This window comes from Sulfurimonas autotrophica DSM 16294 (assembly GCF_000147355.1).
GTDB lineage: Bacteria > Campylobacterota > Campylobacteria > Campylobacterales > Sulfurimonadaceae > Sulfurimonas > Sulfurimonas autotrophica.
The window spans coordinates 1,611,723-2,073,095 of the sequence record NC_014506.1 but is presented as its reverse complement, the minus strand read 5'-3'; the positions used below and the strand labels follow the sequence as shown (position 1 = coordinate 2,073,095).

Genomic DNA, 461,373 nt, shown 5'->3' with positions numbered 1-461,373 from the left:
GCGTATTGTTTTTATTTTCTCTTTTCCGATGATTTCTCTGAGTGTTCTAATGTGTGAGCGCAGAGTAGCATCGCTTGGCAGCGAGTCAAAATCCCAAATATTCTGACTGAGCTCTTCACTGCTGATGAGCCGTGCTTTGTTTTTTAGAAAATAGGACAATAGCATAGCGTCTTTTGCCGTTAGAGAGACTTGATTGTTGTTTACATGTACTGTTCTTTGCATGGGATAAAATACGATCTTATCCCCGATAGGAATATATTCATTGGTTTCAATATTGAAAACTCTTTTGATGCTCAATATTCGGGCATGTAGCTCTTCAAGTTCAAAGGGTTTTTTGATATAGTCATGTGCACCGGCATCAAAAGCACGCTGGAGATGCTCGGTGTCTCTGTAGGCTGTTATAAAGATAGCCGGTGTATTGTTGCTAAATTTACGAAGCTCTTTGAGAAGTTCTACGCCGTTCTTTCCCATTACATTGATGTCAAATATGAATAAATCATAGTTGGAACTCTCAAGGCGTTCATAAACCTCTTGGGAACTATAGGCATAATCTACATCCCATTCCTCGCGTAAAAAATCTAATAAAATATCTGATAAAACAGGGTCATCTTCCATTAAAAGTATGTTCATAAGTTATTTTATCCTAAAATTATAAAATGATTACAAAAATTGATAATATTAACACAAATGAATTACAAGTATATAAAGAATTAAGAGATAATGCTTTTCGAAGTGACCGAAGTTTTATAGCGGACAGTCCAAAGGTTGTAAATCTTTTACTTCAAAGCGATATACAAATAAAAAGTATTCTTGTAACACAAGAGTATTATGATGAATTTATGCCGCTTGTAGCGTTAAAAAATATTCCTAAAATCTATCTGACAACTAAAGAAGAAATGGGCAAAATAGTCGGGCACAAAATACATCACAACTGCATGGCACACGGCATACGCCCTGATGACATAGAGCTTAGCAGTGCAGGTGATAGAATTATAATGCTTGATAACATTACTTCAAGTGAGAATGTCGGTTCAATTGCCAGAAGTGCTGCAGCACTTGGAGTGAAGAGCTACTTCTTGCCAAAATCCTCCCCTCATCCTTTTAACAGGCGTGCTTTACGTGTTTCAATGGGGTATGCACATATGCTTGGCATACATGTATATAAAGATATCTTTGAAACGATAGAAGCTTTAAAGGCAGCCGGTTATAGAGTCTATGCAGCAGAAGTCACACCCGATTCTACGCCTTTATCTTCTTTACATGTAACCTCTAAGTGGGTGCTTATTATGGGACATGAGGGCAAGGGGATATCACAAGATATTTTGGATGTCTGCGATGAGGTTGTAAGTATTGAGATGCAAGAAGGTATTAAGAGTTTTAATGTCGGTGTTGCAGCTTCTATTATGATGTATGCTTTTAGGCAACGAGGGATGGCTGCAACCTAATTTGTGGTATAATCGGAATAATGAAAGAATACAGGAAGTCACATGGACAGTGTTTATTTGGCAAGACAACCAATATTAAATAAAGACGAAGATATATATTATTATGAAATTTTATACAGAGATGCAGATAAAAAAAGTCATGTCCATAGCAATATCGCAGCGAGTGCCTCTGTAATAACAAGTATTTTGAACAAGTTTGGAACAAAAACTTTGCTTGGTGATAAAAAAGCATTTGTAAAAGTAGATGAAAGATTTTTGCTCAATGATATTGTTTTTACAATTCCAAAAGAGTTTTTTATATTTTCTCTTTTTGCAGATATAAATTTAAGCGAAAAGGTTGTCCACAGAATTGATGAATTGCATCAACAGGGGTACGAACTTGCCATTAACGATACCGATTTAAATGATGAATTTATGCAAAAATATAGAGATATCCTTCATCAGCTCTCTTTTGTAAAAATAAACTTTGATGTACTTGCATCCTATGATATCGCAGATTTAATAGCAGAGTTACATGTAAGCCAGATTGAAGTCATAGCAACAAAAATAGAAAATAATAAAACCTATGAGCTTGCAAAAAGTGTAGGCTGCGACTATTTTGAGGGCTATTTCTTTGCTAAACCGATAATTTTGGAAAATGCAAAGTATGAACCATTTCAGTTAAATGTCCTTAAACTTTATAATCTTTTGATGCAGGATGTAAATATTGATGAAATTACATCAGAATTTGAAAAAAATCCTGAGATTACAGTGCAGTTGCTGCAGTTTATGAACTCGGCAGCCTTTCATTTTAGGAAAAGAATATCTTCACTACACCATGTTTTAATTCTTTTGGGAAGAATTCCGTTGGGAAGATGGCTGATGCTTCTCATATATTCAAAATCTGTTTCTAAAATAGACAAACACTCTCCGCTTATGCTAATGGTAATAAACAGAACTTATTTAATGCAAGAGATACTCAAAGAAGTTGAACCCGGAGTGCGGAGCAATATGCTCGGCGAAGCATATATGGTAGGTGTTTTGTCATTAATGGATACACTTTTTAGTATGAAAATGAGTGAGGTGCTTGAGGGAATTCATGTCTCCGATTCAGTCAAAGAGGCTGTTTTAGATGACAAGGGTTTTTTAGGTGAAATATATGCAGTTGTACGAGCAACAGAATCTTTTGATGTGGATGAGGTGATGGTATTTGAGCGAAAGCACAAGCTTGGCAAGGGTAGTATCAAAAATCTTGTAATACAAGCCATAGAACATGTCAGTGAATTTGAAAATGCTGGGGAGAATGATTCCTAAGACATGCTATAATTTCAAAAAAGAAACTACTTATGAACTTTGCAACACTTCCGCTTTCTCCTCAAATGCTCCAAACTATAGAATCACTCGGTTATAAAGAGATGACACCTATTCAAGCACAATCGCTACCTTCTATATTGGAAGGACGAGACATTATTGCGCAGGCAAAAACAGGCAGTGGAAAAACGGCTGCTTTTGGTATAGGGCTGTTGCACCATCTTAATGTGAAAAAGTTCCGCGTACAGTCTTTGGTGCTGTGTCCTACAAGAGAACTTGCCGATCAGGTGGCAAAAGAGCTGCGCCGTCTTGCAAGATTTCAGCATAATATTAAAATACTGATGCTGAGTGGAGGAGAATCTTTTGGCAGACAGCTTGGCTCACTTGCACATCAGGCACATATAATTGTCGGAACACCGGGGCGTGTTTTAAAGCACCTGAACAAAGAGAGTCTGGAGCTGAGCAACTTAAATACACTTGTTTTTGATGAAGCGGATAGAATGCTTGATATGGGGTTTATAGAAGAGATAGAATCTGTTCTTGCTTTTGTGCCTAAAGAGCGTCAAACACTGCTTTTTTCTGCTACTTATGATGATGAAATTTTACAAATCAGTAAAAGAATTCAAAATAATGCGTTACATGTAAAGACAGCGGCGCAGGAAGTGCAAAACAAAATTGTTCAGGAATTTTATGAAACAAATGATAAAGTGGACACACTTATAAAAATTCTTGCAAATTACAAACCTGAAAATGTAATCGTTTTTACAAATACCAAACTCGAAGCTAAAGAATTGGCAGAATCTTTGGTGCAGAACAAAATAGATGCACTTGCAATTCACGGCGATTTGGAACAGTATGAGCGAAATGATGTTCTGGTACAGTTTGCAAATAAATCTTGTCCTGTTTTGGTAGCAACAGATGTAGCTGCACGCGGACTTGATATAAAAGATTTGAGCATGGTTGTCAATTATGACCTGCCTCACAGTATGGAAACTTATACGCATAGAATAGGGCGAACGGGCCGTGCCGGAGCAGAAGGCATTGCGGTTACGCTTTATAACGAATATGAAGCACAAAAGATAGAGCCTTATGAAGAAGATGAAAAACATGTATTTTTAGATGCCTCTGCGCTAAAAAAAGAACAGGGTTTTGAGATGAAACCGCAATATGTGACACTCGTTATTGAAGGCGGCAAAAAAGATAAAATCCGCGCAGGCGATATACTCGGAGCTTTAACGGGTGATGCAGGGCTGCAAGGTTCAAGTATCGGAAAAATTGACTTGTACGACAGACAAAGTTATGTGGCAATAGAAAACTCACTTATCGACGAAGCCTATAAAAAGCTCAAAAACGGAAAAATAAAAAACAGAAAATTCAGTGTCTGGGTGCTTTAAATCAGGCAGTAAATATGTTAATTTTAAAATGACGTAAAAATAACAAATTTTTTCATAAATGTTTAAGGCTATTTTTTATAGACTGCTAGCACGTGTTATTAAACTATAATTTGCCAAACTTATTGTGAAATAAGGACGGAAAGCTTTGAGTCTTAATTAGTAAATTAAGATTGTCGGGTTGCGATTCCCTTTCCCCTTTTTATAATTTTTTAGCAAATTAGATTAAAGGGGATAGAATGATAAATAACCTGACCATCAGGGGTAAACTTATTTTTTTAAGTGTCGTCCTACTTTCTGTTATTACTTTGTTTTCAATAAAAAATTTTTATGATACATGGAATAATTATGAAAATATCAAAGAGACAGCTTCTCTTATAAAGTTGTCTGTGAAGATGAGTGCTGTTTTACATGAACTGCAAAAAGAGCGCGGTGCAAGTGCTGGGTTTTTAGGCTCAAAGGGAACAAAATTTGTAAATATACTTCCCAACCAATATAGCTCTACAGATGTTAAAATCAAAGAACTTAAAGAATTTATAAGGGTAAATCCGTCTGATGCTTCAATACAGGTAACTAATGAGATAGATTTAGATTCGGTGCCGGCAATGAGAACTAAAGTAAGATCTCAAACAATTCAGGTAAGCGGTGCCGTAAAATTTTACACAGCTCTTAATAAAAAAATTATAGATACTATTTCTCATTTTTCAACAATTCCACGAGATAAAGACTTAAGAACAAACTTTAATAGTTTTGTAATTTTCATTAGTTCCAAAGAACGTGCAGGGATTGAGCGTGCCGTTCTTTCCAGTGTTTTTGGAAAAAATTCTTTTACAAGAGCAACTGCGGCAAAATTTGCTTCTTTGGTATCACAACAAAAGGCATTAACAAATCTTTTTTTACATACTGCAAATGACGATATACGAAAAGCATATAATAAAACAAAGTCGGACATTTCATTTGTAGAAGTACAAAAGTACAGAGATATAGCTTCATCACATGAGAAAAATTTCGGTGTTGATCCAACAGCCTGGTTTAAAACAATAACGAAAAAAATCAATAAACTAAAAGAGTTTGAAGATACTTTGGCGAAATATACTATAAATAAAGCGGCATCAATGGTTACATCATCATTTTATCTGCTTCTCCTTGTATCTTTATTGTCAATTGCAGTGGTTTTGTTTGGATTATATATAACGAGAAATGTATCAAATGGGATATCAGGTTCTATATGTAACTTTAAAAGAACGATTGAAGATATAACAACAAAAGGCGATTTGTCGATTATTATAGACAGAAGAACAAAAGCACGGGATGAAATGGATGAGATAACACATCTGCTTGCTGTTTTGGTCAGTTTAATACAAGATTTGACAAGCAGAATTAATATTTCAGTTCACAAAGCTTCTAAGGGAGATTTCAGTTATGATCTTAATGACGATGGAATGCATGGAGACTTCGCTGAGGCAATTCATAATGTTAAAGATGGTATAAATGCTATGAAAGAAGCCAATGAAAAGCAAAAGATTATTAATTTTAATTCAAATGTCAGGGCAGTCGGCAGTACCGGCAAGGGACTTGAACTTATTCAAGATGAAATAAGCAGTATTATACAAGAGTTAAGTGAAGTTCAAACGACAACTAAACGCACTGCTGAAACTTCAAACGCTTCCATGGTTGAAGTAGCAAACATTTTAGAGAAACTGCAAATACTTGTTGAACATATTAACGACAGCAATTCATCGATAGAAGAGCTTAATGAGAAAACAAATGAGATTACTTCTGTAGTTGATTTAATAAAAGATATTGCGGAACAGACAAACCTGCTCGCTCTTAATGCGGCTATAGAAGCTGCTCGTGCAGGTGAGCACGGACGCGGGTTTGCCGTTGTTGCCGATGAGGTAAGAAAACTTGCAGAGAGAACTCAAAAAGCGACGAGTGAGATTACTATCTCTATCAACTCAATGAAACAAGAGGCTAGCATCAGCTTGGATAAATCAGAAACTATGACCTCACTTGCAAACGAAACTTCAAGCTCTGTTAAAAATTTCAATACTACTATGAGCGGCTTAAATACAGAAGCAACTGAGATGGCCGGTGTTGTACATGATATGGAGAACAAGGTCTTTATCGTTTTAGCCAAAATTGACCATATTATTTATAAAGCAAATGCATATGATGCCATTATAACAGCAGATAAAAGTAAATCATTCGGCTCATATACAGCGTGCAGACTGGGGAAATGGTATGCGAGTGACGGTAAAGAGCGTTTTGGACGTACAGATGCTTATAAATCAGCTCTTGCACCACATAAAGCTGTTCATGAGAGCGTACATAAATGTATTGTTTTTTATGAAAATGAAGATTTAAGAATAAAGAATGAAGATACAATTGTTCAGAACTTAAAAGTGATGGAAGCGAATAGCGATAAATTATTTTTACTCTTAAATCAAATGCTTTTAGAATATAATAAATAAAAATTTATATTATGATAGAATGGAATGAAGGCTTAAATCTTGGTATAAAAGATTTAGATGATGACCATAAGCAACTGTTAAATATTATAAATGAACTGTTAGATGCTATAAACAAGGATATGGCAGCTAATATCATTGCAGAGAAATTTACACAATTACAATCCTATACCCAAAGTCACTATAGACGAGAAGAGGAGTATTTAAGAAAATGTGGATGCATAAAGCTTAAAGAGTATAAAGCCAAGCAGCATATATTTAATAATAAAATTGTAAATTTAAAAAAGAAATTAGCATCTTTGCAAAATTATGAAATATTTCAAGAAATTAGTTTATTTTTAACAGAATGGTTAGTCAGTCATATTATAGAAGACAATATTTCAGCTATTAATGCTCTTGGAGAATGTGATTTAAATCAAAAAAAAGAGGAGGCTGATACCTCTTTTTTTGCAAGATTAAGTAAAAAAACGACTGATAAGTTTAGTTTTACAAAGCGGATATTTTTCTCTGTTTTGATTCCTTTTATGGGAATGCTGCTTTTTGGTTCTATTGTTATATTTGCTAATTTCAATAAGTATTTAGATATGAAAAAGATATATACAATTACAAGTGTTATTCCATATACAAATGATCTTATACACAATTTGCAAATTGAAAGAGGTTTAAGCAGCGGTAGTTTAAGTTCAAGAGAAGGGAAATTCAAAGATGCTTTACAAAAAGAAAGAAAAATAGTTGATAAAAAATTAATAGCATTTATAAATAAAATAAATACCAGTTCAACTTTCAGTGCAATACCTATAGAGCCATATATAAAAATATTTAGCAAGAATAGAGTACTTTTAGCAAATGTTCGTAAAAAAATTGACAATAGAACAGTATCTAAAAAGAAAGCAATAAGTATTTATACAAATATAATAAAGGATATGCTTGAGATAACCCCAAAATTAGCATCATTAAAAATTACTAAAGAGTTGTCTTCTTCTATAATTACATTATCAGCTCTTCAAAACTTCAAAGAATCTCTTGGACTGGAAAGAGCATACGGAACAATTATATTAGAAAATAAAAATGCAAGTGCAGAAGAATATATTGCTTTTATGCAATTATTAAGCAGGCGGGATACTTTTTTATATATGTTTAACAATACAGCTACTAAAGCACAAAAAACAACTGTTAATTCCATTATGTCTTCCATAAAGATAAAAAAGATTAACAAGGATGAAAAAGATATTAGAAATTATCATTTTGGTAACTTAGATTCTAAGAACTGGTTTAAGTTAACAACAGAATTTATCAATAGAGTTAAGTTATTTGAAGATAAATGTACATCAGATATTAATACATATGTTGAAACTCAAATAGATGATACGGTCATAAATTTTATTATATGGATTATATTTAATACGTTTATACTTTTTATAACTTTATTCATATTATATACTTTTAGGAGCAGCACAAAGTTACAGATAGAACAACTAACAAAAGCAATGAAAAATCTGGCAAGAGGAGGGAGAAGTTTAAGACTTTCTCCGATAAAACTGCATAGAGATGAGATGGCTTATATATATGATGCTTATGAGATAACAAGACAAAATCTTCTTAAAGGTGATATATACACACAGATGTACCTCAATCAAAAAGAGATAGAATTAAAAAACAAACAAAAAGAAAATCTACAACTTGAAGAGATGGCATTTATTGACCCCTTAACGGGTGCAGTTAATCGTCGTAAAGGTGAAGAGCTCTTTGCTTTAGAGCTTGAACGCGCTACCCGATATAAAAGGGATTTAAGCTTTTTAATGCTTGATATTGACCATTTTAAGCAGGTGAACGATACTTATGGACATGCCGTAGGAGATGAAGTGCTTAAACATTTTTCATCTATATGCCTGAAGATGGCTAGACATTTAGATGTGGTTGCCAGAATCGGCGGAGAAGAATTTGCGGTAATGCTTCCTGAGACTAATAGTGAAGGTGCTTATGAATTTGCCGAGAGATTTCGTGAAAAGATTTGTAATTCCAGTGTTATCATAGATAATACTACGACAATAAAGTATAGTGTGAGTATTGGTATTTCAAGTTTAGATATAACTTATGACAAAGATGTAAAAACAATTTTAGAAAGAGCAGATAAAGCTCTTTATCAGGCCAAAAAGTCGGGAAGAAATACTACCAATATATATATTACTTAGTGATTTGTATTTTTTCATCATACTCCTGCATGATGTCATCAAGTGCCGTCTGCTGGAGCTCTAACTCTTCAAACATTGTCTCAACTTGATTTTCCATTGCTGAGACGGTTTTTGAGAGTTCCATCAAAGTAGCACTGTCTCCTGCATTTGAAGCTTCTACAAGCTCTTCATGCTTGAGTGAAAGCGTGTTTTCAAGTTCCATGATTTTGTCTTCAAGTTTATCGACTTTTTTCTTAAGTGGGGAAGTGAGTTTATTGCGCTCTCGTATAAGCTCGGCGCGAAGTTTTTTATTTTCTTTATGGTTTGATTTTGGTGCCTCTTTTACTTTTTCTTCTGTTTCCTCTTGATCTTCCCAGCCGATTTTTGCCAAAAAGTCATCATATCCGCCGTCAAAATACTCTGCTCCCTCTTTTGCAAAAATGATAAGTCGGTCACATACACGGCGCAACAACTCTTCGGAGTGGGTTACGATGATGCTTGAGCCTTGAAAGTTGTTTATAGCGTTTGTGAGGGCTTCTATGCTTTGCATATCGAGGTGATTTGTCGGTTCATCTAAAAGCAGCAGATTTACATCTTTGGCTATGATCTGTCCAAGCATAACGCGGCTTTTTTCGCCGCCTGAGAGCAGTGAAATTTTTTTCTCGGCACTCTCGCCGCTGAACATCATCGCCCCGCAGATACTTCTGACATTTGCTTCACTGAGTTTTGCGTTGGCATTGTAAATTTCATCCATGATGGTATTGTCAGGGCTTAGATGGGCTATATTTGTCTGCCCGAAGTGGGCAAATTTTGTGGAGGCATTAAAATTTATTTCTCCGCTGTTTGGTTTGAGTTCGCCTGCAATGGTGTTTAAAAGGGTTGATTTTCCTTTACCGTTTTTCCCGATGATGCCGAGTGTTTCACCTTTTGCCAGCGTAAATGAAATATTTTGAAAAAGCGGGGTATCAGGATTGTAGCCAAAACTCAAATCTTTGACATCAAGAAGCACTTTTGCAGGTGTCTCTTTGTAGTTAAAGTTAAAAGCGAGAGATGTATCCAAGTTTAGGTCTTCGAGTCGGTCCATCTTTTGGAGCTGTTTTACCTTGGACTGTGCAAGTGAAGCCGTAGAGGCACGGGCTTTGTTTTTGGCTATGAACTCCTCAAGCTCTTTTACTTTTTTGTCTTGGGAGAGTTTTTGTTTTTGGTGGAGTTCATCATCTGCTTGGAGCTGGGCATAAAATTTATGTGTACTGCCTTCGACCATTTTAATATTTTTTCGCACTATTCCGGCTGTGTGCGTGCAAACGGCGTCCATGAAGTTTCTGTCGTGGGTTATCAGTATTACTTCGCCGTCAAAATTTCTTAAAAATGTCTGCAGCCAGCGCAAAGAAACAATATCAAGATAGTTGGTCGGTTCATCGAGCAATAATAAATTGGGTTCTGTGACTAATAGCTTTGCAAGATTTATGCGTATTTGATAGCCGCCTGAGAAGGAAAGCGGATCTTTGTCCAAATCATCTACACTGAAGCCAAGTCCGAAAAGAATTTTCTCAACCCTGTATGTGTCATATTGCATCTCTTCATTCAGCGCAAGTGCAGCTTCTTCTTTGAGTGTTTTTTCACTAAAGCTCAGATGCTGTTTGAGTGTACCGATACGGTAATTTTTAGGGATGATGACTTCCCCTTCATCTGCATGGTCTTCACCTGTGATGATTTTAAAAAGAGTAGACTTTCCGCTCCCATTACGCCCGACAAGCCCAAGACGGTTTCCTGAATTGAGCTTCAGATTAAGGTTTGTAAAAAGTTCTTGTGTTGTAAAAGATTTTGAAATATTTGTTAGTTGAATCATAAGTGCAAGTGTACACAAAATCACTTTAAGCACTATTTATTTGTTATAAGTTATAATGAACATATGAAAAGTTTTAATATGTTATTTCAAGATGAGAAATCATTAGATGAATTTATTACATTACATCCCATAGATGAGGCGAAGAATCTTTTTGTTCAAATTTTCAGCGGTGTTGTAGATATTGATATTTTTATGAAGATATCTCGAATACTCAAAGAGAAGCTTCCACATGCAAATATTATTGGTACAACGACTAACGGAGAGATTTTTGATGGTGAGATGCTTGAAGAGGGTGTTGTGCTCTCGTTTGGTGTTTTTAAAAGTTCAAAAGTCATGTCCAAGTTATATAAATTTGATAAAACATTTAATTTAGAAGATATTAAAAATGATTTGATTTTTGATGATACAAAAGCGATGATTATCTTTAGTGACGGACTGAAAAGTGATGCAGAGACTTTTTTAAAATCTGTATGTAACCTCAAGCCTGAGATGGTCATTGCCGGTGGAAGAGCAGGAGACAAAGAGTTTAAGCAGACTTATGTCTTTACAGAAGAAGAGTTAACGGACAACGGCTGTGTGATTGCAACGATTAGCAGCAATGATTTGATTGTGAATAGTGACTATATTTTTCAGTGGACTGCTGTCGGCAGAGAGATGGAAGTGACAAAAACTAAGGACAATGTTTTATACGAACTTGATGGTATTCCTATTATAGATATTTATAGAAAATACCTTGGAGAAGATGTTGTCAAGAATATGCCCGCATCATGTATGCCTTTTCCGCTTGTTTTAAATAAAGAGGTTTTGCTAGTTGCAAGAGATCCTGTTGGAGTTACAAATGATAATGGCCTGATTTTTGGAGGTAAATTTGAAGAGGGTGACAAAGTGCGTTTTAGTTTTGCAAATATTGAAGATTTAATAAGTAATTTGGATGTTTATTTTGAAAAATTTCAAAGTATACCTGCCGAAGCAGTGTATGTTTATTCTTGTGTGGCAAGAAAAGCACTGCTACAAAATAAACTAATGGATGAGATAAATATACTCAATTCATTAGCTCCTGCAGTTGGGTTTTTCACTTTTGGAGAGTTTTTTCATTCTAGAAAAATTGTCGAACTCTTAAATGTGACGACAACTTTTATGATGCTCTCAGAATCGAAAAAAGTTCTCAAAAAAAAGTTGAAAAAAGGTGCACTCAACCATTTTGATCCTATTAGAAAAGCACTGACAAATTTGGTAAAAGTGACAACACAGGAACTTGAAAATATTTCGACGCATGATAGTCTGACATCTTTATATAATAGAAGTGAATATAAGCGAATACTAGAAAAAAAAATAAAAAGTGCACAAAGATACGGGGATAAATTTGGGCTCATTATGATGGATATAGATTTTTTCAAACGCGTGAATGATAAGTATGGTCATAATGTAGGCGATGAGGTGCTCAAAATTTTTGCTTCTATACTTAAAGAGTATGTAAGAGAAGATGATTTTGTGGCAAGATGGGGCGGAGAGGAATTTATAATTATTGCCAACCATGCCGGCAATAAAGAACTTGAAAAACTGACAAAAAAACTTCAAAAAGAGATTGCAAAAACATCTTTTGCGCCTGCACCACAACTGTGTGCATCATTTGGATTGACTGCTTATATTGCGGGTGATACGGAGGAGAGTATATTTAAAAGAGTCGATGATGCGCTCTATATGGCAAAACAAACAGGACGAGATAAATATATAATTAGTTAATTTTTTACATATTTTGTGTTATAATTGAAAAAAACAGCCTAAGGAGGATATTATGAATATTACTCAATATACATTTAGATCACCATATCCCAGTCCTGTTCAAGTAGGTCATTTGGATCCTAATTCTGTGAAGGATGATTCTTCTTCATCGAAGGGGGATACTTCATCACTTTTAAAATCTACGAATCAGACGCTCACTGAGGCTAAAACGGTGGAGTCTTCTTTAAAAAGTGAAGTAAAACCTGTTGTCTCCAGTGGAGAGTCATTGGATGTGTACGCTTAAAGAGCTAAGGCTGATTGCACCTCTTTAAGCATCCATTTCCACTCTCCGTAGCCGCTGTCGGCGTTTATATGTCCGGCATTTTCTAAAACTTTCATTGTTACATGTAAGCTTTGTTGTAAGTTCTGTGCTTCATCAACACTCAGATAAGGGTCATTTGTTGAAGTAATAAGCAATGTATCTTTTGCATATAAGTTCAGAGGCGGAGTGAGAGGGAAAAATTCTTCTAATTCTTCTACTTTACATGTAAGACTAGGCGGTGTAACAAGGTAAAGTTTTTCTATCTTTTTTATGCTCTTTTTATGACACAAATGAAACCATAAAGTATTTGCCAAAGAGTGGCAGATGACAATATCGGGTCTAAAGTCATCAAGAGCTGTGAGAAGTTCCTTCATCCAGATATCGAGTTTGGGTGCATCAAAATTGGAGAACTTTAAAAAATTGACACAGCCGTACTCTTTTGCTATTTCACCAGCAAGCCAGCTTTGCCAATGTGGAAAATCACTCCCACCCCAGCCATGAAGCAGTAAAACTTTTTTTGCCATGATTATTCTACCAGTTTGGCAAAGTTTTTAATTGTAAAAAGGCGTAAATTTTCACCTTTTAGGGCTTTAAGTTCGCTTGAAAAGCCTTTTTTGGACACAATGACAAAAATATCTGTATCAATGTTGGCTTTTTTTGCAAATTCCTGCAAGCGGGTAAGCTCACTCTTTTTGACTTTTGCATTTGTATATTTTGTACTGCCGAGTATAATTTTTCCAGATTTTGTTTTGGCAAAGATGTCAAACTCTGCTTCTTTGTCCCAGTAGCTTGAAATTTCTACAATTGGATCTTCTTTGGCAAAAATATCTTTGATGAGTTCATGAGCGAGTTGTGTAAATATGAGGTTTGTAAACTCGGCTTCTCTGTTTTGCCATCGTTTTTTTATCTCAGAGTAGTCACCGCCCTTAATACCTTTAAAAAGTGGAGAGACAAAAGCAAACCAAAAACGTAAAAAAGGCGTTGTGAAGTAAAGTTTGTTGTCGATTTTTTCATCATCACTCCAAGAAGTAAACTCTTTTTTTGGCTTTTCAACACGGATTATTCCTCGATCAACGAGTTCGACAACAGCTTTGTCTCCAACTTCTTTTTCAAGTTTTGCACGCTTGTAGCTTGAGTGTGTTTTCCCGTCGCCCATAGCAACAGCACTAAGCAGAGCATGGTAAAGCGGTGCACCGCCGGTAATGTCGCTGACATCATTGCGAATATAGTTATAATCTTTGAGTATTAATTTTTCTATAAGTTCGTATGATGGCTTGGATGTGTCTATGTCACCCCAGCCGACACCGCCGAAAATTGCAAATTTTTCTACTAAATCTTCAAAATTCTTGCTTGGATGCTCTTTGTAAAATATTTTGAACTCTTCTTTGAGTGTTGTGTTGTCTGAAATCAAGATGCTTTCCTTGTTGCTTGTTGGTGCAATTATACACTAAAGATTTTCATTCGTATAAATTTTTCACTCTCCATCACTAACATAAGAAGCAGAGCAATAGATATTAAAAGAAACCACATAGACGAATCAACCGGTTTAAGCCCTAAAACAGACTGCATAAATGGATTATGCATACTAAAAAGATGAATACCAAATGCGCCCACTACAGACATCCATAAGAATTTGTTTTGTTTATGATTAATCTCAAAAAGAAAATGATTTTCACTGCGCGAATTGAAAACATGTACATTTTCAAACAAAACCATCAGCAACAGAGTGATATTTCTAGCAGTATCCACACTGTAGCCGTTGTTAAGTAAAATATAAAAAAGTGAAAAGGCTGCAACTCCCATATAAAGACCTGCTACAATCACTCTGCTAATCATAGGCTTGTTAAAAATCGGCTCTTTTGGACTGCGTGGTTTACGTTTTAAAACTCCGGGTTCTCCTTTCTCAAGTCCAAGTGCGACATCTTGAATTCCATTGGTTACGAGATTGAGCCATAACAGTTGTATGGGAAGCAGCGGAATCGGCAATGCAAAGAGGATAGCCAGCAAAACAAGAATAATTTCTGCAAATCCGGTAGATATAAGTAAATAAATAACTTTTCGAATATTGTCATAAGCAATTCTTCCCTCTTCGATACCACTGATAATAGAACCGAAAAAATCATCTGTCAAAATAAGGTCACTGGATTCTCTGGCTACATCTGTGCCGCTTTTTCCCATTGCTATACCGATATTTGCGCTTTTTAAAGCAGGTGCATCATTGACACCGTCTCCGGTAACTGCAACAAAATTTCCAGCATCTTGAAAAGAATTTACGATAATCTGCTTTTGCTCGGGCGAGACTCTGGCAAAGACTTTTTTATTTATTATTGTCTCTTTTAGAGTCTCTTTTTCTTGAGCGTGGGTAAGTGCAGTACCGTCTATTACCTCTTCTTTATCAATGGCAATTGAGAGCTCTTTTGCAATAAAATAGGCAGTATTGGGGTGGTCTCCCGTGACCATCACAACGCTTACTCCTGCTTCTTGAGCAATTTGTACCGCCTCATGTACGCCATCTCTTAATGGGTCTATAATTGTCACAAAACCAAGATAAGTGTAAGCATTATCGGCTATTGCTGTTTCACTGTTTTGTTTGTAAGCCAAAGCAATATTTCTAAATCCTTTTTCTGCCCATTCGTTTACCGTATTTAGAATATGTTCTTTTTGTTCAGGCTCAAGAGAAGATTTACTCACAATAATTTCAGGGGCACCCTTTATAAAATCAAAAATTCCACTATCGAGAGTGCATTTAACAGCCGCATAGCCGTTTTGCGGTTCATAAGGAATTTCTTGCAAGGGTTTGATATGCTGATACTTTTGAAAAAATTCACTGTTTACATGTAAAACATACCTAATAAGTGCAATATCAACCTGGTCTCCTGTGACCTCTAAAGTATTATTCTTTTGTATTACAGTGGCTTCATTGCACAGCATTGCACAAAGCAGGGCTTTTGTGTGCGCATCATTATCCTCATTGAGTGCTATGAAATTTTCAACACTAAGCATATTTTGGGTCATAGTTCCTGTTTTATCACTGGCAATTAAAGTACAAGAACCCAGCCCCTCAATAGCGGAAAGTTTACGTACAATTACATTTCTTTTACTCATCGAGGCACTTGCAGCACTAAGTGCTACTGTAATGGCAATAGGAAGGCCTTCAGGCGTGGCAGAAACGGCCAAAGCAACAGTAAAGAAGAATATTTCCTTAAGCCCTACACCTTGATAGATGCCAATAAATATAATAATAACAATAACAGTAGCAAGGATTTTTAAGATATTGAATGAAAATTTTTCCATGCGAATCAACAGAGGCGGTTTTGCAACTTCAGAGGTCAGTAAAAGCTCAGAAATTTTTCCGACTTCTGTCTGTCCTGCTATTGCTGTGACAACGCCTATAGCTCTGCCTTTTGTGACGAGTGAACCTGCATAGAGCATGTTTCTTCGATCGGCTACAGGTTCGTCAATATCAGTAGATATGTAATGTGAATCTTTACTGACATCTATGGATTCTCCTGTGAGAAGTGATTCGTTTAGAAATAAATCTTTGCTTTGTATCAGACGCACATCAGCAGGCACTTTTACTCCCGATTCAAAAAAGAGGATGTCTCCTACTGTGACTTCTTCACTGGGAATTTCTACTTTTCCCCCATTTCTAAGAGCAAAAATATAGGTTTTAATCATCTTTTTGAGAGCTTGCGCACTTTTATTTGCCTGATACTCCTGATAGGTTCCTATGACTGCATTTATTAAAAGTACAGCTACAATAAATCCGGCATCACTGAACTCTCCAATAGCAAGAGATATTACAGCAGCTGCAATTAAAACATATATAATGGGATTTGTAAATTGTTGCAAAAAGATTTGAAACAAAGTAGTTTGTTTTCCCTGAGGAAGTATGTTCTGCCCAAAATGTTTTTGTCTCATCTGTACTTCTTGAGTTGTTAAACCGTTTGGTGTAGCATCCACATCACTAAGCGTGGTTTGAATACTTTTTGTGTGAAACATAGCTTCTCCTCTTTATTCAGAGTTGTATAGTACCATTCTATCATATTATATTGATTTAAAAATATTACACAAATACTACACACTTAAAATGTATAATTTTTCTAATGTAACATATGTCGCATAAAAAAAACTTATTTTTATGTTACAATTGTTCTAACTTAAAATATCAAAGGATAACAGAATGAAAAAGTTAAATCTTACAGCTCTACTTTTAGGAGCAGCTCTATTTACAGGATTAGGTGCCGTTTCACTAAGTGCGGGTGATATGAAATGTGGTGCAGGAAAATGTGGTTCTTCAATGGAAAAACCAATGAAAAAAGCTGATGGTTCTAAATGTGGTGCTTCAATGAAAAAAGAAGGTGGAAAATGCGGTGCTTCAATGAAAGAAGAAAAAAAAGAAGAGAAGAAAAAATCTATGAAATGCGGTAAAGGTAAATGTGGAAGCAACTAAGTAGTTGCTTCTTGTAACAGAGAGTTTTTCTCTGTTACAACTTCAGTCTCATTCTATCCTCTGCAAAAATAACTTTTCCATCATCTTCTTTTTAACGTTTGCTTTTGTTCTTGAAGTATAGCACAAATAAATATTGCACACTTGCTACACAAAGTAGAGGTACAATACTTTTATAAAACTTAAGGAGTTTATTATGGGTATCAAAAAATTATATCTTGAATTTTCACGTTTGGGTGAGTATTTGCAATCATTAAGTCTGCTTTTTGCAAGGTTATTGGTAGCATACGGTTTTTATGAACCTGCTATGATGAAGTGGAATGATATAAAGTCAGTTGCCGAATGGTTCGGTTCTATGGGCATCCCGTTTCCGACACTCAACGCTTACATGGCTGCCAGTACAGAAATAACAGGTGTAGTTTTACTGACCTTAGGACTTTTTACAAGGATTATTTCTATTCCTATGATTATAATTATGATAGTTGCCATAGTAACAGTGCATCTGCATAACGGTTTTTCTGCAGGAGACAACGGTTTTGAAATTCCACTCTATTATATGGCATTTTTATTGATATTTCTTTCTTACGGTGCCGGTAAATTTTCATTAGACAGACTTATCTTTGGAGAGAAAAATTAAAAGATGGAAGCCTTAGTCCATTTCACACATGAAATAGGGGAGATACACTTTCCTATATTGATGTTTTTACTTAAAGCATTTTTTATTCTTTTTATTGTTGCTTCCATTGTTTTATTTATATATGACAGGTATATTCAAAGAGAGAATCAGCTGCTGATCAATTATCCTCTAATCGGTCGTATACGTTATTTGTTCTATGCACTTCGCGATCCGATGCGTCAGTATTTCGGAGATGAAAAATTTTATGAGTCATTTGATAAAGTAAAATGGGTTTATGATTCGGCTGAGCGTAAATCGGCATATGCCTCTTTTTCTCCGGGACAGCCTCAGCATAGTGCGAGACTGGGTATAAAAAATGCCAACTGCGTTCTCAATACCCAAGATGTGAGCGATGATTTTTCTGTAACTTTTGGAGAAAATTCTCTCAAGCCTTTTAAAACGAGATCTATTCTCGGACGAAGTGCTATGAGTGACGGTGCTATCTCTCCTGAGGGAACACGTGCCTTTACCAAAGGGGCATATCACGGAAAGTTTCCTATAAATACAGGAGAAGGAAGTCTCACTTCAAACTTTTTTTATACGCATAAATATACAAGAGAGTGTAAATTTTTTCAAACACAGGAGGGAACATTTTTTGCAAAAAATGTTTATAAACTTGTAAAAATCTTCATCAACGGGGCAGCGGCACAAAAGGTATATAAACATATGGTTGTGACGACTCCTGCTCCCGACAGTTACCTCTTTGATAAAACTGAATTGGTCTTTTACCGAGTTAATTGGGATGCTCCTGTGGCAACTTTTCCTTCAGAGGTTCCTGATGACATGCCAGATATTATTTTTCAGATGGGAAGCGGCTTGTATGGTGTGCGTGACAAAGAAGGAAACTTTTGTGAAGAACGATACCAAAAAACGATGCGTTTTTGTAAAATGACGGAGATAAAAATGGCACAGGGTGCAAAGCAGACGGGTGGCAAGCTGCTTGCATCTAAGGTAAGTGAAGAAATCGCCTATTATCGAGGGGTAGAAGCTCATAAAGACTTGTTCTCTCCAAATCAGTTTCCTTTTGCCCATACCGTAGAAGAACTTTTTGATTTTATAGGCAGACTCAAAGAGTTGTCCGGGAAGCCCGTAGGTGTGAAAATCGTTATATCTTCACAAGAAAATTTTACTCAGTATGCAGATTTAATGAAAGAGCGTTTGGAGACAGGCTCAAATGCTTACCCTGATTTTATAACCATAGACGGCGGTGACGGCGGGAGCGGTGCTGCACCTTTGGAGATGATGTTGAGTGTCGGTATGACGATAACAAAAGCACTTTATATCGCAGACAGTGAGTTAAAAAAAGCCGAAGTACGTGAAAAAGTTAAACTTATTGCAAGTGAAAAAGTTTTAACACCTGATGATGCCATAGTACTTTTTGGCCTGGGAGCTGATTATGTAGCAATTGCAAGAGCATTTATGATGAGTGCAGGATGTATACGTGCACGAGAGTGCTCCGGTGCACATGGACGTGCCTGCCCGGTAGGTCTGGCAACACAGGACAAGAAAAAAAGAGCTTCATTTCTAATAGAGAAAAAAGCTATAAATATTGCATCTTATCATGGACAGTTACTCTCAGGTATACGCAATTTACTTGCTATTATGGGAATCAATCATATATCTAAACTTAGTAAAGAGAACCTTATTTTTAGAGATTACAGCGGAAAAACATATATGAATGTTGAACATTATTTTGAAGAAGCTTTAGTGGATTAGTACACAATTGCTACACAGATTTTAAGTATAATATTTTTAAAACACGTAAAAGGAGGATGTTATGTGTATCCCTCATGGTGCTACCCGCACGGTAAATACAGGCTTTATAAAAGAGGCAAAGCCCAAAAAACATATAAAAAAACCTTCAAAAAATATGCTTGAAAAAGGTGATCCTGACTTTGTAGATGAGCGTAAACATACCAATGCAACCAAAAAAGAAGAGTCGTTTTTTGACAAACTTTTTAAAGATTAAGTGATGTCGGCATTGCGATCAAGAAGAAATTTTTTAAAGGCAGGTTTTTTATCAAGTGCTGTTTTTTTAATGGACGGATGTAACCTTTTCGGTGTAACAACCCCAATGCAGACGCTTGGACTTATGCATAAAGATCTTTTTCCACATGCACAAGAACTCGGTATAAAGACCACTTCATATATGCAGATAGTTTTTAATCATTTTCGTATCAGTGATGCAGACAAAACTTTTTTAAAAAATGGCGTGAAATGGCTCAATGAAGAGAGTATTACGCAATATAAACAAGAGTATGCAAAGCTTTCTTCAAAACAGAGACAAAATATTCTGGCAACTGTTACCAAAACAGAATGGGGGGATAGCTTTGTATATAATGTGATGAACTATATGTTTGAAGCAATGCTCGGTGACCCGATATACGGCGGAAATAACCATGAAGCCGGCTGGAAATGGCTGCAGTTTCAAGGCGGGAAACCAAGCCCAAAACAAGCTTACATGTAACGTGAGGAAAAATAAGAATGGTTGATATATGTATAATCGGCAGTGGAGCAGGCGGCTCGCCTATAGCGTATGAGCTTGCAAATGCAGGATTCAGTGTTGTAGTTTTGGAAAAGGGCGAGAATTATACAGAAAATGATTTTAACAAAGATGAAATCGGCGTCACGCGACGTGATATGTTTACCCCGCCTTTGAATGAACAAAAACATATTATAAACGAGTATAAAGAGGACGGTACATTTGAGCGTTATGACGGTGAAGAATCAAGCTGGAATTTTTGGAACGGTTCACTTGTGGGCGGCTCGTCAAACCTGATGAGCGGATATTTTCACAGACTCAAGCCCAATGATTTTAAACTTAAAAGTGTCTATGGCAAAATAAAAGGCGCAAATGTGGTTGATTGGCCTATCAGCTATGAAGAGCTTGAACCATACTATGACAAGGTTGAAAAAGTTGTCGGGGTAAGCGGTAAAATTGTACAGCATAAGCATCTTGAACCTCGCTCAAGTGCAGATTTTTTTTACCCCCAGCTGCAGACAAACGGTGTTACAAAGTGGTTTGACGGGGCATGTAAAGAGTTGGGTTATGTGCCCATTCCTACGCCCCGCGCGATATTATCTCAAAATGCACTTGGACGGAACGGCTGTTACTATTCTAATTTTTGCGGCAGTTACGGTTGTGCAAGCGGTGCAAAAGGAAGCGGACGTGCAGCTCTGCTTCAAAAGTGTGATGCTAAAATCATTACAGATGCTTTTGTGTATAAACTTGAGAGTACAAATAAAAAGGTAACAAGAGCCTACTATTACACAAAATACGGTATCAGACACTCTGTACAGGCCAAAATTTTTGTACTTGCGGCGCAGGCTATTGAGAGTTCAAGACTGCTGCTTAATTCTAAAAACAGGTATTTTCCTAACGGTTTGGCAAATTCCAGCGGGGAAGTAGGCAAAAATTTAATATTTTCAGCAGGGGGCAGCGGCAGCGGACGATTTGTTTTTGAAAAATTGACACTGCAGCAACAAAAAGAGCTGATGGAGGTCGGTGTCTTTTTTAACCGTTCTTTGCAGGACTGGTATGAATATAGTGAAGAAGACAAAAAATACAAAGGAGGAACAGTAGACTTTTTATTCGAGCATCAAAATATCATTTCACGTGTGATGCGTGAGGTGTATGATGAGGAGGGGAACCTTTTGTGGGGCGCTGCACTCAAGGAAAAGCTCCATAAAAGATTGATGACTTCAAGAGTGCTTACCTTTGAAGTGTTTAACGACTGGCTTCCTACAGATAAATGTTTTGTAAGTGTTGATGAAACAGTAAAAGACAAATACGGTGTACCTGTGGGCGTGATTAATTTATACGGACATCCGCATGATTTGGCTGTAGGAGAATATTTGGCAAAAAAAAGCGTCAAAGTATTACAAAAACTCGGCTGTGAGGAGATTGATTATTCTATTTCTGCAGCACCGCCTCCTAATCTTGTTGCCGGTGGATGCAGATTTGGAAATGATGCAAAAAAATCGGTACTAGATAAAAACTGCAAGGCACATGATTTGGAGAATCTTTATGTCGCTGATGCCTCATTTATGCCCACAGGAGGAAGTGTTCCGTATACCTGGACGATTTATGCAAACTCTTTTCGTATTGCAGATGTTATAAAGAAACAACTACCGAAGTGCCATTTTTTATACAACACTCAGGCAGGAAAACCTTGCTTATGAGACAGAAAAAGAGGATAACAGTTTCGGTATGCAAAGAGTTGAAATTATTGCTAAAAAAAGCGGCTTTGTATTAATGCAAGTTTGTTTGAATGTGTGCCGAGGAAATAGCAAATTGTTTTTTTTAAGAAATATCGGCGTATAATCTTTACATGTAGACTATATAAAGGATTTATAATGGCAATAGTAAGATCTTACGGTGCAACGAAAGAGGTGACAGGTTCATGTCATGTGTTTGAAGTCGGCGGTGTAAAAATCATGATAGACTGTGGGATGTTTCAGGGGTTAGATGAAGATAAAAATGAAGAAGCATTTTATTTTGAGCCTGCAAGTATAGACTATCTTTTAGTAACACATGCCCACCTCGATCATGTCGGGCGCATTCCTAAGCTGGTAAAAGAAGGCTTTAAGGGGAAAATTTATGCAACTTCTGCCACAATGGATTTAGCGCAGATAATTTTAATGGACAGCGCAAAGATAATGAATGAAGATTTTCAAACACGTTACAGAAAAGCATTGCGTAAAGGGAGAGAAAAAAAACTCTCTAAGCCGCTTTATGAGCCCTTGGATGTTGAAAAAACTTTTCAAATGATGGAATGGATTAATCCGGAATATGATAAATATTATAATTTATGTGAAGGGGTCAGTTTTATCTATCGTAATGCCGGACATATTTTGGGCTCAGCTTTTATAGAACTTTCTTACATGGAAAAAAGTGATTCTCATACCATAGTATTTTCCGGAGATATTGGCAATGATAACGGCTTGGTAATGCCTAACTTGAATAAATGTGACAAAACACAGAGCCTCTATGTGGAAACAACGTATGGAGACAGAGATCATCAGCCGATTGACGCGACAATCAAAGAGTTTAAAGATGTTATTGTAAAAACTTTAAACAGCCATGGAAATGTGCTTATTCCATCTTTTGCAGTGGAGAGAACACAGGAATTACTATGCATTCTGCGAGACATGTATGAGAGCGGGGAATTACCTAAATGTAAAGTTTTTTTAGACTCTCCAATGGCAACAAAGGCAACGGCAGTGTATAGAACGTATGTTGATGAATTAACGAACAAATGCCAAAAAAACGTTCAACAAGATGGGACTGTTTTTAATTTTGAATCACTCATATATACTGAAACACCGGAAGCTTCAAAAGGAATAAACGACGTACAAAGCCGTGCTATTATCATAGCCGGAGCAGGAATGTGCAACGGTGGAAGAATTACGCATCACTTTAAACACAGAATTTGGGACAAACGTAATGCAGTGGTTTTTGTAGGATTTCAGGCTGAAGGTACTTTGGGACGTGAAATTGTTGATGGAGCGAAGTGGATAAATATTTTGGGTGAAGATATTATTGTAAAATCTTCTATTCATACCATCAACGGCTTTTCTGCTCATGCGGACAGAGATGGTATTATGGAATGGATTTCAAGTATGAAAGATTTAAAAAAAGTGTTTTTTGTGCATGGAGAATTGGAAAGTCAAAAATCATTTAAAGCGATGGTAAAAAAAGAGCTGAATTTAGATGGACATATTGTAGCCTTTAAAGAAAAAATAGTCCTTGATTAGGACTATTTTCTTTCAAAGTTTCGTATTTTTTAGACGCAGAGCATTTGTAATGACAGAAACGGAACTGAAACTCATTGCCGCTGCTGCAATAATAGGGGAGAGAATAATACCAAAAAATGGATAAAGCACGCCCGCGGCAACCGGAACTCCTGCACTGTTGTAAACAAAAGCAAAAAAGAGATTTTGTCTGATATTTTTCATGGTGGCGCGCGAGAGTTTGAGTACCTTGACGATGCCAAGCAGGTCTCCTTTTATAAGAGTTACTCCTGCACTCTCAATTGCCACATCTGTTCCTGTTCCCATAGCAATTCCGACATTTGCCTGTGCCAGTGCAGGGGCATCGTTTATACCGTCACCGGCCATTGCAACAAGCGCTCCATTGCCTTGAAGCTCTTTTATAACATCAGCTTTACCGTCAGGCAGAACATTGGCATAAACTTTTGCTATGCCAAGTTTTTTGGCGACGGCATTGGCTGTAAATTCATTGTCGCCGCTGAGCATTACAACGGTTATGCCTTCATTATTTAATGTCTGTACCGCTTCAACTGAAGTTTCTTTTATAGGGTCTTCTATAGCAATAATCGCGCAGTAATTATCATCTATTGCCATAAAAATAATACCTTTGGCATCATTTCTCATTGCATCTGCATTTTCTTTCGCATCTTCAATAGAAATGCCTTGCTCTTTTAAAAGTTTTTCACTTCCTAAAATTATCTTTTTACCGTCAATTTGCGCGATAACACCTTTACCCGGGACAGCTTCAAAGTTTTCTACGTTAATGAGTGAAATATTTGACTCTTTTGCGTACTCTATGACAGATTGTGCAAGCGGATGTTCACTTGCGCGCTCTAGTGAAGCGGCATATTTTATAAGCTCATCTATGTCATACATTTCGGTTGTAAGAAAATCAGTTACTTTTGGTTTCCCCAGTGTGAGGGTTCCTGTTTTGTCTACAACCAATGTGTCTATTTTCTCCATAGTTTCAAGCGTTTTGGCATCTTTAACCAAAATGCCTGAGAGTGCTGCTCGACCGGTTCCCACCATAATCGAAATCGGTGTAGCAAGTCCCAAGGCACACGGGCAGGCTATAATTAAAACAGAGACTGCCGCTACAATTGCGTAAGTGAGCTGAGGTTCGGGTCCAAAAGCCCACCAGCCTATAAAAGCAAAAACGGCAGAAAGAACAACTGCGGGTACAAAGTAACTAGATACCGTGTCAGCCAGCTGTTGAATAGGTGCACGGGAGCGTTGGGCCTGTGCTACCATTTGAACAATCTGTGCAAGCATAGTATCACTACCTACTTTTGTCGCCTGCATTATCAATGTCCCATTTTTATTGATTGTTGCACCTATGAGATTCTCTCCTGCTGTTTTTTGTACAAGAACAGGCTCTCCTGTTATCATAGACTCGTCAATATTACTTTGTCCTTCTACAACAACTCCATCAACAGGAATTTTCTCTCCCGGTTTTACTCTGAGCTTATCTCCGGTATGGACAAGTTCGAGGTTTACATCTTCTTCATTGCCCCCGTCATCTATAATTCTGTGTGCCTGTTTGGGTGCAAGATTAAGCAGAGTTTTTATGGCTGTATTTGTTTTACTCCTTGCACGTAGTTCAAGGACCTGTCCTAAAAGAACAAGTGCGGTAATGATGGCTGCCGTTTCAAAATAGACATGTACGACACCCTCCTTTGTATGCATAAGGGGTGGAAAAATTTCAGGTAGAAAAAGTGCAACAAGACTGTAGATGTATGCAGCTCCCACACCCATAGAAATCAGCGTAAACATATTTAAATTCCAGGTTTTTACAGACTGATATCCTTTGACATAAAAAGGCCAGCCGCCCCAAAGAACAACAGGGGTTGTCAGAAAGAATTCAATCCACTGTATCATTTGCGCTGATAGTGAAGATGGAATATATTGGGGTGCTAAATCATTAATCATCGTTAATGTAAAAAGAGGAATTGACAAGACGGTACTGACCCAAAAACGGCGGCTCATATCATCAAGTTCTTCGTTTTTTTCTTTTGCCTCTACAGTAGTTATAGGCTCAAGATGCATACCGCATATCGGACAGTCTCCCGGTTCATTACGAATAATTTCCGGGTGCATAGAACAAGTATAAGAAATATTTTCTTCGTCTTTGTTTTGCTCACTCATAATACACCTCCAAATCAATGTTTAAGCTGCTCTTTTTTTCGTTTGTATTCTTCTTCATCTATTTCACCGTTTGCGTACTTTCGGTCTAAAATATCTTGTGCTGATTCTATGTCATTTTTATTATTGCTGTTGATAAAATAAAAAAGAGCAAAAATAAAAAGTAGCGGAACAATCCATCCAAAACTCATACCAAATCCCCACTCATGCATAATAAATCCTTATTTTTTAAGTTTATAAAATTATAGTGAGAGTTTGTGTAGCGTTTGTGTGTCAAAAAAGGAGACTTTCCAAGAGTATAACCGCTTCTGTCAATACTTTAGGTAAAAACATCATAGGTTTCAGCAACTCCAATGCGAAACTCATCCACATTCACAGGTTGTATATCATTGCCGTCAGCCGCAACAACTTTCATTTTGCGCACATCAAAAAAGGTCATAGACGCTGCATTGATAAAACGGAGTCTAATTTTTTCGCCGTTCCACATTTGACGTTCTTTAAAAGCCTCTAAAAATCCCCGACAGTTCTTTGATTAAAATTGTAATAATCAGGAGAGAGCTTGAGTTTTCTATAAATATTTGCGGGCTTTTCATCGGAATAATCAGACAATATGACAACATAATCTTTATCATACTTATATGGTTCTGCCTTTTTGGCTTTTTAGTGCCGGATTTAAAAGTTGAGTGTTGTTTTTACACGAGATCTTTTGCCTTTTTTAGGGGTTATAAATATATGCAGCTGCCATGTTCCGCTCATAGCAAGATTGACTGTTGCTTTATATTTTCCGCTGCCAATATTTGTTGCATTTGCTTTTGAACTCATTGCAGGCATGCCGGGCATTGCCGGCATAAATGCTTTGAGTGCCACTTTTGCATCAGTTATAAGTTTACCGTTTTTTTTGATAGTTACAATAATTGTGTTTGAACCGGTTGTAAGCGGTTTGTCCGCAGTAATATGAACTGTTGTTGTTCTAAATTTTGCATCTTTGCTAAATGCCGCCTGAACAAGTGTTGCTCCTAAGAGCAGTGTAAAAAAAATCTTTGCTAGAGTTTTCATGGTGTCATCCTTTTGTGTTTTGTTGCTAAAAGTATATAGTTTTAGTGTGTAGCATTTGTGTGCGTGCAGTACATTACAGCACAAACAGTACACAAAAAAATTATATAATTATATAAATAAAAGGATAAATTATGTTTACTGCATTTAAAACAGAAGAAAAAAATAATTGTTGCACACCACAACCGAAGGGGAAAGTGGAATGTCCTAGTTGTCATGAGAAAGCCAAAGGAGTACTCGGTAAAACTCTGCAGCATCTTTTGAAAGACGATGCAAAAGCAAAACTTTCTTGTTTTGACGGCTTTTATTATTGTAAAACAGCTACATGTAAAGTTGTTTACTTTAGAAATAATGAGATTTTGACACAAGATGATGTAAAGGTTGTGGTTGGTCTTAAAGAGGGTGCCGAACCTGCAACAGTTTGTTACTGTTTTGGATGGAGTAAAGAAAAAATCAAAGCAGAACTTGAAGCAGCAGGCAAAACAACAGTGTTAGAAGATATCAAAGCAAAAATGCAAAATCCGGGCTGCTCTTGTGAAATACTCAATCCCAGCGGTGGGTGTTGTCTGGGGGATGTGAGCAAAGCCATAAAAGAGATACAAGAAATAGTATAAATTTGTTACAATAGCCCTATGAAAATATTATTACTTGAAGATGATACGGCACTGGCAAATATTTTGGTTGATTTTTTGGAAGATGAATATGAAGTTGTGCAAACTTACAGCATGAAAAAAGCACTACAGCTCTCAGAAAATGAACGATTTGACCTTTATATTTTTGATATTAATGTTCCCGATGGTAATGGCATCTCACTTTTGCGGGAACTTCGGGATTTTAATGATGAGACGCCGACTATTTTCATTACTGCTTTTCATGATAGCAAATATCTTAAATCCGCTTTTGAATCAGGTGCAAATGACTTTATAAAAAAGCCTTTTGATTTAGAAGAACTGGCACAGAGAATAGAAAATATAAAAAGGCATTTTGGACTTGAGAGTTTAGTGAAGTTGAGTGAGGGCATCACATTTGACACAAAGACACATACACTCAAAACTGTCGATAAAACAATTAAACTGACACATAAAGAGAGTGATTGCCTGCACTATTTGTATAAAAATCGGCATCGCGTGGTAAGCTCTGAGGAGCTGCTGCAAAACTTTTGGGAATATGATGAGATGCCGAGTGATGATGCTATTCGTACTATCGTGAAAAATTTGAGAAAGCATATCGGCAAAGAGCATATTGTAAATATTCGCGGCGAAGGGTATAAATTTGAATGAGTTGGAAAAAAAGTCTTTTTACTCTTTTGTAACGCTCTATCTTGTTTCCTCCTTTTTATTTGTGCTTTTATCCGGTTATTGGTATTACAGTGCGCAAAAAAACTCGTTAGAAAGTACAATATATTATAAGCTCAACCATATTGCCGATAAACTCTCAGGACTTATCATCAATGCTCAAATGAAAGGTAAAATACTCCATCTTCCAAATGAAAAAGGTTTTGAATACAGTTTGATTTCCGCAAATGAAGCCGCACATTTTAAAGCAGGCTATTATGAAAAAGAAGGCTATAAAGTTTTGATTTCAGATGCACCGCAGGAGCATTTAAATATTAAATATGTTGTTGTAAAAACAGATGAATATTTTCAGAAGCTCTCAGAATTGAAAAAGCAAGTACTTCTGGTTATGGGAATCAGTTTCGTTTTTATTGTCATAATTTCTATTATACTTGCCAAACTTTTTATGAAGCCTGTGCATCAGAGAATGGAGCAGATTGAGAGTTTTATTCAAGATGTTTCGCATGAACTCAATACACCGATAACCGCTTTGAAAATGAGTGCAAGCCGGGCAATAAAAAAAGCGGTGTATGATAAAAAAATACTTACCAATATTTCCATAAGTACAAAGCAGCTTGAGAGTATCTATAAATCACTGACCTTTTTAAATTTTAAGCAAAAACAGCAAGAAGCTGAGACTGTGAACCTGAAAAATATTTTGCAGCAGACAATCGGCTACTACCGTGAGCTTACTGATGCCAAACATATAAAGATACAAACAGAGCTTGAAGATGTCAACCTTGAGATAGTCCCATCAAGGGCTGAACTGCTCTTTTCCAATCTTATTTCTAATGCCATCAAATATTCTATGCCGGACACTACTATAACTATAAAACTAGATAAAAATTCTTTTACTATAAAGGATGAGGGTGTAGGAATAGAGGAGAGAAAACTTGATGAGATTTTTGAGATGTATAAACGAGAATCAGAAATAGCAGGCGGATTTGGTATAGGTTTAAGTATAGTGAAGCAAATTTGTGATGAATATCATATAAAAATCACAGTAGATTCCCAAGTTGGAAAAGGAACATATTTCAGTTTAAAAAAAGAGGATTAAAGTTCCTCTCTTTTATCAAGTTGTCGTTTTGAGTAAATTTCAAAGAGTATCGGAATAATAACTAAAGATAAAACAGCCGAACTTACAACACCGCCAAGCATAGGTGCAGCAATGCGCTGCATTACTTCACTTCCGACTCCATGAGTGTACATAATAGGTGCAAGACCTGCCAAAATGGCAAATACAGTCATTAGTTTTGGACGGACTCTTTGCACTGCTCCCTCATATATGGCAGCATTGAGGTCGTTTACATCAAAGGCATCCCCTCTCATTTGTTTAAACTCATCTACACTCTCCTGCAGGTAAATAATCATGACAATGGCAGTCTCGGCGGCCACTCCAAGCAGTGCTAGAAAACCTACGATAACGGCAATACTCATAGCAAAGTTAAGTATGTCAATGTATATAAGTCCTCCAAGAAGTGCAAATGGCAGGGTAAAAAAGACGATGAGAGTCGGTACGGGCTTTTTCAGTGCCATATATATAAGTAAAAAGATTGCAACAAGTACGGCAGGAACTATCCAAACAATGCGTTTCATCGCCGAGTCAAGATACTCTGACTGTCCTGCCCACTGTGTGTAATATCCGGGCGCAAGTTTTATCTCATCTAAAAATTTCTGCGCTCCTTTTTTATACTCTGTTGCACTTATACCCTCTTTTGGTGTGATGTAAATGAAAGTTACGGGTGCTGCCATCTCACTTTTGATGACAGAAGCACTTTGTCTGTAGGCTACTTTTGCAAGCGAGCCAAGAGGTACAAAACCGAGTTTTGTTTTCACCTGTATATTTCTGATAGACTCAAGGCTTCTTCTCTGGCTTCCTTCAAGACGCAGGCTGATAGGGTAGCGTTCCAGCCCTTTATACATAGTGGAGACTTTCATTCCTCCGACAGCCAGAGCGGTATACTCTAAGAGGGTGTCTTTACTCATTTCGTAACGCGCAAGTTTTTCTTCATCGGGAATAATATCTATATAATACCCTGCACTTGCCTGATCTGCAAAGACGGAGAGTGTTTTGTCATAGGCTCTAAGTTTTTCTTCTATCTGTTTTCCGAATTTTTGCAGCCCTTTTGCATCTGTACCGTAAAGTTTGATGCCGATAGGCGTTCGTATACCACTGAGCAGCATATCGATACGGCCGCGAATAGGATAGGTCCATGAATTTGTAAGCCCCGGAACCTGTAGAGCGGCTTCCATATCTTCTCTTAGTTTGTCATAAGTCATGCCCTTCGGCCACTCTGATTTTGGCTTGAGTGTGATAATAGTCTCTAACATACCAAGCGGTGCAGGGTCGGTTGCCGTACCTGCTCGTCCGGCTTTACCGAAAACATTTTGTACTTCTGGAAATGATTTTATGATTTTGTCTGTCTTTTGCAAGAGCTGTTTTGCCTGGTCTATACTGATGCCGTAAGGCGTGACGGGCATATACATAAAAGTCTGCTCATTTAACATTGGCATAAATTCCCATTTGAGACTTTTATAAAGCGGGTACATGTAACCGAGAGAAAGTAAAACCAAAACAATGACGAGGTATTTTACTTTGAGTCCGTAAACAATAATGGGACGATAGAGCCAGATAAAAAATCTGTTAAGCGGATTTTTACTCTCAGGCAGGATTCTACCTTTGACAAAAAATATCATAAGTGCAGGGACAAGCGTGATACTCAGCAGTGCTCCGGCAGCCATGGCAAAGGTTTTAGTAAAGGCAAGCGGGGTAAAAAGCAGTCCTTCTTGTCCGCTGAGTGCAAAAATAGGTAAAAATGAAACTACGATGAGCGCAAGAGCGAAAAAGATAGGACGTCCGACAAGCTGAGAAGACTTGAGTATAACGGCAATGCGCTCTTTGTCGCTCGGCATTCTTCCCTCTTTGTGCTCAAACTTGTGCAGCATTTTGTGGGCATTTTCTATCATAACGATGGATGCATCCACCATGGCACCGATGGCAATGGCAATACCGCCGAGACTCATAATGTTTGAGCCTATGCCAAAGAGTTTCATCAGTAAAAAGGTAAAGCCGACCGTTAAAGGCAGAACAATGATAACGATGAGTGAAGAGCGAAAGTGCATCAGAAAAAGTCCGATGATGATAACAACAATAACACTCTCTTCAATGAGCGTATCTTTTAAAGTATCTACCGCTTTGTCTATAAGCCCTGAACGGTCATAAACAGTGACAACATCAACACCGTCAACTTTAAGCTCTTTCATTTTCTTTTGTACACGTTGTATCATGGTGTAAACATCTTCGCCATAGCGTGCCATAACGATACCGCCGACCACTTCTCCCTCACCGTTAAGGTCAGCCAGACCTCGGCGCGGTGCAGGGGTGAGTTCTACTCTTGCAATATCGCCTAGTTTGACAGGTGTGCCTGCTTTTGTAGTGACAACAAGCCCTCTTATGTCATCAAGGTTTTTGATGTAGCCTTTTGCCTGTACCATCCATTCATACCCGTTTTTAATGACGATGCGTCCACCGGTATCGTTATTGTTTTTCTTTAAAACTTTGGCGATGTCTTGGATGCTGAGGTTATAACGGACAAGATTGTCATTGTTCACGGTTACTTGGAAAGTTGGTACAAATCCGCCAATGCTCGCTACTTCACTGACACCGTCTACACTCATAAGTGCATATCGGTAATAGTAGTCTTGTAGTGTACGAAGCTCGGCAAGATTTTTTGTTTTTGATTTGAGTGCGTATTCATACACCCAGCCCACGCCGCTGGCATCAGGACCGAGTGCGACGTTCATATTTGCAGGAAGCTGTGACTGTATGGAAGCAAGCTGTTCAAGTACACGGCTACGCGCCCAGTAAAGGTCGGTTCCTTCTTTAAAAATGATGTAAATCAATCCGTTCTCATAAGTAGAATACCCGCGAACCGTATCAATGTTGGCAATAGCCAAAAACTGTGCCACAAGCGGATACGTTCCTTGAGACTCTACAATCTCGGGAGACTGTCCCGCCCAGTTAATCTGTACAATAACCTGAGGAGGAGACAAGTCAGGCAGTGCATCAAGTGGTGTGTTCTTTATACTCCAAATAGAGGCAGCAACCAAGACCAAAGAGGCTAAAAGGATAATAAATTTGTTTTTGATACTAAAGGCAATGAGTTTTTCTATCATAATTTTCCCGTTTTTTTAGTTTGGAAAAATTATAGCGGGGTTGTGTGTAGGGTTTGTGGTGGAGGGGTAACGGCTGTCGTGAGCGATAGTTTTTCCGCTAGGGTAAACTATTGGTCTCCTCGTACTTGTTATCTTTTTATACGAGTTGAATTTTGAGTTCTTTACCCATAATATGAGCAAATGCTTGAAGTGTTGAGAGTCTAATATCTTGTGCATGGTTTTCTATACGAGAAATAGCAGACTTTTTAGTGTGCATCGCTTCAGCTATATCTGACTGTGTTAAACCTGTCTCTTTTCTAGCAAGTTTTAACATTTCTCCAATTTTAAACTCTTGATAACCTTCTTCAAAATTCTCTGAAAATTCATTATCAATACTTTTTCTTTTTACAATATATTTTTTCAAATCACTCATGGTTCTCTCCTCTTGAAAGATATTCAGTTTTTCTTTGTTGTGCTAAATTGATTTCAGATTTAGGAACTTTTTGATTTTTTTTCTTAAAGCCATTTGTTAAGACAACAAATGTGCCTTTGTCTTCAAAACCTAAAAGTCTAAAATTGTTTTTACCAATTTGAGCTCTTACTTCTATAATCCCATCACAATTGCTAAGTTGTTTGTAAAACTTAGTTGAAACAGTTTCCATTTCTTCAATTAAACTCAACACCCAAGTAAGCTTTTGAGCTTCTTTTGATGATAATGAGTCAAGAAAATCTTCAATAGGACTTTTTCCTGATGGTAATTTATTCGCTCCTATGATTTGTTATATTTTATTGAGGAATACCCATAACGTTTCTTTTAAAAATCGTTTTATACAATATAGCACCCTTGAATGTTGAGTTTGTTAAATTATTATCTTCAAATATCGCTGAACCCAATGCTGAATCATTAAAATTACAGTTATCAATTTTTGCTTGTGAAAAGTTGCCTTTCCAGATTCTTGCTTCTGTGAAATCTACATTATGCAATATTGTATTGACAAATGAAGCACCTTTTATGTTGGATCTTACAAATAGTGCGTTACTCAAATCTGAATTGGAAAAATTAGCCTTGTGTGCAAGTGTGTCCGTGAGATTGGCATGTGATAAATTGGCATCATTTAAATCTGACATACTTAAGTCCATACTGCTCAGATTGGCATAACTCAAATCACACATAGGGCAATCACCATCTTCTTTAAGTTGCTTAACATCATTGAGATCAAAGGCAAATAGTAGGTTTGAGCAGAGGATTATTGATAATATAATATTTTTCATTTTACAGACTTAAGTTTTTCTAAAAAGATATTCGCTTTACTGCCACCAATAATTTTGTCTTTCTCACTCGCATTGTCATCCAAAAAGAAAAAAACTGGAATACCAGGATACTCAAAACCCTTAGGTAATGTATCTTTTTGAATATCAAGTGATAAAACAATAAAATGTTTTTCTATATAGGTACTCACTTGTTTATCTTTAAATACAATCTCTTTCATGTAATTACACTCAGGACACCATACTGCAGAATACATCATCATCACTGCTTTATTCTGTTCTTTTGCTTTTTTCAGTGCTTTATCAAAATTATGCTCAAATTGGAGTTCGTTGGCAAACAATATCAATACAGATGTTAAAAGTAATATTAAAATTTTCATATTTTTGCCTTATTTTTTAGATTATAACATTTTACTTATCTGGTTCGATAAGCCGCATGACACTCCACACAAGATTGTGTTACTGGAATAAGTGCCTCATAGGCTGATTCTAAATTCCCTTTTTTTGCAACCTCTGCAAAATGAGTTGCAGCACTATGCATATTATACCCTGCTTGTTTCATTCCTTTAGGCATATATTTGGCTAAATTACCTGTATCATGTGAATGACGTGCCTTGAGTCCAAGGCGTTTTTCTGCAATATCTGCTGCTTCGTCTAATTCATCAAAAGCCAGGCTCTCCAATATCCCATTGAGTGCAGCCATGTGATCACGCATATTTGACAGCTGCTTCAATTGAAGCTTTGGAGGAAATTTGACATATTGTCTTGTTTCTTCTTCTGCATTGGCAGTGCCGTTTGCAAAAATGCAAAGTATTAAAATGAGTATCATCTTTTCCATCATATTTTTCCTTATTTTATAAAGCTTGCTATATGTCAAGTTCTTACTATATTGTACTATTCTAAAAACTATATTTTGAAAGACATCTGGTAAAATCTTAAATATTTCAGGCTTTGTTTGAAAGCAACTTTGAACTACCTCAAAAGGTATTTTAACTTTTTTCTTAAATAGTCATATTCAAATTTCAAAATATAACGTTCGTCGTGAGCAATAGTTTTCCGCTTGTGGTAAACTATTGCGCTCCTCGTACTTGTTATAAACCATTCTAGTAAAAGTTCTTTTGGTTGGCAGCAAGTATACCTAAGGAAGTATTCCATTCTACTAATAACATAGTGGTATCTAATAATTCGTAATCTTGTTTTTCAGGATATAAATACGTAGCATACATCTTAGATATAGTAAAAATAGTTTGAGACATGTCTTTAGTAGAAAAATCTGTTTGATTATGTATATTTGAAAAGTCATCAAGACTTTTTATAAAGCTTTTCCAAGTTTCTTGAAAGTTGTAGTCTTTATATTCATATTCAGTAAGTATTAATTGTAATATTTCATAATGTTTTGTTTCCTCAATCTCATTTAACTCTAAATGATCACTGTTTTTTACAAATTGATTTGCTAAAACATTATTTATTTTTTCTGTATCGTCATAATTAAACATTTCCTGAAAATTTCTTGACAACTCATCAACTGCATACAATACTAAGTCTTTATATTCGTCATAAGTTGTAATCTTTGAAAGTTCATTATGAACCATCTTTGATGAGAACATATGTGTAACTTCTTTATTATCAACGTCTTTGAAATCAATAGAAAAAGTAGATGGATATAATTTTTTCTCTATAAGAAAATCTAAAGTAGAGTTATCAATGCCCATGAATGATATTGCATGCTCATTTATTGTTTTTTCAGAATCTTGTTCTTTTGCAAGTTTTACTTTTTCGATTATAACTTTGTTTTTTAAAACACCTTGTACTTTATAAGGCTTTTTAAAAAGTGATTTTAAAAATGAAATTTTACAATCATGAAATGTACCACAATCTAAACAAATTAACAATGTGTGAATTAATCCATTGTTATCTTTATACTATTGTTTTACAAGAAAATCAGTATTCTCTTTTAAATTACTGATAGTACCAATATTTCCATTGTGATTACAATTAGAACATTTGAATTTCACATATTATCCTTTTTGGTTTATAACGACTGTCGTGAGCGATAATTTTCCCGCTAGGGTAAATTATTGGTCTCCTCGTACTTGTTATACTTTTTGTAAAATTGGTACCATTTTAGTAAACTCATACTGATTTAAAATATGCATATTTTTTTTTGATAAATTTAATCCATACTCCGGCTTACTTTGTTTTCCTTCATAATCTCTATCTACAAATAATTCGTTTGGTGTTTTCCATTCTGTGGATGGAATAATATATATTTTTGGTGCTTGATGTTCATCTAATATTGCTAACACTAAATATAAATCTGATGAAAGTTTAAATTTGTCTTTTTGCATAAAAACATAACCACTCTTTCGTATAGACTTAACTTGTATTGTTAAAAAACTATTATTTTCAAATCTAGTTACAAAATCTATTCCTCTGTCATCAACTTCAGTTGAATAAACTTGAAAACCATACATCGTAAATTCCATTTTTACAAAATATTCACTAAATGCACCAACTTGTTGTTTATTTAAACTTTTCCAATTATATCGCAAAGTGATTCCTCTGTATTTTGTAGTATAACTCTTTATTAATTACTATTTTAGCATAAACAGCTTCATATCTAATAATTATTGAACATAGAAAATGTTAGTTTATTTTAGAATATATTATATTTACAACATATATTTAATGATTATTTTAAATTTGAGTAAGTATTCTTAAAAATTGAATGTGTTTTTATTGTATTTAAGGCAAATACTTAAATAAAGTGTTCGTTGATTTAGTAATTATTCCATTAAAAACACACTTTGTTACTTAAACAATGTGCTTGCTTAAATGATAAACCAAACAACTGCTATATGTATTTTCAAGCTGGAGTTAGGGAACAAGAACGCAAACGCAGCTAGAAAGATAATAAATATATCTTTTAATTAAGTAGTTTTTTCATTTCTTTATCAAAGTCACTCTCTATTTTTTGTATTTTATTAAATTCTTCATACTCAGTAGAAGCTTTGTCTTTTGCTAAAGTATGAGAAATTTTACCTTTTCCATCAAGGATTTTAAACTCATTGAATTCCAAAAATTTGTTTACAGAGTCACTTACGTTTTCCATACTTAGCTCTTGTCTGTTTTCTATGAGCCTTTCTATGTAGTCAAAATAAGAGCCTATGGTTCTTTCAAGTTTTTTAATCTCATCCTCTGTCAAATAATTTTTTGCTATAAATGTATCTGATTTGAGGATTCTTCCATTAGGAGAGTTTTTCCATGAGGTTAAACCCATATTTGGCTTTTTCATATCTGCATTTTCATAGATTATTTCAGCAGCTGTTTTGCCGGTAATAGCAAAGTGAAATTTGTTTTGTATGGTGGCATAAAAATCTTTTGTTATTTGTGAGTTTTTGTCATAGTCAAAACTGCACTCTGCAAAGATATCTGTGATTTGCTGGTAGATACGCCTTTCACTCGCTCGAATTGACCGAACGCGTTCAAGTAACTCTTTAAAGTAGTCTTTACCAAAGTATTGGCCATTTTTGAGTCTGTCATCATTCATGGCAAAACCTTTAATGATGTAATCTTTTAAGACCTTGGTAGCCCAGATACGAAACTGTGTTGCTTGAGATGAATTGACTCTATAACCTACCGATAAAATTGCATCGAGGTTATAGTATTTTGTCCGATACTTTTTACCATCTTCGGCAGTATGTTCCAAAATGGAACTAACTGCATCTTCTTCCAGTTCTGCACTTTCAAATATATTTTTGAGATGTTTTGTAATAGCCGGTCTTTGCACGCCAAAAAGTTCTGCCATTCTTTTTTGAGGAAGCCATACACTTTCATCGTGCATAAAAATTTCTATTTTTACATCACTTGATGGCGTTGTGTAAAGTAAAAATTCGGTGAGTTCATCTTGAAGTGTTAGTTTTTTCATTTTTTATTATCTTATGACTTATATTTAGAATTTGTTGTTGCTATTATAACTATTTATTGTTTGTCTAATAAATTTTATGTCTAAATGTCATTTATTCTTCTCTCATTCAATTTTCAAACATCCTTACAAGCATTTTAGAAATTTCCTGTGCTGTTTTTTTGTCAACATCGCCGAGTTTTTTTACTAGTCTTGTTTTGTCAACAGTTCGGATCTGGTCGAGTAAAACTAGTCCTTCTTTTTTTTCAAACTTGATTTTTGGACGAAATACAAAATCAAAACCTTTGGACGTCATGGGTACTACTATGACAGTCTTTAAAACATTCATTTCATTTGGTGAGATGACTATGCAGGGTCTTGTTTTTTGAATTTCAGAACCGACTGTCGGGTTGAGCCTGACGAGGTGAATTTCGTATTGTTTTATGTCTGCTACCATTGCCAGTCTTCTAAATCACTGTCATTTAACAAGTCTTCTAAAACTCCATCGTCTTGCATACCTTTATGTTTAGATATAACTTCTTCAATGTTTTTTTCCCATCCCTCTCTGCCTGTGTTGTTTACAGGCTTTATAAGTAAGCCATTTTCTAAAACTTGAAGTTCAAGTTCGACATTTTCGAGGTGTGCCTGTTGTATTAAAGGCTTGGGAATCCTAATACCTTGGGAGTTTCCAATTTTTGTGAGTGTTGTCATTATTAACTCCTTTATGTAATTATAATGTTATTACATTTAAAAGTCAATTTTTGATGTTAACACCCCTTTAACCAAACTTCCTATAAAATAGTCTTATGCAAAACAACACAAAAAAATCTACTTATTCCTGGGCATTGTATGATTGGGCAAATTCGGCGTATGCAACTACGGTTATGGCGGGGTTTTTTCCTATTTTTTTCAAGTCCTATTATAGTGTGGGTGTAGATGCGACGGTAAGTACGGCAGAGCTTGGCTTTGCCAACTCTCTATCAAGTTTTGTGGTTGTGCTTATTGCTCCTTTGCTTGGGGCTGTTGCCGATGCGGGTTCGTTGAAGAAGCGTTTTTTATTCCTTTTTGCATTTCTAGGCATCTTGATGAGTGCTTCGCTTTCTCTTGTTGAACAGGGAAATTGGCAGATGGCGGCGTTTATTTACACTCTGGGAAACATTGGTTTTATGGGTTCAAATATTTTTTATGACGGGTTGCTCCCCTCTGTGAGTGATGATAAAAATGTCGATTATGTCTCAGGTCTCGGATTTGCTCTTGGGTATCTCGGCGGCGGACTTTTATTTGCCTTGAATGTTTTTATGGTGCAGGAGCCCTCGTTTTTTGGCTTTGCGGACAAGGCTTTGGCTATCAAAGCCTCTTTTATCAGTGTAGCTGTGTGGTGGGCGCTTTTTTCGCTTCCTCTTTTGTTATTTGTAGAAGAAAAAAAAGCAGATAAAAATACAAATAACATTTTATTGGTAGAAGGGTATTTGCGGCTTAAAAAAACATTTCAAAGAGTGACAAGTCTTAAAGGACTTTTTCTCTTTTTAGTGGCATACTGGCTTTATATTGACGGGGTCGACACCATCATTCGTATGGCAGTTGATTATGGAATGGCACTTGGATTTGACAGTAAAAACCTTATTATGGCACTGCTTATTGTGCAGTTTGTCGGTTTTCCTGCCACGCTTATTGTTGCAAAACTTGCCGATATTTGGAATACAAAAAAAGTCATCTATCTTTGCATCAGTGTTTATATTTTTATTATTATTTTTGCTTCAATGATGCAGGATGTGTATGAATTTTACATACTTGCTTTGCTTATTTCCCTGGTTCAAGGCGGTATTCAGGCGTTGAGCCGTTCTTATTATGCAAAAATGATACCGCAGCAATATGCGGCAGAATTTTTCGGTTTTTATGATCTGCTTGGAAAATTTGCGGTTATTTTAGGACCTCTTTTAGTCGGTGTTGTTGCACTTTTTAGCCATAATTCACGACTTGCTATCGCTTCGGTTTCTATTCTTTTTATTCTCGGTGCACTGCTGCTCTTTTTTGTAGATGAAGAAAAAGTATCTAAAGAAGTACGCGAAGCACTGGAGTAGTTAAGAATCTCAAAAAAACTCTTTTTTTGTAGCCTTAGGGGGTTGTAGGGACTCTAGTCCCTGCCATTATAATGGGCTTTGCTTATTATAGTGTGCAATAAGAAGCTAGTAGAGTCCGTTTATCTGTGCATCACTGTCCATCATAAAGAGTGCATTGTTGACTACTTCATCACCTGCATTAAGACCGCTTGTTATGATGTAGGTTTTATTGTCCAGTGGTTTTGCATCTACTTCTATCGGTTCATATTCTCCCTCAAACTCTCCGACAACAAATACATAATATTTGCCGTCTTTTAAAATAACTGCACTTTGAGGCAGGGTCAGATACTCTTTTGGTCTGTCTTTGGAGATGACATCAGCATACATACCGGGAAAAAGTGTGTTGTCTCTGTTTTTCAGCGTAAGTCTGAGCGTAAGTGTTGCCTCTTTAGGATTCAAATTAGGGTAGAGAAACTTAGAGTGTGTTTCATATGTTTTGTCAGTCGTTTTAAAGCTGACACGAAAATCATCCGCATATTTAAGCCATTTTACATCATCTTCAAATACCTGTACTTCCACCCAGACATCATCAAGGTTCACAATTTCAAAAAGGTTTGCCTTTGCATTGAATGCGGAACTTTCATTAATGTTTTTGATAAAAATATAACCGCTTTTGGGTGCATAAATAGTCGTATTTGGCGACATTTTTTTCTCTTTTATAAGTTTTGAAATTTCATTGGGGGCAACCTCAAGTAAAGAGAGTTTAAGTTTTGCACTTTTAAGCATGCCTTTATTTGGTCTGTTTTTTGTATATTTGTATGAGTTGACATAATCCTCTTTTGCTTTATAAACCTCAGGAGAGTAAACAACTGCCAAAGGCTCGCCTTTTTTTACATATGTATAAATTTTATCGGCATACAGCTTTTCAACAAACCCTCCGAAACGGGGGCTGACATCATATACTCTTGCCTCATTTGCTTTCACAAAACCGTAGTTCTTTTTGCTGTGGCTTGTTTTAATCTTTTGTACCTTTACGGTTTGTACTGAAAAAAGCTGTTCTACTGATGCTTCTTTGGCTAAAACCAGTAATGGTAAAAAAAGTAGTATAAATTTTAAATTTTTCACTTCATCTCTCCTTTGAGTTGTGCTATTTTGGCTTTTGCCAGATTGTAATTTGTTACTGCTTTAATGCTCTTTTGCTCCAAATCAAGTTTGTCAAATAAAACATCAATGTATTTAAATAAATCGGCACCGATAGAAATGGAAGAGCCTGAAAGCTCAAACATATGTGCTACCTGAGGCAGAGCATCATCTTGAATAATATGATAAATATCATATGAAGAGAGCATTTGCGCATAGTAAGATTCAAGTTCGGCATTGACAGATATCTGTGTATCTGCTTTTTGGCTTGCTGCAGATAAAACCATAGCACGTGCCTCTTCTTCTTTGTAATCCTCTGTACCGTATATTGGCAGACTCAAACCGACGCCAACCGTAAAATAGTTGTCAAAGTTTTCTCTCATTGCATACCCTGCAATGAGATTGATGTCTGGGTAATTATTTAAATCCGCCATTTTTAATTTTGCATTTTGTTTGAGCACTTCTTTATCTTTTATCTTGATATCGGGATTTTCACTCAAAGATCTTTGAAGATTTGAGAGGTTTGGTTTTTCTCTCATTTGTAAATCTATGTCTAAATGCTTGACTTTAAATGCAGCCAGGTAGGAGAGTTGTGCATAAGCAGAGTTGATTTTTTCTTGAAGTACACTTTTTTGAATACGAAGATCTGAGAGAGAAAGTTCTGCTTTCATAATGCCGATGTGCTGATTTTCATCTATGCTTGTGTATGATTCGTAGAGGTCAATGTTTTGTTTTGTAAGTGTTATATACTCATTTATGATTTTGTAAAGTTCGTTCAGTTTCCAAATGGTGTAGGCTTCACTCTTTATTTTCTCGACAAGTTTTGTTTTGGCGGCAGAGAGCTTTTCATCCAGCAGAGCATCTTCGGCAAGTGCAATCTTTTTGTTTGTGTCGCGTTTGTTGTAAAAAGGAATTTTTTGCTTAAAACTTACAACAGATTTGCTCATTGCCTGTGATGAGTCCAATGTGTTTTTGGTTATGAGCAGCTCAGGATTTGCAAATTGGTTAGAAACTGCTATGTTGTATTTGTTCGCTTGGATTCTTTCACTGATAGATTCCAGTGAAGGATTTTTTGACAAAGAAGTATCAATAATTCTTTCTAAACTTATTGCCCAGGCACTGCTGTAAAGCAAAAGTATAGCAAATATCACTCTTTTCATAAAGCATCCCTTTTGTTTTTTTTTGATTTTGCAAAGTATAGCAGTCTAGTGTGTAGTGTTTGTGAGAGCATACACTCAACATAAATTAATCAATTTTAAAGTATAATTCCATCAAATAATTCAGGACTGCTTTTTCTTCATATAACAGCCCTCCATTAGATTAATTCTCTGGAGTTGTTAAAAAAATGTTTCAGTTTGATACACTATCACTTGTTTTTGTTGTACTCATCCTTTTGGGCGCAATTCCAAATCTTTTTTACTCTTTTGGCTATCTTCCTCACATAAAAAGAAAGACACATTATTTGATTCACTACTTTGGTTTTATTATTTCCATGCTCGGAGTTGTACTTGCCTCCAATGCTCTTGTATTTCTTTTCTTTTGGGAGTTGATGAGTCTGACGAGCTGGCAGCTGATTTTGACGGAAATAGAATCAGACAAGACTATAAAAGCGGCAAAATTTTACTTTTTTATGACACATTTCGGATTTGTTTTTTTACTGATGTTCTTTTTAGTTGTCACAAACGGTAATTTAGATATGAACTTTGCACAAATGAAAGAGATAGCTTCTTTGTTTGCCTACCCGTCTTTACTCTTTTTTATGCTCGTGCTTGGTTTTTTAAGCAAAGCCGGAGCGGTGCCGCTGCATGTATGGCTGCCATATGCCCATCCTGCTGCACCCTCTCCTGTGTCGGCTCTTATGAGCGGAGTAATGCTAAAAGTTGCCATTTACGGGTTTGCACGCTTTTTATTTGATGTACTTTATCCCTGGCCGCTAGAGTGGGGTATTTTTATTTTAATTATTGGCTCCGTTTCTGCTCTTGTGGGCATTTTATATGCCATGAATGAAAATGACATTAAAGCGCTTTTGGCAAATTCATCCATAGAAAATATAGGCATTATACTTATAGCCTTTGGAATGGGGATGATATTTGATTCGCTTGGGCTTAAAACACTCAGTACCTTTGCTTTTATAGCCGCTCTTTTTCATGTTTTTAACCATATGAGTTTTAAATCTCTGCTTTTTATGGGTGCAGGAAGTGTACTGCATCAGACACATACAAAAAATATGGAGAAATATGGAGGGCTTATAAAATCTATGCCTATAACCGCGATAACTTTTCTTTTAGCGGCTCTTTGTATTACAGCTCTGCCTCCGAGTAACGGTTTTTTAAGTGAATGGATGGTTTTTCAATCTCTGCTGGGTTCCACACATATAGAAAATATGAGTCTCAAACTCTCCATTCCATTTGCTGTTTTTGCCCTTGCGATGACAGGAGGTCTGGCAATCGCAACTTTTATAAAAGCCTATGGTATAACATTTTTAGGACTGCACAGAAGTACAAATGCCAAACATGCCCATGAGGTGAATTTTTTAATGCAATCTGGAATGATTTTGATGGCCTGTGTTATTATCTCTTTGATGCTTTTTACACCTTTTTATATAGCATGGTTTGATAAAGTTTTTACAGAAATGGGGCATATTTCTGTTTATGCAAAGATTTTTCCAAAAGGTATTGTAAATATGTATGCTCTGAGCAATAACGGCGGTATAGTCTCGCCTCTTATTCTTTTAGGAACTTTATTAGCGACTACATTTATGATGCTGTTTGCCTATAAAGTGTTACATGTAAAGACAAGAGTTTATCATACATGGGGATGTGGTTATAAAACATCTGCCAAGACACAGTACTCAGCAACAGGTTTCGCAGGACCTATGAGAAGATTTTTTTCATGGCTCTATAAACCACATGAACGGCTACTGAAAAAAAATATAGGCGAACATGAGACCAAATTCAGTGATGCCAATTATGCCGTACATGTAAAACCGCTTTTTGAAGTTTCTTTGTATAACAGCGTTGCCAAATTGGCAAATATTTTGAGTTACTGGATCTATCGTCTGGCTCATTTTGAGCAGACCCGTTATGCGGCTATGATATTTAATCTTATATTGACGGTACTTTTTAGTTATAGAATTTTTGCGCATGAATTTTCATGGATGACACTGCTCATAGAGGCATCTGTCATGGCTATTTCTGTGAAGGTTCTTATAATTGGTGAGAAAAAGGCAGTCTAGACATGATAAATAAAAATAAGTTTTTGAATTACCATACAGTTTAGATGTGTTTATTCATCTGTAAGCAAGAGTTTGATATAATTTCATCAAATAATTCAGGACTGCTTTTTTCTCATTTACAACAGCCCTCCATTAGAAATTTTCTCTGGAGTTGTTAAAAAAATGTTTCTCTTTGATACATTGTCACTTATTTTTGTTGCACTTATTCTTTTAGGTGCAATTCCAAATCTTTTTTACTCTTTTGGATATCTCCCGCATATTCAAAGAAAAACGCATTATCAAGTACACTATTTTGCTTTTATTATCTCGATGCTCGGTGTTGTTGTTGCAGGTAATGCGCTTGTTTTTCTCTTTTTTTGGGAGTTGATGAGCCTGACGAGCTGGCAGCTTATTTTAACGGAAGTAGAAGATAAAGAGACCATAAAAGCAGCTCGTTTTTACTTTTTTATGACACATTTCGGTTTTGTGTTTTTACTGCTGTTTTTTCTTATAGCAACAAACGGAAATCTCGATATCAGCTTTGAAGATATGAAAAATATAGCTGCTGCATTTAAATACCCGACACTGCTTTTTTTTATGCTTGTTTTTGGTTTTTTAAGCAAGGCGGGCGCTGTGCCTTTTCATGTATGGCTGCCATATGCCCATCCTGCTGCACCCTCTCCTGTGTCGGCTCTTATGAGCGGAGTAATGCTAAAAGTTGCCATTTACGGGTTTGCACGATTTTTATTTGATGTGCTTTATCCCTGGCCGCTAGAGTGGGGTATTGTTGTCTTGGTTATTGGCTCGATTTCTTCAATTGTCGGTGTTTTATATGCTTTGAGCGAGCATGATATAAAAGCACTGTTGGCAAATCATTCCATAGAAAATATAGGCATTATTCTTATAGGCTTCGGTATGGGCATGATATTTGACTCGCTTGGACTTAAAACACTCAGCACTTTTGCTTTTATAGCCGCACTTTTTCATGTCTTTAACCATATGAGCTTTAAATCTCTGCTTTTTATGGGAGCAGGGAGTGTGTTGCATCAGACACATACAAAAAATATAGAAAAATACGGCGGTTTGATTAAGTCGATGCCTGTTACTGCACTGACATTTTTGTTAGCATCTATCAGTATTTCCGCACTGCCGCCGAGTAACGGTTTTTTGAGTGAGTGGATGATTTTTCAATCTATGCTCGGCTCGTACAATATAGCAGACATGAGTCTCAAGCTTGCCATTCCTTTTGCGATTTTTGCACTTGCAATTACAGGTGGTTTAGCCATTGCCTGTTTTGTTAAAGCATACGGCATAACATTTTTGGGACTTCATAGAAGTAAAAATGCCAAGCATGCCAAAGAGGTAAACTTTTTGATGAAATCAGGGATGATTTTAATGTCACTTGTAGTTATTTCACTGATGCTTTTTACGCCGTTTTATATTTCATGGTTTGACAAAACTTTAGTGAGTCTGCATCATATTTCCGTTTATGCAAAAATGTTTCCGCACGGTATTTGGAATATGCACTCTGTTGCCGTTCACGGCGGAGTTGTCTCACCTCTTATACTCCTTGCCTCTTTACTTGGTGTAACACTGCTTTTACTCTTTGCCTACAAAGTGTTACATGTAAAGACAAGAGTCTATCATACATGGGGCTGCGGCTATAAAACATCTGCAAAAACACAATACTCTGCAACAGGTTTTGCAGGACCGATACGCCGATTTTTTAACTGGCTTTATAAGTCAAATGAACATTTTCATAAAGAAAATATCGGCGAACATGAAACAAAGTTCAGCGATTCAAATTATGAAGTACATGTAAAGCCTCTTTTTGAGGCTTCATTGTATGAAAGCAGTAAAAAACTGACAAACAGTGTGAGTTACTGGGTTTATCGTCTGGCACATTTTGAAAAAACACGTTATGCCGCTATGATATTTAACTTGATGCTTTTAGTGCTTTTCAGCTATAGAATCTTTTTACATGAATTTTCTTGGGCGACTTTTACTTTAGAACTCATTGTGGTAATTATTTCTATAAAAGTTCTTATTATCGGAGATAAAAAATGATTATATATTTAACAACTATAGCAGTCTTGCTTCTACTCGCACCGTTGCTGCTCTCTTTTATAAAATCTTTAAAAATGGTGCTGCTTTTCAAGCGTCCGAGTTCTGTGTTTCAGGGCTATAGAAACTTTTCAAAGCTTATGCAAAAAGAGACGATTATTTCGCAGGAGACGAGTTCTATCACGACTTATGCGCCTTTTTTGGTCCTTTCGCCTCTGCTTGTGACAATGTTTTTCTTACCGCCTGTTGTGCATGGAGCTTTTTATGTAAGTTTTGTGGATGCTTTTACGATTACAGGGCTTATTTCACTCTCAACATTTTTTCTTATGCTTCTGGGGCTTGACAGTGCCTCAGCCTTTGGCGGTATGGGAAGTTCTCGCGAGGCTTTTATATCTGCTCTTGTAGAGCCTGCCATGGTTTTGACGGTATTTAGTGTCTCTATGATGGCGGGAGATTTGGGTGTAGGCCAGGCAGGTGTCAATCTGGCAGAGCACTTTCCAAAAGAGCATATGGCAAGTTTTTTATTCGCCGGCATCAGTTTTTTTATACTTCTCATAGCAGAAAACGGGCGTATTCCCGTGGATAATCCTGAAACACACTTGGAACTTACCATGGTGCATGAAGCGATGATACTTGATTTAAGCGGTATTTATTTAGCCATTATCGAGACGGCGGCTTCTGTAAAGTTTGTGATTTTTGCATCACTTTTTGTTTCTTTGTTTATTCCTTTCGGGCTGGAATATTCCGCGCCTGTTGCAATTGTTGTTTTTATAGCAAAACTTTTTGGAGTGGCTGTAGCTGTAGCAATATTGGAGGTTAATACTGCAAAATTAAGACTTTTTAAAGTGCCAAATCTGCTGGGTATTTCCATAGTATTTGCATTTTTATCATTAATAACATTTTATGTATTGGGAGCGTAGCAAATGGTTGATTTTTTTATAGGTCTGTTTTTGGCTTCGCTTATAACGGCTCTTTTTACAACAAGGCTTTACCGACTGTTGATGTGGTACTCGTTTAATTCATTTACTTTGGGTGTTTTGGCACTGCTTATCGGCATGAAACTGCAGGATAATGCAATGCTTATAACAGGTGTCGCTACAATAGTTATAAAAGCTATAGGCATTCCTTACTTCTTAAAAAGTTTTTCTCAAAAGTTTCATTTTGTACGGCAAATTCAGCCTGAGATAAAAGTGCAGTATGCCATTATGCTTATTCCTGCGATTTTGGTTTTTACATTTTATCTGGCAGAGCCCATTACAAATATGATAGCAAATAACTCTAATTATGTGGCGATTAGCATCTCATCTCTATTTTTATCACTGTTACTGATGATGGAGCATAAAAATGTCACACCCAAAATCATCGGTTTTTTAAGTATGGAAAATTCACTCTTTTTACTTGGAATTACGGCAACGGACGGAATGCCTATGCTTGTTGAACTGGGTATATTTTTTGATCTTTTGATGGCTATTGTCGTTATAAACCTTTTGTTTAGCCGCGAGGGGATGAAAAATGCTTGAGCTATTACTTCTTCCAGCACTGATAATATTCTCTCTTTCATTTATACAAAGTGAGAAAACACATAAACCGCTTGCTTTTATATCTTTTTTAATTTTATTGCCGAGTGCCCAGCTTTTAAGACTGCCAAAACCATTTCATCTGCTTGGGGATTATCTTGTAGTAGATGATTTAAATGCTTATGTTCTTTTTGTATCCAGTATCGTAGGCATCGGTGTTGCACTGGCTTTGATGACTTTGGACAAGCATGTAGAAGTCTCAAAAAATGCTTACAGAAGATTTTACAGATTTTTTGCCATATTCTGGGTAGGGCTTATTTTTTCCATTCTTTCAAATCATATGGGTATTTACTGGATAGGGCTTGAACTCGCTACGCTCTCAACTGTGTATATGATAAAAACAAACCACTCCAACGCAGCCCATAAAGAGGCATGGAATTACATGATAGTCGGAGCGATTGCCATTTCTTTTATACTTTTTGGCATTATTTTAATTTATGCAAGTGCCAAGCCGATTCTGGGGGAAGATGCTATGAACTTCAACCTGCTTTTAGCCCATGCAAAAGAGATAAAATCTCCTTTCCTTTTTGAAATCGGTTTTGCGGTTGTGAGTGTTGGAATGTTTGTAAAAATGGGATTTTTTCCTATGAATTTGTGGCTTGCAAATATTGAAAGGGCTTCTTTTTATCCTGTTGCAGCGCTTTTTAGCGGTATTTTAGAATCAGCCGTCATTATAGGTTTTTTTCGTTTTAGCAAAATTGCGATGGAAGTCAATTACGACCATCTCTTTACTTTTGTATTTATTTATACGATTCTGACTATTTTTATAGTCAGTTTTTTGATTTTTCGCACAAAAGATTTTATGCGTTTATTTAGTCTCAGCGGTGTAGAACACATGGCGCTTATTGCTCTTTTTTGGGTCAGCGGCGGAACATTTGCCGCACTGCTTCATTTTGGCGCGCATGCCTTTTTAAAACCGGCACTCTTTCTTTCAACCGGTGTGCTTGAATCAAACGGAAAGTACAGAATTGCGGGAGCATTAAAGGGGTACAGAGGAAAAAAAGGAACACTCTTTTGGTTTTTGGTCTCTCTGTTTTTGCTTGCTGTTATTTCCCTTCCGCCTAGTCCGATGTTCTTTAGTGAAATTTACGGTTTCGGTGCGATGATAAATGTCGCAAAGCACGGGCATCATCTGCTGGCTATGATGGGTGCAATTTTGATTTTGCTTATTTTATTGTCAATTATATTCTACAAATTTGTAGAGGTTTATCAGTCTATGAAATATGAAGGTGGAGTACATGAGAAAAAAGTCTATACAAGTGAACTCTTCTCACTTGTTATTTTTGCAATCGCACTCGTTGCATTGATAACACCTCCCGTTATGAACTATCTAAAAGGAATATCATGAGATTTATTGCCAGATATGCCAAAGACAGAGGCAGAGTTTTTGAGATAGTCACGCTTTATGATGAAGAGATGAAAATAGAGCGAGTCGATAGAAAAAAACCGATTATTAAAACACTTTCACATGAGCATCCCGCGGCTTTATGGTTCGAGCGAAAAATACAGGATGACTTCGGCATTATCGTTGAAGATGCTTTTGATAAACGTCCTTTAGTCCATCAAGAACAATTTCCAAAAAACCTGCATCCAATGTGCAAAGATTTTGACAAGCAAGAGCTTGAGTTCAGTGAATTTCAACCGTATGATTATGAAGTCATCAGCGGTGACGGAGTTTTTCAGGTCAGTGTCGGACCGATTCATGCAGGTATTATTGAGCCGGGGCATTTTCATTTTTCTCAAGCAGGCGAAAAAATGCTCCATCAAGAGGTGCGCCATTTTTACAAATATCGCGCTGTTGAGAAAATGCTTGAGGGCAAGACGCTTCTAGAAGCAAAATCGATAATTGAGCGTATAAGCGGCAATGAGAGTATAGCTTATCAGATGTGCTGGCGAGATATTTTGCTGCACTCATCACAGCAAAAGTTGCCGCAAGCTTTGCAAAAACGGCATGCTTTTTTGCTTGAGTTAGAGAGAATTATTCATCATTTGACTGATTTGGGATTTATACCAAATGATGCCGGATTTGGTGCAGCACTCAGTTTTGGTTCAAAACTGGCTGAAGATGCACGAAGAAAAATGAAAGAGATTACGGGGCATCGTTTCGGTTTTGGAGGCATTGACTTTGTAAACAAATTTGTCGATACAGCCTCGCTGCATGAGTGGTTAGATAGTATGCAAGAGAGCATAGAGTATTTTGAAGATTGGATTATAGATATTCCTTCTTTGTGGGACAGGCTCGATACAACAGGTGTACTTCCTTTGAAAAAAGCTGTGAAATATGACAGTGTGGGTGTCGCAGCAAGAGCCTCTGGTTTGGCAGTTGACAGAAGAGTGAATGAGTTTTACCTCAAACACGGCTTTGAACTTGCAAGCGAGCTTAGCGGGGATGTAGGCGCGCGCTTTAAAGTGAGAATTGCCGAAGTGAAAAACTCACTGAAAATGATGCATAATTTTCTTGAAGAAGATGAGACTGTTTTAGAACCAGAGGCTGTAAAAGACGGTGAGTACATGAGTTTTACTGAAAGCTCCATCGGTGAGCTGTTTATGGCTGTAGATATAAAGGACGGAGTAATTGAACGCTTTTTTGTGCGGGATGCGAGTTTTATGAACTGGCAGGTGTTACATGTAATGATGCGAAATGATATTATTGCTGATTTTCCGCTGATAAATAAAAGTTGTGATTTAAGTTATGCAGGAAATGATTTATGATGAAATTTTGGAATAAACGCATTAAGTTTGGCGTACTGACGGAAAACCCAGAGTTTGAAGATGACATAAAAGCCATACAAAAAGAGATAAAAGACAAAGTCAAGAAAAAATTTGCAGGCAGTCTGGCTATCAGAATGGTTGACAGCGGTAGCTGTAATGCCTGTGAAGCAGAGTGTAATGCGCTCTCAAATCCCTATTATGATTTAGAGCGTCTGGGTATCTACTTTGTAGCGAGTCCGCGTCATGCGGATGTGATGCTGCTCAGCGGTTTGATGACCTTCAACATGACACCGCATGTTCTAGAAGCGTATGAGCAGATACCCAAGCCTAAATGGGTTATCACACTCGGGGATTGTCCTGTAATGGCGGCGCCGTTTGAGAAAACTTTTGCCATAAAAGCTCCTGCAAATAAGCATCTAAAAATCACACATCACATAACAGGATGCCCGCCGAGTCCGAGAGAAATCATGCAGGGGCTGTTGGAGTTTTTGAAAAAAATATAAATTAATTTTTTTTGTTAACATAAGTTTTAGTTTTTTTGATATAAGATATTTATATGAAGAACTCAAAAAATAAATTTTTTATGATTGGCATTATTATTTTGCTTGTATGGGTTTTTATAGAAGCATATTTTTACTCTATAGCGGTAGATGCACAAAAAAACTATACAAATGATTTGCTCAAACAGGCACAGAGTCATTATAATGAAATAAATAATATCCGAAATTTGCCAGAGAATATAAAAAATTTATATGTTAAAAAAAATAATGAGTTTGTAAAAGTTGATCCAGATCTTTTAGTGCATTCATTGTTAAAAAAGTATCAGCAAAGCGGATTTTACTATACAGTAACGGATGATACAGAAAATAACTTAGATAAATCACCTAGTAAATATATTTACAGTATAGACAAAAAGACAAAGAGACTAAAATATTTTTATGATGGCATAGCACTTGATATGGATGCCGCTTTTTATATAGACAGGATGAACAGTGTCTGGCTGAAATTCTTTTTAGTAAGCCTTTTATTTACGACTTTTACATTTACACTTATTTTTCTAATCAGGTTTTTGGCAATAAAAAGTGTAAGCTATAGACGTTTGAGTAATACGCTTGAGGACAAAGTCAAAGAGCAGACTCAAAAGCTTGATTTGGCTTTTGAAGGAGCCGGGCTCGGGTATTGGCATTGGAATATACAAACCCATGAACATGAAGTAGATGAACGATGGTTACAGATGCTTGGTCTTGAAGCAGATGAGGTTTCTAAACATGAGAGTGATTGGGAATCAAGAGTACATCCTTTTGATTATACACGAATTATGCCTATTATACAAAGAGCTATTAAGAAGAAAAAACCTTATGTGGTTGAGTTTCGCATGCTGCATAGAAATGGTGAATATGTATGGATTCAAAGTTCAGGCGCAGTTACTAAAGTAGATGAAAATGGTGATGCCTTAGAACTCTCAGGAACACATCAAGAGATAAGCAAGCGAAAAAAACTTGAGCAAGTTCATGCTAAAAATGAGCTGTATCTTAAAACATTGTATGAAAAAAATCCGAACATTATTATTATCTCAACAGGTAAAAAAATTATTCAGGCAAATGAAGCATTTTTTCATTTTTTCAAAGAGTATGCTTCACTAGAAGAGTTTAAGCAAGAATATAATTGCATATGCCACTTTTTTTCACCATCAAAATATGAAGATACTATAACAAGCGGAGAAGGCGAATGGATAGATGATGTCCTCAAGGCGAAAGAACCAATGGTTCGCATATATTACTTAGGACAGGAATATTATTTTTCTGTGTATGTTAAAAAAATATATGAAGAAAATGCAATGCATGTGATGGCAACTTTTAACGACATTACAGATTTGTATAAGCTAAGACATGAGTATGAAGAACTTTCCATCAAGGATGCCTTAACAAGTATTTATAACAGACGTTATTTTAATACTATTTTTCCGCGAGAGCTTAACAGAGCAAAAAGGGCACAAGAAAGCTTTTGCTTTGCCATAATGGATGTAGATCACTTTAAGCTTTATAATGACAATTACGGGCATGATGGCGGAGATGAGGTTCTCAAAAAAATTACCGCGAAAATTGAAGAACTGACACAACGCTCAAATGAGTTTTTCTTTCGTTTGGGAGGTGAAGAATTTGGATTTATATGTAGTGCTTTAACAAAAGAAGAAGTGCTCAAAAATATAGAAAATATGTGTAAAGCAGTAGAAGATTTAGAGATAGAACATTTATATAATAAACCATATGGTGTTATTAGTATCTCTGTAGGTATATGCTTTTCCTCAGATGTAAGTAAGAGCGATGTCAAAAATATTTATAAAAATGCAGATGAGGCTTTGTACGAAGCAAAGGAAAAGGGAAGAAACAGAGTCGTTTTAGTAGAGAACTGTTGAGAGCGCTTTTTTTGTTAAAGACGATACAGGTGCCTTATGGAGTTCATCTATACTGACCCAAACAACTTCAGTACAAGTATATATTTTGTAGAGCTTTACATGTAAACGGTATTTTGTATAAGCGTGTTTAAAACTTCCCAAATAATCCTCTTCAATCGGCTCCACACTTGGAAGCTCAAGCATATTTTTGTACATATTTCCTCTAGCAGGAGTGAGCGCTATTTTATCATCTTGGACTAAAATACCATAAAAGAGTTCAAGAGATTCATACTCTTTTTTCTTCTTTTGTGTATAGAGCTCGGCTTCTTCTTTTCCCTGACAGTTGGCTTGCAATGGGCACTCGGCACATTTTGGATTTTTCGGCAGGCACACCATAGAGCCCAAATCCATCAGGGCGAGATTATGATTTCTTGGCTCTTTATGATTGAGCAGTTTTTGCGCATACTCCCATACTGTTTTGTCCTTTACATGTAAGAGAGCAAAATACCGCTTCAGTACTCTTGCAATGTTTGTATCGACCACAGGCACATTCTGCTCGTAGCCGAAACTACAGATGGCACTTGCCGTGTATTGACCTATTCCAGGTAAAGCAAGAAGCTCTTTAAATGTCTTTGGCAGAGATTTTTGAGAGAGTTGTGCAGTTTTGTGTAGGTTTCTCGCACGTGAGTAGTAGCCTAGACCGCTCCAAGCTGCTAAGACATCATCAAGCGGAGTTTCTGCGAGTGATGCAAGCGTAGGAAATTTTGCTAAAAACTGTGGGTAGTATTCATCTCGTACACGATTTACCTGGGTTTGCTGGAGCATAATTTCACTCAGATATATGTGATAAATATCATCAGTTTTTCGCCAAGGAAGCTCATGTCTGCCATGTTTGTTGTACCATGTTAAAAGTTCTTTTTGTACCAGCGTTATGTTTTTTATAACAACTGCTCCCGAATAAATTCGCTGTAGTGTCCTTCTTGTTCTTCAAGTTCTTCATGTTTTCCGCGCTGGACTATTTCGCCTTCATTCAGCACATATATCATGTCTGCATTTTTTACGGTGCTCAGACGGTGCGCAATCGTAATAACAGTCTTGTGCTCAAGCAGAGGCGCAAGGGCTGCAAAAAGCTTTGCTTCTGTGTGTACATCAAGTGCAGAGGTAGATTCGTCAAATATAACGACACTCGGATTGGCAATAATCATTCTTGCAATGCTGAGTCTTTGTCTCTGTCCGCCTGAGAGTCTGATGCCGTGATGCCCGACTATAGTTTCAAGCCCGCTTGGCATATTTTTGAGCATATCTGAGAGCTGGGTGATTTCAAGGGCTCTGTAAATTTCTTCATCACTTATATTTTCATGCCCCATCGTAATGTTAAAACGCAAAGAAGCATTAAAAAGTATAGGCATTTGCAGTACTAAAAATATTTTTTGACGCACTGAGTGTTTGTCAAGCTCTTCTGTGGCAATATCATTATATTTAAGCTCACCGGATGTTTTTTCATAAAAACCGGCAATAATCTGTGCAAGGGTTGTTTTTCCGCTTCCACTTGCACCGATAAGTGCTATTTTAGAACCGTATCTGACATCAAAGGTAATCTCTTTAAGAATGAGTTTTTCACTTGTAGCATAGGTAAAACATAAATCTTTTAAGGCTATGTCAACGCTGTCTGATTCGAGCTTTTTTGCTCCGCTTGTTTCTGTTTTGAGCGTTAGAACTTTGTTGATACGCGCGAGTGCGGCTTTGGCAGAAGCGTAGCTGTACTGCATGGAGAGAATGTCCTGCACCGGTGTCATAATAAACCAGATGTAGCCAAACATGGCAAACATCATACCGATGCTTAAATCACTGTAAGCGACAAGTAAAAGACCTGAGGCACGGATGAGTTCAAATACACTTAAAAATATTGTGTAAGATAGCTTTTCAAAAGCAACACTTTTAAAGCTAAATTCATTGGATTTGTCTTGAATTTTTTTCGCCTGTTCTATGGCTTTTGAAAAGAAATGCTGTTCTTTGTTGCTGGCTTTTATCTGCCCGAAAAGCTCAAGTGTTTCGCCGACATTTTCCTGAAACTCTGAGATTGCCTGATTTTCTTCTTTTTTGAGCTCTCCGACTTTTGCAGACATTTTTTTGCTGACAAACATTATAAGCGGCTGTACAAAAAGTATTAAAATACCTAAAATCGGATTAATGACTATCATCACTATACCTACGGCTACGAGTGTTAAAACAGAGGCTACAAAACGCGAAGCACTACTCATTATAAAAGCATCAAGTGTATTAACATCTGTGATGAGATTCGCCGTAATGGCACCGCTTCCAAGTGTTTCATAGGCATTCATTGAAGTGACTTGCAGATGTTTTAAAAGACGTGTGCGTATCATAAACGTGACATATTTTGATATTTGAGTAAATATTTTTGTACTAAGGACTCCGAGAAAATAATATAAAAAACGTAAAAATATAACCGCAAAAGCAACAAGGGAAATATAATAAAAAGCAGAACCACTGCCTAAAAGTTTGTCAATGGCAGGGACGATGTACTCAGGCTTGTGAAGCAGGACTTCATCGACCATAATCGGTAGCATCAAAGGAATAGGCACGCTGACTATAATGGCTAAAACAGTAAAAATCTGCCCGTTAATGAGAGAAGATTTTTTATGCCATGCCAGTTTGAAAATAGATTTAATGGTTATAGGTTTTTGATTCATAAAGGAATTATATCTCAAAAACCAGGACTCTAAAGTTAACAATTATACGTTTTAATATATTTCAGGTATAATATATTATAAAAATTATCATAAGGACAGATTATGAAAAAGTTATTTTTGGTAGTTACACTTGTAGGATTACATGTAATGGCATTAAACGGGGATAGCATTAAAGTGCAAAAAAAGAGCGATGTGGTACAAAAACATGTGAAGGAACAGATGCAAAGAGAACAAAAATATGCAAAAGAGCAGAAGTTTTATCAGGGCAAAGATTATAATCTCTCAGCTGTAGAAGTGGATCCAAGTGATTTAGATTCTATTCCTACTATTGAGCCGGAAAATGATTTTGATATGTCGGATGTTTACAGAGACGATATTTAATGCAGATAAATTAAGCAGGCATAATACTAATATCTGTTATTTCGGCACTTGAGCCAAGTCGCATTGGAGGACCCCAGAAACCTGTACCTTTGTTAACATAGATTTGTAAATCTTTTGTGTGTTGATGCAGGCCGCTGATGTAGGGCTGTTGCAGGGAGACTAAAAACCTAAATGGATAAATTTGTCCGCCATGGGTGTGTCCGCTTAAAACTAAATCAACCCCGCCTGCTACTTCTTCTAAAAATCTTGGCTGATGGGCAAGTAACACAGTCGGTGAATTTTGTATGCTTTGCAGGGCTTTGGTAATATCGGGAAGATATTTTTTTGCTCTGTAGCCAAAGAGGTCGTAAACGCCTGCAAGATTAAAGCCTTGGCCTTTTTCTCCGATGTAGATATTTTCATTTTCAAGTACTTTTATGCCTAAAGATTTGACTGCTGCTATGATTTTTTCTATGCTGTGAAAATACTCGTGATTTCCGACTATATAGTAGGTTCCGTATTTTGCCTTGAGCGCTTTTAACTCTTGAAGTATAGGATCTGCTTTTTGTACGTCAATGTCTACCAGATCGCCTGTTATAACGACGAGGTCAGGGTTGCAGGCATTGGCTTTAAAAACTATGTTTTTGATGAACTCTTTGTCAATAAGACCGCCGATGTGAGTGTCACTTATCTGCATGATTTTGTATGGTGTTTGAAGATTTTTTATTTTGATACTAACTTTTTGTACTTCTACGTGTTTTGCTTCATAAATAGCACTCAGGCTCAAAGAGCTTGCTACTGCAAAAGAGGAAGCATCAAGGGAGCGTTTAAAGAACTTTCTTCTTGTACTTGAGAGAGGAATGCAGTTGAGTATAACTCTTGAAATGTCATAAACCAAAGTAGTGCAAAAAAGTAAAAAGAGAATGCCGATGGGCAGGCTGAAAAGAAAGTAAAGCCATCCCGGAACATTTATGTAGTATCTTCCAAGCGCATATAAGAGTATACCTAGAAGATTGATGTATAAAAAAAGGCGGAAGTTACGTTTATGTTTTGTAGATATATCAAGATGCGCAATAAGGCGCTTTGATATATACATATTTAAAAGTGCAAAAACTCCAAGCAGTGCGACAGTGAAAAGTAAAGGGTTCACTGTCTATGGCTTTAATTAGTTGGCGTGAGCAAGTACAGCGTTTGCAATACGAGAAAGTGTTTCATCACGTCCGAGGACTGCCATAACGACATCAAGTCCCGGTCCGCTGAGTTTACCAAGAAGTGCAACACGAAGAGGCTGGCCAATTTTTCCGAAGCCTATTTCCATCTCCTGGACAACTTTTTCCATTATGTGATGATAGTCAACCGGAAGATGCAGTTCCTGTGCTTCAGCCAATCTGTTTGCAAACACTTCAAGAACTTCTACGGCATTGCCTTTAAAAGCTTTTTTGGATGCTTTTTCATCATATGATTTAGGTGTGGTAACGACCTCATTTGTAAGCTCTGCCAGCTCTTTTAATGTTTTTGCTCTCTCTTTAAGGGCATCTAGTAAAATCTCTTTTTTATCATGTGAACTCAGCACTACGCCGAAATCAGTAAGCAGTTCAACAAGCTCTTCATTTGATGTGTTTTTGATGTAATGGGCATTGAGCCAGTCGAGCTTTTCTGTGTTGTAAATGGAAGCTGATTTATTGATATCTTTTGGATCAAAAAGTTCTTTCATCTCATCCATAGAAAAAATTTCTTGATCGCCGTGACTCCAACCAAGACGTACGAGAAAGTTTAAAAGGGCTTGAGGCAGGTAACCCATCTCTTTGTATGCCATAACATCCGTCGCACCGTCACGTTTTGAGAGTTTTTTGCCCTGAGCATTGTGAATCATAGGCACATGGTAAAATTTTGGTATTTCAAATCCAAGCGCTTCATAGACGACTATCTGTTTTGGCGTGTTTGAGAGGTGATCATCTCCTCGAATGACTTCATTGATGCCCATTAAGGCATCATCAACGGCTACGACAAAGTTATAAGTAGGGCTCCCGTCAGCTCTGGCGATGACAAAATCATCCAAAATATCTTCTGCTTGAAAAGAGATGTCTCCTTTGACGCCGTCATGGACTATAATTTCACCGCTTAGGGGTGCCTTGATGCGTATAACCGGCTCAATACCTTCCGGCACAGTACCACAAAAATCACGATATTTTCCATCATATTTTGTGCGTTCTTTATTTGCCATCTGTGTTTCGCGCAGTGCATCAAGCTCTTCTTTGCTCATATAGCATTTGTAGGCTTTGCCTTCATCAAGCAGCTGTTGTATATATTTTTTGTAGATATTTTCACGTTTACTTTGGTAGGTGATCTCTCCGTCAGCCTCAAGCCCGAGCCACTTAAAAGCATTTAAAATCGCCTCTGTTGCTTCTTCGGAGTTTCTTGCTTTATCGGTATCTTCTATGCGAAGAACAAATTTACCATTGTTTCTTTTCGCCCAAAGGTAAGAAAAAAGAGCAGTGCGTAAACCGCCGATGTGTAAGTATCCTGTAGGACTTGGAGCAAAACGTGTAATAACCATGATTATGCCTTTATATAAGAAGTTTCTTGCAATTTTAGGCAATTGTTGGTTAAAGGCTGGTAAAATACCTTTTAAAAATTAATAAAATGGATTTTTATGGTTAAATTACTTTTAGTACTTATGCTTTTTGCTTTCGTAAATGCCGATGTATATGACGGTGTGGCTGTTGTTGTAGAAGATAAAGCTATTACTCTGCTTGATATTCAAAAAGAGATGCAGGCAGAGCATTTGGATGCAAAGAAAGCTTCTGATATTTTGATTCGTAAAAAACTTGAAGAGCTTGAAATTGCCAAAAGAAACATTTCGGTCTCAAGTGCAGAAGTGTATGATGACATTAAGAAAATGGCAGAAGCAAACGGGTTGACAATCAGTCAGCTTTATGATGCCATAAGAGAGCAAAACGGACTGAACTCTGAAGAGTTTAAAGAGAAAATAAAACAAAAACTTTTAAGTCAAAAACTTTATGCTGCTATTGCGATGTCTTCACTCTCAGAGCCAAACGATGAAGAAATAAAAGAGTATTACAAACTGCACACAGACAAATTTAACCACCCGGAATCTTTTTCTGTCATTATTTACTCAGCAAAAGATAAAAGCAGATTAAAAGAGAAAACAGACAATCCAATGTTTTATGCACCGGATATTTCAACGCAGGAACAAGTGCTTTTTTACAATAAGATTTCACCAAAATTAGCAAACATACTGCAAAAAACACCGCAAGATCATTTTACGCCGATTTTATCTGATGGTAAAGGCGGGTTTATGAGTTTTTATATTAAGTCTGTTGCAAAATCAAAAGAGACCGACTTAAAAAGCTTGAAGCCGCAAATAATGAATGCAATTATGGCAGACAAACGTGAAGCAGTGCTCAGTGATTATTTTGCAAGACTTCGTGATAATGCAGACATAAATATAATCAGACTGCCAAAATAAATTATGCTCGACGATAAAAATTTTATAAATATAGCCTCAGAAATAGCTTCGGCATCCAAATGTGTTTCAAAACAGGTCGGTGCTGTTATAGTTAAAGACGGACGTATTTTAAGCACAGGCTATAACGGAACGCCTGCAGGCTATACGAACTGCTGTGACCATTGGAATGACGAGTACACAAAAGAACATCACGAATGGAGTAAAACATACGAAATTCATGCAGAGATGAATGCTATTATCTGGGCGGCGAGAAAGGGAATTTCCATCGAAGATGCGACAATTTATGTCACCTTGGAGCCTTGCAGCGAATGTAGTAAAAACCTTATAGCCAGTGGGATTAAACGCATAGTGTATGCCAAAGAGTATGAGCATACACACTCTGACATTGTCTCAAAATTTTTAAAAGACAACGGCGTAAGTATAGAAAAACTAAACCTTTAAAAACTCCTCTGCTTTTTGCGGCGGTCTTGCAATAATCGCTTTGTCACCTTTTATAATGATGGGGCGTTCTATAAGTTTTGGATGTTCTGCCATTGCTTCAATGAGCTTTTCTTCATCATGTTCATTTTTTAAATCAAGTTCTTTATAAATATCTTCTTTTGTGCGCATCATCTCTCTTGCGCTTTTGATGCCGAGCATTTTTACAATGTTTTTAAGCTGCGCTGCACTTGGATGCTCCTCAAGATATTTGACGACATCTGCGGTTATACCGTTGTCTTCAAGTATTTTTAATGCCTCACGGGATTTAGAACATCTTGGATTATGCAATATAGTGATTTTACTCATACCGTCACCTTTTTTTTCCCAGAATTTTACACTATAATAGTAACAAAAGTCCAATTTTAAAGGTTAAAATGTATGGAATCTCCAATAGAAACTGAGATAATTCTGCTTTTGATGGTTATTATATCTGTTGCTATGGGTGTACGCTATTATAGTAAACTGCCTTATACCATAGCATTGATTTTTGCCGGCATACTTTTAAGTTTTTTTGATATATTTCCGGATATACGGCTCACGCCTGAGCTGATTTTCAATGTTTTGCTGCCACCGCTACTTTTTGAAGCAGCATTTAATCTCAATGCACATGAATTAAAAGAAAATATCAAGCCTATTTTGATTTATGCTGTTTTTGGAGTGATTATAGCGGTTCTTAGTACCGGATTTCTGCTTCACAGCTCTTTCTCATTTTTTCATATAGATACAACCATGCCTCTTATTGCCTGTTTACTTTTTGGTGCGGTTATCTCTTCAACAGATCCTATATCAGTGCTGGCTATTTTTAAGCAGCTTGGCGTTCCTGTGAGACTTTCATCAATTATTGAGGGAGAGAGTCTTTTTAATGACGGTGTCTCAGTTGTAGTTTATGGAATTGTTTTGGCTGCCATTACAACACACAGTGATTTTAGTTTGATACACGGGCTTAAAGAGTTTGTTATAGTTGCTTTTGGCGGAGCTGTTACCGGTGCGATACTCGGGCTTACTTTTTCAAGAATTACGGCACTTGTGGATGACCATTTGATTGAAATAACACTCACAACAATCGTCACATATCTTACTTATATAGTTGCAGAGTATTTTGATGTATCAGGGGTTATTGCCGTCATAGTTGCCGGACTTATGGTCGGAAATTACGGGACAAAAATAGGGATGAGTCCTACAACAAGAGTTTCGGTTAAGGACTTTTGGGCTTATATTGCTTTTATTATTAATTCTATCGTTTTTTTTATTATCGGCCTGGAGGTCGGTATTACAAATATATTTACAAACATACACTACATTCTTATAGCAATTATTGCTGTCTTGATAGGAAGAACAATATCAGTAACGGTTTTAACACAATTTATAAATCAGGTTGATAAAAAAATTAGCTTTAAATGGCAGGCAGTCTTTATATGGGGAGGTGTCAGAGGTGCCTTGGCCATGGCTCTTGCCCTTGCAATTCCAAAAGAGTATGAGTATCGGGATATAATTTTGGTAATGACTTTTGGTGTTGTCGGTTTTTCACTGATAGTGCAGGGACTCTCAATCGGGAAGCTTTTAGACTTTTTACATGTAGGCGGCAGAGATAAAAACCTTGATACCTACGAAATTGAAAAAGGCAAACTTATAGCAATAAACGGGGCTTCACAAGAGCTTGAAGTTATGTATAAAGAGGCGCTTATATCTGGGCATATATATAAAATTTTGTCTGAACATTATTCTAAAGATATAGCCAAAGCAAAAGAGATTATTGAAAAAATTGCGCATGATCCAAATGTAAAAGATTATGAGTTTAAAACCTCTTTTAAAAGACTGCTTCTTAAAGAGAAAGATTCTATTCAGGACTCTATGAAACATGGAATTATCTCTTCACAGGCTGGAGAACAGCTTATAAATACAATAAATAAAGAGATTTTGCATTTACACCCTTAGGTTTGTTAAAATTTTACACTATAATTGTCTGTAATAAGTCATAAAAAGGTTTTAGTTATGCAATATAAAAATAAAAAATTAAAACTTGCAGAGTTTGCAAGAGAATTATTAACGAAAAGATCCATTGAAGACGGTCTGCCTCTGATATCGAAGTATGTCAAAGATGTGATAGGTGCAGAGAGGTGTTCTATATTTATTTATGATGAGAATGCAAATGAAATGTGGACAACCATTGCTGACGGCGTCGATAAAATTACGCTTCCTTCAGACAAAGGCTTAGTCGGTTACACGCTCAAAGCAAAAAAACCCGTGATGACAAATGATGCCTACAAACACCCTGAATTTTTACCTGAAATTGACTCTGCAACAGGCTATATAACCAAAAATATTATTACAGCGCCTATATTTAGCTCAAAAAGAGAGATTATCGGCGTGCTGGAACTACTCAACAAAGAAGAGGGATTTGATGAAGAAGATGTAAGATTTATGATATTTTTTGCACATTATGTGAGTGGATTTTTAGAACTATTGCATACTTATATAGACCAAGACAAGCGAGTAGACTAGGATGAAAAAATTCAATAAAATTGCCGAATTTGGTAAAAAACTGATGTCTATGGATGACATGAATAATACAATTGAATTGATTGCAGATGAGGCAAAAGAACTTGTCGGGGCACAAAGATGCTCTATATTTATAGTAGATAATGATGATGAAATGCTTTGGACGACACTCAGCGACGGTATAGGTAAAATAGTTGTTGCTCTTGATGCAGGTGTAGTCGGCGCAACCTATACAAGTAAAGCAGCTCAGGTGGTAAATAATCCTTATGAAGATGAAAGATTTTTGCCAAATATTGACAAAAAAAGCGGTTATATAACTCAAAATATGATAACCGTACCTATATTTAACTCTAAGCGAGAAGTTATGGGCGTTATACAACTTTTAAATAAAGAAACAGACTTTGATGAAGAAGATTTAGAAACACTTACTTTTTTTGCCAATTATGTTAGCGGAAGTTTGGAACTTGCACTTATAAGTTCCAAAGCCTGAAGACTAAAATATTTTAGTTACTTTTTGAGGAGTTTATGCGCGTCATCAGCAAGACGAATGACGCCGACGGCATAATTTGAGGAATTATTATAACGCATTATTTTTTCTACATATTTTTTCATGTACTGCAGATTTTTTTTGCCTTTTGTAAAGCATTTGTAGCGTTTTTTGCCTTTTGTACTCTTTTTGTAGCAAAAAGAGGCATTTTCGTATTTGTAGGCATAAGCATACCATTGTTCCTCTACAAGAGGGATATTAGGCATTTTTTCCCACTTTATGAGTGTGTCAAACTTTGCCTTTACATGTAAGAACCTTGCAGCAGAGAGAATAGCGTCTTCCATTTTTGTTAAATCTGCGACTTTCCCTTTGTATGAATCTGTATAAATAAAACTGTTTGGCATAAACTGCGGGATGCCGATAGCTCCGGCATAAGAACTTGGTAAATTGCATTGCTCAGGTTTCACACCTTGTTTGTAGCAGTGCTCAATGATAGACGCCATATTTGTTTTTCCCATTTTTAAGAGCCATTTTTCTCTACGTGAATTAGGTTTTGTTCTCATTACAATAGTATTAAAGACAATGAAAGCATCATGTGTAGGCTTTATTTTTCCGAGTTTTGTCTCTTTGAGCAAAATTGCGGCAATTATTTCACGGTTAACACCGTATTTCTTTTCAGCGTAATCATATACATCTTTATATTGTTTCAAATTTTTTACCATTTTTGGAACATAGCTTACAAGTACATTGTTCGCCTGTTTCTCTTTCTCTTTATGGTATTTTATTTTTGAAGGCTGTAGGTATTTCCAGCTGATTTCATCATACTTTTGTGTTTTAAAGTAAGAGAGCAGAAATTTATTGGCATACTCATAACTGACACCGTGATTTACGACTTTTTTGCATATATCTTCATAATGTTTGTTTTGAAAGGTGCAGTTGTCATATTTTGCAAAAAGTGATGTAGAAAAGAGCAGTAACGTTATGAGTAGTTTAGTTTTCATTTATCTCTTGAAGCCTTTTTGGTGTGCCTATATCGTGCCACATTTTATTAAACACTTCGCCACTGACGAACTTTTTGTCTATAAAATCTCGTAATATCGGGGTGAGTGAGCTTTTTTGTAACGCAACATCTTTAAAAAAATTCGGATGATAATAGCCTATGCCCGAAAAGGTGTACATGTCATCATCTTTATTTGTAACATGTCCGTTTTTCAGCCCAAAATCACCCTTTGGGTTATGAGGAGGATTCGGTACCAAAATCAAATGGGCAAGCTTTCCTTGAAGCTCAAAGTCGGGATTAAATTCATAATCGCAGAATATATCGCCGTTAACAACCAAAAAAGGCTCGTCGCCCAAAAGTGGCAGAGCTTTTTTGATGCCTCCCGCACTCTCTAATGCTCCTGTACCTTGTTCATCAGAGTAGTAAATTTTCACACCCCATTGTGAGCCGTCTTTTACATACTCCTCTATTTTGTAACCCAAATGGGCTATATTGATAATAATCTCTTCAAAACCGTTCTTTGCAAGTTTTTCTATATGCCACTCTATAAGTGTTTTACCCTTTACAGGTAACAAGGGTTTTGGCAGTGAATCGGTAAGAGGACGCATACGCTCACCCCGTCCCGCTGCAAGTATCATAGCATTCATAGTGTTCTGTCCTTAAATATATTAATGCAAGCTTGCCTTTTAGGTTTTCAAGCAACTCAAGCCCAGGTTAAAACTTGGGCTTGAGTTGTCGTAAAAACTCCGCAAACTCTTTCGTCTCATTATACCGCGAAGCAGTCTCAATAACATAACGCAATGTGAGAGGAATATCTTTTAAGTACCCTTCCTTGCCGTCTCGCAGATACAGACGTGAAAAAATACCAAGCACCTTTATATGCCGCTGTAGCCCCATAAAATCAAACCACTTTAAAAACTCTTCATCTTTTACATGTAAGCCCTTTTTTTGAGCAAACAAAAGTACCAATTCTTCTATATCCTCTCTCTCAAAAGCAATATAGCAGTCTTTTAACAGTGAAACCAAATCATAGGTCAGTGCCCCGCTCATAGCATCTTGATAATCAATAATACCCAGTTTGTTTTGCGGTGTGAGCATAATATTACGAGAGTGAAAATCACGATGTACAAAAATATTTTGCGGCTGTGATAAAACAACTTCAGATATTGCCTCAAGCGTGGAAGAGAGAAGCTCTTTTGCTTCTTTGGTTACATGTAAGCCTAGTTTTTTCTCCAAAAACCACTCCTGCATCAAATCCATCTCTGCATGGAGAAATTTTTTGTCATACAGAGGCAGGTTTTTTGCATCTGCTTTTTGCATTTTGAGTATTTCATCTATGGCTTTTTCATACAGCTCTTTAAAATTTTTTTGATTTAAAATATCAAGCAGATTTGTATTTCCAAAATCTTGTAAAATCAAATACCCGAGTGAAAGGTTCCGTGTAAGAATATTAGGTGCTTTGACGTTTACATGTAACAGTCTCTGTGTTATGTCAACAAAAGGGGCTAAAGAACTTTTTTCCAAAGAGGCATCCATGAGTATAACACTTTTGTTCTCTTTTTTGAGTCTGTAATATTTTCTAAAACTTGCATCGGCGGAGGCAATGCTTATGGCATAATCTTTAAAAGGCGTTTGTTTGAGCCACGCTTTAATCTGCTGCATATACGGCTCCTGCGATAGAATCTTTTTTTGCTCCCGTGACGTTGCGGAGTTTTAGAGGTTCTTTGTGTATGCGTTTTTTTGCAAACCAGGCAAAAGCCATCGCCTCCAAAAAATCACTGTTAATGCCTAGTGTATCACTTGGACTTACTTCGGCATGACAGAGCTTAGCGAGCCGCTGCATTAAAAAGCTGTTTTTTGCTCCGCCGCCGCAGACTATGAGCTGTGATGAGTGCGTGTTGTTGACATCATTTGCAATAGTTTGTGCGGTAAGTTCTAAAAGTGTTCTTTGCACCTGTGCATCGCTTAAATGCTCAAAACCTTGCAGTTTTTGTGTGAGCCATGCTTCATTGAAATACTCTCTGCCTGTGCTTTTTGGCGGCTGCTTTTGAAAGTAGACATCCATAAGCATTTTTGCAAGCAGGCTTTTATCTGTTTGCGCGCTCTTTGCAAAAGCTCCCTCTTTATCATACTCTTTAGCTTGTGTTTTTTGTATCCATAAATCCATTAAAACATTGCCACAGCCGACATCCCAGCCTTGAAGTTTTCCAAAAAGCAAAGAGATGTTTGCCATACCGCCGATGTTTACAAGTGCCATTTTTTGCTTCGTGTCTGCAAACAAAAATTTGTGAAATGCTGGTGCAAAAGGCGCACCTTGACCGCCGTGAGCGATGTCCATACCTCGAAAATCAGCCACAGTCGATATGCCTGTTTTGGCTGCAACAATGTTGGCGTTACCAAGCTGCATGGAAAAAGGGTAAGCAGAATCCGGTGCATGCCAGAGTGTTTGTCCGTGCAGACCAATGGCTGTTATATCCTTTACATGTAAAGCGTTTTTTTGTATAAAATCATTGATACACTCCGTAAAAAGCATTCCAAGTTTCATGTCACATTCACCGATTTGTTTGAGTGACACGCTTGAGGATATAAGTGCTAAAATCTCTTCTTTTAATACTTGTGGAAACGGATACTCATGAGCACTAAGGAGTCTGCATGTCGTGTCGCCGATTTCACACAAAGCGATGTCTATCCCGTCAAGACTCGTCCCGCTCATTACTCCTATATACAATTCTTTCATTATTTTGCTTTAAAAACAGATGGAAGCTTGTTTGGTCTTGTAACTCTAAGTTGTTTGTTAACATTCATTCTGCCAAATACTACTTCAATATCTTTTATTTTTACATCAAACTCATGGGCTAAAAATTTGACAAGATGATCGGTTGCTTTACCGTTTACCGGGGCGCACGCTACAGAAATTTTAAGCTGATTTCCAAAAGGTTTGCCGATTTTCGTGATTTTCGCGGAGGGTTTTCCCAATATGTTAAAAACCAATACATCATCTTCCCACCAAAACCATCTGTTTTTCTCTTTATGCTCTTGGAGTCTTTGTTCTTTTTCTATTTTATCTTCTTGATTTTTTCTTTTTTTTGCCATCTAATCTCCTTTGTCTCTCTGCATAATCAAAAAAGAAACAGCCGTTCCTAAAACCATCTGCCATGCAAAACCTATATGAATACCGAAAGTGTAGGGCTGTAGAGCTAAAACGCTTATAAATCCGCCGATTAAGGCAAAAGGAACTGCTTTAGTACTCCCGCGTGATGTAAAAACCGCCGAGAAAAATACACCTAGAAGTCCGGTATAAGCAAAGGTCATGACACCCAGCGCAAAACTTACAAGTGAAAGCTCGCTCTCTCTTTGCCAAAAGTAACTTATGATGGCCATGAGCGCGAGAATGACGGCGAACAAGAGTACGGCATTTCGTGAGGCTTTTAGAAAGTGTGCCTCATCAGTATTCGGATTTTTTTGCATTTTCCATGGTCTGTACAAATCTTCCACCGTGACAGAAGCCATAGCACCTAAAACAGAGTTTGTACTTGAGAGTGCAGCGGCGATGGCTCCGACTGTGACAAGACCTCTGAGCCCTGAGGGCATCTCATTTAAAATGTAGTACATAAAAATAGTAATGCTTTCACCTTGAAAGTTCTGTGTGACCTGACTTGTTTGGTAATGTACAAATAGAAGCGCCCCGATGCCTAAAAAAAGTAAAACGATGGGAATGGTAAAAATTATGGAAAGTATGAGTGACTTTGCGGCATCATTTTTGTTTTTGCAGCTGAGTACGCGCTGTGTCATATCCTGATCCAGTCCGAAAGCCGCTATATTTAAAAGCAGCCAGCCGCTAAAAAGTGCCAAAATACTGAACTTTCCATCAAGAGAAGTGTCTATTGCATGTAACTTATTGTGGGTTTGTAGAACTTGTAAAATATCAACATTATGAAGCGAAACATACAAATACCAAAAGACTAAAATTCCAGCACCGACATATGTGGCTGCCTGAATAACGTCACTGAAGATGATGGACTTTATGCCCCCAAAATAAGTATAGGCCAAAGCTCCCAGTATTAAAAGTATGATGGAGACAAGCATATGCATAAAGCTGATGTCTAAAAAAAGTATCATGCTCACAGCAAGTGCGCCGATGTAGAGTCTTGCCCCGCTTGCCATGATTCGTCCGAGCAAGAACATTAACCCTGCCTGCTTTTTTGCACTCTCACCATAGCGTGTTTGTAAAAGTTCGTAAACCGTTACGACCTTGTATTTGTAAAATTTCGGCACAAACACTACGGATATAAAGACAACGGCCAAAAGAGCAGATATGTAAAAACCAATAAAAGTAAAATCATGCACATAAGTAAATTCTGGAACACCCAAAAACGTAGCGGCTGACTGAGAGGTTGCAACGATGGAGACGGCAACAGCGAGCATAGGCATAGTGTTGGAACTGACAAAATAATCCCTTGCAGATTTGACTTTAAATTGAGAAAAGAGGTAAGAACTAATGGCAAGTACCAAAAAATAGGCCGCAAAAACGAACCAGTCCAAAGAGGAAAAACCGTTACTCATTCGCACCCTTGAGGTGTAAGTTTTTTACCCCATGTCTGACTTTTTGCATAAACTCTTCACCCGGGTCTGCTTTTTTTGTTCTATACCCGGCATCGCGTTCGAGCCAAAGCGGATTGTTTTGCATCTTTGTGTATTCATAATGACCGATGAGGTAGCTGATATTTGGGTATTTTTGCTTGAGATACTTTACAAGCGCTATGTTTGAGCGTACCTGAGCAGGTGTTAAATCTTCTTTTTTGTTTGCTTCTCCGCCGACATTTTCAATGCCGATACTTGAATAATTTAAGCCGATGACATGACGTGCCATAACATTATCGGGCATCAGTTGGTAAATCGTTCCGTCACGGTCAACCAAATAATGTGCCGAAACATTTAAAGCAGAGGCTTTTGCTATGTCTTTTCTGTCGGTAAGCAGTTTTTGGGGGTAGAGTCTGTTAAAACTGTTAGTTAAATCCATAACTGCAGTCCAGTGCAGTACGATTACTTTGGGTTTTATAGTAATGTTCTTTACATGTAAGCCGTAATGCTTTTGGATGTATGCACGTGTCATCTCTTTGCGTTTGTCACCAAATACTATGGGTTTTTGGATGATGGCATTCTTTACATGTAAGTTTGCTATACGTGCATTGGACTCTTTTATACGCTCTAGTGGAATTTTTTTGTTTTTGACCTGTTTGAAAATGGTTTCTACTATCTCTTTTGTAGAGTTGTGTGCGAGCTGATTGCCAAAAAGCAAGATGTCTACACCGCTGTTGATGGCTAAGGTCACGGCATCTTTGAGCGAATAATTTGCCGAGATGGCTTTCATCTGCATATCATCACTGATGATTACACCTTTAAAATGCAGGGTATTGCGTAAAAGTTTTGTGTTTGTTTTGTAAGAGAGTGTTGCAGGATATTTGTCATCCAAGTGGGCGTTGAAAACATGTGCTGTCATAATAGTGTCAGCTTTCCCTGTATTTATGAACAGCTTGTACGGCTCTAACTCTTTTTCCTGCCAGGTATGTGTAATGTCCACAAAGCCTTTATGTGAGTCACCGACAGATGAGCCGTGTCCGGGAAAATGTTTTAAAACAGAGATGACATTGTGCTTTGTTTGTACATCTATCATTGTCTGTGCGTATTTTACGACCTCTTTAGGGTCACTGCCATATGAACGCTCAAGAGCTACTATGACTTTGTTATTTGGGTTAATGCTCAAATCCACAACGGGAGCAAAGTTCATATTTATACCTGCGTCTTCAAGTATTTGTGCCTGTGTGTCGTAAATTTTTTCAGCTTTTTGTAAAGGCATGCATGAGACGGCATAGGCAGAGGGAATTTTTATAAATCCGTATTTGGGCTTGAGTCTGGCTACCTTTCCTCCCTCTTGATCCACAGCAATAAAAAGCGGTTTTTTTGAAAAATATTTTAAATGTTGTGTCAGCTTTTTTAACTGATAGGGAGAGAGTATATTTTTTGCTCTTTGTCTGTCTGTATAGAATTTGTCAAACAGAATGACACCGCCCAAATCATACTGCTGAATGTCACTCACTATTTGTGATTGTGGCTCTATATAACTTTCATCAAAACCAACAATCAGCATGCGGCCTATCATTTTTTTGAGTTGTGTGTCTGTAGGCTGCGCGGCAATGAGTGCTGTAAAAAGGGTTAATAAAAGCAAAAATATTTTCATTATAAGTAATCCTAATCAAATGTTATACTATTTATATCATCTATAACATTAAATAAAAGTGATTTGGTTCCTTCTTTTGTTACCTTTTTTGGTTCAAAATGGTCGCTTACTACTTTTAAAATATGAAATTTTTTAATGGCAGGGTTATGGAAAACAGCGTCATAAAACCCGTAACTTTCCATATCTACTATAGTTGCTTGTTCACTTGCAACTTCTTCATCTTTACATGTAAGGGTCTGTTTATCTGCACCTAATAAATAAGAGGTATCTTTATATATAATTTCGCCAACCTCTATAAGTTCGCCTATACTGTGACTTTTTGGTGCTGCGCAAATTCCTACGTTGAGGTAAATATCATCATCTGTGATGTCAAAATTGTTTATGAGTGTCTGAGTTGCAAGTCTGGCATTACTGACGCCGATGCCGCTTATGATGAGCTTGATATTTTTATTTTGAAAAAGTGTGTAGTTTTGCAGTTTATTTTTTTTAAGTCTGTATTTGTCAACAAAGGCTTGAGCTTCTGGTTTGAGAGCGGTTACTATGTAAAGCATAGTTTCTCTTTTTTGTTTTCTGAGCCTCTATTATAATAGTTTAGGCTTTAGGTGCCCCTCTCCAGATTGCTGCGGCACATAGCATACTAAGGCGTGCTGCTGTATTCCTACCCTGACACATTACCTCAGTATACCATTGCACAGGTCTAAAGAGAAGCGGTGAAATTATAGCAAAATTTCCTTAATCATTTCTATATTTAGAAATACCGCAGGGCTGATTCGGTGTCGGAGGATGCTCTTTGAGGTAGGTCAAATCTTCTAATGTCTGGTCAAGCACTCTTTTTTGCTGTAAAATAGGCAGCATTAGATTGTCTTTTTCATTAAGAGGAATACTCCAGTCAAGTAAAATTTTTTGTACCTCGTCATCAAGCTCTTTGAGGGCGTTTTGTATATGTTTTATTGAATTCATAGGCAGAGTATAGCAAAAAATAGCAACATTTTAAAAAAGTTTGGGTATAATTGCACTTCCAAAATTTTACGAAAAGGATTATCGATGCCAAAAATGAAATCGGTAAAAGGCGCTGTAAAGCGTTTTAAAGTTAAGAAAAACGGTCAAGTTAAACGCGGAACTGCGTTTAGAAGCCACATTCTTACTAAACAAGATGCACAAACTCGTCGTGAGCAAAACACTCCAAAAGTAGTTGCTAAATCAGATGAGAAAAACATTAAGGAAATGATCGTCAGCTAAGTGCTGATAGATTTTTAATCTCCAACTTCTTTAATAGAGTTGGGCAAGTCCACCATTGATGTGGCACCTTGATTACATGTATGTGACTAGGTAAAGAAACAAAAGGAAAGATATGCCAAGAGTTAAAACAGGTGTTGTTCGTAGAAGAAGACACAAAAAGATACTAAAATTAGCGAAAGGTTTTTACAGCGGTCGCCGTAAACATTTCAGAAAAGCTAAAGAGCAGATAGAACGCTCATTAATGTATGCGTTCCGTGACAGAAAGCAGAAAAAACGTGAGTTCCGTAAACTATGGATCATCCGTATTAATGCAGCGGCTCGTTTAAATGGTATGAACTATTCAACTTTTATGAATGGTCTTCACAAATCTGGTATCGAACTTGATCGTAAAATTCTTGCTGATATGGCAATGAACGATGCGGCTGCATTTACAGCAGTTGTTGACGCTTCTAAAGCTGCATTAACAAAATAATAATCCTCCCTCAAGCCCTTTTGGGCTTGAACTTCTTTAAAATTTCCCTTTCAACTCCTTTTTATTAATTTTATCTTAAAATGTAGAAACCTTATATCTTTGGATACCTATCATGACACTGCTGGGCAAGTGGAAACGCTATTTATTTATACTTTTTGTGCTATTGACATCTATTTCTTTGGCTATTACATTGGTTTACTATAAAACAAATACACAAAAAATAGCAAATGAAATTTTAAATAATCAAAATACTTACCTGCAAAAGAGTTTAAACTTATATAAAAATAATCTTGAACATATTGCAAAAGATTGGGCAATTTGGGATGAGACTTATAACTTTGTAAAAGGTATAAGCCGAGAAAAATACATACAATCAGACTTTGGCGGTGATGAGACTCTCATTAATTTAAATATAGATGCTATGCTGTTTTTCAATAGTAAATATGATATGCTCTATGGAAGAGTTGTTCATAATTCCAAAGAAAAGGAACTTGCCGCTACGCCCCAATTGTTAACTTCATATATGAATAAACTTAAACTTTCAAAGAAAACAGTTCTTATAGATTATGTAAAAAAAGGAAAAATTCTTTTACTTTTAAGTGTTCCGATACAACAGAACGCTCATAGAGGTAAAAGCAATGGTCTTTTTGTAATTTATAAAATACTCAATGCCGATGATTTTAAAAATACGAACATATTGAATGTCAATATTATTGGAGGCTCAAAGCAAAACAGTTACAAATTGCAAAATTTTGACAAATTAATCCTCTGTAACACATTTGAGGGCGCTACAAAACACTTTTGTATACAAAGTACACTCAGACCTGAAGTACTAAAAACTTTTTACTACTCTACACTCTATGCAATTTTAATGATAATGTTCATCTCTTCACTGGCTGTAATATTGATTTATATACTTGTACATCCAATGATAAAAAAACTTACAAGTTTAAGTAAAAATGTTGATGAAATGGTTACTGATGGCACGGTGAAAACGTTGCCTGAGTTTGAGGCACAAGAGTTTCAGACTTTAACAGATGCTATACAAAGCATCGTTAATAAACTGCATAATAATGAACAAATGCTCAAATTTATACTTGACAATGTACCTGTAGGTATTTTTATATACCAGCCAAACATCTTATATGCGAACAGTTATACGCTTGAAGATTTTAAAATAGACGCAAAAAAACTCTCTTCATACACGCCTGATATGCTGCTTGATGAGAGTGTGTCAAAAGCAATTCGCCAAGAGATTCAAAAAACGCAAGACGCAAGAATAAAAAACAAAGATGTCGGAGCCCGAAATTATGAACTGCAATTGAACATAAATGGTATTGTTTTGGATGTTATCGCTGTTTCACAGAGCATTATCTATAAAGGAAAACCGGCAGGCATTGTCGGATTTATAGACAACACGGAGTCAAATAAAACAAAAGAAGAACTTTCGGAGTTACTGCACTATCTGCCGCTCGTAGCCTATAGAACGCGCATATTTAAAGATGAGAGTTATCAAATTACTGTTTCAAATGCTATAGAAAAGCTGACAGGTTTTACTCGCAAGGAAGTTGAATCAAGTCCATCTTGGTGGCAAGAACATATTTATGAGCCAGACAGAGAAGAAGTTTTGAGTGCGCAAGGCGAACTTTTTCAAAAGGGCTACTTAGAACATCAATACCGTTTAGAATGTAAAGACGGCTCCTATATTTGGATTGATAACAGAGCCATTAATTTAAACAAGGATGATATGCTTCAGGATATTTTAGGTTTTTGGAATGAAATAACAACATTAAAGCTTCATGAAGCGGCAAATAAAGCCATAGCTAAGATTGACAGACATTTTTTGATACAAAATGATGAAGAAGAAATATTTTTCTATATATGTAAGCATACAGTTGAGAGTGAATTTTGTGAACAGGTTGTTTTGACTAGACAATCAGGGAAAAAGTACAGTTATCCTGAGAGTGCAACAAACTTTAAAATGCAAAAGCATCTTGAAGTTGCATATGCAGATGAGGTATTGGAGATTGACTTTTATTTAAAAGCAAAAATAACAAAACATGAACTGTTTGAAAATATTTTTACTGCTTTTAAAAATAATGTAGAAACCGGTTTAAAAGCACTCCTCCATGAAAGAAGACTAAACTATTTGACTTACACTGATATTATCTGCGGTTTTCCAAATGCCAATGCTCTTGTTGAAAAAATAAAAGATTATAAAAAACCTTTTGCACTGGCAATGATAAATATACGCGCTTTTTCAAGCATTAATCTGCTGTATGGATTTGAGTTTGGAAACGAAGTACTTTGTAGGGTAGCTGATATAATTAAAAAGATACTTCGTAAAGAAGATATAGTTTATCATCTGTCAGGTGATAGATTCTGTGTTTTTATTAATATAGAAGCAAGAGATATTCTTGACAAAATAGTTAAAAAGATTGCTAAAGAGTGCGCGTACAACATTATGGTAGAACAAAGGCATATTCCTATCAGTTGTAGGTTTGGTATGGCAAAATATCCTGATGACAGTAACAATAGTTCACAAATAAAAGACTTGGCAATGACAGCGCTTTCTTATGCGAGCAGAGATAAAAAAGAGACAGTATTTTATGAAGATAAAATGAAAGAGATGCTGAACAATCACGCTGAGACAGAAACGAGACTTATAGATGCCATAGCACATAACAAATTTGAGTTTTATTATCAACCTATAGTAGATGCAAAAACACAAAAAGTTGTTCATTGTGAAGCACTTATCAGGCTTAAAGATGAGAACAACAAGCCAATATCACCGGAGTATATGATACACGTTGCAGAAGAACTTGGTCTCATTAAAAAAATTACAAAAATTGTCACAAAAAATGTTGCGATGCAGCAGAAAATATGGCAGCAGAAAGGTTTACATGTAAAAGTGGCTATTAACCTCTCTTCTTATGATATTGAAGATGAAGACTTTAGTCTCTTTTTTGCGCAAACTATTGTAAAGTATGGACTGAATAACAAGAGTATAGCAGTAGAGATTACGGAAAGAACAGCAGTACAAAATTATGAAGCGGCACAGAAATTTTTACAACACATGAAAGAGTTGGGTATACCCGTAGAGATTGATGATTTTGGTGTGGCAAACTCTTCGTTGCATCAAATAACAGAGATGGAGTTTGACACACTCAAAATAGACAAATCTTTTGTTGATAAAATACTAGAGGATGAAAAAGACAGAGAAATTGTAAATGTCATTCTTCAGACGGCAAAGATTTTAAATGTTACAACGTTGGCTGAAGGTGTGGAAACAAAAGAGCAGTATGAGTGGCTCAAAGATAAAGGCTGCGATATGATACAAGGGTACTACTTTTCCAAACCATTGTGTGTCAAAGATTTTGAAGCATATATGCTCTCTTATAAAGAGCCTCTGGATAGTGCCACCTAAGAAAAAGCTCTTCTTTTCATAGAGATGCCTGAGGGTTGAAAATATACTGGTTAAACGCGAAAATTTTCAATAATCTCCTTACATGTAACCGGTCGCGAGAAAAGATAACCTTGTCCGAGGTCACAGTTTGCTTTGCTGAGAAAATTTTCTTGATCTTGTGTTTCGATGCCTTCAGCAACTATCACATAACCGAGTGTTTTTGAAAGAGCAATAATGGCTTCTATAATGACATTATCTGAACTTCCATGTGCTATGTCATCTACAAAAGACTTATCTATTTTGATGGTGTCGGTTGGAAGTTGTTTAAGGTAGGACATAGATGAGTAGCCTGTACCAAAATCATCGATGGAAATTTTAAATCCATGATTTCTGAAGTTTTGTAAAATATTCATATTGGCAATGGTGTGTTCCATTATGAAGCGTTCAGTGATTTCAATCTCTATCTCATGTGGTTTGACATTGTGTCTTGTTGCTATGGCTAAAAAAGTTTCTAAAAGATGGGCTTCTTTAAACTGTAAACTAGAAACATTGATGGCAATATATTTTATTTGGGAGTTTGCATGCTTCATCTTTTTAAATGCTTTACATGACTCTTCAAAGACAAAATACCCGAGTTGGATTATAGTTCCGTTCTCTTCAGCGACAGGAATAAATTCATCAGGGGGAACATTACCAAGCGTTGGATTCTGCCATCGGATGAGCGCTTCAGCAGAGTGAATGGTTTTTGTACTGAGCTTGTATTGTGGTTGAAAAACCATATAGAGCTCATTGTTTTGTAAAGCACTGCGAAGCGCCATGTCAATGTCTAGTCTATGCTGTATACCTTCGGAGAGTTCTTTAGTATAGTATCGGAAATTATTTTTTCCTGTCTCTTTAGTAAGATACATGGCACTGTCGGCATGTTTTATGAGTGTGTGTGAATCTTCCCCATTTTCCGGATAAAGGGCTATACCGATACTCGCGGTAGTGATAAGAGAATGTTGGGCTACATTTATGGGCTCTTCGAGGTTTTCTATGATATTTGAAGCTATTATTGCCGCATCACTTGCAGATGCCAGATTTTCTAAAATTACAACAAACTCATCACCGCCCCAGCGAGAGATAAAGTCACTCTCTCGGAGTGTAGTTTTAAGCCTTGAAGCAACAGCTTTTAACACTTCATCTCCTATGTCGTGCCCGAGTGTATCGTTGATGACTTTAAATCGGTCAAGATCTATGAACAGTATAGCTAAGAGAGAGGTGTTTCTATGAGCTACTACTAAAGCATGTTTTAAATATTCCTCAAAATTTACGCGGTTATAAAGCCCCGTAAGTGGATCATGATAAGCAAGATAATCAGCTTTTGCCTGTGAAGTTTCCAGCTCTCTGAGATCGGTTTGCACTATGATATAGTTGACAACGTCACCTTTGCTGTCTGTGATTTTTTTAATCGTTGTCCAGACAGGAATGATCTCTCCGGACTTGGTTTTATTGACAAATTTTCCTTTCCATATGCCATATTCTATGAGCTGATTCCAGGTATCTTTATAAAAACTTTTCTCTTGTACTCCTGAGTGTAAAAAGCTGAGGTTTTTTCCTTTTATTTCCTCCAATGTGTATCCGTATATGTTTGTAAATGCAGTGTTTACAGAGACAACTTTTCCTTCTACATCAGCTATTATAATGACCTCTTCTGTATTTTCAAAAACTGTAGCAGCTTGGGCAAGTTTTTTGTTTTGTTCTATATACTCCGTAATGTCAAGCTTGAGAGCAATATAGTTGACGAGTTTGCCTTGAAGAAATATGGGAACAATAGAAGCTTTTTCATACAAAAGAGTGCCGTCTTTTCTCTTGTTGATAAACTGCCCCTCCCACTTTTCGCCTTTTGCAAGTTTGGTGTTGAGTTCTTTATATATATTTTCATCTTGGGGTTTTGATTTTAATATTCTTGGATTTTGCCCAAGAACTTCTTGTGCTTTATACCCAGTTGCTTTTTCAAATGTTTCATTGACATAGACGATTTTTTTCTCTGCATCTGTCATAACAACAATATTGTCACTATGTTCTATGGCATATTTAAAGGCTAAAAGTTCTTTTTTTGTTTTGTTTGACTCAAGATGAGAGAGAATAAGTGCAAACAAAATAAAAACTGTAAAGAGGAAAAAAGTACCCACCAGCCATGTTTGGTGCTGAAGATTTCTTTCATAGTCATGTATAATATGTAGCTTGAGCGCTTTTATTTGTTCATAAAGAGGATTTGCTTGAATCTCTTGTGAAACCTCTTTGAGTGACTGGAGTGTTTGAAGCATTACTTTAGAATGCCTGTAAAAAGTATATAGATATTGGCTTTTTTCATTATGGGTAATGATTTTAAGCTTATTGAGTTTTTTATCTATACTTTTTTTATCGATATAGTCACTTGAAGCATATCTCAAAATATAAAAAAGAGTTTCATTGGTGAGGTTTTTTGCCTGAAGTGAAATTTCAGGAGCATCAGAAATAGTTGTATGCAGATCAAAAAGAAAGTGCGAGCTGTTGATAAGAGCAGAATTTTGTGCTTTAAAATATTCTAAATCTTCGACTTTCTTTTGAAAATTTTTTGAGATATCTTTTAGAAGAGCAGAAGTATCTGTATTGTATTTTTCTAAATCATTGCTTAAGCTCTTAAACGTTTGCTGAAACTTTTTTTCTTGCTTAACAACTTCATCATAGTTTGTAAATTTGTTTGCAGTAAAAGTGAAGTTGTAAAGCTCTTTGTCTATAAGTTGTAGAGTTGTTATTTTGTTACTTTGCAGGGAAAAATTGCTCATACTCTCTTTTATTTTGTACCCATTAGCAAACATAATGAAGACAAAGAGAATAAAAACAAAGAGTATAAATGTAGTTCTGTCGGCTTGTTTAAATTTCTCTATCATCAGGGCTCAATATTTTTAGGAAGTTCACCATTGAGTGATTTTAAAAAAGCTGTTATCTTTGAAATCTCTTCTTTTGTAATATGGCGGCCAAGTTGATACTGAGACATAATTTGAACAGCTTCTTTAAGATTATATGTCCGTCCATCATGAAAGTAGGGCGCGGTTCTTGCAATATTACGAAGTGAGGGAACTTTAAAGAAATATTTATCTCTCTCTTTGTGAGTAATATTGTATCTTCCCAGCCATTCTGAGTTTGTTTCGTCAAAAATACCGAATTTATTATACAGGTTGCCACCAATATTTTCCCCGTGGTGACAGCTTGCACATCCCTTTGACTTAAAAAGCTCATACCCTTCTTTTTCATTTTGCGTGAGTGCGTTTTCATCGCCTCTGAGATAGTTGTCAAAGCGAGAATTTGGAGTAATGAGAGTTTTTTCATACTCTGCTATGGCATCACTAATGGTTTGTTTGGTAATGCCCTCCTTATAAAGTGCATCAAAAAGTTTTTTATATTTGCTTTTTTTGAGTTTTGCTATGACTTCCTCAAAGGAAGAGCCCATTTCAATAGGATTTTCAATAGGTCCTGCGGCTTGTTCTTGCAGATCTTTTGCCCGGCCATCCCAAAATTGTCGGAAATTAAAATAGGCATTATAGACAGTAGGAGCATTAACTATCCCCTCTTGTCCTTTAATACCAAAAGAAAACTTGAGTCCATCATCACCACCCTGTTGCAAGTTGTGGCATGTTGCACAGCTGATAGTGTCATCATGCGAGAGAATAGGGTCAAAAAAGAGCTCTTTTCCGAGTTTTGCTTTTGTTTGGTTGACTTTTACATTCTGGGGCAATGGAGTGATAGGCTCACTTGCCATTAAAAGAGTAAGACTGAAAAGAAAAAATATAATTATTGTTTTATGCATAATATTATTATATCACAGAGACGCTGAAAGAACATTATTTTAACTCTTCATCATGTGTTTTTTAGTTTTATTTGTAGCAACAGCTTCAAAAGGGTTCTCCGGCCAATAGTGCCTTTTATATCTTCCTCTTACTTCTTTTCTAACCTCGGCGTAGGAGTTCTCCCAAAAGCTTTTTAAATCATATGTGATTTGTATAGGCGTCATCGCCGGGGTTAAGAGGTGAATTTGCAAAGGCAGAGTGTTGTTCAGTACTTTTGGGGTTTCATGCAGACCAAATACCTCTTGTATCTTTACATGTAAAGAGGGTTTTTCGTAGTCTGCATAATCTATGTAAATGTTTGAATCGCTTGGCACTTTGATACTTGGAGGTGCCTGTGTATCTAAAAGCTGCTGCGCATCCCACGGCAATAGCGAGAGCAGCATTGTGTAAACATCCAAGGCTTCAAGCTCTTTGATGCTTGTAATGTTTGAAAGGTAAGGTGCTAGCCAATCATCAAGCGAATCAAGCAGTGCTTCATCGCTAAAGTCTGTAAATTCCTGATGATGATTTAAAAAGTTTACCCTGTTTTTTAATCTTGTAGCTTTTTTACTCCAGGTCAAAATCTCTAAGCCCTCTTTTTTTATTAATTCTACAAGCAGTTTTGTCAAGTCTTGTTTTGCAGACGGCTGAAGAGGTTTGGAGTGCAGCAGCAGTTGTAAAAAGTAAGTCTCCTTTCTTATGCCAAACTTCTTCGCTTCTTTGTTATAGGTTATAGATTCTTTGTTGAGAATGAAAGAAGAAAAGTATTGTTCTATATCTGCCATTGTTATGCTAAGTGCCAGGTTTATAACCGAGTCTTTGTCATGTGCATGGAGATTTGCTACAACTAAATACTCTTGATTAAATAAAGAGTCCTCATCATGTAACAACGCGCCCTTGCCATTGCTGAGTATGTATTTGTTGTCATTGTTCGCTCTGCGCCTTGCCAGCCTGTCAGGATAGGCAAAAAGAAGTAGTACACTGAGTATGTCTTTGTTTAACGAACTGTTTTTCTTTGCAACCTTTTTTATACTTTTGAGTTTTTTATAAAAGAATTCTGCTGAGCTTACAACCTCTTTGGCCCTAAATCTATTTATGTATTCACTGTTGAAATCTTTTTCAAACAGATGTGTGTACCTTGACAATATATCGCTCTCTTTTGATGAGTTTTTGAAAATATCTTTTTCCCCTAAAAGTGAGGCTAGTAGACAGGCTTCATATGCAAAACCTAAATCATTGGCTTTTAAAATCATATAGGCAAATCTGGGGTGAAGACCTAAGCTAAGAGCGTCTTTTCCAAAAGGGGTAATTTTAAATGAGTCATCAAGCATAGCGAGCTCTTTTAAAACTTTTTTTGTCTCTTGGATGATTTTTTGATTTGGAATATCGAGAAATTTCAGCTCATTAAATTCCTCAACACCCCATAAAGCCAAATCTAACACAAGTGAAGACAAATCTGTTCGAAGTATTTCGGGTTTTGTTGATTGTTGCAGTGGTTTTGACTCATGCCACAGTCTGTAACAGACTCCACTGGAGAGTCTTCCTGCTCTACCGGCTCTTTGAACGGCCGAGTCTTTTGAAATAAAAGTCGTCTCCAAATGATTCATAGCATTGGAGTAGTTATATCGTGATTGTTTCTCTAAGCCGGAGTCTATAACCACCCTCACGCCCTCTATAGTAAGGGATGTCTGCGCGATGTTTGTGCTGAGTATGATTTTTCGCTTTGAAGACGGGGATAAAGCCTTGTCTTGCTCGTTTTTTGGCAATGAAGAATAGAGCGGTAAAATTAAGATATCTTTATAGCCCAAGGAGTTTAAAAGTGAACTTTGTAGATTCTTTATCTCTTTAACTCCTGCTAAAAATACTAAAATATCTCCCTTATTTTCTTTAATGGCTTTAAGTGTTGTATTTAAAAGTAAGGAGTTGAGAGACCTTGCATCAGGCTGTTTTGTCTTAATGTCAAGATGTTTATTTGTAACCTCATACATTCTGCCCTTTGAAGTGATGAGCGGAACTTCACCGAGTAAAGAAGAAAGCTCATTGGAGTCAAGTGTAGCAGACATGATTAATATTTTTAAATCATCACGAAGAAGTTCTTGCACCTGTAAAGACAGAGCAAGTGACAAATCAGTATGAATACTACGCTCATGAAACTCATCAAAAATAATCATTGCAACATCATCCAAAGTTTGGTTACTTTGGAGTTTGCGAACCAAAATAGCCTCTGTCACAACTAAAATTTTGGTTTGCTTCGTGTATACGCTGTCCCTCTTTACCTGATAACCGACACTCTGCCTCAGCTCTTCACCCAAAAGTTTCGCCATCTGGGAAGCAACAGTGCGCGTAGCTACTCGCCGCGGCTCAAGCATAATAATCATCTTATCACCAAGCCAAGCCTCATCAAGCAAAGAAATAGGTACAACAGTACTTTTCCCCGCACCCGGAGGAGCTTGTAAAATGAGTCTGTTGTTGGTTTTTAGTGAGTTCTTGACATTTTCTAAGACATCATGTATGGGCAGGTTTCTCATATAAAGTATTATACATTATATATGCTGTAATTTTTTGTGAAAATTTAAAATAAAAATGGTGGACCCTCAGGGATTCGAACCCTGGGAGGTATGACCCTCGCCGGTTTTCAGAAATGAATTTAGCTATAAATACAAAAAAAGAAAAAAGAAAAAATAATGTTATAATAATGTTATGAAAGATTTAGAGATAATCAAACAAAATATTATTATCAGATTAAAACCATTAAAACTAGATAAAGTAATCCTTTTTGGAAGTTATGCGTATGGAAATCCAACTGATGATAGTGATATCGATTTATATGTGGTAACAAAAGATGATTTTCTTCCTCAAACTTTTAAAGAAAAAAGTACATTGACAAAAAAAGTCTCAAGAGCAATAAGAGATTTAAGAAGCGATATAGCAATAGACCTTATTGTTCACACAAAAACTATGCATCAAAAATTTGTAGAACTCAATAGTTCATTTTCAAAAGAACTTTTAAATAAAGGGATTGTTCTTTTATGAGTTCTGCACTAGCTTTAGAGTGGTTAAAAGCTTCCTACGGCGATATATTAGTATTGGAAAAAATTAAAGATGAAGAGTTAATTACGCATATGACATCTTTTCATGCTCAACAATCCATAGAAAAATCGTTAAAAGCACTCTTAGAATATAATACTCAAAAAATACCAAAAAAACATGATGTACTTATGTTAAAAGACAGAGTTGAAAAATATTTGCAAATAGAGAATGAAGACATATTAGAAGATTCAAATACTTTATATATAGATTCAAGATACCCTGGTGATATGGGGTTATTGCCAAATGGTAAACCTACGATAAAAGAAGCTCAAGAATTTTCTGATTTTGCAAACAAAATTTTCAATGAAGTATGTATATTACTAGATGTTGATATTTCAAAAATGTCTAATTTGTAGTCAATTTTTTCCTAAATTCAAATCATAAATGCAGTTTAACTGGGTGCTATGAATTGATGGGATGGAAAGTGGTTTTTTTGAAAGCTTAAAATTTTGGTTTTTGAGTTTTTAAAATGTTTTAGAAGTTTGTATTTTAGGGGTTTAAAAATGGTGGACCCTCAGAGATTCGAAAAATGGTTGGGTAATAATTATATCAAACAACACCCCTACAGCTGGTGGTTTCAACACCCTCTATACATTTGTTACAGTTACTCAATTTAATAACATCATAAACCCAATCAAACCACCTATATAGGGAGGTATTTTGTAGTTAAGTATGAGGTAACTCTGTTACTGTAACAATTTTCATTTTTGTTACTGTAACAAACTGTTATATTGGGAGTATTATAGCGAAATAATTTCATATTTATTTATCATTCTAAACAACTATTTATGATTAGAGTTCGAAGGATAATTAGAGATTCGAACTAACTGAAATAATATTTTATGTAACATATATTAAATGTCTATAACTTATTTATAGTTACATAGATAAAATTTATGTTACAATTAGATATGAAGAATAAAAATCAACTAATTTCATATCTTGAAAAAATATTACATTTAGATGTATCTATAAGCCATATGAAGTTAGAGTATAAGAAATCATTACCAGTTGCGATAAAAAGTAATTATGAAATTTTTACCATTGAGATAGAGAATGTTAATGTAGTTGTTTTACATACTCATGAACAAGACTTACAAAGTATTAAAAAACATTTATCGCTCTTTAAAGAAGCTCTCTCTTTACCTATTGCTTTAAGCATAGAAAATATTAGTAGTTCTACTAAAAAATATTTAATTGAAAATGCTATCTCTTTTATATCAGATGAATCTATTTATTTGCCACAGTTGTTGATATACTTAAAAGATATTAATACTAAGAAGAAAAAGAGTACAAATAAAAAACTCTCTAAATTAGCCCAAACTATCTTAATTTATGCCTATTCACAAAGATATTTTGAGTTAGATATTAATGAGAGTGCCGACATATTTAATGTTACTAAGATGAGTACAAGTAGGGCTTTAAATGAACTAGTTGAGTTTGAGCTATTATCTAAAGAGTCTATTGGACGAAAGAATGAATACTCATTAAACCGAGATATTGAAATTGATAATATGTTTAACAAGTTAAAATCTCCTGTTCAAGATAGAGTTTTTATTAAAAAAGAAGATTTAGTATATTTTGAGGAAAAAGTGAAAGCTTCTTATAGTGCATTGTCAGTCTATACAAACATTACAAACTATAAACCTATCTATGCGGTTGAGAAAAAACAATTTGATAAAATACTAAAACAAGACAATCCAATATCTATATATGAAAAAGAGTATGATAATGAGCTAATAGAACTTGAATTATGGCGATACTCACCACTTCAAATTCAAAATGACATTGTGGATAAAATCTCTCTATATTTATCTCTTAAAGATACTGTTAGTGTAGAAGATAGTAGAGTAATGGATGCTATGAGTGAACTATATAATGATATAAAAGGTATGATAAATTGATTCAAGGTTTAGTAAATTTTACAGATTATTTTAAAGATTACAGCGAAGACTATGTGGTTATTGGTGGACTTGCAACTGCTATGGTTATGAATGATTTAGGATTTGTGGCTCGTGCAACTAAAGATATAGATTTAGTTGTTATCTCAAAAAACAATGAAGAGTTTATTAAAAAATTACTTGGGTTTATTGAAGTTGCTGGGTACAAAACTAAGCAACGAACCGATAATGATTCTAGACATAATTTATTTAGATTTCTTGATAGTGAGGATAAAACATATCCTGAGCAAATTGAACTGTTTGCAATACATACAGAAGATTCAGAAATTCTAAAAGATAGTCATATTATCCCTATCAAAACACCTGAGTTCTATGATTATTTATCTGCAATACTTTTAGACAAAGATTATTTTGAGTTACTGATAAAACACACTACAAATATTGATGGGCTTCATGTAGCAACTCCTGAAGTTCTAATCCCTCTAAAAATGCATGCTCATATAAATCTTTTAAAAGATAATCACCCTGATGCCAAGAAACACCTTACAGATGTTATTAGACTAGCAACTATGCTAGATGGAGAAGAAAGTATAGTTTTAACAGATAATCCTAAAAAGGATTATTTAGAATTTCTACCATTATTAGAAGCAGTTGAGTCAAATACAATACGAAATATTTTAAAAAGTGCAGGGGTAGGGAAACTACAAGAAAGTATCAAAGAACTACTTGAAAATGTATATATTATTTCAGAGTAATGAATATATTTAAATTAAATTTGAAGGGCATATACAATTTGAATTTATAGAATTTAAGATGTCTCAAGAATTTTATTAATATAATCTAATCTTAATAAAGTATAATTCTATTTATATAAAAAAAGGTACTAAATATACATATGTTAGAAACTAAAATAAGAACAGTTATCGATAGATTAAAAAAAGAATTTTTAGCTGATACTCGTCCATGGGTAGTTACATTTTCAGGTGGAAAAGATTCAACAACTGTTCTTCAGTTAGTTACAGAGATGTTACTAGAACTTCGTGCAGAAAAAAAACAAGCAAAAAAAGTTTACATAGTTTCTTCAGATACTGGTGTAGAGATGCCAGTAATTGAAGACTATACAGGAAATAAATTAACTCAAATTGACAAATATATCAAAAAAGAAAAACTTAATATGGAGGTTAATCTTCTTAAACCAAAAGTTACTGATAGCTTTTGGACACTTCTTTTAGGGAAAGGTTACCCATCTCCTAATCAAAATTTTCGTTGGTGTACTGATAGACTAAAAATCAAACCTGCTACTAATTTTTTAAAGTCTCTTACAATAAAAAATGAGTCAATATTAATGCTTCTTGGTGTTCGTTCTGATGAATCGCAAGCCCGTGCTCAATCAATAGAAAAACGAGATGAAAATCACAGAGGATTTTCAAAGCATAGTGAAATTCCTAATGCATTTGTTTATTCACCTGTTAAAGACTGGACAAATGCTGATGTATGGACATATTTAAGTAAGTATCCTGCTCCATGGGGAAAACATAATGATATGATGGTTTTATATGATAAAGGTTCAGGGGAAGCTGACTGTAATATAGCACTTAATCCAGAAGCGGCTTCATGTGGAAAAACTCGTTTTGGATGTTGGGTTTGTACTGTTGTTAGCAAAGATAAATCTATGGAAAATATGATGAGAAATAAAGGTGACGAATGGATGGAACCATTACATCATTTTAGAAATAAACTTGAAGAATATCGTTACGACCATGATAAAAGACAACCTCGTCGTAGAAATGGTCAAAAATCTGTTGGTCCATTTCTTCTTTCAGTACGAAAGGAATTCTTAGAAGAATTATTAGAAATTGAGCAAACATTAATTAATGCTGGGAAAATGGGGTCAAAAAAATTAATTTCAGATGAGGAAATAGTACAAATTCAAAAAGAGTGGCTTAATGATGGAGATTTTTTTGAAACAGCAATAACAATGTCTAATCAAGCTGGTCGTCTTGTAGATTATGAATCAGTTAAATCTTTTAATGGTCAAGAAAAAAAATTTATAGAGAGTATCTGTGAAAAAAATAATATTCCTGTAAAGCTCATAGAAGACTTAATGCAAAAAGAACATAGTTATCGTCATCAAATTTTAAAAGTAGCATAAAGTGATAAAATACTTTCAAGAAAATAATAATGGCTAAAAATGATTGGATAGAAGTTATTGAAATATTTAATACAAAAAGTATAACCTATATAAATGATTTTTTAAGTTCAAATGATAAGTTTTGTCCAAATAGCAATCATATAAATATATTTGATAAAAATCATAATGCATTTAGCTCCAAGTTACTTAATAAACCAAAACCTGGTAATTGGATTCCTCTGTATAAGAGAGAAGATTTATCAGATTATTTGGTACAAAATGATTTAATGCCCATACGATGTGGTCAAGGTGAGTTTTTCTTTTTTAAAGGTAATATATTTTATAATTTAGATGAAGTGGAGTTTTTAAAAATCAATCTTGAATATTTAACTCAAATAGACACTTTTATTCCATTAACATTAAAAGATTTTCATAAAAATGAAAATGCTTATTTAAATAAAGCATTGGCAATTGGAATAATTAATGATTTTATAGATAGTGATAATATTACAGTTTTTCAACAACAATTGAATTATAGAAGATTATTATATGGACAATTTGGTAAGATTAAAACAAACTTTGAGTTAGAATTCAAAACTACATTTGGTATAAAAAAAATAAATAAAGGTTTTCAATTTGAGATAGATTTAGTATTAGAAAATGAAGATGAAATTATTATTTTTGAAGCTAAGCAAGGTTTAAAATCAAGAAAAACATTCACGCTATTACAGCTATATTATCCTTTAATTTATTTAAATAAAATCACCAATAATAAAAAGAAAATTAGAACTATATTTATAGATATAATTTCACATGCAACAAAGAGTGAAGTTTATAAGTTAGTAGAGTTTAACTTTATAGATTTAGAATTTGATAATTATAAAGTTATTAAAAGTTGTCAATATTATTAAAGATATTTTTATTCATAATAATGCCCCTCAAATCAAGATAACTTTAAACAAGATTTAATCCCCTCTTCAACAGTTATCTTACACTACATTTTTAGATATTCAAGATATCCCTCTTTCAAATAAATCTGTATCTACTTTAAAAAAGTTGATACAAAATGAAGATGATAAAGATTCATATTTTATCCATAAAAGAAATTCCAAGAGAGGAAATTTAAATCATATTGGGTTTACTAAGGATTTTAACCAGTTGATACAGTTGGTACTAGGTAAAGAATTTTCAACTCACAGCTTTAGAAAGGGCTTAATTACTCAAATGTCGATGAATGGAATAAACCCAAAATTAACTCAGGCACTTATGTCTCATAAAAATATATCAACGACATTAAATTATTATACCCCAACGATAGAAGATGTTAGAGAGTGTCTAGTTAGGTAAAAAAACAAATCCGTTAATTCTTTTAATAATAAGGGGATTTATCTATATTATCTGATTTTAAAATGTAAAATGAGTGAAGATACAGACTTAGGTGGTATCACTAATAAAAGGGATTAAGCCACTAGATGGTAACAAATATTAGGAAATGATATGAAAGCAAATATCATAAATATCTCAGATAGAGATTTGTTAGAAAGTATATACACAAGAATGGTTTCACTAAGTGAAATTATAGAGTTTTTTCCAGATTGGATTTCAATTACAGATACAGCAAGAAATAATGATTTAAGTTATAGACAAATGTATAACAGAGTCGTGGAGAGTGGTAATTACCAGTTTGGCAAACACTACAAACATATGGATGGCGAGATTTATATTCACAAATCTATAAACCATACACTACAAAGAAAAAGAAGGAGGGTTGCATAATGGATGCTATAGAGAAAAAACTAGCTGAAGCTCAGGACCCAGCTTTTTATGATAGAGAGTATGGAACGATAGGTTTTAGAGAAAGGGATGGAAAACTTTACATCAGGGGTGTATTGACATTCAGAGGAAAAACTGAAAAAGTAAATAAATCTACTGGCTTTGATTATCTGAAAAAAAATATTAACTATGTAGAAAAACATGACAAACAATTACTATGGGATTTGAGTAATCTAAAAGCAGAATATGATTTAGAAAGGTTAGGGGATGATGAGGAGAGTAAAATCCCACTTTTGGAAGATTTCTATGAAGAAGCATTCGATAAAAAATTGGCTTTAAATAATATATCTATTGATACAATTAAAGAATACAAACAAAAATTCAATGCCTATATTTCACCATATTTTAAAGGGTATAGGCTTAATAAAATTAAAACTTCTGATATTGATGATTGGCAGATATGGGTTCTGAAGAACTTTAAGAGAAAAACCGTAAAAGATATTAGAAGTGTGTTGAATATTATTCTAGTACAAGCAAAGCAAAAAGAGTATATTAAAGTTAATCCAGTTGTGAATGCTCAAAAATATAACCCAGTTAGAGAGGATGATGATGAGATTGTATATACAGATACAGAGATGACAACAATCTTAACTAGTATTGATGACTACATAGATGAAACAACTCATAAAGTTTGGTCGAGAACAAGAAGACAGTTAAAGAATATGATTTACCTATCTGCTGGAACTGGAATAAGAAGTGGAGAACTGGTTGCACTTACATGGGCAGATATTGATTTTGTGAATAAGAAAATTGATATTACCAAAACTATTAGAAATGGTAGAGTTAAAGGAACCAAAACTTATAGCGGTAAGAGAATAATTGATATGAATGATGAATCATTTAATCTACTAGTAAATCAGTATGAATTGTTTGAAGATGTTGAATCAGATTATGTATTTTTAACACAAGAGAAAAAGAACTATAAAAACCCGTCTATGGTTAGTAAAGGTACTTGGAAATCATATTTAAAATATTGTAAAATACCTTACAGAAGATTTTATAATCTGAGACATACATTTGCGACTAATCTTATCAATAAACAAAAAGATAGTGTAGGGATAGTTTCTGTAAGTTCTCAACTTGGACATAGAAATGTAAGTACGACTCTTAACAAGTATGTTAAAAATAAGAGACAGCACGAGGGTAAGTTTACTGATGTAAGTGCGATTAGTGAATTTCTGAAAAAAGGAGCTTAGCTTACACTCTCAACATTTTCTTCTTTAGAAGGTGTAGAGAGATTTTTAGCTTGAGGTAAAATGTATCAAATAAGTCCACTTCTTTCCCCTTTATTTAACTTATATTTTATCTTACTTCAACTTAATAAACTAATTTAAAAATGTAAAATAGATAGTAATTAATAACAAAGGATATTTATGAATTTAAGAGAATTTATAAACAACGAAATCAAAGGTAGTGTTTTAAAATATGATTATTTTGAAATAGACAAGAGTAAAATTAAAATCAAAGAATTAACTCAAAAAATTTATATAGTAGGAGATAAGAATGATTGAATATTCAAATATAATTTATCCATTATTGGACGGTATATATGATAAACATATTGCCTTTTTTATAAATCCTTTTGCATTGAATGAGAATATCACTAAATTGGGAGTTGGGAGTTGGGGTGATGAATTTGAAATTTTGGATACAAATAGGTTAACTGAAAGAGATATTGTTATGGAAAATAATGGTGTCTGTATGTTTGGAAAGCTTATTTATGATAAATCAGTATTTGAAAAGAAATCTATGTTTGGAATATCTAATGAATATGGTGCTAGTACATATATTTATGGAAAATGTATTTGTATTATTCAGAGGTTTACTGAAGAAAACTTTGATGATTTTGAAAATTATTTACAAAAATCATTTATATTTTTCAATGATACTGAACATAATTTTTTGTTTTCTGATTTTACTAATAATAATGGTAAAAAGATTTGCTTCATTCAGGGATATGATAATGGATAACAGTTTATTAGTACATCAGAATTTTGCAAATAATCTTCATGCTTTTTCTTTGAGTTGAGATTTTATCTCACTCAAAACTTCATTAATTCCATTTCTGTAATCACCATTTTTTAACAGAGAAGTGTTATCCAACTCTTTAGTAATTATACTCTCAAATTCAATTTTTAACAATCTCTCTTTTTCAAAAAAGTGGTAGATTAAATCCAACACATATTGGTAAGAGGTTACTTTTCCTTTTCTGTATTTATCAGAAATATCCAAACCCTTATTAAATTTGTATTTAGTAAGTTCAGATGAACAGTTATTACTGATATTTTCTAAGAGTTTTTTAGTGTCCATTTTAGGAGTGTATAGTAAAAATTATTTTTATTGAAAAAGTATTGCAGGTTGTCACGGAATAAATAGCTACTTTTTACTATTTCTTATTATTTTTATTTTTACCGTATAATTTTTGCTAAAATGAGTGGCTTATTACATAAAGGAGCTTTTTGTGAAAATAATATATATAAAAAGTTTTCATACGGATGAAAATAAATTAGGATATAAGAAAGAAAATAATTATATAATTTTAAAAGAAGATAACTGGAATGATTATGGTCATTATACATATTTTCATATGTCTCTTTGGTATAAAGAAAAAATTTATACTATTGGTGGTTTAAGAATACTATTTGAAGATGAAGATGATTCACATGCAGTTTTTCAAAAAATGGAAGGTAAAAATAAAGATAAATATATAAAAATCAATACTATCGATATTGATAAAAAATATATTTCCGTAGGTGCTTCTAGTGAGTATTATACAAGGTTAAAGGAACTTTTATCTGAGGAAGAACTATATAGTATTTTAGATACTTTACATGATATTCCTTATTTAGAAAAAAAATATCCTGAAATTGAAGATTTAGATTTAAAAAATACTGATGATGGATTTGAAAATTCGTTAACGAGAGATACAGACTCAAAAAAAGCGATAAAAGAAGCCTCGTATTTTCTTTTTGGAGAAGATTTAGATAAAGATAGATTTGATTTCAACTTCACATTCCAATTGGAAAATGTTAGTAATGAGCATAGTATAGATTTTACTTTTCATGATGATTTCTTCCCATCTAATATTATGACATTAATTGGGAAAAATGGTTCCGGTAAATCACAAACATTAAAGCATTTATCGGAATGCTTGCAGGGTGTAGGAGTCGCAGATATATTTTCTGATGTAAAACTTCAATATAAGCCTGAAGAGGCTTTGTCTAAAACTCCACAGTTTAGTAAAGTTGTTATTATCTCATATAGCCCTTTTGAAGATTTTTATAATCAGGGAGGTAGTAAATCATTTAGTTATAGTGGATTAAGAAATAAAGAAAATCAGATAACTAAAGATATTGTTTTTAAAGATATGAAAAAATCCTTATCAAAAATGATAATAGATGATACAAATGGATTTGATTTTGAATCATCTATTATGAAAGTACATAAGCTTTTTGAAGTATTGAAAATAGCAATTCCTTCAATAAAAAATATAGGAATAAGGGCAGATAAGAAACTTATAGATAATTTACAAAAATTAGATGTAAATAATAAAATGACACTTATTGATAATATGATTGTTCAAACAATATATACAAAAGATATTTTAAAAAGCTATACAGACCAAGAAATAACAAATTTACAAGTTCCAGCAAAATTTATAGAAGAGATTTGTTTTTTGGATAATGATAATAATATTTTAAATTTAAGCTCTGGACAAGAGATTTTCACATATATGATATTTGCCATACTTGGTAAAATTGAAAAAGAATCATTATTGATTTTTGATGAGCCAGAAAGCTATTTACACCCCAATTTAGAAATTGTTTTTATGAGATTACTAAAAGAAATTTTACATATATTTAATTCATATGCAATTATTGCCACCCATTCTTTAATTATAACAAGAGAAACACCTTCTAAATTTGTAAGAGTGTTTGATATACAAGAAAATGATAAATCATTTATCTACACACCTGCAGTAATAGAAACATTTGGTGGAAATTTAAATACAATTTGTAACTATACTTTTAATAATATATTAGAGGAAAGACCATTTGAAAACTGGCTGATAGAAAATATTGATAAGAATGATAGTATTAGTGACATTTTAGAGCAATATAGAGATAAATTAAATTCTGAGTCGTTGATGTATATTAGAAATGAGATATTAAATGATTAAATTAGATGTGTTGGATGGGGAACATACAAAATACTTAGATAAGGTTATTAATAATAAAAATAATGCAAGAAAAACTCTTTTAAAATATGTGCAGGATTATGTTAAATCTAGGTATCTAGTTTATGACTTAAATCAAACTAATTTAGAAAATATTGGAGAGAGTACTATTAGTTTAAATGTTCCTTCAACAAAGATAAATGCAAAATACTCCCTTCTTCATATGTATAATTCACCAGAGCAGTATGCAAAAGAATATTTAAAAGATATAAAGAAAATACTAAAAGAGGGTACTTTATGCCCTTATTGTGCTCTTACAGAAGCAAAACAAATAGACCATTTTTTACCAAAATCAATATTTCCAGAATTTTCGTTATATTTACCTAATATGATAGTTATCTGCACAGACTGTAATGCAAGTAAAGGTAATATTTCAATTAATACGACAACTAATACAAGATTTGCATTAAATCCATATCATGATATTAATATTTATAGTCATGATTTTATAGTATGTGAAATTCTTCCACCTTTTGAAGCTGCTAAGTTTAATATTAAAATTATAGATGACTTGAGTCAGGTAGAACAAGAACTATGTTTGGAACATATAAAAACAGTTGCGATAGGAAGAAAGATAGTTACATTATGGAGAAATTACTTTGATGAACTTGCTAAAAGACTAGAAAAAATTTACATAAAGAAATACACAAAGTATAATAATGAGGAAATGATAGAAAAATTTAAAGAAATTATTTTAGATGAAATTGACACTAAAAGTATTGATGAAAATATTATTCAGAAAGCATTATTTATAGAGTGTGCAAGTAATCAACCTTTACTTGATTATTGGTTAAATGTTTTTGAAGAACAACATAAAATTTAACATGTTAAACAGGATTATGGTAACGAAATAAAATATATACTAACGGGTTTAAAAGGTGTAGATTTTGTTACAGTTTTGTTACAGTTGAGTATTTTTAGTGAAAATAGTGTTTGAAATCCCTATATTTAGGGGTTGAAGTGGTGGACCCTCAGAGATTCGAACTCTGGGAGGTATGACCCTCGCCGGTTTTCAAGACCGGTGCATTCGACCAACTCTGCCAAAGATCCACGTGTTGTTTTGATAAGAAATTATTAAAACTGGAGGTGCCACCCAGATTTGAACTGGGGATAGCAGCTTTGCAGGCTGCGGCCTTACCACTTGGCGATGGCACCAGTCAATTTATCTTTCATATCAATGGTGCCCGGGGCCGGACTCGAACCGGCACAGTATTGCTACCGGGGGATTTTAAGTCCCCTGCGTCTACCAATTTCGCCACCCGGGCATAATGAATGAATTCACAGTTTAACAATTTATAAATGGAGCGGGAAACGAGGTTCGAACTCGCGACCCCAACCTTGGCAAGGTTGTGCTCTACCACTGAGCTATTCCCGCATATTTCTCTTACAATTTGTAAGTGAGCCGGAATTATAGCTTGTTTTTTTTTCTTTGTAAAGAGTTTTTAGGTAAAAATAGTAAAAAAGTGCTATAATCGCATTTATAATTTAATTAGAAAACTACTATTATAGGAATTACCACATGAGAAGTGATATAATCAAAAAGGGCTTTGATAAAGCTCCACACCGTTCATTGTTGCGTGCTACCGGTCTTAAAGATGAAGATTTTGACAAGCCGTTTATTGGAATTGCAAACTCTTACATTGATATTATTCCCGGACACTTTTTCTTACATGAATATGGTGAAATAGTAAAAGAAGCTATTCGTGAAGCGGGCGGAGTTCCTTTTGTATTTAATACTATTGGTGTTGATGACGGAATTGCTATGGGACATGACGGAATGCTTTATTCGCTGCCTTCGCGTGAGATAATTGCTGATTCTATTGAGACAGTTATGAATGCGCATAAACTTGATGCGATGATCTGTATTCCTAACTGTGACAAAATTGTTCCGGGTATGATTATGGGTGCACTTCGCGTAAATGTTCCTACTATTTTTGTCTCCGGTGGTCCTATGCCGGCGGGTCATAAAAAAGACGGTACGCCTATTGATTTGTCAACTGCATTTGAAGCAGTTGGAGAGTTTAATGATGGGAAGATGACAGAAGAAGAACTGCATGAAATAGAGTGTGAAGCCTGTCCAAGCGGTGGAAGCTGTTCAGGTATGTTTACAGCAAACTCTATGAATACTCTTTGTGAAGCGATGGGTATAGCACTGCCTGGAAACGGAACTGTTTTAGCTATGACACCTGAGAGAATTGCAATGGTGAAAAAAGCGGCAAAACGTATTGTTGAGCTTGCAAAAATGGAAAATAACGAAAAATATAACTTCAAAAACATTTTAAATGAAAAAGCAGTACACAATGCATTTACAGTAGATATGGCAATGGGTGGAAGCTCAAATACTGTTCTTCATATGTTAGCTATTGCAAAAGAAGCTGATGTTGATTTTAAAATAGAAAATATCAATGCAATAGCTGAAAAGGTTGCGCATATTGCAAAGATTTCCCCATCATTAACAACTGTTCACATGAAAGATATCGATGATGCGGGTGGAGTAAATGCGGTAATGAAAGAAGTTTCCAACAGAGGCAATGATGTTTTACAACTTGATGCATTGACGATTACAGGTGAGACAATCGGTGAGAGAATTAAAGATGCCGAGATTAAAGATACATCAATCATCCATACAAATGCGCATGCTTTTTCACCTGTCGGCGGCCTTTCAATTCTTTTTGGAAATCTTGCAACCGAGGGTGCAGTTATTAAAGCTGCAGGTATAGTTGATAGCATGCGTCACTTTAAAGGGACTGCTATCTGCTTTAACTCTCAACCAGAAGCAATTGCCGGAATTATGGCTCATAAAGTAAAACCCGGTAATGTTGTCGTTATTCGTTATGAAGGTCCAAAAGGTGGTCCTGGTATGCAAGAGATGCTTGCACCAACGGCACTTATTCAGGGTATGGGGCTTGGTGAGAGTGTTGCGCTTATTACAGACGGTCGTTTTTCAGGTGCTACAAAAGGCGCTTCAATCGGACATGTTTCTCCAGAAGCGGCAGAAGGCGGACTGATTGCCTTAATAGAAGACGGTGACGAGATAGAACTTGATGTAGATAAGCATATACTGCAGTTAAATGTAGACGGTGAAGAACTCGCAAGAAGAAAAGACCATTATGTACCGTATAAAAATGAAGTAAAATCAAAATGGTTGAAACGTTACCAGCTTTTAGTGTCCAATGCATCAAACGGTGCCGTACTAAAAACAGAATTATAAGAAGGAAAATATATTTTGAATGAAATTGCTATAAAAAAAGATGGTGAAATTATTGATACACAAACAGCAAAAGAGCTGGGGTTTGAAGGCGAACAGATTCATCTTGACAACTCTCCTGAAGCTTTGGAAGTTTTACGTCACTCAACGGCACATCTGATGGCGCAGGCTATTAAGTCACTTTATCCTGATGCTGAATTTTACGTAGGACCTGTTGTAAAAGAGGGCTTTTACTATGACTTTAAAACCTCTGCTGAAATCGGTGAGGGTGATTTAAAGAAAATCGAGAAGCAAATGCTCTCTTTTGCAAAGAAAAAATACAAAATAGAAAAATATGAAATTACAATGGATGAGGCAAAAGAAAAGTTTAAAGATGATCATCTGAAGCTTGAAGTAATGAAAAGAATTCCAAGTGACACTGTAAGTATTTATAAGCAGGGTGACTTTGAAGATCTTTGTCGCGGGCCGCATCTTCCAAATATCGGGTTGATTCGTTACTTTAAACTGACAAAAATTTCGGGTGCATATCTTGGCGGAGATTCTAAAAATGAAATGCTTACCCGTATATACGGTATAGCATTTGCAGACAAAGAGTCACTAAAAGCACATATGGAACAGTTAGCAGAAGCGGAGAAACGCGATCACCGAAAAATCGGAAACGAGATGAAACTTTTTACTTTCCGTGAAGAGGTAGGTGCCGGTTTTCCTATCTGGCTTCCGGCCGGTGGACGTCTTCGTGCAAGATTAGAATCACTTCTGTTTAAAGCACACAGAAAACGCGGATATGAGCCTGTACGTGGACCTGAAATGCTACGTTCAGATTTATGGATGACATCAGGACACTATCAAAATTACGGTGAAAATATGTATTTTACTCATATTGATGAGCTGGAATTTGGTGTAAAACCTATGAACTGTGTCGGTCATATTAAAGTATATGAAGATGAACTTCACTCTTATAGAGATTTGCCAATTAAATATTTTGAATACGGTGTTGTTCACCGTCACGAAGCAAGCGGTGCTTTGCACGGACTTTTCCGTGTTCGTGAATTTACACAAGATGATGCACACATTTTTTGTCGTGCAGACCAGATTGAAGAGCAGATTATTGAAGTAGTTGATTTTGTAGATAAAATCATGTCAACTTTTGAATTTGACTATAAAATGATGATTTCTACAAAACCCGAAAAAGCTGTTGGCGATGACAAAGTATGGGAAATTTCTACACAGGCATTGAAAAATGCAATGGATAAAAATGAACTTGCGTATGAAATTGATGAAGGCGGCGGAGCATTTTACGGTCCTAAAATCGATATTAAGATTACAGATGCTATCGGGCGTGAGTGGCAGTGTGGAACAGTTCAGTTAGATTTTAATCTGCCGGAGCGATTTAAACTTGAGTACAACGGTGAAGAAAATGATAAAATTCAACCGGTTATGATTCACCGTGCGATTCTAGGTTCTTTCGAGCGTTTTATTGGGATATTAACAGAACATTATGCCGGAGAATTTCCAATGTTTGTGGCTCCTACTCAGGTAGCAATTGTTCCTGTTGCAGAAACACATAAAGAATATGCTAAGCTTTTATCAGATAAACTTATTGATATTAATGCCGATAGTGAAATTTATGCGAAAAATGATTCTTTAAATAAAAGAATCAGAACTGCAGAAAAAACTCGTGTTCCAATGATAGTAGTTATAGGGGATGAAGAGATAGCAAATAAAACTGTAGCCATTCGTGACAGACGAACTAGAGAGCAGTACAATTTAAGCGAAGAAGAATTTTTGAAGCTTATACAAACTAAAATAAATGAGGTAAATTTTTGAGTAAAAACAAAGACCGCGTCATCATGAATGATGACATCCGTGTTCCAGAGGTGAGATGTAATGTAGACGGAGGTGAACCTTTAGGTGTCGTCTCTACGGATGAAGCTATGACAAAAGCAAATGAAATGGGTTTAGACCTTGTATTAATTGCCCCAAATGCCAAGCCGCCTGTTGCGAAAATCATGGATTATGGTAAGTTTAAATACCAAGAAGAAAAAAAGCTCAAAGAGCAGAGAAAAAATCAGGTTAAAATCGTTGTAAAAGAGATTAAACTTTCTGTAAAAATTGCAGAAAATGATATAGCTTACAAAGTAAAACATGCAAGAGAGTTTCTTGAAAAAGGTTTTCATGTTAAATTCAGAGTATTTTTACGAGGTCGTGAAATGGCTCATCCAGAGGCTGCAAAAGAGGTTCTTATGCAAGTATGGCCTATGGTTGAAGACATAGCTGTTATGGAAAAACCACCAAAATTTGAAGGGCGTTACTACAATATGTATGTCGTTCCAAAAAAATAATTCTTCTAACAACCTTCTTTAGATAAAGCCTTTTTCAGGCTTTATTGTTCTACATTGTTTACATGTAACCATTTATTAATTAAAAAAGTATTATAATTCCATATAATTTAACTTATAAGGATTATGATGATTAGACGTATGCCGTGGTGGCTAGCCGGGATTTTAATGGCGTTACTTGTCCTTTTTACATTTTCAACTTTCGGTGCAAACAGACCTTTCGGTGCATCAACGTATGTGCCTTATTTTGCAGGAATACTTTTTGATTTGAGCCCGGAAAAGTATCCTTATTTAAAGGAAGTGCATTTTGCAGGTGCATGGGAAGGCGTTATGCTTTTAGGTGCATTAACAGGAGGTTTTTTGACTTCTGTATTTGTAACAAAAAGTTTTCGTTTAAGCATTATGCCTACAGGCTGGAAAAAATATAAAAATTCTTCAGTAATTTCAAGACTTGTTTGGAGTTTTGTGAGTGGATTTTTTCTTATAATTGGTGCACGTTTGGCCGGAGGTTGCACAAGCGGACACTTTTTAAGCGGAATGGCGCAAACAGCTGTGAGCAGTATGATATTTGGCGGAGTAGTTTTACTTAGCGTGATTATAACCGGGAAAATATTTTACAAAAGTGAGGCAAATGATGTTTGATAGAATTTTGAATATGTTCACAACAGTATCAAATGAATCTCACGGTTCATTATTTGTTGTTTTTGCAATTGGACTTGTTTTTGGTGTTATTATTCAGTACAGCCGGGTTGACAAGTTTGAAAAAATTGCAGGATTTGCGATGCTTCGTGATACAGTAGTTCCTAAAATGCTCTTTTTGGCAATTGGACTTGCTGCTGTTGGCCTTTATTTTATGGTTGAAGCAGGATATGCATCATATCATCCTAAACCGATTATTTTAGGCGGACTGATTATAGGAGGTACAATTTTTGGTGTTTCTATGGCGATACTTGGGAAATGCCCGGGAACGGGACCTGTTTCCATTGCTGAGGGACGTATTGATGTACTTGTTGGTGCTATAGGCGGTATATTTGGTGGACTTGTTTTTACTGTTTACTTTGATTTTTTTAAAAAAATTATGGGTGAGAGTTTAGGTAAAACAACACTAATCACATATTTTCAAGGACATGAAAATCTGGTAGTACTTATTTTTGGAATTGTTTTAATTGCTGTAAGCATTGTGATTCCACTTCGTCAGGAGTTTGATGAAGTAGATTTAAAACAGCTTGAAGAGATATAGTGTATAATGCCTTCTAAAAATAGAAGGCTTATAATGAAAAATTTCTTTTTAACATTAACACTGCTTACTTTGATAATCCAAAATCTTGTTGCACAAGATGCAAAAGTGAAATATCAAAATGTTTCACAAAAACAAATGCAAGAGCAAAATCTTGAAATTGCGACTTTGGCAGCAAAAGAAATGTCAAAAGGGCTTCCCAAAAAAATTGATAAATATACTACATTGAGAAATATTCAAAATGAAGGTCCCACACTTGTTTATACTTTTGTCATAAATAGCGGAGCAAAAAGCGATGAAGCTATACGAAAAGAAGATCACAGTAGAATGCAAAAAGCTGTTACACAAGGTATATGTCAATCTTCAGAACGATTCTTAAAAGCAGGTGTTAATATCTCTTACATATATATGAGTGTAAAAACAAATAAACTATTATTTAGATTTGATATAACAAAAGACAAATGCAATTATTTAGCACCTAGGTAGATTTGCATTGTCTATAAAAGATATAATTAAATCTCAAACTTTTTTTTCTTCTTTAAATGATGAAGAGTTAGATGAATTAGTATCAATATCTTTAGTACATCACTATAAAAAAGACTATATTCTCCATTATGAAAATATTAATACGAATGAATTGTTTTTTTTAATAGATGGTTTGGCAAAAGCGTATAAAATAGACAAACACGACAATGAAATCTTTCTTTATTATATATATGGCAATTCTATGATTTCAGAAGTTTCAAATATTGATTCTGATAATTTACATTCTTTTTCCAATATCCAACTTATAGATGATTCACAGATTTTAAGTATAAACTATAAAAAATTTAAAGAAAATTTTTTAAACAAAAATATATTATGTAAAAACCTGACAAAAGAGATTATAAAAAGGTCATTACAGTTGCAGTCTTTAGTGAATAGAGAATTTATTTTTGATGCTGTTTCAAAGGTAAGCATGATGTTGCATGATGATCTTGAAATGTTTAACAAACTAAAACGCCATGACATCTCTTTGATGCTTCATATTCAGCCGGCAACACTTTCTCGCGTACTCAATAGATTAAAACGAAATGGTATTATTGATATAATACATGGCAGAGTTACAGTAATCGATGCAGCAGCTTTGCAAGAAATTTACAAGGATAAAACAGATGACTAAAATAAAATTTGTGGGTGCATTGATTTTTATACTCTCTGTCGTCTTAGCCTTGTATTCCAAACATATTTCTACACAAAATGAAGCAAATCTCAAGCTTTTAAAAATTATTAATGAACAAAAAGCCTTTACTCAGGAGATTGCTAAAAACATTTTTTTTATATATAGAAATAAAGATGCTTCGGTAAAACAGCTTGATGCATCCGTAAAAGCTTTTGTAAATAATATGAATCATAAAGATGAAGTTTTAGATGAAATATTTTCTCAAGATATAAAACAGGAATCAAAAAAAATAATTTATTTATGGAATGATTTTTATCTGCTTGTGCAAAAATTCAGAGATGCTTACAGAGTGCAAAATGGCTATACAAATCTTGTAATACAAAGGCTGGTAAAAGATATATATAATAAAAATTTACAGCTTGTCGGAGAGTTTAATAAGCTAATAGAAATGCATAAGAAGTATGTTGACACAGTGAAAAATAAAAATAAAACAATACAGATTACTCTCTTTGTTATTTTAATACTTTTACTTATGTATCTTTTTTCTCAACTAAAAGACTTAATTACATTTATTCAAAAGTTTTTGAACACATCTAAAAAAATTGTACAAAAATCAACGGTGATCGGTATAAAACCGATTGAGAAAAATGCAAACATAGCCGATGTTACTCAGGCGGTGGATGATTTTAATTTTTTTGTTGAAAAGATAGATAAATCTATTGATTATTCAAGCGAATCCATAAAAAATGCTTCAAATTCATTAGAATGTATTGAAAAAAATATTGAAGATTTACTGGAACTTATCGAAACAATGGATGCAGGAAATAGACTTGATAAAGAACTGGTGAAAAAAGAAGATATTCTAATAGAAGCACTAGATGAACTCAGTGCATCATTGCAGAGACTTCGATCTTTGAAAATAAATTTAGATAACTTTAAAAAATAAAATTAGTTTTATAATTTGACCTAAGTCAAATTATTAGTCTTGAATATATATTATTATACTTCTATCATTTGGGGTTATTTCTCAAAATGAAAACGAAGGAGAATAAAATGGCTACAAATATAAGTAGGCTGACTTCACTTCTTTTAGGTACTTCTTTAGCTGCTACTATGGCATCAGCTAATGGTGGAGAGCTTGAAAAAGTGATGAAAGCAAGGGGACTTACAGAAAATGACGTAATTCATGCTGCAAAAACTTATACACCAAGCGGTGGCAGAGATGAATTCATGATTTTCAGTTCTGGTGGACAGTCTGGGCAGATAATGGTCTATGGTGTTCCAAGTATGAAAATCTTAAAGTATATCGGTGTTTTTACTCCCGAACCATGGCAAGGGTATGGTTACGATGAAGAGAGTAAAAAAGTTTTACGAGAGGGAAATATCCGTGGACGTGAAATTAACTGGGGAGATACTCACCACCCGGCTATTTCAGAAACAAATGGTGTATATGATGGAAAATGGCTGGCAATTAACGATAAAGCTAATCCTCGTATTGCTATTTTAGATTTAAATGATTTTGAAACAAAGCAGATAGTTGTCAACCCTGTTTTTAAATCAGACCATGGGGGAGCTTTCTTTACACCAAATTCTGAGTATATTTTAGAAGCTTCTCAATATGCTGCACCTTTTGATAATAACTATCATCCAATTGAAGAATATAAAGAGACATACCGCGGGGGTATTACTTTTTGGAAGTTCAATGATAAAATTGGGCGTATTAATCAAAAGAAATCTTTTGTTCTTGAATTACCTCCATATATGCAGGATTTGAGTGATGCCGGTAAAGGTGCTTCTAATGGTTGGGGCTTTACAAACTCATTTAACTCTGAAATGTATACAGGTGGTATTGAAGTAGGTATGCCTCCGTTTGAAGCAGGTTGTTCAAGAAATGACACTGACTTTTTACATGTATATAACTGGAAAAAATTAGCAACTCTTACTAAAAATAAAAAGAATTACAAAGTAATTAATGGGATTAAAGTTATTCCAATGAGTGTTGCTGTTGCTAACAATGCACTTTTCTTAATTCCAGAACCAAAATCACCTCACGGTGTTGATGTTTCTCCTGATGGTGAGTACATTGTTGTTTGTGGTAAACTTGATACGCATGCTTCCGTGTATAAATGGAGCAAGATTCAAAAGTTGATTAAAGATCATAAATATGCGGGTAAAGATCCTTATGGGATTCCTATCTTAAGTATGAAAGATTCTTTACACGGTCAAGTTGAATTAGGTCTTGGGCCACTACATAACCAGTATGGTAAACATTGGAAAGATGGTGAAATTTATACATCTTTATATGTTGACTCACAAATTGTAAAATGGGATTATAAACATTTAAAAGTTTTAGACAAAGTAAATGTTCATTATAACGTTGGTCATTTATGTGGTATGGAAGGTAAATCTGCTGATCCTCAAGGGAAGTATATTATTTCTTTAAATAAACTTGCTATTGATAGATTTGATCCGGTAGGACCTCTTCACCCACAAAATCACCAATTAATAGATATTAGTGGTAAAAAAATGGATCTTCTTTATGATATGGCAATTCCTTTAGGTGAACCACATCAAGCTGTTGCTATTCGTATGAGTAAATTACATCCGGAAGTTCGTTATAAAATGGGTACAAACTCAAGAACCGGAAAAATTTCTAAAGGTAAAACATTAGCTGGTCAAGAGAGAGTTGTAAGAAAAGGTCATAATGTAACAGTATATGCGACATTAGTTAGATCTCACATCAATCCTGAAAGAGTTACTGTAAATAAAGGTGATATTGTAACATTCTATTTAACAAATTTAGAACGTGCAGAAGATGAAACACACGGATTTACAGTTGATAACTACGATGTTCATGCTTCATTAGAGCCAGGTAAAACTGCATCTGTTAAATTTAAAGCTGATTTAGAGGGAGTTTTTCCTTACTACTGTACAGAGTTTTGTTCAGCACTTCACTTAGAAATGATGGGTTATTTGATGGTTAAAGATCCTAACAAAAAATATGTTAGTGCTCAAAAACTTAAAATGAAAACTATGTCTAAAGCAGAGTTAAAAGCTGAATATGATAAAACTGTTGCAGTAAACACTGCTACGGATGCTGTTATTCAATCAGTTGTTAAATTCTTAAAAGCAAATCATTATGAGAAATATCCAACTGTAAAAGCACTTGTTGTGGATGCACTTGATCAGTATGGAAAAATTCCGGCTCAGAAAAAACTTTCAGATAAAGCTGTAAAAGCCGGTGATTTGGAAAAAGCTGTTCTGTTTGAAAATATGATTTGGCAATATATGGTTAAAACTGCTGATGTTGGAATCAGAGCGAAAAACCTACTTGTGAAAAAAGTTGCAACAAAACAATCTGCTGCTGCTGCTGCTGGTGAAAGAGCATTTGGTGAAGGTGGATGTGGCGGATGTCACGTTATTGGTAAAGTTTCATCTGGTCCGGACTTAACAGGTGTACTTCAAAGACATGAAAATGCTGAAAAATGGGTAAGAAACTTTATTCTTAATCCAAAAAGTAAATATCATGATCCATATGTAGAAGGTATGATTAATTACTTTAATCTTAGAATGCCTAATCAACATATGACAAAAGAAGAAGTAAATAACATTGTCGAATACTTTAAATGGGTAGACGAAAATGCAAATCTATTTTAAAAAATAGATATTTTTACAACTTTTAAATTGAGGTGTGGATATCTTCATCCACACCTCCTCTTTTCCCTGTCTTTCGATATTTTCATAGTTTTGTTGATTTAAGTTAAATTTATATTAATTATATCTAAGTATAATAATGTAATTTAATTTATAAACAAGGAATTATTATGCACCCAAGTTTAATAAAAGCTAGAATTTTTACTTTTATAGCTTTACTGATTTTAACTTTTTCTTTTACATTTCCAATGATAACATTTCATGGAACGCTTAACAAGATAGATGTAGGTAAGATTAATGAAATATCTCCTCTTAGTATATCTGTCTGGAATCTTTACAATAAAGGTAAATATAAAAGTGTCGCAACTCCTAAAAGTGCTCATAACAATTTAGAAAAGATGATTGAAAGTGAATCAGAAATTGGACCGGCATCGCTACCAATATGGGCAGTTTCCTTAGAAGCACCAAATTATCCAAAAAAAGCTTTTCCACAAGGTATTCCTGTTTATTTTCATTTTGACGGATATAGTGGAGAGGTACATGAAATGGATACAATCAATCACTATGTTGGAATGGACCCAATGTGGAGAGGTGGACATTTTGAAAGAGCAATCGGACCATATGCTCTTTTAGCACTTTCTTTAGGAATGATATTTTTTATGATTTATAATAATAAAATTTTTAGTTATATTATGCTTATTCCTATAGCATTGCCGCTTATCTTTATTGGCGATTATTCCTATTGGCTCTATTGGTTTGGACATAATTTACATGATTGGGGAGCTTTTAAAATTAAACCCTTTATGCCGACTGTTTTTGGAGATGGAAAAATTGCTCAATTTACAACACACTCCTACCCGACAATAGGTTTTTATATGATACTTCTGATAAGTCTTTTCAGCCTTTTGGCGTTTTTTGCAAAACAAAAAGCTCTTAAAGAGATGGAAAATAAAAAATAAGTCAGGTTGTACAAATGTTAAAAGGTTTATTGATTGTTGCTATTGTTATTATTAGCCATTTGAGTGCCAATGTATTGCAAGATGCAATAGACGGTGCACCTACCGGTTCAATTTTAAAACTTCCTGCCGGAGTCTATAAAGGCAACATCCATATCAATAAACCACTTTCTATTATAGGACAGGCAAAAGGCGTTATCATTGATGGTCAAAACAAAGGTATCGTCATAAAAGTGCAGAGTTCATATGTGACGCTGAAAAATTTGACTATTATTAACAGTGGCAGCAGACATGAGAAACTTGATGGTGCGATCTCTATGGCCAAGAGTAAAATGAAAAAAATAAAACAGTGCGAAGTTAGTAACTGCATTATTAAAAATTGTCTTTTTGGTATAGATTTACAGATGGTTAACAATTCAATTATAAGCAATAATCAAATTACTTCCAAAAAACTTCCTTTAGGCTTGCGTGGAGACGGTTTACGTTTGTGGTACTCAAACAACAATATCATAAAGGGCAACTCTTTAATAAAATCACGTGATATGGTTGTCTGGTATTCTCATGGTAATACTATTAAAAATAATTTTGGAAAAGATAACAGATATTCTCTGCACTTTATGTATGCAGGAAAAAATTTTATTAAAAACAATAGATATGAAAACAATTCAGTAGGTATATTTTTTATGTATTCACAAGACTCTATAGCAACAGGAAATATTGTTAAAAGTTCTTTAGGTGCGACAGGAATGGGTATAGGACTTAAAGATGCTTCCAATTTTACCCTGAAAAACAATACTGTCATCTACTGTGCACAGGGATTTTATATTGATAGATCACCTTTTGAACCAGATACGCATAATATTATAGAAGGGAACAAAATCCTGTATAACGCAGAAGCTATCCATTTTCACTCTTTAAGTATAAATAATATTATTAAAAATAACGTTATTATTGGAAATATTGAAGATATAGTCAATGACAGTAAGCGGGATAGAACGCAAGAGAATGAAATTGAAGGCAATTATTGGGATAATTATACGGGTTTTGATAATAATGGTGACGGAATAGGTGATACACCGCATAAAGTCTACAGATATGCCGATCAGCTTTGGATCTATAACAATAATGTGAAATTTTTCTACGGTTCACCGGTTATATCGCTACTAAATTTTTTAGCAAAACTTGCTCCATTTTCAAAACCACTCTTTTTAATGGAAGATAAAAAACCAAAAATGCGAAAAGCAATTTAATAAAGGATAATCATGGCAAAAAAAGTACAAACAGACAGAAGAGATTTTGTTAAATATTCTACATTAGGTTTATTGGGTCTTGTGATGGGGGGAGGTATTGTTTTTAGTCCTTATCTTGAAGGGAAAGAAAACAAACTTCGACCGCCGGGAGCAGTTCCTGAAAAAGATTTTTTAGCTCTTTGCATTAAATGCGGTCAGTGTTTGCAGGTCTGTCCCTATCATTCAATAAAACTCAACGATATTAATAAAGGGACCGGAGAAGGAACACCTTTTATAGACCCTAATATACGAGCGTGTTATGCTTGTAATGCAGTACCGTGTGTTTTGGCATGTCCAAGTGGGGCGCTCGATCATAAGACAGAAAAAGCAGAAGATATCAGAATGGGAATTGCTGTTTTAGAGTTTCCGGATACCTGTTTAGGTATTAGTCGTACACCAATTCCAGAAGGTTATGATAATAAGATGATAGCCTTTACAAAATCTGTAAGAAATGAAACACCTGAAGAGGAAGAACTTATTAAAAAGTTTATGGGCCGAGAAGGAGAAGCATGCAATTTATGTGCTGATATGTGCCCAGTACCAAATCCCCTAAGTGCAATTGCCATGGTACCTGATGCCAAAGGTGGAAAACGTCCGGAGATTTATGAGGGATGTATAGGATGCGGTGCATGTCAGGATGTCTGTCCGACGTCAACACCGTCAATAGTAGTAAAACCCAGAATGACTTATGAAGAGTACTATGGAAATAAAAGTCAAGGAATATCATGAATAAGAGTATATTATTAGCATCGACTTTTTTAATAATCATTAGTTTTTCTGCTTGCGGAGATAAAAAAGAGTCTGATGAAAAGAAACAGATAGATAGTGTCACAGCTACGGCAGCTACTCCAAAAATTGAAGTTGTAGCAAATAAAAATGAGTATGCTGTAAAAGTAAAATCAAATACAGATGAAATCAATAAGGGCAAATCTGGGAATAAAAATTCTTTTTATTATGATTATGGTGAAAAAAGTGAGTATGATCAAAATGCACAACCTGCAAATGAAGATGCTTCTGTCCGTGTTCGACCGCGAACGAAGCTCGATGCCTATACCCATATCAGAAGTCCCTATGAAAGAGTTCAGGTTTCTTTACTTGCAAAACAGCTAAGCCCTACATTTAGATTGAAATGTTCTGCATGTCATGATGATTATGCCAATGGTGTCCTCGGGCCCTCACTGCTTGGCCGTGATGCTGATTATATCTATAATAAGATTATGGCTTTTAAAAGTGGAAAGAAAAAAAATGTATTCATGAATGACTTGATTCATAATATGAGCGATAAAGAGATACGCTCAATAGCAGAAGATATATATAACTTTAATGTTCAAATTCAAAAGATAAGGAATAAATAGATGAGAAATATAATAGCAGGATTCTTTATACTACTAACAATTGGTTTAATGGCATGGGTTGCCTCAAATGGAGGTGCTTATAATGGTGGAGAAGCTGGTAGGATTACTGAAGATATCGGTAATAGAGTCGCTACGACAAAAATAGACAGTGAGCCAAAAGCAAAAAGTGATAGAGAAAAAGAGAATGAAGCATTAACGGCACTTAGAGATAAAGCCGGAAATATTGGAAGCTTTAAAGTAAGTGATGAGTATAAAAGTAAATGTTCTTCTTGCCATGGTGTTGATGGCAGCGGTATGCAGTATGGTAAAAAACTCATGGGTCCTAAACTTTTTGGACAAAGTGCTGATGAACTTTATAAAAAACTGGATGATTTTAAATCCGGTAGAAAAGAGAATATGATTATGCGAGGTTTGTTACTTCACTTGTCTCAAGATGATTTGAAAAGATTGGCAAAAGAGATAGGGGAATTTCCAGCACGCGCTGAGGCACTTAAAAATTCTAAATAACAGGGTAGAAAAATGGATAAGTATAATAGTAGAGAGACCATAAAAAGAACATCGTTTTTATCAACATTTTTCAGTACAACAAAAGATGGAAAGAAAAAACTGAGTATTAGAGCCAAAAGATGGATTGTTGTCATCTCTGTGCATCTTCTCTTTTTTCTCTCTTTTGCTATTGATATTCAAACACTTGAAGGAACGCTCAACGGTTCAAGATTTTTAGGATTTCACCTTATTGATCCTTTTACAACATTAGAGATGTTTATGGCAGAGCATCATCTACATATTAATATTATTATTGGTGTAAGTACTATTACTATCTTTTATCTGCTTGTTGGAGGTAGAAGTTACTGTGCCTGGGTATGCCCTTATGGAATACTGAGTGAGATAGGTGAAAAATGGCATAATACTTTAGTTGCAAAAAAGATTATTAAAGATCGTAAATTTGATCATCGTATAAAATACTTTTTCTGGGCAATTTTTTTGATTTTAGCTTTTACAAGCGGTTATTTGGTCTTTGAAACTTTTAGTGTTGTTGGAATTTTGAGTCGCGCCATTGCATATGGATGGAGTTTATCACTAGTTTGGGTACTCATTGTATTTGCTTTTGAAGTTTTCTTTGCTCGACGTGCATGGTGTACTTATATCTGTCCTATTGGTGCTACTTATGGTATGATCGGTAAAGTTTCTGCTTTACGTATTGAGTGGAATGATAACTGTGATCACTGTATGGTCTGTTCTGATGTCTGTTTTGAAAATCAGGTTCTAGAGATTACAAAAGCTAAATATGACAAACAAAGAGAAGAAGAGGGCATCACCCATGAGTATATTACCGGTGCAGATTGTACGCTTTGCGGAAGATGCATAGATGTTTGTCATGAAGATGCTCTTAATTTTGATTTTAGATTAAAAAGTTTGGTGTAATTATGATAAAAATATCTAATTTAACAAAGAAATTTGGTTCAAATGTATCGCTAGACAGCATTAACTGTGAATTCAAAAAAAATGAGTCTATTGCTTTAATGGGAGCAAACGGTGCAGGAAAAACTACACTTGTCCGTTCTATTATGGGATATTACCATCCAAATGAGGGTGAAGTGCTCATTAATGGGCAAAATCCCATAAAAGATCGTCTTGATGTTTTAGATCACATTAGTTTTGTGCCGCAGCTTCCGCCTCCAATTCGCTTGAGTATTGCTGAATTAATTGAATATATTGGGGTCAGTGCTAAAGTAGATAGAGAGCTTATTAAGTATTATGCAAATGAGATGAAACTTGATATTACTTCAAACTTGAGTAAATCATTTTTTAAGTTGAGTGGCGGAATGAAGCAAAAACTTCTTATAGCCATCTCTTTAGCGAAAAAAAGTGATATTATTATCTATGATGAGCCTACTGCAAATCTTGATCCAAAAGCAAGAGATGATTTTTACAGGTTGCTTAAGCAAAACGAAGAAGATAAAGTACTGCTGTTTGTAACGCACCGACTAGAAGAAGTTAGGGATTTGGTAAATAGACAGATTTATATGGATTTGGGAAAAATAGTATCAGATGAGAGGTTTTAAATGAAAAATCTATATTTAATAGCATATCTTGATTTAAAAGAATCACTGCGGGCAAAATGGTTTGTTGTTTATTCTCTTGTGTTTGGCGGTTTAATTGCGCTCTTTTTTATAGCCGGTGTTACAGAGTCTCAAGTGATGGGTTTTAGTGGTTTAAGCCGTCTTTTGTTGATGTATATTCAAATAACTATAGTCATTTTACCGATTTTCATTCTGATTACGACTGTACGTTCCATCTCCGGTGACAGGGACAGCAATGTACTAGAATATATGCTCTCTTTTCCGATATCTTTAAAACAGTACTATTGGGGAAAAGTAATTGGCAGATTTATAACTGTTTTTCTACCGGTATTTTTTGCTATGGTTATAGCAATTATTTACGGAGCATTTAAAGGTGCTGCTATTCCTTGGAATATCTTTTTTCTCTATACAGGATTACTTTTTGCAATGAGTAGTGCCTTTTTAGGTATAGCATTTTTTATATCTTCATTTGTGAAATCTTCTGAAGTGGCACTTGGATTATCATTTTTTATATGGATATTTTTACTTGCATTTATTGATATAGCGCTTATTTCACTTATGATGCAAGAACGTATGAGTTCAGGTTTAATCATTTTTATTAGTCTAATAAACCCTATGGAAATATTTCGTGTTGCAGCTATTTCATTGTTCGATCCGCAGCTTACAGTTATGGGACCGGTTGCATTTTATATATTAGACTCTATGAGTCAGTCAGTATTTGTTTTAGTTTCTATTGGATATCCTCTTATTTTGGGATTAGTGTTTGCATTTTTAGGTTATAAAATATTTGAGAAAAAAGATTTAGTATAAAGGATTGGCTATGGGTAAGATATTTGTCGCGTTATTGGTGTTTTCGAGTTTAGTGTTTTCACATGAGATAAATTTTGATAGAAATTCTACAGGAATGGTAAGACATCTGAAGGTATATAAGAATCCAAGTTGGGTATCTGAAATTATTCTTGCAGATGGGAAGAGGGTGCTTTTTTCTTCACCAAAAGGAATGTTTGAGTTTTATTTTCATCCAGCCGGATGGTATAGCCTGTTTCATTTGAAAAGTGAAAGTGATTTTAAAACAATTTATGTAACGGATTTTAAAACTTTAAAAGCCATAAATGCAAAAGGTGCTTTTTATGTTTACGGAAGTGATATTACTTCACCGGGTGGAGATGATTTAGTTCCTTTTAACTCATATAAGGATGCGACGGAGTTTTCAAAAAAACATCATGGATCAAGGGTATTAGGATTTAAAGAAGTGAATTATGGATTAATAAAACTTTTAAATGGAGCAATATAATGACAAAGCCAACACCAATTGATGAAGAGATAATATTAGATCCAAAACGATATATAGTCAGTGAGACAGATGCCAAGGGTAAAATTACCTATGTAAATGATTATTTTTGTGAAGTATCAGGTTACAGTGAAGAAGAACTCATTGGACAGCCTCACAGTATAGTCCGCTATCCTGATATGCCAAAAGTAGTGTTTAAACTTTTATGGGAAAATCTCAAACAGGGTAAAAATATCAATGCTGTTGTAAAAAATCTGGCTAAAGATGGAAGATACTACTGGATTTTTACAGAATTTGAAATTCGTAAAAATACAGATAACGGAGAGATTATCGGTTATCATGCGTCAAGAAAAACAATTTCTAAGCATGTTATTGAGATTATTACAGAGTTGTATAAAGAGCTTTTAACCGTTGAAAAAAGCGATGGTGTGGATGCAAGTGAAAAATATCTCAACGCATATCTTAAAGAAAAAGGTGATGATGTCACTTTTGCCAATTTAATGGAAGAAATTCACAGATTTTATTAAGATTTTTAGGAATCAGATAATATGAAATTTTTCTTTTTAGTGCTATTCTCTTCTGCACTTGTTTTTGCTAATGCACTCCAGGATGCGATAGATGTAGCGCCTCCTTATGCAACTTTAAAACTTCAAAATGCTCTTTATAAGGGCAATATTCATATTGATAAACCACTTACAATCATAGGTATTGGCGAGCATGTTATTATCAAAGGTGATGGCGTGAAGAATGTTATTTCTGTTAGAAGTTCTGAGGTTATACTTAAACATCTTATCATTCAAAACAGCGGCATGAATATGCAGAGTATTGATGCTGCTATATCCATGAAACAGGTACAAAATTGTGAGATACGTGACTGCAATATTTCTGAAGTTCTTTATGGCATAGATATGGATAGGGTAAATAATTCTATGATTTCTCATAACTATATTACGACGAAAAAAAATGATTTACCGTTACGGGCAAATGCTTTAAAACTTTACTATGCAAACCATAATGTGATAGAGTTTAATATCATTGAAAATGTGAGGGATGTTACATTGAATTATTCTCACCATAATCTTTTTAAGAAAAATCAATTTCAAGGCAACAGATTTGCAACACATCTCTCTTTGAGCCACAACAATCGTTTTATTAATAATATTTACAAATACAATTCAGTTGCTATGATGTTCATGGGAGCGCAAAATACTCAAGTAATTGGCAACGAGATACTAAGTTCTAATGGTGCGGCAGGTATTGGTGTCATGATAGGAAGCGTTGCAAATTTTATTTTTAAAAATAATAGAGTCAGTTATAATGCCAAAGCCCTTTATATTCAGGGGCAGGAAAAAGCAAAGGGCATGAAACGTTACATCATAGGTAATGAAATTTCTTATAATGGAGAAGCTTTGCATTTTCATGCTTCCATTAAAGATAATACGATTACAAATAATAAAATATTTTCAAATATAGATGATGTCGTTAAAGATGCCGGTAAAAATTTTGAATCTTCCAATGTAGTAGAATATAATTATTGGGACAGATATGCAGGTTTTGATGAAAATAATGATGGTATAGGCGATATTCCTTATGATGTATATCAGTATGCGGATCAACTTTGGCACTATAATCATAAAGTGAAGTTCTTTTATGCCAGTCCTATTATGAGTATGCTTAACTTCTTATCGCATTTGGCTCCATTTATCGAACCAAATCTCATCATGGAAGACAAAAAACCTACCTACCAATTTCCTTAACACGTTTAACAACTTCATTAAAGTCTATAATTTCTTGACCTTTTGTAATATCTTCTTTTAATTTGTGTGCTGAAAAACCATAAGCCATAGGAGTTATATTTTCCGTATCATAATATGCTTTTCTTGCATCTATCCATTTTCCCGTTTTTGCATCTGTTATCCAGATGACGGCTTTATCTTTCCAGGGAATTTCTTCATCATGAAACCAAAGTATCGCACATCCTATATCGTCAAACATATAAACTTTTCCGTTTGCAGGATTGATGACTTGCGTCGTATTGTCTCTATCACTTACAACCATGGCACAACGAGTACACATGTCTCTGTCCCAGTGGACTTCAGCCGGTTGTGTATTAACACCTTTTTTATCACATCCTGTAAAATTTAACAAGCTAAAAGTCAAGCCAAAAACCAAAAGAAAATATTTCATAAAGAGAACCTTTTTCCGTTTATTCTATCTTAATATGTTTATTTCCTTCATGATATAAATCAATACTATTTCACTATTTGTGCTTTAATAGTATCTTCATCTAATGATTCACTTGCATATTTTATAACTGCTACCTGTTCCGTTTCATTGATATACCATTCTGCAATATGTTCATGTTCTAAATTTTTAAGTTTATCCATATCTACTTCATTTAAAGGTATAAATAAGAAGGCATGTTTTGTTGGATTTTCAAATCTTACTAACATCCAAACAAGCCATAATGCTGCGACAACAGCAATACTGATACCGATTGTACTTCTATCAGCATGTCCCATCATAATACCTGCAATCATAGCTCCGACAAAGGTTGAAAGATACGCAGATGTATTTGCAACACCTAGTGCCGTTCCTTTTTGGTGTACTTTTGCAAACTTACTTATCATTGACTGCACAAGCGGTTCCATCATATTAAATGCCACAAAGAAGAAGATTACGCCAAAGACAAAAACTAAACTTGAATTAGTAAGACCCATTATTGCAAAAGAGAGTATAAAAAGTACTATGGCAACTAAGAAAACTGTTTTTGGTTTATTGTATTTTTCGCCAAAGATTGCTGCAGGTCCCATAGCTAATATACCCATAATCATAGCAGGAACATAAACTTTCCATAGTTCTGTTTTTTGCCAATCAAAATTGTAATCAGTATGCGTTAAAAATACAGGAATAAGAACAAATGCCATTGTCATTAAACCTTTTTGCATTGAATCAACAATAATCATATTAAAAAGATTTTTATCTTTTAAAATTTCTGAGATTTTTGCTTTTTTATTGTAAATATGTACAATTTTTGGAGGAGTTGGAACTTTTGTAAAAAGTAAAACGATAGCGATTAAAGAGAGGCCTGCTGTTATGTAAAACAGATTTCCGACACCGTAAAGTCCGCCGAGTACAGGTCCTGCAACCATAGCAACAGCAAAACTCATTGCGATAAATCCACCCATAATTGCCATTGCATGGGCTCTTGTTTTTTCTTCAACCAAATCGGCAATCATAGCGACTACAACAGAACCGATAGCACCTGCTCCTTGTAAAAAACGCCCTAACATGAGCGTATATATATTATCTGCATATCCTGCAATAATAGAACCAATCATAAATATAATCAGCCCTATAAAGAGAGTTGGTTTTCTCCCTATTTTATCACTCATTGAACCAAATGGTATTTGAAATGCTGCCTGTGTCAGAGCATAACCACCAACAATAACACCGACTAAAAGAGGCGTTGCCCCTTTGAGACTGAGTGCATATACTGAAAGAACCGGTAAAACGATAAAAAGTCCTAAAAATCTGAGGAAAAGAATACTTGAGAGGGGTAAAACTTTTTTGAACATATAAAGCCTTTATGAAATGATTTATAACTACTTATAGTATAATTTTGAAATTATAGAGTAACTATTATTTATAATTGATTTGCAAAAGATAAAATAAATAAATTAAAAGATAATTTAAGGAAAAAAGTTGAAAAAATTAGTTTTAGCAACATCCAATAAGGGCAAGGTAAGAGAAATTAAAGTACTTTGCAAAGAGTATGAGGTTGTGCCTTATACAGATATAATAGATGCCTTTGAAATAATAGAAGATGCTGATACATTCAAAGAAAACGCACTGATTAAAGCACGAGCGGTATATAAGGCTTTAGGCGAAGAAGATGCGGTTGTTATGGCTGATGACAGCGGTATCAGCGTGGATATACTTGACGGCGCACCGGGAATTTACAGTGCCAGATACGGGGGCGAAGATGCAGATGACAAAGATAATCTTAAAAAACTAATGCAGGACATTAAAGCAAAAGGTATCACAAGTTCGCCTGCGCATTATACAGCTGCTATTGCAATTGTAACAAAAGACATTGAGAAAACGGTGCATGGCTGGATGCATGGAACGGCATTAACTGAGGCAAAAGGTGAGGGTGGTTTTGGATATGACCCGATGTTTGTACCGCTTGGATACGATAAAACACTCGGTGAATTGGATGAGAAAGTTAAAAAAGAACTCTCTCACCGCTCGAAAGCTTTAAATCTGGCAGGCAAAATCTTAAAAAGCTTATAAAAACTTACGGCTTGCCAGATAGAATGTTTTTTCTAATTTATGTAGTAATGAATGTAAGTGGTCGTTATATCTGCTAATCTTTCGCATGATATCTCCTTGTACATTAAAATGTCTAACAAGAAAGATGAAGCAAAAGCTGTTCCATTAGTTAAATAGTGTTAAAAGTATCACACCAAAAAGAATTCTGTACACACCAAAGGCAACAAAGGTAAATTTTTCTAAAAACTTTAAAAAGAGTTTGATTGTCAGGTAAGCAACAATAAAGGCGACGAAAAAGCCTACTGCCAAGGCTTCAATATTTGCAGATGAAAATTCATGGTAGTGTTTGAGCAAATCATATCCGCTGACGGCACCCATAACGGGAAAGGCAAGTAAAAAGCTAAACTCTGCACTCGCTTTTCTGTCTAAACCGACTAGGAGCGCTCCGATAATAGTCGCTCCCGCTCGTGAAGTTCCGGGAATAAGAGCAAAAACCTGTGCAATTCCAATCCATAAAGACTGTTTGAGTGTAACATCTTCGACATCTTTAGTCAGCTTTTTTTCTTTGGGAATATAAAACTTTTCGACGAGCAGAAATATAATACCGCCTATGATGAACATAGTAGCTACGATATTGATACTAAAAAGTGCTTTGATCTGATGAGAGAAAATGAAGCCGACGATACCTATAGGTAAAAAAGCAAGAAATACTTTTGTCCATAAACTAATATGCTTGAGTGTAAACTTTTCTTTGTAGTTGAATACTACAGCTAAAATAGCAGCAAATTGAATAATGACTTCATAGGCTTTTGTGACGCTTGTCTGGTCTATGCCTAAAAATTGACTTGCCACAATAAGGTGTCCGGTTGAAGAAATCGGCAGAAATTCGGTAAAACCTTCAATAATACCTAAAATAACAGAGTCAAAGAGTGTCATAAAAAACCTTTTTTTAAAATTTAAACTTATTTCGATATAATACGAGGTTTTATTTTTAAACAACCTAAAATTTATAGGAAATTACATATGTTACTTTTTACACCCGGTCCTACTCCAGTTCCCCAAAATGTCCGTAATGCCATGAGTGATGAGACAATGCATCATCGTACACCTGAATTTGAAGCTATTTTTGAAAAAACGCGTCAACATCTTTTTAAGCTTTTTGCTACTGATGAAGTGGTAATGCTTGCATCAAGCGGAACAGGGGCTATGGAAGCATCTGTAATTAATCTTTGTAAAAATACACTCTTAAATGTAAACTCTGGTAAATTCGGTGAGCGTTTTGGAAAAATCGCAAAAGCACACGGATTGAAAAATATTGAAATTAAAAACGAATGGGATACGCCTGTCAGTGTAGATGACGTCGTTGAGGCTGTAAAAGCCAACAATGATATTGACGCAATTGCCGTTCAAATTTCTGAGAGTGCCGGCGGATTACGTCATCCTGTTGAAGAGATAGCCGCGGCTGTCAAGAAAATCAACCCAAATATTATGATTATCGCTGACGGGATTACGGCTATTGGTGTTGAGCGAATAGATGTAACAAATATTGATGCATTGATAGCAGGAAGCCAAAAAGCGCTTATGCTTCCTCCGGGTCTTGCAATTATCGGACTCTCAAACGCAGCAATAGACAAAATCGGTGATGGAGTGGGGTATTATTTTAACCTTGCTTCTGAGATTAAGAAACAAAAGCAGAATACGACAGCTTACACTGCTGCAACAACACTAATTATTGGACTTTTGGAAGTTTTAGAGACTATTGAAAAGCAGGGTGGATTTGGTGTGCTTTATTGCAATACAGCAAGACGAGCCAAAGCGACAAGAGCGGCACTAGAAGTGATTGGACTGCACAGCTACCCTAAAGTTCCTGCAAGAAGTATGACGACTATTGATGATAAAGATGCAGCAAAAATACGTACAGCCTTAAAAGACGAGTATGGCGTAAATGTAGCCGGCGGACAAGATCATCTTAAAGGTAAAATATTCCGTATAAACCAAATGGGATTAATTGAGCCGTATGAATCCATTTGGGTGGTCAATGCAATAGAGCTTATACTGCACCGCATGGGAAGATTAGAATATGCCGGTATTGCTTCTAAAGTATATAATGAAACTTATTTTAAAACTGCATTAGAAAAAAAAGAGATATAGATGATATTAGAACAAACGCTTTCTAAAAAGTTAATAAAAGGCGACAAATAAATGATACTAGAACACGAGATTCCTAATGGTTCAAAACTTTACTTTGGCGAGTCTGCAAAAGTAAAACGCCATATAGAGAATATAGCGAGTGATATTCTTGATAAAAACGGATATGAAGAGATTGTAACACCGATATTTTCATACCATCAGCATAAAAGTATAGCCGATGAGAAAGAATTGATTCGCATTAATGATGAGAAAAACAATGCGTTATCACTGCGTGCGGACTCAACTATAGACGTTGTACGTATCATAGAAAAAAGACTCGGGAGTAATACAAAACAGAAAAAATGGTTTTATATTCAGCCTGTTTTTACCTATCCGACTACTGAACAGTATCAAGTAGGCGTTGAATTTATGGGAGAAAAAAAGCTTTCATCCGTAGCAAGTCTTGCCTTGGAGATTTTCGAGAAGTTACATGTAAAGCCTTTAATGCAGATTTCAAATATAAAAATACCTGAACTTTTAGTTGCAATGTTTGATGAGTTAAGCATAGATGATTTCAGGCATATTAATATTGACAAGTTTATTAATCTAAACGTTGAGTGGCTGAGTGAACTTGTTTATCTGCAGTATGTAGAGCAGATAGATGATATCATAAACAAAGTACCCGAAGCTATAAAAATAGAACTGCAAAAGATGAAAGATTTATGTTCAGAGGCAGGATGCGAAAATGCTGTTTTAGCACCGATGTATTATGCAAAAATGCTCTATTATGATGAGTTGTTTTTTAGATGTATTGTAGGAAATGAAGTATATGCACGCGGCGGAAGATATAAAAATGCCGAATTAACATCTGTAGGATTTGCAATTTATACAGACACATTGTGTGATGCCTTAGAGCAATAGAAAAAGAGGAAAAAGATAAAATATGTATACAAATAAAGCAGACGTAATTGTAGGAATACAGTGGGGTGACGAAGGAAAAGGCAAGATAGTAGATAAACTTGCCCTTGAATATGATATGGTATGCCGTTCTCAAGGCGGACACAATGCTGGTCATACTATTTGGGTAGACGGTGTAAAATATGCATTGCACCTTATTCCATCAGGGGTATTAAATCCTAAAGCTGTAAATGTGGTAGGCAACGGTGTTGTTCTTTCTCCATCATCTATAATAAAAGAGATGCAACAGTTTGAAGGGCTTGAGGGTCGTCTTTTTATCTCAGATAAAGCACACTTAAATCTTTCTTATCATGCGCAGATTGACCAGGCAAAAGAGCGTCTTAAAGGTGACAAAGCTATCGGTACGACAGGAAAAGGTATCGGGCCTGCGTATTCTGATAAAATTAACCGTATAGGACATCGCGTAGGCGAGCTTTTAAACCCTGAAAAATTATGCCAAACTATTTTAGATTATTTTGAGCAGAACAAGCCTATTTTTGATGTTATGGATCTGCATGCACCAAAAAAAGAGGAACTTTTGGCTGAACTTGAAGGTTTTAAAGAAAAACTTGCTCCATTTATTACAGATACAACACAGATGGTATGGCGTGCGCTTGATGATGAAAACAAGCGTGTACTGCTTGAGGGTGCTCAAGGGACTTTGCTGGACATTGACCATGGTACATATCCGTATGTTACTTCATCTTCAACAGTAAGTGCGGGTGCATGTACTGGACTTGGTCTCAATCCAAAAGACATCGGAAAAGTGACAGGAATTGTTAAGGCATACTGTACTCGTGTCGGTAATGGACCATTTCCAAGTGAAGATAAAGGTGAAGATGGAAAACGCCTTGGCGAGCAGGGACATGAATTTGGAACGACTACAGGACGCGCAAGACGCTGCGGCTGGTTTGATGCTGTCGCTACAAGATATGCAAGTCGCTTAAACGGTTGTGATGAACTTGCATTGATGAAACTTGATGTACTTGATGGTTTTGATGAGGTGAAAGTGTGTGTTGCTTATGAATATAATGGCAAAACAATAGATTATGTTCCAATTGATTTGGAAAATGTGACACCGATTTATAAAACATTTAAAGGCTGGGACAACTCAGTAGGTGCAAGAACATTTGATGAACTGCCTGCTACTGCACAAGATTATGTAAAACTTATTGAAGAAATAAGTAAAACAAAAGTCGGTATAATTTCTACATCACCTGAGAGAGAAGATACTATAATTCTATAAGGATTTCACTTTGAAGACACGCTTTAGCTCTTTAGTACATGTAAAGAAAAACATCATGCAAAAGCGTGAGCGTCTTTTACAACAGGCAAATGCAAATTTCAATAAAGCTAATAAAGCACTAAAAGATTCATTAGCCTTTCTGCAAGAAATCGAGCCTCCTTCTCATGGAAAAATTGCAGAGTTTCTAGCAAACAGATCACTTCTAGATTCCCAAAGAGCCATAATACAACATAATGAAGAGTGGCTTGTATATACAGAAAAAGAAGTTGGGCAGGCAAAAGAACAGCTAAAAAAAGATATGATAGAGTATGAAAAATATAAATATTTAGAATATGAAGAGATACAAAAAGCGCTTAAAGAAATAAAAATTCAAGAGGCAAAAGATCTAGATGAAATTGCCTTAATGACATATACCAATAAAAACAAGGAAGCTTCTTGAAATATATTTTACTTATTGCACTGCTATATTCTTCTCTTTTTTCTATGCAAAACAGCGACAAACTTTTTGAATGTACGAAAATATTTAAAGAGAGAAAAAATGAGCTTTTGGTTGAACTAGAACGGATAGATGAACAAAAGCAGGCTTTAAATGCCTTAAAAACGGCTACTGAAGATCTATTGAAAAAAAAAGAAGCGAAATTGGCTTTAAAAGAAGAAGCCGTAAATGCAAAACTTGCTCAGGTAAGCCAAAAAGAAAAAGCCATCAAAGAGATGGTTGAGAAAAATTCAAAAATTTTAAAAGAGCTTCAATCGACAAAAATGAGTAAAATATCGCAGACTTTTGCAAAAATGAAAGCGGGTGCGGCTGCAAATGTACTCTCAGATATGGACTCCAAAGAGGCTGGGTCTATCTTGCAGTCTTTAAAACCAAAAGTAGTAGGTAAAATATTAACAAAGATGGATCCAAAAAAAGCATCAGAGTTAACACAACTATTAGCTAAATAATTGTAAAATATCAAAATTTAATTAATAAGCAGGCCGAATCTATGAAAATATCACTCAAAACTATTCCCCATATAGCAAATAAAATTGCAATTGATTTAAACAAAAGTGGTGTTGTTACAATGACTAAAGGGCTTGAGAGTGTCGCGCATGAAGCTCAAAAAGTTTTAGAAGATAATGTAAAACAGGAGATGGCACTTGAAGAAAAAGTGAATGAAATCTGTGAAGATAATGAAGAAGAAATAGAGTTCATGCTTGCGGATGAGAGACAACTGTTTTTTATGATCAAAAAGAAGTTAGCGCCTGAATATGGAGTGATTCTAAATTATGAAGAGAGATATTCGGACATTTCTCACAAAATACTTGATGAACTGTATGAAGAAGACTTGATTCATTTTGATGTAACGGAAAATCGTATTAAAAATATCATTTATAATGCAATTACATCGTTTATTGCTGATACATCGGAAATAGAAGATGCAGTAATGGATAAAATACGTTCATACAAAAGAAAATTTATCCCAGGCACTGATGAATTTGAAATTTTACATGAAAAACTTTACAGAGAAGAATTAATGAAAAGAGGAATGGAGTAAGCATATGAGCAATTCATTAAAAAAAGCCTGGATATATTTGGAAAACGGTACTTTTTTGGAAGCAAACAGTTTTGGTGCGAACAAAACAGAAGTCGGAGAAATAGTGTTTAATACTTCTATGAGCGGCTACCAGGAGATAATGAGTGACCCCTCTTATGCAGGGCAGTTCGTTACTTTTACTATGCCCGAAATCGGCAATGTCGGTGTAAATGAGCAGGATATGGAAAGTTCAAAAGCTCATGCAAAGGGTATGATAGTAAGAAAATATCAAGGGCGATATTCAAATTTCAGAGCCGAGAATTCACTGCATAACTTTTTAATCGACAATGATGTTATGGGTATTTGTGATATTGATACAAGATACCTTACAAAAATGCTTAGAAGTGAAGGTTCCATGATGATGGTTGCTTCAACTAAAGTAAGCGATAAAGAAGAACTCAAAAAGATTTTAGAGAACTCTCCTCGCATTGAAGATGTGAATTATATAGAACAAGTGAGTACAAAAGAGCCGTATAAGCACACTTCAAGCACTTTTTCATACAGAGAATTTAAATATGATGAGCCTCCAAAAGTACAGGCAAAAATTGTTGCCATAGATTTTGGTGTCAAGCGTAATATTTTAAATGAACTTGTATCTGCCGGTATAGAAGTTGAAGTTGTACCCAATGATTTTATTGCCGAAGATTTAATAGAAAAATATAATGAAAAACTTATTGACGGTGTTTTTTTATCGAACGGTCCAGGTGATCCGCTTGTACTCAAACGTGAACAAGAACAAATCAAAAAACTTATAGATGCAAAAGTGCCGATGTTTGGTATTTGTTTAGGGCATCAACTCCTTTCAATATCTCATGGCTATGATACGTTTAAGTTAAAGTTCGGTCATCATGGAGGAAATCATCCTGTTAAGAATGAAAAAACAGGTTTGGTAGAGATTACGGCTCAAAATCATAACTATAATGTACCTGATAATATTGTCGAAATTGCGTCAGTAACACATACAAATCTTTTTGACGGCACTATCGAGGGTCTTTGCTACAATGAAGCTCCTGTATTCTCTGTGCAGCATCATCCGGAAGCTTCTCCCGGACCAAAAGAGAGCCGCTATATTTTCAATGAGTTTTTATCTTTGATAAAAAGATAAAACTCGCTCTTTTTTCATTATTTTCTTACATTAACCAAGTATTTCTCAATTAATTGTTTACTTTTAGAATAATATTAAGAAAAGTGTCATTTTCATGTCACTTTTAAGATAGATTAAACAAATCTATTGCTAATATAAGAGCGTTGATTAGTCTTTTAAGTGTGATGACGCATTTAAAAGACTTAATTGCTTTGAATCTTAAGGAGGCTATATATGGAGAATCGTCCATTAGAGTACGACTATACGGTTGCAAAGATGTTCATGTTGACAACAATTATTTTAGGAATTGTTGGTATGAGTATCGGTGTATTTATTGCATTTGAACTAGCATTCCCGGGACTAAATACAGTTCTTGGAAGCGGTCTTGCAGAATATACAAACTTTAGTCGTCTTCGTCCATTGCACACTGATGCAGTTGCATTTGGTTTTACGTTAAGTGGTATTTGGGCCACTTGGTATTATGTTGGTCAAAGGGTACTTAAGGTATCTATGGCTGAATCTAAGTTTTTAATGTTTATTGCAAAATTACATTTCTGGCTTTATATTTTAGGTGTTACCGCAGTTGTTGTTTCATTATTTATGGGTATTACAACTTCTAAAGAATACGCTGAATTTGAATGGCCTATTGACATTGCTATTGTTGTGGTATGGGTACTATGGGGTATTAGTATTTTCGGTCTTATCGGTATTCGCCGTGAAAAATCACTTTATATCTCAATCTGGTATTATATTGCTACATTCTTAGGTGTGGCTATGCTTTATCTGTTTAATAATATGGAAATCCCTACAATGTTAGCAACATCTGCTGCAGGTGAAAGCGGCATCGGTGCATGGTATCACTCAATTTCTATGTATGCCGGTACAAATGATGCACTAGTTCAATGGTGGTATGGACACAATGCTGTTGCATTCGTATTTACTGTGCCTATTATTGCTATGATTTACTACTTTTTGCCAAAAGAATCTGGTCAGGCTATCTATTCATATAAATTGTCTTTACTTGCATTCTGGGGTCTAATGTTTGTGTATCTATGGGCTGGTGGTCACCACCTTCTTTATTCAACTGTTCCTGACTGGATGCAGACTATGGGTTCTGTTTTCTCAGTAATTCTTATTTTGCCGTCATGGGGTTCAGCGATCAATATGCTTCTTACAATGAAGGGTGAATGGCAACAGGTTGCGGCATCTCCATTGATTAAATTCATGGTTCTTGCTTCAACATTTTATATGTTCTCAACATTAGAAGGTCCTATTCAAGCGATTAAATCTGTAAATGCTATTGCACACTTTACTGACTGGATTGTTGGTCACGTTCATGATGGTACTCTTGGTTGGGTTGGGTTCATGATCATAGCTGCACTTTACCATATGGCTCCACGTGTATTCAAACGTGAGTTATATTCAAAAGGTCTTATGGCTGCACAATTCTGGATTCAAACATTAGGTATCGTATTATACTTTACTTCTATGTGGATTGCAGGTATTACTCAAGGTATGATGTGGCGTGCTCACGATGAATTTGGTAACTTAGCGTACTCATTCATGGATACTGTTGATGTTTTACACCCTTACTATGCACTACGTGGTACAGGTGGATTGTTATACTTAGTTGGTTTCTTTATGTTTGCTTATAACATTTATAAAACTATGTCTGCTCGCCCTGTTGAAGAGTCTGAGCTTCAAAATGCATCGCCTATGGGCGCTTAATAGAAAGGAGTTTATATTATGTTTCATTGGTTAGAAAAACATCCGTTCTTTTTCGCGGTAGGTGTATTCGTTACAATTGCTTTTGCCGGTTTGATTGAAATCGTGCCAAACTTTGCTCAGGCTTCTCGTCCAGTTATCGGAACGAAGCCGATAACTTTACTAGAGCAAGCTGGTCGTGACGTGTATATTAAAAATAGCTGTAATGCATGTCATTCACAGTTGATTCGTCCGTTTAAAGCTGAGACTGACCGTTACGGTCACTACTCTTTAAGTGGTGAGTATGCATATGACAGACCATTTCTTTGGGGGTCTAAAAGAACCGGTCCGGATTTACACAGAGTAGGTAACTATAGAACTACAGAGTGGCATGAAAATCACATGAAAAATCCTAAGTCTGTAATGCCGTCAAGTATTATGCCCGGCTATGCATGGTTGTATACAAACAATGCAGATATAGATACTGCATATGCTACACAGTTGACAAATGCAGAATTCTTTGGTGTACCATATAACAAACCTGTTCCTATGAAAGATGGATCAACTACAGTAGTTAAAATGGCAGATTCTGTTGCCGGAGCACATGCTATGGCATTGGCAGAAGCAAAAGAGATTACATCAAAAATGAAAGATCAAGACGTTAAAGATGCAGTGGCACGTGGTGAAGTACCTGAGATAGTTGCTTTAATTGCATATTTAAACAGTCTGAAATAGGAAAGGTGTTTTATAGTGGATTTTAATGAATTTGCAGCGTATGCGTATTTCTTTTTAATACTGTTTTTGGTGGTAGGAACATACTCGTATGTTTATCATCTTTATACAAAAAGGAAAGACTCTACCGGAGTTGATTATGAGCACTATAGTGATATGGCACTGAAAGATGATATAGGTGATACTCCGGTAAAACCTGTATCACGCGATAAAGAAAAATAGGAGAGATATATGAATAAGCTTTATCTTTGGGGAATTATCATAACTGCAGCAATGTTGGGTGCAACATATGCAACAGTTGGATACCAAAAAGGTGGTCTCAATGGTGATATCGTCAATATGCTTGCTATTGCAGGTGCAGTTGCGCTTGTAATTATTACAATTTTTGTTGTAATCAAGTATGTGCGTCAAATGCAGGTTGACCACGCAAGCGGTGAGTTGGCAGATGAATCATGGGACAATATAGGTGAATATAAAAACCCGGTACCTTTTGGTTGGGCAATTATGTTTTTAGGCACGATGATTTGGGGTATGTGGTACTTCACAATCGGTTATCCGGTAAATGCTTTTTCTCAAATTGGACAATACAATGAAGAAGTAAAAGAAAAAGATGCTGAATTTGAAAAGAAATATGCAAACATCAAAGGCGAACAACTTGTAAATATGGGTGAATCAGTTTACCTTGTTGAATGTGTTGCTTGTCACGGTCTGAATGCTGATGGTAACAATGAAATTGATGCTGCTGATTTAAATCAAAGAATTTCAGAAAAAAGTATCAAATATGTTATTAACCACGGTTCTAATAATAAACTTTTAGGTACTGAAATGCCGATGCCGGATCGTAATGGTCTGTTTAATGCTGAAACAGGTGCGTTAATCACTGACAAAGAGATTGATGAAGTTGCTAAGTATGTTGCGGGTGGTCTTAAAGATACAAACAGTGCAGGTGCAAATGTGTTTGCTAATGTATGTGCTGCATGTCACGGTCCTGACGGTAAAGGTATGGCGTACGTTGCTCCGGATATCGCTACTTGGAATAAACAACTGGTCATTAACGTATTAGATAACGGCAAACAAGGTGCAATCGGTAAAATGCCTGCAATGGATAGATTGAACCCTAAACAAAAAGAAGCTATTGCAGCATATGTAATGAGCTTAAGCAAAGGAGAGTAACATGAATGAAAATAGAAGTGTTTTCGCTCTTGACGGTGTTACAGGAATGCTGATTGCAACTGTTCTGCTACTTAGCATACTGGCTTTTTTAAGTGTTAATGCAGTAAGTGTACAACATGCGCAGGCTCAAAACTTTTATAAAATAAAAGATGAAAAGTCTATCGGTTCAGGTATTGGTTTTGGTTCAGGTCACACTGTATCAACAATGGCTGATCATGTTGTAGACGCAAAATAAGGAGTCTAGAAATGGAAAAAATTATTTCATGGGGTCTAGTAATCATGGCAGTATATACTTTGTGGGCCGTAGTAACTCCTAATCACCTTTATATCGGTTAGGAAATTCATTGAATATTTTAACAAGAGGGCTTTATGCCCTCACCCTCATCATATTGTTTCAAACACATTTATTTGCAGAGTATTTATATAAAGATGAAATAATTCATAACCCTAAGTTCAGTGAAGAAGTTGAGGCTCTAGGAAGCGAATTATACAAAAAAACGGGTATTACATTGCGGCTGGTAATACTAAGAGAACTACCAAATGGTGAAAATATTGTTGTTTATGAAAAAAATCTTCTTAAACAATTTAACCAACCTACTGTACTTCTTACATTTACAGAAATGAACAAGCAGGTTGATATTTTAGCTAATGATGAATCTTTATATAAGTATTTTGACAAGAAAGGTATTTTAAGCCCGGTTGCATCAAAAGTACAGGCATTTTTAATGGGTGTCATGTATGCAAAAAACTGGAATGATTTTAAAGATATTATGACACATAGTGATGGTTCCATCCTTCCTTTACTCGGTGGTAAAGCGAAGAAGGGTGAAATTACAGGGAAGTACTCTGCTGCAATGTTTAACGGTTATCTTGATATCGCACAGCAAATAGCGCGTAGCAAAAATGTAAAGTTGGAGAATGATTTTGGCGATACAAACCAAACAACACTCTTTTTTGTAAAACTATTGTTCTATGGTTTTGTTTTATATGGTATTATTATGTATATAAGAAGAATTGTTTATAAAAGAAGGCATAAAAATGAGCATTATAAAAAGTGGTAAACTTTGGCCCTATGCAATTGGGCTGGCAATTGCGGGAGTATTCGGTTTAGGTATATGGACAATAATAGAAACAGGCAAAGCTGATATACAGCCGAGTGACGCCTATATGACGAACTATCAGGATGCAGATGCAAATGCAAACAAGCTGATTAAATCACGAATTGCTTTTGATAAAGATTACAAGCTGAAATATGTTTCAGACAAAATTTCACAAAACGGCTGTGATGTGAAGTATGCCCTGACAACCAAAGACGGCAAAGCAGTAAAAGGCGCAAAGATGCTTTTAGAAATAAGTCGTCCTGAGGTTGAGACATATACTAAAACATTGAAAAATCCGGAATTTGAAGAGAATGTTTATGTTTTCCATGATGTAAAGTTTCCAAAAGTAGGTGTTTGGAATTTATTGTTAAAAGTGGATATCGGCGATAAAAGCAGATTTTATGCGATAAAAACCGATACGAGAATTATAAATGATAGAAGTATTCAAGAGGCTTCACAATATTAAACTATGGATGAATCAACCATAGTTCTTCCCTCTGCTCGTGCAATCCGTCACGAGCAGCTTACACAAGAGAGCCAGACTCTTTTTTTACCCAACTATATCACCATGAGTGATTTTATATCCAAACTCACACTTGTTAAAGATTATAAATTTATAGATGAAGACAGCAGAGTGCTTCTTTTACTTGAAGCATCAGACTTTAAAGATTTTTCAGCTCTGCAAATCGAGCGAAACTTTTTTACTTTTACAAAAAACAGCTCTTATATATTTAAATTTTTTGAAGAGCTGAGCGCTGAACTTTACGATATACATCAGCTCTGTAATGCTGATGTATATGCAGAATATGAAGAACATATTGCAATTTTGCAAGAGTTATATAAACGCTATGAAAAATTATGTGATGAAAGAAAACTGTTAGATAGAATCTTTTTGCCAAAGCTTTACGAATTTAATGAGGTCTATGCAAAAACACATAAAAATATTGTAATTCAACTTGACGGGCATTTGACAAACTTTGAACTTGAGCTTTTAGAAAAAGCGCTGAAGTTTACAAGTATAACACTTCATTTTTGGGCAACACGCTTTAATGAAAAGATGCAAGGTAAGCTGTGTGAACTCGGCTTTGATCTGGAAGCCGGATTTATATATGAGTTATCTCTGAATGAATCAAAAATTCTCACGAAAGAAAAAATCCAAAAAGATTACAAGCTTACATGTAACACGTTTAGCGAATCACTCCTGCAGGTAGGCTTTGTGCAGCAAAAAATTTATGAGTTTGTTCAAAAAGGCTATAACCCACAAAATATTGCAGTAATACTGCCAAATGAGTCAATGGCAGAGATACTTAAAAGCTTTGATGAAAAGTGTAATTTAAATCTTGCTATGGGAGATTCGTTTCGTAATGCAAGACTTTATGCAAAACTCAATGCCACGTTAAATGCCATAGAACAGGATTCCAAAGAAAATGAGGCAAGAGTGCAAAGAGTAGGCGATGAACTCTTTTTAAATCTCTATGCGATTTATTATAAAAAAGTTGCAGAGATAGATTTTTTAAACCAGATGAATGCAGTCGGCGAAATTTTTACCAATAAACAAGAAAAAAAAATATTTAGTGAAGAACTGCATAAAATACAGATGATTCTTCCTTTTATGCAGGACATGAGCGTAAAATCACTGATGAATATTTTTATGCAAAGGCTAGCCGCAAGAACACTTGATGATGTGCGCGGGGGTAAGGTTACCGTGATGGGTGTTTTAGAGACAAGAAGTGTGCATTTTGATGCAGTCATCATTATAGATTTTGATGACAAAAATGTGCCAAAACGTAGTGATAAAGATATGTTTTTGAACACACAGATACGCAAGGTCGCATCTCTGCCAACTATGAGTGACAGAGAAAACCTGCAAAAACATTATTATGAGATGTTAATGGCGCGCTCACAAGAGGTAGCGATATCCTATGTCAGCTCAGAACAAAGCAGTGGCTCAAGGTTTTTAAAACAGCTCGGCATACAAGAAAATAATCTGCACAGTGAGCTTGATTATGCAGAGATTCTTTTTGCACGTGTCAAACAAGAGCCAAAACAAGAGTCAGAAATCGTGCAGGAATACAGTTTTAAAAATATAGAACTCTCAGCTACCAGACTTAAAACCTTCCTTACATGTAAACGTAAATACTATTACAAATACATAAAGTACATTAAAAACCACGAAATACCAAAAGATATGCCACAAGAATATGAAATAGGAAATGTAGTACACCGAGCACTCAAAGAGGTTTACGAAAAACAGAATTATTATACAGATACGCAAAAGCTTAAAAGAGATATAGACAAAGCGCTTGATGAGTTTTGCGGTGAAAGTGAACTTGACAAATATCTTGTCAGCATGCAAAAAAAACGCTTAGAAGCTTTTGTAGACGTGGAAATACAAAGATTTGAGCAGGGTTGGCATGTCGCTTCAACTGAAGAGTATTTTAAAGCACCATATGCCGGTATAACAATAGCAGGGCAGATTGACAGAATAGATAAAAAAGAAAATCTCATAGAAGTGCTTGACTACAAAACCGGTTCCTATACGCTCAATACCAAAAATAACTTCACGGATGCGACAGATTTTCAGCTTGAATTTTATTATCTTTTAGCCGGAGGTCTGGGTAATGTGCAGAGCTGCGGTTTTTATGATTTAAAAGAGTCTCGTATAGTGCCTGAGAGCTTTTTAGATGAAAAACTAGAAATTCTCAAGTCGCATATAAAAGATTTGCTCAGCATTGAATCAGTAAACTTTGAAAAATGTGAAGATGTAAAAGCTTGTCAATTTTGTGAATATGCAATAATATGTAATAGGGCTGCATAGAATATGAGTTTGAAAATAATCTTACTGCTGGTACTTATAATGACAAAACTTTTTGGCTCGGAAATTCAACGAGAATATGTTGTTTCTGTCACATTATATGGAAAAATCGGTTCTGCTTCTTATAAAGAAGTAAAAAATGGAAAAAATTACGGACTATTTTTAAATGCAAAACCTACTTCGTTTATACGTGCTGTATCTGGGATTAAAAAAGTGCAATATAAAAGTATTGGGCATATTGCACCAGATGGCAGATATATTCCTGTCTTTTTTAGTGAACTGACTCTGAAAAGGCATGAAAAGAAACAAATCAGCTATTTTTGTAATGCTGAAAAAATGAGTATAACAAAAAAAACACATATAGAAAAAAAGGTACTTTCCATAGATGTGAAGCACCTTTTTTCAAAAAAAAGACAATATCATACTGAGATTGAAGATAAATCAAAAGAAATTGATTATGCAGACAATGATTACCTGACGTTGATGAAAAATATCAGTTTATTCAAAAAGGGTGAAATCAAGTATATGGATCAAAAAAAGACGAATAAATTGTATTTGATTTCTAAAGAGAAGAACTTTTATAAGATTAAAGTGGCGAAAAAGAAAAAAAAGTATTTTATAGCATTGAAAACCGACTGTTATGGTCTGCTTGAAGCAGAGACATATAAAAGTTTCAAGTTTGGAAATGCCTACATCAAAACAGTAAATACAAGCGTAAAATAGGAGCTTTGGATGTTCATTAACAATTTGGCTTACGAAGCGAGTGCAGGCAGCGGAAAGACATTTATGCTTGTTGTGCGCTATCTCTCACTCCTGTTTAAAGGAGCCGAGCCTTCAAAAGTTTTGGCACTCACCTTTACAAATAAAGCTGCTTCTGAAATGAGCGAGCGTATCATTGAAACGTTAGAAGATCTGGACTCCCGCACAGAACTCTCAGAAATTGCCAAAGAGTGCGGCATGGATGAGGATGACATTTTGGCACAACGCTCTAAAATTTTAGCCGAATTTTTAAATGCACATACAAAAATTATGACGATTGACAGCTTTTTTACCCAGATACTCAGAAAGTTCTCTTTGTATGCTTCGTTGATGCCGGACTTTACAACTGCAAATGCTCAGCATGAAGTGAAACTAATGTCACGATTTTTAAAAGAAGTGAGTGTTGCCAATAAACGTTCGACGCTGATAAACCTCTCTTTGGAATCGAGTAAAAGGGTTAGTGATATATTTGCCCTGCTTGATGATTTTTACCTCAAAAAAGAGGAGCTTTCACATCTAAAATTCAACAAAACGTCAACAAAAGAGCTCGAACAAGAGGCGATGGAAGTACTCGGTACTTTGCAAAGTATCATAGCAAACTGCAAAGGTGCTTCACCGACTTTGCAAAAAGCGGTTGTTGCCCAGAATTTTGATGAGTTAAAAGCCAAAACCTGGGTCTATAAAGAGAGCCTGAATTACTGGGTATTTAAAAAATGTTTCATCCCTGAGATGGACATGACACTGCAAAAAATTCAAGATGCAGTTAAAGCACAGATAAAAGTAAAAGAGCAGAACTTTTTTTCTGCTTTAAATGAACTGGTAGATATTTATAAAAAAGCAAAAAAAGCACTGTATATTGATGAGAGTGAACTCAGTTTTTCTGATGTCACGCTTTTGGTATATGAAATACTCAACCGTTTGGATGAGAGTGAATTTTTATACTTTCGTCTGGACGCAACAATAGAGCATATGCTGCTTGATGAGTTTCAAGATACAAGTGTACTGCAGTATGAGATTTTAAAACCGCTGATTCAAGAGATAACCTCAGGCGAGGGCATCTGCAGCGAGGGAAGCTTTTTCTTTGTGGGGGATGTCAAACAGTCTATTTATCGTTTTCGCGGCGGTGTTTCGGCACTTTTTGGCGAGGTTGTAAAAGAGAACCGTACCGAGGTGAAAAAACTTGTAACAAATTACCGCTCGCAAAAAGAGGTCATAGAGTTTGTCAACAGTGTCTTTATAAACAAAATGAAAGACTATACGCCGCAGCTTGTTCGTAAAGAGGCGCAGGGCGGGTATGTTGAAGTGATTGTAAATGATGAACTTTTAGAAGAACTTGCTACACAGGTAAAACGTTTGATTACTTTGGGCGCAGATGTGAATGACATCGCCATTCTTTGCGCAACCAACAGTGACGGGCAGGCAATAAAAAATGCACTTGAAGAAGAAAATATTGAGGTTGTGACAGAGACAACCACGAAGCTGATAAACCAAAGAAGCGTCAAGGCTGTTTTGGAGTATTTGAAGTATCTCTATTTTCGAGAAGATATTTACAAACATAACTTTTTTGCCTTGATTGACAAAGATGTCAGCCCAATTCGTTATGTGGATTTTAGCGGTGTTACACTTGTGGATGTAGTGAAGAAATGTATCGATGAGTACAAACTCTTTCATGATGATTTTCATCTTATTCGCTTTTTGAGTGCTGTTGCAAATTATGCAGACATTGAAGCACTTTTGTTTGAGTATGAACGACTCGACACTTCTGCGGCAGCAGCTGACATCAGCGGAGTACGTGTGTTGACCGTGCATAAATCAAAAGGCTTGGAGTATGAGCATGTAATCGTGATGGACAGACTTAAAAAGGCCCCTGCCGCGCGTGATGCCATTATTTATAATTATGACGGTATCAAACTGCAAAATCTTTATCTCAGAACAAAAAACAGAGAACTCATCGACAATGACTATGCTTATGCGCTTGCAAAAGAGAAGGAACTTATGCGTGATGACAGCTTAAATGCTTTGTATGTCGCTTTTACCAGAGCCAGAGAAAATCTCATCATAATTGAAAAATCAAAAGATTCGACATTTGATTTGCTGGATTTGCAAACGGGAAGTTTTGGAGAGCTACGTTCTACATGTAAAGCCAAAAGTGTGCCCCAAGAGCATAAAAAACTCTCTTTTGAAAATATTTATTATGGAACGCAGAGTGATTTGTTAGCACTGGAGAGTCAAGAACAAGAGGACCTGCAGGCAATAAATTTTGGAATTGCCCTGCATTATACCTTAGAAATGATGCATGAATTTACGCAAGAAGCTCTCCAATGTGCCAAAAATATGATGCTCAACAAGTATGGTTTTATGCTTGAAGAGTCAGAAATTGACGATATAGTGCAGAGAATAAGCAGGCTTGTTGATTCCGAAGAGTTTTTAAACCTGACCCAGGGAACCTGTTACAGGGAAAAGGCCCTGCGATATAAAAATAACCTTCGTTATCTTGATTTATTGGTTAAAAAAGATGATGGAAAATGGTGTGTGATAGATTATAAAAGTTCACTAAAATATACACAGCATCATATCAAACAGGTCAGATACTACATAAAGGCTGTTCAAGAAATTACCGATGAAGCAGTCGAGGGCTATATTTGCTATATTTTAGAAGATGCAATTAAAACAGTAAAGGTGTTGTAAAGCTGATTTTATTGAAAATTGCACAAACTTTACACATTATTTTGATAAAATTGCAGATATTTTTAAAAAGGCAAAATAGATATGAGAATTGTTGTAATTGTATTGTTTCTTATAATTTCCTCTGCTTTTGGTGCGGACTGGGTTAAAAAACCTCAAAGCGTTAGAGATACAAAACATCATCTGCAGTGGCAGGATACTGCATCCATGCAGGAGTTTAATGATATATGGAGATTGGCAAAAGCACGTTGTGGAGGGTTGTCTGTCGGTGGTCATGATGACTGGCGGCTTCCAACGAAAAAAGAGCTTATGTATCTTACAAAATCAAAAGAGGGTAAAACAAAATTTTCTTATTTGGAAGATGGAGTGTTTTGGACTTCAGAGGAAGATAAAAATGATGATATCAATGTTGTTACCGTCTTTAGCGGGAACGGTTTTGTCTCATCAAGTGACAAGTGTGACAGTGCGTATGCTATGTGTGTAAGAGATGATAATTAGTCAAGGAGTATTGGTTTAGGCTCTGCTATTTCATAGCCTTGCACAAAATCAACTCCCATTTCTTTAACATAATCATACACCTCTTTTGAGCAGACAAACTCAGCAACAACAGGTATCTCTTTTTGATGGGCATAGTCGAGAATTGTTTTTGCAGTGATTTGTGAGTTTCTGTCTTTTACAATGTTTTTGATAAACTGCCCGTCTATTTTTATAAAATTTATAGGCAGGTTGTTAAGCTGTGCAAAGTTGGAACAGTCTGCTCCAAAGTCATCAATGGCGAGTTTGAAGCCATCTTCATGCAAGACATTGAGAACATCTTGTATGTTTTTATTTCTCGCAATACTGTTGTTTTCCAAAATTTCAAATACTATTCGATTTGGAGTAACGCTATATTGTTTCATAATCTCATGAATAGTTTGAACAAATTTAGGATGTTTCAAGTCGTATTCACTTATATTAACACCAAAAATGTAAGAAGTGGTTTGTGCTTTTTTGCAGGCTTCGCTCAACATTATTTTAAATATTTTAAACATTTGTCCACTGTACAGAGCGGCATCTAAAAAATGAAAAGGAGAATAGATTTTTTTATCATATTCTAAACGTACAAGTGTTTCATACTTTTCTATTTTTCCGGTTTTAAGATTTTGTATCGGCTGAAAGTATGCAAGTATTTTGTTGTGTGCAATAGCCTTCCGAATGCGACCTGTCCATATAGAATTCGAGTGAATCGTTCGAACTATTTGTAAATCATCACTATATTTTCTCGCATTGTTTTTACCATAAAGTCTCGCCTCTTTAAGTGCAAATTCTGCTTTTTGTATTACATTTCCATATTCATTTAACACAGCTCCGAGACTTGCCGTCAAATGGATTTTTATTCCGTTTACACTGAATTCATGGTGGCTAATATTTTCTTTGATTATTGATATGCTCTGCTCTTGTGTGCGAGTATCTGTTCTTAGACAAAATAAAGCAAAAATATCTGCTTCAAGATGATAAATTTCTGCAAATTTTGCATAATTATAAACTAAAAAGTCTGCAAATACTCGTAATACATCATCACCAAATTCAAAACCATTATAGTTGTTTATAAGAGAGAAATCATCAATATTGATGAGTATAAGTGATTTACCCCCGACAGTGTCAATATTTTCAGTGAGTTTCATTCTGTTTGGAAGAGAGGTGATTTCATTGGTCGTCATTTTTTTGTAAATTTGATCTTTTTTGTCTTTTAAATCTTTAAACTGTTGATATTGTTTGATAGCTGTCCGAATAGTTGTAAAAAGTTTTTGGGATTCTATGCACCGTTGATCTTTGTAGTCATTTATATCATAATGCTCGATAATATCACTTGCAGGAACAGGTAAACTCTCACTGTCAATAATGATAATTCTCATTGAAGTATTATATAGAGTATTCCGTATATAGTTTACCAACTCCAATCCGGCATCAGGTGCCTGCATGGCTATATCTATAAAAGCTATGGCAATATCACTGTTTTTGCCAATAAGCTCTTTTGCCTCCGCTGCATTGTATGCATGTAAAATTTTTACTTTTTTTTTATTTATGAGTATGCCATTAAGATTATTTTTTATCAACTCATGCAGTTTGGTATTATCATCAACAAGTAGAATTTCCCAAAATTTAGGTGACAAATTTTATCCTTAATGCTAAATATAATTATATTTCTACATAATATCACTTAGGTTATTAAAGTCTTCTAAAAGTCCATAGAGGGAGTAATTATGTTAAAATTGGGTTAAAAGCTTTGGTGCTGACATTCACAATATTACCGATTTGAAGATTTTTTGCTTCCTCAGAACTTACAACAACTTCGACGAGTTGCTGTCCTATAGCTATAATGGCTATGTAAATGACATCTACTTTTTTTATATCAAGAAGTTCTCCTTCAAATGAAAACTTTTGACTTCCCTGTGTTTTTAGCAGTACTTTTTTTGGCGAGCCGTCGTTGATGACTTTTCCGTTTTGCAAAACTATAACACGATTTGCCAGACGGTAAATTTCGCTTGGGTCATGACTGACCATAATAGTTGTTGTGCCAAACTCTTTATGCAGACTCAGCAACTCATTTTGCAGTTTTGTACGCATATTTGCATCAAGTGCAGAGAGCGGTTCATCAAGGAGTAGAATTTTTGGTTTTTTCATTAATGCACGGCAAATGCTCACTCTTTGTTTTTGCCCGCCACTGAGACTGTTTGGATATCTGTATTTGAGTTCATGAAGCTCTGTGAGTTGTAGAAGTTTATCTGCCAATGCTTTGTTGTTATTTACAAAAAGCAGGTTTTTTTCTATTGTCATATTTTCAAAAAGTGCATAATCTTGAAATACAAAACCGATTTCTCTTTTTTGAACGGGGAGTGATTTGTTTTCTTGGAGCCAGAATTTGTTATGAATTTTTATGCTGCCGCTTGCTTCTTCCAAGCCGGCCAATATACGAAGCAGTGTTGTTTTCCCGCTGCCGCTTTTTCCGCTCAGGGCTACAAATTCTCCCTCTTTTATATGCAGGTTTACAGACAAGTCCATAGCTCCGTCGGCTCCGTGGAGTGCTTTGTTAATGCCAATTTCTATCATAATCCGAACCTTCTGTTTTGTCTGGCATTAAAAAGATATACGCTTAAAAGTACAACAAAAGATATACCCACCATAATGGCGCTGTAAATGTGTGCTGAGGTGTAGTCCATACTTTCAACCATTTCATAAATGGCAACAGAGGCTACTTTTGTCTCGCCGGGTATGCTGCCACCTACCATTAAAACAACGCCAAACTCTCCGACTGTGTGGGCAAATGTTACAATGATTGCCGTCATAACAGCGGGCTTCATATTTGGCAGTGCTACGGCAAATATGGTTTGAAGTTTGCTTTTTCCTGCAATATAACTTGCCTCAAGCATATTTTTGTTTATGCTCTCAAAGCCGTTTTGCAGAGGCTGTACCATAAAGGGAAGAGAATAAAAACAGCTCGCAACTACCAGACCTGTAAAAGAAAACACAAGTTTTACACCAAAAGTCTCTTCAAAAAAGTGACCGATTGGGGAATTATACGAGAGTGCCCAGAGTAGATAAAAACCTAAAACGGAAGGCGGCAGGACAATGGGCAGAGCGGTGAGTGCTTCTAAAAAAGGTTTTGTCCGAGACTTGGTTTGTGAGAGGTACCACGCAAGAGGCAGGGCAATACAAAAAAGTATCAAAGCCGTCAAAGCTGCAAGTTTAAATGATATGACAAAAGGTTCATAATTCATTAAAGCACCTCTTTTATAGATAAATCACTCGACTTTATAAGTGCGGTGACTTCGTCTCCTGCTTGCAGCTGCATTCTTTTTTGGGAATCTGTTGTAATGATAGACTCCAAAACAAATTCTTTAAACTGTAATTTTAATGCACATAAAAGCTGACCGACTTCTAATGATACAATTGTTACATGTAACTGGTTTGCATAGCTGAGCTCGCCCTGTATATTTTTACCGATGGCTATTGCCGTAGGCTTACATGTAAGCATTACCTGTGAGTCTTTTGTAATCGTATCGTTTAAATCCAGACTCATCATTTTAAGTGCTATATCTTTACATGTAAAGCTGAGAATATTGAGATTTTGCACACTTTGAATCTCTTGAACTTGAGCTATGATGTGACTCATTGTACCTGGTACCCGTATGTTTTGAAAATATTTTTACACTTTTTTGAGAGTACAAATGTGTAAAAAGCCTGTGCATCTGCATTGTCAGCAGCACGTTTGAGCAAAACTATACCCTGCTTAATGGGCGTGTAGAGTTTTGGGTCTACGTCTATGAAATTTATACCTTTTTTATACTGTTTCATTTTGGGTGAAAAGAGGGACGATTTGGCAATAAAGCCCAAATCTGCCGCCGTTACGGTATAGGCTACGGTTTGAGAGACAGATTCTCCATAAATAAACTTGTTCTTGACTTCTGCATACAAGCCGGCACTTTTGAGTGCTTCAACAGCTGCTTTGCCATAAGGTGCAGTATTTGGATTTGCGATGGCAATTCTTCTGATGTTTTTGTCAGTCACTATGTGAATGCCTCCGGTAAAGTCTCTTTTTTTTGTACTCAACATTGCAAGAGCACCCTTTGCATATACGACGGGTTTTGTGATTGCCAGAGAGTTTTTATACAAAGCATTTGGATATTTCATATTAGCAGACATCAAAATATCATAAGGCGCACCGTTGTGTATTTGTGCCGTGAGTTTTCCGCTGCTTCCCAGTGTGATTTGTACTTTTGCATCGGGATGGTGCTTGTTAAATTCATTTACAAGGTTATGAATGGCATAGCTTACATTTGCCGCTACAGCCACATTTATACTTTTGGCATAAAGAGAAAAACTTATAAAAAGAAGTGCTGTTATTATTTTTTTCATTTTCTTTCCTAAAAGAGATAATTCAGTTCCAAACGGCTGTCAAGTCCGTCACCGTCAACTTTTTTTGTATCCTGATACCCTAAACGGAGTCTCCATTGCAGGTTTTGGAGGGGATTTTGAACAAAACCTATGTAGTAATAGTTTTCATCAAAATAGCCTTTTTTCTCGTCTGCATCCGTATGTAATACAGAAGCCTGTATGAATGTATTTTTGTAAATGCCTGTTTTGTTTGCATTTCTTACAAGTTCAATGCGGTAACTTTTTGTATTTGCCTGCCAATTGTATCTTGCCATAGAACGTGTGTATCCGCTTGTCGGAAAGCCTCTCCATGGGGTAATAAGGTCGGCTTCGTCAAAAACTTTTGAATACCCGATATTCACTTTATAGTTCTTGATTTTTAGAACTATTCTGGCTGCAAGCATCTGTGAATCAAGTGAATTGGGATTTTTATACCCTGCAAGAGAAGCAGCGCTTGCATTGTAGGCAGCACCGCCGATTGATCCGGCTTTGTCATCTATCTGTTTAATATAGCGCAGTCCCGGCGTAAGCGTGAAACCTGCAAACGCAATATTGTAATTTGCTTCAGCCATAAGCTCACTGAGCAGTTCAGGTACATAGTAAAAAGAAAGATCTGTTTTGAGATTTTTAATAGAAGTGTTGTGTAAATCTCCTGTTATTAGCGGCGCATCTGTGGAAACGCCGGCTGCTTTTAAAGCTGTATATGTCAAACCTTTATGCATAGCCGAGTCATCATTTTCGCTCCACTCGGGACGCAGTGAAGAGGTGGAATTTGCATCGCCGTACATAAGAACAGAGTGTGCTGCCGTATGGTCACGCAGCTTTTGTTTTACGAGGTAAGCAAGTTTTATTTTTGTAGATGGCAGTGAAGCATTTTCTAAAACAACACCATCGAAAGTGTTTGGTATCATCTTTGTATCATTGCTTTTTGTATAAAAAGTCTCAACAAGCTGACGACCTAGAGTGATTTTTGTATGCTTTATGCCGGTATAATCTATGTAAGCCTGTCCAAGCACAGCCATATCTTTACTGCCGGTATTGACAAAATCAAACCTGCTGAGCAGATCTTTTCCTTTTGTTAATGTGTTTACAGGGTATTTTGAATCATTAAAAAAGGCATGTGAATAGTAAAGTCCCACGCCAAAAGAAACAGCATTAAAACGGGCGCTTTTATAAACCAAAGAACCGCCTAAACCGCTGATAAGATAATCTTTATATGTTGCAGTCTCTTTCTCCCATGTATAAGAAAATGTATTTGAGCGAAGACGGCCGAAAAACTCTCCGTTTGAAAACATTTTGCCAACACTGTTTACGCTTTTTTGCTTTTCATATACAAGTTGATTGTTTGTTTTGATTGCCTCCTTGGGAGTGTCCGCCATAAGTATTGGCGTGAGTAAGCCGAGTGTTAATAGTATAAACGAATATTTACGATACATTGTTTTTTCTCCATGTTAGTTGTACCGTAGTATAATAAAATATATAACGAAAAATTCAAATATATCGTTATATTTAAAAATACATAACGATACGTTACAGTTTGTAACGCTAAAGAGCTACTATTGCATTGGATGGTTTAAAATACATCCATGCAGTGTCACCTTCTCGTAATGAAAGATCTTTAAAAGATTTTAAACTTAAAGAGGCAGTTAAGGCATTTCCGCCGGATGTAAGCAGATCAATTTCTGCATTATGTGAATCTGTTGTGATATTTGTAAGTTTGCAAGGTATATTGTTGCAGCCTTCTTTAGAGTTGTTTGATACTTCAATCCATGATGATTTTAATAAAACAAAAAGTTTTGTTGTATTTGTAATCTGCATTTCATCCAAACTGCGACGGGTTATATATACCTTTATATTTTCTCCTCCGGATAAGACTAATGTTAAAGTTGCACCTAGTTTCGTTGTATCAATATTTGTGACAGCTGCAAGTAGTTGGTTCCTAGCACTTGTTTGAAAGGTCATTCTTTTTGAAAAATTTTCTAGTAAATCTATATCATCACCGATACTTTCGATAGAATTCCAAAAATGTTTCTGCATCTTTTCAAGTTTTTTATATAATGCAATAGTAATATGCCCTTGCTCGGTAAGAACTGTGCCTCCGCCTCCTTTTCCCCCACTCTCTCTTTTTACTATTGGAGTTTCAGATAAATTATTCATTTCATTTATAGCATCCCAAGCTGCCTTATAGCTCATCTTCATAGCTTTTGCGGCAGCACTTATGGAACCATATTCATTTATTTTTTCTAGGAGTTCGATGCGTCCTTTACCAAAAAAACCATGCTTGTCATTTTCAAACCATATATTACTTTTTATATTCATGCTATACTTTTAAACCTCATTAGGATGTAAGTTTCACATTCTAACATAAAGTCGGATATAAAGGGTTGCAAAACCTTATAAATGACTTAAATTCAGTTATTTGTAAGTTTATGCGGCTATACTTCCATCAAATAAAATTACTTGAAGGGTTCGAGAATGAAATTTACAAAAATTGCAACTCCTGAACAAATCGATCAAAAATGGGTTTTGATTGATGCTGAGGGTAAAACATTCGGTCGTATGATCACTGAAGTAGCTACTATACTTCGTGGTAAGAACAAAGCATGTTTTACTCCTAATATCGACTGTGGTGACTACGTAGTTATCATCAATGCTTCTAAGGCAAAATTTAACGGTCTTGGAAAAATAGCAAATAAAGAATATTTTTCTCACTCAGGTTACTTCGGTAGCACAAGAAGTGTTAAAATGACTGAGCTTTTAGAAAAAAATCCTGAGAAACTATACAAATTAGCGACTCGCGGTATGCTTCCTAAAACTAAGCTTGGTGCTAAAATGCTTAAAAAATTAAAAATTTATGCTGGTGCTGAACATCCTCACACTGCACAAATTGCTAAATAAGGACTGATTATATGGCAAAGAAAATATATGCAACTGGTCGTCGTAAAGCGTCTATAGCAAAAGTATGGTTAACTCCAGGAACAGGTAAAATCACTATCAACGGTCTTTCATTAGATGCATGGTTAGGTGGACTTGAAGCGAAAAAACTTCGTGTTAAACAACCACTTGTAATCACTAAGCAAGATGCGAATGTTGATATCGTAGCAACTACTTTAGGTGGTGGTTTCGGTGGTCAGGCAGATGCACTTCGTCACGGTATTTCTCGTGCACTTGTAGCATTTAACCCGGAATTAAAAGCAACTCTTAAACCTGAGGGTATGATGACTCGTGATTCACGTGTTGTTGAACGTAAGAAACCAGGTAAGCGTAAAGCTCGTCGTTCTCGTCAATTCTCTAAACGTTAATCGTTTGGTACCTTTTTTATCAATGCTTTTGCATTGGTAAAATCTTTTTTTACTCCATCAAAATAAATTAATTCTATTACTATATAATGTCTGTATCTTAATAACTCAAACAGGTATTTTTATATGAAAAAAACGACACTTATTGCATCTATACTGATTATTCTTCTTATTATTCTTGCTCCATTGATTGGAAATACTTTCATGCAAAAACTCATAGATGAGAATGTAGAAGCCTTAAAAGTAAACGGCTTAGTGCTCAAACGTGTTACGGGTGATAGCGGTTATCTCAACACAAAAAAGCATTTTGAATTTGTTTTACAAAATGCCGATGCTTTTACAAATTATGTAAGTGCGTATACAAAAACCAAAATGCCCTCTTATGTCAAAAAAATATTGAGCGGTGTAACCCTAGCGGTTGATGCCCAGTACAGCAATATCCCTTTTTCAAAAGCAATCACTCTGCAGATATATATGTTGCGTCTCTCAAGCACATTGATGCAGGAAATGCAAATGAATGATCCGGATGCTTACAAACATTTTGTGCATTTTCTTGCTTCAAAAGGGATTCTTTATCATATAGAATACAATTTAGTAAGTAAAGACTTTAACGGTTTTATAAAAGACATAGATGATGCTTACACGTTTAAAGACGGTGCGAAACTTTTGATGCAATTACAAGGTGCGCGTTTTAGGGGTCATGGAGATATACTGGCACCGAAACGTTTGTCATTTACTTTAAATAAAATGAAATTTGATGTCAATGACGGCATCAATATTTTTTCAGCAGATATCAATACTTTACGAAGCAGCAGTGATTTTGAGTCATTTTCAAAATATACAAGCAGCACGAAAGTCTTTTTTATAAATCTTTTGTTTAAAAGTCCCCAAGATGATATAAATATAAGTCTTGATAAGCTTGACGTATCTTCCACATCTACTGTGAAAAATGAAAAGGTAGCTTTACGTTCAAAAAGTTTTATAGAGAGTTTAGTGTTTCACTCTAAAAAGATAGATTTTTCACTTCAAACATTTAACAGCGATATATCCGTCAATGCACTAGATAAACAAAGTTATGAAAATTTTTCTCTATTACTGGCACAATCAAAAACTATGAACAAAGCACTGCTACAGCAAAAAATGCAAAAAAGTCTGCTCACGCTGCTCTCGCATGGGTTACATGTAAAGGTATCAGATATATCGCTGCAAAACATTACTATCAATAAAGTAGAAGAACTCGGCAGTATGAAAATTCAAAGTGATTTAAAAGTCAAAGCAGACAAAGACCTCGCAGCTAAAAGCAAAATTACTCCTATGCTTTTGCTTTCAAATATAGAGATGGATATGAACATAAAACTGGCAAATGCACTCTATTTGAAACTGATTGAAGATTCTCCTATGGCACCTACGATTGCCTCTTATGTCAAAAAAGATGCCGATTCAGTTTATTTTGACATACATTTTCAAGATGCAAAACTTATGATAAATGATAAAACAGTACAATAATGATACGCCTGTTTGTTTTTCTTTTTTTATATCTGTGTTTACATGTAGATGCTGCGACCCTGCATCTTGCAACCTCTTCAAACCCTGCAAGGCTTAACCCGATTTTGGCAACGGACTCTTCCTCGGCGGAAATTACCAGCTTTTTATTTAACGGGCTTGTAAAGTATGATAAAGATTCCAAAGAGATTATAGGCAATTTGGCAGAGAAGTTTTATTTTAAAAATAACAAAACACTTGTGTTTGAACTCAAGAAAAATGTTTTATGGCATGACGGGAAAAAATTCACCGCAAAAGATGTGCTTTTTACCTATAAAATACTCATTTCAGATAAAATAGCTTCACCCTACAGTTCGGATTTTCGATTTGTTAAAAGCGTGAAGATACTCAATGATTATAAAATTGAGGTCACATACACCAAACCTTACTTTAAAGCCTTAGAAACATGGATGATGGGCATACTGCCTGAACATATTTTAAAAAATGAAAAAAATCTGATGAATTCTTCTTTTAACACCCATCCGATAGGTACGGGAGCCTATAAACTCAAACAGCTGGAATATTCTAAAAATATAGAACTCTCAGCTTTTGATGAGTATTTCGAGGGAAGAGCAAAAATAGACACTATCTCTTTTCATGTAATTGGCGATGCCATGACACGGTTTTTAATGCTTAAATCTGCTCAGCTTGATGTGGGCAGTGTTGAACCATTTGTGTATGAAAGGCAGCTTAAAAAAGAGTTTTTTGATACTTTCAATATATATGAGAAAATCAGTCTCTCTTATACATATCTTGGATTTAATCTGCGAAAAAAGAAGTTTCAAAATCCTAACATAAGACGTGCACTCTCTTTGGCGATTAACAGACAGGAGTTAATTGACATACTCTTCTTAAAACATGCCAAAGTATGTACAGGCCCTTTTTTACCGGGAACACTTGCTTTTAACCCCGATGTCAAAGCACCTAGACAAAATATACAAAAGGCAAAAAGACTTTTAAAAGAGGCAGGCTATGATGAAAAACACCCTTTTACATTTGAAATAGCCACCTCAAATGCGAGTTCTATCCGCCCCTATGCGGCGGAGATACTGCAGTATCAGCTCAAAAAAGCAGGTGTTATTGTAAAACTGCGCGTTATGGAGTGGCAGGCTTTTTTAAATATGGTGGTTTTCCCGCACAAGTTCGATACGGTGCTTCTGGGCTGGGGACTCTCTCCTACACCTGACCCGTATATGTTCTGGCACTCTAAAAGCGATAAACCGGGCGGTTTTAATCTGGTGGGGTATCACAATAAACGTATTGATACGATGATAGAAGAGTCACAGGCGACAATTGACAGGAAAAAACTAGGTATATTATGGCGAAAAATGTTTGACATCATAACCAATGACAATCCCTATCTTTTTTTATATATATCAAATTCCATCACGGCTGTCAATAAAGATATTAAGCATATAGAACCGGCACTTGGGGGTATATGGCATAACTACATACAATGGGAGAAAAATTAATTTGATAATATTATTTGATTTAGACGGAACACTTATAGATTCAACTGAAGCGATTTTGGAGAGTTTTCACAACTCATTTGCAGTATATGATTTTTCATCGCCTGATGATGAACAGATAAAAGCACTTATTGGGCATCCTTTGGATGTTATGTATAGGGAACTTGGTATGAAAGAAGATATGATTTGGGACTTTGTAAATACATATAAGGAACATTACAGAAAAATATCGACACAAAAAACAATACTATTGCAAAATGCCAAAGAGGCAGTTGAGTCTGCTGCAAAGTTTGCTTCTTTGGGTATTGTTACGACAAAAACAGGAAAATATTCTCAGGTTTTGATGGAACATTTTGGATTGATGGATAAGTTTGATGTCCTTATAGGCAGAGAACATGTACAAAACCCGAAGCCGCATGCAGAACCGATTTTAAGAGCATTGGAAAGTTTTGATACAAATAACAAAGAAATATGGATGATAGGCGATACACAGCTTGATTTGATTTCAGCTAAAAATGCAGGTATAAATTCTATAGGTGTTTTAAGCGGATATGATAAAAAAGAGACATTGAAAGAGTTTACAAATATTATATTTCGTGATTCACTAGATGCTGTTAAGTACTTAGAGAGTAGAAAATCATCACACTATTAACTTACGGAGTAATCTTAATTATATCATCAAGCTATATTTAAGTGCCGGTTGCCTAAAATACAGATAAATAGTATGAAAAGAAAATATTAAAAATTTCTTGAAAAAATTGAAGGAGAATTTATGCTAGAAATTAGATGGCATAGTCGTGCGGGTCAAGGTGCTGTAACAGGTGCTAAAGGCTTGGCTGACGTTATTTCTACAACGGGAAAAGAAGTACAGGCATTTGCATTCTACGGTTCTGCAAAACGTGGAGCTGCTATGACAGCATATAACCGTGTTGATGATAAAGTCATTATGAACCATGAAAAATACATGGAACCGGATTATGTCTTTGTAATTGACCCGGCTTTAGTTTACACAACAGATGTAACTATTAATGGCAAAGAAGATACAAAATATATAATCACAACACATATGAGCACAGATGAACTTGTTGCATCTCAACCAAAATTAGAAGGTAAAGAAGTACATACTGTTGACTGTATTAAAATAGCACAAGAGACTATTGGTCGTGCAATTCCAAATACACCGATGCTTGGTGCCTTTATGAAAATATCCGGTATGTATGACATTGATTTTTTCAAAGAAAGTATGCAGAGAATTCTTAAAAAATTACCACAAAAGATTATTGATGCAAATATGATAGCGATTCAACGCGCATATGACGAAGTAAAATAAGGAGCTGATGATGGCAAATACAGGTTGGGACGAATTTGAAATCGGAGCAATGCTTCGTACATTTGAGGGTGAGGCTGGTGATATAGCCGGAACACTTCAGGAAGATCGTAATTACACAGAGAACAGTTCGTTTCGTGCGAGTGTGGCAGATTGGAGAATTGAAAAACCGGTTTTTAATAAAGATTTTTGTATAGATTGTCAATTTTGCTGGGTATATTGTCCAGACATTTCAATTATTTCAAGAGATAAAAAAATGATAGGTATAGATATGGATCACTGTAAAGGGTGTGGTATCTGTGTTGAGGTTTGTCCTACAAATCCAAAATCACTTTTAATGTTCCCGGAAAAAGCAGACGAAGAGACAGAAATAGCAAATTGGCCTGCTAAAGAAACAAAGGAGAAATAGATGGCATTTGATAAAATGGAATTAAGAGATATCGAAGTATGGGATGGAAACTTCGCAGCTGCACAAGCACTAAGACAGTGTCAAATTGATGTTGTGTCGGCATACCCAATTACACCGTCAACTCCTATTGTTGAAGGATATGCAAAATTTTTAGCAGATAATTACATTGAGGGTGAATTTGTAATGGTTGAGTCTGAGCATGCTGCAATGAGTGGCTGTATCGGTGCTTCTGCTGCAGGTGGACGTGTTGCAACGGCAACATCTTCACAAGGTTTTGCACTTATGGTTGAAACACTCTATCAGGCTTCTGGTATGCGTTTACCGATCGTTCTTAACGTTGTAAACCGTGCACTTGCTGCACCGCTGAACGTTAATGGTGACCATTCTGATATGTATCTTGGCCGTGACTCTGGCTGGATTCAACTTGATGCATATTCTCCTCAAGAGGCTTATGATTTAAATTTCATCGCATTCCGTGTCGCTGAAGATCATGATGTAAGACTTCCATGTATGGTACACCAAGATGGATTTATGACTTCTCATACGGCTCAAGGTGTTAAAACTATGGATGATGATACGGCGTATAGCTTTGTAGGTGATTTTAAACCTATGAATGATATGCTTGACTTTGAACATCCGGTAACACATGGTGTACAAACTGAAGAAGACTGGCACTTTGAACATAAAGCACGTCAACATAATGACCTTATGACAAAAGTTATGCCTAAGATTCAAACTGCGTTTGATGATTTTGAAAAGTTAACAGGTCGTAAATATAACATAGTTGAAAAGTACGACATGGAAGATGCAGATATTGCCGTTGTTTGTATGGGTACTTCAGTTGAAACTGCTCGTGAAGTGGCAAAAGAGATGAGAGGAAAAGGTGTAAAAGCCGGTGTTGTAGGACTTCGCGTTATTCGTCCTTTCCCATTCTTTGAAGTTCAAGAAGCATTGAAAGATGTTAAAGCTATTGCAGCACTTGATCGTTCATCTCCAAATGGTGCGCCGGGCATGTTGTTCAATGAACTTGCAGGTGCTTTATATAATACAGATACAAAAGCATTGCTTTCTGGCTATGTTTACGGTCTTGGTGGGCGTGACTTAACAAAAAAACATTTAACTGATCTTTACAGTGAACTTCAGGCAAATGTTGATGCAGGAAAAGTATTGACTCCACTACAACAATTCATCGGTGTTCGTGGACCGAAATTACAATTTTTATAGGAGAAAACTATGAGTGAAATGAAAAAAATAAAAAACTTAAAAGAGTTTTCTACATCAGCAGACCGTTTTGAAGGTGCAAACCTTCTTTGCCCCGGTTGTGCACACTCTATCATTGTTCGTGAAGTTTTAAACGCGACAAATGATGACTTGGTTCTTGCAGCATCAACTGGATGTTTGGAAGTATGTACGGCTGTTTATCCATATACATCTTGGGATGCTTCTTGGATTCATATCGGTTTTGAAAACGGTTCAACTGCAGTTGCAGGTGCTGAAGCTATGTATAAAGCACTGAAGAATAAAGGTCGCCTAAAGCAGCCTGACCGTAATCCTAAGTTTGTTGCTTTTGGTGGAGACGGTGCTTCTTATGATATCGGTTTTCAGTGGATATCTGGCTGTATGGAACGTGGTCACAACATGATGTATGTTGTTCTTGATAATGAAGTATATGCAAATACGGGTGGACAACGTTCATCATCAACACCAATCGGTGCATCAGCAACAACAACACCTGCTGGTCGTGTAAGTTATGGTGAGACTAAAAACAAAAAAGATATGATGAGTATTATGGCTGCCCATCATATACCATATGCGGCACAGGTTGCTCCAAATAAATGGAAAGACATGGTGAAAAAAATCCAACATGGTATGGAAGTTGACGGACCTGTATTTATCAATGCAGTTTCTCCTTGTACTACTGAGTGGAAATTTGACCCTAAAGATACGATGCACATAACAGATCTTGCAACTGATTCATTGGTATTTCCATTGTATGAAATCATTGACGGGCATGAGTTAAATATTACTTACAGACCTAAAAATGTTGTTCCTGTTGAAGAATATCTTGCAGCACAAGGGCGTTTTAAACATCTTTTTAAAGATGAGTATAAGTACTTAATTAAAGAGTGGCAAGAGCGTGTAGACGCAAACTGGGCGTATCTAAACAGACGTGAAGAAGCTCGCGTATAGTAGCGAACTTCTAGCTTCAGTGAATCTAGCACAAAAATCCAACACGGCAGGCTATAGCCTAGCCTTAGTTGGATATTTTGCACAATCTACACTAAATCTAAAACTTCTTCAGTTTTTACTTTTTATTTATCTAACTTTTCTTTTTCAATAAATATAAATCAAAACATGATAAAATACTTTAAATATAAAATAATCGAAATAAAATTAAGGAATTAGAGATGCCATTATTAGACTCATTTACAGTAGACCACACAATTATGCCTGCACCTGCAGTGCGTAAAGCAAAAGTTATGAAAACACCATGCGGAGATAAAATTACGGTTTTTGATTTACGTTTTTACAAACCAAATGTAGAGAAAATGGACGGACGCGGAATTCATACTCTTGAACACCTCTTTGCAGGTTTTATGAGAGAGCATTTAAATTCTAAAGATGTTGAGATCATTGATATTTCTCCTATGGGATGCCGTACAGGTTTTTATATGTCATTAATAGGGACCCCTGATGAAAAAAGAGTTGCAAAGGCTTGGAAAAAGTCTATGGAAGATGTTTTAAAAGTGAAAAGCAAAAAAGATATTCCTGAACTAAATGTTTACCAATGCGGAAGTTACAAAATGCATTCACTTAAAAATGCCAAAAAAATTGCAAGCGATATACTTTCACATAATATAGGTGTGATGGATAATGAAAAATTAAAGCTGAGTAAAAAGAAACTCAAAGAGATAAACGGCTAATGCTAGTTGTCGTACCAATGGACAGTACTGATGTGCAAGAAGCACAAATCACATCAGTTTTAGAAGCAAAAACCTGGGCAGAATTACGTATAGAAGAGGGTGAGCTTGTAGAAGTACTTCATGCAGACACGTACGACGGTTTTGAAGCATGGCCGGAGGCAGTCGTTGTATCTAATGATGGAGAGGCAGTTATGGATTTTATCAATATGTCTATGATTGTGCTTGTTGCACACACGCAAAAAACAATTGATGAAATTGTAGAAGCATTTTTATTTCGCGAACTTCACGACCTGGCATATTAGGAAGCACTATGGAGTTAAAACAGTTTTTAGAACTTTTTAACCCCCTTCCGGGAAATCATTACATTCAAATAACTGATAAAATTGATGCAACAACACTGGCTTTGCAAAAACTCATCTCAGAAGTGGATGGAGAATTTCATCTTGCACTTTATGCAGAAGAAAAACCGAAAATACCGGATGAACTCTCAGATACTAAAATACAATTAATAACCAATCTTTCAAATCCTTTTCGTGCTTTGCCTCGTGATAATGACATGGTAATATTTAAAGATATATTATTGCAACATAAAAACCCTCAATTATTGCTTAGAATTACATACACAACGCTGGCAAATACAGCTGATGTGATAATAATGCAAGAAAAAGGAACTATGGATATAAGAGCAACAAAAGAGATGCTTGAAAAATTTGAATTTCGTGCACCTAATGAAATAGATATTTTAGATGAGTTTGATTTGGTTATGGCAAAAAAAATGCATATGTGGGGTAACGGGCTTTGAGTTTTAATGATGATCTGCATACACTTACACTGAGTCAAGACGGCTCTTTTACGGCTTATTCAAAAGAGTATGATGAACATTATCATTCAACCAGAGACGGGGCCCTGCATGAATCATTGACAAAACATGTTTTGCCTGCTTTTTTACATGTAAAGAGTAAAAATGAAGTAAATATTTTAGATATTTGTTATGGACTGGGATTCAATACCTTAGTAACAATTTTGCATTACAAAAAATATGCACCGCAAATGAAAGTAAATATTTATTCTCCGGAACTTGATGCTTCTTTGATAAAATCATTGATAAATTTTGAATATCCTGCTGAATTTGAGAGTTTAAAAAAGATTATTGAGGCTTTGAGTAGCAAAGGAATTTATAAAGATGAAAATTTTTATATAGAGCTCTTTGTAGGAGATGCCCGTGAATATGTAAAAAAATTTGAAAACAAGTTTGATATAGTATATCAGGATGCATTTTCACCATCTTCCAATCCTGTTCTTTGGACACAAGAGTATTTCAGTGATATAAAAAAATGTATGAAAAATGATGCGATTGTGACAACATATTCCATAGCACTCAAAACTCGTCTGGCTTTACATGTAAACGGTTTTAACATTTATATAAATTCAGGGGATGATTACAGGGACGCGACAGTGGCTTCTTGTATTGCGCTGGAAAATTATAAGAGTGTAGATATGGAGCATAAAATAGCTTGTAATCCTGATATCAGACCGTTAAGCGATGAAGAATTTTTCAACCTTGCCCTTAGTCCTTAATAACATCTAAAAACTTTTCTCCAAACTGTGCAAATTTCTTTTCGCCTACTCCATTGACTTCGAGCATCTCTTCTTTATTTGTCGGCATATCATTTGCAAGATGTTTGAGTGTTTTATCGCTAAAAATGATGTAAGCAGGTACACCGAGTTCGGCGGCTAATTCTGCCCTTTTTGTGCGAAGTTTTTCAAACAGTTCTTCGTCATAATCAAACTCTTTTTCCTGCTTGATTTTTTTCTCTTTTATATTTATCTGTAGTCTTGATGATTTAATATCTACGAGTTTTTGTGATTTTAAAATCTCTATAGCTTCATTTGTAAGCTTGAGCACATTGAAATCTCCAAGCATTAAAATTTTTAGTTCCAAAAGACGCTCAACAATTACAAACCATTCTTTCTTGCTCAGTCCTATTCCGATTCCGTAAACAGAGAGCTTGTCAGCACCATTTGAGAGAATTTTTTGCTCTGTGGAACTGCGTAAAATATCTATTATGTAGTTTTTCCCAAAACCCTGATTGGTTTTATAGATGGTACTTAAAATCATCTGTGCTTCTTTGGTGATGTCTTGGCGTTTGTCATCAGAGCTCAAGCAGTTGTCACATCGCTCTTTGCAGGCATCAAGTGTGTCATTAAAGTACTCAGCGAGCTGTTTGTGAAAACAGATTTCACTTGTCGCATATTTATAGATTTTGTCTATTTTTTTATCGAGGTGGGTTTTGTACTCTTCATTTGTTATATCTGCTAAAAATCTTTTGTGCTGCGCCATATCACCTGCATTAAAAAGAAGCAGCACTTCACTGTCCTCTCCGTCACGTCCGGCACGTCCTATCTCCTGATAGTAGTTTTCCTGCGATTTTGGTAAAGACATATGCACTACAAAACGGATATCGCTTTTGTCTATGCCCATTCCAAAAGCTATTGTGGCAACCATAATGTTGATTTTATCATTGACAAATATTTTAAAATTCTGCTCTCTTACATGCTGTGGCAGTCCGGCATGATAGGCTAGAGATTTGTATCCGTTGACATTTAAAAAAGTGCTCAGTTCTTCTGCTTTTTTGCGTGAACTGACATAAATAATACCGCTCTCATCTTGATGTCTCGCTAAAAAGTTTTTGAGTTGTGCATGTCCGTTGCTGATGCGTCTTTGGGCTGAGATAAAGATATTTTTACGAAATACTTTTCCTTTGAGAAGCAGAGGATTTTCAAGGCGGAGTTCTCTAAGTATATCGTCTGTAACATTGTCCGTTGATGTTGCTGTAAAAGCAGCTATCGCGGTATTTGGAAAATTATGTTTTAAATTTCCCAAAGCTCTGTAATCATCTCGAAATTCATGCCCCCATTGTGAAATACAGTGTGCTTCATCTATAACAAAGAAGTTTACATGTAAGGAGCGAAGCAATTCAATGGTATTGCCGTTGTTGAGGCGTTCGGGAGAGAGATAGAGAAATTTTAAACTGCCGTTATGCGCCATTGCAATAATATCTTGCACTTCATCATAGCTTTGTGCAGAACTTATCATTTGAGCAGCTATATTTTGTGCCTGCAGTGCGCGGACTTGATCCTGCATGAGTGCTATAAGCGGAGAGACGACAATCGTTATGCCATCCATAAGCATAGTCGGGAGTTGATATACAAGAGATTTTCCGCCGCCGGTTGGCAGTATCATAAGTAAATCTTGAGCATTTAAAATGGCATCAACACCTTCTTCTTGGAGTTCTCTGAAACTGTTGTGTCCAAAGTTATCTTTTAAAACTTGATTTTTAATTGTTGTGCCTTAAAAACTTGCGTTGATTGCATCAATTTCATTCCAGGAAAGTGATGTTGATTTTTGATGATTGATGATGTGTGCCACATAGCGTGCAAACATATCTGTCTCGACATTGACTTTGCTGCCTTTGCGGTAGTTTTTAAAAAGCGTCTCTTTCATAGTGTGAGGAATAATAGTGAGCCGAAAACTCTCCTCGTTTACATCATTGACTGTCAGGCTTACGCCGTCTATAGTGATTGAGCCTTTTGGCACGATATAGGGAATAAATTTTTTGTTCACTGTTATAAAAACATCATAGGAATTACCATTGTTTTTTATCTCTTTGATAGTGCCTACGGTATCAACATGCCCCTGAACAATATGCCCCTCAAATCTGTCACCCATTTTCATAGCAGGTTCTATATGAACCTCATTTTTATAATTTTCTATGGCTAAAAGTTTTTGACTCTCAGGAGAGAGTTCTACGGCAAAACCGTCTGCATCTACTTTTACAACAGTTAAACAGGCACCGTTTATAGCAATGGAATCGCCAAGGTTTGCTTTATATTTTGATCTGATGCTAAGAGTAGAACCCGCAAAGCTTTTAACCTTTGCAACTTCTCTTATTAATCCTGTAAACAAGTCATCTCCTTAAAACACAATTTTGCCGTCCTCTTGCAGACCTTTGATAATCTCTTTGGCTTTTGCATGCCCTTTATAGGCAGCTTTTCGGCATAAATCAAGGGCTTTGTCATTATCCATTTCACAGCCGACTCCCTGGTCATACAAAAGTCCCAAATTGTACAGTCCTTCTGCCAGACCACCGTCTGCCGCGCGTTTAAAACACACAAAACAGCGTGCATCATCTTGTATAACACCATGCCCCTCTTTATAGAGTGCGCCAAGATTGTTAAATGCCTGAATATGTCCGCGTTTTGCAGCCTCTTCATACCAAAATGCCGCCTCTGAGTAGTTTTGCATACATCCAAGCCCGCGCTCAAGCATTAATGCCACTTCATACATAGCAGGCGGTACGCCTCTCATTGCTGCTTCCATGTGAAGTTCATGTGCTTTAAACATATCATGTTTAACACCGCCGACACCGTTTTCGTATAAAATAGCAAGATTAAAAAGTGCATAAGGCTGTTTTGCTTCGGCAGCTTTTGTATAGAGTTCTAATGTTTTTGCCTCATCTTTTTCACATCCTTGTGCCATTTGGTGCATATATCCCAAAGATGTTTGAGCATCTGCATTGTCTTGTTGGGCTAGTTGTGTGTAGAGTGCATAAGCAGTTTTATAATCACCTGCATTATACGCTTCATTTGCTTTTTGTATCATTATTTTTCATTCTCCGTGCGAATCGGCTGTCGAAAGGTCGTTTGATTGCCCTTTGCAGCAGCTTTTGCTTTTCTTATTTTTTGTAAGAGTTTTTCTTTTGTACTAAGATGTTCATCGCGTATTTTATGCTCGTAACTTCCGTCAACCTCGGGATCGTATGTTAGTATCTCAGGTACATAATCTTTGAATAATTCTGTACTCATCTTAAAAACCTCAATTAATTTACTTTATATTATGCAAATGATACTGAAAAATGATAAAATTCGATTTAAAATATAAGGCTAACTCTGGAACTTTTGCCTAAACAGTTCCGCAAACTCATTCTCGAAACCACATCCTGTGCTTTCTGCGAGGATTGAAAATCAAAATTCATCCTTGAATTTTTTATGATTTTCAAAATCCGTTTGCAAAACTATTTAGTCAAAAGTTGGCAGTAAAGAAGGAAGTAACAAATGGATTATGACGTAATAGTAGTAGGTGGCGGTCACGCAGGTATAGAAGCTTCGTTGGCATCTGCTCGAATGGGAAACAAAACACTGCTGGTTTCAATGCTTGCTGAGAATGTCGGTGCAACTTCCTGTAACCCTGCTGTGGGTGGACTTGCAAAAGGGCATTTGGTACGTGAACTTGATGCGCTTGGCGGTGAAATGGGCCTCATTACTGATGAAGCAGGTATACAGTTTCGCATACTCAACCAGACAAAAGGCCCTGCAGTTCGGGGAAGCCGTGCGCAAATAGATATGGACAAGTATCGTGTTATTGCAAGAAATGTAGTGCTGGGTACTCCAAACCTTGATTTGGCACAGGATACGGTTGAGTCATTAATTATAGAAGACAAGGTGAATAGCGAAGCTAGAGAAGGTACCCTGGGGTGTAAGGAAGTAAAGGGTGTTGTGACAACACTTTTAAATGAGTACAGAGCAAACAAAGTTATCATCACTTCAGGTACATTTTTAAACGGCATTATACATGTAGGCGAAGTGCAGCAAATTGGCGGAAGATACGGCGAGCAAAGAAGTGTCGGGCTTTCTGCTTCACTCAAAAATGACTGCGGTCTGAATATAGCAAGACTCAAAACAGGGACATGTGCCCGTATTGACAGTTCAAGTATTGATTTTTCTGTGATGGAAGAACAGGGCGGTGATGAGTTGCCGAATCCTTTTAGTTTCAGAACAGACAGGGAAAAATTCAGAGCGACGAAAGAACAACTGCCCTGTTACATTGCTTATACAAATGAGACAACACACAAAATTATTGAAAGTAATTTTTACAGAGCACCTCTTTTTACAGGGCAAATTGCAGGAAAAAGTCCGAGATACTGCCCCTCTATTGAAGATAAAATAGATAAATTTCCTGATAAAGATAGACACCATCTCTTTTTAGAACCTCAGACTATGGAGAATACAGAAATTTATGTCAACGGGATGAGTACATCACTGCCACCTGAAGTGCAGCGAGATATGATTCATTCTGTACAAGGCATGGAGAATGCTAAAATTGTTCGTTACGGATATGCCATAGAATATGATTTTGTAGACCCTCGTGAATTGAAACATTCACTTGAAACCAAAAAAATCAAAGGGCTCTATTTAGCCGGGCAAATAAATGGAACAACAGGGTATGAAGAAGCAGCAGCACAGGGAATCATGGCAGGTATAAATGCTGGACTTGCTTTGCAGGGTAAAGAGCCGCTTATTTTACGCCGTGATGAAGCCTACATCGGTGTTCTCATAGATGATTTGGTTACAAAAGGGACAAATGAACCTTACAGAATGTTTACTTCTCGTGCAGAATACAGACTGCTTTTACGGGAAGAGTCAGCCGATGTGAGACTTGGTCATTATGGTCATGAACTTGGCCTTGTATCTGATGAAGAGTATGAGAGAATAAAACTTAAAGCCCAGCAGATACGAGAAGGTGCACAACTTTTAGAAGAGACAAAGTTTACCCCAAACAAAGAGTTTAATGCACTTTTGGCTTCAATGGATGAGCAACCTTTAAAAGATGTCTCAACTGCACAGCAGCTTGTTGCCCGTAAAACTTTTGATGTAGAAAAAATGATAAAAATAGTACCGGAACTTGACAAATATGATGATTATATAAAAGATGAAATTCTGGTTGAGGGGAAATATGCCCGTTATGTAGACAAACAAAGTCAAGAGATAGAGCGTATGAAGAAGTATCTTAAAATTGCAATTCCGCAAGATTTTGACTTTTCTATTGTCAGTGGTTTGAGCAATGAAATTCAAGAGAAGTTGGCAGAGTTTAATCCTCCTACTTTACAGGCAGCGATGAATATAAGTGGGATTACGCCTGCGGCTATTGAAATACTCCACATTTACATTAAAATGGCAAAGAGAAAGTAATGAGGACTTTTTACTATGTTCACACAGGACACAGAATCGGACTGGACAAATTTCGCCGAGCAGTAGCAATACTCAATGCTCTCAAAGATGAAAATATCACACTGCTCACAAGTGATTACAGAATAGCACAGACTGCACGTGATTTTGGGATTGAAAAGAGTGTCGGTATTGATGTTGTGCGCAATATCCCCCAAATTGCACATAACGGCGATAAACTGATTTTTGATTCAGAAGAAGCCAATCCCATAATGCTTGAAGATATGCGGGGTTATTTTTCAAAATTTGTAAGAATCAGTGATAAACCGGATGATAACAAGTTTGAGAATGAATTTTTAATATCTCCCTATCTTGAAGGAGAAGGAATTTGCAAAGCGGTTGTAGTTGACGATAAATACTTTACATGTAAAGAAAAAACAGTTGCAATTTCTTATTTTTTCGGTGATGATGATTATGAAAAAGATTTAGAAAAACATCTTGATTTTATAGAAGATTTACATCCGCATCTGCAACTGGGATTTTATTATTTTTTAGATTATGAAGAAATGTTAAAAACAAAATTTGTGAATTATTTTGAATTTGAAGAGTATGATACGATGATAATGAAAAGTGAAGTCCTTATTACGGCATCACCGCAAGCAGTTTTGGACTCTTTGGCATCCGGCGGGAAGCCGATTTATATACAAAGAGAAGATTATACACAGGATTTTAATGTTTTATTTGAAAGTTTAAATATTCCTATTATTTACAATTACGATAAAAATCACAGAAACGTGATAATTGAGACAATAAATGAACGAAAATATGTAAAAATAGAAAAAAATTGTAACAAAATTGCAAACTTTCTAAAAGAGAGCTTAATTTTATAAATAATTAAAACTTATTTGGTGTATAATAAGAATTGAAAATTCATAAATGAAGAGAGAAAAATATGAAAAATAATAGCCGTAGAGGTTTTATGGGCAAAGCATTCGGTGCTGTTGCCGGCGTAGGTGCTGTGGCTTCATTATACGCGATGAAGCGATCTTGGGATCCTTTACCAAGTGTAAAAGCAGCTGGATTTACAACTCTTGATATGTCTGCATATAAAGAGAATGAATTAGTGGTTGAAAAATGGAGAGGGAAGCCTATCTTTGTTTTAAAGCAGTCTGAAGAGATGACTAAAAAAGCACAAGAAAATCCAAAAGATATAGAAAGGCTCATCAAAGTTGGTGATGCATATTTTATGGTAACTATTGGTCTTTGTACGCACTTGGGATGTATTCCTGGATATAATTCTGAAGAGGAGAGCTTTCTTTGTGCTTGTCATGGGGGAACATATGATTACACAGGTGAAGTTACAAAAGCTCCGCCACCGCGTGGACTAGATATTCCTCCATTTAAAATTGATGGAATGAAGTTGGTTTTAGGTGAAGAAGGTCCAGAGTATAAAAAAATGAAAGAAACTGGCGTAACGCTTTAATAAAGGAAAAAAATGGCACATTTTACAAAAGCAACAAGCCTGCATGACTGGTTAAATCAACGTTTAGCGATTGATACACTTCGTCGTGTTTTGGCAACAGAATATTGGATTCCTAAAAACATTAACTTTTTATGGGCAATGGGGATGGTCTTAGCTATCACTTTTGCTTTTTTACTTGTTTCTGGAATATTTTTATTGATGTATTATCAACCAAATGTTGATTTGGCATTTGATAGTGTTAACTATACAATTATGCAAGAGGTCGGCTATGGCTGGTTATGGAGACATGTTCACGGTGTAGCGGCATCTGTGGTTTTCTTGGTAATATATATTCATATGTTTACGGGTATTTATTATGGTTCGTATAAAAAGGGTCGTGAGATGATTTGGCTTTCAGGAATGCTTTTATTTGTAGCATTTTCAGCTGAAGCATTCTCCGGTTATATGCTTCCATGGGGACAAATGTCTTATTGGGCAGGTATGGTTATTACTAACCTTTTCTCTGGCGGTTCACTGCATGCAGATGGTTTAGTTGAGTGGATTCGTGGGGATTATGTTCCTGCACAGGCATTTTTAAATCGTTTCTTTATGTTACATGTATTGCTTATACCTTTGGCTATCATTGGACTTATTGTTTTACACTTTGGTGCGCTTAGAATTCCTCATGTTAACAATCAAGACGGTGAAGAGATTGATTTTGAAGCAGAAGCTGCAAAATACAAAGCCGGAGATAAAGCAAATTCAAAAGTTATTGCATTTGTGAATGACTTTATGTCAAAAGATATGATGGTTGTATCAATTTATTTGATTTTCTTTTTCTATCTGGTATTTTATCATTATGATTTCGCGATGGATCCGGTCAACTTTGACCCTGCAAATGGGCTCAAAACGCCGACACATATTTATCCTGAGTGGTATTTCTTATGGTCTTATGAGATTTTGAGACCGTTTTCAACGAATGTCGGGCTAATAGCATTTGCATTTGCACAGGTTATTTTCTTCTTATTACCATTTTTAGACAGAAGTCCAAATGCAGTTCCTGCATCACGTCGCGGCTTGTTTAAGTACTGGTTCTGGGCAATGTTGATTGATATGATTATATTAACGGCTATGGGTAAAGTTCCACCAGAAGGTCTGTTTAGTGCCATTGGTTTTTATGCGGCATTAACATTTATCGGTTTATGGATTGCACTTCCATTTATCACAAAATTTGAAAAAAAAGTTTAAGGGGTAAAAAGTGAAAGAATTATTTATATTAGCAGTAGTAACTGTTTTTACTCTTGTAACTTATTATTTAGTTGAGCCGTTTGCTCATTCACAAATGCACAAACATTTTGAGAGTGAGGGTTTTATATATAAAGACTTACCGGCATTGACTAAAAAAGGTGATGCAACTCGTGGTAAAGATTTAGTAATGGGAGCTGGTGCTTGTGCCGGTTGTCATGGTATAGAAGTTGAAGGTATGCCTGCACCAATGGATGTAGTGACTGCTGCAGCTTCTTATGGTGTAAATCCACCGGATTTAAGTAATGCCGGTGCAGTATATGATGCAAAATTTTTGGCAAATCTGATTAAAAACCCTGCACATGCTTTAATGGTTGAGCATAAATTTGACCCTGCTAAAGGGCAAATGCACCCAATGCCACAGTTTTATGGTGCTGGCGGAGATATAGATCAAGAAGTTGCTGATATGGTTGCATATTTACAGTCAATCGCTGTAAAACAAGAAGAACTGACTCCTAAAATGGCATTTGAAACTGCATGTGGAAGATGTCATGCTGTTCATTATGATAAATGGACACAAATTGGTGAAAAACCTGCATTTAAGAAAAAACAAGATGAACTTGCATTTAATACAAAAGTGTTAGATTATCAAGATTATTTAGCAAAATATATGGGAACATTACCACCGGATTTAAGTATGTATATCCGTTCACGTGGTGAGCACTATATTAAAACATTTGTTGAAAATCCTCAAAACTATCTTAAAGGGACTGCAATGCCGCGTGTTGGTGTAAATGCAGAAGCTGCAGATAAAGTTATTGAACATTTAGAAGATGTTGGTGATTCAAAACGTCATATACGTGAAGCAGTTGGTAAAAATGTAATGATTTATATGTTTATCTTCGCTCTCTTTGCGATTCTTTGGAAAAAAGAAGTGTGGAGAGACTTACACTAGTTAGTCCCGCAAAGAGAGTAATCTCTTTGCTCCGCTTGGACCGCTTCTGCGTTAAAACGCGATGCAGAAAAAGACTAAATCTTTTTCTGTTAGGTCACTAAAGAGATGAGCGCTTGCTCATCTTTGTTATCATCTTTTTAAACTATCTCTTAATCAATAAAAATTAATCTTTTACTTTAATCTCTACTGTATGACATAAAATATCATGAAGTGCTTTTTTGTCTTTTCTGTAAAAAGGAATTAAAAGACCGATTATAATGGTTGCAGAAAATAAAAATGCAACAAATCTTACAAATGCCCTTACAAAAGAGATATTTTTCAAACTTTTATCGTCTACTACTTTAATGTTATATGCTTTTTTACCTGGAGTCTGTCCAAATTTTGATATCAAAATTGCATATATAAGTCCGTAGAGTAGTACACCGCTAAGCGGTGCAATTTGAGAAGATTGAAATGCATCTTTTCCTCCCATAATAACATATGCTATGACATAAAGTATCGGAGCATATATCATAAACATATCTGTAATTAATGCTTTTATCTTGTCAGGATAGGAAGCATAAATAATACTGATTTTGGGTTGTTTCCTTTGTTTTGTCTGTTTTTTAAGTTTACGAAATCTCATATAAAATTATAACGAAATTAATAATTTTATGTATAATAGTTCTATCAAAAAAAAGGTAGTCTATTATGAAAAAAGTAATGTTGTTTTTATTGTCGTTGTCATCAATGTTTTTTGTATCATGTTCAAATATGGAAGTTGGGTTTGAAGAAGAGAGTATATTTTACAGAGGTGCAGTTGTTTATATATATTTAGATAAAAATGCGGATAAAAATGCGCAATATAAGGTTTATATAAACGGTGAAGACAGTGAAGTTAGTTTAATTCCTGATACAAAAACACGCTTTGGAATTAAAGCCGGCAAGACGAATATAAGCATTACAAAAGGGAGTCAAAAAGCGAGCATTGTTTTGATGCTTGAAGGTGCAAAAAGTTACTATTTAAATATCAGTCAAAACAATAATGGAAAACTGCAGATAAAAGAGGTACAAAAAGAAAGTATTTCAAAAGATGTGAAAAGTACATCTTTATATGTAGATGAAAATGAGAACAAAATGAAAGAGGTGCCTTCTGTTACGGTAAGTGAAGAAACAGATACAAAAAAAGCTGCAAAGAAAAAAACAGTTCAAAAAACAGATAAAGACGAGTCTGAAACAACTTTTTATTATGACCCTAATGATGGGGAATAAAGCTAATTTCAACTCTAAAAGATATAATAGCAGTAATTAAAATTAGGAAATATAATGCTTATTGATAGCTATGATAGAGTTGTTGACTATTTAAGAGTTTCTGTAACAGAGAGATGTAACTTTAGATGTCAATACTGTATGCCGGAAAAACCTTTTTCATGGGTTCCAAAAGAAAATTTATTAAGTTTTGAAGAGCTGTTTGAATTTATGAAAGTTGCCATTGATGAGGGTGTAAAAAAGATTCGTATAACCGGCGGAGAACCGCTTTTACGCGAAGATTTAGACAAATTCATCAAAATGATTTATGATTATGAACCTTCAATTGATTTGGCAATGACAACCAATGCTTTTTTGCTCAAAGGTACAGCACAAAGACTTAAAAATGCAGGACTCAAGCGCATCAACGTCAGCATAGATACACTCAAGCCTGAAGTGGCTCAAGCAATTGCCGGCAAAGATGTACTGAAAAATGTTTTAGAGGGTGTCGAAGAAGCCCGCAAAGTTGGACTTAAAGTAAAAGTCAATATGGTTCCTATGAAAAATATGAACGCAGATGAGATTGTTGATGTACTGGAGTATTGTAAAGAACGCGATATGAGTGTGCGTTTTATAGAATATATGGAAAATAAATTTGCAAAAGCGGATATTTCGGGGCTAAAATCACCTGAACTTTTAGATATTCTCAGACAAAAGTTTGAATTTGAAGATGAGGGTTTTGACGGGTCTTCCCCATCGCATTATTATAGAATGATAGATGGTTATAGATTTGGAATTATTGAGCCGTATGGAGATGATTTTTGTAAACAGTGCAACCGTATCAGACTAACAGCAGAAGGGAATCTTATACCATGTTTGTATTTTGATGAGGCAATGAGTATTGCAGAGTCCATCAAGCGTGGGGACATTAAAGGTGCAGCGGCTGTTTTAAAAGAAGTTGTACGTACGAAACCGGAAAAAAATCGTTGGGGTGGAGAAGATGATGAAGCCTCTAACAGAGCTTTTTATGAGACGGGTGGATGATTTATCTCGTTGAGCATTTTTACTCTATTCAAGGTGAAGGCAAGTATGTAGGCACACCTTCTCTTTTTTTTCGTTTTGGCGGATGCAATATGAAGTGCGAAGGCTTCGGCTGCAAAGAAACTGCTTCAGACGGAGCAGAAGTCCTGGGCTGTGATACGGTCTACGCCGTGAATAAAGAGCATTTTTTGCAAAACTGGATTCCTATTAATAAAGCGCAAGAACTGCTCAGTATATTGTCTTTATATGATTTACCAGAAGCCGTGGATATAGTTCTTACCGGAGGGGAGCCTCTTATTTATGCAAATGATGAAATATTTGTTGACTTTTTAGAAGTATTGGTAGAGCAGGGGCACCAAATAACCTTCGAGACAAACGGTTCACTTGCTGTTGACTTTGAAAAGTATCCGGTCTATAAAGAGTGTGTATTCGCTCTTTCTATCAAGCTTTCCAACTCAGGTGAACCTTTAAATAAACGTTTGCGCGGCAATGTCATTTATAATATCGCCTCAAATGCAAAAGATGCTTTTTTTAAATTTTCGATTGACAAAGAGTCTATAAATATTGCTTTAGAAGAAGAAATAGAGAGTGTGACGATTCATTCGCCGCAAACAAAGGTTTACTGTATGCCTGTAGCAGGCAGTAAAAAAGAGCTGGAAGAAAATACCGAACCGCTTATAGAATTTTGCAAAGCCAAAGGGTATAATTTCAGTGACAGGCTGCATATAAGAATTTGGGATGCGAATAAGGGTGTATAATTCTGTGGCAACGGATTTTGCAGATAATTTACAAAGACAAATCCTCCCTTCGGTCTGAGCTTTATAAATCATCTGTAAAATCCTTATTAATGAGATTATTAAGGAGAAAACGTGATTATCAGAAAACTATTTAAATTTGAAAATGCACATATTGTGCGGGGATGTTCAACTGTGAAATGCAGAAGCTCCATTCATGGACATTCTTATAAAGTTGAACTGCTTTTTGCATCCAACTTTTTAGATAATGGGCAGATGGTCTATGATTTTGGTCTGATGAAACAGAATATGAAAGATTTGGTGGAGAGTTTTGACCATGCTATTGCACTTTGGCGAGATGATAATCCTGAATTTGTGCACGATATGAAAAAACACTCTGCACGCTGGGTAGAACTGCCGGTTTCACCTTCAGCAGAACAGTTTTCACGTGTGATTTTTGTTATGATAGACAAGCTCCTTTCCCTGACATCAACAATAAACGGTGAAAAAGAGGTCAAAATGCACTCTGTCATTGTTCATGAAACAGATACAGGCTATGCCCAGTGTTTCAGTGCAGATGCCTATTCAAAAAATATGGGTAAAATAAAACTTGAAGAGATCATTTTTTCGCGACAGGTGCTTAATGACTTTACAGATAAAGAGCTTTTTGAAAAAATAAAAAGAGGAGAGAAGTTTTTAAACCCCGAGTCTGTTTAGCTTATCAGACTTTTTAGGGTATCGGTTGTAAAACTGAACTTTGTGCTTATAGTTTTTACTCTTGAGTCTTTTGGAATTTTTTCACAAGATTCATCTATCATTATAAAAGCATTTGCAGATCCGAGCGGTGAGACCATGCCTGGTGCAAACTGCTCACATACAGTGAAATATTCACCGTCAAAATACCCAGGAACCAGACTTCTTCTGCCTGCTCTTAGTTTGTAATCGTCTTTCATTTTCGCATCTATTGTATTTATAAACTTTGCTTTTGCACCGCTCATGGCATAAATGATACTTCTGCCAAAAAGTTCAAAATTGAGTGCTGCAGCCATTGGATTTCCCGGAAGATTTAAGATAATTTTATCGCCGATTTTACCAAAAGTTGTCGGTTTACCCGGTTTGATTGCCACTTTGTCAAAGAGTATTTCATAACCAAAAGCACCAAAAGCTTCTTTTGTAAAATCGGCATCTCCGACACTTACACCCCCTGAAGTTATAATGATGTCACAATCAAGAGCACTCTTTACATGTAAATGCAAATCTTCCAAGGTGTCTATCGCCGTACCTATAAACTCAACTTCACAGCCAAGCTCTTGTGTGCGTGAGAGCAGGGTCGGTGTATTTGTATTGTAAAGCTGATAATCTGTTACATTCTCAAAGTGCATTTTCAACTCATTACCAGAAGCAAAAAGTGCCACACGGGGTTTTTTATATACTTTTATATGACTGATTCCCTGTGAAGCCAACAGAGTAATTTGATGAGCGTCAATTCTGTCTCCGCGGGACAATAAAACAGTTCCCTTTTTGATATCTTCACCACTAAGGCGAATATGTTTAGAAATTATAAGATTATCAGGAAGTTTGACACCATCTTCACACTCTTGCACATCTTCAATCGGAACTATGCATTGTGTTCCGAGTGGTATTCTTGCCCCTGTCATTATTTTAATAGCCTCACCGTGTTTGAGCTCACCCTTAAAATCATCTCCGGCAAAAACGCTGCATGTAACGTTTACACATTTGTCAGAGTCTTCTATTTTTACGGCATAACCGTCCATCGCCGAGTTGTCAAAGGGAGGGAGGTTGTGGGTTGCTATGATATCCTGGGCCAATATATAACCTAAAGCTTCTTCAATAGGAAGGATTTTTATAGATTTTTGTTTTGTATTTGTATAAATTAATTCCAACGCTTTTTCAATGCTGAGTGTCATAATAATGTATCCTCTTTGTTTAATTGACATATTATAATATAATTTCGTTATGAATGAAATGTATAACATGGGATTAAGCATCCACTCTTTTGGTACAGTTGCACTTTTAGGTGTTATTTTGATAAATATTTTGTATTTAAAATCGGCAAAAGATTTGTATAAATACAAAAGAAAAATGAGCATATTTTTAATGCCCTTAAGTTCAATGGCATTGGGCATTGTTATATTTACAGGTGTCGTTATGATGGCTGCAAAACATTTGGAGTTTAGTGCTGCAAATATCGCAATGATATTTGTTTCGATAATTCTAATAATTTTAGAGGCTAAACGTGCCAAAATCTTAAAGTATATTAATCCAAAAGCTGTAGATGGACTTAATGTTTATAAAAATTTTGCGATGCAAATATTTTATGTTGAGATAGCACTTATAGCAATTATCGGTTTATGGATGTGGTGGCTGGCTTGATTTACTTGTATGAAGAAAATGCAGGCAAACAGAGTTTTAGTATCAAAGGCGAGCTTTATAAATATCTTGTTAAAGTCCGTCGTCATAAAGAGGGTGATGAACTCGGCTTTCGTAATAAAGAGGATATAAAAACACTGCATCTTTATAAAATAACGGCAATTGAGCCAAGAGCCTTACATGTAGAGAAGATTTCTTCACAAGTTTTAGAAATTAAAGCGAAACAGAAGTTACATGTAGCCTGGTGCATTATTGATTCAAAATCTGTTGAAAAAGTATTGGCAAGTCTTAATGAAATAGGTGTGGCGAAAATTTCATTTATATACTGCGATAGAAGCCAAAAGAATTTTAAGCCTGATTTTAAAAGATATGAGCGGATTTTACAAGCTTCAAATCAGCAGTGCGGACGTACGCAAATGATGGAATTTGACATATATGAAAATATCGCAGATTTTATACATAAATTTCCCGATACCAAAGTCTTTGATTTTACGGACAAAATATTGGAAGATGGAGCTGAATTTAAAAGAGTGCTTATCGGCTGTGAGGGCGGTTTCTCCGAGAAAGAAAAAGAGCTTTTAAAAAGTCAGGAAGTTTTTCGGCTTAACACACCCATGATACTGCGATCTGAGACCGCTGTTTTAGCGGTTGCTTCTAAAGTAATTCTTTAGCCATTGTGTTATAGCAGACTGAAGTTTTGGCCAAAAAGTTATGAATTTTAGAAAAATTTGGATATAATTGCGCTCAGAAAATCTGCCCCCATACGGATTTAAAAAATATATAGATATTCGTACTTCGACGAGTATCAAAAGGTAAAAAGATGAAAAAAGGTATTCACCCAGAGTTAGTAGATTGTACTGTAACATGTGCATGTGGAAACACTTTTGTAACAAAAAGTCAAAAATCGGAAATGAAAATAGATATTTGTAATGAATGTCACCCATTCTTTACAGGTTCTGAGCGTATGGTTGATACGGCTGGCCGTATCGAGAAATTTAACGCACGTTACAATAAAAAATAATTTTTTAACTTGCTTACACTCGTTCCAACTCCGATTGGAAACATTGGCGATATTTCACTTAGAGCTATTGAAGCTCTGAGGAGCGCCGACACTCTTCTTTGTGAAGATACCCGCGTTACAAAAAAACTCATTCATATTCTAAAAGAACGTTACAACACTGAGTTTAAAGAAAATCAAGAATTTATTTCACTGCATTCGCATAATGAACAGGCTTTTGTTGAAAAATTAGAACCCTCTTTTTTTGAGCAAAATATTGTTTATGCAAGTGATGCCGGTATGCCTGGTGTGAGTGATCCGGGACAGATTTTAATTTCATATTGTTTGAAGTACAATATAGCATATGATGTGCTTCCGGGTGCAAATGCAGTGCTTACCGCATTTGTTGCAAGTGGATTTTGTGAAACACAAATGCTCTTCTTCGGATTCCTCGATCATAAAGGCAGTAGTCGAAGTGAAGGTCTGCAACGAGCACTTCATGGCGGCTACACAACAGTACTGTATGAATCTCCGCACCGTTTGGAAAAACTGCTCTTAGAACTTGATAAAGAAGCACCGAGTAGAGAAATATTTTTGGCTAAAGAGTTAACGAAAAAATATCAAAGATACCTGCGTGGAACAGCTGACGAAATACTTAAAAGTTTAGATGGAAATTTTCGTGGTGAATGGGTAGTCGTCATTAAAGCCAGTGCTGCGCAAAACAGTTCGGCAGTAAGTGAAAATGATATCTTAGAGCTTGATTTACCTAAAAAAGTACAAGCAAAACTCATCAGTAAAATCACAGGCGAAAATATAAAAGTGATATATCAAAGATTATTATAGTTACTCTAAAAAAAACTTTTAGTCAAAAATTTAATAAAAAAGTGTAAGTTAACACTTTTTTTAGATAAAATACTCTTATGTTAATTTATGCAAAACAACCAATATATTATTTAATCAATAACTATCCGCAAAAAATAAAGACTTTGTACCTGGCAAAGGAACTTGATAAAAAAGAGTATTCTCGTCTTATGAAAATGGGCTTTGAGATAAAGCGCATCCCCAACGAAGCAGCAGTCAAAATGAGTAAAAATGCCAATCATCAAGGTTTTTTGGCTGAGGTAGAAGATTACAAGCTTCATGATTATCAAACATTTTTAAACAAAGATTTCGTTGTTGTTTTGGCAGGCCTAACAGATGTCGGCAATATCGGAGCAATTGTGCGAAGTGCTTATGCACTGGGTGTCGATGCAATCATTGTGAGCGGTATCAAACATCTTAATATTGAACCATTGCTTCGAACGAGTACAGGCGCACTTTTTGATATGCCTTTGGCCGTTGAGAATAACATTCACAATTTATTAAATGATTTTAAAATGTCTGGTTTTATCAGTTATGGTGCTGATATGGGTGGTGTAGATATTAGAGAGGCAAAAATTGTTAAAAAGAGAGTTTTGGTTTTGGGAAATGAAGGCGAAGGTCTTACCTCAAGAGTAAGCTCCAAATTAGACAATATAGTAAGCATAAAAATGGCACATGATTTTGACTCGCTCAATGTAAGTGTCGCCGGAGCTATTTTAATGGACAGGATGAGATATGAACAATGATGGACTGCAAAAATTAAAAGATATTGGTGCTCAAAAAATATATGAAGATACGCATATACCCGTTGAGCATATACAAGCCCTTTTACATGAGAGTTTTGACGGGCTTACCAAAATTCATTTTATAGGTTTTATTTCAATATTGCAAAGAGAGTATAACATTGATTTAAGTGAACTTAAGAGTACCGGAGTTGCCTATTATGACGAAAGAAACCCTGTTGAAACAACAACGGAAGATGGAATTTTTATAGCACCTAAAAAAAGCAGAAACTTTACGCTTCTTTATATTTTAATCGCCATGATAATGTTCCTTGTCGCTCTTTTCTATACAGTGGAATATGCAAATAAAAATATGCAAAACCATACTACAATAATAGATAGCACAACCATTAATAATGCAAAGAAAAATATTAATTGTATTGTGCCTGATGCAAATATAAGTCAAAAAGATGAAAATAAAACGCTAGAAGATGTCAACGTAACTCAAGAAAAGGTGCAGAGCACCTCTGTGGTTAAAGAAGAAAAAGCTTTGCAAAAAAGCTTTAAAATTGTTGCAAGATCAAAAGTCTGGATGGGTTACATTGATGTAGAGACAAATAAAAAATATCAAAAAACATTTACTGGAGAATTTGACTTAGATCCAAATAAAGAGTGGCTTTTAATATTTGGACATGGATATATTGATGTTATTATTAATTCAGAGCAAAAGAAATTTAATTCAAAAAAAACACTCAGACTACTTTATAAAGATAGTACAATTACCCAGCTTACTTTTGATGAATTTAAAAGGCTTAACAGAGGTAATGCATGGTAAAAGCTTTAGTTGTCCTACTACTGTTTTTTAGTTTTTCACATTGTGATGACTTGCAAGAAGATCCCTTAACGACAAAAATCAAAAGTTTTTTAAGTGAAAAGTCTTATGAAGCCAATAAAGATTTTATCAATGTAATTTTTGAGCCAAAATCTTCTTTTTACGTAAAAGACAGAGTGGACGCGGTAAAAGTTATACAAACACTTAAAGACAATGGTTTGTTGAATCTTTTCTTTCAGTCACCGCAAGATTTTCGCCTCAATTTTAAGACAAGCGGTTTTCCTCTATTTTTTGTAAAAATTATGGAAGACACTCTGCAAAATATTGGTTATTTTCGGTATGTAACAACAGCATCAAATTTTGACACTTCAGAGTTCATATGGAGTATTAATTTAACATCAGAGTATGCGACAGACCCTTTGATACTGCAAAATGAACTGCATAAAAGCGGCTGTAATATTGTTGATGTAGAAAAAAATTCTGCCAAAGAGTGGACATATACAATTGATATTACAAATGGATATCTCAATGTTGCACAGTTACATGCAGGCGAAGAGTTAAAACTCAAGCGCTCTCTCTATGCACATTGGCTTGATATTTCAAAAATCAGAAGCTTGAAAATCAGGAGTTCAAGAAGAAACAGATGGTACCCGTATATCGCTTATTATGATGCATCTTTACATCTTTTAAAACTTTTCAAAAAAGATAAAATTTATAAAAAATTGACACTCAATATGCCTAAAAATGCGAAATATATTAAAATATCGGATATGTATACACTTAAAAATGTTAAAGATAAGCTTCTCTTGTATCCAAAGGGTATAAGGTAATTCACAGACCGTAACTTTATTCTAATAATTTTTCGCTAAAATATCATTAATTATTTCAGGTTATAGGGTAAAAAATGTTTGATGAGTTTAATTTTAATAGAGTTGAGAGATTGCCGAAGTATGTATTTGCGGAAGTAAATGATATAAAAATGGCTGAGCGCCGTGCCGGTAAAGATGTTATAGATTTTTCAATGGGAAATCCAGATGGTCCGACGCCGGAACATATAAGAAACAAACTTGTCGAATCAGCCCAAAAAACGAAAACACATGGATACTCCTCTTCAAAAGGTATTCCGAAATTACTCCAAGCCATAGCAGACTGGTATGAGCGTCGTTATGACTGTAAATTAGACCCTGAAACGGAATGTGTTGCAACTATGGGTTCAAAAGAAGGTTATGCACATCTTACGTATGCTATCACGAATATAGGGGATGTTGCAGTTGTTCCGGATCCTACATACCCGATTCATGAGTACTCTTTTATTTTAGCCGGTGGGAATGTTATAAAATTCGGTATAGAGTTTGATGAACATTATCGTGTTGATGAAGACAAATTTTTTGAAAGTTTAGAAAAGGTCTTTAAAGAGAGCTCTCCAAAACCAAAATATGTTTTGGTAAACTTTCCGCATAATCCGACGACAGCAACGGTAACACCTGAGTTTTATGTGCGTCTGGTCGCAATGGCAAAAGAGAAAAGATTTTATGTTATTTCTGATATTGCCTATGGCGACATCACTTTTGACGGCTATAAAACACCTTCTATCATGAGTGTTCCGGGAGCAAAAGATGTTGCCGTAGAGTCATTTACACTCTCAAAATCTTACAATATGGCGGGCTGGCGTGTAGGCTTTTTTGTGGGAAATAAAAAACTTATCGGCGCGCTGCAAAAGATAAAATCATGGCTTGATTACGGGATGTTTACACCTATTCAAGTGGCTGCGACTGTTGCCCTTAACGGCGATCAGACATGTGTGAATGAAATTACACAAAAATACAATCATCGTCAAGAAGTGCTTATTGAAGCCTTTGGCCGTGCAGGCTGGCATATACAAAAGAATGAAGCAACGATGTTCTCATGGGCAAAAATTCCTGATTGTGTCGCACATCTGGGTTCTTTGGAATTTTCAAAGCGCCTTTTGACTGAAGCAGGTGTTGCGGTTGCTCCTGGAATCGGCTTTGGAGAATATGGTGAGGGCTATGTTCGTATAGCACTTATAGAAAATGACAACAGAATTCGTCAGGCTGCAAGAAATATCAAAGAGTTCTTAAAACAGTTTGACGGCTGCAATAAAGAGAGTAAAAAGTAATGATAAAAGTTGGAATAATAGGTGTTGGAACCGTCGGAACAAGTGTAGCACAAATTTTAAGGGACAATGCAGATGTAATTTCTGCCCGTGCAGGTGTTGATATTGTTGTAAAAAGCGGTGTCGTTAAAAACCTTCAAAAAGAGAGAGGTTTAGACATTACACTTACAGATAATGTGGATGATATTCTTAATGATGATGAAATAGACATCGTTGTAGAGTTGATGGGCGGTGTAGAAGAGCCGTTTGAAGTTGTAAAACGTGCACTTAAAGCTGGTAAAGCTGTTGTTACAGCAAACAAAGCACTGCTTGCCTATCACAGATATGAACTGCAGGAGATGGCAAAAGATATTCCCTTTGAATTTGAAGCAAGTGTTGCCGGTGGAATTCCTATTATTACAGCTCTTCGTGATGGTTTGTCTGCTAATCATATAGAATCTATGATGGGAATCATGAACGGTACATGTAACTATATGATGACAAAAATGACTAATGACGGTGTAGCTTATGATGCTATACTTAAAGAGTCTCAAGAACTTGGATACGCCGAAGCTGATCCTACTTTTGATGTAGGTGGATATGATGCTGCACACAAACTGCTTATTTTAGCTTCCATCGCTTACGGTATAGATGCAAAACCGGAAGATATCCTTATAGAGGGTATTGATAATGTTACGCAGGATGATATATCTTTTGCAAAAGAGTTCGGCTATGCCATTAAGCTTTTAGGTATAGCAAAAAAAGATGAAAATGAAGTAGAACTGCGTGTGCATGCCTGCTTAATAGACCAAAATGAGATGATAGCTAAAATAGACGGTGTTATGAACGGTATCTCTGTTGTAGGTGATAAAGTGGGCGAAACACTTTACTATGGTCCGGGTGCGGGTGGAGATGCTACAGCTTCTGCTGTTGTAGCTAACATCATAGACATTGCAAGAAGTGGAAAATCAACTCCTATGCTCGGGTTTAACAGACCGATGGAGGGGAGTCAATTAACGCTGAAACCGACTGAAAACATAGTGTCAAAATACTACCTGAGAATAAATGTTTCAGACAGAGCAGGTGTTTTGGCAGGACTGACAAAAATCTTTGAACAACACAATATTTCTATTGAAACTATGCTCCAGCGTCCAACTGATAATGCAAGTGCGAATCTTCTTATATCTACACACTCTGCTTTGGAAAAAGATATTCAAAATATGATGAATGAAATTGAAGCACTTGATTTTGTCAATGCAAAACCTGCCATGATCAGGATAGTGTAACTTTTAAGATGAAAATCTTAATTACAGGTGCAAGTTCTGGTCTTGGTGCCGAATTTGCACGCCAATATGCATCAGAAGACACAGAGCTAATCTTGTTAGCTCGTCGAGAGCAAAACCTCAAAAACCTTCAAAACGAACTCACTCCAAAATGTAAAAGTATTACTTTGATTGTTGTAGATGTCACTGATTTTCATAAACTGCAAGAAAAAATAAAATCAATCGGTGTGGTTGATTTACTCATTTTGAATGCCGGCATATCTCTTGGGCATACAAATAATATTCCGACAATAGATGAATTTCAAAATCTTTATAATGTGAACGTACTTGCAAATCATGCGATTTTGGAAGTACTTTTACCGCAACTACAGGTACAAAAAAGCGGCACAATCGTTTTTATATCTTCTTTAGCTTCACTTTTCTCTATGCCGAGTTCAAAAGTTTACTCTTCATCCAAACGTGCACTCAATGCTTATGCCGAAGGCATACAATATAAATACAAGCCATACGGCATAAAAGTAATTACGATTTTACCGGGATTTATAAAGAGCGAACTCACTGATAAAAATGAATTTACTATGCCTTTTTTACTTGAAACAAAAGAGGGTGTGGCACGAATGAAAAGGGCGATAGATAAAGGTCGGGAGTTTTATGCCTTTCCCCTTAGATTTTATTTAATTATAAAAGTTTTAAACCTTCTTCCAAGCTTTTTAAGACAAAGAATTGTAAACTCCTTGCATTAGATTTTTTGTAAAAGAATATTTGAGAGGACAAATCCTCCTTGCAGTCTGAGCCTCTAAAATATTTTTTTACAAAAAATTAACTTTAAAGTCGTAATGATAGAGTAAGGGATAGAGAATAATGGAAAATATAGAGACAATAGACAGCGTATGTACATACTGCGGTGTAGGGTGTGATATAGCGGCACATGTAGATGTCAAAGAGAATAAAATCAAAAAGATTTTTGCACATCCTGACGGTGTGGTTTCGCAGGGAAAGCTCTGTATTAAGGGGAAGTACGGGTTTGACTTTGTAGATGCCCAGGACAGACTGCGTATTCCGCGTATTCGTAAAAGTTTTTTAGAAAAAAATCCTGCTGTCAAAGAGGCTGTTGCTGCATCTTTAGTGGATTTAGATGATACCTGGTACGAGTGTGACTTGGACACAGCTACTACAGCATGCGCTATGAAGCTTAAAGAGATTCAAGCTGAATTTGGACGCAAGGCTGTTGCGTCTATCGGTGGAGCGAGAACATCATGTGAGAGTTCGTACCTTTTTCAAAAGTTCACCCGTCATACACTCAACTCTCCTCATGTTGACAACTGTGCAAGAGTATGTCACTCTCCATCGCTTAAAGGAATGCGTGCAACCATAGGAGAGGGCGCTGCCACCAATCCATATAATGATATTTATAATGTTGAATTTATGATAGTTATCGGTTCAAATACTACAGAAGCGCACCCTATTATTGCCAATAGAATTCTTGATGTGGCACGTGAAAATGATAATTTGGCGGTGTTTGACGTACGCGAGATTAAACTGCACAGATTTGCAAAATACAAAGCAATTATGCCGCATGAAGCGAATCTTCTTATTTTAAATATGCTGGCCTATGTCATTATAGATGAAGAGTTGTATGATGAGAGTTTTATTGAAGACAGAACAGAAGGCTTTGGAATATTTAAAGATAAGATTTTAAATGATCCTTATGCAAATCCTGATTATTTTGAGGAACTTGAAGGCTATGAGTATCTTTCTAAAATGGTACGAAAAGTGGCCCGTGAATATGCACTGAAAAAGTCTATGATATTTTGGGGATTGGGCATAACAGAGCATTTAGACGGAAGTTATGCGGTTATGGCTATAACACACTTGGCGCTCATGACTGGAAATATCGGCAAGCAAGGTGCAGGACTGATGCCACTTCGCGGACAAAATAATGTTCAGGGAACTTGTGATATGGGAATGCTTCCATATTATGACCCGGATTATCAAGAACCCAAAGAAGTTGGTCTTATGACGCCGCAGCTTGTGGATGAAATGCTGCAAGACAGAGTAAAAGCGGTGCTTAATATCGGGGAAGATTTAACGCATATTCATCCTAATTTAAACAAAGTAGACCGTGCTTTTGAAAAACTGGAACTCATATTTGTTCAAGAACTTTTTATGACAGATATTGCAAACCGTGCAGATATTGTTGTCGGTGTGAAATCTGCGTATGAAAAGACGGGCGTGTATGTGAATGCTATGAGAAGACTGCATCTTTCACAGCCGCTTGTGAAATCTGACCTGCCTGATGACTGGGAAGTGCTGCAGATACTTGACAATAAAATGGGCGGAGATGCAAACTATGCAAGCTCAAAAGATGTCTGGGATGAGGTAAGAGAAGTGGCTTACAGACGCTTTAGCGGAGCAGACTATCACAGACTCGAAAAACACCGCAAACGCGGGTTGCAGTGGCCTGTACATACAGAAGATACACCGATTCTGCACCAGCTGGACTTTAGAACAGATGACGGCTTGGGCAGGTTCGTGTACCATCAGTACAAGCTTCGCGGCATGGTAGAGGAGATACAAAATAGATCTCTTAAAGGCTACCATCTTACAACGGGAAGAACATTAGCACATTACAATAATGCCGCACAGACGAAACGAAGTCCAAAGCTTAATGACAGATACGATGAAGATATTTTGCTGGTATATGAGGGTGATGCAGATGAGTTTGTCAGTGAAAAAGTAATACTCAAAAGCGAATGGGGCCAAACCAATCCGCTCAGAGTAAAAATTACGGACAAGGTACAGCCAAAAACACTTTTTGCAACCTTCCATCATGCTGAGTCTAAAATAAACAATCTTTTTGGTGACAAGAGTGATGAGCTAATCCTAACTGCTGCGTTCAAATCCGTACAGGTCGAAGTAATAAACTGCTAAGCGAACACCAGACTGAAGTCTGGGTTCCGAAAAAAGTTTTAAATTCTTTCGGAAGCAAGGTTTTCAAACGCTAAAGCGTGACTTGGAAAAAAACTAAATTTTTTTCTGTAACCTTGCCGACAACGGCTTAATATTTCAAAGGACATAAAACCATGAGCAGAGCAAAAGGAAACATAGCAGAAGATAAAGCTGCTTCTTTCCTAACCCAAAACGGCTACCAAATAATAGAACGGAACTTTTATTCCCGATTCGGCGAGATTGATATTATTGCCACAAAAGATGATGTCCTCCATTTTGTAGAAGTAAAAAGCGGTGAAGATTATGAGCTTGCTATTCAAAATATTACCCCTACAAAACTTTCTCGTATTATAAAAACTGCGAATGTTTATATGAAAAAAAAATCCTTACATGTAGATTTTATACTTGATGCTATAGTAGTTACGCCAAATAATGTTGTAATGGTAGAGAATATTACAATATAATTTAATTTAATTTAATATACTGAGTTGTATAATAAAAAAAAGGATATTCCACTAGGAGTTTTTTTGAAAACAAATTTTTTTAATAATATAATAGATAAAGAGTATTTACTCAAAATATTTGATAAAGATGTAATTTTTTCTGCAACTGATTTAACTGGAAAAATAGTATATGCTAGTGAAGCATTTTGTAAAATAAGCAAGTATTCAAAAGAAGAGCTTTTAGGAAAAAACCATAATATTGTAAGACACAAAGATATGCCAGATGAGCTGTTTGAAGATTTATGGCAGACTTTACAGTCCGGAAAATCTTGGTATGGTGAGATAAAAAACAGAACGAAAGATGGTGGGTATTATTGGGTTTGGGCACATATAGAACCATATTATGATGATAACGGTGAGGTTATCGGGTACCATGCACTGCGAGAGGATATTACAGATAAAAAAACTTTGCAAGAGTTACAGGAACATATGGAAAATATGAATGAATATCTTAAAGAAGAGGTTCATAGAAGAATTAAAGATATAGTAGCTTTAAATAAAGATATACGCGAAACGCAAAAAGAAATTATATTTACCATGGGGACAATCGGAGAGAGTCGTTCAAAAGAGACAGGAAATCATGTAAGGCGGGTGGCTGAGTATTCACGGTTGCTGGCTGAGTATTGCGGTTTGGATAAATTTCATGCGCAGATGTTAAAAGAGGCTAGTCCAATGCATGATATTGGAAAAGTAGGTATATCGGATGCCATACTCAATAAACCGGGAAGACATACGGCCGAGGAAACTGAAATTATGAAAACACATACAACTCTGGGGTATGAAATGTTGAGGCACAGTGATAAGGAGCTTTTGCAGCTAGCAGCAACGGTAGCATATGAACATCATGAAAAATATGACGGTTCAGGGTATCCTAGAGGTTTACAGAGTGAAGATATAAGTTTGTATGCAAGAATTACTGCTGTAGCAGATGTTTTTGATGCACTTGGAAGTGAAAGAGTGTATAAAAAAGCTTGGAAGGATGAAGATATTGTTGCAATGTTTCAAGAAGAAAAAGCAAAACACTTTGATCCTTTGCTTGTAGATATATTTTTAAATAATATTGATGAATTTAAAAATATTAGAGACCAATATTGTGATGTTTCTTGCTCTTAGTTGTCTGCGTTTAAATCAGCTTCATCAAGAAGGGTAAAAAAGCCTGCTGGTTCAAGCACTCCGAAACTCTCAAATAAAATTTCTCCATTTTTATTTAAAAAGTAATGTCTCGGTACTCCAAATTTTTGGAATTTTTTTGGAATGAAATGCCGGTCGCGTGAGAGATATATAAGTATATAATCTTGATGAAGTCTGCCCATAACCTTTTTTTTCGAGAGTGTTTTTTCTTTAAATCTTTTACAAAAATGGCACTCATCAGCACCGATGAAGAGGTAAATGTTTTTATGCTCTTTTTGTGCAATTTTTAAAGCTTTATCATAATCATGTAGCCATTTGTCTGTTTCAAATCCAAAAAGGCAAGATGCTAAAATTAGGGTTAATATAAATGTTTTCATAGCCTAATTGTATTAGGATTATATTTAAAATGATATAATTTTCCTAATATAAAATATTGTTTTAGGAAAGAGTGATGAGAAAAGCAAAAATATTTTTCGGCTCAAGTGAAGCGAGTAAAGAGCATGTAAGCCAAAGGAAATCACCTTATAATGGGGAAGTGGTCTCAACTGCACCGATATGTGATGAAGAAGATGCAAAAAAAGCATTGGCTATTGCACAGAATGCGGCTGTATTTGCCAAAAAAAGCACTTTGGCACAGAGATGTGCATGGCTGCTCGATGTTGCCCAAAAGCTTAAAGAGTATAAAGAAGATTTGGCCAAGACCATTACTGATGAGGTGGGTAAACCTATAGCATTTTCACGTATAGAAGTTGAGCGCTGTATTGAGACTGTGACGCTCTCGGCGGAAACGATGCGAACTATGAATGGCGAGACAATAAACACTGATGCCATGAACAGCGGGAAAAAAACACTCAGCTTTTTTCGCCGTGAGCCTGCAGGTGTCGTGGTTGCCATTACCCCTTTTAACTTTCCTTTAAATCTTGTGGCACATAAACTCGCTCCTGCTCTTGTTGCAGGAAATGCAGTTGTTCTTAAACCTACACCTGAAGCACCTTTGACAGCTTATAAATTTGCAAAACTTTTTATAGAGAGTGAATATGCGATACCGGATGCTTTGAGTGTTGTTTATGGTGATGCAGAGGTAGGAAGTGCCTTAATTACAAGTGATATTCCCCGCGTTGTGAGTTTTACGGGGAGTGTTCCTGTCGGAAATATCATTACAAAACATGCAGGTATAAAAAAAGTCTCGCTTGAACTCGGCGGAAATGCGGCAACTTTCATAGAAAAGTCAGCTGATTTAGCTTATGCGGCAACAAAATGTGCCTTGGGCGCCTTTGTTAATTCGGGTCAGGTATGTATATCATTGCAGCGTATATACGTACAGGAGGATATTTATGATGAGTTTGCCGAGCTCATGGCGGCGGCTGCGAAAAAGTTAAAAGTCGGGAGTCCTTATGACGATGAAACGTTTATGGGACCGCTTATAGATGATGAAGCCTGTGAGCGTGCAATGGGATGGATTGATTCGGCTATAAAAGAGGGTGCAATTCCTCTGCTTGTTCCGCGTTTGGAGGGAAGAACTTTTTACCCTTGTGTGATGGCAAATGTTAGAGATGATATGGCAATAGTCTGTGAAGAGGTTTTTGCACCTATTGTTTCTCTTGTTAAGGTGAGTGATTTTGATGATGCGGTTGAGAGAATGAATGATTCGCCTTACGGTCTGCAGTTTTCCGTGTTTACAAATGACTTAAGCATTACAAACCGTGCTATAGATGAGCTTGACGCGGGTGGGATTGTCATAAATGATATGCCGACGCTTCGTTTTGACATACAGCCTTACGGCGGTGTGAAGTTAAGCGGAGTAGGGCGTGAAGGTCCGCGTTTTGCAATAGAAGAGATGACGGAGATAAAGTCTGTAGTCATTTGCTAAATCACAAGCAAGGTTTTAAAGCAATTCAGTATAGACTAAAGTCTAGGTTCCGGAAGACTTTCAAGATTACAGAAAAAAATTACTAATGTTGCGGAGAGATATATGAAAAAAAGAGTAATCGTTTCTGCCTGCATACTTGGTGAGTATTGCAGATATGACGGCAAAACAAAAGAGATTCATTCTGTAAAAGAGGCGTTAAAAGAGTATGATATCATTCCGTTTTGTCCCGAAGCTCCGCTTTTTGGAACGCCGAGAGAACGCATTAATGTCTTGGAAATAAATGGAGAAAAGAGAATTGTAACTGATGAGACAAACAAAGATGTTACAGAGCTTTTAAAAGAGGAAATTAATACTTTTATACAGCTGCATCCAAAAGTTGAACGAATTATATTAAAGTCAAAATCACCAAGCTGCGGCTACGGCACCACGCCGCTTCTCAATGAGAAAAAAGAGACCATAAAACTCGGCAGTGGCATTGCTGCAGAACTTATGAACAAATATTATAAAGATGTCAAAATCGAAGATGAATTAAATTTTATGAAACATAATCCAAACGACTTAAATTAACATACCAGTCTTCTCTATAGTAGTTTCTGGATTGTTTAAGATAAACGGTGAAAGCATCTTCAAAACACTCAATTTTCTTGATAAAACTCTCAGGAATCTCAAGTGCATTTTCACAAATACTTTTTGCACACGCATCATCTAAATCATAAAAAAACTCTAACTCGGGATTGTTCGCATCTATAGTAAACTCTCTCTCATGCATTTTGTTTTTCTCCATTTTTAGTGGGTTTAAGTATTATAATATATTTTTATTATAGTTTGCTTACAAAAAATGCCTAAAAAAGCATCAATCTCATTGAGAACGCTTTTTTATGATGAAATAAATGTACTTTTGTTCGCTCTCTTTTGGTGTAATATGTGTATACTCCTCACTTTCAATAAGCTCTAAACTTTTCGGCAGTTCTTCTAACATTTTTTTATAATCATAAGCGATAATGTCAAGTCCTGCACATTGAATCTCTCCATTTACCTTAAATGTAGCGATAATTGCCGTTGCATTCTCTTTGAGTGAATTTGAGAGTACTTCAAAGTATCTTTGTCTCTCTTTTTTAGAGAGCAGAAAATGAAAAACAGCTCTGTCATGCCATATATCGAACTTCTTTTGTGTTTCGAATGTTAAAATATCGTCGCAAACATACTTTACATGTAGATTATTTATTCTCTTCTTTACAAGTTCAAGAGACGTGCTTGCTGTATCTAAAAGTGTAATGTCTTTATAGCCAAGTTCAAGTAGATTATCTACAATAAGAGAAGCACCGCAGCCCGCATCAATAATTGTAGCATCGGTTTTTGCAAAAGAGCGAATAAAATCAAGTGATTTTTTAGGAGAGTTTTGGTGCCACAGTACCTGCGTATAATCTTTTGTTTGAAAGATGTTTTCCCAGTGTGAATTTCTAAATTTCTCAGCCGGTATTTTTGTAGCAAAAAAGGTCGCTCCCTGTGTTGTTTCAGAAGTTGTGTAGTGGGTCATACCAGTACATGTAACATTTTCAAAACTTGCTTTTTGTATAAGCTCTATAAGTTCACTTTCTCTCATTGTGCCGGCCACACAGTTTGCCCAGTCTTCTTCGCCTGCAGAGGCACAGCAGGAATTTTGCTCGATGTTGCAGCACTCTGCTTCTTTTGAGATATCTATCATATCCGCAAAAGAGATTTTCCCTTTCGGTTTTAAAACACGGTATATTTCGGTAAAAACAGACTCTTTACATGCAGTAAGATTAATGGCTCCGTTTGAGATGACGACATCGACACTCTCATCTTCAAGGGCTATTGCCTCAAAACTGTTTTCTAAAATTTCAACATTTGTAAAGCCTGCAAGTTTGGCATGTTCTTGGGCAGTTTCTACCATTTTTGGAGTAATATCGACGCCAATGACTCTGCCGCTTTTGCCTACATGTAAACGCGAGACCATGAGATCAACGCCTGCACCACAGCCCAAGTCCAAGACGGTATCTCCCTCTTGTATATCAGCATATGTAAACGGGTTGCCGACTGCAGCACAATACTCCCATACTTCTGGTGGAGTGGCATCTATCCACTCTTGTTTATAGCCATGTGCTTTGGCATTGTCTAAGCCTTTATCCCAACCGAAATCTTTAGTTGGATTTTGTGCCAATTTTGTATAGAGTTCTATAATCTGTTTGTTGTCAGCCATGAAAACCATTCCTAATTGTATTTAGCTTATTAGCTAAATTGATATAAAAGTTTATAGAGAAGCAGCTTAAAATAAGGTTAATTGTCTAAATTGCTAAATAAAAGCTCTTTTGATATAATATTACATATAAAATGATTACTAAGGTAGTTGCATGCTTGCTATGGATAAAAAAATACAGATTTTCAAAGCTTTAGGGAATGAAACAAGATTTAAAATTTTTAAAAATATTTTTACGGGTGGTTATGCCTGTTCTATTGATAATACAAAACCAACAGATGATTTGATTGCGCAGGCTACATGTGTGACAAGTATAGCTGAGCAGTTTGACTTTGCTTTGCCTACAATTTCTCGTCATTTAAAAGAGATGAAAGATGCCGACATCATTACAATGACTAAAAATAAAAATAAGATTTATATAGAACCAAATATAGAGACAATGAAAGAGATAGCCGAGTGTTTTACCAAACTGGTAAAAGAGTATGAAGATGGTGTTGTCTATCAGTTTGACAACACCAAGTAAATTAGCAATTAAACTATTTTATTAATCTCTGACAGGAAGATAAGCAAAGCCTTCATTTTGTTTGTCAATAAGCCCAATGGTGGAATTTGGGATGATAGTTACAAAAGGAACGATGTCTTTTTTTGTAAGTTTATTTCGTTTCATCGCTGCGCCGCACATTAGAAACTCTACATCGTAAGTGTCCGCCATAGTTGCGATTCGCTTTTTTAACTCTTTATAAACTTTTTGAAGTTTTTTGTCATTTTTAAAGATTGTCGTGTCTAAATCTTGCACAAAAAATCTATATGCTCCACCGTGAATTACAACAGCAGCATCAAGCTCTTTTAGTTTGTTTGAGTAAAGCTGCTTGTTAAAAACAATACCTTTGAGTATATTTTTCTCAAACTTAGCTAAATTTTTTGTCGTCAAATCATAAACTACTTTTGCACTCTCATCTTCTGCTTGAGCCAAGCCAAACAGCAGGGCTAAAATTAATATTACTTTTTTCATTATAAATTCCTTTACTTTATATTACTCCTAAAAAGTAAAATTTATATAAAACTATACTAATTTCACCCATTAAAAGGATTATTCTGCATTCATGTCAAGCATATCGAAAAGATTGTGTGCTGATTGATATCCATAAGCGATTTCATCTTCTTGTACTGTGCCATCAGCATCAATTATAACAAAAGCAGGCGGTCCAAAAACCTTAAGCTTCTTCTTGATAGTATTTGCTCCTGCATCTGATTTGTTTGTCATGTCAACCATCAATGCAACGTAACTTGATTGAAGTATTTTTCTTATTTTTGGATCTTTCAAAGTAGTATTTTTCAGTTTTTCACATACTTTACAATGCTCAGCGTGAAAATATATAACTATCGGTTTATGTTGCTGCAAGGCGTATTCTTTTTTTGTTGTAAATTCTTGGAGATTACTTATCTTTTCAAATGGAAGTTCTGATTTTTTTGTTAAGGTATTTTGTTCTGTTGGCAGCAGGACAGCTGATTTTCCCTGTAAAGGCAGATACAGATTACTATTGCCTTTTGCTGCACCGACAAGCGTAATGGTTCCCCATATAAACAAAAATACAGCTATCATTCTTTGAAATTTTTGCCAGTTGCTTGATTCTTCTTTATAAAAATTTAATGCTCCCATATAAAATGCAATACCTATGAAATACAGACCCCATAAGAAAAGTGATGAGATTAATTGTAATTCGGAAAATATGGCAATAGCAACACCTAATAAAAGAGCACCAAAAAAATACTTGACATCATCCATCCATGCACCTGCTTTTGGAAGCACATAGCCCATGCCCATTCCCATAAGCAGTAGAGGAATACCCATACCAAGAGCAAGAGAAAACATTGTCTGTGCACCTAAAAGAGGATTACTCGTTGCAATAGCAACACTTAAAAATGAGATAAGCACAGGAGATACACATGCACCAAGCACTAATGCTGATACCAGTCCAAGAAGAAAAACAGCGAAAAATTTTCCGCCTTTAAAATTATGAGCAGTACTGTCTAAACGTGTTTGCAGGGATGATGGAAGCTGTAGAGTAAAAACTCCAAACATTGCAAGTGCCATAAGAACAAATATCATGCTTAGGATACTTATAGCCCAAACATTTTGAAAATAGGACTGGAGTTGTTCTCCTGTCGCACCGGCAAGTGCTCCCATTGCGGCATAAGTAATAGCTGTCCCCAATACATAAGCAAATGAAAGCTGCAGCGCTTTGATTTTAGAAATTTTTTTTCCTTCCCCGGCAATTACACTTGAAAGTATCGGAATCATCGGTAAGACACAAGGAGTGAATGTAAGAAGAATTCCCGCAGCAAAAGCACCACTGAGTATGCTAATTATATTCATTGATGAAATATTTTCATCTGCTGCAAACAGTGGCACAACAGCTACAAGCAGTAGCAACATTATTTTTATATTGTCTGTTTTTTTCATCTTTAGACCTTATTCAAAAACTTATAACTTTGTCACTTTTAATAACCCAATCAGCTAAAATTGGCATTGTAGAAGAAATACTTGCATCAAAATATGGCTCATTTTTAAATAAACCACAGCGGGCATTACATGTACCGCATACCTGAAGATTTATGCCATCACTATACATTATTTTAAGCATTTCAACCAAATCATAATCATAGTTATTTGGCTTGGGAGTTTTCTCCCTTGCCAAATCTACTGCATCGTTCATTAAAAAAATATTGACACTTTCACCGCTTTTAAAAAGTGTTTTTGCCAAACGCAATGCATTCCATGTTACATCTGTGCCATCATAAGGCTGATGATTTAAGATAATCGTTGTCATTTTTATTTTTGCTTTTTTAGTACAACATTCCCAAGACCTGTTTTTACAGGATAACCGGCTTTTGCCCATCCTTTTAGTCCGCCTTTTAGCGTTGTTACATGTGTATAACCCATCTCTTTCATAACTTGTGCTGCCAATGCTCCGCGTCCGCCTCTACGGCAGTATGTTACAACATACGCATCTTTATCCGGAATGATCTTGTTAATTTTCCATTCTAAATTACCGCGTGTGACAGCACGGAAATTTTCTTTGTTAAAGTCATCAAATGGAATACTTCCCTCTGCATGCTGTTCACTCTCTCTAACATCAAGAACTATGACATCTTCACCCTCGTCGAGCATAGATTTTAACTTTTTAGGTGTTACCTCACCTACTTCTTTTTTTGCCTGATTTATTAAATCCATTTTACTTAATGGCTTTGCAATTAGACTACTTGATACAACAAGTGCACCTACTATAAACAGTTTTGTAAGAGTATTTTTCATTTTATTTTCCTTTTATTATCTAATTAATCTCTAACAGGGATATATGCAAAACCTTCATTTTGCTTATCTATTAGACCTATTGTTGAATTTGGTATGATTTTTACATATTTAACCACATCTTTGGTTTCAAGATGATTTTTTGGCATAGAAGCTTTACACATTAAAAACTCTACGTCATATGTCTCAGCCATGCTTGCTATTCTTTTTTGTAATTCAGGGTATGCTTCGACTAATTTTAAACTAGTGTTAAACATAGATTTTTCTATATCTTTAACAAAAAATCTGTAAGCGCCGCCATGAATAACGACTGTAACTTCGAGTTCTTTTAAATTTCCCTCGTAATATGCTTTATTGACGGCAACACCTTTTAATATGTTTTTTTCAAATTTTGCTATATTACTTGTAGTTAAATCATAAACAACCTTTGCAGTTTCATCATCTGCCTGCCCTAGACCTAGCAGAGTTAAAAATAACACTATTTTCTTCACTCTAATCTCCTTTTTTTTTAATGTTATCCATAGCAATTGAAATTAATCAAAAACACTTAACTATATCATTTAGTAACTAAATGCATAATTAGGCATTTAACTAAATAGATGAGAGTATGGTATAATTTTATAATTAAAATGTCAAGGACACTAATGCTAGATATGCAGCAAAAAATCAAAATATTCAAGGCCCTGGGGAATGAAACGCGTTTTTTAATTTTTAAAAATGTTTTTACCGGTGGCTATACATGTTCTCTTGATAAAAAAGATCCAAAAGTAAAAGTCAGCCCCCATGCTACCTGTGTCAGTACGATTGCAGAGCATTTTGACTTTTCTCTGCCAACAATTTCCAAACATCTTAAAGAGCTTAGAGAAGCAGGCATAATTACCATGGAAAAAAAATCAAACAAAATTTATATAGAACCAAATATGGAAACAATTCGTGAACTCGGCAGCTGTTTTAATACTCTTGTTGAAAATTTTGATGCCAACAGAGAGCTTTTTTTTACTTAAAAACCAGCTTGGGGTAAAGGAATTAAAATATGAGTGTAGATTTAAGCGATATTGCCCAAGAAAATTATAAATATGCACTACACTTGGCTACTTGTGATGGTGTGATTATTTATAAAAATGAAACATTTGAGCTTGCAAAAGTAGAAAAATATACTGCATTTGAGAACGTAGATTTTTGGCGCAATATTTCACTTTCAACTGAGATACTCTTAAAAGCTTGCATGCTCAAACATCAGGTCAATTTTTTTCACAGACGCGCGCATGGGAAATATGGTCCAAAAGTGGCGGCATTTACAAATGAATGGCTTGCACAAACACTGCATGAGCTAGATATATCTTATGTGGCACAAATAAATACCGGAACAGTCGGTACAACACTCAAACGTGCCGAAGTGAAATTTTTTACAAAATCTTGGATGGATCAAGAAAAGGTGAAGCTGATACGAGAGATGTTTTACGTCATCATAAGAACCCGGCGTAACCGAAACACGCATTTTTTCTTTCCAAACCAGAGTCATATTGACATGGCTGAGGTGGAAATGATTTATCTGCCGCTTTTAAATTTACTAGGAGAACTTTACGATGCCAAAAATTAAACCGTTTGAAAATTTTTCTCAGGAGTATGAACTCTGGTTTTTAAAACATACAGAGCTCTATGAAGCTGAAGTAAAAGCGATAAAGAAGCTTTTGCCTCCTTTTAAGAATGGTATTGAAATTGGTGTTGGTAGTGGACAGTTTGCCATACCTCTTGATATTAAAACAGGCGTTGAACCTTCAAGTGCAATGGCTAAAATAGCCGAAACGAAAGGGATTAAAATTATAAAAGGTGTTGCTGAAAATATTCCTTTGGCAGATGAAAAGTATGATTTTGTTCTTATGGTAACTACTATCTGTTTTGTTGATGATCCTCTTATGAGTTTAAAAAATATTTATAGAATTTTAGAACCAAAAGGTGCTGTGATTATCGGATTTGTAGATAAAAATTCACAACTTGGAAAATTATATGAGCAAAATAGCCAACAGAGCCGTTTTTATAAAGAGGCACATTTTTACACTGCTGAGGAGATTATAAATTTGTTAGAAAAAGTTGGATTTTCTCATGTTACTTGTGTCCAAACTCTTTTTGGAAATGATGTAAATCATATGAACACTGCGGTGAAAAAAGGGTATGGAGAAGGAGCTTTTGTAGCTATTTTGGCACACAAGGAATAAAAAACGCAATAGAGATTATTGCTGTTCAAGCCCTCCATCCCGCGAAAGATAAAAAACATCAAAATCATTAGCTACAAAACACCTGCCTTTGTATGAAGATTTTATCTCGTCACAAACCATCTGTGTATCATAAGAGCTGCCTTGTGAGTATCTTGCGCTGATGTGGGTTGCTATGAGGTTTTTGACATGATGTTTTTGTGCTGCAATGCCCAGATTTTTCGCCGTTGTGTGAAGAAACTTTGTCGGCAGAGCATCGTAAACTTCTTGTGTGTAAGTGCTTTCATGTACCAGCAGGTCAAGATTGTCCAGATGCTCACCCAGAATATCAGGTTCACTGTTGTCTCCGGCTATGATGAGCGTTCTTCCCGGTATGGGACAAAGCATATACTCACTTGAGACAAGCTCTTTGCCTTTGTGTGTAATGTTGTTTCCGCGTTTGAGTTCTCCATAAAGCGGTGAAGGTTCCAGTCCTTCTAATCGCAGCTTTTTTTCATCAAGTTTGTTTGTGATGTCATGCTCTTTTATAAAATAGGCAAAACTCTCCACAGAATGTACAAGCGGGAGAACTTGGAGTGAAAATTTGTCAAAGCTCAATTCAGTGTTTGCTTCTATTTCGATTATTTCTAGTTTATAACCTAGATGTTCCTTTGAAGTGTCTATGACACACTCAATGAAGCGTTTTATCCCTTTTGGTCCATAGATTGTAAGAGGAGAGAAGGCTTTGTCGAGTGTTTTCGAAGAGAGCAGTCCCGGCAGTCCGTAGTAATGATCGCCATGCAGATGGGTGATGAAAATTGTACAGAGCTTTCCAACTGAAAGAGAAGTTTTGAGTATCTGATGCTGCGTAGCTTCTCCGCAGTCAAAAAGATACCATTTGTTGTCTTGATCAAACTCCAAAGCAAGAGCTGTAACATTTCTCTCTTTTGTCGGCTTGCCGGCACTTGTTCCTAAAAAGGTAAGTTTCAATGTAAATTCCTTATATTTTGTAATATAATGATAAATAGTTAAAATCTAAAGACAAGGATACCCAATCATGAATAATTATCAAAGAGTCCATCCGCGTAAACCCGCAGGCATTGAAAATAAACGAGCTTTTTTAATTGGTTCGGGTATAGCTTCTTTGGCCGCTGCTGAGTATTTGATGCGTGATGGCTACATGAGGGGCCCTCAGATAACGATATTTGAAGAGAGTAGTTTAGTCGGTGGTGCGTTAGACGGTACAGGTAATCCAGAGGAGGGCTTCGTTGCACGCGGAGGACGAGAGATGGAAGAGCATTATGAGTGTTTGTGGGATTTGTACGCTGGGGTACCGTCATTGGAAGAAGAGGGAAGAACTGTTCTTGATGAGTTAAAAGAACTCAATGATATTGATCCAAACTTTTCAAAAGTGAGAGTAATTTACAATAGAGGAGAAAAACAGCGCTCTACAAGCTTAGGGTTGGAAGAAAAGCACATAAAAGAGTTGACAAAATTACTTTTGAGTAAAGAAGAAGATTTGGGTACGACAACTGTTGAGGAGTATTTTGAACCATCTTATTTTGAGACAGATATGTGGCTTTACTGGAGAAGTATGTTTGCTTTTGAACCGTGGCACAGTGTTGTCGAGATGAAGCGCTACATGCACCGTTTTATCCATCTTTTACCGGGAATGAGTACGATGCGGGGTTTGGTGTTTAGCAAGTATAACCAATATGACTCTTTGATGCTTCCACTAAAAAAACTTCTAGAGGATAAAGGTGTCAACTTTGTTTTTAACACCACGGTAAATGATTTAGAAATAGATATTAAAAAGAAAAAAAAAACAGTAACCGCCATCCATCTTTGCAAAGAGGGTAAAGAAGAGGTCATAAAAACAGGCGAGGATGATTTAGTCTTTTTCACTAACGGTTCAATGGTGGAAAACTTTTCTTTTGGAGATATGCATACAGCTCCTGTTTTAAATCGTAATGAGGGCGCGTGTTGGGCATTGTGGAAAAAACTGGCACAAAAAGAAGAAGCCTTTGGCAAACCGGAAGTTTTTTGCAGTGATATAGACAAAACAAAATGGGAATCATTTACCATAACTGCCAAGGGTCCAAAAATGCGCCAACTTCTTGAGGACTTTGCAGAGAGAAAATTTTTGCCGCACAAAACGGCAACGGGTGGGATTATTACCATCAAAGATTCGAACTGGCTCATGAGTGTCACGGTAAACAGACAGCCGCAGTATAAAAACCAGCCTTTTGATTATACGGTAGCTTGGGCATACGCACTCTATCCTGATAACAAAGGTGATTTTATCGACAAGAAAATGAGTGAATGTTCAGGAGAAGAGTTACTTAAAGAACTGCTGTACCATTTTGGAATAGATGAAGGGGATATGGAGGCGTATGTTGATGAGTGTATCGTTATTCCTGTGATGATGCCTTATATAACAAGTCAGTTTATGCCCAGACTCCAAGGAGACAGACCGCATGTTGTACCCAAAGGCAGTGTAAATCTGGCTTTTTTAGGACAGTTTTGTGAGATAGAGGGTGATTGTGTATTTACTGTTGAATATTCTGTTCGTTCTGCAATCACAGCAGTTTATACACTACTCAATCTTGATAAAAATGTTCCAAAGATTTATCTGAGTCAGTATGATATTCGTGCATTGGCAGCAGCTATAAAAACGATGAAAAGTGAGCATGAAGGTTTTATAACACGCTTGGTTGAAAGTGTTATCAGAAAAAAATTAAAAAATACAACTTTTGAGAAGCTGCTTTAGAAGATTATTCTATAAGTATTTTCTGAACTTATTATATTGATAAATTTTATTGATTATTCTTGACATATTGAATATATGTCCGTTATAATTATCATACTTTAAAATGAATAATAAGGTAAAAATAAAATGAAAATAATACTTGGCTTTGTGTTGATTTTTTTCTTTGCAGGATGTGAGAAAAAACATACATCAAATTTAGATGGCAAAAAACTGCTAGAAGAAAAATGTTCTGCTTGTCATAATCTTGACTTACCACCAAAAACATTTACAGATGAAAAAGCACCGCCAATGATGGCTGTTGCTTTTCATATAAAAGATTTTATCAAAGCCGGCAGCGAGAGTGATAAAATTCCAAAAGCGATTGACTTTGTAAAAGATTATGTTGTCAATCCAAATGCATCAAAGTCCTTTTGTGACAAAAAAAGTTTAGAGAGTTATGGTGTGATGCCATCACAAAAAGCAAATGTGACGCAAAATGAATTAGAAGCCATAGCCGAGTATATGTTTGAACATTACACTCTTAAAAATTTAACTAAGGCACAGGCAATCGAGAACAGACTACGAAAAATGCCTGCAGGTGAGAGACTTGCTTTAAAATATAATTGTTTAAGTTGTCACAAAAAAGAAAAAGATGTAGTCGGCCCTTCTTTTGCTAAAATAGCAGCACGTTACAGCGATGATGTTGTATATCTTAAAAAAAGTATTGAAGATGGCAGTGCAAAAAGATGGAAAGACTATCGAGGTGCTGTTATGCCTTCTTTTAGAAATAAAATTAGCGATAAAGAGCTAGATGTTTTAGTAGAGTGGATAAGTAAAATGAAAAGAATAAAAGAGATATAAATGCAGATAAACTTAAGACAAATTGCTACCATTAAATCTCCTTTTTGTGAACTGACAAATATGCCTGTGCAACCTTGTGGTGCAAGTGAAATATATGCGCACATAGAGTTCAAAGAAGAATTTGCAGAGGGATTAAAAGATTTAGAGGGTTTTAGTCATGTTTATTTGATTTATTACTTTCACAAAATAGAAAAACATCAACTCAGTGTCATCCCTTTTAATGATACAACAAATACACCTCGTGGGGTATTTTCAACAAGAACACCGATGCATCCAAACAGTATAGGACTCTCCGTAGTCGAACTTGTGGATGTGCAAAATAATATTGTTACGATTAAAGGAGTGGATATTTTAGATGGTACGCCACTTTTAGATATTAAGCCTTACATTGAAAATTTTGATAAAATAGAAGGTGAAGTGAAAAATGGCTGGATGAAGTCCTCAAGCCAAGAAGTGAGTGCAATCCGCTCAGATGAGCGGTTTGTGAAATAGGCGATATAAGCTTTTTTTGAACAGCCACCGCATGCCCCTGTTAAAGTAATATAAACAGTTCCGTTTTTTACTCCTAGAAGCTTAATATCTCCACCGTGTGATTTAACATATTCACTTATTTTAAGCAAATAATTTTTAACAGCTGTATAAATATCTTCATCAATAAATGTCATTTGTCTATTCCCTTTTTATGTAATTATAATTTATACTTTTGTTAACTATTAGAAGATAAAATGCTTTTATGAAAATTTTATTTGATAACAACAATTTTGATGAACATATATGCTCTATTTGTAAACCTTTGTGGGGATTTAGTGCCTACTTGCAAGAGTATAAACTGCTCTTTGATACTGGAAGCAATGGCAGGTTTTTGCTAAAACATATGGAAGTTTTGAGTATGGATGTGAAGGAGATAGAGTATATTTTTGTTTCTCATTCGCATTGGGACCACATCGGCGGTCTCGATAGCATCATAGAACTGAACCCTGATGTGACGTTGTTTGTTCCTGAATCACTCCCTAAGCATCTTATAAACGACCTGAAAACTTTAGTAAAAGAGGTAATAATATGCACAAGAAAACCGCAGCAACTTCTCAAAGGTGTATACACAACAGGGCTTTTGGGTGATGCAACGGCGGAACAGTCTTTGGTTATTGATGCCAAAGAGACAAAAGTTATCACCGGTTGCGGACACTTTGGCATTCAAAATATCACTCAAGTTGCCTCAAAAATCATCGGCAAAAAGATAGACTTTGCTATAGGTGGTTTTCATCTTTTAAGAAGCAGCGAAGCGGAGATACAGGAATCCATAAACGTAGTAAAAGCCTTGGGTGTAAAAAAAGTTCTTCCGACTCACTGTACAGGGGATAAAGCTATCCAAATGTATAAAGATGTCTTTGGTGAAAACTGCTTTGCAGGCGGAATTGGCGTAAAAATTTAAAAATATTATCTTTTTAGCTTCTTTTGGATATAATCGCGTAATTTTATAAAAGAGAAATATACATGGATATCAGAGAAGAGTATTTAAAGTTTTTTGAATCAAAACAACATACAAGAGTTCCATCGGCACCTTTAGTGCCTGATGATGCGACTCTGCTTTTTAATAACGCGGGCATGGTGCCGTTTAAGTCGATTTTTACGGGTGAAGTTCCTCGTCCTGCAAATCCTCGTGCAACATCTTGTCAAACTTGTATCCGTGCAGGCGGTAAACACAATGACCTTGAAAATGTCGGACATACCGCACGTCATCATACATTTTTTGAGATGTTGGGTAACTTTAGCTTTGGAGACTACTTCAAAGAAGAAGCTATAGCCTATGCCTGGGAGTTCATCACCGAAGTATTGCATTTAGACAAAGACAAACTTTGGGTAACTGTTCATGAGAGCGATGATGAAGCAGAAGCAATGTGGAAAAAACATATAGCAGCTGAGCGAATCATGCGTTTGGGTGATAAAGATAACTTCTGGTCGATGGGCGACACCGGACCGTGCGGACCGTGTTCTGAAATCTTTTATGATCAGGGAGCGGAACATTTTACAGGTCCTGAGGACTATATGGGTGGCGAGGGAGACAGATTTTTAGAGATTTGGAATCTTGTTTTCATGCAGTATGAAGTCAAAGAAAAAGGCGGTCAAAGAGTTCCTCTTGCACATCCGTCTATAGATACGGGAATGGGGCTTGAACGTGTTGTAGCCATCAAGGAAGGGGCACTTTCAAACTACGGCTCCTCTTTATTTATGCCGATAATCCGTAAAGTTGAAGATATGATAGGCAAAGAGTATATCTATGCTTCGGGTGCTTCTTATCGTGTTATTGCCGACCATATCAGAACAACAGTATTTTTACTGGCACAAGGTGTAAACTTCTCAAATGAGGGGCGCGGTTATGTACTTCGCAGAATTTTACGCCGTGCTGTACGTCATGGATATCTTCTTGGATTTCGAGAACCGTTTATGTATAAACTTGTGGATACGCTTGTGGACATTATGGGCGGTGAATATGAGTACCTTAACACAAAAGCCAATGCTGTTAAAGAGCAGATAGAACTTGAAGAAGCGAGATTTTTCAAAACAATCGAGTCGGGAATTGCGCTTTTTAATATGGAAATGCAAAATACGAAAGATGCGTTTTCGGGAGAAGTTGCTTTTAAACTTTATGACACCTACGGTTTTCCGTTAGATTTGACAGAAGATATGCTTAAAGAAAAAAATCTGTCACTTGACACGGCAAAATTTGAAGAGTTGATGAGCGAGCAGAGAAAACGTGCAAAAGCTGCCTGGAAAGGAAGTGGAGATGACGCTGTAAGCGGCGACTTTAAAGCGCTTTTAGAAGAGTTCGGTGAAAATGAGTTTGTCGGATATGAGACAACACACCATGCAAGTAAAGTGTTGTCGCTACTTGATGAGAATTTTATAAGAGTAGAAGCGCTTATAAAAGGGCAAAAAGGGTGGGTCTTTTTAGATGTAACGCCTTTTTATGCCCAGAGCGGTGGGCAGTGTGGTGATGCCGGAGAGTTAAAAGAGCATGCAAAAGTGCTTGATACGAAAAAGTTTTTTGGACTGAATCTTTCTAGAATCGCAGTAGAGAATGAACTCAAAGTAGGTGATGCAGTGGATGCAGAGGTTGACATTTCACGTAATGAGATTACAAAACATCACTCTGCTACGCACCTGCTTCATGCGGTACTTTTCGATGTTCTCGGTGAGCATATCTCTCAAGCGGGCTCACTCGTAGAAGCAAATCGTTTGCGTTTTGACTTTTCACATCCAAAAGCGGTGAGTGAGCAGGAACTGCAAGAGATAGAAGAGCGTGTAAATGTAGAAATCATGCGTGCAATTCCCGCACAGACAGAAGTACTTCCTATAGAAGAAGCAAAAAAATCAGGGGCAAAAAGTCAGTTTGGCGAAAAGTACGGCGATGAAGTACGTGTCGTAAGCTTTGCAGATGCTTCCGTCGAATTCTGCGGCGGTGTACATGTAGAAAATACGGCAAATATCGGCTCATTCATCATTACGAAAGAGAGTGGTGTCAGTGCGGGTGTCAGACGAATAGAAGCAGTTTGTGGAAATACAGCGTACAAATATTTCTGTGAGCAAAGAGCGCTTCTAAAAGAGGCACAGGGTGAAGTGAAAAATCTTGACCTGCTTGCCGGCATTCATAGACTTAAATCAAATATTGCAGAGCTTAAATCTGAATTAAAAGAGGCTCAGGAGTCTGCAAAAGTGGAAATAAAAACTGATGCTATTAACGGTGTAACGGTTGTAGTGGATGAACTCCCAAGCGGTGATATTAAAGAAAAAATCGATGAGTTGAAAAACCAAAATGACAAACTCTGCGCAATGCTTTTTCAGGTCAAAGGGGACAAAGTCCTCATCGCTGCGGGAGTCAAAGGCTGTGAGGCAAAAGCGGGTGATTGGATTAAAAAAATAGCACCGATTCTTGGCGGAGGCGGCGGCGGTCGCCCAGATTTTGCCCAAGCCGGCGGAAAAGATGCTTCAAAACTGCCTGAGGCAAAAGAAGAAGCGATGAAATTTATAACCGAGGTACTCGGTTAATGAAAGAGATGATGATTGAACTTTTTGCGGATTATAGAACGCAAATAGTCTTTTTACATGTAGTTTCTGCCGTTGTATGGGTTGGCGGTATGGTCGCTATGAAATTTGCCGCGCATGCTTCATTTATGCAGATAGAATCACCAATGCACAGGTTAGAACGAATCTCTCAGGCACTGAAACGTCTTTTTATGATTGTTTCGCCTTTTGTGATTATACTTATAATTACAGCCATTATTATGGCCGTGGGACTCGGCTTTCGTGCAGCGGCAGTGGATGCAAACGGAAATGTTATAGATACGTATGCGATGCACATATATAATCTTGTTCATACGAAAGAGGCTATCTGGATGTTGATGAGTACCAATCTCGGGATGATGATTCTCAGACGTAACAAAGCAGATAAACTTTTGCAAAAAGGTGACACGACAGGTGCGAAAAAAGCGCTTGAACTCATTGGAAAATATATGGTTCCCGTAAATATTGTACTTGGAATTGTTGCAATTTATTTGGGAGTTACTTTAAGAAATGCGTATTAGACTCTGTTCCTCATCCCAAACACGCGCCATGCTATTAGAAAAAGCAGGCATTGATTTTATTCAAGAGAGTGTTGATTTTGATGAAGAGAGCATTATTGCAAGTTGCCCGAAAAATTTTGTTTATCAGGCAACTCTAGGCAAATACGAAGCAAACCTCAAAGCATTCGGATATGAAGACTATCCGCTTTTGGTGGCTGACACGGTGGTTACAAGTCAAGGGCATATTTTAAGAAAAGCACGCTGCAAAGATGATGCCCGTAATATTTTAATGACACAAAGCGGAAATATTACGAGCATCATTACATGTATGATATATCATTCAAAAAAGAAAAAAATTATAGATATTTCAAAAACAGACTATTTGTTTGATGAGTTTAATCAAGAGAGCTTAGAAAATTATTTAGACAGCGGTGATTGGCGCGGTAAAGCCGGAGCCTGCATGGTCGAAGGGTTTTGTAAATCTTACATTAAAGAAGTCAAAGGGTATGAAAGTACTGCGATGGGTCTTTGTGTCGAAGTTTTACAAACATTTATGGGTGAGTCGTGATGGGTTTATACAAAAAGTACAGCTTCTTTGTTAATATTTTACTTGCATATTTACTTGTAATTTTTGTCACGTTAAAATTAAGTTTGATATGGATTATTGCTCTTATTACACTTTTATTTGTTGGTATCAGCATTCTTTTTTATCATTATAACGAACAAAAACATTATTATAAAGATATTATTGATAATTCTTTAAACATTGTTTTAGTAAGTGACATGAGCAGGATTGTTTCTGCGAATAAAACTTTTTTTAAATACTTTAAAGGGTATAGAAATATTGAAGAGTTTTCTCAAAAACATCACTGTATATGTGATTTTTTTGTAGAGGAGGAAGGGTATATTTCACAAATCAATGATGGCTTGAGCTGGATAAAATACCTGTTGAAGAATAAGGTCGTGTACCATAAGGCAAAAGTGAAAATTAACGAGAATGTCTATTATTTTTCTATTTCAGCTTCTGTACTAGATGAGAAAAACAACCTTTACGGAGTAATATTATCCGATATTACCGAACAAGAACATTATAAAAAAGAGCTGGAGTCGCTGGCTATTAATGATGCGTTGACAAATATCGGAAACCGCCGCTTTTTTCATCAAAAATTTGATGAACAGATTGTATTGACACAGCGCTATAATCATCCTTTTTCACTGGTTATTTTTGATATAGATTTTTTTAAAAAAGTTAATGATAATTACGGACATGATATGGGTGATAAAGTGCTTGTTGAATATACAAAGTATATATCTTCTATATTAAGAGATACAGATATCTTTTGCAGAATCGGTGGTGAAGAGTTTATTGTGATTTTGCCAAATACCACTAAAGACAAAGCCTATTTATTGGCTCAAAAATTAAGAGAAAGTGTAGAAAACTATAAAGAAATTCTTCCTATTACGATGAGTTTTGGTGTTGCAGGGTATGAAAAAGGCGATGATGATACTTCAATATACAAGAGAGTAGATGTGGCGCTCTATAAAGCAAAAGAGACGGGGAGAAATAAGGTAGTTCTTGGATGAACCCTTATGAAAAAGAGCTCAAAGCTCTTAAACGGGCAGGGCGTTACAGAACACGTGAAATTGTAGACAACAGACTGCACGATTTTGCCTCAAATGATTACCTTGGACTTTCGCATCATAAAGAACTTCATACGCTTACATGTAAACAATTAGCCGGGTATCCTTTGAACAATTCCAAAGCCTCTATGCTTGTAAACGGCTACCATCAAATACATAAAGATTTTGAAGATGCTTTGTGCAGAGCCAATGATTTTGAAGCAGGCATAGTTTTAGGCAGCGGTTTTAATGCAAACATTGCTTTGATAGAATCACTTGTTCGCAGAGGCGATACGCTTTTTATGGATGAACTGTACCATGCTTCAGGCGTGCTTGCTTCACAGCTACACAATATTGATGTAGTATTTTTTAAGCATAATGATATGCAGGCGTTAAAAAGATTGCTGCAAAATTCAAATGCCAAACGAAAAATCGTTGCGGTTGAAGGGATTTACTCTATGGACGGTGATTTGTGCGACAAAGAGGTGTTTTCTCTTTGTGATGAGGCACAAGCTCTTTTGATTGTAGATGAAGCACATAGCAGCGGTGTAGTTGGAGAAAAGCTGATGGGTATTTTTGACTACTATGGGATTGAAATAAAAGAAAATTACATAAAAATGGGAACGCTTGGCAAAGCATATGGAAGTTTTGGTGCTTTTATACTTTCTTCACAGCATATATCAGAATACCTTTTAAATCGTGCGAAACCCATTATTTACGCGACTTCACTCTCTTTGTATGATACGCTTTTGGCACATAATGCACTCAAATACATCTTATCAAACAGTGAAACTTTAAAAAAAGAGATAGCACTCCGCCAAACAATAGTTTTAGAAGAATTGGGCTTACATGTAAAGGGCTTGATTGTTCCTATTGGCATTGGCGATAATAAAAAAGTTATAGAAATAAAAAACAAGCTGCTTACATGTAACTATAGTGTAGGAGCGATACGGCAGCCCACAGTTTCATCGGCAATCATTCGTTTAATAGCCAGACTGGGCGAGAGCAGCGAATCTCTACGAGATGTATGCAGACAATTGGCAGGTATGATATGATGAATGTCTCAAAACTCAAAATTATTTATAATAATGAGGCTTTGGTGGATATCGCATTTGATATTTCATCTTCATTGGCACTGATAGGACAAAGCGGGAGCGGTAAAAGTCTAACGATTAAAGCTCTTTTGGGGATGCTTCCAAAAGAGATGAAGCTTCAACTCGAAGATAATTTTGACTTTGAATTAATTGGAGGCAAAACAGTCTCTTTTGTTCCACAGAACCCTTTTACAGCGCTCTCTCCTCTTACAAAAATAAAAAAACAGTTTTTCAGTGACATAAAAAGAGTGCAGGAACTTTTTGATGAAGTGGGCCTGAGTTATGGTTTACTTGATCGGTTTGTACCTGAACTCTCAGGGGGACAACTTCAGCGTGTTGTCATCGCAATTGCGTTAGAATCAAAACCAAAATTACTCTTACTTGATGAGCCGACAACGGCACTTGATCCGGATACAAAAGAGATGATTATACAACTACTAAAAAAACTTCAAAAAAAAGAGCAGTTTAAAATGCTTTTTGTGACACATGACATTATTTCTGCAAGAGAATTATGCGAGGGTGTAGCAATTATCAAAAATGGAAAAATCATTGAAAGCGGAAAAATGAATGAAGTGATGCAAAACCCAAAACAAGAATATACAAAAATATTGATAGAGGCAAATTTTGCCAACAGGGAATTTAGAATATGAAAAAAATATTGAAAAAAACATTTATAACGTTGCTGGTTTTAGGGTTTTTATCTCCTTTTATAATCCTTGGCTATTACCTGGTAAGTTATGATTATGACATCTCTTCGCTGGTAAATTACAAGCCAAAGCAAACAAGCAGAATATATGATAAACATGGAGAAAAAATAGCCAATATCTTTGATAAACAACATAGATATTATGCTTCATTCAATGAAATTCCTCCAAGAATTGTCGAAGCGCTTGTAGCCATTGAGGATACAACTTTTTTTGAACATTCAGGGGTTAATTTCGATGCAATTTTTCGTGCAATCATAAAAGATATAAAAGCAAGAAAAATGGTTGAAGGTGCGAGTACGATTACACAGCAGCTGGTAAAGAATAAGCTTTTGACAAGAGAGAAAAAACTTTCACGAAAGATAAAAGAACTGATATATTCATATAAACTTGAAAATGCACTGACAAAAGAACAGATCTTGGAACGTTATTTAAATGAAATTTATTTTGGGCATGGCTATTATGGTGTAAAAACAGCAGCAGACGGTTATTTTCATAAAAAACTCTCTGACTTGACACTCAAAGAGATGGCAATACTTGTAGGTCTGCCAAAAGCACCAAGTACCTATGCCCCTACAAAAAACTACGATATTTCTATGGGCAGAGCCAACCGAGTTATTACAAGAATGCATACGTTAGGCTGGATTGATGATGCAGCTTTTGAAAAAGCTTTGGCAGAAACACCTGTTGTCTATGATGACACGCTTACACAAAACAAAGCACCTTTTATTGTGGATGAAGTTGCACGCAGATTTAGAGAGATGGGACTGAATGATTTGAAAACAGGCGGGTATGAAATATATACTACGATTGATCTGAAGCTTCAAGATGTTGCCCGTCAATCATTGCAATATGCATATACTTCAGCACTTAAAAGAATTAAAAAATACAAAGAAAAAGATGAAAAAAAGTTACAAAAAGCACTGGCAAATGCAGATGAAGAATTTAAAGTTCAGGATGTCAATGTTTCTCAGTTAAACGGAGCTCTAGTATCACTTGATTCTAAAAGTGGAGATATTTTGGCACTTGTGGGGAGTGTTGATTATAAACAAAGCTCTTATAATCGTGCGACACAAGGTAGGCGTCAACCAGGCTCTGCTTTTAAACCTTTTATATACCAGGTGGCGATTGATTTAGGCTATTCCGGTGCTACAAAACTTGTAGATATTGCTCAAACGTATGAGTATGAAAAAAACGGGCAAGAGATGAAGTGGCAGCCTAGAAATTATGAAAAAAATTATAAAGGACTTATTACCTTACGAGAAGCGTTAATTCACTCGAGAAACCTTGCAACTATTAATCTTGTGAATGATATAGGCCTTTCTCAGCTGCTTAAAGAGCTCAAACGCTTTCATTTCAAAAGTCTTCCCAATGATTTGTCTATTTCACTTGGTACAATGTCCATGTCTCCGCTTGAACTTGCACAATACTATACTTCATTTTCAAACTACGGGATTCAGGTCAAGCCTCACTTAATAGCCAGTATAGATCAAGGCGGCAGTACAATTTATGAAAAGCAGGATATTTCTTATTATATAACCGCACCGACGCAGGCTTTTATAATGACTACAATACTGCGTGATGTAGTACGAAGAGGAACAGGACGAAGAGCAAGGGTCAGAGGTATAGAACTTGCAGGAAAGACAGGAACGACAAATAACAACATAGATGCCTGGTTTGCCGGTTATTCTCCTACTGTTGAGACTGTTGTCTGGTTTGGAAATGATGACAATACACCGATGTATCATAAAGAGACGGGAGGACGTGTTTCCGGTCCTGCATTTGCTTATTATTTTAGAAATGTATTGAAATTATATCCGCAGATAAAAAGAAAATTTGATGTACCCGAGGGGATTATTGAAGTAGATATAAATGGCAAAAAAGAGTATTTCAGCGATATTTCAAAACCACCAAGAAGAGAACAGGAAGTCGACCCGGAAGCCGAACTTCTATTTTAAGAGTTTGGTTTGAACGCCCGATTTAAGGCGCAAAACATAGCTTTTATGGAAGCTATCGTGATGTCATTATCTGCACCGACTCCAAAGCAAGAAAGAATTTCTTTGCTTTGAATTTCTATATATGCTACTGCTTTTGCAGTGCTTTTATCGCCACAGGAGTGTTCAGAGTATGACTTTATACTAAAATCATTTTTATACTTTTTCATCAGTGCATTTTTACAGGCATCAATAGGGCCGTTTCCCTCTCCCTGCGATGTAATGACGCTGTCATCATACTTGTATGTTAAAGTACATGTAGATGTCCCATTATCTGAAGAGAGCGTAAAGTCTATAAAAGAGATATGCTCCTCAATATTAAAATAGGTGTTTTTAAATACTTCCAAAATCTCGTCAGGTTCTAATTCTCGACCCTTTTCATCACTTAAAGTCTGCACTGCACGACCGATTTCAGGATGCATTGCCTTTGGTAACTGGTAACCGTAGTTGTGCTCTAAAATATAAGCCACACCGCCTTTTCCGGATTGTGAGTTGATACGGATAATACTCTCATAGGTACGTCCAACATCAGCCGGATCTATCGGTAAATAAGGAACTTCCCAAAAAGGGTCCTCTTTGGACTGCTGATATGCAAGCCCTTTGTTGATTGCATCTTGGTGAGAACCGGAAAATGCTGTATAAACAAGTTCTCCAACATAAGGATGTCTAGGATGCGTTGGAAGTTCAGTACATGTTTCAACCACTTTGACGACTTCATTAATATTTGAAAAATCAAGCCCTGTATCTATGCCTTGTGAAGTCATATTTAAAGCAATGGTAATAATATCGACATTTCCTGTTCGCTCACCGTTACTTAAAAGTGTTCCCTCGACTCTGTCGGCACCTGCTAAAAGAGCAAGTTCTGTTGCTGCGATAGAAGTGCCTCTATCATTATGTGTATGTGTTGAGATGATGACATTTTCACGGTTGTCCAAATGTCTGCTCATCCACTCTATCTGGTCTGCATAAATATTCGGTGTTGCCATCTCCACTGTTGCCGGGAGATTTATGATGACTTTTCTGTTTTTATTTATACCCCAGCGTGCAGTTACTTTGTTTGATATACGTGCTGCAAAGTCCAACTCTGTTCCTGTAAAACTTTCAGGAGAATACTCTAAAAAGATTTCTCCGTTGTGATTGGCTTCATATTTTTTGACCAAATCAACACCTTCTAAGGCAAGTTCTATAATCTCTTCTTGAGATTTTCCAAAGACTATTTTTCTTTGTGCAATAGAAGTCGAATTATAAAGATGAACGGTCGCTTTTTTAACACCTTCAAGTGCTTCAAAAGTTTTAGCAATAAGATGCTCACGTGCCTGGACCAATACCTGAATAGTAACATCATCAGGGATTAAGTTGTCATCTACAAGTTTACGTAAAAAGTCAAATTCTATTTTTGAAGCAGATGGAAAACCAACTTCTATTTCTTTGAAACCGAGTTTGAGTAAGAGTGCAAATAATTCAAGTTTTTTGTTCATGTCCATTGGGTTGATAAGTGCCTGATTACCATCACGTAAATCTACACTACACCATATAGGAGCTTTTGTTATAGTATTATCAGGCCATTTTCTATCTGGCAATTCTATTTTGGGATAAGGTCTGTATTTACCTTTAGGAATATTCATCATAATGAATCCTTTTTACTTGAATTATTAACAGATGCACTCTTACATACACTATTAATTGCGGAATTATATCTAATTTTTGATTATAAAAAGTTTGTAGAAGTTTGTTTGAAAGAGTTTTAAGTTTAGGGATGCGCTTTACATGTAAAGAAGTCCCACTAAAAGTGGGAAAATACTAAGCAAAAATGCTTAGCACTGGTACGTAGTTTTAAACTCGTAAGCAGTAGGACGACCCTCGTCAGGAAAAACACAACGTTCAAATCTGTAGTGCTGATAAGCATCTATAAAGTCTGCTGTGAATACCGGTTTTAAGAATTCATTATCAGCGATGAGAGCTTCTAATGCTTCACGAAGTGTGTGTGGCATTTGAACAATACCTTTTTCACGAATTTCATCTAAAGAAAGCTCAAATAAATCGATATCCATCGGTCCTGTAGGTACGTCTTTATGTTTGATACCGTCAAGTCCAGCCATCATCATTACGGCAAATGCAAGGTAAGGACAAGCAGAAGAATCTGGAAATCTCATTTCAATACGTGTAGCCTTTTCGCCCGCTCCATATGGAATACGACAAGCAGCAGAGCGGTTTTGAGAAGAGTATGTCAAGATACTTGGTGCTTCAAAACCAGGAAGCAGACGCTTGTATGAGTTGGTTGTCGGGTTAGTAAATGCAGCAACTGCAGCAGCATGTTTAAAGATACCGCCTGTATAGTGAAGAGCCATTTCACTTAGATTACCATAATTTCCTTCTTTATAGAAAAGGTTTTTACCGTCTTTCCAAAGTGATTGGTGTACGTGCATACCGTTTCCGTTATCACCATAAAGAGGTTTTGGCATGAATGTAGCAGTTTTACCATTAAGGTGTGCAATCATTTTTACAACATACTTGTATTTTTGAACATTGTCACCTGCAGTGATGATATCACCAAACACGATTCCAATTTCACCTTGACCCTGTGCAACTTCATGGTGCCCAAGAATAACTTCAAGACCGACTTGTTCTAAAACCTGCATCATTTCAGCACGCATATCCACCATAGAGTCTGTTGGAGCTACAGGAAAGTAACCGCCTTTAGTTCCCGGTCTGTGACCAGTATTGTACATATCATCATAAGAAGTGTTTGAATTCCATTCACCTTCTTCCGTATCTACTTTGAATCCCATTTCGTTGATATTGTCAACAAACTTCACATCATCAAAGATGAAAAATTCATTTTCCGGACCAAAGTATGCAGCATCGGCAATTCCGATATCTTCAGCATGTTTTAATGCTTTTTTTGCGATAGAACGCGGACATCTCTCATACAGTTCATTTTTATAAATATCATATACATCACAGATAAGAATAACAGTAGGATCAGCAGTAAAAGGATCAAGAAACGCGGTAGGTACATCAGCTTTTAAAATCATATCTGACTTATTGATTGGCTGCCAAGCTTCAACTGAAGAACCGTCAAAAGGAAAACCATTTTCTAAATTTTCTGCATTTACTGCACTGTAACGGTATGAAAGGTGATGCCATGCACCTTTAATATCACTAAATCTTAAATCTACAAATTGTACATCATTTTCATTACAAAATGTAAAGAACTCTTCTATATTATTAACGAATTTTCCCATTAATTTTCTCCTGAATTTTATCTGCAAGTAGTATATCTTATTAATTCATATTTATAACTTTAGGATTGATTAAAAAATAATCAATTTATAGGATTGTTTCAGATGGTTATATCAATGAGCTTATTGCTATGTGTTTTTTGTCATTTTTGGCAACTTTTTTATCATCATGGCGTTTGTTATTATTGATAATATCTGAAATATTCATATATATTTGATGAATTTTTTTTGTATTTTTTGTAGGTTTTTGAATGAAATAGCCTTGTGCCAGATGGCATCCTATATCTTTACATGTAAGGTATTCCTCTTTTGTTTCAACACCTTCTGCAATGACTTTTATACCAAGCTCAATGGCAAGATGTGTGATATTGCGTACCATTAACTTTTTCTTTCTATTCTTTTCGAGTCCTTGGAGAAAAAACCTGTCTATTTTAATAATATCCGGCGTAGAATCATACAAAAGTTTATATCCTGAATAACCGACGCCAAAGTCGTCTACGGCGATGGAGTAGTCTTCACTTTTATAATGCTGCAATATTTTTTCCAGATCATATTCACCGGAAATTTCATGTCTTTCAGAAATCTCAAAACAGATGTTTGCTTTTTCTATATTGAACTTTTTGAGGATTTTTGTTGTATTTCCTGTAGAGAAGTTTTCCATTGATATAAGTCTGTTGTCCAGGTTGTAAAAGAGTTTTATATCTTTATAATTTTGAATTTGTGTATATTTTTTGAAAGCCTTCTCTCTAAGTGCCAAATCAAAAGAGTAGAGCAGCTTTTCATTGTATACTGTGTCAAAAAGAGAAAAGATAGAGCGAAAACCGACATCCTGAAAATTTCTCAGCAGTGCTTCAACACCGTATATTTTACCCGTTTGAATATTGATTATAGGCTGAAAAGCAACATCAAGAATTTCTAGATTGTTTTTCCAGTGTTGTGTAAGTTCTACATTCATCAGTTTATGTACCTTTTTCTTTGGGAGTCTTTAATTTTTGTAATATCAACGACTATAAAACTGTCTATGCAGTTTGAAAAGTCGTGGTCAATGTTATAGGCGCAAAATTTGATGCCACCTTCTTCACAAAGGTCGGCATACTGTTTATACAGAGTGGGTATATTCGTGTTGATACTGCCGAGTGCTTTTTTAAGTGTTTTGAAATTTTCTTTGTACTCCGGGGCACTAAATTCTCTTTTGAGATTATTTATAAGTATTTCATCTGTTTTAAAATTGTAGGGTATTTTCGCATTTACCAGATTTTTTTCATCTTTAAAAGTTACATCATAAAAATACAAAATCATATCTTTGGCTATTTTGGAGTAGCTTTCACTTAATGACACCGGACCATACATGTAACGTATATGAGGATTATTTTTCAAATAAGCACCTATACCGAACCAGAGGTAATCAAGGGCGCGAGAACCCCAGTATTTTGGCTGGACAAAACTTCTGCCTAGCTCTATAGCATCATCAAGGTAGGGCATAAATGCTTCATTGTAGTTAAAGAGCGTTGTTGTATAAAGAGCATTGATTCCAAGTTTTTGTATAATTTCTGCACATTCTGCTATGCGGTATGCACCGACGATTTCAAGTTCTTCATCATCCCAGAGTATGATATGTTTGTAGTATCTGTCATATTTGTCTATATCTCTTTTTTTGTTGATGCCTTCACCGACTTTTCTAAAAGAGAGCTCTCTGAGTCTGCCGATTTCATTTATAATAATGGAATTATTGTCATCACTGGTATACAAATAAATTTTTTTCCCGTCTTTAGTTTGTCCGAGAAGTTGTGAAGATTTCAGCTCTCTTTTTATGTCCCGTCTGTCTTCTGGATGTGCAATAGGTTTTTGGGTGATAAAATAGCTTTGATTCTCTTTGAGTGCATAAAGATGTTTCTTGTAGAGTTTGACAAGTCTCTCTTTTTGTATCCCTTTTGGCAAAATATTTTCATAAGGTATAAGCTCACCCACTATCATTTGAATAGATTTGTTTTTTTGCTTAAACATCTCATGTGAGAGAAGCAGGGCTGCAAGCTTTTTGTTGAGTGTTGAAACAGAGTAAAAGGTTTTGGAGTTTTTTCCGCCTATAAATACAGGCAGTATCGGTGCATTGCCTTTTTTGGCAAATTTTAAAAATCCTTTATGCCAGATTTTGTCTTTTATACCTGTCGGACCTGCGCGGCTGACTTCCCCTGAGGGAAATATAATGACGGCTTCTTCTGCATCCAGTGCTGCATATACTTTTGTGATAGCTTCTTTTTTTTGTCGCGATTTAAAGTTGTTTATATTGATAAGAAGGTTTTTTATAGGGCTTATAACTTCTAGAAAATCATTTGCTACGACTTTGATGTCTTTTCTGACATTGCTGATAAGTTTTATAAGTGCGAGTGCATCCAAAGAGCCTAAAGGATGGTTTGCAATGATGACAACACGTCCTGAAGAAGGAATGTTTTGTATATCTTTATCGGAGACCAAAAAGTTAAAATTGAGATGCTGTAGTACTTCATCTATAAACTCAAAACTTCCCAAATGTTTATTTTTTTGTATAAATTTATTAATTTTGGCTTCATGTACCACAGAGTCTGCAAATTTTGAAATCGCACCTTTTATGACTTTACTATTTTTTAGTTTAGGATACTTTTTCGTAATCATTTTTTCAACATCAATCATATATACTCTTTTGTATTGCGTTGAAAAATTATATTAAACAGAGATTACGAGGAGGTTACATCCTTTTTTGTTTTTGCAAAACCTGCTCCTTTTTTTGTTTTTGCCTGCAGTTCTAGCGTTTCTATTTTGTATTTATAATCTATGCCCTTATCATGCATGGTAGCAAAGCATTTGGCTATCACTGCAATAGTGTTAGGCACTTCTCCCTTTTTTTTATAAGATTGAATATTTTTTTCACTCACTTTGATGAGCTTGCTGAATTTTGGCAGGCTTATTTCTGCATCTAAAAGAAGTTTTTTAAATTCTATAAATGTCATTTTTACTCTTACTGTGGTTTTTTTTTGTAAAGATATTATAGTTATTTATAACTTATATCTATATTTTATTGACAAACTATATTAAAATATATATAATAGATATAATTTATTACTATTAGTAATGAAATAATAAGCAAAAGGAGCCACACATGGCAAAAGTATTAAAGAAAAAAGTTGTTAAGTCTATTGCTAAAAAAGCAGTAAAAAAAGCTGTAGCAAAAAAAGCAGTTCCTAAAAAATCGGCAAAGAAAGTAACAAAAAAAGTAGTTAAAGTTGCTACTAAAAGAAAACCGACTGCAAAAAAAGCAGTAAAAAAAGTTGCAAAAAAAGTAGTTAAAAAAGTAGTTAAAAAAGTAGTTAAAAAAGTTGCAAAACCTGCTGTTGCTAAAAAATCGGCAAAAAAGAAATAAATTTCTCTCTTTTTCCAAACTAAAGCTGTTTGGCTTTAGTTTTCTTTCAAACTAAAATTTATTATAATCGTGTATACTTACTAAATAAAAAAATATCCAAGGGACTTTTATGCATGAATATGCAAAAAAAATAACAATTCTGTATGTAGAAGATGAAGATGACGTCCGTGAAGGCTATTCTCGTGCTTTAAAGCGTATTAGTGCGGAATTATATACAGCCCATAACGGCATTGTCGGATTGGAATTGTTTAAAAAATATCATCCTGATATTATAGTAAGTGATATTAATATGCCAAAAATGAATGGGCTGGAGATGGTACGGGCTATTAAAGAAATCAATCTTGAAGTGAAAGTTATATTTACAACAGCCCATAGTGAAAGTGCTTATCTTCTTGAAGCGATAGAACTGCAGGTTGAGGGATATTTGCTTAAACCGGTGCAAAAAAAAGCATTGACTGCTTTAATAAAAAAACTTGCTAAAAGTATTATAATTGAAAGAGAATATGAAGAACAAAGAGAAGTTCTGCAATATATTATAGATTCAGAAAACAGCATATCTGTTATTGCAAGCACACAACATGTCAGTTTTGCATCAAAATCTTTTTTAAAGTACTTTGGGGTTGCAGATGCTGATGAATTTAATGAAAAATATGCCTCAATAATTAATATTTTTGAAAATAATGAAGATAGTATAAATACGAAGAATATCAAATCTTATTTGCATGAGGGAAAAAGTTTATATGATTTTATAAATTTTTTAGATGAGACACAAAGAATTACTATCATTCAAAATAGTGAAAATGAGCAAAAGTCATTTTTAATCAATATATCGCAGATTAATGAAACTCAGTTTTTAATGAATTTTACAGATGTCACAGAGATAGAAAAGCAACGAGAAGAGATAACAAAAAAAGCAAATCACGACATGCTTACGGGTCTTTACAACAGAAATAAATTTGAAGAAGTGTTTGAGTATGAACTTTCTCAGGTAAAGAGATATGGTTATGATTTGTCTTTGGCTATAGCAGATATTGACCATTTTAAATTTTTTAATGATACTTATGGGCATTTAATTGGTGATGAAGTTTTAAAACTTGTTGCAAATTCACTGACTTCTTGTACTCGTAGTAGCGATACACTGGCAAGATGGGGAGGGGAAGAGTTTGTTATGCTCTTTTCCCAAACTTCTTTTGATGATGCACTGGTACTTCTTGAAAAATGCAGAAAATTGGTTGAGGGTCTTAATTATAAAGAGTATGGAAAAATTACGCTAAGTTTTGGGGTTACTTCTTATAAAGAGGGCGATACATTAGATTCTATGCTGCAAAGAGCCGACGAAGCATTATATGAAGCAAAAGCAAACGGAAGAAATAAGGTAATTGGCAAAGAATGAATCAAAAAATAAAATTTTTACTTTTATTTATTGTGCTGTTTATAGCTGCTGAGTATTTTAATGAATTCAACAAAAACCGCTTGATAAATCGAGAGCTCTCGTCAGTTCTAAACCAATTAAAGACAAATTTTGACATAGTTAATGAAACTGACAAGTTGGATGCAGAATCGATTAACGCATTTATATCAAATGATGAAAAAGTTTTAACTCTATTAAGCCAGGCCGTTAATGTAAATGAGGCGAAAAAAAATCTACTCAGACAAGAGTTATATAAATATTTGGACCGCCAATACCGTGAGATAAGAAAACGCGGTATTTTACAGGTGCAGTTTGTACTGTCCAATAATGTCTCTTTTTTAAGACTGCATAAACCGGATAAATATGGAGATGATTTAACAGGAGTACGTTATACATTTGAGTATGTAAATAAAATGCATAAGCCGATTTCAGGATTTGAGCAGGGACGGGTTGTGCATGGTTTTCGTAATGTTTTTCCTCTGTTTCAAGAGGGGAAATATATTTGTGCTTATGAAATATCTTTTTCATCGGAATCTGTCCAGAGTACACTCACAAAAGTTAATAAACTCTACACGCATTTTTTGGTAAACAGGCATGTTTTTGATGCGAAACGTTATAAACGCAGTGAATCCTCATTGCAGTATAAAACCAGCATAGAGTCCGATAATTATATGCTTTTACAAATGGAATCCGTACAGCCGAGATATTTGAAATATTTACAAAAAAATATTATTCAAAAACATAAAGCATACATAGAAAAGCATATGAACAGATGTGAGAGTTTTTCTTTGTATCAGCAACTCGGAAAAAGCGTTAAAGTCGTTTCATTTCTGCCTATTAAAGATGTGAAGTCTAAAAAAACGGCTGCATATCTTGTCTCTTATACGGACAATTATAATATTACATCAATTTTATATAACTCGAAACTTATAACGGGTGTTTTATTTATAGGGCTGTTTTTACTTGTTTATCTTTTTTATCTGCAGTTTATAAGTAAAAAAGTTTTAAAAGAAACAGCGCAGGAACAACAAAAATTATTGGAACTTTTTGACAAAGGCGATATTGCTCTTTTTAGATGGAGAAATGATATCAATTGGAGTGTAGAGTATGTGTCAAATAATGTTTCATCATTAACAGGGTATTTTAAAAAAGAATTTCTAAGTGGTAAAATTGAATATTCTGATTTGATTGATGAAGAAGATTTAAAAAATGCACTTCATGAGCTCGCAGAAGCTTTTGAAAAGAATTTGGATATTTTAAAACATAAACCCTATCAGATATTTACAAAAAATAAAACAAAGAAATGGGTAGAGCAAACAACACTTTTTATACGCGATAAAGAAGGAGATGTAACCCATTTTTTAGGCTATTTGATAGACATCAGTAAAAGAAAAAAGCTGGAAATTGAACTCCAAAAATTGAATGAAAATCTTAAACAAGAGATAGACAAACGTACAAATGAAATACTTCAAAAAGATAAAATGCTTCAAGAACAGGCAAAATTGGCTGCTATGGGGGAGATGGTCGGTGCAATAGCCCATCAGTGGAGACAGCCGCTTAATTCACTTAATATTAATATTCAAAACCTGGATGATGATTATGAAGAGGGGTTGATAGATGAGCAGTTTATTGATGATTTTATAGCTAAACAAACGCAGACAATCAACTTTATGAGTAAAACTATAGATGATTTTAGAAACTTTTTCAGAGTTGATAAAATCAAACATGAATTTTCCATAAAACAAAGCATTGAAAATACTCTTTCACTAGTGAATGCACAGCTCACAAGCCACAATATACAAACCTCATTACAGGGAGAGGACTTTATGCTTAATGGGGTTGGGAGTGAATTTCAACAGGTTATTCTCAACATCATATCTAATGCAAAAGATGCCATTGTTCAAAATCATAGAGAGTATGGAAAAATAGATATTGAATTAAAAGAGAAACAGATAATCATTAGTGACAATGCAGGTGGAATACCCCAAGATATTATATCAAGAATATTTGAGCCTTATTTTACAACAAAAGAGCAAGGAATGGGTACAGGCGTCGGGTTATATATGTCTAAGATAATTATTGAGCAGAATATGGGTGGACGTTTACATGTAAGTAATACTAAAGAGGGTGCTGAGTTTATTATAGATTTTAAGAAGAGTGTTTAAAATTCTATAATGAAGTTTGAACCTTTATTAATTTTACTTTTAATGATAAGTTTAAAGTTGTGCAAGTTGATTATATTGTTGACAAGGAAAAGTCCCAGACCGAGTGAATTATTCCATCGGTTATTGTGTACCCTGTAAAACTTACTTGTAATGTTTTGTAAATCTTTTTCGCTGATTCCTATACCTGTATCTACAACTTCAAGTGAATTTTTGTTTATGTTTACTACGACTTCATCTTCTGAATATTTAAAAGCATTTTCTATTAAGTTTGTAATAACAATACTAAAAAGTGTCGGATCAACGTTTATTTTAAGCTCTTTATCTCCATTGATAATGACTTTTCGGTTTCTGTAGTGTAGTCCCAGGTTTTGAGCACACTCTAGCACTAAGTTATATAAGTTTACTTCTCGTGTATTAAGAGCTTGATGCCCGCCGTCGAGCTTTATAGAGAGCCTTAGCGTATCTATAAGCTCACTGAGCTTTGCACCGTTTGTATAAATTTTTGTAAGAAATTTTTTCCGTATGCTTGGGTTTATATTTTCATCATCAAGCAGTGTTTGTGAGTAGCCGTTTACAACAGCGATAGGGTTTTTAAACTCATGAGATATTGCAGAAATAATGTCATCTTTTTGTTCATTGAGCTTTTGAAGTTTTTGGGTATATTTTGTTTTTTGTTTTTCTTTTTTTACAAGTATTTGTGAAACTTTTGTAAGCAGGTTTGTTATATGAGAAAATTCTTGAGAAAAATCAGACTTTATGTAGGTATTTTTTTTCTTTTTTGTCAAAGATTTTAAAAAATCGACTATCCTTTTTGTTTCGTGCTGAATTTGTACGTTTATTTTATAAGACATGTAGAGTACTGTAATGAAAAATAGGAGTAAAACCAACGCAATTTTTAACCCAAGGTTTATAATTTCAGCACGTATCCCTTTGGCTTCACGTGCAAGACGTACGTAGATGATCTTACCATCTATTGTGTACTTTCTTGCTACATACTGCAGATCTTTGCCAACAGTGTGCGAGTGACGTATTATGTAGCCGTATTTTTCTTTATTAGCCTGCATGATTTCCGTTCTGTATTTATGGTTGTCCATTGTATGCTTGTCTTTGTCGGATTCTGCTAAGATGTTTCCGTCTTCATCTATAATGGTTAAGCGTAAATGCAGTTGTTTTTTTACTTTTTTTGCAAGTTCATCAAGGTTTGTATTTTTGTTGATTGAGAAAGAGACAAGTTCGGTGTCTTGAATAAGTGCTTCTCTTGAAGAGTTGAGATAAAACTCATATACCCAATAGTAAACTATAGCACCCACTATCAAAAAGAGTGCTAAAAAAAGTGCTAAGAACTTTTCTAGTACTATCTGGTGAAATTTTTTCATTTAGTTGTGGATATTTCCACCGATTTTTATATAAACAAGTAGGTTTGCAACACTGATTGCACGGCTGGCTATTTTTTCACTTTTACGAAGCGCTCTGAGCATTTTATGATATTTTTCAAATGTATTGGAGCTTTCTGCCTGCTCAACGAGCTTTCTTTCTATCATTTCATACAGGTCATCAGCTTTATTCTCTTCTATAAGTACCTCTTCATACATCTCTTGGAGTTCATCCGTGTCATCAATGTTTATCATTTTAACGGTTGTTTGAATAGCTTTTACGGTTGAGGTCTGCATAAGTATTGCGTACTCATTAATCTCTTTTACGTCAAGTTCTTTGCAGACATCAGTAAACCCGCGGATAAAACTTCTTGTGTTTGAGCAGGCACGTGCGAGTTCATTGGTGATTTTGAAGTAAGCAACAACCTGCCTCAAATCTTTTGCTTCAGGTGTAAAAAGTGCAAGCACTTTAATAATGGCATTGTCAATTTCATCTGTTTTGGATGTAATGTTTTTAATACTGTTTCTTGCTTCATTGAACTTTGCTTCATCACAACCTTGCAGTGCTTGAAGAATGAGTGTATTGGCAGTTACAAGACTCTCTCCAATATTTGTAATTTTTTCTCTTATGTCGTCTAGGTTTGTTTTAAATGTCGGTAACATTTGTCCGGCTCCTTAATTTTTTATAATCTATCCAAATCTACCTGTAATGTAGTCTTCGGTTCTTTTTTCTTTCGGATTTAAAAAGATATTTTCAGTTTTATCAAACTCTATTAAATCTCCAAGATACATAAAAGCAGTATAATCACTTATTCGAGAAGCTTGCTGCATGTTATGTGTAACTATGGCAATACTGACATCTTTTTTGAGCTCGACTATCAGTTCTTCAATCGCACCAGTTGAAATCGGATCAAGAGCAGAGGTCGGCTCATCAAACAAAAGTACCTCAGGCTTTACTGCAACTGCACGGGCTATACATAAACGTTGTTGCTGCCCGCCTGAGAGTCCCATAGCAGATTTATTTAGTCTGTCTGACACCTCTTTCCATAGAGCTGAGCCTTTAAGTGCTGCTTCAACGCGGTCGGCGAGTTCACTTTTGTTTTTAATACCTGCAATTTTTAGCCCATATGCTACATTGTCAAAAATACTCATAGGAAACGGTGTCGGTTTTTGAAAAATCATTCCGACCTGCTGGCGCAGTTTTATAAACTCGTTCTCTTTTTTTATTTCAAGAATGTTTTTGTATTTTCCGCTCGCTTCATCAAGCAGTTCAATCTTTCCGTCATATTTATTTCCCGGATAGAGGTCATGGATTCGGTTCATTGAACGCAAAAGTGTAGATTTACCGCAGCCACTGGGACCGATAAGCGCCGTAATTTTGTTTTTTTCTATAGGTAGAGTTATGTTTTTAAGTGAGGGTTCATCTACCCCTGGGTATGTAAAAGAGAATTTTTTAATATTCATTACAGGCATAATTATTATTTCCTTATTTATGTTTGTTTCTTGTGATAAATCGACCTACTAAGTTGATAACTAAAACCATCATAGTAAGTATAAATGATGCAGCCCATGCTAAATCACGGCTTGACTCTTCAGGTTCATTTGCAAGGTTATAGATACTGACAGTCAAAGACGGAAAACTTTGTGTTAAGTCCAGACTAAAGTAGTTACTTGTTTCACTTGTAAAGAGCAGCGGTGCAGTTTCTCCGGCAATTCTTGCAAAGGCAAGTAAAACTCCGGTCATAATCCCGACTTTAGCAGCTTTTATGACAATATCCAAAATAACTCTGTATTTTGAAGCGCCGAGTGCAATTCCGGCTTCGCGAAGCTCTTTTGGAACAAGGGAAAGCATTGAGTCTGTTGTGTTGATGATGATAGGTATCATCATAATAGAAAGTGCCAATATCCCGGCAAAACCGTTTGCTCCGCCAAAAGGTGCAACGGCTATGGCATATACAAAAGCACCGATAACAATAGACGGTGCAGACATCATAATATCACTTAAATCTCTGATAAACTCCGCATATTTTCCTCTGCCGTATTCTCTAATATAAATTCCTGCAAGCATTCCAAGAGGTATACCGATAGCACCGGCTAAAAATGCAAGTATAAGCTGCCCTACAATAAGGTTTCTAAGTCCACCGTCAACCAGGTCATTGATAAAAAGGCTAAAATGCAGTGATGAGAGCCCCTCAATAAAAAGTGTAACAAGTATCCAGCCTAAAAAGCCTAGCCCAAGGAGTGCGGAAAGTACAGAAAGAGCTAAAAATATTTTGTTTAATACAAGTCTCATACTTTAACCCTTTTTAAAAAGTAAAATTTAGCAACTGAAATGATAATAAAGCTCATGACAAAGAGTATGAGACCTAAGTAAAACAGGGCACTCTCACCAAGTCCGCTGGCTTCACCAAAGTTTACAGCCATAGCAACAGGGATGGAAATAGTCGGATCTGTAATCTTCTCAGGCAGAGAATAAACCGCACCGATAAGAAAAGCAACCGCCATTGTCTCACCCAAAGCACGTCCGAGTGCTAAAATAATCGAACCGATAATACCGACTTTCGAGTAAGGAAAGATAACATCTTTTACTACCTCAAATTTAGTTGCCCCCAAAGCATAAGCAGATTCTTTGAGTACATCAGGCGTTGTGTTCATACTATCACGAGTAATAGCTGCCATAAACGGAAGAATCATAACACCAAGCACAAGTCCTGCAGTGAGAAGTGATACTTGATAACCGCCGAAAGTATTTGCGATAATCGGTGCAAAATAATAGAGCCCCCACATACCGAATATGATACTTGGAATCGCAGCCAAAAGCTCAATGGCCATGCCGACAAATTTTGAGACTGTTTTTGATGCGATTTCAGCTAAAAATACAGCAATACCCATAGCAATAGGCAGAGCAAAAAGCAGAGCAATCAGTGTAGAGAGTATTGTTCCGATTATCGGTACAAGTCCGCCGTATATTGTTTTTGTGTTTAAAGAATCTTCATCATCTTCATCAAGCAGCATATCGTCTTCATCGGCAATGTCATTACTCATTGCAGCCGATGCAGTCGTGTTTGGTGTGTCGATGACAACTTCTTTGTTCCATGTAGGATCAGCAAGAAAATGCAGTCCAAACTCATCAATCGCAGGTTTGGCAGCATTAAACAATGTAATGAATATACCAATCAGAAGAATTAGTACAAGAGAAGCACTTGAAAAAGAGAGCTTTTGAAATATTTTTTCCATGCAAGAAAACCCTAGAATTAAATTAATATGATATTATATAAAAATTTAATTACAAAGAGATTACATAAGGAGAATAAATTTATGTCACATGAGAAGTGTGACATAATAAAGAGAGAATGAAATTTGAAATTTATTTAATTTCTTTTTGTTCCCAGTATTTGCTAATTTTGTTAGTTAAACTATCTGGTAATGGAACAAAACCTAAGCTTTTTGCAATCTCTTGACCGTTTTTGTATGACCAGTCAAAAAATGCTGTAACTTTTTTATCCATTTGGGGTTTTTCTGCAGGAACTAAGATGAATGTAGCCGCTACAATCGGGTAAGAGTTAGCACCTGCAGGGTCGGCAATTACTGAATAAAAATCTTTTTTAGGGTCTAAACTCGCTTTTGCAGCCGCTGTTTGAAATGCTTTTAATTCAGGTTTAATGTATTTGCCAGCTTTGTTTTCAACTGCAGCCATAATGATGCCGTTTTTTTGTGCATCAGCATAGTCAATATAACCGACAGAGTAAGGAGTCTGCTTAATTAAACTTGCGACACCTGTGTTTTTGTTTCCGCCTATATGCTGGCGACCAGGCCAGTTAAGAGATTTCTTAGCACCATATGTGTGTCTCCAATTTTTAGAAACTTTACTTAAGAAGTATGTATAGTTAAAAGTCGTACCCGAACCGTCTGCACGGTGAACGAAAGTAACTTTTTCGTGTGGAAGATGTAAGTCTTTGTTCGCATTAGTTATAAGCTTGTTATCCCAGTATTTTACTTTACCTTCAGAAATGGCAACGATTGCACTTCTGCTTAATTTTAAGTTAGAAACACCCGGAAGGTTGTAACCCATTGTAATTGCACCGACAACACCAGGAAATTGGTATAAATTGTACTTTTTAAGCGCTTTAGGTGATAAAGGTTTATCAGTACCGGCAAAATCAACTTGTCTTGCTTTTGCATCTTTGATACCTTTAGAAGACCCTTTAGAAATATAGTCAACTTTAATACCGGTTGCTTTATAGTAAGCTTTTGTCCATTTTTGATAAACGCTGTATGGAAAAGAAGCACCGCTTCCTTTGATTACATCGTTTGCACTAAGTCCACCGACAAGTACTGAAGCAGCAAGAGCGAGTTTGATTACTTTTGTCATTTATTACACCTTTTAAATTTAAGTTGTGAAAGTATAAAGTAGTTTGGTTACAAATTGATTACATAAAATTTGAAATTTGTGTATTAAAACTTTATGATAGCATCCAATTGTACACGTTCATAATCTGCTTCTGGTTTACCATCTTTTTTGCCTGCATAAAGTGTATTGAAAAAGAATGTTCCAGCAAGGTATGTGTTTTTGCCAAATTTATATTTTGTTCTAATTGCATGTCCTTTAGCAGCAGTACCACCACCAAAATTATCAGAGTCGCTGTGAGCACCAAGTACTGCATCTGCTTGAAGATCAGTATAAGAATACTTTACCTGCCAATCATGAACTTTTTTTGCTTTACCTACTTGAAATGCCAAATCATACCCAAAGTTTTTATCACTGGCTGCAGTATTATATGCCATTCCGGCAGCGAGTGTAAGTGGTTTACCAAACACATCTTTAAACTTAAGTTCTGTAAATGCTTCTGCAATGTGATAATCATTTTTAAACACACCGTTTACCAAAGTATTACCCATACCTGTACCTTTATTAGTGCCATAAATAGGTGTATTTCCTTTTATACCGTCATAATAATAAATACCTGCACCTACATTTAATTGAGATTTTTCTAATTTTATTTTCTGTACGTATTGTACAAAATAGAGGTTGATAGTATCTTTTGCAGTAACCTGTTCAGCATACGTTGGTTGATTGATACCTAAGTTAATGCTTAAAGAGTCATTTTCATAGTTATAACTTACGCCATTAAATGAGATATCATTATCCCAAATAAGTTGTGACTTAATCGGTCTATATATCATATATGGATGTCTTCCAACTTTTATTGTAGAGTCTCCATTTTTATACGTAAAGCCTAAAATATTGATTCTCAGTGATTGCCAAAAGTAATTACTTAAAGCTTTATTATCCAGAAATGTTTGATTCCCTGAAGTCGGGTTGCCATAGCCACTTCTCATACCAGCGTCAAATTTTAGATTTGTAGTTAAATCAATAGCGGACACTAATCTTAATCTATATCTATTGTGATACGTTGATTTGTTTGTACTTTCGGTTCCATCTTTATAAAAAGTTTCTTTACTTTCATATCTTAATCTCAGATCACCTTTGAAATGAATTCTATCTAGAACGTTTTTTTCTGTATTAGAAACCTCTGTCGTTGTTTCTGCATTGATGGCAGTTGTTATAGTTAAAGCAGCTAAAGCTGATAAAACGATTTTTTTCATTTTTGAAGTCCTTTTTTTATTTTGCTTTGAATAGATGTAAAATTGAATTTATATATATTGTAAAGTTGAACCTATAGACAGGGAATTCGAAAAGGTGAACAAACAGATAGAAAACAGTATCTATGAGTTCAAACTTTAAAATATAATGAAATAGTTAGTGTTTAAGAGTGTAGTATTGGTGGTTTAAATAAAGATAAGTTGTTATGATAGCTTTGCAAGCATACGTGATATACAGGTTTTTGTTTACATGTAAAGAGACGATAAAATGAAAAAGTGTTAAAAAGAGTAAACTCTTTTTTTTCTTCATCATGTTCTTGCTCTGTTTCGTTTTCAAGATCTAAAACTTTTTCACTACTTGCATCAAAAAAACTTGTATCTACACTAGGAGTTGCAAAAAGAAATAAAGAAAAAATAATCATAGTAATACTAAGTAGTTCTTTAATTTTATTTTTTGTCATAACTTTCTTTGCTCCCTTTGTAGATTGATGCCGCAATAATAGAAAAAGAAGATTACAACAAGGTTACAAAATGAAAGTATCTTTGTAATCTTTATGTAACCTAGACATTTTATACTTCCGCCGAACAAACGAAAAACAAAAAGGAATTCAAAAATGAAAAAAATCGTTTTATCAGCTTTAGCTGCTTTAACTCTGGGCTCAGTTGCTGCAAATGCGGGTGCTACTAAATTATACCAAGACGCAAACGGTCAAGTATTTACAAAATCTGCTGAGGGACGCACTCTTATTAAAACTCCGACATCAGTATTTTCAAAAGCTGATAAATTAAAGTTTTCAGGGTTAACATATTTAGGGTATACATATAATGATTATGATTCTACTTTAGCAGACGGTTCAATAAACTCGAATAAAGATACATCAGAATTTGAAATTCGTCGTGCATACTTTCAACTTAAAGCATACCTTTTAGATGACTCTAAATCATACTACCGCATTACATTTGATATATCTAAAGATGTAACAGGTGATGAAAAAGTACGTGCAAAATATGCATATCTTTTCTTAAATAACGTATTTGCAAACACAGGTGTTGAAATCGGTCTTGCTCACCGTCCTTGGCATGATTATGAAGAGCATAATGCTTGGTATTTCCGTAATATTTCTAAAATTCTTATTGAAGATAAAGCACACGGGCCAGACTTGTCAAACTCTGCTGACTTCGGTGTGATGTTTAAAACAAGAACACAATATTTTGATGCTGATTATGGATTGTTTAACGGTGAAGGATACCATTCTGCAAGCAATGGTAACGGTATGAGTTTTGAGTGGAGAACAACTGCTCACTTAATGGGTGTAGACGGTAAAGATAAACAAACGAAAAAAACTTATTGGGATGCATCTTTCTTTGGTCAGTATAATCAAGGACATAAATCTGTAACGGTGGGTACAGTAACTGAACAACAAGATTTAATTTTTGGTGGATTACATACTGTATATAATCAACCTTCATTCTTAGTTGCAGCGCAATATGTATACTCAAAAGATACTTCGGATATTGCTAATAATGTATCAAAACAATCAGGTGATGGTTACAGCGTGAATGCAGAGTATCGTTTAGGTGAAGAAAAAGAGTACAGATGTTTTGCTCGTTATGATTCTTGGACACCGAAAACTAAAACTACATATAACGGTGTAAGTGCAGAACGTGAAGATAGAGGTTATCTTATAGGTGCAGCATGGGAAATGAACAAAAATGTTCAATGGGTTGCCAATGCAATTATTACTGACAACGAAGCAGGCAGTGCGAAAGAAATAAATAACGGTACGGCATATATGCTTACTGCCGAAGTAAGATTCTAAGCTAAAACACAAATTTCAAATTTCATTTCTCCTCCCCTTTTGTTTACATGTAAAGTCTTTTAAAGGCTTTACATGCATAAACAAAACCTTTTCTAGCTACCTCAATCAGACACTTAATACAATGTAAATAGCATTTTGGATAAAATATCAATAATTAACAATTTGGAGATTTTAATGGACGCAGCCAAATATATTTGGATGAATGGAAAATTCGTTGCATGGGATGATGCAAAGGTACATGTACTTACACATACAATTCATTACGGTAATGGTGTTATTGAAGGAACAAAGGCATATAAAACAGACAAAGGGTATGCTATATTTCGTTTGAATGACCACACAAAAAGACTCAAAGAATCAGCAAAAATGACGTTGATAGACATCCCTTATACGGTTGAAGAGTTAAATCTTGCTCAAATTGAGTTGGTACGTAAAAATGAATTTACAGGTGATAATGTATATCTTCGTCCTTTTTCATTTTTAGGGTACGGCGTGATGGGACTTTACCATAAAGATGCTCCTGTTGAAACTGCGGTAGCTGCATGGGAATGGGGTGCTTACCTTGGTGAAGAGGGAATGCGCAAAGGAATCCGTTTAAAAATAGTTTCTATGACAAGGCCGGCAAATACTTCAAATATGGGTAAAGCAAAGGCTACGGCAAATTATCTCAACTCGCAAATGGCAAAATATGAAGCTATTGACTGCGGCTACGATGAAGCACTTTTACTCGACGATCAGGGCTATGTTGCAGAGGCAAGCGGGGCATCATTTTTTATGATAAAAGACGGTGAAATTATTACACCTCCAAGTGATAATGCCCTAGCTTCTATCACACAAAAAACAGTAATCGAGATGGCTGAAGATATGGGTTACAAAGTAACACGCCGCCGTATTACAAGAGAAGAGGTGTATGTTGCAGATGAAGCATTTTTAACAGGTACCGCAGCAGAAATTACACCTATTGCTTTAGTAGATGCCAGAGAAATCGGTATAGGTTCTCGTGGAGAGATAACAGCAATTATTCAAAGTGAATATTTTGATATTGTATTTGGCCGTAACAAAAAATACGAGCACTATTTAACATATATAGATTAAAAAGGGACAAAACTTGAAGGACAATATTTTAATGGCATCAGATATGAATGACTACTTTAACAAGAAAAAAAGTCAAGGTGGAGGATTTAATAACTCCAACTCAGGTGGTGGAAACACTCCAAAAGGACCTCAAATGCCAAATTTAAATTTTAATTTCGGCGGAGGAAAAGCAGCACTGACATATTTCTTCATTGCTATTGTTATTATGCTTGTTTTGGCAAAGCCTTTTATTATTATTCAAGAGGGTGAACGCGGTATTTTAAGTACAAACGGAAAGTATCAAGAGCAAGCTTTGCTTCCGGGATTGCATTTTATTATACCTGTGATTCAAAAAGTGTATACAGTTGATACTAAAGTTCGTATAATTAATTATGCTTCACGTATAGAGACAAACTCTAATGCTTCGGGAATTATTACAAAACCTTCAATTACTATTTTAGATAAACGTGGCCTGCCTGTTTCTATAGAATTAACAGTGCAGTATAGATTGAATGCACAGTTTGCAGCACAGACCATTTCTAACTGGGGTTTTAGCTGGGAAGATAAAATCATAAATCCTGTCGTGCGTGATGTTGTTCGTAATGTTATCGGTAAGTATGATGCAGAATCAATTCCGGTAGAGCGTAATAAAATAGCAGCAGCTATTGAATTAGGCATACGAGAGAACATAAAAAGTCTGAAAAATTCTCCTGTTATTTTACAGTCTATTCAATTACGTGATATTATTTTACCGTCAAAAGTAAAAGATCAAATAGAGAGAGTACAACTTGCAAAACAAGAAGTACAACGCGCAGAACAAGAAGTACAGCGTGCAAAACAAGAGGCTTTAAAACGAGCTGCTGAAGCGCAAGGTGTGGCAGATCAAGCGAGAATCGAAGCAAAAGGTAGAGCTGATGCTGTAACCATTGAAGCAGATGCAAATGCAAAAGCAAATGTGCTTATCGCAAAATCTTTGACACCAAAACTCTTGCAACTTGAACAGATGAAAGTGCAAACGAAGTTTAATGATGCACTTAGAGTAAATAAAGATGCAAAAATCTTCTTGACACCTGGCGGTTCGACTCCAAATATTTGGGTTGATACAAAAGATATAAAACAAAGAACTACGGCTAGATAAATATGCAAGAGATAATAAACAGAGTAGACTGGGAGAAGCAAGAGCTGCTTCCTGTCATTGTTCAGGACAATAGTACAAATGAAGTGCTTATGATGGCCTATATGGACAAAGAAGCACTTGAACTTTCACTCAAAACGAAACTTGCGCACTATTTTTCAAGAAGTAAACAGCGTATTTGGAAAAAAGGCGAGAGTAGTGGGCACACTCAAGAGATAGTTTCATTCTTTCTTGATTGTGATAATGACACATTGCTTATAAAAGTCAATCAAAAAGGCGTAGCGTGTCATACAGGACGTAAGTCATGCTTTTTTACAGAACTTCAAAGCGGTGAAATCACTTCTGAAGTAGAAGTAAATACCGAAGCGGCATACGGCGTGATAGACACATTATATCATACGATTCAAGAGAGAAAAAATGCTGATCCTGCAACTTCATGGACGGCAAAGCTTTTAAGCAAGGGTGAAAATACGATTCTTAAAAAAGTTGTCGAAGAAGCAGGTGAATACTGTTTTGCACATAAAGACAATGATGAGAGTGAGATGGTGTATGAGGCAGCAGATTTAACTTATCATATGCTTGTAGCACTTGCGTCTAAAAATATATCGCCAGACAGAATCAAACAAGAACTCGCGCGCAGATTTGATATGAGCGGCATTGCTGAAAAAAACGCAAGAAAAGATTAAAGTATTAGCGTATGAAAGAGAAACTATTGGCATTTATTGACGGCTTAATAAGCTATGATTACATACTCTTTGGGGCATCTTTTATTCTCTTTATCCTTTTTATTATTTTTGCGCTGCTGCTTAGAAAAAAGTTGATTGTAGCACTTTTTTTTATTTTCCTTGGATTTGCAACACTTGTTTTGGGCCCTACTTTTGGCTATATACAAATGCACAAATATATTTTTAAAAACTCTACAAAACTGCTTTCTCAAAAAAAGCTCAATTTTGTGCAGGCTGTTGTTGTTAAGGGGACCATCACAAATGAGTCTAAATTTGATTTTGGAGAGTGTAAAATTACTGCAGAAGTCTATAAGGTAACTAAAAATAAGTACAAAAATTATCTTTTTAAATTAAAGCCATTCCAAAAGATGTCGATTTTAGAACAAAATTTGCCAAAAGGGCAAATGAGAGAATTTAAAATTATTATAGAACCGTTTAGATATCAAAAAGACTATAATATATCCCTGGGGGCTAGCTGCAAATGACACTGTTTAATTATTGGCACTACATTGTGCTGAGTCTGATTTTTTTGATGCTAGTGGGTGGAATTATTGCTGCACTTAAGCAGACAAACAAAAAGCTTGCGTATTCTATGATATTTTCTATTACACTTGTAGCTGTTTTTATGGCTGTTTTTTCTGTCATAATTGTAGATAAATATACAAAAAAAGTACAACTGAGCAAATTGCATAATAAAAGACTTTTAAGTACAGAAGAGATCAGCTATTACGGTATTGTAAAAAATATAGGAAAACTCCCTATAGGCAAAGTTACATTTGAAATAAAACTGGTAAATAAAGGACACGCTACAGGGAATGTAAAAGGTGGAAACTTTTATAAGGCCAGCGGATTTATGAACTTTTTCTCCGGAGGTTTTGGAATGCTCTCTCATAAACCGCAAACTATTACCAAAAAGTTTGTCGTTGCAAGAAATCTTAAGCCCGGTCAGGCAAAAGATTTTAGAGTATATTTTAGATATCCGCCGTACTTTAGAAGTACTGCAGAATTTTCAAAAGTGTACGGGCATTAATTAGTATTTTAAATCGACTTTTTTTAACTCTTTATTAATGTTTTTTATTTGTTGATTTTTATCTCGGCACCACTGCGGTGCCAGTAGCGAGTCATCATTTATGCCTGCAGTAACTCTTTGTACGCTGATGTTTTTAGGTTTCATAAGCATAGATTTGATGAGTACATCAAGATATTCCTGCTCACTTATGGGAGTAAATTCCCCATGATTGTATTCGTTTGCCAAGGCTGTTCGTTTGACGACATACAGCGGATGATATTTTACAGAGTCTATGCCCCATTCATACGCTGCCTTGGATGTTTCAAGCATCATTTCCTGTGTTTCACCAGGCAGACCAAAAATAAGATGTCCACAAACATTCAAACCGGCCTCTTTAGACTTTATAATCCACTCTTTTACGTTTGCGCTGTCGTGTCCGCGATTGATCTTTTCTAACGTTTCATCATATACAGATTGGATTCCAAACTCTATCCAAATCTCTTTGTCTTTAGAGAGTTTTGAGAGGTATTCAAGTGTTTCGTCTGTTAGACTGTCTGAACGCGTACCGATGCTAAGACCTACGACATTATCGAATGAAAGTGCTTTGTCATACAAAGCTTTAAGTGTCTCAAAGGGCGCGTATGTATTTGTAAAAGATTGAAAGTATACAAGAAATTTTTGGGCACCATACTCTTTTGCCTGACGTTTTGATATGGCATCAAATTGAAGTTCAAGCTGTTTGAGCTGTTTGTCTAAAAATGGATTTTCCTCTGAACTCAGATTTAGGTGAAAGCCTTTAAGCTCCTGCACTGCATCTGTACTCGCTGAAAAAGAATCATTTTCACAAAAGGTACAACCGCCTTTTGCAACTGTTCCATCAATATTGGGGCAGGTAAAACCGGAGATATTTATACCGACTTTGTAAACCTTTGCACCAAATTTATTTTTTAAATAATTACCGTAAGTGTATACCTGTTTCATTAAACGATATATTTTCCGGTAAAACAGGCAGTACAGTATGTGTCATCCGAAGCATTAACACTTCTTAAAAGTGATGCTTCATCCAGGTATGCTAAAGAATCTGCTTCAATGTAGTCACAAATTTCCTGCACACCCATATTTGCAGCAATTAAGTTTTCTTTACTTGGTGTATCTACACCGTAAAAACATGGATCAGTTGTCGGAGGAGATGATACTCGCATATGCACTTCACTCGCACCAGCTTCTTTGAGCATTCTTACAATTCTTCTTGATGTTGTACCGCGTACTATCGAATCATCAATAACTATAACTTTTTTGCCTTTGATAATGTCTGTCATAGGTGAGAGTTTCATTTTTACTTTTAAATCACGCATCTCTTGCGTAGGCTCTATAAAAGTACGGCCGATATAGTGATTCCGCATAATTCCCATCTCATACGGTATACCACTCTCCTGCGCATATCCGATAGCTGCGGGAACACCGCCGTCAGGTACAGGAATAACCAAATCTGCTTCAATAGGCTGAATGTTTGCCAGCTCTTTACCCATATTTTTTCTAGATTCATAAACAGATTGTCCAAATACAGAAGAATCCGGGCGTGCAAAATAAACATATTCAAATATACAGTGTTTTGGAGTAGGCTCAAAAACTTTAATGCTTTGCGGTGCTTTTCCTTCTTCAAATATCAGAAGCTCTCCGGGTTCAACATCACGTACAAAAGTCGCACCGACAAGGTCAAAAGCACATGTTTCACTTGCAACAATATAGCCGCCGTTTGGTAAACGTCCAAGACTTAAAGGACGGAAACCAAAACGGTCACGCATAGCAAACATTTTTGTTCGGCTTAAAAAGACAAGAGAAAATGCACCCTCAATTTTTTGTACGGCATCTATAATTCGATCAAGCAGTTTATCCTGCTCGCTTTTTGCTATAAGGTGAATAAGATTTTCAGTATCCATAAATGTTTGAAAAATCGCACCGCGTTTGATAAGTCTGGCTCTTACCTCTTCTGCATTTGTAAGATTTCCGTTGTGAACAATTGCCATTTCACCTAAGTCATATCTTGCAAATACGGGCTGGGCATCAAGGATGGAATCATTCCCTGCTGTAGAGTAACGGGTATGACCTATGGCACTTGAACCGCTTAAAGTAGAAAGTTTTTCTTCATTAAATACACTCATTACAAGCCCGCGGTCTTTGATAGTATGGAGTTTTTCTCCATCAGAAGAGCTGATACCCGCTGCTTCTTGTCCACGATGCTGTAGAGAATGAAGAGAAAAATAGGCTAACTTTGAAGCCTCTTCATGACCAAAAATCCCAACAACAGCACACTTCTCATTCATATTTTCGCGCAAATTTTTTCCTTAGCAAGTAAAATAATTATGCAATTATACTCAAAATATCTATAAATATTCTCAAAGCTATCTTAATTAATATATATAATTTATTTTCAAAGTGGAACTATTTTTGCTATTTACTATATAAATTTCCCATAAAAGGTAGGACGTATGGAAATTGTTTTACGCAATAATCTTATTCTTATCACAACCGGGTTTAAAACTTTAAATGCAAGTTGGATGATAGAGTTTTTAAATCATCACTCGCGTGGCATGCTATTTTTACCCAAATCTGTGCTTGTATTTCAAAACAAATCACTCACAAAAGTCAGAGAAAATTTCATAAAAGAGTTAAGTGAGTACCATGCAAAGACACATGATTTTAACCATGAATTTTTTCTGCGTTCAATGTTAAAGTTTGGAAATCAGCCTATTAAAATTGAACTCGATAAGCTCGAAGAACCTGAAAATATTCAGGTACATCTGTATGCATATGATAAAAATACAGTGCTCATTTCCTTAGACAGCCCAAATTCATGGGTTCTTAACTATATGCGTTCACAGCTTGAAGTTTATGTTGAGAGGGGTACAGATGTCTCTTTGGTTATTGAGGTAAGTGATTTTAAAGCAAAAGCGAGACTTGAGAGAGCCCTGAATAAACGTCATATTTTACATTACCAAATTCAATATACTTATGACAATCATTTTATGTCAAAACTTTATTCTGATTTTGCAAATTTTAGTTTCGGCGATTTGGCAAAAGCAAGCACAGAAGAAGAGAAAAAGCATTTTTATACAATCTTGGAGTGTCCTATCGGTGCTTCTCAGGATGCTTTGAAAAAAAGTTATAAAAAACTTACAAAAGTCTATCATCCAGACAAAATCTTTCATGAAAGCCCTTATTTGGTTGAACATTATACACATAAATTTCAGCTTTTACAAGAGGCTTATCAAGCCCTAAGAGTACTTAGCTAAAAAGTGGCTGGCTCTTCTCTTGACGAGAACTTTTTTTCAGTAGTGCTTTAAAGTCTTCACTGTCATATAAGGCAAGCGATGAGCCGCTAAGTGCCATCATCTCTTTTGAATAACCTCTTTTTGAAAAAAATACTATTTGTGTAGGTTCTATAGAGAGTTTTTCGCATTTTTCTTTGAGTTTATGCAGCTCTTTTTTATTTATTTTGTGATTTGTCCATTTACACTCGCCGACATAAATATTGCCGTTTTGTGTCAGTGTCAAAATATCTATTTCAATTTTTGCATCCCAGTAACTGCCGCTGCTGAGTATATGCGAATCACGCAGATGGTAATTGAGAAGAACTTCTGATAACTCTTCATACACAAGGCTTGTGTAACTGTTATGCTTTTGCTCAAAATCCTGCAAAACTTTTTCATAGTTTTTTTCTTGGATGTTTTTAATATTTGGAACGATAAAGTAATACCAAAAACGAATAAACGGGTAAGTAAAAAGAACTTTATGCGAAATGCGGTGTCTTGCTTCTTCTCGTTTGAGTTTAGCGTTTGGTTTGAGATATCTTGGATGTTCTTCTCTTGAGTATTCTAATTGAATAAGCCCTTTTTCTTGTAAAAAATTAAGAATACCTCCGCCGTTTCCATTGTTCAGTCCGGCTTTATTAAAGGCAGAGAATATTCGTCTGTCACCAATGGCAAGTGCTTTAAGCAGGCGTCTGTTATTTTCATTATGGATGATAAGCTCTTGGACTTTTGCATCAAGGATTTCAAAGTTTTCTAAAATGAGTGTTTGAACAAGATGTGAAATGGGCTGGGTCGTGTCAACTTCCCAGTCAAGTCCGCCAAATACCGCGAAGTAGGAAATCTGTGTTTCCATATCATCGGGGTAGTTTTTGAAGTAAAAAGAGCGAAACTGGTCAAGAAGTTTTTCATTTGCCATATACTAATTGTAACATATATTGGCATACAAACAAAAAAAACAATTTAATTGTTTTTTAATATCCACTAACTCCAGCAGCGTGTAAAGATGTATTTGCATCTGTTAACATTGCATCTTTGGCATCTGTCATATAACTGTTTAAACCTGCAGCAAGTCCAACACCAACTATAACTAATAAAAGAGCAACTAAAACACCGCTCATACCTTTTTGTGACTTAATGCGTTTGAATAGATTTTTTATCATATTCTCTCCTTTTTTTGTGATAAACTTGTGATTATTATATCACTATTATATAATTAAAGCAAATAATATTTGCTTAGAACAACTATAGATAATACTTATAATATTCTTATATATTTTTGAGATATCCATAAATCTTTTTTGAGCTCTTTACATGTAGCATAACAGTCTTGCTTGACCTTGAGCCATGTGATTCCGTCAACTTTTCGTGATTCATCTGATGTGAACTTATGGCCGCCTTTCCAGACATTAACTCGCTTCCCGTTTACCGGTTTTTCTCTCAAAAAGATTTTTTGTGCATTGACAGCATAGGTTTGGAGTGTGGGTGTGGGTTCCTCCTGCGGTAGTTCAAGGGTTATTTCTTGAATATTCTCTGGCGGCTGTGTTTGGCTGTTTGTCTCTTTTGTGTTTTCTTCTTCTATAATAACTGGTGTAATGAGAGTAGCATTTGTCTCAGAATGCTGCGTAATTTCAGCTGTCTGCTCAGTTGTCTTCCTGTCAGCGGCTTCTTCTTTTGGAACATCTGTGACTTTTGCATGGAGAATATTACTTGAGTTTTTGAAATTTCTATAAAAATCAGTGTCATCTATATCTTCATTTGCATCTACAATTTCGGGAACAAGTAAAAAAATCAAATCAGTCGTGCCTAAATTTTCAATTTTATGTTTGAAAAGTTCACCTAAAATCGGAATATCTCCAAATAAAGGCACTTTTTCTTCCGATTTTGAATTTTCACTATGAAGCCTGCCTCCAAGAGCAATGACCTGTTCTGACTTTACAACTACATTTGTTTTGATGTTTTTACTGACAAATGAAGGTATAGATATACCGTCACCAAGTGAAACATTGTGTGCAATATTTGCATCTATGGCACTGTCTTGAATGTCTACATTAATATGCATATAACCATTTGTCTGCATAAACTTACTTGTGAGTGTCAGCTTTAAGCCATACTCCTTAGCCTCTACTTGAATGGTAGGTGCTGTACCGACGTTTTGTGTGATACCTGTTGGAATATAAAGCTCACCGCCAACTCTAAAGGTTGCATTTTTATCTTCTGTTGTTATAAGTACCGTGTCATCTAAAATATTGGTAATGCCTTTGGTTTGTAAAAAGTTGAGTGTTGCCAGAACTGAATTGCCTGTTGAAGTGGTAAAATTTCCCAAATTATCAAGCAAAAAACCACTGAATGTTGCAGAGTTTGCAGCGGCTGCATTGGCTGTAGCATTTACATACTTGTTAAAAAAGCTTAATCCTGTGACGCCGCCTAAATCTTTTGCTTTTTGATTATCAACAGCAATCAGGTAGAGTTTCGTACGAATCATTTTGTTGACTTTTTGTGTTTTTGTCAAATCCATGAGTTTTTCTGTATTGATACCGCCTTTTTGCAATATCTCATAAATTCTTTTTTTATCATGCGGATCTTTAAAGACTCCGGCAATAACCGTTGAATCATTTCCTACTTTACTGAGTCTAAGGTTTGGCTCAATTATATTTATCATTTTTTGTATATAACCGAGGTTTTCATTTACATATACATGGTAGTTTTGTATAGAATTATCTGTATATATAACAAGTATAGAAGTATTCCCGGTTTTTTTACCAAATATTTTCAGTAAAGTGCCTTTTGCAGAAACTGCATCTAAAAGAGAAACATTAATGGTCTCTTTATTGCCGATGATGAGTCTTTTAATCTTTTTTTGAAGCGGCAGAACCTGATACTCATTGTTAAAAACAAGAATGTCATTTGCTAAAAGACTGAGACAAATTCCAAGTAATAATAGTATTTTTTTCATTTTTTCCTCTTTTTTACTGGCATGTGCCAGTGATTGATATATTTTGATCATGGTATGAATAGGTTTGCATCTGGGTATTTAATGTTTTATTTTTAAAATAAGGTCCGTTATGCACATAAGCAATAGTAACATTAACCTGACCGAGAGTAGGCGCATCTTGGGGAGTGGAAAAACTAAGCGTGGTTCCTCTTGGACAGATATTGTTAACATTATTGTTGAGTGTGGTGTTTAAATCAGCTGCTCCTAAATCCTCTTCGCTGTCAAGTACCATAGAAGTCTGATTGGCGATAAGTTTCAATTTGTAATCTTCTTGCATAACACTCCAGTAATCTATCATGAGCGTAATAACAAAAGCAAGAGTCGGAAGGACCACAAGCAGCATTGCCATAATTTGTCCCATTCCAAAAGCATTGCGGAAACTGTGTCTATTTTTCATAAGAAATTTTTACCTTTTGGTGCTGCTTTTTTGCTCTTTTTCTATACACTTTTCTGTCAACCATAAGCCGCTTCTTTTGTGCCTGGAGGTTTTCATCTATAACTTTGGGTGTTTTTATCATCCATAATTGCCCGCCGTAGTTGTTTGTGTTGTACACTCTGTTTGCATTGAGAGCCTGTGTTTTATAATAAACCGCCAGAAAGTTTTTAATATCTTTTGGTGACATCAGAAAAACAATAGTATCGGCTCGTATAATCTGTTTTTTTGCATTATAGGAAATTGGTGTGCTGAGAGTTTTACCATTACTTACAAAGTTATTTATCTTTACATGTAAGGCTATATATCTTGTGTTAAAGTTATCGGTTTTAGTGCTTGAGGGAATAACAGATGCAATATCTACATAATCTCCCCCTCTTAAGAGCGTATTTTTGTTTTTAAATACAGAGAGCGAAACACTGAGTGTATCCTCTGTTACCTGCTGCACTTTGTTTAGAGTCGTCTGTACTTTTGTTTCGCTCTTTTTCACTGTTTGTTTTATCTTCTCAACAGGCTTTAGGGCAGATATTTTTTCCAAACGTATAGGTTCATCCTTATAAATATTTACACGTGCATAATGGCTTATAATTTCACTGTCGGTAAGCGGTGTAAAAGATATATAACTTTTTGGAAGTTTTGCTTTTTTAATGGAACCGGCATCGAGCAGATCCCCTTTTTTTAGATTTTTAGCGGCGACAAAAACTTCAATATTGTTTTGGGCAGTTTCTTTGTGCTTACTTTGCTTTAAATATAAAAGCAGTGCCACCGATGAGCTAAAAAGCACAAGCCCAGCCATTATCCCCATTATTATTCTTGTGTTTCTATTTTTCATATTACTCCCTTTTTTAAAATCCCGGCATAAGTGCGTCTGCTGCCATAGGAAATGCAATCATTGCTATAACAGCCGGTAAAATAAATATAAACATCACAAAAGTAATACCTATATTCATCGTCGCAGCTTTTTTTTCTATATTTAACATCTCCATTGATTTGAGCTCCTGTGCCTGATTTTCAAATATTGATTTGACACCAATACCTGTCTCTTCAGATAATCGCATAAAACCGACAATAGTAGCAATAGAATCACTTCCCGTACGGTTGACGAGATTGGTATATGCTATATCACTAGAGTATGTTATAAATTCATTTTTAAACTTTTTAGATTCTTCTAAAAGGTCAGGTCCTAAAACACTCTCTCCTTCTGTTGTTACCTTGTCTATGGCATTGTTGAGTCCGCCGCCACCTTCAAGAATAATGATTAATAAATCTATAAATATAGGCAAATCATTCTCTATTCTTTTAATTCTCGCTTTAATCTGCTCTTGGAGATATAAATAAGGCATAAATACAGCAATACCGATTCCTATAACAAATAAAAAAAGTTCATTCAAAAAGCTTAAATCCAATATAAAAACAAGAAATATTAAAGAAGCTCCGGCTAATATACTTGCGAAAATAATTTCGTTAAATTGTTTTCTTTTAAGACCCGCTCTTTGCAGTTTCAGTTTGAATTCTGCTTTTTTGGCACTGTAGTTGTCATTGATAATAATGTTATCATCTGAAGAAAAAATTGCACTAAGAAGTTTTGTATGTTTGTATTTGTCATAAAAATATAAAAAGACAAAAACACTAAGTATAATAAGAGAAATAATCAGTACGATATAGGCAAATTTTTCCATCATTTATTTACCTTTGTCAGCATCTTATTTATCATAATACCTGTAAAGACCCAGAGTGAAATACCCAAAAGCTGAAATCTTCCATATTGCGATTCCATAAAATAATGATGCAGTTTTCCGTCAAAATTTCCATTAAGTGCAAAATATAAAAAGATAGTGATAAGAACTACAACATAAGAACCAACACTGCCTTCTCTTGTGACTACATCCACTTTTTCTTGCATTTTTTCTCTATAATTAATTGTTTTTTCGACTTTTTCCAAGGTGTTTGAGAATTGTCCGCCGCTCTCTCTTCCTATTTTAATAGCCAATGCAAAAATACGCAACTCTTTGGAATGTACAAATTGATTTAAATTTGAAAAAGCTTCCATCTCGCCGATAGTGTTTTTCTCTTGGAAAAACTTTTCAAATATATCACGAAAAAGTTTTGAACCTGAAACAGAGACAGATTTTGAAAGTGCCTGCTCAAAGCCTATACCGTTTTTCATCATTTTAACAAGAACTGATATGGCAACGGCTAATGCTTTGTTGAATTTCTTTTTTCTGTTTTGTATTACAGATTGCAAAATCATATAAAATATGAGGGCACCAAAGGGTATACCTATAAAGTATCCGCTCCAATGAAGTAAAAAGAGCGTAAAAAGTGAGCCTATTAAAAAACAGAATGCAAGAAAAATAAGTGCGAAAATATATGGTGAAAAACGAAGTCCTGCTTGTATCATTAAGGCTTGTATTTGATTTTTAAGCGTATTTTTGCTTTGCATATGTTTGTCTTGTAAAATATCTTCTTCATCGGCATCTACCAGTGATATTACATGCTTAATGTAATTAATGTGTTTTGTGCGCTGGTATTCTACATAAACAATATAACCAAGTGCCGTAGCACTGAATGTAATGATGAAAATCAGTAATATATCTATTTGTAAAGCAGTCATTATTTTAAATTAGGCCATCTTTCTAATATGCTTTTGCTTGAGATATATGATGCTTGTATAATCTCTGTCATATAATTTTCTTTCCATCCGCACATGCGTTTTGGATGAAACTCCTTGAGCTCATTTGTAATCATCTCTTTGCTGACAACAAAGTCATTGTCAAATATGCGGGATTCCATAGTGACACCGTTTTGCATCATTTTTAGCGTAGCTCTTGAAGATCCTGAAATTGCTTTAAAGTTCCCGCTTGAATCCATTGGGTTGTCACTATTGACAGACCTTTGAAATTCAAACAAATCCAGCATGGAAACAACGCCGTTTTCTTCTATACGCTTTTCAGGCTCAGAAATTTTAACGATGCGTCTTGTTCCATCGGGAAAACGTACAATCTGAATGATTAAATCAACAGCCGAAATGATTTGAGAGCGTACAAAAGTCATATTGGCTGTTGGTCTTGCCTCTAAAAACATATTTTCAATTCTGACAATTGCTTCTTTTGTATCATCCGCATGAATCGTTGTCATAGAGCCGGGATGCCCTGTATTCATAGCATTAAGCATTGTGACAATCTCAGGTCCTCTACACTCTCCGACAATAATTCTTCGTGGACTTGAACGCAGTGCCGTACGCAATAGATTCTCTATAGTTATCGCTCCAGCTCCCTCTTCATTTGGAGGACGGGCTTCAAATGAACGTATAGAGTGGCAGGGCATTTGCGGTTTCATCTCTTTTGTATCTTCAATGGTGAGCAGCTGGTCACCTTCGTCTATAAAACGTGTGATAGCATTTAAAAAAGTTGTTTTTCCGCTTGATGTACCGCCTGAAACGACAATATTTAATTTTCCGCGTATAGCTTTAATAAGAAAATATGCCATTTTCAAATCTATCATATTTGAATCAATGAGTGTTTCAAAAAGCAGGGGAATCTCGCGAAATTTTCTGACTGTAACATAAGAACCGGGATTGCCGTCACTGTCTAAATTTGCAGAAACAGGCGGTATTTGTATTTCAATACGCGAACCGTCGGGCAGTTTTGCAGAAGCAATAGGATGAGATTCATCAATTTTTCTGTTGGAAGCCATAAGCATTCTGTTTATAAATCGGCGTAAATCTTCTTCATTCCTGAATCTAAAAGGCGTGGCAATTGTTTGTCCGTTATAAATAACATCAATGTAGTCTTTTGTATTGACTAAAATATCATTTAGTCCTTGCCCTGCAAGGCGCATAATCGTTGAAATTGGACCGTAATTGAGCAGGTTATCTATAACAAAATCGGCTATCTCTGTTTTGAGTGCAGGTTTTGGCAGTGTAAATTCTGAAATATGTTTTACGACAACTTCCCGTATCATTCTCTCAGTGAGTTGACCATTAATATTTAATTTTTCCACAAAAGCATCATAAATAGAACAAGCGAGAGCAAAATATTCTTCATTTCTGTAAATAAGAGGAAAGCAAAACTCCGAACAGAGATTTTCTTCGACATTTACAGTTGCAGATACACTCTTTATTTGTACATGTGTTTCTCTACTGCTGTGACGTTCTTTTATTTTTTCTTTTAAAGCCATTGTTTAACCTTGTCCCAAAAAGATTTTTTACCTTTATGGGCATTTTCATACAGGGCAGCGTCATGTATAAAAAAGTTTTCTCCAAATTCTTTAAGTTTTACTATAAAAGGAGCATCGGGGTATTCATCACAAACAAGCTGCGCTTCATTCCAGCACTCTCGCAGGTGTATCGCATCATTTGGCAGAGCAAAAGCAATTTCAAAGTTATGTTTTAAGCCTTTTGAGAGTATTTTTCTTGCTTCTTCGTGAGTGACGCTTCCAAAAGAGTCTGAACGGTTGGCTATGATATGTGTTTTGGAATACCATCCGCTTTTGTCTATGATGTCTATATATGTTTTTAAAACAGACATAGACGGTATAGAAAATTCTGTAATAACAAAAATATTATCTGCGATTTCTTGAATGTCAATTTCGAGATCAACATCTTCAAATACCCCTACATCTATAATGATAAAATCAAACTTCTCTTTTATAAACATGATGAAGTTTAAAAACATTTGTATGTTTTCAGGTTTTTCCAGCTCTTCTCTGTCTGTATGTTTTTGCACACCCGGTACAAAATAAAGATTGTCATTGAGTTTTTCTAAGCCATTTTCAAATAGTTCCTGCATATCCATATTTTGTACATTCGATATATCTACTATTGTTTTTTTAGGTTGTGGATGATTAAAGAACAGATTAGATATTGCTTTTGTATAAGCAAAATCTAAAAAAAGAACATTTTTATCAGGGTGCTCCTGTGCTAATGTTTTTGCAAGATTCATAGAGATTGTTGTCGTTCCTACACCGCCGCTTATACCTGTAAATACAGAGATATTACTGTTACCGCGGCGCTGCTTTATAATACTTTGCGATTTGATGATGAGGTTTGTAATAAGTCCCGAATCAGCTTCTTCCTCACTGAGGTAAACATCTACACCAATCTTTCCTGCAAGCAAAGAAAATTCTGTATCGTTTTTTCCTAAAACTATCATATAAATATTATTGTTAAAATGTATATCTTTAATTTTTTCGATATCTTCTAAGCACTCAACTCTGTAAAGCAGTACCACATCACGGTTTTTACTCGCTGCATAAAAGCTGATAAAGTCATTAATAGAATTGAAATTTTTTACATCGGTAAACTCATCTTTTAAGTCGTTGTAACACTCTTTATCTACTTTTGATACATAGGCAATTATCATTTTTGGTGTCCTCTTGTCATTTTCATAATTTTAAACTCTGTAGTTGTTCCCGGAGTTGAAGAATTTATGTCGGTTATATCTACTTTTTTAAGATGGAGTATCAAACCTTTATGAACCTTTTCTTTATACTCTACGACTTCCCAGTTTTCATCTTTTAAGAGATTGTCAATTTGTTCGTCATATGTTGTACTCCTGTTGTCCCCTAAAACAAAACTGACAAATGTGTCTATAAATCTGCCTAGCAAGCCTTTTTTCTGACGTCCTTGATTTCTTTTACACCAATCCAGCCAGTCGTCTGTCGAAAGGTTTACGATATCATGTGTTGTATTTGGAAACCAGTAAAAGTGTGTTTCGGTTGTAGTATTTAATTCACTGTATTCACTCGGATTATTGATCCAGCCGAACAGACCGGCTTCCATGTCAAATTCTGTATTGGTCGCGATGCCTTGTGTAAAAGTTTTCTCATCCCATGTAAATATAAATCCGCTTTTTTTGACACGGCATGATTCTACTTCTGTACCGTAAACACTCTCTAAACCTAAAAGCTCGAAATAGACAAAATCAAGTGCTTTTGTTCCATCTGTTTTTATAAATGTCAACGGCATGTGATGTACAAAGTCAAAATCGGCTGAGACAACTTCTGTAAGATTTTTTGAATTTTCTCCGAAGAAAAATCTGAACATCGAGCCCATCATGTAACTCATAGGTTTGAAAACTTCTTGTATAAAAGTTTTTTTACCTGTTGAAGGGTCTATTTTAGTTTTTAAATCTATATAATTTACATTGTCGAGTTTTCCAGCTAAAGTAAGCAGGGTTGTTTCTGTATCTTCTAAAACAGAGTCTGACTGTACACTAAGCTCTGCACTGCTGTCAGTTGAGTTAATAAACGGCATCCATTGCGATATGCCAAAAAAGTTTATACTCTTACATGTAAGCGAATCCGGGTCATAAGAAAAGAATAGTCCGTCACAGCCTGTTGTCTCTTCAACAATCAATGAGTTGTAATCTAAAAGAGTAACTTTTTTGTTGGCATTTGCCTGATTGGTCTGTGTCGTTGTAATAGGATCTTCTTTTACGATGCGGTACTCTTTTTGCAGTCCAAAGATCATATTTGCCATATATCTGTCTCTTGCCTCAGGAGAGCCTATTGCACTGCCGTAAACAGCTGTATCTTTTGAAAAGTAATCTTGGAAAAAACCAACAACATAGCCAAAAAAGTTTTTTTGTTTTGTAGAGTTTACTGTATCACCTGCTGCGGGTTCTTTGTAATATTGTGCGTCTCTGAATACATCAAGTGCATAAAAGGCATCATCATGCGAAGGATCATAATTTGCTGCCGAATCAAAAGGAATTCTGTACTCTCCCTCACCAAGAGGCGCCCCAAGCTTGTCAAGTTGTAAAGCAGGATTGCCTAAGGTATTTTCGTTTAATAAAAATGGTTTTTGTCCTGAACATCCATTAGACAGCAAGCCCCCGTCTTTACATGTAAAGGAGTTTTCTGTTGTCAGTTTTATTTTCGCCCAAGTCGCTATATCTGTAAAATTGGATTGGTCTTGCGCTGTATCTGAAAATTTCCCCCAAAAGTTGTTAATTTTAAAATCTTTTGTATTGATAGTAACGTCTTGATACATGATTTTATCGCCATACGTATTTTCTGTCATTCCCTCGGTATAAGGCGCATTTGATAAATTTATATCCGTCACTGTTTTAGCAATGAGTATGGATGTAAATAGAACTAGAGTCAGTACTGTTGCCAAATTTTTTTTCATATATTCCCTTTTTTATTTTTCATCAATTTTATTAAGTATCATAATATTGTGAATGTATTGATTCACTTTTGTATTTAACTCTGCGTCACTAAGACTTGCATTTGCATCTCGAAGTTCCTGCTTTTTACGCAGGGCTGCTATTACCAGTCTTTCTTGTGTATGGTGTAAGTTTTCAAGCTGATTAACCTTATGCAGGTTATCATTCTCTCCACCCATAAACCAAATAAACCAAAATAACAGCATTATTGCTAACAACAATGGAACAATTGCTGCTGACCCATTTCTCATAATTTCCCTATAAAATAACTAATAATTGCAGCCGCACTCATTGCAGGAGCAAAGCCATAACTCTTCTTTTTTAAAATACCTAAAATCAGAAGATGAATAATGCCGCTAAGCATGATAAAGTATCCGATTGAGCCTAAACCTACAAAAAGAGCACAAAAAGCCCCAAATCGTAAGTCGCCGCCGCCAAAAGCCATATTTAAAATTATTGGAACTAAAAATATGACAAGAATCAATATTACTGCAATGGCATCATTGAGTGATAAACTTGCATCAAGCCATTTTAAGATAAGTAAACCGACAAAGGCCGGAATGATTATCTTGTCAGGAATAATTCTTTTTTTACTATCAATATATGAAATTATAAAAGCAATAATTATAAAGTAAACTAATATAATCATCACATTCCTTACATATTTTTTTGATATTTTTGTGATATTTGAGCTATTGTATGGAAGATATACTTAAATTTATTTTAAGGATATGATAATTCTCAAAATAAGTGATGAAATAAGAAAAAATAATTTAAGATGTTACTTTATGGAAGATGTAATTATAAGTATAATATATAATTAAAATATCTTAGAGCTCACTTGCAAATTTTAGAGTATCTATACCATATTTTTGGCGAAGTTTTTGTGTTGAATGTGTGAGCTTATGCATTTTTTGTTCCTCTTCAAAGCCTATAAGCGAGAGTTCTTTTTTTGAATCTCTGGTAAAACTAGAGCAGTTGATGCCAAGGCGTATTACTTTGAGGCGTTTATGAATATCTGCTTTTAAAAAAAGTTTTAAACATAAACTGTCAAATTTCTTTTCAGTGAAAATTTCAGCGAGTGAAATGTTTCTATGAGATTTTTGATTCATTTCATATGCAATGCTTAAATGAAATACGGTAGGAATGACATTGAGCTTGATTATGGCAAAACTAAGATGCCTTGCAAGTACATGTATACGTCTTTGAAGTTCTCTTCTGTCATATAAGGCATCAAAAGTTCTTGATATTCCTATAGATTTTCGATGATGATTTGTTTGAATGTCGGCATCACTTTCTCCGTTGACACGTTTATATAACTCTTTTGCATAAGGACCCCAGGACTCAACTGTGCCTCGTCTGTTTCTAAGTTCACCGAGTGTTTTGATTTGTGCTGCATATAGTTTATACTTCATGCTTTTTCCAATGCCTGCAAAGTTTTCGACCTTGATAGGGTTTACAAACTTGTCAAATTCATACTCAGTAATAGTTTTGCATCCAAAAGGCTTGGCATAAGTAGTAGCCAGTTTTGCAATATAGCGTGTTTTTGCAGCACCTATAGAGACTGGTAGTCTCAGCTCTTTTTTTATTTCATGCCGTAAGTTGTCTATAAATTGAGGTATATCCGCATCTTCTACCCAGCCGCTTAAATCTCCGTAAAACTCATCAATAGATGCCTGTTCAATAAGCGGAATTTTCAGTGCTAAAAAGTCATGCAGTTTATGAGAAAGCTCTTGGTAGAATGACATATTTGGCGCTTTAATTATGAGATGCGGACACAGCTGCAGGGCTTCACGGATACTCATGGCAGTTTTTATGCCATAAGCACGTGCTTCATAGCTTGAAGTTGTTAAGATGCCGCGTATGCGTCCATCCTCATCTTTAAAGGTGTTGATGTCATTTTCTTCATATTTGGAATAAAAAGTCGGAACAAAAGAACCTGAATTTTCAAAGTTTACAGTCTGATTTTTTGCATTTTTATTAAAAATTTTTGTATCACTGCGCCCACCTATAGCCACAGGCTTTTGCTCAAGTTCCGGTTCAATAATTCTTGCAGCACTGACAAAAAAGCAGTCTATATCTATGTGAATTTTCATACTTAGACTTTAGCAAAAGAAAAACAAAAGCTTTAATATGATTGCAAACTGTCAAAAATAAATGTATAATTGTCTTATATTAATGATTATACAGAGAAATAATGAACATCATAAGCAAAACAAGAAGAAATACATTTATATTTATATTCTCGGTAATGGTCTTTACAACCGTGGCGACCTATTTCTTTTTAAAATATCAATTTAATGAAAAGCTGAACAGCAGAGTTGATGAAACATATAAACATGCGGCACACTTTTTTGTTAAAGATTTGCAAAATGAAAAAGAAAAACTGTCTTTAGAATTGGAAAATATTTTATCTATTGATGGTTTGTCTGCTGCCGTTGCTGCTAAAAATCATAAAAAAATTGACTCCATTGTGGCTTCACGCTATATTAAATTAAAAAACAGATATAAAGATATAAATATTTTCACATTCCGTTCTAAAGAGAATATTACAATTTATCGTGCACATAAACCTAATTTTTACGGCGATAGCTTAAATAAAAAAAGGAAGTTAATTTTAGATACCGCAAGGCTGAAAATATCACTCAGCGGATTTGAAGTCGGTAAATTTGCTTTGACTTACCGTGTAACAGAGCCGATATTTTATAAAAACAGATATGTGGGAAATGTTGAATTAGGCTTGAATCCTACCTATTTTTTAAAAGAATTAAAAGATGTTATGCAAATTCAAACTGCTATAGCAATAGATAAATCATTATTAGATGTCATGCTTCAATCAAAGGCTCTTTCCATAAATGATAAGTATGCTTTTTTAAAAGGCAGTGACAAATTACGACAATATTTTATAAAACATAATGATTCTTTAAGAGTAAAGATGGATATTCCTTTGAAGAATCATCTCTCTGAAACTATCGGTTATCTTATTGTCGGGGTCGATAGCTCAAATATTGTTAAAAGAACAAACTATTTAATGACTGAATTAATAATAGCTTTTGTTATTGCTATGCTTTTATTAGCGATTATTCTTCATAAAGGTTTCGGCATTATGCTCGAATACTTTAAAAGACAGGCATATACGGATGCATTAACCGGATTGGGAAATAGGCAGCTACTTAAAGAAAGTATCAGCAATACAAAAAACAGTATTATGGTTTTGAGCAATATTAAAGATTTCAGTCTTTTAAATGAGATATACGGTGTAAATGAGGGTAATCAAATTTTAAAAGAGGTGGCAGAAGAGTTTAAAAAATTTGCACAAGAGTTTAACTTTAATGTTTACAGAATTTCATCTGATGAATATGTATTATTTAAAGAAGAAGATTATCAAAGAAGTAAAGATGATTATTGCGCATTGGTAGATGAACTTACCAAAAGAGTTAATGGTTTAAATATTACCATTAACGGTTTTGAGGAGAGCATAAATATTGAAATTTATTCAGGGATTGTTTTACATGGGGGTAACCCGTTAGAAGATGCTCATATGGCATTAAGAAAGGCAAGAATGAAATTTTTGCCGTATATCGTTTATTCGGAAGCACATGATAGTAAAAAAAGGTCGGAAGAAATTTTAAATATGAAACATAAAATTCATTACGCCCTTGAATATAAAAATGTTGTCCCGTTTTTTCAGCCTATTACAAACAAAGACGGTAAAGTTGTTAAATATGAGGCATTAGTAAGAATTCTTGATTTTGAAAAGGGAGAAGTGAAAATTTTATCACCGTTTTTCTTTTTAGATATAGCCATTAAAGGCGGTCTTTATTTTGACATAGCTAAAGAAGTGTTACGACAGAGTTTGAAACTGTTTAAAGATAAAAAGGAAAAAATATCTGTTAATTTTCTGCCGAATGATTTTTACAATGAAAGTATGATAGAAATATTTTTAGAACTCATAAAAGATTATGAAAAAAAAGATCAAATAGTCGTAGAGGTTACGGAACAGGAAGGAATGGAAGATTTCAACAAGTTTGCACAGGTGATTCAAGAGTTTAGAAAAGTCGGTGTTTTGATTGCTATTGATGATTTTGGAAGCGGATATGCCAATTATCAGCATATTTTAATGCTTAAGCCGGATTACATAAAAATAGACGGTTCTTTAGTAGAAAATGTGGTAAGAGACAAAGATTCACAAATTTTGATTAAAAGTATAATTGATTTTGCCAGTGAGTTAAACATTACGGTTGTTGCAGAATATGTTGAGAATAAAGAGATTTTTGATTTGTTAAAAGAGTATGGTGTAGATGAATTTCAAGGTTATTATTTTGGAAAGCCCGAAAACCTGTTAAATAAATAAAAATTTGATTATAATTTCAAAAAATTTAAGCTAGAAGGATAATGCAAAATGGCACAGGTACCCGAAGATATAGGTTGTTTAAATGAAAAATGTATTGCTAAAGATGAGTGTAAAAGACAGCTTATTGCGAAAAACGGCACAGCACGTGAAATAAGAGAATTCGGCGGAACTCCGACAAAAAAATGTGGTAAGTTCATACAAAAATAGATGAAATATTTTTTAGTAGTTTTTGTTCTTTTTTTGAGTGCCTGCAGCATAAAAAATTATGAGCATACAAGTGCTAAAATAGTAATCATAAAATCTCCAAAAATAAAATTCTCCGACATAGGCTATGTAAGACATACAAAAGATGCCATAGAATTAGAACTTTTTGTAGCAGGGCATGTGTATAAACGCATTCATATAAATCATTTGATTTGTGTGGATAACGGATGTATGAGCAAAAGCAGTTTTAATCAAGAATATTTGTCCGGGGCATATCCCTCTTCTTTACTGCAAAATATTATTTTGGCAAAAGAGATATATAACGGCAAAAACAGCTTAAAGCAAGATGATGGATTTATACAGAGAATAAAAACTTCAGATGTAACTATAAAATATATTGTAAACTCCCGAGAAATTTATTTTAAAGACATGCAAAATCATATACTCATAAAAATTAAGGAAGTAAACTAAATGACAAGCCGTAAATTTGTAGGTGCACATGTAAGTGCGAGCGGAGGTGTTTATAATGCACCTCTTAATGCAAAAGCAATAGGGGCAAAAGCTTTTGCCCTGTTTACAAAAAATCAAAGACAGTGGGTTGCAAAACCGCTGGATAGTGAGACAATACAAAAATTTAAAACTGCATTGCAGGAGAGTGGTATTTTGCCTCGCCATGTACTTCCGCATGACAGTTATCTCATAAACTTGGGACATCCCGAAGAGGAAAAACTTGAAAAATCAAGAGCGGCTTTTATAGATGAGCTGGAACGATGTGATGCACTCGGGCTTGATAAATTGAACTTTCATCCCGGCAGCCATTTGGCAAAACTGACAAAAAAACAAAAAGAAGATGCTGCTCTTATGCAGGAGATTGAAAACAAATGTTTAGATGTTATAGCTGAGTCAATTAATATTGCTCTGGAGAAAACGCAAAATGTAAAAGCAGTTATAGAAAATACGGCAGGACAGGGAAGTAACCTTGGCTACAAATTTGAACATCTGGCATATATTATAGACAGGGTTGAAGACAAATCAAGAGTCGGCGTTTGTATAGATACCTGCCATATGTTTACAGCAGGTTATGATATACGAACAAAAGAAGCATATGATAAAACATGGAATGAGTTTGGTGAGACTGTAGGTTTTGAGTATTTAAGCGCTATGCATATTAATGATTCAAAACCGCCATTGGGCAGCAAAGTTGACAGACACCACTCTTTAGGTAAAGGTGAAATTGGACTTGATGCATTTAAGTTTATAATGAATGATGCGCGCATGGATGATATACCGCTTATACTGGAGACAATAGATGAAACTATATGGCCCCAGGAAATAAAACTTTTATACTCTCTTGAAAATAAATAGTGTAATATGGTCGGTTTGATTTTTTTAAGGAAGAAATGAGCATGAAAAAAATAGCGTTCATGTCACCTGTAGTAAGTTCGCTTTTAATAGCAGGCGGATATAAAATTCCTGAAACTTCAACAAATGCGGTCGCTCTTGGTGCAGCCAATATTGCACATAACCAAAATAATGCAGACGCAGCATATTATAACCCGGCAAAGATGATTTTTATGTCTGATGAAAATCATATAGAAGCTGATTTAAATTATATTCATATTAATAAAGAAGATTATAAGCCTACTTCTGGGAATATACTGCGTTCGGAGAATGAAAATTTTTATATTCCTAGCCTACATTATGTTTCCCCTAAACTTGGTAACAATAGTGCCCGAGTAGGAGTTAGTATTGTATCTCCAGGAGGGCTTTCTAGAAAATGGAATCAAGAACCGGCAAAAACTTCTGCCCAAGAATTTACTCTTGAAGTTGTCGAAGTAAACCCAACGGTTGCTTTTACAATAAATGAAAAACTTGGTTTTGCAGTTGGGTTTAGAGTTGTTAATACAAAAGGTGTTGTAAAAAGTGATGGGACAACAGATATTGACCCTGGTGAAGGAGTAACCTTAAGTAAGGTTGCTCGTAATATGACAGGAGAGAGTACTGATTTTGGATATAATTTAGCACTTTCATATCAGCCAATTTCAAATTTAGAACTTGGATTAACATATCGTTCTAAAATTGATTTAAATCCTGAAGGAAATGCAAAACTCACTTCAACTGCCGGTTCTTTAGTGTATAATGGCCCTGCAAATGTTAGTGTTCCTTTACCTGCGGCTATTAATGCTGCCATTGCATATACTTTTATAACAAAAACAACGTTAGAAATTGTTTATGAAAGAACATATTGGTCGGCATATAAAAGGTTGGATTTTACATATGATACAAGCATAAATCCGACGCTTAAATCGATATTTGGTACAGTAAAACCAAAAGAGTGGAAAGATACAAATACATTTCGTTTTGGTCTCACACAAGAACTTAAAAATATGACACTTATGGCTGGTTTAGTTATAGATGAAGCGCCTGCCCCTGAGAAAACCATAGGTTTTGAACTGCCCGATACCGATACTGTATCTGTTTCATTAGGCGGACGTTATAAAATAAATGATAAAATAGACCTAGGATTATCTGCACTCTATTCGATGCATGATAAAAGAACCGTTTCTTCTTCAGTAAATGACAATGGTCTTGATGGAGAATTTACAGACGGCGATGTTATAATCATCTCTGCCGGACTTGGTTATAAATTTTAAGGAAATAATTGAAAACATTAGTTAACTTTTTAAACGAAAAAGAGATTGAAAAATCGGAAATATTTATACATCTAAAGTGTAGTATAAATGAAGCCAAAATACTTCAATATATAGCACACAGGTATATGAAAGGGCAGGATGATGTGCTTGTTCTTGATTTGCTGCAAGATTTGTATAAGAGTGAAAATTATGAGCATTTAGAGCATCTTAAAGAACTTAAAAACTTGCTTGAACTCGGATGGCTGCATCAGCAAAGTTTTACACCCATTAAAATTGCAGATGTGACACCGCTTGAACTTTTAAATACGGCTGTGGGACTGACTCCTGCATTTTTAAAATTGTTACAAGACGGAACACTTGATTTGGATTTACCGGAAATAAAGCCTTATTCTGACCATTTGGAATATCTGCAGGATCAGTTTTTCAGAATAGAGCTCTATCAAAAGATGAGTGTGATTCGTCAAAATGTACATGAACATTCGCTTGGTATTGACAGACTGCAAAATAAACTTAAACTGCTTGAAAAACGTATAGAAGAGCGGGTAAAACAGAGTTCTGAAAATCTTGTTTTGGATAAATTTTTCAAACAAAAGAAAATGAGTAATTATGAGCAGGTAATATTTATTGCCCTGCTTCGTGAAGAGTATGGCTCGACTGATTCATCGCTTAGAGAGATGAATACACTTATAGATTTAATATCTTTAGATGAATATGAACGTATCAAAAACCGCTCACTTCTTGAGGAAGGTTCAAACCTTTTAAGTAACGGTATTATAGATTATGAAGAGATGTTGAATCCTTTTGGCGGTATCAGCCGTTCATTTTATATTGTAGATGATGTGCTTCAAAGTATTATTCATCCTCAAAAAACGAAAAAAGTAACACGGCTTAAATTAAATGCTTTAGTTGAAGAACAGGATATTTTTGAACTTGTTGAGCCTGAGACTTCTTTAGATGATGTGGTCCTTAATGACAAAACAAAAGAGACACTTCAAAACTTGATGAAACAGGTAGATAAAGATGTAGTTTCACGCCTTGTAAAATGGGGAATTAAAGAGAAAAAGAGCGGTATAGATGCGCGCATAATTTTTTATGGACCTGCGGGAACCGGAAAAACAATGACAGCATACTCTTTGGCAAAATCACTTAAACGTCAGGTTTTGGCTTTTGACTGTTCTAAAATTCTTTCTATGTATGTGGGTGAAAGTGAAAAAAATGTTCGCAAAATTTTTGACACCTTTTATGAACTCAGTGAAAAAACAAAAACAGAGCCAATACTGTTACTAAATGAAGCAGATCAGTTTTTGGGTGCGAGAAGCAGCGGTAATATAACAGGCTCAGATCAGATGCACAATCAGATGCAAAATATCTTTTTAGAGCAGATTGAGAATTTTCGTGGTATGCTTATAGCAACAACAAATTTACTTGAAAATATAGATAAGGCATTTTCAAGACGATTTAATTATAAAATTGAGTTTAAAAAGCCCGATAAACAACAGAGACTTGAACTTTGGAAAAAAATGCTGCCTAAAGAAGCTCCATATGAGGAAAGCTTTAATGTAGAAGCACTTGCCGAATACTCACTAACGGGTGGACAAATCAGTCTTATAGTTAAAAATACAGCTTATAAAGTTGCAGTAAGAGAAAAACCTCTTTTTACACTCAAAGATTTTATAGATGAAATCAAGCGTGAAAAAAATGCAAATTTTGACAGTGAAAAATCAATGGGCTTTTTAAATAAATAAACCTTCTCTTTGCTAGTGTTGCGATAAGTGACATTTGGCATGAGTTATCCTCCACAAAACTTTTTTTTAATATTCATTTTGCTATAGTGCAGTAACTGTTTTTTCTAGTAACAAAATGAAAAAGAGCGCGAAACGGCTGCTGTTTATCATCGTTAGAAGACAAATATAAAAACTAGGGATACTTTTTATAAGTATAACTTGTAAAATAAAAGGTAGGTTATATGGAGCATATTAGTACTGCAAATCCGTATTTTGGGGTATTTGTACTATTTGTTATAACATTTGGTGCATTTATTACGACGACTGTAATAGCTCGATTGGCAAGTCGTGCATTGGCGCGTAAAGACAGCGAAAAAATTAAGCTTTCGGTTTATGAATGTGGACCTGAAATTACAAAACAACCAAATAGAGTTTCACCACAGTTTTATCTGTTTGCATTACTCTTTTTACTGTTTGATGTTGAAATCGTATTTATGTTCCCTTGGGCAGTAGATTTTAAAGTTCTTGGTTGGTTCGGTTTTGTTGAGATGCTGATGTTTATAATATTGTTAGCAATCGGTTTTGTATATGCATGGAAAAAAGGAGCGCTAGAATGGCACAACATAAAGTAAATTATACACAAGACGGCGGCTTGCCAATAGCTCTTACCAGTGTAGATAAAATTGTAAACTGGGGACGTTCAAACTCTCTTTGGGCGTTGACTTACGGTCTCGCATGCTGTGGTATTGAAATGATGGCATCAGGTGCTTCAAGATATGACTTTGACCGTTTTGGAACAATATTTCGTGCTTCGCCTCGTCAGGCTGATGTTATGATTGTTGCGGGAACTTTAACAAAGAAGCATGCTGAATTTATTAAACGTTTATATGACCAAATGACTGAGCCTAGATGGGTTATTTCCATGGGTTCATGCGCAAACACAGGCGGTATGTTTAATACATACGCAACAGTACAGGGATGTGACAGAATTATTCCTGTTGATTTGTATCTTCCGGGTTGTGCACCGCGTCCTGAAACATTACAGTACGGTGTAATGTTACTTCAAAAGAAAATTCGTGCAAACAAAGCAGGCAATGCACAAAAAGCTAAGAGGTTAATGTAATATGAGAGCGTATAAAGCTAAAGATGATGTACAGGCAAAAGCATATTATACAGACAGATTTTATGTTGCACCGCAAGTACCAAAAACGTCTGTTGAAGAAGATGCAGTTTTTTCAAGTGATTTGGCTGCTATTAAAGCAAAGTTTGAAGTAAAAGATGCCTATATTCAAGTAGAACAAATGGTGGTGTATATTAATGCACATGACATTTACGGTGTTCTTGAATTGATGAGAGATGAGTTGGCATATACACAGCTCTCAGAAATGTCGGCGATTGACTGGTTGGCAAAAGATAATACTTTTGAAATTTTTTATCAAATGCTTTCTATGACAAAACGTAAACGTATTCGTATCAAATATTTCATTGAAAATGGTCAGGCTGTTGATTCTGTTGAAAAACTTTTCCGTTCAGCTGATTGGGCTGAGCGTGAAATGTTTGATATGTTTGGTATTGAAGCAAACAATCACCCGTTTATGAAACGTATTTTAATGCCGTATGACTGGGAAGGATTCCCTCTTCTTAAAACATATCCGCTTGAAGGTGATGAGTTTGCCGCTTGGTATGAAGTTGATAAGATTTATGGAAAAGAAGCGCGTGATATCATCGGACCTGAACTTCGTGATACTGCAAGAGTAGACAGATATGATTCTGAACGTTTTGCACGTCTTGGGCATGAAGTTCCTAAAGGAACGAAGATTACTGGTGACGAACCGGCAGTTACACAATCCTATCAAGAAGAGGGTGGTGTGTTTATGGTTACAAAATTAGATAAAGAGTCATCAAAAGTAATTGATGATCCACAAAGATAGGGTGGTATAAAATATGGCACAAGTAAAAAACAGACTAACACCGTTTTTTGAAAATATTACATTTGACAGAGACGATAATGAATTGGTTCTAAACTTCGGTCCACAGCATCCATCTGCTCACGGGCAGTTGCGTTTAATGCTGCATTTACAGCAAGAACAGATTGTAAAAGCACATCCAGATGTCGGATATTTACACCGTGGTATGGAAAAAATGGCAGAAAACATGATTTATAATGAGTTTATGCCGACAACCGACCGTATGGACTATATTGCCTCATCTTCAAACAACTATGGCTTTGCTTTGGCTGTTGAAAAACTTATAGGACTTGAAGTACCTCGCCGTGCGAAAGTTATCCGTATGCTTCTTTTAGAAATTAACCGTTTAATGTCTCACCTTTTTTGGTTGGCAACAACTGCACTTGATATTGGTGCTATGACAGTATTCCTTTTTGCATTCCGCGAAAGAGAATATTTGATGGATATCATAGAAGGGTATTGTGGAGCAAGACTTACACATGCGGCTATTCGTATAGGTGGTGTTCCGTTAGATATTCAAGGCAGCTTTTTACATCAACTAAGAGTATTTTTAAACAAACTTCCTCAAAATATTAAAGATTATGAAGATTTACTAGATTCTAACCGTATTTGGTTAATGAGAATGGAAGAGGTCGGAACTGTTTCAACTGAGATGGCACTTTCATGGGGTTGTACAGGTCCAATGCTTAGAGCTTCAGGCGTTGCATGGGACATTCGTAAAGAAGAGCCGTATGAATTATATGATGAAGTTGAATTTAATGTTCCTTTTTCAGATAAAGGTGATAACTTTGCGCGTTACCGTATTTATATGGAAGAGATGAGAGAATCTGCGAAGATTCTTTACCAATGTATAGAGATGTATGAAAAATGTGAAAAAGACGGTCAGACTGAATTAATGGCACATGCGCCGAAGTATATTTCAGCGCCTAAGCTTGATATTATGACACAAAACTACTCATTAATGCAGCATTTCGTCCTTGTAACACAAGGTATGAGACCACCGGTAGGTGAAGTATATGTTCCAACTGAATCACCAAAAGGTGAACTCGGATTTTACATTAATTCTCAAGGCGGACCGTATCCTTATAGACTCAAACTACGCGCACCGTCATTTTGGCATACAGGAATACTCACTGACCTTTTACCGGGTCACTATATTCCGGATGTTGTATCAATCATTGGTACTACAAATATTGTATTTGGTGAGGTTGACAGATAATGAAACGATATGATTTAAGACACTTGAAAGATAATTTTGAACCTCGTATGAAAGAGATTTTAGAAGAATCTCATAAGCCGACGGAAACATTAATATTCCTTTTTGAAATTGGTGATTTTTCTCCGATTCAAAGAAGTGCTGATTTAGTAAAAGAGTGTGGGTGTGAACTGTATAACTCATTAAAATTTAACGAAGTCGACTGGACTATCGTAGTAAAAAAATAGGAATTGAATGTGAGCAAAGTATATTTTTCTACTTGGAATGGTGAGCTTGTTAATAACATCGGCAAACCTCAAGAAGAGTGGGAAGAATCAGCTTATAATTTACCAGCACAATATGATGATCACCGCGATTCAAAAGCTTTTATAGGCTGGGACGGTGTTTCGTTATTTAATGAGGATGTGGATGTTATCCGTTTGGCAATGGAATATGCTGCACAGTATCAAGTTTATTCAGAAGCATGTGGAAGATGTGCGCCTGGAAGATGGGGCGGTCGTATTTTATATGACCAGCTTGATAAAATCGCTCGTGGTGAAGGTGAAATAGCTGATTTAGACCACTTAAAAGAGATTGGTAAAAGTATGCAGATTACTTCTAAGTGTGAGATTGGAAAAACAGTTCCGAATCCTATTTTAGATTTAATGACACACTTTGAAGAAACATTTTTAGAATGTATCAACGAGAAGAAAAAATCGAAACATTATGATGATTCCATCGGTTATATCGCTAAGATAACAGCACCGTGTACGGATGCCTGTCCTGCACATGTTGATATTCCGGGTTATATTGAAGGTGTAAGAGATTTGCGTTTTGATGATTCACTTGAAGCGACACGTCAAACAATGCCGCTTGCACATACGTGTGGACGTGTATGTCCACATCCGTGTGAAGATGCATGTCGTAGAACAAATCTTGATGAGCCTATTTCAATCATGGCACTTAAACGTTTGGGTGCAGATTGGGAAACAGACCATGAATACGAATTTTTTCATCCGATGGAGAAAAAACCACCGGTTGATAAAAAAGTAGCAGTTATCGGTGCAGGTCCTGCAGGACTCACTACTGCTTACTATTTGGCAGCTGAGGGTGTAGAAGTTGATGTATATGAAGACCTTCCTGTTCTTGGCGGTGAAGTAGCCGTTGGTGTTCCAGAATATCGTATGCCTGTCGATAAATATAATCAAGATATAGAATGTGTCCGCGATATGGGTGTAAATTTCATCACAAATTCTAGAATTTCAGCAGATGATATGCGCAGATTTGAAAAAGAGTATGACGCTACTATGGTTGCTGTTGGTACTAGGATTTCAAAAAAAGTACGTTGTGAAAATGAAAGACCGGAGATTAAAGGTTACTGGGGAGCTATTGATTTTCTTGATAAAGTGAATCTTTATGAAAAATATGGTTACACAATTTCAAAAGAAGAACAAGAAGAGAATCTTTTAACAACTGACTATGTGGATTTGACTGGTAAGACAGTTGTTTGTGTCGGTGGTGGATTTACATCTATGGATGTTGTGCGTTGTGCTATTCGTGCAAATGCGAAAAAAGTCTATATGATTTATCGCCGTGATGAGAAGACAATCATACGCAATACAACTTATGAAGAGTATCATGAAGCTGTTGAAGAGGGTGTTGAATTTCTTTTCCATTCTGCTGTAAATAAAATTACAACGGATGAAAATGATGTTCTTACAGAACTTCTAATTGACAAATTTGAGCTGGTACCTGATCCAAATGGAGGACGTGCACAACTTGTAAAAATTGAAGGTGAATCTTATACGATAGAAGCAGATTACCTTGTTCCTGCTGTTTCTCAATCAGCTGATTTGGATTTATTACCTGAGGAGTGGGACATTGAGATGACCTCATGGGCTACTATTAAAACAAATGGTAAAGATTATATGACATCACGTAAAGGCATCTTTGCCTCAGGTGATTGTGAATACGGTCCTATGACAATTGTAAATGCAGTAGGTCAAGCCAAACGTGCAGCATCGGTAATGTCTCGTTATGTTCAAACTGGTGAAGTAAGTTTAACGGATGATGAGATTATGGAAGATCATTTGAGTAAACTTAAAGTTTATGACAAAAAAGAAAAAGTAACAGGCTGGCTTCCGGGGCTTCCTCGTGAGCATTCATCTGTATTAGATGTTGAAATACGTAAACATAATAATGCAGAAGTCAATCTTGGATTCACCCAAGAGCAAGCTTTAACTGAATCTGAGAGATGTATGCGTTGTTATTATATAGCAATGGTACAGGCATAAGGGAGGCTGTGAATGAGTAAAATTATTAATTTTAAGATTGACGGCAAAGATGTCAGTGCAGCCAAAGGTGAAACAATTTTACAGGCTGCCAGAAAAAATGACATCTATATTCCTACTATGTGTTACATTTCTAAAACAACGCCGTGTGCATCTTGCCGTATATGTTCTGTAGAAGTAGAAGGCGTGGACGGGTTTATTCTCTCATGTAATACACCGCCGACTGAAGGCATAGAAGTCAAAACAAATTCAGCTGAACTTGAAGTTGAGCGTAGAAATATTATGAAACTCTATGATGTAAATCATCCACTTGAATGTGGTGTGTGTGATAAATCAGGTGAGTGTGATTTACAAAATATGACACTGGAATTTAATGTATCACAGCAAGAATTTTCAGCACGCGACCAGCTTAAAAAAGTTCAAGACTGGGGACTGATAAATTATGACCCTGCGTTATGTATCATGTGTGAAAAGTGTGTTCATGTATGTAATGAAGTCATAGGAGATGATGCCATTGAGGTAAAATTCGGTGGATACTCGTCTGTTATTATTCCTAAGAATGCTGAGACGCTTGATTGTACTTTTTGCGGCGAGTGTATCGCAGTTTGTCCAGTGGGTGCACTTGTGAGCAGTGATTTTAAATACACTGCAAATGCATGGGAACTTTCACGTGTACCTTCAACCTGTGCGCATTGTTCTGCAGGTTGTGCATTAGAGTATGAAACACGTCATAGCGGTATTAACGCTAATGATTCAATATACCGTGTAAAGAATAATTTTGAGTTTAATTCACTCTGCGGTGCAGGGCGTTTCGGCTTTGATTTTGAAAATCGTGCAGGTAAAGATGAAGTTGCATTTAAAAAGGCTGTTGAAGCGATAAAAAATGCAAATGCAATTCGTTTTTCTTCTATAATTACGAATGAAGAAGCACATATATTACAGCTTTTTAAAGAGAAGTTAGGAATAAAACTTTTTAATGAAGATGCACGTTTGTATGGTGAGTTTATGTCAGCATATAGTACAGTGAGCGGGAAACTGCATCACAGCGGTTCTATGGATGCTGTTAAACAGGCTGATGCTGTTATAGTAATTGGTACCCGAATAGCAACTGATAATCCGATGGTACGATATGCCGTACGAACAGCTTCACAGCATAACGGCGCTAAAATTGTCTATGCACATCCGCTTGAAGATACTTTGATGAAAAATACTGCAACGCAGTTTATGAAATATGAAGTAGGAACAGAAGAGGGCGTTATGGCACTCCTTGCAAATGAACTTCTTAAAAACAGTGATGTAGATGAACAGACAAGAGCATTTTTAGATGATTTAGACTTAGGCTATCTTGAAGCTGAAAGTAATGTAGGTGATGATGAACTTACATTGATGACAAAGTCATTTAAAAGAGCAAGAAATCATGTACTGGTGATTGGGAGTGATGTTTTTGCTCACAAACGTGCAAAAAATATAGCAAAACTGGCAGCTTTAATTGAAAAATATACTGATTTTTCATTAGTTATTGTTCCAACAGAAGTTAATTCTGCAGGTGTTGCACTTACATGTAAACTTGATGTTGATGAAAATATAAGCAATGTTGTTGCTTATAATGCTGAAGGTGACTTTATAATGTCATCATTAAAAGATTCAGACCTGGCAATGCCGGCACTTAATCAGGTAGAGGGAACAGTTGTGAATGTTGACAACCAGATACTGCCGTTAAATGTAGCACTTTCATTTAAGGGTTATACTTTAAATGATATAGCGAATGCGTTGGGCTTAGCCAAAGAAAATACGATTGATTATACAAAAGAGCTAGATACCTCTAAAGGTTTTAAATCAATTGCATTTGATGACTTGGAAAATTTCTTAACACCTCACGGTGAAGATAAAAGAGGTTATATTTTAGATGAAGTATTATGTGAAATGGATTCAAAAATAGAAGCGATTGAAGATTTGCCGGAGTTTAACGGTACTGTGATTTACAATTGTAACCCTGTGCTGCAGTTTAATGAGTTTACAAATAAAGCACATCAGTTGGAAAAAGATACAAATTTGAGAGGTTCGGCGCAATTTGCTGCAGCTGCACGAATTGCGGACGGTGATGTTATCCAAATTAGTTTTGCATCAAAGACTCTGCAGAGAGTATTTAAGCTAGATGATGAACTAAAAGGAACTATAGCACTCAATCCTACCTTTGATTTAGGTCAGGATTTCAGCAGATATAGATTTGAAAAATCCAAAATAGTGAGAGTAGTATAATGAGTAAAATTACTATAAATATTGACGGAAAAGAAGTACAAACGCAAGAGGGTGAGTATTTATTAAATGCTGCCCGTGCCAATGATATTTTTATCCCTGCAATATGTTATTTGACAAGATGTAGTCCTACATTGGCTTGTCGTATATGTTTAGTAGAAGCAGACGGCAAGCAGGTATATGCTTGTAATGCCAAAGCCAAAGACGGTATGAGCATAACAACTTCTACAGAGACAATAGAAAAAGAACGCCGTGCGATTATGGAAGTATATGATGTTAATCATCCACTTCAATGTGGTGTTTGTGATCAGTCAGGAGAGTGTGAATTACAAAATTATACACTGCATATCGGTGTAGATGCACAACACTATACTGTTAAAGATGTAGATAGAAGTTCTCATGATTGGGGACATCTCCATTATGATCCGGGTCTTTGTATTGTTTGTGAGCGTTGTGTGACTACATGTAAAGATATGATAGGTGACAACTCATTAAAAACAATTCCTCGCGGCGCAGATGCACTGAATGCTGAGTATAAAGGTCAGATGCCAAAAGATGCTTATGCAATGTGGAATAAGCTTAACAAATCACTTATCGGTCTGACAAACGGTACGGATGTTCTTGATTGTACTTCGTGTGGAGAGTGTGCTGCTGTTTGTCCGGTCGGTGCTTTGGTTGACACACATTTTATGTATAAATCAAATGCATGGGAGCTTAAACAGATTCCTGCAACCTGCGGGCACTGTTCTGCAGGATGTCAAATATCTTATGATGTTAAACATGCAAGTATCGAGAATCCTGAAGATAAAATCTACCGTGTAATGAACGAATGGAATTATGTTTCACTGTGCGGTGCAGGTAGATATGGATTTGATTATCAAAATGCCGATGCTACTAAAGATGAAGCTGCATTTGCTAATACAGTTGAAGCCTTTAAAAAGGCAGACACTATTTGCTTTACTTCAACTATTACAAATGAAGAAGCATATCTGCTTCAGAAAATGAAAGAGAAATTCGGTTATAAGCTTGTAAATAATGAAGCAAAAGCATTGCAGACATTTTTAAATAATTACAGTCAAATCAGCGGTAAAAAGCTTTACGGCAGTGATTTGGAAGCGGCACATCATGCAAACTTTACTATCTCAATAGGAAGTGCTTTAAAAAGCGATAACCCGAATGCCAGATATGCTTTAAACAATTCAATGACGGTAAATAAAGGTGCAGGGCTTTATTTCCATCCGGTAAAAGACCCTATTATTGAAGGTCTGGGTAAATCTATTATGACAGTAGAACATGCTCCTCTTCAAGAAGAAGCGGCTTTATACCTTGTTCTTGACTTATTTGCAGATAAATCAAAACTGCCGTCTGATATTGTCGAATATCTTGCCTCTTTTCATTCACAAAAAACTGTAACGGTTGAAGAAGTTGTGAAAGAAAAAGTTGTGGAAATTGTCAAAGAGATGAAAGTAAATGAAGAGACAGGCGAAGAAGAAGAGGTTGAAGTAGAAAAATCTAAGATGGTTTCTACTAAAGTTTCAAAAGAAGTTGAAGTTGATGATAACAGACTTTTAGAAATTCTTGGTGCTGATGATAAATTTATGGAAGTTTTAGAGAAAAATCTTAAGAAAAAAGATACGTTTGCTTTGATGGCAGGACCGGATCTTTATACACATCCAAATGCCAAGAATTTAGCGCGTTTGGTTGCTTTGATTGAAAAATATTCTGATTTTGAATTAACAATGATTCCGTCATTGACAAATTCACTCGGTGTTGCCCTTATTTGTGAACTTGATGATGAAAAAGGTGCCTATACCGTCGGTTACAATACAGAGGGTGATTTTGTACTTTCAGGTCTTGGTGACGGCGATTTGGATATGCCGGCTATAAATCAACAAGAGGGAACCTTGACATCTGTAAATAAGCGTGTTAATCCGACAAATGCAGCTATAGGGTATGGCGGATACGAATTAAACGACATTGCTAATGCGCTTGGATTTGAAGCCCAGAATGTGATTGACTATACGGTAAAACTTCCAACAGCGTCAGGATTTAAAGCCCAAGAGTTTGACAATCTGCCAAATCATTATGAAAATGACGGTACAGAAGTCAGAGGATATGTGTTAGAAAATGTAGCAGTCACGCCAAGTGGTGATGAAAGTGTAGAAAAATTCAGTGAAGATAAGCTTGAAGGGTGTATAATCTACTTAGCTAATCCTGTAAGACAATTTACAGGTTTCACATACAAGACGAAAAATCTTGATGAAGTAAGCGGTATTTATATGAGTGAAGAGTACTTATCTAAAACTGATTACAATGAGGGTGATGCGGTTACAATTAAAACTGCAAAAGGTGAACTTACTGCAAAAGTTGTAAGTGACAATAAAATTGCGGGTGACATTATAGTCTTACCGACATTTGACAAAAAATTAAACTCAGAAGCACTCTTTGACGGATACCGTTTTAGTACAGCTTCAATTCAAAAGGGGTAATATATGGATACAGCATATTTAATTGAAACGATAATAAAAGTCGTTGTAATCTTACTTATATTTTCTGCATTAGCGGGTATTGGTACATATTTTGAGCGTAAAATACTTGCATTTATGCAACGCCGTTTAGGGCCAATGTATGTTGGACCATACGGATTGTTGCAGGTTGCAGCAGACGGTGTAAAACTTTTTACGAAAGAAGATATTATTCCTACGAATGTTGTTGGACCTGTATTTAAACTTGCACCGGTAATTACTGCAGCAACTGCATTCATGGCTGCAGCAGCGATTCCATTTTTTCCACAATTTACGATCTTTGGTTATACGGTACATCCAATTGTGGCTGATTTGAATATTGGTATTTTATATATTTTAGGTGTAATGGCAATTGGCTTATACGGACCACTCCTTGGTGGTATGGCTTCAGCAAATAAATTTGCTCTACTTTCAGCAGCACGTACAGCAGCTGTGTTTATCTCTTATGAAGTTGTGAGTGGGTTAGCAATTTTAGCACCTATTATGATGGTTGGTTCATTATCATTGATTGATTTTAACAATTATCAAGTTGGAGGTATTAGCCATTGGATAGTATGGACACAACCTGTTGCATTTATTTTGTTCTGGATCTCTGCTTTTGCTGAAACTGGTCGTACACCTTTTCACCTCATTGCAAATGATCATGAAATTATTGATGGTTTTGGTACAGAGTATTCTGGTATGAGATGGGGTCTTTTCTTCATCGGTGAATATGCAAATATGTTCTTTATCTCATTTGTAATTCCACTTATCTTTTTAGGTGGATATGGTGATGGTAGTCTGTTAGGAGCGTTAGGATTGATAGGCAAAGTTGCATTTTTCTTTTTCTTCTTTTTATGGACAAGAGCTGCTTGGCCGGATGTAAGACCGGATCAACTTATGTGGTTGTGTTGGAAAGTTTTAATGCCATTAGCCGTGATTAATGTAGTAATCACTGGTTTAGTGATGATGTTTTAAGGGGATAATGAATGAAAATGGAACAATTTAATGACAGAAATGTAGCTGATAATGGTTACTTTTTAGTTGATATTGAAGATTATCCTACCGATGGCTGGGGTAAGTTTAAGCGTGTTGTAAAGAGAAGTTTCAAGGGTGAACTTTTTGTTGGTTTATGGGTTGTGCTTCGTGAAATGATTCGGTTCGATACTCACACAGTAAAATACCCGGAAGAAAAAATGCCTATCGGTCCTCGCTACCGTGCAGTGCATGAAATGAAAAGACTTTGGGAAAGTGATACCGAGCGTTGTATCGGCTGTGGTCTTTGTGAAAAAATCTGTATCTCTGATTGTATTCGTATAGATACACGAATAGATGAAAACTCACGTAAAGAGGTAAGTGAATATACGATTAACCTAGGGCGCTGTATTTTCTGCGGTTATTGTGCAGAAGTTTGTCCGGAGCTTGCAATTACACACGGCGGCGAGTATGAGAATGCATCAGACCAGAGGGAACATTTTCTTCTGTTTGAAGATATGTTAACACCGATAGATAAAATGAAAGCCGGAAAACAGCTTGAATTTGAAGGTTTTGGTGCGATTACACCACATGAAGATGAGCGTGTTAAAAAAACACCTCTAGCATATTAAGGAGTTTGGATTATGTTTGAAGCGGTAGCGTTTTACTTGTTTGCATTTTTAACGATTGCGATGTTTTACATTACAGTAACAACAAAGCAGGCGTTGTATGCATTAACTGCATTGGCAGCGGGAATGATTTTTATATCGGCATTTTTCTTTATTCTGGGTGCTGATTTTTTAGGTGCGGTGCAAATAATAGTTTACACCGGTGCGGTAATGGCTCTGTATGCTTTTGGTATGATGTTTTTTGATACGACAAGAGAAGTCAAAGAGAAGCAGGGAAATAAATACATCATCGTTGGACTTTCAACATTGGCGGCAGTTTTAGTGGTTATTATATTTGCAGCGCCTATGGTGTCTGAAAATATAGTAGCACTTTATCCTGCAATTGACGGCGTCGGCAATACGCAAGAAGTCGGTTTAGTACTTTTTACAAAATACCTTATACCATTTGAAGTAGCTGCAATTATGCTGCTTGTTGCAATGGTTGCCGGGATTGTACTTGCAGGTAAAAAAATGGATCTTTCAATTACGCTTATAAACGATGCTGAGATTGAAGAAGAAAAAAATAAAAAGGTGCTTTCATGATGGAAATAGGCTTAAACCATTATCTAGTTTTATCTACTATTTTATTTGCTATTGGTTTAGTGGGTGTTATGCGTAGAAAAAACCTTCTTTTGCTGTTTTTTGCAACTGAAATATTATTAAATGCAGTCAATGTGGCTTTTGCTGCTATTTCACATTATTATGGTGATTTGACTGGGCAGATGTTTGCATTTTTTGTAATTGCTATTGCTGCTTCGGAAGTTGCAGTCGGTCTTGGACTCCTGATAGTATGGTATAAACGCCATAATTCAATAGACTTAGATGCATTAACAACGATGAAAGGATAAAGAATGGAAAAATATTTATATATAGCACTCTTTGCTCCGCTTGTTAGTTCTTTGTTCTCAGCACTTTTTACGGCTACTCCAAAGAAACTTTTTACAGGTATTGTGGCAAGTTTACTGATATTAACTTCATTTGTTGCAAGTACAATACTTTTAATGTATATACTTAAAGGCGGAGAGCCTGTGCATGTAACAATGATGACATGGATGGCTACAGGTGATTTATACATTCCTTTTGGCTTTGTGGTGGATCAGATTTCTGTGACTATGATGATGGTTGTAACACTGGTTTCTACTGTTGTGCATGTTTACTCGATTGGGTATATGGACCATGACAAAGGATTTAACAGATTCTTTGCGTGGCTTTCAGCTTTCGTTTTTTCAATGATGGTTCTTGTTATGAGTGATAACTATGCAGGTCTTTTTATCGGTTGGGAAGGTGTCGGTCTTTGTTCTTGGGGACTAATCGGCTTCTGGTTTCATAAAAAGAGTGCTACTTGGGCAGCCAATGAAGCATTTATTATGAATCGTATCGCTGACCTTGGTATGCTTATCGGTATCTTTTTAGTATATTGGCACACAGGGACACTTCAGTATGATGAAGCATTCGCTGTAATGCCATCACTTGATAATGCAACATTGACATGGATGGGAATATTTTTGTTTATTGGTGCTATGGGTAAATCAGCACAGTTTCCACTGCATACTTGGCTTGCTGATGCGATGGAAGGTCCTACACCGGTATCTGCACTTATTCACGCAGCAACAATGGTTACGGCGGGTGTTTATCTTGTCGTGCGTTCAAATGAACTCTACAGCCTGATCCCAAATGTAGGTCTCTTTATTGCCTCTCTTGGTGCTTTTGTTGCAGTATTTGCAGCGTCTATGGCACTTGTAAACCGTGATATGAAAAGAATTATCGCTTATTCTACACTTTCACAGCTGGGTTACATGTTTGCAGCAGCAGGGCTTGGTGCTTACTGGGTTGCACTTTTTCACCTAATGGCACACGCATTCTTTAAAGCACTGTTATTCTTAGGTGCAGGTAATGTTATGCATGCTATGCATGATGAACTTGATCCGTTTAAAATGGGTGGATTGAAAAAAGTAATGAAGTGGACATGGATTATGATGACGATTGCTTCATTGGCACTGGCAGGTATCTTTCCATTTGCAGGTTTCTTCTCAAAAGATACCATTCTTGAAGCTGCGTTTGCAGAACATCACTTTGTGATTTACGGTGTACTTCTTTTCACTGCAGGTTTAACAGCATTCTATTCATTCAGACTTGTCGCACTTATCTTTCATGGGGAAGAGCGTTATAAAATTTTTGGAATTCATCCACATGAAGCATATAGATTTATGCTTATTGCAATGAGTCCATTACTGATTTTAGCTATGATTGCCGGAATTTTTAAAGAGCCTTTCTTTAACATGGTAGAAGAGATACTTGGTGCTGCTGAGTATCATATACATTCTCATACAACAGCATTAATTATGCTTGTAGGAACACAAATTTTTGTTGCTTTGGCTATTCTTTATGCATACAAAAAATATGCAAACAAAAAAGTTACAGTTCCAGACGGTACAAGTGTGGTAGAAAATTCATTTATATATAAATTATTGTTCAATCAATACTACATTCCTTACTTTTATGAAGAGTATATAGTAAAACCGTATAGAGAACTTTCAGAAGTTTTCTGGACAAAAGTTGATTTAAAAATAGTTGATGCAACTGTTGATGGGATTGCAGGTATTGTTTACGGTACCGGTGAGAAAACAAGGCAAATGCAAAGTGGTAATTTATCTACTATGCTTAAATGGATGGTAGCAGGTCTCGTTGGACTGCTGTCACTCGCTGTAGTGTTCGGACTTGCAGCAAGATATTCTGATGAGATTTTAGCATTCTTGTCAGCTTTAGGAGTTTAGTATATGTTAGATCATATTTTATCGTTATTAATTTTCTTTCCGGCCTTAGCAGCTGTGTTTGGTTTTATGATACAAAAAGAGAGTATGCGTGTATACGGTGTCTCAGTTGCTGCGATTGAGTTTGCACTGGCATTGTGGTTGTGGTATGTCTTTGACGGCAGCGTATCAGGTATGCAGTTTATGGAAAGTCTTCCGTTAGTTCCCTCTTTTGGAATAAATTATACCTTAGGGGTTGACGGTATTTCAGTATTTATTATTATACTCTCAGCATTTTTTACACTGCTTGGAATCGGTTCTTTGACGGACACTCCAAAAGTGAAATATATGATTATTACTCTTTTGTTTTTACAAATGACGATGGTCGGTGTATTTGCTGCACTTGATGCTATTGTATTTTATATATTTTGGGAACTTTCACTTGTACCGATGCTTTATATTATCGGTGCATGGGGTGGACCATTGCGAATATATGCTTCTATAAAATTCTTTTTATATACTTTTGCAGGTTCACTTGTAATGCTTGTAGGTATGCTTTTTATGGCATATTTTTATTATCAGGCAACAGGTGTTTGGAGTTTTGCTCTTTTAGACTGGTACAGACTGATACTGCCTGAAACTTTTCAGCTATGGCTTTTTGCGGCATTTTTCCTTGGCTTTGCTATTAAGGTGCCTATGTTTCCATTTCATACGTGGCTGCCATATGCACACGGTCAGGCACCGACAATCGGTTCTGTGATTCTTGCGGCAATTCTTTTAAAGATGGGTACATATGCATTTGTAAGATTTTCATTGCCGTTATTTCCGGATGCATCGGCATTTTTTATGATTCCGATTGCGATTATAGCCATCATCATGGTTATTTACACGGCAATGGTTGCTTATGCGCAAAAAGATATTAAGCAGGTTGTTGCGTACTCTTCTATTTCTCACATGGGTATTATTATACTGGGAACATTTGCTTTAAATGTTGAAGGTATTTCAGGTTCTATCTTTTTAATGCTGGGTCATGGTGTTGTAGCAGGTGCGCTGTTTTTGCTTGTCGGTGTCATTTATGACAGACGTCATACAAAACTTATGAGTGAATTCGGCGGTTTGGCACATGTTATGCCTAGATATGCAACAATATTTGGAATTATGATGATGGCTTCAGTTGGTATGCCGCTTACAATTAACTTTGTAGGTGAATTTTTATCTCTGCTCGGCTTTTATCAGCAGTCACATATTTTGACTCTTTTAGCAGGTACCGGTATTATCGTCGGTGCTATCTATATGCTCGCAGCATATAAAAAAGCATTTTTTGGTGAAGTTACAAATGAAAAAAATAAAAATCTGCCGGATATTAACAAAAAAGAATTGTTTGGTTTAATACCATTGGTGATTGTAGCGATATGGCTGGGTGTATATCCAAAACCTGTATTGGAACCAATCAACAACAGTGTGAAATCAATTGTGCAGTTAATGCATAATAAATCTACGACAGAGTTAGCTAAAGAGAGAATTCCAAATTTAGTGAAACCAAAAGTTGTAGTTATTGAAAAAACTATTATAGAGGAGGTTCACTAATGTTAGCGCCAATAAATATTTCGATGGAGTCATTAAATGTAATGACTCTTGCTCCTATGCTGATACCTGTAGTAGGTGCACTGTTAATCTTAGTGATTGACGTTATCAAGGGTGGCCTTCACAAATCACTCTATGTAGTACTGAGTTTACTCTTTTTAGCGATGGACTTCTTCTCACTGCTTGATGCTTCTGCACTGTTTACTCAAAACGGTACCGTATTAGGTATGTTTGATGTTATGCTGGTTGACGGTTTGGCTCTTTTAGCTCAGTTTGTGATTGTTATTGCTTCGATGCTTTTTATTCCATTGGCATTGACACATAAGCGTTTCCATGAATTTTCATATCCTGAGTTTTTTGCACTCTTTTTGTTTATGATTTCAGGTTTCCAATTTATGGTGGCAACAGATAACATTATCTTGGTCTTTGTAGGGCTTGAAACATCATCTCTAGCGCTTTATACATTGATTGCTATGCATAACCGTGATAAATCTTTTGAAGCAGCAGTCAAATACTTTACAATGGGTGCATTAGCAGCCGGTTTTTTCAGTTTTGGTGCGATGATTTTTTATGCTCTAACTGGTTCAGTAGAAATAAATAAAATAGCTTTAGTCCTGGCTGCAAACGGTTATGCCGATATCGGTTATGTACTTGTCGGTGTTGCCTTTATGCTGGCTGCATTTGCTTTTAAACTTTCACTTATTCCGTTTCATACGTGGGCACCTGATGTGTATGAGGGCTCATCTGCACCAATGGCAGGTTATATGTCAATTGTACCAAAAATAGCTGCTTTTGTAGTTGCTATGAGATTTTTTGAATTTTTGGTGCATAGCGGTATCGTATGGCTAGACATAGTTTTATATGCATTTGTGATTATTACAATGACAGTAGCAAACATGTGGGCGCTGGTACAAACAGATGTGAAGCGTATGCTGGCATACAGTTCTATTTCACATGCAGGTTTTGTTATGGCTGCTATTTTGATAGGGACGACACAGGCCAACAGTGCACTCTTTTTATATTGGGTTCTGTTTACATTTACTAACCTTGGTTCGTTTTCTATGTTGTGGATATCACGTCAAAAAAGTATACCGGAACATCAAATGTCAGATCACTCTTATGATAAATTTGCAGGTATGATTAAAACTGCACCGGTAGCTGCTATGATAATGGGTCTTTTTATGTTGAGTTTAGCAGGTGTTCCTCCATTTGCACTCTTTTGGGGTAAAATTTATTTAATCAGTTCAGCAGTAACAAGCGGATATACAGTCCTTGCGCTTATTATGGCCCTGAATTCTGCAATAGCAGGTTATTATTACTTAAAATTGATTGTATATATGTTTATGAAAGAACCGGTTATGGGTAATGGTGGGCATATGTATGTTGCAAATGCTACATTGGCTCTTAAAACTATTATCGGTATAGCGGCAGTAGGAACTATATTTGCTTTTGTTGCAATAAACCCGCTATTAGAGTTTATTACGGCTTTTGTATATAATAGTGGATACTAATAGTCAGTTATCTTAATAAAGGGAGAGAGAATTTGTTAAAATGGATACTCTTAACCTTTGTTCTTGCAAACTCTTTTGCACTCGAAATTTCAATTGACAGTGCAAAAGACAACTTCATAAAGTATGCAACACTTGACATACGAGACTCCAAACCCTTTACATGTAAAGAAATAAAAAATGATTTTGACGCAGTCAAAGAGATTTTATGTACATTTTCAAAAAGACCATCAAGAAGCCTCAAGCATATTCAAAATGACTTTTTTAAAGTGGATACAGTTGTCAAAGGAGATAAATTTTTTGTTGTTATCAAGCCTTTTTATAAAATAAAATTAATTCCTGAAATATTTGACCTGACAAAAGACAATGAAGTTTTTAATGCAGATGTAAACATCTCAAATCATTGGAGCATATTAGGTTATAAAAAAAAGTTTCCTTTATTTAAAAAAGAAGAAGTATCCCAAATTGCACTTAACTTTCCTTTTTATTTAGATAAAGACAAGTTGCCGTATGTCGGGAGTCTTGATATCAAAGGAAATCCGGTTCATATAAAAAAGATAGAAGATGTCAAAGAGTATTTGAAAGTAAAAAAATATTATAAAGAGAAACAGTATGAGTCATGTCTACAAACTGTTAATGATGTACTTAAAACCTATCCGAATACTCTTTTTAGGGCAGAACTCTTATACTATAAAATAAAAGTATATGCGAAGATCAAAGATTGGGATAATGTCATCAGTTATGCGAAAGAATTTTTGCGAGAATACTCATCAGACGAAAATGTAGCTGAAGTCCTTTCTTTGATGGCAAAGGCATATGCAAAACTCGGACAAAATACAGATGCCGATTATTTTTTTGACCGTCTCTTTACAGAGCATACCGATACAAAATTTGCACAATATGGGTATATATACAAAGGTGAAATGCTTGAAGAATCCGGAGGCATTACAAAAGCTATAAAATATTATAAAAAAGCACTTTATGAAACAAAAGATTTGGAAGTGGCTGCAAATGCAGCATACCATTTAGCCTCTTTGTACCTTTCATACAGACCAAAAGAAGCCTCTCAATATGCTATGAAAATTGTTCAGGCAAAACCGAGCTATTTTATGGAAGATTTTAAAGCATCACAGAAGATGATGCAGGAGTTTGCAAATCAGGAATATTATAAGACTGCAGCTGCTATTGCTGATGCAATGTTGCATGAAATAGATGCGACATATGATGAGTATGAAGAGCTGCTAAAAGACAGAGCATTGTGGCTTGCAAAAACCAAAAATAAGCAAAAGGCGTTAAAAGCAATCAATGAATATTTGAAAAAATTTCCTGATGGGGATTTCATTGATGCTGTGCAAATAGCTAAAGATGCTCTGTTTTTTGAAGTTTCCGACTTAAATGCTACAGCAAAATTGACCGAATTTGATAAACTCATACAAGAGTACCAAAATGACAGCATAGGCAAGCGTGCGCTTTATGAAAAGGCGAAACTGCTGCTCAAAGAAGGAAAATACAGTGCGGTACTGGGGTTAAAAGAAGAGTTGGAATCTTTGGATAAGACAGAGTATAAGGATGTGAAAAAGATTATACAAGATGCGGCAATAGGGGAGATGCAGGAGTCACTGCGCAATAAAAACTGTAAACAGGTTCTTGTGATATCAAACGAGTATAATATTACACTCTCAGATAAATGGGATGACGGTATCTATGAGTGTGCTATGAAAGGTGGAGATTTCCAGCTTTCTAAAAATATAGCCTTGAAAAATTTAAAATCAAAAAGTTTAGATGAACGTAAAAAATGGCTCTATCGTTATATAAAAGTTGATTTTGCAACAGGGAATTACAGTGATGTCATTGATGCTGCTAAAGATTTAATAAGCTTGATCGAAGATGATAAAAATTCAAAATACAAAGAAGCATACAGGTATCTTTTTGATACTTATGAGCGATTAGAGAAAAAAAATAAAATGATTGATGGCATGGCCAAAATCGAAGAAGTTTTCGGACTTGATTATAAAGATATAGACCGTTATGTTTCTATGATAACGCTTGGAAGCGAGCGCCATGATGACAATATGACTATAAAATATGCAACAAAAGTTATGCAGATACAAGAAAAGTCAGATTCACATGTACAGAGCCCTTATGTAGAATTTGCACTTTATCAAGCATACATGGATAAAAAAGAGTATAACAAGGCTTTAAAAGTTATTCAATCTTTGGATACACTCAAATTAAGTAATACATTGCGCTCACGACAAAAGTATTTATTAGGAAGTGTCCTGAGTAAGTTGTGGAGGGATGATGAAGCTAAAAAAGCTTATAATGAAGCTATAAAAGCTGACCCAAAATCATCTTGGGCCAAACTTGCTAAAAGTGCTTTAGAACTTTAAAATTGTTTAGAGTTCTAAACAGTCACTGATATTGTAAAGACTAGGCTCTTTGTCTGCAAGCCATTTTCCAGCACGAAGTGCACCTTTTGAAAAAGTATTTCTTGAAGTGGCTGTGTGATTAAGCTCTATAAACTCACCGTCATTGTAAAACCCTACGGTATGGCGTCCAACGATGTCTCCTCCGCGAAGAGCCATAACAGCTATTTCATCTTTACTACGTTCACCGATATTGCCGTCTCTGCCGCTTACACGGACTTTGTTCAAATCCAATCCTCTTGCCTGTGCCGCTGATTCACTCAGAGTGAGTGCTGTTCCGCTTGGTGCATCTTTTTTATGTCTGTGGTGCATCTCTACAATCTCTATATCAAAGTCTTCAAGTGCTGCTGAGGCTTGATATACAAGCTTGTTTAACAGTGCAACACCCATTGACATGTTTGTAGCATAAAGCACAGGCATAATTTCACTTGCCTGTTTCAAGAGATTTAGCTGATGGGTATTAAGGCCTGTTGTTCCGATTACAAGAGGTTTGGGAGTATTAATAGATTCCTCCAGTAACATTTCACATGCTTCAGGTAGAGAAAAATCGATTACTATATCACAGTTATTTAAAAATGATTTCATATCAGAAGTTACCAAAACAGATGGATCAATTGCAAAGTCAAGGGGATTACGTACATATACACTTGAGAGACTCATTTCTTGAGTTGTTTTTAAATCTTCTATTAAAAGTCTGCCGACTCTACCACTGGCACCGAAAACACCTACTTTTATCATAATTGTATCCTTATTTTTTCTGCTCTAATAATAGCAAAATATTACTCAAATACTACTTTCTTTTTTATATACTCATTATAATATTTCAAAGCGTTCAAGATATTTACAAAGAGCAAAAGAGCCCAAAACATAAATACTATGGCGGCCGCTATTAAAAAAAAGTGCCAAAACGGCGTAAACAGAAAAAGACAAAAAGAGAGATAATATAAATTTACCTGATATAGCATCTTCTTCTTACTGATAACATTACCCATTTCTGCGTCAAAAACCATGTTTGAGCTTAAATGAAACCATGTTAAAAAAGGGATGATTTTATAAAGCATTGCATTGATTAGGGGATATATAGCACCGAATAAAACCAAAAAGCCAATATACAAGTATATGTTTACATGTAACAGGGTGGCAGTTATAAAAAGTATTGAAGAGAGTACAGTATTTGTCATGGCAAAATACCAAAGATTGATGCTTATATCTTTTCTTGCTCGTTTTCTCTGCCTTAAAATTTTTATACTAAAGAGTGCAAAAAGTATCACTGAACAGGAGAGAAGAATTTTTATTACATTCAGCAGTAAAATATTTTCTTGAAGCTGGGCAAATATAAATAAAAACAGCAGTATAAGCTGGATAATATAAAGTCTTTTTTGCAAAAAGAGGGGAAACTCTTTAGCAACAAAAAACATAGGAATTATTTTATATGATACAGAAATTATAAGTATAAAGACCCAGCCAAAGAGCATAACAGCTATATGAACATTTCCATATTTTATAGAATCTACGAATCCAAAATGCCCAAGAAGTGCTGTAAAACCGAAAATTACAGCGATGAAAAGTGCGGCAAAAGAAGCTGCAAAATTTTGTACAGGTGCATTTATCTCCTTACTTAAAAAAATTGTTTTTAAAGAGATAAAACAAAAATAGAGAAATGTCAGTGCTAAAAGAGTACCGCCGATATATAAAAATGGCGGACTGTTTGTTAGAAATCCGGCGATGAAAGAGACAATGCCGATATTTAAAAAGATATGGATTGTTTTTGCATTTCTTACAATATTTGCATAGGCCGTACCGAGCATTACAGGCAGCATTTGAAAGAGTGAACCAAACATTATGTGTGTAATGAACCCGATAGTAAAAATATGTGTAAGAGCGATAACTTCATACTCATATCTTGAAGATACATGTAAACCGTATATGAGTATTATTATTGAGAGTGCAATGAGATACAATGCAGCTGTGAGGTAAAATTTTATTGGTATGGTATAAGGCGGAGCCTGCTCAAGTGATAAGCCTTGAAACATTATTTGTAAATCCTCATTTCAAACTCATTTTCATCTTCTTTTGTAATTTCATAGTGCAATCCCAATGCCAAAATATTTTGAAAAAGCATTTGAGGATTCATGCGATGGCGAAATATTAATACTTCTTCATCTTGTAAACTGTTTAAGGCATTGATGGCTTCGACAAGAGGATAAGGCGCTTCCAGCTCGCTTACATCTAAAATAATCTCTTTTTTAGTTCCCATAGTCTTGTAGTTTTTCAACTATTTCTTGAGCATCTTGGGCTAGAGTATTATTCATCATTGTATAGAGCATCTGCTCCTCTTTAAGGTTATGTTGCTGCAGTAATATATTCATAGACTCGCCAAGCGCAAACGCTCGTTCTTTATCTTTTGCATTATAAGCTTCATCCATTTTTTCAAAGAGTGATTTTGCCTGAGTATGTTCCATGCGCATGACGTTTGTCGGGCCCATATTTCCCATACCTGATTTTTCTTCAAGCATTGGGAAAAGATACTCTTCTTCCATTGCAAAGTGCAGCAGGGTTTCATTTTTGAATGCTATATATTTACCAAGTGCCTCATCAAACTCCCCGTTATCAAGGAAATCTTCCGCCTGCGTTAAGAGATGATCGCATTCCCTATGCTTGTTTGTCATAAAATCTTTTATAGTCATTGTTATTTCCTTATCCTAATAATTCATCAACGTATGAAATTGCTGAGAGGGCTGCCACAGCACCGTCACCTGCTGCTGAAACAACCTGTTTCGGTGCTTCTATTCGCATGTCACCTGCGGCATATAGACCGGGCACAGATGTTTTCATGCTCAATGTCACAACAACCTGTCCCTGCTCATTGACATCGCATAAAAAACTGCCGTCTTCTTGTATAAGTGTCTGATTATTTACATCATTGCCTACAAAAGTAAAAACGCCTGGGACTGTAATATCTCTAATATTTTCATCTTTGTCTTTAACTTTTAAACCGTTCACACCGCTTGCATCACCATAGACTTCTTCTGGTACTGAGTTTAAAATAAGTTCTATTTTTTCATTTTCTTTAACGCGTTTTACAGTGTTAGGTGCGGCACGAAAACTGTCACGTCTATGAACAAGATAAACTTTAGAACAAATTTTTGCCAAATAAAGTGCCTCTTCTAACGCTGTGTCTCCACCGCCGATGACTGCTACTTCTTTGCCTTTATAAAAAAATCCGTCACATGTAGCACAGGTACTGACACCTTTACCAAAAAATATATCTTCACCTTTAAAGCCTGCGCGGCGTGGAGATGAGCCTGTGCAAACAATGACGCTGTGTGCCTCAATTGTTGTTGCGTCTGACTTTGTAACAGTAAAAATATCGCCGTCTTTACTGATACGGCTTACTTCTGCCATATCATGCTTAAGACCAAATTTTTGACACTGCTCGGGCCATGGCATCATTAAATCCATTCCGGTAATGTCACCTGTAACACCTGGATAGTTTTCTATCTCGGAACTTTGGGTAATTTGCCCGCCGGGCATTCCTCTTTCAAACATTGTTACGTTTTCAAGTCCACCGCGTGTTGTGTATAGTCCTGCAGTAAGACCAGCCGGTCCTCCGCCTATAATTGCGCAATCTAATATCATAATTTTTGCTCCTCTAATTCATCTAAATTATCAAGTTTTCGTATCATACTATCTTGTTTATAAAGAGAATCTTTTACTTTCTTTATAAAAAAAATAGATGGTGAATCGTATATATTAAACCGTTGTATAAACTTCAGCGATGTATTTGTTCCGCTTCTTAAAAATGTAGTCTTGCTTGTATTTGTTCGCACTCTGTTGTAGTAGTCTATGGCAAGAATCGGCAGATTGAGATTTAAATTTGCAAGTTTGTCCATCGTCCCCTTTTCTCTTGAAGAGTAAAAAACAATGATGTATTCTTTTTTGCTTGGTTTAAAAATGTCACTTTTTTCATAATATACAAAATCTTTAAAATCAATGAATTTGTACTCTGAAAATTTATAATTAAAGTAAGCAAAAGCACCTGCAACCATTGCGGCACCAAAGAAAGAAGCAAGCAAAGTGGAGAGAGAAAAGAGGCTTTTACCTCCTTTTCTAGCCACTCTAAATAACCTGCAATTACGCTAAAAGAGCGTCAAGTTTTTCCGCAAGAGCTTGTTTAGATTGAGCTCCTACGATTTGATCTACCATTTCACCATTTTTGAAAAACATGATAGTTGGAATTGAACGAATACCAAATTTCACAGCAATATCTTGCTCTTCATCAGTGTTGACTTTACAGATTTTAGCTTTCCCGTCATAGTCTTCTGCGAGTTCTTCAACTACAGGAGCAATCATACGACAAGGTCCACACCACGGAGCCCAAAAGTCAACAAGAGATACACCCTCTGCAAGAGTTTCTTCAAAATTTGCACCAGTTAATTCTATATATTTACCCATTAGTAAATCCTTTTTATTGTTTGTTATGTAAGTATTATACAAGCGCTATCATTAATTCAAACTTTAAATTTATTTATAGCTATAATTTGTATAATTAGCGCAAATTTATTACCCAATAAAGGAAGCACTTAATGAACTTGCAAATTACGGATGGAGAAATTGATATACGACCATCGGTTGCGAAGCCGTATCCCGGTTTTTTTCACGAAGTAGGTGAAGAAAGATTTAGAAAACTTGTTTTTGATCATTATGAGTCTATCAAAACAAGTGATATTGCATTTTTATTTCCCGTTTTTGATGATGATGATTTTGCAGAGGCTCAAAAACATGCGGCAGATTTTTTGATAGAAATCTCCGGCGGTCCTGATTATTTTATACAAACCAGGGGAGAGCATCAAATGGTCGGGCGTCATGCGCCTTTTCGCATAGATGAAAAAGCGAGAAAAACCTGGCTTGAGCTTTACATTCCGCTTTTAGAAGCACTTGAGACAGAAGGAATCAGCCCGGAGTATATAGAATCGTTTTGGAACTATTTAGACCTGTTTTCTATGTGGGTGGTCAATACAAAGAGTTAAAACTCTAAGAATTTTCTCTCTCTATTTATAAAGTAGGCACACTGTGTGTAACCGACATCTTTGGCAAGTTTTGTGACTTCCTTGTCAAACATACCGACCTGTTCAGGTTTATGCGCATCGGAGCTGAATGTTATAGGAATATTTAGCTTGTAGGCTTCTTCTAAAAGCTCTTTAGAAGGGTAGGCCTCACCTATAGGTTTTCTGTAGCCTGCCGCATTTATCTCTAAAACCATATCATTATTTTTAATTGCTCTAAGTGCATTTTTTGCAATCTCTGTGATATTTTTACTCGGCATAAATTTAAATACTTTTATGAGGTCCAAGTGCCCGACAATATCAAAAAGTTTTGTATTTGCCATAGATTCTACAGTATCAAAATATTTTTGCCAAATTTCATTAATATCTTCATTCTCATAACGTCCGATAAATTCCGGATTGTCAAATCCCCATTCATCAATAAAGTGTACAGAACCGATCAAATAATCAACATTGGCATTAAGGACTCTTTCATCCATATGTCCCTCAAGATAGTCTACTTCATAGCCAAGTAAAATAGTGATTTTTTCTGCATATTTTCTCTTTGCATCCATGATCTCTTCTTCGTACTTTTTCATGTCTGCAAATGACATTCTATATTTTGGATCAAAGTCCATGGGTGCATGGTCAGAAAAACCAAATATTTCGGTATTTTTGTTTATTGCAGTATTTATGTACTCATTTATTGTACCCTCTGCATGGTTACACAGTGGCGTATGGTTATGTAGATCTACTTTCATATTTGTTCTCGTATTGTATATTTTATGCTATTATAGTGTTAATTAATAAATTATTCAATTATGGAGACTATTTATGACGCAAGAAGAACTTGATGCCTTAATGGGTGGTGACATAGATATGGACGAAGTGCCTGAAGATACTGCAAATACTCAAGAGGCCCAAAATCAAAATGATGATGAAGCCATATCCTCTACTGACCCAATAACAGCCGGCATCGAAGCGGCTGAACTTCCGCATCCTGCTACAGATGAAAATAAAATGGTGCATCAGCTTGATGATGTAACAAAAGAGAGCGAAGAAAAAGCAAGTGAAATTTTTGATATTATTGAAAATATCAGTAGCGATTTGATGGATAAAGAAGAAGATTTACAAAACGTTGTTGAAGTTTTAAACTCAAATATAGAACTTTTTGCTACTTTATGCGAAAAATTTCCCGATGTTCAAACATTTCAAGAACAATTAGAAAAAAATAAAACAGCGCTTGAAAATGTCAATACTGTGCTTGAAGTTCTCCAAAACAGTGGTGACTCTATTATGAGTGTCATGGATATTATGCAGTATCAAGACATTCACAGACAAAAAATAGAACGTGTCATTAATGTAATGCGGGCACTTTCAAAATATATGAATACACTCTTTGAGGGTAAAATAGAGGATGAAAAACGCGTATCATCAGCAGTACATATAGCCGGAGATACTCATAACGAACTTGCTTCGACGGATGATATAGAAGCGCTTTTAGAACAGTTTGGACAATAATGAATAATAAAAAAGTAGAACTGCTCTCTCCTGCAGGAACCTTGGAGAAATTAAAAATTGCGCTTGACTTTGGTGCAGATGCCGTTTATGGCGGAGTAAGCCATTTTTCGCTGCGTATTCGTTCTGGAAAAGAGTTTAGTTTTGAGGACTTTGAAGAGGGTATCAAGTATGCGCATGATAGAGGTAAAAAAGTTTATGCGACGATAAACGGGTTTCCTTTTAACTCACAGCTTAATTTACTTAAAAAACATATACTAAAAATGGGTGAGCTTAAGCCTGATGCATTCATCGTTGCAACACCGGGTGTACTTAAACTGTGTCATGATTTAGTACCGGATATGCCGCTGCATCTCTCAACACAGGCAAATGTTATGAATGTGCTTGATGCACAGATTTATCATGAAATGGGAGCAACACGGATTATAACTGCACGTGAAATTTCTTTGCGTGATTTAAAAGAGATTAAAGCGGCTCTGCCTGATTTGGAACTTGAAGTATTTGTACACGGTTCTATGTGTTTTGCATACAGCGGACGCTGTTTGATTTCAACCCTGCAAAGCGGTCGTGTGCCAAATCGCGGCAGTTGTGCAAATGACTGTCGATTTCCTTATGAAATGTATGCGGCAAATCCTGAAACCGGTACTCTTTTTAAACTGGAAGAGGATGCAGGTGTGGGTACGTACATTATGAATTCAAAAGATTTGAATTTGGCTTCGCATATGCAAGAGATTTTGGACAGTGGTGCAGTGGATTCTATAAAGATAGAAGGGCGTACCAAAACAACATATTATGCAGCTACAACTGCAAAAGCATATAGAATGGCGATAGATGATTACTATGAAGATAAGCTTGACAGTGAGCGTTACCAGTATGAACTGCAGTCTTTGCAAAATCGCGGTTATACAGATGCTTATCTTATTTCTAGGCCGTTTGAAAAACATGACACACAAAGTTTGGATTTTACTATGCAGCTTGGTACACATCAGGTCAGTGGTGTCGTCAATGCTGAGGGAACACATTTTTTATGTAAATATAAAACTTTGCCCGGGGATGAAATGGAAGTCGTATCTCCTTTAGGGAGTGAAATAGAGATTGTTGACAATGAAATTGGCACGACGTATGAAAAAGATGGCAAGTTCTTTGTTAAACTCAAACAGCTCAAGGCGCAAAACGGCAAAATATGGGAAGAAGTTCACAGCGGAAATATAAATCCGATAGAGCTTCCGACAAAATTTCCATCGTATACATTTTTTAGAATACCGGCGAATGCAGATATGAATACAGCTCCTAAATAATGTATAATTTTAAAACTAAAAACAAGGGTAAAGTAAAATGAAGTTTGTATCAATAGTAATAGGTTCTAAAAGTGATTATGAGGTAATGAAGTCATGCTCTGACACATTAGAGTCGTTTGGCGTTAGTTATGAAATGGTTATATCATCTGCTCACCGTTCTCCTGAACGTACAAAAGAGTATATTGAAGAGGCTGAAAAAAAGGGAGCACAAGTATTTATTGGGGCTGCGGGAATGGCCGCACACTTAGCAGGTGTTTTAAGTTCAAAAACTATCAAACCTATTATAGGTGTACCGATGTCGGCATCTGCGCTTAGTGGCATAGATGCACTACTTTCAACTGTTCAAATGCCTGCTGGCATGCCTGTCGCAACTGTTGCCATAGGCAAAGCAGGAGCAATTAACTCTGCATATCTTGCAATGCAAATATTAGCGCTTGATAATGAAGAACTAAGCATAAAACTAAAAGAAGACCGTATTGCAAAAGCAAAAAAAGTTGAAATGGATTCTTTAGAGATAGAAACTATTATAAAATAGTTACAAAAGACAAGGGAGTTTGACAATGAAGTGGATGAGTGATGACGAATATAGCCAACTCACAGGATTAGACATTTCCTCTATTGAAGATTTAATTCAAAGAGGCAAACTGACTGTAAAAATTGAAGATGGCATTCGCTATATTGACCCATCTAAAGGTGCGATTGAAGCAGTTGTCCCGGCAAAACTTCAAGAACTCTCTCAAAAAAACACGCAAGAGATGCTTGTACAGCCTGAGTTTGTCGAAAAAACAATCGGAACTATCATCAATTTACATGAAAAAGTTTTGGATGCAAAAGATGAAACACTTGAAGCCGTACGTGTGGAAAATGAGTTTTTACGTGAAGCACTTGCATCTTTGCAAGAACTTTATGATGAAGACAGGAAAACGATTCATACACTGCAAGAGCAACTCCAACTTTCACAGCAGGAAGTTGAATTTATGCGTCGCAAATACAAGCTTATGTGGAACAAAGCTATAAATGAGCATACAGACAAATCATGACGATTGATAATGAATGTGTCGGCTGTATAATCAATCAAAGTGTAAAAGTGGCTGATGCTATTGGTGCAGAGGAAGCTTTGAAAAGAACACTTGTATCTACAGTAGAAGATATGAGTAAAAATTTTTCTTTTTCAAAAACTCCTCCTGAAATTGCCGCAGACGTATATGAAAAAATGTCTCAAATTGCAGAAAAGCAAGATTTGTATGATGAGGTAAAAGCACTCTCTACACAAAAAGCACGCTCATTTGTACCATCTTTAGAAGAAAAGCTCTTTACATGTAAAGACAAACTGCTGACAGCTACGAAAATTGCCGTTGCCGGTAATGTTATAGATTTGGCAGCGCAGGTTGAATTTGATTTGAATGAAGAACTTGACAAAGTATTTCATACTGAGTTTTCACATAATGATTTTGAAGATTTGCAAACAGAGCTGGAATCGGCAAAAAGTGTTGTAATTCTGGGCGATAATGTCGGAGAACACATTTTTGACTATTTGTTTATACAAACCTTGCAAGAACTCTACCCTAAGCTTACATGTAACTACATGGTACGCGGCACACCAATCATAAATGATGTTACATGTAAAGAGGCAAAAGAGGCAGGTTTTGAGAAGCTTTGCAATCTTGTTGACAGCGGTGTGAACACGCCGGGATTTGTATACAGCCGTGCGACAAAAGAGGCGCAAAAACTTTTTGATGAGGCAGATTTGGTGATAAGCAAGGGTATGGGAAATTATGAATGCCTCAGTCCAAGCCACAGAAAAAATATCTGTTTTTTGCTCAAAGTCAAATGTAATGTGGTGGCTAACTCTTTAAGTAAAGAAGTCGGCGATATTATTTGTAAACTCATATAAGGAACAAAGATGTTAAAGAAAATAATAATAGGGGCATTATTTGCAAGTTCACTGCTTTTTGCAAAGGTAAGTACGGAGTATTCAGTGAATTTTGTCGGTATGAGTATGGATTATAAAGAGTATAAAGACGGTGTGCTCTTAGACAGTGAATCTTCTAATTATACTGACTTAACAGGTGCAGAATTTAAATACAAATACAAGATGCAGGATGCAGGCTCACTGGATTCTAATGATATTACGCTGAGTATTATGGCTCTTGGCGGTGATACGCAATATCTTGGCTCTTATATCGGGTCAGGTCTGGGTTATGGCAGTGTAGTGAGCACAACATCAAATAAAATTTATGATTTTGACCTGGATTTTGCGCATACGTATCAGCAAACACCCAATTATAAGATAATTATATCTTTAGGGCTTGGATATAGATTTTGGCGAAGAGAACTCTCAGCACAGCAGATTGAAGATTATAAATGGTATTCTCTGCGCCCAAGTGTTGCCTTTTCTTATGATTATAAAGGTTTGAGCATCACTCCTGAGTTTGAGTACCAGTACGGTGTAAGACCGAGAATGAGTGCTACGGGTTTTAATGAAGAATTTAAGCTCGGCGGGGCAAATATCATGGAATTTACTCTGCCGGTAGAATACGCACTGAGTCAAAGCTTCTCTTTGTATGGTGCCTATATATACCAGTATCAAAAAATTAAAGAATCTGACGTTGTTTATGACAATGGCGGCACAGGATATTTGGAGCCGCAAAGCAAGGCATATAACGAATACTTGAAATTTGGAATTATTTTTAAATACTAAAAAAGTCTCTTTGGCTATAATACCGAAAATAAAATGAAGGCAAAAAATGATTACTTTTAGCGAAATGTTACTCAAATTACAAGAATTTTGGATGAAGCAGGGGTGTAATATTGTACAGCCTTATGATATTCCTGCCGGAGCAGGGACTTTTCACCCTGCTACATTTTTGCGCTCACTTGATTCTACACCTTGGGCGACAGCGTATGTTGCACCGTCTCGCCGTCCTACAGATGGAAGATATGGAGAAAATCCTAACAGACTTGGTTCTTACTACCAGTTTCAGGCACTTATAAAACCCTCACCGGATAATATTCAAGAACTATATTTACAATCATTAGAGTATTTAGGACTTGATTTAGCTAAACATGATATCCGCTTTATAGAAGATAACTGGGAATCTCCGACACTCGGTGCATGGGGTCTTGGATGGGAAGTATGGCTCAACGGTATGGAAGTGACTCAGTTTACTTATTTTCAACAAGTCGGTGGGATTGAATGTGACCCTGTCGCTGTTGAAATTACCTACGGAACAGAGCGTCTTGCGATGTATCTTCAAGGCGTTGACACTGTATTTGACATTGTGTGGAATGTTGACAAAGAGGGCAACAAAACACTCTATAAAGATGTACACAAAGAGAGTGAAATCGAGTTTTCAAAATACAATTTTGAAGTAGCAGATACAGAGATGCTTTTTGCTGACTTTAATGCAAAAAGTAAAGAGTGTCTCAGAACACTTGAAGCAGGGCTTCCTTTACCTGCTTATGATTTGTGTATGATGGCTTCAAATACTTTTAATGTTCTTGATGCAAGAAAAGCGATTTCACAGACTGAGAGACAAAATTATATTTTAAAAATACGCGAGCTCTCAAAAGGGTGTGCAGAGTTGTACAAAGAACAAGAAGAAGAGCGTAATAAAAGAGTAAATTCTTAGTTTTATTTCAATTTGTCATATTTTTTACAAGTTCTATGATTTTTTTATATAATAGAAACATTATAAAAAAGGAAAATTATGGACCTATCAAAGGATGCAGCAACAAAGTTTAATAAACTTGGTATAAACTCTTTGATTGAATTAAGTCTGCTTATTCCTCACTCTTATGAGGATTACAGGCTACATGATGTATTACTGCCTCAAAAAGCACAACTCATTGACGCAACAGTTGAGTCAATTTATAAAGCCCCAAACTCCATTCAAATAACTTTTTTTGCCCATAATTTAGGTTATAGTGTTCAAGGAGTGCTTTTTCGTCCTAAACCTTATATGCTGCATCAGTTTCAAGTGGGTGCGCGTGATTATTATTACGGTATTGTTGACTGTAAGCAGGGGCACTGCTCTATGAGTATGCCTAAAAAAATCACACAAGTCGGAAAAATTACACCAAAATATAAAACAGCCTTGCGCAGTGATGTTATGCAGCGCCTTGTCAAGAGTCTTGTAAAGCGTGAAAACTTATTACATGTAAAGCTGAAAGAGGATGTTGTTGCAGAGCTTTTGAAATTGCATTTTCCAAGTGATGAATTTTTGCAATTGAAAGAAATGAGTGAAAAAACGCTCTGGGCATTAAAGTATGCAGAACTTTTTTCTTATATGCAGATGTTAGCAGGCAAAAGACGTTATTTTAATGCACTTTCTTCAAAAGCCGGTGATTATAAAGCATGGAGCAAAAGTCTGCCTTTTACGCTAACAAACGAACAGATAAATGCTATAGAAGATATACGTCAGGATATGCAAAAAGATGTGGCAGCAAAACGTATGGTCGTAGGTGATGTCGGCAGTGGTAAAACGATGGTAATTTTGGCAGCAGCATATATGAATATGCCCAATCATTCTGTGTTAATGGCTCCGACAACTATTTTGGCAAATCAGCTTTTTGAGGAAGCGCAAAAGTATCTTCCTCAACTAAAAGTTCTACTTGTAACAAATAAAACAAAAAAAATAGATCTATGTGAATATGACTTTATCATAGGCACACATGCACTTTTGTATAGAAAATTGCCGCAGGCTTCACTCATTATGGTGGATGAACAGCATCGTTTTGGAACAGCGCAGCGAAATATGCTTGAAAAAATGGTAGCTGTACAGGAACTAAAACCGCACTTTATTCAGTTTTCTGCTACGCCTATTCCAAGAACACAGGCAATGATAGAGAGTGCGCACATAGATGTCAGCCTTATAACAACAACACCTTTTGCAAAAGATATAGATTCAAAAGTGATACATAAAAGTGACTTTAAAGATTTACTCTTACATGTAAAAGCAGAAATTGCTAAAAACAATCAGGTATTACTTGTTTATCCATTGGTAGAACAGAGTGAAGTTCTGGAATACCAGAGTATTGAAGAAGCAAGAAGCTACTGGGAGAAAAATTTTGAGAATGTGTATGTCACTCACGGAAAAGATAAAGAAAAAGAGCAGGTACTTCTTGATTTTAGAGAAAAGGGTGATATTTTGATAGCAACAACTGTTGTGGAAGTAGGTATATCTCTGCCGCGTTTGAGTACTGTTGTTATAGTAGGAGCAGAGCGCTTGGGGCTCTCAACACTTCATCAGCTCCGAGGGCGGGTAAGCCGCACCGGCTTAAAAGGTTACTGCTTTTTATATACAAACAAGAATGCGTCTGAACGCTTAGATGAATTTATTCATACGAAAAGTGGATTTGACATAGCAAATTTGGATTTAAAGTTTAGAAAAAGCGGAGATTTACTTAAAGGAATTTCACAAAGCGGGAGTCAGTTTCGATGGATTGATTTTACAGATGATGAAAATATAGTAAATGAGGTAAAAAAGGATTTGGGGTTTTGAGCTGTTTAATACAGCCCAAATTTACCATCGTTTCTTTTATAAAGAACACGTGTTTTATGCTCATTGTCCAAGAAAATTTCAAACATTTTACCGCTTGTTTTTAAGTCCGCTAAAACATCTTCAACTTCACGAGGCTTGTAAAGGTCTAACTCAACAGGGATGATTTCGTCTTCCATCTCTTCTGCAGCTACTTTAACATCAACTTCTTCGGCCTTTACTTCATTTAAACCGACTTTTTGATGGTCTGTTACTTTATCGTGTAAACGACGCAGTGATTTCTGTGCTCTGTTTGTAGCAAGATCAATCGCAGCATATGCATCTTCATCGTTTTGTTTGATAACTATAGTGTTTTTATGCGCCAAGTTGATAACAAACTCAACTATTGCATGCTCTTTGCCTTTTTTTGTCTGAGAAGATACAACAACATTTACTGCAATAATATCTAACTTAAATTTTTTTAATGTCTCAATAGAAGATGAGATATGCTCTTTAAGAGCATCAGTAAGTTCTAAATTTCTTCCTGTCATGCTAATATTCATGATTAAATCCTTTTTTGTTCTAATATAAAAAAATTATAACATTTAAAAGTTTAATAAAAAGTATGAATTTACAATTTTTGAAGAGTTCTTTTAAAATATCTTATAGGTTCACTGGCAACTGTTGTATCATTTACATCTACAGTTATGTCCATAAGCACAGAACCGTTTTGTTCAGGTGTTGTGACTGTGGTATATAAAGTGCCGCCGTTTGCAATACATGAGGTATTAGAATCATAAATATAACGCAGATTAATTGTTATATTGTAGAGGGTGCCTTGTGTGAAAGTCTCATCTAAATCTGTACAGGGAGGATTTTGAGAGATTCGTAGAAGCGCATACTCGGCTGCACCGTGTGCAAGCAGCGCGGACTGCTCATACAGATAAACATCTGTTGTGCGCTTTGTTGTTTGAGAAGTAAGGCTGATAGCTAAAGCCATAATAGTTGCAATGATAACAATGACGGCAATCGCCATAATCATAGCTATTCCTGAGCGGTGACGGTCTCTTTTTAAAATACTGTTTTTTCTTTGCATAAAGAGTACTCCTCTACTAAATCTGTCTTTGTGCATACCTGAATCTTCATAATAGAACCGATAGCCATAAAACGAAAAGTACTGACATTTTGCATAATTAAAGATTTATGTGCACTGTCATTATTGTCATCAAACTTTTCACCTAGCCATGGTCGGTAATTATGGTAAAGATATAAATCACCTTTGTTCGTTGCTGCATTGTAGTTTTCCATAGCAACAGCATACGCAGTCCATGCGAGCTTGTAATACTCATAAATGTCTACACCGCTAAAATTTGTACCGGTTGATGAGACAAACCTATCTGGCTGTCCTGCTACACTTTGCACAGGGTGCATAGCTCCTTGCTGTGCATTAATCATTGTTACATTCCCATCCCATCCATAGCCGGTTCGTGCATCACTGTTTGCACCTATAAAGAAGATGGCACTGTTATTCACTCCGGCAGTTCCATCTGAAAGTACTGTAATGAGGTTATTTATTTTGGTGGTATCTGTAGCAGGTGAGACTAATGCCGCGGCATTACCGGCATCAAGGTCGATTATGCCGCTCCAATCAGGCAGATGTGTTGCATTGGTATCTGAAATGCCGCGATATCCGTCAGTATCACTTCCTACCCACTCTAAAACAACATAGTTTTTTGAATTGTTGACATCGCCAATGGCATCAAAAGAGTTGTCCGCAAGCCTTGCAATAACAGAGTCTTTTATTCTGCCTTCGAGCCGTTTTGCTATAAATTCGACGGTTGCTTCACTACTTGATTGGAGTTCATGGTTTATTTTTGAAAATATAAAGCTGTTGTAGGCCTGTGCTAAAAATTCTACACCGAATTTTCCGATAATCCCCATGATGACTATGACAAATATTAACTCAATCATGGTAAAAGCAAAACGATTTTTCATTAATATGTCCTTTTATAGTAGTCAATACCGCCGATGTTTGCGACATATGTAAATAAGGAAGTAACCGTATCGTTATTTTCATCTTTCACCGTAATAGTTATTTTTTTCATATTAGGTCTTACTGCTGAATCAAATACTGGGTCATAGCTGACACTGAGTGCAGAAGTAAAGTTTTGTTTATAGCCCTCTTGACCGGGCGTTAAATTTAAAAATATATTTGTATATCCATGGGCTTTATCTTCTACTGCATCTACATTGGCACTTGTATTGGAATCTAATTCTGCTTGGGTTAAATCATTTAGACATTTTCTGTGCAGAGGCTGTAGAATATGACCTGTTTTAAGTCTATAGCGTTCATTGGAGTTGTTGTTCTCGCATGTGCCATCAAGGTTAATAACCTGACTTATAACAGAGCTTGCATTCACATCTATAGAAGCTTCATCCCATTGTGTTGTCATTACCTCGTTGAGTTTTGTTTCTGCTGCAAAAATGGCTTCTTGCAGAAGATTTGAATCAATTCCTTTAGATATTGCCTGATTCATCATAGGTAAAGAGATGACGGTAATAGCAATAACAACAATGGCAAAAATAAGCTCAATGAGCGTAAAGGCCGATTTTTTTACCACATGAGTCTCCTGTTAGTATTTTCAGATGCATTTTTGTTTGTTGTGGCATTTGTCTCATGCACACCTGCCCAGTCACCACCCGGTTTAATGAACTCTACTTGAAATTCATTTGTTATCGAATTGGCATTGTATTTATTATATATCAGCCAGCCTGAAGCATTGTTTTCCATTGTTGCTTTGTATGGATAACCGCTGTTCTCATTATAATGCAGCCCGATGTAATCAGGATGATTTGCATTTGCTTCTCTTGTAATAGTTACGTTTGCAGCATTTTTTTGTTTTGTAGTAGTTTGTGCTGCTGTTCCTGCCTCATTTGAGTGCTTTGTGTTCATAAACCATCGCGGATCATCCGTTGTATTGGAGTCTATGCCGTCTTGGAGTAAAGCTTTGTTACATGTAGCCCCGCTGCAAAAAACTTCATAGTACATAGAAATATTTCCGTCTGAGCCCGATATAGTCTGTCTCGGTGCATGTGTTCGCCCGTAATAATGTCTGATAGGAAGCGTTGCATTTAAATCTTTTGCACCTTTTGTTGTTTTGTTATTTATCAAATCAGCGTTCAAAGTACAGTCAGCTGCTGCATTTGTACAATTGACTTGGTATTTTATAAATGTCAGGGTTGTAGGGTTAATAGTAGTATCTTTTTCTCTGACATAGTTCATGTTTAAACGTGTCTGCATTGTACCGTTGAGGTTTTTAGGAAAATAGCCTTTTGTAGAAGTCTGTACAGTTTGAATCAAGATGTCATTTGTATGTGAAGTCGTATTGTCATCAGTTACGTTTATATCTAAAGCAGTTATAACTTTGTTACTTGAATTGATGTCATGGAATCTCACTCTGTAATCAACGTGGTTGCCGTTTGAGTCATTTAAGTCTCTGTCGCTGGTTGAAATATTAATATCTAAAGGTGTCGCATAACATTTGTCGACAAAGTTTGTAAGTGTGACATTATTTTCACCCAATGCACTAATACTTCCGTTTAAATGATATGACATATTTTCATCAAGTGACGTGTTGATGTCGGAGATGTATATATAAGGTGTAGTGTTTGGTACAGGAGTAAATAAAAGCCCGATTGTCGGGGTAATAGGATTCCCTCCATTCGTGGCATTTAAGTCAAATTTGTATGGGTGAAATGTGACATTGTAGTCATTATATTTTAAATTTGCTTCATTGTTTATATGATTAGAACTAATATTACAACCATTGAGTGTAGTTATGTCATTTGGATTCATAGCTGCATTAACATTTTGGGTAATGCTGGAATTACTATAGCAGTCTGCATTTGCAGTAAAATAAGGTACAGTGTGATGTGACATTGTTGCTGTGTCGCTATCTACCGTTGTCCATGAAGTGTCACGCAGCTTTAATCTGTATTCCCCTACCTGGTCCATAGATGTATTTGTGTCAACGACACCGTTTAAAAATCTTAAAGTAATATTTGTATCATTAGTGTCATTACAAAATAAGTTTGCATTAGCAGTTGTAATACTTCTCGGTTCAAATATATATGAAGCGACGCTGCTGTTGTCGATGTTGTACGTTTTTGTATAACCTGCAGATGCAACATTGTTTATATGGTTTGTGGCATTTAGTTCAATGTTGTATTGATATCCTGAAGAGAGATGAAGTACTTTAGGTATTGGTATTGCAAGTCCAGAAATAGTATCATCTATTCTTGTTTGAACTGTTGGGTTTGTTTGATTTTGGTCATCGAGTTTGATCATAAGTGCTTCTGGTCTAATTGAAAAATTATCTCTAGAACATACCAGTTTTGTGTTGTAACCATAAATACATTCCATACACGATTGAATTTGTTGGGGTGATATATAGGTGCCTGAATTGCCACATGCTTGTGCCGCAGTTGTTGCTATCCCAATGTTGCCACTTACCCCTAACGGGTACTTAACAGGATGAGAACAAGCACCAACGACCTGCACAATTTCAGGATAATTTTCTATTTTTTTATACCCATTAGCATCAGCATCACTAAGTTGTACAAGTGAGCCGTTAGCATCATTGCTGATAGGGTAAGAGATTCTAAATGCAGCATTTTGTCGGGCATTAGCATAAAATTCTGCTGCTGAAGTGATTGTATTATTATAGCCAATTGCCGCATTGATTGCATCTTTATCAAATAAAGTAGAAGATGTATTTGTATCAAATTCTACCCATATTCTTTCACTGATAGAACTGCTCAACTCACTACAAGAAGCATTAGTATCGTGAAAAGCAGAGGCATCAATCATCTCAACCGCAACTGTCGTTGAGACACCTTTTAAGTCATCTAAATTATCAGGATCCATTGAAAGAACTTTAAAATTGCCCTCTCGTTTGGTAACTTGAGTTGGTAAATTATAGTATCTTTTACTGCCACCAATGTCATAATCATAGTAATCATTGTGAACAATATTAAAAATACCTTTAGCAGGTCTGTATTCAAAGTTTGATGTGGAACACATTTTTAGGTTTGAACCAACAGTCAAAGTGTAAGGAATTGTTGTGCCATCGGTTGTTAAATCATAAGTTACCTGCATTTTTATTGGCATGTCTATAGTTGGCTTAAGAGGGTCTATACTATAATAAAGATAAAAATACTCATTAGCTTTAACGTTTCCAACTGATATATTTTTGATATAGTCACCATTTGCATCTGAACCAACGGTGAAGCTTGAGTCAGGGATGGGTTCTGGTGTCAGATTTCCTATTTTTGCTAGTTTGGTTGAATCATTTATATAGCTTGCAAAACTTGTGTTGATATCGGACACACTAGCATACATATTTGTAATATCGATGTCAGATTCAACTAGATTTCTGATATACATAGTGACTTCGATTGGTTCGTGTATTTGTATATCTGTACCATAAATTTTTGGGTTTTGAGTACCATTATTATCTTCTGTAAAATATTTATCTTGTTGCTTATAAGCATAATCATAACAAAATTCAGGTTCATATAAGTCCGTAGAGAATGCTATTAAACCAGGAAAAAACTGATCTCCGCTGTTGTTTATAAAGCGAGCAGTTAAGCGCAGGCTTGTTGTTGTTTGTTTTGTATCCATTGCACTTGAGACATCAAATGAGTCACTGTCTAATCCGGGATAGTATGTAATGTTGCTATCGATAGGCACACCCAAATTTGAAACAGTACCATTGAATGCATCATCAACAGGATTGGCTGTATTTGATAAATCAATATAACCAGTTGTTTTTTTATCTTGAATTTCAAGAGAATCATAATGTAAGGATTTTTCACCACCACTTCCATAAAAGAGAAGTCTTGCTGAGATAGGTGTGGATGCAGGAGTTAAGAAACCAGATAAATCTAAATTAATTGATTTTGTTCTTGACGCAGTTGTAGTTGGTAAAGGTACAAGAGCATCAAAACCATGGAAAATTGTAATATTTTTAGCCTTTGGTCTAGGAGACAGTATAGCTATATTTGGGTGTCGGTAAACTACTACTAAATTCCAGTTTCCATAAAAACCCATTCTAATTCCATTATATTCGGAGTCTGTTGTCCAAAAATATTGATAATTGTCAAATCCTACTGATGCCTTAATGTTACCAACTGTATAGTTGTTGGTTTGGCTTTTTGTATAGGAGGTTTGTAAAATAGTTGTTACATCCTTATAGCCTTGATAAAAAGAACGATAACCACCATCATAACCGGTTCCATCACCCCAAAAATCATGATACCATACTTTATCTGCCGTTAAAGTGTGTAATGTTCCAGATGAATCTTGCATAGTAACAACATTTCGTCCTACAATACCAGTGCTGTAGTCGCCAGCATCAGTTCCAGCAATATGTCCTTGCCAAAATAATCCAGCGTATACGATGTCAGTACCATTAATATCACTTGGTAAAGATAAAGTTTCTGTAGAAGAATTTAAAGGGATTGCGGTAGTTGCTACACTATTAAGATATTTTGTAGTTGCATCATATAAATTGCCATTGTAGTCATTATTACAACTTCCATCTGTATTTTTGATGCATTCAATAGATGAAGCAATTGAAGTATAGTCTCCATAAATATTTGTACCTTGCCCTCCATACGCAATGGAGAATGGGTTCTCAATCACAGTACTATGATCTTTGGAAAAGACTAATACTGGAATTATGAGTAACATAAAGATAGTTTTTTTCATTACAGACCCCTTTTGAAGCAAAAAAAGTGCACCCAAAAAGTGGGCTCAACACTAAATATTTACTTGACATTGCTTCATTGTACCACTATACTAGAAAAAGAAATCTTAAATGAATGGACTAAGTTAACTATAAACTTTTTTTAACATACTCTACATATTTGGTAATATCATCTAGCTTATCGAGTGTTTTATGACAAATTTCTTTCTAGTCTCCCCTTTGCATAAGAGCCAAAAAGATAAGTAAATTGAAATTCGTCAATTTCTGATAATAGTTTTTGTAGTTTTTCTATAAGCATAGCCTGATTAGAGCATAAAAATTAATTTGCTTTAATGCCTATTATATATCTTTTGGATAAAATAACACTAGATTTACATGTAGGAATAAATTTATGAAAAAACAGATATATATTTTACTGATGGCACTTACATTTAGTTTACTTTTCAGTGCCTGTACAAAAGAAGTAGACGAGTACAATAAGCCCGCAGTTTACTGGTATGGGAAGATTGTAGAGTCTATTTCGGCGGGTAGTATTGACAAGGCAGATGATTATTACTCTTCACTGCAGGGTGAGCATATAGGTTCACCTCTTTTACCCGAAGCGACTATGATTCTCGCAATTGCACATATGCATAATGAGGAGTATCTTTTAACAGAACATTTTTTAAATGAATATGTCAGACGATATGCAAATGCAAATGAAAGAGAGTTTGCAGAATTTTTAAAAATAAAAGCCAAGTATAAAGCACTTCCGAACCCTAGACGTGATCAGGTGCTTATACAAGAGGCAATTAAAGATGCAAAAACATTCAAACAAAATTATCCGCACTCTATGTACTACTCTTTGGTAGATACAATGCTGACAAATTTATATCTGGCGGACGCATCTTTAAATGAGGCAATAGCAGATTTATATGTCAGACTGGACAAGCCAAAAGCTGCAGCGTATTATAGAGCCATCAGACCGGAACCGTGGATAAAATGGAATGAAATAGAACGTGCAAACACACCATGGTATAGAGAAATATTTGAGGGTGACGGTACATCAAGCTGGTATGCCTTTATGGTTCCAGACACAGACAGTGTTGTCTCTCGAAACACAGTCAAATTTGATGAGAATAAAACAAAATAATACATAAGGATACTATTTTATGAAACTAAGCAATTATGGAGAATTTCCTGCTGATATTCCAGTGATAGCAGAAGATGAACTTTTTTTATACCCGTTTATGATTTCACCGCTGTTTTTAAGTGATGAAGTAAACATTAAAGCGGCAACAAAAGCAATAGAAGACAACTCTTTGGTTATAATCTGCCCGACAAAACCTGCACATGAAGGTGAAAGAGATTATGATGCACTTTATGATGCAGGTGTGGTCGGCTCTATTATGAGAAAAGTTTCACTTCCTGACGGACGTGTAAAAGTACTTTTTCAAGGACTCGCACGTGCAAAATCTTTATATAAAGTCTCTGATGACCCAACCATTGCACATGTGGATGTTATACAAGCAACAGAAGTTAACTCCTTAAAAATTGATGCGATACTCGAAGTTGTACGTGAAAAGGTAAGAGCTTTGGCTGCTGTGAGTAACTACTTTCCGCCTGACCTACTGCGAACTATAGAAGAAAACCATGATCATAACCGTATAATCGATCTGATATGTTCAACTATAAAGCTTAAAAAAGAGCAGGCATATAAACTTTTTATAGAAACCGATACCGAAAAAAGATTTTTAGATTTAATTGATTTGTTGATTGATGAAATCGAAGCAAATAAACTTCAACGTGAAATCCGTTCCAAAGTGCATACACATATAGAAAAAGTAAATAAAGAGTACTTTTTAAAAGAGCAGTTAAAGCAGATTCAAAAAGAATTGGGTACAGATACATCCCGTGAAGAAGAGATAGAAGAATACAGAAAGAAACTGGAAGCCAAAAAAAAGAAAATGGGTGAAGATGCTTATAAAGAGATAAGTAAACAGCTTGAGAGATTCTCTCGTATGCATCCTGACTCTTCTGATGCTTCTATGACACAGACATATCTTGACTGGGCTTTGGACCTTCCTTTTGGTGCGTTGTCTAAAAAACCTCTGCGTATAGAAACTGTTGAAGAACAACTCAACAAAGACCACTTTTCACTGAAAAAACCAAAAGAGAGAATTGTTGAGTACTTTGCAGTTAAAGAACTGCTTGAGCTTCGCGGTGTTTCGGCTAAAAAAAGTGCCGGAGCCATTTTATGTTTTTCAGGCCCTCCGGGTGTGGGTAAAACTTCTCTTGCAAATTCAATAGCCACAGCGCTTAAGCGCCCTTTAATACGTATAGCTCTTGGCGGGCTTGAAGATGTTAATGAGCTTCGCGGACATCGTCGTACATATGTAGGGGCTATGCCTGGACGTATTACACAAGGGTTGATTGATGCCAAAAAGATGAACCCGGTAATAGTTCTTGATGAGATTGATAAGGTGACGCGTTCTCAAAGAGGTGATCCAACTGCTGCACTTTTGGAGATTTTAGACCCTGAACAAAACAGTGAATTTCGTGATTATTATTTGAATTTTGATTTGGATTTGGGTAATGTTATTTTCATAGCAACGGCAAATGATGTTGGACGTATTCCTGCTCCTTTGCGTGATAGAATGGAGTTTATTACATTAAGCTCATATACACCGCAGGAAAAATTTGAAATAGCACGCCGTTATTTATTACCGCAGGAGCTGAAAAAGCACGGATTGAAAAAGTCTGAACTTACTATTTCAAAATCGGCATTAAAAGAGTTGATTCACAGTTATACGCGTGAAGCGGGTGTAAGAAACTTGCGTCGTCGTATAGCTGAAATGGCAAGAAAAGCAGCCATGGAAATTCTTAAACACAGTGATATCAGTAAAGTTTCTGTGACACTTAAAAACATTAAAAGCTTTTTTGATAAAAGCGTATTTGAAATTGAAAAAACAGACAAGGTTCCTGTTGTCGGGGTAGTAAATGGGCTTGCGTGGACTGCTGTGGGCGGAGATGTTTTAAAAATTGAAAGTATCCGCATTAAAGGCAAGGGGAACTTACAGCTTACCGGAAGTCTTGGCGATGTGATGAAAGAGTCGGCACGTATTGCCATGAGCGTTGTTAAAACACTTGTAGACAAGCGGAAACTAAAAATTTCGCAAGACAACATCCCTCTTACATTTAAAGAAAAAGAAGAGATTATAGAAGTAGATCCGAGTGAAATTTACAAGCGTTATGACTTACATGTACACGTGCCAGACGGTGCAACACCAAAAGACGGACCAAGTGCCGGTATAGCGATGGTAACGGTAATATCTTCTATACTTGGCTCTTATAAGGTTCGCTCAGATATTGCTATGACGGGAGAAGTTTCACTCACTGGAGATGTGTTACCAATAGGTGGACTCAAAGAGAAGCTCATAGCTGCATATAAAGCAGACATGACAAAAGCTTTAATACCTGCAAAAAATTATGAAAGAGATTTGGATGATATTCCAAAAGAGGTAAAAGAAGCTCTTGAAATTGTTCCAGTTAAAAGAGTGGAAGAAGTGTTAAAACAAGTTCTTGTGTAGAACCTGTTTTTTACCTTTTTAAACGATGACCGTTTTTATTTTTGCAATCAGGTCGTCGTTACGTATAGGTTTCATTAAAAATCCGTTTGCTCCACATTCGAGTGCTTCAGCCTTCTTAGTTTCATCTGTTGTAAGGACTATAATAGGTAATTGACGTAAATTATCATCTGCGCGTACCACTTTAAGCATATCTATTCCACCCATAATCGGCATAATTATATCTAGTAGTATCAGATCAATATCATTACGGCTTTTAAGAACACCTATGGCATCCGAACCGTTCTTTGCTTCTACAACTTCTTTTACATTTCCATTCTTCATGAGCATAGATTTTAATAGCTTTAAGTTTATGAGGTCATCATCAACGGCTAATACAACTAAATCAGTTCTTTTCATATATATCTCCTTAAATAAATTTTTCTATAACAAGTCTAAGCAAGTCTTTGTTTATGACATTTTTAATAGTCTCATCCACATGTTGCACATCATTTTCATTCTCAGGCATCGCTGGGTCAATAATTAATACTAAATGAGTAGGAAGTTTTCTTTTGTCACTACTTGATTTAACCAACTGTGCAAAATCTTCTAAATCAAGTGTTTCACACTCTTTATCAAACAGTATAAGCTTATAACTCTCATCTTCAATTTTCTTTTGTAAGTCATTTATATTGTTTGTAACTTCATAGCTATAGCCCAATGAATCAAGAATTCTTGTAAAGAGTTTTGTTTCAAAAGGACTTTTCTTAGCCAGTAAAATATCGGCTTTATATTCTGCCGGATTTTCTTCTACTGTTTGTTCTTGCTCTTGAATTGGCTGGATCTCTGGAACCTCGGCTGCTGTAGGTACTTGTTGTACAGCTTCTTCTTGCTCCTTTACATCTACGATGTGATCTGCGAGAAAATGATTAAGCAGTGTTATAATTTCTTCACGTACAAGCGGTTTGGTTGTATACTCATCAAGTCCTGCTCTTAAAAATCTTTCACGATCACCCTTGAGTGCATTGGCTGTAAGTGCAATAATAGGAACATGAGGCTGGTTGTATACTTCCTCATATTCAAGAATTTCTTGGGTAGCTTCTGTCCCGTCGAGGAATGGCATTTGAATATCCATAAAAATTAAATCATAATTATGGTCTTTTCGTTTTTGAAAAGCTTCAAGCCCATTTGAGGCTATGTCAACGCTTAAACCTAAATCTTCAAGTGTACGTTTGATAAGTTTTTGGTTAATGATATTATCTTCTGCAACAAGTACTTTTGCAGCAAATTTAGAGGAACCTGCTGTAAAAACTTTATGTGAAGTTGTTTTTATTTTTGGTGCGGTAAAATTTTCACTCTGATAATTTTCAAGTGCTACTTTTAATTTAGTGTTATTTAATGGTTCGTATATGGTTTTGAATATTTCAATACCCATAGCATCAATTTTTCGCATAAAGTAAGATTTTGTGAGTAAAATCATTTTTTGCCCTAAACTGCTGTATGCTTTTAGCTCTTCTTCATTTGCGTACTCATAATCAATAAACAGCAGGTCATAGCTTATCTGTCTTTGCAACGTTTCAAGTTCATTGGTGTCTTTGAAAGTCGTATAACTTACACCATAAAAATCAAGATACTCTTTGAGGTAAATATCTTGTCTTTTTGTTTTATGTGTAGATTCTAAGATTAGGGCATTGATTCCCGAATAGCTTCCTTTTGAAGTTTCACTAACAGTTTCTATCTCTTCAAAATCAAGTGTAAAGAAGAAAGTTGTTCCTTCTCCCGGTTCACTGTGAAGGTCAAGTTGTCCACCCATAAGTTCAATAAAACGTGCAGAAATAGTAAGTCCAAGACCTGTACCACCGTATTTACGCGTAATTGATGTATCTGCTTGTGAAAAAGCTTCAAAAATTCTAGATTTTTGTTCACTGGTAACGCCAATACCGCTGTCTTGTACTTCAAATTTTACACGAGTTGTACCTTCTTGCGGTGATTGCAGTTTTCTAATATCAACGTTGATAGCACCAGAACTACTAGTAAACTTAACAGCATTTGAGAGCAGGTTGATGACAACTTCTTTAATTTTCGTTGGATCACCTTTGAGAGGTTGTTCAAGTTCAGGGTCAATAAAACATCCCAAATCAATGTGCTTTTCACTTGCACGAACGGCATAAACATCAACAGCACTTTCAAACTCTTCAATCGGATTAAATATAACATCTTCAATTTCAAGTTTATTACTCTCAATTTTTGAAAGGTCAAGAATATTATTTATAATTTCAAGTAGATTCTCTGAAGATTTTTCAATAATTTCAACAAATTCTTGTTGCTCTTCTTTAAGCCCTGTATCTTTAAGTAATTCTGTAAATCCAACAATTCCGTTGAGCGGTGTTCGGATTTCGTGTGACATATTTGCCAAGAACATTGATTTTGCTTCACTTGCCTCTTGTGCAGCTTCTTTATCCTGTTTTGTCTGTTCAATGATTTTCTCAAGAAGACTGTAGGCTTCTTCAGTTCCTTTTGCAGTATGAAGGTTAATATCAATAGCTTTGTCACTTTCATTAGTATCTTCGGCAACTCTTTTAAGAACATTTTCAAGATTTTGGATATTTTTGGCAATTTCATTTGAAAGTAGAAAACCTAAAATTGCCAATATGATTGAGACCAGCCAAATAGTTAATGTAATAGTCAAAAATTGTAAAGCTTCAGTTTTTACTTGAACTGCTCTCTTGTCCATAGTACTTAAAACTGCATTTTCTCCTTCTGAAATGAGATTACTTTTTTCAGAGAGCATAGCAAACCACACACCTGGATTTGTTTCATACTCTCCACTAGAAGCTGTAATTAAGATAGCAGCACGTTCGGTATTTAGATCATCAAAGAGCTCAAGAGCATCATCATTTTTAAACAATTCATTGAGTTTTGTTTCAAGTGTCTTGTGTTTAATATTATAATAATTAATAGCATCAGCTTTTGCTATTAGAGAGAGCCATTTATTGATTTCTTCTTCATCCATTTCTGTTGAACGCGCAAGAGTGTAAGAGATGAAATCACGTTCATCTGCAGTATATGCATTTGCATGGACTAATGAGATATAGACGGAGGCATAAGTGTTGATTTTACTGTCAAGCTGATTTGATGTAACAGTTTCAAGTTTTTTAATGATTAATTGCTCTGTTTTGCCATATATTTTGCTGTATATATCCTCAAAATCAGCTTGATGGGTGTCAACTAATGTTCTAGAGTGTTTTATACTTTGCATCGCCTGTGCCAATATGACGTCTTTTTCAGCTTGTGCTTTTAAGCGCTGAAAATAGAGTGCTTCTTGTTGGTCAACTATTTTTCTCTGTTTTAAAAGAGATTTTAATGTGTTTGGTGATGAGTTACCAAGGTACATTACCGTCATACCTCTTTCTCGAGATACATTTCTTAGGAGGTTGTTGAGTTCCCTGTTTGTTGAGAGTTTATCTTGAAGAAGTTGAGCTGCTTTATAATTTTCATATGAGTCATAAACAAAATAACTCGTAATGGAAATTAAAATAATAATTGGTAATAAACTAATAAGTCGAAGTCTATTTTTTAAGCCTATCTGCATCGATTAATCCTCTTCTTTTGAAATTGTTGTAAGTACATTGTCTATCTGTGTGACAGCTTGCGCAATAGCATCTTTGTCTGTAGAATGTATAAGTGTTTCAAGCTCATTGGTAAAGGCATGCATTCTCATGTTGTCACTCATACCTTTTAGTTTTAAAGCCTGTCGCTTTGATGTTTCATAATCATTGGTAGAAACAGCCTCATTGATTTTTGTAAATATAGTATGTGCTTCTTTAACAAAGTCTTCAAAGAGTTCATTAAAACTTTCTAAATCCAAGCCTATTTCATTGGCAATTTTTTCTTTAGAATATTTTTCTTCACTTTGAGTTTCAATTTCCAGTGCTGGCTCCGGTTCAGCTTCGATCTCCAGTTTAGCTTCAATCTCCGGTTCTTCTTTAAATTCTAAAGTAGGCTCAGCTTCTTTTTCTTGAATCTCCAGTGGAGTTTCTTCTGCTATTTCTTCTTCTTTGAATTCCAAAAGTTCTTCCGGCTCTTCTGGCATAATTTCAAGCTTTTCATCATCGGGAGCTATGAATTCATCATCTGAAAGTTCAGGTATTTCAATCTTTTGAGGTACTTCTTCATCTTTAATTGGTATGGCTGTCTCTTCGCCTGAGAGTCTTGCTATGATATTGTAAAAGTTATCCAAATTTGTTTTTATAACATCTGCATCGGAAGCGGCATTGACAATTGAGAGTACTTCATAAGCGTCTTCTATACGTAGGTTTGCAGCCACTCCTTTTAATTTGTGTGAGAGGATTTTAACATTGTTTATATCTCCCTCATCAAGTGCTGTATAAAGCCCATTTTTAAAATCATTTGCCTGGTCAATAAAATCTTGTATAAACTCTTCGATTAAATCAAGTGGTAAACCAAGTTCTTTGGATGCGATGTGCGGATCAAAGACATATGTACTCTTTGGTTGTTCCTCAAGTGCTTGTTTTGGAGCAACGTATTCTTTTTGGGGTGTTACATGTAATTGAGGTTCTGTCTCCAGGACCGGTTCTTTTACTTTTTCTACAGGTTTTTCTGGTACTTGTGTTTCCATGCTTAAGTCACCGATATCAAGCATTTGATCAAGGTCTTCTTCTACGCTCAATGGAATGTCATACTCATCTTGTATAACTATATTTTCTTCTTTTTTCGGTGTAATAGTTTGTACTGTTTTAGGAGCTACTTCAGGAATTGGTTTTTGTATAATATCACCTGAAATATTATCATACTCTTGGATCGTTAATGCTCGTAAATTGTTAAGATGAACCAAATAGGCTTTTTGACTAGGATTATCCACAAGGTAAGCATTTGTAATGGTAATAATAGCTCTGTAGCTTTTTGAATTTGCATTAATAATGACTTTAGACTCTTCATTGGATTCTGCACATGTAATAAAATCAATCCAATGTACATGTTGAAAATTATGTATGTAACCCGGTGTTTTAACAAATAAGTCGGCAAAATCAGTAACTTCTGTCCGCAGCTCGGCCAAATCTTTATAACCTAAGGTATGTAAATCTTTTTCATCAATACCTAAAAATTCTTTTTGAAAATTATAAATCAGCATATCTATCCCTTTTTACTCTGTTTCAAGCATTTTTTTGTATGTTTCTTCCGTCTCTTGAATATCTTTACGAGATGCTGCTTTTCTAGCGGCAATATATCCCGTTATATTTTCATCTTCATCTCTAATCGGCAAAATTTCAGTATCTACCCAGTAGTAAAGACCATCTTTTCTCAGGTTTTTGACAAGACCATTCCATGCTTGTCCACCCTGAATAGTTTCCCACATTTTCGCAAATACAGCACGGGGCATATCCGGATGTCTGAGTATATTGTGAGGTTGTCCTATAAGTTCTTGGGCTTTATATCCAGAAACACTGCAAAAAAGTTTGTTTGCGTAGGTTATAACACCTTTTAAATCTGTTTGAGAGATTATGACGTTTCCGTCAAAAAAATATTCTTCGTCTATAGGGATAATTTTGCTCATTAAAAAACCTTATAATTAAATTACTTGTTTGAATTATCACAAATATATCATAAAGGAATAAAAAAAAAACTTATTTATAAAAATTTTTGATAGTTTTTGCATCTTTTGTATTTAAAAGTGAACTAATATCATCAAATGTTACATTTTTGAGTGCTTCAAAAGTTCCATAATGATTGAGAAGTTTTTGTATTTTTGCAGGTGATATGCCATGTAAACTTAAAAGTTTGCTCTCCTGGTCTAATTTTAGTTTTGTTTTTTTATGAAAAGTAATAGCCGCTCGGTGCGCTTCATCCCGTAAATTTTGAATCCACTGCAGACGTTTGTCACTTGTTTTTAGCCTGAAAACTTCATCTCTTGTGTATATAATGTCTTGTGCTTTTCCTTTGGCACGGTGGGCTTTTGCATCTACCTTCTCTTTTGATATTGCTATAACATCGAGGTTAATGCCATTGGATTGGAGAATATCGACTGCAAGTTTAAGGAGTGTTGCTCCCCCGTCTAGTATCCATAAATCAGGCGGTGAACTTTTGCTAAAACTTTCTACCCTTTTCGTTAATGTTTCACGCATCTGTCCATACTCGTCTCTTGCATCAAGGTGATAGGTTCTATAAGATTTTTTATCAAATTTTCCATTTTCATATACTATCATAGCGCCGACTGTAGCAACACCGGACATATGAGAGTTGTCAAAAACTTCTACTCTGTTTGGAAGTTTTTGCAGTTGGCACAGCTCTTGTACTTCTTGTAATATTTTGGTGTTGAGAGTCTCTTTGTCTCTTTTTAAGAGTTCAGTTGCATTTAATTTTGCCAAAGCAATTAAATCTTTCTTTTTTCCTCTTTGAGGGATTATGATTTGTGCTTTTTGTTCAAATATATTTGTAAGATAGTTTTGTATCAGCTCTTTATCTTCAAAATCCTCTCCAATGAGCAGGGGAACAACAATAGGAGGTTTTTCGTCTTTATAAAAACCAAGTAATGCTCTGGAATAGAGTTCATTTGTATCAAGCCCCTCATTAAGGTTTATATACTCATGCGTTGAAGATATAATTTTTCCGTGGCGCATAAATATTTTGACAACGACAGCTCTTGTTTGGGAACTTTCAATGGCAAAAATATCATAATTTTCATTTGTAGCAAAATCAATTTCACTTTTAATGTGGGAACGCTCAATCCTCTCCATCGTGTCACGTAGCTGGGCTGCCTCTTCAAATCGCAGTTCCTCGGCATAAAACTCCATTTTTTCCTGCAGTTTGCTTAGAAGAAGTTTTTTATTTTTTATAAGACTCGTTGCCAAATTCACTTCTTGAGCGTAGCGCTCTTTGCTGACTGGCAGTTCGCAGGGACCGAGACATTTATCTATTTGATAGTACAAACAGAGTTTTTTTGATTTGAGACAGGCTTTTTTTTGTACAAGCTTGCAAATGTCATAAATAGAGCTAAGAATATCTCTTGCACCGACGGAATATGGACCATAATAGGTAATATCTTTACTTCTGATGATTTTTCTTGTGATGTCAAAACGAGGGTAATCTTGAGAGTTGTCAATATATATATAAGGGTAGGTTTTATCATCTCTGAGCAAAATATTATATTTTGGACCCAGCTGCTTGATAAGGGAATTTTCAAGTATTAAAGCATCATGCTCGGAATTTACGATGATGTAATTCATAGAGACTGTTTGATTTATCATCTTTTTTATACGCAGGGAGAGCTGCGAACTTGCACAAAGCTCAGGTGTAAACTGCCAGTAGCTTTTGACTCTGTTGGCAAGGTTTTTGGCTTTTCCCACATAGAGAAGATGCCCGTTTTTGTCAAAATACTGATAGATGCCCGGTTTGTCTGGGAGTTGCTGGATTTTTTCTTTAAGTGTCATTTTTTTCTTTTATGATGTTTTGAATAGAGCGGATAAGCTCTTTGAGTTTTTCATCATGGACAGGAATTTCAAAATTTCCGGTAGATCTTTCTTTATAGGAGAGAACTTTTTTTGGCTCTGTATCTGCCGGGGTACTTACATGTAAAGAGGGTGTATGTGTTACAAAAGCTTTTATATCCGTTATAGTTTCATCGCTACATTCCGCGGGAGTATGAAACTTTAAAGCACTTTTAATGCTTTGTATATTATTATCAAACTCTTGTTTGGCACCGGGATGATTAAGGACAAAAAAAAGTGTATTGTTTTTTATATATGCAAACTTAATCATTTTTTGTAAAGGGGGGCTAAATACTGATTGTATTTTATGTATACATTTATAGTGAGATAATTTAGAAAATTGAGGTTTATTTTGAAGAGAATTAAGAATGTCACTGCTGTTTTTCATATGCTAATTATAGCAAGCTTTTTATTAAGTGTAAGCGCATGCGGCTACAAAGCACCGCCATACTATGAAAAAGAGGCACCAAAGGGTGATAAAAATGTTAAATTTATTATTAAAAAGAAAGAATTTAACAATGATAATAATGCAAGCTGTACACCGTAATGATAGAATATGATGTAATTATAATAGGAGCAGGTGTTGGGGGACTTTATGCAAGCATGAATATTCCTGCTGATAAAAAAGTGCTTATAATCAATAAACGTGAAACTTTTAAATGCAACACATTTTATGCACAGGGCGGCGTGGCACTTGCTAGGAATAAGAACGACATACCTGCACATATAAAAGACACACTTGCTGCAGGTGACGGACTATGTGATGAAAAAGCTGTTGATGTCTTGAGCAAAAATTCCCGTAAAGCGATTGATGATTTAATACGCCACGGCTTTCATTTTGACACTAATGAAGCAGGAGAACTGCTTTATACAAAAGAGGCAGCACACTCATGTGAACGGATTTTACATGCAGGAGGCGATGCAACAGGAAGATACCTGCATCACTTCTTACTAGAACAGAACTCTCATGCGATGCTCAGTGATGCCAGGGTAGTTGATTTGCTTATAGAGGGCGGTGAGTGCTTCGGTGTGACGGTGCTTGATCATAGAAAACGCAGAAATATTTATGCCAAAAATGTCATTATTGCAAGTGGAGGGGTCGGCTCGCTTTATGAGTACCATACAAATGCGCCGTGTATTAGTGCCGATATGCAGGGACTTTGTGTGATGAAAGGCATAGAACTTGACAGAATGGAAATGCTGCAGTTTCATCCTACTGTGTTTGTAAATTCAAACAATGCGCAAAAAATGCTTTTAACAGAAGCTCTGCGCGGTGAGGGTGCTACTATTGAAGATGAAGCGGGTCGAAGATTTCTTTTTGATTATGATGAACGCGGAGAACTTGCTTCGCGTGATATTGTCAGCAAGGCAATATATAAATACAAGAAAAAAACGGGAATGCATGTGTATCTTAATTGTGAAAATTTTGAAGAAGAGTATTTTAAACACAGGTTTCCAAACATATATAAAAATTTAAAAGAACTCGGATTTAATGTCCCGACTCAAAGAGTGCCGATTTCACCGGCTTTTCATTATGCTATAGGAGGCATTCGAACAGATTTGAATGCAAGAGTACCCAATGTGAAAAATTTGTATGCCGTCGGCGAAGTTGCTTCAACAAGAGTACATGGTGCAAACAGACTAGCGTCAAATTCACTCCTTGAAGGTTTGGTGTTTGCTAAAAGAGCAGCTGATGATATATTGAAAAATATAGATGAAATTAAATGCTTTAAAGAGTTTACGCTCAAAGATGAAGTGATGAGCTTAAAAGATGATAAAGTGAAAAAAGATCAACTAAGACGAATCATGTGGGAAAATGTTTCCATTATCCGAACAAAAAGCGGATTAAATGATGCTTTGTCGACAATTAATGCACTTTTAAATGAAAATATTGGTAAACTACTGAAATTTCGTTTACTGACGGCAAAAGAGATAGTAATATCTGCATTAAACAGGAGTGAATCTATAGGGGTTCACACAATACAAGAGGAGAATTAATGGAACACGAAGCAATAAATCTTGCGACAACGTGGGTAGGATGGGCCAGCTTAGCTGTCTTTGTTATAGCGTATTATTTTATCGCTACAGAGGAAAAATATGAGATAAACAAATCAAAGCCTGCACTTTTTGCCGGTACATTTATGTTTATGCTTATTGGTATTTATTATGCAATAAACGGCTTAAATCCTGAAGCAGTGCATGATGAATTAGAACATTTGATTCTTGAAATATCAGAAATTTTCTTTTTCTTGCTTGTAGCAATGACATTTATCGAAACACTTTTAGAACGCGGTGTTTTTGATTTAATGAAATATAAACTTGTTTCAAAAGGATATACCTATAAAAAGCTTTTTTGGCTGACCGGTTTTTTAGCATTTTTTATCTCTCCGGTTGCAGACAACCTGACAACAGCATTGATCCTCTCAACGGTACTTTTTACGATTGACAAGAAAAATCTTGCCTTTTTAGTACCGGGTGCTATCAATATCGTCGTAGCTGCAAATGCAGGTGGTGCATGGTCACCGTTTGGTGACATTACTACGTTGATGTCTTGGACAGCGGGCAAGGGTGAATTTGTAGATTTTCTTTTTCTTTTTCCCGCTTCTGTTGTTGGCTGGGTTGTTACGGCATTTTTACTCTCTTTATCTGTCCCAGCAGGCGAACCGCCATTTGACGGAGCAACAGAGAAAAAGCCTATTGTACTTGACGGTGGAATGGCAGTTGTTTATTTAGGTATTCTTACTATTGTAATTGCTGTGCTTGGACATACATTTTTTCATTTCCCTGCAATGTGGGGCATGATGTTCGGTCTGGCAATTTTGAAACTTTATTCATTCCAGCTTAAAAGATCGGGGAAAAACAGCTTTAATATTTATGTCAATATGGAAAAAGTGGAAAACGATACACTTCTTTTCTTCTTTGGTATTCTTTCAGCAGTCGGTGCACTGCACTTCTTGGGTTTCTTGGAATACATCCATCACCTCTATGATTTAGTCGGACCAACCGCATCAAATGTAGGTGTTGGATTTCTCTCAGCAATTGTGGATAATGTACCGGTTATGAGTGCAATTTTAAAAGCATCTCCTCAAATGGACATAGCACAATGGATGCTCGTTACAATGACAGCGGGTATAGGTGGTAGTTTAATCTCTTTTGGTTCTGCTGCAGGTGTCGGTGTTATGGGAAAACTAAGAGGTATTTATACTTTTGGTGCACACATGAAACATTCATGGACAATTTTAGTAGGTTATATTATCTCTATTATAATCTGGTACGTTCAATTTGAAATCATGGGTCTTTATTAAGCCTGTCTCTTTCTTCTAACATAAAGGTTACATGTAACGCTTGTTACATGTAACAAATCAAACATTAATCTTATTTATTGTATTCTTTCATAATTAATTATTTATAAAAGTAAAAAGGCATTTCAAATGACAAATGTTAGCATTATAGTTCTAGACTTTGGCTCTCAATACACACAGCTTATAGCGCGTCGTCTTCGTGAAGATAAAATATACTGTGAAATTCTTCCTTATCATACAAAAGTAGAAGATATTCAGGCAAAAAACCCTAAAGGTATTATACTCAGCGGCGGACCGTCTTCTGTATATAATGAAGATGCGTATGAAGTTGACAAAGACGTATACAAAATGGGAATTCCTGTTCTTGGAATTTGTTATGGAATGCAGAGAATTGCAGTAGATTTTGGCGGTTCTGTTATACGTTCTGACCATCACGAATATGGAAAAGCAGAACTTGATATTGTCGGTTACCCTGATAATATTTCAGCATTGTTTAAAGATTGTGATAATCACAGAATAGTTTGGATGAGTCACTCAGACAGAGTCGAAACACTGCCTGATGGTTTTAAGGTTATTGCAACATCTGAAAATTCTCCTTATGCAGCCATAGCAAATGATGAAAAACGTGTATATGCACTACAATTTCACCCAGAAGTACAACACTCAGAAGAGGGCTACTTGATGCTTCGTAACTTTGCAAAGAATATTTGCGGCGTGACTGAAAAATGGAAAATGGAGCATTTCTTAAAGCAGCAAATTGAATCAATTCGTGAGCGTGTAGGTGACGCAAAAGTTCTCTGTGGTTTAAGCGGAGGGGTTGACAGTTCTGTTGTTGCAGCAATGCTGTATGAAGCAATCGGCGATCAGCTTATTCCTGTATTTGTAGACAATGGACTTCTTCGTAAAGGTGAGCGTGAACAGGTTGAAGAAGTATTCAAAATTAATCTTAAAGCACCGCTTATTACTGTTGATGCGGTAGACAACTTTTTAGGTAAACTTGCAGGTGTAAGTGATCCTGAACAAAAACGCAAGATTATCGGGCACACTTTTATTGAAGAGTTTGAAAAAGAAGCAAAAAAACATGATGGAATTAAATTTCTTGCACAAGGAACACTCTATCCTGATGTTATTGAGTCTATATCTGTAAATGGACCATCAGAAGTGATTAAGTCTCATCATAATGTCGGTGGGCTCCCTGATTGGATGGATTTTGAGCTTATTGAACCTCTACGTGAACTCTTTAAAGACGAAGTACGTAAAATAGGATTTGAACTTGGTCTGCCGGAAGGAATGATTAATCGTCATCCATTCCCTGGACCAGGTCTTGCAATCAGAATTATGGGTGATGTGAATGTTCCTGATTTAGATTTACTTCGTGAGGCAGATGTTATTTTACTTGATGAGTTAAAAGCAAGTGGATATTACGCAAAAACATGGCAGGCATTTGCAGTACTTTTAAATGTAAAATCAGTAGGTGTTATGGGTGATAACCGTACGTATGATAACACTGTATGTGTAAGAGTTGTAGAAGCAGTTGATGGTATGACGGCAACATTTGCACATTTGCCGCATGATCTTTTAGAGCGAATTTCAAGAAGAATCATCAATGAAGTCGACGGAATAAACCGCGTAGTTTATGATATATCATCTAAACCACCAGCTACCATAGAATGGGAATAAGCGAGAGCTTATATCCTATGCGTCCAATTTACCTTTTTTCTATCTCTTCTCATCCTGATGCTATAAGCATTAATTCACTTGACATTACTTTTTTACAGCCTGAAATTGATTTTTCAAAATATGATTATTTGATTATCACCTCAAAACAGGCATCAAAAGCGCTGCAAGAGTACAATAAAAAAGAGTATATAAACAAGCCCGCCCTTTGTATCTCAAAGCAGAGTGCAAAAAGCTTTGAAGATTTAGGCGGTCAGGTGTTAGCTGTGGGAGGAGGTTACGGCGATAATCTTATAGAACAAATCAAGTCTTTTCCGAAAGAAAAGAAGTGGCTATATCTGCGTGCAAAAATCGTTGCATCTGATTTTGTCTTTACATGTAAAGAAGATGGTTACGTAATTGGTGAAAAAGTTGTTTATGAAAGTGACTGTTCTGGGGCAATTGATAATGTAACAGTACAAGATGATGCTGTTTTAATCTTTACATCGCCTTCAAGCGTGAAATGTTTTTTAAAAAATCACAGTTTGTTGCATACACATAAAATTATAGTTATCGGTAAAACAACTGCAAAAGCAATACCGAAAAATTGTTCATATATTCTCTCAGATGAGACGACAATAGAGAGTTGTATGCAAATCGCACATTCTCTAAAATAAAAACAAGCATTTTTTTTGTATAATAGTATTGTTAATCTGAGTAGTTCGTGTCAGCACGCATATGAGGGTTCTACATATTCAAATTGTGAACTAGTAGAATTGTCGTGTGTCGATGATTTCGTTTGAGGTATGTTAACTCTGCCGATGAAACTGTCGCCGTTAGGCAATCCTCTCTTCACCCAAATTCGGCTTTTTAGAACCAAGCCAATAGTGTGACGGCTACTCGGATTGACAAAGAATTTATTGATTTCATTGCAGTGGGATAAGTAAATTTTTTAATAATTTATGGAGATACAAATGAAAATATTAATCTTGGGTAGCGGTGGACGAGAATACTCTATTGCGCGTGCTATAAAAAATGAAGACGAAGAGCATGAGCTTTTTTTTCAGCCGGGAAATGGTGCAACAAACAATTTAGGCACCAATCTTAATATCAAAGATTATAATGATTTGGCAGCATTTGCAAAAGAAAATGATATTAACCTTACAATTGTAGGTCCTGAAGCACCTTTAGTTGATGGTGTTGTAGATATATTTAAAAAAGAGGGTTTAACAATTTTCGGACCGAGTAAAGAAGCAGCACAGCTTGAGGGTTCAAAAGTGTATATGAAAAACTTTTTAGCAAAGTATAATATTCCTACTGCAAGGTATATAGAGAGTGATTCGATTGAAGATTTATTTCAATTTACAAACTCATTGCAAACACCTATTGTTGTAAAAGCTGACGGGTTATGCGGCGGCAAAGGTGTAATTATTGCACAGTCTCATGATGAAGCAAAAAAAGCGATTTCTGAAATGCTTAGCGGAAAGAGTTTTGGTGATGCCGGAAAAAAAGTAATAGTTGAAGAGTTTTTAGACGGTTATGAGCTTTCAATGTTTGCCGTATGTGACGGAAAAGATTATATATTATTGCCGGCTGCACAGGATCACAAACGTTTACTTGACGGTGATGAAGGACCAAATACAGGTGGTATGGGTGCTTATGCTCCGACACCGCTTGTAGATGAAGAACTTTACCAAAAAGTAAGAGAGAGAATTATCCGCCCGACATTAGACGGCATGCAAAAAGAGGGTGCTCCATTTGAAGGTGTTTTATTTATTGGCATCATGGTAGTCAATGGCGAACCGGTTACTTTGGAATTCAATGTTCGTTTTGGAGATCCTGAGTGTGAAATTCTTATGCCTTTGATGACATCAAGTGTGTCAGATATGTTTTATAAAGCGGCTACAAATCGTTTAAGTGATATAAAAGTAGAATTTTCAGACCAGTATGCTGTAGGTGTTGTTATGGCAAGTGAAAACTATCCATACAGCGCATCGACGCCGGCTGAAATTATTTTAGATGATGTAAAGCATAAAGAGATAGCAGAAAATACACATATATCTTTTGCCGGAGTAGAGATGGAAGATGGAAAATTGTATGCGACCGGCGGACGTGTTTTAGTATGTGTCGGTTTGGGTGATAGTATAAAAGAGGCACGAGACAGAGCATATTTGAGATGTGGGCAAGTTCATTTTGCAGGGAAAAAACTTCGTACAGATATCGCGTACCAAGCTCTTTAGGAATTTGAACTTTGAATGAAGAGATAGAGAAGCTACTCAACCGCGAACATTTACAACTTGCATCCATTAAAAAAAGAGCAGTGGCATTTTTTATAGATGAAATGCTGCTTTCTTTTTTACTTATTATAGCTATGTCTGACTCATTTTCAAAGGCACAAACTGTTGAAGATATTATAATACTTACAAATACTTATGTCATGCAGTATATTATAATGAAAATAGTTTATCAAACTTTTTTTGTCATGCAATACGGTGCTACACTTGGAAAACTCGCTATGAAAATAAGAGTGATAGATATTAGAACGTTAGATAATCCAAATTTTGCCATTTCACTCAACCGGGCAGTTTTTAGAATCATTAGCGAGATGATTTTTTATCTTGGCTTTTTATGGGGAATGTTTGATCCTCAACGTCAGACATGGCACGATAAAACTGCAAAGACTTTGGTTATAGATGCTTAAATATTGTCTTCTTTTACTTATAGTTTTTATGAGCATTTTGAATGCAGATGATAAAGTTGAAATATATTCATCGTCTGTAAAATCCAAAGATAATATTGTCAACGCCAGCGGTGGCGTAACTGTTGTCTACCAAGATTATTTTTTAACCGCAGACAGGGCAGTATATGACAGAGATACGCAAGACTTGGAACTTTTTGGACATGTTAGGCTCAATCATAATAAAAACTATAAAATACTGGGAAAATATGCAAAACTGAACCTGGCAAAAAAAGAGCGATATTTTAAACCGCTTTATCTTCTGGATACTAAATCTGATGTCTGGATAAGTGCAAATGAGGGTGAAGCAAAAGCTGAGATGTTAGATATCACTTCAGGCTCAGTAAGTGGATGTGATCCAATCAACCCTCTCTGGACAATGGAATTCTCTTCATCTGATTATAATACAGACTCAAAATGGCTCAATTTATATAATACAAGACTTTATATCTATGATATACCTGTATTTTATACACCATATTTTGGCTATTCTTTTGATACAACGCGAAGAACAGGGCTTTTGAAACCATCATTTGGTATCTCTTCAACGGAAGGCTTTTTTTATGAACAGCCGATTTACATTGCAGAACAAAATTGGTGGGATTTAGAGATAAATCCGCAGATACGAACAAGCAGAGGAGAAGGTGTTTATGCTACTTTTAGATTCGTCGATTCACCGGTTTCTAGTGGAGAATTTAAAGCAGGTTACTTTAAAGAAAAAGAAGATTACTTTTTAAAAAACAATCTAGAAAATCAGTCGCATTACGGATTTAATTTTAGGTACAATAATATAAATCCTTTAAATCAATGGCTTGGCTTAAACTTGTCTGGACAGTCTGGGATATATGCAGATATTAATCATATGAATGATGTAGATTATATAAATCTTGCCTCAAATACAAATGGAGAGAATCAATCAACTGCTACGCAGGTTCTCTCAAGGGTAAATATTTTTTACAATACGAATGATAACTATATCGGTACATATTTTAAATATTATGAAGATTTAACACTGCAAACAAATGACAATACCTTGCAAAAACTGCCAACGATTCAATATCACCATTATGTAGACACATTTTTAAAAGATCATTTGTTATATTCATTTGATGTGCAAAGTAATAATATTCAGAGAATTATCAATAAAAAAGTTATACAAACTGATGTTAATTTGCCGGTTACTTTGCAAACGTCATTATTTGAGGAGTATATAAACCTTTCTTACAAAGCCAACATGTATCTGCAACACTCTCAATTCAGTGGTCATGAGCAGAATCCAATTACTGGTTTTGAATATCATGATGGTTTTTATGCAAGAAACTATCACACTATTGCAGTGTCTACGCAACTTACAAAAGCTTATGAAAATTTTAGCCATGTTATGGGTGTAGAAGTTCGCTATAACAGAAAAGGCTGGAGTAAAAAAGATGGTTTTTATGAAGATAATTTAGAGTATTGTTCAGATTTTACAAATAAGACAGATCCAAATTATGCCCAAAGGTGTGAATTTTATAATATTGCTGCAATACAAAATGATACACAAGTAGATTTTAAACAATATTTCTATGATACATCTGCACAAGAAATTCTTTATCATAGAATCTCTCAAAATATCTCTTATGAAAATACAAAAGAGAGATATGGAGATTTGGAAAATGAGCTTGATTACAAAATAGCAAGTTTTTTATCTTATTATAATAATATGTTCTATAATTATAAAGAGAATAAATTTTCAAAAGTCTTTAATCAAATCTCTTTTAATAAATATGGACTTAACATTGCACTTTCGCATCTGTATAAAGATACATTCTTACCAAAAACAACAACGTATACACCCTATACGAGTTATTTTACTTCTAGTGTAAAGTACACATACAATAGACATTATTCTTATAATGCAAGTTATAATTATGATATAGAATCCAAAGAGAGAAAAAGTATGTCTTTAGGATTTGTGTATACAAAAAGATGTTGGGACTTTGGCATACAATATACAGAGAACAACAGACCTGTTTTAACTACGATTGGTGCAGCCAACTCATCGGTATATGACAGGTATATATATTTGACTATAGTATTGAAGCCATTAATGAAAGCAAACACAGGGAGCCCATTTCTTTCATACAAGCTGCCAAATGATGCAAAGTAGGATACAAAGATATGCAAAAATATAAACATATTCTGTTAGACAGAGAAGATGCAGCACAAAAACTGCGTGATGTGATTCCTATGCAAAAACTAAAAGAAGAAGCATGGAATATTGTTGCCGTTTCAAAAGGCGGCTTGGAATTGGCATCATTTATCAAAGGAAAGCTGAAAAACAATTTGCAAATTCTTTTTTTAGAAGCTATTGTGGCACCAAATAATGCTGAGTGTGAAGTTGCCAGAGTAAGTGAAACAGAAGAGATTGTACTCAATGAAGAGTTGATTAATGCTTTTGAGATACAGTATGATTATATCTACGGAGAAGCTCATAGAAAGCATGAAGAAGATATACTTAGCTATATATATAAGTATCGTAAAGGAAAACCTTTTCCATTTATGCAAAACGAGGTAGTTTTGCTTGTAGATGAAGGAAGTGAGACAGGCAGTAAGTTTATGACAGCTCTAAAGACTATTTTGGCTCAAAAACCAAAAGCGGTTTATATTGCTACGCCTGTGCTGCCAAGCGATGTTTTGGAGTTGTTAGAAACTTTTGTTGATGATATATTTTTTCTTTATGATATAGATGATTATGTGGAAACAGCATTGTATTATGAGAATTTAGAAACGATGGATGATGAAAAAATCGAAGAAATACTAAGTAAAGACTTAAAGGATAATAGATGACATATGATGTGAAATTAGAGTTAGAAAATAGAGTTGAAGAGTACTCATTTGGAGACGTTGCAAAACAGGCAAATGGTTCAGCATGGATTAAATCAGGAAAAACTGTTATTTTGGCAACAGTTGTAATTGATGAGACTGAAATTGTAAAAGATGATTTTTTGCCTTTGACTGTTCAGTATATAGAAAAAACATACGCGGCAGGAAAGATTCCGGGTGGGTTTTTTAAACGTGAAACAAAGCCAAGTGATTTTGAAACGCTGACATCGCGTATAGTTGACAGAAGTCTGCGTCCTTTATTTCCAAAAGGATTTGGGCATCCTACACAAATTACTATTATGGTGTTTTCTGCGGATTCAGAGTCTGATATGCAGGTTCTTGCACTCAATGCAGCTTCAGCAGCACTTTTTACTTCAGATATAGATGTAAACAGCAGTGTTTGTGCAGTACGCGCAGCTAAGGTTGATGGCGAACTTATTTTAAATCCGACACTTACACAATTAAAAAATTCTAGCTTAGATTTATATCTTTCAGGAACTAAAGATGATTTATTAATGATTGAGATGCGTTCAATCGGAAGTGAAAAAGTTGAAGTTGAAGACACTTATGAGCCTATGCTTGATCCGATGATGGACCCTAGCCTGGGTACAATAGTTGTAGATACTCATGTATCTAATGCAATGCCTGAAGATGAACTGATTGAAGTCCTTGATAAAACTGAAAAACTTCTTTTTGCATCAAATGTTGAGTATGAAGTTGCTTTTGGTCCTTATCAAAAAGATATTAAACCGTTGGATTTGAAATTAGATAGTTTAAATGAAGAGATGGTTGCCTTTGTCAAAGAGCGTCATATGAAAGATATTGCGGATGCAATGAATCAAATGGCAAAATCTGAACGCTCAACAGCTCTTAGAAACTTAAGAAAAAGAATTCTGACAAATAATATAGAATGGGATGAGTTAGAACTCAAAGCTGCAATAGAAGCAGTGAAAAAAGAGCAGGTACGCTCACAAATACTCAATGAAAAAGTCAGAGCCGATGGTCGTAAATTGACAGAAATACGTCCTATAACTATTGATACAAATGTATTGCCTGCTGCACACTCTTCATGTCTCTTTACACGCGGACAAACACAGGCACTTGTTGTTTTAACAATGGGCGGACCAAAAGATGCACAAATGTTTGAGGGTTTAACCGATGAGGGTACTCAAAATGAAAACTTTATGGTGCATTATAATTTTCCGGGATTTTCAGTAGGAGAAGCTTCTCCGGTAATGGGAACAAAAAGACGTGAACTTGGACATGGAAATTTAGCAAAGCGTGCGCTTGAACCTATAATTGATCTTGATGGACAGACAGTTCGCTTAGTATCTGAAATATTAGAGTCAAACGGTTCTTCTTCAATGGCTACAGTCTGCGGCGGATATATGGCATTAAGAGCAGCAGATATTGAAACGAGTGATACGGTTGCCGGAATTGCTATGGGAATGGTGAGTGATGGTGAGCGTTATGCAATTCTTTCTGATATTATGGGACTTGAAGACCATGATGGAGATATGGACTTTAAAGTAACGGGCTCAAAAGAGGGCATTACTGCTATGCAGATGGATATAAAACTCGGCGGTATCAGTCTTAATATTTTAAAAGAAGCATTGTATCAGGCAAAAGAAGGGCGTGCACATATTATCGACATTATGCTTGATGCCGAATCTAAAATAGAATTTAATGACGGTGTTCTTCCATCAACAGAATTTTTCCATATTGATCCGGGATTTATCGGTGAAATTATAGGACAAGCCGGAAAAACCATTCGTGAAATGATTGAAAAATTTGAAGTTGCCATAGATATAGACAAAAAAGAGGGTAAAGTTAAAATTACAGGTAAAAATAAAGAGGGTGTTCAGGGTGCAAAAGAGCATATTCAAAAAATAGTAAATGCTCCCAAAAAGGAAAAAATAAAATATGAAGTAGGTGAGAAATACGAAGGCACTGTCAAAAAAATAGTTGACTTTGGTGCATTTGTAGAACTTCCTGACGGAACAGACGGTTTACTTCATATATCTAAACTCTCTAAAGACAAAAGGGTTGAAAATGTGCATGATGTCCTTAAAGAGGGTGAGAAAGTAACTGTGGAAATTTTAGAATTTAAGGGAAATAAAATTTCTTTAGGGCTTGCATAAGAGAACATTTAGCAAAGCTTCTATATAATGCGCTTATCATTTCTAGTAGGGAAATCTGGGCATTTATGTTTAGGTTGCTTCATTGCAAGATGAGGTTACGCTATCCGAACGAATTGTAATTATTTTAAGGAACATATTATGAAAAAAATTCTTTTTCTTTTAGTAGCTCTTTCAGCTGCTGCATTCGCTAATGACGGTGAGGTTGCAAACCAAACTCTTAAAGCATACTCAATGATCGCTGCTGGTCTTGGTCTTGGTCTTGCTGCATTAGGTGGAGCTATCGGTATGGGTAGTACTGCTGCTGCTACTATTGCTGGTACTGCACGTAACCCAGGTCTTGGTGCTAAACTTATGACTACAATGTTCATCGCTCTTGCAATGATCGAAGCACAAGTTATTTATGCACTAGTAATTGCGTTAATCGCACTTTATGCTAACCCATATTTAGGTTAATCTTTCAAGATTACTAAATATACTTCAGACTTAACTCTTTTAGAGTTGGGTCGCTTTTATACCACTTAATATGCGCAGGTGGTGGAACGGTAGACACGCAACGTTGAGGTCGTTGTGCCTTCGGGTGTGGGGGTTCAAATCCCCCTCTGCGCACCATACTCTCAAACTATAAACTTCAAAAAGAGAACAAACCTGTGTTAGAAATATATATAGACGGTGATGCCTTTCCCAATCTTTTAAAACCTATTATACTGCGCCAGATTGAAAAGTATGGTATAAAAACATACGTGCTTGCAAATAAAAAGATAAATATCGGGAAATCAAAAAATATACATTATATGATCGTTGATGCTGGAGCTGATGAAGCTGACAATAAAATTGTAGAGATGTTGCAAGAGGGTGATTTGGTCATTACTGCTGATATCCCGTTGGCAGACAGAGTAATAGATAAAAATGCGCATGCAATAGACCATAGAGGCGAGCTTTACAGTAAAGATAATATTAAACAATACCTAGCAATGCGTAATCTAATGGAGAGCATCAGAGAAATGGGAGAGGTAACCAAAGGACCAAAACCTTTTGGACAAAAAGATGCCGAACTTTTTGCAAATCAGTTAAATATGTTTTTGCAAAAATGGGTGTTAAAGTAGCATTTTTTATATTTCATCATTTTTCCAGGCGGCAACTGCATCATTTAGGCTCTCAAATCCACTCTCTTTTCCGATTATAAATACTTCATCAAATATATAGCAGGTGACTCTTGTATTTGGTTCAAGTAAAAATACTGCATATTCATCATTGTTTTTTTTGTTAACGGACAGAACACGCATACTGTCAACAATGTCTCCAACCTGAGGAGTTACATCAAACTCGACATTTATCAACTTTTTGCCGTCACTAGTATAAATCGCCATTATTGCCTCTGTTTTTTAGTATAATATCTGTGCTTATTATACTCAAAGAATAGGAAATATATGAAATCTGTTATATTTGTTTGTCTTGGCAATATATGCCGTTCTCCTTTGGCGGAGGGCATTGCTAAAAAAATAGCCAAAGAGCATAATATAGATATCAATATTGATTCAGCAGGTACTGGAGACTGGCATATTGGAGAAGCACCTTGTGAAGGTTCTCTTAGGGTAGCGCAGATGCACGGTATTGATATTAGCCATCTAAGGGCAAGGCAATTCACTAAAGAAGATGTGAATATATTTGATTTGATTGTGGTATTTGATGAAAAAAATATGTTACATGTAAAAGAAATGGGTGCTAAAAATATAAAAAAACTGGGTTGCTTTGCCTATGATTGTCAAGATGTTCCTGATCCATATTTTTTTAACGGTTTTGACGGCTTTTTGGAAGTATATAAAATGATAGAAATTTGTGTAAATAATTTTTTTAGTGTAAAATTACTGAACGAGGAAAAATTATGAAAATTGCAAAAAATATAACAGAATTAGTAGGTAATACACCTTTAATACGCTTGAATGAAGCATCAAAACTTACAGGGGCTACAATACTTGGAAAATGTGAGTTTATGAATCCTACAAGCTCTGTCAAAGACAGAATAGGGTTCAATATGATACGCAGAGGAATAGAATCAGGACGTATAAAAGCCCATACAACTATTATTGAACCTACAAGCGGGAATACAGGAATCGCTTTAGCTGCCAATTGTGCTGCTCAAAACTTAAAACTTATATTAACTATGCCGGAATCTATGAGTATTGAACGACGCAACCTGCTCAAAGCACTCGGTGCGGAGTTGGTTTTAACACCTGCTGCAAAAGGAATGAACGGGGCAATTCAAAAAGCAATAGAAATTCAAGAAACTACACCTGATTCAATTATTTTACAACAGTTTGAAAATCCGGCAAATCCTGAAATTCATGAAATTACGACGGCACAAGAAATATTGCGTGATACAGATGAAAACATAGATGCCTTTGTGGCAGCTGTGGGTACCGGAGGAACTTTAACCGGAACTTCGAAGGTATTAAAAAAACATATTGCAGATGTTGCTGTTTTTGCGGTAGAGCCTGAGGCTTCGGCAATCCTCTCCTGCGGTACTCCGGCTCCGCATAAAATTCAAGGTATCGGAGCAGGTTTTGTTCCGGCTATTTTGGATACTTCTTGTTACAGTGAAGTAATAAAGGTCAGTAATGATGATGCTATTGCAACGGCAAGAATGCTGGCAAAACGAGAGGGTCTGCTAGTTGGTATATCTTCCGGTGCAAATGTTTATGCTGCAATGGAGGTAGGTATGCGCGAAGAATTTAAAGGCAAAACCATTGTGACAATTTTATGCGACACCGGAGAGAGATATTTAAGCACAGAACTTTTTAGTGAGTAGTATTCAATATTTAGAAACTATCAAAGCATTTGATGGAGAGCTTTACAATCTTAAATATCATCAAAGACGCCTTGATGAGACAGTCAAAAATTCCAATATTATACTAAAGGATGTTTTAACTCCTCCGTTAGCTGGTCTGTTTCGATGCAGAGTTATTTATGACGGTAGAAATTATGAAGTGACATATCATCCGTATAAAAAAAAGAATATCAAAACTTTAAAACTTGTTTTTGATGATGATATAAGCTACTCAAAAAAATATTACGAGAGAAACAGTATTGATGCACTGGTAAGACAAAAATATTCTTGTGATGACATACTTATAGTCAAAAACGGGCTTGTTACAGATACTTCCATCGCAAATATAGCCTTTAAATATAAAAATAATTGGATAACACCAAAAAAGCCTTTGCTGGATGGCACAACTAGAGCGAGATTATTAGAGAGTCATAAGATTTTAGAAGAAGATATATCTATAAAAGATTTAGAAAATTTTACTCAGGTGGCATTAATGAATGCGATGATAGATTTTGATATAATACAAAATGAAAATATAAGGGAAATAATTTGTTAGAAAACATAATACAAGATAGAGATTTTGCGCTATTGATGAAAAAAAATATTCAGGAGCTAATAACTTTATTCTTTCAAAAAGAGCAAAATTTTGGCATTTTATGCAAAATAGAAGATGTAAGTTTTGAACCTGAACTACCAGAGAGTATAAATACTGAGTTTCGTCCGCTCACACTTTTTTTCTTAGCAGGGTACACATTTGAAACTGCTAGAATTGAAAATAATCTACTTATTTTTGAAGCTGGTTTTGGAAGTGATAATTTTGGCAGTATAGTGAGTGTACCACTATTGAGTATTTTACAGATTATTATAGATGAAACACCTGTTTTAATCAATATATCTGCATATAAAGAAGAAGAATCAAAAGAGAAGGATAATGTTGATGAGAGCGGAGTTGAAAATTCTATGGCATCTTTTCTTTCAAACCCAGAGAACTCTAAATTCCTTAAATAGTACCTGCCTACACCCTGTTCAAAGAGAGTAGGTAGTTCACTACATTATCTACAAATGCGTCATGTTTTCGCTCTTTTAAATAAGCTATATAAAAGTTTCTTGTAATTTTATGATTTTTGAGTCTTGCTTCATAGAGTTTGCCGTCTTCAATCTCTGATTTGATTACATGACGAGACATAATGGAAACAAGTGGTCTTTCTGCATTTTTATCCGCGTGAAGAATAGACTCTTTAATAGAAGTAGGGCTTGTCAGAACGCCAATAACATTAAAATTGTTACACTGTACGCCAATCTCTTCAAAAACTTCTGCGGTTAATTTTCTTGTGTGTGACTCTTCATCACGGCAAATCCAGTCAAAATCAAGTAAATCATCAGGACTGAGGTGTTTTTTAATCGGTTGATTTGAAAAAACGACAAGCTCATCTTCTACCCATTCTCTGTAAATAATACCGTCTCTAAAAACAGGTGATTCTATCAAGGCTACATCTATTTTTTTATCTTCAAGCTGATCTATAATTTTGGAAGAGAGATCCACATTCATAAAAACTTCATTATTGATACGTTTTTTAATTTCACCAAGGTAATTTGGTAAAACATAATTACCGATTGCAAAAGAAGAACCCATAACAAAAGTAAACTCTTTATTGATTATTTTCAATAAATCTTTTTCACTATTTTGTATAGCTTTTTCAAGTCTTTGAGCAATTCTATAAAGGTCTTCACCTTCTTTTGTAAGTATAATTCCATTTTTCTTTCTATCTACTATTTTCGTATCAAGATAATCTTCGATAAACTTGATTTGCTGTGTGACAGCAGGCTGTGAAATTCCAAGTTTTGCTGATGCTTTAGAGAAACTTTTCTCTTTTATAACCATCAAAAAAGTATGTAATTTGGCAAAATCTTTTAACATAATAATTCCTATAAGTATTAATAATAGTAAAATTATAACTCATAATTATAATTATTGCAATAGTTTTGTAATAATTTATGACATTTTAGCTATAATAAATGTAATTAAGAAATACAACTAATAGTAGTGAACATATATGGAAAAGATATTTAATAAATTAAACGAGTCTCAATCAGCAGCAGTGAAACAAACAGAAGGACCTGTATTGATCCTTGCAGGTGCGGGAAGCGGTAAGACTACAACGATAGTCTCGCGTTTAGCATACCTAATAGAGGGAGTAGGCATTCCGGCTTCAAATACCCTTACATTGACATTTACGAACAAAGCTGCAAAAGAGATGAAAGAGCGTTCTCTCTCAATGATAGAAAATGTTGCTTATCCTCCGCTTCTTTGTACATTTCACAAATTTGGTCTTCTCTTTTTAAAGTTTAACATACATCTGTTGGGCAGAGCCAATAACTTTGTTGTAATAGACACGGACGATAAAAAAAGAATCATAAAAAAGATAAACTCCGAACTGCCGACACCTTTAATAGCGAGTGAAATTTCCAGGTATAAAAACTCTTTAATGTCTCCTGATGATGCTTATAAGCAGGCTGAGCTTTTTAGTTATAAGCAAATTGCTGAAGTTTTTGCAGAATATGAAAAATATTTACTGGAAAATAATTTAGTTGATTTTGATGATTTGATTGCCCTTACATATAAGCTATTAGATGAAAATCCAGAGTTAGCAAAGGCTACATCGCAGAAGTATCAATATATTATGATTGATGAGTATCAAGATACAAATGAATTACAGTTAAAATTGTTACAAAAACTCTGTACAGCTCACAATAATTTATGTGTTGTAGGGGATGATGACCAAAGTATATACGGCTGGCGCGGTGCACATATTCGTAATATTATGGAATTTGATCAGGATTTTTCAGGTACAAATGTATTTAAACTTGAAGAAAATTATCGTTCACGTGCACCAATTTTGAAAGTTGCCAATGCTCTCATCGAACATAACAGATCCCGCTTGGGGAAAAACTTAATAGCAACACGGGGCAATGGTGATGATGTGGCTACACTCAATTCAAATGATGAAAATGAAGAGGCAAGAAAAGTAGCGATGAAGGTACAAAAGCTGCTCGACAATGGTGTGCGTGCAAAAGAAATAGCTATTCTGTATCGTGTAAATGTGCTTTCGCGTTCTATTGAAGAGGGTTTAAACCGTTCGGGTATTAATTATAAGCTTGTTGGCGGGCTTCGTTTTTATGACCGTGCTGAAATTAAAGATCTTATCTCTTATATACGGGTTATTACAAACCACCATGATGATTTTTCGCTCAAACGAATTGTAAACAAGCCAAAACGTGGATTGGGAAAAGCAAGTCTTGATAAGATTGAACTTGCAGCGCATGAAAGAGGTACATCTCTTTATGAATATATTAAAAATGCCGCTATGAAAGAACTTGAAGGACTGGTAAGAAAGAAAAATGCCGCAACACTCAAAGAGTTTGTGAAAAATATTGAAGAGATTGCCAAAGTTGCAAAAGAGGCTACATATGAGTTTATAGATGTACTTGATGATACCTTTTCTCTTAAAGATATTTATAAAAATATGCAGGACGGTGAGGAAAGAATTCTAAATATGGACGAATTTTATGGACTTTTTAGAGATTTTGTAAAAAAATCACAGCAAAGCTCTTTAGATGAATTTTTAAATGAACTTACTTTGCAAAGCGAACAGGACCAGGTTGAAGGAGAGAGTATTTATATGATGAGTATTCATGCTTCAAAAGGTTTGGAATTTGAGCATGTGTTTGTGATAGGAATGGAAGAAGGTTTTTTACCTCTTGTGGGTGATGGAAGTGACCTAGAAGAAGAAAGACGACTTGGTTATGTTGCTTTTACGCGAGCAAAAGAGACTTTAACCTTATGTCATGCCGGCAGTAGATTTTATAAGGGGCGCAGAAGTGACTTGGAAAAAAGCCGTTTTTTTAATGAAGCAGGCCTGTGTAAGGGTTCTTTAAAATGTGAAAAAAACACAGCTTTTAAAAAAGGTGATTTGGTACGTCATAAAATCTTTGGAACAGGGCGTATTATCGGCGTGAGTAAGTCAGGACGAGAATTTAAACTCAATATTAATTTTGCAGGAACAAAACGTGATATTCTTGCGTCATTTGTAGAGAGATTATGAATCGCCTGTTTGTTGCTTACAAACCTTCCGGAATTGGTTCAAACAAGTATCTTTATACATTAAAGAATAAGTATAAAAATAAAAAAGCCGGTTTTGCAGGAACACTTGACCCTTTTGCAAAAGGAGTTCTTCTTGTAGGTTTCGGCTCGCATACAAAACTCTTTAGATTTCTCAATAAAACGCCAAAGAGATACAAAGCGACACTGTGGCTGGGTGCGAAAAGTGATACACTTGATACGGAAATGATTGAAGAAGTTGCTACTTTTAATGAGTTTTCTACTCAAGTTATTGAAAAAGCTGTAAGTTCACTGCAGGGTGATTTGGAATACGAACCGCCAATTTTTAGTGCAAAGCGTATAAACGGTCGGCGTGCCTATGATTTAGCACGTGCTGGAAAAGAGGTTGTACTTAATAAAATTAATTCAACCGTATATAATATAAAACTAATAAATTATTCACATCCCTTTGTTACTTTTGAAGCGACAGTCAGTGAAGGAACTTACATCAGGTCGCTTGGGAGAATGATTGCTCATAAACTTGGTGTAGAGCATGGAAGTTTAAGTATGCTTGAGAGACTCAATGAAGGGCAGTTTACTTACGAAGGCGAAAAAGCCTTGAATATCAAAGAATCTTTAAATATTGCGCAAAATTATTATTTGGGTGATAGTGAAAATGTAAAGTATGGAAGAGTTCTTGCTTTAAAAGATTTACAATTGCAAGATGATGGTACGTATTGGCTGGATAATGGCGAGAGTATCTCCATTATTACAGTGCAAGAGGGCAAAGTAAAATATGAATTAGGCAGGATAGAATGTTAGTACTTGCAAGAAAAACAGATGAATCTATAGTAATCGGTGAAAATATTGTTGTAAAAATTATCTCCGTAGAAAACGGCGTTGTAAAACTCGGCATAGATGCACCAAAAGAGGTTTCTATTATAAGAAATGAGCTTATAGAAGAGGTCAAAGAGAGTAATAAAGCTGCTTCTTTAGAAGAAATAAGTGAAAATGACATTGCTTCTTTGAACAAAATACTGGGAAAGTAAAAAGCTGATGAAAAAGTATAAGGCTTATGCCAAAGTAAATATCTTTTTAAAAATAACAGGCAGAAGAAATGAATACCATGAAATAGTTTCACGATTTATGAGAGTTAATGACTTGTATGATGCACTTTCGTTTGTTTCGAAAAAAAATGTCCAAGCAAAAGCTAATGAATTTAAAATTATTGGTGATTTTGACTGTACGACGAAACAAAATACTATTTACAAAGCCTATGTAGCACTCAAAGAGGCTACATCAAGTCAGGCTCTTGAAAAACTCATGAGAACCTACGCCATTGCAGTTGAAAAACATATCCCTGCTTTCGCCGGCCTTGGTGGAGGAAGTAGTGATGCAGCGACGTATTTAAAAATGTGTAATGAAGTACTGCATTTAGGTTTGAGCTTGAATGAACTTGCACAAATAGGGTTACATGTAGGTGCTGATGTACCGTTTTTTATTTATGGATATGAGAGTGCTAATGTAAGTGGGATAGGTGAAGTGGTAGAAGCTTTTGATGAAGAGTTGCTTGCATTTGATATATATACACCTGAGGTACAAATAAGTACACCTCAAGTTTATAAAGCATACAGAGAAAGTTTTTATGCACCAATAGACGGATTTGCTGCAGATGAATTGAAAAAAAAGTCCTCATTAGATATTTTAAATGAGTTAGATGCCAAAGAAGCAAACGATTTGTTTAACCCTGCATTGCAGGAGTATTCAGATTTAGAACAACATTATCAAGACGGATACTATTTCAGCGGAAGCGGAAGCAGTTTTTTTAAAGTAAAAGAAGAGAAATAAAATGGGCGAAACAATAGCAAAAAATAAAAAAGCATATCATGATTATTTTATAGAAGAGAAGTTTGAAGCAGGTTTAGTGCTCAGCGGGAGTGAAGTCAAAGGAATTCGCGCACATCGTGTAAATCTAAAAGACAGCTTTATCCGCTTTGTAAACGGAGAAGCTTTTTTATTTAATGCACATATTGGCAGACTTGAAACGACACATCATTACTATGGGCATGAAGAGAGAGGCTCTAGAAAATTGCTTTTACATAAAAAAGAGTTACAAAAGATGCAAAAGGCTGTAACACGTGATGGATATACAATAGTGCCTCTGCAGCTTTATTTTAATAAAAGAAATATTGCAAAACTGCAAATTGCTATTGCAAAAGGAAAACTTCTGCATGACAAAAGAAATGATTTGAAAGAAAAAGACCAAAAAAGAGATATTCAAAGAGCTATGAAGGATTATTGATGAAATTTTTCTTTGTTTTTTTCCTTTTTTCCTTTTCTCTTTTTGCTTTGAATATGAAGATTGTTAATGATGAGGTAGGAAATGGAAAAACAGCACTCATTAAATTTTCAAAAGAAAAGGATATTGCGTATAAAACAATAGAATTTGAAAAGAAAAAAATCGCAATTTTTTCGAATCCCTTTAATAAGAATGAATATTATGCTTTGATTCCTATCTCTTATTATGACAGACCGAGTCAAAAAACTATGAAAATTTTATATTTTAAAAATGGCAAAAAAAAATATAAAGATGTTGTGCTGAAAATCAAAGATGCAAAATATAAAAAAGAGACTATACATGTAAGCTCTTCCAAAGTAAATCCAAAACTGCCTAAAGTAAAAAAAAGAATAGCAAAAGAGTATAATGAAGCTATGAAAATTTATCATACTGTGACAAACAAGAGCTATTTGCATTCAGATTTTATTTTTCCTATGCAAAGTAAGATTACAAGTGCTTTTGGCACGGCAAGAGTTTATAACGGCTCACTTAAAGGCTATCACAGCGGTACAGACTTTCGGGCTAAAATAGGCACAACGATAATAGCCAGTAATGATGGTAGAGTGGTTTTGGTTAAAAAAAGATTTTATTCAGGCGGAACAGTTGTTATAGACCATGGCGAAGGTATTTATACCTGTTACTTTCATATGAGCAAATTTAATGTCAAAAAAAATCAATTTGTTAAAAAAGGCGAACTTTTAGGCTTATCTGGAAAAAGCGGCAGGGTTACAGGTCCTCATTTGCATTTTTCAGCTAGAATTGACGGAGTACAAGTTGATCCGCTTCAACTTATAACATTACTAAACAATAATTTAATTTTTAACAAACAGAGGAAATAATTATGACACTTTTTCAATTAATAATGCTTGGGGCATCTGCTTTTTTTGCTTATAAAATATACGAACATATACAAACACTCAAGGACCCGCAAGATAATGGACATTTAGGTGCCCAAGATGAACGAAATGCTGAAGCATTTTCGCCTTTTGATGCTTCATCTTTGGTTGAAAAAGCGGACGAAGCTATGGATAAAGGGGATTTGCAAAAAGCACTTGCAATATACAGCGAAGCAAATATAAAAGAGCCAAAAAATTCGGAAACACTTTTTAAAATGGGCTACACCCTCGCACAGCAAAATAGAGATGATGAAGCACTGGAATATTATAAAGAGGCACTTGAATTAGATCCAAACAATACCTATATTCATCAAGCTATGGCATCACTCTATAGAAAAATGGGTGAATATGCGAGTGCAAGAAATCATCTCAACAAGTCACTTGAAATTGATGCCACAAACCCTATTACCTATTATAATTATGGGAATCTACTTGTTGATATGAAACATTTTGATGAAGCAAAAGCAATGTATGAAAAAGCAATAAAGCTCAATCCTGATTTTGAAGAAGCAAAAGAAGAATTAGAAAAAATCGGGAGCGGAGAAATAATATGAAAATACTCGAAATATATGAATACCTCAATGAACTCTCCCCGTTTGAAATTCAAGAATCATGGGACAACTCCGGTCTTTTGATTGGAGACTTTAAAGCTGATATATCAAAAATTGCACTGAGTATTGATGTGGATGAAAAATTGATTGATTCTTTGGATGAAAATACGCTTTTAATAACTCATCATCCGATTATTTTCGGCGGACTCAAACAGCTTGAATTTTCAAAGTATCCGGCAAACTTAATTCAAAAAATGATTAAAAAAAATATTTCAAATATCGCTATGCATACAAATTTTGACCAGACACATTTAAACGAATATGTAGCAACAGAGGTGCTTGGGTATGAAATTTGCAGAAAAGACGGTTTTGTTGCTTATTTGGAAGTAGATGAAGATTTTGATGTTTTTGCGCAAAAGGTTTCAAAGGCTTTCGGTCTAAAATGTGCAAGAACGGTAAAGTGTGCACAAAGAGTGAAAAAAGTGGCTCTTACAACCGGTTCAGGATGTTCATTGATGAGAAGTTTGGATGCTGATTGTTTTTTGACAGGCGATGTAAAATATCATGATGCAATGGAAGCAAAGAGTATAAAATTGTCTTTAATTGACATAGGACACTATGAAAGTGAGTACTTTTTTGCACAAATTATGCAAAAGCATTTGAAAATTTTAGGTTTAGAAGTTATAATTGCATCATCAGAAAACCCATTTACATATATTTAAGTCTTTTAATAAGAGTAATGGTACAAAGTAAAACCCCTAAAGGATCCCAATGAACAAGCACTTAAAGCAATTAATCGACCTTTCAATCATAGATAAAGAGATAGATGCATTTGAACCTCAAATAGAAGAAGCGAACGCAAATTATGAAGCAGCTCTTGCAAAAACGAAGAGTATTGAGTCAGATATTGAGAATTTAAGTAACGAAATTAAAGAAGAAGAAGTAAAAAAAGCAAAAAATGAACTTCACCTTTCAGAACTTTCACAAAAACTTGAAGAAAATGCAAAAAAAAGCTCAGAAGTAAAAACTGAACGCGAAATGAAATCTCTTCAACTTGAAGAAGAAATTGCCAAAGAACAAGTAACATTTGCAAATGAAGAAATTCAAAGACTTGAAAAAATTATTGAAGCAAAAAAAGAGCAAATAGAAGCAGCAAAAAAAGTTTTAGAAGAATTAACTGCAAGCTTAGAAAGCGTAAAAGCTGATGTTGATACAAAATTAGAAAAAATAAATAAAGAAAGACAAGAAGTTTTCAAACGTAAAGAGAGTCTTTTATCTGATATTAATCAAAAAGGTCTTGCATTTTATCAAAAAATTCGTCGCTGGGCTAAAAACACAACAGTAGTACCTGTTGAAGACCAAGCTTGTATGGGATGTCATATGGTGATTGGCGATAAAGTATATGCCGATGTCATTAAGGGTGAAGATATCACAACATGTCCTCACTGTGGACGTATTCTTTATGTGAAAGTTAACGAAGAGTAGGCTTGAAGCCGTTTTCCCTTCTTTACTACTTTGTAAGTGTCGTGCTATTTATAGTAGCACTGCCACTTTTAATAGTACTCTCTTTTAAGCAAAAATACAAAGAATCGATTCCTGCCCGTTTTTTTCTTTTTAAAAATCCTAAATTTAACGCTACAAATGCAATTTGGTTTCATGTTTGCTCGCTGGGTGAAGCAAGAGCTTTAAAGCCGATTTTGGATGTATTGAAAAATGAAAAGGTGTTGATTAGCACAATTACGCAGACAGGACATAATGAAGCAAGAAAATATGATGCAGAGGTTCGTTATCTACCATATGAAATGTATCTGCCTTTTTGGATAAAACCGCAAAAAAAACTGATAGTGCTAGAGGCAGAATTTTGGTATATGCTTTTTAGCGTCGCACGTGCACGCGGTGCAGAAATAATTTTACTCAATGCTAGAATTTCAGATAAAAGTGTAAACAAATATATGAAATTTGCGTGGTTTTATAAAAGACTTTTACAAAAGGTAGATATTATTTATGCACAGAGTGAAGTTGATAAGAATAGATTTTTAGCCTTAGGTGCGAAAAATATAGAAGTTGTCGGCAATATTAAATTGGCTGCAAAGATAGAAAAAACAAAAGAATATGTAAAACCCGAGTGTGAAGTTATTGTAGCGGGAAGTACACACCCCACAGAAGAAAAAAGTATTTTTGACGCTTTTTTTGAATACAAAAGAAATAATGATGCAAAACTCATTGTAGTTCCTCGTCATCCTGAGCGTTTTGATGAAGTTTATAATTTGATGGAGATGTATGCCAAAGAGCATAATGCCACACTTTCACGTTTTTCTCAAGCTAAAAACTTTGAGAGTGATTTGATTTTAGTTGATATGATGGGTGAACTCAATAACATGTATGCAATTAGTGACATTGCAATACTCGGAGGCGCATTCAAAGCTGATGTCGGTGGGCATAATCCACTGGAACCTGCATACTTTGGCTGTAAAATAATTACGGGAAAACATTTTTTTCATCAAAAAGAACTCTTTAAATATGTGCATCATGTGCAATATGTAGAGAATGATGAAATAGCAAAGGCACTGCAAAGTGCAAAAGAACTTCCACCTTCAATGGTAGAAGAAGAAATAAATCTCAAACCGGTTATAAACAAAATTTTAGAAGATTAAAGGAGTCCAAAGTGGCTACAGAAAAAGCATATAAATTATTGGCACAACAAGAAGGAATTTCCAACTCAAACGCAAAGTCTATGATAGACCGTGGACTTGTGTATGTCGGAAACAAAAAAGTAATGATAGCACGCGGAGAGATAGATGAGAGAACTGTTTTTCGCATACAAAAAGTCGAAAAGGTCAAGCCTATCTTTGAAAACGATGATATTATAGTCGTAGACAAACCGGCACATGTAAACTCTGATGAGATTGAACGCCAGTTTAAACCGGCGGTTTTACTGCATAGACTTGACCGTGAAACAAGTGGTGTTTTAATGCTTGTAAAAAATGAAGATTTTCGCCAGCGTGCTATTAAAGAGTTTCGTGATGATAAAGTCTATAAAGAGTATATCGCATGGGTTGAGGGTATAATGACAGAGCCTATTGAAGTAGATAAAGCAATCACAACGCAGAAAAAAAACAATAAGGCATACTCAAATGTTTCACCAAAAGGTAAACCGGCGAGAACTGAATTTTTTCCTGATATTGTCAGTGCAAAAAAAACAAAAGTCAAATGTATTATTCATAACGGACGCACACACCAGATAAGAGTACATGCACGCTACATTGACCATCCGATAGTCGGTGATGAACAGTACGGCGGACGTCGCGCTAAGCGTGTAATGCTGCATGCGCATAAAGTACGTCTCCTTGGCATGGAGTTTGTAGCAAAAGAGCCTAAGAGCTTTACTACATTTGAATAATTAAGAAAAACTTAGTTACAATTTCAAAAAAATTTATATATAGAATAAAAGAGGTGTTTTTATGTTTGGTACTTTAACGGATTCGTTTACAAATGCAATAAAGAAGATTCGTTTTCATGATGATGACAAGGCACTTTCAAAAGCACTAAATGAATTAAAAAAGAATCTTTTAAAAGCTGACGTTAATCATAAAGTTGTCAAAGAACTGATTCAAAAAGTGCAAATACGTACAAAAGAAAAAGGTATCGGAAAGGATCAATTTCTTGAAGCTTTACGTGAAACACTCAATGAACTTTTAGAGGTAGGTGGTAACAAAGGTTTTGTTTTCGCCCCAAACCCTCCTACTGTTATTTTAATGACAGGTCTGCAGGGTTCGGGTAAAACAACGACTACAGGGAAACTTGCAACTTATTTGAAAAATAAGGGTAAAAAAGTACTGATTGTTGCAGCCGATCTGCAGCGTCTTGCTGCCGTTGAACAACTCCGTCAGATTACATCTGCAATTGAAGTTGAGCTTTATGAGGATGAAGCGACTAAAAATCCGGTAGAAGTGGTAAAGGCAGCACTTAAATATGCAGACTCTAAAATATTTGATGTTGTACTTATAGATACGGCAGGTCGTTTGGCTATTGATGATGAATTGATGGATGAATTAAAAGCCGTTAAAGATGCAGCTAAACCTGATGAGATTTTTTATGTAGCTGACTCTTTGACAGGTCAGGATGCGGTAAGAACTGCAACTACTTTTAAAGAAAAAATCGGTATAGACGGAGTAATTCTTTCAAAATATGACGGTGATGCAAAAGGCGGTGTTGCTTTGGGCCTTTCTTCACAGGTGCAGGTACCGCTTCGCTTTATTGGTATGGGTGAAAAGATGGAAGACTTGGAAGTTTTCTTACCTGAGCGTATTGTGAACCGTCTTATGGGATTTGGAGATATTGAAGGGCTTGCTGAAAAGACTGCCAATGTTATAGACGAAAAACAGGCGAAGAAATTAACCAAAAAGATTCAAAAAGGAAAGTTCAATTTCAATGACTTTTTAGAGCAGATGGAGTCTATGAAAAAAATGGGCAGTATGAGTTCTATCATGGGAATGATTCCGGGAATGGGAAATATGTCAAAAGCGATTAAAGATTTTGATTTTGAAAACTCGGGTGAACTTAAAAATATAAAAGCGATGGTTTCATCTATGACAAAAAAAGAGAGAGAAGATCCTGATTTGCTTAACAACTCAAGAAAGCAAAGAATTGCAAAAGGTTGTGGTATGGACCTTGTAGAAATAAACAGAATGATAAAACAATTTAAAAATGCAGGTAAAATGGCGAAAAAATTCTCCGGTAAAAATGGTATGAAGCAACTCCAATCAATGATGGGGCAAGCTGGAGGACCGGGAGGAATGGGCGGCTTACCAAGATAGACATTGTAATTTAAGAAAAAAGTGGATATAATTCCACTTCAATAAAATCTTTTTAAACAATACCTCTGTGATAAAAAGATTTGTAGCCTAATTACTGGTTACATGTGTACATCCAACTATAGAGATGGTAAGAGGGAAGCAAAATTATTTTAGAGTCTTTGACCTATCACCATTTATAACTTCCCCTCAAACTTACATTTTTATATAACACTGTGCAGACTTAACCAGTAATAGGTAAATTAAAAAAAACAGGAAACAAAATGACAGTAATTAGACTTACTCGTATGGGAAGAAAGAAAAGACCATTTTATCGTATCGCGGTAACAGATAGCCGTAAACGTAGAGATGGTGGTTGGATTGAGCTTATAGGTTATTACAACCCAATGACTAAAGAACTTCAAGTTGACAATGAAAGAGTTGATTACTGGGTTGGCGTTGGTGCTCAACTGAGTGATCGTGTTAAAAAGATCACTGGCCGTTAATTATGATTGCTGATTTTGTCGCACAATTTGCAAGACTGATAGCATCACATCCTGATGATATAAGAGTTGAAGTTCAAGAGGGCGATGAAATGACACAAATAGTTCTCTATGCAAACCAAGAAGATATAGGTAAGCTGATTGGAAAGAGTGGTAAGATGATTGGTGCTATTAAAACTGTCATCTCTGGTTGTAAAGCTAAAGATGGCGTGAGTTACCGTATCAATGTCGAAGCAATCTAGCAACAATAAGCTGTTACATATAGCAACTATTGGCAAAACTGTCGGTATTAAAGGTGATATGAAGTTTCATATAAAATGTGATTTTCCTGAGCAATTTGTAAAGGGATCAACTTTTTTAATTAATAAAAAAGAGAGCATCATGCTAAGTGAAGTTGATCTTGATCGTGGTTTGGTACGTATTAATAATATTACCAACCTAGAAGATGCTAAAAAGTTTACAAATGCAAAACTTTTTACAACTTATGAAGATACAAGAAAAAACTGTCACTTAGAAGAAGGTGAATACTTTTGGTTTGATTTAGAAGATTGTGAAGTTTATGAAGACAGTAAATGTCTTGGTGTAGTCAAAGAAATAGAGAGACTAAATAGTACGAATTATTTAAGTATTGTAACATATGAAAGTTTAGTCCAAAACGGTTTGCCAAAGAGCTTTTTGGTTCCTTTTATTGAACCGTTTAAAGTTGCTGTTGATGTAGACAAAAAGCGTATCACTTTAAGTGGTGCTATGGATATTTTGGAAGCGTCATAAATGACTTTTACTTTTGTTACTCTTTTTTCTAACCTGATCGAGGGTTATTTTAAAGATTCAATTTTAAAAAGAGCGATTGAGAAAGATCTTTTAAGGATTAACTATCTTGATCCGAGAGGTTACTCGAAAAACAAACATTTTAAAGTTGATGATACGGCAGTCGGCGGTGGTGCAGGTATGGTAATGAACGCACAATCGCTTTTTGATGCATTGGATGATTTGAAAAAAAAAGATGAAAATGTTCATATTATTTTTGTAACTCCCGTTGCTAAACCTTTTGTACAAAATGATGCAAAACGTTTGGCAAAGAAAAACCATGTAGCTTTTGTGAGTGGAAGGTATGAGGGTATAGATGAGAGAGTTATTGAAAAATATGCGGATGAAGTGTTTTCTATAGGTGATTACATTCTAACCGGAGGAGAATTAGCTTCTTTGGTTATTTGTGACGCAGTAAGTAGAAATAGAGAAGGTGTGCTTGGAAATTCTGAGTCTTTAGAGATTGAAAGTTTTGAAACGCCACTTTTAGAAGCACCATCATTTTCAAAACCAAAAACATATGAGGGTTTAAGTGTTCCATCAGAATACTTAAAGGGAAATCATAGTAAAATTCGCTCACTGAAATTAGCCTTGTCTGAAGCAAAGACCAAATTCTTTAGACCTGAACAGCTGATAAAATATCATTGCGTCGGAGCAATGAAAAAAAATTAAGGACAACTTATGAGAAATAAGTACATAGAAAACTTTGAAAAAGCACAAACTGCAGAAAAAAATATTCCAGATTTTCGTGCTGGTGATACTGTAAACTTAGCAGTAACAATTAAAGAAGGTGACAAAACTCGTGTACAAAATTACGAGGGTGTTTGTATAGCTAAACGCGGTCAAGGTACTGGACAAACTATTACAGTACGTAAAATCGGTGCTAACGGTGTTGGTATTGAAAGAATTTTTCCAATTTACTCTGACTCAATAGAAGAAATTAAAGTGATTCGTCGCGGTCGTGTTCGTCGTGCGAAACTATTTTATCTTCGTGCACTTGCTGGTAAAAAAGCTCGTATTAAAGAACTTAGAAGAAAATAATTCTTCTGAGCTCTTTAGCTCAATCTCTTTTAACTATATTCCCACACTACACATATTTATACAACTGCAGAAAAATAAAGCAAACTTTTTAACACAATCAACATATTCATAGTATAATCAAATAAATTAGATATTCTTTGGATAAAAATGCACTATTTACAAGACTTGAAAAAGGTCGTAGAAATAAACTCCTATACAAAAAATAAAGAGGGAGTTGATCTCGTCGGTGAAATATTTGATGAGTGGTTTGAATCATTAGGTTTTGAAACGACCATTTATAACCGCACCAGTATAGGCAACCATCGACATTATAAATCTTTACATGTAGAAAATTCCCCAAAACTTCTTTTATTAGGACATATTGACACGGTCTTTCCTTCAGGAAAATTTGAATATTTTACTGAAGATGAACAATGGGTATACGGACCCGGAGTCTGTGATATGAAAGGCGGTAACATCGTTTTACTTGAAGCACTGCGTCAGCTTACATGTAAAGGCTTGAAAATTCAAAATATAGATATTCTTTTTGTCAGTGATGAAGAAACAGGCAGTGATGATTCAAAATATCTTACAGCAGAATTAGCACGTGAATATGACTACTGCTTTGTGTATGAGGCAGCAGGCAAAAATTTGGAACTAGTAACCGGAAGAAAAGGTGTTGGAACATTTTTTATTGATATAGAGGGAAAGGCAGCACATGCAGGAAATCATTACAGTGACGGGCATGATGCAAATCTTGAGCTCTCTTACAAACTTCAATCACTAGTAGCATTAACAGACTTAGAAAAAGGAACTACTGTTAATGTCGGTAAAATTGAAGGCGGTATCGGCGCAAATACAATTTCTCCTCATGCAAAAATGATTTTTGAATTAAGATATAAAATTTCAAAAGAAAGAGATAGGGTTTTAAAAGAGATTGAACAAATTGTCCAAAAATCTTTTGTTGATGGCATTACCTCTACTCTCAGCGGTGGAATACAAAGAGATGTAATGCAAACATCCGACTCATCTTTGGAGTTGCTCAAACAAATTGAAAGTATTACAAAACAATCAATCGCTTATGAAGAGAGAGGCGGTGTTAGTGATGCCAACATTGTAAGTTCATGCGGTGTTGTAACGCTTGATGGTTTTGGACCCTACGGAGATGGAGATCATACTCTCAAGGAAAGAGCACTAAAAAGCAGTTTTACAAGCAGAATTGAGATGAGTAGTGATTTATTTGAATATTTTATAAAAAATTTAAGTTTTTGAAGGGAGAGGGTATAAATGAGTAATAGAAAAATAGGAATGTGGCTGTATAAAAATGGCGGCGGTGATAAAATTGGAAAGAAAATCATAAAAAAGTTGAAAGAACGAGACATTGATGTCTTGGATGATATAAATTTACGCCATGCGATTGCAAAAAATGCACATATAATTTATCACGGTGAAGAGCATCGTGGAGAAAAGTTGGATAAATTAGACCTGTTCTTCTCTTATAATGCTGGAGAACAAACTCTGTATCAAATGTATTTGTATCAGGCATTGAACCGTATAATTCCTATGATTAATACTTATGATTCTTTTGCCCTGACAGAAGATAAATTTCATACTTCATTTGTCTTGAGAAACAACGGGATTAAAACTGCTGATTATAAATTATGTCACAGGGATGATGGACATGAACTCAAAAAAATCATAAAAAAATGGGATAAAATGGTTTATAAACCGACAGATGGATGGGGCGGTGTCGGGCTTACGAAGATAGAAAGCGAAGCAAACCTCGATATGTTAATGCCATTTTTAAATCAAATGGATTTACGTTATTTTTATGTAGAAAAATTTATAAATTATGACAATACTGACTTTAGAGTCGATATTGTAGATGGAAAGTTTGTTGCTTGTTATGGGCGCAAAGCGAGTGGAACTGATTGGCGGACAAATGTAACAAGCGGTGGCAGTGTGTTTATTCGTGAAGCAAATGATGAAGTTGTAAATATTGCTAAAAAAGCCTGCAAAGCTACAGGTGTAGATATTGGCGGTGTAGATATTATTTATGATAGAGATACAGAAGAATACATAGTTTTAGAAGTGAATGGAATCCCTGCTTTTGCCACTCCAGAACAAGAAAAAATGGGATTAAACTTTAATAATAAAAAAATTGATTTAATTGTAGATTTAATTGACAGAAAAACGAAGTAAGAGTATGATTTCGAAAAAATTAAGGTAATGACTTGAGACAACAATATAGTTCGTATGATGAATGTGTAGATTTTTTTCACACTGCACAAAAAGAAAATCCTAATCTTGTTAAAGTAGAAACTATAGGTAAAACATGGGAAGAGCGAGATATCATTGCTGTCTCTATTACAAAAAATATAGACTTACATGTAAATAAGCCGGCACTTTTTTATACGGGAACAATTCATGCAAGAGAATGGATAGGCATAGAACTTTCTCTATCATTTGCAAAATATATATTAGAACATATAGATTACGACCCACAACTCAATCAAATACTTGATAAAACAACACTTTATATGGTTCCTTGTGCAAACCCAGACGGTTTTGAATACTCTAGAAATCATTTCGCTTTTTGGAGAAAAAACCGTAGAAAAAATCCTGATGGAAGTTATGGAGTCGACTTAAACAGAAACTTTAGTGTAGGCTTTACACCAAATAAAAATTATACTTCTAACGTATACTCTGGCCCTCAACCATTTAGTGAACCGGAAACTGCAGCACTTCGTGATTTTGTACTTACACATAAAAATATAACAATCACATTGGACTACCATTCCCAAGGAAATGTTTTTTTTCCTGCACATAATTTTATACATGAAGATGCTGAGGATGCTATTGATTTAAATCTCTTAGCCGGAAATATGGCAGAGGAAATAAGAAAAGAGTCCTCCCGTGAGTATGGCATTCACATGGGAAAACCGCCAGTACATTTAATTTCAGGAAGTGGTCGAGAATTTTATTATTCTCAAGGCATGCTCTCTTTAGTTGCTGAAGTAGGCACAAGAAATATCAGTGATTATATTGAGCATATGAGTGAACATATTAAAGAAAATATTCCGGCTTTAATTATGGCACTCTTAGAAGTAAACAATTATAAAAAAGAAGATAATTTACAACGTGTTGATAACTTTGTAGCAACATGTATAGGTGCAAAAGAAGTAGAACTTTCATGGGATTATATAGATGATGAAACAATTTATTTTGAAATTTATCGTTCAAACAAATTAAAGGGGTTTGCTCAAGCTTCAAATAGAATTGTAATGACTAGGCTGAAAACATTTATAGATTCTAATTTAAAAAGTTCGACAAATTACTATTATTTTATACGTGCAGTTTGTAAAGACAAGTCTATTAAATCACCATATGCTCAACTAGTCGCTATAAGAACAAAACCTGCTGAGAATATGTTTTCAAAAATTTTATATCCTATAGCAAGTAAAATAGGCTATGTCGGGGAAAAAACTCAAAAAAACAGAGATCATTTTGGAAACAATTCTCTTTTTGTCGGTATTTCAGAGCAAAAAGGGGAATGTTACGGAGTATGTGGATTTTCTTTATCAACGATTCCTCAGAATGCAATTATTACCGAAGCTAAAATATCTTTTTATCCAATGAACAGAGTTGCAGTTCAGGTTGAGAGATATGGGGAATGGCGAGTCGGACAGATGGATGAGAGAACAATAGATAATATAGATAGTTTTGATGAAATAAAAAATGCAAAAATGCTTTCTTATATAGATAGACCAACTTCATCATATCAACTTGCTCAAGGTGTATGGAGAGAATATAAATTTGCAGAACAAGAAGTACAAGTTCTTGAAAAAGCTTTAAAAAGAAGAGAAGCCTATTTTAGAATGCAGGGACCAACTTCTTTACCACTTGACAGAGCTTCTCAGCTTATGCAGTGGGATATAGGATATGGAAAGTTCAGCGGTGGTCTGACATATAGACCAAAACTCGATATTTCATATACTATAAATGAAGCAAAATTAGACATTCAATCTTCTTATGAGTTTACGGTTAATAGTGATAATATTAAAGATACTGCACTTAAATCTGGATATGATGCAAATGGAAATTTGAAATATGCGTGTATCGAATTTGATCTATTGAATTTGCCGGACATGGAAAATACAGTGGTATCTGATGCATATATAGATATGCAGGCATATCAAGTAAATGCAAAAGAAAATAATTTGCGTTTTCATATAGAGCTAGTGGAATCGATTGAAGGTGAGATTACATATGAGAAGATAAAAAATAGAAATATCATTGAAAGAATTGGATATGATGTTAGTATTACAGATATTAAAAGGTCTTCAAAACAGAGATTTGTTTTTGATACTTATGCAATTAGTGAAATGCTTGACTTGGCAAAAGAAAATAAGAAAGCTCTTTTTGTAATCTCCGCTTCGTCTGAAAGTGAAACGTCCAAGAGTGTTGATGTTAACTGGATAGATAATAAAAAAATAAATAAACCGATTTTAACATTGGATTATATTCGTAAAAGAAAAAACCCACCTAAGCAAATACAAAATTTACGAACGAGTATGGAAAATGGAATAATTAAATTGCAATGGGATATTCCAGATGATGATGGATATAAAGGTGCAATAGTCGTAAAAAATAGATTTAAGGTTCCATGCTCCCCATATGATGGTCAAAAGTTATATGGAGGAAGTGATAATTATACTTATGATAATTTTGGTGATCTTGATATACATAAATACTACGCAGTATTTTCATATGATGATGTTCCAAATTTTTCTGAACCTGTATATATTGAAGTAAATAATTAGAACTTTGTTAGAAACAAAGTTCTATAAAAAGTAACAAATAAAAAACTTCAAAAACTTCTCATAAATCCTTTCAAGCATTAAGCGAATTCTAAGCAACACTCCCCTATAATTCCCATCCACAAACAGAGAGACCTTGTTTAAAAGGCCTAGAGAGACTTCGTGTTGAAGCCACTTGAATCAGTTTGAGATCATTGAAAACTAAGCAAGTAAGAGAGCTGGATGTAATAACAACTAGTTACTATTACTTAGAAATAACTAATAAAACAACAACCGTCTATTCTATTTTGAAATCTAACTATTTATAGTTAGTTTCCCTATAGTAATAGATAACTATATTCATTAAGAGCTTAAGCACTCTTGATGTCTTAACAAAGCCAATGATTTTTAAATCTTGGGCAAAGATCAGTAATGCACAGTAATGTGTTCTTTACATAATTCAATTATGGAGAGTTTGATCCTGGCTCAGAATGAACGCTGGCGGCGTGCTTAACACATGCAAGTCGAACGGTAACAGAGAGTAGCTTGCTACTTTGCTGACGAGTGGCGCACGGGTGAGTAATATATAGATAATGTACCTCTTAGTCTGGGATAGCCATTGGAAACGATGATTAATACTGGATACTCCTTCTTACCAAAAGGTAAGTCGGGAAAGTTTTTCGCTAAGAGATCGGTCTATATCCCATCAGCTTGTTGGTAGTGTAAGAGACTACCAAGGCAATGACGGGTAGCGGGTTTGAGAGGATGATCCGCCACACTGGTACTGAGACACGGACCAGACTCCTACGGGAGGCAGCAGTGAGGAATATTGCACAATGGGGGAAACCCTGATGCAGCAACGCCGCGTGGAGGATGACGCATTTCGGTGTGTAAACTCCTTTTATATGTCAAGAAAATGACGGTAGCATATGAATAAGCACCGGCTAACTCCGTGCCAGCAGCCGCGGTAATACGGAGGGTGCAAGCGTTATTCGGAATCACTGGGCGTAAAGGACGCGTAGGCGGGTTGGAAAGTCAGATGTGAAATCCTACAGCTTAACTGTAGAACTGCATTTGAAACTTCCAATCTAGAGTATGGGAGGGGGAGATGGAATTAGTGGTGTAGGGGTAAAATCCGTAGATATCACTAGGAATACCGAAAGCGAAGGCGATCTCCTGGAACATAACTGACGCTAAGGCGTGAAAGCGTGGGGAGCAAACAGGATTAGATACCCTGGTAGTCCACGCCCTAAACGATGAACACTAGTCGTCGGGATGCTAGTCATCTCGGTGATGCACTTAACAGATTAAGTGTTCCGCCTGGGGAGTACGGTCGCAAGATTAAAACTCAAAGGAATAGACGGGGACCCGCACAAGTGGTGGAGCATGTGGTTTAATTCGAAGATACGCGAAGAACCTTACCTAGCCTTGACATTGATTGAACACTTTAGAGATAGAGTGGTGCCCTTCGGGGAACATGAAAACAGGTGCTGCACGGCTGTCGTCAGCTCGTGTCGTGAGATGTTGGGTTAAGTCCCGCAACGAGCGCAACCCTCGTCCTTAGTTGCTAGCAGTTCGGCTGAGCACTCTAAGGAGACTGCCTTCGTAAGGAGGAGGAAGGTGAGGACGACGTCAAGTCATCATGGCCCTTATGGCTAGGGCTACACACGTGCTACAATGGGGCGTACAGAGTGTTGCGATACCGCGAGGTGGAGCTAATCACTTAAAGCGTCTCTCAGTTCGGATTGGAGTCTGCAACTCGACTCCATGAAGCTGGAATCACTAGTAATCGTAGATCAGCAATGCTACGGTGAATACGTTCCCGGGTCTTGTACTCACCGCCCGTCACACCATGGGAGTTGATTTCACCCGAAATCGGGAAGCGAACCTTCGGGACGCTACCGCTTACGGTGGAATTAGCGACTGGGGTGAAGTCGTAACAAGGTAACCGTAGGAGAACCTGCGGTTGGATCACCTCCTTTCTAGAGTAAAGTCAATCATTCGTTTGAATTGACATACAAAAAGAAAATCTCACAAGAGATCGTTTATTTAGTTACTTTCTAATCTTACTTGCTTAGTTTTCAGTGATCTGAGATCATTAATTTTTAGATACAAATGGGGAATTAGCTCAGCTGGGAGAGCGCCTGCCTTGCACGCAGGAGGTCAGCGGTTCGATCCCGCTATTCTCCACCATTTTTGCACTATTTGCGCTTGAAAAACTTACTCACGTACTTCAGTACGCTTCGCAAGCTTTTCAAACACAACTAGCACAAAAACGAGTTTTTTATTAAATTCAAATATAAGCTTTCAAGTCGGAAAGTTTATATTTGGTTTTATTATTAAGACCAAACGATCATTAAATTACAATTGTTAAAGTCAACAACTATAATAAAGAAATTTATTATAAACTAAATAACTACAATAACAGATCATTCATCTTATTTTCTGTAGAGATACATTAAATAAGGTAGTGAACGCAACATAGAATAAAAAGATATTAAGGGCCATAGGTGGATGCCTTGGCTAGTAGAGGCGATGAAAGACGTACTAGGCTGCGAAAAGTCTCGGGGAGCTGCCAAGAAGCTTTGATCCGGGAATTTCTGAATGGGGCGACCCAGCATGGAGCGATTCATGTTACCCTACGGGGGGCGAACTCAGGGAAGTGAAACATCTCAGTACCTGAAGGAAGAGAAATCAAACGAGATTCCGAGAGTAGCGGCGAGCGAAATTGGAGTAGGGCGGTTAGCGATAGCATATTTGTTAGCAGAACACTTTGGAAAGAGTGAGCATAGAGGGTGATACTCCCGTAAGCGAAAACATTTATGTGGTACTAGGTTAACGAACGAGTAGGTCGGGACACGTGTTATCTTGACTGAATATGGGGGGACCACCCTCCAACCCTAAATACTACTACTAGACCGATAGCGAACAAGTACCGTGAGGGAAAGGTGAAAAGGACCGCGGTGAGCGGAGTGAAATAGAACCTGAAACCTATGGCTTACAATCATTCGGAGCACTATTAAATAAGTGTGACGGACTGCCTTTTGCATAATGAGCCTGCGAGTTGTGGTATCTGGCAAGGTTAATCGAACGAGAAGCCGTAGCGAAAGCGAGTCTTAATAGGGCGACATAGTCAGATGCTGCAGACCCGAAACTGAGTGATCTATCCATGAGCAGGTTGAAGCTGGTGTAAGAGCCAGTGGAGGACCGAACCGGTAGAAGTTGAAAATTCTTCGGATGACTTGTGGATAGGGGTGAAAGGCCAATCAAACTCAGTGATAGCTGGTTCTCTCCGAAATATATTTAGGTATAGCCTCGAGCATTAGCGTATAGGGGTAGAGCACTGACAGGGCTAGGGCTGCTTACCGCGGTACCAAACCCTATCAAACTCCGAATACTATACGTGTAACCTCGGGAGTCAGGCGTAGGGTGATAAAATCCTATGTCGAGAGGGGAACAACCCAGACTAACAGCTAAGGTCCCAAAGTTTTATCTAAGTGGAAAAGGATGTGGAGTTGCTGTGACAACCAGGAGGTTGGCTTAGAAGCAGCCATCCTTTAAAGAAAGCGTAACAGCTCACTGGTCTAGCGATTCTGCGCCGAAAATATAACGGGGCTAAGATAAACACCGAAGCTTTAGATTTACAGTTTACTGTAAGTGGTAGGAGAGCGTTCCATTCAGCGCTGAAGGTATACCGGTAAGGAGTACTGGAGCGGATGGAAGTGAGCATGCAGGCATGAGTAGCGAGAAAAGGAATGAGAATTTCCTTCGCCGTAAACCCAAGGTTTCCTACGCGATGCTCGTCATCGTAGGGTTAGTCGGGACCTAAGTCGAGTCCGAAAGGGGTAGACGATGGCAAATCGGTTAATATTCCGATACCGACATTACATCACTTGAGTGATGGGGGGACGCATAGAGTTAGACGAGGTCACTGATGGAATAGTGGCTCGAAGGAAGTAGGTTGAAGAGTAGGCAAATCCGCTCTTCATGCAACCGAGATCTTACAGGCAGTTCAATCTCTTCGGAGAGCGAACTGAATCGTCGATACTGTCGTGCCGAGAAAAGCCTCTAAACGAGATGTAATGTTGCCCGTACCGTAAACCGACACAGGTGGGTGAGATGAGTATTCTAAGGCGCGTGGATGAACCCTTGTTAAGGAACTCTGCAAACTAGCACCGTATCTTCGGTATAAGGTGTGCCCTATTTGTTAACAGATTTACTCTGTGAAGCAATGACGGGTCGCAGCAAAGAGTCCCTCCCGACTGTTTACCAAAAACACAGCACTCTGCTAACACGTAAGTGGATGTATAGGGTGTGACGCCTGCCCGGTGCTCGAAGGTTAAAAGGATTGCTTAGCATTAGCGAAGGCATGAATTGAAGCCCGAGTAAACGGCGGCCGTAACTATAACGGTCCTAAGGTAGCGAAATTCCTTGTCGGTTAAATACCGACCTGCATGAATGGCGTAACGAGATGGGAGCTGTCTCAACAAGGGATCCAGTGAAATTGTAGTGGAGGTGAAAATTCCTCCTACCCGCGGAAAGACGGAAAGACCCCGTGCACCTTTACTATAGCTTGACACTGCTATTGGGATATTCATGTGCAGGATAGGTGGGAGCCTTTGATTCATAGTCGCCAGATTATGATGAGGCATCCTTGAGATACCACCCTTGAATATTCTGATAGCTAACTCCGTACGATTATCTCGTGCGAGGACAATGTCTGGTGGGTAGTTTGACTGGGGCGGTCGCCTCCTAAAAAGTAACGGAGGCTTACAAAGTTCGGCTCAGGTGGGTTGGAAATCCACCGTAGAGTATAATGGCATAAGCCGGACTGACTGTGAGACATACAAGTCGAGCAGAGTCGAAAGACGGTCATAGTGATCCGGTGGTTCTGTGTGGAAGGGCCATCGCTCAAAGGATAAAAGGTACGCCGGGGATAACAGGCTGATCTCCCCCAAGAGCTCACATCGACGGGGAGGTTTGGCACCTCGATGTCGGCTCATCGCATCCTGGGGCTGGAGCAGGTCCCAAGGGTATGGCTGTTCGCCATTTAAAGCGGTACGCGAGCTGGGTTCAGAACGTCGTGAGACAGTTCGGTCCCTATCTTCCGTGGGCGTAGGAACGTTGAGGAGAGCTGACCCTAGTACGAGAGGACCGGGTTGGACGTGCCACTGGTGCACCAGTTGTCCTGCCAAGGGCATAGCTGGGTAGCTACGCACGGATGAGATAACCGCTGAAAGCATCTAAGCGGGAAGCCAACTCCAAGATGAACGTTCCCTGAAGTACGCTTGAAGACTACAAGCTTGATAGGCTGGATGTGTACGCAGAGCAATCTGTTTAGCTGACCAGTACTAATAGTACGTTTGTCTTTTTTTTACGTTCATTTATTTGAACACAATTGCTTCACTACCTTATTTAGTGTATATCGCTAATAAGAGATATGTTAAGTTATTTAGTTAGGCTTTATTGCCTTTGTTGACTTTAACAATTTTAACTCACTCAACTAATCTTTATGAGATTAGATATAAGTATATCTGGCACTAAATGCCGATACTCCCGTCGCTAAAGCGTAAGTGGAGTATAAACGTTATCCTTATATCTGATCTTGTCTAGGTGGCTATAGAGAGAGGGAAACGCCTGGTCCCATTCCGAACCCAGAAGCTAAGCCTCTCATCGCTGATAATACTGCACCTTTCAGGTGTGGAAATGTAGGTCGCTGCCTAGTTGATCAGATTCTTTTCTACAATCCATTCATTTTTTATATTTTCCATATTAACTTTATTTAAGCGTTCAAGATAATAATCTCTTGACACCTCTTTTGCACCTAATGATTTGAGATGTTGCGTAGGTACCTGACAGTCTATAAAATCATATCCCCATACTTTTAAATGTTTTACCAATACTGCATATGCTGCCTTTGAAGCATCATTAACATGTGTGAACATTGATTCTCCACAAAATACTCTCCCAATAACTAAGCCATATAAGCCACCGACTAAATTTCCATCTTGATAACTTTCAACTGAATGTGCTATACCCATTCCATGAAGTACACTAAATGATTCTACTAAATCTTTGTTTATCCAGGTGCCGTTTTGCCCTTCTCTTTTTGTGGAAGCACATTTTTTCATTACTTCTTCAAAGTTTGTATCAAATTTGTAGTCAAATTTTTTTAAATTTTTTTTTAATGAGCGTCTTAGTTTAAAATCATCAAGTTCCATTATAAGACGCGGGTTTGTTGACCACCATAGAATAGGGTCTTGTTGGGAATACCAGGGAAATATGCCGTTTTGATAGGCTCTAATTAGCCGTGAAGGATTTAAATCTCCTCCCCATGCCACTATGCCTTCTTCATTTGCATCATGTGGATTGGGAAAAGTGAGTGAGTGTTTGTCGAGCTGGGGTATGTACATTAAGCTTCTTTATATACATTTATGAGTGTATTATTTTCTACTATAACTTTTACCTCACCACCAGTTTTCAGTTTTCCAAAGAGAATTTCATCACTGAGTTTGTTTGTAATATTGTCTTTAATGTATCTTTTTAGTGGCCTAGCTCCCATTTCAGGAGAGTATGTTTTTTCAGCTATCAATTTCACCGCTTCTTCGGATACTTTTACTGTTATTTTTTTCTTTTTCAGTTCTTTGTTAAGTTCTGCAATAAATTTATGCACAATTCCTTCAACCGTTTTATGGCTTAACTGCTCAAACTCAATAATAGCATCAAGTCTGTTTCTAAATTCAGGAGTGAAAAATGATTTGAGCTCTTCATTCTTAGCTATAGATTCGTCTTTATTGAAGCCCATAACATTTCTGGCAGTTGCTCCTATATTGGATGTCATAATTAATATAACATTTTGAAAATCAGCTTTGTATCCATTGTTGTCCGTGAGTGTAGCACTGTCCATTATTTGGAGTAAAATATTAATAAGCTCAGGATGTGCTTTTTCAATTTCATCTAGCAGAAGTACAGTGTATGGATGTTTTTTTATTGCTTCTGTGAGCAATCCACCCTGCTCATATCCTACATATCCCGGAGGTGCACCAACCAAACGACTGAGGGCATGTTTCTCCATATATTCACTCATATCAAACTTTTCAAAATTGATACCCAATACCTCACTGAGGGCAATTGCAAGTTCTGTTTTGCCGACTCCGGTTGGTCCTGAGAATAAAAATGATGCAATAGGCTTGTTTGCCGGCGTTAATCCTGCTTTTGATATTTTTATAGCTTTAGTAACAGCTTCAACTGCTTTCTCTTGCCCAATAACTCTTTTTCTTAATTTATCTTCAAGATGTTGGAGTGATGCAGTTTCATTATGAGAAATTTTAGCATTGCTGATACCTACTATGGAAGCTATTGTTTTTTGAATATCATTGGCACTGACTTTTGCTCTTTTTCCTTTTTTAAGATGAAAAGATGCAGCTGTTTCATCAATCAAATCTATTGCAATATCTGGTAAAAACTTGTCAGTAATATAGCGTTTAGACAAATCAACCGCTGTTTTTAATGCTTTATTTGTATATGTAACAGAGTGGTGCTTTTCATATTTCTTTTGCAGGCCTTTGAGTATTAAATAACTTGTTCTTTTAGAAGGTTCATTTATATCTATTTTAGAAAATCTTCTGCTAAGTGCCTTGTCTTTTTCAAAACCGTTTCTGTATTCTGCAAATGTTGTAGCACCCATACATTTTATTTCACCTGATGCGAGTGCAGGTTTGAGTTGATTGGCTGCATCCATAGTACCGCTTGTACTCCCTGCACCTATAAGTGTATGAATTTCATCTATAAATAAAATGGCTTTTGGCTCACGTTTTAGTTCATCCATAACACCTTTGAGGCGTTTTTCAAAGTCTCCTCTGTATTTTGTACCTGCAAGTAATGCCCCTAAATCTAAAGCATAGAGTTGAGAATCTTTAATAATATCAGGAACTTCATCCGCAGCAATACGAAGTGCTAAACCCTCAGCTATAGCAGTTTTACCGACACCAGGTTCACCAACTAAAATAGGGTTATTTTTCTTTCTTCGGCAAAGTATTTGTGTAACTCTTTGGATTTCATTGTCTCTTCCTATTACAGGATCAATTTTTCCTTCTTTTGCTTTTTGAATGAGATTTATAGTGTATTTGCTTAAATTTGATTCTCTATCTTCACTGTTTTGATTCATATCAGAGTGAGAAATTATTTCTAATATATCGAGTCGTGATATTTGATATTTATTGAGCAGTGCATATGCAAAAGTATGTTCTTCTTCAAAAAGTGCAGCGAGTAAATCGCCGATATCTGCATTTGTCTGTCCTGATGATTGTACATGACGTACCATTTTATCTATAAGACGTGAGAGTGCGACACTCTCATAAGGGTCTTGTTCTATATTTGACGGCAGTACTTCCATGTTTTTTTTGATGTATTCGCCAAGTTCTTCTTTCATTTTTGACACATTACCGCCACAGGCTTCTATGATTGCAACACCTTCTTGTGAACTTAAAAGAAGATAAAAAATATGCTCAATAGTCAGGTACTCATGGTGGAGCTGCTTCGCAAAAATGATAGATTTTTGAAATATATCGTTTAATGATGAACTTATCATGTTATTCTTCCTCCATTGTGGCTTTTAGTGGAAAGCCGCTGTCTTTTGCTTTGCGCCTTACCTGCATTATCTTTGTTTCAGCTATTTCATATGTGTATACGCCGCATAAGCCTCTGTCGTTTTTATGAACTTCAAGCATAATATCTTGAGCCTGCTCATAACTTTTATGAAATATACTCATTAGTATATCGACAACAAAATCCATAGATGTATAATCATCATTGAGTAAAAATACTTTGTATTTTTTAGGATATTTAAGTGCTGTATCTTCGTCTATTTCTAAATGTGTATTTGTTGCCATCTTTTCTACTTTGCCGCTTTTAAAAAGTCTTCTATTATCTCTTGTGGATTTTCAAGTCCAATAGAAATTCTAATAAGACCATCGGTGATTCCTAGAAATTTTCTAGTATCTTCATCAAAATCACTATATATTGTTGATGCCATATGTAGAGCAAGAGTTCTTGAATCACCTATATTAGCAGTAATAGTCGCCAATTTTGTTTTTCTTAGAAAATCATAAGCACGCTCTTTTGTCTGCATGTCAATGGTAAGGAGTGTTCCGCAACCGTATTGAAAATCCTCTTTATATCTTGTATGATGTGGATGTGACTCTAAGCACGGATGGTTTACATGTAAGCCGTTCTTTGAAAGTTCTAGTGCAATGATTTCAACATTTTTTACAATTCTTGGAAGTCTGAGCGCGAGTGTTTCAAGACCAAGCATTGTTTGATAACTTGCATGAGCATTAGCACTCATACCAAAATCTCTCAAAGCTCTTTTTTTGGCATTTGGAATAAGTGCCATTTTACCTGCACCTTTGATAAATTTTGCTAAAAAAGCATAACGTTTAGTTTTGAATTTATCATCATTTTCATTAATTGCACGAAACACTACACATCCACCTAAAGCTGATGAGTTACCGGAGATAATTTTTGTTGTAGAGTAAACCGTGATGTCGGCACCAAGTGCTAAAGGAGAAACACTTAAAGGTGTAATGGTATTGTCAACTATTAATGCAATATTTTTTTCTTTTGCAATATTAGCAATTTTTTCAATGTCAGGAAGTCTCATATTTGGATTGCCGACACTTTCTAAAAAAATTATTTTTGTATTGTCGTTTATGGTATTTTCTATATTTTCAAATTCGTCAACATCAAAAAAATGAGTTTTTATGCCAAATCTACTGAGGGTTTCATCAAAAAGTGAATATGTTCCACCAAATAGCCCTCCAATGCTAATAATCTCATCTCCTTGGGAGACTAAAGACATAACAGCAAGTGTTGTCGCTCCCATGCCCGAGCTTGTAGCTACTGCGCCTATACCTCCATCCATCTCAGCTATAATCGACTCTAGTTTTGCTGTTGTAGGATTGCCCATTCTTGAATAGAGAGGTTTTTTTACACTACCGTTAAAAATTCCTTCAGCTGTTTCCGGACTTCCGTAAGAAAAAGAGGCAGAGGATACTACAGCCGGAGAAACTGCTCCTTCTTTACTTCCAATACTTTGTACAAATTTCGTGCAATAGTTTTCAAATTTATTCATATATACATACCTTTTAATTATGAATAATTATAGCAAATTAGAGATAATACTTATCCTATATACTTTAATTATGCTAAAATTATAAAGAAGAAATTTATTAATTAATATCAGGAAATAAAAGATGGACAATCAAACAACTTTAAATAAACTCAGTGAAAAAGTTTCATATATTCTTCAAGAATATCATGCACTTAAAGGTGAAAATGAGATGATGAGAAATGAAATTGTGACACTTAAAGCTGACTGTGAATTGAAAAAGCAAGAAATTGAAAAACTTCATGAAGAAAATGCAAAAAAAGATATAGAAATAGAAGAAATTGTCAATAAAATAGAAAGTATTTTAGGTTAATTATAGAATGAGTAAAAAAATTGGACTACATATCGGAGGTCGTAGATTTGATGTTGATGTAGAAGATAGATTTGCCAATTTTTTACAAAAACAGATGCTGGAAGATTTTAATATGGAAGGCAATAATGACATCAAAATATTATTGCAGGCTTATGTACGAAAAAATCATGATTTGTATGTACAAAACCAAAAAGTTGAAGAGATATTAGAAAAAATAGAAGAATAAGCTTTATTTTAGAATTATATAAGTTATAAGTGCTATAATTTCACCCTCTTAATAATAGAGATGGTGTGCGCTCGTAGCTCAGCTGGATAGAGTACTGGTTTGCGGTACCAGCGGTCACACGTTCGAATCGTGTCGGGCGCACCATTACTTCTTACAATTTTTCTAACATTACAACATTTTCAAGAAAACATTTTATTTTACGATTTATTATTATGGTAGTAGTAATCTTTTGTTTATACAAAAAAAGATTATAATACATTTATGATTCTAAGGAGAAATGATGAAAATTCAAAATTTTTTATGTCTGAGCGGAGCACTATTGCTTTCAACTACATTATTCGCGGCTGAAGTAAGTGATGAACAAGACGCTTCACGTGCTCATATTGAAGCAAAACATCATGAAGAAGGTAATCTTTATATTGTGGCTAAAGGACTGATAAGTCTGGGTGATACTTATACGGAAGAGGCAACAGATACAGAACCTGAAGCGATATTAAAAGGTGACACAGGACAAGGTTTCGGCATTGATCTTGGATATCGCCTAGGATATGGCTTTGCTACAGAATTTGATTTTTCTTATACACATACAACAGTAACAAAATCTGTCATAGGTGAAGAAGACAGACGTGCTGGTGCTGATTATTACAGTTATGGTATTGATTTGCTTTATGGTTATCATGTAAATGAAGAGATTGTCTTGTTTGCAAAAGCAGGATGGGAAATCGAGAAAGAAAAAATTTCTGACTTTGGTATTAATGGGACAAATGACGGGTTTAGTTATGCAGCAGGTCTAGAATATGGTCTTTCTGCGCACTGGGCACTCGTTGGAGAATATGAAGGTTCTTTGATAGACGGTCCTCGTGGTAACAGTGTGTTTGCCGGCGTAGGTTATACTTTTTAAATTGTAAAATTTTATGAGTGAACTGGAATTATCTGGTTCACACATAATATTTTTATATCTCCTTATCGCTTAACTGGATAAAGCAGGGCCCTCCTAAGGCCTAGCTCGAGGTTCGAGTCCTCGTAGGGAGACCATAAAAAAGGCTGTTGGCTTGAAATACTTTTTACTTTTTTTTCTATTTTTTTTACCACTGAATGCACAAATAAAAAATTATAAACTTACTCCAATCAACACGTTACATGTAAACAATCAAAAAATAAAAATACTTGATGCAAAAGAATTGCTTTTTGATAATAAAGAAGGGATTCCTTTTCATGAAATTTCAGATCTTGTATATGAGGATAGATTTGTTTATTTTGTGAGCGATCAGGGATATTTATATAAGTTCTTAATAAATATCAATCAGAATAAAATTCGTAGTTTAGAGTATTTGAATGCGTTTGTCTTGAAGAATAAAAAGGGACAAGTGCTGAAAAAGAAAAAAAGAGATGCCGAAGGTCTTGCATTCTGTAAAGAAAACCTATTAATATCATTTGAGAGAAAACATCGGATTGTTCTTTATAGCAAGAATGGTTTGAAAATAAAAAAAATGAACATTCACCAAGATTTGCAAAACAGAGATAATTATGCAGGAAAAAATAAGGGACTTGAAGCTGTAGCATATAATGAAAAATATGGAATCATAACAGTACCGGAATTACCGCTGAAAACCACAAATGAAAAATACCATACACTTTATACCAGAAACAACAGGTTTAAATTTATGGCTGATGGTAGTGTTGTAAGTTTAGAGTTTTTTGATAAAGACAGTATTTTGGTGTTACTTCGTGATTTTAATTATATTACGCAAAGACGAGTAACTACTCTGGTGAAAGTACATCTGAATAACTGTACTGAAAACAGATTGTGTAAAAGTAATGTCTTGGCAAAACTTGACTCTGACGATGGCTGGAGATTGGATAACTTTGAAGGTTTGACAAAAATAGATAAAAAAAGATACTTAATAGTAAGTGATGACAATGAAAATATTTTTCAAAAAACACTTCTTGTGCTTTTTGAAATTAAGGATTAATCTCGTTTTTAATCACTTTTGCGAGTTCGCTGCATTGCGTAATTTTTTGCGTATAGTTTAAATCATTGTTAAGCAAAATATTGACAAAAGCACTGCCGACTATTACGCCGTCGGCTCCTTTTACTTTCTCTTTTGCTGTTTTTTCATTCACCCCAAAACCTACATATACAGGTGTTTGGGTGTATTTTTTGATAGAACTTAAAAAAGGCTGTAAATCTTCTGCTGTTCCTGAACCCGTAATACCTGTGTAAGCAACCATATAGATAAATTTTTGTGCATCGCTGACAACAGTCTGGATTCTACTCTCGCTATCTGTGGGCGCAACAAAAGAGATGTTCGCAACATCATTACTGACAAATAAATCTTTGTATACCAATGCCTCTTCATGCGGAAGGTCTGGGATTATAAGCCCTTTGACACCAAGTTCTTTGGCCAATGGAATAAGACGCTGCATATTTTGCTGATAAAAACTGTTGAAATAACCCATCCATAGTGTGTCTACTTGGGGGGCAACCTCTTTTGAAATTTCCAGTAAATCTTTAAATTTGAATCCAAGTTCAAGTGATTTATGATTTGCTTTTTCAATGAGAAGACCATCAGCAACAGGGTCTGAGAAAGGAACACCGAGCTCTAATGTGTCCACACCGTTTTGCGCGAGTGCAAGACTTAAGTCTACAGTAAAAGATTTTTCCGGATATCCGGATGTTATATATGCTACTAAGTTTTTCAAATTTATTTTTCCAAGTCAGGGATTTTTAATAAGGAGTATTTTATTTTACTGAGTTCGTTATCTTGTCTTAAATCATCATGCCAAGCTGCAAACATGTCGCTGATATTTAACAACCAGTTTGTTGTTTCATCGCTAATGGGCGGTTTTTTTTGACGTAATGCTTCAAGCTCATCCTCAACAAAGGCAGCCAGTTTATTCATCGGAATAATTTTAAGATAACCACTTGCTGATTTTATGTTGTGAAATACACGAAAAAGCTCATTAACACTTCTTTCATACATGTTGGGCTTTGATAGGTCAAGAATCATGACTTCCATGCTCTCAACCATCATAGAATAGTGATCTAAAAACTCATCGATAATTTCAAAATCAAAGTTTTCATCTAAATCACTTCTTATGCCCATAAAATAATTCTCCTATATAGTGCAAATTATAGCAATTTTTGGTTAAAATACCTCTATTAATATAATAAAGAGTTTTTAAATGAGTAAAAAATTAACTATATCGACTATAAAAAAGAGTAAGGGGGTAAGACCTTTGGTTATGATTACCGCCTATGATGCGCTCTTTGCAAAACTATTGGAGCCGAGTGCAGATATGATTTTGGTAGGCGATAGTTTAAATATGAGTTTTGCCGGTCGTAGTGACACAATAAGTACTACTTTAGAACAGATGCTTTATCATACAAATGCCGTCTGTATGGGTGCAAAAAATAGTTTTGTAATCTGTGATATGCCTTTTGGAACTTATACATGTAAAGAGCGTGCCTTGGATAATGCTATAAAAGTTTTTCAAAACACACAGGCTGATTGTGTAAAAATAGAAGGCGGTGCGGATAAAGCAGAAATTATAAAACATTTGACAGATAACGGTATTGCAGTCTGCGGACATATTGGGCTTTTACCACAATCAGTAAGAAGTGAAGGCGGATACAAAGTCAAGGGAAAAACAGCTAATGAACGTGAACAACTGCTGAGAGATGCCAAAGCGGTTGAGTGTGCCGGTGCTTTTTGTATGGTGATAGAGGGGACAAAAGCAGATGTTGCCAAAGAGATTGCGCAGAGTGTCAGTATTCCTGTTATCGGTATCGGGGCCGGTGCTGAGGTTGACGGACAGGTTTTAGTTTTTTCAGATATGCTGGGACTTTTTGAAGAGTTCACTCCTAAATTTGTTAAAAAATATCTTGATGGAGCGACTTTAGTGAAAAATGCTCTTAAAGAATATGCAGATGAGGTTGTGAGCCGTAAATTTCCAAAAGAGGAACATACATACTAATGGAAAGAGTGGTAGATATTGAAACTTTCAGTCTTGAAGAAGAAAACTCTGAAGTCACACTGCGCCCTGATGCGTGGAGCGAATATATTGGGCAGGAGCAGATTAAAAAAAACCTTTCTGTGTTTATAGAAGCATCAAAAAAACGTGAAGAAGCACTTGATCATGTTCTTTTTTACGGACCTCCCGGACTTGGAAAAACGACTCTTGCTCTTATTATTGCCAATGAAATGAATGCAAACATTAAAGTAACGGCAGCACCGATGATAGAAAAAAGCGGTGATTTGGCCGCAATACTGACAAACTTGGAAGAAGGTGACATTCTTTTTATAGACGAAATACACAGACTCTCTCCTGCGGTTGAAGAGATTTTATACTCTTCGATGGAAGATTACAGAATTGACATCATAATCGGCAGTGGCCCTGCTGCACAGACGGTCAAGATTGATTTGCCTCGATTTACGCTTATCGGGGCTACAACAAGGGCGGGAATGCTTTCAAATCCTCTTAGAGACAGGTTTGGTATGAGTTTTCGTATGAATTTTTACACTCATGATGAACTGGCAAAAATTATTCTACAGGCTTCAAATAAACTAGAACGTGAAATTATACATGAAGCGGCCGTTGAAATAGCAAAGCGCAGCCGTGGAACTCCTCGTATTGCCTTGCGTCTTTTACGTCGTGTAAGAGATTTTGCGGAGGTTGCCAATGAAGAGCATATTAATCATAAACGGACACAATATGCCTTGGATGAGCTGGGAATTAATTCGCACGGTTTTGATGAAATGGATTTACGTCTGCTTACACTTTTGGCAAGTTCTAAAGGGCGTGCTATGGGGTTGAGTACGATAGCCGCAGCTTTGAGTGAAGATGAGGGAACAGTAGAAGATGTACTTGAACCTTACCTGATCGCAAATGGCTACTTAGAACGCACAGCAAAAGGCAGACGCGCAACACCTGCAACGTATGATGTGCTAAATATGCGTTGTGTAAATGAAGACGGGACACTTTTTTAAATGAAATCACAATATTTTATAGCCATACTTTTTGCCACTTCTTTATACTGGATGTATCTACTTTATGAACCGTTTTTAATGGTCATGACTATTGCTGCCTTGTTGGCTATTTCTACGGCGAGTATTAACAACTACTTTGAGCAGTTGTTTTCATCTCGTTTTGTTGCGGCATTTTTATCAAGTTTACTGCTTGCAATACTCTTTTTCGCACCTTTAGGTTATTTCCTGGCAACTTTGACAATAAAACTCAATCATTTAGAACCCAATAGTTTAAAAAATATAGAACTTTATATAAACGGTTTGATTACAAATCCACCGGAATTTTTACTCTTTTTGAAGCCTTATCTTGTTGATTCTTTAAAAGGAATAGATATTAACAGTTTGACAGCGAATGCTTTACATGTAGCTGCGAAAGTAGGGACATTCAGTGCAGGTTTTGTTAAAAATGCCTTTTTGGTTATTGTCTTTTATTTCTTTGCTATGTATAATGGATCTACTATTGTAGAGTTTTTAAAACGTGTTGTGCAGATGTCGGTGGAAGACAGTACCTTGCTTGCACGGGAACTTTCCGCTGTAATGAGTGTGGTTTTTTACTCTATTATTGCTACGGCAATGCTTGAAGGGGCTTTATTCGGTATAGCTGTTTCATTTATGGGTTATAATGGTTTACTGTTTGGCATCATGTATGGTTTTGCTTCTTTACTCCCTGTTGTAGGAGGAATATTAATGTGGCTTCCGTTTATGATATATGAACTCTCGGCAGGACATAATGCCAACGCTGTTTTTATAGCACTTTATTCAATTATTGTTATTTCAGTTATAGCAGACACTTTTATAAAGCCCTTGATTATTAAAGAGATAAATAAAAGACTGCTCAAAGAAAGTGATGCGAAGTTAAATGAACTGGTTATATTCTTTTCTATTATCGCAGGACTTGCGACATTTGGGTTTTGGGGGATGATTTTAGGACCTGCAATAACAGCATTTTTTCTTGCGATTTTAAAACTTTTTGAAGCCAGAACAAAAGAGTGTGAAACGAAAAGCCGGTAATTTAGTTATAAATTTCCGGTTTGTCGTTTTTCCATCTGCGATGTAGCCAAAACCAAAACTTTGGTTCTTTTCTTATGATGGACGTGAGCCAGTCGGCTTGCAGCTGTGTTGCTTTTTGTATATCACTTTGCGCATCGTCCGTTTTTTCGACCTTTATCTCATCATGTATAATTATCGTATAATTTTCTTCATCATCCGTTCGTATATGCACGGGAACTATGGCAGCGTTGAACTTTCTTGCAAGATATGCCGGTGTTGAAGTCATACGCAGAGGTTTACCCATAAACTCTACCATGACGCCTTCTCTCTCATTTATGTTTGTATCTATGAGAATTCCGCTGGCTTTGCCTTGTTTTATGAGTCTGATAAGCGGTTTGACAACATTTGTTTTCTCTAGGTTTGTATTGCCGAACTTTGCTCTTGCATCAAGCAGCCACTTTTCATAGACTCTGTTTTTGAGTTTTTTATAAACGGGTGCAATGGTCTCTACATGTAATGCAAGTCCTGCCGCACCAAGCTCCCATGCACAATAGTGTGGCGTGGCATAAATAATGGCACGTCCTTCTTTGTGGATTTTGTCAATTTCTTCTTTATTTATGACGGTAATTCTACTGCCGATTTCTTCTTTACTCAGGTGGCGCATCTCCATAAGGTGTAAAAAATTATAGAGCAGATTTTTAAAACTGTATCGTGTGATTTTGTCAATCTCTTCTTCACTCATGGAGTTGTCAAAGGCGTAGTTCAGGTTTTGTTTGACAATACAACGGTATTTTTTTGATGATTTATAGCCTAAAAAGGCCAAAAAAGTAAAAAATGCTTTACGTGCACGATGAGGCAGCAGCATTAAAATATTTTCAACTATTAGGAGGAAATTATAGCCCATTATGTAAAAGCTCCTTTGCTTTTTGTGTGATTTTTTCTGCGGGAATTTCTTTAATTGAGAAGTCATTTTTATCAATTTTTAAGATATTGACCTTTGAGGGTGATTTTATACCGATATTTATAGGTGTTTCATAAATCATTCTTGTAGTTGTAGGTCCTAACAGCGTAATGGAGGGAATATTTTGTGCCCACGCCAAATGTGTCGGACCTGTGTCGTTACCTATGAGCAGATCCATACTTGATATAAATGAAACAAGCCCGTCCAGTGTGAGTTTTGGTGCTAATGTTGCATATTTTGAATGCTTACAAATCCACGCTGCACTCTCTTTTTCAGCTTCATTTCCCCAAATAATGTAGCACTGTTCCTGCAGCGCATTGCAAACTTTTACAACAGACTCTTTTGGGTAAATTTTTGAAGGCCAAGACGCACCGATTACAAATGCAATATTTTTCTTATCACTTCGTAAAGTGAACTCTTTTGTCGGCGAAAAAACCGGCTCTTTATTTAAAATCATTGCATCTGTAAGCTTAAAATTAAGGGCATCAGACACAGCAAAACAGTTTCGTTTTATGACATTTTCTTCATAGGATATAGAAGAAGTTGTTTTATAAAAAAGAGCGGCCAAAGATTCACGCGTTGAATTTTTATCAAAACCATGGGTATTTTTTCCTATGATTCTGGCAACAATAGCTGATTTTAAAAGTCCCTGCATATCAATTATAATGTCATAATCATCCAATGTGGAGAGTTTTGAGATTGTTTTTTTAAGCAAAGAAAAACTTTTACTTTTCTTGAGCTTTTTTAAATTTACACTATGAATTGCATGTAGGTATTTGTTGGTTCTCAAAATATCTGAGAATATCTCTTCACTTACCCAGTCTATTTTTGCATCAGGATACTGTTTTTTTATAAACTGCAGTACAACTGCGCTGTTTATTATATCTCCAAGTGCTGAAAGTCTGATAATGGCTATCTTTCTAATATCTTTATTCATTAATGACATTATACCAATAATAGTAAATCTTTGATATAATTCAAACAAATTAAGAAGGAGTAACTTGTATGGTTCCTATAGATATCCAACATTTTGCCGAGGGCAGGACAAAAGCCAGAGCCTATTTTTGTTATCTTTTTTCAAAAAATATTCCTAACAGACTTCCTTCTTTAACTGAAGACATGATTATGCCGAGACTGCTTAAAATCAAAGCAGATCAGGAAAATTGTGAGGGTGTTTATCTGCTTGACAACAGGGGAGTACAGGTAAGCCCGACGTTTGCGAAAGAGAAGCAGATAGATGATGATATGGGAAAAATCCGCGCAGACAGAGCATATTACTATCGTGCGGTAAGAGAAGAAAGATGTACAATTACGGATCCTTATCCGTCATTGATTACAGGAGATTTAACTGTAACGGCATCTGCACCAATATTTGATGAAAATGGTTCATTGAAGTATGTGGCATGTATTGATATGCCGCTTGAAGAAGTGCTTAAAATTGCACATCTTAACAAAATGGATACATTTTTCAGTGAATTCTTCAAATTTACGTATGGTGCCTTCGCATTAGCATTAGTTGCTATCGCTCTTTTGCTATTTGTAAAAGGGATAGAGAGTTTCTTTTTGTATGGGATATCTATAAGTCATTTTAAAATTAAAGATGTTTTTGAAGCAACGATTTTACTTACACTCTCTTTGGCAATTTTTGATTTGTCCAAAACACTTGTAGAAGAAGAAATTTTAGGAAGATACAAAGAACATGATATATCCGGTCCGCATAAAACAATGGTTCGCTTTTTGGGCTCCATCATTATAGCACTCTCCATTGAAGCTTTAATGCTGGTGTTCAAATTTGCAATTACAGACCCGAATAAATTAATATACTCAATGTATATTATTGCCGGTGTCGGTATATTAATTGTTTCTTTGGCAATATATATAAAATTTACAAAATTAAAGATAGATGAATAATGATAGCAATAATTGATTATAACATGGGAAATTTGGCAAGTGTAAAAAATGCATTTGCCAAACTTGGACAAGAAACTGTAGTTGAAAGTAATCCTGATAAATTTCAAGAGTATGATAAGCTGATATTACCGGGTGTCGGTGCTTTTGGAGATGCGATGGAGCACTTAAAAGAGCGTAAAATGACAGAAGCTATAAAAAAGTTTGCACAGAGTGGTAAACCAATGCTTGGTATTTGCCTTGGAATGCAGCTTTTGTTTGAAAGCTCACAAGAGTTTGGAGAGCATGAAGGTTTGGGGCTTATAAAAGGAAATGTTGTGAAGTTTGACAGTGAAAAATTTGAAGAGCCTTTAAAAGTGCCGCATATGGGATGGAACAGAATGTTTACAAAAGAGCATCCTCTGTTTAAAGGTTTGGATGATGAACATTACCTTTATTTTGTGCATACCTATCACGTTACATGTAAAGATGAAAATGACATCATCGGGCAAACATACTATGGGTATAAATTTACATCGGCAGTTGCGCATAATAATATTATGGGAATACAGCCTCACCCTGAAAAGAGCCATAAAAATGGACTGAAAATTTTAGAAAATTTTATAAAACTATAATAGTTTATTGAAATACTTAAAAGGAAAATAATTACATGACATTATACCCAGCAATAGATTTAAAAGACGGAAAAGCAGTTCGCCTGACAAAAGGTTTGATGGAAAGTGCAAAAATTTATTCGGATGAACCATATGAATTGGTGAAAAAATTTGAGGAAATGGGTGCAAAATGGGTGCATTTGGTAGATTTAAACGGTGCATTTGCAGGGGAGCCTAAAAATCTTGAACAGATAATCAAAATTCGTAAAAACTCTAATGTGAAACTAGAGCTCGGAGGAGGAATTCGTGATGAAGAGACAATCCAAAAGATGCTTGACATTGGAATTGACAGAATTATTTTAGGCTCTATTGCCGTAAAAAATCCTCAATTTGTGAAAGATATGGCAGCTAAATATCCTATTGCCGTAGGCATTGATGCAATAGACGGATATGTAGCGGTTGAAGGCTGGGGAGAAGTAAGTACAATGCTTGCAACAGATTTAGCAAAAGAGTTTGCTAATGCCGGTGTAGAAGCTATAATATGTACTGATGTCGGAAAAGACGGTACACTCAGCGGTGTAAATGTAGAATTTACACTTGATATTGCAAGAGCTAGCGGGATAAGTACAATTGCAAGCGGCGGCGTTAAAGATGAAGGTGATATTGAAGCTTTAATTGCTACCGGAGAAGTTGATGGTGTAATTATTGGAAAAGCGTACTATGAGGGAAGATTAGATTTGCCCAAAATGTTCAAATTGGTAGATTAATAGCAAAACAAACAGAATTTTGCTATTATTAGGTATAAATTATGCAAAATATTATTTAAAGGATTTCAATTGAAATTACTTGTTGTTGATGACAGTTCTACAATGCGTCGTATTATAAAAAATACTTTGGCTCGCCTTGGATACAAAGATATTCTTGAAGGTGCTGACGGCGTTGAAGGTTGGGCGCAAATGGATGCGAACCCAGATATTGAAATGTTAATTACAGACTGGAATATGCCGGAGATGAACGGACTTGAACTTGTAAAAAAAGTTCGTGCAGATGAGCGTTTTAAAGATACGCCTATCATTATGGTAACAACAGAAGGTGGAAAAGCGGAAGTTATTACAGCACTTAAAGCCGGAGTAAATAACTATATAGTAAAACCGTTTACTCCACAGGTACTTAAAGAAAAACTTGGTGCTGTAATGGGTGTTACGGAGTAATGCAAGAGCATTACTATGAGTTAGTGGTTAAAGTCTCTTCTCATCATGAATTGTTTGCAGATTTTTTGGCAGACACTCTGCCGATTGGTTTTGAAGAGACAGATGAGGGCTTTATTATAAGAAGTGAAGAGGAGCTTGATACCATAGTTTGGGGATTGGAACAGTTTGCAGAGGCTTTGCAAAAGGCTCTGGGTGCGCCTGTAGAAGTAGAGTGTACTCAAAAAAAATTGCAAAATAGCGACTGGGTAGAGTCTTATAAAAATAGTATAGAACCCCTTGCAATAGATAAGTTTTACATCCATCCTACATGGAATGACAACCATCCAAACCTTATAAATATAGTGATAGATCCGGCTCTTGCATTTGGTACAGGGCATCATCCAACGACTGCTTCTTCACTGCGCGCCATTTCTAAATATGTACATAAAGGTGACAGAGTTTTAGATGTAGGCTGCGGCAGCGGCATACTGGGCATTGGTGCTATGAAACTCGGAGCCGTTGTGGATGCTTGTGATACTGACCCTGTGTCGGTTGAAAATTCTATAAAAAATGCGAAGTTAAATGATTTGGAATTTCATTCAATATGGGAGGGTTCTGCTTCAAATTTGGATGAAAGGTACAATATAGTTGTGGCAAATATTGTTGCAGATGTATTAACTTTTATTGCAAATGACTTAAAAAAAGCATTGGCAGATGAGGGAGTCTTAATTTTATCTGGTATATTAAACAAGTATGAAGAAAAAGTTTTGAATTTTTATAAAGATTGTGAAATAATAGAAAAAATAGCTCAAGATGAATGGGTTACATTAGTTTTAAAAAGAGAGAAGAAATAAAGATGGCAGATAACGAAAACAATAAAAACAATAACAACTTTTTTAACCAAAATCCGCTGATAACATTTGCAATATTTTCAGTTGTAGTGATTTTGTTGTTTAAAGTAATGGTTGGCGAAGGTGTCGGTAATAATAATTCTGTAATGGGAACATCTACAACAAGAATTAAGCCGGTTGATTATTCAGAACTTAAAGAGCTTGTAAAGTCTAAAAGTGTAAAAAAAGTTGAAATAGGACAAAGTTATATTAGAGCTATTTCAACAGACGGTTCAAAAATTTATACAACAAGAGTGGTAAAAGGTGACAGTGAACTGATAAAGCTTTTAGATGAAGAAAAAATCGACTATACAGGATTTAGTGAAACAAACTGGTTTACAGAAATGTTTGGCTGGCTGTTTCCATTTTTGATAATTATTGCTATCTGGATGTTTTTTGCCGGTCGTATGCAAAAAAGTATGGGTGGAGGGCTGCTTGGAATGGGAAATTCCAAAAAGTTAATAAACTCAGAAAAACCGGATACAAAATTTGACGATGTAGCAGGTGTTGAAGAGGCAAAAGAAGAAGTGAAGGAGATTGTAGACTTTTTGAAATATCCTGGACGATATGTAGAAATCGGTGCAAAAATTCCTAAAGGTGTACTTCTTGTGGGAAGCCCCGGTACCGGTAAAACATTACTTGCCAAAGCTGTTGCAGGTGAAGCAGAAGTTCCGTTTTTCTCAGTAAGCGGTTCTAGTTTTATTGAAATGTTTGTGGGTGTGGGTGCAGCTCGTGTAAGAGATCTGTTTGAGCAGGCTAAAAAAGATGCGCCGAGTATTATATTTATAGATGAGATTGATGCTATCGGTAAAAGCCGTGCAGCCGGTGGTCCAATGGGCGGAAATGATGAAAGAGAACAAACACTTAATCAACTTTTAGCAGAGATGGACGGTTTTGGAACAGATACACCTGTTATAATTTTAGCAGCGACTAATAGACCTGAAATACTTGATCCGGCACTGTTGCGTCCAGGTCGTTTTGACAGACAGGTTCTTGTCGATAAACCAGATTTTGAAGGTCGTGTAAAAATTTTAAAAGTACATGTAAAAAATGTAAAAATAGACAAAGATGTGGATCTTAAAGAGATTGCACGCTTAACGGCAGGACTAGCAGGTGCAGATTTAGCGAACATAGTTAATGAAGCGGCGCTGCTTGCAGGTAGAAAAAGTCAAAAAACTGTCAAACAGCAAGATATGTATGAAGCAGTTGAACGTGCACTTGCAGGTCTTGCTAAAAAATCTCGACGTATTAATCCGAAAGAGAAAAAAATTGTTGCATACCATGAAAGTGGGCATGCACTTTTGGCTGAAACAACAGATGGTGCGAAAAAAGTTTCTAAAGTTTCTATAGTACCCCGTGGTTTGGCTGCACTTGGCTACACGCTTAATAAGCCAGAAGAAGACAAGTATATGATGCAGATGCATGAGTTATGGGCAGAAGTAGATACTCTGCTTGGCGGCCGTGCGGCTGAACAAGTCTTCATTGGTGAAATCTCAACAGGTGCCGGAAATGATTTGGAACGTGCTACTGACATTATAAAATCAATGGTCCAGACCTATGGTATGAGTGAAATCGCAGGACTAATGGTTCTTGAGAAATCACGCCAGTCCTTTTTAAGCGGAGGTGGACAACAGGCAACACGCGAATACAGCGAAAGAATGGCCGAAGAGATGGATGAATACATCAAAAAATCATTAGATGAGCATTATCAGGCCGTTTTAAATCGTTTAGAAGAGTATCGTGGAGCTATCGAAGAGATGGTTGCCCTGCTGTATAAAAAAGAAAATATTACCGGTGATGAGGTTAGAAAAATCATTGTGAATTTTGAAAAAGAAAATGGTATTGAATCTAAGGTTGTAGAAAACAGCGAGAGCATTGAAGAAGAGTTAAAAGCAGATGCAACAATGACAGATCATGATGATACTAACGGAAAAAGTGATGAAAAATAATCTTTTTATTGTAAGTAAAAACGGTTATAAATATATTGCTTATGCTCTTCTTACTGCCATTATATTTGGGATTTTAGATTTAGAATTTTTCTCTCTTTTGTCTTTTGCATTAGCGTTGTTTTTTATTTATAGTTTTAGAAATCCGGAAAGAGAGCTCTCTTTGTTAGATGATAAAGCAGTTGTTTCCCCCGTTGACGGTGTTGTGAAAGCTATAGATGAAATAAAAAATGGACAATATGTCTATAGAGTGCTCGTAGAATCAAATTATATGAATGTCGGTGTATTACGTGTTCCCTTAAGTGGACATCTTGAAAGTACAAAAGTTATCAGAGGTGCAAGAACTTCAAAAAAATCAAAATTATTTTATGATTTAAATGAAACTGCAGAACTTGTATTTGTAGATGCACATAACAATAGAGTAAAAGTGCTGCACAGACTCAAGCAAAGTTTTGCTCCTGTAAATATAGAAGTCTCTAAAAATGAACCCTTGTATAAGGGTTCAAGATACGGATATGCAATTAACAGTATGAGTGAACTCTATTTACCGAAAAACTTCAGATTAGATATTAAACCAAACAGCGAAATCCAAGCATCTCACTCTCTAATAGGTTATTTTTCTTAAGCCAATTATTATCCTTGGGGATGCTCTTTCATAAACATAAGCTTATCTGTATCTATATTAAATTCAAAATATTCCGATTCAAAGGCATCATTGTTGATTTTTTGCAGTTGTATGGATGCACCTTCATTATTTTTAATTTCCATATACAAAAGAGCAAGTGCATATCTGGCTTCAAAAAAGTTTTCATTTTTCATTTTTGATAACTCAAGCAACGCTATTGCATTTGCATGATGCTGGGCTGCTGTTGAAGCTACTGCTCCCAAATAGAGTGTATATGCATCCCTAACCTTTAATTCGTCTATTAAATGATTGTAGAGTGTATATGACTCCTCAAAGTTCTTGTTATACAGGGATGCTAAAGCCAGTACGCTTTCTATATCTTCTGTATTTGTATCAGTAGTCTGAAGTACTTGCTTTAACTGTTCTCTTAGATAATAGAGTCTTCCCGTAATTAAATGCTCCTGTATATAAGTGTATCTGGTAATAAATGGACCATAATACAAATCAGTGAAATTAAAATGCTGTTTCTTTAAGTATTTTAAGACTTCTTCTGCATATTTTGGTGTCTTATAGCTGCTAAAATGTGTGTCTATGTAAATCATATGAGGGAGTATATCATGAGGAAACATGACAGTCAGTTTTGATGCAGCGCTTTTTGCTCTGTCAAGATTTTTTGTTTTGCTGGCAATGAGTGTATCTAATATTAGATACAGAGGTCTTTGCTTGTAGTCTTTGTCAAGCCATTCAATCGCTGAGAGATAGTCATTGTCACTGAGGTGTAAAAGGGTATTGTATAAATCAATCTCTTCACTTGTCTCTTGGGTAGATATAGAATCTTTTAAAAGAGACTCTAGTTTTGTGTAGTTTTTATTTATTAACTGGCTTGTCATTACAGCATAAACGCCGGAGAGATAGTTCTTGGCATCTAAATGATATGAACGTAGAAAGTGTTTATTCGCCTGAAGCATATTTCCCATTTGAGCATAAGTCAGGGCAAGATTATAATGCAAAATGGAGTGCTTAGGCTGAATTTTTACAAGTTTTTGTAAATCCTGATTTGCTTCTCGAATTTTTAAAGAGAGTGCTTTTTTAATAGCTTTTGTAATGCCTATATCAACATTGGAAGAAGAGTAACTCTTTTTTAAATATTCTTGCGCAGATTTGACATTATCAATATAAATATTCGCATTTCCTTTTCTGATATAACTAATGGTTTGATTTGCATTGAAGATTTTATATGGTGAAAAATAAAATATTTTTTGGTAGTTGATAAATTTTGAATTTTGAATTTTCTTTCTATATAATGCCTGCGCTTTTTGCGGATCAAACAGAGCATCTTTGAGCTTTACATTTACGGGGTATGCTTTATAAACCTCTTGTGGGTATTCATCTGTTACTTTTTTAAGTTGTGATGCTGCTTTTTGTATGTGTCCGGCTTTTAAGTTAATATAACTGCGTGCCAGTTTGGCTTTGAGTGGCTGCTCGTTTTTTATTATAGCACTGTTAAGATGATCAATAGCCAGATTAAAATCGCCAACTCTTGCATATAAAAGAGCCAAACTAAAGTCATCGATATCTTCATTAATTTTTTCTAAAGAATCAATAGCATCATAATTGTTGTTATATAAAGCGTTAATTTTTGCACTTAAATGATTTTGCACAACCGGATATGCAGGGTGATCTGTATTTTTAAGACCACTCAAAGCTCCAAGATAGTTTTTGTTATAGTAATTTACAAGTGTATAGTAGTATGAATACAGGGGTGAATTGATTTCATAAGGCAGGTAGGCATAAGCCAAATCAATATAATACTTAAAGCTAGCCTCATCCTTTACATGTAAGGAACATACGGCTGCATTGATGGCGCTGACACACCTTTTCTCATCATTGAGTATTGCATTTTGAAAAGTTTTTAATGCCAGTGCGTACTGTTCATTCTTCATTTGGGCAACACCAAGATTGTACTGCGATATAGCCTGAGAGTAATGGGCAATATTTTCATACAGGGTGAGAGCCTTCTCTTTTGCACCTGTTGAGTATAAATAATTTGCTTTGGCAATCATATTTTCCAGTTTACTTTGCTGGATGACTGGTTTTTTTGCCTCTTGTAGTTTGTTGTCTAAAGTGCTAAAGTCACTAGTCGTTTGTGTGGAAGCATTTTTAATAAGGAGAAGCGCGGTTACAATAATGAGTAAAACAACAATAATTGCAATACCACCAAAAAGAATAATTTTTTTCTGTCTGGCTTCATCTTCATTCTCGTCAAGAAACTCATCATGCTGATTATACGAGTGTAATGCTGCATCACTGTCTTCTATAATTATTATGTCTTCGTGTGTATCAGCCATCAACTACCCTATTTAATATTACATCTTTTATATTTTTATAAGCAAAAAAAGTACCAAATATAAAAATATTCTATTAATGATATTCTATTATTATAACTTATAGTTTAAAATGATATTATAGCAGTAACTACCTGATTTGATGCATACATGTAATGCATGAATTGAGGTGGGTTATGAAAGAAATTATTTCAATATATAAAAAACAATATTCATTTATAGAAAATTCCCTGACTGTAATGGTAGAAAGTATTGATGCAGGTGAATATGATGCAATGGTGAAAGAATCACTGTTTTCACTTTTTCCGGCACTGCAGGCTACTTATAAAATAAATAAAAACTTAAAACAGGCCACGCCGCTTTATACAGCAGAAGAGGATGATAAAACATATCTTGGTCTGGATAAATCACATTTACTTGAACGCATACAGTTTAGAGAAGACAATATATATATTTCAAATGTATATGTAAATTCAAGAAGCGGGACACCTTACATAACAGTTGTACAGTATATTAATGAAGAATATATAGTGTATGATTTTGAATTGTATACACTTTTAAAAGAGCTCTCTTTGGTGGATGGACATGAATACTTTAGTAAATTTACACAATATTTTTATGGACTTTTTGGATTTTTACTCTCACTGTTTTCTTTGGCACTTGTCAGCTACGCATTTTTTACTATTTGGATAACTTTTGGTACGCAAGACAAAGATATTTTGTCTGGACTATTTCGCTCTATCATCGCATTGACTTTGGCGTTGGCTATTTTTGATTTGTCAAAAACAATTTTGGAGCATGAAGTGTTTTACAAAAGTATCAGCCGTGACTATAACATAGAAAACAGACTATTGGCACGCTTTTTGATATCTATTATTATAGCATTGTCTATAGAATCATTAATGGTTGTATTTAAAATTGCTTTGAGTGATTATGGACAGATGATCCATGCTTTTTACCTGATAGCAGGTGTTGGTATTATGATCGCGGTATTGAGTCTTTTTATATTTGTTATGCGGTATTCAAGTAACAAAGAATAAATCAGCATTGTGTCGGATCTTTAAGACAAAGCTCTTTTTTCTTTTGGATAGCCTTTTTTTTCATTTTTAAACTTGATCCTGTCGCTACATCATTAAGAACAAACGCAAATGAAAAAAGATATAAAAAAGAAAAAGCACCAATTAGAGCAATAACTACATATATGTTAAAATATTTAGATAGTGTTTTTTTCATAGCATCTTCCTCAAATAGAATGTATTAACATAAACTATTCTATTACAAAGAAACTTAACTTATATAAATAATTTTAATATAACTATATTTTTTTAGGATTGGTTGCGGAAGCTGGATTTGAACCAGCGACCTTCGGGTTATGAGCCCGACGAGCTACCGAACTGCTCTATTCCGCGATATTTAAGTAAATAGGGAGAGGGATTAAGCAGCTTATATAAGCTGCTTAAAATAAAAGTTACAGACCTGTAACGTTTTCTGCTTGTGGACCTTTGTCACCTTGACCGATTTCAAAAGTTACTTTTTGACCTTCATCAAGTGATACACGACTATGTCCGTTATCATTAATTTGACGATAATGTACAAATACATCTTTCCCGCCATCTTCTACTTCGATAAATCCGAAACCTTTGTCGCTGTTGAACCATTTAACTGTTCCATTTTGTAATGTTGCCATTGTAAATCCTTGTTTGTTTGAGTACACCAAATTTCTTTGATGGTAAAAATATAATATAAAGTTTTTCTTTTAGGTGAATGTACTGGAAACAAAGGAGTCGTCAATATAAAGCAATCTAAAGATGTAACTAGAATCATCTTTTCTTATTGGAATTATATCTTAAAAAAAGTTTAAATACAAGAGATGTGGACAATTCTTTTGATACTTTGCTAGATACAGAGTTTACATCCCTAAATAAGGATGTAAAACTTTTGGAATGTCTATACTTCCATCCGCATTTTGGAAGTTTTCCATAATGGCAACCAGTGTACGACCAACAGCGAGGGATGAGCCGTTGAGTGTGTGAACAAGCTCATTTTTTTTGCCATTTTTAAAACGGATTTTTGCACGTCTTGCCTGAAAATCTCTTGTGTTACTTACAGAAGATATTTCACGGTAGGTGTTCTGTCCCGGAAGCCACACTTCAAGGTCAATCGTCTTGGCAGCTGAAAAGCCCAAATCTCCTGTGCAGAGTGTGACAAGCCGATGCGGTAACTCCAAGGCTTTGAGTAAATCTGACGCACATGTAACCATATCGTCAAATATAATATTGCTTTCACCTGGTGTAGAAATACTCACAAGTTCTACTTTATGAAACTGGTGCTGTCGTATCATTCCTCTCGTGTCACGTCCTGCTGCTCCGGCTTCTTTTCTAAAGCATGAAGTGTAGGCTGTCATTCGCTTAGGTAACTCATCAACCGATAATATCTCGTCTTGATAGAGATTTGTCACAGGAACTTCTGCAGTAGGAATTAAAAAAAGTTCTTGATCTTGAATCTTGTATAAATCATCTTCGAACTTTGGAAGCTGTCCCGTTCCTTCAAGAGCTTTTCTGTTTACAAGTGCAGGAACACTGACTTCATCAAAGCCGCGTTGGCGGTTAAAATCAAGCATAAAATTTATAAGAGCGCGTTCAAGTCGTGCACCCATACCAAAGCTTACAGAAAAGCGTGAAGTTGCAAGTTTTACACCGCGTTCAAAGTCTATCCATCCGTTTTGTTCGGCAAGTTCCCAGTGCTCTTTCGGTGTAAATGAAAACTTTCTTGGCGTGAGCACTTTTTTTATTTCTATATTGTCGTTTTCATCTTCACCGTCTGGTACATCTTCGTCAGGTATATTTGGTATAGCCATAGCAAGTGCTTCAAGTTCTTCTTGGCGCAGACGCTGAATCTCCAAAGCATCAGCAATACGGATTTTATTCTCATCTACTTTTGCTTTTAGTTTCGGTATTTCATGTACCATACCAGCTCTTTTGAGCATGCCAAATTCTTTACTCATAGCATTTTGTGCAGCCTGAAGTGTTTCAAAATTTGCTTTTGCCTCTTTGAGCTCTTCAAATTTTATTTTTACTTTTTCTAAAAGTTTTTCATCAACGCTTTTGCGCATCAACTTTTTACTAATGCTGTCAAAATCTTTTTGTAGTAGTTTTAAATCAATCATAATTGTCCTAAAAATTTATTCTATTTAACTTGTGTGATTATAGCAAAATATTTGTCAGATCCGAGAGTGTTTATTCATCCGGCGTTATATTTGTATAACCGTAATCTCTCAATATTTTTTGTCCCTGTGAAGATTCTAAAAATTTTAAAAATTGCATGGCATTGTTGTTTTTAAGCCCCTCTTTGGATATGACATATGCCTGTATAATAGGATGGTAGAGATTTTTGTTTACTTCTATCCAATCATATCCACGTCTATTATGACCTTTTGGCAGCATATGAACGACTGATTTTGATAAAAAACCGGCATCTCCCTCCCATGTTACATTGTTTATAACTGTTGCAACATCAGATGAGTATCGAATTTTATTTTTAAGATTTTCATAATACTTTGAGTTTTTTAGAGCTTCAAGTGTGGCTTTTCCGTATGGTGCAAAAGATTTGTTTGCAATAGTGATATACGGAATATTTTTATTTTTGAGGGCACGAATTCGCTCTTTTTGCAGTAGAGGATTGTGCGGAGTGACAAGTATTAAAATCCCCCGTGCATATTTTTTTGGTTTTGTTTCACTCTTGTTGGTTGCATAAACTTGTGCAGGATAATCAGTGTCTGCCGAGAAGAAAATATCATAATTTCTGTTTTCGTTTATAATGGCATCTGCTAAATCACCTGATGAACCGTATTGTATATGAACAGTGGCAGTTGGATATTTTGCATAGAATTCTTCAATTATCTTGGGAAAAACAAATTTTAAATTTCCTGCGGCAAATATAATAGCTGAGCGTTCATACTGTTGTCCGGCGAAGAGGGGATTGTAGAAAAAAAGTATTAGAAGTAATATTGGCAATTTTTTATATGATTTCATCAGTCTATTATCCTTTGTTGGAATAATTGTAGCATGTTGTAAGTTTGTTTTGTGTAAAATAGTTAAAAGGATGTAGTTTTGGGATATAGAGTTGGCTTGATAAATAGAATTGTTTACATTATCATTGCTGTATGGACTTTAATTATGTTTATAGGTGGAGGCGTCTCTGTATATAATAATTATAAATATGCAGATTCTTTGGCTGTTAATGAAGCAAAAGTAAGTATTCAAAAAGATTTAGCTTATAGAAGTTGGGTGGCATCACACGGTGGTGTTTATGTCCCCATTACAAAAAAAACACCACCAAATCTTTACCTTTCACATATCAAAAACAGAGATGTGCAGACAAATGATGGGCAGCATCTTACTTTAATGAATCCTGCCTATACACTTTCTCAAATGATGCATGATTATGCGAAGCTCTACGGAACAAAAGGGCATATAACAAGTCTTATTTTATTAAATCCTAAAAATAAACCTGATGATTGGGAAAGAAAATCCCTTCAAGAGATAGATATTACAAAAAAGCCAGTTTTGACTAAAACAGATATAAATGGTGAAAAATATATTCGCTATATTAATCCTCTCATTACAAAACAATCGTGTTTAAAATGTCATGCTTTTCAGGGCTATAAAGTAGGAGATATCAGAGGGGCAGTTTCTGTTTCTATTCCTTTAAGAGGGTATTATGCAGAGGTATTTTATAACTCAATATGGAATATTTTTGCTACTTTAGTTATCTATTTTATCGGCTTGTTCGCAATACTCTATGGTAAAAAGCAGGCAAAAAAGGTTCTGGAAAATAAGATAAAAAATTATGAACAACATATATACTCTTTAGTAAATATGATTGAAAAAAGGGATAGTTATACTGCTGGACATACTAGACGTGTTGCAACGTATTCAGTTCTTATAGCACAGGAAATGGGTTTTAATGATGAGAAGAGTGAAGATCTTTACCGAGCTGCGATGCTGCATGATATCGGGAAGATTTCTACTCCTGACTCTATACTTTTAAAGCCGGGAAAACTCACAGAGTTAGAGTTTAGTATTATTAAAGAGCATGTTGTTGTCAGCTATGAGCTTTTAAAAGAGGTCGATATTTATGGGGAAATTGCTGAGATTGTACGTAATCATCATGAACATTATGATGGTTCAGGATATCCTCGTGGTCTTAAAGGAGATGAAATACCTATTATGTCACAGATTATGACTGTAGCAGATGCTTTTGATGCCATGACTACCAATAGAATTTATAAAGCAAGAAAAGAGATTCCCATAGCACTCAAAGAGTTGCAGGACCTTGCATCAAAGCAGTTTAATTCAGAAGTGGTAAAAGCGGCGTCAAAAGCGCTTGTAAATGTACATATTGATGAAAAAACTTCTTCACAGTTGCCAAAAACGAAGCTTGAACAGGAAAGATTTGCATATTTTTATAGAGATCAGATAACTGGTTTGTATAATAGGGATTATTTAGGTTTTGTTCTGGCATATAACTATACCGATGAATTTAGTTATGAAAATATTTATGTTTTATTTCTTAACAATTTCAATCAATATAACAAAAAATATGGCTGGGCAGAAGGTGATAAAACTCTTAAAAATGTTGCCAAAAAACTTGAAAAATTCTCTCATGAAGCATTGGTCTTTAGAATATATGGCGATGATTTTATTATTCTCTCAAAAGAGATTATAAAAATGGATGAAATAGAAAGGGAAGTTGCTGAGGCTTTATTGGATACCGGTATTAAAATGGCATATAAATATTTTAATATTAAAGACTCTTCTATCGTAAATATTCATGATATTGAGAGCTTGATATAAACTGGAAATTTCAGATTTATAAGAGAATTTCTTTGGCAATCTGAAATTGATTTGCTGTCATCAAATGAATTTTCGGATGTAGCTGCTTGAGGTCTTCAAAAAGCTTTTTACTCAGCTCAAATCCCACTTTATACTCTTCTTCTACACCTTTTATATTGGCTTGGCGCAGTTTGTCTATCCAGCATGGTGGTACGTTTATGCCTGGTACATGTGATGCCAAAAATTGTGCTGTACGCAGTTTTGTGATGGGAAAAACACCTAAAATAAGTTCTGCATTTTTATTCTCGCGGCAGCACTCTTTGTTTGCGTTATCTTTGAGTTCTAAAAGTTGTTTTGCATTTTCCAAATCATAGACTGGCTGAGTGATAATGCCTATTGCTCCGTGTTTGATCTTCTTTTGCATCTTTTTTTGTAATATTTTTGGATTTTTTGCATAAGAATTAACTACGGCGAAAGGGTGTATATGTTTTGGCGCAACGCTAAAAGGCTTAGCAGCATAGTCCATACCGGAGTTTAAAGCGGCAATGATGTCTAGCAATAAAGAACTGTCAGCTTCAAAAACGCCTTTTGTATTTGGCTGGTCTGAGATTGTAGCAGGATCTCCGGTGAGTGCCAAAATAGCCCGGATGTTAAACTCATTCGCACCCAAGAGGTCAGATTGCAGGGCGATTTTATTTCTGTCTCTCATGCTCATTGTTGCTATAACGGGCTTGTTAAATCTGTCTTGCAGTAGTTTGGCAGCAAAAAGGGCATTGTACTTTAGTTTTGCCAAAGGATTGTCTGTTGTAGAAAATCCGTCAATCAACTCTGCAAGTCCCAGCGCTTCTATTTTATCTATAGTAGGCGTAAAGGTTGCCGAGTGCCCAGGTGTTGTTTCTAAAGTAATATATGTATCGTTTTTTAATTTCTCTATGAGTGTGTCAAACAAATAAAATCCTATAATAAGTAGTCTTTAGCTATAATTGCGACATTATATACAAAAGAGAGAAAATTTATGCTAAAACTTGCAGTATTTGACTTTGATTCTACATTAATGGACGGCGAAACGATTGATTTTTTTGCCGATGAATTAGGAATAGGAGAAGAAGTTGCCCGCATTACAGAAGAGGCAATGAGTGGACGGCTTGATTTTTTTGAGTCTTTGCAGCAAAGAGTCGGGCTTTTAAAAGGGCTGGATTTTGAAGTTGTTGAAAAAATATCGCATAACCTGCCTTATATGCCTGGAGCACGTGAGACAATAGCGGAGCTTAAAAGCAGAGGCATAAAAGTAGTCTGCTTTAGCGGCGGTTTTAGAACGGCTACTTCTTATGCAAAAGAGATTTTAGGTTATGATGCCGATTTTTCCAATGCTTTACATGTAAAGAACGGAAAACTTACTGGTCTTGTAGGCGGAGACATGATGTTTAACTTCTCAAAAGGAGATATGCTCGTTCGTCTTCAAAATATTTTGGGTGTAAGCGAAGAAGAAACATTGGTTTGTGGTGACGGTGCAAATGACCTGTCAATGTTTGTCCATGCAGGCACACGAATTGCCTTTTGCGCAAGAGAGATTTTAAAGCGTGAAGCAAATATAATAGTAGATACAAAAGATTTGACACAAATATTAAAGGAAATATAATGCTAGAAAGTACAGTTTGGAGACAGTACCACGATGAAAATAATTTTAGAGAAAAACTTGCAGAGTTTTGTAGACTTGATGCACTTGATTTAATAGATGACGACAAAGAACTTTATGCTGCTTTAAAGGCAAAACTGACGAAAAAAGAGTTAAAACTGTTTGCAATGGATACTGCAGGGGTCGCAGCAGAAGCCATGAAAGCAGAGTTTGATTATAATGATGAAGATTTGCAAAAAGCAAAGTTTAAATTGTATAAAAAACTGATTCAAGATAAAACAAGACTCAATTTTCGAGCATAAAACATAAAATTTTATTATCACTGTATAAGATTAATCTATAATTTATGAAGATGGTAGTAACATATCACAGTGTTATCACTTATTCAAAGGAAATTAAATGAAAAAAACGACTTTATTATTATTGGCTGCTATGGTAGCTGGATCAGTTTTTACAACAAGTGCAATGGCTGATGCAAAAAAAGGTCAGAAATTTTATCTTAAAAAACTAAAAGTTTGTAAAAAAGATGGTCTTAAAAATGGTGCAGTATTCGCAATTAAGCATGATCGTAAAGGTTGGGCTTCTATAAAAGATGCTGGTAAACTCCAAGAAGAATGGACTAAAATTTGTCCTCATGGAGTTAAAAAAATCAAAAAAATGAAACCAAAAGATGTAACTAATCTTTATGATTTTGTTTGGAAATATGCATCAGATGGTGAAGTTCCATCTTGTGGTTAATTTATAACTTTTTTAACTAAATCCTTTTTGGGGTTTGGTTTCCTCTTGCTTCAAAATAATTTTTAAACTTACTCTTCTAGACTTCTCTTTATTTTCTTTTTTATTTATAATGATTTTATTTTTATAATTTAGACCACTGCCTTTTAAAATTTGAGTTAAATACTTCTGTTTTGATTCAGCTTGTGCTAAAAAGAGAGATTTTAATGTTTCATAAGAACGTTTCATTGAGAGTTCTTCATTGTTTAGAAACCTATCTGAAAAAGTAGCATTTTTCCATTCACTAGAAGTATGTCCATTGATTTCTAAAGTATCTATTTGCATTTTATGTGTATATAAAAAAGATAGTAGTTTTTTGGAAAATTTATCAAAAAACTTTTTTTGTTTCATATTGAGTTTGTATTGTCCGGCCTTAAAATAAAGACTTTTGTTTGTAAACTCAATGGTTAGGTCTTTTTTGATTACCAACTCTTTATTATTTATTTCATTTTCAAATAATTTACATAATTGCTCATAAAAATCTTGACTATTGGCTGCTATTTTGGCAATTGTAGCATCCTTATTAAGCTTGACTATCCACATGTTGTTTTCATTGGAGTTGTTATCGGTATGAATGCCGGCTACACCAATTTGCGAGTTTGTTAAAATTGTTGCTTTGTTGAATACATCATAATTTTCATCCCCGTAATGTTCCTGATTAAGGAGCTTTAGATTCTTGCTTATTATCATTGCCAAGCCGTCTGTATTATAATTGTCTTGTACAAAACCTACGCCTATTAACCTACCGTCACTAAACTCTTTTATGTCATTAATCTGACTGGAATATATACTGCCAATATGACTGTCTATCAATATATTTTTATATATATCGAATTTTACTAGGCGTATCTGCTTTTTGTGCATAGCATCAGCTTGGGATAAAGAAATTACAAAATTATGATCTTTTAAGTTTAGTAGTGAAACCGGCTCAATTGTACTTTTACTTGGAATCTTTTTTAACCATACTTTATCGCCGTTTTGTGTTAGTCTTGAGATATATACATTTGTTTTACCCATTTTATGCGTTGCACTAAGTATTACTATGGAGCCATCATCTGCTTGGGCAGCGTCAATGCCTTCATCATCATATTGCGTGCCGTATTTTTTAGTCCATAAAAGCTGTGCATCTTTTGTAAACCTGCTTATACAAATATCATCATTGCCTAAACCACTTTGGAAAATATTATCCTGGTTTGTTCTGGATGTAAACGAAGTTCCCACGGCCAATACTCCGCCATCTTTTAAAGCGAGAAGTTTATTCATTGTGTCATGGTTTTTGGTACCAAAATATATATGATGAGTTAGATTCATATTAGCATTAAGCAACAATAACAGTTGTGAGCCATCCATCGTATAGCCGCCTACAAAGTAGCCATTTGTCGGTGTTTTTATAAAAGAAGCAGGTTTTGCAAATTTTTTAATATTAATTATTTTTGATTGAGTGATTTGTGCTTTATTATTAATGGTAAGGAGTTGCATCTTCGCACCATATTTATTTGAAAGACTTTGTAAATATTCAAAAGGGTCTGTATATGTCTTGTTTACATGTAAGTCTTGTTTGAATTTATTTGTAAATCCAAGTACACTCAGTGTTCTATTATAATTTTGGATAATGTCAACAAGTTCGGCATTAAAAGGTTTATGAACAATTATAGAAAAATTAGATGTCTTTGCATTAAGCAAAAAACTGTGGAGTAAGAGTAAAAGGAGTATTGTTAATTTCATATGGCTGCTTTTTACCTAAGGTATAGCAATAAATATTCCCAAAATTCCGCCATAGTGTTTGAATTTTTTTGTTGTTCATAAAATATGACAAAAATATGACATTATTGTCTTACAATATTTTTATGACTAACAAACTTATGGAACTTGAAAAACAAATCTTACAGAATCGATATTATTTAAATAGATATTATAACAATACTGAAATGCTGCTCTCTCAAGTTGATATGATTTTAAATGTTGGAATGCCCCGAGAGAAAATACAACGCTGGTTAAGAACAAATAAAATTGCTATTAAAATTGTTATTGATATTTTAAAAAAGAAAAATGAAAAGATCTGCTAAAGTATTAGATTTTGGCTTTAACATTGAAAATCCACACTATAACTCTGCACAATTATCTATAATATGTTCTCTTGCTTTAGTGCTCGGTCTGCTTACTTCAAGCATTATTGCTTTTTTTGTAGACCAATCTTTATTCGCTTTTTTTGAAATTACTATTGCAGCAGTCTCTTTCATTTGTATTGGAATATATTTGAAATACAAAAATGTGAAAGTATTGACATTTTCAACGACGATATTGTTTCTTGTAGCAATACTGAGTTACTATATTTATGCAGAAAAATCTATGTTTAGCATTGCATGGCTTTTTTTCTTTCCCTTAGTAGCATTTTTGTTAAATGGTTTAAAAGTCGGAACTATATTAACGGGTATATATATTGTGACAATCTTTATTTATTCATATATAGGACATAAAGGCGCTATCAGTTCTACAGATACATTACAGGTTCTATTTGGACTACTTATATTTTCTGGTTTAGTGTACCTGTTTGAATATAGCAGAAAAGAAGCTTTTAGTAAAATGATGGATGCAATTCACCAACTGGAAAAACTCTCGTATGTTGATGAATTGACGCAATTGTATAATAGACATTTTTTAAACATACATATTTTAAATAATGAAGAATTAAATGACAAATCAGTATTATTCTATATTGCAGATATTGATAATTTTAAAGCATATAATGACACCTATGGGCATCAAAAAGGTGATGAAGCATTGGTGCAAATAGCTGATGCAACAAAAAAAGCGATTGGAGATGACAATACCCATTTTGTTATAAGACTCGGTGGAGAAGAGTTCGGGGGATTTATTTTTGATGAAGAAAATCCGCAACAGCGCATTGAAGAGTTTTTCAAAGTGGTGGAGTCCTTGTCCATAGAGCATATTAACAATGAGTATTCTACAACCTGTACCATTTCAGCAGGTGCTGTTTATTGTGAAAATTGGGATGCAAAAAACTTTTCAAAAATATACAAGATTACCGATGAAGCTCTTTATGAGGCTAAAAAAAATGGAAAGAATCAAGTAATATATAAAAATATGATAAATGAGGAATAATGAAAGCATTATTGGTGGAAGATGACATTCAATTAAATACTACTGTAAAAAAATTCTTGCAATTACAAAACTACAATATCGTGAGTATATTTGATGGAGAAGAAGCGATTAATATCATAGATGAAGAACGGTTTGATGTTTACATCATAGATATAAACCTGCCTAACATCAGTGGACTGGAAATAGTAAAATATATCAGGAAAAAAGATCTTATAAGTCCAATAATCATAATGACGGCTTCACTCGAAGTTAATAATTTTGTAGATGCGTATGATAATGGTTGTAGTGAATACATTAAAAAACCTTTTCATCTTAAAGAGCTGCAAATAAGGATGCAACATTTATTGAAAAATAATTCTTCTGATATATTTGTTGTGAATGATCGAATAAAATATGATTTTGCCAATGAAGAGTTAAAGATAGATAATGCTACTATTCGCCTAAGAAAAAAAGTAAACAGGGTACTGCAGATTTTACTTAAAAACATCAACCATACCGTTAAAACAGAAGAGATTATCAGTTATGTATGGGAAAATGAAATTAAGGAAAGCTATCCATTGAGACAGCTTGTAGCTGATTTACGAAAAGAATTTAATTTTGACAAAAACTACATCATATCGCAGCCGAGTGTCGGGTACAAATTTGAAACAGATTCAAATAGCTAAATTTGTAATCATTGTCTACGCAAGTACGCTAAATGCGTTAATGCTTGAGCCTATCAGCATTGAAGCGCCCTTAGAAAATATTGCGACAACTGAAGTTGATGAAGAGTTGCAGACAAATGCACAAACTCTTTCAGAAAAACTATTGAATCAAGTCAGCATAAACCAAATAGATAGCTCAACCAATGCCAGTGTGATTTCTATCAGAGGAAATGACTTTAGAGCTACGGATTACTATGAAGACGGAGTGCCGCTGTATAAAACCGCAAATGGTTTTGTCGATACTTCTATGTATATTGACAACAGTCTCAAAGTTGACCTGAACTTTGGAGGTGCTCCAAGTTTATATGCTCCTTCTGCTGTAGGTGGAGAAATTGTATTGACTTCTAAAAAACTAAAGAGTGGACTTCACGGTTATGCCGATACCTCTATATCTACAAATAATCGTAAACTTGAAACACTCGTATCCTATAAAACAGATAAATATTATGTAAAAGCTATGCTCAATGGTTTTAAACAAGACCGCTTCATCCTTTCAAATGATTTTGCATATACGCCTATTCAGCCAGATAAAGAAAGAGTTAATTCTGATAAAGAACAGTTTGGAGGATATCTGAAAACGGGCTATAAAATGAGTGAACATAGCGACATTGCTTTTAAGATTTCTTATCTAAAAGGAGATTTTGGACTTCCTGTTCAAGTGTATAATGAACCTTCAAATGCTTTCTCAACGGCCGCTGATTATCAAAGAACAGACAACAAAGAACTCAATTCCTACTGGTTTTACTATGATTACAAAATTAACACCCTTACATTGAAACTGCGATCTTATTATGATGCCTATACAGACACATTTAACTTTTATAATTCGCCAAGTTTTACAACTTTAAAATATGATGAATCCATATATGAAGATAGTAGACTAGGAAGCATCCTCTCTGTCGGATATGATTACTCTCAAAAGAGCAGTGCTTTAGTAACGCTTCGAGTAGATAGAAATAGACATAGAACAAAAGATGGAGACACCAATAGCTATAGAGACTATGAAGCAATAGAGAGTTCATTGTCCTATCTTCATAAATATCAATACAATAAAAATATTTTATTAACAGCATCTTTGGCATATAAAATACAAAATCTTACTCAAGCATATAGATATAACAATACTGATATTGACTATAAAGATAACAAAGCAGTTGATGGACAGCTTACATGTAACTATGTATATAATAAGGAACAGTCTTACTATATGTCAATTGCAAAAAAGAACAGATTTGCTTCAATGGTGGAACTCTATCCGTTCTTTCCATGGGATACGGCTACGCAATATGTAAAACCGGAAAGATCAAAGAGTCTAGAGATTGGCACAGAGTTAAAAGTTATAAAAAATACAAAACTTAAATTGGCAACATATTACAACAGAGTAGATGATATGATCCTGTTTGACGGCAACCAATACGAAAACAGTGATGCGGCTACAATAAAAGGAGTAGAACTAAGTCTCTATAATTATTCTTTTGAAAACCAGAATATAGAATTTTCATATGCCTATACAGATGCAAAAGATAAAGAAGATAAAAGAGTGATACTTATTCCTGCATCAAAGTTAAATATAACAGATGAAATATTCTTTCAATCCAATACCAGTTTTTTAGTAACGTATCTGTATGTAGGCTCAAGAGACGATGTGTATAATTCAAAAACATATAGCTTAGAGAGCTATTCTCTCATAGACACCCAAATATCATATGCTCCAAAAACGAACCTTACTCTCAAAGGCGGCGTAAAAAATCTGCTTGATGAGAACTGTGCAAGCAGACATGGACAACCCGCTCCCGGTAGAGCTTTTTTTCTAAGTCTAAAGTATAAATTTTGAAGCTCACTACAAAAATATATCTGCTGCAGTTTATCTTAGGATTACTACTGTTGTCCTTTTTGCTCTTTACCTATCTGTTCTATCAAAAACAATATAAAGCAGATATACAACGCTTTGTAGATAACAAGGTGGTTTTTTATAAAAAGCAATTATTGTCATCGTACAATCAGGCTGCACAAGTATTGATTTCTAAAAAACAGCTTCTCAAGCAGATTCACATTGCAGCACTAAAAATACTTCGTAGTGATATGAATATGGATCTGGAGGAATTAAAAAAGCAATTGACTAAAAAGTTTCATTTAGGCGATATCGATTTAAATATTTTTTTGATTAATAAAAACTACATTATTTATAAAACGACATTTCCTAAAGATTTGGGATTCAATCTGGGTATGATAAAAGAAGCTAAAATTTTTTTGAATGAAACAACAAAGGATTCTAAAATTTATATTTCAAATTTTGTGTCAACAGATTTGCTTGATATGAAATATAAACTTTACGCGTATTCTCTTTTAAAAGACAACACTTACTTGGAAGTCGGAATAACGGATAATAAAATTGGAAGTATATGGAACTCCATAATAGCCCAAAACAATGCGACAGTAAATAAGATAAAATTTTATACTATCTATGAAGATAAACAAAAATATTATTATTATGACATGTTAAAAGGGATAAAAAAGAGTAACAAAAATGAATACTATAAAGATAGGCAAAAATTTTTTAAAACAAAGCATGGGTATAATAATATAATTAATGCCTACCTTACACACGAAATAGCAGCAACAAAAAAAGGAAATAGTGAGAGAGTAGTTGTACCGTTCTTTGATAAAGATATGTATTCTAAAATTGGTGTTACAAATATTATTATGCAGTTAGATATTGATATCTTTCCTCAGGTGCATGCATTACAACACTTTGAGCGTATATTTTTTGTTTCTGTCACATTCATTGTAGGGTTTTTGATTTTTATCTTTTTTCTCATTCAAAATAATTTTACAAAGCCGATTGAAGTGATTATAAAAAGTATTAACAAAAAAGAACCTGTACAAGATAATGCCTTACTAGACAAAAATGATGAACTCGGAATTGTTGCCAAGGAGTACAACACTCTTTTAGAATCTTTAAAGAAAGAAATACTAACCAATACGCAGCTATTGAATGAAAATAAAAGATTTATCGCCGATACAGTACATCAAATAAGAACACCGCTTGCAAATATAATGATGAACAGTGACATGGTAAAGTTAACAGCAACAGACAGCTCGTCTGATGAATTTATAGACCAAATTAACTCGTCAATTAATATGCTCACAAATTCATATGAAGATCTGTCTTATATTATTTCACATGACAGTATCGTGTATGCACCAGTAAACTTGTCATTGAGTGAAGTACTTCAACAGAGAATCTCTTTTTTCACAACGATTGCAAAAGTGAACCATAAAGTGATTGTTGGCAATATTCAAGAGGATATTGATTTTACAATAAATCAAATAGAGTTGGAGAGACTGATAGATAATAATATTTCCAATGCTGTTAAATATGCTGACATCAATAAGCCCATAACTATAAACCTAATTCAAAGTGATGATATTATAAGATTGTCTTTTTCTTCTTACTCAGAACCTATCAAAAACAAAGAAAAGCTTTTTGATAAAAACTATAGAGAAAATGAAAATAAAAGAGGGTTGGGATTAGGGTTGAATATGGTGAAAAGTATATGTGAAAAGTATGCTATATTTTATTCTGTACAGTATGCTGAGAGACAAAATATATTTATATATGAGTTTAGAGTTTAAGAGAGATGATATAAACCCCAGAAAAGGGGTTTAAGAAAAAGACCTATCTTAGGTTTTCAAATGGTGCAGTTACAACTTGCTTGCGACTTACAGTGTATGGAACTAAAGCTGCTGCACGAGCACGTTTAATTACTACTGTAATCATATCTTGATGACGTTTACAGTTACCTGTTAAACGACGTGGCATAATTTTATATCTTTCTGATAATGAAAAACGTAAACTTGCTACTTCTTTGTAATCCATGAAGTCAACTTTTGCTTCACAGTATTTACAATATCTTTTTTTGTATTTTCTTTTTTCTGACATGTTATTACCTTTGTATCTATTTTTTTCTAAAATGGAATTTCATCTTCATCTATATCAATTTCAGGAATTGAGTTGCTACTTGGCATTTCACGACTCTGAGACGCTGCTTGATTATTATTGTAGCTATTTTGTTGTTGCTGTGGCTGATAACTTTGCTGCTGTTGTTGAGCAGGTTGTTGGTAGCCTTGAGGCTCCCCCTGAGCAGGTGCGTTATATCCACCGTTTTGTGCCGGTGCATTGTAACCGCTGCCTTGGTTGTCCCCTTTGGAGTCAAGCATTTGCATAGTTTCTACAATAACAGAGTGTTTAGATCTTTTTTGTCCATTTTGGTCAACCCATTGTTCAAAGTTTAATCTTCCCTCAACAAGGATTTTGCTTCCTTTTCTGAGGTATTGGTTTGCAACTTCGGCACTTCTTCCGAAGAATGTAATATCTACAAAACAGACCTCCTCTTTTTTTTCTCCATTACTGGTGAATTTACGGCTTGTAGCAATTGCAGTTTTTGCAATTCCCATTCCACCTTGAGAGTATCTAAGCTCGATATCGCGTGTCAAGTTACCAACTAAAATTATTTTATTGAACATAAATTTTCCTTCAATTTATAGCGAATGCTATTACTCAGCTGCTGCTTCTGTTGCTGGAGATTCTTCTACTTTTGGAGCTTCTTCTGCTTTTGGAGCTTCTTCTGCTTTTGGAGCTTCTTCTGCTTTTGGAGCTTCTTCTGCTTTTGGAGCCTCAGGTGCTTTGTTTGCTTTTTCAACAAAACCATTCCATGCTTTTATTTCACGGTTTGAATCATATTTGATAGTAACAAATCTTAAAAGGTCTTCGTTGATACGGAAACGTCTTTCAATTTCAGCGATTGCAGCCGGAGCTACTGAATAGTAGATTACATAGTAATAACCACGTTCGTTTTTATCAATTGGGTATGCTAATTTTCTCATTCCCATAGCGTTTGTCGCTGCAATTTCTCCACCGTTTGAAGTAATAACTTCTTCAACAGCTTTGATGCTAGCTTGGATTTCTTCTGCAGTAAATGTAGGTTTTACGATTACTAAGTTTTCGTAGTGTCTCATATAGTATGATCTCCTCTTGGTATTGCCTAATTCTAGGCTTTTGTTTCCCTTTCGGATCTGAATATAGTGTCAATTCTGACATTACAAAGAGAAAGGAACTTGGAATTATACATAAGTTTTGCTTAAAAATAACACATGTATTTTTTCTTGTTCTTTTAATGACAAATTGCAATAAAATCAAAATTTTTATTTTTTTAGGATATAGTTTCAGTAAAGGACACTTCTAAAAACCCTAAATTTAAAAGTAAGATGAAAAGTTAATGGCAAAAAGAAAAAAAAGAACAAAGAAAAAGAGTAGTTCCACTTTATTAAAATATACAGCATGGACGTTGGCGATCATAGCACTTGTATTGACATCTTTGATAGTAGGATATTATTTAGGAGTCAATAATGAAAAAACAAAAACAATTGTAAAAGAAAAAGTGATTGTAAAAGAGAAAAAAACGGCTAAAATCCCAAAAGCTCCTGTAAGTGTAAATAAAAGACTTAAAGAAGTACTAAAAAAAGAGACAAAAGCATATGCCTCAGCAGCACATGAAATAGATGATGAAACATTGGCAAATCCACCTAAAGCGAAAGCAAAAAAAGTAGAAATCTATACATCAAAACCAAAATTGGCTATTATTATAGATGATATGCAGACTACTTCGCAGGTAAGAGCTGTAAAAAGCTTACACCTTAATGTTACTATGTCATTTCTTCCACCGCGTGCGGCAAGACCGAATTCTGCAAAGCTGGCATCGCATGAAAAATTTTATATGGTGCATTTACCAATGGAAGCAATGCATTTTAGTGCAGAGGAGCCGCATACACTACGTATATATGATTCTCAACAAAAAATTTCTGCAAAAATTAAAGATATTAAAAAGTTATTTCCAAAAGTTGGATATATTAATAATCATACGGGCAGTAAGTTTACTGCAAATGAGGTTGCAATGAACAGGCTGATTTTTGCACTTAATACAAATCATATTCATTTTATTGATAGCAGAACGACAGCAAAAACGATGGCACCAAAAGTGTTGAAAAACTTTGGTTTGAAATATGTTTCGCGTGATGTATTTTTAGATCACCATATGGACAAACCATACATATTAAAGCAAATTAAAAAAGCAATTGCTGTTGCCAAATCTCATGGAAGTGCCATTGCCATAGGTCACCCTCATAAAAATACATTGCAAGCTTTGTATGAATCAAAAGATTTATTCAAAGATGTTGAATTAGTTCAGGTCAATAAAATATATTAAGTTTATGATTGAACAAATAAGATTTCATATATCTGAACTAGAAGCTATGAAACACTATCCGAGTGTACTTTTTTATAAAGGCAACACAGATTTGTTGTACAAAAAGAAAGTAGCAATCGTAGGCAGTCGAAAACCAAATCAATACGCAAGAGAATTAACACATAAACTCTCCATGAAACTTTCCCAGGTGGGTATTTGCATAGTAAGTGGCGGTGCTCTTGGCGTCGATGCAATTGCGCATAAAGCGGCTGGTGCACATAATACAATAATGGTCGCTGCAACCGGACTTGACAAGCGCTATCCTTCAATTAATAAAAATATCATTGCAGATATTGAAAAAAGTGGTTTGGTATTAAGTCAGTTTCAGGAAGGTACGCCTTCTCAAAAGTACAATTTTCCTCTGCGCAATGAAGTCGTTGTCGCTTTGGGTGATGTACTTGTAGTAACATATGCTGATTTTAATTCTGGAACGATGCACAGTGTTGAGTATGCTCTTAAAATGGGAAAAGAAGTTTATGTCTTAGCACATAGAATTGGCGAGAGTGAAGCAACCAATGATTTACTCTTACAAGGAAAAGCAAAAGCTATTTATGATTTGGATGCTTTTGTCGCCAAATTTGCACATCCCAAAAGTTCAGAATCTATTTTAGATGCATTTTTACTTTACTGCCAAAGTAATCCGACCTATGAGGAAGCTTTGAAAAAGTATCCGTCAAAAATTTTTGAAGCAGAGCTCAATGGAACAATAGAAATAAAAAATGCAAAAGTTTATACAGTCTAAGATGAATTAAAGGATAAGCATCGCATCGCCGTAAGAGTAAAATCTATATTTTTCTTTTATCGCCTCAGCATAGAGCTCTTGAGTTTTTTGTAAACCTACAAAGGATGCAACGAGCATAAGCAGTGTTGATTTTGGCAGATGAAAATTTGTCAGTAGGTGATTTACTCGTAATGGTTTGTTATTTGGATGTAAAAAAAGATTTGCTTCGCCTTTAGTCTGTTCTTTATGCCTTGCATAAAATTCTATGGTTCTTGTTGATGTTGTTCCGACACTGACGATTGGGATGTTAGAATCTAAAATTGCTTGAGCTTGTGGCGAAATATCGTAATATTCTGAGTGCATAGGGTGCTCGGTGATGATATCAGCTTCAACCGGTTTAAATGTTCCGCTTCCTACATGTAACGTGACATAGGCATGTTTATGGTTTTTACAAATTCTTTCGTGTTGTGCTGGTGTGAAATGAAGCGAGGCAGTCGGCGCGGCAACGGCACCTTCTTGGCAGGCAAATACACTCTGGTACTCATTTGCATCTTCATCTTCATCTGCTCTTTGAATATATGGAGGCAGCGGAATATGCCCGATTTTATCGATAATTGGGAGTAAATCTTCAAAGCGCAGCAATGTGTCATTTTGATAAAAATTAACTTCACGACTTCCGTCATCATTTAGTTTTGTAACTTTTGCTTTAAGATTATCTTCAAAAAATATTTCACTGCCTGCTTTGACTTTTCCTCGTATATAAACATTAACATCACATGCATTTAGCGCTCTGTTTATAAGCAGTTCAATTTTACCGCCGCTTGGTTTTTGTCCAAAAAGTCTCGCTTTTATAACTTTGGTATCATTAAAGATTAAAGCACACTCTTTAGGCAGAAACTCTTCAAGGTTATAAAAAAAAGTATGTGTAATAGTGTCTGTAGCTCTGTCATATACCAAAAGTTTGGCATGGTCGCGGGGCGAGGCAGGATAACTGGCTATAAGCTCATCTGGAAGTGTGAAGTCATAGCTTGAAGTGAGTAACTCTTTGTTACTCACCTTTTTTCCCGTCATCTACAAGTTCGTCATAATCTTCGTGATGTTCAACTTTGAGATTGTTTTCATCTTCTTCTTCATCTTCATCTTCATTTTCTTCATCTTCAATAGGCGCTGCAGGATTCACCATTTTCACTATTAAAATAGAAAGCAGATAAAGTATAACAAGCGGACCTGCCATCAGAAGTTGTGTAAGTACATCCGGTGGAGTTAAAAGTGCCGCAACAATAAAAATAATAACAATGGCATATTTGAAAAATGATGTCATTTGTCTGTCATCAACAAGACCAAGAAGTGCTAAAAAGTAGGCAAAAACAGGCAGTTCAAAAGCAAGACCAAAACCAAACATGATTTTTGTAAAAAACCCTACATAATCTTCAATATTAATAAGCGGGGTGAATTTAAAAGAACCAAAGGTTATGAGAAAATCAAATCCAAAAGGTGTTACGACATAGTAGGCAAAGAGGACACCCACAAGAAACATGATTGTTCCTCCTGCAACAAAAGGAAAAACCATTTTTTTTTCATGCGCATAAAGACCAGGAGCAATGAAAAACCAAATTTGCGAGAGTATAATTGGTAGTGCACCTAATATGGCCGCAAAAAATGAAACTTTTAATGCTACAAAAAATGCACCGCCGACTTGAGAGGTGGTGATCATACCGTTTGCCGCATTAACTGACACTTTACCAACTTCTGTAAGTGCATCATTGAGTGGTTGCACCATCCATGTAAGTATAGGTTCATGAAAGTAAAACATGACAAAAAACATGACTATTAAACTTGCAGCTGATATAGCCAGCCTTTTTCGGAGTTCTACAAGGTGTGGTCTTAATTCATCAAACATCTTTATTTTCTTCTTCTTTCTTATCTATTTTTTCTTCTTTTGGTTTTTTCTTAAAAGTTACTTCTTGAGGCTCTTTTGACTCTTTTTTCGGCTCTTTTTTGGCATCATCATCTGCTAGAATATCATCAGTTAAGCTTGTGAGTTTTGCGCCGGCTTCTGCTGGAATATCTGTCACTTTATGTAAACTTTCACTTGCATTGAGAAGCTCTTGTTTATAAGCGAGTGCTTCTTGCTTTATTTCACTTAAATTCATCTCTTCTTCGAGAGAATCTTTTACGTTTCCTATTGTACTTTTGACATTTTTAAAAAATTTAGCAATTTCTATCATCGTACTAGGCAGTTTATCAGGACCTAGAAAAAGGATAGCAATAACTGCTATTAAGAGCATTTCTGTAAAACCCATACCGAACATGTTAAGCCTTCATATTTTATTGATTGTGTGATTTTATCTAAAGATTGATTAAAAATTCTTCAAGAGGTCAAAAATAATGCAATCTCATCTGCTAAAAGATAATCTTCATTGTATAAAATATTATTTTCAAGCTTTAATTTTTGTTCATCAAGCAAAATTTCTGCTTTTTTGAGTTCCTGGGTATTCAATATATCTTGATTTATACCGACAACTGAGCGCAGACCTAAAAATATCTGTTCAAGTCTTTTATCTTCTTGGCTTAACATCTCTTCTTGAATTTTTAAGGGATTATCTATATATGTTTCTATATCGGTTTGCGGATAAAATCTCATAAGACCTAACTTGCCGACTGCTCCGGCACCTGCACCTATATAGTCTTTATATTTCCAGTAGCCGAGATTATGGAGTGATTGATAGGTTCCAAAGTTACTTATCTCATACTGTTTAAACCCATATTTTTGGATTTTTTGAAATAACCATTTTGTAAGAGAGAGCTGTTCGCTTGACATTTGGGGACGATTTTCAAAGGCAGTTCCTTCTTCAATCATCAAAGCATAGGCACTTATATGGTTGATTGGCAAGGACATGGCTACATGTAAATCGCTTGCCAGAAGCTCTTTTGTGTCGCCTAAAGTAGCATAAATTAAGTCTAATGAGATGTTTTTAAAACCAATTTGAGAAGCATTGTGCACAGCATCTATAGATATTTGCGGGGTATGGGCTCTGTTTAAGAGTTTGAGTTTTTCTTTGTCAAAGGTTTGTGTTCCAAAGCTGATACGGTTGACGCCAAGTTTTTTCATGCCTTCAAGCCACTCTTTTGTAGCGGAGTTTGGGTTGGCTTCACTGGTTATTTCGGCATTATGAACTAGATAAGGGTTGAGTAGCGCAAAAATATCTTCATAAAGTTTTGGATTAACCGTTGAAGGAGTACCGCCTCCTATAAATACAGTTTCAATCGTCTCTTTTTTAGCTTGAAATCTCAGGAGCTCATGTTGGAGCTGTTTTTTGAGTGCCTGCATGTACTTTTCTTTGAGATGAAATTTATCTACATAAGAGTTGAAAGCACAGTAGGAGCATTTAGAATCGCAAAAAGGGATATGAATATAAACTAACATAGTAAAATTATAACCGGATAAACTTATTTTAATGGCTATTTTTGTATAATCGCGATAATAAAATTTTGCAAGAAGTTTAAAAAATACAGGTGCTTACATGAGTAAAGAAGAAATATACCGTCCTAATGTTGCAATGATAATAGTCTCAAGTGAGTATCCGCAAAAAAAAGATATTTTTATTGCGCAGAGAAATGATCTTACGGATATCTGGCAGTTCCCGCAAGGAGGCATTGACGAAGGTGAAGAAGTTCATGAAGCACTTTTTCGTGAGATGGAAGAAGAAATAGGTACAGATGCAGCGGAAATAATTGCAGAATACCCCCAATGGGTTTCTTATGATTTTCCTCCTAAAATCGCAACTAAAATGAAGCCGTATAAAGGGCAGACGCAAAAATATTTTCTGCTTAAATTATCAAAAGATGCAAAAATAAATCTTGATACAAAACATCCTGAGTTTATAGATTACAAGTTTGTAAATATAGAAAGTGTTTTAGATTATACGGCACATTTTAAGCAGCCTGTGTATGAAAAAGTTATAAATTATTTTAAGAAAGAGGGGCTGTTGTAGATGTTAATAGTTCAAAAATTCGGTGGAACAAGTGTTGGTGATTTAGAGCGTATACAAAACGTGGCAAATCGTGTAGCGGCAACAAGAAAAGCGGGAAATGATGTTGTAGTAGTTGTTTCAGCTATGAGCGGTGAAACAAATAAACTTGTAGGTTTTGCTGAGCATTTTTCAACAAATCCTGCCCGGGCTGAAATGGATATGCTTTTAAGCTCGGGAGAGCGTGTAACTGCGGCTCTTCTTTCTATTGCGTTGCAGGAAATGGGTATTGATGCTGAGGCAATGACAGGAAGAAAAGCCGGAATTGTGACAGACAAGCATCATACAAAAGCGCGTATTGAAGAGATAAATCCGCAATCAATGAAAAATGTTTTAAAAGAGGGGAAAGTTGTCGTCGTAGCAGGTTTTCAAGGCGTTAATGAAAATGGTGATGTTACAACGCTCGGACGCGGAGGAAGTGATTTGTCTGCTGTAGCCATCGCCGGTGCCCTAAAGGCTGATTTATGCGAAATATATACAGATGTAACGGGAATTTTTACTACGGATCCCCGTATAGAGCCAAAAGCGAAGAAATTGGAAAAGATTTCTTATGACGAGATGCTTGAGCTAGCATCTTTAGGAGCAAAAGTATTGCAAAACCGTTCAGTAGAACTGGCAAAAAAGTTAGATGTAAACTTAGTGACAAGAAGCAGTTTTTGCGATGAAGAGGGAACATTAATTACAAAGGAAGAAAATATTATGGAAAAACCATTAGTAAGCGGAATTGCTTTAGACAGAAACCAAGCACGTATCTCTTTAATGGGTGTCAAAGACAGACCGGGCATAGCCTCTGATATTTTTAATGCATTAGCGGATGCTGAAGTCAATGTCGATATGATTATTCAAAACAAAGCGGTTGATGACACAACAAACATTGACTTTACAGTACCTGTTGGTGACTTACATGATGCAAAAAGTGTCGTAGATACATTTGTCAAAAGCGGTGAAATCAAAGATGATTCTTATAATGAAGATATTTGTAAAGTTTCTGTCGTAGGTGTTGGTATGAAATCGCATGCAGGCGTTGCTGCACAGGCATTTTCAACGATGGCAAAAGAAAATATTAATATCAATATGATTTCAACTTCAGAAATAAAAGTTTCTATGGTAATTGATGAAAAATATGCGGAACTTGCTGTACGCAGTCTTCATAATACTTATGAGTTAGACAAATAAGCACTCATATGCCGGATTTTGCACAATGGAGCTTAGATGCGATAAGAGAAGAGGGCGGCAGTCTTAGCTGGCTTGAAGAGTACCGCTTTGAATGGTCTAAAACAACGGCATTTGCATTAGAACAAATTCTCAACGGTAAAACAATTATTTTAATTACTGATGAAAAACGAAAATGGTTTGAAAATTATATATTAAGTTCTATAAACGGACTGCTTTTAGAGCGACCGCTTATTCCCATTATCAGTATTGACAACATTTACACACATTACAACAGTGTAAGTGGTGGAGAAATAATAGATATTATAGATGATATGATTTCTCTTTCTTATAAAGATGATTATTTCTTTTGGTATATCGGTAAAGGTGATGACAAACGTAGTGATATAGCTAAAAGAAAAGATGAGAGCTATTTTTGGATTTTTGATGAAGATTTCAATAATGCTTTTACACTTAAATCTTATGATACAGATTTGGATATTAAACTTTTACAGCTCTACAAACTCTTTGATGCTTCACTGAATGCAGCAATGTTTGGAGAGGTTGATGCAAGCTCATAACTCAATGAAGGGGCATATCCTTATAGCAAGTGAGGTTGAAGCCGCAGTTGAAAAACTTGAAAATGAGTTACATGGTTTTAGAGTAGTAAAATTTGTAGAAGACAACTTTAAAATAGAGCATGCAAAACTTGTTACTGCTGAGGCATATATTAGTGAATCACAAACGAAGTATATTATTATTGGAGCTTCTGAGTTTACAGATGTAGCTCAAAACTCTCTCTTAAAACTTTTAGAAGAACCGCCAAAAAATATTGAGTTTATTATTATTTCTCCGACAAAATCTAATTTACTCCCAACTGTACGTTCACGTCTGCCAATTTTAAAAACAGAGTTCCATCATGCCAATATGGACTTAGATATTAAACTTTCACGACTTGATTATAAAGAGGTGTTTGCATTTTTAAAAACACATGCCAGAGTCGGTAAAATGCAGGCAAAACTTTTAGTTGAGGCTCTTTTTTATCGTGCTACCGTAGTTGATAAGCTAATACTGACACCCTCGCAGTTAGATAACTTTGACAAAGCTTACCGCTTGCTTGATTTAAACTCACGTCCGCAAAGTGTTTTAGCAATGCTGTTGATGAGCTTTGCACAGGAGCGATAATGCAAGTAGAAAAATTATCGAATGACATCAATATAAAAGAGCAGCTCAAAAAGCTCGGTGTTGATGAGGGCGGTATCAATATTTTAGCATCTAAAGCGACTACACATATTCTTTATATACATGACTTACATGTAGGAGCTGCAAATATTTTAAAACAGGATGCGCTCTCTATTGGTGCTGATTTGGCAGTGCCTCGCGGGACAGTTGTTGCGGCAAAACCAAGAGTTGACTGTATATTAATAGCAAACACAAAACAGTTAAGAACTTTGGCAAAAAAGGAGTTGGCACAGCCTTTTGCACTCAAAGAACTGGCGAAAAAATTAAAAGAGTTTATACAAATACAAAAGCCTGAATCTATTGATATTATGGGTATTATCAATGCAAATGATGACAGTTTTTATGCCAGAAGTAGATTTAAAGATAGAGATGCAATACAAAGTATAGAGCAAATGATAGAAAAGGGTGCAACGATTATAGATATTGGAGCTGTATCTTCCAGGCCAAATGCTCCTGTAGTGAGTGTGGAAGAAGAGTTGGCCAGAATAGAACCTCTTTTGGCGCTCATAAAGAAAGAAAAACTTTATGAAAAAGTGAAATTTAGCTGTGACAGTTATGAGCCTCAAGTACTGCAAAATGCACTAGAAAGTGGTTTTACAATTATTAATGACATTACAGGTTTACAAAATGATGAGGTCTGCAGGCTTTGTGCATCATATGATGCGGCAGCTGTGATAATGCATATGCAGGGTAATCCGCAGACGATGCAGAAAAATCCGCATTATGATAATATTTTGAGTGAGGTCTATGATTTTTTTGATGAAAGAGTGCAAAAAGCTGAGAGTTTCGGTATTAAAGATATTATTCTTGATGTTGGGATAGGCTTTGGAAAAACACTTGAGAACAATCTTGTACTGTTGAAAAATCTTGAGCATTTTTTAACACTGCAAAAGCCGCTTTTAGTCGGAGCATCCAGAAAGTCCATGATAAACAAAATCAGTCCCTCTGATGTAGAACAAAGACTTGCCGGCACATTAGCCCTTCACCTTGAAGCACTCAAAAACGGTGCTTCAATTTTAAGAGTGCATGACGTGTTTGAACATGTTCAGGCACTCAAAGTCTTTAGAGCATTATCCCTCTAATCATAAAGTAAAGCATTGCAGCAAGTACGGCAGCGGCAGGAACTGTTACTATCCAGGCGGCTATAATTTTTTTAATAGCATCTCTTTTTACATATTCAACTTTTTTAATTCTTTTGATATGTTTTTTGGTCGCTTTTATGAGCTTTTCCTGCTCTTTTATGTTTTCATACAGTGCTACAAGCTGCTTATAATCAGCTTCACTCTTTTCGCTTTTTGTTTCTAATGACTTTGCATTGTCTTTATATGAATTCAGTACTTTTTTCTCGTCATGTAAAGCATCTGTGTCTTCTTCTATCGTTACAGTTGGAATGTCCCTGTGTAGATACTCTCGTAAAAATCCGACACCAAAGACACCACCTATGGCGATATGTGTCGAACTTACAGGCAGTCCGAGTTGTGAAGCAATAATCACAGTGATAGAAGCAGCCATAGCTATACAAAAGGCTCTAATCTGGTCAAGTTCTGTTATTTCACTGCCGACTGTACGGATAAGCTTTGAACCATAGAGCGCAAGACCGATGGCAATACCAAAAGCTCCGACACCCATAACCCATAAAGGAATACTTGCTTTTGTAGATATGCCTCCGTTTACAATGGCATCGTTAATGGCAGCAAGCGGACCGATTGCGTTTGCAACGTCATTTGCTCCATGTGCAAAACTTAAAAGTCCTGCTGCAAATATAAGAGGAATGGTAAAAAGTGTGTTGACAGATTCTCTAGAGTTTTCTATCACAGTATGCTTTGCATTTAATTTTTTTCTTACTGCAAAATAAACAGGAATAGAGATAATAAACCCTAAAACAAGAGCCGTTGAAAATGTCGGCTTATGTGTTACTTCTATGTAGATGAGAGGCAGTATATTTAAAGTCTCAACAACCTGCGGCCATACTTTTTTAAGGCCTTTGAGTACAATATATGTTATAAAAGCCCACGACATAATGGCTACAAAAAGAGGGACATATTTTTGTGCTGCTTGAATTTTATCATCTTTAAAAACAATAGATTTTTTAATAGCAAGCAAAAAGAGTGCTGCAATAATTCCGCCTAAAACAGGGGATATAACCCATGAAGCAGCAATTTTAGCCATTGTGCTCCAAGAAACGATACTAAAGCCGGCAGCTGCAATTCCTGCACCCATAACACCTCCGACAATAGAGTGTGTAGTTGAGACAGGCGCTTTCATCATTGTAGCAAAGTTCAGCCATAAAGCACCCGCTAAAAGTGCAGCCATCATTGCCCATATAAAAGGATCAGGATTGCCGCCAAAAGCAGAAATGTCAATTATGCCTTTTTTAATGGTTTTTACAACTTCTCCGCCTGCGATAAGAGCCCCGGCTGCTTCAAATACAGCCGCTATTACAATAGCCATTGTCATAGTCATTGCGCGTGAACCAACGGCAGGACCAACATTATTTGCTACATCATTGGCGCCGATGTTCATTGCCATATAAGCACCGATGAGTGCTGCAATGGAGAGGAAAAGATTATTGGAAACTTCTCCGTTACTTAAAATAGTATATGTTGAAATTGCAACGAGGAAAAAAAGAGCAAGTCCTAATCGTACAAAATCAGGTCCGTTTCTTTTTAGAGCTTCATCTTCAAGTTTTTTTATTGTTTGTATTTCCATTATTTATCTTTTATATAGGCTTTTATAATCTCTTGACGTTCAAGGGGTCTATCTCCACCAGAATGTCCCGAAGTGGCTACATTATTTAACTTTTCTAAAGTCTGCATAGATTTTTGATCTACAACTTTTCCAAAAATTGTATATCCGCCATTGAGCCAAGGTGTTGGAGCCGTTGTAATGAAAAATTGACTGCCGTTTGTATTTGGTCCTCTGTTTGCCATTGCCAAAATACCTGGTTTGTCAAAAATAAGATTTGCTTTGAATTCATCTTTAAAGTCTTTATGCCAGATACTTTCACCGCCTCTGCCGCTCTCAGTCGGATCACCGCCTTGAATCATAAAATTATGGATAATCCTGTGAAATGCCACACCATTGTAATAGCCCTCTTTTACATGAGTCATGAAATTTTCAACCGCTAAAGGTGCAACGTTAGGAAAAAGTTCAAGTTCTATATTTCCTTGGTTTGTTTGCAAAATAACATGCGGGTTATTTTCTCCTGCAAAAAGTGCAGTTGAGCATAGTAATAATAATGCAAGTAAAATTCGTTTCATAATAAGCTCCTTATTCTTCCTCTTTAAAGTTTAAACATACAGAGTTGATGCAGTAGCGCATACCGGTAGGTTCGGGACCGTCAGGAAAAAGATGTCCTAAATGGGCATCACAGCTACTGCATCTCACTTCTGTTCGAATCATACCGTGAGACATATCTTTAATCTCAGTAACAGCACCCTCTATTGCTTCGTAATAGCTTGGCCAGCCTGTTCCTGAGTCAAATTTTGTAGTTGATTCAAAAAGCGGGGCACCACAACAAATACATTTGTAGGTACCATCCTTTTTATTATCGTAAAATTTTCCAGAAAACGGTGCTTCAGTTCCATGTTGACGACAGATGTAAAAAGCTTCTGGACTGAGTTCTTTTTCCCATTCATCTTCACTTTTTGTTACTTTCATTGAATTTCCTTTAATTTTTGTATGCAAATTTATATTGTATAGTATATCAAGTGTATTTGGTTTTATATATAAAATGAGTATTTTATTGAAAAATTGAGGGGAATAGAAAGATCAAAAGAGTACTACCTATTACAAGTAATACTCTTGAATGATTATTTACCAGCTGCAACGCGGTCTTTAAGACCTTTACCAGCTTTAAATTTAGGAACCATTTTATCTTGAGTAGTATAAGTTTTATCAGTACCTGGAACTTTACCAGTTTTACCTTTTTGTAGTGCTGCTGCAAAACTACCAAAACCTACTAGAGAAACATCTTCCCCTTTTACTAATGCTTCGATTACCGCTTCAGTAAAAGCTTTGATTGCATTTTCAGCTTCTACCTTAGTTTTGTAGTTCCCGTGCTCTTGTACTAATTCAACGAATTGTGCTTTATTCATAAATTTACCCTTGGATTAAGATTTGCCCTGAAATAATTCAGCTAGAGATACTTTATAGTTTATTTGCTTAAATTTTTCTTCTTTTTGCTGTATTTTAGTAGAAATTGTGATATTTTTGTTTCTTTTAGTCCATATTTAGCCTGTTTTAAGAGCTTTTTGAAATTCAGAGTAGTTTCATGCGTCATAATTAAAGCTGATAAATCTTTAATTTTTTTGTATTTATTTGTTGATGTATGTATAGATAAAAACACATCTTCAAGACCATCCCTTTCATTTTTAGTCAGTACACCCATTACGCTACTCCTCTAACTTATTGATTTTTCTTACAGCTCTAATGATTTCATCATCATCCAATTTACCTAACATCTTCATAACGGTTGCAGCCGCCTGAGGTTTTGCACGCCCCAGTTTCCAGTCTTGATATGTGCGCATAGAAATCCCTAGACTTTTTGCCATATCTTTAAGGGAAATTTTTTTCCCATTATTTTGAGACTCTATTGAGTTATGTAAGATATTAAATAAATCATTAATTTGCATAAGCAAGATTATACGGATTTAATACTTAAATATACATTTTATTTAATATAAATGTTCAAATATAGTATGTTATATATTATATATAGTGTTAAATATAAAATTTTAACTATATATTACAATGTAAACAATATATTATACACGGTTTTCCGTATAAAATTACTATAGTTTGTTCCAATATATAGAAAAATAAAAATATTTTTACTTATTCTTCTATGACTATTGATTTTGCGACAGGATGGAGGGTGATGATATTTTCTTTCATCTCAAGATAAAAAGGAGTGTAGAATTGTGCATCTGTTTTATATGATATTTCATGAGATTCATCTATTGTAAATACAATATTGTTGAGACCTCTAAAAGGTTCTTTTACAGTAATAGTGGCGTTTTTGTAGGAGTTTTGTATTGCTTTTTTTTCATTTTTTAGAGATTGGATCTCTTTTTTTAATTCTTCAACTCTGCTTAGGCTGTGTCTTTTTGCTTCTTCCAGCTTATATTTAAGATCTTCAAGATCACTCTCTATAAATTTTATTTTACTCTCTAATATTGGGATATCGCGGTAATTGATTTTAAACAGGTTATCTTCTCCGCTTACAAGGCGCACGGTAATCGAATTTGAAGCATAAACCTTCAAATTGTTTTTAACATGCCCTATAGTGACATCTTGTGCATATACTGCGCCGCCTATAGAAGATTCAATATCCACAGTGGTCGCATAAACGACACCGCCTTCAAGGAGTTTTATTTTTCCTTCATGGCATCTTAGCGTGCCTTTATGTCTGTTAACGCTTGCATATTTTGCATATTGTATGGAATCTTGGTGTGTGGCACCATCAATTTCCAGTGTTACAGCTTCGAGACGACTCTTTGCACCGACAAAACCATCTACATGTATTCTTTCTGAAACAAGAATGACTCCCTCTTTGATTGTATCTCGATTTGTATCATGTTGTGTGACTACAACTTCAATATTATTATCCTCCAAGTCATCGACGAGGTCTCTATGTCTTGAAATTTCACTAATTTTAATGCGGTTATCAACAAGTAATTCTTTGCCGTCATAATGTATATAACCGCGTATTTTACTAATATAGCGTTTTGTTGTTGTATTTTCTTCGATTTTAATAGAGTTTTCATCAACTCTAGCCTGTAAATCATCTACATTATTGGCAAAAGCTGTATCTATATACTCCCCAAAAGCATTCAATCCGTTCTGCCCGTAAATAGGTTTTTTGTACTCAACAAGTACTTCATTCTCTTCTACTTCAACCACTTCGCTCTTATGCTCTTTTTCTTGAAACCAAAATATAAGTTTGCTTGGGCGTGTGATAAGAGGGGTTATACCGTTAAAGAGCGGAATTTTTACTCGTTTGATAAATTTTCCCGCATAGATGTATTTTACTAAAAGTTTCAGATACTTTTTCATATCTTCATCAAATATGTTGATGAGTATTTGATGATATGCCTTAATCTTATTGAACTCTCTAAAAAGTTTTTTCAACAAATCAATGGGCTTATATGTTTTGTAAGGAATTTTTGAATCTGGTGATAAAATGAGCGTAGGATGGGTGGAGTATTTTGAATAATCAATAGTATACTCAAGTTCTAGTTCTGTTTTCTCTCTTTGCATAGCTGTAATAGTATAGAGCTGATGAAACTCGATATGTTCATTAAGGATTCTTTCTTTGTCCATATAACTCTTTTGTACATCTTTGCTGTAGAGTTCAAAAGATTCGGTCGCATTACTTTTTATATAAGTGTCAACCTTATTAATAAGGAAATCACATTCTGATGGAGAAATAAGATTTTCTTCTGCAAAAATATTTAATGCTTCTGCTATATACCTCGTTTTTATGATTTTATTTTCTATTTTTGGCATTATTTAATACTCGAGTAAATCGCTGTAATCATATTTGGCAAAATCAAGGTAGAGCTTACCATTTTGTTTGATTACTCTGACATCACTGTCATAAACTGCCAAAAATCTTTTTTTAATGATTTTTCTCTGGTAAGGTTCTAACTCAAGTGTTTTAAGGTAGCTTTTGAGCTCGACAATCTTATTTTCCTCTTCTACATCTATTGCTTTTTGCGTTTGAGGTAAAGGTTCAACATCATGCACGGTATTTGTACTTTGGGCAAGAAGTTTTGTGTTAAGCAGTTCTAGAACTTGTTTTAACTGTTCATCTTTTGTACTATAGACTTTTTCTATTTTACTCATCTCATCGCGAAGCATTTGCTCTTTGTCATCTATAAGTTTGTCTATTTTTTCTTCTAGCTGTACAATTTTAGCTTTGAGCTGCAGGTTCTCTTTTTGATACAATGATAAAACCATTGCAACTGTTGTTCTTGGTTTTGCCGGTGATTTACTTGGAGATGATGGCTGTGCCTGTTTTTGGGGGACTTCATCAGGAACGATTATATAGACAGTATCATCTTCAACAATATAGTTTAGTTTTTTGGTACGAAGTTTGGAATTAATCATCTCTTTTGACATTTTGAATTTTTTTGAATACTCATCAAGTGTCAGTTTCATTCATCTTCCTTTCTTTAATGCTTGTTTAAAATTTATAAATTGGAGGGATAATTATACCCGATTTTCTCAGCCATACACGGTATCCCTTCTTTTCATTGTTGTGTTTGTCTTTAAATCTGTAAAGCGGTGATTTTTTGAACTCTCTTTCTATGAGTAGTTGATTATACTCTTTGTGCACAGTTATGAAGCGCTGAAAGTTGTAATATGCCTCATCAGAAATCATTACCGTTGAAATATTGAAGTCTTTAAGCTCTAAATATCGGGCACAGTCGTTAAGTCCTGTTCCTATAAAATTTTTATGCCCTAAAATATCTGTAAACTGGTTGATTTTCCCTGTATGAGCAGCTATACGTAAGCCTTGAAAATAAGAAAATTTTTTTGAAATTTGTTCTGAAAAATGATTAAAACTCAGTCCAAGAATTGTTCCATAGCCTCTGAACTTTGGTGTGAGTATGCAATAAAAGCCGTCACCAGTGGGAATATAGCCCAATATCAGTTCGCTCAGTGGAAGTTTTGCATTCTCTAGTATCCGCTCAATAATCTTTTTGTAACTACGTGTTAAAAAGTTGATGATTTCAAGCTGCTGTTTTGTGGTGAGTATAGAAAAATTAATAATATCTATGAGAACAATATCTGTATTAATTTCTGTTTTGCTACTCATTCTCAAAATCCTTTGGTGTATGATTTTAGCATAAAGTTCTTTTAAATGAACTATATATTATAATTTCAAAAATTATGTAGGGAATTATTATGAGTAATGGTGTATTGGATATTGTTAAACCTGGAGTTCTTTTCGGTGATGATGTTTTAAAGGTATATGAACATGCTAAAAAGGTCGGCTTTGCCATACCTGCCGTTAATGTGGTAAATACAGACTCCGTCAACGGTGTTTTAGAAGCTGCCGCAAAAGCTAATTCTCCTGTTATTATACAGTTTAGTAACGGCGGTGCTTCTTATTATGCAGGGAAAGGTTTGAATAATGACGGTGAAAAAGCGGCGATTGTCGGTGCTGTTGCCGGTGCGATTCATACACATATGATGGCAGAAGCATACGGTGTTGCCGTTATTTTACATACGGATCATGCATCGAAGAAACTGCTTCCATGGATAAATGCTCTGCTTGAAGCAGGTGAGAGTTATTATAAAACACAGGGTAAACCGCTTTTTTCTTCTCACATGCTTGACCTCTCCGAAGAGTCTTTAAATGAAAATATTGGTACATGTAAGGCTTATTTGGAGAGAATGAGTAAAATCGGTATGAGTATTGAGATAGAACTCGGCTGTACAGGCGGAGAAGAAGACGGTGTTGACAATACGAACATTGACAATGCTCTTTTATACACGCAGCCAGAAGAAGTCGCACTCGCGTATAAAGAATTGAGTGAAATTTCTTCAAACTTTACTATAGCAGCTTCGTTTGGAAACGTGCACGGTGTTTATAAACCGGGTAATGTACAGTTGACGCCTAAAATTTTAGATAATTCACAAAAATATATTCAAGAGAAATTCCATACAGAAGAAGAACCTGTAAATTTTGTATTTCACGGTGGTTCAGGGTCACTTCCTTCTGAAATAAGCGAAGCCATCGGGTACGGTGTTGTGAAAATGAATATAGATACCGATACTCAATGGGCAACATGGGACGGTGTTCGCAAATATGTAGAAAAATATCACGATTATCTTCAAAGCCAAATCGGAAACCCCCAAGGCGAAGATAAACCGAATAAAAAATATTATGATCCTAGAAAATGGCTTCGTGCAGGTCAAGAGAACTTGGTCGAGCGTGTGATTCAAGCCTATAAAGACTTAAATGCGATGGATAGAAACTAAGTATTGAGTTTTTTATGAATATCCTTGATACTTTTTGTATCGGGATTTTTTATATAATGTATATGTAAAAGCTGCTTGAGTTTGTTTTCGTTAAACCTCCAAAAGTGTTCGACATCAAAATCTTCATGCTGTGTCACCATCTCAATTAATTCTTTTTCTGTGAGTTCTCCATTGCTTCCTTTAATAATTTTTAAAATCAAACCTATTAACTCTGTTTGTGCCTGAGGCGTTGTGTCATCATCATGCAAAGCCTTACTTGGCATGAATTTGTAGACTTTCCATATACTTACTATAAGTGCTAAAACAAAGGCAATCATCATCCATGAAGAGAGCGATATATCCATAAATATCCTTTTTTTACTCAATTATAGGCTTATTTTGATAAAATTCTATTTATGAATGATAAAGTATTTGCAAAACCGATAAAAAAACAGTTTGAATTTGATGAAGAGGTTGCAGCCGTCTTTGATGATATGCTTGAGAGAAGCGTACCCTTTTATAAAGAGTCTCAGAAAATTACAGAATTTTTTGCCCTCAAAAACTTGAATGAAAACGGGAGAGTATATGATTTGGGCTGTTCAACGGCATCAACACTGCTTAATATCCATAGAAAATTATCAACGAACGCAGAACTCATCGGTCTTGACAACTCTGAGGCAATGTTGCAACGTGCGAGGCAGAAATGTGAAGCATACGGTGCGGATATTGAAGTTTGCAATGCTGACATACTTGAGTACGACTACAAAGAGGCAGATGTTTTTATAAGTAACTATACTCTGCAATTTATCCGTCCCCTTGTACGCGAAGAATTAGTAAAAAAAATTGCAGCTGCATTACAAAAAGAGGGTGCTTTTATATTTAGCGAAAAGGTAATTTCTCATCATCCAAAACTCAATAAAGAGTTGATTGAATGCTATTATGATTTTAAAAAGGAACAAGGCTACTCAGAGTATGAGATTATGCAAAAACGTGAAGCTTTGGAAAATGTGCTTGTACCTTACAGTGAAGAAGAAAATATAAAAATGGCATTAAATGCAGGTTTTTCTCATTGTGAAGTACTTTTGAGATGGGCCAATTTTGCTACTTTTATAGCTTTAAAATAAGAGAAAATTCATTTTCATTTCATCTTCTTTGTATATTATTGAAGTAAATATATACAAAGGCTAATAATGTTTCAAAAAATAATACTTGTTTATCTCCTTTGTATCCCTGTTTTTGCTTCGTCGGTTTCTGTTAGTATTATTAAACCTAAAATGAGCACAATGTCATCTACTATAGAAGTCAACGGTAAAGTTATTTCAAAAAGCAGGTATGCATTAACAGCAAAAATATCAGGTATTCTCCATTGGAAGATTTCTCAAAACAGCACTGTAGCTAAAGGTGATATTATTGCACTTGTAACTAATAAAACAAGAGATAAAAAGTTGCAATATCTGCATAATAAATTAAGCTTACAAACAAATGAACTCAACTTTTTTAAGACAAAACTTCAAACATCACTAGAAAAATATAAAATGGGTGTCGCTTCAAAAAACAGTTATCTTAGTGACAAAATTGCTTATGAACACTTAAAAGAAATTTACCATAGCACGCTAAATGAGTATAACCTGCTTCTTTTAGAACAAAAAAATGCACTTATTAAAGCACCACACAATGGAGTGCTTACAAATTTTGTGTCAAATAATTCTTATATAAATTATGGAACAACTATAGCAATGCTGCTTGATGAAAATAACTATGTAAAACTTTTTGTAGACAGCAGTTATGCTGTAAAAATTAAAAAAGAAATGCAAGTACAACTACAAAGCAGCTACAAAAATTGTTTTGCAACTATCGTCAATATTCTTCCAAAAACTTCTAATAACCTTATGGAACTCATTGCTAAACCGGCTGAGAAACTTCCTTTGAATCTACAACTTACAGCTAAAATCATCTTAAAAAATCTCAATGGTATTCTCATAGCAAAAGAAGCAATAGTTCTTGTTGATAATCGTCCGGCAGTTTATCTTATAGATAAAAACAATATCGCCCATCTCGCTTTTATTGAGATTCAAAAAGATATGCTGCAAAATGCTCTTATCAAAAACACACTTCCAAAAGATGCAAGAGTAGCACTTAAAAATGCCTATATGCTTCATGATAACTTGAGAGTGAGTGTGAAGTAATGCAAGAGAAAAAAGGTTTTTACCTCTACATACTCAAAAATAAACTAGCGATTATTTTAATTATTACACTATTAACTTCTGTTGGGTACAAAGTCTCAACTACTATTCCACAAGGAGTATTGCCCAATATCTTTTTTCCACGTATTGAAGTAAGCATTGACAATGGGCATGCCCCTATTTCACAGATGCTTTACTCCGTTACAAAGCCAAGCGAAGAAGCCCTAAAGAGTGTTCAAGATGTACAAAAGATAGTCTCTTCTACCTCAGTCGGAACAACTGATATTAATATCTACTTCAACTGGAGTATAGACCCTTATCTGGCTTATCAACTCGTTCAGGCTCGTATGGCGGATATTAAAAACTCTATAAGTCCAAACGCCAAAATAACAATTAAACAGGCAACACCGAGCATGTATCCTGTTTCTATTTATGCCATAGGTTCAGACAGTGTTTCTCGTGCAAGATTGACGGAAAAGCTTTATTATGAGTTAAAACCTGTTATGCTTGGAATCGATGGAGTATATGATATACAGATGAAATCTCCTGCATGGAGTGAGTATAAACTTATACTTGATGGCAAAAAAGTAGCAGCGTATAAATTAAATATAGATGATATTATCACACAGTTAAAAGCCCAAAACAGTATAGATTTTTTGGGACTTATTAATGATAAACATACTCAGTATATTCTTTCACTCAATCAAAAAAGAACCAATGCAAATGATTTTTTAAAATTAAATATATCTCTTGGAAATGGTAAAAGTATAAAACTGAGTGATATTGCACTGCTTATAGAGAGAGAAAATCCTGTTAAAGAGATTTCTGCTGTAAGTGGCTTTAAAAATGCTGTTGTATTTGATTTGCTTCGTCAGCCAAATGCAAATGCCATAGATGTTCAAAAGGCCTTTAATAAAAAAGTAGATGCACTCAATAAAAAACTCGCCAAAGACGGCATTAAACTTAAGAAGTATTATGATGGTACTGTTTTTATCAAAAAAGCTGTAAGAAGTGTTGTTGATGCCATAGTAATTGGTTCATTTATAGCTGTTTTAATCATATTTTTCTTTTTAAGAAAATTTACACTCTCTTTAGCTGCACTTTTTATTATTCCTGTTACTTTTTTTATAACCATAATAGGTATGAAACTTATTGGTATTGATTTTAATATTTTTTCTCTTGGCGGTATGGTTGCGGCGATGGGAGGACTGATTGATCAAATGCTGATAGTTGTTGAAAATATAGAACGTCATTACGAAAACGGGGAGACAAAACGGAATGCCATTATCAAGGGATCTGGTGAGATTTTGCCTATTATGAGTGTTGCTACAACAATTTCTGTTTTAATATTTGTTCCTCTTTTGCTTGTCAGTGGCATAGTCGGAGTCTTTTTTAAACAATTAGCGATAGTTTTGGTTATAACTTACTTCATCTCCCAACTAATAGCGATTTTTTTAACTCCTGTAATAGCATATATAATGCTTCCAAAGGAACAAAATAAAAATGAAGATTTTATGCAGAAATATATAGATAAATATATAAATTTTATGCGTAAAAGTTTTAAGCACTCTTGGGTTTCAATTCCATTAATTATAGCTTTTTTAGCTACGTCGGCAGTTTTATATCTTCATATTCCGTCAGCTTTCCTGCCACAATGGGATGAGGGAAATATTGTTGTTGATTTGGTTTTACCAACAGAAATAACACTCAATCAATCTCAAGAAGAGTTTGATGAAATAGGTATGATACTCAGTAAAATACCAGAGGTAAAAAATTGGACTATGCGCATTGGAACCGGACTTGGAAAACTAAATATTCCCATAAATCAGGGTGATTTTTTAGTTACGCTCAAAGCAAATCATAAACGCAGCAGTTTTGAGGTAATAGATGATATACGCAAAAAGATTGAAGCACAAATACCAAATATTGTAGAACTTGGACTTTCACAGGTACTTGAAGATAGACTTGGTGATATTATGGGTGCAGATGCACCTATTTCTGTGCATCTGTTTGGCTCAAATCCCGAAGAGCTCATTACCCAAGGTTACAAGCTGCAAAAAGTTCTCAGAAAAATAAAAGATGTGGAAGAGGTAAATGTTTTAACATCGTATGCTTCTCCTGCTATTAATATAAAAGCAAAAAGTATCGCACGTTCACGCTATGGCATAGATGAGGCGATGATAAGAAGTCAAATCAGTGCACTTTATTATGGAAAAATTGTGGCTTCTGTGGCAAATGGTGAAAAACTTATTAATCTTCGAGTTTTAATGAGCAGACCAAATATTGATCCTATTGCATATTTGAAAAAAGATCTAAAAATTTATTCACCAACACTAAAACAAAGAATTCCACTTAAAGAGTTGGCAGATATCTCTTATGAAAACAAAGTAGCCGAAGTCAGTCATTATAATCTGTCTCCGGTATGTGTATTGGGTATTCGTTTTACCGGGAATGATATGAGCGGCGTTGTTGCCAAAATTAAAAAAGAGATGAACAATGCAAAAATCCCTGATAACATTACAACTGAAATCAGCGGATTTTATAAAGAACAGCAAAAATCATTTAAACAGATGAGTTTAGTTATACTTTTTGCTGTCACTATCATTTTTATCGGTCTGTTGCTAAACTTCAGCTCACTCCGTATCGCTGTTGCTATTGTTACTGCACTTATATTAACATCTACCGGAGTATTCTTAGCTTTGTATTTAACACATAAGCCTTTGGATATTATGGCTTTTATGGGTGTTTTAATTGTTTTAAGTATTGTTATAAACAATAATGTATTGATATATGATTTTTTTCAGATGAACTTAAATCATCAGACCTGTGAGATAGAACAACAGCTCGATGCACTTGCTTTAAGGGCAAAACCGATTCTTATGACTATGGTGTCAAATGCTTTGGCACTGCTGCCTATCGCTCTTGCTATTGGAACAGGTACACAAATCATTCAAGATTTGGCTATTTCCATCATGGGAGGATTACTTTTTGCTATTGTTATAAATTTATATATTATTCCGCTCTTTTTTCATTTTATAAGGATTCGCTAGATGAAATATATATTCTTTTTATTTTCTTGTGTGACACTCCTGTCTTCTCAGTCTTACAATGAAATAATACTAAAAGAGATTCAAAATATAAACCCTACAAACCAAAAATTTTCATTTTTGCATTTAAAAACAGCTATTTTATCATTGTAGATGATGCCGATGATGAAGGACTGGGTTTAAAGCAATTTTCTTGGCTTAAGCAGGAGTTGCGAAAATGCTCAATAAACTGTTTGAGAGGTACAATGTGACGAAGCTCTTTTGCTCTCATATACATGCTTATTATCATGGGATTTGGCATAAAACTCCTTATATCATTTCAGGCGGTGCCGGTGCACCCTTAAAAGACGGAGGATTTTTTCATTATATTAAAGTCACAGTTGAGAATGAAAACATAAGCTATCAAGTGATAAAAATAACACCATAGCTTTTCATTTTTATTTCATTTTCACATCATAAACTTCTTCATCAAAATAAAGTGAGGATTTTATGAAAAAGTTTATTATATCAATTGCAATTTTGCTTGAAATGAGCAATTGGCTCTATGCAAAAAGTGCGACAGAATCGATAGGTGATATTTTATCAATTGCAATTCCTGCCGGAGCTTACGGCACATCTCTTTATCTTGGTGATAAAGATGGACAGATGCAGTTTTATAAAAGTTTTGGCTCAACTATGGCTGCTACATATATTTTGAAATATACCGTAAGAGAAAAAAGACCAGATAGTAATAACAAGGACTCTTTCCCCTCAGGTCATATATCAAGTGCATTTGCCGGGGCTAGTTTTATACATAAACGCTATGGATTAAAATATGCAATTTTGCCATATATTGCAGCTGCATATACAGGTTACAGCAGAGTACATGTAAATAGACATCACCCAATCGACGTATATGCCGGAGCCGCACTCGGAATTCTTTCAAGTTGGTATTTTGTTACACCATATAAAAACTTACAAGTTACACCAATTGTAGGTAGTGATTTCAAAGGATTGAGTTTAAGTTATAAATGGTAAAACATAATATGCTCTCAAATGAGACAAAAGCAATTGTTCAAATTTCATTTTCTCCTTTTTCTTGCTTTTGCCTCATTTGAGGGCATAAAATTAGGTACAATTAAAAAATGAAACTACTTATCATAGAAGACGATGAAAATATTCTCTCTTTTTTAAAAAGAGGATTTGATGAAGACGGATACATTGTTGACAGTGCCTTAGACGGTGAAGACGGGGAGTATCTAGCAGGTATGAACTCTTATGATGTAATCATTATGGACTGGATGTTGCCATACAAAAGTGGGATTGAGATTACAAAATCTTTGCGAGAAAAGAAGATTACAACGCCTATCCTTATACTCAGTGCAAAAGGCGAGATTGAAGATAAAGTTACGGGTTTGCAACATGGTGCAGATGATTATCTCGCTAAGCCATTTTCATATAAAGAGCTTGTTGCAAGGGTTGAAGCTTTGCATAGAAGAGATATTTCAAACGGTGTCAATCTTATCACTTTAGGAAATATAATCATCAATAGCGATACAAAAACAGTGCGTAAAGATGATGAAAATATTGAACTCAGTGCAAAAGAGTATGAACTTTTACTATTTTTGATAAAACATAAAAACGGTTTTGTATCAAATGCAATGATAGAAGAACAACTTTGGAATAATCAAGAGTACATTAACTCAAATGTTATTCAGGTGACCATTTACCACTTACGAAAAAAGCTCGGAAAAGAGTTTATCAAAAGCAATAGAGGCATAGGATATAAAATTGCAGTTTAAATCTCTGAAAATCCGTATACTGCTTTGGTTTGGAAGCCTTGCATTTGTGGTTTTATCCTTATTCGCTTTTTCATTTAACTACTTTCTTAATCAAAGTATTGATAATAATATTAAAAGTAAATTGCAGCTCTTAGCACATAAAAGAGATAAAAAAATTCCAAATGTGGAAGTTTTAACACTTCATAATGGCACAATAGAAGACTCTACAGCATTGTTTTCACTTAAAAACTATAAAAAATACCTCAATCAAAAAGAAAATTTTTTTATAATCACACACACTGGCGATGATGATTATATAGATGCGCTCTATATAGACGAACAAGGTGTAAAAACAACTTTGATATTAAGAAAAAATATTGATAATAGGATAGAAAATTTTCAAGATGTACTGCTCTTTCTTATCCCGATTTTACTGCTGGCCTTTATATTTTTGGCAAGTAAAATGATAGATAAAATTCTTTTGCCCATAAACAAACTTATTAATGCCACAAAAGATATCTCGATTACAAAATTTACACAAGAGATAGAACTTCCAAAAGATGAAGATGAAATAAAAGAGCTGGTGCTCTCTTTTAATGCAATGATTAAGAGACTGCAAAACGGGGTTGAGAGATTGGACAGATTTAATACTGATGTTTCACATGAACTTAAAACGCCTCTTACTGTTATTCAAGGCGAGATAGAAATCGCATTGAGAAAACTACGCACTCCTCAGAAGTACGAACAGAGCCTAAAAACCATACAAAAACAATCAAAACAGATAGAACTTATAGTTAAACAGCTGCTTCTTTTAACAAAATACTCCAAAGAGAATATCAAAGAATCCTTTGAAAAGTGCTCTGTTGATACCTTACTGATGCAGGTTATAGATAAATTCCAATTACAATTTCAGGAAAAAAATCTCAAATTGCATATAGAAAAAATTGAGCCAATAAATATGCAGGCTAATCCAATACTAATAGAATCTATTTTTGTAAATCTCATAGATAATGCCATAAAATACACTTCAAAAAATAGAAATATTTACATTTCACTTTATCAAGATTCTAAAATTTATTTCAGTATAAAAGATGAGGGCATAGGAATATCAAAAGAGCATCTCTCAAAAATCACAGAACGCTTTTACAGAGCTGACAGCTCACGTAATAAAAAAATTGAAGGTTTTGGATTGGGTCTAAGTATTGTCAAAAATAGTGTTTTGATGCATGATGGAAATTTAGAGATAGAGTCTGATAAAGAAAATGGAACTACTGTGAAGGTGGTTTTTTAAATTATAGCTTAACAGCCTAATAATTCAAGCTCTTTCTCATGCTCTAATGAACCATGATGACGAAATGATAAAAAAGATAGCTTTAGTTTCACTCATTGCTTTGAGTGCAAACGCAGATATGACAAATTTTTATAAAGCAGCGCTTCAGCATTTACAATATGATAAAACCTATATATCGACAGTTGAACTCTCAGTCAATTACCTAAGTTCAAATCATCAATGCTATTGCAAGCGGGAGTGTTTATGAGCGAAGCCATAGTGATTTTACGGTCTCAAAAACTACCAAACATTTTTTTGAACTTTCGGTTCTTCTTTTACAAAAAGGCTTTTTACTTTTTTGGCACCTTTTTTTATCTCTTTACCCATAGTATCATAAGTGATGATGTCGTCTTCACCACACTCTTTATGGTAATATCCCTGCAGGTCATAGTACTCTTTGCAATCACTGTAGACTTTTGCAGAGATGCCGTGTTTATTTACACAACCGCTAAAAAGGATGCTAAGTAAAATCAGTAAATATATTTTAATCATAATGACTTCTAAGCACTTTGCATACCTAAACTTTGAAACTCTCTTTTGTTTTACAAAATTGGGTTAAAAAACACTCATCGCACTTTGGATTTTTGGCGGTGCATATGTATCGTCCAAACAAAACCATTGCCTGATGGAGTACATGTAAGTCAGTTTTAAATTTTTTTACCAAAGTAGCTTCTGTAGCTTTTGCGGTTTTATCATCACTGAGACCGAGTCTGTGTGCAACACGAAAAACATGGGTATCCACTGCCATAAGATTTGCACCGGTATATTCTATCATCACAACATGTGCCGTTTTTTGCCCGACACCGGCAAGTGTCTGCAAATCTTTTTCATTCATCGGAATTTCACCGTTATAAACCTCTACAACACGTTTTGCCATAGCAATAAGATTTTTTGCTTTATTATTAAAGAATGAACAACTGTTAATAAGTTCTTTAACATCTTCAATAGCGGCATTTGCCAAATCTTGAGGTGTCGGATATTTTTCAAACAGGAGAGGCGTAATAAGATTGACTCTTTTGTCAGTGCATTGTGCTGAGAGTGCAACTGCAATGACGAGTTCATAGGCATTTTTATAGTGAAGTTCCGTCACTGCATCGCTGTAACGCTCAATAAAGCGTTTTTTAATCTCTTGTATCTCTTTTTTTGTTGCTTTTTTCATAGATGTATTTTAGCAACTTATATGTTATAATCAAAGCAATGACTTATCATAGGAGAAAAATATGGGTATATTTTCACTATTTTCAAAACAAAAAAGCGTCCATGTGTATGATGCAAGCAGGAAAAAAGAGACATTGCTTTCACAGTTGGACAAAGATTTTTTTGCCGAAGTGGCTGACAGCAGTGATACGATGATGCTCTATTTTCTGCATGGCGAGGGATGGATAGGTGCTAATAAAACTTTTTTTAATACTATGAATTATTATGATATAAAAGATTTTAAAAGAGAAAATGAAAGTATTCGCGATATATTTTTGAATGAGAGTGAAGAGATATTTACAGAGTCTGACAAAAGTTGGCTGGATTATATTAAAAAATATAAAAGTGATGGTTATAGAGTGAGTATGACCGATGAAAAAGGGAATTTGTTAAGTATAGAAGCTAAATGCCATAAATATTCAAAAAACACTAAACTGTATATTTTGGAATTAAAAGATATCACAGATTTGCAAAAAGCAAGAATGCAAACAAAAGAGGTTGAAAAGTTAAAAACAAAGTTCTTGTCCAATATAGGGCATGAATTCAGAACACCGATGAACGGCATTTTAGGTTTTATAGAATTACTTAAATCCACTGATCTTGATGAACATCAAAATGAGTATCTTGATATGATTGATTATTCTTCAAAGAATTTAATGAATAACATTGAAACCTTGTTAGATTTATCACAGCTTCAAAGCGGACGTCTTGAAGTAGAGTTAGAACCTTTTAACCTGCTAGTTGAAATGGAAAAACTCATTTATACATGTTTTGATAAAGCTAACAATAATGGTGTTGGGGTTATGAGTTTTATTGATCCAAAACTGCCTCAAGAATTAGAGGGAGATGCGAAAAAAATCTTGCAGGTTATGCGTTCTATCATTCAAAATGCGATTAAGTTTACGCCGCATGGCGGTAAAGTCATTATAGAGGTCAAACTTTTAAAACGACTCCAAAATGGAGCTTGTACCATTGGTTTTGGCGTAAAAGATAATGGTCAAGGGATGTCTCAAGAGCAGATAGCTCTCATGGATGAGCCTTTTACAGCGGGTAGTCATGCGGATGAGAGACTCGGAATCGGGTTGAGCCTTTCAAGTGGTTTGGTAAAACTGATGGACTCTGAACTACGAATAAACAGTGAAATAGGCAGTGGTACCTATGTGAATTTTGTTCTTAATTTTAAAGAATCAAGAGGTCAAAATTATAAAATGATGCCGGGTAAAAAAGCCAAAGTACTTTTATTAGATAAAGAAAAAGTTGATGATGCTAACTTTCTAACTATATATCTGCGTTCATTTGCTATAGATGTAACCAAATCTTCTGAATTGAACGAAGATGTTTATGATGATATAGATGAACTCTATATTGTAGCGAATCAGGATGATTCTTCATGGATGCTTGACCTTGCAACCTACACGAAAAAAGCACCTGTGATTCTTCTTTTAGAAGAAGATGAAAAACTGCAAACGAAAATGACACATATTGTGGACGAAGTGATACAAAAACCATTATTGGCAAGTTCTGTCGCCAAACATCTTTATATGGCAAACAGTTTTAAATACACAAGCGATGATGAAAATCAATTAAAAATCAAAGACAAAATTGATGCTTTGGTAGTGGAAGATAATTTGATTAACCAGCGCCTCATTAAAATACTGCTTCAAGAGTACAATATCAAAGTTTCTACTGCATCAAACGGACTTGAGGCTGTTAAAATGTATAAAAAGAAAAAATATGACATTATTTTTATGGATATAGATATGCCTTATATGAACGGAATTGTTGCGACAAAAGAAATTAAAGATATGATGCTTCTCAAATCACAAGCTCCTATTGTTGCACTTACTGCGATGGCTATGGAAGGGGACAAAGAGATGCTTTTAAAAGAAGGTCTTGATGATTATATTTCAAAACCGCTTACACGGGAAAAGTTAGAATATATTTTAGACAAATATCTTAAAATAACACATGAAAATGAATCTGTTTAATAACTATTAATATATTGCTATTAAACTTCTTCTTATCAATCTATAAGGAACTATAATGAATAAAGTTACAATGTTATTATCTGCATTGCTATTGACCGGCTCAATTGCATCTGCAAAAACATTAGTTACAGTAAACGGAAAGGCAATCACGCAACAAGATGTTGACACAGAGCTTATGAATGCGACACAGGGGCGATTTAACCAAGTACCGGCTGACCGTCAAGCTGCATTTAGACAACAGGTTCTTCAACAACTTATAGGAAAAGAGTTAATTTATAATGATGCTAAAAAATCTGGTATTATTAACTCAAAAGAGTATAAAAGTGAGTATAAAAAACTTGAGCAGAGAATGAAAAAAGAACTTGCAATTCAGGTTTGGCAGAAAAAACTTCTTGATAGTATCAAAATTTCAAATAAAGAGCTCAAAGATTACTATAACAAAAACAAAGAAGAGTTTAATGAAAAAGAGAGTGTGCATGCTCGTCATATTTTAGTAAAAGCAGAAGATGAAGCAAAGAAAATTATAGCACAGTTAAAATCATTAAGCGGTGAAAAACTCAAAGAAAAATTTATTGAGCTTGCTAAAAAAGAGTCAACTGGACCAAGCGGACCTAAAGGCGGAGATTTAGGATATTTTTCTAAAGGTCAAATGGTACCTGCTTTTAATGATAAAGTGTTTTCTATGAAAAAAGGTGAAGTGACGCTAAAACCTGTAAAAACGCAATTTGGATACCATGTTATTTATGTGGAAGACAAAAAACCATCTATGACTCGAAGTTTTGATGAGGTAAAAGCATTTATTGAGCAACGTTTAAAAATGGAAAAATTTAAAGCTGTAATGAAGAAAAAAATGGATGCATTACAGAAAAAAGCAGCTATTAAGTAGCTCATGCAAAACTCTCCTCTTTCTAAAATTATTTTAGAGGAGAGAGAGTTTTTTGTCAAGCGGGATGATTTGATTGACCCCTGTCTTGCCGGCAACAAATATAGAAAACTTTACACCCTCTTAAATACTCCAAACAATACTTATAACACCTTGATATCTTATGGTGGTACACAGTCTAATGCAATGCTTGCTATTGCGGCAATGTGTCAGAAAAAAAAGTGGCAATTCATTTATTATACAAAAAAACTTTCTGCTACACAAAAAAATGAATGTGAAGGTAATTATGCGCACGCTCTTGCTTTAGGAATGGAGCACAGAGAGATAGAGAATGATTATTATAAAGAGTACATAGCCTCTTTGCGTTTGAATTTGGATGAAAAAACTCTGCTTGTAGACCAGGGCGGTGCACTAGAGGCGGCAAAAAAAGGTTTAGAAGTGTTGGCACAAGAGATACGCAAGCAAAATACAACTTTACATGTAAAGGCTCTGGCAACACCTTCGGGAACAGGAACAACGGCACTTTTTCTGGCTCTTGCTCTACCTGAATATAAAGTGTATACTACTCCCTGCATCGGTGACAGTGCCTATTTAAAAGAGCAGATGAATGCTTTGGCAAAAATTCCGAGTAACCTCATTATTTTAGAACCGAAAAAAAAGTACCATTTTGCTAAACCGTATCCGGAATTTTATGAAATATATCAGAGCTTACATGTAAAGGGTATTGAATTTGATTTGCTCTACGCTCCGGCGATGTGGCAGGCACTCTTGGAGCAGACAAATGAAAAAGTTATGTATATACACAGCGGAGGTGTGAGCGGTAACAAAAGTATGCTTGCTCGTTATAAGAAAAAAGGACTTATATAAAAGTTACACTCTTCTCGAGCGGTTCTCTTTGGGGCTTATAATTGTTGATTTTAGCCTCTTCATCTGCATAGCCTAAAACCACACTGTATAAAAGAGCAAGATTATCGGGTACTTCTAAAACATCAGCGACCACTTTTCCAAACTCTGTTGTTGAGCCTTGAGGACAGGAATCTACGCTGAACTCTTGTGCTGCAAGCATAATACTCTGCATATAGGCACCGCAATCAATTAAAGCGCCCTGCGCACCGTCAATATTTGCCTTGTCCGTAAAAACAAAAAATACACTTTTTGCACCAAACCATCTAAAATTGTCTTTCCACATTTCAATGCGTGTTTCATTGTCTTTTCGATCAACTTCCATGAGCTTGTAGAGTCCCGCACCTGTGACAATTCTACGCTTTTTGTAAGGATTGACCCACTCAAGAGGGTAGTATTGGATAAACTGCTCATTCTCAATGCCCGCGTCCATTTTTGCAATGATTGCATCTCCAATGTTTTTAAGAACTTTTTCATCTGAGACGGCATATGTTATCCAAGGCTGCATATTGGCACCGCTTGGTGTTTGTGCGGCAGCTTCAAGAATTTTTTCTTGCACTTCTTTAGGAACGCTTTTATTTTGATATGCTCTTTTAGAGGAACGTTGTTTTAAAGCCTGAGTGACACTTAGCATGAATTGTCCTGAATATTTTCGCATATTATAATAAATATGTGGTTATAAAGAGATAAAAGAACTTATGAATTATTTCGCTTAGATTTCTTGACAAATAAAGACTCAGGTAGGTATAATTAAATTTGCAACTAAAGTAGCAAAATGAAACTCGTAAAGAGTATATACTTTCACCATAAATAAAAAAAAGGATTGAGAAATGAAGAATATTTTTGAGAAATTAACACATAATATGACTGAGTCAATTGAGAGCGCGTTGTCTTTGGCTTTACATAATAAAAATCAAGAAGTGACGCCGATACATTTTTTATGGGCGCTTTTGACAAATTCTGATTCTGTGCTGAATCAAATGTTCAATAAAATGGGTGTTGATAAAGTTGCAATGGAGCTTGATATTAAAAGCATGGCGGAAAAACTGCCAAAATCTTCAAGCGTGACAAAAGAGAATATAAAACTTTCTCATGATTTTGTAAGAACGCTGGAAAACGGTATCGGCCTGATGACGAAAAACGGGGATTCTTATCTGGCTGTTGATACGTATATATTGGCAAACCTAAATACAGAGCCGTTTTCGACTATATTACCGAAATACATAGATATTATGCAGCTTACAAAAGAGCTTGAAGCAGCGCGCGGGGGTGCGAAAATTGATTCACAGACTGCTGATGAAACATTGGAATCTCTTTCAAAATACGGTATTGATTTAACAAAAGAAGCAGCGGAGGGGAAACTGTCTCCTGTTATCGGGCGTGATGAAGAGATTGCAAGAACTATGCAGATTCTGATTCGTAAAACAAAAAATAATCCTATGCTTCTTGGTGAGCCGGGTGTCGGTAAAACGGCATTGGTTGAAGGGCTTGCACAAAGAATTCAAAGCGGTGATGTACCGACATCTCTGCAAAATAAGCGTGTTATTGCACTTGATATGTCAGCGCTTATTGCCGGTGCAAAATATCGTGGTGAATTTGAAGACAGATTAAAAGCGGTTATTGATGAAGTAAAAGAGAATGGAAACATTATTCTTTTCATTGATGAGATTCATACAATCGTGGGTGCGGGTGCATCAGAGGGTTCAATGGATGCGGCGAACATCTTAAAACCTGCTCTTGCACGTGGAGAACTTCATACTATCGGTGCAACAACGCTTAAAGAGTATAGAAAGTACTTTGAAAAAGATGCTGCTCTGCAACGCCGTTTCTTACCGATTTCTGTAGATGAACCAACAGTAAATCAGTCACTACAAATTCTTCGCGGAATTAAAGAAAGACTCGAAGCGCACCATAATGTCAGTATCGCAGACAGCGCATTGGTTGCTGCGGCAAAACTTTCCGACAGATATATTGCAGACAGGTTCTTACCGGATAAAGCTATTGACCTTATTGATGAGGCAGCAGCTGAACTAAAAATGCAGATTGAATCTGAGCCGAATGAGCTGAGTGCCGCTAAACGTAAACTCTCAGAGCTTATGGTTGAAAAAGAGGCACTGAAGATGGAAAAAACTCCATCAAATGAGAAACGTCTTGCAGAAATTGAAAAAGAACTTGCTGATATTGAAGAAAAAGTAAGAAAACTAGAATCTCAGTTTCAAACTGAAAAAGAGGTTTTTGAAAAAATCTCAGCTATCAAAGGTGAGATTGAACAAAAACGCCGTGAAGCAGAACTTGCAAAAGCTCGTTCTGAATTTAACCGTGCTGCAGAAATTGAGTACGGTGAAATTCCAAAACTCATTGAGCAGGAAAAAGAGCTTAATGAGCAGTGGGATAGAATGCAGGCAGAGGGAACACTGCTTAAAAACTCTGTGGATGAAGAGTCAATTGCTTCAATTGTAAGCAGATGGACAGGTATTCCTGTAAATAAAATGCTTCAAAGTGAGAAAGATAAAATTATTCACGTTGAAGATGAGTTAAATAAAACTGTTGTCGGTCAATCTCAGGCGACACATGCGGTGGCACGTGCTATTAAACGTAATAAAGCAGGCTTAAGCGATAAGAACAGACCGATAGGTAGTTTCTTATTTCTTGGGCCTACAGGGGTCGGTAAAACACAAACTGCCAAAACTTTGGCGAAGTTCTTGTTTGACTCTGAAGATGCACTCATTAGAATAGATATGAGTGAGTACATGGAGAAACATGCAGTATCACGCTTGGTCGGTGCAGCACCCGGTTATGTAGGTTATGAAGAAGGCGGACAGCTTACAGAAGCGGTAAGAAGAAAACCATATTCAGTTGTTCTTTTTGATGAGGTGGAAAAAGCACATCCTGATGTGTTTAATATGCTGCTGCAAGTGCTTGATGACGGTCGCTTAACAGACAATAAAGGTGTGACAGTTGATTTTAGTAATACTATTATTATCTTGACATCAAATATTGCAAGTGATAAAATCATTACACATGCAGGAAGTCCTGAGCTTGAAGGCATGGTTATGTCTGAACTCAAAAAAGCTTTTAAACCAGAGTTCTTGAACAGACTTGATGATGTGGTTATCTTTAATGCACTTGGTAAAGAACAGATTAAAGGTATTGTAGATATCTTCTTTAGTGAAATTGCCAATAAAGTCAAAGAAAGAGATATTGAGCTCTCTCTTAGCGAAGAGGCAAAAGAGTATATTGCAGAAGCTGGATTTGATCCGGTATATGGGGCTCGTCCGCTTAAACGTGCTCTTTATGAAATCGTTGAAGACCGCTTAGCTGACCTTATCTTAGAAGGTACAGTTAAAGAAGGTTCTCGCGTTGAGTTCACTGTTGTAAACGGTGAAGTGGAAGTTAAGGTTTCTTAAGACTTTAACTTTTTATATGTTCTTCAATGCTTAAAGGTTTTCCTAGATGGAAACCTTGAGCATAATCTACTCCTAATCTTTTCACAGTATCTAAAATTGATTGTGTCGATACAAATTCAGCTATAGTCTCTACATGTAAACGTTGTGCAAGTTCGACAATGGCTTTTTCTAATTCAAGTATTTTTTTATTAATAGCATCATCGGCTGGTGAGGCCATCAATAAAAGCGGTGTTGTTAGCAGTATTAAAAGGGTTTTTTTCATGGCTGTAATCCTGGTACTATGGGTTGTTCTGAGTCTGCTGCATGAGAAATAAGATATTTTTGCAGTTTATTCCTGGTTTGTATAGGCAGTTTTTCAAGTTTATATTTTTTGAGGTGACGTTGGGAAGAAAAAATACGATTCCACTGAATAGCTGCTTTTTGGCCTCCATATAAGTTCAACTTTTTTGCTAAAATAGTAATGTCTTCATCTTGAGCTAATAATATGCTTGAAAACAAAAAAGTTAGTAAAAATAGACTGACATACTGCATAGACGGTGAACCTTGATTGTGTGTTGTTTTAGTATTATAACTTTGTTTTATTACAATAGTATTAAGTGTAAGTGAAATGAACCTTAACCGAGCTTTAAGTAAAGTTTTTGTAAACTTCCGAACTTAAATCAGATAAGGATATGTCGAATGAAAAGAACATACCAACCACATAATACACCTAGAAAACGAACACATGGTTTTAGAGCTAGAATGGCTACTAAAAATGGTCGTAACATAATTAATCGTCGTCGTGCTAAAGGTCGTAAAAAATTGACAGTATAGGCGGATTTAACACATTGAAACTCCATAAAGAGTTTCAATATGTTTATAATAAAGGAAAAAACCAGCACTCACAGAGTGTAGTTTTGTTTTTTCTTCCTCAACCAGGAGTACGCAAAGTAGGTTTTACCGCTACCAAAAAACTGGGAAATGCAGTAAAACGTAATCGTGCGAAACGTCGTCTTCGTGCACTTTTTTGTGAATACTCTGACTCCTTTAAAGATGGTACATATGTTTTTGTTGCAAAAGCAGCAATTTTTGATGCACCTTTTGAAAAACTCACCAATGATTTTAACAAAGTATTAAGTCGTGCGAAAACTCTTACTTAAGCTTTTATGGCTTTATCAGAAATTTTTTACACTAATCGGCTATGGATCATGCCGCTATTATCCTACATGTAGCGAATATGCACGAATAAATTTTGAAAATAATTCAATTTCAAGTGCTTTTTACCACTCTTTTACTAGAATACTACGTTGCAATCAATTTTTTGACGGCGGAATAGAGTATCCACTTTTAGACAGACTCTCTTTAAAGCCCGCTAAACTTGAGATTGATGCTATAAAGTATTGGTTGGTTCCAAATAAAAAAAACCGTTATTACATCATAAAAAATTTTTTATATAAAGGGTAATTTGTGTTAGACAAAATGTCACCAAATCAAAGATTAATAGTAGCGGTACTATTGTCAATAATTTTTTTCGTAGGCTATACTGCGATATTTCCATCGAAAGAACAAAAGGTAGCAGATAATGCTAAAACAGATAAAGTTACATCAAAAACAGATACAAAAAAAGATGTTACAACACGTGTAGAAGAAGCTTCTGGACATGCTATATCCCAACAGGAAAAGATAGCTCAGAGTATATCAAATAACATTGTTACAATTAAAAATAAGAATTTTATTTTAAAGATAGATACATTGGGACGTATGTCTTCCAAAGAACTTCTTGAAGATAAATTTAGAAATACTGATAATTTACATGCGCAGGTAATTCCAAGTACAGGAACAAAGCCTTTGTATATTCGTTTTGCTGAGGATGCAATAAATGATGAAGCTACAAAAGTTCCATATACGGCAAATGTAAGTGAAGTATCACTAAAAGACAAACCTGTTACCGTAACATTAACACAAAAGTTATCTGCTCTTACTGTAACAAAAGTGTTAACATTTTATACTGATGGTCATTATGATGCAAAAATTTCCACTTCAAAGGATGTGAGACATTATATTTATCTTGGGGACAGACCAAAAGTCTCTAAAAAACTTATGGCAGTTGCGGGTGCACTTATATATACAGATGATGACGTTGCGCATATTATTGAAGATGGAGATGCTGAAGGCAGACAGGTGTTCCAAGGTGTAAAACTGGCATCTTCATTTGATCAGTATACGGCAATTATATTGTATGGTTTTACAAAAGATACAAATATTATAGTTGAACGTGGAAAAGATGACAATCCGGTTGTTTATTTTGATGCTAGAAAAGATGAAAACATTCATGGATATATCGGGCCAAAAGAGCATAAAATTTTAAAAGCAATTGATCCTGTACTTACAAATGCAATCGAATACGGCTGGTTTACTTTTGCTGCGAAACCTCTTTTTGCCGTTCTTTCATGGCTGCATGGTATTTTTGGTAACTGGGGATGGGCGATTATTGCTTTAACTGCACTGATTCGTGCTGTTTTATATCCTTTGACATACAAAGGTATGGTCTCTATGCAAAAGATGAAAGAGCTTGCGCCTAAGCTTAAAGAATTGAAAGAAAAATATAAAAAAGATCCACAACGATTAAATGCAGCTACGATGGAGATGTATAAGAAGCACGGTGCAAACCCTCTAGGTGGTTGTTTACCTATGATATTACAGATTCCTGTATTTTTTGCGCTTTATCGTACGCTTTTAAATGCAGTTGAACTTCAGGGTGCAGATTGGATTCTTTGGATTAATGACTTGTCACGTATGGATCCGTACTATGTATTACCAATTTTAATGGGTGCGTCAATGTTCATACAACAGCGCATGACACCAAATAATTTTACAGACCCTATGCAGGAAAAAGTATTTAAATACCTTCCGGTAATATTTACATTTTTCTTTGTAACTTTCCCTTCAGGACTTGTTCTGTACTGGTTTACAAATAACCTTTTCTCAATTGCACAACAGTTTATGGTAAATCAACAGTTTAAAAACGCAAAAGATGCAAAAGTGGCAATTGAAAAAAATAGCGAGAAATAAAAATGATTAAAATTGAAGCAGTAACATTAGAAGGTGCATTTAAAGATGCAGCTGCTGCCTTGGATTGCTCGGTAACTCAACTAGCTGTTGAAGTTGTACAGGCTCCAAGTGGTGGATTTTTAGGATTGTTTAAAAAGAAAGCGATAATCGTTGCAACGATAAAAAATGAGCTTTTGGATGAAAAGAAAAAAGTAGCAACAGTGCAGGTTCCTGAAACTCCAAAAGTTATAGAAGTAGCAGAAGATATAACACCGGCACATACAATGCTTAATGATACTATTATGCCGACTTCTTTTGTTAGTGATCAAGATGAAGACGAGATGGAAGAAGACTTGGCAAGCGGTCTTGATTATACGGCAGATTATGATGATGAATATGATGATGAAATATCCGAAGAAGCAGCACCTTTGGTTGATATACAAGTTGTAGCAAAAGAGGTAAAAGCAGATATTAACAAGCTTTTTGATCTTATATGTTTTGAGATAGAAAAAATAGAAGTTTCAGCTTATGATAAAGAAACACTCCTTATAGAGTTCAAAGGTGAAGATGCTGCATTGTTAATCGGGAAAGAGGGGTACAGATATAAAGCACTCTCATATATGATATTTAATTGGATTAATACAAAGTATGATGTGCAGCTGCGTCTTGAAATAGCAGAATTTTTGAAAAACCAAGAAGAATCCGTTGCAAGATATTTAACAAACGTATATGAAAATATAGATAGAGACGGACGTGCTCAGACAAAAATACTTGATGGTGTTTTGGTACAAATTGCTTTGAAAGAGCTGCGAGAGAGATACCCTGATAAATACGTTGTTATCCGTTCCACAAAAGACGGACTCAAATATATAATCGTAAACGATTATCATAATAATTAAATTATGAATGAGACTATAGCCGCCATTGCAACAGCCAATGGTATCGGCTCTATTGCTATTATACGATTAAGCGGTGAGCATGCTTTAGATATAGCAAAAAAGCTTACATGTAAAGAAAACTTCACTCCCAGACATGCAACACTTACAAATATTTATAATGATAATAATGAACTTATTGATGAAGCTATTGTTATTTATTTTAAAGGGCCGTACTCTTTTACGGCTGAAGATGTTGTAGAAATTCAGTGTCACGGTGGGTTTATTGTTGCACAAACTATACTCAGGGCAACACTTAAAGCCGGAGCACGTCTTGCAAATGCCGGTGAGTTTTCCAAACGGGCTTTTTTTAACGGTAGAATTGATTTAAGTGAAGCAGAGGCAATTGCACAACTCATAGAAGCAAAAAGTGAAGATGCGGCAAAGATTCTTGCTTCTCAAATGAAGGGATCGCTTAAAGAGTTTATAGAACAGGTTCGTGATGATATTATTCATATTTTAGCGTATAGTGAAGTAAGTATTGATTATGCCGAAGAAGATTTACCCGAAGATTTAGTAGCACAAATACAAGCCAAACTAGATGAACTTTATACCTTACTTGAAAAAACACTCATAACCTCAAAATCACGAGAAGGTTTAATGCAGGGGTTTCGTGTGGCTATTATAGGCAAGCCCAATGTCGGCAAAAGCTCACTCTTAAATACTTTACTTAATTATAATCGTGCCATAGTGAGCGATATAGCGGGTACGACACGTGATACGATTGAAGAGCAAGTTAAAATCGGGACACACCTGATACGTATTGTCGATACGGCAGGTATCCGTGAATCAAACGATGAGATAGAACGCATAGGAATACAGCGCTCTCTTGAAGCTATCAATGAGAGTGATATAGTTATAGCACTTTTTGACGGCTCACGTAAAGCCGATGAAGAAGATGAGCAGATTCTTGAGCTTATAAAGCAAAACAGAGATAAAAAAGAGATGCTTGTTGTTAAAAATAAAATAGATTTAGAGCAGAAATTTCATTTAGAAAATTTGGCTTTTGACTTGGAATTAAACTCTAGAAACGATGTCACGGCTTTGGTGAAAAAACTTGAAGCAATAATGGATGCAAGCAATGTAAGTGATGAAATCATGCTTATTTCCCAACGTCAAATCTCTGCCGTTGAAGCAACTATACAAAACATAAAAGAAGCTTTCGAGCCGCTGCAAGATCAGGAATTGGAAATTTTTTCATTTCATCTCAATGAAGCGGTTAAAGAGATGGCAAGCATTACCCGTCCGTTTGAAAATGATGAAATGCTCGATAAAATGTTCGGCTCTTTTTGTCTGGGTAAATAGGTGTGAAATACATTGCAATAGATTTGGGTCTTAAACGTATAGGCTTGGCATATTCAGCGCATAAAGATATAGTAACACCACTTCCTGCCGTGATAAGAAAAAATCGTAATCAGGCATCATCTGAAGTAAAAAAAATTATACAAGAGTGGGAAGCAGATGCTGTTGTCATCGGTGTACCTCTGGGTGGAAGCAGCGAAGATGAAATGCGAAGACGCATTGAACATTTTATGAATTTAGTTGATTTTGAGGGTAAAGTGCTTTATCAGGATGAAGCCGGCAGTTCGCTTGAAGCTGAAAATATGATGAAAGGTAAAATAAAATATATTCGTGATGGAAGGGTTGATTCCCTATCTGCGATGGTAATACTTCAAAGATTTTTAGCAAAGAAATTTAAATTCTAAATAATTTTGAAGCTTAAGTTTATTACAATATTGTGATGATAAATAAAACGATAATTTTTGATAATATATCAGAACTACAAAAGCAGGAATCTTTAGCTGCAGACTCACAAACTCTTATACAAATATTTTGTGCAAATAATAATCTTGAAGAAATAAAAGAAATACAATACTATTTTGCAACAATTTTTCCCGAAGCCACTATTCTTGGAACAACAACAGACGGTGCCTTGCATAATGCTGATATATATATTGCATCCAAACATGTTGCAACATTTACAAAGTTTGAAAAGACTACCTTGAAATCTATACTTGTAGAGCATGATGATTCTGTACAAATGAGTCACACTACTGGTGAAAAACTATTAAAACAAATTATTGATTCAAACAGCAAAGTACTTTTAAGTTTTGCTGATGGAATTAATACAAACGGTGAAGAGTTTTTAAAAGGCATCAGCAGTGTAGATTCACAAATAATAGTTTCTGGCGGATTGGCAGGTGATAATGGAGAGCTTAAAAAAACCTATGTTTTTAACAATGAAAGCATAACAGACAGCGGAGCAGTGGGCGTTACTTTAAACTCTGATGCATTGAATGTTTTTACTCATTATAGCTTTGATTGGACACCTATAGGGAAAAAACTTACCATTACAAAATCTGTAAAAAACAGAGTGTATGAAATAGACGGCATGCCTGCCGTAGATATCTATGCAAAATATATGGGTAAAGAACTTGCACAGAATCTCCCTCAAATCGGTATAGAATTCCCGCTCATTTTTGAAAAAGACGGGGTAAACATAGGCAGAGCTGTTTTATTTAAACACAATGATGGTTCCTTGACATTTGCAGGAAATTTGCAAGAAGGCGAAAAGGTTCGTTTTGGCGTAGGAAATGTAAATAATCTTTTAAAAAGCGGTGATTATCAGATAGATAAAATATTTAACAATATTCAATTCCAGCCTGAAGCTGTTTTTGTATATTCATGTATGGCAAGAAGACGCTTTATGGAAAAATATATAGAGTATGAACTTGAGGGTCTCTCTACACTTGGTGATTTAAGTGGTTTTTTTACCTATGGAGAATTTTTTCACAATCAAAAAAGAGATTTACTGAATGAATCTATTACTTTACTGGTTTTAAGTGAAAATAATAAAATAATGGAGTCCATTAAACGAAAAAATATTGAGTGCAGGAATGATTTCGCAGTCAGTACGGAATATGCGCTTGCAAATTTGGCAAACAGCGTATCTCAAGAGTTGGCAGAACTAAATTCAGAACTCGAACAAAGAATTCAGCGAAGTGCAGACTTTATCTACAAGCAGGCATATTTTGACAAATTGACCGGGGTACCAAACAGGCTGAGTCTTCTTCAAAGGATTGATGAATGTGTCGGTGAGACAGTTTTCCTGGTCAATATTGATGATTTTACAACTATAAATGATTTTTATGGACATGCTATTGGCGATATAGTCTTAGTGAAAATGTCAAAATACCTTCAAGAATTTACTGAAAATGAAGGCATGGAACTATTTAAGCTACCATCGGATGAATTTGCTGTCATCTCAAATGTGGAGCAAATCTATCAAGATATTGAAAGGATCATTAAAAAACTTATAATATTTATAGAAAAAAAAGAATTTCTAGTGAATGATCAGGCGATACATATCTCAGTAACCATCTCAGCAGCATATATAAATGAGAAGAATACCGGTTTGGCAAATGCAGATATGGTGCTTAAAGCTGCAAAAAAAGCACATAAACCCTACTTGGTTTTTAATAAATCCTTGGAACTTTCAAAAAAATATGAATCAAATTTGAAAATGGCAAATGAGATTAAAAGAGCGATAGAAAGTGATGATATTATTCCTTATTATCAGCCTATTTTCAATATAAAAACAGGAGAAGTTGAAAAATATGAAGCACTCGTGCGCCTACGAAAATCTGATGGGAAGATACTTTCTCCCTACTTTTTCCTCGCAATCAGCGAAAAAATAAAACTTTATCCTAGAATTACTGAGATTATGGTAGAAAAGACATTCGCTTTTTTTGCGAAAAATGGTTTGAAATTCAGTATTAACCTTTCATTTAGTGATATTTTTAGCGAAAAAATGAGAGAGTTTATTTTTGAAAAAATTAGAGAGTATAATATTGCCAAACAGTTAACAATAGAGATTTTGGAAACACAAGAATATTCCAACGAAGATATTGTGAGTGAATTTACAAAAGAAGTCTATGAATCAGGGGCATACATAGCAATTGATGATTTTGGAAGCGGATTTGCTAATTTTCAATATATGACAAATATTTCATCTGATTATATGAAAATAGACGGCTCACTTATTAAAAATATTCATCAAGATCAAAATTCGCGCCTGATTGTTGAAACAATTGTGATATTTGCAAAAAAACTCGGTAAAAAGGTTGTCGCCGAGTTTGTGCATTCTAAAGAAGTGTTTGATGTTATTAAGGAAATTGGTATAGAATATGCACAAGGATATTACCTTGGCGAGCCTAAAGAGAGTGTTATTTAGCCATTATATAGACATTGTTGCTTGGGTGCGTTACTTCGGCAAATCGCTCTTTTAACTCTCTGTCAAAAGTTAAAATAAATACATTTGTGCTTTTTAAGTCGGCATTTTGAAACTTTTGAAGTAAAATATCATCGGCTACATTTTTTCCATGATCACACTTTATAAAATTAAATGAGTTGAGTGTTTTACCATAGTCGTATAAATTTGCTTCCCATTCGGCTTTTTTAAGGTAGAGTGAATCAGGGTTTGCAGCAAGAAAAATATTATCATCTGAAATGTTATAAGGTTCTATAATATCATTGAAAATTGAAGCAACACTTGAAAAGTTTTCTATATCCCAAAAAAGATAACTTTGTTTTGCTTGTGATTTTTGTTTTTTGTTTATGAGTCTGAGTCTTTTTGTGATGTTGAAACTTGAATGTGCCGTATCATTTATAATTTGAATACGTTTTTTTAACTGCTGGGCATCATTTGTGTTAAAATCCAAAATTTCACCTAAGTTTATATAAAAATCCAAGTTTAGCAATTCATTCTCGGAAGCACCTTTTTGATACTTTTTTAATTTTGCAAGTTTGGCATTGGAAAAAACAAGTTTTATGCTCATCTTTTCATGATTGGCATAAGCCTGTTTTGTTCTAAAAAAAATATCTTTTGCTTCAGTGGTATCGGGAAATTCTATGGAACCTCTGTATTTATACTCTATAGATATTTTTTGTTTGTTTATAGACATTTGAAATACTCAGCTGCCTCTTGCTCATCATCACTAAGTTTCTCTTTTGCATATAAAGGATCTTCACTCATTATTTTTTTAATTTCGTTTTGACAATAAGAAAAAAGAAGCTCTTTTGCCTGGGCATCATTCTCTAAAAACCCAAGTCCGCTGAACTGATAAGGTTCTTCTTGTTCTATACAAAGAAGTGTACCGTCACACTCTTTTTCAAGCACGTCAACGAGTGTTCTGTAGTTTATATTGAACTCGGTTGCATTCCATCCTATATCTTCTAGGGCTTCATCGGCGAATTTATCGACACCATCACCTGTCGTATCATCATAGGAAGCTCGCGGTGTGTTTACTTTAATCAGCTCTTGCCAGTTTGAAAATGCTTTAATGAGGACTCTGTCTTCATCATCAACGATTTGATAATTATCTCCAAATATTTGGGCGAGGGCAGGTGCTTGACTCGGCATTAGCGCATTTGTGGGTTTTGGAATGTATCTGCCCTGATAAATCAAAACTTCTTTGTTGTCAAATGGAGCGTATTCTATTGCTCCTTTTATATTTATGCCATACTCTTTAAAAGAGTTTATCGCTCTAAGAAGTTCTGCTTTATTTACTGTGATGATTTCATTAAAAAGGTTGAATTTTTTCATATTTTCTCCAAATATTTTTTCATATTATACAGAGTATGAGATTAACTCAAATAATTTAACAGAAGTTATAAGCTTGGTCTAATAAAAGTTTTACCATATATAGAGTATAATGCGACAAATTTTTCAAGGGATATGCCCTTGAAGCTCAAGGAAATGTAATGGCATTAAATGTTTACTATGATAAAGATTGTAATATTGACTTAATTAAAGCTAAAAAAGTAGCGATGATTGGATTTGGTTCTCAAGGACACGCACATGCGGAAAACTTAAGAGACAGTGGTGTTGAAGTTGTTGTTGGTCTTCGCAAAGGCGGATCAAGCTGGGCAAAAGCTGAAGCAAAAGGTTTTGAAGTTTTAACAGTTGCTGAAGCTACTGCAAAAGCTGATGTTGTAATGATTCTTCTTCCGGATGAAGATCAGGCAAGAATTTACAAAGAAGAGATTGAGCCAAACTTAAAAGCCGGTGATACTATTGCATTCGGTCATGGTTTCAACATTCACTATCAAAGCATTATTCCTGCTACAGATATCAATGTTACAATGATTGCACCAAAAGCACCTGGTCACACTGTACGTTCTGAATTTGTTCGTGGTGGTGGTATTCCTGATTTAATTGCTGTTGGAAACAATCCTAGCGGAAATACTAAAGAGTTAGCACTTTCATATGCATCTGCAATTGGTGGCGGTCGTACTGCTATCATTGAGACAACTTTCAAAGATGAAACAGAAACTGACCTTTTCGGAGAGCAGGCTGTTCTTTGTGGTGGTGTTACATCTTTAGTTCAAGCCGGATTCGAGACTTTAACTGAAGCTGGTTATGCTCCTGAAATGGCATACTTTGAGTGTCTTCATGAACTTAAACTTATCGTTGACTTGATGTTCGAGGGCGGTATTGCAGATATGAGATATTCTATCTCAAATACAGCTGAGTATGGTGACTATGTCTCCGGTAAACGTGTTATCAATAAAGAGTCTAAAGAAGCTATGAAAGAAATTCTTAAAGAGATTCAAGACGGTAGATTTGCAAAAGACTTTATCTTAGAAGGTCAAGCAGGTTACCCTCGTATGAATGCTGAAAGAAATAATGCACGTGCTTCATTAATTGAGCAGACTGGTGTGAAACTACGTGAAATGATGCCGTGGATTGCAGCAAACAAAATCGTTAACACTGATAAAAACTAAAATAGCGACGCATCTTCTGCGTCGTTACGTTCTTCACGTACTCATAGTACGCTTCATCTCTAGACTCCTTGAACCTGCATCACTCTTTTAGTTTTTACAAACTATATTTTGCTATAATCTTCTTACATGTAAACAGATTCAATAAAAAAGAGAACCCTTGGCTAAACGTATATTTATTACAGCTACAAATACCGATATTGGTAAAACATATACAACTAAACTGCTTTTAAAATCATATGCTTCGCGTGGTTTGCGTGTTGGTGTGATAAAGCCTGTTGAAACTGGTGTTATTGATGGGTTTTGTCCTGATGGAAGTGAACTTTTGAGTTTGGTTCAAGAATTAAATCCGGAGTTTAAAGATATAAGTGTTGAAGATATTGTACCAATTACATATGAACTTCCGGCTGCACCTTTTGTGGCTTCAAATGCTAAGCCACTTGATATAAATATCTTACATGTAGCGATGCAAAAACTTGAAAAGCTTTGTGATGTATTGATTATTGAGGGAGCGGGCGGATTGTATGTACCTGTGGATGAAAAGTATATGATGATAGATTTGATAGAGGAGTTTGAAGCGTGTGCTCTGCTGGTCACACATTGTTCTTTGGGCTGTATTAATGATACGCTTCTAAGTAAAAAAGCCTTGGAAGATAAAAATATTCCCCATATCGTAGGCTTTAACTGTAAAAAAGAGGATAGTAGTTTTATATATGTAAGTGAGCCATATTTTTTACAAAGTGGTTTTGAGGTCTTAAAAATTACAGATGATATTGACACTCTGAGTCAACTCTTGTATAATTTGTAAATTAAATACCTTAGGATAAATATGCAGCATTTAATAAGAACTGATGATTTTACCAAAGAAGAGATAAAAGAGTTATTGGCAGATGCCAAAAAATTCAGCGACGGCCGTTTTGAAAGAATTTTACAAGATAAAATTATTATCACGCTTTTTTTTGAAAACTCTACACGTACAAAGAGCTCTTTTGAAATTGCCGCAAAAAGACTCGGTGCCGAAATAGTGCATCTTGATGTTGCAAAAAGTTCTACAAAAAAAGGAGAGACACTCGTTGATACGGCAATGAACCTTGATGCTATGGGACCGCATGCCATAGTTGTACGTCATGAAAATGCCGGAGTACCTCAAATTCTTTCCAAACATACAAAGGCAAGCATAGTCAATGCTGGTGACGGTGCACATGCGCATCCTTCTCAGGCACTTTTAGATTTATATACACTTACAGAGCATTTCGGATCACTTGAAGGTAAGAAAATTGCCATTGTGGGAGATATTAAAAATTCCCGTGTTGCAAATTCAAATATAGAGCTTTTAACACGTTTTGGCATGGAAGTTATTTTAGTGGCACCGCCGCATTTCTTACCAAAAACCCTTCTGAAAACTACACACTATTTAAAAGAAATTATTGATGATGTAGATGCGATTATGAGTCTGCGTACGCAAACAGAACGACACTCATCACAAAGTTATGCTTCACTCAAAGATTATGCAAGTGATTTTTGTATAACAGAAGAACTTGTGGGTGATCGAGATATTATACTGCTCCATCCAGGACCAGTTCACAGAAACATAGATATAAGCGATGCCATGCTAGAAGATGAGCGTTGTAAAGTATTGGAACAAGTCAGTAATGGAGTAAATATAAGAATGGCGATACTTAAAAAACTGATTGCCTAAATATGAGTTTTGAGCAAATAAATATTTTAGCAAAACAGAAAAAGCCTTTTTTGTTTATCAGTGATTTTAAAGGACAAAGGGTTGAAGTTGTTTTGCTTGAAGATTTACAAGAGGCAGACATAGAATTTTGTATTAATGAGAAGTATACTTACATACAACATCCCCATACACTACAGACAGTGCCTATAAATTTTACAGAGTATAAAAAAAAATTCGATGCCGTTATTGAAAAAATCAAAGCAGGCGAGACTTATATTCTAAATCTTACACAAAAAACACCTGTGCAGACAGAACTCTCTTTAAAAGAGATGTTTAAAATGGCAAACGCCCATTATAAACTTCGCTACAAAGATGAATTTGTCTGCTTTTCTCCTGAAAAATTTATACAGATTTCTAACAATACTATACATACTTTTCCTATGAAAGGGACTATTGATGCCTCATGCCCGAATGCACAAGAAAAAATTTTAGCAGATGAAAAAGAGATGGCAGAGCATATAATGATAGTGGATTTGCTAAGAAATGATTTATCTATGGTCGCATCACATGTGAAAGTAGAAAAATTTCGTTATCTGCAGAGTATAGAAGCTGGAGAAAAAAAACTTTTGCAGGTCAGCTCACATATTAGCGGTATTCTACATGGTAATTGGCAGGATGAATTGGGTACACTTTTGCGTACTTTGCTTCCAGCAGGCAGTATCAGCGGTGCTCCAAAAAAAAGTACTGTTAATATCATTGAGAATGTTGAAGGATATAAGCGAGGATTTTTCAGCGGAGTTTTCGGTATTTTTGATGGGAATAGTCTAGACAGCGGTGTAATGATACGTTTTATAGAAAAATCTGCCGATGGATATGTTTACAAAAGTGGTGGAGGTATTACTTTGGACAGTGATGTAAAACGTGAATATGAAGAATTACAGGATAAAATATATTTACCATGAAAAATAAAAATTTAGAAAATTTTTTACAAGCGGCTGGACTTTTAGTGAAGATGAAAGTGATTTGAAAAATAAGTTTCAAATGATGAATATCGCTTTTGTACTCTCAAGTACCGGATTACTCTTTGGTATTACCGCAAATATTTTAAGAGATACGCCGACATTGATACCGATTGAGGTTTTTTTATTACTGGCAAATATGGTCTTAATCTTTATTTTAGAAAGGACAAAAATGCCGTTCTCTGGGTTGCTATTTTAGTATTTTTCCTGATGGTAGCCCCTTTGCAGTCCTTTATACATGCGCATTATTCGCTTTTTTAGGTTACATATATCTATTTTTATCAAAAAAGAATGGATGAGGCAAAAAGTTTGATAGTTGAGCAAAAAAATATGCTAAAAGAACAAGTTGAACAACTTTCACATAAAGATAAAATCCTGACAACTCAGTCTAAGCAGGCTGTTATGGGCGAAATGATTAGTATGATAGCACACCAATGGAGACAGCCGCTCTCAACCGTAACATTAAATATTTCAAATCTACAGGTGAAGCGTCTGTTGGGTGAAGAGATTCAAGATACTGAGTTTGATAAAACTTTTGAAGATATTAACAATACCATAATTTCAGATTGATTGGGTTATAATAGATTCAAAATAAATTAAAAAAGAGCAGGAATTGGAATGTATATAGAAGATTTGAAGTTTTCGTTGTGGGCTGATTTTATCGAAAGAGATTATTTAGATAAAGAATTTAAAGAATTGATAGAGAATGGAATAATCAATGGGGCCACTTCAAATCCAGCTATCTTTAAAAATGCAATCTTAAACTCTCCTGCGTATAAAACACAACTTAAATCACTTGATGGGCTTTCTCCAAAAGAAAAATATGAGGCTGTAGCAATTTACGATATACAAAAAGCTGCAGATATTTTAAAACCACTGTATGAAAGAGGGGATGACGGATATGTGAGTATTGAAGTTGATCCTTTTTTATGTGATGATACGCAGGCAACTGTAGCAGAAGGTAAAAGACTTTTTAAAGCAATAAACAGACAAAATGTTATGATAAAAGTTCCTGCTACAGAAGCAGGCTATGGTGCCATGAAAGAACTGACGGCTGTGGGAATTCCGGTGAATGCAACGCTGATTTTTAAAAAATCTCAAGCAATATACTGTGCAGAGGCTTTTAGAAAAGGTATAGAAGTTTATGGAAAAAGCGTTGATACTGTGATAAGTATTTTTGTCAGCAGAATTGACCGTGCACTTGATGCAATGCTTGAGGCAAACGGAATTCAAACAGCACTAACAGGAATATACAATACCTCTGTTATATATGAAGAAATTCAAAGTATGAATGTACAAGGCTGTAGAGCACTTTTTGCAAGTACCGGTGTAAAAGATAATTCGCTGCCGCCTTATTACTATGTTGAAAAGCTTTTGGCTTATAACAGTGTAAATACTGCCCCTGTTGATACTATTAAAGCTTTTCATGCACATGGTACAGATAAAAAAGCCTTGCCGATTGACAAAAATATTATAAAGGATCATTTTGTACAGATAGAAGAGACTGGTATTAAAATAGATGAAGTACTGCAAAAGCAGATAGATGAGGGAGTAGAAGCCTTTAAAGAAGCATTTAAAGAGATATTGGAGGCATTATGACTACACAGGTGGATGTCAGCAGATTAACGTTTGAACAATTAAAAAAAGTACGGGTGCATCTTAAAAAGATGATTGAAGTCGGTGGCAGTGACTTACATGTAAAGGCCAACTCTGTAATGAGAGCAAGAATCAACGGAAATATTGTACAGTTTTCTGGAGGTATTTTTTCTAAAGAAGATGCATTAACATTTGCCAAAGAATTATTAAAAGGGCGTTTTGGTGAATTTGTCGAAAAAAAAGAACTTGACCTTGTTTACCCATATGATGAGAATAGCCGTTTTCGTGTAAATATTTTCTTTCAAATGGATGGAGTATCAGCGGTATTTCGTGTTATTCCTGTTAAAATTCCCTCTTTTGAAGAACTTCATTTGCCTGATATCGTAAAAAGTTTCACGCAAAGAGAGAGAGGATTGGTACTTGTTACCGGTGTTACAGGTAGTGGTAAATCTACAACGCTTGCGGCGCTTATAAATGAAATCAATTACAATAAAAAGAAACATATTATTACAATTGAAGATCCGATTGAATTTGTGCATAAAGACAGAAACTGCATAGTTAATCAACGATCTGTCGGACAAGATACACTCTCCTTTGGTAGTGCCCTTCGTGCCGCACTTCGGGAGGATCCTGATATTATTTTGGTTGGAGAAATGAGGGATCAAGAAACAATCAACTTGGCACTTCATGCTGCAGATACCGGTCACCTTGTCTTTTCAACGCTCCATACGCTAGATGCGAAAGAGACTATTAACCGTATTATTGCACAGTTTCCCACAGATGAGCAAAACCGTGTACGTCTCTCACTTGCAGGTGTCTTACAGGGGGTAATATCTCAAAGACTGATTCCAACTATTGATGGCAAGCGTCGTGTTGCTCTTGAAGTTTTAGTGCGTACTCCGACAATTGAAAAGTTGATTATGGAAAATAGGGATTATGAAATTCGTGATGCTATTGAAGCCGGAAAAGAACATTATAAATCACAAAGTTTTGACCAGGCTATTTTAGATTTATATGATGAGGGCATCATTTCTAAGGAACAGGCACTTGAAAATGCAACGAGTGCCTCAGATTTGGAACTGAAAATGAATGGACTTATGAGTGGAAAAGTATCAGAGATGCTGGAAGAGAGTATAGAAAAAAATATTAATATTTCTACTGATGATGATGATGTTTTCGATTTAAAGTAAAGTTTAATGCATAAACAGGTATAATTTCAGCCATTTTAAAAAATAAAGGACTTCATATGTTAGAAGGTATAGTTAGAGAGAGTATTGGCAAAAAGGGCACAAAAGCACTTCGCCGTGATGGTTATCTAATTGCGAATATTTACGGAAAAGGGCTTGAGAATATCAATGCTGCATTTAAAGAAAATGAGTATATCCGTACTGTTCGTAATAAGGACACATTAGCATTTCCAGTTTCAATTAACGGAAATGAAATGAATGTTGTTGTTCAATCATATGAGTCTCACCCAGTTACAGGGAAACTTTTACACGTAGATTTAATGGTAGCACAACCGGGTGTTGTAACTCACTATATGGTTCCTGTTGAACCTGTAGGTGAAGCTATCGGTGTAAAAAATAAAGGTCTTGTAAATGTTTCTAAGAGACGTTTAAGAGTAAAAGCTAAGATAGAAGATTTACCAAAAACAATTGTTATCGATGTAACAGATATGGACGTTGGTGATGCTAAACTTATTCGCGATATTGATGCGTCTGAAAATGTTAAATTTACAGATGCTGACCGTGTTGCTGTATTAAGTATTATTAAAGCTAAGTAGTAACAAATATGCTTATAGTTGGGCTGGGAAACCCTGGATCCGACTATGAGAATACACGCCATAATATCGGCTTTATGGTTGTAGATGAACTTATTCGTCGTCATAATGCCGTAAAACTTTCTTCTTCATCATTCCAAGGTGAACTTTATAAATTCCAAAATCATTTTTTATTAAAACCATTGACTTATATGAACCTCTCGGGAGAATCTGTTATAAAAGTAAAACAATTCTATAAACTTGAAGATGTTGTTGTAATACATGATGATTTAGACCTGTCTTTTGGCGCATTGCGTTTTAAAAAAGGTGGTGGACATGGTGGACATAACGGTTTAAAGTCAATAGACTCTAAAATATCTCGTGAATATATCAGAGTAAGAATGGGCATTGGTAAACCTGAACATAAAGGCGAAATCGCCTCTTATGTGCTTAGCCCATTTAATCAAACTGAACAAAAATGTCTCCAAGAATGGATAAACAAAAGTTGTGATGCAGTGGAATTTTTATTGACAAATTCACTCGAAGATACGAGCTCAAAGTATTCTCAAAAGGCTATGGTATGCTAGCTTTTAAATATATATCTTTGCATTATATAAAATATTTTTTGATTATATTAACAGCCTTGGTTTTGTTTGTTGTCGGTTTTGATTATATGGGAAGTGCAGAGGAATTGTCAAAGTCATCGGCAAACCTTATTTTAATTTATTTGGTGTATAAGTCATTTTCAGCAATTGATATTTTACTTCCTGTAGCACTTGTATTTGCCATGATATCTACAAAAATATATCTCATTCGATCAAATGCACTTGTTTCATTTTTCTCTTTAGGTTATTCAAGAGTAGATGTACTGCGTCCATTTGTATTTGTATCAACTGCTGTGATTATACTTTTTATTGCACTACATGCCTGGTCAAATTTCGCCCGATCAGAAGAATTTTCTAGAAATATAAAAAAGAATGCACAATACCTAAGCCCTACAAGAGATCTTTTTTTTGCTTACAAGGGCAAGTATATATACTTTTCAAAACTCCTTCCTTTGCAGGAGAGTGCAAAAAATATTCGTGTATTCAGTGTTGAAAATGAGTCTTTAAAAGAGGTCGTGGTTGCCAAGTCTGCAAGATATATAGATAATTATTGGTTTATTAAGCGAGCTGACATCATCACCAAACCTGATGATTTATCCCTTGTATCACCCGGCATAACAGTCACAAAGGCAAAGGACTTGAGAATTTTAGAAGGTTTTCGTCCTAAAATGCTTGACCAGGTATATGAAGGCAAGGTGAATTTTACAATTAAAGACGCTGTTGATGCTATACGTCTGCTGGATAAACAAAACATCAATACGGATAATATCAAAGCAGCATTGTATAAAATATTTATTTATCCATTTTTTGTTCCTTGTCTTATAGTCATTATATTTTTCTTTGTACCTATGAGTGTACGTTTTTTGAATGTTTCCCTTTTTACCTTCGGCGCAATTTTAGCTACTTTACTTACCTGGGGAATTCTTTTTTTCCTTATAAAACTTGCAAATAATAAAGTTATATCGAGTGAAATAGGTATAATTGTCCCGGTTGTCATACTTGCTGTTTTGGCCTTCTTGCAGTGGCATAGGCACAGATCCTCTACATCTTAGGCACTTATAAGCACATTTTGGGTAAAATCATCTAAAAAAGATTTGGAATTTTTATGGTTGATTTTAAAGCATTGGCAAAAGAGTATGGTACACCGTTATATGTGTATGATTTTGATTATATGTCAGAACAATATACAGAGTTAAAAGAGGCTTTTAAAGGCCGTAAGTCTATTATAGCTTATGCTGTTAAAGCAAACTCAAATTTGAGTGTGGTTAGACATTTTGCAAAAATGGGAAGCGGTGCTGATTGTGTTTCTATCGGTGAAGTGCGCCGCGCATTTTTAGCAGGTATTCCTGCTTATAAAATTATATTTTCGGGTGTTGGTAAAAGTGATGACGAAATTCGCGAAGCGATAGAAAAAGATATTTTATATATTAATGTTGAGAGTGAAGCAGAACTGCAGCGTGTTGAATCAATCGCAGAGGAGCTTGGTAGACCTTCTCGTATCAGTATCAGGGTCAATCCGAACATTGACCCTCAAACTCATCCTTATATTTCAACAGGCTTGCATGACAATAAATTTGGCGTTGATCTCTCAACTGCAAAGCGTATGTATATTCAGGCCAAGAACTCTGAACACCTTGACCCTGTAGGGATTCATTTTCATATTGGCTCACAACTTACACAACTACAGCCAATCAGAGAAGCTGCTGAAATAGTAGCGGACTTAATTCGTTCACTGCAGGCTATTGATATAGAATTGAAGTTTTTTGATGTCGGTGGCGGGCTTGGCGTTAAATATGGCAACGAAGAGACGATAAAACCGTATGATTATGCTCAGGCGATTTTAAGCACACTTACAGCACTCGATTTGACTATTCTTTGTGAACCGGGCAGATTTTTAACAGCAAATGCAGGCTATTTTGTTACAAAAGTGTTGTACGAAAAACAAAATGGAGATAAAAAATTCGTGGTAGTTGACGGGGCAATGAATGATTTACTTCGACCTTCTCTTTATAATGCCTACCATAAAATAGAAGCGATTACAGATAATAATGGCAAGACAAGAGAAGTTGATATTGTTGGCCCTGTATGTGAAAGCGGTGATTTTTTTGCTAAAAATTACCCATTACCGGAGCTTAATAGAAATGACTTGCTCGTTATTCACAGTGCAGGGGCATACGGCTTCGGTATGGGAAGTAATTATAATACCCGCGGCAGAAGTGCGGAAGTAGCAGTACAAAACGGCAAAGCAAGGCTCATTCGCAAACGCGAATGTTTTGAAGACCTTATTTGTTTAGAACAAGAATTTTTAGTAGACTAAAATGTATTTTATAGATGTTCAGGGCACTCTTATCAGCGATGAAGACAAATCTCCTATAGAGGGGAGCAGAGAGTTTATAAACAAACTTAATACTGAGCATATACCGTACATGGTAATTACCAACAATACAAAAAAAGCATCGCAGGATTTTTTAGCATATCTCAACTCGATAGATTTTGATTTTGATGCAGGTAAATATCTTGACCCTTTAATGCTTTTAGAATCACATGTTTCAAAAGAGGCTGTTGCTGCATATGGAGCAGAAGAATTTTTACAAACACTGCAAAAAATGGGATACAAGCTAGATTATACAAACCCTAAAACAGTGCTCATAGCTATAAAAGAGAATTTCACTGCCGATGAATATGCACAGATGATAGATTTTCTACTCTCAGGCGCAAAGTTAGTGGGTATGCATGAAACATCTATTTATGCAAAAAACAATAAACGCTACCCCGGTGTCGGAGCGATTTTAAAAATGCTTGAATTTGCAACAAGCAGTGCTTATGATGTTGTGGGTAAACCGAGTCAAGTATTTTACAAAGAAGCCCTTGAAAGACTCAAAAAACAAAACCCTTATGCTCAGTTTTGTGATATAACAATTATAAGTGATGATGTCAAAGGAGATTTGGGCGGAGCAAAAGAGCTTGGAATGCAGACGATTTTTGTGACAAGCGGAAAGTATAAAAGTGCTGATGAAATCGTGCCTTTTTTAGAGGAAAATCTCAAACCCGATTTTATATATAAAAATATGCAAGATATTTTAATTCGACATAAGATGGAGAAGTAATGAAAACTTTGGATGACTGTAGAGTAGCAATAGATGAAATAGATAATGAGATGCTTAAACTCCTTAATAAGCGTATGAAAGTCGTTGAAAGAGTCGGGGAAATTAAAAAAGATACAGGCGGAGCTATCTATAGACCAGAGAGAGAAAAAGCCATTATTGACAGACTTGTTACTCTAAATAAAGAAGAAGGCGGACTTTTAAATCAAAGCGCTATAGAGGCAATATTTTTAGAAATTTTTGCAGTTGCAAGAAATTTGGAATTGCCTGAACGTATCGCATACCTAGGACCTGAGGGGAGCTTCACCCATCAAGCGGCAGAGAGCCGTTTTGGGGCTATGAGTGATTATCTTTCGTTAAACTCTATTGCTTCGGTATTTAAAACACTTGAAGCAGGTCGTGCGAAATTCGGTGTTGTACCAATTGAAAATTCTCGTGACGGTATTGTTGGAGAAACACTTGATTTACTTGCCAAAAGTTCGGTCAAAATCGTTGCAGAACTTTATATGCCTATTCATATGTCTTTTGCTACAAAAGCGGAAAAACTTGAAAATATTACGAAAATATACTCAAAAGACAAAGGCTTTGGACAGTGTCGTGAATTTTTAAGCGAGCATGGTCTTGTTAATGTTGAATTGATTCCTGTAGAATCGACTGCAAAAGCTGCAATACTCGCAGCACGTGAACCAAATTCAGCTGCAATTTGCTCACATATTGCCGCAAAACTCTATGGTGTTCCTACCATGTTTGAAAACATAGAAGATGCTATAGACAACACAACACGCTTTGTCATTTTAAGTGATTTTAAAAACGCTATAAGTAAAGATGATAAGACTTCAATATTAGTACGCTTAAACGATGCCGTCGAGGCGGGTTCTTTGGTGCATTTTTTACAGGACTTTGACAAAGAAAAAATAAATCTCTCAAAAATAGAATCACGTCCTTCAAAAGATAAAGGCGGATTCGGTTACTGGTTCTATATAGACTTTTATGGTCATATAGATGAACAAAGAATTCAAAAAGTAATACAAAAACATAAAGATGAAGTCACATGGCTTGGAAGTTACGTAAAGGGTGAAGATTGAAATTTAACAAAAAATTAGAAAGCATTAATACTTATGAAGCAGGTAAGCCAATAGAGCTTGTAGTACGGGAATTTGGTATAGAGCCAAAAGACATTGTAAAACTTGCTTCAAATGAAAATCCTTACGGATGCTCACCAAAAGTGCAAAATGCAGTTGCAAAGATTATACCAAATATGGCGCTTTACCCTGATGACAGCATGACGAAGCTCAAAAGTGCATTAACAGGTAAGTACGCTATTGAAAATGAAAATCTCATTATCGGTAGCGGCAGTGATCAGGTTATAGAGTTTATTATGCATGCAAAAGCTGATGAAAATTCTAAAATACTGATTAACAGTGTTACTTTTGCAATGTATGAGATATATGCAAAACATGTTGGTGCCCAGATTATTAGAACTGCATCACAAGAACACGATTTAGATGAATTTTATGAACTCTATAAAAAAGAAAATCCGGATATTATTTTTTTGTGTACGCCGAATAATCCGACGGGCGATGCTATAGATGCGCAGGCAATGATGGAATTTTTAGAAAAAATTGATAAGGATACTTTGGTTGTTGTAGATTGTGCCTATATGGAATATGGTGCTTATAAAGATGCAAGTAAAAAAGTTATTCCAAAAGAGTTATTGAACAAATTTGAAAATGTTATTTATTTGGGTACTTTTTCAAAGGCTTATGGCCTTGGTGGTATGCGTGTGGGTTATGGTATTTCGCAGAAAAATATCATAAAAGAACTTTATAAATTAAGACCGCCGTTTAATATTACAACATTGTCGCTTGAAGCTGCAAGCGTTGCTCTTGAAGATGAAGAATTTGTAAATAATTGTATCGCTTTAAATTTTGATGAGATGAAACGTTATGAAGAGTTTGCAAACGAGAAAAAAATAGATATAATAGAGAGTTATACAAATTTTGTTACTTTATGTCTAAATGAAACGCAAAATTCAACGAAACTTTCTGATGCTTTATTGCGACAAGGAATGATTGTGAGAGATTTAAGTAGTTACGGTATGAACGCAATTCGTGTAACTGTCGGAACAAAAGAACAAAACAGCCGTTTTTTTGAACTTGCATCAGCATTAATATAAAATTTAAGATGGGAAGTTAATGGATTTTAAGGTACTTTTTTCACAGCTGTCAGTATTGTATGCAAAACTGACAAAACAGCAAAAAATTATTATAGCAGCCGCTGTTGTCGGTATTGTTGCTTTTTTAATATTTTTAGTTGTTTTTACTGCTAAAAAAACTTCAGGCAGTGCATATGAAGTACTTTTTGATGCTTTAACACCGGCAGATGCTGCAAAAGTGGTAGAGCAGCTTGAAAAAGACAATATTACTTATAAAATTGAAGCAAATAATGTTATAAAAGTACCGCGTGACGTTGTTTATAAAGAGAGAATTTCAATAGCCTCTTTGGGCATACCAAAAAACAGCGGTGTTGGTTTTGAGCTTTTTGACAAGCAGGAGTTCGGTGCAACGAGTTTTGATCAAAAAATTAAACATCTTCGTGCCTTAGAAGGGGAACTTTCCCGTACTATCACTGCACTTTCTCCTGTTGAGAAAGCAACAGTAAGCCTTGCTCTTCCAAAAGACACACTCTTTGTATCAAAACAGGTTGATCCTACGGCTTCTGTAATGGTGCAGCTCGCTGATGGGAGAATGCTTACGCCTAAGCAAATAAGAGGTATTAAAAACCTTGTATCTGCAGCCGTACCAAAATTAAAATCTTCAAATGTGATGTTGATTGACAGCGACGGCGTGACACTTGGCGATAATGATGAAATGGCACAGATGAGTGAACTTTCTGTTGTACAGCAAAAGTATAAAATCAAAGAAGAGAAAAAAAGACAAGAAAAAATTATTGATGTTATCGCACCATTTGTGGGTGGAAAAGACAAAGTCGTGGCACAGGTAACTATAGAATTTGATTTTTCACAGAAAAACTCTACTTCCGAAAAATATGATCCTGAAAATGTTGTACGAAGTGAACAGGTGAATGAAGAAAAAAGAGAAGGCAGTTCGCCAAAAGAAGTTGGAGGAGTGCCAGGAACTGTGAGTAATATCGGTCCTGTACAGGGACTTGCATCAAATAAAACAGTAGAAAAATATTCAAAAAATTCGGGTACTACTAATTATGAAGTAGGAAAAACTGTCAGTACTACAAAAAGCCAGTTTGCGAGAATTAAAAGGATAACGGCTGCTGTTGTAGTCGATGGTAAATATAAAACAAAAGTAGATAAAGACGGAAATCCTACTGAAGAAATGGAGTATGTACCACTAGACGATGCGGATATTAATGCATTAACATCTCTGGCTAGCCGTTCTATAGGTATTGATCCTAATAGGGGGGATCAAATCAGTGTGCAAAACTTGCAGTTTGAGCGAGCATTAACAAATAAAGGCGTGCAAGGCGTGAACCAGGCTATCATATTTAGCGAAACATATTTAGCACCATTTTCAGGCCTGTTTAAGTACTTGTTTGTACTTATATTATTGTTTATTCTGTATAAAAAAGTTATTGCACCGTTTGCAGACAAGATGCTTGAAATTTCAAAAGAAGATGAAGAACTTGTAGCTCCGTCATTGGAAATAGAAGAGGAAGAAGGTGAAGATTTGGTTGAAAAAGTACAGACAATGCGTAAAAAAGTTGAAGATCAACTGGGTATGAGCAGTAACTTTAATGAAGATGACCTAAAACATGAAGTTATTTTGGAAAAAGTAAGAACAATGGCAGAAGATACACCAGAAGAGGTGGCATCTTTACTAGAAGCACTTTTGAGTGAAGAATCTGAAATTCCTAGCAGAGAGAGGAGATAAACATGTCTACTTTAACGCAGCAACAACAAGCAGCACTTGATGAAATGAGTATGGCAGAAAAAATTGCCATACTTTTACTGCAGTTAGGTGAAGACGCGACTGCAGCCATATTTTCTCATATGGGTGTTGAAGCTATTACTGAAATCTCTAAATATATTGCAGCAAATAAAACAATAGATAAAGCAATGGCAACTGCCGTTTTAGAAGAATTTCATGCAATTTTTCAATCGGGTCAATATATGACATCAGGCGGTATGGAATATGCCAGAGAGTTGTTGTATAGAACACTTGGTCCGGAAGAGGCAAAAAAAGTTTTAGATAAACTCTCCAAAAGTATGCAAAATACACAAAACTTTGCATATCTATCAAAAATCAAGCCGCAACAGCTCTCAGACTTTATTATCAATGAGCATCCGCAGACTATTGCGCTTATTTTGGCACATATGGATCCGACCGAAGCGGCAGATACACTGCAGTATTTTCCGGATGACTTGCGAAGTGAAGTAGCTATGCGTATGGCAAAACTCGGAGATATTTCTCCTTCAGTAATCAAAAGAGTCTCAGCAGTGTTAGAGTCAAAACTTGAATCTCTTGCATCTTACAAAGTTGAAGTGGGTGGAACACGTGCCGTTGCAGATATATTTAACCGTCTTGGTGCGAAAAATTCAAAAGCTACATTGGCAAATATTGAACAGGTTGATGAAGAATTGGCAACACAAATTAAAGAGATGATGTTTACATTTGAAGATATGGTTTCTCTTGATAAAAACTCTATTGCAGAAGTATTAAAAGCTGTGGACAAAGCAGAACTTATGCTGGCACTTAAGTCTGCTCCTGAAGAGTTAAAAGAGAAGTTCTTCTCTGCAATGAGTGAGCGTGCTCGCGAAGCATTTGAAGAAGAGATGCAGTTCCTTGGGGCTGTGAAAATGAAAGATGTAGAAGCTGCTCAGAGAAAAATTGTTGAACTTGTAAATCAGTTGGCTGAATCTGGAGCTATTCAGATGGGTTCAACTGAAGAGATGATAGAGTAAGCAAATGGCAACGATAATATCTAGCAACGCAGTTGATGAACATAATGTGCATAAATATAGTTTCAAAGTTATAGCCATGGGGTTAAATGAACAACAAAAGAGTGAAGAAAAAGTTTTTACAGCAGATGACAACCCAAAAGCCAGAGTCTCAGATGTTGATTCTAGTGCATTAAGTACGAGTTCCAAAGACTCTCTTATTGAATCTTTGATGAAAAAGACGGATGAAATGTCATCAAACTTTATAAAACTGCAAATGAAACTTGAAGCCAAAGAAGAAGAGTTTCAAGAAGAGTTGAAAAAAGTACAAGAAGAGGCTTTTGATGAAGGTCTTAAAGCAGGAGAGGCAAAAGCGCGTGAAGAAATTGACAAAGCGCTTAACAACAAGCTAGAGCTTTTAACGACTTCCATACAAAAACTTGAAGAGAGTGCCGGTGAGTTTGAAAAAGCTTTAGAAGGTGTAAAAAGTGAACTACTTAATGCTGCATTGGATATTGCCAAAGAGGTCATACAAATTGAAGTGAGTGAAAATTCAGTCCAAGTGGCTAAAACATTAAGTGATGAGTTAATGAAAGAGCTGCAAAGTGCTTCAAAGATAACATTGAAAGTCAATCCAAAAGATCATAGTGCGATAGTTGAACATTTAGGGAAACTTGAACATGTAGAGGTTCTTCCTGACAGTGCAGTAAGTGAAGGCGGTGTCATTGCATTAAGTGATGCAGGAAATATAGATGCACAAATATCAAAAAGATTTGAACGAGTGAAAAAGGCAGCGTTGAGTGGATAGAATAAATGTAAAAGAAAAAAATATTAAAGAGCTTGAGGCTTTAAGTGATGAGATAAGAAAAAGAATTTTAGAGGTTGTAAGTAAAAACGGCGGACATCTAAGCTCTACGCTTGGTGCTACAGAGATAATTGTGGCAATGCACAAGGTATTTGATTCTCAGAAAGATCCTTTTATTTTTGATGTGTCACATCAGGCATATGCACATAAACTCCTTACCGGAAGATGGGAGGAGTTTGATACACTTAGACAATTTAACGGTATATGCGGCTATACAAAACCAAGTGAAAGTACTGATGATTATTTTGTAGCGGGGCATAGTTCGACTTCTATATCGCTAGGTGTCGGTGCTGCAAAAGCAATTGCGCTTAAAGGAGAACAGGATGAAAGAATCCCTGTTGTCCTTATCGGTGACGGTTCTATGACAGCGGGTATGGTATATGAAGCGTTAAATGAACTTGGCGATAGAAAATACCCAATGGTAATAATCCTTAATGACAATGAAATGAGTATTGCAAAGCCGATTGGTGCCATAAGTAGAATGCTCAGTTCTGCTATGGCTTCTCCTTTTTATCAAAGATTTAAGAAAAATACTGAAAGTTTTGTTGATAATTTCGGTGAAGGTGCCAGATATATTGCTAAGCGTATGGAAGAATCGTTAAAACTGGTAACGCCGGGGATGCTTTTTGAAGAGATGGGCATTAACTATATTGGTCCGGTTGACGGGCATAACATTGCACAGCTTGTAGATATCATGCAAACAGCTAGAAAACTCAATAAACCTGTAATTATTCATGCACAGACTCTCAAGGGAAAAGGCTATGAAATAGCAGAAGGCAAAGAAGAGAAATGGCACGGTGTCGGTCCTTTTGATTTATCGAGTGGGAATTCTGCTAAAAAAGCTGCAAACAAGAGTGCTACGCAGATATATACGGAGTCACTGCTTGCTTTATGTGAAAAAAATGAGAAGATTGTAGGTGTGACGGCAGCTATGCCCAGCGGTACAGGCTTAAGTGAACTTATAGAAAAATATCCGACGCGATTTTGGGATGTGGCAATTGCAGAACAGCATGCTGTTACTTCTATGGCAGCACTTGCAAAAGAAGGATTTAAGCCTTTTTGCACGATTTATTCGACTTTTTTACAGCGTGCTTATGATCAAGTCATCCATGATACCTGCATAATGGATCTGCCGGTGGTTTTTGCCCTTGACCGTGCAGGTATAGTGGGTGAAGACGGTGAGACGCATCAGGGTGTATTTGATGTAAGCTATTTAAGAGCCATCCCGAATATGACTCTTTTTGCACCAAGAGATGAAAAAAGTTTTCACCAGGCAATGGGATTTGCGGCAAAGTATGAACATCCCTGCTCACTGCGGTATCCGCGAGGCTCTTTTATAGAGACAGATCTTCCTGAATCTGCACCTTTTGAACTTGCAAAATCACAACTGCTCCAAACTGCGAAGAGTGATATACTGCTTATTGGATACGGAAACGGTGTAGGACGAGCGTATGAGACATCGAAATACTTGGATGAAGATGTAACTATTTTAGATTTGCGTTTTGTAAAACCGCTTGATGAAGAGATGCTTAAAGAATTGTCAAAAAAATACAAAAAATGGTTTGTATTTTCTGACACGGCAAAACTAGGCGGTGTTGCCTCTGCACTTTTAGAGTTTTTAGCCAAAGAAAATATTTTGGATATTTCTGTAGTCTCTTTTGAGTATGAGGACGAATTTATAACCCATGGAAATACAAAAGTTGTAGAAGAATCTTTACAGCTTCTGCCTGAGCAGCTTGCCCAAAGAATAAAAGCGTATAATCCTTAGTAACCTGCTGTGTTTACTTGACATTTCTTTACTCCTTGTAGTATTATTACAATACTTAATACAAGGAGTCGGCATGAGTCAAAAATCCTGTCCCGTTTCATTTATAAAGATTGATGCTAATATTGTAAGAATAAATGCATTTTACATTTTACTGCTTGTGAGTCTTTATCTAATGACATTCAATAAATTTATTATACTTTTTTTAATAGCGGATTTTTCCATAAGACTTTTTGTAAGTAAAAGTTACAGTCCTTTATATTTTATATCTTCAAGAACAAAAGAGCTCTTACATGTAAAGAGCAAGCTTGAAGATAATGCACCCAAGACATTAGCAACGTACTTTGGTTTTTTATTTTTAGTTTTGATTTTGTTGTTTGACTTGTTACATGCAGAGACTCTTTTTTATATAACAAGTGCCATACTTTTAGTATGTTTGTTCTTGGAACTTGCATTTGATTACTGTATGGGCTGTAAAATATATTACCTGTATAAAAGGTTTGTTGTCTGATGGTCGGTGTTTCTACGAAAAGTCTCTACGGTGTTGCAGCAATGCATGCCCTGTATAACTCTCCAAGAAATAAACTGATGCAGATTAAAGAGATAGCCGCAGTTACACAAATATCACACGGCTATCTTGAACAGATTCTCTCAACTTTAAAAAAACACGGCTTCGTAATAAGTGTAAGAGGGGCAAACGGCGGATATAAATTGGCATCCGATGCTTCTAAAATTATAGTTTTGGATGTTGTTGAAGCTTTGGAGGGGGAACTTTTCACTGTTTCTCAAAATGTGGGTGCGAGTGTGGTTTTAGATTCATTTTGGAAGGATATTCAAGAGAAAGTCAGAGCAGTTTTTAATATAAAATTATCTGAACTTGACCGTGCTTATGCGACATATTTTTACGAGATTTAAAGCATTATAACACCGGCAAATCTTCCCGTGTTGTTATTTTTTCTGTAGGAATAAAATGTATCTGCATGGCAGCAGTTACAAAGAGAAGATATTTCAATATTTTTCTCTTCTATGCCCATTACATGTAACTGTTCTCGCAAAATTGCTTTAATGTCCAAATAGAATTTTTCATCTTTTTTTTCAACAGCATAATCAAGTTTAAGTTCTTTTGCCTCTTGATAAATCTCATCATCGACTTCATAACAGTTTTGACAAATAGCAGGACCTATGCTTACTATAATATCTTTTGGCACAGAGTAAAAATCGTTTGTAAAACTCTTTATAACATTTTGAATAATGTTTCCAAAGGCTCCCGCTTTGCCTGCATGTACTGCTGCGATGACATTTTGTACAGGGTCAAAAAAGAGCAGAGGGGAGCAGTCTGCTACCATAACCATAAGAGGGATATGTTTTTTATTTGTTATCACTGCATCACAGGTTAGAGGGTTGTCAAAATTATCATTTTTATCAACTATTTTTACAATATTTGAGTGGATTTGTTTCATATGAACGAGTGTTCTATAATCATACTTGAGCTCTTTTGCCAACTGTATATGATTTTGTATTACATTCTTTTTTATATCATTGACATGAAAAGCCAGGTTGTTACTTTCCTTACATGTAAAGGCATGTGTCAGCTCTGGATAGTTGTTTAATAATTTACTTTGATAAAATTTCATATAATGATTATAACATAAGGTGTTGTGATTACTAGTGGCCGTCATTTTAGCTTTGTAATTCCGAGGACGAATCCTCCCTTCGGTCTGAGCCTCTCCATTATAAAGCTAAAAAGACTATTAACTAGATTCAATGAGCATTAGTAAAAAAGGAAATAATATTGAGTAAATTAAGTATGTACCCCGTAACACTCGACGGTCAAAGTATTGCAAAAAAACGTGAAGAGATACGCGCGTATTTTCATAATACGTTTGATTTGTTTGAAAAAGTATTTGAACTCTTAAAAGATGAGAGTGTATTTTATAAAAAGAGTGAACCGACTCGTCATCCGATGATATTTTATTTCGGGCATACGGCGACTTTTTTTGTGAACAAACTTATCAACATGAAGATAATTAATGAGAGGATAAACCCTGAATTTGAATCTATCTTTGCCGTGGGCGTGGATGAAATGAGCTGGGATGACATGCAAGAAGGTCATTATAAATGGCCTGAGGTTTCAGAAGTTAGAGCTTACCGAAATGCTGTGCGTACACTTGTTGATGAGCTGATTATTCATTTGGATTTTACACTACCGATACGGGATGACTCTTCTATGTGGATTATACTGATGAGCATTGAACATGAGCGTATTCATATTGAAACTTCACTTGTTCTGCATCGTCAAATGCCAATCGAGTTTATAAAAGAGGTTCCTGAATTTAATTTATGTAAGCATTCTTCAGATGCCCCTCAAAATGAAATGATAGCAATCAGCGGCGGCGAAGTTACATTGGGAAAAGATAAAACACATAACCTATACGGATGGGATAATGAATATGGGGATTATAGTGAGGTTGTAGAAGATTATCAGGTTTCCAAATATCTAGTAAGCAATGGCGAATTTATGGAGTTTGTCAATGAAAGCGGCTATGAGAGAGAAGAATTCTGGGACGAAGAAGGATTGGAGTTTTTAAAAAAATCTCAAGTAAAATATCCGCATTTCTGGGTAAAAGAAGAGACAACTTTTAAATACCGGGCATTGAGTAAAATTATAGATATGCCACTGGATTGGCCCGTGGATGTGAATGCTTTAGAAGCGGAAGCGTTTTGCAGGTATAAGAGCCGAAAAGAGAGCCGTCATTATACGCTGCCGAGTGAAGCCGAATATGAACTTGTGTACCAGCACTCAAATCTTAAAGATGTTCCCGAGCTCCATGAAAGTCGGGCAAATATTAATTTTTATCATTATGCCTCATCCTGTCCTGTAGATGAGTTTAGCTTCAATGGAATTTATGATGTGATAGGGAACGTCTGGCAGTGGAGCCGAACTCCTATACGGGGGTTTAAAGGCTTTGAGGCGCATGAAGCCTATGATGACTTTTCAATTCCTACTTTTGATGAGAAGCATGCCCTCATATTAGGCTCTTCGTGGGCAAGCAGCGGGAATTTGATAATGAAACATTCTCGGTATGCCTTTAGAAAACATTTTTTTCAAAATGCCGGATTTCGATACGTTATTACAACAAACACACAGCACAAAAGTGAAGATATTTATGAAACGGATGAACTCATCTCGCAGTATTGTGAGTTTCAATACGGTGACACACATTTCGGTGTTGAAAATTTTGCAGTCTCATGTGCAAAAATTGCTGATAAATATGCACATAACAAAACAAAAGCACTGGATTTAGGCTGTGCAACAGGGAGAGCGAGTTATGAGCTTGCAAAAACTTTTGACGAAGTTGAGGGGTTAGACTTCTCTGTGCGTTTTGTCAGTGTCGGTTCTAAATTAAAAGAAGAGGGGTATATTGCCTTTAGTTCAAAAGAAGAGGGTGAGCTCACTGTCAATAAAAAAGTAAGCCTGCAGGATTTAGGGTATGAAAAGTTGGCGCATAAAGTCTCTTTTTGGCAGGGCGATGCTTGTAATTTAAAACCGAATTTTAATTCTTATGATCTTATAATGGCGACAAATCTCATTGACAGACTCTACAACCCGAGACTTTTTTTAGATACAGTGGATGCAAGGCTCAATGATGATGGCATTTTGATGCTAACATCTCCATATACATGGCAGGAAAGCTCTACGAAAAAAGAGTTTTGGCTCGGCGGTTACAAAGATGGAAACGGCAATGAGGTAAAAACAATTGAGTGTTTAAAAAGTATTTTAGATGCAAAATTTGACCTGTTACATGTAGAAGACTTAGAGTTTGTTATAAAAGAGACGGCAAGAAAATATCAGCATACTATTTCACAGGTGAGTGTATGGAAAAAGCGCTAACATACAGCTTTACAACAGCAAGTGAACGTGAGGGAACAAATGCGGAAAAGTATACTTTAAGAGAAGAACTTTTTGGTACACAAGATGTTCTGCCGGTATGGGTGGCAGATATGGATATAGACACGCCGCAATGTGTTTTAGATGCTGTCAAAAAAAGACTCCAACATCCTGTAATGGGGTATGAAGAAGTACCCAAGTCGGCATTTATGGCGCAGATTGAGTGGATGAAAAAAGAGCATGACATTGATTTTAATTTAGAAGATATGCTCTATTCTCATTCTGTTGTGGCATCCATGCATACGTGCATAGAAGCTTTTACAAAAGAGGGTGAGGGTGTGATTGTGCAAACACCTGTTTATCCGCCATTTTTTCACAGTATTTTAAAACTTAACAGAAAACTTGTAAAAAATTCTCTTAAACTTGATTCTGAGGGAAAATATAGTTTCGATATAGAAGATTTTAAAGCAAAAATCAATGAAAATACTAAACTTCTACTTCTATGCTCGCCTCACAATCCGGTTGGAAGAGTATGGCGCAAAGAGGAATTGGAAGAAATATTGGCAATCTGTTTGGAGCATAATATTGTTGTTTTTGCAGATGAAATACACTCAGATTTAGTTTATAAACCTAACAAGCATATAGCTTTTGCTTCGCTAAGTCAAAAAGCAAAGGAGATCACTGTGACAGCGCTTGGTGTAGGAAAAACTTTTAATATGGCAGGCTTTGCAATGAGCAGTGTTGCTATACAGAATAAAGAACTTAAAGAGCAATTTAAAAAAGCATATGACAGAGTACATTTCGCCCAAGGTTCATCACTTTCTCATGTTGCTTTTGAAACTGCCTACAAAGAAGGAAAAGAGTGGCTTGAAGCATTAAAAAGTCATTTATACAATAATTATTTACTCCTCGAAGCAGTCGCAAAAAAATATCCGCAGTTTATTAAAATAACACCAATTGAAGCAACCTATTTGGCATGGATTGATTGTCGCAGTATGGGTTTAAAAGACAAAAAGTTACGCGCTTTTTTTATCAATGAAGCAAAACTCGGGCTCAATCCTGGGATTAGTTTTGGCAGAGAAGGCAGCGGTTTTATGCGCTTGAATTTTGCTGTTAGCTCTGCTAAAATGACAGAGATAGTTCAACGACTTGAAAGTGCATTACAAAGGAGACAGATTGGCTGATATAAATTGGACTGAATATAAAGAGTATAAAAAATATACTACAAAAAAAGACAACTTTGAAATACTACTGGATTTTATAAAGAGTTATTATAATATGACAAGTCCTTTTGATATATTTGACATGCTTGATGACGATGAAACTGCAAAAATGATGCTAAATAAACGTAAAATTAGGGATGCAGAAAAATTAGAAAGTTTCATGTACAAACATTAATGAGTAAAGATTTAGCAAAAATATCAACTTTTATTGCCAAGCATCATGTGATGAGTTTGGCAACAACAGATACGAAAAAACCTAATGTTTGCAGCCTGTTTTATGCATATGATGAGTCTAAGCTTTCTTTTGTGGTGGCAAGCAGTGTTGATACTTTACATGTAAAAAATATATTACAAAATTCTGCAGTTGCCGGAAATATTTTTCTCGAAACACAAGAGATAGGAAAAATTGAGGGATTGCAGTTTGAGGGAACAATGACACTGCTCAATGAGAGTAATTTAAAAAAATTCTATTTTAAAAGATTTCCATATGCGTTGGCGATGATGCCAAAACTATGGCAGATAAAAGTTGATTATTTTAAACTAACTGATAACAGACTGGGTTTTGGAAAAAAAATTATTTACTCATCTGCTTTGGCTTAAACAAAGAGCATTCAGCTCCGCTGCTGTTAAAAACGACTATAGAAGGAATTTGTGCTGACTTGAATCCGTAAGCCTTACACCCATGCGGTTTGGATGCTTCCCATGTTACATAATAATAGTCACATTTTCTACAATTAATTCTTTTCATAAATCTCTCTTTTTAAGTAAGTAATTTTAGCATATTTAGATAAAATATATAAAAGAAATAGAGCTTTAGACAAAAGGAAATTGATGGATAATAAAATTTTGTTAATGTTACAGCTGCAAAATCAGCTCAATGATGCAACCAATGGCGAAAATTGGACAAAAGGCGTGACAAAAAATGGAAAAACAATTAACTGGAAACGCTGTATATATATGGAGTGTGCAGAAATGGTGGACAGTTTTGGCTGGAAACATTGGAAAAGCATAGATGTAGAGCCTGATTGGCAAAATCATCAGATTGAAGTCATTGATGTCTGGCATTTTATAATGAGTTTGGCAATTGAGGTGTATGAAAGAAATTTAAAAGGTGGTATTGAAGATATAGCTATAGATATTTCAGCCCTGGAATCATTAAGTAATATCCAAACTGATACATTAAAATTTGCATCACAAGAAGATGTAATTGAAAAAGTGGAAAATCTTATACGAATTGCTGTATCAAAAGATGAAATTGATTTGGGTGAATTGGTATCGGAATTTTTTGATTTAGTCAGTATGAGCGGCTTGAACTTAGATACACTTTATCGTCTATATGTAGGAAAAAATATTTTAAATCAGTTTCGTCAAGATCATGGATACAAAGAAGGGACCTATATTAAGGTCTGGAACGGCGATGAAGATAACGTAGTTATGAAAAAAATCTGGGAAGAAAACAGTGATATTACACCAGATATTTTGTATAAAAAATTAGAAAAAGCCTATCTTGCATTAACTAAGAGTTGATTTTTTGAAGCATAATGTATTGGAGGTAAAAAATTTAACTTTTGGCTACAAAAAAGAAAAATTGCTTTTTGAAAATTTTTCTGTTTTCTTAAAACAAGGTGAGTTAAAAGCTATAGTCGGAGATAGTGGGGCAGGAAAAAGTACATTTTTTGAGCTTATACTTGGGAATTTAAAACCGCAAAGCGGCAGTATCAAAATATCGCGAGTAGCTGAAATTTTTCAAGACCCTTACAGCTCTTTTCATCCAAGTTATACATTACTACATCAAATTAAAGATGTAGCACCCTTACATAAATTAGAATCTCTTTTAGAGAATATGAACTTAGAATATAATTTACTCTTAAAACTTCCACATGAACTCTCAGGTGGGCAGCTCCAACGTGCATCTATTGTCAGAGCTATGCTCATGCAGCCTCAACTTCTTTTACTGGATGAACCGACATCAGCACTTGACAATGTGATTCAACTTGAAGTGATGAAGATGCTTATAAAAAATTTGGATTCTATGGGGATGCTGCTTATTACTCATGATATGGATTTGGCATCATGGTGTGCGGATGAAATTATTAAGATTTAAAAAAGTGATTGATCAGATAATAGCCGCTTCCAGCCATAAACACTGTACCAAAAACATTTAGTGCCATATTCATAAGACCCAGTGCAATACTGCCGCCCTCTAGAAGTAAAAAACTTTCTATCGCAAAAGTAGAGTAGGTTGTTAATGCTCCTAAAATTCCTGTTGATAGAAAAGATTTCATATGCGGAGTCAATAGAGTTGAGTACATAAAATAGGCTACAAGACAACCCATTATAAAGCTTCCTATCAGATTTACACCAAGTGTACCGAATGGAAGTTCATGCGGTACTCTATGAGAAATCAGACCATTAATATATGAGCGTAAAATTGCTCCGATAAATCCGCCGCTACCTATTGCGAGTATTGTTTGCCAACTCATGATCATACACCTTTTGCATCTTTTCTCTTAGTCCACTTAACCAATTTTGGTCATCTTTATCTGCGATAAATGAGTCTAAAAATATAACTTTTATGTTTCTTGGTACATAATAGAAACGTTTAATATCATAACATTTGGCAGTCTCTATAAGGACAATAGGTTGTACTTTGAGCTTATACTGATCAGCTATAACCTTTGCTCCCGATTTAAACGGTAACATTTTTGCACCTCGAGAACGGGTACCCTCTGGAAACATTGTTATGATTCTTTTCTTCTTGAGTCTGTCTTTTGCCGCACGAAGAAGCTTGATTAAAGATGTCTTGCTCTCTCTTTCTACTTCTATATCTTCTGGCATACTCATTGCAAGTCCGAAAAATGGCACTTCAAAGAGTGATTTTTTGGCAACCCAGGTAATATCTTTATTTGTTATGGTTTCTATAACGCAGATGTCCAAATCACTTTGATGATTCACTAAAAACATTTGTGCATCAGGGTCTTCATTTCCTTCAATTGTTGTAGAAAAAAGTGTACTTAGTCTTATAAACCATGCTGAAATTTTTCTGGCATATGGTCGGGGCAAAATGGGGTACATAATTATGGAAAAAGTAAGCCCGGTAAATATTATAAGCGTGGCATAGGCCCAGCTAATATGAGCAAGTATCTTCATGTTTTACCCAGCCTATTTTATTGTTTGTTAATTTTACTTTTATAAAGTTTTGCACTTGGCCTTCTTTTGTTAAATGATATTGTGTTTGTGTTGTTTCAAATATAGTTGAATTCTCTACAGGCAGCAGGTAAATCTGTGCCCCCTCTTTTATACATATTTTTTCTTGGGGTATTGCCAGATATATAATGTATATCAGCGGGATTATAATTAAAACTAAATAGAGATATCTTCGTCGTATAAGTATTAAAATAAAGCCTATAAATGCAAAAGCAGCGGCTATATACATTTTTATTGTGTCATGCGACTGGTCTCGCGGACGTAAATCACTTTGCGTGGTAACACTATCATCATTTACGATGATAGGAATAGTCACCTGTGTGTAATCATTTTTCAACAAATTAAAGTATGAAAAAGAAAAATTTTCTATTGTTTTATCAATGACAAGAAAATAGGTTATTTTTGCATCAGAATAAGTACCCGATTCTGATTCTATGCCTTGTTTGTAAACATCGTTAAAATGCATTTTTTCAATATCACAGTTTTGCGTGGAAGCTACAAAAATAACAATATTGTGTATGTTGTCATATACGGTAGTTTTGTACTCTTTGATTGAGAAATTATTTGCGATGATATTTGAAAAGTTTTTACTTGGATTTAGTGTAATGACATTGAGTTTTGAACCTTTGAGAATTGTACTTTCATAGTCATGTGGAGCCATTAAAAAAGCTTCTACATCAGGAAGTCTTGCTCTGTTTTGTGTTGCTTGCATATGAAAAGTATCATAATAATACTTTCCTTTTTGTACTCTTTGAGGTGCTTCATCGAGTATTTTCAATCCTTTTTGGTTGGAAAATTCATACAAAACATCATCAAATTTTTTCACTGTCGATAAAGTTTTGTAAGTAACAGGAAAGATTTCACCTTTAATTACTCTTTGTGGAATTTCATCATAGCTGAGATAAATCACTTTATTTGCAAAAAGTGATGAGATGAAAATGAGAGTAAGTAAAAGTGTTCTTATCACGACGCTAAAAAACCTTGAAGCATTTTTATTCCGTCATCACTTCCTAAAAGTGATTCCATAGCACGCTCTGGATGTGGCATGAGACCAAAAATATTTTTTTCTTTGTTGCAAACACCTGCAATACTTGCAACACTGCCATTGGGATTTTTAATTTCACCGCTTGCATCTGTGTACTTGAGAAGAATTTGTCCATTGGCTTCAAGCTCTTTCAAGCCCTCATCATCGATGTAGTAATTCCCGTCATGGTGTGCAATCGGAATATTGACAACATCACCTGTATTTAATTTTTCTAAAAAAATGTTTTCATTATTTTCTACTTTTAAATGATGGTGTTTGGAGATGAAGTGCAGTCCTTCATTACGTTTAAGTGCGCCCGGAAGCAGTCTTGCTTCTGTTAAAACTTGAAACCCGTTACAAATACCTAATACTTTTCCACCTTTGTCTGCGTATTCTTTAACAGCAGACATCACCGGAGAAAATTTTGCAATAGCACCGCTTCTAAGGTAATCACCATATGAAAATCCTCCCGCAACCACTAAAAGGTCAGTGTCTGCAGGAATAGTAGTAGATTTGTGCCAGATTATTTCAGTTTGTGCACCTAGTTTTTCAAAAGCATACTGTGTGTCGTATTCACAGTTTGTTCCAGGAAATTGTAAAATAGAAACTTTCATTATACAAGCTCTATAGTATAGTCTTCAATTACGGTATTTGCTAAAAGTTCTTCACACATTTTTGTAACATCAGCCATTGCTTTTTCTTTATTTGTTTCAGTGAGTTGAAGTACGATTTGCTTTCCAACACGGACATCTTCTACATTGTTAAATTGAAGAGAACTAAGTGCATGATGAACTGCTTTACCTTGAGAATCTAATACGCCTGCTTTTAAAAATACATTTACTATTGCTTTCATTAATTACTTTCCTAATATTCTATTTAAAACTTGCTCGTAAGCTACTGTAAGTCCGCCAAGCCCTTGACGGAATCTGTCTTTATCCATTTTTTCACCGCTTTTCATGTCCCAAAAACGACAGTTATCAGGTGAAATCTCATCAACGAGAATAATATTGCCGTCTTTATCTTTTCCAAACTCAAGTTTGAAGTCAACTAGGTTTAAGCCTTTTTCTGCGAAATAAGGTTTCAAAATATCATTGACTTGTCTTGCCATGCGGCGCAGTTTATCAAGTTCATCTTGAAAATCAACTAACCCGAGAATAAGAGCATGTTGATCATTGAGTTTTGGGTCACCAAGTTCATCGTTTTTATAGTCAAATTCTACAAGAGTAAAAGGCAAAACCGTGCCATCTTCAATACCGAGGTTACGAGTAAGACTCCCTGTCGCAATATTACGAACAATTACCTCTATAAGTATAACATCAACTTTTTTATGCAGCATATGGTTGTCATCAAGCATTTTAACAAAGTGAGTTGGAATACCGTTTTGCTCTAAGAGTTTAAATAACTCTGTAGAAATTTTATTATTGAGCGCTCCTTTTCCTTCTTCACTTGATTTTTTTTCGCCGTTGAATGCTGTTAAGTCATCTTTGAACTCAGAAATAACCAAGTTTTCATCTTCTGTTAAATATAACTTTTTTGCCTTACCTTCGTAAAGTAACCCTTTTTTTTCCACTGTTTCTATCCTTTTATTATCACAAGAGCTTTCATAATGTCAACTGCTTCTTTGAGTTGAATGTCTTTGTTGAAAATTTCTGGCGTAATTATATCTTTTTTATCTTTTTTATCTTCTTTAGTCTGTGCTTTTTTGCCATCAACTTTTTCAAGTTCTTCTTGCAGGTGTTTTTTTAGGTCCGCTTCTTTAATAGCAAACTCATTTTTATGCGTTGTAAATTCACCTGGTGTAACAATAACATCAGGTTTGACCCCGACAGCCTGAATGGTTCTTCCACTTGGAAGATAATATCTAGCAATTGTGAGTTTTATCGCTTCTATTTTTGTAATAGGTAGGACAACCTGTACACTTCCTTTTCCAAAAGTATTTTCACCTACTAACACAGCGCGTTTATGATCTTGCAAAGCACCGCTCACAATTTCACTTGCACTTGCACTGCCGCCATTGATTAAAACTACTAAAGGAACTTTGGTGAGTGTGTTTGATGTATGTGCAGTATATGTTTTCGTTTCCGCTTTGCGTCGTCCTTTTTGGGAAACTATAACACCGTCATTAACAAATGTGTCAACCAAGCCGACAGCCTGGTCAAGTAAACCGCCTGGATTGTTTCGTAAATCCAAAATAATACCTTTTGTTGCCGCTTTTCTTTTTTTGATTTCTTTTGTAACATCTTCTACGACTTTTTTATCAAAACTAGCGACTCTTAGATAAAGTATATTTTTACCGATGGTTTTTGCATGTACTGACTCAATAGTAATAACACCGCGAACAATATGCACGGCAAGAGGCTTCATCTTTCCCTCTCGAACAATGAGCAAATCAATTGGTTCACCGACTTTACCACGCATTAATGATACAGCTTCATCAATGGTCATGCCGATTGTCGATTTATTATCAATTTTTAAAATTATATCACCAGATTTTAGTCCTGCTTTATCTGCTGGAGTACCATCAATTGGGGCAATAACAGTTAACGCTCCGTTCTTCATGCCTACCGTGATGCCAAGACCGCCAAACTCGCCTTCAGTTTGTACTTTGAGCTGTTTGTAGTCTTTTTGTGTTAAATAATTTGAATGGGCATCAAGATTTTTCATCATTCCGTCAAGTGCTTTATCTATAAGTTCTTCTATAGTTACATCATCTACATCATACTGCTGTACTATACTGATAACTTTTGTAAACTTTTCTAAAGCCTGAAGTCTAGAAGCCTGCGCATCTTTAATTGAACTTTCTGCAAATAAAGAAGAGGAAAACATAAGAGCCATTGATGTAGCAACCGATGCAAATCCTAAGGTGATAAATTTTTTATTTTTCATAATAAACCTACTGTTGATTTTTAAAGAAGATATTATACCAACAGTTGATAAATGGAATACTTTTATGCTAAGTATGATAAAATCACGTCCAAAGAAGCAAAACTGTAGGGGATGTGAAATGAAAAACATTGTACTGATAGGTTTTATGGGCGTAGGCAAAGGAAGTATAGCCAGAGAAGTTGTAAAATATTCTGATTATATTGCCATTGATACAGATGATCTTATCGAGAGTATGGAAAATAAAAAAATTAAAAAAATATTTGAAGAAAATGGTGAAGATTATTTTCGAAAATTAGAAAAACATGTTGCAAAATGGTTAGAAAAAAGTGTACATGATACTCTTGTATCTACGGGCGGCGGTTTTTATAAACGAGAAAATTTACAAAAAATAGGTACAATTGTTTTATTGGACTCTCCTTTTGATGCTATTATTAAGAGAATAAAAAAACATCCAAATGCGGCGAGAAAACTGAAAAAAAGACCATTGCTTAATGATTTAAAAGAGGCAAAAAAGCTGTATGAAGAGAGACGACCTCAGTATTTGAAATTAGCAGAGATTGTAATAGATGTTACTGATAAATCAGCGCAGGAATGTGCAAAAGAACTTTTAAAAAAGGTAAAAAAATATGGGTAAATTACTACTAATAATAGTATTTCTGCTAACAACATCTCTAATGGCCGATGAAGTGCACTGGGCAAAAGATTTTACATCAGGAATTGAACAGGCAACAAAAGAGAATAAACCTGTTTTGTTTGTATTTTCACGGCATACATGTAAGTATTGTGTGATTCTCGAGAAAACAACGTTTTCAGACTCCAGAGTTATAAAAGAGTTGAACAACGATTTTGTTTCTATTATAGCTTACAGTGATGAGGGTGATGCTATGCCACAAGAGTTGTGGAGACCGGGAACACCGACAATATGGTTTTTGATGCCAAACGGTCAGCCAATGTTTCAGCCTTTAATGGGTGCAGTAAAAGAAAATGCTTTTTTACAGGCTTTAGATATTGTAAAAAAAGAATTCTCAGAAATAAATAAGAAAAAAAGTGGAAAGTAAATATGATATTTGTACAATCTAATGATAATGATTTTGATGTAAAGTTTGAAGAACTTCTGGGACGAGGGAAGATGGATATCGCTCATGTGAGTGCAATTGTAGGTGATATTATTGAAGATATAAAAACAGATAAAAATAAAGCACTTAAGTCTCATATTGCCAAGTTTGACAACTGGACGCCAAAAAGTGATGAAGACTTGAAAATTACTACAGAGTCTATGAAAACAGCATATGAAAATATTGATGAAGCATTAAAAGATTCACTTCATTTGGCATATGATAGAATAAAAGCATATCACGAAAAACAAAAACCAAAGTCTTGGTTTGATACAGAGGAAAATGGAACAATTTTAGGTCAAAAAGTGACTCCTGTTGACAGTGCTGGGCTTTATATTCCCGGAGGAAAAGCAGCATATCCGTCATCTTTGTTAATGAATGTTATTCCTGCGCAGGTTGCCGGTGTTGAAAACATTATCGTCTGTACACCGACGCCCGACAATGAGCCAAATGAACTTTTATTGGCTGCTTGTCATCTATGCGGTGTGAGCGAAGTTTATAAAGTCGGTGGTGCGAGTGCTATTGCAGCTCTTGCTTATGGTACAGAGACTATACCAAAAGTTGATGTTATTACAGGACCAGGAAATATTTTTGTAGCAACTGCTAAAAAAATGGTTTTTGGTGAAGTAAATATTGACATGATAGCAGGGCCGAGTGAAATTGGTATTTTGGCAGATGAGAGTGCGAATGCAAATCATTTGGCAATAGATCTGCTTTCTCAGGCAGAACATGATGAGATGGCAAGTTCTATTTTGATTACGCCATCACAAAAATTGGCTGATGCAGTTAAAATAGAGATAGAATCATGGCTTACAAAACTTCCTCGTCAAAAAATTGCAAGAAAATCTATAGAAGAACGCGGTGCAATTATCGTGACACAAACAATGGATGAAGCGATAGAGTTGATGAACAAAATAGCACCTGAACATCTCGAAGTTGCTACTATGAGTCCGTTTGAATTATTGCCCTATATCAAACATGCTGGAGCAATCTTTTTAGGCCACAATACGCCTGAAGCTATTGGTGATTATGTTGCAGGACCAAATCATACGCTTCCAACCGGTGGAACGGCAAAATTCTATTCACCGCTTGGTGTCGAAAACTTTATGAAAAAAAGTTCTATCATCTCATTTAGCTCTGCAGCTATCAATGAAATTGGTCAAGAGTGTGCATTAATAGCCAATACAGAAGGACTGACAGCGCATGAGCAGTCAGTACGTGTCAGACTTAAATAAATAATTTATATTAGTTGTAAAAGTTAATTTTATAACTAATATAAACCTTCCAAATATTAATTTTCCAAATATACCCAGCAAAAAAAAATTATCAAAAAATTATCACTCTTTTATAACTAATTTAAGCTAACTTAGCTAATATTGATGTAGTAAAAAAAGCTCGAAATGCCGTGCATAAGGGCTTCTTTTAATGTTAATAAGTCGTAGTTATAAATCTTAAAAAAGCCATTAAAGGCCAAAGGAGAATATATGCAATTAGGTTTCCTAGTTGATTTACACCTGTGTATGGGTTGTAAAGGTTGTGAGATCGCATGTAAAGTGGAGAATGAAGTTCCGCTTAGTACATGGAGACTTCGTGTTAAATATGTAGATGTGGGAACTTTCCCAGAAACTAAGAGAACATTTACTCCTCTTAGATGTAATCATTGTGAGAATGCACCATGTGAGAGAATTTGTCCTGTAAGTGCATTACACTATATAGAGAATGGTATTGTAAACATTGATAAAGAAAGATGTATCGGTTGTGCGGGTTGTGTTATGGCTTGTCCATATGGTGCAATTTATATTGACCCTGAAACACAAACAGCAGATAAGTGTACATATTGTGCGCACCGTATCGCATCAAGCATGATGCCTGCTTGTGTTGTTGCATGTCCTGTTGAAGCAAATATTTTTGGTGACCTTGACGATCCGGCTTCAAATATTTCTATGTATATTCAAGATCATAGAGATGTACAGGTTCGAAAACCTGAAAAGGGAACAAACCCTCACCATTTCTATGTTGGAGCAGGTCAAGTGAACCTTAACCCTCTTGCATCACAAAGAATAGAGGGCTATAATTTATTCAATAAAATAACAACACTTCCACTAGGAGGGCATCACGAATGATACATGAATCTTTAGCTGCAACACATGCAGTAGTGACTTTGGACGTAGCATTACCAGACGTATTTTGGGGTTGGTTTGTTACAATGAATATGTGGGCAAAAAGTATAGGTACAGGTTTGATTTTTATGCTTTTCTTATTGCTTAGAAAAAATTCAAGTGAAATGACAGGTCTTAGAACTTCAACGCTTATTGTTTCATTTATTATGATGAACATTTTCTTATTGTTTACTTTGGCTGATTTACATCAACCATTTAGAATGTGGCATATCTTTTTCTATCCTCATTGGACGTCAGCTATTACAGTTGGTGCATGGATGGCAACGGTATTTGTTGGTTTAGAATTTTTGATGATTATTTTAGGGTTTCAAAAGAAAACAGAATCATTTGATAAACTTTTATTTTGGGTAACACTTCTTGCTATTCCTGTTACACTATATACTGCCGGTATTATGGCAGAGGCTAGTGCACGTGAATTGTGGCAAATGTCAACAGAATCAGTACAAATGATTCTAGCAGCAACTCTTTCTGGTTCTGCAGCAATGATTTTACTCGGCGGTTCAAAACTTAGTGACGAAACAAAACAATTTTTTGGAGCGATTTTAGGTTTAAGTGCTTTACTAGCATTTATAATTTACATGTCAGAATATATCTTTGGTGGAATGAAATCAGAAGAAGTAACAGCTATTTTAGCACATGTGAAAGGTAACGGTGAGTATTCAACTATGTTCTGGATAGGACAATGGGTTGCATATATTTTACCAATGTTATTGGTTGCTCTTTCAAGAGTCAGCAAAAGTAACAGTCTTTTAAGTCTTGCGGCTATTTTAGCAATCGTAGGTCTGTGGGTAGTAAAACATGTATGGCTTGTTATTCCACAATTATTACCATTGAGTTAAGGAGAAAATATAAATGTATTTACAAAGTAGAAGAACATTTTTAAAAGGTGCTGCATTCAGCGTAGCTGGTGTAGCCATAGCTAAGGGTGTATTTGCAACTGATGCAGCTGCAGAATCTGTTAGCCAAAGTAAGTTTACTAATACTCCTGATTCAATTTCTTTTTATCCTGATCAAAAAGATTGGGATAATTTTGCTGAACTTGATGGCGATGACTGGAAACGTGGCGGTATTGAACGCCATGGTGTTAGAAGTGCTGAAAATCCTGATGGAATTCAAGTAAACAACTATACAATCGTTCCTACAGTTTGTTCAAACTGTGAAGCGGGTTGTGGACTGACTGCATGGGTAAATAAAGACACTATGACAGTTAGAAAATATATGGGTAACCCGTTACACACTGGTTCTCGTGGTAGAAACTGTGCAAAAGGTTACGCTGTAACATCTCAAATGTATGATCCGGATCGTATTCCGTTTCCTATTAAGAGAGCTCCTGGTTCTAAGCGTGGTGAAGGAAAGTGGGTTCGTGTAACCTGGGATGAAGCTATGGCTGCTATTGGTAAAAAAATGCATGATACTCTTGCTAAAGGTGATGAGATTTCTAAGAAATCTATCATGTACCATGTCGGTCGTCCAAATGAAAATGGTTTTGGTCCACGTGTACCACAATCTTTAGGTATTGATGGATACAACTCACATACGAACATCTGTTCTGCAGGTGCTCGTGAGGGAACAATTCAATGGGCAAATGATGATAGAAATTCGCCGGACTGGGGAAATGCGGATCTTATATTCTTACAATCATCACATGCTGCTGATGCAGGACACTATTTCCAACAATCAGCCGGTTTAATTGCTGAGTCACGTAAACGTGGTGCAAAAATGATTGTTATTGATCCTAGAATGAGTAACTCTGCGGGTATGGCAGATTTATGGATTCCATGTTGGCCGGGAACGGAAGCGGCGCTTTATCTTTATTTAACAAATCGTATTTTGAATGAAAAGAAAAAAGATGATTCAGATATAGTAAACCATGAATTTGTAAAAGAATGGGTAAACTGGGATAGATTAATGGCTAACAAAGATTATCTTAAAAAGATGATTGGATACGGCTATATTTCTAAGATGCCAAAAGATGACACTTATGAGTCTTTTCTTGAAGTTGCAAAAGAACTTTATGCTCCATATACTAAAGAGTTTGTTGTTAAAGAGTGTAGACTTGAAGGTATGGAATATAAGTTAGATGAGCTTTGGGAGATGTTTGTTCCAGCTGGTGCTAAAATTGCTACATACTTGTGGCGCGCAGGACCGATTGGTCACCGTGGTGGTTGGATGAATACGCGTGCTGGTTTCTTACCGCTTGCTCTTGTTGGAGCTATGCGTGGTGATATTGGTGGTGTCGGCATGCACCACTGGCATGAAATTTCAGTTGCAGGAAAAGGTGATAAAGCTACAGTAGCCGGAAAACACCCTGAAAAAACTGATGCATGGAATGAAATTGCATGGCCACCTGAATATCCTATTTCAACATATGAAATGGGTTATATGATGCCGCAAATTATGATGGATGATGCATGGCATGAAAAATGGACAAAACGCGGTTTGAAGATTCCAAAATCTATGGCTGTTTATGTTCCAAGAATGCACAATCCGTTATGGATTAATCCGGATGGATTCAGATGGATAGAAGCACTCAAGCGTGAAGATAAATTTGAATTATCATTTAACTTGTCTCCAACGTGGTCTGAGACTAACTGGTACTGTGATTATGTACTTCCTGTTGGACTTGCAGGTGAGAGAAACGATCAGCAGTCAACGCCGTCTAAACCGGAACAACGTATAGAGTTCCGTCAAGCGGTTCTTCGTGTTGCCGCTGAGAAAGCCGGTTGGAAGCCAAAAGATCCGACACGTGCAACACTTGAAGCACATATGAAATTTGGTCTTGGTGAAGTTTGGGAAGAGAGTGAATTCTGGCCGAACCTAATTATGCATTATGTTGACCCTGACGGTTCTTTAGGTATTGCTAAATACTGGGCAAGTAAAAAAGATCCGTCTCGTTGTGTTACTGTTCCTGAGTATTTTGATGAAGCATTTAAACTGTTACCGAAACTAAAAGCAGAAGCAACAAAACTTTATAAAGGTGAAGAGTATCCAATCTACAGCTATATGAGAGATCATGGTGCTTGGACTGAGAAAACTGATGTGTATAAACCTCAAGAAGAAGAGCTTGAATTTGATGGAACGTATTACCATGCACATGGACATAAATATAGTAAAAATGAAGTTACTAAAGATGATTTTGGTGCATTATGGGTAGATGATGGCAATTTCAAAAAATCTATTGGTGTTGAAATCAATGGTGAGCTTCATGAAGGTTTCCATACATTAAGTAAAAAACTGGAATTCTTCTCCGAGTGGTTAGCAGATGAGTGGAAATGGCCGGAGTATGCTATTCCTATTTATCCAAGAAATGATGCAGAAAATGATAAAATGGTACACCTTGTAACTCAAGTTCACCATAAACATATGAAAGCAGATAATGAATTTGCATTAAATACGATTTATCGTTTACCATACAATATTCACACACGTTCTGTGAACTCTAAACATTTGATGGAGATTTCACAAAACCATAATCCTGTATGGATTTACACAAAAGATGCCCAAAAACTTGGCATTAAACGCGGTGATGCTATAAGAGTACAAATTCAAGATACTTTAACAGGTATTAAGAGTGGTTATTTTGTTGGTATGGCAGTTCCTACTGAGGCAACTCGTCCCGGTGTTCTTGCATGTTCACACCATGCCGGTCGTTGGAAACTTAAAGACTCTGTGAAAATTCCAGGGTTTGAACATCAGCTTGGCATTATGAGTTTAGGTTCTCCTAAATATGAAATGACTAATGATGGTAAAGTTGGAACAATGAAACCGACTGAGGGAATTAAGCCGCATGAAGCATGGCAGTTTAAAGAGTACAACAAAGACCTTGACAACATCTGGTGGGATGGTCTTAGCGGTGCATGGCAGAATGCTGTGGCTCCTTGTCATCCGGATCCTATTGCAGGAAATCACGGTTGGCACCAAAAAGTTATCATCACTAAAGCATCTGCTGATGATAAAATAGGTGACATTAAAGTTAACTATGAAAGTAACTTTAAAGTTTATCAGGCATGGAGAGATCAACTGACTCGTCCTTTAAATGCGTCAGATAAATTACGTCGTCCATATCACATTAAACGTCCAGTAAAACCAAGCCAAAAAGCTTACGAAGTTAATATTAAAGACGTTTAACAACAAAGTTAAAGCCCACTTCAAGTGTGGCTTTACTATACTTCCATAAGAAAATTTCCAAAAGGTACATTGTTTATGAATAATGATTTAAAGCAAGAACAGATTGCAAGAATAAATATCTATGCACTTATCTCAAGAATTACGATGAGTGAAATTGATGAAGGGCTATTAAAATCAATAGAAGAAGATGAAAATATGCTCTCTTTTTTCCCGACATTTAAAGATTGGGAAAAAAGAAAAGAGCTTGATTCAAAAGATTTGATAGAAAAATATTTGAATGTTGATTTTACTAACCTTTTTTTACTCCATCTTATTCCTTATGAATCATTTTATACAAGAGAAGATCAAATGATGGAAACAGGGGGAGATAACCCTATACAAGCAATTTTTAATGCTTTTGAATTTAAGGTACAGCTTGATAAAGCTCGTGTTATGGCAGCAGACCATATAGGGGTAGAGTTGGAATTTATGTATGAGTTGTGTAAGGCAGAGTTAAAAGCACTAGAAGCAAATGACTTGGAAATGGCGAAACAACTCTCACAACTGCAATACGGATTTATGAAAGACCATCTTTTAGAGTGGGCTCCAATGTATCTTTTAAATGTGAAAAGTGAAGCGGGTACTGCATTTTACTTTGATGTTGCTGATTTAGTCTTAGAATTTATGATGAGTGATTTTGAATACTTAACGCAATTAAAAAATAATGGATATAACTACCCGGTATGAGTCTTTTAACCTTAGATGTCAGTAAATGTGTTCATACTTCCAATAAATTTGCGATATGTAACAAATGTGTCGAAGTATGCCCTGTTGAAACTATACACTTAGAAAACTCTACCATCTCTTTTACTCCCAGTGAATGTGTCGGATGCGGCGGCTGTGACGCTGTTTGTCCGACTGCTGCATATACATTGGATGATTTTAAACCGATAAATTATGTTTTTAAATTTTTAGAAGATCAAAATAGTGTGCTTACATGTAATGATACAAATTTTCCATGTATAGCATCTTTAAGTGTTGAAGAACTGCTTAGTATGGCGTTGATATCTCCAGAACAAATTAGTTTAGATATTGGTCCCTGTACTGATTGTGAGATTGCAAAAACAAATCTCGCTATTATAAACAACAGAGCTGAGGAAGTGAACTTTTTACTTGAAGCGATGCTACAAGACAAAAGTTTACGCATTGCAGAATTAAATTATGAAGTTAAAAAAGATCTTGACCCTTTAAGCAGACGTAAATTACTCTCTAAAGAGGGTGTGAAAACTGCTATAAGCATTAAACAGCAACTTCAAAATGAAGTTGACTCCAGTGATGAAAATGTAAAAACACATACAGTTACTGCGCAAGATATTATGAAAATAAAAGAGAAGAACATTCCTGATAGACGTAGTTTACTCCTTATGGCTATGAAGCGTGCAAGCGTACCGGAAGTTTTTCATACCATTGATATAAAAGATATTTCATTTATTTCACAAAAAGATTTAAATGAGACGACATGCACAAATTGTCAAATGTGTTATAGAATCTGCCCGACAGGCGCATTGAGTTCTGATGTGAGAGGAAGTGTGATTAATTTTAATCCGCTTGCCTGTGTGCAGTGCCACAGTTGTCATGATGTATGTGAACCTGACTCTTTAACGTTACGAAAAACTTTTTCTCTTAGCAGCTTTTTTGAGCCGAAAATTGAAACTTTGGTGCGTTTTGATATAAAAAGATGCGATGAATGCGGTAATTTCTTTGCTTATCAAGGCGGAGAAAAAATCTGTAACAGATGTAGAATTGAAGAAGAAGAAGCAAAAGAATTATGGGGGATCAAATGAGTGAAAGAATGGCTGAAGTAGAGACAATGAATGCTGATGACGGGATTAAAAAAGAGACAAAACTCTTTGGTCTTATTGCAGAACATGCCAGTCCAAACAGACTCTTTGTTATGCTCAATAAAGAGATAAAAGTAAACAATGCTGATGCTATGATGATACCTATGAATATACGTGAAGATGATTTTTATTTTACGCTTTCAAATATGAAAAAATCACATGTAAACGGAGCATATATTGCCGAAGAATATCAAGAAAATGTGGTTGAGCTTTTGGATGAAGCAGATGAATTCGTACAGGTGTACAATAAATGTGATTTTGTTCTAAGAGATGGAGAAAGATTGATAGGAACGTATTTAGAAAAAAATAAAACATTGCTAGGCGAAGCTTTAGCCAAAGAAATATTTGAAAAATATATAAAATAGGGAGAGAAGAATGGATATAAAAGATTTAAACGAATTAAGAAATGAATTTGAAATGATGCAACAACAGGCAATGCAGGCTGCCTGTGAGGATGGAAGCTGCGTAGAAGATGAATATGAAGACTACCCGGATTATTTAAAAGCTATTTACGCAGAGATAATGCCTCCTGCGAAGAGCGGTATTTATTTTTCACGATGGGATTTAAAGCGTATGGCTGCAGAACTTGATGAATCATTTGCCATAGATGTTCGCGAGAGAATGTTTAAAAATTTTATGCAGTGGATTGCTACACCTGAAGATATGCTCTCAGTTGTCGATCAATTTAAAAGTCATATGGACATGAAATGTGAGTTATATAAAGAGTATTCACAAAAATATCCTGCGATGCAAGAGCTCTTTGAACCAAAAATTCAAAAAGCACAAAAAGCAAAAAAATATCTTGACAAGGTTTACGTAGAATTTTTTACGTAAGTTCTGCAACTATTTCTTTTTTTATTTTATTGAGATTGAGAGGCTGCTTATTATTGAGACTATCTTCAAGCTTGAAAATATACTCATCCAGCCCTTTGTCTTGATAATGCATGATGAGTAGTGTAAGCAGCTCTTTTACTGATTTTGCATTTTTAATATCTTTAAATTCTTCTTTTTTTTCTCTTTTTATAAATGATTTTTCACTCAATTTTGCTGCTAAGAAACCGCTTAAAAAGAGCAGGGCATAGATAAAAAACTTTTTCACGGCTTCTATATTTACAAAGTTATTTGCTTTTGGCGCATTCGTTTTATCTATTAACACTGTGGTATCTATTTTTTTGACTTTGATTGTATAGGCTTTTGTATGGAGTGTGTAGTATCTATTTTTTGTTGGAGAATATACCTCTAAAGCCAGAGCAGGAACTCTAAAATCCTCTTTTGAAGTCAAGGCATAGATATACTCGGTATTTATAATATAGCCTTCTTCTGTCAGTTTGGAAATATTGTTTTTTATTTTTGAAAAAATCGTTACATTTTTAATTTGTTTTCTGAGCAGATTTAATTGAGGTTCTTTGTAGCCTTTTCCGCTAAGGATATAATGTAAATTAACAGCACCATATTGGTCAATCTCTGTTGTATCTATTTGAGAATTAAGTCTGAAATCTCCTACTAAATCTACATCTTTGCTTAGTTTTTTTACTTTTATTGTTAAAGGCCTAATTTTTACTTTTGTATCATAGGTGCTGATGGCTATACTATCATCATGGTCATCTACATAACTTTGTTTGACCGCTTTATCGCTGGCAGTGCGTATGATAAAGTCAAAGTTTACATGTAAGGTT

Annotated in this window: 472 protein-coding genes, 9 tRNA genes, 3 rRNA genes, 1 other RNA gene and 1 riboswitch (2 of these 486 running past the window's edge); of the genes, 315 read left to right on the top strand and 170 right to left on the bottom strand. The window is 35.5% G+C overall.

The window, feature by feature from the left end; translation table 11 throughout:
* Window positions 1–630 carry the 5' portion of a response regulator transcription factor gene (locus tag SAUT_RS10550; RefSeq protein WP_013327878.1) on the bottom strand. Its footprint begins 24 nt before the window's first position, so the window shows 630 of its 654 coding nt (coding positions 1–630); it begins with the start codon at window positions 628–630; the stop codon falls past the left edge of the window.
* 26 nt (window positions 631–656) lie between these two features.
* Between SAUT_RS10550 and SAUT_RS10545 the strand changes: the two genes are divergently transcribed.
* From SAUT_RS10545 to SAUT_RS10525, 5 genes are all read left to right on the top strand, one after another.
* Entirely contained in the window at window positions 657–1,445 is a 789-nt protein-coding gene (locus SAUT_RS10545) for a TrmH family RNA methyltransferase (protein ID WP_013327877.1), read from the top strand.
* A gap of 42 nt (window positions 1,446–1,487) precedes the next feature.
* Entirely contained in the window at window positions 1,488–2,738 is a 1,251-nt protein-coding gene (locus SAUT_RS10540; protein WP_013327876.1) for an EAL and HDOD domain-containing protein, read from the top strand.
* Window positions 2,739–2,770: 32 nt separating this feature from the next.
* Window positions 2,771–4,129, top strand: coding sequence for an ATP-dependent RNA helicase DbpA (gene dbpA / locus SAUT_RS10535; protein WP_013327875.1), 1,359 nt, complete (start codon window positions 2,771–2,773; stop codon window positions 4,127–4,129).
* A 102-nt stretch (window positions 4,130–4,231) separates the two neighbouring features.
* A riboswitch (cyclic di-GMP riboswitch) is annotated at window positions 4,232–4,315 on the top strand.
* A 50-nt stretch (window positions 4,316–4,365) separates the two neighbouring features.
* The gene (locus tag SAUT_RS10530; protein ID WP_013327874.1) at window positions 4,366–6,600 is read left to right on the top strand and encodes a methyl-accepting chemotaxis protein; all 2,235 of its coding nucleotides are present in this window, start codon (window positions 4,366–4,368) and stop codon (window positions 6,598–6,600) included.
* An 11-nt stretch (window positions 6,601–6,611) separates the two neighbouring features.
* Window positions 6,612–8,789: a bacteriohemerythrin gene (locus SAUT_RS10525; RefSeq protein ID WP_013327873.1), complete on the top strand. Its 2,178-nt coding sequence runs from the start codon at window positions 6,612–6,614 to the stop codon at window positions 8,787–8,789.
* Here the strand turns inward: SAUT_RS10525 and SAUT_RS10520 are convergent.
* The gene (locus SAUT_RS10520; protein WP_013327872.1) at window positions 8,782–10,617 is read right to left on the bottom strand and encodes an ABC-F family ATP-binding cassette domain-containing protein; all 1,836 of its coding nucleotides are present in this window, start codon (window positions 10,615–10,617) and stop codon (window positions 8,782–8,784) included. The two genes, SAUT_RS10525 and SAUT_RS10520, sit on opposite strands and share 8 nt — an antisense overlap.
* 63 nt (window positions 10,618–10,680) lie before the next feature.
* On the opposite strand from SAUT_RS10520, the gene SAUT_RS10515 reads away from it, so the two are divergent.
* Window positions 10,681–12,360 carry a sensor domain-containing diguanylate cyclase gene (locus SAUT_RS10515; protein WP_013327871.1) on the top strand — a complete coding sequence of 560 codons (1,680 nt, stop codon included), beginning with the start codon at window positions 10,681–10,683 and terminating at the stop codon, window positions 12,358–12,360.
* A 52-nt stretch (window positions 12,361–12,412) separates the two neighbouring features.
* A complete protein-coding gene (locus tag SAUT_RS10510) occupies window positions 12,413–12,643 on the top strand; it encodes a hypothetical protein (protein ID WP_013327870.1) in 231 nt (76 codons plus the stop codon).
* Here the strand turns inward: SAUT_RS10510 and SAUT_RS10505 are convergent.
* From SAUT_RS10505 to SAUT_RS10495, 3 genes are read right to left on the bottom strand one after another with little or no spacing between them, the layout of a single operon-like run.
* Window positions 12,640–13,185, bottom strand: coding sequence for an RBBP9/YdeN family alpha/beta hydrolase (locus SAUT_RS10505; RefSeq protein ID WP_013327869.1), 546 nt, complete (start codon window positions 13,183–13,185; stop codon window positions 12,640–12,642). The genes SAUT_RS10510 and SAUT_RS10505 overlap by 4 nt on opposite strands.
* Window positions 13,186–13,187: 2 nt before the next feature.
* Window positions 13,188–14,072, bottom strand: coding sequence for a DUF234 domain-containing protein (locus tag SAUT_RS10500; RefSeq protein WP_013327868.1), 885 nt, complete (start codon window positions 14,070–14,072; stop codon window positions 13,188–13,190).
* Between the two features lie 29 nt (window positions 14,073–14,101).
* Complete coding sequence (locus SAUT_RS10495; protein WP_013327867.1) at window positions 14,102–16,663, bottom strand: cation-translocating P-type ATPase; 2,562 nt, start codon at window positions 16,661–16,663, stop codon at window positions 14,102–14,104.
* A 181-nt stretch (window positions 16,664–16,844) separates the two neighbouring features.
* Here SAUT_RS10495 and SAUT_RS10490 point away from each other — a divergent pair, with 181 nt between their 5' ends.
* The 7 genes from SAUT_RS10490 to SAUT_RS10460 all read left to right on the top strand — a co-directional run bounded on the left by SAUT_RS10490 (window position 16,845) and on the right by SAUT_RS10460 (window position 23,544).
* Entirely contained in the window at window positions 16,845–17,114 is a 270-nt protein-coding gene (locus SAUT_RS10490) for a hypothetical protein (protein WP_013327866.1), read from the top strand.
* A gap of 193 nt (window positions 17,115–17,307) precedes the next feature.
* Complete coding sequence (locus SAUT_RS10485; RefSeq protein ID WP_013327865.1) at window positions 17,308–17,748, top strand: HvfX family Cu-binding RiPP maturation protein; 441 nt, start codon at window positions 17,308–17,310, stop codon at window positions 17,746–17,748.
* A gap of 3 nt (window positions 17,749–17,751) precedes the next feature.
* On the top strand, window positions 17,752–19,503 hold the full coding sequence (locus tag SAUT_RS10480) for an FMN-binding glutamate synthase family protein (RefSeq protein WP_013327864.1): 1,752 nt from the start codon (window positions 17,752–17,754) through the stop codon (window positions 19,501–19,503).
* Window positions 19,504–19,564: 61 nt separating this feature from the next.
* On the top strand, window positions 19,565–19,756 hold the full coding sequence (locus SAUT_RS10475; RefSeq protein WP_013327863.1) for a hypothetical protein: 192 nt from the start codon (window positions 19,565–19,567) through the stop codon (window positions 19,754–19,756).
* Window positions 19,757–19,759: 3 nt separating this feature from the next.
* Window positions 19,760–20,254 (top strand): gluconate 2-dehydrogenase subunit 3 family protein, encoded by a 495-nt coding sequence (locus SAUT_RS10470; RefSeq protein ID WP_013327862.1) that lies wholly within the window; start codon window positions 19,760–19,762, stop codon window positions 20,252–20,254.
* A gap of 17 nt (window positions 20,255–20,271) precedes the next feature.
* A complete protein-coding gene (locus SAUT_RS10465) occupies window positions 20,272–21,969 on the top strand; it encodes a GMC family oxidoreductase (RefSeq protein ID WP_013327861.1) in 1,698 nt (565 codons plus the stop codon).
* 174 nt (window positions 21,970–22,143) lie between these two features.
* Window positions 22,144–23,544: an MBL fold metallo-hydrolase RNA specificity domain-containing protein gene (locus SAUT_RS10460; protein ID WP_013327860.1), complete on the top strand. Its 1,401-nt coding sequence runs from the start codon at window positions 22,144–22,146 to the stop codon at window positions 23,542–23,544.
* 12 nt (window positions 23,545–23,556) lie between these two features.
* On the opposite strand, the gene SAUT_RS10455 is transcribed toward SAUT_RS10460, so the two are convergent.
* The 4 genes from SAUT_RS10455 to SAUT_RS10445 all read right to left on the bottom strand — a co-directional run bounded on the left by SAUT_RS10455 (window position 23,557) and on the right by SAUT_RS10445 (window position 26,757).
* Window positions 23,557–25,704, bottom strand: a complete 2,148-nt coding sequence (locus tag SAUT_RS10455) for a copper-transporting P-type ATPase (protein ID WP_013327859.1) — start codon at window positions 25,702–25,704, stop codon at window positions 23,557–23,559.
* A gap of 14 nt (window positions 25,705–25,718) precedes the next feature.
* The gene (locus SAUT_RS10450) at window positions 25,719–25,913 is read right to left on the bottom strand and encodes an SHOCT domain-containing protein (protein WP_013327858.1); all 195 of its coding nucleotides are present in this window, start codon (window positions 25,911–25,913) and stop codon (window positions 25,719–25,721) included.
* Window positions 25,914–26,020: 107 nt separating this feature from the next.
* Window positions 26,021–26,188: a cupredoxin domain-containing protein gene (locus SAUT_RS11595; RefSeq protein WP_281046387.1), complete on the bottom strand. Its 168-nt coding sequence runs from the start codon at window positions 26,186–26,188 to the stop codon at window positions 26,021–26,023.
* A gap of 185 nt (window positions 26,189–26,373) precedes the next feature.
* Window positions 26,374–26,757: a FixH family protein gene (locus SAUT_RS10445; protein ID WP_013327857.1), complete on the bottom strand. Its 384-nt coding sequence runs from the start codon at window positions 26,755–26,757 to the stop codon at window positions 26,374–26,376.
* Between the two features lie 131 nt (window positions 26,758–26,888).
* On the opposite strand from SAUT_RS10445, the gene SAUT_RS10440 reads away from it, so the two are divergent.
* From SAUT_RS10440 to SAUT_RS10430, 3 genes are read left to right on the top strand one after another with little or no spacing between them, the layout of a single operon-like run.
* The gene (locus SAUT_RS10440) at window positions 26,889–27,368 is read left to right on the top strand and encodes a putative iron-sulfur cluster-binding metallochaperone (RefSeq protein ID WP_013327856.1); all 480 of its coding nucleotides are present in this window, start codon (window positions 26,889–26,891) and stop codon (window positions 27,366–27,368) included.
* Between the two features lie 18 nt (window positions 27,369–27,386).
* On the top strand, window positions 27,387–28,034 hold the full coding sequence (locus SAUT_RS10435; RefSeq protein ID WP_013327855.1) for a response regulator transcription factor: 648 nt from the start codon (window positions 27,387–27,389) through the stop codon (window positions 28,032–28,034).
* Window positions 28,027–29,145: a sensor histidine kinase gene (locus tag SAUT_RS10430; RefSeq protein ID WP_013327854.1), complete on the top strand. Its 1,119-nt coding sequence runs from the start codon at window positions 28,027–28,029 to the stop codon at window positions 29,143–29,145. Before SAUT_RS10435 ends, SAUT_RS10430 begins: the two co-directional genes overlap by 8 nt.
* Here SAUT_RS10430 and SAUT_RS10425 read toward each other — a convergent pair.
* From SAUT_RS10425 to SAUT_RS10375, 11 genes are all read right to left on the bottom strand, one after another.
* Entirely contained in the window at window positions 29,142–32,264 is a 3,123-nt protein-coding gene (locus tag SAUT_RS10425) for an efflux RND transporter permease subunit (RefSeq protein WP_013327853.1), read from the bottom strand. The two genes, SAUT_RS10430 and SAUT_RS10425, sit on opposite strands and share 4 nt — an antisense overlap.
* 136 nt (window positions 32,265–32,400) lie before the next feature.
* A complete protein-coding gene (locus SAUT_RS10420; RefSeq protein WP_013327852.1) occupies window positions 32,401–32,676 on the bottom strand; it encodes a helix-turn-helix domain-containing protein in 276 nt (91 codons plus the stop codon).
* A complete protein-coding gene (locus SAUT_RS10415; RefSeq protein WP_223175441.1) occupies window positions 32,669–32,980 on the bottom strand; it encodes a type II toxin-antitoxin system RelE/ParE family toxin in 312 nt (103 codons plus the stop codon). Before SAUT_RS10415 ends, SAUT_RS10420 begins: the two co-directional genes overlap by 8 nt.
* A 49-nt stretch (window positions 32,981–33,029) precedes the next feature.
* Complete coding sequence (locus SAUT_RS10410; protein WP_245534106.1) at window positions 33,030–33,416, bottom strand: pentapeptide repeat-containing protein; 387 nt, start codon at window positions 33,414–33,416, stop codon at window positions 33,030–33,032.
* 95 nt (window positions 33,417–33,511) lie between these two features.
* Window positions 33,512–33,892 carry a thioredoxin family protein gene (locus SAUT_RS10405; protein ID WP_013327849.1) on the bottom strand — a complete coding sequence of 127 codons (381 nt, stop codon included), beginning with the start codon at window positions 33,890–33,892 and terminating at the stop codon, window positions 33,512–33,514.
* 35 nt (window positions 33,893–33,927) lie between these two features.
* Window positions 33,928–34,353: a cytochrome c gene (locus SAUT_RS10400; RefSeq protein ID WP_013327848.1), complete on the bottom strand. Its 426-nt coding sequence runs from the start codon at window positions 34,351–34,353 to the stop codon at window positions 33,928–33,930.
* 262 nt (window positions 34,354–34,615) lie between these two features.
* The gene (locus SAUT_RS10395) at window positions 34,616–35,404 is read right to left on the bottom strand and encodes a hypothetical protein (protein ID WP_013327847.1); all 789 of its coding nucleotides are present in this window, start codon (window positions 35,402–35,404) and stop codon (window positions 34,616–34,618) included.
* A gap of 204 nt (window positions 35,405–35,608) precedes the next feature.
* The gene (locus tag SAUT_RS10390; RefSeq protein ID WP_013327846.1) at window positions 35,609–36,064 is read right to left on the bottom strand and encodes a hypothetical protein; all 456 of its coding nucleotides are present in this window, start codon (window positions 36,062–36,064) and stop codon (window positions 35,609–35,611) included.
* 374 nt (window positions 36,065–36,438) lie between these two features.
* On the bottom strand, window positions 36,439–37,440 hold the full coding sequence (locus SAUT_RS10385) for a virulence RhuM family protein (RefSeq protein ID WP_013327845.1): 1,002 nt from the start codon (window positions 37,438–37,440) through the stop codon (window positions 36,439–36,441).
* Window positions 37,441–37,546: 106 nt separating this feature from the next.
* A complete protein-coding gene (locus SAUT_RS10380; RefSeq protein ID WP_013327844.1) occupies window positions 37,547–37,873 on the bottom strand; it encodes a type II toxin-antitoxin system PemK/MazF family toxin in 327 nt (108 codons plus the stop codon).
* Window positions 37,867–38,127, bottom strand: coding sequence for an AbrB/MazE/SpoVT family DNA-binding domain-containing protein (locus SAUT_RS10375; protein WP_013327843.1), 261 nt, complete (start codon window positions 38,125–38,127; stop codon window positions 37,867–37,869). The genes SAUT_RS10380 and SAUT_RS10375 overlap by 7 nt, the downstream gene beginning before the upstream one ends.
* Window positions 38,128–38,222: 95 nt before the next feature.
* On the opposite strand from SAUT_RS10375, the gene SAUT_RS10370 reads away from it, so the two are divergent.
* Window positions 38,223–39,497, top strand: a complete 1,275-nt coding sequence (locus tag SAUT_RS10370; protein ID WP_013327842.1) for an MFS transporter — start codon at window positions 38,223–38,225, stop codon at window positions 39,495–39,497.
* A 105-nt stretch (window positions 39,498–39,602) separates the two neighbouring features.
* Here the strand turns inward: SAUT_RS10370 and SAUT_RS10365 are convergent, their stop codons facing one another.
* Both SAUT_RS10365 and SAUT_RS10360 read right to left on the bottom strand, forming a co-directional pair.
* Window positions 39,603–40,601 carry a permuted SH3 domain-containing protein gene (locus SAUT_RS10365; RefSeq protein ID WP_013327841.1) on the bottom strand — a complete coding sequence of 333 codons (999 nt, stop codon included), beginning with the start codon at window positions 40,599–40,601 and terminating at the stop codon, window positions 39,603–39,605.
* Complete coding sequence (locus SAUT_RS10360; protein WP_013327840.1) at window positions 40,598–41,776, bottom strand: TolC family protein; 1,179 nt, start codon at window positions 41,774–41,776, stop codon at window positions 40,598–40,600. Before SAUT_RS10360 ends, SAUT_RS10365 begins: the two co-directional genes overlap by 4 nt.
* 185 nt (window positions 41,777–41,961) lie before the next feature.
* Here SAUT_RS10360 and SAUT_RS10355 point away from each other — a divergent pair, with 185 nt between their 5' ends.
* The 8 genes from SAUT_RS10355 (at window position 41,962) to SAUT_RS11115 (ending at window position 52,599) form a co-directional block, all read left to right on the top strand.
* Window positions 41,962–43,851, top strand: a complete 1,890-nt coding sequence (locus SAUT_RS10355; RefSeq protein WP_013327839.1) for a proton-conducting transporter transmembrane domain-containing protein — start codon at window positions 41,962–41,964, stop codon at window positions 43,849–43,851.
* A gap of 162 nt (window positions 43,852–44,013) precedes the next feature.
* Entirely contained in the window at window positions 44,014–45,897 is a 1,884-nt protein-coding gene (locus SAUT_RS10350) for a proton-conducting transporter transmembrane domain-containing protein (RefSeq protein ID WP_013327838.1), read from the top strand.
* Window positions 45,894–46,814: a respiratory chain complex I subunit 1 family protein gene (locus SAUT_RS10345; protein ID WP_013327837.1), complete on the top strand. Its 921-nt coding sequence runs from the start codon at window positions 45,894–45,896 to the stop codon at window positions 46,812–46,814. Before SAUT_RS10350 ends, SAUT_RS10345 begins: the two co-directional genes overlap by 4 nt.
* Before the next feature lie 3 nt (window positions 46,815–46,817).
* Window positions 46,818–47,414 (top strand): hydrogenase, encoded by a 597-nt coding sequence (locus SAUT_RS10340; RefSeq protein ID WP_013327836.1) that lies wholly within the window; start codon window positions 46,818–46,820, stop codon window positions 47,412–47,414.
* Window positions 47,407–48,819, top strand: a complete 1,413-nt coding sequence (locus SAUT_RS10335; RefSeq protein ID WP_013327835.1) for a proton-conducting transporter transmembrane domain-containing protein — start codon at window positions 47,407–47,409, stop codon at window positions 48,817–48,819. The genes SAUT_RS10340 and SAUT_RS10335 overlap by 8 nt, the downstream gene beginning before the upstream one ends.
* Window positions 48,816–50,183, top strand: coding sequence for a hydrogenase large subunit (locus SAUT_RS10330; RefSeq protein WP_013327834.1), 1,368 nt, complete (start codon window positions 48,816–48,818; stop codon window positions 50,181–50,183). Before SAUT_RS10335 ends, SAUT_RS10330 begins: the two co-directional genes overlap by 4 nt.
* On the top strand, window positions 50,180–50,686 hold the full coding sequence (locus SAUT_RS10325; protein WP_013327833.1) for an NADH-quinone oxidoreductase subunit B family protein: 507 nt from the start codon (window positions 50,180–50,182) through the stop codon (window positions 50,684–50,686). Before SAUT_RS10330 ends, SAUT_RS10325 begins: the two co-directional genes overlap by 4 nt.
* Before the next feature lie 53 nt (window positions 50,687–50,739).
* On the top strand, window positions 50,740–52,599 hold the full coding sequence (locus tag SAUT_RS11115) for a GGDEF domain-containing protein (protein ID WP_013327832.1): 1,860 nt from the start codon (window positions 50,740–50,742) through the stop codon (window positions 52,597–52,599).
* Here the strand turns inward: SAUT_RS11115 and SAUT_RS10315 are convergent.
* Window positions 52,582–53,403 carry an A/G-specific adenine glycosylase gene (locus SAUT_RS10315; RefSeq protein ID WP_041675244.1) on the bottom strand — a complete coding sequence of 274 codons (822 nt, stop codon included), beginning with the start codon at window positions 53,401–53,403 and terminating at the stop codon, window positions 52,582–52,584. The two genes, SAUT_RS11115 and SAUT_RS10315, sit on opposite strands and share 18 nt — an antisense overlap.
* Window positions 53,404–53,516: 113 nt before the next feature.
* Window positions 53,517–55,289 carry an ABC transporter ATP-binding protein gene (locus tag SAUT_RS10310; RefSeq protein ID WP_013327830.1) on the bottom strand — a complete coding sequence of 591 codons (1,773 nt, stop codon included), beginning with the start codon at window positions 55,287–55,289 and terminating at the stop codon, window positions 53,517–53,519.
* A 102-nt stretch (window positions 55,290–55,391) separates the two neighbouring features.
* On the opposite strand from SAUT_RS10310, the gene SAUT_RS10305 reads away from it, so the two are divergent.
* The gene (locus SAUT_RS10305; RefSeq protein ID WP_013327829.1) at window positions 55,392–55,670 is read left to right on the top strand and encodes a hypothetical protein; all 279 of its coding nucleotides are present in this window, start codon (window positions 55,392–55,394) and stop codon (window positions 55,668–55,670) included.
* Between the two features lie 10 nt (window positions 55,671–55,680).
* Here SAUT_RS10305 and SAUT_RS10300 read toward each other — a convergent pair whose 3' ends face one another.
* Together SAUT_RS10300 and gltX are read right to left on the bottom strand one after the other, a co-directional pair.
* Entirely contained in the window at window positions 55,681–56,799 is a 1,119-nt protein-coding gene (locus SAUT_RS10300) for a metallophosphoesterase (RefSeq protein ID WP_013327828.1), read from the bottom strand.
* 15 nt (window positions 56,800–56,814) lie between these two features.
* Window positions 56,815–58,206 carry a glutamate--tRNA ligase gene (gene gltX, locus SAUT_RS10295; protein ID WP_013327827.1) on the bottom strand — a complete coding sequence of 464 codons (1,392 nt, stop codon included), beginning with the start codon at window positions 58,204–58,206 and terminating at the stop codon, window positions 56,815–56,817.
* A gap of 96 nt (window positions 58,207–58,302) precedes the next feature.
* Between gltX and SAUT_RS10290 the strand changes: the two genes are divergently transcribed.
* The gene (locus SAUT_RS10290) at window positions 58,303–59,139 is read left to right on the top strand and encodes a peptidylprolyl isomerase (protein WP_013327826.1); all 837 of its coding nucleotides are present in this window, start codon (window positions 58,303–58,305) and stop codon (window positions 59,137–59,139) included.
* A gap of 3 nt (window positions 59,140–59,142) precedes the next feature.
* On the top strand, window positions 59,143–59,580 hold the full coding sequence (locus tag SAUT_RS10285) for a deoxycytidylate deaminase (protein ID WP_013327825.1): 438 nt from the start codon (window positions 59,143–59,145) through the stop codon (window positions 59,578–59,580).
* On the opposite strand, the gene arsC is transcribed toward SAUT_RS10285, so the two are convergent.
* The gene (arsC, locus tag SAUT_RS10280) at window positions 59,569–59,925 is read right to left on the bottom strand and encodes an arsenate reductase (glutaredoxin) (RefSeq protein WP_013327824.1); all 357 of its coding nucleotides are present in this window, start codon (window positions 59,923–59,925) and stop codon (window positions 59,569–59,571) included. The two genes, SAUT_RS10285 and arsC, sit on opposite strands and share 12 nt — an antisense overlap.
* Window positions 59,926–59,997: 72 nt before the next feature.
* Here arsC and SAUT_RS10275 point away from each other — a divergent pair, with 72 nt between their 5' ends.
* The 3 genes from SAUT_RS10275 to SAUT_RS10265 are packed head-to-tail and all read left to right on the top strand — an operon-like array spanning window position 59,998 to window position 62,608.
* Window positions 59,998–61,554 carry a Na+/H+ antiporter gene (locus SAUT_RS10275; RefSeq protein WP_013327823.1) on the top strand — a complete coding sequence of 519 codons (1,557 nt, stop codon included), beginning with the start codon at window positions 59,998–60,000 and terminating at the stop codon, window positions 61,552–61,554.
* 57 nt (window positions 61,555–61,611) lie between these two features.
* Window positions 61,612–62,121: a GAF domain-containing protein gene (locus tag SAUT_RS10270; protein WP_013327822.1), complete on the top strand. Its 510-nt coding sequence runs from the start codon at window positions 61,612–61,614 to the stop codon at window positions 62,119–62,121.
* Window position 62,122: 1 nt separating this feature from the next.
* Window positions 62,123–62,608: a GAF domain-containing protein gene (locus SAUT_RS10265; RefSeq protein WP_013327821.1), complete on the top strand. Its 486-nt coding sequence runs from the start codon at window positions 62,123–62,125 to the stop codon at window positions 62,606–62,608.
* Window positions 62,609–62,625: 17 nt separating this feature from the next.
* Here SAUT_RS10265 and SAUT_RS10260 read toward each other — a convergent pair whose 3' ends face one another.
* The 10 genes from SAUT_RS10260 to SAUT_RS10220 all read right to left on the bottom strand — a co-directional run bounded on the left by SAUT_RS10260 (window position 62,626) and on the right by SAUT_RS10220 (window position 70,803).
* Window positions 62,626–63,606: a lytic murein transglycosylase gene (locus tag SAUT_RS10260; RefSeq protein ID WP_013327820.1), complete on the bottom strand. Its 981-nt coding sequence runs from the start codon at window positions 63,604–63,606 to the stop codon at window positions 62,626–62,628.
* Window positions 63,596–64,252 (bottom strand): N-acetylmuramate alpha-1-phosphate uridylyltransferase MurU, encoded by a 657-nt coding sequence (gene murU, locus SAUT_RS10255; RefSeq protein ID WP_013327819.1) that lies wholly within the window; start codon window positions 64,250–64,252, stop codon window positions 63,596–63,598. Before murU ends, SAUT_RS10260 begins: the two co-directional genes overlap by 11 nt.
* Window positions 64,253–64,319: 67 nt before the next feature.
* Complete coding sequence (locus tag SAUT_RS10250) at window positions 64,320–65,267, bottom strand: aminoglycoside phosphotransferase family protein (RefSeq protein WP_013327818.1); 948 nt, start codon at window positions 65,265–65,267, stop codon at window positions 64,320–64,322.
* Window positions 65,254–66,342, bottom strand: a complete 1,089-nt coding sequence (locus SAUT_RS10245; protein WP_013327817.1) for an anhydro-N-acetylmuramic acid kinase — start codon at window positions 66,340–66,342, stop codon at window positions 65,254–65,256. Before SAUT_RS10245 ends, SAUT_RS10250 begins: the two co-directional genes overlap by 14 nt.
* Window positions 66,342–66,698: a DUF167 domain-containing protein gene (locus tag SAUT_RS10240; RefSeq protein ID WP_013327816.1), complete on the bottom strand. Its 357-nt coding sequence runs from the start codon at window positions 66,696–66,698 to the stop codon at window positions 66,342–66,344. The genes SAUT_RS10245 and SAUT_RS10240 overlap by 1 nt, the downstream gene beginning before the upstream one ends.
* On the bottom strand, window positions 66,699–68,168 hold the full coding sequence (locus SAUT_RS10235; RefSeq protein ID WP_013327815.1) for a sodium:solute symporter: 1,470 nt from the start codon (window positions 68,166–68,168) through the stop codon (window positions 66,699–66,701).
* Window positions 68,161–69,843: a glycoside hydrolase family 3 N-terminal domain-containing protein gene (locus tag SAUT_RS10230; RefSeq protein WP_013327814.1), complete on the bottom strand. Its 1,683-nt coding sequence runs from the start codon at window positions 69,841–69,843 to the stop codon at window positions 68,161–68,163. Before SAUT_RS10230 ends, SAUT_RS10235 begins: the two co-directional genes overlap by 8 nt.
* An 11-nt stretch (window positions 69,844–69,854) precedes the next feature.
* On the bottom strand, window positions 69,855–70,394 hold the full coding sequence (locus SAUT_RS10225; RefSeq protein ID WP_013327813.1) for a nucleoside phosphorylase-I family protein: 540 nt from the start codon (window positions 70,392–70,394) through the stop codon (window positions 69,855–69,857).
* Between the two features lie 55 nt (window positions 70,395–70,449).
* An RNA gene (gene ffs / locus SAUT_RS11210) (signal recognition particle sRNA small type) lies at window positions 70,450–70,547 on the bottom strand.
* A gap of 28 nt (window positions 70,548–70,575) precedes the next feature.
* Entirely contained in the window at window positions 70,576–70,803 is a 228-nt protein-coding gene (locus SAUT_RS10220) for a hypothetical protein (protein WP_013327812.1), read from the bottom strand.
* Window positions 70,804–70,887: 84 nt separating this feature from the next.
* Here SAUT_RS10220 and rpmI point away from each other — a divergent pair, with 84 nt between their 5' ends.
* From rpmI to SAUT_RS10205, 3 genes are all read left to right on the top strand, one after another.
* Window positions 70,888–71,082: a 50S ribosomal protein L35 gene (gene rpmI / locus SAUT_RS10215; protein ID WP_013327811.1), complete on the top strand. Its 195-nt coding sequence runs from the start codon at window positions 70,888–70,890 to the stop codon at window positions 71,080–71,082.
* Between the two features lie 112 nt (window positions 71,083–71,194).
* The gene (rplT, locus tag SAUT_RS10210) at window positions 71,195–71,554 is read left to right on the top strand and encodes a 50S ribosomal protein L20 (RefSeq protein ID WP_013327810.1); all 360 of its coding nucleotides are present in this window, start codon (window positions 71,195–71,197) and stop codon (window positions 71,552–71,554) included.
* Between the two features lie 112 nt (window positions 71,555–71,666).
* Window positions 71,667–74,981 carry an EAL domain-containing protein gene (locus tag SAUT_RS10205; protein ID WP_013327809.1) on the top strand — a complete coding sequence of 1,105 codons (3,315 nt, stop codon included), beginning with the start codon at window positions 71,667–71,669 and terminating at the stop codon, window positions 74,979–74,981.
* Between the two features lie 50 nt (window positions 74,982–75,031).
* On the opposite strand, the gene SAUT_RS10200 is transcribed toward SAUT_RS10205, so the two are convergent.
* The 3 genes from SAUT_RS10200 to hrpB are packed head-to-tail and all read right to left on the bottom strand — an operon-like array spanning window position 75,032 to window position 81,339.
* The gene (locus SAUT_RS10200) at window positions 75,032–77,875 is read right to left on the bottom strand and encodes an EAL domain-containing protein (RefSeq protein WP_013327808.1); all 2,844 of its coding nucleotides are present in this window, start codon (window positions 77,873–77,875) and stop codon (window positions 75,032–75,034) included.
* On the bottom strand, window positions 77,875–78,792 hold the full coding sequence (locus SAUT_RS10195; protein ID WP_013327807.1) for a cytochrome-c peroxidase: 918 nt from the start codon (window positions 78,790–78,792) through the stop codon (window positions 77,875–77,877). The genes SAUT_RS10200 and SAUT_RS10195 overlap by 1 nt, the downstream gene beginning before the upstream one ends.
* 39 nt (window positions 78,793–78,831) lie before the next feature.
* Complete coding sequence (gene hrpB / locus SAUT_RS10190) at window positions 78,832–81,339, bottom strand: ATP-dependent helicase HrpB (RefSeq protein WP_013327806.1); 2,508 nt, start codon at window positions 81,337–81,339, stop codon at window positions 78,832–78,834.
* A 172-nt stretch (window positions 81,340–81,511) separates the two neighbouring features.
* On the opposite strand from hrpB, the gene SAUT_RS10185 reads away from it, so the two are divergent.
* The 11 genes from SAUT_RS10185 to SAUT_RS10145 all read left to right on the top strand — a co-directional run bounded on the left by SAUT_RS10185 (window position 81,512) and on the right by SAUT_RS10145 (window position 89,737).
* Window positions 81,512–81,844 (top strand): nucleotidyltransferase domain-containing protein, encoded by a 333-nt coding sequence (locus tag SAUT_RS10185; protein WP_013327805.1) that lies wholly within the window; start codon window positions 81,512–81,514, stop codon window positions 81,842–81,844.
* Window positions 81,841–82,257: a HEPN domain-containing protein gene (locus tag SAUT_RS10180; protein ID WP_013327804.1), complete on the top strand. Its 417-nt coding sequence runs from the start codon at window positions 81,841–81,843 to the stop codon at window positions 82,255–82,257. The genes SAUT_RS10185 and SAUT_RS10180 overlap by 4 nt, the downstream gene beginning before the upstream one ends.
* A gap of 540 nt (window positions 82,258–82,797) precedes the next feature.
* Entirely contained in the window at window positions 82,798–83,805 is a 1,008-nt protein-coding gene (locus tag SAUT_RS10175) for a hypothetical protein (RefSeq protein ID WP_013327803.1), read from the top strand.
* Window positions 83,802–84,557 carry a hypothetical protein gene (locus SAUT_RS10170; protein WP_013327802.1) on the top strand — a complete coding sequence of 252 codons (756 nt, stop codon included), beginning with the start codon at window positions 83,802–83,804 and terminating at the stop codon, window positions 84,555–84,557. The genes SAUT_RS10175 and SAUT_RS10170 overlap by 4 nt, the downstream gene beginning before the upstream one ends.
* A 140-nt stretch (window positions 84,558–84,697) precedes the next feature.
* A complete protein-coding gene (dndC, locus tag SAUT_RS10165; RefSeq protein WP_013327801.1) occupies window positions 84,698–85,954 on the top strand; it encodes a DNA phosphorothioation system sulfurtransferase DndC in 1,257 nt (418 codons plus the stop codon).
* A gap of 29 nt (window positions 85,955–85,983) precedes the next feature.
* A complete protein-coding gene (locus tag SAUT_RS10160) occupies window positions 85,984–86,844 on the top strand; it encodes a DUF6997 domain-containing protein (RefSeq protein ID WP_013327800.1) in 861 nt (286 codons plus the stop codon).
* Between the two features lie 97 nt (window positions 86,845–86,941).
* Window positions 86,942–87,280, top strand: a complete 339-nt coding sequence (locus SAUT_RS11660; protein WP_083778318.1) for a tyrosine-type recombinase/integrase — start codon at window positions 86,942–86,944, stop codon at window positions 87,278–87,280.
* A 150-nt stretch (window positions 87,281–87,430) separates the two neighbouring features.
* Entirely contained in the window at window positions 87,431–87,709 is a 279-nt protein-coding gene (locus tag SAUT_RS10155; RefSeq protein ID WP_013327799.1) for a hypothetical protein, read from the top strand.
* Window positions 87,709–88,962 (top strand): tyrosine-type recombinase/integrase, encoded by a 1,254-nt coding sequence (locus SAUT_RS10150; protein WP_013327798.1) that lies wholly within the window; start codon window positions 87,709–87,711, stop codon window positions 88,960–88,962. The genes SAUT_RS10155 and SAUT_RS10150 overlap by 1 nt, the downstream gene beginning before the upstream one ends.
* 177 nt (window positions 88,963–89,139) lie before the next feature.
* Window positions 89,140–89,277: a hypothetical protein gene (locus SAUT_RS11400; RefSeq protein ID WP_013327797.1), complete on the top strand. Its 138-nt coding sequence runs from the start codon at window positions 89,140–89,142 to the stop codon at window positions 89,275–89,277.
* Window positions 89,270–89,737, top strand: coding sequence for a hypothetical protein (locus SAUT_RS10145; protein WP_013327796.1), 468 nt, complete (start codon window positions 89,270–89,272; stop codon window positions 89,735–89,737). Before SAUT_RS11400 ends, SAUT_RS10145 begins: the two co-directional genes overlap by 8 nt.
* Window positions 89,738–89,773: 36 nt before the next feature.
* On the opposite strand, the gene SAUT_RS10140 is transcribed toward SAUT_RS10145, so the two are convergent.
* Window positions 89,774–90,076 carry a hypothetical protein gene (locus SAUT_RS10140; protein WP_013327795.1) on the bottom strand — a complete coding sequence of 101 codons (303 nt, stop codon included), beginning with the start codon at window positions 90,074–90,076 and terminating at the stop codon, window positions 89,774–89,776.
* 151 nt (window positions 90,077–90,227) lie between these two features.
* Between SAUT_RS10140 and SAUT_RS10135 the strand changes: the two genes are divergently transcribed.
* Together SAUT_RS10135 and SAUT_RS10130 are read left to right on the top strand one after the other, a co-directional pair.
* Window positions 90,228–91,946, top strand: coding sequence for an AAA family ATPase (locus tag SAUT_RS10135; RefSeq protein WP_013327794.1), 1,719 nt, complete (start codon window positions 90,228–90,230; stop codon window positions 91,944–91,946).
* Window positions 91,939–92,826 (top strand): hypothetical protein, encoded by an 888-nt coding sequence (locus SAUT_RS10130; protein WP_013327793.1) that lies wholly within the window; start codon window positions 91,939–91,941, stop codon window positions 92,824–92,826. Before SAUT_RS10135 ends, SAUT_RS10130 begins: the two co-directional genes overlap by 8 nt.
* A gap of 138 nt (window positions 92,827–92,964) precedes the next feature.
* Here SAUT_RS10130 and SAUT_RS10125 read toward each other — a convergent pair.
* The 4 genes from SAUT_RS10125 to SAUT_RS10110 all read right to left on the bottom strand — a co-directional run bounded on the left by SAUT_RS10125 (window position 92,965) and on the right by SAUT_RS10110 (window position 93,378).
* Window positions 92,965–93,053, bottom strand: a tRNA-Ser gene (locus SAUT_RS10125).
* Window positions 93,054–93,084: 31 nt separating this feature from the next.
* Window positions 93,085–93,158, bottom strand: a tRNA-Cys gene (locus tag SAUT_RS10120).
* 23 nt (window positions 93,159–93,181) lie between these two features.
* Window positions 93,182–93,268, bottom strand: a tRNA-Leu gene (locus tag SAUT_RS10115).
* A gap of 35 nt (window positions 93,269–93,303) precedes the next feature.
* Window positions 93,304–93,378: transfer RNA gene (locus SAUT_RS10110), tRNA-Gly, on the bottom strand.
* Between the two features lie 144 nt (window positions 93,379–93,522).
* On the opposite strand from SAUT_RS10110, the gene ilvD reads away from it, so the two are divergent.
* The 20 genes from ilvD (at window position 93,523) to nosD (ending at window position 112,335) form a co-directional block, all read left to right on the top strand.
* Window positions 93,523–95,214, top strand: a complete 1,692-nt coding sequence (gene ilvD, locus SAUT_RS10105; protein WP_013327792.1) for a dihydroxy-acid dehydratase — start codon at window positions 93,523–93,525, stop codon at window positions 95,212–95,214.
* Window positions 95,215–95,229: 15 nt separating this feature from the next.
* The gene (gene thrS, locus SAUT_RS10100) at window positions 95,230–97,038 is read left to right on the top strand and encodes a threonine--tRNA ligase (RefSeq protein ID WP_013327791.1); all 1,809 of its coding nucleotides are present in this window, start codon (window positions 95,230–95,232) and stop codon (window positions 97,036–97,038) included.
* Window positions 97,035–97,553: a translation initiation factor IF-3 gene (gene infC / locus SAUT_RS10095; protein WP_013327790.1), complete on the top strand. Its 519-nt coding sequence runs from the start codon at window positions 97,035–97,037 to the stop codon at window positions 97,551–97,553. The genes thrS and infC overlap by 4 nt, the downstream gene beginning before the upstream one ends.
* Before the next feature lie 123 nt (window positions 97,554–97,676).
* Complete coding sequence (locus SAUT_RS10090; protein WP_245534105.1) at window positions 97,677–98,192, top strand: YeeE/YedE thiosulfate transporter family protein; 516 nt, start codon at window positions 97,677–97,679, stop codon at window positions 98,190–98,192.
* Complete coding sequence (locus tag SAUT_RS10085; RefSeq protein ID WP_148218523.1) at window positions 98,182–98,790, top strand: YeeE/YedE thiosulfate transporter family protein; 609 nt, start codon at window positions 98,182–98,184, stop codon at window positions 98,788–98,790. The genes SAUT_RS10090 and SAUT_RS10085 overlap by 11 nt, the downstream gene beginning before the upstream one ends.
* Window positions 98,791–98,823: 33 nt before the next feature.
* Window positions 98,824–99,273, top strand: a complete 450-nt coding sequence (locus SAUT_RS10080) for a hypothetical protein (RefSeq protein ID WP_013327787.1) — start codon at window positions 98,824–98,826, stop codon at window positions 99,271–99,273.
* Between the two features lie 7 nt (window positions 99,274–99,280).
* Complete coding sequence (locus tag SAUT_RS10075; protein WP_013327786.1) at window positions 99,281–99,949, top strand: Crp/Fnr family transcriptional regulator; 669 nt, start codon at window positions 99,281–99,283, stop codon at window positions 99,947–99,949.
* Entirely contained in the window at window positions 99,942–100,895 is a 954-nt protein-coding gene (locus tag SAUT_RS10070; RefSeq protein ID WP_013327785.1) for a hypothetical protein, read from the top strand. The genes SAUT_RS10075 and SAUT_RS10070 overlap by 8 nt, the downstream gene beginning before the upstream one ends.
* Window positions 100,896–101,002: 107 nt before the next feature.
* Window positions 101,003–103,606, top strand: coding sequence for a Sec-dependent nitrous-oxide reductase (nosZ, locus tag SAUT_RS10065; RefSeq protein ID WP_013327784.1), 2,604 nt, complete (start codon window positions 101,003–101,005; stop codon window positions 103,604–103,606).
* Window positions 103,607–103,773: 167 nt separating this feature from the next.
* Window positions 103,774–104,562: a hypothetical protein gene (locus SAUT_RS10060; protein WP_013327783.1), complete on the top strand. Its 789-nt coding sequence runs from the start codon at window positions 103,774–103,776 to the stop codon at window positions 104,560–104,562.
* A 14-nt stretch (window positions 104,563–104,576) separates the two neighbouring features.
* Entirely contained in the window at window positions 104,577–105,809 is a 1,233-nt protein-coding gene (locus tag SAUT_RS10055) for a nitrous oxide reductase family maturation protein NosD (protein WP_013327782.1), read from the top strand.
* A gap of 12 nt (window positions 105,810–105,821) precedes the next feature.
* Complete coding sequence (locus SAUT_RS10050; RefSeq protein ID WP_013327781.1) at window positions 105,822–106,577, top strand: 4Fe-4S dicluster domain-containing protein; 756 nt, start codon at window positions 105,822–105,824, stop codon at window positions 106,575–106,577.
* Window positions 106,574–107,203, top strand: coding sequence for a c-type cytochrome (locus SAUT_RS10045; RefSeq protein ID WP_013327780.1), 630 nt, complete (start codon window positions 106,574–106,576; stop codon window positions 107,201–107,203). The genes SAUT_RS10050 and SAUT_RS10045 overlap by 4 nt, the downstream gene beginning before the upstream one ends.
* A complete protein-coding gene (locus SAUT_RS10040; RefSeq protein WP_013327779.1) occupies window positions 107,204–107,710 on the top strand; it encodes a c-type cytochrome in 507 nt (168 codons plus the stop codon).
* A 12-nt stretch (window positions 107,711–107,722) separates the two neighbouring features.
* Window positions 107,723–108,628: a NapH/MauN family ferredoxin-type protein gene (locus tag SAUT_RS10035; RefSeq protein WP_013327778.1), complete on the top strand. Its 906-nt coding sequence runs from the start codon at window positions 107,723–107,725 to the stop codon at window positions 108,626–108,628.
* A 2-nt stretch (window positions 108,629–108,630) separates the two neighbouring features.
* Window positions 108,631–109,269: an ABC transporter ATP-binding protein gene (locus SAUT_RS10030; protein ID WP_013327777.1), complete on the top strand. Its 639-nt coding sequence runs from the start codon at window positions 108,631–108,633 to the stop codon at window positions 109,267–109,269.
* Window positions 109,270–110,097, top strand: a complete 828-nt coding sequence (locus SAUT_RS10025; protein ID WP_013327776.1) for an ABC transporter permease — start codon at window positions 109,270–109,272, stop codon at window positions 110,095–110,097.
* A 10-nt stretch (window positions 110,098–110,107) separates the two neighbouring features.
* The gene (locus SAUT_RS10020) at window positions 110,108–110,581 is read left to right on the top strand and encodes a nitrous oxide reductase accessory protein NosL (protein WP_013327775.1); all 474 of its coding nucleotides are present in this window, start codon (window positions 110,108–110,110) and stop codon (window positions 110,579–110,581) included.
* Complete coding sequence (locus SAUT_RS10015) at window positions 110,581–111,105, top strand: PAS domain-containing protein (protein ID WP_013327774.1); 525 nt, start codon at window positions 110,581–110,583, stop codon at window positions 111,103–111,105. The genes SAUT_RS10020 and SAUT_RS10015 overlap by 1 nt, the downstream gene beginning before the upstream one ends.
* A gap of 21 nt (window positions 111,106–111,126) precedes the next feature.
* Window positions 111,127–112,335: a nitrous oxide reductase family maturation protein NosD gene (nosD, locus tag SAUT_RS10010; protein WP_013327773.1), complete on the top strand. Its 1,209-nt coding sequence runs from the start codon at window positions 111,127–111,129 to the stop codon at window positions 112,333–112,335.
* Here the strand turns inward: nosD and SAUT_RS10005 are convergent.
* A complete protein-coding gene (locus SAUT_RS10005; protein WP_013327772.1) occupies window positions 112,316–112,765 on the bottom strand; it encodes a hypothetical protein in 450 nt (149 codons plus the stop codon). The genes nosD and SAUT_RS10005 overlap by 20 nt on opposite strands.
* A gap of 65 nt (window positions 112,766–112,830) precedes the next feature.
* Window positions 112,831–114,156: an MFS transporter gene (locus tag SAUT_RS10000; protein ID WP_013327771.1), complete on the bottom strand. Its 1,326-nt coding sequence runs from the start codon at window positions 114,154–114,156 to the stop codon at window positions 112,831–112,833.
* Between the two features lie 127 nt (window positions 114,157–114,283).
* Here SAUT_RS10000 and rdgB point away from each other — a divergent pair, with 127 nt between their 5' ends.
* Entirely contained in the window at window positions 114,284–114,874 is a 591-nt protein-coding gene (gene rdgB / locus SAUT_RS09995) for an RdgB/HAM1 family non-canonical purine NTP pyrophosphatase (protein WP_013327770.1), read from the top strand.
* 144 nt (window positions 114,875–115,018) lie between these two features.
* Here the strand turns inward: rdgB and SAUT_RS09990 are convergent, their stop codons facing one another.
* Window positions 115,019–115,789, bottom strand: coding sequence for an undecaprenyl-diphosphate phosphatase (locus SAUT_RS09990; RefSeq protein ID WP_013327769.1), 771 nt, complete (start codon window positions 115,787–115,789; stop codon window positions 115,019–115,021).
* Between the two features lie 87 nt (window positions 115,790–115,876).
* Between SAUT_RS09990 and SAUT_RS09985 the strand changes: the two genes are divergently transcribed.
* From SAUT_RS09985 to SAUT_RS09900, 18 genes are all read left to right on the top strand, one after another.
* Window positions 115,877–117,004 carry a pyridoxal-phosphate-dependent aminotransferase family protein gene (locus tag SAUT_RS09985; RefSeq protein ID WP_013327768.1) on the top strand — a complete coding sequence of 376 codons (1,128 nt, stop codon included), beginning with the start codon at window positions 115,877–115,879 and terminating at the stop codon, window positions 117,002–117,004.
* 51 nt (window positions 117,005–117,055) lie between these two features.
* Complete coding sequence (locus SAUT_RS09980) at window positions 117,056–117,904, top strand: ATP phosphoribosyltransferase regulatory subunit (RefSeq protein ID WP_013327767.1); 849 nt, start codon at window positions 117,056–117,058, stop codon at window positions 117,902–117,904.
* A gap of 22 nt (window positions 117,905–117,926) precedes the next feature.
* Window positions 117,927–119,186, top strand: a complete 1,260-nt coding sequence (locus SAUT_RS09975; protein WP_013327766.1) for an adenylosuccinate synthase — start codon at window positions 117,927–117,929, stop codon at window positions 119,184–119,186.
* A gap of 10 nt (window positions 119,187–119,196) precedes the next feature.
* The gene (locus tag SAUT_RS09970) at window positions 119,197–119,625 is read left to right on the top strand and encodes a flagellar export protein FliJ (RefSeq protein WP_013327765.1); all 429 of its coding nucleotides are present in this window, start codon (window positions 119,197–119,199) and stop codon (window positions 119,623–119,625) included.
* Window positions 119,622–120,131: a MotE family protein gene (locus SAUT_RS09965; protein WP_013327764.1), complete on the top strand. Its 510-nt coding sequence runs from the start codon at window positions 119,622–119,624 to the stop codon at window positions 120,129–120,131. Before SAUT_RS09970 ends, SAUT_RS09965 begins: the two co-directional genes overlap by 4 nt.
* Before the next feature lie 41 nt (window positions 120,132–120,172).
* Window positions 120,173–120,724, top strand: coding sequence for a DUF507 family protein (locus tag SAUT_RS09960; protein ID WP_013327763.1), 552 nt, complete (start codon window positions 120,173–120,175; stop codon window positions 120,722–120,724).
* 4 nt (window positions 120,725–120,728) lie between these two features.
* Window positions 120,729–121,868 (top strand): glutamine-hydrolyzing carbamoyl-phosphate synthase small subunit, encoded by a 1,140-nt coding sequence (gene carA, locus SAUT_RS09955; protein WP_013327762.1) that lies wholly within the window; start codon window positions 120,729–120,731, stop codon window positions 121,866–121,868.
* A 213-nt stretch (window positions 121,869–122,081) separates the two neighbouring features.
* Window positions 122,082–123,575: a cytochrome-c oxidase, cbb3-type subunit I gene (gene ccoN, locus SAUT_RS09950; RefSeq protein WP_013327761.1), complete on the top strand. Its 1,494-nt coding sequence runs from the start codon at window positions 122,082–122,084 to the stop codon at window positions 123,573–123,575.
* An 18-nt stretch (window positions 123,576–123,593) separates the two neighbouring features.
* Window positions 123,594–124,286: a cytochrome-c oxidase, cbb3-type subunit II gene (gene ccoO / locus SAUT_RS09945; protein ID WP_013327760.1), complete on the top strand. Its 693-nt coding sequence runs from the start codon at window positions 123,594–123,596 to the stop codon at window positions 124,284–124,286.
* A gap of 15 nt (window positions 124,287–124,301) precedes the next feature.
* A complete protein-coding gene (locus SAUT_RS09940; RefSeq protein WP_013327759.1) occupies window positions 124,302–124,505 on the top strand; it encodes a CcoQ/FixQ family Cbb3-type cytochrome c oxidase assembly chaperone in 204 nt (67 codons plus the stop codon).
* A gap of 9 nt (window positions 124,506–124,514) precedes the next feature.
* Complete coding sequence (locus SAUT_RS09935) at window positions 124,515–125,456, top strand: c-type cytochrome (protein WP_013327758.1); 942 nt, start codon at window positions 124,515–124,517, stop codon at window positions 125,454–125,456.
* A 1-nt stretch (window position 125,457) separates the two neighbouring features.
* Complete coding sequence (locus SAUT_RS09930) at window positions 125,458–125,691, top strand: DUF4006 family protein (RefSeq protein WP_013327757.1); 234 nt, start codon at window positions 125,458–125,460, stop codon at window positions 125,689–125,691.
* A gap of 109 nt (window positions 125,692–125,800) precedes the next feature.
* Window positions 125,801–126,517 (top strand): hypothetical protein, encoded by a 717-nt coding sequence (locus SAUT_RS09925; RefSeq protein ID WP_013327756.1) that lies wholly within the window; start codon window positions 125,801–125,803, stop codon window positions 126,515–126,517.
* Window positions 126,495–127,022, top strand: a complete 528-nt coding sequence (locus SAUT_RS09920) for a FixH family protein (RefSeq protein ID WP_013327755.1) — start codon at window positions 126,495–126,497, stop codon at window positions 127,020–127,022. The genes SAUT_RS09925 and SAUT_RS09920 overlap by 23 nt, the downstream gene beginning before the upstream one ends.
* A 3-nt stretch (window positions 127,023–127,025) precedes the next feature.
* Entirely contained in the window at window positions 127,026–129,374 is a 2,349-nt protein-coding gene (locus tag SAUT_RS09915; protein WP_013327754.1) for a PD-(D/E)XK nuclease family protein, read from the top strand.
* Window positions 129,375–129,383: 9 nt separating this feature from the next.
* Entirely contained in the window at window positions 129,384–130,094 is a 711-nt protein-coding gene (locus tag SAUT_RS09910; protein ID WP_169302262.1) for a hypothetical protein, read from the top strand.
* Window positions 130,095–130,103: 9 nt separating this feature from the next.
* The gene (locus tag SAUT_RS09905) at window positions 130,104–132,818 is read left to right on the top strand and encodes a RecB-like helicase (protein ID WP_013327752.1); all 2,715 of its coding nucleotides are present in this window, start codon (window positions 130,104–130,106) and stop codon (window positions 132,816–132,818) included.
* An 81-nt stretch (window positions 132,819–132,899) separates the two neighbouring features.
* Window positions 132,900–133,313 (top strand): Lcl C-terminal domain-containing protein, encoded by a 414-nt coding sequence (locus tag SAUT_RS09900; RefSeq protein ID WP_013327751.1) that lies wholly within the window; start codon window positions 132,900–132,902, stop codon window positions 133,311–133,313.
* On the opposite strand, the gene SAUT_RS09895 is transcribed toward SAUT_RS09900, so the two are convergent.
* The 7 genes from SAUT_RS09895 to SAUT_RS09865 all read right to left on the bottom strand — a co-directional run bounded on the left by SAUT_RS09895 (window position 133,310) and on the right by SAUT_RS09865 (window position 140,048).
* Window positions 133,310–134,968 carry an EAL domain-containing response regulator gene (locus SAUT_RS09895; RefSeq protein ID WP_013327750.1) on the bottom strand — a complete coding sequence of 553 codons (1,659 nt, stop codon included), beginning with the start codon at window positions 134,966–134,968 and terminating at the stop codon, window positions 133,310–133,312. The genes SAUT_RS09900 and SAUT_RS09895 overlap by 4 nt on opposite strands.
* An 88-nt stretch (window positions 134,969–135,056) precedes the next feature.
* Window positions 135,057–135,905 (bottom strand): sulfate/molybdate ABC transporter ATP-binding protein, encoded by an 849-nt coding sequence (locus SAUT_RS09890; RefSeq protein ID WP_013327749.1) that lies wholly within the window; start codon window positions 135,903–135,905, stop codon window positions 135,057–135,059.
* On the bottom strand, window positions 135,902–136,573 hold the full coding sequence (modB, locus tag SAUT_RS09885; protein WP_013327748.1) for a molybdate ABC transporter permease subunit: 672 nt from the start codon (window positions 136,571–136,573) through the stop codon (window positions 135,902–135,904). Before modB ends, SAUT_RS09890 begins: the two co-directional genes overlap by 4 nt.
* Window positions 136,573–136,968, bottom strand: coding sequence for a TOBE domain-containing protein (locus tag SAUT_RS09880; RefSeq protein ID WP_013327747.1), 396 nt, complete (start codon window positions 136,966–136,968; stop codon window positions 136,573–136,575). The genes modB and SAUT_RS09880 overlap by 1 nt, the downstream gene beginning before the upstream one ends.
* Window positions 136,965–137,711 carry a molybdate ABC transporter substrate-binding protein gene (gene modA / locus SAUT_RS09875; RefSeq protein ID WP_013327746.1) on the bottom strand — a complete coding sequence of 249 codons (747 nt, stop codon included), beginning with the start codon at window positions 137,709–137,711 and terminating at the stop codon, window positions 136,965–136,967. Before modA (SAUT_RS09875) ends, SAUT_RS09880 begins: the two co-directional genes overlap by 4 nt.
* A gap of 8 nt (window positions 137,712–137,719) precedes the next feature.
* Window positions 137,720–139,165, bottom strand: a complete 1,446-nt coding sequence (locus SAUT_RS09870; protein WP_013327745.1) for a hypothetical protein — start codon at window positions 139,163–139,165, stop codon at window positions 137,720–137,722.
* 109 nt (window positions 139,166–139,274) lie between these two features.
* Entirely contained in the window at window positions 139,275–140,048 is a 774-nt protein-coding gene (locus SAUT_RS09865; protein ID WP_013327744.1) for a TOBE domain-containing protein, read from the bottom strand.
* A gap of 156 nt (window positions 140,049–140,204) precedes the next feature.
* Here SAUT_RS09865 and rplM point away from each other — a divergent pair, with 156 nt between their 5' ends.
* From rplM to SAUT_RS09800, 13 genes are all read left to right on the top strand, one after another.
* The gene (gene rplM, locus SAUT_RS09860) at window positions 140,205–140,627 is read left to right on the top strand and encodes a 50S ribosomal protein L13 (protein ID WP_013327743.1); all 423 of its coding nucleotides are present in this window, start codon (window positions 140,205–140,207) and stop codon (window positions 140,625–140,627) included.
* 11 nt (window positions 140,628–140,638) lie between these two features.
* Window positions 140,639–141,031: a 30S ribosomal protein S9 gene (gene rpsI / locus SAUT_RS09855; protein WP_013327742.1), complete on the top strand. Its 393-nt coding sequence runs from the start codon at window positions 140,639–140,641 to the stop codon at window positions 141,029–141,031.
* A 123-nt stretch (window positions 141,032–141,154) separates the two neighbouring features.
* Window positions 141,155–142,534: a YdgA family protein gene (locus SAUT_RS09850; RefSeq protein ID WP_013327741.1), complete on the top strand. Its 1,380-nt coding sequence runs from the start codon at window positions 141,155–141,157 to the stop codon at window positions 142,532–142,534.
* On the top strand, window positions 142,534–144,042 hold the full coding sequence (locus SAUT_RS09845; protein WP_013327740.1) for a peptide-binding protein: 1,509 nt from the start codon (window positions 142,534–142,536) through the stop codon (window positions 144,040–144,042). The genes SAUT_RS09850 and SAUT_RS09845 overlap by 1 nt, the downstream gene beginning before the upstream one ends.
* 1 nt (window position 144,043) lies before the next feature.
* Entirely contained in the window at window positions 144,044–144,691 is a 648-nt protein-coding gene (locus tag SAUT_RS09840; protein WP_013327739.1) for an HAD family hydrolase, read from the top strand.
* A gap of 120 nt (window positions 144,692–144,811) precedes the next feature.
* Window positions 144,812–145,369, top strand: a complete 558-nt coding sequence (locus tag SAUT_RS09835) for a pyruvate flavodoxin oxidoreductase subunit gamma (RefSeq protein ID WP_013327738.1) — start codon at window positions 144,812–144,814, stop codon at window positions 145,367–145,369.
* Window positions 145,370–145,379: 10 nt separating this feature from the next.
* Window positions 145,380–145,775 carry a 4Fe-4S dicluster-binding protein gene (locus tag SAUT_RS09830; protein WP_013327737.1) on the top strand — a complete coding sequence of 132 codons (396 nt, stop codon included), beginning with the start codon at window positions 145,380–145,382 and terminating at the stop codon, window positions 145,773–145,775.
* Window positions 145,776–146,999 carry a 2-oxoacid:ferredoxin oxidoreductase subunit alpha gene (locus tag SAUT_RS09825; protein ID WP_013327736.1) on the top strand — a complete coding sequence of 408 codons (1,224 nt, stop codon included), beginning with the start codon at window positions 145,776–145,778 and terminating at the stop codon, window positions 146,997–146,999. It abuts the gene before it with no gap.
* A gap of 9 nt (window positions 147,000–147,008) precedes the next feature.
* On the top strand, window positions 147,009–147,965 hold the full coding sequence (locus SAUT_RS09820; RefSeq protein ID WP_013327735.1) for a thiamine pyrophosphate-dependent enzyme: 957 nt from the start codon (window positions 147,009–147,011) through the stop codon (window positions 147,963–147,965).
* A gap of 218 nt (window positions 147,966–148,183) precedes the next feature.
* A complete protein-coding gene (gene luxS, locus SAUT_RS09815; RefSeq protein WP_013327734.1) occupies window positions 148,184–148,699 on the top strand; it encodes an S-ribosylhomocysteine lyase in 516 nt (171 codons plus the stop codon).
* Window positions 148,699–149,001 carry a hypothetical protein gene (locus tag SAUT_RS09810; protein WP_013327733.1) on the top strand — a complete coding sequence of 101 codons (303 nt, stop codon included), beginning with the start codon at window positions 148,699–148,701 and terminating at the stop codon, window positions 148,999–149,001. The genes luxS and SAUT_RS09810 overlap by 1 nt, the downstream gene beginning before the upstream one ends.
* An 8-nt stretch (window positions 149,002–149,009) precedes the next feature.
* Window positions 149,010–149,501: a hypothetical protein gene (locus SAUT_RS09805; RefSeq protein ID WP_013327732.1), complete on the top strand. Its 492-nt coding sequence runs from the start codon at window positions 149,010–149,012 to the stop codon at window positions 149,499–149,501.
* Window positions 149,498–150,277 (top strand): tRNA (5-methylaminomethyl-2-thiouridine)(34)-methyltransferase MnmD, encoded by a 780-nt coding sequence (locus SAUT_RS09800; RefSeq protein ID WP_013327731.1) that lies wholly within the window; start codon window positions 149,498–149,500, stop codon window positions 150,275–150,277. The genes SAUT_RS09805 and SAUT_RS09800 overlap by 4 nt, the downstream gene beginning before the upstream one ends.
* On the opposite strand, the gene recQ is transcribed toward SAUT_RS09800, so the two are convergent.
* Genes recQ through SAUT_RS09780 form a run of 4 tightly spaced genes read right to left on the bottom strand, consistent with a single transcriptional unit; the run spans window position 150,267 to window position 153,565 of the window.
* Window positions 150,267–152,042, bottom strand: coding sequence for a DNA helicase RecQ (gene recQ, locus SAUT_RS09795; protein WP_013327730.1), 1,776 nt, complete (start codon window positions 152,040–152,042; stop codon window positions 150,267–150,269). The two genes, SAUT_RS09800 and recQ, sit on opposite strands and share 11 nt — an antisense overlap.
* A 9-nt stretch (window positions 152,043–152,051) precedes the next feature.
* Entirely contained in the window at window positions 152,052–152,666 is a 615-nt protein-coding gene (gene ribE / locus SAUT_RS09790) for a riboflavin synthase (protein ID WP_013327729.1), read from the bottom strand.
* A 9-nt stretch (window positions 152,667–152,675) separates the two neighbouring features.
* Window positions 152,676–153,362 carry a tetratricopeptide repeat protein gene (locus SAUT_RS09785; RefSeq protein WP_013327728.1) on the bottom strand — a complete coding sequence of 229 codons (687 nt, stop codon included), beginning with the start codon at window positions 153,360–153,362 and terminating at the stop codon, window positions 152,676–152,678.
* Window positions 153,362–153,565 (bottom strand): hypothetical protein, encoded by a 204-nt coding sequence (locus SAUT_RS09780; RefSeq protein ID WP_013327727.1) that lies wholly within the window; start codon window positions 153,563–153,565, stop codon window positions 153,362–153,364. The genes SAUT_RS09785 and SAUT_RS09780 overlap by 1 nt, the downstream gene beginning before the upstream one ends.
* 249 nt (window positions 153,566–153,814) lie before the next feature.
* Here SAUT_RS09780 and mnmG point away from each other — a divergent pair, with 249 nt between their 5' ends.
* The 5 genes from mnmG to SAUT_RS09755 all read left to right on the top strand — a co-directional run bounded on the left by mnmG (window position 153,815) and on the right by SAUT_RS09755 (window position 159,366).
* On the top strand, window positions 153,815–155,728 hold the full coding sequence (mnmG, locus tag SAUT_RS09775; RefSeq protein WP_013327726.1) for a tRNA uridine-5-carboxymethylaminomethyl(34) synthesis enzyme MnmG: 1,914 nt from the start codon (window positions 153,815–153,817) through the stop codon (window positions 155,726–155,728).
* Window positions 155,728–156,594 (top strand): hypothetical protein, encoded by an 867-nt coding sequence (locus SAUT_RS09770; RefSeq protein WP_013327725.1) that lies wholly within the window; start codon window positions 155,728–155,730, stop codon window positions 156,592–156,594. Before mnmG ends, SAUT_RS09770 begins: the two co-directional genes overlap by 1 nt.
* A gap of 62 nt (window positions 156,595–156,656) precedes the next feature.
* Window positions 156,657–157,187, top strand: a complete 531-nt coding sequence (petA, locus tag SAUT_RS09765; RefSeq protein WP_013327724.1) for a ubiquinol-cytochrome c reductase iron-sulfur subunit — start codon at window positions 156,657–156,659, stop codon at window positions 157,185–157,187.
* A 12-nt stretch (window positions 157,188–157,199) separates the two neighbouring features.
* Window positions 157,200–158,414: a cytochrome b gene (locus SAUT_RS09760; RefSeq protein ID WP_013327723.1), complete on the top strand. Its 1,215-nt coding sequence runs from the start codon at window positions 157,200–157,202 to the stop codon at window positions 158,412–158,414.
* 10 nt (window positions 158,415–158,424) lie between these two features.
* Window positions 158,425–159,366 (top strand): c-type cytochrome, encoded by a 942-nt coding sequence (locus SAUT_RS09755; RefSeq protein WP_013327722.1) that lies wholly within the window; start codon window positions 158,425–158,427, stop codon window positions 159,364–159,366.
* 163 nt (window positions 159,367–159,529) lie between these two features.
* On the opposite strand, the gene SAUT_RS09750 is transcribed toward SAUT_RS09755, so the two are convergent.
* Window positions 159,530–159,991: an RDD family protein gene (locus SAUT_RS09750; RefSeq protein ID WP_013327721.1), complete on the bottom strand. Its 462-nt coding sequence runs from the start codon at window positions 159,989–159,991 to the stop codon at window positions 159,530–159,532.
* Between the two features lie 65 nt (window positions 159,992–160,056).
* Between SAUT_RS09750 and SAUT_RS09745 the strand changes: the two genes are divergently transcribed.
* From SAUT_RS09745 to SAUT_RS09730, 4 genes are all read left to right on the top strand, one after another.
* Window positions 160,057–160,617 carry a hypothetical protein gene (locus tag SAUT_RS09745; protein WP_013327720.1) on the top strand — a complete coding sequence of 187 codons (561 nt, stop codon included), beginning with the start codon at window positions 160,057–160,059 and terminating at the stop codon, window positions 160,615–160,617.
* A 54-nt stretch (window positions 160,618–160,671) separates the two neighbouring features.
* The gene (gene moaA, locus SAUT_RS09740) at window positions 160,672–161,637 is read left to right on the top strand and encodes a GTP 3',8-cyclase MoaA (protein WP_013327719.1); all 966 of its coding nucleotides are present in this window, start codon (window positions 160,672–160,674) and stop codon (window positions 161,635–161,637) included.
* Window positions 161,634–162,392, top strand: coding sequence for a 7-carboxy-7-deazaguanine synthase QueE (locus SAUT_RS09735; protein ID WP_013327718.1), 759 nt, complete (start codon window positions 161,634–161,636; stop codon window positions 162,390–162,392). Before moaA ends, SAUT_RS09735 begins: the two co-directional genes overlap by 4 nt.
* A 111-nt stretch (window positions 162,393–162,503) precedes the next feature.
* The gene (locus SAUT_RS09730; protein ID WP_013327717.1) at window positions 162,504–163,085 is read left to right on the top strand and encodes a 6-pyruvoyl trahydropterin synthase family protein; all 582 of its coding nucleotides are present in this window, start codon (window positions 162,504–162,506) and stop codon (window positions 163,083–163,085) included.
* Here SAUT_RS09730 and SAUT_RS09725 read toward each other — a convergent pair.
* Window positions 163,082–164,296 (bottom strand): molybdopterin molybdotransferase MoeA, encoded by a 1,215-nt coding sequence (locus tag SAUT_RS09725; protein ID WP_013327716.1) that lies wholly within the window; start codon window positions 164,294–164,296, stop codon window positions 163,082–163,084. The two genes, SAUT_RS09730 and SAUT_RS09725, sit on opposite strands and share 4 nt — an antisense overlap.
* A gap of 49 nt (window positions 164,297–164,345) precedes the next feature.
* Between SAUT_RS09725 and SAUT_RS09720 the strand changes: the two genes are divergently transcribed.
* From SAUT_RS09720 to SAUT_RS09660, 13 genes are all read left to right on the top strand, one after another.
* Window positions 164,346–164,762 (top strand): hypothetical protein, encoded by a 417-nt coding sequence (locus SAUT_RS09720; protein ID WP_013327715.1) that lies wholly within the window; start codon window positions 164,346–164,348, stop codon window positions 164,760–164,762.
* On the top strand, window positions 164,750–165,430 hold the full coding sequence (locus tag SAUT_RS09715; protein WP_245534104.1) for a 16S rRNA (uracil(1498)-N(3))-methyltransferase: 681 nt from the start codon (window positions 164,750–164,752) through the stop codon (window positions 165,428–165,430). Before SAUT_RS09720 ends, SAUT_RS09715 begins: the two co-directional genes overlap by 13 nt.
* A 149-nt stretch (window positions 165,431–165,579) precedes the next feature.
* Entirely contained in the window at window positions 165,580–165,780 is a 201-nt protein-coding gene (gene rpmE, locus SAUT_RS09710; RefSeq protein ID WP_013327713.1) for a 50S ribosomal protein L31, read from the top strand.
* A gap of 9 nt (window positions 165,781–165,789) precedes the next feature.
* Window positions 165,790–166,599 carry a 16S rRNA (cytidine(1402)-2'-O)-methyltransferase gene (gene rsmI / locus SAUT_RS09705; protein ID WP_013327712.1) on the top strand — a complete coding sequence of 270 codons (810 nt, stop codon included), beginning with the start codon at window positions 165,790–165,792 and terminating at the stop codon, window positions 166,597–166,599.
* Window positions 166,600–166,676: 77 nt separating this feature from the next.
* Window positions 166,677–167,363 carry a 23S rRNA (guanosine(2251)-2'-O)-methyltransferase RlmB gene (gene rlmB, locus SAUT_RS09700; protein ID WP_013327711.1) on the top strand — a complete coding sequence of 229 codons (687 nt, stop codon included), beginning with the start codon at window positions 166,677–166,679 and terminating at the stop codon, window positions 167,361–167,363.
* Window positions 167,353–168,174 carry a hypothetical protein gene (locus SAUT_RS09695; RefSeq protein ID WP_013327710.1) on the top strand — a complete coding sequence of 274 codons (822 nt, stop codon included), beginning with the start codon at window positions 167,353–167,355 and terminating at the stop codon, window positions 168,172–168,174. Before rlmB ends, SAUT_RS09695 begins: the two co-directional genes overlap by 11 nt.
* Window positions 168,168–169,001, top strand: coding sequence for a hypothetical protein (locus tag SAUT_RS09690; RefSeq protein WP_013327709.1), 834 nt, complete (start codon window positions 168,168–168,170; stop codon window positions 168,999–169,001). The genes SAUT_RS09695 and SAUT_RS09690 overlap by 7 nt, the downstream gene beginning before the upstream one ends.
* Window positions 169,002–169,075: 74 nt before the next feature.
* The gene (locus tag SAUT_RS09685; protein ID WP_013327708.1) at window positions 169,076–170,308 is read left to right on the top strand and encodes an LL-diaminopimelate aminotransferase; all 1,233 of its coding nucleotides are present in this window, start codon (window positions 169,076–169,078) and stop codon (window positions 170,306–170,308) included.
* On the top strand, window positions 170,308–171,570 hold the full coding sequence (locus SAUT_RS09680) for a homoserine dehydrogenase (protein ID WP_013327707.1): 1,263 nt from the start codon (window positions 170,308–170,310) through the stop codon (window positions 171,568–171,570). Before SAUT_RS09685 ends, SAUT_RS09680 begins: the two co-directional genes overlap by 1 nt.
* 8 nt (window positions 171,571–171,578) lie before the next feature.
* Window positions 171,579–172,310: an SDR family NAD(P)-dependent oxidoreductase gene (locus tag SAUT_RS09675; RefSeq protein ID WP_013327706.1), complete on the top strand. Its 732-nt coding sequence runs from the start codon at window positions 171,579–171,581 to the stop codon at window positions 172,308–172,310.
* A 118-nt stretch (window positions 172,311–172,428) separates the two neighbouring features.
* Window positions 172,429–174,498: a molybdopterin oxidoreductase family protein gene (locus tag SAUT_RS09670; RefSeq protein WP_013327705.1), complete on the top strand. Its 2,070-nt coding sequence runs from the start codon at window positions 172,429–172,431 to the stop codon at window positions 174,496–174,498.
* A 152-nt stretch (window positions 174,499–174,650) separates the two neighbouring features.
* The gene (locus tag SAUT_RS09665) at window positions 174,651–174,980 is read left to right on the top strand and encodes a YraN family protein (protein WP_013327704.1); all 330 of its coding nucleotides are present in this window, start codon (window positions 174,651–174,653) and stop codon (window positions 174,978–174,980) included.
* A gap of 63 nt (window positions 174,981–175,043) precedes the next feature.
* On the top strand, window positions 175,044–176,132 hold the full coding sequence (locus SAUT_RS09660) for an HD domain-containing phosphohydrolase (RefSeq protein WP_013327703.1): 1,089 nt from the start codon (window positions 175,044–175,046) through the stop codon (window positions 176,130–176,132).
* Here SAUT_RS09660 and SAUT_RS09655 read toward each other — a convergent pair.
* Window positions 176,129–176,527, bottom strand: coding sequence for a thioredoxin family protein (locus SAUT_RS09655; RefSeq protein WP_013327702.1), 399 nt, complete (start codon window positions 176,525–176,527; stop codon window positions 176,129–176,131). The genes SAUT_RS09660 and SAUT_RS09655 overlap by 4 nt on opposite strands.
* Window positions 176,528–176,601: 74 nt before the next feature.
* On the opposite strand from SAUT_RS09655, the gene SAUT_RS09650 reads away from it, so the two are divergent.
* A complete protein-coding gene (locus SAUT_RS09650; RefSeq protein ID WP_013327701.1) occupies window positions 176,602–178,020 on the top strand; it encodes an aldehyde dehydrogenase family protein in 1,419 nt (472 codons plus the stop codon).
* Between the two features lie 102 nt (window positions 178,021–178,122).
* Window positions 178,123–178,587, top strand: a complete 465-nt coding sequence (locus SAUT_RS09645) for a 2-thiouracil desulfurase family protein (RefSeq protein WP_013327700.1) — start codon at window positions 178,123–178,125, stop codon at window positions 178,585–178,587.
* Here SAUT_RS09645 and SAUT_RS09640 read toward each other — a convergent pair.
* Both SAUT_RS09640 and SAUT_RS09635 read right to left on the bottom strand, forming a co-directional pair.
* The gene (locus SAUT_RS09640) at window positions 178,556–178,789 is read right to left on the bottom strand and encodes a hypothetical protein (RefSeq protein ID WP_013327699.1); all 234 of its coding nucleotides are present in this window, start codon (window positions 178,787–178,789) and stop codon (window positions 178,556–178,558) included. The genes SAUT_RS09645 and SAUT_RS09640 overlap by 32 nt on opposite strands.
* 90 nt (window positions 178,790–178,879) lie before the next feature.
* Entirely contained in the window at window positions 178,880–180,241 is a 1,362-nt protein-coding gene (locus SAUT_RS09635; protein ID WP_013327698.1) for a class I SAM-dependent methyltransferase, read from the bottom strand.
* Window positions 180,242–180,392: 151 nt separating this feature from the next.
* Between SAUT_RS09635 and SAUT_RS09630 the strand changes: the two genes are divergently transcribed.
* Window positions 180,393–180,761: an ArsR/SmtB family transcription factor gene (locus tag SAUT_RS09630; protein WP_013327697.1), complete on the top strand. Its 369-nt coding sequence runs from the start codon at window positions 180,393–180,395 to the stop codon at window positions 180,759–180,761.
* A gap of 21 nt (window positions 180,762–180,782) precedes the next feature.
* Here the strand turns inward: SAUT_RS09630 and SAUT_RS09625 are convergent, their stop codons facing one another.
* The 5 genes from SAUT_RS09625 to SAUT_RS09605 all read right to left on the bottom strand — a co-directional run bounded on the left by SAUT_RS09625 (window position 180,783) and on the right by SAUT_RS09605 (window position 184,042).
* Window positions 180,783–181,250, bottom strand: a complete 468-nt coding sequence (locus SAUT_RS09625; protein WP_013327696.1) for a DsrE family protein — start codon at window positions 181,248–181,250, stop codon at window positions 180,783–180,785.
* Window positions 181,251–181,328: 78 nt separating this feature from the next.
* Window positions 181,329–182,702: a protein-disulfide reductase DsbD family protein gene (locus SAUT_RS09620; protein WP_013327695.1), complete on the bottom strand. Its 1,374-nt coding sequence runs from the start codon at window positions 182,700–182,702 to the stop codon at window positions 181,329–181,331.
* Between the two features lie 13 nt (window positions 182,703–182,715).
* Complete coding sequence (locus SAUT_RS09615; RefSeq protein ID WP_013327694.1) at window positions 182,716–183,069, bottom strand: DsrE/DsrF/TusD sulfur relay family protein; 354 nt, start codon at window positions 183,067–183,069, stop codon at window positions 182,716–182,718.
* A 2-nt stretch (window positions 183,070–183,071) separates the two neighbouring features.
* On the bottom strand, window positions 183,072–183,554 hold the full coding sequence (locus tag SAUT_RS09610; protein ID WP_013327693.1) for a rhodanese-like domain-containing protein: 483 nt from the start codon (window positions 183,552–183,554) through the stop codon (window positions 183,072–183,074).
* A 23-nt stretch (window positions 183,555–183,577) separates the two neighbouring features.
* Window positions 183,578–184,042 carry a DsrE family protein gene (locus SAUT_RS09605; protein WP_013327692.1) on the bottom strand — a complete coding sequence of 155 codons (465 nt, stop codon included), beginning with the start codon at window positions 184,040–184,042 and terminating at the stop codon, window positions 183,578–183,580.
* A 153-nt stretch (window positions 184,043–184,195) separates the two neighbouring features.
* On the opposite strand from SAUT_RS09605, the gene SAUT_RS09600 reads away from it, so the two are divergent.
* From SAUT_RS09600 to SAUT_RS09590, 3 genes are read left to right on the top strand one after another with little or no spacing between them, the layout of a single operon-like run.
* Window positions 184,196–184,555, top strand: coding sequence for an ArsR/SmtB family transcription factor (locus SAUT_RS09600; protein WP_013327691.1), 360 nt, complete (start codon window positions 184,196–184,198; stop codon window positions 184,553–184,555).
* Window positions 184,556–184,584: 29 nt separating this feature from the next.
* The gene (locus SAUT_RS09595) at window positions 184,585–185,151 is read left to right on the top strand and encodes a hypothetical protein (protein ID WP_013327690.1); all 567 of its coding nucleotides are present in this window, start codon (window positions 184,585–184,587) and stop codon (window positions 185,149–185,151) included.
* Window positions 185,138–185,767, top strand: a complete 630-nt coding sequence (locus SAUT_RS09590) for a class I SAM-dependent methyltransferase (RefSeq protein WP_013327689.1) — start codon at window positions 185,138–185,140, stop codon at window positions 185,765–185,767. Before SAUT_RS09595 ends, SAUT_RS09590 begins: the two co-directional genes overlap by 14 nt.
* Before the next feature lie 15 nt (window positions 185,768–185,782).
* Here SAUT_RS09590 and SAUT_RS09585 read toward each other — a convergent pair whose 3' ends face one another.
* The gene (locus SAUT_RS09585; protein WP_013327688.1) at window positions 185,783–186,733 is read right to left on the bottom strand and encodes a ribonuclease Z; all 951 of its coding nucleotides are present in this window, start codon (window positions 186,731–186,733) and stop codon (window positions 185,783–185,785) included.
* Between the two features lie 67 nt (window positions 186,734–186,800).
* On the opposite strand from SAUT_RS09585, the gene SAUT_RS09580 reads away from it, so the two are divergent.
* From SAUT_RS09580 to tsaA, 3 genes are all read left to right on the top strand, one after another.
* Window positions 186,801–188,513 (top strand): oleate hydratase, encoded by a 1,713-nt coding sequence (locus SAUT_RS09580; protein WP_013327687.1) that lies wholly within the window; start codon window positions 186,801–186,803, stop codon window positions 188,511–188,513.
* 126 nt (window positions 188,514–188,639) lie between these two features.
* Window positions 188,640–189,353, top strand: coding sequence for a c-type cytochrome (locus SAUT_RS11110; protein ID WP_013327686.1), 714 nt, complete (start codon window positions 188,640–188,642; stop codon window positions 189,351–189,353).
* Window positions 189,354–189,845 carry a tRNA (N6-threonylcarbamoyladenosine(37)-N6)-methyltransferase TrmO gene (gene tsaA / locus SAUT_RS09570; protein WP_013327685.1) on the top strand — a complete coding sequence of 164 codons (492 nt, stop codon included), beginning with the start codon at window positions 189,354–189,356 and terminating at the stop codon, window positions 189,843–189,845.
* Here the strand turns inward: tsaA and SAUT_RS11200 are convergent.
* A complete protein-coding gene (locus SAUT_RS11200) occupies window positions 189,737–190,018 on the bottom strand; it encodes a NifU family protein (protein ID WP_083778316.1) in 282 nt (93 codons plus the stop codon). The two genes, tsaA and SAUT_RS11200, sit on opposite strands and share 109 nt — an antisense overlap.
* Before the next feature lie 68 nt (window positions 190,019–190,086).
* Here SAUT_RS11200 and SAUT_RS09565 point away from each other — a divergent pair, with 68 nt between their 5' ends.
* The 8 genes from SAUT_RS09565 to SAUT_RS09530 all read left to right on the top strand — a co-directional run bounded on the left by SAUT_RS09565 (window position 190,087) and on the right by SAUT_RS09530 (window position 199,291).
* Window positions 190,087–190,785: an MBL fold metallo-hydrolase gene (locus SAUT_RS09565; protein ID WP_013327684.1), complete on the top strand. Its 699-nt coding sequence runs from the start codon at window positions 190,087–190,089 to the stop codon at window positions 190,783–190,785.
* Between the two features lie 62 nt (window positions 190,786–190,847).
* Window positions 190,848–193,400 carry an alanine--tRNA ligase gene (gene alaS, locus SAUT_RS09560; RefSeq protein ID WP_013327683.1) on the top strand — a complete coding sequence of 851 codons (2,553 nt, stop codon included), beginning with the start codon at window positions 190,848–190,850 and terminating at the stop codon, window positions 193,398–193,400.
* Window positions 193,400–193,936, top strand: coding sequence for a hypothetical protein (locus SAUT_RS09555; RefSeq protein WP_013327682.1), 537 nt, complete (start codon window positions 193,400–193,402; stop codon window positions 193,934–193,936). The genes alaS and SAUT_RS09555 overlap by 1 nt, the downstream gene beginning before the upstream one ends.
* On the top strand, window positions 193,926–194,483 hold the full coding sequence (maf, locus tag SAUT_RS09550) for a septum formation inhibitor Maf (RefSeq protein WP_013327681.1): 558 nt from the start codon (window positions 193,926–193,928) through the stop codon (window positions 194,481–194,483). The genes SAUT_RS09555 and maf overlap by 11 nt, the downstream gene beginning before the upstream one ends.
* Window positions 194,483–195,499, top strand: a complete 1,017-nt coding sequence (locus SAUT_RS09545; protein WP_013327680.1) for a sensor domain-containing diguanylate cyclase — start codon at window positions 194,483–194,485, stop codon at window positions 195,497–195,499. The genes maf and SAUT_RS09545 overlap by 1 nt, the downstream gene beginning before the upstream one ends.
* A complete protein-coding gene (locus SAUT_RS09540) occupies window positions 195,496–196,590 on the top strand; it encodes an aminotransferase class I/II-fold pyridoxal phosphate-dependent enzyme (RefSeq protein WP_013327679.1) in 1,095 nt (364 codons plus the stop codon). Before SAUT_RS09545 ends, SAUT_RS09540 begins: the two co-directional genes overlap by 4 nt.
* Window positions 196,587–197,279: an ABC transporter ATP-binding protein gene (locus SAUT_RS09535; RefSeq protein WP_013327678.1), complete on the top strand. Its 693-nt coding sequence runs from the start codon at window positions 196,587–196,589 to the stop codon at window positions 197,277–197,279. Before SAUT_RS09540 ends, SAUT_RS09535 begins: the two co-directional genes overlap by 4 nt.
* The gene (locus SAUT_RS09530; RefSeq protein ID WP_013327677.1) at window positions 197,276–199,291 is read left to right on the top strand and encodes a penicillin-binding protein 1A; all 2,016 of its coding nucleotides are present in this window, start codon (window positions 197,276–197,278) and stop codon (window positions 199,289–199,291) included. Before SAUT_RS09535 ends, SAUT_RS09530 begins: the two co-directional genes overlap by 4 nt.
* Here SAUT_RS09530 and leuA read toward each other — a convergent pair.
* The 5 genes from leuA to SAUT_RS09505 all read right to left on the bottom strand — a co-directional run bounded on the left by leuA (window position 199,288) and on the right by SAUT_RS09505 (window position 205,553).
* Window positions 199,288–200,955 (bottom strand): 2-isopropylmalate synthase, encoded by a 1,668-nt coding sequence (leuA, locus tag SAUT_RS09525; RefSeq protein WP_013327676.1) that lies wholly within the window; start codon window positions 200,953–200,955, stop codon window positions 199,288–199,290. The genes SAUT_RS09530 and leuA overlap by 4 nt on opposite strands.
* Before the next feature lie 186 nt (window positions 200,956–201,141).
* The gene (gene glnA, locus SAUT_RS09520; protein WP_013327675.1) at window positions 201,142–202,572 is read right to left on the bottom strand and encodes a type I glutamate--ammonia ligase; all 1,431 of its coding nucleotides are present in this window, start codon (window positions 202,570–202,572) and stop codon (window positions 201,142–201,144) included.
* Between the two features lie 106 nt (window positions 202,573–202,678).
* Entirely contained in the window at window positions 202,679–203,524 is an 846-nt protein-coding gene (locus SAUT_RS09515; RefSeq protein WP_013327674.1) for an EAL domain-containing protein, read from the bottom strand.
* Window positions 203,524–205,236, bottom strand: coding sequence for a bifunctional ornithine lipid synthase OlsF (gene olsF, locus SAUT_RS09510; protein ID WP_013327673.1), 1,713 nt, complete (start codon window positions 205,234–205,236; stop codon window positions 203,524–203,526). The genes SAUT_RS09515 and olsF overlap by 1 nt, the downstream gene beginning before the upstream one ends.
* A 44-nt stretch (window positions 205,237–205,280) precedes the next feature.
* Window positions 205,281–205,553, bottom strand: coding sequence for a hypothetical protein (locus SAUT_RS09505; protein ID WP_013327672.1), 273 nt, complete (start codon window positions 205,551–205,553; stop codon window positions 205,281–205,283).
* 149 nt (window positions 205,554–205,702) lie between these two features.
* Here SAUT_RS09505 and SAUT_RS09500 point away from each other — a divergent pair, with 149 nt between their 5' ends.
* The 3 genes from SAUT_RS09500 (at window position 205,703) to SAUT_RS11305 (ending at window position 209,539) form a co-directional block, all read left to right on the top strand.
* A complete protein-coding gene (locus SAUT_RS09500; RefSeq protein WP_013327671.1) occupies window positions 205,703–205,963 on the top strand; it encodes a hypothetical protein in 261 nt (86 codons plus the stop codon).
* A gap of 109 nt (window positions 205,964–206,072) precedes the next feature.
* Window positions 206,073–207,356, top strand: a complete 1,284-nt coding sequence (locus SAUT_RS09495; protein ID WP_013327670.1) for a GGDEF domain-containing response regulator — start codon at window positions 206,073–206,075, stop codon at window positions 207,354–207,356.
* Entirely contained in the window at window positions 207,353–209,539 is a 2,187-nt protein-coding gene (locus tag SAUT_RS11305) for an ATP-binding protein (protein ID WP_013327669.1), read from the top strand. Before SAUT_RS09495 ends, SAUT_RS11305 begins: the two co-directional genes overlap by 4 nt.
* Here SAUT_RS11305 and SAUT_RS09485 read toward each other — a convergent pair.
* From SAUT_RS09485 to SAUT_RS09450, 8 genes are all read right to left on the bottom strand, one after another.
* Window positions 209,536–210,915 carry a sensor histidine kinase gene (locus tag SAUT_RS09485; protein ID WP_013327668.1) on the bottom strand — a complete coding sequence of 460 codons (1,380 nt, stop codon included), beginning with the start codon at window positions 210,913–210,915 and terminating at the stop codon, window positions 209,536–209,538. The genes SAUT_RS11305 and SAUT_RS09485 overlap by 4 nt on opposite strands.
* Window positions 210,916–211,575: a phosphate signaling complex PhoU family protein gene (locus SAUT_RS09480; RefSeq protein ID WP_013327667.1), complete on the bottom strand. Its 660-nt coding sequence runs from the start codon at window positions 211,573–211,575 to the stop codon at window positions 210,916–210,918.
* Between the two features lie 27 nt (window positions 211,576–211,602).
* Window positions 211,603–212,385 carry a phosphate ABC transporter ATP-binding protein PstB gene (pstB, locus tag SAUT_RS09475; protein ID WP_013327666.1) on the bottom strand — a complete coding sequence of 261 codons (783 nt, stop codon included), beginning with the start codon at window positions 212,383–212,385 and terminating at the stop codon, window positions 211,603–211,605.
* 13 nt (window positions 212,386–212,398) lie between these two features.
* A complete protein-coding gene (gene pstA / locus SAUT_RS09470) occupies window positions 212,399–213,205 on the bottom strand; it encodes a phosphate ABC transporter permease PstA (RefSeq protein ID WP_013327665.1) in 807 nt (268 codons plus the stop codon).
* On the bottom strand, window positions 213,202–214,149 hold the full coding sequence (gene pstC / locus SAUT_RS09465; RefSeq protein WP_013327664.1) for a phosphate ABC transporter permease subunit PstC: 948 nt from the start codon (window positions 214,147–214,149) through the stop codon (window positions 213,202–213,204). Before pstC ends, pstA begins: the two co-directional genes overlap by 4 nt.
* Window positions 214,150–214,279: 130 nt before the next feature.
* Window positions 214,280–215,284, bottom strand: a complete 1,005-nt coding sequence (gene pstS, locus SAUT_RS09460; protein WP_013327663.1) for a phosphate ABC transporter substrate-binding protein PstS — start codon at window positions 215,282–215,284, stop codon at window positions 214,280–214,282.
* Window positions 215,285–215,367: 83 nt separating this feature from the next.
* The gene (locus tag SAUT_RS09455) at window positions 215,368–216,519 is read right to left on the bottom strand and encodes a putative porin (RefSeq protein ID WP_013327662.1); all 1,152 of its coding nucleotides are present in this window, start codon (window positions 216,517–216,519) and stop codon (window positions 215,368–215,370) included.
* A gap of 161 nt (window positions 216,520–216,680) precedes the next feature.
* The gene (locus tag SAUT_RS09450) at window positions 216,681–216,977 is read right to left on the bottom strand and encodes a hypothetical protein (protein WP_013327661.1); all 297 of its coding nucleotides are present in this window, start codon (window positions 216,975–216,977) and stop codon (window positions 216,681–216,683) included.
* A gap of 153 nt (window positions 216,978–217,130) precedes the next feature.
* Here SAUT_RS09450 and SAUT_RS09445 point away from each other — a divergent pair, with 153 nt between their 5' ends.
* From SAUT_RS09445 to SAUT_RS09420, 6 genes are all read left to right on the top strand, one after another.
* A complete protein-coding gene (locus tag SAUT_RS09445) occupies window positions 217,131–218,336 on the top strand; it encodes a hypothetical protein (protein WP_013327660.1) in 1,206 nt (401 codons plus the stop codon).
* 174 nt (window positions 218,337–218,510) lie between these two features.
* A complete protein-coding gene (locus tag SAUT_RS09440) occupies window positions 218,511–219,431 on the top strand; it encodes a branched-chain amino acid transaminase (RefSeq protein WP_013327659.1) in 921 nt (306 codons plus the stop codon).
* Between the two features lie 31 nt (window positions 219,432–219,462).
* Complete coding sequence (locus SAUT_RS09435; protein ID WP_013327658.1) at window positions 219,463–220,548, top strand: prohibitin family protein; 1,086 nt, start codon at window positions 219,463–219,465, stop codon at window positions 220,546–220,548.
* Window positions 220,549–220,550: 2 nt separating this feature from the next.
* Window positions 220,551–221,231 (top strand): bifunctional phosphoribosyl-AMP cyclohydrolase/phosphoribosyl-ATP diphosphatase HisIE, encoded by a 681-nt coding sequence (gene hisIE, locus SAUT_RS09430; RefSeq protein WP_013327657.1) that lies wholly within the window; start codon window positions 220,551–220,553, stop codon window positions 221,229–221,231.
* 11 nt (window positions 221,232–221,242) lie between these two features.
* A complete protein-coding gene (locus tag SAUT_RS09425; protein ID WP_041675233.1) occupies window positions 221,243–221,755 on the top strand; it encodes a DUF2393 domain-containing protein in 513 nt (170 codons plus the stop codon).
* Window positions 221,752–222,300: a DUF2393 family protein gene (locus SAUT_RS09420; RefSeq protein WP_013327655.1), complete on the top strand. Its 549-nt coding sequence runs from the start codon at window positions 221,752–221,754 to the stop codon at window positions 222,298–222,300. Before SAUT_RS09425 ends, SAUT_RS09420 begins: the two co-directional genes overlap by 4 nt.
* On the opposite strand, the gene mnmL is transcribed toward SAUT_RS09420, so the two are convergent.
* Window positions 222,301–223,260, bottom strand: a complete 960-nt coding sequence (mnmL, locus tag SAUT_RS09415) for a tRNA modification radical SAM protein MnmL/YtqA (RefSeq protein WP_013327654.1) — start codon at window positions 223,258–223,260, stop codon at window positions 222,301–222,303.
* Entirely contained in the window at window positions 223,260–224,615 is a 1,356-nt protein-coding gene (gene purF, locus SAUT_RS09410) for an amidophosphoribosyltransferase (protein ID WP_013327653.1), read from the bottom strand. Before purF ends, mnmL begins: the two co-directional genes overlap by 1 nt.
* A gap of 153 nt (window positions 224,616–224,768) precedes the next feature.
* Here purF and SAUT_RS09405 point away from each other — a divergent pair, with 153 nt between their 5' ends.
* Entirely contained in the window at window positions 224,769–225,572 is an 804-nt protein-coding gene (locus tag SAUT_RS09405) for a J domain-containing protein (protein ID WP_013327652.1), read from the top strand.
* Here the strand turns inward: SAUT_RS09405 and SAUT_RS09400 are convergent.
* From SAUT_RS09400 to SAUT_RS09340, 13 genes are all read right to left on the bottom strand, one after another.
* Window positions 225,565–226,506, bottom strand: coding sequence for a DUF234 domain-containing protein (locus SAUT_RS09400; RefSeq protein WP_013327651.1), 942 nt, complete (start codon window positions 226,504–226,506; stop codon window positions 225,565–225,567). The two genes, SAUT_RS09405 and SAUT_RS09400, sit on opposite strands and share 8 nt — an antisense overlap.
* A 55-nt stretch (window positions 226,507–226,561) precedes the next feature.
* Window positions 226,562–226,750 carry a hypothetical protein gene (locus SAUT_RS09395; RefSeq protein ID WP_013327650.1) on the bottom strand — a complete coding sequence of 63 codons (189 nt, stop codon included), beginning with the start codon at window positions 226,748–226,750 and terminating at the stop codon, window positions 226,562–226,564.
* A 95-nt stretch (window positions 226,751–226,845) separates the two neighbouring features.
* A complete protein-coding gene (locus SAUT_RS09390) occupies window positions 226,846–228,543 on the bottom strand; it encodes a pilus assembly protein N-terminal domain-containing protein (protein ID WP_013327649.1) in 1,698 nt (565 codons plus the stop codon).
* A 13-nt stretch (window positions 228,544–228,556) separates the two neighbouring features.
* Window positions 228,557–228,979 (bottom strand): hypothetical protein, encoded by a 423-nt coding sequence (locus SAUT_RS09385; protein ID WP_013327648.1) that lies wholly within the window; start codon window positions 228,977–228,979, stop codon window positions 228,557–228,559.
* On the bottom strand, window positions 228,969–229,847 hold the full coding sequence (locus SAUT_RS09380; protein WP_013327647.1) for an SAF domain-containing protein: 879 nt from the start codon (window positions 229,845–229,847) through the stop codon (window positions 228,969–228,971). Before SAUT_RS09380 ends, SAUT_RS09385 begins: the two co-directional genes overlap by 11 nt.
* Before the next feature lie 13 nt (window positions 229,848–229,860).
* Window positions 229,861–230,697 (bottom strand): type II secretion system F family protein, encoded by an 837-nt coding sequence (locus SAUT_RS09375; protein WP_013327646.1) that lies wholly within the window; start codon window positions 230,695–230,697, stop codon window positions 229,861–229,863.
* Window positions 230,694–231,629 (bottom strand): type II secretion system F family protein, encoded by a 936-nt coding sequence (locus tag SAUT_RS09370; RefSeq protein WP_013327645.1) that lies wholly within the window; start codon window positions 231,627–231,629, stop codon window positions 230,694–230,696. The genes SAUT_RS09375 and SAUT_RS09370 overlap by 4 nt, the downstream gene beginning before the upstream one ends.
* Entirely contained in the window at window positions 231,629–233,194 is a 1,566-nt protein-coding gene (locus SAUT_RS09365; protein ID WP_013327644.1) for a TadA family conjugal transfer-associated ATPase, read from the bottom strand. Before SAUT_RS09365 ends, SAUT_RS09370 begins: the two co-directional genes overlap by 1 nt.
* On the bottom strand, window positions 233,185–234,378 hold the full coding sequence (locus SAUT_RS09360) for a CpaE/TadZ family protein (protein ID WP_013327643.1): 1,194 nt from the start codon (window positions 234,376–234,378) through the stop codon (window positions 233,185–233,187). The genes SAUT_RS09365 and SAUT_RS09360 overlap by 10 nt, the downstream gene beginning before the upstream one ends.
* Window positions 234,375–236,147: a hypothetical protein gene (locus SAUT_RS09355; protein ID WP_013327642.1), complete on the bottom strand. Its 1,773-nt coding sequence runs from the start codon at window positions 236,145–236,147 to the stop codon at window positions 234,375–234,377. Before SAUT_RS09355 ends, SAUT_RS09360 begins: the two co-directional genes overlap by 4 nt.
* Before the next feature lie 12 nt (window positions 236,148–236,159).
* The gene (locus SAUT_RS09350) at window positions 236,160–236,435 is read right to left on the bottom strand and encodes a hypothetical protein (RefSeq protein WP_013327641.1); all 276 of its coding nucleotides are present in this window, start codon (window positions 236,433–236,435) and stop codon (window positions 236,160–236,162) included.
* Window positions 236,432–236,833 (bottom strand): prepilin peptidase, encoded by a 402-nt coding sequence (locus SAUT_RS09345; RefSeq protein WP_013327640.1) that lies wholly within the window; start codon window positions 236,831–236,833, stop codon window positions 236,432–236,434. Before SAUT_RS09345 ends, SAUT_RS09350 begins: the two co-directional genes overlap by 4 nt.
* A gap of 181 nt (window positions 236,834–237,014) precedes the next feature.
* Window positions 237,015–238,280, bottom strand: coding sequence for a Y-family DNA polymerase (locus tag SAUT_RS09340; protein WP_013327639.1), 1,266 nt, complete (start codon window positions 238,278–238,280; stop codon window positions 237,015–237,017).
* A gap of 101 nt (window positions 238,281–238,381) precedes the next feature.
* Here SAUT_RS09340 and SAUT_RS09335 point away from each other — a divergent pair, with 101 nt between their 5' ends.
* The 22 genes from SAUT_RS09335 to SAUT_RS09235 all read left to right on the top strand — a co-directional run bounded on the left by SAUT_RS09335 (window position 238,382) and on the right by SAUT_RS09235 (window position 265,208).
* Window positions 238,382–240,538: an EAL domain-containing protein gene (locus tag SAUT_RS09335; protein ID WP_013327638.1), complete on the top strand. Its 2,157-nt coding sequence runs from the start codon at window positions 238,382–238,384 to the stop codon at window positions 240,536–240,538.
* 48 nt (window positions 240,539–240,586) lie between these two features.
* On the top strand, window positions 240,587–240,745 hold the full coding sequence (locus SAUT_RS11395) for a hypothetical protein (protein ID WP_013327637.1): 159 nt from the start codon (window positions 240,587–240,589) through the stop codon (window positions 240,743–240,745).
* A complete protein-coding gene (locus SAUT_RS09330; RefSeq protein WP_013327636.1) occupies window positions 240,746–241,213 on the top strand; it encodes a hypothetical protein in 468 nt (155 codons plus the stop codon). It abuts the gene before it with no gap.
* Window positions 241,214–242,107, top strand: a complete 894-nt coding sequence (gene nfo, locus SAUT_RS09325) for a deoxyribonuclease IV (protein ID WP_013327635.1) — start codon at window positions 241,214–241,216, stop codon at window positions 242,105–242,107.
* A 41-nt stretch (window positions 242,108–242,148) separates the two neighbouring features.
* Window positions 242,149–243,396: an OmpP1/FadL family transporter gene (locus tag SAUT_RS09320; RefSeq protein WP_013327634.1), complete on the top strand. Its 1,248-nt coding sequence runs from the start codon at window positions 242,149–242,151 to the stop codon at window positions 243,394–243,396.
* A gap of 8 nt (window positions 243,397–243,404) precedes the next feature.
* Window positions 243,405–245,141, top strand: a complete 1,737-nt coding sequence (locus SAUT_RS09315) for an ATP-binding protein (protein ID WP_013327633.1) — start codon at window positions 243,405–243,407, stop codon at window positions 245,139–245,141.
* 221 nt (window positions 245,142–245,362) lie between these two features.
* Window positions 245,363–245,752, top strand: a complete 390-nt coding sequence (locus SAUT_RS09310; protein WP_013327632.1) for an NAD(P)H-quinone oxidoreductase subunit 3 — start codon at window positions 245,363–245,365, stop codon at window positions 245,750–245,752.
* Window positions 245,734–246,243 (top strand): NuoB/complex I 20 kDa subunit family protein, encoded by a 510-nt coding sequence (locus SAUT_RS09305; protein WP_013327631.1) that lies wholly within the window; start codon window positions 245,734–245,736, stop codon window positions 246,241–246,243. Before SAUT_RS09310 ends, SAUT_RS09305 begins: the two co-directional genes overlap by 19 nt.
* Window position 246,244: 1 nt before the next feature.
* A complete protein-coding gene (locus SAUT_RS09300; RefSeq protein WP_013327630.1) occupies window positions 246,245–247,051 on the top strand; it encodes an NADH-quinone oxidoreductase subunit C in 807 nt (268 codons plus the stop codon).
* Between the two features lie 13 nt (window positions 247,052–247,064).
* Window positions 247,065–248,306, top strand: coding sequence for an NADH dehydrogenase (quinone) subunit D (nuoD, locus tag SAUT_RS09295; protein WP_013327629.1), 1,242 nt, complete (start codon window positions 247,065–247,067; stop codon window positions 248,304–248,306).
* Entirely contained in the window at window positions 248,306–248,530 is a 225-nt protein-coding gene (locus tag SAUT_RS09290; protein ID WP_013327628.1) for an NADH-ubiquinone oxidoreductase subunit E family protein, read from the top strand. Before nuoD ends, SAUT_RS09290 begins: the two co-directional genes overlap by 1 nt.
* Before the next feature lie 9 nt (window positions 248,531–248,539).
* Window positions 248,540–250,576, top strand: coding sequence for an FAD-dependent oxidoreductase (locus SAUT_RS09285; protein ID WP_013327627.1), 2,037 nt, complete (start codon window positions 248,540–248,542; stop codon window positions 250,574–250,576).
* Window positions 250,577–250,588: 12 nt separating this feature from the next.
* Window positions 250,589–252,832, top strand: coding sequence for a 2Fe-2S iron-sulfur cluster-binding protein (locus tag SAUT_RS09280; RefSeq protein ID WP_013327626.1), 2,244 nt, complete (start codon window positions 250,589–250,591; stop codon window positions 252,830–252,832).
* Window positions 252,832–255,318: an NADH-quinone oxidoreductase subunit G gene (locus SAUT_RS09275; protein ID WP_013327625.1), complete on the top strand. Its 2,487-nt coding sequence runs from the start codon at window positions 252,832–252,834 to the stop codon at window positions 255,316–255,318. Before SAUT_RS09280 ends, SAUT_RS09275 begins: the two co-directional genes overlap by 1 nt.
* A gap of 3 nt (window positions 255,319–255,321) precedes the next feature.
* Window positions 255,322–256,311 carry an NADH-quinone oxidoreductase subunit NuoH gene (gene nuoH / locus SAUT_RS09270; protein WP_013327624.1) on the top strand — a complete coding sequence of 330 codons (990 nt, stop codon included), beginning with the start codon at window positions 255,322–255,324 and terminating at the stop codon, window positions 256,309–256,311.
* An 11-nt stretch (window positions 256,312–256,322) separates the two neighbouring features.
* Window positions 256,323–256,940: an NADH-quinone oxidoreductase subunit NuoI gene (gene nuoI, locus SAUT_RS09265; protein ID WP_013327623.1), complete on the top strand. Its 618-nt coding sequence runs from the start codon at window positions 256,323–256,325 to the stop codon at window positions 256,938–256,940.
* A 12-nt stretch (window positions 256,941–256,952) separates the two neighbouring features.
* Complete coding sequence (locus SAUT_RS09260) at window positions 256,953–257,519, top strand: NADH-quinone oxidoreductase subunit J (protein WP_013327622.1); 567 nt, start codon at window positions 256,953–256,955, stop codon at window positions 257,517–257,519.
* Window positions 257,516–257,824, top strand: a complete 309-nt coding sequence (gene nuoK, locus SAUT_RS09255; protein WP_013327621.1) for an NADH-quinone oxidoreductase subunit NuoK — start codon at window positions 257,516–257,518, stop codon at window positions 257,822–257,824. Before SAUT_RS09260 ends, nuoK begins: the two co-directional genes overlap by 4 nt.
* A 3-nt stretch (window positions 257,825–257,827) precedes the next feature.
* Window positions 257,828–259,750: an NADH-quinone oxidoreductase subunit L gene (gene nuoL, locus SAUT_RS09250; RefSeq protein WP_013327620.1), complete on the top strand. Its 1,923-nt coding sequence runs from the start codon at window positions 257,828–257,830 to the stop codon at window positions 259,748–259,750.
* Window positions 259,751–259,753: 3 nt separating this feature from the next.
* On the top strand, window positions 259,754–261,313 hold the full coding sequence (locus tag SAUT_RS09245; protein WP_013327619.1) for an NADH-quinone oxidoreductase subunit M: 1,560 nt from the start codon (window positions 259,754–259,756) through the stop codon (window positions 261,311–261,313).
* On the top strand, window positions 261,313–262,821 hold the full coding sequence (nuoN, locus tag SAUT_RS09240) for an NADH-quinone oxidoreductase subunit NuoN (protein WP_013327618.1): 1,509 nt from the start codon (window positions 261,313–261,315) through the stop codon (window positions 262,819–262,821). The genes SAUT_RS09245 and nuoN overlap by 1 nt, the downstream gene beginning before the upstream one ends.
* Before the next feature lie 32 nt (window positions 262,822–262,853).
* Window positions 262,854–265,208 (top strand): DUF7494 domain-containing protein, encoded by a 2,355-nt coding sequence (locus tag SAUT_RS09235; RefSeq protein WP_013327617.1) that lies wholly within the window; start codon window positions 262,854–262,856, stop codon window positions 265,206–265,208.
* Between the two features lie 6 nt (window positions 265,209–265,214).
* Here SAUT_RS09235 and dapB read toward each other — a convergent pair whose 3' ends face one another.
* The 7 genes from dapB to trxA are packed head-to-tail and all read right to left on the bottom strand — an operon-like array spanning window position 265,215 to window position 269,699.
* Complete coding sequence (gene dapB, locus SAUT_RS09230) at window positions 265,215–265,982, bottom strand: 4-hydroxy-tetrahydrodipicolinate reductase (protein WP_013327616.1); 768 nt, start codon at window positions 265,980–265,982, stop codon at window positions 265,215–265,217.
* A gap of 41 nt (window positions 265,983–266,023) precedes the next feature.
* The gene (locus SAUT_RS09225) at window positions 266,024–267,277 is read right to left on the bottom strand and encodes a hypothetical protein (RefSeq protein WP_013327615.1); all 1,254 of its coding nucleotides are present in this window, start codon (window positions 267,275–267,277) and stop codon (window positions 266,024–266,026) included.
* Complete coding sequence (locus SAUT_RS09220; protein WP_169302261.1) at window positions 267,277–267,519, bottom strand: sulfurtransferase TusA family protein; 243 nt, start codon at window positions 267,517–267,519, stop codon at window positions 267,277–267,279. The genes SAUT_RS09225 and SAUT_RS09220 overlap by 1 nt, the downstream gene beginning before the upstream one ends.
* Window positions 267,491–267,931, bottom strand: a complete 441-nt coding sequence (locus SAUT_RS09215) for a hemerythrin domain-containing protein (protein WP_013327613.1) — start codon at window positions 267,929–267,931, stop codon at window positions 267,491–267,493. Before SAUT_RS09215 ends, SAUT_RS09220 begins: the two co-directional genes overlap by 29 nt.
* Window positions 267,932–267,941: 10 nt before the next feature.
* A complete protein-coding gene (gene trxB, locus SAUT_RS09210) occupies window positions 267,942–268,880 on the bottom strand; it encodes a thioredoxin-disulfide reductase (RefSeq protein ID WP_041675525.1) in 939 nt (312 codons plus the stop codon).
* The gene (locus SAUT_RS09205; RefSeq protein ID WP_013327611.1) at window positions 268,880–269,362 is read right to left on the bottom strand and encodes a hypothetical protein; all 483 of its coding nucleotides are present in this window, start codon (window positions 269,360–269,362) and stop codon (window positions 268,880–268,882) included. The genes trxB and SAUT_RS09205 overlap by 1 nt, the downstream gene beginning before the upstream one ends.
* Before the next feature lie 16 nt (window positions 269,363–269,378).
* Window positions 269,379–269,699: a thioredoxin gene (gene trxA / locus SAUT_RS09200; RefSeq protein ID WP_013327610.1), complete on the bottom strand. Its 321-nt coding sequence runs from the start codon at window positions 269,697–269,699 to the stop codon at window positions 269,379–269,381.
* A gap of 131 nt (window positions 269,700–269,830) precedes the next feature.
* On the opposite strand from trxA, the gene SAUT_RS09195 reads away from it, so the two are divergent.
* Window positions 269,831–270,274: a globin domain-containing protein gene (locus SAUT_RS09195; protein WP_013327609.1), complete on the top strand. Its 444-nt coding sequence runs from the start codon at window positions 269,831–269,833 to the stop codon at window positions 270,272–270,274.
* Here SAUT_RS09195 and SAUT_RS09190 read toward each other — a convergent pair.
* Window positions 270,271–271,050 carry a histidinol-phosphatase gene (locus SAUT_RS09190; RefSeq protein WP_013327608.1) on the bottom strand — a complete coding sequence of 260 codons (780 nt, stop codon included), beginning with the start codon at window positions 271,048–271,050 and terminating at the stop codon, window positions 270,271–270,273. The two genes, SAUT_RS09195 and SAUT_RS09190, sit on opposite strands and share 4 nt — an antisense overlap.
* A 73-nt stretch (window positions 271,051–271,123) precedes the next feature.
* On the opposite strand from SAUT_RS09190, the gene SAUT_RS09185 reads away from it, so the two are divergent.
* From SAUT_RS09185 to recG, 8 genes are all read left to right on the top strand, one after another.
* Window positions 271,124–271,810, top strand: coding sequence for a hypothetical protein (locus SAUT_RS09185; protein WP_013327607.1), 687 nt, complete (start codon window positions 271,124–271,126; stop codon window positions 271,808–271,810).
* Entirely contained in the window at window positions 271,810–273,105 is a 1,296-nt protein-coding gene (locus tag SAUT_RS09180; RefSeq protein ID WP_013327606.1) for a peptidase U32 family protein, read from the top strand. The genes SAUT_RS09185 and SAUT_RS09180 overlap by 1 nt, the downstream gene beginning before the upstream one ends.
* Before the next feature lie 37 nt (window positions 273,106–273,142).
* Window positions 273,143–273,640, top strand: coding sequence for a 5-(carboxyamino)imidazole ribonucleotide mutase (gene purE, locus SAUT_RS09175; protein WP_013327605.1), 498 nt, complete (start codon window positions 273,143–273,145; stop codon window positions 273,638–273,640).
* Between the two features lie 25 nt (window positions 273,641–273,665).
* Entirely contained in the window at window positions 273,666–274,145 is a 480-nt protein-coding gene (locus tag SAUT_RS09170; protein WP_013327604.1) for a DUF3972 domain-containing protein, read from the top strand.
* Window positions 274,142–274,999 carry a damage-control phosphatase ARMT1 family protein gene (locus tag SAUT_RS09165; protein WP_013327603.1) on the top strand — a complete coding sequence of 286 codons (858 nt, stop codon included), beginning with the start codon at window positions 274,142–274,144 and terminating at the stop codon, window positions 274,997–274,999. The genes SAUT_RS09170 and SAUT_RS09165 overlap by 4 nt, the downstream gene beginning before the upstream one ends.
* A 9-nt stretch (window positions 275,000–275,008) precedes the next feature.
* Window positions 275,009–275,806, top strand: coding sequence for a hypothetical protein (locus tag SAUT_RS09160; protein ID WP_013327602.1), 798 nt, complete (start codon window positions 275,009–275,011; stop codon window positions 275,804–275,806).
* A 46-nt stretch (window positions 275,807–275,852) separates the two neighbouring features.
* Window positions 275,853–276,737 (top strand): glycine--tRNA ligase subunit alpha, encoded by an 885-nt coding sequence (gene glyQ, locus SAUT_RS09155; RefSeq protein WP_013327601.1) that lies wholly within the window; start codon window positions 275,853–275,855, stop codon window positions 276,735–276,737.
* Window positions 276,738–276,815: 78 nt separating this feature from the next.
* On the top strand, window positions 276,816–278,609 hold the full coding sequence (gene recG / locus SAUT_RS09150; RefSeq protein ID WP_013327600.1) for an ATP-dependent DNA helicase RecG: 1,794 nt from the start codon (window positions 276,816–276,818) through the stop codon (window positions 278,607–278,609).
* Between the two features lie 5 nt (window positions 278,610–278,614).
* Here recG and hpf read toward each other — a convergent pair whose 3' ends face one another.
* From hpf to SAUT_RS09125, 5 genes are all read right to left on the bottom strand, one after another.
* Window positions 278,615–279,148: a ribosome hibernation-promoting factor, HPF/YfiA family gene (hpf, locus tag SAUT_RS09145; protein WP_013327599.1), complete on the bottom strand. Its 534-nt coding sequence runs from the start codon at window positions 279,146–279,148 to the stop codon at window positions 278,615–278,617.
* 68 nt (window positions 279,149–279,216) lie between these two features.
* Window positions 279,217–279,681, bottom strand: coding sequence for a hypothetical protein (locus SAUT_RS09140; protein ID WP_013327598.1), 465 nt, complete (start codon window positions 279,679–279,681; stop codon window positions 279,217–279,219).
* Window positions 279,657–280,580, bottom strand: a complete 924-nt coding sequence (locus SAUT_RS09135; protein ID WP_013327597.1) for a type II secretion system protein — start codon at window positions 280,578–280,580, stop codon at window positions 279,657–279,659. The genes SAUT_RS09140 and SAUT_RS09135 overlap by 25 nt, the downstream gene beginning before the upstream one ends.
* A complete protein-coding gene (locus SAUT_RS09130) occupies window positions 280,580–281,206 on the bottom strand; it encodes a type II secretion system protein (RefSeq protein WP_013327596.1) in 627 nt (208 codons plus the stop codon). Before SAUT_RS09130 ends, SAUT_RS09135 begins: the two co-directional genes overlap by 1 nt.
* Window positions 281,200–285,357 (bottom strand): hypothetical protein, encoded by a 4,158-nt coding sequence (locus SAUT_RS09125; RefSeq protein ID WP_013327595.1) that lies wholly within the window; start codon window positions 285,355–285,357, stop codon window positions 281,200–281,202. The genes SAUT_RS09130 and SAUT_RS09125 overlap by 7 nt, the downstream gene beginning before the upstream one ends.
* Before the next feature lie 389 nt (window positions 285,358–285,746).
* On the opposite strand from SAUT_RS09125, the gene SAUT_RS09120 reads away from it, so the two are divergent.
* Window positions 285,747–286,487 (top strand): outer membrane protein assembly factor BamD, encoded by a 741-nt coding sequence (locus SAUT_RS09120; RefSeq protein WP_013327594.1) that lies wholly within the window; start codon window positions 285,747–285,749, stop codon window positions 286,485–286,487.
* A gap of 19 nt (window positions 286,488–286,506) precedes the next feature.
* Window positions 286,507–288,924 (top strand): endopeptidase La, encoded by a 2,418-nt coding sequence (gene lon, locus SAUT_RS09115; protein WP_013327593.1) that lies wholly within the window; start codon window positions 286,507–286,509, stop codon window positions 288,922–288,924.
* 18 nt (window positions 288,925–288,942) lie between these two features.
* Here lon and SAUT_RS09110 read toward each other — a convergent pair whose 3' ends face one another.
* The 6 genes from SAUT_RS09110 to SAUT_RS09085 form a co-directional block, all read right to left on the bottom strand.
* Window positions 288,943–289,320, bottom strand: coding sequence for a response regulator (locus SAUT_RS09110; protein WP_013327592.1), 378 nt, complete (start codon window positions 289,318–289,320; stop codon window positions 288,943–288,945).
* A gap of 10 nt (window positions 289,321–289,330) precedes the next feature.
* A complete protein-coding gene (locus SAUT_RS09105; RefSeq protein WP_013327591.1) occupies window positions 289,331–292,492 on the bottom strand; it encodes an ATP-binding protein in 3,162 nt (1,053 codons plus the stop codon).
* A gap of 3 nt (window positions 292,493–292,495) precedes the next feature.
* Window positions 292,496–294,052 carry an Hpt domain-containing protein gene (locus tag SAUT_RS09100; RefSeq protein WP_013327590.1) on the bottom strand — a complete coding sequence of 519 codons (1,557 nt, stop codon included), beginning with the start codon at window positions 294,050–294,052 and terminating at the stop codon, window positions 292,496–292,498.
* Between the two features lie 12 nt (window positions 294,053–294,064).
* On the bottom strand, window positions 294,065–294,475 hold the full coding sequence (locus SAUT_RS09095) for a PAS domain-containing protein (protein WP_013327589.1): 411 nt from the start codon (window positions 294,473–294,475) through the stop codon (window positions 294,065–294,067).
* A 70-nt stretch (window positions 294,476–294,545) separates the two neighbouring features.
* Window positions 294,546–296,348: an excinuclease ABC subunit UvrC gene (uvrC, locus tag SAUT_RS09090; RefSeq protein WP_013327588.1), complete on the bottom strand. Its 1,803-nt coding sequence runs from the start codon at window positions 296,346–296,348 to the stop codon at window positions 294,546–294,548.
* Window positions 296,338–296,676 carry a hypothetical protein gene (locus SAUT_RS09085; protein ID WP_245534100.1) on the bottom strand — a complete coding sequence of 113 codons (339 nt, stop codon included), beginning with the start codon at window positions 296,674–296,676 and terminating at the stop codon, window positions 296,338–296,340. The genes uvrC and SAUT_RS09085 overlap by 11 nt, the downstream gene beginning before the upstream one ends.
* An 81-nt stretch (window positions 296,677–296,757) precedes the next feature.
* Between SAUT_RS09085 and SAUT_RS11300 the strand changes: the two genes are divergently transcribed.
* The 13 genes from SAUT_RS11300 to SAUT_RS09025 all read left to right on the top strand — a co-directional run bounded on the left by SAUT_RS11300 (window position 296,758) and on the right by SAUT_RS09025 (window position 310,209).
* Window positions 296,758–296,952, top strand: a complete 195-nt coding sequence (locus SAUT_RS11300) for a lipoprotein (protein ID WP_223175443.1) — start codon at window positions 296,758–296,760, stop codon at window positions 296,950–296,952.
* Entirely contained in the window at window positions 296,952–298,403 is a 1,452-nt protein-coding gene (gene nadB / locus SAUT_RS09080) for an L-aspartate oxidase (protein WP_013327585.1), read from the top strand. Before SAUT_RS11300 ends, nadB begins: the two co-directional genes overlap by 1 nt.
* Window positions 298,403–299,710, top strand: coding sequence for a sodium:proton antiporter NhaD (gene nhaD / locus SAUT_RS09075; RefSeq protein ID WP_013327584.1), 1,308 nt, complete (start codon window positions 298,403–298,405; stop codon window positions 299,708–299,710). Before nadB ends, nhaD begins: the two co-directional genes overlap by 1 nt.
* A 126-nt stretch (window positions 299,711–299,836) precedes the next feature.
* Complete coding sequence (guaA, locus tag SAUT_RS09070) at window positions 299,837–301,387, top strand: glutamine-hydrolyzing GMP synthase (protein ID WP_013327583.1); 1,551 nt, start codon at window positions 299,837–299,839, stop codon at window positions 301,385–301,387.
* 17 nt (window positions 301,388–301,404) lie between these two features.
* Window positions 301,405–302,040 (top strand): uroporphyrinogen-III synthase, encoded by a 636-nt coding sequence (locus tag SAUT_RS09065; protein WP_013327582.1) that lies wholly within the window; start codon window positions 301,405–301,407, stop codon window positions 302,038–302,040.
* 297 nt (window positions 302,041–302,337) lie between these two features.
* Window positions 302,338–303,603: a phosphoribosylamine--glycine ligase gene (gene purD / locus SAUT_RS09060; protein ID WP_013327581.1), complete on the top strand. Its 1,266-nt coding sequence runs from the start codon at window positions 302,338–302,340 to the stop codon at window positions 303,601–303,603.
* Between the two features lie 11 nt (window positions 303,604–303,614).
* Window positions 303,615–304,064, top strand: a complete 450-nt coding sequence (locus SAUT_RS09055; protein WP_013327580.1) for an RDD family protein — start codon at window positions 303,615–303,617, stop codon at window positions 304,062–304,064.
* Window positions 304,065–304,092: 28 nt separating this feature from the next.
* Window positions 304,093–306,249 (top strand): LPS-assembly protein LptD, encoded by a 2,157-nt coding sequence (locus tag SAUT_RS09050; RefSeq protein ID WP_148218551.1) that lies wholly within the window; start codon window positions 304,093–304,095, stop codon window positions 306,247–306,249.
* Between the two features lie 11 nt (window positions 306,250–306,260).
* A complete protein-coding gene (locus SAUT_RS09045; RefSeq protein ID WP_013327578.1) occupies window positions 306,261–306,929 on the top strand; it encodes a phosphoribosyltransferase in 669 nt (222 codons plus the stop codon).
* Complete coding sequence (locus tag SAUT_RS09040; RefSeq protein WP_013327577.1) at window positions 306,926–309,106, top strand: polyribonucleotide nucleotidyltransferase; 2,181 nt, start codon at window positions 306,926–306,928, stop codon at window positions 309,104–309,106. The genes SAUT_RS09045 and SAUT_RS09040 overlap by 4 nt, the downstream gene beginning before the upstream one ends.
* A gap of 138 nt (window positions 309,107–309,244) precedes the next feature.
* Window positions 309,245–309,559 carry a F0F1 ATP synthase subunit C gene (locus tag SAUT_RS09035; RefSeq protein WP_013327576.1) on the top strand — a complete coding sequence of 105 codons (315 nt, stop codon included), beginning with the start codon at window positions 309,245–309,247 and terminating at the stop codon, window positions 309,557–309,559.
* 72 nt (window positions 309,560–309,631) lie between these two features.
* Window positions 309,632–309,715 (top strand) — tRNA-Leu (locus SAUT_RS09030).
* A 38-nt stretch (window positions 309,716–309,753) separates the two neighbouring features.
* Complete coding sequence (locus SAUT_RS09025; RefSeq protein ID WP_013327575.1) at window positions 309,754–310,209, top strand: YaiI/YqxD family protein; 456 nt, start codon at window positions 309,754–309,756, stop codon at window positions 310,207–310,209.
* 6 nt (window positions 310,210–310,215) lie between these two features.
* Here the strand turns inward: SAUT_RS09025 and SAUT_RS09020 are convergent, their stop codons facing one another.
* Complete coding sequence (locus SAUT_RS09020; RefSeq protein WP_013327574.1) at window positions 310,216–310,473, bottom strand: hypothetical protein; 258 nt, start codon at window positions 310,471–310,473, stop codon at window positions 310,216–310,218.
* A 60-nt stretch (window positions 310,474–310,533) separates the two neighbouring features.
* On the opposite strand from SAUT_RS09020, the gene SAUT_RS09015 reads away from it, so the two are divergent.
* From SAUT_RS09015 to SAUT_RS09000, 4 genes are read left to right on the top strand one after another with little or no spacing between them, the layout of a single operon-like run.
* Entirely contained in the window at window positions 310,534–310,992 is a 459-nt protein-coding gene (locus SAUT_RS09015) for a low molecular weight protein-tyrosine-phosphatase (RefSeq protein WP_013327573.1), read from the top strand.
* Window positions 310,989–311,912: a cysteine synthase A gene (gene cysK / locus SAUT_RS09010; protein ID WP_013327572.1), complete on the top strand. Its 924-nt coding sequence runs from the start codon at window positions 310,989–310,991 to the stop codon at window positions 311,910–311,912. The genes SAUT_RS09015 and cysK overlap by 4 nt, the downstream gene beginning before the upstream one ends.
* Window positions 311,905–312,486: an aminotransferase class IV gene (locus tag SAUT_RS09005; protein WP_013327571.1), complete on the top strand. Its 582-nt coding sequence runs from the start codon at window positions 311,905–311,907 to the stop codon at window positions 312,484–312,486. The genes cysK and SAUT_RS09005 overlap by 8 nt, the downstream gene beginning before the upstream one ends.
* Window positions 312,480–312,938, top strand: a complete 459-nt coding sequence (locus SAUT_RS09000; RefSeq protein WP_013327570.1) for a hypothetical protein — start codon at window positions 312,480–312,482, stop codon at window positions 312,936–312,938. The genes SAUT_RS09005 and SAUT_RS09000 overlap by 7 nt, the downstream gene beginning before the upstream one ends.
* 7 nt (window positions 312,939–312,945) lie before the next feature.
* On the opposite strand, the gene SAUT_RS08995 is transcribed toward SAUT_RS09000, so the two are convergent.
* On the bottom strand, window positions 312,946–313,848 hold the full coding sequence (locus SAUT_RS08995; RefSeq protein WP_013327569.1) for a LysR family transcriptional regulator: 903 nt from the start codon (window positions 313,846–313,848) through the stop codon (window positions 312,946–312,948).
* Between the two features lie 136 nt (window positions 313,849–313,984).
* Between SAUT_RS08995 and SAUT_RS08990 the strand changes: the two genes are divergently transcribed.
* From SAUT_RS08990 to rrf, 24 genes are all read left to right on the top strand, one after another.
* Entirely contained in the window at window positions 313,985–316,033 is a 2,049-nt protein-coding gene (locus SAUT_RS08990; protein ID WP_013327568.1) for an ATP-dependent helicase, read from the top strand.
* On the top strand, window positions 316,030–316,851 hold the full coding sequence (truB, locus tag SAUT_RS08985) for a tRNA pseudouridine(55) synthase TruB (protein WP_013327567.1): 822 nt from the start codon (window positions 316,030–316,032) through the stop codon (window positions 316,849–316,851). The genes SAUT_RS08990 and truB overlap by 4 nt, the downstream gene beginning before the upstream one ends.
* Window positions 316,845–317,078, top strand: coding sequence for a carbon storage regulator CsrA (gene csrA, locus SAUT_RS08980; protein ID WP_013327566.1), 234 nt, complete (start codon window positions 316,845–316,847; stop codon window positions 317,076–317,078). The genes truB and csrA overlap by 7 nt, the downstream gene beginning before the upstream one ends.
* Before the next feature lie 7 nt (window positions 317,079–317,085).
* Window positions 317,086–317,877 (top strand): 4-(cytidine 5'-diphospho)-2-C-methyl-D-erythritol kinase, encoded by a 792-nt coding sequence (locus SAUT_RS08975; protein WP_013327565.1) that lies wholly within the window; start codon window positions 317,086–317,088, stop codon window positions 317,875–317,877.
* Window position 317,878: 1 nt separating this feature from the next.
* Window positions 317,879–318,331, top strand: coding sequence for an SsrA-binding protein SmpB (gene smpB / locus SAUT_RS08970; protein ID WP_013327564.1), 453 nt, complete (start codon window positions 317,879–317,881; stop codon window positions 318,329–318,331).
* Window positions 318,331–319,206 carry a peptidoglycan metallopeptidase Pgp3 gene (gene pgp3 / locus SAUT_RS08965; protein ID WP_013327563.1) on the top strand — a complete coding sequence of 292 codons (876 nt, stop codon included), beginning with the start codon at window positions 318,331–318,333 and terminating at the stop codon, window positions 319,204–319,206. Before smpB ends, pgp3 begins: the two co-directional genes overlap by 1 nt.
* Window positions 319,207–319,208: 2 nt before the next feature.
* On the top strand, window positions 319,209–319,817 hold the full coding sequence (locus tag SAUT_RS08960; protein WP_013327562.1) for a tetratricopeptide repeat protein: 609 nt from the start codon (window positions 319,209–319,211) through the stop codon (window positions 319,815–319,817).
* A complete protein-coding gene (locus SAUT_RS08955; RefSeq protein WP_013327561.1) occupies window positions 319,814–320,536 on the top strand; it encodes a Nif3-like dinuclear metal center hexameric protein in 723 nt (240 codons plus the stop codon). Before SAUT_RS08960 ends, SAUT_RS08955 begins: the two co-directional genes overlap by 4 nt.
* 49 nt (window positions 320,537–320,585) lie before the next feature.
* Complete coding sequence (locus SAUT_RS08950; RefSeq protein WP_013327560.1) at window positions 320,586–321,299, top strand: zinc ribbon domain-containing protein; 714 nt, start codon at window positions 320,586–320,588, stop codon at window positions 321,297–321,299.
* 2 nt (window positions 321,300–321,301) lie between these two features.
* Window positions 321,302–322,468, top strand: a complete 1,167-nt coding sequence (gene waaA, locus SAUT_RS08945) for a lipid IV(A) 3-deoxy-D-manno-octulosonic acid transferase (RefSeq protein WP_013327559.1) — start codon at window positions 321,302–321,304, stop codon at window positions 322,466–322,468.
* 11 nt (window positions 322,469–322,479) lie between these two features.
* A complete protein-coding gene (locus SAUT_RS08940; protein ID WP_013327558.1) occupies window positions 322,480–323,214 on the top strand; it encodes a pseudouridine synthase family protein in 735 nt (244 codons plus the stop codon).
* A gap of 61 nt (window positions 323,215–323,275) precedes the next feature.
* Entirely contained in the window at window positions 323,276–324,631 is a 1,356-nt protein-coding gene (gene ffh / locus SAUT_RS08935; protein WP_013327557.1) for a signal recognition particle protein, read from the top strand.
* 260 nt (window positions 324,632–324,891) lie between these two features.
* The gene (gene rpsP, locus SAUT_RS08930) at window positions 324,892–325,113 is read left to right on the top strand and encodes a 30S ribosomal protein S16 (RefSeq protein ID WP_013327556.1); all 222 of its coding nucleotides are present in this window, start codon (window positions 324,892–324,894) and stop codon (window positions 325,111–325,113) included.
* 2 nt (window positions 325,114–325,115) lie between these two features.
* Window positions 325,116–325,352, top strand: a complete 237-nt coding sequence (locus SAUT_RS08925) for a KH domain-containing protein (protein ID WP_013327555.1) — start codon at window positions 325,116–325,118, stop codon at window positions 325,350–325,352.
* The gene (gene rimM / locus SAUT_RS08920; protein ID WP_013327554.1) at window positions 325,336–325,881 is read left to right on the top strand and encodes a ribosome maturation factor RimM; all 546 of its coding nucleotides are present in this window, start codon (window positions 325,336–325,338) and stop codon (window positions 325,879–325,881) included. The genes SAUT_RS08925 and rimM overlap by 17 nt, the downstream gene beginning before the upstream one ends.
* A complete protein-coding gene (gene trmD / locus SAUT_RS08915; RefSeq protein ID WP_013327553.1) occupies window positions 325,882–326,589 on the top strand; it encodes a tRNA (guanosine(37)-N1)-methyltransferase TrmD in 708 nt (235 codons plus the stop codon). It abuts the gene before it with no gap.
* A gap of 9 nt (window positions 326,590–326,598) precedes the next feature.
* Window positions 326,599–326,958, top strand: coding sequence for a 50S ribosomal protein L19 (rplS, locus tag SAUT_RS08910; RefSeq protein WP_013327552.1), 360 nt, complete (start codon window positions 326,599–326,601; stop codon window positions 326,956–326,958).
* Between the two features lie 147 nt (window positions 326,959–327,105).
* Complete coding sequence (locus SAUT_RS08905) at window positions 327,106–328,209, top strand: M20 family metallopeptidase (protein WP_013327551.1); 1,104 nt, start codon at window positions 327,106–327,108, stop codon at window positions 328,207–328,209.
* Between the two features lie 15 nt (window positions 328,210–328,224).
* Window positions 328,225–329,139 carry an ATP-grasp domain-containing protein gene (locus tag SAUT_RS08900; protein ID WP_013327550.1) on the top strand — a complete coding sequence of 305 codons (915 nt, stop codon included), beginning with the start codon at window positions 328,225–328,227 and terminating at the stop codon, window positions 329,137–329,139.
* A 32-nt stretch (window positions 329,140–329,171) separates the two neighbouring features.
* Entirely contained in the window at window positions 329,172–331,760 is a 2,589-nt protein-coding gene (locus tag SAUT_RS08895; RefSeq protein WP_013327549.1) for a M14 family metallopeptidase, read from the top strand.
* A 439-nt stretch (window positions 331,761–332,199) separates the two neighbouring features.
* Window positions 332,200–333,718: ribosomal RNA gene (locus SAUT_RS08890) — 16S ribosomal RNA — on the top strand.
* Window positions 333,719–333,853: 135 nt separating this feature from the next.
* Window positions 333,854–333,929, top strand: a tRNA-Ala gene (locus SAUT_RS08885).
* Between the two features lie 294 nt (window positions 333,930–334,223).
* Window positions 334,224–337,112, top strand: a 23S ribosomal RNA gene (locus tag SAUT_RS08880).
* Between the two features lie 233 nt (window positions 337,113–337,345).
* Window positions 337,346–337,461 (top strand): 5S ribosomal RNA (rrf, locus tag SAUT_RS08875).
* The 16S, 23S and 5S rRNA genes sit together here with 1 tRNA gene alongside, the layout of an rRNA operon.
* On the opposite strand, the gene aat is transcribed toward rrf, so the two are convergent.
* The 4 genes from aat to SAUT_RS08860 are packed head-to-tail and all read right to left on the bottom strand — an operon-like array spanning window position 337,457 to window position 341,868.
* Window positions 337,457–338,149, bottom strand: coding sequence for a leucyl/phenylalanyl-tRNA--protein transferase (gene aat / locus SAUT_RS11190; protein ID WP_013327548.1), 693 nt, complete (start codon window positions 338,147–338,149; stop codon window positions 337,457–337,459). The two genes, rrf and aat, sit on opposite strands and share 5 nt — an antisense overlap.
* Window positions 338,149–340,326 (bottom strand): ATP-dependent Clp protease ATP-binding subunit ClpA, encoded by a 2,178-nt coding sequence (clpA, locus tag SAUT_RS08870; protein ID WP_013327547.1) that lies wholly within the window; start codon window positions 340,324–340,326, stop codon window positions 338,149–338,151. Before clpA ends, aat begins: the two co-directional genes overlap by 1 nt.
* Window position 340,327: 1 nt before the next feature.
* Entirely contained in the window at window positions 340,328–340,627 is a 300-nt protein-coding gene (locus tag SAUT_RS08865; RefSeq protein WP_013327546.1) for an ATP-dependent Clp protease adaptor ClpS, read from the bottom strand.
* Window positions 340,628–340,632: 5 nt separating this feature from the next.
* Complete coding sequence (locus SAUT_RS08860; protein WP_013327545.1) at window positions 340,633–341,868, bottom strand: aminotransferase class I/II-fold pyridoxal phosphate-dependent enzyme; 1,236 nt, start codon at window positions 341,866–341,868, stop codon at window positions 340,633–340,635.
* 121 nt (window positions 341,869–341,989) lie between these two features.
* Here SAUT_RS08860 and SAUT_RS08855 point away from each other — a divergent pair, with 121 nt between their 5' ends.
* The 6 genes from SAUT_RS08855 to SAUT_RS11185 all read left to right on the top strand — a co-directional run bounded on the left by SAUT_RS08855 (window position 341,990) and on the right by SAUT_RS11185 (window position 344,416).
* Window positions 341,990–342,217, top strand: a complete 228-nt coding sequence (locus SAUT_RS08855) for a hypothetical protein (protein ID WP_013327544.1) — start codon at window positions 341,990–341,992, stop codon at window positions 342,215–342,217.
* 7 nt (window positions 342,218–342,224) lie between these two features.
* Complete coding sequence (locus SAUT_RS08850) at window positions 342,225–342,443, top strand: hypothetical protein (RefSeq protein WP_013327543.1); 219 nt, start codon at window positions 342,225–342,227, stop codon at window positions 342,441–342,443.
* 67 nt (window positions 342,444–342,510) lie between these two features.
* Window positions 342,511–342,587 (top strand) — tRNA-Arg (locus SAUT_RS08845).
* Window positions 342,588–342,723: 136 nt separating this feature from the next.
* Window positions 342,724–343,344 carry a porin family protein gene (locus SAUT_RS08840; RefSeq protein WP_013327542.1) on the top strand — a complete coding sequence of 207 codons (621 nt, stop codon included), beginning with the start codon at window positions 342,724–342,726 and terminating at the stop codon, window positions 343,342–343,344.
* Window positions 343,345–343,402: 58 nt separating this feature from the next.
* Window positions 343,403–343,478 (top strand) — tRNA-Arg (locus SAUT_RS08835).
* A 17-nt stretch (window positions 343,479–343,495) separates the two neighbouring features.
* On the top strand, window positions 343,496–344,416 hold the full coding sequence (locus tag SAUT_RS11185) for an esterase-like activity of phytase family protein (protein WP_013327541.1): 921 nt from the start codon (window positions 343,496–343,498) through the stop codon (window positions 344,414–344,416).
* Here SAUT_RS11185 and trpA read toward each other — a convergent pair.
* Both trpA and SAUT_RS08820 read right to left on the bottom strand, forming a co-directional pair.
* Window positions 344,406–345,146, bottom strand: a complete 741-nt coding sequence (gene trpA / locus SAUT_RS08825; RefSeq protein ID WP_013327540.1) for a tryptophan synthase subunit alpha — start codon at window positions 345,144–345,146, stop codon at window positions 344,406–344,408. The two genes, SAUT_RS11185 and trpA, sit on opposite strands and share 11 nt — an antisense overlap.
* Window positions 345,147–345,148: 2 nt before the next feature.
* Entirely contained in the window at window positions 345,149–345,550 is a 402-nt protein-coding gene (locus SAUT_RS08820) for an Hpt domain-containing protein (protein ID WP_013327539.1), read from the bottom strand.
* A 79-nt stretch (window positions 345,551–345,629) separates the two neighbouring features.
* On the opposite strand from SAUT_RS08820, the gene panB reads away from it, so the two are divergent.
* Genes panB through SAUT_RS08805 form a run of 3 tightly spaced genes read left to right on the top strand, consistent with a single transcriptional unit; the run spans window position 345,630 to window position 348,484 of the window.
* Entirely contained in the window at window positions 345,630–346,421 is a 792-nt protein-coding gene (gene panB, locus SAUT_RS08815; RefSeq protein ID WP_013327538.1) for a 3-methyl-2-oxobutanoate hydroxymethyltransferase, read from the top strand.
* Window positions 346,421–347,434, top strand: a complete 1,014-nt coding sequence (ruvB, locus tag SAUT_RS08810; RefSeq protein WP_013327537.1) for a Holliday junction branch migration DNA helicase RuvB — start codon at window positions 346,421–346,423, stop codon at window positions 347,432–347,434. Before panB ends, ruvB begins: the two co-directional genes overlap by 1 nt.
* Window positions 347,435–348,484 carry an AI-2E family transporter gene (locus SAUT_RS08805; protein WP_013327536.1) on the top strand — a complete coding sequence of 350 codons (1,050 nt, stop codon included), beginning with the start codon at window positions 347,435–347,437 and terminating at the stop codon, window positions 348,482–348,484. It abuts the gene before it with no gap.
* Between the two features lies 1 nt (window position 348,485).
* Here the strand turns inward: SAUT_RS08805 and SAUT_RS08800 are convergent, their stop codons facing one another.
* A complete protein-coding gene (locus SAUT_RS08800; protein ID WP_013327535.1) occupies window positions 348,486–349,367 on the bottom strand; it encodes a lipid A biosynthesis lauroyl acyltransferase in 882 nt (293 codons plus the stop codon).
* Window positions 349,357–350,361 carry a lipopolysaccharide heptosyltransferase I gene (gene waaC / locus SAUT_RS08795; protein WP_013327534.1) on the bottom strand — a complete coding sequence of 335 codons (1,005 nt, stop codon included), beginning with the start codon at window positions 350,359–350,361 and terminating at the stop codon, window positions 349,357–349,359. The genes SAUT_RS08800 and waaC overlap by 11 nt, the downstream gene beginning before the upstream one ends.
* Window positions 350,362–350,429: 68 nt before the next feature.
* Between waaC and SAUT_RS08790 the strand changes: the two genes are divergently transcribed.
* The 7 genes from SAUT_RS08790 (at window position 350,430) to SAUT_RS08760 (ending at window position 356,576) form a co-directional block, all read left to right on the top strand.
* The gene (locus SAUT_RS08790) at window positions 350,430–351,335 is read left to right on the top strand and encodes a PDC sensor domain-containing protein (RefSeq protein ID WP_013327533.1); all 906 of its coding nucleotides are present in this window, start codon (window positions 350,430–350,432) and stop codon (window positions 351,333–351,335) included.
* Window positions 351,335–351,946, top strand: coding sequence for an imidazole glycerol phosphate synthase subunit HisH (gene hisH, locus SAUT_RS08785; RefSeq protein WP_013327532.1), 612 nt, complete (start codon window positions 351,335–351,337; stop codon window positions 351,944–351,946). The genes SAUT_RS08790 and hisH overlap by 1 nt, the downstream gene beginning before the upstream one ends.
* A 35-nt stretch (window positions 351,947–351,981) precedes the next feature.
* Window positions 351,982–352,692, top strand: coding sequence for a 1-(5-phosphoribosyl)-5-[(5-phosphoribosylamino)methylideneamino]imidazole-4-carboxamide isomerase (gene hisA / locus SAUT_RS08780; protein WP_013327531.1), 711 nt, complete (start codon window positions 351,982–351,984; stop codon window positions 352,690–352,692).
* Between the two features lie 69 nt (window positions 352,693–352,761).
* Window positions 352,762–353,136, top strand: coding sequence for a chemotaxis response regulator CheY (locus SAUT_RS08775; protein ID WP_013327530.1), 375 nt, complete (start codon window positions 352,762–352,764; stop codon window positions 353,134–353,136).
* Window positions 353,136–353,969, top strand: coding sequence for a 50S ribosomal protein L11 methyltransferase (locus tag SAUT_RS08770; protein ID WP_013327529.1), 834 nt, complete (start codon window positions 353,136–353,138; stop codon window positions 353,967–353,969). Before SAUT_RS08775 ends, SAUT_RS08770 begins: the two co-directional genes overlap by 1 nt.
* Window positions 353,970–353,971: 2 nt before the next feature.
* Window positions 353,972–355,954, top strand: a complete 1,983-nt coding sequence (ftsH, locus tag SAUT_RS08765; protein ID WP_013327528.1) for an ATP-dependent zinc metalloprotease FtsH — start codon at window positions 353,972–353,974, stop codon at window positions 355,952–355,954.
* Window positions 355,944–356,576, top strand: a complete 633-nt coding sequence (locus SAUT_RS08760; RefSeq protein WP_013327527.1) for a phosphatidylserine decarboxylase — start codon at window positions 355,944–355,946, stop codon at window positions 356,574–356,576. The genes ftsH and SAUT_RS08760 overlap by 11 nt, the downstream gene beginning before the upstream one ends.
* Window positions 356,577–356,584: 8 nt before the next feature.
* Here SAUT_RS08760 and SAUT_RS08755 read toward each other — a convergent pair whose 3' ends face one another.
* Window positions 356,585–358,924 (bottom strand): tetratricopeptide repeat protein, encoded by a 2,340-nt coding sequence (locus SAUT_RS08755; RefSeq protein WP_013327526.1) that lies wholly within the window; start codon window positions 358,922–358,924, stop codon window positions 356,585–356,587.
* 173 nt (window positions 358,925–359,097) lie between these two features.
* Here SAUT_RS08755 and SAUT_RS08750 point away from each other — a divergent pair, with 173 nt between their 5' ends.
* Complete coding sequence (locus SAUT_RS08750; protein ID WP_013327525.1) at window positions 359,098–359,961, top strand: hypothetical protein; 864 nt, start codon at window positions 359,098–359,100, stop codon at window positions 359,959–359,961.
* Between the two features lies 1 nt (window position 359,962).
* On the opposite strand, the gene SAUT_RS08745 is transcribed toward SAUT_RS08750, so the two are convergent.
* From SAUT_RS08745 to modA (SAUT_RS08725), 5 genes are all read right to left on the bottom strand, one after another.
* Window positions 359,963–360,154: a hypothetical protein gene (locus tag SAUT_RS08745; RefSeq protein WP_013327524.1), complete on the bottom strand. Its 192-nt coding sequence runs from the start codon at window positions 360,152–360,154 to the stop codon at window positions 359,963–359,965.
* Window positions 360,155–360,253: 99 nt separating this feature from the next.
* Window positions 360,254–360,330: transfer RNA gene (locus tag SAUT_RS08740), tRNA-Met, on the bottom strand.
* Window positions 360,331–360,389: 59 nt separating this feature from the next.
* Window positions 360,390–360,608, bottom strand: coding sequence for a cold-shock protein (locus SAUT_RS08735; protein ID WP_013327523.1), 219 nt, complete (start codon window positions 360,606–360,608; stop codon window positions 360,390–360,392).
* Window positions 360,609–360,830: 222 nt separating this feature from the next.
* The gene (gene serS, locus SAUT_RS08730; RefSeq protein ID WP_013327522.1) at window positions 360,831–362,087 is read right to left on the bottom strand and encodes a serine--tRNA ligase; all 1,257 of its coding nucleotides are present in this window, start codon (window positions 362,085–362,087) and stop codon (window positions 360,831–360,833) included.
* Between the two features lie 70 nt (window positions 362,088–362,157).
* Window positions 362,158–362,952 carry a molybdate ABC transporter substrate-binding protein gene (modA, locus tag SAUT_RS08725; protein WP_013327521.1) on the bottom strand — a complete coding sequence of 265 codons (795 nt, stop codon included), beginning with the start codon at window positions 362,950–362,952 and terminating at the stop codon, window positions 362,158–362,160.
* 96 nt (window positions 362,953–363,048) lie between these two features.
* Here modA (SAUT_RS08725) and SAUT_RS08720 point away from each other — a divergent pair, with 96 nt between their 5' ends.
* Window positions 363,049–364,776: an HD domain-containing phosphohydrolase gene (locus SAUT_RS08720; RefSeq protein ID WP_245534099.1), complete on the top strand. Its 1,728-nt coding sequence runs from the start codon at window positions 363,049–363,051 to the stop codon at window positions 364,774–364,776.
* 16 nt (window positions 364,777–364,792) lie between these two features.
* On the opposite strand, the gene SAUT_RS08715 is transcribed toward SAUT_RS08720, so the two are convergent.
* Window positions 364,793–365,704, bottom strand: coding sequence for a methylenetetrahydrofolate reductase (locus tag SAUT_RS08715; protein ID WP_013327519.1), 912 nt, complete (start codon window positions 365,702–365,704; stop codon window positions 364,793–364,795).
* Between the two features lie 33 nt (window positions 365,705–365,737).
* Here SAUT_RS08715 and serB point away from each other — a divergent pair, with 33 nt between their 5' ends.
* From serB to SAUT_RS08700, 3 genes are all read left to right on the top strand, one after another.
* Window positions 365,738–366,394 (top strand): phosphoserine phosphatase SerB, encoded by a 657-nt coding sequence (serB, locus tag SAUT_RS08710; protein ID WP_281046548.1) that lies wholly within the window; start codon window positions 365,738–365,740, stop codon window positions 366,392–366,394.
* Entirely contained in the window at window positions 366,394–366,693 is a 300-nt protein-coding gene (locus SAUT_RS08705; protein ID WP_013327517.1) for a hypothetical protein, read from the top strand. The genes serB and SAUT_RS08705 overlap by 1 nt, the downstream gene beginning before the upstream one ends.
* Window positions 366,694–366,790: 97 nt before the next feature.
* Window positions 366,791–367,129 carry a hypothetical protein gene (locus SAUT_RS08700; protein WP_013327516.1) on the top strand — a complete coding sequence of 113 codons (339 nt, stop codon included), beginning with the start codon at window positions 366,791–366,793 and terminating at the stop codon, window positions 367,127–367,129.
* A 12-nt stretch (window positions 367,130–367,141) separates the two neighbouring features.
* On the opposite strand, the gene SAUT_RS08695 is transcribed toward SAUT_RS08700, so the two are convergent.
* Window positions 367,142–368,890, bottom strand: coding sequence for a hypothetical protein (locus SAUT_RS08695; RefSeq protein WP_013327515.1), 1,749 nt, complete (start codon window positions 368,888–368,890; stop codon window positions 367,142–367,144).
* Between the two features lie 122 nt (window positions 368,891–369,012).
* On the opposite strand from SAUT_RS08695, the gene SAUT_RS11390 reads away from it, so the two are divergent.
* The 5 genes from SAUT_RS11390 to SAUT_RS08670 are packed head-to-tail and all read left to right on the top strand — an operon-like array spanning window position 369,013 to window position 374,628.
* Complete coding sequence (locus SAUT_RS11390; RefSeq protein WP_169302260.1) at window positions 369,013–369,231, top strand: hypothetical protein; 219 nt, start codon at window positions 369,013–369,015, stop codon at window positions 369,229–369,231.
* The gene (locus SAUT_RS08685; RefSeq protein ID WP_013327513.1) at window positions 369,215–370,288 is read left to right on the top strand and encodes a GGDEF domain-containing protein; all 1,074 of its coding nucleotides are present in this window, start codon (window positions 369,215–369,217) and stop codon (window positions 370,286–370,288) included. Before SAUT_RS11390 ends, SAUT_RS08685 begins: the two co-directional genes overlap by 17 nt.
* Window positions 370,288–370,953, top strand: a complete 666-nt coding sequence (locus SAUT_RS08680) for a response regulator transcription factor (RefSeq protein ID WP_013327512.1) — start codon at window positions 370,288–370,290, stop codon at window positions 370,951–370,953. Before SAUT_RS08685 ends, SAUT_RS08680 begins: the two co-directional genes overlap by 1 nt.
* On the top strand, window positions 370,931–372,826 hold the full coding sequence (locus SAUT_RS08675; RefSeq protein WP_013327511.1) for a TonB-dependent receptor: 1,896 nt from the start codon (window positions 370,931–370,933) through the stop codon (window positions 372,824–372,826). The genes SAUT_RS08680 and SAUT_RS08675 overlap by 23 nt, the downstream gene beginning before the upstream one ends.
* A complete protein-coding gene (locus SAUT_RS08670; protein ID WP_041675227.1) occupies window positions 372,823–374,628 on the top strand; it encodes a sensor histidine kinase in 1,806 nt (601 codons plus the stop codon). The genes SAUT_RS08675 and SAUT_RS08670 overlap by 4 nt, the downstream gene beginning before the upstream one ends.
* A 43-nt stretch (window positions 374,629–374,671) precedes the next feature.
* On the opposite strand, the gene rpsR is transcribed toward SAUT_RS08670, so the two are convergent.
* Genes rpsR through rpsF form a run of 3 tightly spaced genes read right to left on the bottom strand, consistent with a single transcriptional unit; the run spans window position 374,672 to window position 376,011 of the window.
* Window positions 374,672–374,935: a 30S ribosomal protein S18 gene (gene rpsR / locus SAUT_RS08665; protein ID WP_013327509.1), complete on the bottom strand. Its 264-nt coding sequence runs from the start codon at window positions 374,933–374,935 to the stop codon at window positions 374,672–374,674.
* A gap of 26 nt (window positions 374,936–374,961) precedes the next feature.
* Window positions 374,962–375,519: a single-stranded DNA-binding protein gene (locus SAUT_RS08660; protein ID WP_013327508.1), complete on the bottom strand. Its 558-nt coding sequence runs from the start codon at window positions 375,517–375,519 to the stop codon at window positions 374,962–374,964.
* Window positions 375,520–375,549: 30 nt separating this feature from the next.
* Window positions 375,550–376,011, bottom strand: a complete 462-nt coding sequence (rpsF, locus tag SAUT_RS08655) for a 30S ribosomal protein S6 (protein ID WP_013327507.1) — start codon at window positions 376,009–376,011, stop codon at window positions 375,550–375,552.
* Window positions 376,012–376,271: 260 nt separating this feature from the next.
* On the opposite strand from rpsF, the gene SAUT_RS08650 reads away from it, so the two are divergent.
* The gene (locus SAUT_RS08650; RefSeq protein ID WP_013327506.1) at window positions 376,272–377,258 is read left to right on the top strand and encodes a divergent polysaccharide deacetylase family protein; all 987 of its coding nucleotides are present in this window, start codon (window positions 376,272–376,274) and stop codon (window positions 377,256–377,258) included.
* 4 nt (window positions 377,259–377,262) lie between these two features.
* Complete coding sequence (locus tag SAUT_RS08645) at window positions 377,263–378,039, top strand: DNA-processing protein DprA (RefSeq protein WP_013327505.1); 777 nt, start codon at window positions 377,263–377,265, stop codon at window positions 378,037–378,039.
* A 6-nt stretch (window positions 378,040–378,045) separates the two neighbouring features.
* Here SAUT_RS08645 and queA read toward each other — a convergent pair whose 3' ends face one another.
* From queA to hemW, 4 genes are read right to left on the bottom strand one after another with little or no spacing between them, the layout of a single operon-like run.
* Window positions 378,046–379,074 (bottom strand): tRNA preQ1(34) S-adenosylmethionine ribosyltransferase-isomerase QueA, encoded by a 1,029-nt coding sequence (gene queA, locus SAUT_RS08640; RefSeq protein WP_013327504.1) that lies wholly within the window; start codon window positions 379,072–379,074, stop codon window positions 378,046–378,048.
* Window positions 379,067–379,918, bottom strand: a complete 852-nt coding sequence (gene tatC / locus SAUT_RS08635) for a twin-arginine translocase subunit TatC (RefSeq protein WP_013327503.1) — start codon at window positions 379,916–379,918, stop codon at window positions 379,067–379,069. Before tatC ends, queA begins: the two co-directional genes overlap by 8 nt.
* Entirely contained in the window at window positions 379,911–380,330 is a 420-nt protein-coding gene (gene tatB / locus SAUT_RS08630; RefSeq protein ID WP_013327502.1) for a Sec-independent protein translocase protein TatB, read from the bottom strand. The genes tatC and tatB overlap by 8 nt, the downstream gene beginning before the upstream one ends.
* A 59-nt stretch (window positions 380,331–380,389) precedes the next feature.
* Window positions 380,390–381,445 (bottom strand): radical SAM family heme chaperone HemW, encoded by a 1,056-nt coding sequence (hemW, locus tag SAUT_RS08625; RefSeq protein WP_013327501.1) that lies wholly within the window; start codon window positions 381,443–381,445, stop codon window positions 380,390–380,392.
* A 97-nt stretch (window positions 381,446–381,542) separates the two neighbouring features.
* Here hemW and SAUT_RS08620 point away from each other — a divergent pair, with 97 nt between their 5' ends.
* From SAUT_RS08620 to folP, 5 genes are read left to right on the top strand one after another with little or no spacing between them, the layout of a single operon-like run.
* Entirely contained in the window at window positions 381,543–382,013 is a 471-nt protein-coding gene (locus SAUT_RS08620; protein WP_013327500.1) for an RNA pyrophosphohydrolase, read from the top strand.
* Window positions 382,014–383,225, top strand: a complete 1,212-nt coding sequence (locus SAUT_RS08615) for an aspartate kinase (RefSeq protein WP_013327499.1) — start codon at window positions 382,014–382,016, stop codon at window positions 383,223–383,225.
* A gap of 8 nt (window positions 383,226–383,233) precedes the next feature.
* Window positions 383,234–383,782 carry a HobA family DNA replication regulator gene (locus SAUT_RS08610; RefSeq protein WP_013327498.1) on the top strand — a complete coding sequence of 183 codons (549 nt, stop codon included), beginning with the start codon at window positions 383,234–383,236 and terminating at the stop codon, window positions 383,780–383,782.
* Window positions 383,769–384,386, top strand: coding sequence for a DNA polymerase III subunit delta' (locus SAUT_RS08605; protein WP_013327497.1), 618 nt, complete (start codon window positions 383,769–383,771; stop codon window positions 384,384–384,386). Before SAUT_RS08610 ends, SAUT_RS08605 begins: the two co-directional genes overlap by 14 nt.
* Window positions 384,386–385,525: a dihydropteroate synthase gene (gene folP / locus SAUT_RS08600; RefSeq protein ID WP_013327496.1), complete on the top strand. Its 1,140-nt coding sequence runs from the start codon at window positions 384,386–384,388 to the stop codon at window positions 385,523–385,525. The genes SAUT_RS08605 and folP overlap by 1 nt, the downstream gene beginning before the upstream one ends.
* Here folP and SAUT_RS08595 read toward each other — a convergent pair.
* The 9 genes from SAUT_RS08595 to SAUT_RS08555 form a co-directional block, all read right to left on the bottom strand.
* Window positions 385,506–387,152, bottom strand: coding sequence for an inorganic phosphate transporter (locus SAUT_RS08595; protein WP_013327495.1), 1,647 nt, complete (start codon window positions 387,150–387,152; stop codon window positions 385,506–385,508). The two genes, folP and SAUT_RS08595, sit on opposite strands and share 20 nt — an antisense overlap.
* On the bottom strand, window positions 387,152–387,703 hold the full coding sequence (locus SAUT_RS08590) for a peptidylprolyl isomerase (protein WP_013327494.1): 552 nt from the start codon (window positions 387,701–387,703) through the stop codon (window positions 387,152–387,154). The genes SAUT_RS08595 and SAUT_RS08590 overlap by 1 nt, the downstream gene beginning before the upstream one ends.
* A 10-nt stretch (window positions 387,704–387,713) precedes the next feature.
* Window positions 387,714–388,103, bottom strand: coding sequence for a peptide-methionine (R)-S-oxide reductase MsrB (gene msrB / locus SAUT_RS08585; RefSeq protein WP_013327493.1), 390 nt, complete (start codon window positions 388,101–388,103; stop codon window positions 387,714–387,716).
* A 152-nt stretch (window positions 388,104–388,255) separates the two neighbouring features.
* The gene (locus SAUT_RS08580; RefSeq protein ID WP_013327492.1) at window positions 388,256–388,540 is read right to left on the bottom strand and encodes an HU family DNA-binding protein; all 285 of its coding nucleotides are present in this window, start codon (window positions 388,538–388,540) and stop codon (window positions 388,256–388,258) included.
* A 59-nt stretch (window positions 388,541–388,599) separates the two neighbouring features.
* A complete protein-coding gene (locus tag SAUT_RS08575) occupies window positions 388,600–388,833 on the bottom strand; it encodes a hypothetical protein (RefSeq protein ID WP_013327491.1) in 234 nt (77 codons plus the stop codon).
* Between the two features lie 4 nt (window positions 388,834–388,837).
* Complete coding sequence (locus SAUT_RS08570; protein WP_013327490.1) at window positions 388,838–389,077, bottom strand: helix-turn-helix domain-containing protein; 240 nt, start codon at window positions 389,075–389,077, stop codon at window positions 388,838–388,840.
* A 202-nt stretch (window positions 389,078–389,279) separates the two neighbouring features.
* Entirely contained in the window at window positions 389,280–390,953 is a 1,674-nt protein-coding gene (locus tag SAUT_RS08565; RefSeq protein WP_013327489.1) for a flagellar assembly protein A, read from the bottom strand.
* Between the two features lie 3 nt (window positions 390,954–390,956).
* Window positions 390,957–391,607 carry a hypothetical protein gene (locus tag SAUT_RS08560; protein WP_013327488.1) on the bottom strand — a complete coding sequence of 217 codons (651 nt, stop codon included), beginning with the start codon at window positions 391,605–391,607 and terminating at the stop codon, window positions 390,957–390,959.
* Between the two features lie 25 nt (window positions 391,608–391,632).
* Window positions 391,633–392,268: a hypothetical protein gene (locus SAUT_RS08555; protein ID WP_013327487.1), complete on the bottom strand. Its 636-nt coding sequence runs from the start codon at window positions 392,266–392,268 to the stop codon at window positions 391,633–391,635.
* A gap of 89 nt (window positions 392,269–392,357) precedes the next feature.
* On the opposite strand from SAUT_RS08555, the gene fbaA reads away from it, so the two are divergent.
* Window positions 392,358–393,437, top strand: coding sequence for a class II fructose-bisphosphate aldolase (gene fbaA, locus SAUT_RS08550; RefSeq protein WP_013327486.1), 1,080 nt, complete (start codon window positions 392,358–392,360; stop codon window positions 393,435–393,437).
* Here the strand turns inward: fbaA and SAUT_RS08545 are convergent.
* Window positions 393,434–393,781, bottom strand: a complete 348-nt coding sequence (locus tag SAUT_RS08545) for a hypothetical protein (RefSeq protein WP_013327485.1) — start codon at window positions 393,779–393,781, stop codon at window positions 393,434–393,436. The genes fbaA and SAUT_RS08545 overlap by 4 nt on opposite strands.
* Before the next feature lie 51 nt (window positions 393,782–393,832).
* Here SAUT_RS08545 and cmoA point away from each other — a divergent pair, with 51 nt between their 5' ends.
* The 9 genes from cmoA to SAUT_RS11295 all read left to right on the top strand — a co-directional run bounded on the left by cmoA (window position 393,833) and on the right by SAUT_RS11295 (window position 401,944).
* A complete protein-coding gene (gene cmoA / locus SAUT_RS08540) occupies window positions 393,833–394,540 on the top strand; it encodes a carboxy-S-adenosyl-L-methionine synthase CmoA (protein ID WP_013327484.1) in 708 nt (235 codons plus the stop codon).
* Window positions 394,541–394,690: 150 nt separating this feature from the next.
* Entirely contained in the window at window positions 394,691–395,602 is a 912-nt protein-coding gene (locus SAUT_RS08535) for an efflux RND transporter periplasmic adaptor subunit (protein ID WP_169302259.1), read from the top strand.
* A complete protein-coding gene (locus tag SAUT_RS08530) occupies window positions 395,602–398,649 on the top strand; it encodes an efflux RND transporter permease subunit (RefSeq protein WP_013327482.1) in 3,048 nt (1,015 codons plus the stop codon). The genes SAUT_RS08535 and SAUT_RS08530 overlap by 1 nt, the downstream gene beginning before the upstream one ends.
* Window positions 398,650–398,799, top strand: a complete 150-nt coding sequence (locus SAUT_RS11385) for a hypothetical protein (protein ID WP_013327481.1) — start codon at window positions 398,650–398,652, stop codon at window positions 398,797–398,799.
* Window positions 398,800–398,863: 64 nt separating this feature from the next.
* Window positions 398,864–399,073: a hypothetical protein gene (locus tag SAUT_RS08525; RefSeq protein WP_041675224.1), complete on the top strand. Its 210-nt coding sequence runs from the start codon at window positions 398,864–398,866 to the stop codon at window positions 399,071–399,073.
* 62 nt (window positions 399,074–399,135) lie between these two features.
* The gene (locus SAUT_RS08520; protein ID WP_013327480.1) at window positions 399,136–399,663 is read left to right on the top strand and encodes a phosphatase PAP2 family protein; all 528 of its coding nucleotides are present in this window, start codon (window positions 399,136–399,138) and stop codon (window positions 399,661–399,663) included.
* Window positions 399,664–399,770: 107 nt separating this feature from the next.
* Window positions 399,771–400,427, top strand: a complete 657-nt coding sequence (locus SAUT_RS08515; protein WP_013327479.1) for a response regulator transcription factor — start codon at window positions 399,771–399,773, stop codon at window positions 400,425–400,427.
* Window positions 400,417–401,697 carry a sensor histidine kinase gene (locus tag SAUT_RS08510; protein ID WP_013327478.1) on the top strand — a complete coding sequence of 427 codons (1,281 nt, stop codon included), beginning with the start codon at window positions 400,417–400,419 and terminating at the stop codon, window positions 401,695–401,697. Before SAUT_RS08515 ends, SAUT_RS08510 begins: the two co-directional genes overlap by 11 nt.
* Before the next feature lie 64 nt (window positions 401,698–401,761).
* Window positions 401,762–401,944: a hypothetical protein gene (locus SAUT_RS11295; RefSeq protein ID WP_148218522.1), complete on the top strand. Its 183-nt coding sequence runs from the start codon at window positions 401,762–401,764 to the stop codon at window positions 401,942–401,944.
* Window positions 401,945–401,976: 32 nt separating this feature from the next.
* Here the strand turns inward: SAUT_RS11295 and SAUT_RS08505 are convergent, their stop codons facing one another.
* A complete protein-coding gene (locus SAUT_RS08505) occupies window positions 401,977–402,228 on the bottom strand; it encodes a hypothetical protein (RefSeq protein ID WP_013327477.1) in 252 nt (83 codons plus the stop codon).
* 25 nt (window positions 402,229–402,253) lie between these two features.
* A complete protein-coding gene (gene nth / locus SAUT_RS08500) occupies window positions 402,254–402,895 on the bottom strand; it encodes an endonuclease III (RefSeq protein WP_013327476.1) in 642 nt (213 codons plus the stop codon).
* Window positions 402,896–402,956: 61 nt separating this feature from the next.
* Here nth and SAUT_RS08495 point away from each other — a divergent pair, with 61 nt between their 5' ends.
* From SAUT_RS08495 to SAUT_RS08485, 3 genes are read left to right on the top strand one after another with little or no spacing between them, the layout of a single operon-like run.
* Window positions 402,957–404,921, top strand: coding sequence for a response regulator (locus SAUT_RS08495; RefSeq protein ID WP_013327475.1), 1,965 nt, complete (start codon window positions 402,957–402,959; stop codon window positions 404,919–404,921).
* A gap of 55 nt (window positions 404,922–404,976) precedes the next feature.
* The gene (locus SAUT_RS08490; protein WP_013327474.1) at window positions 404,977–405,807 is read left to right on the top strand and encodes a peptidylprolyl isomerase; all 831 of its coding nucleotides are present in this window, start codon (window positions 404,977–404,979) and stop codon (window positions 405,805–405,807) included.
* Between the two features lie 3 nt (window positions 405,808–405,810).
* Window positions 405,811–406,671, top strand: coding sequence for a pyridoxal-phosphate dependent enzyme (locus tag SAUT_RS08485; RefSeq protein WP_013327473.1), 861 nt, complete (start codon window positions 405,811–405,813; stop codon window positions 406,669–406,671).
* Here the strand turns inward: SAUT_RS08485 and SAUT_RS08480 are convergent.
* Complete coding sequence (locus tag SAUT_RS08480) at window positions 406,664–407,341, bottom strand: nitroreductase (RefSeq protein ID WP_013327472.1); 678 nt, start codon at window positions 407,339–407,341, stop codon at window positions 406,664–406,666. The genes SAUT_RS08485 and SAUT_RS08480 overlap by 8 nt on opposite strands.
* 196 nt (window positions 407,342–407,537) lie before the next feature.
* Here SAUT_RS08480 and SAUT_RS08475 point away from each other — a divergent pair, with 196 nt between their 5' ends.
* Entirely contained in the window at window positions 407,538–410,114 is a 2,577-nt protein-coding gene (locus SAUT_RS08475; RefSeq protein ID WP_013327471.1) for an ATP-dependent Clp protease ATP-binding subunit, read from the top strand.
* Between the two features lie 4 nt (window positions 410,115–410,118).
* Here the strand turns inward: SAUT_RS08475 and SAUT_RS08470 are convergent, their stop codons facing one another.
* Window positions 410,119–410,376, bottom strand: a complete 258-nt coding sequence (locus SAUT_RS08470) for an EAL domain-containing protein (RefSeq protein WP_041675221.1) — start codon at window positions 410,374–410,376, stop codon at window positions 410,119–410,121.
* The gene (locus SAUT_RS08465) at window positions 410,373–410,645 is read right to left on the bottom strand and encodes a hypothetical protein (protein ID WP_013327470.1); all 273 of its coding nucleotides are present in this window, start codon (window positions 410,643–410,645) and stop codon (window positions 410,373–410,375) included. Before SAUT_RS08465 ends, SAUT_RS08470 begins: the two co-directional genes overlap by 4 nt.
* Before the next feature lie 147 nt (window positions 410,646–410,792).
* Here SAUT_RS08465 and rpmH point away from each other — a divergent pair, with 147 nt between their 5' ends.
* From rpmH to SAUT_RS11100, 8 genes are read left to right on the top strand one after another with little or no spacing between them, the layout of a single operon-like run.
* Window positions 410,793–410,927 (top strand): 50S ribosomal protein L34, encoded by a 135-nt coding sequence (gene rpmH, locus SAUT_RS08460; RefSeq protein ID WP_013327469.1) that lies wholly within the window; start codon window positions 410,793–410,795, stop codon window positions 410,925–410,927.
* A gap of 14 nt (window positions 410,928–410,941) precedes the next feature.
* Window positions 410,942–411,253: a ribonuclease P protein component gene (rnpA, locus tag SAUT_RS08455; RefSeq protein ID WP_013327468.1), complete on the top strand. Its 312-nt coding sequence runs from the start codon at window positions 410,942–410,944 to the stop codon at window positions 411,251–411,253.
* Entirely contained in the window at window positions 411,234–411,557 is a 324-nt protein-coding gene (gene yidD, locus SAUT_RS08450; protein ID WP_041675218.1) for a membrane protein insertion efficiency factor YidD, read from the top strand. Before rnpA ends, yidD begins: the two co-directional genes overlap by 20 nt.
* Window positions 411,558–411,560: 3 nt before the next feature.
* Window positions 411,561–413,165 carry a membrane protein insertase YidC gene (gene yidC, locus SAUT_RS08445; protein WP_013327467.1) on the top strand — a complete coding sequence of 535 codons (1,605 nt, stop codon included), beginning with the start codon at window positions 411,561–411,563 and terminating at the stop codon, window positions 413,163–413,165.
* 2 nt (window positions 413,166–413,167) lie between these two features.
* The gene (locus SAUT_RS08440; RefSeq protein ID WP_013327466.1) at window positions 413,168–414,043 is read left to right on the top strand and encodes a Jag N-terminal domain-containing protein; all 876 of its coding nucleotides are present in this window, start codon (window positions 413,168–413,170) and stop codon (window positions 414,041–414,043) included.
* 3 nt (window positions 414,044–414,046) lie between these two features.
* Window positions 414,047–415,384 carry a tRNA uridine-5-carboxymethylaminomethyl(34) synthesis GTPase MnmE gene (gene mnmE / locus SAUT_RS08435; protein ID WP_013327465.1) on the top strand — a complete coding sequence of 446 codons (1,338 nt, stop codon included), beginning with the start codon at window positions 414,047–414,049 and terminating at the stop codon, window positions 415,382–415,384.
* A 2-nt stretch (window positions 415,385–415,386) separates the two neighbouring features.
* Window positions 415,387–415,785: a Holliday junction resolvase RuvX gene (gene ruvX, locus SAUT_RS08430; protein WP_013327464.1), complete on the top strand. Its 399-nt coding sequence runs from the start codon at window positions 415,387–415,389 to the stop codon at window positions 415,783–415,785.
* Between the two features lie 35 nt (window positions 415,786–415,820).
* The gene (locus SAUT_RS11100) at window positions 415,821–418,313 is read left to right on the top strand and encodes a bifunctional diguanylate cyclase/phosphodiesterase (RefSeq protein WP_013327463.1); all 2,493 of its coding nucleotides are present in this window, start codon (window positions 415,821–415,823) and stop codon (window positions 418,311–418,313) included.
* Here the strand turns inward: SAUT_RS11100 and SAUT_RS08420 are convergent.
* Window positions 418,306–419,043, bottom strand: a complete 738-nt coding sequence (locus SAUT_RS08420; RefSeq protein ID WP_013327462.1) for a hypothetical protein — start codon at window positions 419,041–419,043, stop codon at window positions 418,306–418,308. The genes SAUT_RS11100 and SAUT_RS08420 overlap by 8 nt on opposite strands.
* Window positions 419,034–419,684, bottom strand: a complete 651-nt coding sequence (locus SAUT_RS08415) for a hypothetical protein (protein WP_013327461.1) — start codon at window positions 419,682–419,684, stop codon at window positions 419,034–419,036. The genes SAUT_RS08420 and SAUT_RS08415 overlap by 10 nt, the downstream gene beginning before the upstream one ends.
* 158 nt (window positions 419,685–419,842) lie before the next feature.
* Between SAUT_RS08415 and ilvC the strand changes: the two genes are divergently transcribed.
* The 21 genes from ilvC to SAUT_RS08315 all read left to right on the top strand — a co-directional run bounded on the left by ilvC (window position 419,843) and on the right by SAUT_RS08315 (window position 439,080).
* Window positions 419,843–420,865, top strand: a complete 1,023-nt coding sequence (gene ilvC, locus SAUT_RS08410) for a ketol-acid reductoisomerase (protein ID WP_013327460.1) — start codon at window positions 419,843–419,845, stop codon at window positions 420,863–420,865.
* Between the two features lie 157 nt (window positions 420,866–421,022).
* Window positions 421,023–421,670: a dethiobiotin synthase gene (gene bioD / locus SAUT_RS08405; RefSeq protein ID WP_013327459.1), complete on the top strand. Its 648-nt coding sequence runs from the start codon at window positions 421,023–421,025 to the stop codon at window positions 421,668–421,670.
* Between the two features lie 21 nt (window positions 421,671–421,691).
* Window positions 421,692–422,561, top strand: a complete 870-nt coding sequence (locus SAUT_RS08400) for an aspartate carbamoyltransferase catalytic subunit (protein ID WP_013327458.1) — start codon at window positions 421,692–421,694, stop codon at window positions 422,559–422,561.
* A gap of 2 nt (window positions 422,562–422,563) precedes the next feature.
* The gene (locus SAUT_RS08395; RefSeq protein WP_013327457.1) at window positions 422,564–423,502 is read left to right on the top strand and encodes an aminodeoxychorismate synthase component I; all 939 of its coding nucleotides are present in this window, start codon (window positions 422,564–422,566) and stop codon (window positions 423,500–423,502) included.
* Window positions 423,503–423,563: 61 nt separating this feature from the next.
* Window positions 423,564–423,758, top strand: coding sequence for a hypothetical protein (locus tag SAUT_RS11290; RefSeq protein ID WP_148218520.1), 195 nt, complete (start codon window positions 423,564–423,566; stop codon window positions 423,756–423,758).
* Between the two features lie 92 nt (window positions 423,759–423,850).
* Window positions 423,851–424,129, top strand: a complete 279-nt coding sequence (locus tag SAUT_RS11095) for a sensor histidine kinase (protein WP_049765268.1) — start codon at window positions 423,851–423,853, stop codon at window positions 424,127–424,129.
* Window positions 424,130–424,177: 48 nt separating this feature from the next.
* A complete protein-coding gene (locus SAUT_RS08385; protein ID WP_013327456.1) occupies window positions 424,178–425,158 on the top strand; it encodes a transaldolase in 981 nt (326 codons plus the stop codon).
* Window positions 425,155–426,345, top strand: a complete 1,191-nt coding sequence (locus SAUT_RS08380) for a type IV pilus twitching motility protein PilT (RefSeq protein WP_013327455.1) — start codon at window positions 425,155–425,157, stop codon at window positions 426,343–426,345. The genes SAUT_RS08385 and SAUT_RS08380 overlap by 4 nt, the downstream gene beginning before the upstream one ends.
* Window positions 426,346–426,401: 56 nt before the next feature.
* The gene (locus SAUT_RS08375; protein WP_013327454.1) at window positions 426,402–426,938 is read left to right on the top strand and encodes a 50S ribosomal protein L25/general stress protein Ctc; all 537 of its coding nucleotides are present in this window, start codon (window positions 426,402–426,404) and stop codon (window positions 426,936–426,938) included.
* 8 nt (window positions 426,939–426,946) lie between these two features.
* Window positions 426,947–427,501, top strand: coding sequence for an aminoacyl-tRNA hydrolase (gene pth, locus SAUT_RS08370; RefSeq protein WP_013327453.1), 555 nt, complete (start codon window positions 426,947–426,949; stop codon window positions 427,499–427,501).
* Window positions 427,495–428,571: an LptF/LptG family permease gene (locus tag SAUT_RS08365; protein ID WP_013327452.1), complete on the top strand. Its 1,077-nt coding sequence runs from the start codon at window positions 427,495–427,497 to the stop codon at window positions 428,569–428,571. Before pth ends, SAUT_RS08365 begins: the two co-directional genes overlap by 7 nt.
* Window positions 428,572–428,624: 53 nt before the next feature.
* A complete protein-coding gene (gene lysA / locus SAUT_RS08360) occupies window positions 428,625–429,836 on the top strand; it encodes a diaminopimelate decarboxylase (protein ID WP_013327451.1) in 1,212 nt (403 codons plus the stop codon).
* Between the two features lies 1 nt (window position 429,837).
* Complete coding sequence (locus SAUT_RS08355) at window positions 429,838–430,626, top strand: HAD-IIA family hydrolase (protein ID WP_013327450.1); 789 nt, start codon at window positions 429,838–429,840, stop codon at window positions 430,624–430,626.
* A complete protein-coding gene (pheA, locus tag SAUT_RS08350) occupies window positions 430,626–431,708 on the top strand; it encodes a prephenate dehydratase (protein WP_013327449.1) in 1,083 nt (360 codons plus the stop codon). Before SAUT_RS08355 ends, pheA begins: the two co-directional genes overlap by 1 nt.
* A complete protein-coding gene (gene hisC / locus SAUT_RS08345; RefSeq protein ID WP_013327448.1) occupies window positions 431,705–432,799 on the top strand; it encodes a histidinol-phosphate transaminase in 1,095 nt (364 codons plus the stop codon). Before pheA ends, hisC begins: the two co-directional genes overlap by 4 nt.
* A 19-nt stretch (window positions 432,800–432,818) precedes the next feature.
* On the top strand, window positions 432,819–434,528 hold the full coding sequence (fliF, locus tag SAUT_RS08340; protein WP_013327447.1) for a flagellar basal-body MS-ring/collar protein FliF: 1,710 nt from the start codon (window positions 432,819–432,821) through the stop codon (window positions 434,526–434,528).
* A 2-nt stretch (window positions 434,529–434,530) separates the two neighbouring features.
* Window positions 434,531–435,559 carry a flagellar motor switch protein FliG gene (fliG, locus tag SAUT_RS08335; RefSeq protein WP_013327446.1) on the top strand — a complete coding sequence of 343 codons (1,029 nt, stop codon included), beginning with the start codon at window positions 434,531–434,533 and terminating at the stop codon, window positions 435,557–435,559.
* A gap of 4 nt (window positions 435,560–435,563) precedes the next feature.
* Window positions 435,564–436,343, top strand: coding sequence for a flagellar assembly protein FliH (gene fliH / locus SAUT_RS08330; RefSeq protein ID WP_013327445.1), 780 nt, complete (start codon window positions 435,564–435,566; stop codon window positions 436,341–436,343).
* Between the two features lies 1 nt (window position 436,344).
* Window positions 436,345–438,168, top strand: coding sequence for a 1-deoxy-D-xylulose-5-phosphate synthase (gene dxs / locus SAUT_RS08325; protein ID WP_041675508.1), 1,824 nt, complete (start codon window positions 436,345–436,347; stop codon window positions 438,166–438,168).
* A 73-nt stretch (window positions 438,169–438,241) separates the two neighbouring features.
* Window positions 438,242–438,676 carry a DUF4395 domain-containing protein gene (locus SAUT_RS08320; RefSeq protein WP_013327443.1) on the top strand — a complete coding sequence of 145 codons (435 nt, stop codon included), beginning with the start codon at window positions 438,242–438,244 and terminating at the stop codon, window positions 438,674–438,676.
* Window positions 438,676–439,080, top strand: coding sequence for an RrF2 family transcriptional regulator (locus tag SAUT_RS08315; RefSeq protein ID WP_013327442.1), 405 nt, complete (start codon window positions 438,676–438,678; stop codon window positions 439,078–439,080). Before SAUT_RS08320 ends, SAUT_RS08315 begins: the two co-directional genes overlap by 1 nt.
* Here SAUT_RS08315 and pgeF read toward each other — a convergent pair.
* Window positions 439,077–439,799, bottom strand: a complete 723-nt coding sequence (pgeF, locus tag SAUT_RS08310; protein ID WP_013327441.1) for a peptidoglycan editing factor PgeF — start codon at window positions 439,797–439,799, stop codon at window positions 439,077–439,079. The two genes, SAUT_RS08315 and pgeF, sit on opposite strands and share 4 nt — an antisense overlap.
* 173 nt (window positions 439,800–439,972) lie before the next feature.
* Here pgeF and ovoA point away from each other — a divergent pair, with 173 nt between their 5' ends.
* Genes ovoA through SAUT_RS08290 form a run of 4 tightly spaced genes read left to right on the top strand, consistent with a single transcriptional unit; the run spans window position 439,973 to window position 443,877 of the window.
* The gene (ovoA, locus tag SAUT_RS08305) at window positions 439,973–442,057 is read left to right on the top strand and encodes a 5-histidylcysteine sulfoxide synthase (protein WP_013327440.1); all 2,085 of its coding nucleotides are present in this window, start codon (window positions 439,973–439,975) and stop codon (window positions 442,055–442,057) included.
* The gene (locus SAUT_RS08300) at window positions 442,042–443,238 is read left to right on the top strand and encodes a pyridoxal phosphate-dependent aminotransferase (protein ID WP_013327439.1); all 1,197 of its coding nucleotides are present in this window, start codon (window positions 442,042–442,044) and stop codon (window positions 443,236–443,238) included. The genes ovoA and SAUT_RS08300 overlap by 16 nt, the downstream gene beginning before the upstream one ends.
* Window positions 443,231–443,452, top strand: a complete 222-nt coding sequence (locus SAUT_RS08295; protein ID WP_013327438.1) for a hypothetical protein — start codon at window positions 443,231–443,233, stop codon at window positions 443,450–443,452. The genes SAUT_RS08300 and SAUT_RS08295 overlap by 8 nt, the downstream gene beginning before the upstream one ends.
* Window positions 443,452–443,877 (top strand): pyridoxamine 5'-phosphate oxidase family protein, encoded by a 426-nt coding sequence (locus SAUT_RS08290; protein ID WP_013327437.1) that lies wholly within the window; start codon window positions 443,452–443,454, stop codon window positions 443,875–443,877. The genes SAUT_RS08295 and SAUT_RS08290 overlap by 1 nt, the downstream gene beginning before the upstream one ends.
* Here the strand turns inward: SAUT_RS08290 and SAUT_RS11180 are convergent.
* Complete coding sequence (locus SAUT_RS11180; RefSeq protein ID WP_083778310.1) at window positions 443,852–444,025, bottom strand: uracil-DNA glycosylase; 174 nt, start codon at window positions 444,023–444,025, stop codon at window positions 443,852–443,854. The genes SAUT_RS08290 and SAUT_RS11180 overlap by 26 nt on opposite strands.
* Window positions 444,026–444,108: 83 nt before the next feature.
* On the opposite strand from SAUT_RS11180, the gene SAUT_RS08285 reads away from it, so the two are divergent.
* Window positions 444,109–444,804: a dUTP diphosphatase gene (locus tag SAUT_RS08285; RefSeq protein ID WP_013327436.1), complete on the top strand. Its 696-nt coding sequence runs from the start codon at window positions 444,109–444,111 to the stop codon at window positions 444,802–444,804.
* 4 nt (window positions 444,805–444,808) lie between these two features.
* Entirely contained in the window at window positions 444,809–445,381 is a 573-nt protein-coding gene (locus SAUT_RS08280; protein ID WP_013327435.1) for an ATP-binding cassette domain-containing protein, read from the top strand.
* Here the strand turns inward: SAUT_RS08280 and crcB are convergent.
* From crcB to SAUT_RS08245, 7 genes are read right to left on the bottom strand one after another with little or no spacing between them, the layout of a single operon-like run.
* Entirely contained in the window at window positions 445,371–445,760 is a 390-nt protein-coding gene (gene crcB / locus SAUT_RS08275) for a fluoride efflux transporter CrcB (protein WP_013327434.1), read from the bottom strand. The two genes, SAUT_RS08280 and crcB, sit on opposite strands and share 11 nt — an antisense overlap.
* On the bottom strand, window positions 445,729–446,427 hold the full coding sequence (locus tag SAUT_RS08270; RefSeq protein WP_013327433.1) for a lysophospholipid acyltransferase family protein: 699 nt from the start codon (window positions 446,425–446,427) through the stop codon (window positions 445,729–445,731). Before SAUT_RS08270 ends, crcB begins: the two co-directional genes overlap by 32 nt.
* Complete coding sequence (locus SAUT_RS08265) at window positions 446,405–447,451, bottom strand: hypothetical protein (protein WP_013327432.1); 1,047 nt, start codon at window positions 447,449–447,451, stop codon at window positions 446,405–446,407. The genes SAUT_RS08270 and SAUT_RS08265 overlap by 23 nt, the downstream gene beginning before the upstream one ends.
* Window positions 447,448–448,122 carry a phosphoribosylformylglycinamidine synthase subunit PurQ gene (gene purQ / locus SAUT_RS08260; protein WP_013327431.1) on the bottom strand — a complete coding sequence of 225 codons (675 nt, stop codon included), beginning with the start codon at window positions 448,120–448,122 and terminating at the stop codon, window positions 447,448–447,450. Before purQ ends, SAUT_RS08265 begins: the two co-directional genes overlap by 4 nt.
* Window positions 448,122–448,361 (bottom strand): phosphoribosylformylglycinamidine synthase subunit PurS, encoded by a 240-nt coding sequence (purS, locus tag SAUT_RS08255; protein ID WP_013327430.1) that lies wholly within the window; start codon window positions 448,359–448,361, stop codon window positions 448,122–448,124. The genes purQ and purS overlap by 1 nt, the downstream gene beginning before the upstream one ends.
* A gap of 3 nt (window positions 448,362–448,364) precedes the next feature.
* Entirely contained in the window at window positions 448,365–449,078 is a 714-nt protein-coding gene (gene purC, locus SAUT_RS08250; RefSeq protein WP_013327429.1) for a phosphoribosylaminoimidazolesuccinocarboxamide synthase, read from the bottom strand.
* Between the two features lie 5 nt (window positions 449,079–449,083).
* Complete coding sequence (locus SAUT_RS08245) at window positions 449,084–450,394, bottom strand: S41 family peptidase (RefSeq protein ID WP_013327428.1); 1,311 nt, start codon at window positions 450,392–450,394, stop codon at window positions 449,084–449,086.
* Between the two features lie 118 nt (window positions 450,395–450,512).
* Here SAUT_RS08245 and SAUT_RS08240 point away from each other — a divergent pair, with 118 nt between their 5' ends.
* The 10 genes from SAUT_RS08240 to SAUT_RS08195 all read left to right on the top strand — a co-directional run bounded on the left by SAUT_RS08240 (window position 450,513) and on the right by SAUT_RS08195 (window position 460,531).
* Complete coding sequence (locus SAUT_RS08240; RefSeq protein ID WP_013327427.1) at window positions 450,513–451,028, top strand: shikimate kinase; 516 nt, start codon at window positions 450,513–450,515, stop codon at window positions 451,026–451,028.
* On the top strand, window positions 451,021–451,452 hold the full coding sequence (locus SAUT_RS08235) for a thioredoxin family protein (RefSeq protein WP_013327426.1): 432 nt from the start codon (window positions 451,021–451,023) through the stop codon (window positions 451,450–451,452). The genes SAUT_RS08240 and SAUT_RS08235 overlap by 8 nt, the downstream gene beginning before the upstream one ends.
* Window positions 451,453–451,454: 2 nt before the next feature.
* Window positions 451,455–452,744, top strand: coding sequence for a histidinol dehydrogenase (gene hisD / locus SAUT_RS08230; protein WP_013327425.1), 1,290 nt, complete (start codon window positions 451,455–451,457; stop codon window positions 452,742–452,744).
* A gap of 249 nt (window positions 452,745–452,993) precedes the next feature.
* Complete coding sequence (locus SAUT_RS08225; protein WP_013327424.1) at window positions 452,994–453,632, top strand: 4Fe-4S dicluster domain-containing protein; 639 nt, start codon at window positions 452,994–452,996, stop codon at window positions 453,630–453,632.
* The gene (gene nrfD / locus SAUT_RS08220; protein WP_013327423.1) at window positions 453,629–454,528 is read left to right on the top strand and encodes an NrfD/PsrC family molybdoenzyme membrane anchor subunit; all 900 of its coding nucleotides are present in this window, start codon (window positions 453,629–453,631) and stop codon (window positions 454,526–454,528) included. The genes SAUT_RS08225 and nrfD overlap by 4 nt, the downstream gene beginning before the upstream one ends.
* A 13-nt stretch (window positions 454,529–454,541) precedes the next feature.
* Window positions 454,542–457,817, top strand: coding sequence for a molybdopterin-dependent oxidoreductase (locus SAUT_RS08215; RefSeq protein ID WP_013327422.1), 3,276 nt, complete (start codon window positions 454,542–454,544; stop codon window positions 457,815–457,817).
* Between the two features lie 75 nt (window positions 457,818–457,892).
* Entirely contained in the window at window positions 457,893–458,543 is a 651-nt protein-coding gene (locus tag SAUT_RS08210; RefSeq protein ID WP_013327421.1) for a TorD/DmsD family molecular chaperone, read from the top strand.
* Window positions 458,540–459,640 (top strand): 4Fe-4S dicluster domain-containing protein, encoded by a 1,101-nt coding sequence (locus SAUT_RS08205; RefSeq protein ID WP_013327420.1) that lies wholly within the window; start codon window positions 458,540–458,542, stop codon window positions 459,638–459,640. Before SAUT_RS08210 ends, SAUT_RS08205 begins: the two co-directional genes overlap by 4 nt.
* The gene (locus tag SAUT_RS08200) at window positions 459,637–460,062 is read left to right on the top strand and encodes a hypothetical protein (protein ID WP_013327419.1); all 426 of its coding nucleotides are present in this window, start codon (window positions 459,637–459,639) and stop codon (window positions 460,060–460,062) included. Before SAUT_RS08205 ends, SAUT_RS08200 begins: the two co-directional genes overlap by 4 nt.
* 10 nt (window positions 460,063–460,072) lie before the next feature.
* Window positions 460,073–460,531: a hypothetical protein gene (locus SAUT_RS08195; protein WP_013327418.1), complete on the top strand. Its 459-nt coding sequence runs from the start codon at window positions 460,073–460,075 to the stop codon at window positions 460,529–460,531.
* On the opposite strand, the gene SAUT_RS08190 is transcribed toward SAUT_RS08195, so the two are convergent.
* Window positions 460,524–461,373, bottom strand: partial view of a BatD family protein gene (locus SAUT_RS08190; RefSeq protein ID WP_013327417.1) — the 3' portion only. It continues 302 nt past the right edge of the window; the window shows 850 of its 1,152 coding nt (coding positions 303–1,152); the start codon falls outside the window, past its right edge — the gene reads right to left on this strand; its stop codon occupies window positions 460,524–460,526. The genes SAUT_RS08195 and SAUT_RS08190 overlap by 8 nt on opposite strands.

Coding starts and splice junctions, on each gene's coding strand:
- SAUT_RS10545 (WP_013327877.1), top strand. CDS start 657: ATGATTACAAAAATTGATAATATTAACACAAATGAATTACAAGTATAT.
- SAUT_RS10540 (WP_013327876.1), top strand. CDS start 1,488: ATGGACAGTGTTTATTTGGCAAGACAACCAATATTAAATAAAGACGAA.
- dbpA (WP_013327875.1), top strand. CDS start 2,771: ATGAACTTTGCAACACTTCCGCTTTCTCCTCAAATGCTCCAAACTATA.
- SAUT_RS10530 (WP_013327874.1), top strand. CDS start 4,366: ATGATAAATAACCTGACCATCAGGGGTAAACTTATTTTTTTAAGTGTC.
- SAUT_RS10525 (WP_013327873.1), top strand. CDS start 6,612: ATGATAGAATGGAATGAAGGCTTAAATCTTGGTATAAAAGATTTAGAT.
- SAUT_RS10520 (WP_013327872.1), bottom strand. CDS start 10,617: ATGATTCAACTAACAAATATTTCAAAATCTTTTACAACACAAGAACTT.
- SAUT_RS10515 (WP_013327871.1), top strand. CDS start 10,681: ATGAAAAGTTTTAATATGTTATTTCAAGATGAGAAATCATTAGATGAA.
- SAUT_RS10510 (WP_013327870.1), top strand. CDS start 12,413: ATGAATATTACTCAATATACATTTAGATCACCATATCCCAGTCCTGTT.
- SAUT_RS10505 (WP_013327869.1), bottom strand. CDS start 13,185: ATGGCAAAAAAAGTTTTACTGCTTCATGGCTGGGGTGGGAGTGATTTT.
- SAUT_RS10495 (WP_013327867.1), bottom strand. CDS start 16,663: ATGTTTCACACAAAAAGTATTCAAACCACGCTTAGTGATGTGGATGCT.
- SAUT_RS10490 (WP_013327866.1), top strand. CDS start 16,845: ATGAAAAAGTTAAATCTTACAGCTCTACTTTTAGGAGCAGCTCTATTT.
- SAUT_RS10485 (WP_013327865.1), top strand. CDS start 17,308: ATGGGTATCAAAAAATTATATCTTGAATTTTCACGTTTGGGTGAGTAT.
- SAUT_RS10480 (WP_013327864.1), top strand. CDS start 17,752: ATGGAAGCCTTAGTCCATTTCACACATGAAATAGGGGAGATACACTTT.
- SAUT_RS10475 (WP_013327863.1), top strand. CDS start 19,565: ATGTGTATCCCTCATGGTGCTACCCGCACGGTAAATACAGGCTTTATA.
- SAUT_RS10470 (WP_013327862.1), top strand. CDS start 19,760: ATGTCGGCATTGCGATCAAGAAGAAATTTTTTAAAGGCAGGTTTTTTA.
- SAUT_RS10465 (WP_013327861.1), top strand. CDS start 20,272: ATGGTTGATATATGTATAATCGGCAGTGGAGCAGGCGGCTCGCCTATA.
- SAUT_RS10460 (WP_013327860.1), top strand. CDS start 22,144: ATGGCAATAGTAAGATCTTACGGTGCAACGAAAGAGGTGACAGGTTCA.
- SAUT_RS10455 (WP_013327859.1), bottom strand. CDS start 25,704: ATGAGTGAGCAAAACAAAGACGAAGAAAATATTTCTTATACTTGTTCT.
- SAUT_RS10450 (WP_013327858.1), bottom strand. CDS start 25,913: ATGCATGAGTGGGGATTTGGTATGAGTTTTGGATGGATTGTTCCGCTA.
- SAUT_RS11595 (WP_281046387.1), bottom strand. CDS start 26,188: ATGTGGAACGGCGAAAAAATTAGACTCCGTTTTATCAATGCAGCGTCT.
- SAUT_RS10445 (WP_013327857.1), bottom strand. CDS start 26,757: ATGAAAACTCTAGCAAAGATTTTTTTTACACTGCTCTTAGGAGCAACA.
- SAUT_RS10440 (WP_013327856.1), top strand. CDS start 26,889: ATGTTTACTGCATTTAAAACAGAAGAAAAAAATAATTGTTGCACACCA.
- SAUT_RS10435 (WP_013327855.1), top strand. CDS start 27,387: ATGAAAATATTATTACTTGAAGATGATACGGCACTGGCAAATATTTTG.
- SAUT_RS10425 (WP_013327853.1), bottom strand. CDS start 32,264: ATGATAGAAAAACTCATTGCCTTTAGTATCAAAAACAAATTTATTATC.
- SAUT_RS10420 (WP_013327852.1), bottom strand. CDS start 32,676: ATGAGTGATTTGAAAAAATATATTGTAAAAAGAAAAAGTATTGATAAT.
- SAUT_RS10410 (WP_245534106.1), bottom strand. CDS start 33,416: ATGTGTGATTTGAGTTATGCCAATCTGAGCAGTATGGACTTAAGTATG.
- SAUT_RS10405 (WP_013327849.1), bottom strand. CDS start 33,892: ATGAAAATTTTAATATTACTTTTAACATCTGTATTGATATTGTTTGCC.
- SAUT_RS10400 (WP_013327848.1), bottom strand. CDS start 34,353: ATGATGGAAAAGATGATACTCATTTTAATACTTTGCATTTTTGCAAAC.
- SAUT_RS10385 (WP_013327845.1), bottom strand. CDS start 37,440: ATGAAAAAACTAACACTTCAAGATGAACTCACCGAATTTTTACTTTAC.
- SAUT_RS10380 (WP_013327844.1), bottom strand. CDS start 37,873: ATGGTAGCAGACATAAAACAATACGAAATTCACCTCGTCAGGCTCAAC.
- SAUT_RS10375 (WP_013327843.1), bottom strand. CDS start 38,127: ATGACAACACTCACAAAAATTGGAAACTCCCAAGGTATTAGGATTCCC.
- SAUT_RS10370 (WP_013327842.1), top strand. CDS start 38,223: ATGCAAAACAACACAAAAAAATCTACTTATTCCTGGGCATTGTATGAT.
- SAUT_RS10360 (WP_013327840.1), bottom strand. CDS start 41,776: ATGAAAAGAGTGATATTTGCTATACTTTTGCTTTACAGCAGTGCCTGG.
- SAUT_RS10355 (WP_013327839.1), top strand. CDS start 41,962: ATGTTTCAGTTTGATACACTATCACTTGTTTTTGTTGTACTCATCCTT.
- SAUT_RS10350 (WP_013327838.1), top strand. CDS start 44,014: ATGTTTCTCTTTGATACATTGTCACTTATTTTTGTTGCACTTATTCTT.
- SAUT_RS10345 (WP_013327837.1), top strand. CDS start 45,894: ATGATTATATATTTAACAACTATAGCAGTCTTGCTTCTACTCGCACCG.
- SAUT_RS10340 (WP_013327836.1), top strand. CDS start 46,818: ATGGTTGATTTTTTTATAGGTCTGTTTTTGGCTTCGCTTATAACGGCT.
- SAUT_RS10335 (WP_013327835.1), top strand. CDS start 47,407: ATGCTTGAGCTATTACTTCTTCCAGCACTGATAATATTCTCTCTTTCA.
- SAUT_RS10330 (WP_013327834.1), top strand. CDS start 48,816: ATGAGATTTATTGCCAGATATGCCAAAGACAGAGGCAGAGTTTTTGAG.
- SAUT_RS10325 (WP_013327833.1), top strand. CDS start 50,180: ATGATGAAATTTTGGAATAAACGCATTAAGTTTGGCGTACTGACGGAA.
- SAUT_RS11115 (WP_013327832.1), top strand. CDS start 50,740: ATGAAGAACTCAAAAAATAAATTTTTTATGATTGGCATTATTATTTTG.
- SAUT_RS10315 (WP_041675244.1), bottom strand. CDS start 53,403: ATGCTCCAGCAAACCCAGGTAAATCGTGTACGAGATGAATACTACCCA.
- SAUT_RS10310 (WP_013327830.1), bottom strand. CDS start 55,289: ATGAATCAAAAACCTATAACCATTAAATCTATTTTCAAACTGGCATGG.
- SAUT_RS10305 (WP_013327829.1), top strand. CDS start 55,392: ATGAAAAAGTTATTTTTGGTAGTTACACTTGTAGGATTACATGTAATG.
- gltX (WP_013327827.1), bottom strand. CDS start 58,206: ATGGTTATTACACGTTTTGCTCCAAGTCCTACAGGATACTTACACATC.
- SAUT_RS10290 (WP_013327826.1), top strand. CDS start 58,303: ATGGTTAAATTACTTTTAGTACTTATGCTTTTTGCTTTCGTAAATGCC.
- SAUT_RS10285 (WP_013327825.1), top strand. CDS start 59,143: ATGCTCGACGATAAAAATTTTATAAATATAGCCTCAGAAATAGCTTCG.
- arsC (WP_013327824.1), bottom strand. CDS start 59,925: ATGAGTAAAATCACTATATTGCATAATCCAAGATGTTCTAAATCCCGT.
- SAUT_RS10275 (WP_013327823.1), top strand. CDS start 59,998: ATGGAATCTCCAATAGAAACTGAGATAATTCTGCTTTTGATGGTTATT.
- SAUT_RS10270 (WP_013327822.1), top strand. CDS start 61,612: ATGCAATATAAAAATAAAAAATTAAAACTTGCAGAGTTTGCAAGAGAA.
- SAUT_RS10265 (WP_013327821.1), top strand. CDS start 62,123: ATGAAAAAATTCAATAAAATTGCCGAATTTGGTAAAAAACTGATGTCT.
- SAUT_RS10260 (WP_013327820.1), bottom strand. CDS start 63,606: ATGAAAACTAAACTACTCATAACGTTACTGCTCTTTTCTACATCACTT.
- murU (WP_013327819.1), bottom strand. CDS start 64,252: ATGAATGCTATGATACTTGCAGCGGGACGGGGTGAGCGTATGCGTCCT.
- SAUT_RS10250 (WP_013327818.1), bottom strand. CDS start 65,267: ATGCAGCAGATTAAAGCGTGGCTCAAACAAACGCCTTTTAAAGATTAT.
- SAUT_RS10245 (WP_013327817.1), bottom strand. CDS start 66,342: ATGAAAGAATTGTATATAGGAGTAATGAGCGGGACGAGTCTTGACGGG.
- SAUT_RS10240 (WP_013327816.1), bottom strand. CDS start 66,698: ATGGCAAAAAAAAGAAAAAATCAAGAAGATAAAATAGAAAAAGAACAA.
- SAUT_RS10235 (WP_013327815.1), bottom strand. CDS start 68,168: ATGAGTAACGGTTTTTCCTCTTTGGACTGGTTCGTTTTTGCGGCCTAT.
- SAUT_RS10230 (WP_013327814.1), bottom strand. CDS start 69,843: ATGAAAATATTTTTGCTTTTATTAACCCTTTTTACAGCACTCATTGCC.
- SAUT_RS10225 (WP_013327813.1), bottom strand. CDS start 70,394: ATGCTTTACATAGTAACCGCTCTCAAACCAGAAGCTCAAGCCTTTGTT.
- SAUT_RS10220 (WP_013327812.1), bottom strand. CDS start 70,803: ATGAATTCAATAAAACATATACAAAACGCCCTCAAAGAGCTTGATGAC.
- rpmI (WP_013327811.1), top strand. CDS start 70,888: ATGCCAAAAATGAAATCGGTAAAAGGCGCTGTAAAGCGTTTTAAAGTT.
- rplT (WP_013327810.1), top strand. CDS start 71,195: ATGCCAAGAGTTAAAACAGGTGTTGTTCGTAGAAGAAGACACAAAAAG.
- SAUT_RS10205 (WP_013327809.1), top strand. CDS start 71,667: ATGACACTGCTGGGCAAGTGGAAACGCTATTTATTTATACTTTTTGTG.
- SAUT_RS10200 (WP_013327808.1), bottom strand. CDS start 77,875: ATGATAGAGAAATTTAAACAAGCCGACAGAACTACATTTATACTCTTT.
- SAUT_RS10195 (WP_013327807.1), bottom strand. CDS start 78,792: ATGCATAAAACAATAATTATATTTTTTCTTTTCAGTCTTACTCTTTTA.
- hrpB (WP_013327806.1), bottom strand. CDS start 81,339: ATGAGAAACCTGCCCATACATGATGTCTTAGAAAATGTCAAGAACTCA.
- SAUT_RS10185 (WP_013327805.1), top strand. CDS start 81,512: ATGAAAGATTTAGAGATAATCAAACAAAATATTATTATCAGATTAAAA.
- SAUT_RS10180 (WP_013327804.1), top strand. CDS start 81,841: ATGAGTTCTGCACTAGCTTTAGAGTGGTTAAAAGCTTCCTACGGCGAT.
- SAUT_RS10175 (WP_013327803.1), top strand. CDS start 82,798: ATGTTACAATTAGATATGAAGAATAAAAATCAACTAATTTCATATCTT.
- dndC (WP_013327801.1), top strand. CDS start 84,698: ATGTTAGAAACTAAAATAAGAACAGTTATCGATAGATTAAAAAAAGAA.
- SAUT_RS10160 (WP_013327800.1), top strand. CDS start 85,984: ATGGCTAAAAATGATTGGATAGAAGTTATTGAAATATTTAATACAAAA.
- SAUT_RS10155 (WP_013327799.1), top strand. CDS start 87,431: ATGAAAGCAAATATCATAAATATCTCAGATAGAGATTTGTTAGAAAGT.
- SAUT_RS10150 (WP_013327798.1), top strand. CDS start 87,709: ATGGATGCTATAGAGAAAAAACTAGCTGAAGCTCAGGACCCAGCTTTT.
- SAUT_RS11400 (WP_013327797.1), top strand. CDS start 89,140: ATGAATTTAAGAGAATTTATAAACAACGAAATCAAAGGTAGTGTTTTA.
- SAUT_RS10145 (WP_013327796.1), top strand. CDS start 89,270: ATGATTGAATATTCAAATATAATTTATCCATTATTGGACGGTATATAT.
- SAUT_RS10140 (WP_013327795.1), bottom strand. CDS start 90,076: ATGGACACTAAAAAACTCTTAGAAAATATCAGTAATAACTGTTCATCT.
- SAUT_RS10130 (WP_013327793.1), top strand. CDS start 91,939: ATGATTAAATTAGATGTGTTGGATGGGGAACATACAAAATACTTAGAT.
- ilvD (WP_013327792.1), top strand. CDS start 93,523: ATGAGAAGTGATATAATCAAAAAGGGCTTTGATAAAGCTCCACACCGT.
- SAUT_RS10090 (WP_245534105.1), top strand. CDS start 97,677: ATGATGATTAGACGTATGCCGTGGTGGCTAGCCGGGATTTTAATGGCG.
- SAUT_RS10085 (WP_148218523.1), top strand. CDS start 98,182: ATGATGTTTGATAGAATTTTGAATATGTTCACAACAGTATCAAATGAA.
- SAUT_RS10080 (WP_013327787.1), top strand. CDS start 98,824: ATGAAAAATTTCTTTTTAACATTAACACTGCTTACTTTGATAATCCAA.
- SAUT_RS10070 (WP_013327785.1), top strand. CDS start 99,942: ATGACTAAAATAAAATTTGTGGGTGCATTGATTTTTATACTCTCTGTC.
- nosZ (WP_013327784.1), top strand. CDS start 101,003: ATGGCTACAAATATAAGTAGGCTGACTTCACTTCTTTTAGGTACTTCT.
- SAUT_RS10060 (WP_013327783.1), top strand. CDS start 103,774: ATGCACCCAAGTTTAATAAAAGCTAGAATTTTTACTTTTATAGCTTTA.
- SAUT_RS10055 (WP_013327782.1), top strand. CDS start 104,577: ATGTTAAAAGGTTTATTGATTGTTGCTATTGTTATTATTAGCCATTTG.
- SAUT_RS10050 (WP_013327781.1), top strand. CDS start 105,822: ATGGCAAAAAAAGTACAAACAGACAGAAGAGATTTTGTTAAATATTCT.
- SAUT_RS10045 (WP_013327780.1), top strand. CDS start 106,574: ATGAATAAGAGTATATTATTAGCATCGACTTTTTTAATAATCATTAGT.
- SAUT_RS10040 (WP_013327779.1), top strand. CDS start 107,204: ATGAGAAATATAATAGCAGGATTCTTTATACTACTAACAATTGGTTTA.
- SAUT_RS10035 (WP_013327778.1), top strand. CDS start 107,723: ATGGATAAGTATAATAGTAGAGAGACCATAAAAAGAACATCGTTTTTA.
- SAUT_RS10030 (WP_013327777.1), top strand. CDS start 108,631: ATGATAAAAATATCTAATTTAACAAAGAAATTTGGTTCAAATGTATCG.
- SAUT_RS10025 (WP_013327776.1), top strand. CDS start 109,270: ATGAAAAATCTATATTTAATAGCATATCTTGATTTAAAAGAATCACTG.
- SAUT_RS10020 (WP_013327775.1), top strand. CDS start 110,108: ATGGGTAAGATATTTGTCGCGTTATTGGTGTTTTCGAGTTTAGTGTTT.
- SAUT_RS10015 (WP_013327774.1), top strand. CDS start 110,581: ATGACAAAGCCAACACCAATTGATGAAGAGATAATATTAGATCCAAAA.
- nosD (WP_013327773.1), top strand. CDS start 111,127: ATGAAATTTTTCTTTTTAGTGCTATTCTCTTCTGCACTTGTTTTTGCT.
- SAUT_RS10005 (WP_013327772.1), bottom strand. CDS start 112,765: ATGAAATATTTTCTTTTGGTTTTTGGCTTGACTTTTAGCTTGTTAAAT.
- SAUT_RS10000 (WP_013327771.1), bottom strand. CDS start 114,156: ATGTTCAAAAAAGTTTTACCCCTCTCAAGTATTCTTTTCCTCAGATTT.
- SAUT_RS09990 (WP_013327769.1), bottom strand. CDS start 115,789: ATGACACTCTTTGACTCTGTTATTTTAGGTATTATTGAAGGTTTTACC.
- SAUT_RS09985 (WP_013327768.1), top strand. CDS start 115,877: ATGTTACTTTTTACACCCGGTCCTACTCCAGTTCCCCAAAATGTCCGT.
- SAUT_RS09980 (WP_013327767.1), top strand. CDS start 117,056: ATGATACTAGAACACGAGATTCCTAATGGTTCAAAACTTTACTTTGGC.
- SAUT_RS09975 (WP_013327766.1), top strand. CDS start 117,927: ATGTATACAAATAAAGCAGACGTAATTGTAGGAATACAGTGGGGTGAC.
- SAUT_RS09960 (WP_013327763.1), top strand. CDS start 120,173: ATGAAAATATCACTCAAAACTATTCCCCATATAGCAAATAAAATTGCA.
- carA (WP_013327762.1), top strand. CDS start 120,729: ATGAGCAATTCATTAAAAAAAGCCTGGATATATTTGGAAAACGGTACT.
- ccoN (WP_013327761.1), top strand. CDS start 122,082: ATGGAGAATCGTCCATTAGAGTACGACTATACGGTTGCAAAGATGTTC.
- ccoO (WP_013327760.1), top strand. CDS start 123,594: ATGTTTCATTGGTTAGAAAAACATCCGTTCTTTTTCGCGGTAGGTGTA.
- SAUT_RS09935 (WP_013327758.1), top strand. CDS start 124,515: ATGAATAAGCTTTATCTTTGGGGAATTATCATAACTGCAGCAATGTTG.
- SAUT_RS09930 (WP_013327757.1), top strand. CDS start 125,458: ATGAATGAAAATAGAAGTGTTTTCGCTCTTGACGGTGTTACAGGAATG.
- SAUT_RS09920 (WP_013327755.1), top strand. CDS start 126,495: ATGAGCATTATAAAAAGTGGTAAACTTTGGCCCTATGCAATTGGGCTG.
- SAUT_RS09915 (WP_013327754.1), top strand. CDS start 127,026: ATGGATGAATCAACCATAGTTCTTCCCTCTGCTCGTGCAATCCGTCAC.
- SAUT_RS09905 (WP_013327752.1), top strand. CDS start 130,104: ATGTTCATTAACAATTTGGCTTACGAAGCGAGTGCAGGCAGCGGAAAG.
- SAUT_RS09900 (WP_013327751.1), top strand. CDS start 132,900: ATGAGAATTGTTGTAATTGTATTGTTTCTTATAATTTCCTCTGCTTTT.
- SAUT_RS09890 (WP_013327749.1), bottom strand. CDS start 135,905: ATGATAGAAATTGGCATTAACAAAGCACTCCACGGAGCCGACGGAGCT.
- modB (WP_013327748.1), bottom strand. CDS start 136,573: ATGAATTATGAACCTTTTGTCATATCATTTAAACTTGCAGCTTTGACG.
- SAUT_RS09880 (WP_013327747.1), bottom strand. CDS start 136,968: ATGAGTCACATCATAGCTCAAGTTCAAGAGATTCAAAGTGTGCAAAAT.
- modA (WP_013327746.1), bottom strand. CDS start 137,711: ATGAAAAAAATAATAACAGCACTTCTTTTTATAAGTTTTTCTCTTTAT.
- SAUT_RS09870 (WP_013327745.1), bottom strand. CDS start 139,165: ATGTATCGTAAATATTCGTTTATACTATTAACACTCGGCTTACTCACG.
- SAUT_RS09865 (WP_013327744.1), bottom strand. CDS start 140,048: ATGAATATAAAAAGTAATATATGGTTTGAAAATGACAAGCATGGTTTT.
- rplM (WP_013327743.1), top strand. CDS start 140,205: ATGAAATTTACAAAAATTGCAACTCCTGAACAAATCGATCAAAAATGG.
- rpsI (WP_013327742.1), top strand. CDS start 140,639: ATGGCAAAGAAAATATATGCAACTGGTCGTCGTAAAGCGTCTATAGCA.
- SAUT_RS09850 (WP_013327741.1), top strand. CDS start 141,155: ATGAAAAAAACGACACTTATTGCATCTATACTGATTATTCTTCTTATT.
- SAUT_RS09845 (WP_013327740.1), top strand. CDS start 142,534: ATGATACGCCTGTTTGTTTTTCTTTTTTTATATCTGTGTTTACATGTA.
- SAUT_RS09835 (WP_013327738.1), top strand. CDS start 144,812: ATGCTAGAAATTAGATGGCATAGTCGTGCGGGTCAAGGTGCTGTAACA.
- SAUT_RS09830 (WP_013327737.1), top strand. CDS start 145,380: ATGGCAAATACAGGTTGGGACGAATTTGAAATCGGAGCAATGCTTCGT.
- SAUT_RS09825 (WP_013327736.1), top strand. CDS start 145,776: ATGGCATTTGATAAAATGGAATTAAGAGATATCGAAGTATGGGATGGA.
- SAUT_RS09820 (WP_013327735.1), top strand. CDS start 147,009: ATGAGTGAAATGAAAAAAATAAAAAACTTAAAAGAGTTTTCTACATCA.
- luxS (WP_013327734.1), top strand. CDS start 148,184: ATGCCATTATTAGACTCATTTACAGTAGACCACACAATTATGCCTGCA.
- SAUT_RS09810 (WP_013327733.1), top strand. CDS start 148,699: ATGCTAGTTGTCGTACCAATGGACAGTACTGATGTGCAAGAAGCACAA.
- SAUT_RS09805 (WP_013327732.1), top strand. CDS start 149,010: ATGGAGTTAAAACAGTTTTTAGAACTTTTTAACCCCCTTCCGGGAAAT.
- SAUT_RS09785 (WP_013327728.1), bottom strand. CDS start 153,362: ATGATACAAAAAGCAAATGAAGCGTATAATGCAGGTGATTATAAAACT.
- SAUT_RS09780 (WP_013327727.1), bottom strand. CDS start 153,565: ATGAGTACAGAATTATTCAAAGATTATGTACCTGAGATACTAACATAC.
- mnmG (WP_013327726.1), top strand. CDS start 153,815: ATGGATTATGACGTAATAGTAGTAGGTGGCGGTCACGCAGGTATAGAA.
- SAUT_RS09770 (WP_013327725.1), top strand. CDS start 155,728: ATGAGGACTTTTTACTATGTTCACACAGGACACAGAATCGGACTGGAC.
- petA (WP_013327724.1), top strand. CDS start 156,657: ATGAAAAATAATAGCCGTAGAGGTTTTATGGGCAAAGCATTCGGTGCT.
- SAUT_RS09760 (WP_013327723.1), top strand. CDS start 157,200: ATGGCACATTTTACAAAAGCAACAAGCCTGCATGACTGGTTAAATCAA.
- SAUT_RS09750 (WP_013327721.1), bottom strand. CDS start 159,991: ATGAGATTTCGTAAACTTAAAAAACAGACAAAACAAAGGAAACAACCC.
- SAUT_RS09745 (WP_013327720.1), top strand. CDS start 160,057: ATGAAAAAAGTAATGTTGTTTTTATTGTCGTTGTCATCAATGTTTTTT.
- moaA (WP_013327719.1), top strand. CDS start 160,672: ATGCTTATTGATAGCTATGATAGAGTTGTTGACTATTTAAGAGTTTCT.
- SAUT_RS09735 (WP_013327718.1), top strand. CDS start 161,634: ATGATTTATCTCGTTGAGCATTTTTACTCTATTCAAGGTGAAGGCAAG.
- SAUT_RS09725 (WP_013327716.1), bottom strand. CDS start 164,296: ATGACACTCAGCATTGAAAAAGCGTTGGAATTAATTTATACAAATACA.
- SAUT_RS09720 (WP_013327715.1), top strand. CDS start 164,346: ATGAATGAAATGTATAACATGGGATTAAGCATCCACTCTTTTGGTACA.
- rpmE (WP_013327713.1), top strand. CDS start 165,580: ATGAAAAAAGGTATTCACCCAGAGTTAGTAGATTGTACTGTAACATGT.
- rlmB (WP_013327711.1), top strand. CDS start 166,677: ATGTTAATTTATGCAAAACAACCAATATATTATTTAATCAATAACTAT.
- SAUT_RS09695 (WP_013327710.1), top strand. CDS start 167,353: ATGAACAATGATGGACTGCAAAAATTAAAAGATATTGGTGCTCAAAAA.
- SAUT_RS09690 (WP_013327709.1), top strand. CDS start 168,168: ATGGTAAAAGCTTTAGTTGTCCTACTACTGTTTTTTAGTTTTTCACAT.
- SAUT_RS09685 (WP_013327708.1), top strand. CDS start 169,076: ATGTTTGATGAGTTTAATTTTAATAGAGTTGAGAGATTGCCGAAGTAT.
- SAUT_RS09680 (WP_013327707.1), top strand. CDS start 170,308: ATGATAAAAGTTGGAATAATAGGTGTTGGAACCGTCGGAACAAGTGTA.
- SAUT_RS09675 (WP_013327706.1), top strand. CDS start 171,579: ATGAAAATCTTAATTACAGGTGCAAGTTCTGGTCTTGGTGCCGAATTT.
- SAUT_RS09670 (WP_013327705.1), top strand. CDS start 172,429: ATGGAAAATATAGAGACAATAGACAGCGTATGTACATACTGCGGTGTA.
- SAUT_RS09665 (WP_013327704.1), top strand. CDS start 174,651: ATGAGCAGAGCAAAAGGAAACATAGCAGAAGATAAAGCTGCTTCTTTC.
- SAUT_RS09655 (WP_013327702.1), bottom strand. CDS start 176,527: ATGAAAACATTTATATTAACCCTAATTTTAGCATCTTGCCTTTTTGGA.
- SAUT_RS09650 (WP_013327701.1), top strand. CDS start 176,602: ATGAGAAAAGCAAAAATATTTTTCGGCTCAAGTGAAGCGAGTAAAGAG.
- SAUT_RS09645 (WP_013327700.1), top strand. CDS start 178,123: ATGAAAAAAAGAGTAATCGTTTCTGCCTGCATACTTGGTGAGTATTGC.
- SAUT_RS09640 (WP_013327699.1), bottom strand. CDS start 178,789: ATGCATGAGAGAGAGTTTACTATAGATGCGAACAATCCCGAGTTAGAG.
- SAUT_RS09635 (WP_013327698.1), bottom strand. CDS start 180,241: ATGGCTGACAACAAACAGATTATAGAACTCTATACAAAATTGGCACAA.
- SAUT_RS09630 (WP_013327697.1), top strand. CDS start 180,393: ATGCTTGCTATGGATAAAAAAATACAGATTTTCAAAGCTTTAGGGAAT.
- SAUT_RS09625 (WP_013327696.1), bottom strand. CDS start 181,250: ATGAAAAAAGTAATATTAATTTTAGCCCTGCTGTTTGGCTTGGCTCAA.
- SAUT_RS09620 (WP_013327695.1), bottom strand. CDS start 182,702: ATGAAAAAAACAGACAATATAAAAATAATGTTGCTACTGCTTGTAGCT.
- SAUT_RS09615 (WP_013327694.1), bottom strand. CDS start 183,069: ATGACAACGATTATCTTAAATCATCAGCCTTATGATGGCACAGATGTA.
- SAUT_RS09610 (WP_013327693.1), bottom strand. CDS start 183,554: ATGAAAAATACTCTTACAAAACTGTTTATAGTAGGTGCACTTGTTGTA.
- SAUT_RS09600 (WP_013327691.1), top strand. CDS start 184,196: ATGCTAGATATGCAGCAAAAAATCAAAATATTCAAGGCCCTGGGGAAT.
- SAUT_RS09595 (WP_013327690.1), top strand. CDS start 184,585: ATGAGTGTAGATTTAAGCGATATTGCCCAAGAAAATTATAAATATGCA.
- SAUT_RS09590 (WP_013327689.1), top strand. CDS start 185,138: ATGCCAAAAATTAAACCGTTTGAAAATTTTTCTCAGGAGTATGAACTC.
- SAUT_RS09580 (WP_013327687.1), top strand. CDS start 186,801: ATGAATAATTATCAAAGAGTCCATCCGCGTAAACCCGCAGGCATTGAA.
- SAUT_RS11110 (WP_013327686.1), top strand. CDS start 188,640: ATGAAAATAATACTTGGCTTTGTGTTGATTTTTTTCTTTGCAGGATGT.
- tsaA (WP_013327685.1), top strand. CDS start 189,354: ATGCAGATAAACTTAAGACAAATTGCTACCATTAAATCTCCTTTTTGT.
- SAUT_RS11200 (WP_083778316.1), bottom strand. CDS start 190,018: ATGACATTTATTGATGAAGATATTTATACAGCTGTTAAAAATTATTTG.
- SAUT_RS09565 (WP_013327684.1), top strand. CDS start 190,087: ATGAAAATTTTATTTGATAACAACAATTTTGATGAACATATATGCTCT.
- alaS (WP_013327683.1), top strand. CDS start 190,848: ATGGATATCAGAGAAGAGTATTTAAAGTTTTTTGAATCAAAACAACAT.
- SAUT_RS09555 (WP_013327682.1), top strand. CDS start 193,400: ATGAAAGAGATGATGATTGAACTTTTTGCGGATTATAGAACGCAAATA.
- maf (WP_013327681.1), top strand. CDS start 193,926: ATGCGTATTAGACTCTGTTCCTCATCCCAAACACGCGCCATGCTATTA.
- SAUT_RS09545 (WP_013327680.1), top strand. CDS start 194,483: ATGGGTTTATACAAAAAGTACAGCTTCTTTGTTAATATTTTACTTGCA.
- SAUT_RS09540 (WP_013327679.1), top strand. CDS start 195,496: ATGAACCCTTATGAAAAAGAGCTCAAAGCTCTTAAACGGGCAGGGCGT.
- SAUT_RS09535 (WP_013327678.1), top strand. CDS start 196,587: ATGATGAATGTCTCAAAACTCAAAATTATTTATAATAATGAGGCTTTG.
- SAUT_RS09530 (WP_013327677.1), top strand. CDS start 197,276: ATGAAAAAAATATTGAAAAAAACATTTATAACGTTGCTGGTTTTAGGG.
- leuA (WP_013327676.1), bottom strand. CDS start 200,955: ATGATGAATATTCCTAAAGGTAAATACAGACCTTATCCCAAAATAGAA.
- glnA (WP_013327675.1), bottom strand. CDS start 202,572: ATGGGAAAATTCGTTAATAATATAGAAGAGTTCTTTACATTTTGTAAT.
- SAUT_RS09515 (WP_013327674.1), bottom strand. CDS start 203,524: ATGAATGTAGAACTTACACAACACTGGAAAAACAATCTAGAAATTCTT.
- olsF (WP_013327673.1), bottom strand. CDS start 205,236: ATGATTGATGTTGAAAAAATGATTACGAAAAAGTATCCTAAACTAAAA.
- SAUT_RS09505 (WP_013327672.1), bottom strand. CDS start 205,553: ATGACATTTATAGAATTTAAAAAACTTCTTTTAGATGCAGAAATAAGC.
- SAUT_RS09500 (WP_013327671.1), top strand. CDS start 205,703: ATGGCAAAAGTATTAAAGAAAAAAGTTGTTAAGTCTATTGCTAAAAAA.
- SAUT_RS09495 (WP_013327670.1), top strand. CDS start 206,073: ATGCATGAATATGCAAAAAAAATAACAATTCTGTATGTAGAAGATGAA.
- SAUT_RS11305 (WP_013327669.1), top strand. CDS start 207,353: ATGAATCAAAAAATAAAATTTTTACTTTTATTTATTGTGCTGTTTATA.
- SAUT_RS09485 (WP_013327668.1), bottom strand. CDS start 210,915: ATGAAAAAATTTCACCAGATAGTACTAGAAAAGTTCTTAGCACTTTTT.
- SAUT_RS09480 (WP_013327667.1), bottom strand. CDS start 211,575: ATGTTACCGACATTTAAAACAAACCTAGACGACATAAGAGAAAAAATT.
- pstB (WP_013327666.1), bottom strand. CDS start 212,385: ATGCCTGTAATGAATATTAAAAAATTCTCTTTTACATACCCAGGGGTA.
- pstA (WP_013327665.1), bottom strand. CDS start 213,205: ATGAGACTTGTATTAAACAAAATATTTTTAGCTCTTTCTGTACTTTCC.
- pstC (WP_013327664.1), bottom strand. CDS start 214,149: ATGGAAAAAATATTTCAAAAGCTCTCTTTTTCAAGTGCTTCTCTTGTA.
- pstS (WP_013327663.1), bottom strand. CDS start 215,284: ATGACAAAAGTAATCAAACTCGCTCTTGCTGCTTCAGTACTTGTCGGT.
- SAUT_RS09455 (WP_013327662.1), bottom strand. CDS start 216,519: ATGAAAAAAATCGTTTTATCAGCTTTAGCTGCTTTAACTATAACAACT.
- SAUT_RS09450 (WP_013327661.1), bottom strand. CDS start 216,977: ATGACAAAAAATAAAATTAAAGAACTACTTAGTATTACTATGATTATT.
- SAUT_RS09445 (WP_013327660.1), top strand. CDS start 217,131: ATGAAAAAAATCGTTTTATCAGCTTTAGCTGCTTTAACTCTGGGCTCA.
- SAUT_RS09440 (WP_013327659.1), top strand. CDS start 218,511: ATGGACGCAGCCAAATATATTTGGATGAATGGAAAATTCGTTGCATGG.
- SAUT_RS09435 (WP_013327658.1), top strand. CDS start 219,463: ATGGCATCAGATATGAATGACTACTTTAACAAGAAAAAAAGTCAAGGT.
- hisIE (WP_013327657.1), top strand. CDS start 220,551: ATGCAAGAGATAATAAACAGAGTAGACTGGGAGAAGCAAGAGCTGCTT.
- SAUT_RS09425 (WP_041675233.1), top strand. CDS start 221,243: ATGAAAGAGAAACTATTGGCATTTATTGACGGCTTAATAAGCTATGAT.
- SAUT_RS09420 (WP_013327655.1), top strand. CDS start 221,752: ATGACACTGTTTAATTATTGGCACTACATTGTGCTGAGTCTGATTTTT.
- mnmL (WP_013327654.1), bottom strand. CDS start 223,260: ATGAAACAGGTATACACTTACGGTAATTATTTAAAAAATAAATTTGGT.
- SAUT_RS09405 (WP_013327652.1), top strand. CDS start 224,769: ATGGAAATTGTTTTACGCAATAATCTTATTCTTATCACAACCGGGTTT.
- SAUT_RS09400 (WP_013327651.1), bottom strand. CDS start 226,506: ATGGCAAATGAAAAACTTCTTGACCAGTTTCGCTCTTTTTACTTCAAA.
- SAUT_RS09395 (WP_013327650.1), bottom strand. CDS start 226,750: ATGATAAAAAATCTATTCAAACGCATTAAGTCACAAAAAGGTATGAGC.
- SAUT_RS09390 (WP_013327649.1), bottom strand. CDS start 228,543: ATGAAAAAAATACTATTATTACTTGGAATTTGTCTCAGTCTTTTAGCA.
- SAUT_RS09385 (WP_013327648.1), bottom strand. CDS start 228,979: ATGAAAAATAGACACAGTTTCCGCAATGCTTTTGGAATGGGACAAATT.
- SAUT_RS09380 (WP_013327647.1), bottom strand. CDS start 229,847: ATGAAAAATAGAAACACAAGAATAATAATGGGGATAATGGCTGGGCTT.
- SAUT_RS09375 (WP_013327646.1), bottom strand. CDS start 230,697: ATGATGGAAAAATTTGCCTATATCGTACTGATTATTTCTCTTATTATA.
- SAUT_RS09370 (WP_013327645.1), bottom strand. CDS start 231,629: ATGACTGCTTTACAAATAGATATATTACTGATTTTCATCATTACATTC.
- SAUT_RS09365 (WP_013327644.1), bottom strand. CDS start 233,194: ATGGCTTTAAAAGAAAAAATAAAAGAACGTCACAGCAGTAGAGAAACA.
- SAUT_RS09360 (WP_013327643.1), bottom strand. CDS start 234,378: ATGATAATTGCCTATGTATCAAAAGTAGATAAAGAGTGTTACAACGAC.
- SAUT_RS09355 (WP_013327642.1), bottom strand. CDS start 236,147: ATGAAAAAAAATTTGGCAACAGTACTGACTCTAGTTCTATTTACATCC.
- SAUT_RS09350 (WP_013327641.1), bottom strand. CDS start 236,435: ATGAGAAATGGGTCAGCAGCAATTGTTCCATTGTTGTTAGCAATAATG.
- SAUT_RS09345 (WP_013327640.1), bottom strand. CDS start 236,833: ATGATTATATTAGTTTACTTTATAATTATTGCTTTTATAATTTCATAT.
- SAUT_RS09340 (WP_013327639.1), bottom strand. CDS start 238,280: ATGAAAATTCACATAGATATAGACTGCTTTTTTGTCAGTGCTGCAAGA.
- SAUT_RS09335 (WP_013327638.1), top strand. CDS start 238,382: ATGAACATCATAAGCAAAACAAGAAGAAATACATTTATATTTATATTC.
- SAUT_RS11395 (WP_013327637.1), top strand. CDS start 240,587: ATGGCACAGGTACCCGAAGATATAGGTTGTTTAAATGAAAAATGTATT.
- SAUT_RS09330 (WP_013327636.1), top strand. CDS start 240,746: ATGAAATATTTTTTAGTAGTTTTTGTTCTTTTTTTGAGTGCCTGCAGC.
- nfo (WP_013327635.1), top strand. CDS start 241,214: ATGACAAGCCGTAAATTTGTAGGTGCACATGTAAGTGCGAGCGGAGGT.
- SAUT_RS09320 (WP_013327634.1), top strand. CDS start 242,149: ATGAAAAAAATAGCGTTCATGTCACCTGTAGTAAGTTCGCTTTTAATA.
- SAUT_RS09310 (WP_013327632.1), top strand. CDS start 245,363: ATGGAGCATATTAGTACTGCAAATCCGTATTTTGGGGTATTTGTACTA.
- SAUT_RS09305 (WP_013327631.1), top strand. CDS start 245,734: ATGGCACAACATAAAGTAAATTATACACAAGACGGCGGCTTGCCAATA.
- SAUT_RS09300 (WP_013327630.1), top strand. CDS start 246,245: ATGAGAGCGTATAAAGCTAAAGATGATGTACAGGCAAAAGCATATTAT.
- nuoD (WP_013327629.1), top strand. CDS start 247,065: ATGGCACAAGTAAAAAACAGACTAACACCGTTTTTTGAAAATATTACA.
- SAUT_RS09290 (WP_013327628.1), top strand. CDS start 248,306: ATGAAACGATATGATTTAAGACACTTGAAAGATAATTTTGAACCTCGT.
- SAUT_RS09280 (WP_013327626.1), top strand. CDS start 250,589: ATGAGTAAAATTATTAATTTTAAGATTGACGGCAAAGATGTCAGTGCA.
- SAUT_RS09275 (WP_013327625.1), top strand. CDS start 252,832: ATGAGTAAAATTACTATAAATATTGACGGAAAAGAAGTACAAACGCAA.
- nuoH (WP_013327624.1), top strand. CDS start 255,322: ATGGATACAGCATATTTAATTGAAACGATAATAAAAGTCGTTGTAATC.
- nuoI (WP_013327623.1), top strand. CDS start 256,323: ATGAAAATGGAACAATTTAATGACAGAAATGTAGCTGATAATGGTTAC.
- SAUT_RS09260 (WP_013327622.1), top strand. CDS start 256,953: ATGTTTGAAGCGGTAGCGTTTTACTTGTTTGCATTTTTAACGATTGCG.
- nuoK (WP_013327621.1), top strand. CDS start 257,516: ATGATGGAAATAGGCTTAAACCATTATCTAGTTTTATCTACTATTTTA.
- nuoL (WP_013327620.1), top strand. CDS start 257,828: ATGGAAAAATATTTATATATAGCACTCTTTGCTCCGCTTGTTAGTTCT.
- SAUT_RS09245 (WP_013327619.1), top strand. CDS start 259,754: ATGTTAGATCATATTTTATCGTTATTAATTTTCTTTCCGGCCTTAGCA.
- nuoN (WP_013327618.1), top strand. CDS start 261,313: ATGTTAGCGCCAATAAATATTTCGATGGAGTCATTAAATGTAATGACT.
- dapB (WP_013327616.1), bottom strand. CDS start 265,982: ATGATAAAAGTAGGTGTTTTCGGTGCCAGTGGTAGAGTCGGCAGACTT.
- SAUT_RS09225 (WP_013327615.1), bottom strand. CDS start 267,277: ATGTTTCAAGGCTTATCACTTGAGCAGGCTCCGCCTTATACCATACCA.
- SAUT_RS09215 (WP_013327613.1), bottom strand. CDS start 267,931: ATGACTATAAAAGATTTTATGACAAACAAGCATAGGGAATGCGATCAT.
- trxA (WP_013327610.1), bottom strand. CDS start 269,699: ATGGGTAAATATATAGAATTAACTGGTGCAAATTTTGAAGAAACTCTT.
- SAUT_RS09195 (WP_013327609.1), top strand. CDS start 269,831: ATGAACTTGCAAATTACGGATGGAGAAATTGATATACGACCATCGGTT.
- SAUT_RS09190 (WP_013327608.1), bottom strand. CDS start 271,050: ATGAAAGTAGATCTACATAACCATACGCCACTGTGTAACCATGCAGAG.
- SAUT_RS09185 (WP_013327607.1), top strand. CDS start 271,124: ATGACGCAAGAAGAACTTGATGCCTTAATGGGTGGTGACATAGATATG.
- SAUT_RS09180 (WP_013327606.1), top strand. CDS start 271,810: ATGAATAATAAAAAAGTAGAACTGCTCTCTCCTGCAGGAACCTTGGAG.
- purE (WP_013327605.1), top strand. CDS start 273,143: ATGAAGTTTGTATCAATAGTAATAGGTTCTAAAAGTGATTATGAGGTA.
- SAUT_RS09170 (WP_013327604.1), top strand. CDS start 273,666: ATGAAGTGGATGAGTGATGACGAATATAGCCAACTCACAGGATTAGAC.
- SAUT_RS09165 (WP_013327603.1), top strand. CDS start 274,142: ATGACGATTGATAATGAATGTGTCGGCTGTATAATCAATCAAAGTGTA.
- SAUT_RS09160 (WP_013327602.1), top strand. CDS start 275,009: ATGTTAAAGAAAATAATAATAGGGGCATTATTTGCAAGTTCACTGCTT.
- glyQ (WP_013327601.1), top strand. CDS start 275,853: ATGATTACTTTTAGCGAAATGTTACTCAAATTACAAGAATTTTGGATG.
- recG (WP_013327600.1), top strand. CDS start 276,816: ATGGACCTATCAAAGGATGCAGCAACAAAGTTTAATAAACTTGGTATA.
- hpf (WP_013327599.1), bottom strand. CDS start 279,148: ATGAATATTAGCATGACAGGAAGAAATTTAGAACTTACTGATGCTCTT.
- SAUT_RS09140 (WP_013327598.1), bottom strand. CDS start 279,681: ATGCAAAGAAAAAACAGTATTTTAAAAAGAGACCGTCACCGCTCAGGA.
- SAUT_RS09135 (WP_013327597.1), bottom strand. CDS start 280,580: ATGAAAAATCGTTTTGCTTTTACCATGATTGAGTTAATATTTGTCATA.
- SAUT_RS09125 (WP_013327595.1), bottom strand. CDS start 285,357: ATGAAAAAAACTATCTTTATGTTACTCATAATTCCAGTATTAGTCTTT.
- SAUT_RS09120 (WP_013327594.1), top strand. CDS start 285,747: ATGAAAAAACAGATATATATTTTACTGATGGCACTTACATTTAGTTTA.
- lon (WP_013327593.1), top strand. CDS start 286,507: ATGAAACTAAGCAATTATGGAGAATTTCCTGCTGATATTCCAGTGATA.
- SAUT_RS09110 (WP_013327592.1), bottom strand. CDS start 289,320: ATGAAAAGAACTGATTTAGTTGTATTAGCCGTTGATGATGACCTCATA.
- SAUT_RS09105 (WP_013327591.1), bottom strand. CDS start 292,492: ATGCAGATAGGCTTAAAAAATAGACTTCGACTTATTAGTTTATTACCA.
- SAUT_RS09100 (WP_013327590.1), bottom strand. CDS start 294,052: ATGCTGATTTATAATTTTCAAAAAGAATTTTTAGGTATTGATGAAAAA.
- SAUT_RS09095 (WP_013327589.1), bottom strand. CDS start 294,475: ATGAGCAAAATTATCCCTATAGACGAAGAATATTTTTTTGACGGAAAC.
- uvrC (WP_013327588.1), bottom strand. CDS start 296,348: ATGACACTTAAAGAAAAAATCCAGCAACTCCCAGACAAACCGGGCATC.
- SAUT_RS09085 (WP_245534100.1), bottom strand. CDS start 296,676: ATGATTAAGTTTGCATATATAAAAAACAATACACTTTTTTTTGTCCTT.
- nadB (WP_013327585.1), top strand. CDS start 296,952: ATGATAGAATATGATGTAATTATAATAGGAGCAGGTGTTGGGGGACTT.
- nhaD (WP_013327584.1), top strand. CDS start 298,403: ATGGAACACGAAGCAATAAATCTTGCGACAACGTGGGTAGGATGGGCC.
- guaA (WP_013327583.1), top strand. CDS start 299,837: ATGACAAATGTTAGCATTATAGTTCTAGACTTTGGCTCTCAATACACA.
- SAUT_RS09065 (WP_013327582.1), top strand. CDS start 301,405: ATGCGTCCAATTTACCTTTTTTCTATCTCTTCTCATCCTGATGCTATA.
- purD (WP_013327581.1), top strand. CDS start 302,338: ATGAAAATATTAATCTTGGGTAGCGGTGGACGAGAATACTCTATTGCG.
- SAUT_RS09050 (WP_148218551.1), top strand. CDS start 304,093: ATGAGCATTTTGAATGCAGATGATAAAGTTGAAATATATTCATCGTCT.
- SAUT_RS09045 (WP_013327578.1), top strand. CDS start 306,261: ATGCAAAAATATAAACATATTCTGTTAGACAGAGAAGATGCAGCACAA.
- SAUT_RS09040 (WP_013327577.1), top strand. CDS start 306,926: ATGACATATGATGTGAAATTAGAGTTAGAAAATAGAGTTGAAGAGTAC.
- SAUT_RS09035 (WP_013327576.1), top strand. CDS start 309,245: ATGAAAAAAATTCTTTTTCTTTTAGTAGCTCTTTCAGCTGCTGCATTC.
- SAUT_RS09020 (WP_013327574.1), bottom strand. CDS start 310,473: ATGGCGATTTATACTAGTGACGGCAAAAAGTTGATAAATGTCGAGTTT.
- SAUT_RS09015 (WP_013327573.1), top strand. CDS start 310,534: ATGAAATCTGTTATATTTGTTTGTCTTGGCAATATATGCCGTTCTCCT.
- cysK (WP_013327572.1), top strand. CDS start 310,989: ATGAAAATTGCAAAAAATATAACAGAATTAGTAGGTAATACACCTTTA.
- SAUT_RS08995 (WP_013327569.1), bottom strand. CDS start 313,848: ATGTTAAAAGATTTTGCCAAATTACATACTTTTTTGATGGTTATAAAA.
- SAUT_RS08990 (WP_013327568.1), top strand. CDS start 313,985: ATGGAAAAGATATTTAATAAATTAAACGAGTCTCAATCAGCAGCAGTG.
- truB (WP_013327567.1), top strand. CDS start 316,030: ATGAATCGCCTGTTTGTTGCTTACAAACCTTCCGGAATTGGTTCAAAC.
- csrA (WP_013327566.1), top strand. CDS start 316,845: ATGTTAGTACTTGCAAGAAAAACAGATGAATCTATAGTAATCGGTGAA.
- SAUT_RS08975 (WP_013327565.1), top strand. CDS start 317,086: ATGAAAAAGTATAAGGCTTATGCCAAAGTAAATATCTTTTTAAAAATA.
- smpB (WP_013327564.1), top strand. CDS start 317,879: ATGGGCGAAACAATAGCAAAAAATAAAAAAGCATATCATGATTATTTT.
- pgp3 (WP_013327563.1), top strand. CDS start 318,331: ATGAAATTTTTCTTTGTTTTTTTCCTTTTTTCCTTTTCTCTTTTTGCT.
- SAUT_RS08960 (WP_013327562.1), top strand. CDS start 319,209: ATGACACTTTTTCAATTAATAATGCTTGGGGCATCTGCTTTTTTTGCT.
- SAUT_RS08955 (WP_013327561.1), top strand. CDS start 319,814: ATGAAAATACTCGAAATATATGAATACCTCAATGAACTCTCCCCGTTT.
- SAUT_RS08950 (WP_013327560.1), top strand. CDS start 320,586: ATGAACAAGCACTTAAAGCAATTAATCGACCTTTCAATCATAGATAAA.
- ffh (WP_013327557.1), top strand. CDS start 323,276: ATGTTTGGTACTTTAACGGATTCGTTTACAAATGCAATAAAGAAGATT.
- rpsP (WP_013327556.1), top strand. CDS start 324,892: ATGACAGTAATTAGACTTACTCGTATGGGAAGAAAGAAAAGACCATTT.
- SAUT_RS08925 (WP_013327555.1), top strand. CDS start 325,116: ATGATTGCTGATTTTGTCGCACAATTTGCAAGACTGATAGCATCACAT.
- rimM (WP_013327554.1), top strand. CDS start 325,336: ATGTCGAAGCAATCTAGCAACAATAAGCTGTTACATATAGCAACTATT.
- trmD (WP_013327553.1), top strand. CDS start 325,882: ATGACTTTTACTTTTGTTACTCTTTTTTCTAACCTGATCGAGGGTTAT.
- rplS (WP_013327552.1), top strand. CDS start 326,599: ATGAGAAATAAGTACATAGAAAACTTTGAAAAAGCACAAACTGCAGAA.
- SAUT_RS08905 (WP_013327551.1), top strand. CDS start 327,106: ATGCACTATTTACAAGACTTGAAAAAGGTCGTAGAAATAAACTCCTAT.
- SAUT_RS08900 (WP_013327550.1), top strand. CDS start 328,225: ATGAGTAATAGAAAAATAGGAATGTGGCTGTATAAAAATGGCGGCGGT.
- aat (WP_013327548.1), bottom strand. CDS start 338,149: ATGTACATACCCCAGCTCGACAAACACTCACTCACTTTTCCCAATCCA.
- clpA (WP_013327547.1), bottom strand. CDS start 340,326: ATGATAAGTTCATCATTAAACGATATATTTCAAAAATCTATCATTTTT.
- SAUT_RS08865 (WP_013327546.1), bottom strand. CDS start 340,627: ATGGCAACAAATACACATTTAGAAATAGACGAAGATACAGCACTTAAA.
- SAUT_RS08860 (WP_013327545.1), bottom strand. CDS start 341,868: ATGAATAAATTTGAAAACTATTGCACGAAATTTGTACAAAGTATTGGA.
- SAUT_RS08855 (WP_013327544.1), top strand. CDS start 341,990: ATGGACAATCAAACAACTTTAAATAAACTCAGTGAAAAAGTTTCATAT.
- SAUT_RS08850 (WP_013327543.1), top strand. CDS start 342,225: ATGAGTAAAAAAATTGGACTACATATCGGAGGTCGTAGATTTGATGTT.
- SAUT_RS08840 (WP_013327542.1), top strand. CDS start 342,724: ATGAAAATTCAAAATTTTTTATGTCTGAGCGGAGCACTATTGCTTTCA.
- SAUT_RS08820 (WP_013327539.1), bottom strand. CDS start 345,550: ATGGGCATAAGAAGTGATTTAGATGAAAACTTTGATTTTGAAATTATC.
- panB (WP_013327538.1), top strand. CDS start 345,630: ATGAGTAAAAAATTAACTATATCGACTATAAAAAAGAGTAAGGGGGTA.
- ruvB (WP_013327537.1), top strand. CDS start 346,421: ATGGAAAGAGTGGTAGATATTGAAACTTTCAGTCTTGAAGAAGAAAAC.
- SAUT_RS08805 (WP_013327536.1), top strand. CDS start 347,435: ATGAAATCACAATATTTTATAGCCATACTTTTTGCCACTTCTTTATAC.
- SAUT_RS08800 (WP_013327535.1), bottom strand. CDS start 349,367: ATGGGCTATAATTTCCTCCTAATAGTTGAAAATATTTTAATGCTGCTG.
- waaC (WP_013327534.1), bottom strand. CDS start 350,361: ATGAATAAAGATATTAGAAAGATAGCCATTATCAGACTTTCAGCACTT.
- SAUT_RS08790 (WP_013327533.1), top strand. CDS start 350,430: ATGGTTCCTATAGATATCCAACATTTTGCCGAGGGCAGGACAAAAGCC.
- hisH (WP_013327532.1), top strand. CDS start 351,335: ATGATAGCAATAATTGATTATAACATGGGAAATTTGGCAAGTGTAAAA.
- hisA (WP_013327531.1), top strand. CDS start 351,982: ATGACATTATACCCAGCAATAGATTTAAAAGACGGAAAAGCAGTTCGC.
- SAUT_RS08770 (WP_013327529.1), top strand. CDS start 353,136: ATGCAAGAGCATTACTATGAGTTAGTGGTTAAAGTCTCTTCTCATCAT.
- ftsH (WP_013327528.1), top strand. CDS start 353,972: ATGGCAGATAACGAAAACAATAAAAACAATAACAACTTTTTTAACCAA.
- SAUT_RS08760 (WP_013327527.1), top strand. CDS start 355,944: ATGAAAAATAATCTTTTTATTGTAAGTAAAAACGGTTATAAATATATT.
- SAUT_RS08755 (WP_013327526.1), bottom strand. CDS start 358,924: ATGGCTGATACACACGAAGACATAATAATTATAGAAGACAGTGATGCA.
- SAUT_RS08750 (WP_013327525.1), top strand. CDS start 359,098: ATGAAAGAAATTATTTCAATATATAAAAAACAATATTCATTTATAGAA.
- SAUT_RS08745 (WP_013327524.1), bottom strand. CDS start 360,154: ATGAAAAAAACACTATCTAAATATTTTAACATATATGTAGTTATTGCT.
- SAUT_RS08735 (WP_013327523.1), bottom strand. CDS start 360,608: ATGGCAACATTACAAAATGGAACAGTTAAATGGTTCAACAGCGACAAA.
- serS (WP_013327522.1), bottom strand. CDS start 362,087: ATGATTGATTTAAAACTACTACAAAAAGATTTTGACAGCATTAGTAAA.
- modA (WP_013327521.1), bottom strand. CDS start 362,952: ATGAAATCATATAAAAAATTGCCAATATTACTTCTAATACTTTTTTTC.
- SAUT_RS08705 (WP_013327517.1), top strand. CDS start 366,394: ATGCTAGAAAGTACAGTTTGGAGACAGTACCACGATGAAAATAATTTT.
- SAUT_RS08700 (WP_013327516.1), top strand. CDS start 366,791: ATGAAAAAAACGACTTTATTATTATTGGCTGCTATGGTAGCTGGATCA.
- SAUT_RS08695 (WP_013327515.1), bottom strand. CDS start 368,890: ATGAAATTAACAATACTCCTTTTACTCTTACTCCACAGTTTTTTGCTT.
- SAUT_RS11390 (WP_169302260.1), top strand. CDS start 369,013: ATGACTAACAAACTTATGGAACTTGAAAAACAAATCTTACAGAATCGA.
- SAUT_RS08685 (WP_013327513.1), top strand. CDS start 369,215: ATGAAAAGATCTGCTAAAGTATTAGATTTTGGCTTTAACATTGAAAAT.
- SAUT_RS08680 (WP_013327512.1), top strand. CDS start 370,288: ATGAAAGCATTATTGGTGGAAGATGACATTCAATTAAATACTACTGTA.
- rpsR (WP_013327509.1), bottom strand. CDS start 374,935: ATGTCAGAAAAAAGAAAATACAAAAAAAGATATTGTAAATACTGTGAA.
- SAUT_RS08660 (WP_013327508.1), bottom strand. CDS start 375,519: ATGTTCAATAAAATAATTTTAGTTGGTAACTTGACACGCGATATCGAG.
- rpsF (WP_013327507.1), bottom strand. CDS start 376,011: ATGAGACACTACGAAAACTTAGTAATCGTAAAACCTACATTTACTGCA.
- SAUT_RS08650 (WP_013327506.1), top strand. CDS start 376,272: ATGGCAAAAAGAAAAAAAAGAACAAAGAAAAAGAGTAGTTCCACTTTA.
- SAUT_RS08645 (WP_013327505.1), top strand. CDS start 377,263: ATGATTGAACAAATAAGATTTCATATATCTGAACTAGAAGCTATGAAA.
- tatC (WP_013327503.1), bottom strand. CDS start 379,918: ATGTTTGATGAATTAAGACCACACCTTGTAGAACTCCGAAAAAGGCTG.
- tatB (WP_013327502.1), bottom strand. CDS start 380,330: ATGTTCGGTATGGGTTTTACAGAAATGCTCTTAATAGCAGTTATTGCT.
- hemW (WP_013327501.1), bottom strand. CDS start 381,445: ATGTTAGTTTATATTCATATCCCTTTTTGCGATTCTAAATGCTCCTAC.
- SAUT_RS08620 (WP_013327500.1), top strand. CDS start 381,543: ATGAGTAAAGAAGAAATATACCGTCCTAATGTTGCAATGATAATAGTC.
- SAUT_RS08615 (WP_013327499.1), top strand. CDS start 382,014: ATGTTAATAGTTCAAAAATTCGGTGGAACAAGTGTTGGTGATTTAGAG.
- SAUT_RS08610 (WP_013327498.1), top strand. CDS start 383,234: ATGCCGGATTTTGCACAATGGAGCTTAGATGCGATAAGAGAAGAGGGC.
- SAUT_RS08605 (WP_013327497.1), top strand. CDS start 383,769: ATGCAAGCTCATAACTCAATGAAGGGGCATATCCTTATAGCAAGTGAG.
- folP (WP_013327496.1), top strand. CDS start 384,386: ATGCAAGTAGAAAAATTATCGAATGACATCAATATAAAAGAGCAGCTC.
- SAUT_RS08595 (WP_013327495.1), bottom strand. CDS start 387,152: ATGGAAATACAAACAATAAAAAAACTTGAAGATGAAGCTCTAAAAAGA.
- SAUT_RS08590 (WP_013327494.1), bottom strand. CDS start 387,703: ATGAAACGAATTTTACTTGCATTATTATTACTATGCTCAACTGCACTT.
- msrB (WP_013327493.1), bottom strand. CDS start 388,103: ATGAAAGTAACAAAAAGTGAAGATGAATGGGAAAAAGAACTCAGTCCA.
- SAUT_RS08580 (WP_013327492.1), bottom strand. CDS start 388,540: ATGAATAAAGCACAATTCGTTGAATTAGTACAAGAGCACGGGAACTAC.
- SAUT_RS08575 (WP_013327491.1), bottom strand. CDS start 388,833: ATGGGTGTACTGACTAAAAATGAAAGGGATGGTCTTGAAGATGTGTTT.
- SAUT_RS08570 (WP_013327490.1), bottom strand. CDS start 389,077: ATGCAAATTAATGATTTATTTAATATCTTACATAACTCAATAGAGTCT.
- SAUT_RS08565 (WP_013327489.1), bottom strand. CDS start 390,953: ATGCCAAAAATAGAAAATAAAATCATAAAAACGAGGTATATAGCAGAA.
- SAUT_RS08560 (WP_013327488.1), bottom strand. CDS start 391,607: ATGAAACTGACACTTGATGAGTATTCAAAAAAATTCAAAATGTCAAAA.
- SAUT_RS08555 (WP_013327487.1), bottom strand. CDS start 392,268: ATGAGTAGCAAAACAGAAATTAATACAGATATTGTTCTCATAGATATT.
- fbaA (WP_013327486.1), top strand. CDS start 392,358: ATGAGTAATGGTGTATTGGATATTGTTAAACCTGGAGTTCTTTTCGGT.
- SAUT_RS08545 (WP_013327485.1), bottom strand. CDS start 393,781: ATGGATATATCGCTCTCTTCATGGATGATGATTGCCTTTGTTTTAGCA.
- cmoA (WP_013327484.1), top strand. CDS start 393,833: ATGAATGATAAAGTATTTGCAAAACCGATAAAAAAACAGTTTGAATTT.
- SAUT_RS08535 (WP_169302259.1), top strand. CDS start 394,691: ATGAGCACAATGTCATCTACTATAGAAGTCAACGGTAAAGTTATTTCA.
- SAUT_RS08530 (WP_013327482.1), top strand. CDS start 395,602: ATGCAAGAGAAAAAAGGTTTTTACCTCTACATACTCAAAAATAAACTA.
- SAUT_RS11385 (WP_013327481.1), top strand. CDS start 398,650: ATGAAATATATATTCTTTTTATTTTCTTGTGTGACACTCCTGTCTTCT.
- SAUT_RS08525 (WP_041675224.1), top strand. CDS start 398,864: ATGCTCAATAAACTGTTTGAGAGGTACAATGTGACGAAGCTCTTTTGC.
- SAUT_RS08520 (WP_013327480.1), top strand. CDS start 399,136: ATGAAAAAGTTTATTATATCAATTGCAATTTTGCTTGAAATGAGCAAT.
- SAUT_RS08515 (WP_013327479.1), top strand. CDS start 399,771: ATGAAACTACTTATCATAGAAGACGATGAAAATATTCTCTCTTTTTTA.
- SAUT_RS11295 (WP_148218522.1), top strand. CDS start 401,762: ATGATAAAAAAGATAGCTTTAGTTTCACTCATTGCTTTGAGTGCAAAC.
- SAUT_RS08505 (WP_013327477.1), bottom strand. CDS start 402,228: ATGATTAAAATATATTTACTGATTTTACTTAGCATCCTTTTTAGCGGT.
- nth (WP_013327476.1), bottom strand. CDS start 402,895: ATGAAAAAAGCAACAAAAAAAGAGATACAAGAGATTAAAAAACGCTTT.
- SAUT_RS08495 (WP_013327475.1), top strand. CDS start 402,957: ATGGGTATATTTTCACTATTTTCAAAACAAAAAAGCGTCCATGTGTAT.
- SAUT_RS08490 (WP_013327474.1), top strand. CDS start 404,977: ATGAATAAAGTTACAATGTTATTATCTGCATTGCTATTGACCGGCTCA.
- SAUT_RS08485 (WP_013327473.1), top strand. CDS start 405,811: ATGCAAAACTCTCCTCTTTCTAAAATTATTTTAGAGGAGAGAGAGTTT.
- SAUT_RS08480 (WP_013327472.1), bottom strand. CDS start 407,341: ATGCTAAGTGTCACTCAGGCTTTAAAACAACGTTCCTCTAAAAGAGCA.
- SAUT_RS08475 (WP_013327471.1), top strand. CDS start 407,538: ATGAAGAATATTTTTGAGAAATTAACACATAATATGACTGAGTCAATT.
- SAUT_RS08470 (WP_041675221.1), bottom strand. CDS start 410,376: ATGAAAAAAACCCTTTTAATACTGCTAACAACACCGCTTTTATTGATG.
- SAUT_RS08465 (WP_013327470.1), bottom strand. CDS start 410,645: ATGCAGTATGTCAGTCTATTTTTACTAACTTTTTTGTTTTCAAGCATA.
- rpmH (WP_013327469.1), top strand. CDS start 410,793: ATGAAAAGAACATACCAACCACATAATACACCTAGAAAACGAACACAT.
- SAUT_RS08440 (WP_013327466.1), top strand. CDS start 413,168: ATGATTAAAATTGAAGCAGTAACATTAGAAGGTGCATTTAAAGATGCA.
- mnmE (WP_013327465.1), top strand. CDS start 414,047: ATGAATGAGACTATAGCCGCCATTGCAACAGCCAATGGTATCGGCTCT.
- SAUT_RS11100 (WP_013327463.1), top strand. CDS start 415,821: ATGATAAATAAAACGATAATTTTTGATAATATATCAGAACTACAAAAG.
- SAUT_RS08420 (WP_013327462.1), bottom strand. CDS start 419,043: ATGTCTATAAACAAACAAAAAATATCTATAGAGTATAAATACAGAGGT.
- SAUT_RS08415 (WP_013327461.1), bottom strand. CDS start 419,684: ATGAAAAAATTCAACCTTTTTAATGAAATCATCACAGTAAATAAAGCA.
- ilvC (WP_013327460.1), top strand. CDS start 419,843: ATGGCATTAAATGTTTACTATGATAAAGATTGTAATATTGACTTAATT.
- SAUT_RS08400 (WP_013327458.1), top strand. CDS start 421,692: ATGCAGCATTTAATAAGAACTGATGATTTTACCAAAGAAGAGATAAAA.
- SAUT_RS08395 (WP_013327457.1), top strand. CDS start 422,564: ATGAGTTTTGAGCAAATAAATATTTTAGCAAAACAGAAAAAGCCTTTT.
- SAUT_RS11095 (WP_049765268.1), top strand. CDS start 423,851: ATGGATGAGGCAAAAAGTTTGATAGTTGAGCAAAAAAATATGCTAAAA.
- SAUT_RS08385 (WP_013327456.1), top strand. CDS start 424,178: ATGTATATAGAAGATTTGAAGTTTTCGTTGTGGGCTGATTTTATCGAA.
- SAUT_RS08380 (WP_013327455.1), top strand. CDS start 425,155: ATGACTACACAGGTGGATGTCAGCAGATTAACGTTTGAACAATTAAAA.
- SAUT_RS08375 (WP_013327454.1), top strand. CDS start 426,402: ATGTTAGAAGGTATAGTTAGAGAGAGTATTGGCAAAAAGGGCACAAAA.
- pth (WP_013327453.1), top strand. CDS start 426,947: ATGCTTATAGTTGGGCTGGGAAACCCTGGATCCGACTATGAGAATACA.
- SAUT_RS08365 (WP_013327452.1), top strand. CDS start 427,495: ATGCTAGCTTTTAAATATATATCTTTGCATTATATAAAATATTTTTTG.
- lysA (WP_013327451.1), top strand. CDS start 428,625: ATGGTTGATTTTAAAGCATTGGCAAAAGAGTATGGTACACCGTTATAT.
- SAUT_RS08355 (WP_013327450.1), top strand. CDS start 429,838: ATGTATTTTATAGATGTTCAGGGCACTCTTATCAGCGATGAAGACAAA.
- pheA (WP_013327449.1), top strand. CDS start 430,626: ATGAAAACTTTGGATGACTGTAGAGTAGCAATAGATGAAATAGATAAT.
- fliF (WP_013327447.1), top strand. CDS start 432,819: ATGGATTTTAAGGTACTTTTTTCACAGCTGTCAGTATTGTATGCAAAA.
- fliG (WP_013327446.1), top strand. CDS start 434,531: ATGTCTACTTTAACGCAGCAACAACAAGCAGCACTTGATGAAATGAGT.
- fliH (WP_013327445.1), top strand. CDS start 435,564: ATGGCAACGATAATATCTAGCAACGCAGTTGATGAACATAATGTGCAT.
- SAUT_RS08320 (WP_013327443.1), top strand. CDS start 438,242: ATGAGTCAAAAATCCTGTCCCGTTTCATTTATAAAGATTGATGCTAAT.
- SAUT_RS08315 (WP_013327442.1), top strand. CDS start 438,676: ATGGTCGGTGTTTCTACGAAAAGTCTCTACGGTGTTGCAGCAATGCAT.
- pgeF (WP_013327441.1), bottom strand. CDS start 439,799: ATGAAATTTTATCAAAGTAAATTATTAAACAACTATCCAGAGCTGACA.
- ovoA (WP_013327440.1), top strand. CDS start 439,973: ATGTACCCCGTAACACTCGACGGTCAAAGTATTGCAAAAAAACGTGAA.
- SAUT_RS08300 (WP_013327439.1), top strand. CDS start 442,042: ATGGAAAAAGCGCTAACATACAGCTTTACAACAGCAAGTGAACGTGAG.
- SAUT_RS08290 (WP_013327437.1), top strand. CDS start 443,452: ATGAGTAAAGATTTAGCAAAAATATCAACTTTTATTGCCAAGCATCAT.
- SAUT_RS11180 (WP_083778310.1), bottom strand. CDS start 444,025: ATGAAAAGAATTAATTGTAGAAAATGTGACTATTATTATGTAACATGG.
- SAUT_RS08285 (WP_013327436.1), top strand. CDS start 444,109: ATGGATAATAAAATTTTGTTAATGTTACAGCTGCAAAATCAGCTCAAT.
- crcB (WP_013327434.1), bottom strand. CDS start 445,760: ATGAGTTGGCAAACAATACTCGCAATAGGTAGCGGCGGATTTATCGGA.
- SAUT_RS08270 (WP_013327433.1), bottom strand. CDS start 446,427: ATGAAGATACTTGCTCATATTAGCTGGGCCTATGCCACGCTTATAATA.
- purQ (WP_013327431.1), bottom strand. CDS start 448,122: ATGAAAGTTTCTATTTTACAATTTCCTGGAACAAACTGTGAATACGAC.
- purS (WP_013327430.1), bottom strand. CDS start 448,361: ATGAAAGCAATAGTAAATGTATTTTTAAAAGCAGGCGTATTAGATTCT.
- SAUT_RS08245 (WP_013327428.1), bottom strand. CDS start 450,394: ATGAAAAATAAAAAATTTATCACCTTAGGATTTGCATCGGTTGCTACA.
- SAUT_RS08240 (WP_013327427.1), top strand. CDS start 450,513: ATGAAAAACATTGTACTGATAGGTTTTATGGGCGTAGGCAAAGGAAGT.
- SAUT_RS08235 (WP_013327426.1), top strand. CDS start 451,021: ATGGGTAAATTACTACTAATAATAGTATTTCTGCTAACAACATCTCTA.
- hisD (WP_013327425.1), top strand. CDS start 451,455: ATGATATTTGTACAATCTAATGATAATGATTTTGATGTAAAGTTTGAA.
- SAUT_RS08225 (WP_013327424.1), top strand. CDS start 452,994: ATGCAATTAGGTTTCCTAGTTGATTTACACCTGTGTATGGGTTGTAAA.
- nrfD (WP_013327423.1), top strand. CDS start 453,629: ATGATACATGAATCTTTAGCTGCAACACATGCAGTAGTGACTTTGGAC.
- SAUT_RS08215 (WP_013327422.1), top strand. CDS start 454,542: ATGTATTTACAAAGTAGAAGAACATTTTTAAAAGGTGCTGCATTCAGC.
- SAUT_RS08210 (WP_013327421.1), top strand. CDS start 457,893: ATGAATAATGATTTAAAGCAAGAACAGATTGCAAGAATAAATATCTAT.
- SAUT_RS08205 (WP_013327420.1), top strand. CDS start 458,540: ATGAGTCTTTTAACCTTAGATGTCAGTAAATGTGTTCATACTTCCAAT.
- SAUT_RS08200 (WP_013327419.1), top strand. CDS start 459,637: ATGAGTGAAAGAATGGCTGAAGTAGAGACAATGAATGCTGATGACGGG.
- SAUT_RS08195 (WP_013327418.1), top strand. CDS start 460,073: ATGGATATAAAAGATTTAAACGAATTAAGAAATGAATTTGAAATGATG.